Below are 451,520 nucleotides of genomic sequence, written 5' to 3'. Positions count from 1 at the left end.
ACCTGCACAGCCGGGTCAGCGGCGTGACCGACCACCTGGCGGACGACGACGCGCACGCGCTGCAGATCGTCCGGCAGATCGTCTCGACCCTCGGCCCACGCGAGCCCCGGCCCTGGGACGTCGAACCCGTCGAGGAGCCCGCCTCCGCGCCGGCGTCGGTGACCGAGGTGGTGCCGGCGGACCCGCGGACTCCCTACGACGTCCGGGAGGTCATCGCCCGGCTGGTCGACGGCTCCCGCTTCGCCGAGTTCAAGCCGCTCTACGGGCAGACGCTGGTCACCGGCTTCGCCCGGCTGCACGGCCATCCGGTCGGCATCATCGCGAACAACGGCGTGCTGTTCGCCGAGTCCGCGCTCAAGGGCGCGCACTTCATCGAGCTGTGCGACAAGCGCAAGATCCCGCTGCTCTTCCTGCAGAACATCACCGGCTTCATGGTCGGTCGCGACTACGAGGCCGGCGGCATCGCCAAGCACGGCGCCAAGATGGTCACCGCGGTCGCCACCGCCCGGGTGCCGAAGCTGACCGTCGTCATCGGCGGCTCGTTCGGCGCGGGCAACTACTCGATGTGCGGCCGGGCGTACTCGCCCCGGTTCCTCTTCACCTGGCCCAACGCCCGCATCTCGGTCATGGGCGGGGAGCAGGCGGCCTCGGTGCTGGCGACCGTCCGCCGCGACGGCCTCGAGGCCCGCGGCGAGGAGTGGCCGGCCGAGGAGGAAGAGGCGTTCAAGGCGCCGATCCGCGAGCAGTACGAGTCGCAGGGCCACCCCTACTACGCCACCGCCCGGCTCTGGGACGACGGCGTCATCGATCCGGCCGACACCCGCACCGTCCTGGGCCTCGCGCTCTCCGCCTGCGCCAACGCGCCCCTCGAAGACGTCGGCTACGGCGTCTTCCGGATGTGAGTCAGATGTTCGAGACAGTCCTGGTCGCCAACCGCGGCGAGATCGCCGTCCGCGTGATCCGCACCCTGCGCGAGCTGGGCATCCGCTCGGTCGCCGTGTACAGCGACGCCGACGCCGGCGCGCTGCACACCCGCCTGGCCGACGTCGCCGTCCCGATCGGCCCGGCGCCGGCCGCGCAGAGCTACCTGTCGATCGAGCGGGTGCTGGAAGCCGCCGCCCGCACCGGCGCCCAGGCGATCCACCCCGGCTACGGCTTCCTGTCGGAGAACGTGGAGTTCGCCCGGGCGTGCGAGAAGGCCGGCGTCGTCTTCGTCGGTCCGCCGGTCGCGGCGATCGAGGCGATGGCCGACAAGATCCGCGCCAAGCAGACGGTGATGGCCGCCGGCGTGCCCGTCGTGCCGGGCCGGACCGAGCCCGGCATGGACGACGACGCCGTTGCCGCGGCGGCGGTCGAGGTCGGCTTCCCGGTGCTGCTCAAGCCCAGCGCGGGCGGCGGGGGCAAGGGCATGCGGGTCGTGCGGACGGAGGACGAGCTGCCGGACGCGATCGCCGGGGCCCGCCGCGAGGCGAGCGGCTCCTTCGGCGACGACACCCTGCTGGTCGAGCGGTACGTCGGCAACTCCCGGCACATCGAGGTGCAGGTGCTCGGCGACTCCCACGGGAACGTCATCCACCTCGGCGAGCGCGAGTGCTCGCTGCAGCGCCGGCACCAGAAGGTCATCGAGGAGGCGCCGTCGCCGCTGCTGGACACCGCGATGCGCGCGTCGATGGGCCGCGCGGCGGTGGAGGCGGCCCGCGCCGTGGGCTACACCGGGGCGGGGACGGTGGAGTTCATCGTCGACGCCGACCCGGGTGGGCGGGGAGAGGGCCTGGACTTCTTCTTCCTGGAGATGAACACCCGGCTGCAGGTCGAGCACCCGGTCACCGAGGCGATCACCGGTCTGGACCTGGTCGAGCAGCAGCTCCGGGTCGCGGCGGGGGAGCGGCTGCCGATCGAGCAGAGCGACGTCTCCCTCGACGGGCACGCGATCGAGGCGCGGCTCTACGCGGAGGACCCGGCGCGCGGGTTCCTGCCCCAGGCGGGCACCGTGCTCGGCCTGGTCGAGCCCACCGGCCCCGGCATCCGGGTGGACAGCGCGCTGGCCGTCGGCTCGGTCGTCGGCACCGACTACGACCCGATGCTGGCCAAGGTCATCGCCTGGGCGCCGGACCGCGAGACCGCCCGCGCCCGGCTGGTCGGCGCGCTCGGGCGGACCGCCGTCCTCGGGGTGACGACGAACGCCGCTTTCCTGCGCGCGCTGCTCACCGACGCCGACGTCGTCGCCGGCACGCTGGACACCGGGCTGATCGAGCGCCGCGGCGAGGAACTGACGACGGTCGAGCCGCCGTCGGCGCACGTGCTGGCCGCCGCCGCGCTGGCGCTGCTGGTCGAGGCCGAGCCCGTCGGCCCGGTCGTCGACCCCTGGGACGTGCCGGACGGCTGGCGGCTGGGCGAGCCCGGGTGGACCGTGCGCCGGCTGCAGGTCGCGGGCGGCGAGCCGCAGACCGTGCGGGTGCGCGGGCGGTCCGGCGCCGCCGAGGTCGCGGTGGGGGAGGCGCAGCCGGTACCGGCCCGTGCGGTGCGCGACGGCGAGCGGCTCACCGTGACGTTCGACGGGCTGACGTCGTCCTACCTCCTCCGGCATGACGGCGGAACCGTGTGGCTGGCCGCCGACGGGCACGTCACGGCGCTGCGCGAGCAGGAGCGGCTGTCGTCGTCGGCCGGTGCGGCCGCGGGCGACGGCGTCGTCACCTCGCCCATGCCGGGCACGGTGACGGTGGTGCGCGCCGCGGTCGGCGACGAGGTCGAGGCGGGGACCCCGCTGCTCGTCGTCGAGGCGATGAAGATGGAGCACGTGCTCACCGCCCCCGTCGCGGGAACGGTGACCGAGCTCGGAGTGACGGCGGGCCAGACGGTCGCGCTGGACGAACGGCTGGCCGTGGTCACCGCGGCGCCCGAGCAGCAGGAGAACTGATGTTGGACTACCGGCTCGACCCCGAGACCGAGGCCCTGCGGAAGACCGTCCAGGAGTTCGCCCGCGAGGTCGTCGCCCCCCAGATCGGCGAGTTCTACGAGCGGGACGAGTTCCCGACCCAGATCGTGCGGCAGATGGGCGAGCTGGGGCTGTTCGGCCTGCCCTTCCCCGAGGAGTACGGCGGCGGGGGCGGCACCTACTTCGACCTGTGCATCGCGCTCGAGGAACTGGGCCGGGTCGACCAGTCCGTGGCGATCACGCTCGAGGCCGGCGTCTCCCTGGGTGCGATGCCGATCTACCGGTTCGGCACCGAGGAGCAGAAGCACGAGTGGCTGCCCCGGATGTGCACCGGCGAGGTGCTGGGCGCCTTCGGTCTCACCGAGCCCGGCGGCGGTTCGGACGCCGGTGCCACGCGCACGACCGCGCGGCTGGAGGACGGTCACTGGGTCATCAACGGCTCGAAGGCGTTCATCACCAACTCCGGCACCGAGCTGACCGGGCTGGTCACCGTCACCGCCGTCACGGGCACGCGGCCCGACGGCGGCAAGGAGATCTCGGCGATCATCGTGCCGTCGGGGACGCCGGGCTTCACCGTGGGCCAGCGGTACTCGAAGGTCGGCTGGAACGCCTCGGACACCCGCGAGCTCTCCTTCGACGACTGCCGGGTGCCCGAGGAGAACCTGGTCGGCGTCCGCGGCCGCGGCTACGCGCAGTTCCTCTCCATCCTCGGGGAGGGCCGGATCGCGATCTCAGCGCTCTCGGTGGGGCTGGCTCAGGGGTGCGTCGACGAGTCGGTGAAGTACGCGGCGCAGCGCGAGGCGTTCGGGCAGCCGATCGGCAAGAACCAGGCGATCCAGTTCATGATCGCCGACATGGAGGTGCGCGCCTTCACCGCGCGGCTGGCCTACTACCGGGCCGCGGAGAAGATGCTGCGCGGTGAGCCGTTCGGGCGGGAGGCGTCGATCGCCAAGCTGTACAGCTCCGAGGTCGCCATGGACAACGCCCGCTACGCCACCCAGGTGCACGGCGGGTACGGGTTCATGAACGAGTTCCCGGTGGGCCGCTTCTACCGCGACGCCAAGATCCTGGAGATCGGCGAGGGGACGTCCGAGGTGCAGCGGATGCTGATCGCCCGCGACCTCGGCGTCGGCTGACCGGCCGCGCCGGCGCCGAGTGTGCACTTGTCGACCTCTCGACACCCCTGAGACGTCCACAAGTGCACATTCGGTGGTCGGTCTGCCCGGGTCGCCGCCGGACCTGGAGCCTGCCCGCCGGCTTCGATCAGCGCCGGATGCCGCGCTGGGTCCGGTAGGTGGCCCGGGCGGCACGGGAAGCGGCCCGCCAGTTGCCGAGCTGGTACCCGACGTAGCCGCCGAGGAGCCCGCCCACGGCGAGGGCTGCAGCAACGCTCTCCGGCACGGCACGCTCCCCGAGTTCGGCATCCGGACGACACCGGAACTGTGCGGGTCAGGTGAGCACCGTGCCGGTCATGAGCCCGTCTTCCGGACCGATCGGCGTGCCCCCGCTGTGCGTCGCGACCGACCGTGCCCACCGGAGGTCAGGCGGTGACGGCGACGAGCACCGTGCCGACGGCGCCGCCTCAACCTCCTGGATGGGCGCCGAGGATGTCGGTGCCGTGCTCGGCGGCGAGTTCGAGCAGCCGTTCGGGGTCGGCGAGCAGCGCGTCCTCTCCGGCGTCGACGACCGCCTGGAAGAACCGCTCCATCCCGGCGGGGCTCACCAGGGTCAGGAAGCGCACCGGGTCGTCGCTCAGCCGCCGCAGTGCGTGCGCCTTGCCGCGGGGCACCAGCAGGAAGCTGCCCGGGCCGACCGTGCTCTCCGTGCCGTCCTGCCAGACCGCGACCCGACCGGACAGGACGTAGAACGCCTCCTCCGCCGCGGTGTGCCGGTGCAGTGGCGTCGTCTCGCCGAAGAATTCCTCCTCGACGAGCCAGTACGCCCCGCCGGTCGTGCCGCCGTCGGCCTTGGTCGTGTACGTCGAGCCCAGGGCCGTGAGCCGCTGACCCTCGGCGGGTCCGAGCATCGTCATTGGGCACCTCCGCGGATCGGCGGTCCGGCCACGGTGCCGCCGATCCGGGGCGCGGTCAACGGTCCCCGGCGCGGGGTCAGGCGGTGACGTCGATCAGCACCTTGCCGACGGCCCCGTCCTGCACGGCCTGGTGCGCCGCGGCGGTCTCGGCCAGCGGATAGACGTGCAGCGGCAGCCCGGCCTCCTCGCCCACCCGGAGCACGCCCTCGCCGACGGCGGTGGCGACGTCCTCGATGGCGAGCACCTTGGCCCGCTCCGGCTCGGTGTAGACGAGCACGAACTGCCACCGGGCGTTCGGGCCCATCTGCGCGCGCACCGGCACGGTCACCTCCGCGCCGCCGTCGTCGGCGTACATGGCGACCGCCCCGTGCATGCCGATCACCTCCGCGTCGACGGCGGCGTTCACCGCAGCCGACACCTCGACGATGGCGCCCACGCCCTTCGGCGCGATCTTCCGGACCTCGGCGACGACGTCCTGGTCCTTGTAGTTGACGACGTGGTCGGCGCCGGCCGCCGCGGCGAGCTGCGCCTTGCGGGCCGAGCTGACGGTCGCGATGACCGTCGCGTCGGACCAGCGGGCCAGCTGGATCGCCGCGTTGCCGACCGCGCCGGCGCCGCCCTGCACGAGCACGGTGTGCCCGTCGAGCGTGCCCGGGCCGAGCCGGTCAGGGAGCGACTCGGCGACGGTGAGGCAGCGGTGCGCGGTGAGGAACGGGATGCCGAGCGCGGCGCCGAGCTCGAACGAGGGGTCCTCACCGAGCAGGACGACGTGCCGCGCCGGGACGACGGTGTGCTCGGCGGCGGTGCCCCACGGGCGCTGCCAGGCGGCCTCCCAGATCCACACCCGCTGGCCGAGCATCGCGGGGTCCACGCCCTGGCCGACGGCCTCCACGGTGCCGGCGCCGTCCTGGTTCGGCACCTGCCCCTCGGGGCCGGGCTCGGCCTTGCTCCGGGACTTCCAGTCGGTCGGATTGACGCCGGAGAACGCGACGCGTACCCGCACCTCGCCGGGGCCGGGCTCGGGCACCGCCCGCTCGACCAGCTCGAGGACGTCGGGACCACCGGGACGGCTGTAGGAGATCGCTCGCACGCGGCCTTCCTACCCCGACGCGGTCCCGGGTCAGACATCGGTGGGGTCCGCGCCAGAGCCCTCCCTCAAGGGGGAGGGAGATTCAGGCCATCTGGCCGGCGGACCGATGGTCTCCCCAGTCCCGCTCGTGCGGGCCCACCCGTCCCAGCAGGAGGAACCGTGACCACCGTGCCGCCCCCCGTCGGCGACCCGCAGCCCCCGACCGGCCCCGCCCCGTGGATCTCCCCGGGCGCGTCCACGGGGCCTGTCACCGGCACCGGCTCCCGCCGCTGGCTCTACGTGGCCGGGGCCGGCGTCGCCGTCGTCGGACTGATCATCGCCACCGGTGGCGGGTCCGACCGCACGCCCGTCGAGACCGCCGAGGAGCACGTCGAAGCCTTCGTGTCGGGCGAGTGGGAGGACGCGTACGAGCTGCTGTGTGCCGAGGAGCGCGCGTCCTACGACGACGCCGAGGACTACGGCGCCTCGATGGTCAACAGCTTCGGGGGCGCGCTGCACGGCGCCACCGTCACCGGCGAGGTGGAGCAGGACAGCAACGGTGACGTCGAGGTCGAAGTTGAGTTGCGCAGCGTGTTCGGCACCGGCGACCAGCAGCTCGACCTCGTCCTGGAGGACGGCGAGTACCTGGTGTGCGAGGGCCTGCTCGAGTGAGCGGTCGCACCAGCGACTGATGCGCCGGCGGGTCATCCCGCCGGCGCATCGTCGTCCCTGGGGCGGTCCAGCGGTCAGAGCCGGGCGAGCTCCTGGGCGAGCGGACCGAGACCGAGCGGCCCCAGGTCGAGCACCGCGCGATGCCACTGCTTGAGGTCGAAGCCGCTGCCGGCGCGGGCGCGCGCCTCCTCGCGGGCGGTCAGGAAGACCCGCTCGCCGACCTTGTAGACCGGGGCCTGCCCGGGCCAGCCGAGATAGCGGTGCAGCTCGTCGGTGCGCATCGCGTCGTCCATGGAGACGTGCCGGCGGAGGAACTCGGCGGCGACGTCGTAGCTCCAGCGGCCGGCGTCCATCCCGGAGCCGGGCGGGATCGGCAGGTCCAGGTGGACGCCGATGTCGAGGACGACGCGCGCCGCCCGCAGCTCCTGGGCGTCGAGCATGCCCAGCCGGTCGCCGGGATCCTCCAGGAACCCGAGCTCGCCCATCAGCCGCTCGGCGTAGAGCGCCCAGCCCTCGGCGTGCGCGGAGCAGAAGTTCAGCATCCGCTGCCACCTGTTGAGCAGCGCGGCGTTGGCCACCGTCTGCCCGATCTGCAGGTGATGTCCCGGCACGCCCTCGTGAAAGACCGTCGTCGTCTCGCGCCAGGTGGTCATCTCCGTGACGCCGTCGGGCAGCGACCACCACATGCGGCCGGGCCGACTGAAGTCCTCGGTGGGGCCGGAGTAGTAGACGCCCTCGCCGGCGGTGGGGGTCAGTCGCCCCTCGATCCGGCGGACGGGATCGGGGATGTCGAAGTGCACGCCGGCGAGCGCGTCGACGGCGCGGTCGGCGGTGTTCTGCAGCCAGGCCTGGAGCGCGTCCCGGCCGCGCACCATCCGGGCGGGGTCGGCGTCGAGTGCCGCCATGGCCCCGGCGACGCCGCCGCCCGGCGCGATCGACTCGGCGACCGACTCCTTCTCGGCGACGATCCGCGCGAGCTCCTCCCACCCCCAGGCGTAGGTCTCCTCCAGGTCGAGGTCGGCGCCGGTGAACCAGCGCGACTCCACGGCGTAGCGCTCGCGGCCGGCGGCGTCCCGTTCGGGCGCCCGGGGCAGGAGGTCGGACTCGAGGTGGTCGGCGAACTCGCGCAGCGCGGCGGAGACCCCGGCCGCGGCAGCCGAGAGGTCGCGGGCCAGCGCGCCGTCGGACGGCACCGGGGCGCCGGCGACCAGTCCGGCGTAGAAGCCGCCCGGTGCCGCCCACTGCCGGGCCCGCTCGGCGCACAGTCGGACCTGGCGGGCGGCCGAGACCGTGCCACGGGCGGCAGCATCGTCCAGCCCGGCCGTGTAGCCGCGCAGCGCCTGGGGGAGAGCGGCGAGCCGGCGCGCGATCGTCGCCCAGTCCTCGTCGGTGTCGGTCGGCATCAGGTCGAACGGCTGGCGGAAGCCCTGCAGCGGGCTGTCGATCGTGTTCAGGTCGGCCTGCGCCAGGCCTGCGTCGTGCCGGTCCAGTTCGGCGCCCAGCCGCTCCACCATGGCCGCCCGGGCCACCTCCTCGTGCGCGTCCGCCGGGGTCAGCGCGGCGACCTCCGCACGGGTCCTCCGCAGCAGCTCCGCCGTGCCGGCGGAGCCGTCCGGGGTGAGGTCGGGCCAGCGGTCGTCATGGCCGGGCGCCCCGATGTACGTGGCGACGACGGGCTGCGCGGCGGCGTAGTCGTCGACGAAGCGGTCGGCCAGCTCGGACAGCGGGGTGGCGGGGCGCGGCGCGGTCACGGCCGAGACGTTAGCCGCGCTCGCCCGGGCGCCCCATCGGGTTTTCAGCCGGCGTAGGCGTGCGGATCGGTCGGCCACTCCAACGGCGGCAGCCCGGCGAGCGCGATCATCCGGTCGACGGTCAGCTCGACCACCTCGTCCTCGGGCGGGACGCCGGCGGGTGAGGCCAGCAGGGCCAGCGCGTCGACCGGATCGATCTCGGTGCCGGTCGCCTCTTTGGCCCAGCGGGAGAAGCCCTCCGCCTCGGCGGGCGCGTCCACCGGGTCTGCGGCGTCGGCGTCGTCGAAGTAGTAGCGCGGCTCGTAGCGCAGGAAGAACCGCCCACCGGAGGCGTCGGACATCCGGTAGTCGACGGTCGCGAAGCCGCTGTCGTGCACGTCCAGGAGCAGGAACGGCACCACGGTCGGGCCACCGGTGCTCCACCGGCCGTCGCTGTAGGAGAACTTCCGGAACAGGCCCACGGCTCCGAGGTTAGCGGCCGCCTCGGTCCTGGCCGGTCGTGTCGGGCGCGCGCGGCGGCCCACCGAGCCCGACCGCGCGGGCGCGCGCCTCGACGTCGTCCACGGCCCGGCGCAGGTCACCGAGATGGCGCTGGATCATGCCGGTCGTGGACAGGACCTGCCGTCGCCAGGTCAGGTTGATGGTGGCCACCACCCGATCTCCCACGCGGACCGGCATCGCGATCGACTCCCGTCCGTCGTCCACCTCAGAGCGCGGGCGGGAGTAGTCGCCTCCGAAGTCGGGCGCCCGGATGCCATAGCCGCGTTCCCGGGTGGTCGACACCAGCCGACGCAACGCCTCGTCGTCGAACGCCAGCCCGTGCGCCGGGGCGTCCCGTTGGCGGAGGCGGCGGATGACCGCCTCGAACTCCCGCTCGGTGCAGAACGCCAGGTACGCGCGACCGGAGGCCGAGCCCAGCATGTTCACCCGGTAGCCGCGCGGCCGCGGTGGGAGGGCGTCGAAGTAGGTGCGGGTGCTGTTGGTCTCCAGCGTCTCCATGTGGTCCAGCCGCGGAACGGCGAGGACGGACGGCCACTGCAGCCGCCCCGCCAGTTCGTCGAGGACGGGGGAGGCGGTCTCCACCAGCCACGCATCGTCGTCGGGCTCCACCCGGTGCTGGGTGTGGCTCGGCAGGAACGCTCCGTCGACCATCCGCTGCCACACCAGCCCCTGCTGGTGCGCGGTCCAGAGGATGCGGGTGAGCGTCGCCTTGGGAATCCCGGTGGCGAGATGCAGGTCGTGCAGGCTCGCGGCCCGCACCTCCTGCAGGGTCTGCAGCACCTGGAGGCCGCGCGCGAGGGACTCGATCGGCTTGACCCTGTAGTTGCGCACTGCATTCCTCCGCTGCAGCTTTTCGCACCGTGAAATCGGCGCGAATCAGTGTTGCCCACGGAATGTGGTCTGCGCCACTGTCTCGCCATGCCGCATCTCCACTCCGCGACCGGTGCGCGACGGACCTCCGTCGCCGAGGGCGAGCTGCTCTGGACGCCGTCTCCCGAGCGGGTGGCCGGCGCGCAGCTGACCGAGTTCACCCGCTTCGCCGAGGAGCGCACGGGGCGCACCTTTCCCGACTACGCCGCGCTGTGGGCGTGGTCGACGACCGAGCTCGAGGGCTTCTGGCAGGCGGTCTGGGACTACTTCGACGTCCGCTCGTCGGCTCCGTACACCGCGGTGCTGGAGGAGCGGGTCATGCCCGGCGCGCGCTGGTTCCCCGGCGCCCGGCTGAACCTCGCCGAGCACGTCCTGCGCTCGGAGCGCCCCGGGGAGCCGGCCCTCCTCTTCGCCGACGAGCAGAACCCGCTGCGCGAGCTGTCGTGGGAGGAGTTCGCCCGGCAGGTGCGCGTCCTCGCCACCTACCTGCGCGACCGGGGGATCGGCCGCGGCGACCGGGTCGCCGCCTATCTGCCCAATGTGCCGCAGGCGATGGTCGCGATGCTCGCCACGGCGAGCGTCGGCGCGGTGTGGGCGAGCGTCTCGCCCGACTTCGGCTCCCGCGGGGCCCTGGACCGGCTCGGCCAGCTCGACCCGGCCGTGCTGTTCGTCGCCGACGGCTACCGCTACGGCGGCCGCGACTTCGACCGCCGGGGTGAGGTGGCCGAGCTCGTCGCGGGCCTCCCCGGGCTGCGGGAAGTGGTCGGTGTCCCGGTGCTGGGGCTCGACCAGCCCGGCACCCCGTGGGACGACGTCGCCGCCGGACCCGACGTGCCGGACTTCGCGTTCGAGCAGGTGCCCTTCGACTCCCCGCTCTGGGTGCTGTTCTCCTCCGGCACCACCGGTCTGCCCAAGGCGATCGTGCACGGGCACGGCGGGATCCTGCTCGAGCACCTGAAGCTGCACGTCCTGCACCACGACCTCCGCCCGGGCGATCGCGCGTTCTTCTTCACCACCACCGGCTGGATGATGTGGAACTTCCTCCTCACCATGCCGCTGGTCGGCGCGGTGCCGGTGCTCTACGACGGCAACCCCAGCCATCCCGACGTCGACGTCCTCTGGCGGATCGCCCAGGACGGCCGGGCCCGGCTCTTCGGCGCCAGTCCCACCTTCGTCGAGCTGATGCAGAAGGCCGGCGTCGTGCCCCGCGAGCGGTTCGACCTCTCGGCGCTGGACGTCGTCATGCCGGCCGGCTCACCGGTCGGCCCGGCGGTCAGCGTCTGGTTCTACGCCGACGTGAAGGACGACCTCTCCCTGGCGACCGGCAGCGGCGGCACCGATTGCTGCACCGGATTCGTCGGCGGCGTGCCGACCCTGCCGGTCCACGCCGGGGAGATCCAGGCCCGCTCGCTCGGCGTCGCCGCCGAGGCGTGGGACGAGTCGGGTGCCAGCGTCGTCGGCCGGGTGGGGGAGCTGGTCATCACCCAGCCCATGCCCTCGATGCCGCTGTTCTTCTGGGGCGACGACGACGGCGCGCGCTACCGGGCCAGCTACTTCGAGACCTTCCCCGGGGTCTGGCGGCACGGCGACTTCTTCGAGGTCAACGAGCGCGGCGGCTGCTTCGTGCGCGGTCGCTCCGACGCCGTCCTCAACCGGCAGGGGGTGCGGATCGGGACCGCCGAGATCTACCGCGTGGTGGAGGACGACCCCGCCGTCCTCACCTCCCTGGTGGTCAACCTCGACCTGCCGGACGGCGGCTTCTTCATGCCGCTCTTCGTGGTGCTGAAGCCCGGCCAGCAGCTGGACGACGACCTGATCGCCCGGCTGCGGTCGAGGCTGCGGGCCGACTGCACGCCGCGCCACGTGCCCGACCGGATCGTCGCCGTCGACGCGATCCCGGTGACGCGCAGCGGCAAGAAGATGGAGATCCCGGTGCGCCGTCTGCTGCTCGGCGCCGACCTGGCCGCGATCGCCGACCCCGACGCGATGGCCGATCCGGACGCCTTCGCCGGCATCGCCGAGTACGCCCGCACCCAGACCGACTACTCGCTCTGACCTCATCCACCGCCTGAAGAGGAACCAGCCATGACCGAGCGTTCGTTCCCCCTGCCGTCCCAGCTGGAGCCCGTCGCGGGCGCCGAGGGGTGGGAGTCGATGTACCCGTACTTCTCGCGCTTCCAGCCGGAGGACGACCAGCGGTTCTGGTTCTACAATTCGATGCACTTCCCCGAGGTCGTGCCCGCCTTCGACGGGATCACCTCGGAGATCCCCTACACCGCGATCGGGGCGAACACCGCCCGGCTGTTCTCGTTCCCGACGACGATGGGCATCGAGTACCGGATCATCCACGGGCGGGTCTACATCACCGCCAACCCGGTGCTCGACGAGGCCGAGCAGGGGCGCCGGCTGGCCGACTTCCAGGAGCGGGCCGGCCACTACTACGGCAACTGGGACCGCATCTACGGCGAGTGGCAGCAGCGCATCGAGGCGTTGATCGCCGACATCGAGGCCGTCGAGGTGCCCGAGCTCGGCGACCTCGACCCGATCGAGGTGATCACCAGCGGCCGCGGCTTCGCGTCCAACCACTTCCTCCGCGAGCGGTTCCACCGCTGCATCGACCTGTATTCGAAGATGTGGCACCACCACACCGAGCTGCTGATGCTCGGCTACGGCGCCTACGTCGTCTTCTTCGAGTTCTGCAAGCAGGTGTTCCCGGAGATGGGCGACCAGATGGTGGCCCGGATGGTCGCCGGCATGGATGTCACCATGTACCGGCCGGACGACGAGCTGAAGAAGCTGGCGGCGCTGGCGGTGGACCTGGACCTCGCCGACCTCTTCGTCGAGGGCAGCGACCCGGCCAAGGTGCTCTCCGCCCTGGCCGAGCGCGGGGAGCCCGGGGCCCGCTGGCTGGCCGCGCTGGAGGCGGCGAAGGACCCGTGGTTCAACGTCTCCGTCGGTGACGGCTTCTACCACCACCACCTGTCCTGGGCCGACGACCTGACCGTGCCCTTCGCCGCGCTGCCGCGCTACGTCGACCAGGTCGCGGCCGGTGAGGACCTCACCCGGCCCACCGAGCGGTTGGCCGAGGAGCGTGACCGCATCTCCGGCGAGTACCGCGCGCTGCTGGACTCCGAGGAGGAGCAGGCCGCCTTCGACCAGATGCTCGGCCTCTGCCGGCAGGTCTTCCCCTACATCGAGTCGCACAAGTTCTACTGCGAGCACTGGTTCACGACCCGCTTCTTCCAGAAGATCCGGGCCTTCGGTGCTCTCCTGGCCGAGCGCGGCGTCCTGCTCGAGGCCGACGACGTCTTCCACCTGCGGCACACCGAGGTCGAGGACGCGCTCGCCGACGTGATGCTGGCCTGGGCCTCCGGCGGCACCGAGCTCGGCGCCCGCCACTGGCAGCCGATCGTCGCCGAGCGCAAGCGGATCGTCGAGGCGCTGTCGGGCTGGTCCCCGCCGCCGGCGCTGGGCGCTGTTCCCGAGGCGCTCAACGACCCCGCGGTGAAGATGCTCTGGGGCATCACCCAGGACACCATCGAGTCCTGGCTCGGCAGCGATGACGACGACGGGTCGACCGTGCGCGGGTACGCGGCCTCCCCGGGCGTCGTCGAGGGCGTCGCCCGCGTGCTGCTCAACGTCAACGACATCGGCCAGATCCGCGAGGGCGAGATCCTCGTCTGCCCGGTCACCGCCCCGAGCTGGGGCCCGGTCTTCGGCAAGATCGCCGCGGCGGTCTCCGACATCGGCGGCACGATGAGCCACGCCGCGATCGTGGCCCGCGAGTACGGCATGCCCGCCGTCGTCGGCACCGGCACGGCCACCGCCCGCATCCGCACCGGTGACCGGCTGCGCGTCGACGGCGACCGCGGCGTCGTCACCGTCCTGAGCTGATGGGATCCGTCATGACCACGACCCGCCCCGTCCTGCACTTCTCCGAGGTCGGCTTGCGCGACGTCCCCGACGTCGGCGGCAAGGGCGCCAGCCTCGGCGAGCTGCTCCGTGCCGGCATCCGGGTGCCCATCGGCTTCTCCGTGACGACGGCGGCCTTCCGGCAGACCGTCGAGCACCTCACCGTCGGCGGGCAGACCATCCCGGAACGGGTGGCCGCGCTCGACCCCGCCGATGCCGAGGGGCTCGCGGCGGGTGCTGCCGAGATTCGCGCGGCGGTGGAGTCCGAGCTGGGGGCTCGGCTCGGCGGTCGTCAGCGGCGACGTCACCCCCGACTCGTTCGTGGTGAGCAAGGTGACCGGCGAGATGAAGCGGAACGTCGCGACCAAGACCCGCTGGCACCGGCCGGACCCGTCCGGAGCCGGCGTGGTGGAGGACGACGTGCCGGAGGAGCTGCGGGACCGTCCGTCGATCTCCGACGCGGAGATCGCCGAGCTCGTGGCCACGGCCCGCCGGGTGGAGGCCCACTACGGCTGCCCGCAGGACATCGAGTGGGCGGTCAATGATGCGGGCGAGGTCTTCCTCCTGCAGAGCCGGCCGGAGACGGTGTGGGCGGCGAAGGACGCGGCCAGGAAGGCCGCGAAGGCCCCGACGGCACGGCCGTTCGACCACGTGCTGAACCTGCTGGGCGGTTCCCGCCCGACGGGGAAGTGAGCGGCATGCACCTGACGCCGGACGACGTCCGCGACGTGTTGCGGGTGCTGGACTCCAGCGGTCTCGACGAGCTGCACCTGGAGACCGCCGACCTGTCCCTGACCGTGCGGCGCGAGGGCGCGGCCGGGTGGACGGCGGAGCAGCAGGTGACTCGTGCGCCCGTCGTCGAGCAGCGCGCGGAGCCGGTCGCCGCCGCTGTGGCCGCGCCGGCTGCCGCCGTGGAGGAGGGCCTGGTCGCGGTGCACCCGCCGCTGCTGGGCACCTTCTACCGGGCGCCTCAGCCGGGCTCCCCGCCGTTCGTCGACGCCGGCGACACGGTCGACGAGGAGACCGTCGTCGGCATCGTCGAGACCATGAAGATGATGACGCCGGTGCACGCCGGCGTCCGCGGGACGGTGGTGGAGTTCCGCACCGGCAACGGCGAGTTCGCCGACGCCGACGCGGTGCTCTGCGTGGTGGAGCCGGCATGAGTCGCATCCGCCGGCTGCTGATCGCCAACCGCGGGGAGATCGCCGCGCGGGTGATCCGGACCTGCGCGCGGCTGGGCATCGAGTCGGTGCTCGCCGCCTCCGACGCCGACCTCGACTCGCTGCCCGCCCGGCTGGCCGACCGCGTGGTGCGGCTCGGCCCGGCGGCGGCCTCGGCGTCGTACCTCGACCCGGCCGCCGTGGTGCGCGCGGCGCAGTCGGTCGGCGCCGACGCCGTGCACCCCGGCTACGGCTTCCTGTCGGAGAACCCGTCGCTGGCGCGCGCCTGCGCCGCGGTCGGCATCGTCTTCGTCGGGCCCACCCCGGAGTCGCTGGAGGCGGTGGGGGACAAGCTCACCGCGCGCTCGCACGCCGTCGCCGCCGGGCTGCCGGTGGTGCCGGGTGGTGAGGCCGCCGATCTGACCCAGGCCCGCTCGGTGGCCGAGGAGGTCGGCTACCCGCTGCTGGTCAAGGCGGTCGGGGGCGGTGGCGGCCGCGGCATGAAGCTGGTCCGCGAGCCGGATGACCTCGCGTCCACCCTCGACCTCGCCGTCTCCGAGGCAGCCGCCGCCTTCGGGGACCCCCGCGTATACCTCGAGCGGTACGTCTCCTCGGGCCGGCACGTCGAGATCCAGGTGCTCGGCGACGGCTCGCGGGCCGTGGCGCTGGGCGACCGCGACTGCTCGGTGCAGCGGCGCTACCAGAAGCTGTTCGAGGAGGCCCCCGCCCCACTGCTCTCGGACCGGCTGCGGGCCGAGATGGCCGACGCCGCGCTGCGGCTGTGCGCGCACCTGGGCTACCGCGGGCTGGGCACTGTCGAGCTCCTCGTGGACCGGGTGCGGGACACCTTCTACTTCCTGGAGATGAACGCCCGCATCCAGGTGGAGCACCCGGTCACGGAGATGATCACCGGCCTCGATCTGGTTGCCGAGCAGCTCGCCGTCGCCGAGGGGCAGCCGCTGCGGCTGCGCCAGGAGGACGTCGTCCTCACCGGGCACGCCGTGGAGTGCCGGATCAACGCCGAGGACGCCGCGGCCGGCTTCCGGCCGTCGCCCGGCCGGATCGACCGGGTGGTGCTCCCGGTGGGGGAGGGCCTGCGCGTGGACACCCACGTGCAGGGCGGCGCCGTCGTCCCGCCGTTCTACGACTCGCTGCTGGCCAAGCTGATCGTCCACGGCACCGACCGCGACGACGCCCTGGCCCGCGCCCGGGCTGCGCTGGACCTGCTGCGGATCGACGGGGTGACGACGACGGTGCCGGTGCACCGGGCGTTGCTTGACGACGCCGAGTTCCGCGCCGGGGGAGTCGACACCGGCTTCTTCGAGCGCTTCCTGTCCGCCCGCGACCTGGTGGGAGCCCGCTGATGGCCGACGTGCAGCTCGTCGACGTCTCTCTGCGTGACGGCAACCAGAGCCTGTGGGGGGCCACCGGCTTCCGCACCGCACACGTGGTGCAGGCCGCACCGCTGCTGGAGCGGGTCGGCTTCCGGGCGCTGGACTACCTCTCCAGCACCGCCATGGGGGTCGCCGTCCGGGTGCACCAGGAGGACCCGTGGGAGCGGATCCGGCTGACCCGCGCGGCGATGCCGACGACGAAGCTGCAGTTCATCGGCACCGGGTTCCGCTTCATCAGCTGGCAGAACTCGCACCCGGAGACCATGCAGCTCGTCTACGACCGGCTGGTCGTCAACGGCATCGACCGGGTGGTCGTGCTGGACCCGATGCACGACATGGACGCCGCCCGCGAGACCGCCCGCCGCCTGAAGCAGGCCGGCGTCGACGAGGTCGTCGGCGCGCTGACCTTCACGATCAGCGAGGTCCACGACGACGCGTTCTACGCCGGGATCGCCGCGCAGTACGCCGCCGACGCGAACTTCGACCGCGCCTACGTCAAGGACCCGGCCGGCATCCTCACCGCCGAGCGGGCCCGCACCCTGCTGCCCACGATCACGGCCGCGCTCGGGGGCAAGCCGCTGGAGCTGCACTCGCACGCCACCATCGGGCTCTCGCCGCTCACCTACTCCCTGGCGCCGGACCTCGGCGTCGAGGTCGTGCAGGTGGGCAGCGGGGCGCTGGGCAACGGGTCCTCCCTGCCCGAGGCGCGGCGCACCGTCGCCAACCTCCGGGAGATGGGGCACACCGTCGCGATCGACGACCGGGCGCTGGGCCTGGTGTGCGACTTCTTCGACGGCGTCGCCGTCGCCGAGGGGCTGCCGGCGGGCCGCCCGCAGGACTTCGACGCCGCCTTCCTGCACCACCAGATCGCCGGCGGCGTGATGACGACGACGAGGCGGCAGCTGCGCGAGATCGGCATGGAGGACCGCTTCGAGAGCCTGATCGAGGAGGTGGGCCGGGTCCGCGCCGAGATGGGCCACCCGATCATGGTCACGCCGTTCCCGCAGATGGTCGTCTCGCAGGCGCTGTTCAACGTGATCGGCGCGGAGCGCTACGCGAACGTCCCGGACCAGGTCATCCGGTACGCGATGGGCAGCTTCGGCCGGCCGACCGCGCCGATCGACCCCGCCGTCCTCGACCGGATCCTCGACCGGCCGCGGGCCCGCGAGCTCGCCGCCGAGCCGCCCCCGCCGTCCCCTGCCGAACTGCGGAAGCGGTGGCCCGGGGTGGGCGACGAGGAACTGCTGCTGCGGGCGCACATGCCCGAGGAGCAGGTCGACGCCATGCGAGCCGCCGGCCCGGCGCCGCGGCACTTCAACGCAGGTCTGGCTCCGGTGCTCGACCTGGTGGGCCAGCTCGGCTCCCGCCCTTCCGTGCACGACCTCTCCGTCGCCAAGCCGGGCTTCCGGCTCTCCGTGCGCCGCACCTCCGAAGGGACCCTCAGTGCCTGACTCCGCCGCCCCCGATCCCGCGGCTCTCAACCGCCTGCGCCGGGTCCACGGTGTCGTCCTCGACATGGACGGCACGCTGGTGATGGGCGACCGCAACAACCAGGGCATGGTCCCGCTGCCCGGCGCGTCCGCGCTCCTGGAGACGCTGGCTGAGCGGGGGACGGGGTTCTGCATCTACACCAACGGCACCGTGAAGACCCCGCAGCAGATCGCCGACGTCCTGCAGGGCATCGGGCTGCCGGTGCGCGAGGAGCAGGTGCTGACCCCGTCGTCGACGGCGGTGGACGTGTTCGTCGAGCGCGGGTACCAGCGCGTGATGGTGCTCGGGGGCAAGGGGATCACCGAGCCGCTGGAGGCGGCCGGCATCGAGACGGTGCCGCCGCTGCGGGGGACGCCGTGCGACGCGGTGATGGCCGGCTGGTTCCGGCAGGAGCTGACCTTCGACGCGCTGGAGGCAGCCGTCTTCGCCGTCTTCGACGGGGCCGCGATGTACAGCGCCTCCCAGTCGCTGTTCTTCGCGACGGCGGAGGGGCGCTCGCTGGGGACGTCACGGGCGATCAGCGCCGTCGTCCGCGACATCACCGGCCGCGAGGCGACCGTCGTCGGGAAGCCGTCGCTGGACGCCTTGCGGACGGCGGCGCGGCGGCTGGGGCTCGAGCCCGAGGACCTCGCCGTGGTGGGGGACGACCCGGAGCTTGAGGTGCCGATGGCGCACGCCGGCGGGGCGTTCGCGGTGGCGGTGCACACCGGGATCGGGCACGCGGAGTCGTTCACCGAGCTGCCGCCCGAAGTGCGCCCGCACCTCGACCTGGCCGACGTCGGCGTGCTCGCGGAGCTGCTCCGCGGCTGATCGGGGTCGGCTCAGCGAGGTGCGGGCCGGTCGTCGACACGGCCGGTGCGCAACGCGTCCGCGACGTCGAGCCGCGCGTTCCCCTCGGCGATCGCGGCGGCGGCTTCCCAGTCGTACTCGACGGCGCGGAACTCATGGGCCCAGCTGCCGCCGGCGTCGTCGGCGATCGCGTAGCGGGCATGCGGAGTGCCCGCCTCCATCACGTGCGGATGCGGAGCGTCGTCGTCGTACGCCGGCCAGCCCACGCTCCCCGGGTTGAGCACCAGCGCGCCGGTGGACAGCCGCATCGCACGCTGCAGGTGGGTGTGGCCGCACAGCAGGAGAGGGACGCCGGCGGACGAGCCGAGCCGATCGAGCACCTCGGCCTCCGTCGCCGGGCGGGCGCCGTCGGGGTCGACGGTCTCCAGCAGGTAGACGAGGTCGTCGGTGGGGGAGCCGTGGAAGGCGAGCACCCCGTCGGCCGGCTCCAGGGTGAGCGGGAGCCGTGCCATCCAGGCGCGGTGCCGCTCGTCGATCGTGTCGTGGGCCAGCCGGTCGGAGGCGCCCATCCGCTCGCGGGGCAGCGTGAGCAGCTGCCGCTCGTGGTTGCCGGCCACGGTGAGCACGTCGAGCTCCATCAGCCGGTCCGCGGTGGCCCTGGGGAGGACCGCGCCGGAGAGCAGGTCGCCCAGGTTCACCACCAGGTCGACGCCCTGGGTAGCGATGTCGGCCAGGACCGCCTCCAGAGCTGGCAGGTTTCCGTGGACGTCGGAGATCGCCGCGATGCGCACCGCGGAACGCTAACCCGCCGAAGATCGAGGCCGGTCACTACTAGGCAACACCGAATAGCTCCGCTACCTTGTCTCGCATGGCACCGGATCCCGACCGCCGCACCCAGCTGCTCCGCGGGGTGCTGGACACCTGCCTGCTGGCGCTGCTCGCCCGTACGCCCACACATGCCTACGACCTCGTCGTCCTCCTCGAGAAGCACGGCGTCGAAGGCATCGGCTACGGCACGGTCTATCCCCTGATGGGCCGGCTCCGGCGGCAGGGGCTGGTGGAGGAGCGGTCCGAGCCCAGCCCCAGCGGACCGCCGCGGAAGGTCTACTCCGTCTCCGCCGCGGGTCTCGCCGCACTCGCCGAGTGGGCCCAGCAGTGGGATGCCACCACCTCGTCCGTCCGCACCCTGCTCGCCACCACGGGGGCGCTCCCCGACCAGGAGGTTCCCGACCATGCCCATGCCTGACACCGCGACCACGACGGGCGAGATCGAGTCGGCCATCCGTGCGCTCGACCGGGAGCTCATCCGCCTGCGGATCCCGCGCAGGGACCGCGCCGAGGTGGTCACCGAGGTGGGGGAGGACCTCCGCGCCGGTGCCGCCGACGGGCTCACCCCGGACGCCCTGCTCGGTGACGTCGCCACGTTCGCCCGGGAAGCCGTCTCGGCCCGCGGCCTGGTGTCGCGCCCGCACGACTCCTGGAACGGTGCGGCGATCGCGCTGGCAGGCGGTGGCGTCGCGCTCGTCCTGGGCTACCTGCTGTTCCTGGAGGTGCTGAATCCGCTGTTCAGCCGCTGGTTCGAACTGGACGGCCGCTATCCGCACGCCGGGCCCGCGCTGGTGTACGCGCTCCTCGCCCTGACTGCCCTCGGCGTCGGGCTGACCGCCTACGGCCGTTTCCTCGCGGGCCGGCCAGCAGCCCGCGCGTCGGTGGTCCGGGCCGCGGTCCTGCTGCCCGTCGCCGCGGCGCTGGGCGTGGCAGCCGCGATCTGGTTCGGCTGGACCCAGGACTACTCGACCGCGATACCCGTCGTCCTGGTGGAGCTGCTCCTCGTCGCCGCCCCCTGCGCGGGGGCCCTGTGGCTGGCCCGCTGGTGGGGACTGCGGGCGGCGGCGCCGGAGCTCAGCGAGGCGTGATCGAGAGCGTGAGCCGTGCGCGGCCCTCGTCGGAGCGTGCGGTCGCGATCCGCTCGGCCGAGGGCGTGCCGTACTCCGTGGTGCGCTGACGGGCCGGGCGGCCGATCGCGGCGGCCATGGCCTCCAGCTCGGCGATGGTCTTCAGCGAGCCGTTCTCGCTGCCGGCCATGCGGCTGATCGTCTCCTCCATGAGCGTGCCGCCGAGGTCGCTGGCGCCGCCCTGCAGCACCGCCTTCGTCCCGGCGTCGGCGAGCTTCACCCAGGAGGTCTGGATGTTGGGGATGCGGCCGTGCAGCAGCAGCCGGGCGACGGCGTGGATCGCCCGGTTCTCCCGCACCGTCGGGCCGGGGCGGGCGACGCCGGCCAGGTAGATCGGTGAGTTGTGGTGCACGAACGGCAGCAGCACGAACTCGGTGAAGCCGCCGGTGCGGTCCTGCAGCGCAGCCAGCGTCCGCAGGTGCCCGACCCAGTGCGCCGGGGTGTCCACGTGGCCGTACATCATCGTCGACGTCGTCGGGATCCCGACCTCGTGCGCGGTGCCGATGATCTCCAGCCACGTCGCCGTCGGCAGCTTGCCCTTGGTGAGCACCCAGCGGACGTCGTCGTCGAGAATCTCCGCCGCCGTGCCGGGGATCGAGTCCAAGCCGGCGGCCTTGAGCTCGGTGAGGAAGTCGCGGAACGACAGCCCGGTGCGCGCCGCCCCGTTCACGATCTCCATGGGGCTGAAGGCGTGCAGGTGGATGCCCGGCTGCCGCTTCTTCACCTCGCGGGCGAGGTCGAAGTACGCCGTCCCGGGCAGGTCGGGGTGGATGCCGCCCTGCATGCAGATCTCGGTCGCCCCGGCCGCCCACGCCTCGTCCACGCGGTCGCCGACCTGCGTCATGGACAGCGTGTAGGCGTCGGCGTCGGTGCGCCGCTGGGCGAACGCGCAGAACCGGCAGCCGGTGTAGCAGACGTTGGTGAAGTTGATGTTCCGGTTCACGACGTAGGTGACGTCGTCACCGTTGACGTCGGCGCGCACCGCGTCGGCCAGCGCGCAGAGGTTCTCCAGGTCCGTGCCGTCGGCGCCCAGCAGGGCCAGGTACTCGGCGTCGGTCAGCCCGGCCGGGTCCTGCTCGGCGTGCAGCAGCGCGGCCAGCACCTCGCGGTCGCCGGCAGCGATCGCGGTGGAGGAACCGTCCCGCGCGGACTCGGTGCGCGAGCGGAGCTCGGACCAGTCGCCGTAGACGGCGTCGAAGTCGCTGCGCCGGTCATCCGTGCGCCCGACCGTGTCGACCTCGACGTGCAGGTCCACCCGCCCGGTGGACGTCCACGACTCGTCCGGCTCCTGCCACGGCAGGCCCACCGGCAGCCGCCCCTCGACCGCCAGCCCGTCGGGGCCGGCCAGCGCGTCGACGTGCGGCCGCACCCGCGGGTCCAGCCACGGCTCGGGCTGCAGCACGTACGGCGGCTGGGCGGCCAGCCGCTCGCGCAGCTCGAACCCGGCCTCGGACGAGAGCGCGGCGAGCTTGTCGATGTTCGGCCACGGACGCTCCGGGTTGACGTGGTCCGGGGTCAGCGGTGAGACGCCGCCCCAGTCGTCGACGCCGGCGCGCAGCAGCAGGCCGAGTTCCGTGGAGTCGCTCAGGTTCGGCGGCGCCTGGACGCGTGCCTTCGGGCCGAGCAGCAGCCGGGTGACGGCGACGGCGGCGACGTACTCCTGCAGGTCGAGGTCGTCGTGCGCCTGCATCGCGGTCCGCGGCTTCGCCCGGAAGTTCTGGACGATCGTCTCCTGCACGTGCCCGTGCCGCTGGGCGCTCGCCCGGATCTGCAGGACGGCGTCCACCCGCTCGGCGTAGTCCTCGCCGATGCCCAGCAGCACACCGGTGGTGAACGGAACGGCGGAGCGGCCGGCGTCCTCCAGGACCCGGAGCCGGACGGCGGGCTCCTTGTCGGGGGAGCCGAAGTGCGGTCCGCCGGGCTGCGACCACAGCCGCGTCGCCGTCGTCTCCAGCATCATCCCCATGGAGGCGGCGACCGGCTTGAGCCGCTGGATCTCCTCCCACGACAGCACGCCGGGGTTGAGGTGGGGGAGCAGCCCGGTCTCCTCGAGCACCCGGATCGCCATGGCCCGCAGGTAGCCCAGCGTGGAGTCGAAGCCGTGCGCCTCCAGCCACTCCGCGGCGACCGGCCAGCGCTCCTCGGGGCGGTCGCCGAGGGTGAACAGCGCCTCCTTGCAGCCCATGGCCGCACCTGCGCGGGCGACGTCGAGCACCTCGTCGGGGGAGAGGTAGGGCGCCTTGCCCTGCGCCCGGAGCTGGCCCGGCGTCGTCACGAACGTGCAGTAGTGGCAGCGGTCCCGGCACAGGTGGGTGAGCGGGATGAACACCTTGCGGCTGTAGGTGACCACTCCCGGCCGTCCGGCGGACGCCAGACCGGCGTCGCGCACCCGGCCGGCGGCGGTGAGCAGCCGGTCCAGCGGCTCACCCTCGCCCAGCCCGCGCGCGTGCAGCAGGGTCTCGGCCTCCACCGCGTCGAGGGGAACGCCGCGTTCGGCGCGCACCAGGGCGCGGCGGACGGCGGACTCGGAGGGGGCAGGCAGAGCGCTCATAGCAGGACCGACGCTATCCCCGCGCGATGTCGATCGTGTTCCCGCCCCGGCCTACAGGTCGCGGCGGGCGAACGACACGGCGGCCAGCGCCCACACCATCGCGGTCCAGACGACGGCCCACGCGAGGTAGGTGCCGGTCAGCGGCGCCATGCTCAGGAACGGGAAGGCGCCGGCGTCGGCGTCGCCGAAGAAGGCCAGCGCCGACGGGTCCTGGAAGGCGTTCATCGCCCCCCGCCACAGGCCGTCGGTGGGCAGGATCATCCGCGAGACGCTGCCGACCCGGGCGACGGCGTCGTTGCCGAGCGAGTCCCCGATGCCGCCGACGACGCCCGCGACCCAGGTGGTGCAGAACAGCCCGACCGACACCACACCGGACGCCATCGGCGAGATCACGGTCGAGAGCAGCACGGCCAGGGTCAGCAGGACGACCGTCTGGGCGGCCAGCAGTGCGAGCGCCTTCGTCGGCTCCGGCGGCCAGTAGTCCACCGACGCCCGCACGATCAGGCACTGGGCCAGCCCGGCGAGGACGACGAACCCGCTTCCGAAGACGACGAGCCCCAGCCACTTGCCCAGCAGGAAGGTTGACCGGCGGATCGGGCGGGCGAGGACGGCCAGCGCGATGCCGGACTCCGTCTCGCCCGAGAGCGTCGGGCCGGCGAGGAACGCGGTGCCGAGCGCAGCGATCAGGCTGTAGCCGAACATCACGAGGTTGAGCACGATCGACGCCGTGAGCCGGGCCTCGCCGCTGGTGAGCGAGCCGCCGGTCTCCGCCGCGAACCGGGAGAAGCCCCAGCCGCTGAGCCCCAGCAGGACGAGGGTGAGGACGCCGAGGGCGAGCAGCACGCGACGGCGGGAGGCCTCGCGCAGGGTGAGCCCGGCGATGGTCAGGACGGCGCGGGCGTTCACGCCGCACCACCCTCGGTGCCGTCGCGCAGGATGCCGAGCAGGCGTTCCTCCAGGCTGATCCGACCCGGCTCCACCGCGTGCACCCGGACGCCGAGCGCCGCGAGGTCGCGGACGAGATCGGGCACGGTGTCCTCGTCGTCGACGGGCAGAGCCACGGTGAACCACTCGCCCTCCCGCTCGACGCGGCCGGCGGCCGACAGCCGGGTCTCGCCGGCCGGCGGGAGCCCGGTGAGGTGCAGCCGCACCTCGTGCTGGCCGAGCAGCTCCAGCAGCGTGCCGGAGGCGGCGACGTGCCCGCGGTCCAGGATCACCACCCGGTCGCAGACCCGCTCGACTTCGCCGATCAGGTGCGAGTTGAGCAGCACGGCGATGCCCCGGGACTTCAGCGAGAGCACGATGTCGCGCACGTCCACCCGGCCCAGCGGGTCCAGAGCGCTGGTCGGCTCGTCGAGGACGACGAACTCCGGTCGGGCCACCAGCGCGACGGCCAGACCCAGCCGCTGCTGCATGCCCTTGGAGAAGCCGCCGACCCGGTCCGCGGCCCGCTCGCCCAGCCCGACGAGGGCGAGCGCCTCCCGCTGCTCGGGCGCGGGGATGTCGACGCCGGAGAGCCGGACGTGCAGTGCGAGCACCTCCGCGGCGGTCAGCCACGGCTGGTAGCGGAAGAGCTCGGGCAGGTAGCCGACCCGGACCCTCGCGCTGGGGTCGGCGGCGGGCCGGCCGAGCAGCATGACCTCGCCCGCGTCGGGGCGCACCAGGCCGAGCAGCATCTTGATGACCGTGGTCTTGCCCGCGCCGTTCGGCCCGAGCAGCCCGACCACCTCGCCGCGGCCGATCTCCAGCGAGACGCCGTCCACAGCGGTCCGCTTTCCGTAGCGCTTCCGCAGACCGGTGCACCAGACGGCGGGCGTGGGCGGGAGGCCGGCGACCAGGTCGGCGGCCTCCCGCAGGTCGGACTGGCTCATCCCAGCGCCCGGGCGACCGAGAGCACCTCATCGGTGTCCAGGACGCCGGCCACCACGGTCACCACGCCGTCCTCCACCCAGACCACGGCGGCCAGCGCCCGGTCCCGGGTCTCCAGCACGGTCGCCTCCTCGCCGTCGACCTGGGCGGTCGAGGTGGTCACGTAGTCCGAGGGCACCGGGAGCGGCAGCGTGGAGCCGTCCGCGGTGAAGGTGCGCAGCTGGTCCGCCACGTCCCCCGGCAGGCCGGGCAGGGAGAGGAGGTAGTCGCGCAGCGTCTCGAACTGCACGCCGGAGGAGAACGCGGTCGGGGCGACGGCGCGGCCGACGACCAGCGCCGGGATGCCGGACGAGCTCGTCCACACCTGGGCCACGCCGGGGCCGGCGTCCAGCCGGACCGAGCTGCCGTCCAGCCCGGGCGGCGGGGCCGGCAGGCTCTGGCCGGCCTCCGCGGCGGCCTGCGCGGCCTTCTCCGCGGAGAAGGTGAAGGTGGCGCTGAGCTCGCCGGCCACCTGGTACTCGGGCTCCCCGATGACGCCGCCGGGCAGGGCGTCGACCTCCGGCAGGTCCAGGCCGCTCAGCTCCTCCGCAGTCGCGGCGTCGGGCACCTGCTGGAGGCCGTCGTCGCCGGTGAACACGACGTCCCCGTAGGCGGTGAGATCCGGCAGCGCGACGAGGTCCGCGGTGCGCAGCCCGACGGCGGCGACCTCCTCGGTGCGGAAGATCTGCAGCCAGTCGTTAGCCGCCGCGGTGCCGGCACCGGCCAGGACGACGCCGACGGCCAGCGCCGCGGCCGCGGGCCGGCGCAGCCACTCGCCGGCGCGGCCGCGGCGAGCCGGAGCCGCCGCCGGCCGGGGGGCAGTCGCGTGCGTGGCCGCGGCGAGCCGCGCCCAGCCGGCGGCGACGTCGGGTGCCGGGGTGGTGTCGGTCAGCGCGGCACCGACGACGGCGGCGTCGCTCCGGGCGGCGGCCAGGTTCGTCAGGCACTGCGCGCAGTCGGCGACGTGCCGGCGGTCGGGATCGGAGACGCCGGCCGGCTCGTCGAGCAGTCGGCGCAGCACGCCCTCAGTCGGATGACGCATGACGGTTCAGCTCCTTGCGCAGGGCGGACTCGGCGCGACGGACGGTCGTGCCGATGCTGCCGGGGGACAGATCGAGTGCGGTGGCGACCTCGGCGTAGCTGAGGCCGCTGTGCCGGAGCACCAGGGCGACGGCCTGGGTGCGGGGGAGGGTGGCCAGCGCCGCGCGGACGCGGCTGCGGTCCTCCCGGGTGAGCACGGTGTCGGCCACGTCGGGGACGACGGCGTGCTCCGTGGCGGCGACGGTCTCCTCGCGGGAGGTCCGGCGGCGTCCCGAGCGGATCAGGTTGAGCGCGGTGTGCGCGGCGGCGACGGCGAGCCAGCCGCCCGCCTCACCGGCCTGGACGCGGGACCGCCCGAAGGAGAGGAAGACCTCCTGGGCGACGTCCTCGGCCTGGTCCCGCGAGCCGAGCACCCGGGCCGCGACGCCCACGACCCGCGCGTACTCGAGGCGGAAGACCTCCTCGAGGTCGGGCCGCACCGACGTCGCCACCGCGTCCAGCCTTCCGGGCCGGCCTCCCGCAGCGCGGGGGCGTGCCAGGACGACGGCGGCCGCCGGTCGTCCCTGGGTTACGAGCTCCATGCCTGACTAGCACCGCCGAGGTCGCGGATGTGACATCCGCGCCGGAATTCGCTCAGCCGCGACCGGCCAGGCCGCCCGTCTCGTCGACGAACCGGCCGCGCAGCCGGAGCAGCGGGAGGGCCGCCGGGTTCAGCACCGGCACGCCCACCACCTCGAGCAGCGCCAGGACGTGGTCACCGGCCTCGACCAGGCGTTCCAGCCGGCAGTCCAGTGCCGCCGGCGACTCGCTCAGGACGATGCCGCCGCTGTGCTCCGCCCGGGTCCACGGCACCGTCTCCAGCAGGTGCCGGGCGCTGGGCCGCCCCGCGGAGGAGAACCGGGAGGCGACGATCGCCTGGGGGGCGGCGAGGACCGTGAGCGCGCAGCTGCCGACCGACTCCAGCACCTCCGCCGGGTAGCCGTCGGCGGTCAGCCCGACCGCGACCAGCGGCGGCGACGCCGACACGCTCATCACCGAGGTGACGGTCGTGCCGACGTCGTCGATGTCGTCCCGCACGGTCAGCAGGCAGACCCCGGCGGTGTACTGCGCCAGTGCTGCGGCGAACTCGTTGCGGTCGACCGGCATGCGCCCAGTCGATCACAACCGGAGGATGGGCCGGGTGAGCGAAGAAGAGCGCAGTTACGACGTCGTCGTCCTCGGAGCCGGATCGACCGGGGAGAACGTGGCCGACGTCGTCGTCCGCGGCGGGCTCTCGGCGGTGCTGGTGGAGCCGGAGCTGGTCGGCGGCGAGTGCTCCTACTGGGCCTGCATGCCGAGCAAGGCGCTGCTGCGCGGCACGGAGGTGCTGGCCGAGGTGCGGTCGGTGGACGGCGCGAAGCAGGCGGTGACCGGCGAACAGGACGTCGAGGCGACCCTGGCCCGGCGTGACTCCTTCACCTCGAACTGGGACGACTCGGGCCAGGCGGAGTGGGTGGGCTCGGCGGGCATCGACCTGCTGCGCGGCACCGGCCGGCTGGACGGCGAGCGCACCGTCGTCGTGACCGACGCCGACGGCGGCACGGTGCGGCTGACCGCCCGGCAGGCCGTCGTCGTGTGCACCGGGTCGGAGGCATCCACGCCGCCGATCGACGGGCTGGCCGACGTCGGCGCGTGGACCCCGCGGGAGGCGACCAGCGCCAAGGCGGCCCCGGCCCGGCTGCTCGTGCTCGGCGGCGGCTACGTCGGCTGCGAGATGGCGACGGCGTGGCAGGCGCTGGGCTCGCAGGTGACGGTGCTGCAGCGCGGCGGACGGCTCCTGCCCGGCCTCGAGCCGCAGGCCGGCGAGGCGGTCGCCGCCGCCCTGCGCGACGCCGGCGCCGACGTCCGGCTGAACACCTCGGTCACCGGGGCGCGCCGGGACGGCACCGAGGTCGTGCTGACCACCGAGGACGGCCGGGAGTTCCGGGGCGACGAGGTGCTGGTCGCGGTGGGCCGCAGGGCGCGGACCGCCGACATCGGCGCCGACACCGTGGGCCTGGAGCCGGGGGAGTACCTCTCCGTCGACAGCACGCTCCGGGTCGAGGGCTCGTCCTGGCTCTACGGCGTCGGCGACGTCAACGGACGCCGGCAGCTGACCCACATGGGCAAGTACCAGGCCCGCCAGGCCGGGGCGGCGATCGTGGCGCGGGCCCGGGGCGAGGAGACCGACACCGCGCCGTGGTCGCCGTTCGTGGCCACCGCTGACGACGTCGCGACACCGTCGGTGGTCTTCACCTCACCGCAGGTCGCCAGCGTGGGCCGCACGGCCGCTCAGGCGGAGGAGGAGGGGCTGGCGCACCGCGTCGTCGAGTACCCGATCGGCAGCATCGCGGGCGCCTCGCTCTTCGCCGACGGGTACTCCGGTACCGCGATCGCCGTCGTCGACACCCAGCGCGAGGTGCTGCTCGGCGTCACCTTCGTGGGCCCGGCCGTGGCCGAGCTGCTGCACGCCGCGACCATCGCGGTGGTCGGCGAGGTGCCGATCGGCCGGCTCTGGCACGCCGTCCCTGCCTATCCGACGATCAGCGAGATCTGGCTGCGACTGCTCGAGGCCTACCGCGGGTGATCCCGCACTAGGTTCGCCGGATGAAGATCATTCTCCCCGGCGGTACCGGGCAGGTCGGTGGCGTGCTGCGGCGTGCGCTGGCGGCCAGAGGGGACGAGGTCGTCGTCCTCAGCCGTCGGCCGGAGCAGCTGGAGGACGGCGTCCGGCACGTGCTGTGGGACGGCCGGACGCTCGGCGCCTGGGCGGACGAGATCGACGGCGCCGACGCGGTGATCAACCTCGCCGGCCGGACGGTCAGCGCCCGCTACAACGACCGGAACCTGCGCCAGATGATGGACTCCCGCGTCGACTCGACCCGCGTGGTCGGGGAGGCGATCGAGCGCGCTGCGCAGCCGCCGACGGTCTGGCTGCAGATGAGCACGGCGACGATCTACGCCGACGCCCGCAGCCGCCCCGACGACCTCCCGCACGACGAGACGAACGGGATCATCGGCGGCGAGGAACCGGATGTGCCGCTCTACTGGGAGTACAGCGTCCGCATCGCCCGGCGGTGGGAGGAGACGCAGGCGGCGGCCGACGTCCCGGGTACCCGCCGGGTCGCGCTTCGGGCGGCGATGGTGATGACGCCGGACCGCGGCGGGGTCTTCGACTACCTCTCGTGGATGGCCCGGGTCGGCGTGGGCGGTCCGGTCGCGGGCGGCCGGCAGTACGTGTCGTGGATCCACGGCGACGACTTCGTCCGCGCGGTGGAGCTGCTCCTGGAGCGCGAGGACATCGAGGGGCCGGTCAATCTCGCCGCACCCGAGCCGGTGACCCAGCGCGCGCTGATGCGGTCGCTGCGCCGGGCCTGGGGGCGGCGGCCGGGCCTGCCGGCCACCGCGTGGATGGCCGAGATCGGCGCCTTCGTGCTGCGCACCGACACCGAACTGCTGCTCAAGAGCCGCCGGGTGGTGCCCGGACGGCTGCTGGAGTCCGGCTTCGTGTTCACCCACCCGACGTGGGACGGGGCGGCGCGGGATCTGGTGGCGGAGCGGCGTCGTCGGTGAGGTGGTTCACGCCGTCGCCGCGGGCGGTCGGGGCCGACGTCGTGCTGGAGTGGTCGGGTGCCGCTCGAACCCTCCGCACCGTCCCCCTGGCGCCGCTACATCGCTCTCGGCGACTCCTTCACCGAGGGGCTCAGCGACCCCGACCCCGCGCGCCCGGGTGAGTACCGCGGGTGGGCCGACCGGCTCGCCGAGCACCTCGCCGCCGCCACGGACGACGACGTCGAGTACGCCAACCTCGCCATCCGCGGCCGGCTGCTGAAGCAGGTCGTCGAGGAGCAGGTGGACGTCGCACTGGAGGCCAAGCCCGATCTGGTCAGCCTGGTCGCCGGCGGCAACGACCTGATGCGCCCTGGCTCCGACCCCGATGTGCTGGCCGCCGGGCTCGAGGCCGCGGTGGTCCGCCTCCGCTCGGCCGGTGCCGACGTGCTGCTGGCGACCAGCGTCGACACCCGCAACACCCCGATCCTGCGCCGCGTCCGCGGCAAGATCGCCGTCTTCAACACCAACATCTGGTCGGTCGCCAACCGCACCGGGGCGCTCGTCCTGGACCAGTGGGGCGCCCAGTGGGTGCAGGACTTCCGGCTGTGGGACACCGACCGGATCCACATGACCGACGAGGGTCACCGCCGCATGGCGCTGGCCGCCGCGGCCGCGCTCGGCCTGCCCGGTGCCAACGGCGAGGACTGGCGGACGCCGCTCCCGCCGCAGGGCCCGCGAGCGTTCCGCGCGGCGGTCGCGGAGGAAGCGGCCTGGGTGCGCGGCTTCGTCGCCCCGTGGATCGGGCGCCGGCTGCGCGGGCGCTCCTCCGGTGACGGTCGTCAGCCCAAGCGCCCCGTCCCGCTCGCGCTGCCCCGCAGGTGACCTGATGGAACGGCCCCGTCCAGGGTCCCGCCCTGAGCGTGTGAAGGGTGGGGAGGACGGGGCCCTTTAATCCTCATCCGGGTCGGCGAGCTCGTCGAAGAGGGTGCGCGACGCGAAGGACCCGGTGTCCTGCAGGTCGTGCGCCTCCGGGGTTCGCGGGATCCGCGGCCGGGGGAGCTCGATCGGCGGCGCCGGCGGCTCGGGCAGCAGCGGTCCGGCGACGTCCTCGACCGGCGCCTCGGTGGCCTCGCTCATCAGCACCTCGGCCGGGCTGGGCAGCGGCGCGGGGCGGCCGAAGGCGAAGCCCTGGGCCATGGCGCAGCCGTGCCGCAGCAGCCAGTCGGCCTGGTCCAGGTCCTCGATGCCCTCGGCGATCACCTGCAGGCCCATGCCGCGGCCGAGCTGCAGCAGACCGTGCACGAGCGCGGCGGTCGAGGGCTCGGTGACCACGTCGGCCACGAAGGAGCGGTCGATCTTGACGGTGTGGATCGGCAGCCGGTGCAGGGCGGTGATCGCCGAGTACCCGGTGCCGAAATCGTCCAGGGCGAGGGTGACTCCGGCATCGGTCACGACGGCGACGGCGTGCAGCGTGGCCTCGGCGGCGAACAGCGCCGTCGACTCGGTGATCTCCAGCTCCAGCCGGTGCGGCGGCAGGCCGGACTCGGCCAGGGCGTCGGCGACCAGCTCGGCGAAGCCCTCTTCGGCGAGATGCCGGGCCGAGATGTTGACGTGCACGCGCAGGTCGTCGGCCCAGGTGACGGCGTCCAGGCAGGCGCGGCGGAGCACCCAGGCGCCGAGCTTGGCGGTGAGCCGGTTGTTCTCGGCGGCGTCGAGGAAGGCGCCCGGGGGGAGCAGCCCGCGGGTGGGGTGCTGCCAGCGGATCAGCGCCTCGTAGCCGAGCAGCGCCTCGTCGCCCAGGTGCACGATCGGCTGGTAGAAGAGCCGCAGCTCCTCGTTGTCGAGGGCATGCCGGAGGTCGGTCTCCAGCTGGATCGCGTCGACCTCGTCGCGGCTGAGCGCTCCCTCGTGCACCTCGATGCGCGCACGCTGGCCGTCGGCCTTCGCCTTCTGCAGCGCGCTGTGCGCCTGGCGGAGCAGGTCGTCGGGGGTCATGTCGGAGCCGAGGGTGAGCCCGACGCTGGCCGAGAGGGTCAGCTCGCGGTCGTGGACGACGAACGGCTCGTCCAGCACGCTGAGCAGCCGCTCGGCGAGCGTGCGCAGACCCGCGAGGTCCTCGACGTCCTCGGCCACGACCAGGAACTCGTCGGCGCCCAGGCGCACGGCGGTGTCCTCGACCCGGGTGCTCCAGCGGAGCCGGTCGGCGAACTGGCTGAGCAGCAGGTCGCCGGCCTCGTGGCCCAGCGCCTCGTTGACCGCCTGGAAGCGGTCGATGTTCAGGTGGACCAGGCCGACCTGCAGGCCGCGGCGGCGGGAGAGCGCCACGGCGTGCCGCAGCCGGTCGGCGAGCGCCCGGCGGTTGGGCAGGCCGGTCAGCGGGTCGGTGTACGCGCGGCGGACGGCGTCCTCCTCCGCGCGGCGGCGGTCGGTGACGTCGACCATCGAGAGGACGACGAACTGCGGCGTCCCGTTGTTCTGGTGCACGACCTCGTGGGACTGGACGACCCACAGTTCGGTGCCGTCGGAGCGGCGCAGCCGGCGCTCGCCGTCGAGCAGGAGGTTCGGGTCCATCGCGGGCTCGCCGGGCGCCGGCTCGAGGCCGAGGTCGCCCACCGGCGGCTCGTCGGGGTGGGCCAGCAGGTCGATGTGCCGGCCGGAGAGGGCCTCGGGAGTGCGGCCGGTGAGGGCGCACATCCGCGGGTTGGCCACCAGCACGTGCCCGTCGAGGTCGACGAGGGCCTTGGGGATCGGCGCGGCGAGGAAGAGCGCCTGGAACAGCTGACCCCGGTCGGCGAGCAGCGTGTCGATGGCCCGCAAGCGCTGCCCGGCGGCGCCGCCAGGCGTGCCCGGGGACGAGGGCATCTCGGATGCGGGAAGGCTCACCGGGACAGCGTCACCCATCGTCATCGAAAAGTGACGGAACTTGGAGACGGAGAGTCGTGTTGGCGCCATCACTGCGTGTTATCTGGGGGTGTCGCCTCGTCATCATGTACCAACGACGGCGCGGATGCTGGTGAGGTCGTCGTATGGCGCTCCGCGCGAGGGTCTGCGGTCCCCGCCGTCGAACTACACGAACTCGTGGTCATCAGCCGCTGATCGCCACGAGTTCGTGCAGCTCGGCCTCACCCCGACCGGGAATCCCGCCGCCGTCGTCGGTGCTGGGCAGGGCAGGACGACGAGAGGGAAGTGCAGTGGAGAAGCGGATCGGGTTCCTGTCCTTCGGGCACTGGCAGCCCATCCCCGGGTCGCAGGTGCGCACCGGGCAGGACGCACTGGTGCAGAGCATCGAGCTGGCCGAGGCCGCCGAGGAGCTCGGGTTCGACGGCGCCTACGTGCGGGTGCACCACTTCGCCCGGCAGCTGGCCTCGCCCTTCCCGCTGCTGTCGGCGATGGCCGCCCGCACATCGCGGATCGAGCTCGGCACCGGCGTCATCGACATGCGGTACGAGAACCCGCTGTACATGGCCGAGGAGGCGGCGGCCGCCGACCTGATCAGCAACGGCCGGCTGCAGCTCGGCGTCAGCCGGGGATCACCGGAGACGGCGCTCCGCGGCTCGGAGGCCTTCGGCTACGTGCCGGGCCCCGACAGCACCGACGCCGACCTCGCCCGCCAGAAGACCGCGCTCTTCCTGGCCGCGATCTCCGGCGAGCCGGTGGCCGACGCCGATCCGCGCATGACCGGCGGACGCTCCGGCCAGCTGCCGATCCAGCCGCAGTCGCCGGGCCTCGCCGAGCGCATTTGGTGGGGTGCTGGCACCTTCGCGACCGGCGAGTGGACCGCGCAGCAGGGCATGAACCTGATGAGTTCCACGCTGCTCAGCGAGGAGACCGGCGTCCCCTTCGACGAGTTGCAGGCGGAGCAGATCGAGCGCTTCCGCGCCGCCTGGACCGCCGCGGGCCACTCCCGCACGCCGCGGGTGTCGGTGAGCCGCAGCGTCGTTCCGCTGGTCAGCGACGAGGACCGCGCCTACTTCGGCGGCGAGCGGTCAAGCCAGGACCAGGTCGGCATCCTCGAAGGTGTGCGCTCGCGCTTCGGCAAGAGCTACGCCGCCGAACCCGACGTCCTCGCCGAGCAGCTCGCCAAGGACGCCGCCGTCCGCGAGGCCGACACCCTGCTCATCACGATCCCCAACATGCTCGGCGTCGACTACAACGCGCGGCTGATGCAGAACATCGTGGAGCACGTCGCCCCGGCCATCGGCTGGGTGCACCCCGACAAGCGCGGCTGAGGGCCCGCTCTGCGGCCGTTCCTCGTGCTTTGTGGGTCCTGCAGGACGCCCAGAGCGCGAGGAACGTTGGCAGAGCGGAGTTCAGCGCAGGTCGAAGCCGAGGTCGAGCACCGGGGCGCTGTGGGTGAGCGCACCGACGGCGAGGTAGTCGACGCCGGTCGCGGCGACCTCGCCCGCGCGTTCGAGCGAGAGCCCACCGCTGGCCTCCAGCCGCACGCCCGTGCCGCGCACCAGCTCGACCGCGGTCCGGGTGTCCTCGAGCGAGAAGTTGTCCAGCAGGATCAGCTCGACGCCGGCAGCGATCGCCTCGCGGACCTGGTCGAGGGTGTCGCACTCGACCTCGAGCGCGATCGTCGGCGCGTGCACCCGCACCGCCTCGACCGCTGCGCCGATCCCGCCGGCCGCGGCCACGTGGTTGTCCTTCACCAGGGCCGCGTCGCCGAGCGCCATCCGGTGGTTGACGCCGCCGCCGCAGCGGACCGCGTACTTCTCCAGCACCCGCAGCCCCGGGATGGTCTTCCGGGTGTCGCGGATGGCGGCCGAGGTGCCGGCGACGGCGTCCACCCACTGCCGGGTCAGCGTGGCCACCCCGGAGAGGTGACTGATCAGGTTCAGCGCCGTCCGCTCGGCGGTGAGCAGCGACCGGGTCGGCCCGGTCACGCTGAGCACCGGCGTCCGGGGGCGCGCCGCCATGCCGTCAGCAGCGAGCAGGCTCACCTCGACGTCGCCCCCGCCCACGATCTCGAAGACCGCAGCGGCGACCGGAACCCCGGCCAGCACTCCGGGGGAGCGCGGCACGATGTCGCCGGTTGCGCGGGCGTCGGCCGGCACGGTGGCGATCGTCGTGACGTCGGGGCCCAGCGCCAGGTCCTCGTCCAGCGCGCGGCGGACCACCTGCTCGACCGACGCCGGGTCCAGGCCGCTCTCGCGGAGGACGTCGGCCAGCTCGTTCCGCAGCGGGAACCACTCGGTCATGCCACTCCCTGGGTCTGGTCGGTCGCCGGCACGCCGAGCGGCACGGTCCGGGTGTGCAGGCGACCCGAGGCGTCGAGGCTGTGCGCGATCCGCACCTGCCACTCAGGCCGGGGAGCCGGGGCATCGGCCCGGCGGTGGCAGCCCCGGCTCTCGGGGCGGGCGAGCGCGGCGGTGGCCAGGAGGGTCGCCACCGTGTGGACGGCGGTGACCTCGACCGCGGGCAGCGTCAGCGGCCCGTCGAGCCGGGGCGCCGCAGCCAGTGAACCGGTCAGCGCGGTCAGCCCCTCGGCGGTGCGGACGACGCCGGCGTGCCGGCTGGTGGCCACGCCTATGGCCTGCCGTGCGGCGGGGTCGATCGCGCCGGCCGCGGCGCCCGACCGCCGGGGCGTCGCGGGAGGCCCGGAAGGCAGGTCGGCGTCGAGCAGGGCCGCGCACCGGCGGGCGGCGACCAGGCCCTCGGTGATCGAGTTCGACGCGAGCCGGTTGGCCCCGTGCACGCCCGTGCAGGCGACCTCGCCGACGGTGTACAGCCCCGCGACGCCGGTGCGGCCGTCGAGGTCGGCCAGCACTCCGCCGCAGGTGTAGTGCGCGCCCGGGGTGACCGGCACCGGTTGGGTGGTCGGGTCGTACCCGGCGGCGCGGCAGGCGGCGAGGATGCCGGGGAAGCGGCGGGCCAGGAACTCCGCACCCAGGCCGGTGGCGTCCAGGTACGCGCAGTCCTCGCCGGTCGTGGCGAGGTGCGCGGCGATCGTGGCCGAGACGACGTCGCGCGGAGCGAGGTCGGCGAGCGGGTGGGCGTCGAGCATGATCCGCCGCCCCTCGCCGTCGACGAGCACGGCACCTTCCCCGCGCACCGCCTCGCTGATCAGCACCTGCTGACCGGCGGCGCCGGGCCCCTGCCAGAGCACGGTCGGGTGGAACTGCACCATTTCGACGTCGGCCACCTCGGCGCCGGCCCGCAACGCGAGCGCCAGCCCGTCGCCGGTCGCACCGGCCGGGCTGGTGGCCGCGGCGTACGCCTGCCCGTACCCGCCGGTGGCGAGGACGACGGCGTGCGCGCGCAGGTCCCCGGCGTCGACGAGTGCGCCGTCGTCGGCGACGCGGGCGACCCGCAGTCCGACGACGTCACCACGACCGGACTTCAGGGCATCCAGCGCGACGGTGTGCTCGAGCACCTCGACGCCGGCCGTGGCCAGCGCCTCGACGAGCGTCCGGGTGACCTCAGCGCCGCTGGCGTCGCCGCCGGCGTGCACGATCCGGTCGCGGCTGTGCCCGCCCTCGCGGGTGAGCGCGGGTCGGCCGTCGGCGGCGAGATCCAGACGCGCGCCGAGGTCCTGCAGCAGCGCGATCGCGGCCGGCGCCTCGGCGACCAGCGTCCGCACGGCGTCGGCGTCGCAGAGGCCCGCGCCGGCGACCAGGGTGTCGCGCACGTGCAGCGCCACGTCGTCGTCGGATCCGAGCACCGCGGCCAGGCCGCCCTGCGCCCAGCGGGTGCTGCCGTCTCCGAGCGCGCCCTTGGTGGCGACGGTGACCGCGCGCCCGGCGTCGGCGAGAGCGAGGGCGGTCATGAGCCCGGCAGCGCCGGAGCCCACCACGACGACGTCGGTCGTGCGGGTCCACCCGGCCGCGGGAATCGGCAGGGCGGGGACGACGCGGGCGAGGCCCGACGTCACCTCACTCACCGACCGGGGACGGCGTGCCGATGGCCACCATCGCCTCGACGGCGGCGCGCGCACGGGCGGCGATCGCCGGATCGACGGTGACCTCGTCGCGGCCCTCGCGCAGCGCGCGCAGCAGCTTCTCCGGCGTCGACATCTTCATGTAGGGGCACGCCGCGCGGGAGTTCACCGGCTCGAACGAGGTCGTCGGGTTGGCCTGGCGCAGCTGGTGCAGCATGCCGATCTCGGTGGCGACCAGGACGCGCTTCGCCGTCGTCCGCCGGGCCTCGTCGAGCATCCCGCCGGTCGAGAGGATGTGCACGCGCTCGGTCGGCAGCTGGCTGTCGGACACCATCCACAGCGCGCTGGTCGCGCAGCCGCACTCGGGGTGCACGAGCAGCTCGGCGTCGGGGGCGGCCTCGACGCTGGCGCGCAGGTCGGTGGGGGAGATGCCGGCGTGCACGTGGCACTCGCCCATCCAGATCCGCATGTTCTCCCGGCCGGTGACGCGCTGGACGTGCGCGCCGAGGAACTGGTCGGGGAGGAAGAGGACCTCGCGGTCGGCCGGGATCGAGTTCACGACCTCGACGGCGTTGGACGACGTGCAGCAGATGTCGGTCTCGGCCTTCACCTCGGCCGTCGTGTTCACGTAGGAGACGACGACGGCGCCCGGGTGCTCGGCCTTCCACGCGCGCAGCTGGTCGGCGGTGATCGTGTCGGCCAGCGAGCAGCCGGCCGCGGCGTCGGGCACCAGCACGGTCTTCTCCGGGCTGAGGATCTTCGCCGTCTCGGCCATGAAGTGGACCCCGGCGAAGACGATCGTGGAGGCCTCGCTCGACGCGGCGATGCGCGAGAGGGCCAGCGAGTCGCCGACGTGGTGGGCGACGTCCTGGATCTCGGCGGCCTGGTAGTTGTGCGCCAGGACGACGGCGTCGCGCTCGGCGGCGAGCCGGCGGACCTCGTCGCGCCAGTTCTGCCACTGCTCCGGCGACCACTGCGTGGCGGTGGGGGCGGGGAGCGTTGCGGTCACCGAGACCTCCGGAGGACTTAGGTTCCAGACTGTGAGGCGAAAACCTCTGGAGCGAAACCTAGCATGGGGTTCGTGACATCTGTGTGGTCCTCGGCGGAGCGGCCGGCCTTTCCGCACCATGCTCTGGCCGTGGTGCTGCAGGTCAGGGCCACGCGGCTGCACGTCATGCTGTGGCGACGCGCCGGGGAGCCGTTCGCCGGCGCCTGGGCGCTGCCCGGCGGGCCGTTGCTGCCGGAGGAGACGCTGGGTGCCTCGATCGGCCGGCAGCTCGCGTCAAAGGTCGAGGTCGCGCAGCTGGCGCACCTCGAACAGCTGGAGACCCGCAGCGATCCGCACCGCGATCCGCACAGCCGCACCGTCGCGACCGCCTACCTGGGGCTGATCCCCTCGGACGTCGACCCGGTGCTGCCGGAGGACACCGCCTGGCACCCGGTCGACGGCCTGCCGGAGACGGCGTTCGACCACGGGTCGATCGTCGGGTCGGGGCTGGAGCGCCTGCGGGCGAAGCTGTCGTACACGAACGTCGCCTTCGCGCTGGCGCCGCCGGCGTTCTCCATCGCCGAGCTGCGGGAGATCTACGTGGCCGCGCTGGGCTACGAGGTCACCGCCACCAACCTGCAGCGGGTGCTGCTGCGCCGGGGCGTGCTGGAGCCGACGGGGGAGATGGCCGCGTCCGGTCGCGCCGGTGGTCGGCCCGCGACCCTCTACCGGTTCGTGGCGTCAGGTCTCGAGGTCACCGACCCGTTCGCCGTCCTGAAGCCGCCGACCGCCCGCTGAGCCCGCGTGCTCCCTGCGCAGCTCGTTGAGGTCGGCACCGAACACGTCCCGGGCAACCCGGGCCGAGGTGGCGTCGTCGAGCCAGCGGACTGGTCGGACGTCTTGATGTCCTACCAGCACCGTTCCGCCCGCCCACCGATCGATGTCGGCGTCCAGGATGTCGCCGTCCGCCCAACTCACCTGGTAGGAGGGGTCGACGTCCGGCGCTGCGACCCAGATCTCCGCGACCGGCCGGGCTGGACCCCATCGCCGCCACCACAGGTGTCCGCCGACTTGAGTTCGGACTTCCGTCGCCAGCACCAACACGTGCCCGACGCCCTGGGTGCCGCCAAGCTCACCGGCGCGGAAGGCGTAGCGGTCCAGCCGGTGCGGCGGTGTGGCGTCCCACGTCGGTCGCCACGACATGCGGGGACTGTAGATCGTGTCGGTCAGCGCCTGGGGCACTCCGGCAGCAACGGCAGATCCGGCACCAGGTTGCCGACCACGTTGCAGCTGACGCCCTCGACCAGGTTCGTGACCACCGGCGGCGGAGGCGGCGGGGGCGGGAGCTGCGGCACCGGCAGGGGCGGCGGCGGCAGCTGCGGCAGCGGGAGCGGTGCCGGCGGAGCGGGCGCCGGCGGCGGCGGGGAAGCCGGGGGCGGCGGGGGCGGCGCGGGGCGACCGGCCGACTCCGGCGGTGCGCCCTCCTCGGTAGGCGGAGCGGACCGGCTCTCCTCCCGAGGGGCCGGACCCGCGGGGGGCGGAGGTGGCGGAGAGCTCTGCCCGACGGTGTCGCCGGACGCCGGAGTCGTGTCCCCGGCGCCGATCGCCGGACCCGGTGACGCGGGGGCGCGGTAGAAGCCGCTCGGCGGGGGGACCGCGCCGCTGGTGATGCCGTCGAGCGGCAGGTTGTCGACCGGAACGCCCGTGGCGTAGGCGCGGGCCAGCGACAGCACCTGCGCGACGTACTCGTCGGAGTGGTTGTACGCCAGGACGGCGCGGCGCAGACCGGGCTCGGTGCGGAGGTTGCCGCCGGCGACGCACAGGTAGTTCGCCGCGCCCAGGGCGGCGTCGTCGATGTCGAACGGGTCGGTGCTGCCGTTGCCGTCGGCGTCGATGGCGTAGGAGCGCCAGGTCGTCGGGATGAACTGCATCGGGCCGACCGCGCGGTCGTAGGTGGTGTCGCGGTCGAAGCGGCCGTCGTCGGAGTCGCCGATGTAGGCGAACTTCCCGCCGTCGAGCGCCGGGCCGCGGATCTCGGGCATGGAGGTGCCGTCGGACTGCAGGGTCGCGCCGCCGAAGCGGCCGTGGTTGGACTCCACCCGGCCGATGCCGGCGAGCAGCGACCAGTCGATGCCGCACTGCGGCTTCGCGTCGGCCATCCGCGCGGCCGCCACCCGGTAGGCGTTGAGGGCGACGGTCGGGATGCCGTTGGCGGCGAGACCGCTGATGGCTTCGGGGGAGGGGGGTTGCTGGTTCGTCCGGGCGGGATCGATGCCCAGGGTGCGTGCACCCGGGGGCGCGCCGGCGGAGAGCGCCGGGATGCTGAACACCGGCCGCTCATCCGGTTCGCTCTCGGAGTCAGCGGCCTGCTCGGTCAGCTCCGGCTCGGCGGGCTGGGCGACTCCCGCGACCACGCCGGCCAGACCGACGAGCAGGGCGGCGGCGAGCACGCCGCGCCGTCTGCCTTGTCCGGACCCGCCGTGCTGACGGCGAAGTCTCTGAACACCTGTACCCGTGGACCTGCGCACCCGTTCCTCCGAACGACCGCTGGCTGATGTGTGGTCCCGTCCCCCGACCGGTGGGCGTCAGCTACCCGTGACCTGGGTCACTCAATCGCGGTATGCGTGTCGAACGGTCACGCCCGGCGGCGCCCGAACCGGGTGAGGCCGCGCGGCTTGTAGATCGCGAGCGCGGTGGCCCCGAGCAGCACGACCGTTGCCGCGACGGCGTCGACGAGCAGCTGCTGCCGCATCCCGCCGAGGTCAGCGGTCAGCGGCGCCCCGCTCGCGGCCACGCCGCCGAGGTGCTCGATCGGCCGGGTGTGCAGCAGGAGCAGCGCTGTCGCCGCCACCGTCAGGGCCAGCTTGACGACCACCCAGTAGTGCCGGAGCAGTCCCCACGACGTGCCCAGCGACTGGACGACGCCGGTGACCAGCGAGGCGAGGGCCAACGGGACGATCACCGCCCACGTGACCAGCTCCGCCGCGATGTAGGCGCCGCGGACCGTGGCGTCGCCGTCGGCGGCGAGGCCGGTGGCGGCGAGCGCGAGGAACGCGGCGACCGCGCCCAGCCAGCCCACTGACGTCGTGACGTGCGCGGTGAGTGCGAGCTTCCGCAGCGTCGGCGGCATCAGGGCCACGACAGCTCCGCGAGGCCCAGATGGCGGCCAGGCCCGCCGACGCTGTTCCCCGTCAGGTGGAGGACGACGAAGACCAGCGCCAGCAGCAGGACGAGGAGTGCGAGGACCTTCACCCAGCGCGGCGCGCCCGGCGGCGGTTCGGCGTCCGGCGTGGTCCCGGGGTCTGTCATCCAGCGCTCCTCCTGTGGTGGGACAGTGCGTCCGCCTGTGAGACAGACTGTCTCACAGGCGGTACCGTGGCCGCGTGGCGACGTCCTGGACCGAGACCGTCACCGGGCACCGGTCCTCGGTTCGTGACGCGGTCCTCGACGCCGCGGCGGCTCTGGTCGCCACCCAGGGCCTGGCCGTGACGATGTCGCAGGTCGCCGAGCGCGCCGGCATCGGCCGGGCCACGCTCTACCGGCACTTCGCCGACGTCGATGCGGTGCTGACCGCCTGGCACGAACGGCAGGTCGTCCACCACCTGCAGCACCTGACCGGCGTCCGCGACCGGGTCGCCGACCCCGTCGAGCGGGTCGAATCGGTCCTGGCCGCATACGCCGGCATGTCCCGGCATGGCGGGCACTCGGCGGCCGCGGCCCGGCTGCACCGGTCGGACCACGTGGGCCGGGCCCGCGACCAGCTGCGCGACTTCGTCGCCGACCTGCTCGCCGAGGGGGCACGCGCCGGCCGGCTGCGCGACGACGTGCCCCCGGCCGAGCTGGCCGAGTTCGTGCTGGGCGCCCTGACGGCGGCCGGGGAACTGCCCTCGGCCGCCGCCGTGCAGCGGCTGGTCGGCGTGACCATGGCGGGACTCCGCCCACCGGCCTGACCGACCGCGCCGCCGAGTCGGACGGGTCAGCCCCCGAGCTCGGTGAGCAGCTGCTCCATCTCGGCGATCTCGGCGGTCTGCGAATCGCGGATCTCCTCGGCCATGGAGAGCGCATCGGGGTTCTCCCCGTCGGTCAGCTCCGTCTCGGCCATCGCGGTCGCGCCCCGGTGATGGGCCACCATCAGCTCGAGGAACATCCGGTCGAACGCGGCTCCGGAGGCATCGCTCAGGGCCTGCATGTCCTGCTCGGACATCATTCCGCCCATGGAGCCGTGGCCGGCGCTGCCGTGGTCCATCCCGCCGGATCCGGCGTCGGCGTCCCAGGCCTCGAGCCAGCCGGTCAGGGTCTCGATCTCCGGTCCCTGCGCGCCCTCGATGCGGTCGGCGAAGTCCGTGACCCGCGGATCGGCGGCCCGGTCGGTGCTGAGCTGTGCCATCTCCACCGCCTGCTCGTGGTGGGGCAGCATGCCCTGCGCGAAGGCGACGTCGGCATCGTTGAACTGTGCGGTGGTCGCGGACTCCGCGTCCGAGGAGCTCGGCGAGGAGCTGTCGGACATTCCGGCCATGCCCTCGTGTCCGGCGTTGCCGGAGCAGCCGGCCAGGACGAGGCCGCCGGCGACCAGGGCGCCGGCCAGGGCGGTGCGGCGTGCGGTGGTGCGGTTCATGAGCGTTTCTCCTGCGGTCGGTGCGGGTTGGAGGCGTGCGCGGTCCGCCGCCGCGGCAGTTGGACCGGGGCGGGGCGGGCGGCGGTCGGCCTAGATCCGCAGGACGCAGAGGGTGAGGATGTCCGGTGGCCTCGCTGGTACTCGCCACGCGGTCGTGCTGGACCGTGCGGACGGTGGCGGGCCGCGCCGCACCGACCGGCTCGACGCTCCGGCGGTGCCGAGCAGGACCGCGAGGCCGACGGCGACGACGGCCAGGCAGACGGCCAGCAGATGGCCGGGCAGGCCGTGCCGGTGGTCGGTCGCGCCGTCGTCGACGGCGTCGTGGTGTGCCGGGATGCCGGCCGGCTGCAGAGCGGACGCGACGAGAACGACCTCGGTCATGGCGGCGTGGGCGTGCCCCTCGGCGGTCGAGGACGACCCGCATTGCAGCCCGTGCCCGAGGAAGACCGCGGCCAGCAGAAGTGCCGCCGTCCAGGCCCGTGCCGCCGCGCTCATCCCGCCGAGAGTACGAGCCCGAGCGGCCGGACCGGCGCGCCGGCGGGAACGAGCAAACGCTGTCCACACCTCGCGGAATATACCCCCTAGGGGTACGGTTCGAACGGGCAGCCAGCCAGGCCGCCACACAGGACAGAGCTCGAGGAGCAGCCATGGACCACTCGATGCACACCCAGCGCCCGACCGGCCCGGCCCTCACCCGGCTGGCGATCTCGGCGACCCTGCACTGCCTCACGGGATGCGCGATCGGGGAGGTCCTCGGCATGGTGATCGGCACCGCGCTCGGGTGGTCGGACCTGCAGACGATCGTGCTCGCCGTCGCCCTGGCGTTCGTCTTCGGCTACTCGTTCACCATCGGCCCGGTCATGCGCTCGGGGCTGTCGCTGCGTGCGGCGATCCCCGTCGCGCTCGCTGCCGACACCATTTCCATCACGGTCATGGAGATCGTCGACAACGGGATCATGCTGGCCGTTCCCGGCGCGATGGAGGCCGGCCTCGACAGCTGGCTGTTCTGGGGCGCGCTCGCCGTGGCCCTCGCCGTCGCCTTCGTCGTGACCGTGCCGGTCAACCGCTGGCTGATCGGTCGCGGCAAGGGGCACGCCGTCGTGCACGCCTTCCACCACTGATCGTGTGGCGGCCCGGCTCGCCGTTGCGCGCCCGGCAGGGATCGAACCTGCGACCAAGTGCTTAGAAGGCACCTGCTCTATCCACTGAGCTACGGGCGCTCGCGCTCGATCATCGCATCGCCCCGGGACGCCGGTCGCGGGCCTGGACGGCGGGTCGTCCACAAGGGGTACGGCCGTCCACAGATCGGCGAAAGGCCTGCTCGCCGCGGTCAGGAGAGCTCAGGGTCGACGGCACACCGGCAGAGGTCCGGTCGCGCCGTCCGGCGCCGCATCCTTCGAGGAGCACCGTGAACGACACCATCGTCACCGTCGTCGGCAACGTCGTCGACGCACCCCGCCGCAACAACACGCAGAACGGCACCGTCACCAACTTCCGGATGGCGTCGAACGCCCGCCGGTACGACGCGTCCCGCGAGGAGTTCGTCGACTCCGGAACCCTCTGGATCGACGTCGAGTGCTGGGGCAACCTCAGCAGCAACGTCTCGGCCAGCATCAGCAAGGGCGATCCGGTGATCGTGCACGGGGCCATGACCACGCACTCGTGGGAGTCGGAGGCTGGGCCGCGCAGCAAGCCGCAGATCAAGGCGTTCTCCGTCGGGCCGAACCTGCAGAAGGGCCGGGCGCTGTTCACCCGGGACAAGTTCGCCCGGACTGGGGAGGTCGTGCCGCCGACCCCGGAGACCACCGAGGACCACGGCTTCCCGGGTGCGGACGACGAGTCCCGGGTCGAGCGGGACTACCTGGGGGCCGAGGACGCGTTGCAGCAGATGACCGAGGCCTCGCCGGAACCCGTGCACGCGTAGTTGCCGGGGGCTGGGAGGATCGCACGCGAGAACGCACGGGGTGGGGTCGCATCCGGCGGCCCCGCCCCCGCTCGCGAGACGACGGAAGGCTTGAAAAGCCAGTGGCTCAGTACATCTACTCGATGGTTCGTGCCCGCAAGGCGCACGGCGACAAGGTGATCCTCGACAACGTCACCCTGGCGTTCCTGCCCGGCGCCAAGATCGGCGTCGTCGGCCCCAACGGCGCCGGCAAGTCGACCGTGCTCCAGATCATGGCCGGCATGCAGCAGCCCTCCAACGGAGAGGCGATCCTCGCGCCCGACGCCAGCGTCGGCATCCTGCTGCAGGAGCCGCCGCTCAACGAGGCGCTCGACGTGCGCGGCAACGTCGAGGAGGCGGTGAAGCCGCTGCGCGACGCGCTGACCCGCTTCGAGGAGGTCAGTGCGGCGATGGGTGAGCCCGACGCCGACTTCGACTCCCTCCTCGCCGAGCAGGGCGAGCTCATGGAGGTCATCGAGAACCAGGACGGCTGGGAGCTCGACGCCCGCATCGAGCAGGCCATGGACGCGCTGCGCTGCCCGCCCGGCGACGCCGACGTCACCGTCCTCTCCGGTGGTGAGCGCCGCCGCGTGGCGCTGTGCAAGCTGCTGCTCGAGGCGCCCGACCTGCTGCTGCTCGACGAGCCCACCAACCACCTCGACGCCGAGAGCGTCGCGTGGCTGGAGCAGCACCTGGAGAAGTACGCCGGCACCGTCGTCGCCGTCACCCACGACCGGTACTTCCTGGACAACGTGGCCGAGTGGATCCTCGAGCTCGACCGGGGGCGCGCCTACCCCTACGAGGGCAACTACTCCACCTACCTGGAGACCAAGGCCACTCGCCTGCAGGTCGAGGGGGCCAAGGACGCCAAGCGCGCCAAGCGGCTCAAGGACGAGCTGGAGTGGGTCCGCTCGGGCGCCAAGGCGCGGCAGGCCAAGAGCAAGGCCCGTCTGGCGCGGTACGAGGAGATGGCCGCGGAGGCCGACAAGTTCCGCAAGTTGGACTTCGAGGAGATCCAGATCCCGCCGGGCCCGCGCCTGGGCAGCATCGTGGTCGAGACGAAGAACCTCACCAAGGCCTTCGGTGACCGCGTGCTGATCGACGACCTGTCGTTCACGCTGCCGCGCAACGGCATCGTCGGCGTGGTCGGCCCGAACGGCGTGGGCAAGACGACGCTGTTCAAGATGCTGGTCGGCGAGGAGAAGGCCGACGGCGGCGAGATCAAGGTCGGCGAGACGGTCAAGCTCTCCTACGTCGAGCAGAGCCGCGGCGGCATCGACCCGAAGAAGTCGCTGTGGGAGGTCGTGTCCGATGGCCTCGACCACATCAAGGTCGGCAACGTCGAGATGCCCTCACGCGCCTACATCGCGGCCTTCGGTTTCAAGGGCCACGACCAGCAGAAGATGGCGGGCGTGCTCTCCGGCGGAGAGCGCAACCGGCTGAACCTGGCGCTGACGCTCAAGCAGGGCGGCAACCTGCTGCTGCTCGACGAGCCGACCAACGACCTTGACACCGAGACGCTCACCAGCCTGGAGAACGCGCTGCTGGAGTTCCCCGGCTGCGCCGTGGTCGTGAGCCACGACCGGTGGTTCCTCGACCGCGTCGCCACCCACATCCTCGCGTACGAGGGTGAGTCGAAGTGGTTCTGGTTCGAGGGCAATTTCGACGACTACGAGAAGAACAAGGTCGAGCGGCTCGGCGCCGACGCGACGCGTCCGCACCGCGCGACGTACCGCAAGCTCGCCCGCGACTGAGTTCGTTCCCGACCTCGACCGCTGAGATCCGCGTCAGGCCGGTCTTCCCCCCCGGGGGAGACCGGCCTGACGCGCATCTGGGTGCGGTGTTCGCCCTCAGTCCTCTAGCGTCGCGGGCCTCCCGTCGCGCACCGGCGCGGCCGTGACGTCGCGGAGTTCGGATGACCCTGATGCCTCTGGCGCGAGCAGAGCGCGAGGAACTGCGAGAGCTCCTGGTCACGCTGAGCCCCGAGCAGTGGCGGGCGCCGTCCCTGTGCGAGGGCTGGTCGGTGCAGGACGTCGTGGCGCACCTGCTCGGCTACGAGGAGCTCGGCTGGGGGCAACTCGCGCAACGATTCGCCCGCGGCCTGCTCGTCGTCGACCGGGTCAACGCCCTGCGGCTCCGGGAGTGCTCGACGCGCACTCCCGCCGAGCTGATCGAGCTCCTCGATGATCACCTGACCCCGACCGGGCTCACGGCCGGGATGGGTGGAGCCATCGGCCTGACCGACGGGATGATCCACCAGCAGGACATCCGCCGACCGCTGGGGCTGCCCCGCTCCATCCCCGCCGACCGGCTGATCCCTGCTCTTCGGACGGCGCTGTTCGCGCCGACCCTCCTCGGGGTGCTGCGCGTGCGGGACGTCCGCCTGGTCGCCACGGACATCGACTGGTCGTTCGGACGCGGTCCCGAGGTGCGGGGGGCGGGGGAGGCGATCCTCATGACCGTGGCGGGACGACGGGCCGCCGTCGGCGAGCTCTCCGGTCCGGGTCAGCCGCAGGTCGCACGCCGGGTCGCCGCCTGAGCCGGAAGCAGGCGGACGTGCCGAGGCGTCAGCCGGCGAACCCGGTGACGAACCGGCGCTGCCCCGGCGTCTCCACGGCGCGACGCCGGTAGTTGTCCCGGACGAAGGGAACGGCCTCGGCGGGCGGCACCCCCTCGAGTACCGCGAGGCAGGCCAGCGCGGTTCCGGTTCGGCCGGTGCCGCCGCCGCAGGCGATCTCGACGGGCTCGTCCGCCGACCGCTCCCACACCTCCAGCAGCGCCGTCCTCAGCGCCGCCGGGTCTGCCGGCAGCCGGAAGTCCGGCCACCGCACCCACCGGCTCTCCCACGGCACGGGCGCCGGCCGCCGACCGAGCAGGTAGAGCCCGAACGACGGCAGTGGCCCCGCAGGCAGCGGTGCGCGCAGGCCGCGCCCGCGCACCCGCCGTCCCGACGGCAGCACCAGCAGGCCGGGCGCCGAGGGATCCCAGTCGCCCCCGGTCACCCGCGCCGGATCACTTTCGGAAGTTCGCCTGGATCCGCTGCTGCAGGTAGTCGCCCGCGGTGATCGGCTCGTAGGTGCCCTTCGGCGACTCGATCACTGCGTCCTTGTCGGCCTGGGCGAAGAACGCGATGCTGAAGCGCGGCCCCATGTGGTCGCCCTCCGCCGGCGCCTTCACCCGGTGGAAGTTCGACGGCAGCAGGTCGTCGCTCCACCGCATGAGCATGTCACCGATGTTGCAGGTGATCGCCTCGTCCGAGGGCTCGACGGGCGTCCACTCCTGGCCTTCCACCTCCGCGCCGGGGAGCACCTGCAGGCCACCCTGTCCGGCCCGCTGGAAGAGCAGGGTCAGGCAGTCGAAGTCGGTGTGCGCGCCCGCCCGCCAGAGGTTCGGGGTGCCGACCAGCTCCGGCGGGAAGGCGAAGTAGTGGATCAGCCGCAGGGTGCTCTGGTAGGTGGGCTTGGCCGGGTCGTGCGCGACCGTGAAGAAGTTCTCGTCGAACCCCAGCTTGGTCGCGAAGCAGGACAGCACGTCCATCGCCAGGCGCCAGCAGTCCGCCTCGAACGCCAGGATCGTCTCCTGGAACCCCGCGACCTCCTCCTCGGTGGGCCACAGCCCGTCCATGTGCGGCCGGGTCAGCTGCCAGGACTCCTTCTGGTCCGGCGTCCCGGTGGAGGGGCGGACCTGCGTCTTGGACTCCCAGCCCGAGTTGAGGCCCTTCTTCAGCGGGTACTTCGCCTTGACCTCCTCCGGCAGGGCGAAGAACTGCCGGGCCAGGTCGAACGCCCGCTCCACGTCGGCCAGGTCGATGCCGTGGTCGACGAGCTGGAAGAAGCCGATGTCGGTGGCGGCCGCCCACAGCTGGTCGGCGATCTCGTCCCGGCGGGCCGCGAAGTCGGTGAGGCTGATCTGCCGGATCTCGCGCGTGGAGCTCTCGTTGCCGACGGCGCCCATGCGGGATTCCAGCTCGAGCTCGGTCAGGGAGAAGGTGGTCATGGTCGGAGGACCTCTCGCGTGGCCGCACGACGCACCCGTCGCGGCTCTGCGCTACATGTAACCTCCTCGCAGATCGTCCCGCCAGGGACCGCGTGACATGTAATGCCGATGTAACGACGGTGGAAGGGCAGGGATGGAGGACGGCGCGCTGCTCACCGAGACCGTCCTCCGGCGGTTGCGCGAGGAGGTGCTCGACGGGTCGCTGCCGCCGGGCGCCGCATTGAGCGTCCCGGCGCTCGCTGCCCGCCTCGAGGTGTCCCGCAGTCCCGTGCGCGAGGCCGTGCAGCAACTGATCCACGAGGGCCTCGCCGTCTCGACGCCGCGGTCGGGCGCCCGGGTCGCGACGATCGACGACTCGACGATGCGCTCCCTGCTCGCGGTGCGCGAGGTCCTCGACGGGCTGGCCGCCCGCGAGGCCGTCGGCCACGCCACCGCGGCGGACATCGGCGTCCTCCGCGGCATGCTCGCCGAGCAGGAGCGGCTGCTGGACGCCGACGTCGAAGCGCGCCGGGACGCCGAGCTGGACCTCGCCTTCCACTCCCTGGTCCGGCACCTCGCCCGCAACGTCCCGCTCGCGACGACGCTGCACCGGCTGCACGTCCAGGGCCACCTCTACCGCTCGGCCACCTGGGACCACGCGGAGGACCGCCGGTTCGCCGTCGCCGAGCACCGGCGCATCGTGGATGCGGTGGAGGCCGGCGACGCGGCCGGTGCCGAGGTGGCTGCCCGGACCCACGTCGCCGCCGTGTGCGTCCGTCTCATGCGCCGTCCCGGCTGAGTCCGTCTGCGCGCTCCGGCACCAGTAGGGCAGGGTGCAGCGGATGAGGCACACCGTGCAGGTCCCGATGCGCTGGTCGGACATGGACGCCTATCAGCACATCAACAACGTCGCCTTCCTCGGCTACTTCGAGATGGCCCGCGTCAACCTGTTCTTCGAGCAGCCCACGCACGACGAGCACACGGGCATGCGCCGCGGCCTGATCGTCGCCTCGCACGAGATCGCCTACAAGCGGCCGGTCGTCTACGGGCAAGAGCCGCTCGAGGTGCAGCTCTGGGTGTCCGGCGTCCGGGCCGCCGCCTTCACCTGCTCCTACGAGCTGTTCGACCACGGCGCCCTGGCGGTCACCGGCAGCACGCTGCTCGTGCCCTTCGACTTCTCGCTGAACCGGCCGCGCCGGCTCACCGCCGAGGAGAAGGAGTTCCTCGCCCGCTGGAGCGACGAGGACTGACGGCTCAACCGTTGACGATCCGCGGCACCGGCCGGGCTGCGCCGGTGGGCGCACCCCGGCGGGCCGCCTCCTCGTCCGACACCGGCCGCACGACCGCGCCCTCGGTGATCTGACCGCCGCCGAACACCGCGGCGTTGATCCCGCCGCGGTGCACCATCGCCTTTACCAGCTTCAGCCCGGTGAGGCGCTCCAGGTGCGTGCACGGCGGGCAGCGCTTCATGCCGAACAGCAGCGCGTCGCCGACCGCGAACCAGCTGCCGACCAGCGACGGCAGCTCGATGCCCGTCGTCACCAGGTTGCGGCGGGTGTCGCCGGGGGAGAGGTCGGCGCCCACCTCCGCGGCGACGGTGGCGACGTCGTCCCGGTCGATGAGCGTGAGCTGCTTCTCCAGGTCGGGGTACTGCGCCCAGGTGCCGCCACCGCGGGCGTAGCGGTCGCCGTCCAGCCCGACGCCGGGGACCAGTCGCCCACCGGGCACCCGCCGCATGGGCGACGCCGCGGAGTCGGTCAGCCAAATCTCGTGGACCGTGCCGCTCATGACGCCGCTGCCGTCCGCCGGGGCCGGCGGGCCGGGGCGTCGTCGGCGCCGCGGGCGTCCAGCGCCTCGCCGACCGTCGTCGCCATCCGCAGCACCTGGATCAGCAGCGGCACGGCCATGCCCAGCCGGATCCGGTCCGCACCCCGGGCGGCCTGTGCCTCGCGGATCCGCGCCGCCTTCTCGGCGACCAGCGGGATGAACCGGAGTGTCATCGCCAGCACCAGCCCGATCCGCGCCGGGCGCACCCCGAACACCCGCAGCGGCGCGGCGAGCCACTCGATCACCGCCACCAGCGCGGTCACCCGGGTCGTCGCCGTCACCACGGCCGCCGCGACGAGCAGCGCCAGCAGCCGGAGCACCGCCACGCTCCCGGTCCGCAGGTCGGTCGCGAGCAGGTGGAAGCCGAAGAGGAGCGCGAGCCAGAGCCACACCGGCCGGACCTGCACGGCGAGAGCGCGCCACGGCAGCCGGGCCGCCGTCACACCGACGACGACGACCAGCGCCAGCGCACCGGCCATCGCAGCCGGGGACTCCACCAGGAACAGGCCGATGCCCAGGGCAGCCAGCACCGCCAGCTTCAGGCCGGCTCTCGCCCGGTGGACGACGCTGTCGCCCGGCACGTACAGCGACAGCATCAGTCCATCCTGCCCACGTACCAGGGGACCGTCTCGGCGGGCGCCCCGTCGGCGACCACGCGCCCGTCCTCGACCACCAGCACCCGGTCGAACCCGGCGAGGAGGTTGAGATGGTGGGTGACCACGACGACGTCCTGCTCCAGCTCGTCGATCACCCGGGCCACCCGGCGCGTGTTGGCGAGGTCGAGCAGCGTCGTCGGCTCGTCGAACACGATCCGCTGCGGCCGCATCGCCAGCACCCCGGCGATCGCGAGCAGTTGCTTCTGCCCGCCGGAGAGCAGGTGGGCGGGGTGGTCGCGGTGCCCGGCCAGTCCGTAGCGGTCCAGCATCTCCTCGACCCGCCGCTGCACCTCGTCGTCCGGCACGCCCTGGTTGTGCGGCCCGAAGGCGAGGTCCTCGGCGACCGTCGGGTGCACGATCTGCGCGTCCGGGTCCTGGAAGACGAAGCCGACCCGGCGGCGCACCGCGCGCGCCTGGCTGCGGGTGTCCAGCCCGTCGACCAGCACCGTCCCCGAGGTGGGGACGACGAGGCCGTTGAGCAGCCGCGCGAAGGTGCTCTTGCCCGAGCCGTTGGCGCCGATGACCCCGACGCGACGCTCGGTCAGGGTCAGCGAGACGCCGTCGAGGACGACGCGCTCGCCGTAGACGTGCTCGACGTCCCGCAGCTCGATGCCGGCGCCGGGCACGACGACGGCGTCGTCCGCGTCCGCCGCGGGACGCCGTCCCCAGCGCACGCGCGTCAGCTCGCGGCGGCGCGCCGGCCAGGCAGCTCGATGACCGGGTAGGCGCGGCGCACGGCGACCGCCACCACCGACGCGGCCACGGCCTTGACCAGGTCGCCCGGGATGAAGGTCAGGGAGCCGGTGAACGAGGCCCCCAGGGAGATGTCGCCGTAGAGAGCGGTGAAGGGGACCCCGATCGCGTAGATGACGACGATCCCGCCGATCATGTTCGCGATCAGCGCCCACGCCAGGTTGAAGCGCTTCCAGAACAGCTGGGTGAGCAGGCCGATGACGAAGGCGGCGATCGGCCAGCTGTAGAGGTAGCCGGCGGTGGGGCCGGCGAAGACGCTCAGCCCGCCGCGGCCACCCGAGAGCAGGGGGGCGCCGGCGGCGACCAGCACCAGGAAGACCAGCAGCGCCAGTCCGCCGCGCTTGGCACCGAGCACCGAACCGGCGAGCATCACGCCGAGGGTCTGCGCGGTGATCGGAACGGGCAGGCCCGGAACGGCGACGGGCGGAATCAGCCCCAGCACCGCGACGATGGCGGCGAAGAGGGCGACGTAGGCGAGATCCCTGGACTTCACGCGGCGGAAGGTACCGGAGCCCGCTGGCGAGCCTTCGTCAGCCCCGCAGCCATACGGCGGTGTCGTCGGGAACCGTCCCGTCGTTCAGGGGGGCGCTGCTCAGCAGCACTCGACCCTCGGGCAGCGGTACCGGGGCGCCCGAGAGGTTGAGGAAGCAGACCAGTCCACCCGGCCGCCTGAAGGCGACACATCGGTCGGGTGCCTGTAACCAGTCGACATCCTCGCCGGTCAGAGCCGTGCTGGAGCCGCGCAGGGCGAGCGCCTCTCGGTACAGTGACAGCATCGACCCGTCGTCGTCCCGCTGGGCCGCAGCGGTCAACGGCCCCCAGCCCTCCGGCATGGGCAGCCAGGTGTCCGGACGCGACGAGAAGCCGTACGAGGGCTCGTCGCCCGACCACGGCACCGGGATGCGGCAGGCGTCGCGGCCTCGCTCGGCGCCCTGCGACCGGAACCAGATCGGGTCCTGCAGCACCTCGTCGGGCAGATCGACGTCGGGCATGCCGAGCTCGTCGCCGTTGTAGAGGTAGGCAGCCCCGGGCAGGGCGAGCTGCAGCAGCGCCGCGGCCCGGGCCCGCCGGGTGCCGAGCTCGCCGCCGCCGTAGCGGGTCACGTGCCGCGGCCGGTCGTGGTTGGACAGCACCCAGCAGGCCGGCGCGGGCGTTCCGGAGACCGCGGCGAGCGAGTGGGTGATCGCGTCCCGCAGGCCCTCCGGCGTCCAGTCCGCCGTCAGCAGCTTGAAGTTGAACGCCAGCTGCAGCTCGTCGGGGGCCAGGTACTGCGCCAGCCGGGCGTCGTCGGACACCCAGACCTCGCCGACGGCCATCGTTCCGGGGTACTGGTCCAGCACCGCCCGGATCCGGCGGTGGAGGACGTGCACGCCGTCCTGGTCGAAGCGGTTGTCCCCGGGGCCGTGGTCGTCGAGCAGGCCGGTGTCCTCCATCGGGACCATGTCCGGCAGGCCGTCGGGCTTGGCCATGCCGTGGGCGACGTCGATCCGGAAGCCGTCGACGCCGCGGTCGAGCCAGAAGCGCATCGTCTCCTCGAGGTCGGCGACCACCTCGGGGTTCGCGAAGTTCAGGTCCGGCTGCTCGGGGGCGAAGATGTGCAGGTACCACTGGCCGTCGGGCACCCGCGTCCATGCCGGCCCGCCGAACACCGAGGGCCAGTTGTTGGGCGGCTCGCTCCCGGCGGGGCCGCGGCCGTCGCGGAAGAGGTACCGCGCCCGCTCGGGGGAACCGGGGGCGGCGGTCAGCGCGGCCTGGAACCACTCGTGGTCGTGCGAGCTGTGGTTGGGCACCAGGTCGACGGTCACCCGGATGCCCAGGGCGTGCGCCTCGGCGAGCATCGCGTCGAACTCGGCGAGGTCCCCGAACACCGGCTCGACGTCGCGGGGATCGGCGACGTCGTAGCCGTGGTCGGCCATCGGCGAGGGGTAGAACGGCGTGATCCACAGCGCGTCGACGCCGAGGTCGGCGAGGTAGGGCAGGCGGGACCGGATGCCGGCCAGATCGCCGACGCCGTCGCCGTTGCCGTCGGAGAAGCTGCGGATGTAGATCTGGTAGAAGACCGCGTTCCGCCACCACTCGGCGGACGGGGTCGTCGTCGGCTCCGGGGACACCGGGCTCCTCAGGGGTCGGTACGTGCGGTGCGGTGCGGTGGCGCGGCTGTGGCAGTGGTTCTCGCCCTCACGCATCCCTGGAGGACGGCCAGAGCGCGAACAACGGCACAGAACGCCGCCGGAAGGGTCGTCAGGCGGGGGAGAGGTCGCCGTCGCTGTCGGCCGGGAAGCGGTTCTGCATGCTGCGCGCCGCCATCTCCAGGTAACCCCAGAGCGTCGCGTCCTGCTCGGGAGGGAGCCCGAGGGAGTCGACCGCGTCGCGCATGTGCGAGAGCCAGGCGTCCCGCTCGGCGGGCCCGATGGCGAACGGCGCGTGCCGCATGCGCAGTCGGGGGTGGCCGCGCTGCTCGGAGTAGGTCGTGGGGCCGCCCCAGTACTGCTGCAGGAAGCCGCGCAGCCGGGTCTCGGCGCCCTCCCAGTCGTCCTGGGGGTACATCGGCTGGAGCACGGGGTCGGTGCGGACCGCGGCGTAGAAGCGCTGCACGAGCGCGCGGAAGGTGGGCTCGCCGCCGACCTCGTCGTAGAAGGTCCGTGCCGACGGCAGGGACCGCCTCGACTCGCTCATTCCCGAGATGCTCCCTCAGCGTCGACCGTGGCGGGGGCCTGGATCCGCGTCCCCCGATAGGCCCACAGCACCGGCGCCAGCGCGATCATTCCGAGCCCCCCGGCCAGTGCCACCACCATCGAGGGGCCGACGGCCTCGGCGGCCAGCCCCGAGGCGAGCGCTCCGATGCCCTGGATGCCCGCGATGCCGCTGACCGCGACCCCGAACGCCCGTCCGCGATAGGCGCGGGGCACAGCCTGCACGAAGGCCACGTTGAGCGGGATCGTCCAGGCGCCGCCGAGGCCGGAGACGAACAGCAGGGCCACCACGGTCCAGTAGGTGGAGGGCCCGGGGCCGGCGAGAACCGCGACCAGCCCACTCGCGAGCACCGCGGCCAGCGAGAGGACGACGAGCGGCTCGACCAGGCGCTCCCGGTGATGAGGCGGCACGAGCCGCGCGATTCCCAGCCCGCCGATCGTGAGGCCCAGCGGATTGGCCGCCAGTAGCACTCCGACCGCGGTCGGCCCTCCGCCGAGTTCGTCGGCCAACGGAGCGGCGATGCCCTCCGGTGCGTAGAGGAACCCGGTCCCCAGCCAGACGACTCCGATGATGGCCAGCAGCCGAGGGGTGCCGCGGACGAGCCGCAGTCCCGCGAGCGCGTCCTGCCAGAGCGAGGGCGGTCCGGTCGCGTCGTCCGCCGCGGCCGGGGCCGGTCGGCGCTGCAGCCTGGCCCCCAACCAGACAGCGGAGATCAGGAAGGTGGCGGCATCGACGAGCAGGGCGGTGCTGGGGCTGAAGACCAGCAGCAGCGCCCCGCCGGCGAGGAAGCCGCCCACCTGGGCCAGCTGCACGGTGCTGCCGACGATCGAGGTGGCGACGGCATACCGGTCGTCGTCCAGGACGTCGGTCATGAGCGCGGACCGGGCCGACTCGAACGGCGGCGCGCAGAGGCCGACGACGAAGAGCAGGAACAGCAGCAGCCACAGCGGGACGCCGGGCAGCGCCATCAGCGCGACCAGCGCCGCCCGGGCCAGGTCCGTCGCGATGAGCACCTCGCGGCGGGGGAACCGGTCGGCCAGCGCCGACAGCAGCGGGCCACCGAGCAGCCAGGGCAGGTAGCCGATGGCGAAGGTGAGCGCGGCCAGCAGCGGGGACTCGGTGCGGGCGTAGACCAGCACGGTGAGGGCCACGCGGGCGAGCTCGTCCCCGGCGGCCGACAGCAGGAAGGTGCCGAACAGCGCCCGGAACTCCCGGACGGCGAAGACCTGCCGGAAGGTGGCCTGGCGGACCGGCGCCCCCGAGGTGCCGCCCTTCGCCGTGTCGGTGGTCAGCGGGACCCCGACCCGGCGCCGGCCGAGCTGCCCAGCAGGGGCACGGGGGTGCGGATGCCCTCGGCCACGAAGCGCTCCTTGAGACGCATGCGCAGCTCGCGTCCGACCCGCCACTGGTCGGCGTTCGTGGTGCGCACGACCAGTCGCATGAATACGCCTTCGGCGGTGATCTGCTCGACGCCCAGCGACTCCGGCTCGGCCAGGACGACCTCGCCCCACTGGTCCTCGGCCACCATCGCGTCGGCGACCTCCTGCATCACCGCGCGGCAGCGCTCGAGGTCGGTGTCGTGCGCGACCGGCATGTCCACGACCACCTGCGCGAAGCCCTGGCTCTTGTTCCCCACCCGGAGGACCTCGCCGTTGCGGACGTACCAGACCACACCGTTGACGTCGCGGAGCCGGGTGATCCGCAGCCCCACCGCCTCGACGGTGCCGATTGCCTCGCCGAGGTCGACGACGTCGCCGACGCCGTACTGGTCCTCGAGGATGATCCCGATCCCGGCGATGAAGTCCTTGATCAGGTTCTGTGCGCCGAAGCCCAGCGCGACGCCCACCACGCCGGCGCTCGCCACGATCGGCGCCAGGTTGATGCCGAGCTCGCCCAGCACGAGGACGACGGCGATGCCCATGATCACGATCGAGGCGAAGCTGCGCAGGACCGAGCCGATCGCCTCGGCGCGCTGGGTGCGGCGGGCGGCGACCTGGTCGATCGCTTCGCCGGCCTGGGCGGAGCGGTTGCGCAGCGGACGCAGGATCGTCGGCATCGCGCCGGTGGCCGTGCGGTCGGTCAGTCGCCGGAGGGCGCGGTGGGCGAGCCCGCGTGCGACGACGGCGAGCACGACGACCAGCAGGATCCGCGCCGGAGTGGCGATGAGCGTGCGGGCGTTCTCGGCGAGCCAGTCCATGCCGGACCAGTCGTAGACCTTCTGGCAGAGCCAGTAGTCCGCGCAGTCGACGGCGCCCTCGTCCGCTGCGAGCACGCTCGGTGATCCGGTCATTACCGAAATCTTGTCAGGTGGATCGGTCGCCGTCAGCCCTCCTTTGCGCGTGTCCGGCCGGGCGGGTTCCGGAATCTCACGAGGTGAGACCGGTGTGCGCCGCGAGGAAGGCGAGCTGGTCGGCGGCCAGCCCGACCGTCCGGCTGACCGCCCGTGCGCCGTGCCCGACCGACGACTCGCTGCGCAGCACGATCGGCGCCTCGGCGGAGGTGGCGGACTGGAGCGCCGCGGCGAGCTTGCGGCCGTGCAGCGGATCGACCCGGGTGTCGGACCCGAACGTGGTGAACAGCGTCGCCGGATAGGCAGTGCCCTCGCGGACCGCGTGGTACGGCGAGTAGCCGAGCAGCCAGCCGAGCTCGGTGGGGTCCTCGGCGGTGCCGTACTCGTCGTTCCAGGTCCGGCCGAGACCGAACAGCTCGTACCTGACCATGTCCAGCAGCGGAGCGCTGCAGACGACGGCGGCCGCGAGGTCGGGCCGTTGGGTGAGCGTGGCGCCCACCAGCAGCCCGCCGTTCGAGCCGCCCATGACCCCGAGCTGCTCGTGCGTCGTCCAGCCCTGCGCCACCAGGTGCTCACCGGCGGCGGCGAAGTCGTCGAACACGTTCTGCTTGCGCTCCCGCATTCCGGCGCGGTGCCACTCCTCGCCGTGCTCGGAGCCGCCGCGCAGGTTCGCCACCACCCACACGCCACCCGCGGCGACCCAGGAGAGAGCCTGCGCCGAGTAGGCGGGCGTGAGGGAGACGTTGAAGCCGCCGTAGCCGTAGAGAACCGTCGGGCGCGGCCGGTCCGGCGCGCCGGTGCCGGACAGCACGAAGAGGTGCACGGGTGTGCCGTCCTTCGACGTCGCGTGCGTCTCGACGACGGTCAGCTCGGGGACCTCGCCCGCGACGGGCGCCTTCTCCCATTCGGTGAGTGCGGCCGGGTCGGTGGAGTTCCAGCGCAGCACCGACGGGGGAGTGGCGTAGTCGGTGTAGCCCACCCACGCGGTGGTGCCGCCGGAGTGCGGGGCGCTGACCCCGGCGATGCTGCCGGCACCCGGCGGGGTGATGTCGGCCAGCCGGCCGGAGCCGTCCGCGGCCCAGAGCGAGAGCCGGTCGGTGGCGTCGACGGCGTGCACGGCCAGCACCTGCAGCGCGCCGTCGGCGGAGTCGACCAGGGCGATGTCGGAGAGCACGGCGTCGTCCTGCTGCGGAACGACGTCGGTCCACGCCTCCGGAGCCCACGTCGCGGGGTCGGCGGGGTCGGCCACCGCCACCCGCCAGCGCGGCGTGCCCCGGTCGCTCATCAGCCACAGCCGGCCGTCCCGGGCGACCCAGGCGGCGGTCTGCGCGTCGACGCCGACCTGGAGCTCGCGGAGGTCGCCGTCCCCGGCGAGATCGGCGAGCCAGACGTCGTCGCGCGGGGCGGTGCCCGCCGAGGCGGAGACGACCAGCCAGCGGCCGTCGGCGCTGGTGCGGACCCCGTAGTAGTTGGTCGGGTCCAGGCCCTCGCCGTGAATCAGCACGTCCTCGGCCGGGTCGTCGCCCACACGGTGACGCCACACGCGGCGGTGGAACTGCTCCTCGCCGGCGGGTACCTGGTCCGGCGCCAGCCGGCGGACGTAGAAGAGCTCCTCGCCGCCGGGCAGCCAGCCGACGGGGGAGTAGCGGCAGCGGTCGACCGGCCCGTCGACGAGCTCCCCGGTGGTGACGTCGAGGACGTAGAGCGTCGACTCCTCGTCGCCGCCGCTGCTCACCTGGTAGGCCAGCCGGTCGCCCTCCCAGGACGGCGACCACGCGTCCAGCGTCGTCGTCCCCTCGGGGTCGAGCTGCATCGGGTCGACCAGCACGCGCACCGTGCCGTCGGCCTCGCGCACCCGGAGGACCGCGTGCTCCTGACCGGGGTCGCGGCGGGTGGAGAAGGCGCGCTCGCCCCGCCACACCGGGATGCCCACGGCGCCGGCGTGCACCAGCTGCTCGAGGCGCTCGGCGAAGCGGGCGCGCAGCGGGAGAGCGGAGAGCACATCGCCGGCCAGCGCGTCCTGCGCCCGCGACCACTCCTGCGTGCGGGGGTCGGCGGGGTCCTCGAGCCATCGGTAGGGGTCGGCGACGCGGTGGCCGTGCAGGTCGTCGACGAGGTCCAGGCGCGGGGCCTCCGGGTAGCGCATGGCTGGCACGCTAGTCCCGGCCACCGACGGCGATCCGGGCCCTGCGGAGAATTGACTGCGCCGAGCGGGCTCCGTCAGGTCAGAATGGGGCTGCCCGCGGGTCGCGCAGCACCCGGTGGTCCGGGGCGTCCGGAGGTGATCCGTGCCGCGTTCCGCGCCCGGGTCGTCGACGGCGGGTCACCCAGGCTCGCGTCGCGACCCCGTCCTGCCGCTCGTCCCCGTGCCCGCGCCCGCCACGACGGCGGCCACGCTGCTGCTCAACGCGACGTACGAGCCGCTGTGCGTCGTCTCCAGCCGGCGGGCGATCGTGCTGGTCCTCGCCGCCAAGGCGGAGCCGGTCGACGTCACCGCCGACGTGGTGCACGCGGCCACGGTCAGCCTGCCGGTGCCGGTCGTCGCGCGGCTCACCCGCTACGTCCGGGTGCCGTTCCCCGCGTCGGTTCCGCTGTCGCGGCGGGCGGTCTTCACCCGCGACGCCTCGACCTGCGTCTACTGCGGCGGCTCGGCGACGAGCATCGACCACGTCGTTCCGCGCAGCCGGGGTGGCACGCACACGTGGGACAACGTGGTGGCCGCCTGCCGCCGCTGCAACCACGTCAAGGCCGACCGCTCGCTGGCCGAGATGGGCTGGAAGCTCCCGCAGCCGCCGCGCACGCCGAGCGGTGCGGCCTGGCGCCTGCTGGGGGCGCGCACCGTCGACCCGCGCTGGCGGGAGTGGCTGGGCGTGCCGGAGAGCGTCAGCGCCTGACCGCAGGTCGGTGGGCGTGTCGCACCTCATCGTGAGGGCTTGGTACCAATAGGTTCCGCATCGTCGGCGCACGGAAGCGCCCCCGCTGCGAAGGACGCCCGTCGATGGCCAGCTCACACACCCGCCGTGCCCGCCTCTGTCGCACCGGAGCGACGGGGGCTGCGGCCGCGCTCCTCCTCCTCGCGGGGGCCCCGTCCGCCGCTGCCGCCGGGATCGCCATCCCGCTGGAGCCCTCCGCGCTCGCGATCTCCCTGTACCCCATGGAGAACTTCGGCGAGGAGGACTTCACCCCGGTGCAGGTGCAGTGGGGTGGGTCGGTCGTGGTCCAGCTGCCCGACGGCGTGGACGCCACCGACCTGACCGCCGAGTTGCTGCTGGGCGAGGAGGAGGCCGAGGAGCCGTCCCGCATCTTCAGCACCGAGCCGTCCACCGAGATGCCCCCGCCCGGGGTGCTGGTCGTGACCGACCTCGGCGACGGGGAGCTCGAGGTGGAGATGCCGGTCGACGCCAATCTGGGCGACTCGATGGCGATCCTCGTGATGGAGGGATTGACCGCCACGATGACCGGCAGCGAGCTCGCGGACACCGGGCTGGCCTACTTCTTCGAGCTGGACGCCGCGTTCCCGGCGACTCAGACGGTCTCCCCGGCCGTGCTCGTGGACTCCTCCGTGCCGTGCGACCAGTACGAGTCCGTCTGCGACGGCATCCCGGTGACCGCAGGGGACGAGCTGGCGCTCAGCGTTCCGCCCACCTCGGCGCTGCGTGCGGCGGGCGTGGGCAACCTCGCCGACGCCGAGGTGATGCTGCTGCCCATGGACGACGAGGAGTACTTCCACTGGGAGTCCGTCGGCGAGGAGCAGTACGTCGGCGGCGAGCTCACTCCCGAGCTGCCCGCCGAGACGGCGGCCGAGGTCCCCCCGTTCGCCGCGGAGCTGCTGGCCGGCAGTGCGCCCGTGACCGGCGGTGCCCCGGACGCCGGCGGCGCCTCTCCGGCGGCCGCAGGTGTCCTCGCCGCGGATGCCGCGCCGGTGACCGCCGCCGGACACGAGCTGGTCGAGCCGACCCTCGTGGCCACCGGGCCCTACGCGGCCACGATGACCCTGCCGGCCGACACCGAGGCCGGCAGCCACGCGCTGTTCATCAGCGAGGGTGACGGGACCCCCGGCAGCCGCTACGCCACGACCGTCGTCTTCCTCGAGGTCGCCGCTGCGCCCGTCGTGGCTCCGGCGGCGCCCGTGGTGGCCATGCCGGTGAACGCCGGTCTCCGCTCCGACACCGGCTGGATCGACGACGAGGCCTCGGGCTCGTGGCCGCTGCTGGCGACGGGCGCCGGCATGCTCCTGGCCGCCGGTGCCGGCGGTGTCGCCCTGGCGCGGACCCGGCGGACGTCCGGGACGTGCGCGGACTGAGGCGGCGGCCGGGCCGGCGCACCCTGGGCGCCGGCCTGACCGCCCTCGCCCTGGCCGGCGCCACCGTGCTCGGTGTTGGTCTGTCTCCGGAGCCGTTGGTCGGCTCGAGGGCTCTCGTCGAGTCGCCCGCCGCTCCGGGTGATCTCCCGGCAGCCGTCGTCGCGGCGACGTCGGGGGAGGCCCCCCGCGTCGTCCCCACCTCGCCGGTGCACCTGCTGGTGCCCTCCGTGGGACTGGACCTGCCGCTGCTCGCGCACACGCCGCGGCGCGGGGTCATCAACCCGCCGGCGCTCACCGCCGGCTACTGGATCGAGCCCTACGGCGTTCCGGCCGCCGATCCGGCAGCGGTGGACAACACCGTCTACATCGCCGCCCACTCGGCGGGTCGCGGCAGCGACGGATTCGACCCGCTGCTGTCCGCGGACCGCCGCGACAGCGCCGTCTCGGCGGGGGACCTGGTCCAGGTGAGCACGCCCGAGGGGACGGCGGACTACACCGTCGAGCGCACCGCGCGGTACGACAAGGACGACCTCCCCGACGCCGTCGAGGTGTGGGAGGCCGTGCCGGGCCGCCTCGTGCTGATCACCTGCTTCCAGCGCGCCGGTGCGCGGGCGGCGACCGAGAACCTCGTGGTCTTCGCCGTCGCGTCCTGACCCCCGGTCGCTGTCGGCGGGGACGGCTAACGTCCTGGTCGTGACGCAGCTGCACGACCTCACCGCGCTCGAGCAGGCCGCCGCCGTCCGCGCCAAGGAGATCAGCCCGACCGAGCTGGTGGACCACGCACTGGCGCGGATCGAGGCGCATGACGCCGCCCTCGGAGCGTTTCTCACCGTCACGCCGGAGCGCGCCCGCGCACAGGCCGCCGAGGCGGAGGCCCGCGTCCGGGCCGGCGGGGAGCTGCCGCCGCTGCTCGGCGTCCCGACCGCGATCAAGGACCTGAACAACACGGCCGGCGTGCGGACGACGTTCGGCTCCGCGGCGCTCGCCGACTTCGTGCCCTCGGTGGACGACGCCGTCGTCACCCGGCTGGCCGACGCCGGCACGATCAGCCTGGGCAAGACGAACACCCCGGAGTTCGGCTTCCCCTGCTACACCGACAACCAGCTCGTCGGCCCGGCGCGGTCGCCCTGGGATCCCTCGCGGCTGGCCGGCGGCTCCAGCGGGGGAGCGGCGGTCGCCGTCGCCGCGGGGTTCGTGCCCTTCGCCCAGGGCAGTGACGGCGGCGGCTCGATTCGCATCCCGGCCAGCATCAACGGTCTGTTCGGGATCAAGCCGACGCGCGGGCGGATCAGCAACGCCCCGTACGGCAGCGAGGTGACCGGACTGGGCACCAGCGGCCCGCTGGCCCGCACGGTTCGCGACGCCGCCGCGATGCTCGACGCGATGGCCGGTCCGGAGATCGGTGACCCGTCCTGGGCGCCGCCGCTGCCGCCGGGGGAGAGCTTCCTCGGGTGGGCCGACCGCGACCCGGGCCGACTGCGGATCGGGCGCTACACCGAGTCGGCGATGCCTGGCACCGAGCTGGAGCCGGAGGTGGCAGAGGCGCTCGACGACGCGGGCCGGCTGCTGGAGTCGCTCGGGCACACGGTCGAGGACGTGCCGCACGGGCTGCTGGACCCGGCGGTGCTGCCCTCCTTCGAGCGGGTGTGGGCGCTGAGCGCGACCACGCTGCCGGTGCCCGCGGGGCGGGAGGACCGGCTGGCGCCGCTCACCCGGTGGATGCAGGACCGCGGCCTGGCGCTGTCGGCCCGCGACGCGATGGAGGCCATGTTCGCGCTGCGGATGTTCTCCCGGCAGTTCCTCCGTGCCACCGCCGGCTACGACGTGCTGCTCGCACCTGTGCTCACCATGACGCCCCGGCCGATCGGCTGGTTCACCGAGGACGGCGAGGGCGGCCCGGACTTCGAGCGGCAAAAGCGCTACGCGGCGTTCACCGCGCTGTTCAACGTGACCGGGCAGCCCGCGGTGAGCGTGCCGCTGCACTGGACGGCGGACGATCTGCCCATCGGCAGCATGCTCGTGGGGCGGCCCGCGGACGAGGCCACGCTGGTCGCGCTCTCGGCCCAGCTGGAGGAAGCCCGGCCGTGGGCGGGACGACGCCCCGCCGTCTGGGCGGCGAGCCGGTGAACCGGGCGCGCCACCGGTAAGTTGTCCCCCGTGAACGTCGCCGAAGCCCTCCTCGTGTTCGCGGGCATCCCGCTGGCCATCGTCGTCGTCCTCGCGCTGCTGACCCTGAAGCCCGGCGCCAACCGGCGTCCGCGGTACAAGCCGGGTCAGGCCTGGGACCACGCACCCCTCTGGTTCGAGCCGCACCCCGCGCACGCCCCCGGCGGCGGCCACGGTGGCGGCGAGACCGCCGCGATCGGCTCCTCGGTCTACGGCGAGCGGCACGGCAGCGACGCGACCGCCACCCACGCCGTGAGCGGCGGCCAGTCGCACGGTTCCTCCTCCACCGCGCACGCCGCCCAGCCCGCGGGTCCGCTCGGCGGCGCCCGCGGCACCTGGTGACCGGTGCTCCGGTGACCCCTTCCGACGTCCTCACGAACACCCCCGGAGACCGGCGATGACCCGCGCGCTCGAAGTTGACTCCCACGACACCGCCACCGCCACGACCGCTGCTGCCCGCACCGACGAGAGCAGCATCGAGGACGTGTTCACCTACAAGGAGCTGGCCCGCCTCGACGAGGCGCTCACCATGTCCTCCCGGGAGACCGGCCTGCGCTTCACCCTCTATGTGGGTGAGCTGCGCACCCCCACCCGCTCGCATGCCGAGGAGCTGCACGCCCGCTCCGGTGCCCACCCGAGCGACGCCGTGCTGATCGCGCTCTCGCCCGGGCAGCGGGTGGTGGAGGTCGTGACCGGTGCCGGCGCGGCCCGCCGGCTGCCCGACCGCGCCTGCGCGCTGGCGGTGCTCTCCATGACCAGCTCGTTCGGCAACGGCGACATCGTGGGCGGCATCGTCAACGGGCTGCGCCAGCTGTCGGACCAGGCGGGCCACCCGGCGTCCCTGCGCCACTGAACGCACCGCCTCGTCCCCCCGGACGGGGCGCACGACGCCGAAGGCGCCGCACCCCTCGGGGCTGCGGCGCCTTCGTCCTTCCGCGCTCCGGCGGGCACGATGCCCTCGTGGACGACCCGCGGGAGATCGCGCTGACGGCCCTGCGGCGCTACGACCTCGTCCCGCGCCGGGTCTCCCGGGCGGCCGAGTCGTTCAACAGCGTCTCCCGGGTCACCACGGCCTCCGGCACTTACGCCCTTCGCGTGGGGGCGCGGCTGCAGATCCATCCCGAGGGCACGCTGGAGACGGAGGGCGACTGGCTCCGCCGACTCGGAGAGCGGGGCATGGCCGTGCCCGCACTCCGCGCGAACCGGACCGGCGCCGTCGGCACAGAGGTCGACACGGGGGACGGGGAAACCCGGACCTGTGCGCTGTTCGACTGGATCGGCGGACGTTCGCTGCGCACCCGGCTGACCGCGCCGACCGCTGCGGCGCTGGGCCGGCTCGCCGCGCGTCTGCACGCGGACGCCGAGGCGTGGGTCCTTCCGGGCCGACCGGACGTGCTCGTCGCCGACCGGGTGCTCCACTGGCGCCTCCCCACCCGCCTGACTGAACCGGAGGTGCCGTGCGGCGGCGTCTTCGCCGATGCCCTCGAGCGGGCGCAGGCCGGACTGGACCAGCTGTGGCGGAACCCGCCGCACCGCCCGTACCTGCTCCACGGCGACCTCACACCGGCCAACGTCATCGTGGCCCGGGACGGAGGGCTCGTGCCGATCGACTTCCAGGACCTCGTGTGGGGCTTCGACGTCCAGGACCTGGCCATCAGCATCGCCGCGCTCCGTCGCACCTCCGGCGGGACCCGACTGGTCGACGCCTTCCGGAGCGGCTACGCGGAGCTCCGGCCCTGGCCGGTGCTCCCCGACGAGCTGCTGGAGACGCTGCTCGCGGCCCGGGTCCTCCACCAGGTGAACCTGACCCTGAACGTCCGTCGCCCGGCCGACGTGGCCGAGTACCTGGCAGCGCACGCGCAGCGCCTCCGCGAGTGGCTCCGTGCGTCCCTGGAGGCGGCCTGAACCACGGGCCGGGAACGACGGAGCCCCGTCCACCAGCTGGTGGACGGGGCTCCGTCGTTCGTGCGGTCAGCCCTCGGCGAGTCCGGCCTCGGCGTCCCGCTCACGGGCACGCAGGGCGCGGGCGATGCCGTCACGGCCCTCGAACACCAGCCGGCGGAGCGCCGGCGGATGCTCGGCGTCGGCCAGCCACGCGTCGGCGGCGACGAGGGTCCGCGGCTCCACCACCGGCGGGAACAGGTACTGGACGGCGTTCTTCGCGATCTCGCCCGGCCGGCGGTCCCACAGCGGCCGGATCTCGGCGAAGTAGCGCTCGACGTACCCGGCCGTCAGCTCCCGCTGGGCGTTGTGCCAGAAGCCCTGGAGCATCGCCTCGTGGACGGCGTTCGGGATCGTCTCGTCGGTGAGCGCCCGCTGCCAGGTGTCCTCCTTGGACTCCGCCGTCGGACGCAGTGCCCGGGCGGTCGCCGCCCGCCGGATGCCGGTGGCGGTCGCGTCGCGCTCCGCCTCGGCGTCGATCTCCGCGTCGCCCACCGCGCTGATGGCGACCAGGCCGTGCAGGAACGCCCACCGCGCGTCGGCGTCGACGGTCAGCCCCTCCGGAGTGCGCGAGCCGTCGAGCAGCCCGCGCAGGGCAGCCGCGTGCTCGTCGCTGCGCGCGGCGGTAGCGAGGGTCCGCGACCACAGCAGCTGCTCGTCGCTCCCGGCCGGCGCGGCCTCCAGCGCGGCGAGGGCATGGTCGGCCAGCTGCGTCCAGCCGGTCGGCGCCCAGGACGGATCGGCGAACGAGGAGAGCGCCGTCTGCGTCCGGGCGAGCAGCGACTGGATCACGCTGCTCTCGGTCTCGGCGCCGATCCCGGCCAGCACGAGCTGCACCCACTCGCGGGCCGGCAGCTCCGCGTCGCGGGTCATGTCCCAGGCGGCCGACCAGCAGAGCGCGCGGGCCAGCGGGTCGGGCATCGCGCCGATGCGGGCCCGCAGGGTGGCCAGCGACGCCTCGTCCAGACGCAGCTTGGCGTAGGTCAGGTCGTCGTCGTTGACCAGGACGAGGTCGGCGGCGGGGTGCCCGGCGAGCTCGGGCACCTCGGTGCGGGCACCGGCGACGTCGAGCTCCACGCGGTGGCTGCGGGTCAGCCCCTCGGGGCCCTCGCTGTACAGGCCGACGGCCAGCCGGTGGTTGCGCAGCACCGGGTGCTCGGCGACCGCGGTCTGCTCGATGGCGAAGCTCGCGTACCTGCCGTCCTCGGTGAGCTCGAAGACCGGGCGCAGGGTGTTGACCTGGCTGGTCCGGAGCCACTGCTCGACCCACTCGGAGAGGTCGCGCCCGGAGGCCTCCGACAGCGGCGCCAGCAGGTCGTCCAGCGTGGTGTTGCCGTACTCGTGCTTGCGGAAGTACCGGCGCACACCGGCGAGGAACTCGTCGCGGCCGACGTAGGCCACCAGCTGCTTGAGCACCGAGGCGCCCTTGGCGTAGGTGATGCCGTCGAAGTTGACCGTCACCGCCTCGACGTCGGGGATGTCCGCGGCGATCGGGTGCGTCGAGGGCAGCTGGTCCTGCGCGTAGGCCCAGGCCTTCTCGGTGTTGGCGAACGTCGTCCACGCGGTCGTGTACTCGGTGGCCTCCGCCTGGCACAGGGTGCTGATGTAGGTGGCGAAGGACTCGTTGAGCCACAGGTCGTCCCACCAGCGCATGGTCACCAGGTCGCCGAACCACATGTGCCCCAGCTCGTGCAGGATCGTCTCGGCGCGCCGCTCGTAGCGGGCCCGGCTCACCTTCGAGCGGAAGACGTAGTCCTCGAGGAACGTCACCGCACCCGCGTTCTCCATGGCCCCGGCGTTGAACTCGGGCACGAAGAGCTGGTCGTACTTGTCGAACGGGTACGGGTAGTCGAACACCCGGTGGTAGAAGTCGAAGCCCTGCTTCGTGACGCGGAAGAGCTCCTCGGCGTCGAGGAACTCCGCCAGCGACGCCCGGCAGTACAGGCCCAGCGGGATGCCCTCGTGCAGGTCGGTGACCTTGGCGTAGGGGCCGGCGATGAGCGCCACCAGGTAGGTGGAGATCCGCTTGGTGGGCGCGAAGTGCACCAGTTGGGAGCCGCCCTCACCGGCCTCGATGGTGCGGTCGCCGGTGTTGGAGACGACCTGCCAGTCGAAGGGTGCCGTCACGTGCATCGTGAAGGTGGCCTTGAGGTCGGGCTGGTCGAAGCAGGTGAACATCCGCTTCGCGTCGGCCGGCTCGAACTGCGTGTAGAGGTACACCTGCCCGTCGACCGGGTCCAGGAAGCGGTGCAGGCCCTCGCCGGAGTTGGAGTACCGGCAGTCCGCCGTCACCACGAGGGTGTTCTGCTCCGCCAGCTCGGGCAGCGGCAGGCCGCCGTCCTCGGTGTAGGTGCTGAGGTCGAGCTCGGTGCCGTTCAGCGTCGCCGTCAGCACGTTCTCCGCGACGAGGTCGATGAACGTCTCCGCGCCGGCCTGGCGGCTGGTGAACTCGACCGTCGTCGTCGACCGGAAGGTGTGCTCCCCGGGGCGTCCGGCCCCGTCGGTGACGTCGAGGGAGATGTCGTAGCTCTGGACGGCGAGCAGCTCTGCGCGCGCGGCGGCATCGGTGCGGGTCAGGTTGGGTACGGCCACCCCGGCAGCTTGTCATGGGGGCGCGCCCGTCCGCCCGGTACACGGGAACAACCGTCGCCCGCCCCGGCTTGCCAGCCACCAGACGACGTCGGGGCACAGCCGCCCGACCACGGAGCGAGGAGTACGGATGACCGAGGCAGTGCAGAGCGCCCCCACGAAGGCCCGGGTCGACTTCTGGTTCGACCCGCTGTGCCCGTGGGCCTGGCTGACCAGCCGCTGGGTGCTCGAGGCCGCCAAGGTGCGGGAGATCGACCTGCACTGGCACGTCATGTCCCTGGCGGTCCTCAACCGCGGGCGGGACCTGCCGGAGGAGTACCAGGAGATGATGAAGCAGGCGATCGGCCCGGTCCGCGTGGCCATCGCCGCCGCCCAGCAGCACGGCGACGAGGTGCTCGGCGACCTCTACACCGCCATGGGCACCCTGCGGCACCACGAGCAGAAGGAGCTCGACGAGCTCATCGCTCCGGCGCTGGAGCGGGTCGGCCTGCCGGCGTCGCTGGCCGAGGCGGCGACGTCGACCGAGTACGACGAGGCGCTGGAGAAGAGCCACCACGCGGGCATGGACCCGGTCGGCGACGACGTCGGCACCCCCGTCATGCACATCGACGGCGTGGCGTTCTTCGGTCCGGTCATCAGCAAGGTGCCCACCGGTGAGGACGCCGGCAAGGCCTTCGACGGCGCCGTCCTGCTGGCCAACCTCCCCGACTTCTGGGAGCTCAAGCGCACCCGGTCGACCGGCCCGGACATGGACTCGGTGCCCGCCGACGCCCTGGAGCTCACCCGCAGCTGACGGCGGGGGGTGCGGCATGCTGTCGGTGTGCCGCACCCCACTCGTCAGCGCATCTTCATCTCCGGCGCCAGCGCGGGACTCGGCGAGGGCATGGCCCGCCGGTTCGCCGCCATGGGACGCGACCTCGCGCTCTGCGCCCGACGCGTCGACCGGCTCGAGGCGCTGCGCGAGCAGCTGCTGGCCGAGCACCCGGGCATCCGGGTGGAGGTCGCCGCTATGGACGTCGACGACCCGGAGTCGGTCGCCACGGTGTTCCCGGAGCTGGCCGACCGGCTGGGCGGGCTGGACCGGGTGATCGTCAACGCCGGCATCGGCGCGGGCGCCTCGATCGGCACCGGGAAGGCCGCGGCCAACCGGGCCGTCCTGCACACCAACGTACTCGGCTCGCACGCCCAGTGCGAGGCGGCGATGGAGCTGTTCCGCGCCCAGGGGATGGGGCACCTGGTGCTGATCTCCTCGGTCGCCTCGGTGCGCGGCATGCCGGGGACCCGGACGGCGTACGGCGCGAGCAAGGCCGCGCTCAACTCACTGGCCGAGGGCATGCGCTCCGACGTCTATGGCTCGCAGATCGTGATCTCGGCGATCCTGCCCGGGTACATCGCCACCGACATCAACGTCGGCCGCCGTGGCCCGCTCACCGTGGGCCTGGACAAGGGCGTGAAGGCGCTCACCGAGGTCATCGAGCGGGAGCCGGTGCGCGGCTACGTGCCCGAGCTCCCGTGGCGGCCGGTCGCCGGACTGCTCCGCGCGCTGCCGCTCTCGGTGGTCCGCAAGCTCACCGGCTCCTAGGGACCGCTGGTCGCCCGAGGTGGCGGCGGAAGAACCGGGACACGTCGTGCGCGGCGTGCTCCGGGACTCCGGTGTGCCCGCCGGTGTTGGCCTGGAGGGTCTTCTCCGCGGAGGCGAAGGCGTCGAAGAGGTCCAGAGACGCCTGCCGGTCGTTGCCCTCGTCGTCCCACTGCAGCAGCACGTGCACCGGAACGGTCACTCGTCGGGCCTCCTCGAGGACGGCGCGGGGTACGAGGCTGCCGGCGAAGAGGCCGACGGCCACGATCCGCGGCTCGACGACCGCCAGGCGGACACCGATGGCGATGACCCCGCCCGAGTAGCCGACCGGACCGCCGATCCCGGGCAGCGACAGCAGCGCGTCCAGGGCGGCCCGCCATTCGGGGACCGCGCGCTCCACCAGGGGCAGGATCAGGGCGTCGACGACCGCGGCCGGAACCGGTCCACCGGCCTGCGTCACCCGGAGCAGGTCGCCCCGGCCCTGCTCGAGAGCGTCCTCCCGCGGCCGCTCCCCGCTCCCAGGGAGCTCGATGGTCGCTGCGGCGAAGCCGTCGGCGCTTGCGCTACGGGCCCGGGCGAGAAGCCTCGGGTACATCTGTCGCAGGCCCAGTGGCGGGTGGCCGAGCAGGATCAGCGGGACCGAACCGGAAGCGGACGTTGGCGTCCACAAGATCCCGGGGATGTCGCCGAGGGTGAACCCGCGCTCGAGGAGCCCGCCGTCGAGCAGTCGTTCGGTCGTGATGCGCATGGACGTGCCTCCCGGAACGGTCGGTGCTCCGGGATTCTGGCGGGCCAGGGCCGGGATGGCCCGTGGTTTTCCGGGTCCTAGAAGCAGATCCGCATCGGGCGGCCGCGACTGTCGAGGGTGCCGTCGCCGAGGCACTCGCCCCGGTTCCGAGCGAGGCGCTGCGCCGACCAGGCCGCAGCGCAGGCGTCGAGGGCGTCGATCATCGGCACGAGCGGCGGCGCTTCCGCGAGCGCCCGCTCGACGTCCATGACGCCGCACAGCGCGGTGAGTCGCTGCATGGTGCCGCGGGTGGTGACCTTCGGGCCGGTCACCCGCAGGTCCATCTGGCGGAAGGCCAGCTCCGGGTGCACCTCCACGATCCGCTCGGTCGGTCACCCAGGGCGTAGTCGCCGGCGGCCAGGACCTGGCGCAGGAGAGCGGGGAACACCGAGCTGCCGGCTCGTCCGAGGCGCTTCCTGGCGAGGTCGTCACAGGTGCGGCGGCCGGTCTCCGAGAGCCCGATCGGCATGTCGATGGCGATCAGCTCGACGTCCGGTACGGCGAGGACGGCGGCGACGTCCTCCAGCACCATCAGCCGGACGTACTGGCCCTCCGGGCGCTCGCCGACCCACCGACCCCGCCAGCCGTCGACCCCGAGCACCGCCACGGGGCGAGCCTGCCAAACTGGTCGCCATGCGCGTCTTCATCGGTACCGACCACGCAGGCCTGGAGTTCAAGGAGTACCTGAAGAAGGTGCTGGCCGAGGCAGGCCACGACCCGGTGGACTGCGGGGCGTTCGAGTACGACGCCCAGGACGACTACCCGCCGTTCTGCTTCGAGGTCGGTGAGCGGACCGTCGCCGAGCCCGGCTCGCTGGGCGTCGTCATCGGCGGTTCCGGCAACGGCGAGCAGATGGCTGCCAACAAGGTGCCCGGCGTCCGCGCCGCGCTGGTGTGGAACACCGCCACCGCGCAGCTCGCCCGCGAGCACAACAACGCCAACGTCGTCTCGATCGGCGCCCGTCAGCACAGCGACGAGGAGGCCTCCGCCCTCGTCCTGGAGTTCCTGAAGACGCCGTTCAGCGAGGACGAGCGGCACGTCCGCCGGATCGGTCTGATCACCGACTACGAGCGCGACCGGCACCGCCCCGCGGGCGGCCTGCCCACCAGGTAACCGGATGGAACGGCCCCGCTGCAGGGGCCCGCGCCGAGCGGAGCGAGGTGTGGGGGCGGCGGGGTCCTTCTAGAATTCTTCGGGGCACCAGGGCGCGACCGGCCAGCCGAACGCGGTGCTGGCCATCGTGACCGCGCCCGGGCTCACCTCGGTCACCCGTCCTGCGGCCTGCAGCGTTCCGAGCGAGATGCCACCCAGGTACGCCGACGAGAGCGCCTCGATGTCCAGCACCAGGTCGGGATCGCGGTCGGTCTTTCCGCAGTAGCCGCCGGCGGGATGCCCGGAGAGCCGCCAGTTCCCGTCGTTCCACGGGCAGAACGGATCGCGCACCCCGATCACCAGGTCGATCGGCGTCGGGTAGCGGCGGGCCGCCAGTGCGCGGCCGACGTCGACCAGGCGCACCCACAGCCCGTCGACGGTCCGGGCGTTGAGCGCCCGCCAGTCCTGCAGCAGGTGGAGCAGGGGATCCTCCGAGGAGAGGTTCGGCGCCTCGAGGGTCCGCATCAGGTCGTGGGCGAGCAGGAACTGCCAGAGCGAGGCGTACGCCGCCGAGCTGGTCGCTCGCACGTCCTCCACGAGAAGCGTGCCGTTGGGCTCGGCGGCGTCGGTCCACCCCTCCTTGACCCGGTAGGTCGCGTAGCCGGTCACCGAGCCGTCGGTCTCGGTGTGCAGCGCGAACCGGCGGGCGGTCGCGCCGTGCCGCTGCTCCGGGTCGTCGTGCAGCGCGCGGTCCCACCAGCGCTCGTCGCGGGCGGTGTTGCCCGGCACGAACCGGCGCAGGGTCTCGTGCACCGCCGCGGCCGGCCCCCGGAACTCGTCCTGCTCGACGATGCGCACCCGGCCACTGCCGGTGTCGACGTCGCCGCGCAGTCGCAGCCGCTCGATCCGCCCGGTCCAGCCGCCACGACGGCTCGCGACGCCGTATCCGAAACGGCCGTAGATCGGCGCCTCGGCCGCCCAGAGCCCGGCGACCGCCTCCCGCTCCTGCTCGTGCAGCTCGGTGAGCTGGCGCCGCATGATCGCGGTCAGGATGCCGCGCCGGCGGTGGGTGGGGGAGACGGTCACCCAGGTGACGCCGGCCATCGGCACGACTGCCCCGGGCACGGTCAGCTGCATGCTGTAGATCCCCGAGGTCGCCACCACGCGGCCGTCCTCGACGAGGCCCAGGGACCGGTCCAGCTCGGCGATGGGGGAGGGCTCGTCCTGGTACGGGCCGCTCGGGTCGTGGGCGAACACCGAGCTCATGGCGCGACTGACCAGCGGCCACTCGTCGACGGTGAACGGGCGCAGCTGGGAGGAGACGTCGTCGGCCACGGGTCGTGTCTACCCGCCGGGTCCGACAGCGGGCCAGCGGATATCGGTGCGCCAGGATGGCGGCCGTGACGCGCAGCTGGGCGGAGATGATGAGCGGGATCGCCGAACGACTGGTGGCGACCACCGGCGACGACGTCCCGACCTGGAACGCGCGGGTGCAGGAGTCCGGAGCGACCACCGAGCCGGAGCTGCGGGCGTGGCTCGCCGAGCGGGGCATCACCGGCTACGCGCAGATGCTGCTGGTCATGGAGCGGTTCGGATATCTCGCGTTCCTCACCGCGTCGGCCGACGAGCTGGTCGAGGCGCAGTACGCCGACCGGCCGGACCTGCGGCCGGTGTACGACGCCGTCGTCGCGGCCGCGCTGGCGCTCGGCGAGGTGCACGTGCAGGCGCGCAAGGGCTACGTCTCGCTGGTCGGCCCGCGGCGCACCTTCGCCGTCCTCCAGGCCTCCACGAAGAGCCGGGTCGACCTGGGGCTGCGGCTCGACGACCGCGAACCGGGCGGGCGGCTGCTTCCCGCGCGCAGCGTCGGCAACCGCGACTGCGCCGTCCGGATCGCGCTGACGTCGGTGGATGACGTCGACGACGAGGTGCGCGATCTGCTGGCCGAGGCGTACCGCGCGAACGTCTGAGGCTCTCTGCGCGCCGAGCACGCAAGCCCTGGCCCGTGGACCGGCCGTGCCGCACAGTCTGGCGTCCGTGAAACGCATCCGCCACCCTGCTTCCAGGGACGAGGACGACGGGGGCCGGACATGGGGAGCACAGTCGCGTCTGTTGCCGGAGGGCTGGTCACCGGCGTCGTCGCCTGGACCATCGCCCAGCTCTTGCTGACGCCCCGGCTGAAGTGGTCACCGTTCATCAGCAAGTGGCCGGACTCGACGAAGCGCAGCGGATCGGCCTATCGGGTCAAGGTCAAGAATGCGAGCTGGCTCCGCTCCATCGCAGCGGCAGAACTTCATGCGCGCGTCTTCGCAGAGGGCGTCGACCCTGGACGTGCAGGCACGTCCATGTCGCTCCGCTTCGCGACATCGCCGGCGGACATGAAGACGCTGGGGCCCCGGGCGCACACCATCCTCCACCTGGAGGTGGAGCAGATGACCCAGCGCACGGAGGAACGCCTGCACGCCTGGGGGCACGAAGGGGTGTCGTCCAAGGGCCGGACGTTGGAGGCGCTCCTGGCTCTCCATGACAAGGCCTACTGCTCCGTCCAGGTGCTCGCGAACGATGGGTGGACCGGGGCCCTCCACTACCGCGAGTCGCCTCGCTACCGGTGTTCGGGGACGAGGAACGACATCGTCACCGCCGGGTTCAGGACCGAGCGGCATCGCCTCGACAAGCTGCACCGGCGGGTCAGGACCGCCCTCCAGCGTCGGGGCAGCGAGCCCCGGAGCGGGAGGTGGGCGAGCGTGTGGCACCCAGAACTGCAACGCGGACATGACGTCCGTCCGCCCATCCCCGGCGGACCGCCCCCCGACCAGGAGGCGGCCGCTCAGCCGCGCAGATAGGCCAGCGTGGCCATCACCCGGCGGTGCTGGTCCTCGTCCGGAGCGAGCCCGAGCTTGGCGAAGATGTGCTGGGTGTGCTTCTCCACCGCGCCCGGGGTGACCACCAGGAGCCGGGCGATCGCGCCGTTCGAGTGCCCCTCGGCGATCAGCCCCAGCACCTCCCGCTCGCGCGCGGTCAACCGGCGCACCGGGTCGTCGGAGCGCCGACGCGCGAACAGCTGGGCCACCACCTGCGGGTCGAGCACCGTGCCGCCGGCCACGACGTCCTCGAGCGCGGTGAGGAACGCGTCGACGTCGGCCACCCGGTCCTTGAGCAGGTAGCCGACCCCGCCGGCGCCGTCGGCCAGCAGCTCGTCGGCGTAGGCGACCTCGACGTACTGGGAGAGCACGAGGACGGCGGTGCCGGGCACCGCCCGGCGCGCGTCGACGGCGGCGCGCAGACCCTCGTCGGTGTGCGTCGGCGGCATCCGCACGTCGACGACGGCGACGTCCGGGCGGTGCTCGGTGACCGCGCGCACGAGCGAGAGCCCGTCGCCGACCGCGGCCACCACCTCGGTGCCCGCCTCCTCCAGCAGCCGGACCAGGCCCTCCCGCAGGAGGACGGAGTCGTCGGCGAGCACTACCCGCACGGGAGCTCCGCGGTGAGCCGGGTCGGGCCGCCGCGCGGGCTGTCGACGGCCAGGACGCCGTCCACCGCCTGCAGCCGGTCGGCGAGCCCGGCCAGGCCGTGGCCGGGCGCGAGCACCGCGCCGCCGGTGCCGTCGTCCTCGACGACGACCCGGAGCCGGCCGGCGTCGCAGGCCAGCACCACCCGGCAGAGGTCGGCCTCGCTGTGCTTGGCCACGTTCGCCAGCGCCTCGCTGACGACGAAGTAGGCGGTGTTCTCGGTGACCGGAGCGAGCCGCTCGGTGGGCAGGTCGACGGCGAGGTCGACCGGCACGGGGGAGCGGGCGGCGAGCGCGGCCAGCGCGGCGGCCAGGCCGCGGTCGGCGAGCACCGGCGGCGCGATCCCGCGGGAGAGCGCGCGCAGCTCCTCGAGGGTCTCGCGGGCCAGATCGGCTGCCTCACCGAGGGTGTCGCGCGCGGCCTGCGGGTCGCGGTCGAGCTGGCGCTGGGCGCGGGCCAGGTCCATGCCGAGGCGGACCAGGCGCTGCTGCGGGCCGTCGTGGATGTCGCGCTCCAGGCGGCGCAGCGCCACTGCCTCGGCAGCGACGGCGGCGTCGCGACCCTCGGAGAGCCGGCCGATCTCGGCCTGGGCGGCCGCCCGCGAGGTCAGCAGGACCCGGCCGAGCTGCGCCTGCAGCAGCGCGATGCCGCGGACGGCGAACGGCAGCACGACGGCGAAGAGCAGACCCACGACGGTGTAGAAGATGATCCGGGTGGTGGCGCCGTTACCGAGTCCGAGCAGCTCCGGCAGGTCCCGGTCGCCGGGGCCGTTCGGCAGAGCCCAGTCCCAGAGACCGCGGGTCAGGCCCCCGAGCGCGCCGGCCCACATCGTCACGGTCACGACGAAGCCCGCGATGGTGAAGGGGAACCGCACCAGCGCGTGCAGCACGTCCAGCCAGGTCTGCGGATCGCGCAGCGGCGTCACGAGCTTGCGCACCGGTCGGCCCTCGGGCCGGAGGTAGGCCGGGCGGGGGACCGGGCGACCGAGGACGGCGGGCAGCCAGGCCCGCTCGGCCATGGCGAAGCCGCGCGCCGCCAGCAGGGTCGCGGCGAGCACCGCCACGCCCACCCAGATCACCAGCAGACCCGCCCCCAGCGCCAGGCCGGTGACGACGACGACGAACGCGGCGATCCCGATCGGGAAGTTGCTCAGCGTGTACCCGGTGTCGATCCCGAGCTGGCGGAGGCGGGAACGGAGGTCCGGCGGCGAGGCGACGGCCGGCGGCGGCGGGAGGACGAGGGTGTCTGTGGTCATGCCGTCGACCCTGCTCGGCCGGGGACGCCGAACCCATCCCGCTGCCCGGTCTCCTCGTGGTCGGGCTGGCCCGACCGTGCGTGTGCGCTCATCTCCGCGTCGATGCTCCCGGCAGCCGTGGCGCCGTGTCCAGCACCGGTCCGTGCCCGGCTCCCTCGCTAGGGTCGGACGTTTCACTCCCGAGGAACGGAGGCCGCCTCGTGCGCTCCCGCGCGTTGCCGCTCGTGCTCACCGCAGGCCTGCTGGCCGCGTGCACCGGAACCGACGAGCCGTCCGGCGACGAACAGGCGACCGTCACCCTCGCCGAGCCGGGCCAGCAGCTCACCCTGGTCGCCGACGAGGACCCGGCGGGGGCCTCGGTCAGCACGAGCCGCACCCTGTTCGAGAGGTCCGGCGTCGCCGTCGTCGCGGACGCCGACGACCGGGCCGGCACGCTGCTCGGGGCCTCCGCGGCCGTCGGCCTGGGCGTTCCGCTGCTGGTCGTGGAGTCCGACGCCGCGCCGGTGGCCGAGGAGCTGGAGCGGCTGGGTGCCACGGACGTGCTGGCGGTCGGGAACGTGGAGCTGGGCTCCGACGGACCCGAGGTCCTCGCCGTCCCGGCGAGCCCCGAGGCCGTCGAGGAGGCGACCGGCCTGGAGTTCGCGGACGCGGAGGAGGTGCCGGTCGACGGCGACGCCGCGGCCGTCGCCGGCTTGAACGGCTCGGAGCCCGCCGCGCTGCGCGCCGGGGGCGAGGAACCGTCGGGCGAGGCGGGCGACGGCACGCTGCCCGCGGTCGACCGTCCCGAGCCGCTGGAGGACGTCGTCGTGCTGGCGACGGGGGAGTCGGTGGCCGGCATCGCCACTGCCCGGGCGGCCGGAGCGCAGGTGGTCCTCACCGGCGGTGCCACCGACCCGCGGGCTTCGGCCGACGTCGTGAGCGCGCTGGCGGACGCGCCGAACACGTCCGTCGTCGCGCTCGGCGCCGGCTTCGCCGCCGAGGACGGGCTGGACTGGAAGACGGCGACCGCCGCGACGGGCGAGCAGCTGCCCGGCGGTGGGCAGCTGCTCTTCCCGGGCCGGCTGATCGTGGCCCTGTACGGCCACCCGGGCACGGGCGCCCTCGGGGTCATGGGCGAGCAGCCGCTGGACGCGGCCATCGAGCGGGCGCAGGAGTACGCCGCCTCCTACGAGCCGCTCGTCGACGCGACGGTGGTGCCGGCGTTCGAGATCATCGCGACCGTCGCCTCGTCGTCCGCCGGCAGCGACGGCAACTACTCCGCCGAGGCCGATCCCGAGTTCCTCCGTCCGTGGGTGGAGGCGGCCGGGAAGGCCGGGCTCTACGTCGTTCTCGACCTGCAGCCGGGGCGCACCGACTTCGTCACCCAGGCCGAGCAGTACCGCTCGCTGCTGGAGCTCCCGCACGTGGGCCTGGCGCTGGACCCCGAGTGGCGGCTGGGGCCGGGTGAGGTGCACCTCGAGCAGATCGGCTCGGTGGGCGTCGAGGAGGTCAACCAGGTGGTCACCTGGCTGGCCGATCTCACGCGGGAGAGCGCGCTGCCGCAGAAGCTCCTCGTCCTGCACCAGTTCCGGCTGGACATGCTGCCCGGCCGGGAGCGCGTGGACACGAGCCGCGACGAGCTCGCGGTGATGATCCACGCCGACGGCCAGGGTGGCCAGGGCGACAAGCAGGCGACCTGGGCGGCGCTGCACCGCGATGCGCCCGCCGGTCTGTCGTGGGGCTGGAAGAACTTCCACGACGAGGACCTCCCGATGCTGACCCCCGGCGAGACGATCAGCGGCGTGGCGCCCGTTCCCGACCTGATCAGCTACCAGTAGCGCGCGACCCCTCCCGTTCCGTCGGTGGGCTGTGGTCTGCTGATCGCCTCGTCGCTCCCCGGAGGTGCATGCAGGTGACCAGCGTCGCGCTCGGCCCGATCGACCAGCTGGATCCGCGGTTGCTCGAGCACCGCCGTGAGCTCACCGGCTACTGCTACCGGATGCTCGGCTCGATCTTCGACGCCGAGGACGCGGTGCAGGAGACGATGGTGCGCGCTTGGCGCGGGATCGCCGACTTCGAGGGCCGGTCAGCGCTGCGCTCGTGGCTCTACCGGATCGCGACCAACGTCTGCCTGGACCAGCTCAACGGCCGGCAGCGGCGGGCGCTGCCGATGGACCTCTCCGGTTCGCCCTATGCGCCGGTGGAGGCCTCGCTGGCAGGTCGCCTGCCCGCCTCGGCCTGGGTCGAGCCGGTGCTCGACCGCCAGGTCATCCCCGAGGACGGCGACCCGGCCGAGCAGGCGGTGGCCAGGGAGTCGGTGCGGCTGGCGTTCGTCGCGGCGCTGCAGCACCTGCCCCCGCGCCAGCGGGCGGTGCTGATCCTGCGCGAGGTGCTGCGCTGGAAGGCCGAGGAGGTCGCGCAGCTGCTCGACACGACGGTGGCGTCGGTGAACAGCGCCCTGCAGCGGGCGCGCGCCACGCTGGCCGACCTCGAGGGGCGGCCGGCGCCCCGCTCGCTGGACTCCGACGACCGCGCCCTGCTCGCCCGCTACCTGGACGCCTTCGAGCGCTACGACATCGACGCCTTCGTGCAGCTGCTCGCGGAGGACGCGACCCAGCACATGCCGCCGTTCGAGATGTGGCTCAAGGGCCGTGAGGACATCGGCACCTGGATGCTCGGTCCGGGTGCCGGCTGCAAGAACTCCAAGCTGATCCAGACCTCGGCCAACGGAACGCCGGCGGTGGCCCAGTACCGCCCGGTCGAGGGTGGTGGGCACGTGCCGTGGGGTCTGCACGTGCTGGAGATCGAGGACGGCCGGATCGCCCACATCTCCAGCTTCCTGAACCTGGACTGCGAGCTCTTCGCCGCGCTGGGCCTGCCGACGGAGCTGTGATCGAGGGCGTCCCCGACGGCGGCGGGGACCCTCGTTGATCTTGCCAGTCAGGTAAGGCTAACCTCAGTCCGCTTCGCTCCGGCGCAGCGGCGTCCTCCCGGGTTCTCACCCGCACGTCCGTCGCGGGTCACGCACCGGAGCGCGTGACTCCCGTGCCGTCCCCCTGCGGCACGGCCTGACGACGGAAGGCCCCCATGACCCGAGCAACGACCCTGGTCGCCCTCTCTGCTGCGCTGGTGCTGACCGGCGGTCTCGCCGGCTGCTCCTCCGACTCCACGACGGAGCCCGGCGGCAGCGCTGACTTCACCCCCGTGACCATCGAGCACGCGCTCGGCACGACGGTCATCGACGCCAAGCCCGAGCGCGTGGCGACGGTCCAGTGGGCCAACCACGAGGTGCCCCTGGCGCTCGGCGTCGTCCCCGTGGGCATGGCCGCCGCCAACTTCGGCGACGACGACGGCGACGGCCTGCTGCCGTGGGTGAAGGAGCGGCTCGAGGAGCTCGACGCCGAGACCCCCGTGCTGTTCGACGAGACCGACGGCATCGACTTCGAGGCCGTCGCCGACACCAACCCCGACGTGATTCTCGCGGGCTACTCCGGGCTGACCCAGGAGGACTACGACACCCTCAGCGAGATCGCGCCCGTCGTCGCCTACCCCGAGGCGCCGTGGGCGACCCCGTGGCGGGAGATGATCGAGGTCAACGCCAAGGGCATGGGCATGGAGGCCGAGGGCGAGGAGCTCGTCGCCGACCTCGAGAAGCAGATCGACGACACCGTCGGGGAGCACCCCGAGCTCGAGGGCAAGAACACGATGTTCCTGACGCACGTCGACACGACCGACCTCAGCGTGGTCAGCTACTACACGCCGTTCGACACCCGCAGCGCGTTCTTCGAGGACCTCGGACTGGCCACTCCGGCCAGCGTCGAGGCGGCCGCGACCGACCCCGAGCAGTTCTCGGGCACGATCAGCGCCGAGCAGATCGACACCCTCGACGATGTGCAGATCATCGTCACCTACGGCGACCAGGAACTGGTGGACGCGCTGAAGGCCGACCCGCTGCTCTCGCGCATGCCGGCCGTCGCCAACGGTTCCATCGTCCTGCTGCCGGACACCCCGCTCGGCACCGCGGCGAACCCGACCCCGCTGGCGATCTCCTGGGTGCTCGAGGACTACGTGTCCATGCTCGCCGAGGCCGCCGACAAGACGGCGTGACGACCACTCCGTGACCGCGCTCCACCCCGCCCCGACCCCGGACGCCGCTCCCGCGCGGCGCCCGGGGTCGGTGCGGTTCCTCTGGCTGCTGGCCGTCGTCGGCCTGCTCGTGCTGCTGATGATCGCCTCGGTGGCCATCGGTTCCCGCGGTGTCGGCTGGTCCGACATCGTCGGCGCGCTGGGGGGGTCCACCGACACCATCGCCGAGGCCGCGGTGACCAAGCGGATCCCGCGCACGGTCCTCGCCGTCCTGGTGGGCGCGGCCCTGGGCCTGTCCGGCGCGGTCATGCAGGGCGTCACCCGGAATCCGCTGGCCGACCCAGGCGTCCTGGGCATCAACATGGGCGCCTCGCTGGCCGTGGTCACCGGCCTGGCCTGGTTCGGCCTGTTCTCCGCGACCAGCATCATCCTGACCGCGATCTCCGGAGCCGCCCTCGCCGCGGTCTTCGTCTACGTCGTCGGGTCGCTGGGGCGCGGCGGGCCGACGCCGCTGAAGCTGGCGCTGGCCGGCGCCGCCACGTCTGCGGCTCTCACCTCCTTCATCACCGCGATCGCCCTGCCCCGCGGTGACATCGCCGCCGGCGTGCAGTCCTGGCAGGTCGGCGGCGTGGGCGGCGCGACCTTCGCCACCCTCGTTCCGGTGCTGCCCTTCCTGGCTGCCGGGCTGGTCATCAGCCTGCTGTCGGCCCGCAGCCTGAACTCCCTCGCGCTGGGCGACGAGCTCGCGGCAGGCCTCGGTGAGCGGGTCGCCCTCGCCCGCGCGCTCGCCGCTTTCGGCTCGGTGGTGCTGTGCGGCGCCGCCACCGCCGTCGCCGGGCCCATCTGGTTCGTCGGACTGGTCGTGCCGCACCTGTGCCGGCTGCTGGTCGGCGTGGACCACCGCTGGCTCCTGCCGTTCTCGGCGCTGACCGGCGGCTGCCTGCTGACCCTCTCCGACGTGGTGGGGCGCATCGTGGCCCGCCCGAGCGAGCTCGACGTCGGCATCATCACCGCGCTCGTCGGGGCTCCGCTGTTCATCGCCATCGTGCGCCGGCAGAAGGTGCGCGAGCTGTGACCGCCGTCGTCGCCTCTCCCGAGGGAACCGTCGACGCGGTGGCCCGCGACCGGGTCCGCCGCGCCTCGCGCCGCCGCCTGGTGATCGCCCTGCTCTCGGTGCTCGTCGTCGCCACCTTCGCCCTCACGCTCATGGTGGGGCGGACCTTCTACCCGATGGGCGACGTCTGGCGGGTGGTGCTCGGCGAGCAGGTGCCGGGCGCGAGCTTCACCGTCGGGCGGCTGCGGCTGCCGCGGGCGGTGCTCGCCGTCGTCGCGGGGCTGAGCTTCGGCCTGGCCGGCGTCACCTTCCAGACCATGCTGCGCAATCCGCTGGCCAGCCCGGACGTGATCGGGATCAGCTCGGGCGCCAGTGCCGCCGCGGTGGTCGGCATCGTGGTGTTCGGGCTGAGCGGAACGGCGGTGTCGACCCTGGCGGTCGCGGCGGCGCTGGGCGTGGCGCTGCTGATCTACCTGCTGTCGTCCCGCAACGGCGTCGCCGGCACCCGGCTGATCCTGATCGGCATCGGCGTCGGCGCGATGCTCAACAGCGTCGTCAACTACGTGCTGACCAGGGCCGGGCAGTGGGACTACCAGGAGGCGCTGCGCTGGCTGACCGGCAGCCTCAACGGAACCACCTGGGTGGCGGTGGGCCCGGCGCTGGTCGCGCTGCTGGTGCTGACGCCGGTCCTGCTGGGCCAGACGCGCAACCTCGCGGCGCTGCAGCTGGGTGACGACACCGCCTCGGCGCTGGGCGTCCGGGTCGAGCGCACCCGGCTGATCGCCATCGTCACCGCCGTCGGCCTGGTCGCCTTCGCCACGGCCGCGTGCGGGCCGATCGCGTTCGTGTCGTTCCTCGCCGGGCCCATCGCGGCCCGCCTCGTCGGGCCGAACGGCTCGCTGCTCGTGCCGGGCGCGCTCGTGGGCGCGCTGCTGGTGCTCGTCGCCGACCTCGTGGGGCAGTTCGCCCTCGGGACGCGCTATCCGGTCGGCGTCGTCACCGGAGTGCTCGGGGCGCCGTACCTGCTGTACCTGATCATCCGCACCAACCGCGCCGGAGGCTCGCTCTGACCACTGACCACTCGCTCGTGGCGCAGGATCTCGCGCTGGCCTACGGCGAGCGCATCGTCATCGAACACCTGGACCTGGCCGTGCCGGCGGGGCGGATCACCGCGATCGTGGGCGCCAACGCGTGCGGGAAGTCGACGCTGCTGCGGTCGATGTCCCGGCTGCTGGCACCGCGCGCGGGCACGGTGCTGCTCGACGGACGAGCCGTGCACAGGACGCCGGCCAAGGAGCTCGCCCGCACGCTCGGCCTGCTGCCGCAGTCGCCGATCGCGCCGGAGGGGATCACCGTCGCCGACCTCGTCGGCCGTGGCCGGCACCCGCACCAGGGAGTCTTCTCCCGCTGGAGCCGGGACGACGACGCCGCCGTGGCCGCAGCCCTGGAGGCGACGCAGACGACCACGCTGGCCGACCGCGCGGTGGACGAGCTCTCCGGCGGCCAGCGGCAGCGGGTGTGGATCGCGATGGCACTGGCCCAGCAGACCGATCTGCTGCTGCTCGACGAGCCGACGACCTTCCTCGACGTCGCCCACCAGGTCGAGGTGCTCGACCTGCTGACCGACCTCAACCGCACCCGCGGGACGACGATCGTGATGGTGCTGCACGACCTGAATCTGGCCGCTCGCTACGCCGACCACCTGGTCGCGCTCGCGGGTGGTCGGGTGCACGCCGCGGGGGAGCCGACCGACGTGCTGACCGAGGACTGCATCCGCGCCGTCTTCGGGTTGGAGAGCCGGGTCATCGTCGACCCGACGTCGGGCCGGCCGCTGATGCTGCCGCTCGGCCGGCACCACACGACGTCGGCGGCCGGTACCGCCTAGAGGTTCTGCGCGAGGTCGGCGTGCATCACGTCGTCCGCCGGGAGCGGGGCGGGCAGCCGGCAGTGGTCGCGGAAGACCTCGCCCATCGGCGCGAGGTCCCCGCGCCCGGGCCAGCTCTCGGGCTTCCAGAGGCCCGACCGCAGCAACGACCGGGCGCACTGGACGAACGCCTTGCGCACCTGCACGACCAGGGCGCTGCGCGGGGCGCGGCCGAACTCGGTGAGGTCCACGTCCAGCTCGTCGGGGGCCACGACCGCCGCCGTCCCGAACACCCGGAGGGTCTCCTGGACGCCCGGGATGACGAACATCAGCGCGACCTGCGGGTTGGCCGTGACGTTGCGCAGGCTGTCGATCCGGTTGTTGCCCGGACGGTCGGGGAGCACCAGGCGGTGCGCGTCCAGGACCTTCACGAAGCCGGCCTCGCCGCCGCGGGGTGAGACGTCGGGGAAGCCGTCGGCGTCGGAGGTCGCGAGCGTCAGCCAGGGGGACTGCCGGACAAAGGCCTGGCAGTGCCGGTCCAGGTGGTCGACCTCCTTGTCCCATGCGTTCTGCATGGCCGGCTCGTAGCCGGGGAGGGGATCGGGCGCGCTCATGGCGCGAACGGTAGAGGGCGGCGGTTTCAGCAGGCCGGAAGGCCCAGGCCGCCCCGGGCGTCCGCGCTGAGCCACACCTCCGAGAGGAAGCCGGTCCGGCCGTCGGGCATCTCGACGCGGTACCAGAGGGTCGAGGTGTAGAGGTCCGGGTTCTCGTCGTCGGCGGCGCTCGAGTCGTCGCCGTTCGTGGTGCGCTCACCCTCGGTCCGGCAGATCGCCGTCACGGTGTCGCCGGATCCCATGCCGGTGTCCGGGAGGGCGCAACCGCGGGACGAGCAGTAGTTCTCCGCCACGGTGGAGAGGACGGCGGGGCCGGAGTCCTCCCGCATACCGGAGCCATCGGTGACCCGGTTGTCGACGGTCACCGTCACCGGTCCGTCCGCCACGGGGCCCGACGCCGAGTCGTCGGAGTTCGAGCCGCTCAGTGCGACCACGCCCATGACGACGCCTCCCAGGACGAGCACGCCGGCGCAGAGCAGGAGTCCGTAGCGCATGCGTCGCACGCCCGGCACGGCGAACGCCACGATCCCGACGATCGCCGCGACCCCGACCAACAGCCCTGCCCAGCCCCACGTCGTCATGTGCTCCCCGTCCCCGATGTGAGGGGCGATCGTAGGGGTGATCGCGAGGGAGCGGGCTCGCGCGAAGGCCGCCGCGACAGTCCCGGCGGCGCCGCGCCGTGTGACCCTTGACACAGCAGTGGAGACGTTGGTCAAATCCTCAACTAATCCGCGCGAGCACCCGTGCGCCAGTTCCTCGAGAGGACGTCATGACCGACTCGCCCACGAGCACTTCTCCCGACCCCGCCGTCACGACCGACGTGCTGGTGGTGGGGTCCGGGCCGGCCGGCGCATCCGCCGTCCTCTTCCTGGCCACCTACGGGGTTCCGGCGCTGCTGATCACCAAGTACTCCCGGCTGTCGGACACCCCTCGGGCGCACATCACCAACCAGCGCACCATGGAGGCGCTGCGGGACATGGGCCTGGAGGACCGGCTCATGCGCGAGGCCACCCCGTGGGAGTTCATGGGGAACACGACCTTCTGCACGAGCCTGGCCGGCGAGGAGCTGGGCCGGATCCCCTCCTGGGGCACCGACACCGTCCGGCACGCCGACTACGAGCTGCAGAGCCCGTGCACGATGCTCGACGCGCCGCAGACGATCACCGAGCCCGTGCTGATCCAGGCCGCGCAGGAGCGCGGGGCCCGCGTGCGGTTCGACGTCGAGTACCTGAGCTCCGTGCAGGACGACGACGGCGTCAGCACCACGGTCCGCGACCGGCTCACCGGCGCCGAGTACGTGATCCGGTCGAAGTACCTGATCGGTGCCGACGGCGCCCGCAGCAAGGTCGCCGCGGACCTGGACCTGCCGTTCGAGGGGCCGGGCGCCGTGGGCGGGGCGCTGAGCATCGTCTTCGAGGCCGACCTCTCGCGCTTCGTCGCGCACCGGCCCTCGGTCCTCTACTGGATGCTGCAGCCAGGCGCCGAGAAGGAGGGCGTCGGGCTGGGCGTGCTCCGCATGATCAAGCCGTGGACCGAGTGGATGCTCATGTGGGGCTACGAGGTCGCCGCCGGGCCGCCGGAGCTGACCGACGACGTCGTCCGGGAGCTGGCGGTCGCGCTGGTCGGGACCGACGACTTCGAGATGCGGGTGAAGTCCCGCTCGCCGTGGACCGTCAACCACCACTTCGCGACGACGATCGCCCGGGGCCGGGTCTTCTGCGCCGGTGACGCGATCCACCGCCACCCGCCGACGAACGGGCTCGGTTCCAACACCTCGATCCAGGACGCCTACAACCTCGCCTGGAAGATCGCGCACGTGCTCTCCGGGGCGGCGTCCCCGGCGCTCCTGGACTCCTACGACGCCGAGCGGGCTCCGGTCGCCCGCCAGATCGTCGAGCGGGCCAACCAGAGCATCGCGGACACGGGGAAGATCATCACCGCGCTCGACCTGACCGACACCACGGACGTCGAGAAGCTCGAGGCCCAGCTCGCGCTGCGCAAGGCCCCGGGACCGGAAGGGGAGAAGGTCCGAGCGGCGCTGCGCGAGGCGATCGCCTACAAGGCCTACGAGTTCGACGCCCACGGCGTGGAGCACAATCACCGGTACGCGTCGTCCGCCGTCGTCCCCGACGGAACGCCGATGCCGGAGTTCCGCCGCGACCCGCAGCTCTACGCCCAGCCGACCACCTGGCCGGGCGCGAAGATCCCGCACACCTGGGTGACCCGCGGCGGCCACCGGGTGTCCACCCTGGACCTGGTCGGTCGCGGCCGGTTCAGCCTCGTCACCGGCATCGGGGGAGAGGCCTGGCTGGAGGCGGCAGTGGCCCTCGGCGCGGAGTTCGGGCTGGCGATCACGCCCGTCGCGATCGGTCCGGGCCAGGAGTTCGAGGACCCGTACGGGACCTGGGCGGATCTCAGCGAGATGGACGACGGCGGCGTGCTGCTGGTGCGGCCGGACATGGTCGTCGCCGCTCGCCACGTGTCCGCGCCGTCCTCGGGGCAGGCGGCCTCCGACTGGCTCCGGGAGGCGCTGACCGGCGTCCTCGGCCGCACGGCCGGCTGACGGCCGGCGTCAGCGATCCGGGGCGGCTGCGTCAGCGGTCTCTGGGCTGTGGTCCGGCGGGTGGACGGCGGGGCCGCTCACGCCGCAGTGCAGGCACCGCTCGACCGGAACCCGCCCGGTCGCTGCGGGTGCCTCGGCGCCCAGGGGGCGCCGCACGAACGCGAAGGAGACCAGGGCGCCGGCGACCAGCAGCCCGGCGAGGATCACCACCGCGGCGCGGAAGCCGGCGGCGAACGCCGTCGGATCGGTGTAGTCCTCTCCGCCCAGGCCGGCAGCGGCCGGGACAACCGCCACCGCGAGGAGTCCGGCCGCGCGCGCTACGGCGTTGTTCACGCCCGAGGCGACCCCCGCGTGCCGGTCCTCGGCGGAGTCCAGGACGGTCGCCGTCAGCGGGGCGACCAGCAGGGTGAGGCCCGCGCCGAAGAGGGTGACGGCGGGCAGCACGTCGGACAGGTAGGAGGCCTCCGGGCCGACCCGGAGCATCAGCAGCACCCCGCCCGCGGCCACCAGCGGCCCGGCGGTGAGCAGGGGGCGCGGCCCGATCCGCTGGGCCAGCGCCCCGACCCGGGCGGAGAACACGAGCATCAGGGCCGTGAGGGGGAGCAGTGCGGTGCCGGCCAGCAGCGGGCTGAACCCGGAGACCACCTGCAGCTGCAGCACCAGGAGCACGAACAGGGCGCCCAGCGCGGCGTACACGAACAGCGTGGTGGCGTTGGCCGCGCTGAACTGCCGGTCGGCGAACAGCTCCGGAGGGATAAGCGGGTGCCGTGATCGCCGCTCCACCGCGACGAACGCCGTCAGGCAGAGGACGCCGACCGCGGCACCCAGCCACACCGCCGGCACCACTCCGCGGTCCCCGGCGGCGGTCAGGGCGTAGGTGAGCGCGCCGAGTCCCGCGGCCACCAGCGCCGTGCCCGCCCAGTCGAGCCGGGGCGCGGCTTGGGGGTCCCGCGACTCGGGCACGTGCCGGGCCGCGACGACGATGACCACGGCGGCCAGCGGCAGGTTGATCAGGAAGACCGCCCGCCAGCTCCACTCCACCAGCCAGCCGCCGACGAACGGCCCGACGGCGGCGGCGACACCGGTGAGACCGGACCACGCTCCGACCGCCTTGGCTCGATCGGGCCCGGAGAAGGATGCCGCGATGATGGCCAGACTGCCCGGGGTGAGCAGTGCCCCGCCGACGCCCTGCAGGGCCCGCGCCGCCACGAGAGTGCCGATGTCCGGGGCCAGGCCGCACAGCGCCGAGGCCGCCGCGAACCAGCACACGCCGACGAGGAAGACCCGGCGTCGTCCGAAGCGGTCGCTCAGCGATCCGCCGAGCAGGATCAGCGAGGCGAGGGTCAGCGTGTAGGCGTTGACCGTCCACTGCAGGCCGGAGAAGTCGGCGTCGAGGTCGCCGCCGATCCGCTCCAGCGCCACGTTGACGACAGTCGCGTCCAGCAGGGCCACGCCCGAGCCGAGGACGGTGGCGAGCAGCACCCAGCGGGCCCGGGCCGTGCCCATGCGCAGCCCCGCGGGAGGAGCGGTCATGCCCGTACCTCCTCGGCCGGTAGCCGACAGCATCGCCGCGCTGCCCGCCGCTGGTCAACGCGGGCGGCCAGCAGGGATTCCCGCCCGACGGGGCCTCGGCCGGCGGCGTGGCGGCGAGCAGAATGTCCGGCATGGCTCCGGAGGCAGAACTCGTTCTCGCGGCCGGCGAGGTGCCGGGCTACCTGGGGCCGACCGCGGCGCTCATCGTGGCGGCCGCGGTGATCGGCTACCTGTCGGCCCGCGCCCGGGTGGTCCCGATCGTCGGCTTCCTGGTGGCCGGCGTCCTGATCGGCCCGGCGCAACTCGGCATCGTCGAGAACGGCGAGGCGGTGGAGGCCGCCGCCGACATCGGCGTCATCCTGCTGCTCTTCACCATCGGGATCGAGTTCTCGCTCGACCGGCTGGCACGGGTCTGGACCTGGATCGCCGTCGCCGGCGGCCTGCAGCTGCTGACGGCGACCGGGGCCGGACTGGGGCTGACCCTGCTGGCCGGCGGCGGGTGGCGCGACGGGCTGTTCACCGGGTTCCTGCTCGCGCTGTCGTCCACCGCCATCGTGCTGAAGCTGCTGGGGGAGCGGCGGGAGAACTCCGCGGTGCGCGGCCGACTGGCGCTGGCGGTGCTCATCGCCCAGGACCTGGCCGTGGTGGCCATGGTGCTCGTCGTCCCCCTGCTGGGCCCCTCCGCGGACGGCGAGGGGTCCGGCGGCAGCTCGCTGCTGTGGGCCCTGCTCACCGCCGTCGCGGTGATCGTCGTCGTCCTGGTCGTGGCCCGCCGGGTCATGCCCGCGGTGCTCGACGTCGTGGCGCGGACCTGCTCGCCGGAGGTGTTCCTCCTCGCGATCGTCGCCGTCTGCTTCGGCACCGCCTACCTGACCGCGCTGGCCGGCGTCAGCGTCTCCCTCGGCGCCTTCCTGGCCGGCCTGGTGGTGAGCGAGAGCCGGGCCAGCAGTCAGGCGTTCGCCGAGGTGCTGCCGCTGCAGATCGTGTTCAGCGCGGTCTTCTTCGTCTCCGTCGGCATGCTGCTCGACGTCGGGTTCATGCTCGCCAACCTCCCGCTGGTGCTGGGCGCCGCCGCCGTCGTCCTGCTCGTCAAGACGCTCACCACGGCAGCCGCCGCGACGGTGGCCCGCATCCCGCTGCGCACGGCGGTCGCCACCGGTCTGCTCCTCGCGCAGATCGGCGAGTTCTCCTTCGTGCTCCTCACCGTGGGGACCGCCGCAGGACTGGCTCCGCTGGGGCTCGGCGACGACGGCTCGCAGGTCGTCGTCGCGACCACGGTCCTGCTGATGCTCCTCACCCCGCAGCTCGCCGCCGCGGGCGCCCGGATCGACCGGCGGCACACCGTCGCGGACGACGGTTCCGACGCCGACGGCGGCACGCCCCGCGAGCACGTCGCGATCATCGGCTGGGGTCCCACCGCCCTCGACCTCGCCGCCACCCTGCGCAGCCGCGGCGTCGACGTCGTCATGACCACGCTCAACCCCGACGGCGCGCGCCAGGCCGAGGCCGCCGGTCACGCCGTCGTCCGCGGCGACCCGACGAAGGGGGAGATCCTGCGGACGGCGGGGGTGCCCGAGGCCCGGCTCGCCGTGATCGCCGAGGACGACCCCGAGCAGGCGGTGCGGGTCGTCGCCGCCGCACGGGCGGTCACGTCCGCGCCGATCCTGGCCCGGCCGCTGGGCGCCGTCGACGTCGCCGAGCTGGCCGACGCGGGCGCGGACCACATCCTCGATCGCGACCGGCTCTCCGGCCAGGCGCTGCTGCGCTCGGTGCTCGCGGAGCTCGGTCACCAGGTAGCCGACCGGGACGGGACCGTCGTCGACACCGCCCGGGTGGTCCGGTACGCGTGGCCGACGGGCAGCGGCTGCGAGCACGGTGCAGCGTCCCGGCCGGTGGTGCCCCTGGCGTCGGGGTGCGTCGGCTGCCTGCAGGAGGGGACCGAGTGGGTGCACCTGCGCACCTGCCTGAGCTGCGGGTACGTCGGCTGCTGCGACTCCTCGCCGCGTCGGCACGCCCGTGCGCACGCGGCCGCCGACGACCACCCGCTGATCGCGTCGGCCGAGCCGGGGGAGAGCTGGGGCTACTGCTTCGTCGACGAGGTGACGGTGCCCGCGCCGGCCGGAGCGGCTCCCGAGGCGGAGTCCTCGCCCGCGGCGCAGTGACCGTCCGGCGCCCCGAGCTCCCCGCTGACCTGGCCGGATGCGGACCTCCTCCGGTCCCGGGGTAAGTGCATCGCACGGTCCTCCGGGGTTCATCTGCTCCTTGCCGGAAGTGCACGGAGCGCTCCTAGCGTCGCGAGCGCCCCTGCTTCTCCCCGAGGAGATCCGTATGAGGAAGCGCCACCTCGCGGCCCTAGGCGCCACCGCTTGCCTGTCTGCCGTCGCCGTCGCCGTCGCCGTCGTGGTCCCCGCACCGGCGTCGGCGGAGCCGAGGCCGGTGAAGGTCCAGCTGCTGGCCTTCAACGACTTCCACGGGGCCCTCGAGCCGCCGACGGGCTCCGGCGGACGAGTCGCGTCCCCTGACAGCAGAGTCGACGCCGGCGGCCTCGCGTACCTCGCCACCCACCACCGCGCGCTCGAGGCCGAGAACGAGAACAACACCCTGACCATCAGCAACGGCGACCTGATCGGCGGGAGCCCCCTCCTGTCGGCTCTGTTCCGCGACGAGCCGACCGTGGACGCGATGGACCAGCTGGGCCTGGACATCGCCACCGTCGGCAACCACGAATTCGACGAAGGCGTCGACGAACTGCGCCGGATCGTCGACGGCGGTGCGTGCCACCCCGACGACGGCTGCCTGGACGGTGACGGCTGGAACGGCTCCGACGCCGACTGGCTCGCCGCCAACGTCGTCGACCGGCAGAGCCGGGAGCCGATCCTGCCGCCGTACCGGGTCTACACGTTCCAGGGCGTGGAGCTGGGCGTGATCGGGCTGACTCTCGACGAGACGCCCTCTCTCGTCTCCGCGGCGGGCATCACCGACGTCGAGTTCTCCGACGAGGTCGCGACGATCAACCGGTACGTCGCCGAACTGCGCGCCGACGGCGTCGAGGCGATCGTCGTGTCGCTGCACGAAGGCGGCTCGGCCGGCGCCGACGCCAACGGCTGCACCGGTCCGACGGGGCCTGCGTTCGACATCGCCGGAGCGATCGACGACGCGGTCGACGTCGTCCTCACGGGGCACTCCCACAGAGGGTTCGTGTGCGAGGTCGACGGAAAGCTGGTCGCCCAGGGGCTGTCGAACGGCCGTCTGATCACCGACGTCGACCTGACCATCGACCGTCGCGGCGGGGACGTCGTGACCAGCACCGCCGAGAACGTCGTCGTCACCCGGGACGTCCCGGCCGATCCGCAGGCACAGGCGCTCGTCGACCGGTACGCCGAGATCGCCCGGCCGATCGCCGACGAGCCGGTCGGCGCGGTCGCCGAGGAGATCGTTCGCACCCGGGAGGCGCTGGCCGGTGGCCTGAGCGGGGAGTCCCCACTGGTCGACCTGATCGCCGACGCCCAGCTCGCGGCGACCGACGACGAGGCCAGTGCCGTCGCAGCCTTCACGAACCCCGGCGGGGTGCGGGCCGACCTGACCTTCGCCTCATCCGCCGCCGGTGAGGGCGACGGGGTCGTCACCTACGGCGAGGCCTTCACGGTGCAGCCGTTCGACAACCTGCTCACCACGCTGGACCTGACCGGTCGGCAGCTGTACGCGCTGCTCGACCAGCAGTTCGAGGTCGACAGCGTGCTGGCCCCATCCGGCACGGTGGCCTACACGGTCACCGCTGCCGGCAGCGGAGTCGTGCCCGGTTCCCTGACCATCGACGGCGAGGCCGTCGTCCTCGATCAGACCTACCGGATCACGGTGAACAGCTTCCTGGCCGGCGGCGGCGACGGCTTCACGGTTCTGACCGAAGGCACGAACCCGGTCGACCAGCCCGGCGTCGAGGTCGACGCACTGGTGACGTACCTGTCCGGCGAGCCGGTCGCCGCTCCGGAGACCGACCGCATCAGCCTCGGCACCTGATCCTCGCAATAGCGACGCCGCCACCGGTCCTCGTCGGGCCGTGGGTGGAGCGGGTGACCGGGATCGAACCGGCATGGCCAGCTTGGAAGGCTTGAGCTGTTGGCTGGATCTCGGCTGGTCAGCATCGGCGCGGGTGGATCCCGTGCCTTTCGTGTGCCTTTAACCACGAGCGCACCAAGGGCACTCTCGGCTGCTCATCACTCTGCACCGTCCGCCGACGCCGTCGGCGCGAGCACGGCCTCGTCACGAGAAGGGCGGGGTCCGGCGAACACCTACCGGCGACGGCGGTTTCGCAACCAGCTCCGAAGCACCATGCGACGACAGGCTGATGAAGGTGGTTGCGTGTTACACGCCTCCCTCGATCCGGCAAGGTTGCCTCCAGCGCTCGTCGTGGCGCCGTCCGGGCCGGTGCTGTCGAGGCCGGCGGTCAGGGCGACCACATGGTGGGCGGACCTGCTGACGTCGGCGCAGGGCCCGCTGGAGCGTCAGGTCGCCTGAACCTGATGAGCGGTCGCCCGTCACTGCTCCTTGGAGACGATGTGGCCGGCGCTGGGGGGCGCGTTCTTAGGTCTCCGTAGGAGGCGATGCGAGGACGTCGATGACGATGACGTTCACCTCGCTGGTGGTCAACCCGGTGTGCGCCACGAGGTGCTCGATGATCCGGCTCCGAACCGCCTGCGCGACGTGCGCGATGGGAACGCCGTAGTCGACGGCGATCTGGACGTCGATGATGACGTGCGAGCCCGCGACTCCGACGTCGGTGGCAGGTTCTCCCGCGGCGCCGGCGATCTCGGTGGGGGAGGGCGACTGTCCGGCCCGGGTCTCGGGGCGACCGTTGCCGAGGGCGACCGAGACGTGCGGAACGGACTCGGCGGCCAGTCGTGCGACGGCGCCGACGACGCGTGCCGCGATGCGGGTCTGCCCGGTCGGGTCGGTCAGGACGGCGTGCCAGGCGTTGCGGGACAGTTCGCGGATCTGTGCCATGACTTCCTGCAGCAGGCTGGCCGGTGCGCGGACGTCTTCCGCTGCCAGTTCGGTGACGGGGGCCCACAGGTCGGCCAGCGCCGCCAGGGCGGCCCGGCAATGCGGACAGCTGCGTTGGTGTGCCGGGTCACGGGGGTGAGCATGCTCGGCCACCTGGGTGAGCAGATCGTCGACGCCTACGCCGCAGGGCAGGCGGTCGTCGTCTGCTCTGTTGCTCGGGGACACGGGAGTCACCTCCATTCCTGGAGCCGGGACAGCAGGGTCTTGCGTCCACGATGCGCCCTCACCTTGGCTGCTGTCTCGGAGATGCCGAGAATGCGCCCCGTTTCAGCGTGTGTGTAACCGCCGAAGACGGTCAGGACAAGTGGCGCGCGTTGGTCGAAAGGTAGCGACAGCACCGCGGCGCGGACGGCGTCCCTGCGCTGAGCACGCACGGCCAGGTCCTCGGTTGCCGGCGCCTGAGGCAGGCCACGGTCGGATCCCGGATCGTCGGGCAGGGGGACGGTGAGCTTGCGAGCGCGCAGCACGTTGTGGCAGCGGTTGATCAGAATGCGCGTGACCCACGTCGAGAACTTCGCGTCGCCGCGGAAGCCATCCAGGTGCTGCCAAGCCTGCAGGAGGGACTCCTGCACGGCCTCCTGAGCGTCTGCAGGATGCCCCACCAGGCGCAGCGCCACGCGGTAGAGCCGGTCTTGATGCGCGCGGACGAGCGATGCGAAGGCGTCCTCGTTGCCCTGCGCAGCCAGCGCGACCCAGTGCTCTTCCATCGGATTGGTGTGGTCGGCGGCGGGCTCTGCCTCTCGGGTCACCGGTGAAGCTCTCGCTTCCGCGGAGCTTTTTTCGCCATCTGCTGTAACCCTTCCCATCCAGTTGTGTCCAACTGGTGTAAGTCGGCGACCCGAGGGCACGACCGGGCCGCCCGTCGGTTTACGACGTTATCTCCCATCACGGAAGAAGAGGTCACCCAGTGACGCAGTCCCCGAGCTCCAGCACCTCCGCGTCGTCGAGCGCGGTCACCCAGGCGTCGCCGTCGGCTCTGCAGACCAGCCAGGGCACCACCACCGTCGCCGACAACGTCGTCCAGAAGATCGCCGGCCTGGCTGCGCGCGAGGTGTCCGGCGTCTACGCTCTCGGCGGCGGCGCGGCACGCACCCTCGGCGCGCTCCGCGAGCGCATCCCGGGCGCCACGCAGTCGGCCGGTCAGGGCGTTTCGGTCGAGGTCGGGGAGAAGCAGGCAGCGGTCGACCTGGACCTGGTCACCGAGTACGGCGCCCCCATCGCCGATGTCGCCCGGTCGGTCCGGCGAAACGTCATCGCGTCGGTCGAGGGAATGACCGGTCTGCAGGTCACCGAGGTCAACATCTCGGTCAACGACATCCACCTGCCGTCCGACGACGAGGGCTCCCAGGAGCCTCCGCGGGTCCAGTGACCTCAGCATCCAGTGGTTCGGCCGCGATCGCGGCGATGTCGGAGGCCGAGCTTGCCGACGCCATCGCCGCTGCCGCGGTCGCCTGCCCCGCCGTCGCGTCGCTGTCCCGCGGCAGCGGCCTGCGGAACGTCGCCACATACCTACCGGGGCGTCGGGTCGACGGGGTGCGGATCGAACCCAACCGCGTGCTGGTGTCGGTCGTGGCCGTCCAGGGCGTTCCGATCATCGCGATCGCCGACCAGGTGCGTCGCGCGGTCGAGCCGCTCGTGGCCGGACAGCCGGTAGACGTGCACGTCGCGGACCTCCAGCTGCCCGAAGAACAGCCGCCGGCCCTGCCCCCCGGGCCGTCCGGTGTGGGGGTTCCGCAGGCCTGATGCCTGAGACCACCGACCCGGAGGAGCGTCGCCGACGACGGGCGCTGCTCCGCGCGCACCATCCCGACCTCGGGGGCGATCCGTCCGAGTTCCTCCGGGTCATGGCGGAGCTCGAGGGGCGAGCCCGCAGAGCAGGCCCCCGGCCGGCGGACGACGTCCGCTTCGTCCGCCGGCCCCGGGGTCTCGCCAGGATCGCAGCCTGGTACCACCGTCGCCGCAGACCACGGCGCGTCGTCTGAACTGCCCTGAACCCGTCTTGTCCTGGAGGTTGCCATGCCACCCACCGTCGTGGGTCTGTTCACCGGTCTGCTGCTCGGTCTCGCCTGGGTCATCGGCGGCTTCGACGCCTTCGTCGGAACCGCGGTGCTCGGTGTCATCGGCTTCGTGATCGGCAAGGTGGTGTCCGGTCAGCTCGACCTCACGCCCTACCTCGGTGGGCGCGGTCCGCGGTGAGCAGCGCCGTCACACTTCCCCCCGATGGCCCGCAGGCCACCTCCGGGCCGGACGAACACGGCGCCGCCCTCCCGGAGCTCGGCGACCCCGCCGAGCGGGGCACCCTCGAGATCGCCGACCGTGTCGTCGAGCGAGTCGCCGGCTATGCAGTCACGCAGGTCGAGGGTGCGACCGCCGCTCCACGCCGGGTGCTCGGCATCAACGTCGGGGACGCCCGCCCGGACAAGGAGGCGTCCGTCGACGCCCGCGTCGACGGGCACACCGCCACGGTCGACGCGACCGTGGCGATCGGCTGGCCCGCCTCGGTCCGCACCGTGGCCAGCCGGGTGCGCGAGCGGGTCCGCAAGGATGTCGAGCACATCACCGGCGTCCGGGTTGCCCACGTCGACATCGACGTCGTCAGCCTGAGCACGCCCTCCGCCCATCGGCGACGCGTCCAGTGAGCCCCGACTCGACCAAGGAGTGTCCATGTCCATCGTGAACCGGGTCATCGCGACGGTGCTGGCGCTGGCGCTCCTCCTCGGCGGCCTCCTCGCCGTCGTGGAGATCGTCCTGGCCGCCCTGGGGCGTCCGTACTCGCTGGTCCCCCACCCGATGTGGAGCACATGGCTGGGTGAACAGTCCTTCACCGACGGCGTCGTCCGCGCCGTCCTCATCGGTCTGATCATCATCGGGCTGCTCCTGCTGGTGGTCGCCCTCCGCCGCGGCAAGCCCGGCTCTCTCACCCTGCCGGGTCGCACCGACGGGGTCCGCGTCACCGCCTCGCGCCGCGGTATCGAGCGATCCCTGTCCACCGCCGCGCGTCGAGCTGACGGCGTGAAGAGCGCCAGCGCCAAGGCCGGACGTCGCATCGTGCGGGTGAAGGCAGCCACCGCCATGCGCTCCCCGCAAGAGCTGCAGCAGCCGGTCACCGCAGCCGTGACCGAGCGGCTCGGCGAGCTCGGGCTGTCCGACGTCCTCCGTCCGCGCGTCACCGTCTCTGGAAAGTCCTCGCGATGAGCTCACGTGTCAATGGCGTCAACCGCACGATCCTGGCGTTGCTGGGGTTGCTCCTGCTCGCTGCCGGCGGGCTCGGGCTGGCCCTGGGTTTTGGGGCCTTCGGCGATGGCGATCAGCCCGTTCTGCCGCAGCCCGTGCGCGACTTCGCCCGGAACCAGCCGTGGTTCTGGTGGGCCGTCGCCGCCGTCTGCCTCCTGCTGGCCCTGCTCGGACTCCGATGGCTGCTGGCCCAGCTGCACACAGACCGGATCGGGCGCCTGGAGCTGACCACCGACGACCGCGACGGACTCACAACCGTCCACACCAGTGCGCTCGCCGATGCCGTGGAGGCCGAGGCCGAGAGCCTGCGCGGCGTTGCCGGGGCATCTGCGCACGTGCTCGACCGAGGGGGTCGACGGGTCGCCCTTGCCGTGGACCTGACCGACTACGCCGACATCGCCGAGGTCCGGCAGGCCCTGGAGGACCGGTTGGTCAGCAACATGCGCCAGGCTCTGGACGACCCGCAGCTGCCGGTCGACATCGAGCTCCGGCCCAGTCGGACCCGGTCGGGTGGACGAGGCCTCCTCTGACCCGCGATCCCGGCTGTAGGACGCCCTGCCCGGAACGGGAACCGGAGAATCTGCCTTCAACTGGGTGACAACTCGGCGAGTCGTGGGCATTGGCGTTTACGTCGTATCCGCGCGCCTGCCACCGCTTGCCAGGAGTTCTCATGCAGATTCCCAAGGACCAGATCCTCGAGTTCCTCCGCTCTAACGGGGACAGCGCCAAGGCCGACCAGGCCAGCAGTGAACTCCCCGCTCAGGTTGACACCGATAAGGACGCCGGGCTGCTCAGCGAGTTCGGCATCGACCTGAAGCAGCTGCTCGGCGGTCTCGGCGGTGGGTTGGGCGGCAAGCTCGGGCTCTAATCGCCGGCACTTGCACTACCGCCGGCGCGCTGCCGGCGAGCAGTCTGCGCGCCGGAGACATGGCGTGCGAAAAGTCATCACCCGTTGACCGGGCACTCGTCGAAGCCGTCCCGGTGCATCCCCAGGAGACATCATGATCTGGAACTTTATCGTTCTGCTCGTCATCGGCCTCGTCGCCGGCCTCATCGCCCGAGCGGTCATCCCCGGCAAGCAGGACCTCAGCATCGCCATGACCATCGTGCTGGGCGTCATCGGTTCGCTGGTCGGCAACCTGCTCGGGGGCCTCATCAGCGGTCGAGGCTTCGAACTCGGCACCGCCGGATGGATCGGCTCCATCATCGGCGCCATCGTGGTGCTCGGCGTCTACGTCGCCGTCACTGGGCGACGAGGCGCGCGATCCCGCTGACCACCGGTCTGAAGAACCCGAGACTGCGCCGGAGCTGACGAGCCCGTGACGGCCCTCGTGACGATGGCACTCTTCGCCCTGGCCGCTCTGCTCTCGGCGTATGCCGCACCGATCATGGTCCAGGCCAGAAAGATGCAGCCTTCCGAGGACGTCGCGGTGGAGACCGCGTCGTTGGGGCTGAGCCTGGCGGCCTCGGGTGCGGTCGCCGCGATGTCCGGGGCAGCGATATTGTCTTCCGGCGAACTGTCGCCCGCGGGAATCGCACCGTTCATGCTTGCCGTGCTGGCGGTGGGGCTGCCGATCTCGATCAGCGTCTTCAGGACCGGCTCTGCGCGAGAAATGGGTGAGGATGGCCCTGCGGGCGATTGAGGATCAGCTGCACCACCGGGTCCTGGCTCTCGTCGACGCTCCGTCGGATCGAGCCATGCCGGCCGACGGCCTCCGTCCGACGTGATTCCGCTACGAGGCGGAAGTCGCCGCACTTCTGTGTGCTTCTCCGGCCGGTTGCCACCGAGCTCGTCCTGGCGCTGGCTCCCCTCGGTGGCCTTCCGCTGGCGCGCTGGGCTGCGGTGCGTCACGCCTCGAAATTCGGTTGAGATCCGCTTGCCCAGGCCCGAGACGAAGTTGACTTCGCGGGTTGATGCGCGGCAGCAGCAGGACGCCCACGTCGAGCCAGACCTGACCGGCTTCCTGCGGCTTCGCAGAGTGGGCCTCACGACCGTGAGCCAGCGCGACCCGATCACCCAGATGTGAGAGGCAGCACCACGACAACACCAGCGGAGCAGAACCCCAGAGCTACCGATGGAAGCGACGTCTCTCCAGGGTTGAGCGGCGATGCCGAGGCTGATACCTCGGGGGTCACCTTGACCACGGAGGACGACTCCCAGGTCGACGACTTGCCCGCTGGGCCTGACAACGCCTGACCTGGTCCACACGAGCGGCAGCGGGTGGTCCCCATCTTGGGGAGCACCCGCTGCCGCTATGAGTGTGTCAGGCCGCCGTCAGTCGGCCAGGGTGACGGACGTCTTATCAACCTCGAGGTGGTGGCCTTGGGCGTCGAGCTGAGCGGCGCCTTCTGCCACTTCGAGACCCACCTGCTGGGCGAAACCGGGGGAGTGGGCGACGACGGTGCCTTGGAAGTCCACCGTGTCGCCTTCCTGCACCTGGTAGGGCGACTCGCCGCTGCCGGTCAGCTGGACCCAGATCCGCTCCGTGTCGGAGGTGCCCACCCAGAATCCTTCGTCGGCCGGCACCGACAGCACCTGCACCGCGCTGCCTTGGGCCGGCTGTCCCGAGACCTGTGCCAGGGCGGGGGCCGGATCGGCGCCTGCGGTCAACGGCAGCACGGAGGTGTCGCCGGCGGTGATGGTGCCGGGTTGGCCGCTCGCGCCGCCGTCGTTCGGGCTTGCGGTGCTCAATCCGCTGCGGGAGGTGCTGCCGGACTCGGGAGACGTGGACGCGCTGCTACCCGCGCCCGCGGACGAGCCGCTGGTGTCGGAGTCGCCGTCGTCGCCGCACTGACTGAGCAGCAGCGAACCGATCACGACTGCAGCGAGGAGGAGCAGCAGCGGAAGGAGCCAGCCGGCCCGTCTCCGTGTCGGCTTTCGGCCGCCGACCGGGGTGGCGCCAGCCTGCGGGCCGGTGGTGGGAGGGGGTGTTGAGGGCATGTGTCAGCTCCGAGTCTAGGTGTCTTGGCAACGGCCGCGGGGGATGCGCGGACGGTGATGTGGGTCGAACGTCGGTGATTCAGCCGAGCGACCCCGTGTCGCCCAGGTGGCCCGGGAGTTCCTGCAGCGAGTCGACCCGCAGTTGCTGGCTGAGTTCGCGGCGGAAGGCGGTATCTGGCCTGGCGGCTCTCCTAGTCCCGGATGAGTTCGTCGCGCTTGGCCGCGACGCCGGCCATGAGCTCATCGAAGGACGCGACGAACTCCTCCACGCCCTCCTGCTCCAGCACCGCGGTCAGGTCGTCGTAGTCGACGCCGGCCTCGGTGAACGCCTCCAGCGTGTGGCGGGCGCCGTCGACATCGGCGGTCAGCGTCTCCGCGACCTTGCCGTGGTCGAGGAAGGCCTCGGCTGTGTCGCGAGCCAGGCAGGTCACCGTCTGCGGGCCGACCAGCTCCTCGGCGTAGCGGACGTCGTGGTGGACCGTGTTCTCCACCCCGGTAGACGCCCACAGGCAGCGCTGGGGCGAGGCACCGGCGGCTGCCAGGTCATCCCATACCGCGCCGGTGAACAGCAGCAGATACGTCTGGTAGGCGAGCTTGGCGGTGGCGATGGCCAGCGTGCCCTTGAGGTGTTCGTGGCTGCCGAGGTCGTCGAGCCAGCGGTCGGCCTCGGTGTCGACCCGGGACACGAAGAAGGAGGCGACCGACGCCACTGACTGCAGATCCCCACCGGCCGACTGCAGCTTGCGGAGCCCACGTATGTAGGCGTGCGCGGCGGCCCGGTGACGGTCCAAGGAGAAGAGCAGGGTGACGTTGACCGGAATGCCGACGGCGATGGTCTCCTCGACGGCGGCAAGCCCCTCTTCCGTGCCCGGGATCTCGATCAACAGGTTGGGCCGGTCGATGAGCCGGTGCAGCCGGACCGCCTCGGCAACGGTGGCTTCGGTGTCGTGCGCCAGGTGCGGATCAATTCTCAGGGAGACCCAGCCGTCCCGCGTCTGATCGCTGCGGGTGTGCACTCCGGCCAAGGCGTCGCAGGCCGCGCGGATGTCGTCGGTGGCCAGCGCCAGGAACACCTCCTTGAGGTCGGTCTCGGCGGCGAGCACGTCGCGCAGCTGCTTGTCGTAGGCGTCTCCCTCGGCGATCGCGGTGTGGAAGGTCGTCGGGTTCGAGGTGAGCCCGGTGACCCCGCGGTCCAGCAGCGTTGCGAGATCGCCGTCTTGGACGAATCGGCGGGACAGGTGGTCGATCCAGGTGCTCTGGCCGGTTTCTGCCAGGCGCTGCAGCGAGGTGCTCACGCGGCTCTCTTCGTCGTCTTCGGCGTCGACCGGGTGCCGGTCTCGGCGGATGCGCGTCGGCGGGTCGATACCGATGGAGGATGGAGGCAACGAGCTGTCCGGCGTTCGTTCGTCCATCGGCTCGTGGGGGGCGTCCGTCATGGGGACGTACAGGTAATTGCCGAGCTGATCGCGCGCCGGCCGGTGTGAGCGGGGCTGGCGGACCAGGCGATACAGCGCTGACGCGGCGCCGACCGGCAGCTCGACATAGGCGGGCGGTTCCGGATCGATCACCTGCCATTGCTGGCCGTGAGCCGGGCCGCTGTAGGCCCGGGCCTCGTGGCCACGGTCCCAGCTGTCCGGACCACGGATGACGTTGCCTGAGGGCTCGCCGTCGGAGTTCGACATCGTCGCTCTTCCCACTGGGACGCCCGTCGGACCGCTCGAGGAGATCGGTCCGACGGGCGTCGGCCGGCTGCGCTCAGGCGCCGAAGCCGGCGCGGTCGACCTTGCGGTGGTAGCGCTCACCGAGCTTGCCGCCGAGGATGGCGCCGAGCAGCGTGATCAGCAGGGCGACGATGCCGGCGATGATGCCGGCGGTGGTGAGGGTGTCGCCGCTGACCGGGATGGTGGGCAGGTTGAGCTGGGAGAGCACGTTGTACTCCGAGCCGAGCAGGGCACCGGCGATGGTCAGGGCGGCGACGATGAGCAGCCCGATCAACCAGACGGCGAGTCCCTGCTTGAGGCCGTCGAAGCGGGCCATCCGACCGGCGACGTAGCCGCCGGCGAGGTAGGCCAGGAAGAGGACGACGGCCAGGGCGATGCCTCCGGCGATGCCGATGGTGTCGGCCTGGTCGGTCGCACGCTCGGCGGCCTGGTCGGCGGAGGAGATCTGGGTGAGGCCGAAGGCAATGCCGGCCGCCGACAAGATGGCGAGCAGGATGACGGCCAGGCCGTTCGCCGAGAGCCAGCCGAAGAAGGCCGCTCCCCACTTGATGCCACCGTAGCGGTCGTGCTGGGCATCGACGGCGTCACGGGCGGCGCCGCGGGTGGCATGCGCCCCCTCGGTGGAGGCGGTGGCGTCGAGATCGGATCGCGTGCGGTCGTGGTCGGGCATGGTTGCTCCTGAGTGCGGTGGGGGCGGGTCGGCGGGCACCGGGGCTGGATGTCCGCCGGCCCGGTCGTGCAGAACTGCTGGGGTCATCGCTGCTAGCCCGTGTCGCCGCCGTTGGGGCGGCTCCGGCTTCACTGATGGTGCGGGTGGCTCCGTCGTGCCACTGGGGTCTCGGGTGCGGACGCCATCGACCGGTGCGGTCCCGCGAGATTCGGCGTCGGCGCGGGGCGCCGCTGCCTCCCCTCGACCACAGTGGTCTCTCAGCGCTGACGCCTCGGGCGATGCCGCCGCCGCCCACAGCCACGACGATGACGCCGACGATCGCGACCAGGATGGTGTGAAGGACCGGGTTGACCAGCTTCTGCGCGAGCGCGAGCTGGTCGAGCGCGGCAACAACACCCAGGGCGACGATCACGGCCGAGACGGCGTCGGCCAGCACCTAGCCGACGCTGGAGATCCGAGCCCAACCGATCGTGTTGCAGGGAGCCGTCGGGGAGCCAGACGGAGAGGACGTCTCCGTCTGGCTCCAGCGGTGACTCAGCGGTTGCGGTCGACCGCGTCGGTGTCCAGCTCGATCTGCTCCTTGCGCACCGTTTCGCTGACCTGCTGCTGCTCGGTCACCGTGTCGACGTCAAGGCGCACGCGCTCCACCGGCACGGCCTCCTTCTGCACGACCGGACGCTCGGCGTGCAGCACCACCTCGTGCTCCTCCTCGGAGATCGCGGGGCCATCCATCGCGTTGCCGACGTTGGCGTCGGTGATCGGCTCCCGTTCCAGCCGCACCTCTTCGCGCGACACGGGCACGTTGACGGTCTGGTTCTCGGTGACCACGTACTTGCGCAGCCGCGCCTTGCCCGTCTCCACCCGCTGGGTGCCGACCTTGAGCTGCTCCTCGGAGCGGGTCATCGCGTCGTCGGTGGTGAGGCCGGAGGTGTCATGGCCGACCGTGCGGCCCTGGACGTCGTCGAACACGCCGTCGCCGTCGGCGTCGCGGCGCTCAGGTCGGTCGCTCCTGCCGGCGGCCAGGCCGGTGTCGGGCTGGGGGCCGCCGAGCCCGTAGTAGCGGTAGAGCTCGGCCTCCTCCTCCGGGGACAGGTGACCGCTTTCGTCATCGACGCGGGGAGCGTCCTTGACCTTCGCCTTCTCGTACGGGAAGCGGAGCTGGTCGCCGGAGAAGTCGGCCTGGGCCAGCGGGATGAAGGTTTCCCTGGTGCCGAACAGGCCGGTGTTCACCGTCGCCCATTCCGGCTGCCCGGTCTCGTCGTCGAGGTAGACCTCGCCGACCTTGCCCAGCTTGCCGCCGTCGCTGGCGACCGCGGTGCTGCCGATGACCTGGCTGATCTGCTGTTCGGTGATCATGAGACTCCTCGCGGGCTTACTTGGGACAGGGAGATGCGCCGCGCAACCCTGTGCAAGGTGACGCCGGGGGCGCTGCAAGCGGCCTGGGAATCAAGCCGCGGGCACTCAACTGCCCCTCTGCTTACGGGGTAAACATGGCGATCATCGGCCTCGCAGCGTAGGGGCCGGACCCGGATGGCTGGGTCTCTCAACCGGTGATGGGGGCTGGCGGCGTTCTGCGCGAGGTGAGGGCTGCATGGTCGGTGACGTCCTCACGAGGCGGGCAGCGGCCAGCATCGGGAAGACTGGGCGCCTTGGCTGCAGAGGAACCAGACGGGCGACGTGGAGGTTCTGTGAGCGGATCAGACGGTTTCGTGGATCCAGATACCCCAGAGGCGCGTGGCGGGGCGGCTGCGACCATCCCGGCGGCACCACCGGGAGCTGGGCGAACCTCGTTGGATCGGAGGCGGGTGCTGGGAGCGGCGCTCGCGTTCATCGATGAGAACGGCCTCGACGCCTTGACGATGCGCGGTCTGGGCGCCTACCTCGGCGTGGAGGGCATGGCGCTGTATCGCCACGTCTCGGGCCGGGACGCACTGCTCGACGGGGTGGTGGAAACCGTCATCGACGAGCTCTACGGAGACCCGGACGTCCACCTGCGGCCGACGCACGGCTGGCAGGACTTCCTGCAGCGCCTCGCTCACGGTTTGCGGCGCATCGCGCTGGCCCATCCCGCGGTCTTCCCGCTGATCGCCACGAGGCCACCGGCGGCCCCCTGGGTCCGCCCTCCGCTGCGCAGCCTGCGCTGGGTGGAGTCTTTCCTCGATGCGCTCGCCGAGCACGGGTTCACCGACGAGTCTGCGGTGGCCGCCTACCGGGCTTATACCAGCTTCCTTCTCGGTCACCTCCTGCTGGAGGTGTCCCAGTTGGGCGTTCCGATCAGCTCGCGGGATAAGGAGGCTGCCGAGCAGGAGTCGACCACGGATCTGAGCGAGTACCCCCACCTTCTGCGGGTGGAACCGCTCCTGTCCCAGGATGAGTCCGCAGCCGAGTTCGAGGAGTCTCTGGAGAACCTTCTCGACCGCCTCGAGCGGTTGCTGCAGTCCCAGCGTTCTGACCGACGGCGTCGCTGACGCCTCGCGGTGCCACCGACACCAGCGTGAAGGTCCGGCAGCTCAGCTGGATCGCTGGCGAGCCCGTCGAGGCGGGCACCCGCAGACTGCAGTTGGTGCTCCACCAAAGGGTGTGGAAGAGGTCCTCACCCTCGACCCCGGCGAAGCGGACAAGCAGCGGGCCCTGGCCGACACCGGCACCGTGCACCACGACATCGAGCACCGGATGCTGCTCAGCGCGCCGTCCGCCGGCAGCTGTTGGTCGATCGTCGCGGGGCCGGGGGCACGTCTCCCGCGCCCTGGTGCCGTCGTCCTGGGGCTGGTCGGCTGGTGCTCCAGGACACGCCGGCGACGGCGGTCTCGGTCAGTGCCGAGCGACTTGCTCGGCGACGATGGGTGGCTGGACTATAAGACGAAGCACCCAACCTGAGCCAGAGCTAGACGCGACTGGTGGACATCGGGCGGCCCATGCGCTGGGCGATGTTCTCCAAGACGGACTTGAGCTCGGCGAACTCGGCGACGGTCATGCCCAGCTCGTCGATCATCATCTGCGAGAGCGAGCACGAGGGGTCCTGGAGGGCGCGGCCGGCGTCCGTGAGTCGCACCAAGACCAGCCGCTCGTCGTCAGTGGAACGGTGCCTAGTGACCAGGCCGAGCGTTTCGAGGCGCTTCACGAGCGGGGACATCGTGCCCGAGTCCAGACCCAGCCGGGCGCCGAGCCCGTTGACGGACATGCCGTCGGTCTCCCACAGCGCCATCAACGCCAGCCACTGAGGGTAGGTGATGCCCAGGTCATCGAGCATCGGGCGGTAGCGAGCGGTCACCGCCCTGGAAGCTGCATACAGCGCGAAGCAGATCTGGTCGTCGAGGAGCGTGCTCGGCTGCGGGACCGTGTCCATGGGGCCAGTCAAGGGCACAAAGGTTGTGCGCTAGCGAAATCGGACGCGTCGCGTTGCCCCTGGTGCAGGTGGGGCAAACGGCCTCAGAGGGGCAGCTCCCTCCAAAGGGTGATCAGCGCACGCCGGAAATTCCTCAAGCGACTCACATGTGTGCCGATGTCTTGTGTACGAGAGAACCATTCTGGTTCCGAAACTCCGACCACCACGGACGGTGGTCGACCAAGGAATGGAGACCGCCATGTGCGACTGCACCCACACCCACGTCAAGCCCGCCCACCGCAACCGCAAGCGCGCCGGCGTCATCTTCTCCACCAGCGTGCTGCTCATCGGTGGCGGCGTCGCCTGGGCAGCCTGGACGACCAGTGGAACCGGTGCTGCCACGGCGCAGGCCACCACCGCCGACAGCCTGGTCGTCGGCCCGGGGACCCCGATTGGCACGCTCTACCCCAAGCCCGCCGGGGGCTACGGCAACGGCGCTGTCGGCGCCGTGCACACCACGGTGTCCAACCCCAACGCTTATCCAGTGCGGATCACGCAGGCCACTGTCGGCGCGATCACGATCACCCCGGTCAGTGGTAAGACCTGCACCGCCGGAAGCGTCATCGCCTCGACCCCCGGTCCGATGACGCTTACCGCGCCCATCAGCCTCGCGGCCAACTCCGCTCCCACAGCCGTGGACATCCCAGGCGCGATCGAGATGATCTCCTCCGCCGAGGACGGTTGCCAGGGCGCCTCAATCAGCCTGACGCTGACGCTTACCGCGGCGTCGGCCTGACGGCATCACCGACCGAGAGGCCCTCCCGTGCTGGCCCGTCTCGCGAGCCTGCTGCTCGCCGCCTCCGCCGCGCTCGTGCTTGGCGTCACGCCCTCGGCGGAGGCGGCCTGGGCCACGACCGGCGTCGGTCCGGCCACCCAGAAGGCCATGGCCATGCCGACCGGCACCACCCCGGTGAGCGTCACCGGCGTCAGCCTTGGAGTGGTCGGACGCGCCTACACGATCACCTGGCCCACCGCCTGGCTTCAGTCCGGCCGGCCCGCCACCGGCTACATCATCAGCCGCAACTCCAGCCTCCTCGGCTTGGCCCTGCTCTCCGGCGGTAGCTGTGCCGGCCTGTTCACCGGTAACCGCTACGTGCCCGCGGACACCATGGCGGCCACTCAGAGCTGCACCGACGAATCACTGGTCACCCTCGGAACCGTCCGCTACTCGGTCACCCCCGTCTACGGCAACTGGCGCGGACAGCCGTCGGATTGGACCCCGACTTTCAACTGACAGCGCAGGAGGGAGTTACGCGTGACGCGCGCTCGACGCCATGGCAGTCGCCAAGCGGCGTCGCTGAGAGAAGCGCGTGAGCGGAGGTGAGCGCTGGGCGCCCCCCGTGACGCCCCTGACCGCCGGTTAGACGGTCGACCGCGATGGCGGTCGCGACGGCGATGGCGCGAAGCCACGCGGACGAATTCTTGGCAGCGCCGCCAGATCGTGAGCTCTACACCCCGAAGTCATCACACATTCAGCATCGACGTCAGGTCTCCTGACGCCGCATCGGGCACAATCCCATCGTGGCTGGTCAAGATGCGCCCTTGGTGGAGGGCGAGCTGGCCCGCGTCGTCGCTGAGCTCGAAGCCACTCGGGCTGAACTTGCCTCGTGCAACGAGGCGCTGAAGTCGTGCCGCCGTATCGGGATCGCGATGGGCATCCTGATGGAGCGTTACAAGTTGACCGATCAGCGGGCCTTCGAGTTGCTCCGTCGCACGAGTCAGCGGCGGAACGTCAAGCTGCGCGACATCGCCTACCAGTTCACCCTTACCGGGTCGTTGGAGCGATAAAAGCTATGCCGCGGCGGGCCCGAGGCCGGCGAGCTGCCGCTCGGTGCCGGTCCGCCACTCCAGCAGCACGATGCTCGCGTCGTCCTGCAGGTGGTCTGCCTGGTGGTCGAGCACGCGGCGCATGAGCCGGCGCAAGGTCTCCGGTGCCGGGTCGCCGTCGGCGGCGGCGCGGTCGATGAAGTCGGCCAGCCGGTCCTCGCCGAAGAACTCCCCGTCCGGCGAGCGAGCTTCGACGATGCCGTCGGTGTAGAGGACGACCCGGTCGCCCGGGTGGAGCTGGGTCACGCAGACGTCTGGCTTGCGGACCTGAAGCCCCAGGGGCGGGTGCGGCTTGCACTGACCGGGGTCCAGCAGGGCGCCGTTGCGGACGATGAGCGGCGCGGGGTGGCCGGCGTTGACCCATCGCAACTGGCCGGTGTCCAGGTGCAGGCGGGCGATCGCGGCGGTCGCGAATCGGCTGCCGGTGAACTCGCCGGCGATGACGCCGTCCATGGTGGCGGCGATGTCGGGCAGGTCCCATGCGTTGCGGCGGGCGTGGCGGTAGGCGCCGACCGCGGCCGAGGCCAGCAGAGCGGCGGGTAGGCCGTGGCCGACCGCGTCGAGCACCATCAGGTCTGCCGTGGGACCGTTGACGGCGTAGTCGAAGGTGTCCCCGCCGATGTCGTAGGCCGGCTCCAGTGCGCCGGCGATCACGACGCGGTCGGTGGCGAAGGTCAGTGGCGGCAGCAGGTCCCACTGAATTTCGGCGGCCAGGCTGAGGGTCTTGCGGCGGCGCAGCTGGGCAAAGATATCGGTGTACTGGCCGCTGACAACGAGTAGCTCGGCGATTAGGCCCGCGAACGCCCGCAGTCGGCCCTCGAGTTCTGGCGTGAGGTCGGCGACCAGCATCTCGACGACGCCCACGCGCTGCACACCATCGACCAGGGGCATCCACAGTCGGCGTACGCGGGGGTTGATGCGGGTGGACTGCACCTCTACCCGGCGGAACGCCCTGCCGCCGACCGTGCCGTCGACGGTGAGCTCCTGCCGGACCGGCACGCCTTCGCCACGGATGGGCTGCAGAAGGAGCTGCTCGTAGTCGGTGAGGTAGATGACGGTCTCGGCAGCGCCGAGCTCGCGGGCGCGACGCGAAACTACCGCTGACAGTTGGTCGGGAGCCAGCAGGTGGCTGTCGTCGAGCAGGGCCTGCAGTGGGTCCGCGTCCGTCACGACGGGCAACGTATCCAGATCCATGGCGGGCCACATCATGGCGCCACATCCGATCACTTCTGCGGGATGCGACGTTGCTCACTACCGTGAGGGCGTGTCTCTGTACCGGCTCGTAGCCCTCGAGCGGACTCATCCTGTGCTGTTCGACGCTGACGACGACGAAGCGGCGGAGCGGCACGCGCGCCACGCTGCATGCCAGCTTCCTGTGCCGCCTCAGGGCCGCTTCCCGACGTTCCTGCTCGAGCGGGAGGATGAGACCCGGTGGCGGGTGGTGCGCGCCTGGGTGCCCGAAGCGGGCATCATCCCGCTGCGCGGTTACGGATCCTGAGACTTGCTGGGGCCGGTCGCGACGGCCGGTAGGCCGGCCAGCAGTGTGTGCAGCTGCTTGACGACCTCGGCGTCGGCCAACTGCTCCTCCAGCTTGAGAAGGACGACGTACCCGTCCTGGGCCAGCCGAACGCCGCGCTGGGTGACGCAAACCAGCCGACCACCGCGACGTGCGGGGTCGTCGAGCATCTCCAGCAGCCCGAGCCGGATCAGGCCCTGGACGAGGTCGGAGGTGGCCTGCCTGGTGTTGCCCAGTCGCCGCGCGAGCTCGGCGGGAGGGACGGGGAAGTCGCTGAGGTGAGCGAAGACGGCGGTCTGTGCTGCTGACAGCTTCGGCCAGCCGCGTCGTTCGAGTTCTGCGCGGGACTGCTCGTCGAACCAGCGACTGGCCAGAAGGAGCAGTCGCGCGAGTGGGGGCCGTGCGCCGAATCGCCGTGCCGTCATCTTTCCCACCATAAGCATCCGTGACGAAAAAGCCTTCTCGGGTCACGAATTGCCCGGTCAGAGGCCTCGTGTGTCATGTAACCTGACACGCGTTCCACGTATCGGTTGTGGGCAACGTAATTGCCACTGGGGGATGGGAGCGCGGCCGTGGGGCTGTACCGGCTCGTTGACGATAAGGACAGTGAACTGTTCGCGTTCGAGGCGGACGACGAGGCGAAGGCTGCCCGCAAGGCCCGGGACTGGATGCGCGGGCGCACAGGTGTCGCCGCGGTGTTCACCCTGCAGCGGGGCGATGTGGGTGCCTGGGCCGGGATACGCACGTGGGTTCCCCGTCCGCAGAAGCCGGTGTGGCAAGAGCCGAATGCCTGGTCGGACGGCAGGGTCGCCAAGAAGTCTGGTGCCGCGCCGCCGTCCACTGAAGCCCTCTGACCTTCATGTCGGTTCCGGATCTGTGGTCCTCGGCTGTCAGTCGCATACGTAACGAGGCGGCCGCCATCGCTGAGCTCCGGGTGGGGCTCCGCGCTGCGGCCGAGGCGTTGGCCGCGGCCGGGCTACCGCGGGACCTCCCCGACGTGGACGCATGGTTGCTCGCCGGCGGGCCCGAGGAAAACAGCCTCGCATTGACCGAGCGTGGACGGCTGTTGGTCTTGCAGCGCTGTGCATGGGTGGAGTGCCAGTCGGCACGTCAGCTCGCGGGAGCACTCGAGCGAGCGGCCGACCGGTACGTGAACGACTCCAACTAGGTGGCCGTGGGGCGCGGCGGGTGGTGGTCGGCGTATCGAATTCGGCACCAACTCCTCGCTCAGCTCCATCGCTAACCAGTGACTGCTCTCGCGTCGGCGCGTCGTGCGCCTTCGGATCGCAGCGACGAGGCGGCCGGGGCTCGTGCACTACGGAGCAGTCTTCGTCTCACTCCCGCAGGGTGCGGCGGTGGACGGCGTCGGGCGACTGGTCGACATGGCGTCCGGCTCGCCGAGGCGTCGAACAGTTGTGGTCACCGCTTCGAGAAGATGGCGGTCGAGGCGCAGGCGGGTCAACTCGTGCCGGAGCGACGTCGATGCCCCTGCGAGGGTCATTCGCCGGTTATGTCGAAGAGCTCGGCGGTAGGCGGTGCCGATTGAGCGAACCCCGACGAGGTCGCACGCGTCGAGTTCGGTTGCATCGACGAGCCACTCGGCGTTGCCCTGCAACAACAGGATTGTGATGGCGTCATGGAAAAGGAATGTGGTGCTGCGGATGAGTGAGCCGGCCAATTGCAGTCGACCGACGGTCAGATCGATGTGCACCCCGAGGAGCGTTGACTCGGGGCGAATTTCTTCAGCTGCGGACACGGGGTGCAAGGGCATATGGCGACCTCAGCGCAGCTGCCGGGTCGCCACGGAGTATTCGATGCGCGGGCCACTGCGTGTATACGGTGAACAGGCCAGGGATTCGACCGTGCCTCAGTTTATCCGCAGCTGTCACACCTTGCCAGCCGAACCGGTTCCGTATTGGGGTGCAGAACTCTCGGTGCAGGGCAAGCCCCAGCTGTTTGGGTCCATAGCGCCGTGCACATGAAGCCCTGCACGTGTGCGCTTCGCGTGATACATAGCGGCGTCGGCTTGTCGCAGCAGTGCCGTAGCGCGAGCCGATGGCCGCTCGGGACGAGACGTCTGGTCCGTCGCCTCTGGCGCGTCGTCTCCGGTCACGCGCGCGACTCCCACGCTGGCGCCGATGGTCACGCGAAGGTCGTCCACCGCGTAGGGCTGCCGAACGACGTCGACGAGGCGGCGTGCTATATCCGCCACCAACACGAGGCTCGGTTCTGGGAGCACGACGACGAACTCATCGCCGCCGAGCCGCCCGACCCGGGCATCGGCGCGCAACTCTCCGGACAGGCGCAAGGCAACCGCAACCAGAACCTGATCGCCCACGTGATGGCCGAAGCTGTCGTTGACCGCTTTGAATCCATCGAGGTCGATGAGCAATGCAGCTCCGCGCCAGGATGGGTCCGTTCCCGTCAGGACCTCTTCGAGGTGAGAGATGATCTCCGACCGGTTATAGAGGCCAGTCAGAGGATCGTGGGTTGCGCGATGTCGCAGCTCCGCGACCGCAGATTGCCGCTCCGCAGCCTGACTCTTGAGGTCCTTTGCGCGTCGAAGACCGAAGATAAGCATGAAGGCGTGCGCGCCGGCGATCACGAGAACGACGTCGTCGCCGAGTGGGAAGTGCGCGGCGGACCAGGTAGTGATGCGCGCAGGCAGGTCGAGAATGACGCTCAGGCAGCTAAGCACTCCCGTCGCCAGTGCTACCGCTCCTGCGTCACGGCGTACGCGTTGCTGAATCGGGTCGATCATGTGGCGATCTGTCGTGGGGGTGCGACGCAGCGTTCGTCGACCACCTTGCCCACCTCCAGCGCTCGTTTCTTCTCGAACTTTGAAGATCGGCTCTGGCCGTTCACTACTTGAGCCCGTTGCCCCAGCGGAGGCACCCGCTCGGCATCGAGTGCTCTGATCAACCGCGCGCGACCACGCGTCACGCCACTGAAGGAGAAGCACGCCTGGTGGAGCTCCCGCGCTGGATCAGGACAACGTGGTTGCACACGCGCGTTCGAGGCCGCGCCGAATCGGAGCGGTGGCTCATGAGGCCCGGGTGACCGTCAGAAGGCCAAGCGCGTTAGCGAGAGGGGCGCCTCTGTCAGAGCTTCACGTCGAACAGACCGTGCAGTCCGGTCAGATCCAAGATCTTTCGCACGGACTTGCTAGGAGAGTGCAGCGCAGGGCGACCGCCATCGGCCCGGGTCGGCAGCGTCATGCGGACCAGAAACGCTAGTCCGCTGGAATCCATGAACGTGACCGCGGACGCGTTCACTGACAGGCGGGTGTCGTTCCTCAGCGCTGCGATGTCGTCAGACGCCAAGGCCTCGAATGCAGCAACTACAGCCATATCGATGTCGCCATCTAGCTGAAGGACAGGACCTGACTCCGTGTGGTCGACCACGATGGACCCTGGAGGATGTGGGGGTGCGGGACTCACGGACCGTGCTTCCTTCTACGGAGTCGTGCTCGTGGGAGCGTTGCGTGTACATCGTAAACAGCCGCTCGATAAGCCGGTGCACCGGCCGATGAGCGTGTCAATGCTGCGAGCGAGGCCGACGAGCGGCGATTGCCCTGTGGTCACGCCCGACGAGGTGCCGTCATACCGCTCCGGCGCCCGGCGCGGTCAGCCGAATGAGCCGGGGGGTGGCGAGGCCAACCTCTGACAGAACGCCCACACGTGCTTGCGCTCGGCCCGCGTCGCCCATCCGTGCGCAGAGGCCAACGCAGCCACCAGCCCGAGGCCTAGGCCACCTTGGGATGGATCCCGGCCCACGGCCGGCGTCGGCGGACAGGTGGCTGCAGCGTCACTCACCTCGACCAGTACCCCGTCGGAGCCAGCGGTCACCCGGGCGCGCACGGGGCAGCCGCCGTGGCGTAGTGCGTTGGACGCCAACTCGTCGAAGGCCAACAGGAACACGTCCTGGAAGTCGGTGTCGCTGACTGGATCGAGGCGGCTCACCAGCGAGAGCAGGCCACGAAGCTCCGCACGCACGGCAGGTAGTTGACCGGTGCTCTCTAGTTGCCAGGTCCAGATGTTGCCTTTGACGACGGGTGGCGGCTGCTGCGCCCAATCTTGCTCGCTCACATCAACTTCCATTGGTATCGGTTTTCCGTTGGCGTACCCCTGCGTGTGATCGATAAGCCGGGTGCGAGCGCAATGTTCTTCCAGGCGTGAGGTCCGGCACGGCCGCCGACGTCCGGTCGCGTTCGCTCATACCGTCACGATGTTGGCCCGCGAGGCTGCGCAGAGCGCCAGGATCAGCGCAGCAGTGTCATGGGGCTCGAGCGGTCACGGTTTGCTCGAGCGCGGTGGCGGCCTCGGCGCATGAGAGCTGAGCGGCTCTGGAGACCTACGAGTATGGGGCAGCTCCTGGGGCGAAGGCGTAGATCGACCGAGGTTCGGGCATTACTGAGTAGGTGTTGGACCCACCCATCGGCCTCGATTCCAGCCAGCTCGTCGGCTTTGAGTTCGCCCCCGTCGGTATGGCGGTCACGTCGACGTCCGGCGTGCTGTTGCACGTCAATGGCGCGCTGTGTCGGCTGCTCGGCGACCAGCCGGCTGCGCTGCGCGGCCGGTCAATGCTCGACTTCACTCACCCGGACGACGTGCCGGCAGCTACGCAGTCATGCGTCGACCTGAACGAGCGCCGCAGTCGTCTGTGGCGGCACGAGTGCCGCCTGATGCGCGTGGATGGGGAGGCCGTGCCGGTGCAGGTCATCACCTCGTGGGTCCACGAGCCTGACGAGGTGGGTCTACTCGTCATGGTCGTCGATGACATCAGCGAACGGAAGGCTATCGAGGCGCACCTTGAGCATCGTGCGCTGCATGACTCACTTACAGGCCTCGCCAATCGCCGCTTGTTCGAGGACCGACTTCGTCACGCCCTCGACCGCGGCGCCCGCCAGCGAACCTCGACATGCGTACTGATGATCGACGTGGATGAGTTCAAGTCGGTCAACGACAACTACGGTCATTCGCTCGGCGACGCTGTGCTGGTGGCCTTCGCCCACCGCTTGACCTCGGTGCTTCGCACCAGCGACACGGCTGCCCGAATCGGCGGAGACGAGTTCGCAGTCGTCCTTGAGGACAGCGACCCGGCGCGGGCGCGCGGACTGGTCGTCCGGCTACGAGCAGCGATGGCAGCACCCTTGCACGCCCGCCTGGCAGACAAGCCCATCCAGTTCTCTGCAGGAATTGCGCACGTGCCCAGTGAAGTGGCGCTCGATGTCGACCGCAGCCGAATCCTGCACGAGGCAGACGGGTTGATGTATGCCGATAAGGCGCGCCGCCGGACGTAGGTCGCATGCGAGCCGTCGGCATGCGACCCGACGGTGTCCTCTTAGAGGTCCTTACACGAGCAGTTCCCGTAACCGGCTGGTGGCTGCAGGGGACGGCTTCGGGTCCTCGGCACTTCTTGGCGATACGAGGCCCGCGCTCAGCGGGGGCGGCCGGGATCGGCTGAGGGCGACGGCGAGCGATAGCGGGACAACGTCCAGGATCGCTGTCATCTGCAATGTGATCGCGCACCGTCCAGCCCATCCGGAGGGACAAGAAGTGCCCAAGGACAGCGCGGCGGACAACACCGCGTTCCAGCTGTCGCCCCTCATCGCTCATCGACTGGGAGCGCCTATCGCGGCAACGTTGCCGACGCGCGAGATCTCGGCCGCGATCAGGCCAGCAGACGCCGCAGCGGCCACCATGAACAACGTGGCGAAAGGGACGTTGGCCGCCACCTGCGAGCACGACAACGTGCGCCCGACCGCGGGCCGCACCAGACAGATGGAGCGGCGACCGCGCGGCCGTTGTGGTTGTCTCGCTCGACGCTCAGACGACTGGACCCGACCCTGTGCGCACGCTTGCATCACTACGAAGCGCGGCCTGAATGTTCGCGCACGCTCGTCGCACCAGTCCTGGTGAGTTGACGCGACGGGTCGTGCTCTTTGCGACGATCGGAACCCGCGATCGGCAAGCTGGTGGAGTTGGAAATTTCCGGCTCCGTGAGAGCTTCGGCGTAGGACCAGCCAGGTCGGCCCTTCCGCGCCCGTCCAGCCCTCGGCGACGCCGGCGGTGATGGCAAGAGAAGTCCCGTTGCGACGGCGGGCGCGGCTTGCTGACGTGCTGGGTATGAGCAGCCGATTGGTCGACGGAGAGCGCCGCCCGAGCGTCCGGGCTCTATCGGACGCGGTAAGCGACGTAGCTGATCACTGCATGCGGTTCGACGTCCCACTCGCCGGTGTTCTCCATGAAGGCCAGTTCGATGGACAGGACGGCGCCGGTCGCCGGGTCCAGGACGACGGTGTGCCGGGTCTGGAAGGTCGCCCCGTCCGCAGTGGCGTCGAGGGCGTAGGCCACGCCCGGCCGGCCGAGGCGGTCGGTGACGGTGCCGAGGGGGGCCAGCCACGGCTGCTGGGCCAGCCAGCCGGCGATCGCGGCATCCTCCGCCGGCCCTGGCGTCCAGCGGATCAACACCTGCTCGAGGCCGGTCAGCAGCTCTGAGGGGGTCGGCGGTGAGGGGGCCCGGACGACGGCCAGGTGTGCTGCCAGCGCGCTCGGCTCCGCGGGCGGAGGAGTCCGGTCCGCGGAATCCTCCGTCAGCTGTGCCGGGTCGACCACTTGCAACTGCGCATCGTCGGGCGCCGGAGCGTCGGCGGCGAGCCTGACCTCCGCGGGACGGCTGGGATCGGCCGGGACCGTGGTGACCTGCAGGCTGCCGTCGGCGCGAGCTACGGACAGTCGCTCTTCGGGAAGCACGACGGCAGGGAACCCTTCCCCCTCGACGCCGAAGCCCAGGTACCAGGCGCGCACATGACTGCCCCTGACGACGGACGGCGGAGTGCCGGTCGCTCGCTCGGCGGCGATGGCTGCCAGGTCGGCCAGCGAGGGAACGGCCGACCCCGGATCGACGGCGAGCGGCGCGGGCGCCGATACCGGCTGGACCGCCAGGGAGATCGGACGCGGCGATTCCCCGGACCCGCCGGTGGTCACCAGCAGAAGTGTGGCGGCCAAACCCGCGGCCGCTACGACGAGGAGGGCCCGGCGGCGGAGCGTTGCCTGCGCGTGGTCCTGCCTTCCGTTCAGCAAACGGAGCAGGTGCTCCTCGGAGCTGGCCGCTAGCCGCCCATCGGGCCAGCGGGATGCCGGTGCAGGGTCGGCGGCGGCCAGGAGCTGCAGGTCATCGGTCACGGGATCGACTCCGGGGTGAGATCGTGGTGGACGGCAGTCCTCGGTGGTGGGTCGAGCTCGGACATCGCCTCGCGAAGACGGACGCGGGCCCGGTGCAGCCGCATGGAGGCCGCTGAACGCGAGCACCGCAGCACGACAGCGATGTCGGCGGGTCCGAGGGCCTCCCACGCTGCCAGCGCGAGCACCTCGCGATCGGCGGGGGAGAGCCGGTCCAAGGCGTCGAGGATCACGGGCCGGTCGGCGTCCACGGCGCCCGCGACGAGGTCGGGCGCTTGTGTGAAGAGCCGGTCAACCAGGCGTCGCCGGCGCTCTGCCGCCCGGCGTTCGTTGGCCAGCACCCGCCGGGCCACACCGTAGAGCCAAGGCAACGGCTCCGGAGGTACGACGGCCCGCCGCCGCCACGCGGTAGCGAAGACCTCGGAGGCGATGTCGTGCACTTCGTTGTCCGGCGCGGACCCCAGCCGCCGCGCGACGTACCGGCAGACCGCAGCATGGTGGATCCGGTATGTGTCGGCGAACGCCTCGTCGCTACTCATCATCCTGCTTGTGTCCGGCAACGCCGCCGGTGCCACACCCCTGGATCCCAAATTCGCCTCGACCTCGGAAGGGCGCCCGTCAACCGTGATTGTCGTGGTCGGCGATGCGGCCGCGGTTGACCGTGTGCCCGGCGTCAGCACGGACGACCGCCATCGGGGTCGGCAGCCGTCCGAGCTCCGGCCTCTTCTCGCCTGCGTCAGGTTGCGGTCGCCACCGTGCGCTGATGACGACGAGCGCGCCGATCCGCGCCCCTGCCATGACGCAGTGACTCGTCGCCGTGGCGGCTCGGGGACTGGGTGTGGCAGAGGTTGCGGCTCCGAGCTGTGGGCCGATGCGAGGCCGCATCGCCGGCTCAACGCTCTTCATCAGGCCCCCTCGTGGAGGCAGTCAGCAGCGGAAACGGCCGACGAGTTGCTGAAGCTCACCGGCCATGCGGGACAGCTCGTTCGCGGCCAAGGCTGTGCCGCTGGCCCCTTGGGTCGCCTCCTGCGCAGCCGCCGCGACCTCGGCGACAGTCCCAGCGATCCGGCTGGCTCCGGTGGCTGCCTCGGCGACGCTCCGGCTCATCTCATTGGTGGTGGCCGTCTGCTCTTCCACCGCGGAGGCGATGGTGGTCTGTCGGTCGCTGATGTGCCCGATGATGTCGCTGATCGAGGAGATCGCCGCCACTGCTGCGGTTGTGTCGGTCTGGATGGCCGCTACCCGGACGACAATGTCCTCGGTGGCCTTCGCCGTCTCCTGAGCCAATTCCTTGACCTCATTGGCGACCACGGCGAAGCCCTTGCCGGCCTCGCCGGCGCGCGCGGCCTCGATGGTGGCGTTAAGCGCCAGCAGGTTGGTCTGCTCGGCGATCGAGGTGATGACCTTGACCACGTTGCCGACCTCAGCCGACGAAGCCCCGAGCCGGGCGACCGCAGAGGTGGTGTCGGCCGCCATGGTGACAGCCTGATTGGCCACCTCGGTAGCACCAGCCGCGTTGCTGGCGATCTCGCGGATGCTGGCGCCCATCTCCTCGGTACCGGCGGCGACAGTCTGCACCGAGGCCGCCACCTGCTCGGCGGTGGCCGCGACCATGCCGGACTGGTTTGCCGAGCGTTCTGCGGTCGTGGTGAGCTGCGCTGAAGTCGCGGTCAGCTCTTCGCCGGCGGCGGACAAGGTTACGGCTCCGGCGGAGATCTCCGTGATCGCCGCCGCCAGGGTGCCCAGGGTTCGGTGCAAGGAGCGAGCCATGTCACCGAGCTCATCGCGGCCGCCCACCTCGAGCGGCGTCGCCAGGTCCCCGTCCGCGAGGAGGTCCAGCCGTTCACGTACGGCGCTCACCGGTCCGGTGAGCGACCGAGTGATGCCCAAGCCCACCGCTGCTGCGATGACGAGCGCGGCCCCACCGATCAGCCACATCAGCAGTTCGCCGTCGCGACGCGCCGCCTCAGCATCCTCTCGGGCGGCCGCGAAGTCTGCCTCGGCGGTGTCGACCAGCGTCTGGACCTCTCCCGCCATGGCGTCGAACAGCTCGATCGCTCGCCCGAGCACCGCCTCGGTGGCTCGCTGGAACCGCTGCGCGTCACCGGACTGGTAATCAGAAGCGATCTGCTGGTCGAGGGCCATGAATTGGTCGTACAAGTTGCCGAGCGTCACCAGGTGCTCGTCGACAGCATCGGTGTGGCTCATGTCCGCCATCCGTCGCAAGCTCTGCTCGAAGCCCGCGGTGGAGAGCAGAAACGACTGTCGCGACCCTGTCTCGTCGAGTAGCGGGTTGCCCAGCACGGCGTCGAGCGCGTACGCCGTCTGCCAGCCGTTGAAGTCGGCCGAGCCGAACTTCGCCTCATGGGCCACCGAGACCAGACGCTCCTCCCGCTCCATGGCCTCGGCCGCCGCGTCCTGACGCGCGGCGGTGAGCATGCCGACGGCCAGTACCCCGCCCAGGAGCAGCAGGACAACAGCGAAGGCGATCGTCAGCCGCGGCCCGAGACGCAGTCGGCGGAGAAGCGAGATCACGGAGAGCCTCACACGAAGAGAAGGGCTATCCATCCGCCGTCGCCGAACTCGCCCTGACGGCGAAGGCGACCTGCATCCGGAGGTCGCCTTGAACATCGGGACCTCGTTCGGGGAGTTGACTCGAAACCGCCTTGCGTCCAATTGACTTGGGCGGCACCTGTCTCGGCCGACGGTGTTGCCCCCACCCGATGCAGCGAGTGCGATCAGTAACCGCTGCGGACCGTCGGCAGCGCCGGTGCCTGACTCGATGGGGTGGTCAGCTGTGTCGTCGTCAAGCTCAGCGACCGCATTGTCGATATCGAGAGGGACTGCACCGACGAGGTGCGCTGTCCGATTCAGCAAACGGAGGCGCTAAGGCATGGAGGGCACGATCGAAGCCGTTGCACCGGGAAGGTCGGGTGATGCGGTGTGGCGCGCAGCCATCGACAAGGTGCTCGGTGACCCGGACCAGCCGACCCTCGTGTTTCAACCCATCATCGACCTTCGGCGCGGCGTCGTCGCTGGATACGAGGCGTTGTCCCGTTTCGCGGGCCCTCCGACTGCTTCCCCCGACGTGTGGTTCGCGGCCGCCGACCGATTGGGCCTCGCCGCTCAGCTCGAAGCAAGGGTCGTGACCGCAGCCATCGCGGCCCGGGACCGACTGCCCGCGGGCTGTTTCCTCACCGTCAACATCAGTCCGCACCTGATGCATCAACCAGAGCTGGCCGACGTCCTTGCGGCGGCGCCTGACCTCAGCCGGCTGGTGCTGGAGCTGACCGAGCACGTCCAGGTCGACGATCACGCGCGGCTCACTGCGCTCCTCGATCGGCTGCGCGCCGTCGGTGCGACAGTGGCTTTGGACGACGCGGGATCTGGCTACTCCGGTCTTCAGCAGTTGGCTCTGGTCCGCCCGGAACTGGTGAAGATCGATCGGGCGCTCGTGGACCACGCCGATCGTGACGAGGTAAAGCTGGCCCTTGCTGAGCTGCTGGGTAGCTATGCCGGCCGTCTCGACGCCGCGCTCATCGCCGAAGGTATCGAGCGCCCGGAGGAGCTCGAGGCGTTCATCCGCATGGGCGTGCCGCTCGGGCAGGGCTGGCTGTTCGGTCGCCCGTCACCGACTTGGACCAGCCTGGCCCCCGAGCTGGGGGAGCGGATCCGCGCTCTTGCCGATGACCGGAGCCGGGTCGACCGCATCGCCAGCTTGGTGGAGCGGACCACGGCTATCAGCGACTCCGACCTGGGCCAGGTTCCGACCGTCTTCTGCGCCGATCCAAGTCTGGAGTTCGTCGCGGTACTGGACCGGAACGACCGGGCAGTCTGCCTGGTCCGCCGCCAGCTGCGAAGCGGCGATTCCCCCGGTGAGACCCACGTCCTCTCCGTGAGCCTGCGGGCTTCCGCTGACGCCGACGTCGCCGACGTGGCGACGCGCGCCATGACTCGTCCGACAGGTACGCGGTTCGACCCGGTGGTGTGCGAGGACAGCTTCGGCGGCTACGCCGGCATCGTCCGCCCCGAACGCATGATGTTGCGTCTCGCTCAGCTCACGAGTGCGCCTGCGAGTGCCGATAGTCCAGACCGAGAGCTGCGGCTGGTCGGCGCTGCGGTGAGGACTGAGGAGTAGGGCAATGAAGGAATATGCCTGCGGCGACGTCGTGCCTGGCTGTGGCGCCAGCTTCCGTGTCAGCAGCGAGGAAGAGTTGTTGGCGGTCTGCACCGTTCACGCGCAGCACGACCACGGGCTCACCGAGCCGCAGATGTCGGACGACCTGATTTCGCGAATTCGGGCCGTCATCCGTTCGGTCGCGTAAGCGCTCACCGTGGCCCGGTCAGTGGTCCGCGACGCCGCTGGAGCGGCGTGCCGGACCCTTTCGTGGTTCCACCACCCCAGCCGATGCGGTCGATGGCTACAGCCGCTTGGTTCCACGCCATCGGGACGTGGTGCTACTACCCCCGTCGCGAACTGCACTGCAGCGCGGGCGGGCCCGACACCGGTTCTCGCTCCGGCCGCGCGTTGGTGCGCAGCATGGCCGCTGAGAGCAGCGCGGTCATGATTTGGCTCCGGGCCGCCAAGACTCAAGCGTCTTCCGACGACAGCAGCGACCGCATGGCGCATCGGGTCCTGACCAGGCCGCCTCAACTAACAGAGTTGGACGGCACCGTTGTGTCGGCGGTGTCCTCCCCGAGGCGTGATGGTCGGTGCGCGAGGCGGGGAGTCCTCGTACGCCACGCGCGGAAGGGGCAGTGGGTTTGAAGACGGTGCTGTCTCGGCATAGATCCGGAGCGTCAACTGGTCGAACCACCGGCCGGGCTTCACGAATGTGGGCGCGGCGATGCGATTGCGCCGCCGATCTTCGTGCTCGCCGGGAGAGTGCAGTGCAACCACCAACTGGCCTCCAGTGGCCTCAATCCGTCCTGCAGCCGCTGACGCTGACGGTCGACCCGCAGGCGGGTCTTGCTCGGCTGGCCGGCGAGCTCGACCGCTTCTGCGCGGAGCGCATGACGGACGCCGTCGCGGCGCTGACGCGCACCACCCGGTGCACGCTGGTGGTCGACGTGGCGAAGCTGACCTTCTGCGATGTGGAGGGACTTCGTGCGCTGGCGCGTGCCGGCGCCCTTGCGCGCGATCGCGGGTTCGGGATGCGGCTGCTCGACCCGAGCCCCTGGCTGACGCGGTTGCTGCGGTTGGCCGGGCTCGCAGACCTCGTCCGAACCCCTCCTGTTGATGGCTCGGGTCCGGCGCAGGGATCGGCCATCCGCACGGACGCCCGCCACGGATCCGTAAAGTTGTCGAGCCCATGCTGGTGCTCGGCGTACCGCCGGTAGCGGATCGGCGAACCGACAACTGCCCAGCTCGCGGCCAGAACCTGCTGGCGTCTGATACGGCCCTTCGCCACCCGCCGATCAGCACATTCGCGCTCGTGCAACGTCGTGGCGCGAACGCGACATGGTGATATGTGTCGGGCGGGTGCAGTTCGACTTGAGCTCCAGCCGTGGTCGCCGATGACCAGCTGGAACTACCAAGCGTTCGGGGCGATTCGGCTGCGCTGCTGCTGTCGTGCGACCCGTCGCCAAGCTTTGCGGGAGAATTCGATGCGTCGTCGTCCTCAGGTCAGTGCGGGCCCGTCAGCCGTTGAGATGCCACGCGACGTGGAGGCGGTCGAGAAGGTGATCGCTGCCCTCGACGGCGTTCGAGATCGGACCGCGGCATTTAAGACCGTGGGGGCAACCCTGGTGGCTGCTCTCGGTCTCGGCTACGGGGCGGTGTGGATGGCCGACGACGCCGGGGCCTTCCACATGGTGGGCGAGTCGGGCCCGCTGTCGGGTGGGATGGCTAGCTTCGGCGGCCGGCGGGTGGAGCGTCTCCGGGCAGGAGATGGGTTCGGCGGCGAGGCGATCAGGACGCGCCGGGTGGTGCTGACGGACGCCAGCAGCAATCCGTCGGAGTGTCTGCGGTGGCAGGCTGCGCAGGCCGCCGGGGCGACGCACGGAGTGCTCGTCCCGGTGATCGAGGATGGTCGGGTGGTGGCGTTGAAGGAGTACTACAACGCTGGGTCGATGACCTTCGCCGGTGCCCGTCAAGAGAAGTGGGAGGCGCTGGACCGGCTCGTGGCCCACGCACGGCGCGCCGCCCTGGACAAGGCCGCGCTGCGGGAAACTCTCGACGATCGGGCCGCCGTTACCGCCGTGGTCACCGAGATCGGGTCCGCCGGGACCGCTGAGGCGGCGCTACGAGTGGCACTGGACACCGTGCGTACCGCCTTCGGCTGGGCCTACGGCTCCTACTGGAAGCTTGATGAGGACGCGCAGCTGCTGCGCTTCCAGCAGGAGTCCGGCTCCGCCGGCGAGGAATTTCGTGAGGTCACCCTGGCCGCCAGTTTCGCTGAAGGCGTCGGGCTGTCGGGCCGGGCGTGGCGGGCGCGAGACCTGTACTTCGTCCGCGATCTGGCCGAGGTGACCGACTGCGTGCGCGCTCCTGCCGCGCAGCGCGCCGGGGTCCGCTCAGGCGTGTGTTTCCCCCTGGTAGTCGGCGGGCGGGTGATCGGCACGATGGACTTCTTCGTCACCGAGACGATCGAGCTGTCCGAGTCGCGGGCCGCTGCGCTGCGCAATGTCCAGCAACTGGTCTCCCAGCGGCTGGACGTGCTGCGCCGCACGGAGTCCTCGGCCGACAGTGCCCGGGATCTGCTGGACACCGTCGCCCGGCTGCGAGACGCGGCTGGGGAGGCCGGCCGGGTCGCCGAGCAGGCGGTGACGCAGGCCTCCACCATGAGCGACGAGGTCGACGCCCTCACCCAGGCGTCGACGGCCATCGGCGAGGTCATCCGGATCATCTCCGGCATCGCGGAGCAGACCAACTTGCTGGCACTCAACGCCACGATCGAGGCCGCCCGCGCCGGGGAGGCCGGTAAGGGGTTCGCCGTCGTCGCCAGCGAGGTCAAGGACCTCGCCCGAGAAACCGCGAAGGCAACACAGCGGGTTGCCGACCAGATCGCCGCAATCCAGGCGACCAGTCAGACCGTCACCGCCGGCATCGGTGCCACCAGCCACATCATCGGCCGACTGGACGCCGTACAGGCACGCATCGGAGACGTTCTGGAGGAGCAGGCAAGCATGGCCGCAGCCTTCGAAGCCATGGCTTCCTGACCCCTGGGTGCCGAGGTGCATCGGCGGCCGTCAGGCACGGTGGATGAGACGGCGCCCACGCACGCAACTGCCGTTCACTCCCTGGCACCGCGCGCATCGGATGAGGCAATCTTCCTGCACGGCCACGAGCTGGCTGAGGCCAACGACGGAACGCCCGAGGTTAGCGGGCGGAGCTCCGCTTCACCTCGTACATGCGCACGTCGGCCACGTGCAGCAGACCGGCGAACTGCGTGCCGTCCGCGGGACTGGTGCTCACCCCGATGCTGGCACCGACGGTCGCCCGGTGCTCGCCGAGCACCACAGGTTCCGCGACGGCAGCGGTCAGGCCGTCCGCGACCTGAGCCGCCTCGTCTACCGCCGTGGCCGGATCGAGCCCCGGCAGGATCACGAGAAATTCGTCGCCACCGAGCCGGGCGAGCAGGTCGCCGCGCCGAAGCCGTCCCCGTAGCCGTCCGGCGATGGTCACCAACAGGTCATCTCCAGCCGCGTGCCCGAGGTGGTCGTTGACTGCCTTGAAGCCGTTCAGATCCACGAAGAGCAGCGCCAGCGCAGAGCCCGTGAGCTGGGCGTCGAGCAGCATGGCCTCTGCCTGCTCCTCCAGCCGGCGGCGGTTGAGCAAGCCGGTCAGCGGGTCGGTGAAGGCGAACTGCTCGATCCGGGTCAGGTAGCTGCGGGCACGGTCTCGCTCCTCGATGAGCGCGCGCTCGGCCTCGACCCGCGCGGTCACGTCGTTCTGCACGCCGATGTACTGGACGACGGCGCCCATCTCGTCGGTCACCGGGGCCAGGTAGATCTCGTTCCACCACGGCGTGCGCTCAGGGCCGCGCACGTTGAGCAGGGTCTCGCGGATTTCCCCACCACGGGCGATGGCATCGCGAATGCGGGCAACCGCCGCAGCGTCGGTGTCCGCGGTCTGGAGGAATCGACAGTTGCGGCCGAGCACTTCCTCGAGACGAAAACCCGAGAGCTGCTCAAAGGCGGAGTTGACGAACACGAGGGGGGCATCCGGCCGTCGCATGTCGGCGATCGTGACGCCGCTCGTCGTGGCCGACAGCGCCCGGTGCAGCAGCTCCTCGGTCGTTGCCGGGCCGGCCGGGGCCGGTGCGCTACCGGTCGGGCCGACCCCGAGCGATGAAGGCTGTGTCACGGCGCCTTCGGGTCGGGGGGCGACGCGGGACAGCAGCGCGCGGGCCGCTCGTGCGACGGTCTCCCGCTCGTAGGTGAGGGCGAACTCGAACGTCCGTTCCAGGTCCGGTCCGGTGTCGCCCAGATCGCGGGCGAGTAGTGCGGCGCTGAAGTGCGGGGCGAGCACGACAAGGTCCCACTCGCCACGGACGGGGTCCTCCGGCTGCAGCGCAGCGCCGCGGACCCCCGGCACGGGCTCGACGGGAAGATCCTCGCCGAGCGCGCAGACGAACCCGGTGCGGGCGACGAGGTCGCGGTAGCGGGCGGCCGTTGCGGGCGTGAAGTGCTGGGCCTCCTGGAACGTGGCGGCCACGACCGCCGTCTCCCCGAGTCGCATGCCCTCACGCTCCAGCTGCTTGGACAGCTCGATGAGCAGCGACTTCGGAGAGCGACGCAGCAGAGTTCCCTCGGGCAGGGCAGCGAACGGCGACGCGCTCGCATCCCCCAACACCTCGGTCGGCAGCGGCAGCGCCAACGCGCCGATCGGGTAAGTGGCCGCGGGCCCCGCAGCGGGACGACCGAACAGCCACCCCTGGCCCAGGGTCGCCCCGAGCGCCTTCGCGGTACGCAGGTGGGCGTCGGTCTCGATGCCCTCCGCCAGCACCCTTGCGCCGCTGCGCTCCGCGTAGGCGTTGACGGCATTCGTGATCTCGGCGATCGCCGGCCCGGGCCGTTCCTGCACGAGCCGCAGGTCGAGCTTGACCACGTCCGGGCGCAGCAGCGGCATGAAGGCCAGCGACATGGAGTCGGCGCCGACATCGTCCAGCGCGATCCCCCATCCCAGCTCGCGAACCCTCTCGACGGTGCGCAACAGTTCCGCCGGGCGGGCGGCCAGGGCTCGTTCGGTGATCTCCATGACCACGCGCAGCTCGGTGGGCGCGTTGGCCGCGATGGCCAGCAGGTCGTCCAACGGCGCGTAGTCCAGCACCTCCGGCTCGACGTTGACGAAGACGGTGAGCGGGGCCAGGAGACCCAAGTCGACCGCGCCGCAGAAAGCAGCGCTGCGGCAGACGGCGTCCAGCTCGGCTAGGCGTCCGGCCGCACGGGCCGCGGCAAACATGACGTCGGGCCGCTCCAACTGACTACCCTCGGGACCGCGAGCGAGGGCTTCATAGGCCACGACCTGCCCGCTGTCGAGGTCGATGATCGGCTGGAAGACGCCGCGCACGTCTCCGGAGGCCAAGATGTCCTCGATACCGTCATCCGTGGCGGCTTGCATGTCACTCACCTCGCGTACATCGGCCGTTCGCACTCCCGGCTTGGCTCAGTGGGCGGCGGTCTGCCTCGACCGGGGGATAGCCGCTGCCGTCATCCCTTCCGATGGTTGAACGTCCTCGCCGGACGGGCAACGACGGGGCAGGTCCTCCGCGACCCACGCAGCGAAATGCCGCCGCCACGCTGAGCAAGCGCTGCCAGTCGCAATCTCGCCAGCCGAACCCCCTACGCAGTCGCCCAAGAGCTGGCTCTGGCTGCCGCCGGGCCATCGAGTGCGTCCGCCGCCGTCGTATGACCGACGAGGCTGAAGGAGGTGGCCCACCAACGGTCGCATCGACGACGTAGGGTCCGGCTCGTGGGGCAGTCCGGACGGCAGGCTGGTCGTCGGGCAGTGGACGTCGCCCCCGAGGATCCGGCGCACCCGTATGCGCGGTGGTGCATCGCGGCCTACTTCGCCGAGCTCGCGAGCCGGGACGACCGGTTCGACCCGGCCGCCAGCCTGCCTGCCACGGACGAGGACCTGCGGCTCCCCGCCGGACTGCTCCTGGTCGCACGGGCGGGTGCTGAGCCGGTGGGGTGCGTGGCGCTCAGGTTCCACGGCGACGCACCGGCGGAGGTGAAGCGGATGTGGGTGTCGACGTCGGTTCGGGGGCTGGGTGTGGGTCGACGGCTGCTCGACGAGCTCGAGCACCAGGCCCGGGACGCGGGCGTCCGCACCCTGCGGCTGGAGACGAACAGGACGCTGGTGGAGGCGATCGGCCTGTACCGCAGCGCCGCGTTCGTGGAGGTTCCGGCGTTCAACGACGAACCGTTCGCGCATCACTGGTTCGAGAAGCAGCTGCTGTGACCCCCGCGGCGCAGCCGACCCCTGCCAGGTCGATCCTGCGTGCTGCCGACGTCCTTGCGGGCGCAGCCGCCGCCGGACTCAGCGGTGCTCGGTCGTGTCGGCCGGGGGCTGCTCGGCGGGCGATCGCCAGGGCTGCACGGATCCGGCGGCGCCCACAATGCGCTGGGTGATGTCGCGGAGCTGCCGGCGCTGGGCCGCGGTCAAGGGCGCGAGGACCAGCTGCCGGACGGCCGCGACGTGCCCCGGCGTCGCCTGCTCGACCGTGGTTTGCCCGAGGTCGGTCAGGGTCGCCAGTGTGTAGCGCCCGTCGGTGGGGTCGATCGTGCGGCGGACCCACTGCCGCCCCTCCAGCCGGGTGATGCCGCGGGAGAGCTTGGTGAGCGAGCTGTTGGCGTAGCCCGCCAGGACGCTCAGGCGCAGGGTCCGGTCGGGCGCGGCGGAGAGCGCGTAGAGCAGGCCGTACTCGAAGTGGGTGAGCCCGGCGTCGCGCTGCAGCTGGGCGTCCAGCAGGGGCGGCAGCCACTCCAGCACCGTTGCCAGACCGGACCAGGTGAGGAGCTCGTCGCCGTCGAACCGGGACGGGTCGGGGTGCTCGGTCATGGTCGCGGACGGCGGGTGCAGGACATGCACGCAGGCTAGGTCAGTTGCTCAGGCAAGTCACGTGTACGTTCGCTTGCTCAAGCAAGTCATCACGGGTGAGGGTGGACGGACATGGATCTGCGGTTGACCGGCAAGCGGGCGTTCATCAGCGGCTCGACGCAAGGCATCGGCTACGCCGTTGCGCGGGCGCTCGCGGCCGAGGGCGCGGCCGTGGTCCTCCACGGCCGCACGCCCGACGGCGTCCAGGCCGCCGTCCGACGTCTGCGCGAGGAGGAGCACGGAACCGAGGTGTCGGGGATCGCCGGTAACGTCGCGGACGACGACGAGCTCGGCCGCCTGCTCGAGGCGGTCGGTGACGTCGACGTCCTGGTGAACAACGTCGGGGTCTTCGAGGTCAGGCCCTTCGCGGCCCTAACGGACGCGGACTGGCGGCGCGTCCTCGACGTCAACCTGATGAGCGCCGTGCGGCTGTCGCGACAGCTGATGCCGGGCATGCTCGAGCGGGGGTGGGGGCGCATCGTCATGGTGAGCAGCGAATCCGGGGTCGACGTCCCGGCGGACATGATCCACTACGGGGTGAGCAAGGCTGCGGTGCTCGCGCTGAGCAACGGTCTCGCCAAGCTCACGCGGGGGACCGGGGTCACGGTCAACACGGTCCTGGGCGGCCCTACCTACAGCGACGGCGTCGCGTCCGCCGTCCGCCACGTCGCTGACGTGCAGGGGCTGTCCGAGGAGGACATGAAGGCCGCCATCGCCGCGAGCAACACCAGCTCGCTCGTGCAGCGCTTCCTCGAGCCTGCCGAGCTGGCGAGCCTGGTCACCTACCTCGCCAGCCCGCTCTCCTCGGCCACCAACGGCGCCGCGCTGCGCGCGGACGGTGGCCGCCTGGTCCAGGTGCTCTGACCACCTTCCGGCGCTGAACTCCGATAGTGCACGTCAAGGCCGTCGAATGAATCGGTGGCACTGGAGGCGTACATTCGATTCAGATGGGCCTTTACCGACTGCGCCGCGCGCTGGACGGGGGTCCGGTGGCGTTTTTCGGCGCAACTACTGACGCCGACGCCGTGAAACATGCCCGGGACCTGCGAGCATCCCGCGCGCATCTCAGCCGACACGTCGATCTGTCGTTGGAGCGCCAGGTCGACGGACATTGGGTAGCGGTAGCCGACGACCCGCGTTAGCTCCGCGCTGCGGCTCACGGCGCCGAGGCATACCGCAGCTGCCATGCACCGCAAACGACCAGGTGCTACGCATGCAAGTCGAGTACAGGCAGCTGCACGTTCAGGGGCGGCGAAGTCCGTGCTGAGGTCCGCGTCGTCTCCTTAAGATGCCGTGCGGTCGGCGGAGCGGCGAGCACGTGCGTGGCAAGGCTTAGTCGCACGACGCCGTCAAGGAGCGACAGGGTCACTGCTAACTGAATGCACCTATTCGCTAAGACCGTTGCGTTGACCAGGGGCGAACCGCCAGCGGAAGGCTGAGCAACGTTGGGGTTCGAGAGGGGTTGACCGACACCTCGACCGCATGCAGCCCGGTAGAGGTAACGGTCATCTCAAGGTTGATTGGCAAGGTGAGCGCGACCGGACGCACGGACTCGTCGTTCTCGCCTTCGATGAAAGCGTGAGATCCTGTGGGCCGGGCTTGACCGTCGGGATAGCGAAGTGCGACATCGATTCTGGCCGACTCGAGCGGGGTGAAAGGCTCGCGGTCAGTACGCGCGATGGTCACGATCACGGTCATCCGACCCGTCGTCGGAAGGTGCACGTGCACGGCGTGGATGCCAGCGCCCCGGAGATCAAAGTCCACAGCATGTTCGGTGTAACCGTGGCACAGCAGGGCGGAAAGCACTTCGTACACGCGCGCGCCTCCGTTGGCCGTCGCTACTAGCTGGGAACCGGGTCGTACCCACCGTCGACTTGGCAGTCTGATGGTTCGATGGGGTCGTCACGAGCATGGGTCCGCGACCACCGGGCGCAGTCTGGCTGTCAGGCAGCGCATGGTGATGATTTTCGAATTGCTAGGCGTGTCCCGCAGCCGCCGGCTCGAGCGCTCGCTTGCCCGGCCCCTGGCCGAGCAGCGTGCTGGGGTGGTCTGCGACCGCGTGGAAGTGTCGCGCAGACGAGGCGCACCCTCCGCAGGATGTCCTGTGGGTCAGTTCATGTGCAGGCCGCCGTTGACGCTGAGCATCTGACGGCGATGAAGCCCTCGTCCGGGTAGGCGAGGAAGAACACCGGCTCGGCAGCGTGTTGGTCGCGCTTGAGCGCCCGGCCATGCAGTTGGGACTTCAAGAGCTCGGAGGGAGGAGCTCTTCGCGACCGGGCCGGTGAGCGTGAGGCCGGGGGGTGCCTCGGGACCGGCCGTCGCGCGTGGAGCCGTCTGACGTGCTGGTCCTGGGTCGACCAGGGTCGAGCTACTCGCGGACCGCCGTGTCAAGTTGCGTCCGCATCTGCCGATGACGACTGGGTTGCGCTCATCGCGGCGGCGAGCGCGGCATCTCGCTCTTGCTCGGCACGCTGGTAGCGCAGGGCCGCGGCGGGGGAGGCGTGCCCTAGTCTGTGCATTAACTCCCTGGTGGTAGCGCCGTGCCGGGCGGCGACGGTGGCGCTCCAGCCGCGGAGGTCATGCAGATGGGCGCCGGCCGGGAGTCCGGCGGCCGCTGCTGCTGGACCCCACACCCGTGCGGAGAAGTTGTTGCGCCGGATCGGCCCACCCTTGGGCCCTATGAAGACCAGCCCTTGTGCGCCGGGCTGCGCGTAGGTCGCGAGGTGGTGCTCCAGGTTGTCGATGATGTGCGGCGGGATGGCCACCGTTCGGCGGCCGGCGGCCGACTTCGGCGGTCCGTAGGAGCGTTCCTGCCCGATTACGTCGACGACGGAGCTCCGGACGCTCACGGTGCCTGCCGTTAAGTCCAGGTGTACTCGGCGAAGCGCCGACAGCTCACCTATGCGGAGGCCTGTCCAGGCGGCCAGGAGGATCAGCGCTCGCCAGCGATCCTCGACGGCATCGACGAGCGCCTGGACCTGAGTAACAGTGAACATCGGTCGTTCGCTCGATCGTTCCTGTCCCGCACCACGGATGGAGCAGGGGTTTCGAGCGATGAGGTTGTCGTCGACCGCCGTGGTGCAGATGGCGCGCAGCAGTCGGTAGCACTTCGCTGCCGTGACCTGGCCAGGTCCATCAAGACCGCTGAGCTTCCCGTACCAGGCCCGGACGGTGGACGCGTCCAGCTGGCGCAGTGGCGTCGAACCCAACGCGGGGACGATGTGGTTCCTGAGCTGTGCCCGGTAGAGCTCGGCTGTGCGGGGGGCCAGCGGTCGGCCGCGGACGAGGCGGGTCTCGACCCACCGCTCGGCATAGACCTGGAGCGTCTCCTTGCCCGCCTTCGGGTCGATCCAGCGGCCCGAGTCCAACTCGGTCTGCACCTTGGCGAGCCATCGATTGCCGTCAGCCTTGGTCGCGAACGTGTGGGGTGCCGAGACCTGCTTGCCCGAGACGTCCGGGTACCGAGCCTGGTAGCGGCCTGAGGGGAGCCGGCGGACCGTGCCCCAAGCCCTTCGACCCATGACGACCTCCTTTTTTTCCGCGGACACGAGATTGCGGTGGTGCCGACTCGGGCTGTGGCGGCTGCGTCGATCGGCGGACAACCGTCCACCGGTTCCACAGGGGACTTGACTTCCTCCGGGAGCCGTGTCGCTATCCGGAGACCATGGGGATTGGCCATAGCCGGCGCCGGCGAGCTCGCTGCGCGCAGGGGTCGGTCGTCTGGCCGACGGGACGGTCGGCGCCCTAGTGGCCTAGCGAACCTGTTGGCCGGGCCGGCATCCCCCGCTGCCCGGGCCTCCCGCGCCCCGCGAGTCGGGCTAGCCCTCGCTGGCGACACGTCCAGCCTCGATGAAGTCGTCGAGGGTTGATCGCTGGAGCCTGACGTACTTGCCGAGCTTGACGTAGGTAATCCTCCGTTGTGCGATCAGCCGGCGGATGAATCGTTCTCCGGTTCCCAGGTATTCCCCGGCCTGCGCGACGGTCAGCAGCTGATCGTGCTGCTCGTGAGGCAGGCCTTGCGGGCTCGTCCTAGGCATGGACGGCGCCCGGGCGACCTCGCGGGAGCCCTTTCACCGACGGTGCACCGGAGTCACCGAACGGCTGCACCGGGGGCCGGTGAGGGGAGTGTTCGGGCTGCGGGTGAACTGGGCGCTTCATGGCCGGGAGGTTTCGGGTGCTCCATCTGGGGTCTCTTGCAGGCGCACGACCTAGAACGGTGGCCTTGAGACGACGACCCAATGGCGCCCCACAGTCAATTCTTGGATGGCGACACCGTCGAGCAGGCGGTCTCCCACGGCAGGTTCCACCCCAACGGAGCGCCCGCGTCCCTATGACCTCCGTCAGCTTGTAGATCGTGGTGCGCCGAGAGCGGAGCACTGGGGCAGCCTCCTGACGGGTAGGAAGCAGCGGACCGCCGGACGTCGGCCCCCGCAGTCGCTGCGCGCCGCCCATCTCGGCCTCCTCGTCAGTAGCCCCCGTGCGCCGGCATCTGGCGCCGGGTGCCCACCCGGAGAAGGCGCCATTTTCGGAAGTTTGGTGACATCACCGGCGGAAGTCTCGCTGCCTCCGGTTCTCTGGCAGCCCGGGCCCGTCGCCGAGGGTGACGTCTGTCGACTGCCCCGACGGTTGCCGCAGCCTCTGCAGGCCGGCGACGGCTTGGGGCAGCGTCCCGCGGGCATAGCGAATCGAGTCGGTCCGCCGGTCTTAGCGCGGGCACGGACGGCGTCGCGCTCGACGAGGTCCGCACGGCTGGAGGCTTCCAGGGACTGCTCGTTCCGATTGCGGGCGCGGGCACACCGCACGCACGAGTCGCGCTATTGCGAACGGGCCTACGACCCTCGCTGGGTTAGTCATCGATGCCGCCAGCGCCCTGGGATGTCCAGTGCACGCGTCCGGCAGGGGGCGCCGCAGCGAACGGCGCGACGTCACCCCGTCAGCGGACTTCGCAGCGAGCACCCGACTGGCTACGGAGGCGCGTCCTCACCTGAGCGCTTCGCCCGGCCATCTCGACGGTCGAACCGGAGAAGACCACGACCTGACACACCTCATGCATCAAGGACTATGCAATCCATCCTGACGAGTAGACGGCGACGCGGGGTGACAGGGGTGCGGTCGCCCGGCGATCGGCAAGTCGTGCGGGGTGACACCGGGACAAGGGTTGCCGATCACTTCTCCGCGCAGGGTCGCCGAGCCATCACAGCCAGGAGCCCGACAGGTCTATGCCCGGGAGGACCAAGGAGCGCGTCGCTAAAGTCGACTAGGAGCGCGCGGATTGCGTGGAGCCCGTCGAGTTGCCCGGGAACCGAGGCGTTCGCAGCCATCCGCAGCCCGGCGGGGGTGACGTCAAGAAGGCTCTAGCTGTTGACCACGCCGGCCGCGGTGGCTGGAGCGGCGGAGCACCACCTCGGAATAGGACTTCGGCTGCGTGGGACGCGCCGATCGCGGTCCTGGGTATAAGCGTCGAAACGGCGTGCACAGCCGCGACCCGGCGGCGCCCCGCGAGGCTCGCGAGAAGGGCTCGTGGCTGCTGTCGTGCTCAACGGGCAAGCGACTCCGTCCGGAGGGCGGACGAAGCCGGAACAGACCGTCACTCAGTGAACCGAGGATGCGCGGCTCGCCGACAGTCCAGCGGGGCTTCACGTTCCGGCCCCGGGCCCGGCGGCGCGCCGACCTTCTCACCGAGTCACCAGCACCGCCTGAGGACAGGTATCGACAAGGCGCTCGGACCGGATCATCCTTGAGGTGTGGTTGACAGGCGCGTGCCGAGCCCCGTGCAAAGGGAGGTCACGTGGTACTGCCCCGACCGTGACTGCGAGTACCAGGTTGAGTCAATTGATCAGCCGGAGCCGTGCCCCGATCACCCCTTCGATAAGATGACGCGAAATAAGGCCTGAGCTTTACGCGCTCGGAGCCCCCTGCGCTTACGCTGCCGTTGAGCTGTTGTACCTGGAAATAGTTAGCAGGGTGGCGCCGTACGCCCGGGCGCTCGCGACCGCGGCTCGGTACAGGAAGAGTGCTCCTACCGTGCACAGAACGACGGCGGCTACTGCGTACTCCCAGTGATCGGCCCAAAATCGGGCAACTGCCACCATCCCGGTAAAAAGTAGAATGAAGACCATTGAGCAGTAGAGATCCAGCCTGCTGCGTTGCTCATCATGGCTGAGCCGTAGGGTAAATGGCAGTTTGTCGAAAAGTCATCAACAAGGCTTTCCACCTCCTCCCTGCCAGTCAAGTCTTCGTGATGACGTAGTACATTGCCTAGTCGAGTAGGCATGACATGGGCTATCTTGGGATAGTCCCTGAGCCGCTTCTGTACGCTGACACGGCGCCGAAGCAACTCGGGCGACGCGTAGTCTTTCCAGTCGGTGTGTTCGACGCGCGACTTCCCGTCGTCGTTCAGCGAAGCGCCCCGTCTGAGCGCTAGCGCCTTGGCCTTGAGTGCTGCGATGGTATTTGGGGTCAGAGGTGCCGGCTTCCCGCGATTGAGCAAGTCTTACTGAATCTCTGTGATTCGGGCTTCAGCCGGCAACCACGCCCGCTTGTTCAGCTCCAGGAGCATTCCGTCCAGCCGCCTTCGTCTCCTACGAAAGCGCTCACACCTCCAACCGGCGACGGCCTCAGCAAGGCGGCTAGTGCCCCAATAGCCTTCTAGGATGCGGATCGCCTCGAAAGAGAAGGCTTGTGTCAACATGGTGAGGACGATGATCACTACCACTAGAAGAATCAACGCGCCGATGCTCATCTTGCCTAATGTCTGGAACGTCTGCGAGATCGCGCTACCAGGGCTTAGTGAACGCTCGGCGCCGTCCAAAACAGACCCAAGTTGAAACATGAACGCAAACAGCAGCGTCAAGGCTGCTGAGGGTAGCCATGCGCTCAATGCCAGTTGATTCAAGATGCGCGCCAGGAGCTGCGAAAGCGTCTCCGTTGCCGAACTCGCAGCCTGGGAGGCTGCACCCTTCGGGTCTTCCGCCATCCCGGCAGTTTGGCGCTGCAGTGGAGCCGGTGCGGGGAGGCGCGGGTTGTTCGCGTGCCGCCCTAACGCCTGACGACGCCTTCCGTGTAACGGGTGACAATCTGAGCACGCTCCGCATACCAAGATCACCGCTAGCCCGCTTTGTCAGCAGGCTTACGCCAATTCGCCTGATGGACCGAACCGTCCCTGAGTGGGCCGCTCAGGGACAGTGGGCCGGCCTATAAGGCACCAGTCCCGCCGACAGCTAATGCGGGCGGCCCTCATCCGTCGGCGTCCCGAAGACTCTGCAGGCAGCACAGCGTCACCGGGCGCGGCAGGTCCGAGACGATGACAGCAGCGGGGCCAGCGCCCAGCACGGTGAAGGTGCCGTCGCCACTCATCGTCTCAGCACGCGCTAGGAGGACTCAGTCCAGCTTGGGGTGGCGACGTGAGCTTCGCTCGACCTGCACCTGGAGCCACTCGGCGGCCTTCTCGACCGTGCGATCGGTCCAGGCGCTCACGGCGACGGGCATGACGAACGCTTCGGCCTCGATGTCCGTGATGTCGAGGAGATCGTGGCCGTTAAGCTCGAGGAACACAACCGTGGCCAGCCAGGCGGTTCACAGGTTGCCGTCCTGAAAGCACTGCGTACTGGCAATGCCGTGCAGCAGGGCTGCAGCCTTGTCAACTCGGCGAGGGAAAGAGTCCTCGTCGCCGAAGCCCGCCTGGCAGCGGGCAACCGCGCTCTCCAGCGTCGCGCGGTCGATGACCGGGACAGCCCCGGCTGCTAGATCGTGCAGCTCGATTTTCGGTCGACGTCGAGATAGACGGTCACCCGCCGAGGCGGTGGAGCAAGCTGGCCCAGCGCGCAGAAGCGCGCTCACCGGCCGTGCGAACCTCGTCCGTTGTCGCAACCCGATCCGCGACGACGGCCTCGGCAGCGTCAGCGGCCTCCGGCGGCGTGCTCTCGGCGGCGCGACCGCGCTGGACACGATGCACCTTCTGTGGGTGCCGGTCCTTCGCGGTGACGAACCGGTGCCTGGGCGCCATGCCACGATTGTACGGCTGGTTGACCATGGTCAACCAGGCAGCGCGCCTCATACGGGTGACCCGGAGTTCGCCGCTAGAAGACGGAGGGCGGCATCAGGGACACCCAGACGCGCTCACGGCGGGGCCAGGTCGCGTCGCCCTACGGTCTGAGAGATTCTCAGCGAGGTCCTCGCTCAAGCTGGCGTCGACACGGCCAGACGGTAGGGCGCGAACTCAAGCAGGCTTTACAACTTCGGCGACGCACGTTGGACAGACGGGGTCGACCGTGCCGGTTGTTAGGTCCTCCACCTGCACGCTGCCTCGCTCGGTGGTGACGAGGCGCCCGCACAGCGACGTCGTGAACGCCCCGGGGGCGCTGTCGGGTGTCACCACGTGCCGGTCTCCCGCCGAGCCGCTACGGGCAGTCAACCAGAAGTCGTAAGCCATGGCGGGCGGTTTATCAGCCGGTGACGACATTTCCACGCCACGCGACCACCCAAGTAGGCGTCGGGCACTGCGCCAGCCGCCTGTCCCATGGAGGGCTGCAGGGGCAGTGCAAGACGTGTGACGGCCCGTGATCTTGAAGGCTCCAGTAGCACTTGGAGGGAGTGCCAGAGGGGAACGCGCGGGCGTTTCCGAGAGGACTCGACAGCTAGCTCACGGGTAGCTCACAACCATGTGCGCCGGTGGGTGCACCCGGCTTAGATTCATGTGCCCGGTTGCCTCGGACACCCGGATCCGCGCCTGGGGAAGCGTCGCCGGCCCGCGGCCGTCACCGGTCAGCACGGTGATGACGGTGAGGTCACCGCGCTTGAGATGGTCGACCTCACCCTGCAGAGACCAGCGCGGTCGGTCGACTTGCACAACCATGGAGTACTCGCCGGGCGGCAGGCCGGTCACGATGCCGTCGGCGGTCCAGGCGTCGCTGTCCATCTTGATGCTGCGGGCGATACCTATCACCTGCCCGCGCTCGTCGAGGACGGGCACAGGGAGGTCGAAGTCGATCGCGTCAGGCTCGACCAGCTGGCCGAGGTCGGAGACGACGTTCATTGGGATCAGGACGCCTTCCCAACGTAGGCCGTCGACGCCGGCGCGGTCCTCGACGGCGGCGCGAGGGATACCCCAGGTGTCGCCGACCTTCCGGCCTGTCAGGCTGCCGCGCTGGACGAGCTCGAGGGCGGACTGCCGCTTGATGCCGAGCAGCTCCGCGGCCTGCGGCACCGACACGAGCTCGGGGACTGGCTGCAGCCTGGACCGCCGGAGGAACTCCTCCTGCGGCATGGCATCGACGGCGAAGGCGGTGTGGCCCTCGGCGGTGACCAGGGCCAGGCCGGCCGAGGTGGCCTGCGGACGTTCTCGGCGGGCACGGGGAAGATCAGCTTCACCCGCCCGTCGGCTGTGCGGCCCACCGAGCCGCCGAACGGCTCGATCAGGTCCATGAGCGGGTCGACGACGGCACCGATGTCGTCGTCGCTGATCGGCAGGCGCGCGTCGAGCTCGACGTGCACGTTGTAGTTCTCAACGGCGTGCCTCCTGATGGTCGTGACTCGTGGCAGGGGTAATGTCGACGAGTCCGCCAGTACGCTCGAATGTCGGCCGAACGCATGGGGCGCTGACGATTCGTGCCGACGTCCCCATGCGCAGGTCGAGGTCCTGCTAGCTGATGACGACGACCTTTTTACCGGTGATCGTCCCAGTGAAGGCGATGGACGTGTTGTAGAACCTGTTGTTGTTGCACACCTGCTGTGTGGAGGTTCCACTGGTCCAGCAGATGCCCTGCACCGTGTGATACCTAGTGGACAGCGTGCCCCGATAAGTCCAGCTACCGTAGTAGGTTCCTGGGCTCGTGAAACCGATCTGGGCGTAGGGAATCCGACTAGGTTGCCAGCAGACGTCGTTGGAACCGCAAGGGTTGCTGATGGCGTAGGCCTCGATCGTCCCGGTCGCACGTGACTTCTTGTTCGGAATTGCAGTGACGGAGACGACAGCACCCGTATCCGAATCCAGAAGGACCTCGCTGTGGTTTGCGCCGTTGAGGGAGCCTGTTGTCACGTCGACAGTCGCGGTCGAGGCGGCACCTTCGCTCGGGCCGGCGAGCGCGCTGTTTCCTCCTGTCACAACCAGGCCGGCGACCAGAGTGCTGATGAGTAGTGCCTTCTTGGCCGCGCGGAGCACGTTCAGTTTCATGGAAATCCCTTCACCGGAGTCGGCCTCAGGGAAGGACGGCACGTTGGCGCCGCCCAGAGGTGGCCGTTGATTCGACGACCTTGGCAGTCACAGGGCGTACACGCAAGACTCCCCAGAGCCTTGCGCCGATAGTCACCGCGTGTCTTCGACCTCGGCGTGCCTCCCCAATCTGAGTGGCGTCCAGATGTGGCTCAAGATCTCGCGCCGGGCGATTCGGCAGCACATGGGATAACAAAAGGAATCCCATGCGCTGACCGCTAGGCTGCCTGCGTGCCGGTGGAGTGGAACGAACTGCGGCTGATGTGGCCGCCGGAGCTGTTCCGCCGAGAGGCCGAGGCACTCCTGCAGTCCGGGGCCCAGGACGAAGAGACCGTCGGCTGGCTGCTGGACGAGGCGTTCCACGGCGGCCGCGCCCTGCAGCTCTACCGGGAGTACGCCCAATGGGAGCGCGCCACGCAGATGGCGGCGGTCGCCGGGGCGGTGACCGCCATAGGGACCGGGGACCGGCCGGCGCCCTACGTCTCCCCACAGGCGCAGCTGTTCGACGCCATCGTGCGCGCAGCCGAGGATTTTCCCCGGTGGGAGCGCAAGAGGCTCTACTCCGAGCGGCGCAACCCGTCCGCGCCGCGCCGATGGTCGATGGCTGACCTCAAGGTCGTGGTGGTCCGCGCCCTGCGGGACATGGACGGCACCGGGTACTTCGAGGACGCCTTCGGCAGCCGCTGCCCGGACCGCTGGGACAACCCCGACGCTCGAGGGCAGCAGCTGCTCGGTGATGCCGTCGACCAGCACGACGAGCGCCTGTGGCCGCTGAGCTACGCCGCTGACGGACTGAGCAGCATCGAAGACGAGTGGGGCGATGAGCTCTTCCTCGACCTGATCGAGGCGCTGCACGACCAGGTAGCCCGACCCCGCCGTCGGTACTGGCACGGGTTCCACGCCGAGCACGACTACGACACCTTCAGCCGCTCCGCCGGCCAGGCGGTCTACCGCTGGCGAATCAACGAGCTGCTCGCCCGGTCGGAGGTGAACCTGCGGCTGGCCGGGTCCGGCCCGGACGCCGGCTACCTGGTGCAGGTGACCGGCGACCCGCGCGACGAGCTGCTGGAACAGGCTCTGACCACGCCCGATGCCACCGACCGCAGCGAGGTGCAGCACGCCGTGACGCTGTACCGGGCCCGCGGCGCGACCCGGGAGGACAAGCGAAGCGCGGTCGTCGCCCTGGCCCGGGTGCTCGAGCACCGGCGACCACTGCTCAAGGACACGCTGCCGCGCAAAGATGAAGGCGCGCTGTTCCAGATCGCCAACGAGTTCGACCTGCGGCACCGCCGTCCCGGCCAGCGCGGCGACTACGGCGAGGCGTTCCTGGACTGGCTGTTCTGGTGGTACCTGGCCACCATCGACCTCACCAACCGGCTCCTCGACGAGCAGAACGGCAGCCGGTGACCCTCCTGCCGGCCGATCCTGCAGCCGACCGGAACCCGGCCCTGCAGCTGCTCAATGACGTACGCCTGAGCGACGCCGAGGCCGCCTACGTCGCCGCCGCCCGCGCGGCCAACACAGTCCGCGGCTACCGGGCCGACTGGGCCGAGCTCAGCGCCTGGTGCGCCAACGCCGTGGTGGAGCCGCTGCCGGCCGCGCCAGCGATGATCACCGGCTACCTCACCTCCCTGACCGCCCGGGGTCTGAAGGTGGGCACGATGAGCCGGCGCCTGTCGGCGATCCGCTTCACCCATCGGCTGCGTGACCTGCCCGACCCGACCACCAACGCCCGGGTGGTCGCCGTGTGGGAGGGCATCCGCCGCACCCACGGCGCACCTTCGGCTCAGGCCGCTCCGCTCATGCGCCCGAGCTCTTCGACGTCGTCGACGCCTGCCCGATCATCCGCACCTGGCGCACCCCCGGCCGCGACGAGGAAGTCGATTTGGCCGGGGTCCGGGACCGCGCGTTGCTGCTCGTCGGCTTCGTGGGCGCGCTTCGGCGCAGCGAGCTGGCCGCGCTCACCGCCGCCGACGTGGCCGCGCACGACAACGGTCTGGTGCTGACCCTGCCCCGGTCGAAGACCAACCAGACCGGACAAACCGCCGAGCTGGTCGTCCTCCCCCGAGCCGGCAACCCGGCCCGTTGCCCGGTTGTCGCCCTGCGCCGCTGGCTGCAGCTGTCTGGTATCACCGAGGGGCTGGTCTTCCGCCCCGTGAGCAAAGGCAACACCGTCCTGCACCGCGGCCTGCATCCGGAAACGGTGAACAACCTGGTCCAGCAGGCGATCGCCCGCGGCGGCACGGACCCCACGCGGTTCAGCGCGCACAGCCTGCGGGCCGGCTTTGTTACCTACGCCCACCTGCGTGGCGCCAGCGACCGCGCCATCGCCCACCAGACCCGCCACCGGTCGCTGGCCACCATCGGCACCTATGTGCGGATCCAGCAGCCCTGGGTCGACAACGCCGCAACAGGTCTGGGTCTCTGAGCGTCGGCCCCTGCTCGAGCATTCTCGAGGTGACCCCTGCTGCCCGGCGACCGACTCACAGAACGCGCAGCTGAGGGCGGGTATCGGGTTGTCCGAGCAGCTGGCGGACCCGCGGGAGGGTGAATTTCAGCTCCTTGGCGAGGGCCGGGGTGGTGAGCCCGTGCTTCTGCGCCAGGTCGAAGGCCTTCGTGAGCAGGGTCGGCAGCTCCCCGGGGAAGCCGTGCACGTCGTTCGGCGGGAAGAGACCGAGGTTGCGCATCTGGTTGAGCCGCTGAAATGCGCGGCGGTAGGTGGCGTCGGAGATGCTGCCGACCTCATGGCAGCGGTAGATCAGGCTCTCCACGGCGACTCCCCACTCTTGGCCCAGTCGCTCGAGCAGATGAAGGTCTAGCCGGGCGGGCAGGCGAGGCACGATCGTCTCGGCTGGGGTGAGCAGCTCGGCGGCGAAGCGGTCGGCTTCCTTCTCCTGCAGCGGGTCCCCGGGGGCCGTGTCGGGGTGCAGCATCAGGTGTCCGAGCTCGTGTGCGGCGGTGAACCGATGCCGGTAGACGTCGGTGGACCGGTCGGGGGTGAGCACGATGATCGGGCGCGGCAGGTGGGAGGTGGAGAACGCGTCGATGGTCTTTGTTTCCCGCTCCGTGAAGGGCAGGAAGGTGACGATCAGCCCGTGGCGTTCCAGGGTGTGGATCAGGTGTGGGATGGGTCCATCCCCCAAGGCCCACTGCTGGCGGACCGCGGCCGCGGCTGCGGCCGGGTCACCGCTGTAGGGGCTGGGCTGAACGTCGCCCGGGGCAAAGCCCGGGAGGTCGACCGGTGGGAACTGGACCCGCTTCTCCAAGGCGTGTGCCAGTTCCCCGAGCTGTTCGGTGAACACGACTGCCTTGTGGCGGAGCGCTGCCGGAGTGGAGCGCAGGCTGCGGAAGTGGGCATGGGAAGCGTCCAGTCGCACCGCGCGTCGCCCGGCGGCGAAGAACGCCGGCGGGACGTCCAGGAGCGTGGCCAGGCGGGTGATGTGGTCAGGGCGGGGGGCGGTGACCCCGGCTTCCCATTGGCCGACCGCGGCCGCCGATACCCCGACGGCGTCGGCGATCGCCCGTTTGGTCAGCTCGGCCAGGTAGCGGGCCTGCCGCAGCCGGTAGGGGTCGAAGGCGGCGGCGATCGCCGAGAGCAGTTCCGTGCCGTCAGGAGCGCCAGGGCCAAGGTCGCCAGGGCCGGGCTCGCCGTCGGGGAGGGAGAACAGGTGCGGGGGGTTCACGGCCGAGCCTCATCACCCGTGTCGCCCTGTGCGTCCTTGCCGGTGTCCTCGCCGGGCTCGGTGGTCGGCTCGCCGGCCAGGGGGTGTCGGGGCTGCAGGTCGAACCCGGTGTTCAGGGGTGCGTCGTCGAACCGGGGGCCGCGGTTGGCCGGGTCGGCGCCGCCGGTACCGGGGACGGCCCGCGGGCCTGGGGCCGCGTCGCTGCTGGGTCGGGTGGCGGCCAGCAGGTGCGTCAAGGGGTGCCAGGACGCCCAGCTGACCGTGCCGTCGTCGAGCAGGGATGCCTCGCCCCAGCCCAGCTCGAAGATGCCGGTGGAGTTGCTGGCGTAACCGATGGTGATGACCCGGGCCAGGTTGCGCAGTTGGGCCTCGACCTCCCGGCGCTCGGCGCTCTGGGCGAGCAGTTCTTCGTCGCTGACCGCGGCGTCCTCGAGGGACAGCTGGTCGTCCTCGCCGGGAGCGACGGTGAGCATGCCGCGGCGGATGGTGGAGGCGCGCGCGAGGGGCAGCTGGGCGTTGTCGTGCCGCACTCGCTGGTCGGAGGAGAACCGCCAAGGGAACAGGATGGTGTTGCCGGCATCGAGCCGGACCAGGTCGAACGCGGCGCCGGCGGGGTGGATGAGGTCCATTCCGGGGATGTCGGCGTCGCGCAGGTGGTCGACCAGGCACTCGTACTGGCGGTTCTTCAGCGTGTGCCCGTAGGGGTCCTGGCGGGTGGTGCCGCTGACGAACTGTGCCGCCACGGAGTCATCGTGGGCGTGCCGGATAGCTGCCACGACGGCGCCCTGCACGGCCGGGGCCGAAGAATTAAACAGCTCATGGGCCCACGCGGAGACAGTCACTGCCACACTCCAGCTTCAGCCGACTCCCCTACGGACCCGGTCAGCTTCAGTTTTGCACAGATGATGCGCACGAGGCTATTGCCATGGGGCGTGTTGCGGTGACCGGGGCGCCGATCGAAGCGAGACGAGACAACCAGGAGCTAGCGCGCTGGGTAGACCACTGCGTCCTGCTCAAATTGGTCGAGGTCGAGCTTGTAGACGTTGCGCAGTCGAAGGGGTGCAAAGGGGTCCGGGTCCAGGTTGCGCCGGAGGTTCTTCACCAGTCCGGCGTCGGCAAGTTCCCGTACCCCCGCGCTGCGAGTGTCTTCGGACAGGTCGTAGCGGCGCTTGGCCATCCCCGGGCTGAACCACAGCTCCTTAGCTCCTGCACTCGCCGGAGTACCGGGAGACCTATGCCGCGGACCTGAAGAAGATGTTGCCCCGCATCCCCTTCGCGGCCAACTTTCGCGCCTTCGCCGACGCGGGCAAGCGGCTGGCCGAGCTGCACCTGGGGTACGAGTCCGTCGAGCCGTACCCGCTGGAGGGCCGCGACGTCTCCGGTCCCGGTGGCGAGGCGGACTACGCATTCTTCGCCGTCCGGGACAAGAAGATGAGCTTCGGCAGGCCCACTCCGGAGCAGAAGGCCGAAGGAGCGCGCGGCGACAAGTCGGTTATCCACTACAACGACCGGATCACCCTCCGCGGCGTCCCGGCCGAGGCGTACCGCTACAAGTTGGGCAGCCGCTCGGCCATCGAGTGGATCATCGACCGCTACTAAATGGAGACCGACAAGGCTTCGGGCATTGTCAGCGACCCCAACGACTGGTCCCGCGAAGTGGGCGATCCGCGCTACATTCTTGACCTGCTGGCAGGCATCGTCACCGTCTCCTTGGAGACGATTAGGTCGGTGGACTCCCTGCCCGCGCTTGATGTCCGCCACGACACGTGAACGACACGGGACGGTCAGGCCGCGATCACGGTGCGCCGGCCGCTCCCGATGCGTGACAGGCCAGCCACGAGATGACACTTGGCGGTCCATACGCAGCGTGGCTGGTGGGTTGGCGGCCCGTGCCCCTGCAGCTGCACGAAGCTGCACGACGTCGAGGTCATTCACAGCCGGGGCGTGCCTTATCCGTGCCTTAAGCATCGGCCAGAGCCGGTGATCAGCGGTCAGCAGGGGGCAGCACCGTTAAGGCACGGGAGCGGCGCAAGGCCGCGCTGAGCTGCGCAGACGGACATACAGGCTGGTCAGTACGTGGAGCGGGTGACCGGGATCGAACCGGCATGGCCAGCTTGGAAGGCTGGGGCTCTACCATTGAGCTACACCCGCGGAACGCCCCGCCTGCCGATGGAGATCGGCAGGCCGGAGTTCGCGTCGAGGGTAGCGCCTCCCGGGAACGCCGAGTCCGCCGCGTCGGTGACCGCACTCGGCAAGTCGTACTTACGGCTGATCACCTGCGCCGTTCCGGCTCGTACGGTGACCGGCGTGCATGCGCTGCTGCGCTCGGTGTGGTCCGAGCCCCGGCCACCGGACCCGCCGTCGCGCGCCTGGTGGGACGTGGCCCTGGTCGCCCTGGCCCCGGCCGCCGCGGTGCTGGAAGGCGTGCTCCGCGTCGACCTGCCCTTCTCCTGGCTGCAGGTCGCCGTCCTCTGCGCGCTCGTGCCGCTGCTGCTCTGGCGCCGGACGCACCCACTGCTCGTCCTCGTCGGCTGGTTCCTCGCGCTGGACGTGCTCGCGGTCGTCACCGGCGACGAGAACGGTCTGTACTCGGCCGTCGTCGGCCTCGTGCTGCCCTATGCCGTCGTCCGCTGGGGGTCCGGGCGCGAGGCACTCGGCGGGCTGGCGTTCCTCCTCGTCAGCGCAGTCGTGTCGATGCTCGCGGGCACGACATCCACGGGGGACGCCATCGGTGGGTCCGCCATCCTGCTCACGGCCCTGGCGCTGGGGTCGGCTGCCCGCTCACGTGCGAGGGCCCGGGCGCGCGAGCTCGACCAGGTCGCGGCGCGGGAGCGCGAGGGCCTGGCCCGCGACCTGCACGACACCGTCGCCCACCACGTCTCGGCGATCGCCATCCGCGCGCAGGCCGGCCTGGCCACCGCGACCGCCCGCCCGGAGGCCGCGGCCGAGGCGCTGCGGCTGATCGAGGCCGAGGCGGCCAGCACGCTGGCCGAGATGCGCAGCATGGTGCGGACGCTGCGCCGCGACGACCCCGCCGAGCTCTCGCCCACCCCCGGGCTGGCCGACCTGCACCGGCTGGCGACCGCGGACGGGCCGGTCGTGGACGTCGAGGTGGTCGGTGACGCGGACGCCGTCTCTCCCTCGGTGGCTGCCGCCGGCTACCGGCTGGCGCAGGAGTCGGTCACCAACGCCCGCCGGCACGCCCGTCGCGTGACCCGCATCGAGGTGCGCGTCGTCGTCGACGAGGACTCCGTGCACCTGCGGGTCGGGGACGACGGCGACAGCGCCCGTCCGGCCCCGCCCGGCTTCGGCCTCCGCGGCATGGCCGAGCGCGCCTCCCTGCTCGGCGGCACGTTCCAGGCCGGTCCGGACGCCCACTCCGGCTGGACTGTCACCGCTGTGCTGCCCCGGCGGGGGCCGGCATGACCGTCCGGGTGGTGGTCGCCGACGACCAGGAGATCGTGCGGACCGGGCTGCGGATGATCCTCGACGCCCAGCCCGGCATCGAGGTGGTCGGCGAGGCCGCCGACGGCGAGGAGGCCGTCCAGCTCGCCCGCCGGCTGCGTCCCGACGTCTGCCTGCTCGACATCCGCATGCCCGGGACCGACGGGCTCGAGGCCACCCGCCGGCTCGCCGGGCCCGACGCCGCGGAACCGATCGCCGTCGTCGTCATCACCACGTTCGACCTGGACGAGTACGTCTACGCCGCCCTGCGTGCCGGGGCCCGGGGCTTCCTGCTCAAGGACGCCGGCCCCGATCTGCTGGCCCAGGCGGTGCACGCCGCCGCCCGGGGGGACGCCCTGATCGCTCCGAGCGTCACCGCCCGGCTGCTCGACACCTTCGCCGGCACGGCGCCGTCCCCTCCAGCGGCGCAGCCCGTCGTCCCGTTGACCGACCGGGAGGAGGAGGTCCTGGCCGCCGTGGCACGGGGCCGCTCGAACGACGAGATCGCCCGGGAGCTGCACGTCACGCTGAGCACGGTGAAGACCCACGTCGGCAGCCTCATGGCCAAGCTCGGCGTCCGGAACCGCGTGGAGCTGGCCATCTGGGCGTACGACACCCGCCGCGTGGCGCCGGGCCGGTAGCCGGCTCATACCTTGGGACGAGTGCGGGTCCGGCCTTTCGCCCGATGACCGGCGTTCTGCCGTCCCCGACGATCGCTGCATGACCGCAACAGCGCCCGGAACGTCCCGCGCCCGGTGGCTGGCGCCAGCCGCCCTCATCGTCCTGGCCCTCGTGCCGGTCGCGGCCGGTGCTGCCCGGCTGGTCGAGCTGTCCGGCGGCGCAGTGGCGCTCCCCGAGCAGCCGCGGTCGGCAGCTGCGCCCGTGCCTCTCGTGGTGCACATCCTCAGCGCGCTCGTCTTCACGGTGGTGGGCGCGTTCCAGTTCGTGCCCGGCACCCGCGGTCGGCGGCCACGCTGGCACCGGCTCACCGGTCGGATCGCCGCGCCGGCGGGTCTGGTCGCAGCGCTCAGCGGGCTCTGGCTGACCGTCGTCATCATCGGGACCGACAGCGGCCTGCTCTCGCTGTTCCGCGCGGCCGCCGGGATCGGGATGGCCGGATCGCTGGTCCTGGGCGTGGCCGCCGTCCTGCGGCGGGACCTCGCCCGGCACCGCGCCTGGATGCTGCGCGGCTACGCACTGGGCCTGGGCGCCGGGACGCAGGTGATCACGGCCGGCGTCTGGCTCGCGGTGGTGGGGGGGACCGGCTCGGCCACCGAGGCCTGGCCCATGGGTGCCGGCTGGCTGATCAACCTGGCGGTCGCCGAGTGGCTCATCCGCCGCCGGGCGGTCGTGCGTGCGCGTCGATCTCCGTCGGCGCCCGCCGCTACGGTCGGGGTGTGACCGACACCACTTGGCTGGACGCCACCGCGCAGGCAGCTCTCGTCCGGACCGGCGAGGCCACGCCGGCGGAACTCGTCGAGGCGGCGATCGAGCGCATCCAACGGGTCAACCCCCAGCTGGACGCTGTGCTGCGCGAGCGCTTCGACGCCGCCCGCGCGGAAGCCCGCGGCGAGCTCCCGGACGGCCCGTTCCGCGGGGTTCCGCTGCTGCTCAAGGACCTCGGCTGCCACGTCGCCGGCGAAGAGACCCACTACGGCACGTCGTTCCTGCGGGACGCCGGCGTCCGGTGGCCGAACGACAGCTATCTCGCGCAGCGGTTCCGGGCGGCGGGCTTCGTCGTCCTCGGCCGGACGAACGTGCCGGAGTTCGGCACCACGATCACCACGGAGCCGGCCGCGAACCCGCCGGCCCGCAACCCCTACGACACCAGCCGCTCGACCGGGGGCTCCAGCGGCGGTTCGGCAGCCGCGGTGGCCGCCGGTCTGGTCCCTCTGGCCCACGCGAACGACGGCGGGGGATCGATCCGCATCCCTGCCGCGGAGTGCGGGCTGGTCGGACTGAAGCCGACCAGGGCCCGGGTCAGCCAGGGCCCCGACGTGGGGGAGGGCTGGGCCGGCGCCACGATCGACGGCGTCCTCACCCGGTCCGTACGCGACACCGCCGCCGTCCTGGACCTCATCGCCGGGCCGATGCCCGGCGACCCCTACGCCGCTCCGCCGCTGCCGCGGCCGCTCGCGGCGGAGGTGGGTGCGCCCGTCGGCCGGCTGCGCGTCGGCCTGCTGGACGCCGCCCCGGGTGAGCAGTACCTCGACGACCCGGCCTGCCGGGAAGCGGTGGCGCAGGCCGGCCGGCTGCTGGAGGGCATCGGCTGCGATGTCGCTCCGGGAGCGCCGGAGGCCATGTTCGAGCCGCTCTTCCCGCGGTTCTTCACCACCACCATCGCGGCCGACATCGCCCTCACCCTCTCCGCCCTCGAGCGCTCGGCGCTGGGCCGGCCGGTCGAGGACTCCGAGCTCGAGCCCCGCAACGCCCTGTACCGCGCCGTCGGGCGGAAGCTCTCCGCCGAGGACTACGTCGGCGCGCGTGCATGGCTCGGGGCGTGGACCAGGCGGATGGCCGGCTGGTGGGCTACGCCCGAGCTCGGCGGGCAGGGGTTCGACCTCCTGGTGACGCCGACGATCGCCGCGCGGCCGCCCGAGCTGGGCTGGCTCACCGCGGGCGGCGACAAGGAGGAGGGACGTCGGATCAACAGCCTGATGCCCTACACCTCGCAGTTCAACGTCACCGGTCAGCCGGCGATCAGCCTGCCGCTGCACCTGACCGACGACGGTCTCCCCATCGGCGTCCAGCTCGTCGCGGCCAACGGGCGCGAAGACGTGCTGGTGAGGGTCGCGGCGGCTCTGGAGGAGGCAGCGCCGTGGGCCGGTCGCCGGCCCGGGGTCTCGGCGTGAGCAGGGCGGACGGGGACGCGCGCACGGGGCCGCTCGGCCGACGCGCCTAGACTCACGCTCGCTACGGGGTGTAGCGCAGCTTGGTAGCGCACCTGCTTTGGGAGCAGGGGGCCGCAGGTTCAAATCCTGTCACCCCGACCGCAGGCGCTGAGGGCGGCGCATCCCGCCCCCGCGCCCGTGCCTCCGCCGTCCGTAGACTCGGGGGTCGACCGGCGCCGTCGGAGCACTCTGGCGCCCCATCCGCTGTCTTACCGAGGAGCACTGCCGCTGTGAAGAGCACCATCGAGGAACTGGGCCCCACGCGGGTCCGGATTGCGATCGAGGCGGCTTGGGGGGACCTGGACCACGCCTTCGGTGAGGTCTACAAGGAGCTGGGCAAGCAGGTCCGCGTCCCCGGCTTCCGCCCCGGCAAGGTGCCGCACCGCGTCCTCGACCAGCGCATCGGCCGCCCCGTCGTCCTGGAGCAGGTCGTCCAGCACGCCATCCCGGAGATCTACTCCGAGGTCGTCCGCGAGAACCAGGTCCGCGTCCTCGGCCAGCCCGAGGTCGAGGTGACCCGGCTCGACGACAACGAGTCCCTCGCCTTCACCGCCGAGGTCGACGTCGCCCCGCAGCTGACGCTGCCGGAGCTCGAGAGCATCGCCGTGACCGTCGACGACGTCGAGGTCACCGACGAGGAGATCGACCAGCAGATCACCGTCACCCGCGAGCGCTTCGGCATGCTCCAGGCCGTCGAGCGCCCGGCCCAGCAGGGCGACTTCGTCTCGATCGACCTCGAGGCCAAGCTCAACGGCGAGATCCTGGAGGACGGCTCCACCACGGGCATGTCCTACGAGATCGGCTCCGGGAACCTCATGGAGGGCCTGGACGACGCCGTCGTCGGCCTGTCCGCCGACGAGTCGAAGACCTTCCAGACCGCCCTCCTCTCCGGCCCGAACGCCGGCGAGCAGGCCGACGTCACCGTGACGGTGCGCTCGGTCAAGGAGAAGGAGCTGCCGGAGCTGGACGACGAGTTCGCCCAGACCTCCAGCGAGTTCGACACCCTCGCCGAGCTCCGCGAGGACGTCCGCACCCGCCTGGCCCGCACCAAGGTGATCCAGCAGGGCGCGCAGGCCCGCGACAAGATCGTCGAGCAGCTGCTCGAGACCGTCGAGGTGCCGATGCCGGAGAACCTCGTCGAGCGCGAGATCGAGTGGCGCAACCGCTCCTTCGAGAACGAGCTGCGCCAGGCCGGCATGGACTGGGACGCCTTCCTCCAGATGACCGGCGCCGAGAGCCGTGAGGCCTACGACGCCGACCAGAAGAAGACGGTCGAGGAGGCGGTCAAGACCCAGTTCATCCTGGACGCGATCGCCGACGCCCGTGAGGTCACCGTCGACAACGACGACCTGTCGGCGCAGATCATGGCGCAGGCGCAGCGCAACCGGATGAGCCCGGAGCAGTACGCGCAGCAGCTGCAGCAGTCGAACAACATCGCCGAGTTCGTCGCCGACGTGCGCCGGACCAAGACGCTGGCCCAGCTGCTCGAGCAGGCGACGATCACCGACGCCTCGGGCAACAAGGTCGACCTCGAGGCCATGCGGCCCAAGACGATCCAGGCGCCCGCCGCCGAGGACGCCGAGACCGCCGAGGACGAGGCTCCCGCCGAGGAGACCGAGAACGCCTGATCAGCCCCCGGCCGATCGTCGACGCCGTCCTTCCCCGGCAGGGGAGGGGCGGCGTCGCTCGTTTTCCTGGGCCCTTCGCTGCGCCGACGGCGAACACCGCCCTGTTCGGGACTGAGTCGTCGGAGGTCCGCGTTAGGGTCGACAGGACTCAGGCGATCGCCGGGGGGTACCTCTCCCCGGTGGGCCGTTCGAAGCCCGCACCACCCACCGAGACCGACTGCTCAGACAGTTCTACGGAGGTCACCGCACCCGTGAGCATTACCGACCCCACCCTGGCGAGCGCGCCGATGATGCGCGGCGCCGGCGGCATGATGAACCTCGGCGACTCGGTCTACGAGCGACTGCTGCGTGAGCGGATCATCTTCCTGGGCACCCAGGTGGACGACGTCATCGCCAACCAGCTCGTCGCCCAGATGCTGCTGCTCTCCGCCGAGGACCCCAAGGCAGACATCCACCTCTACATCAACTCGCCCGGCGGCTCGGTCACCGCGGGCATGGCGATCTACGACACGATGCAGTTCATCGACTGCGACGTCGCCACCTACGGCATGGGCCTGGCCGCCTCCATGGGCCAGTTCCTGCTCACCGCCGGCACCAAGGGCAAGCGCTACGCCCTGCCGCACGCGCGGATCTTGATGCACCAGCCCTCGGCCGGCGTCGGCGGCACCGCCTCCGACATCGCCATCCAGGCCGACCTGTTCCGGCGGACCAAGCAGGAGCTGTCGGAGCTGCAGGCGGAGCTCACCGGGCAGACCGTCGAGCGGATCCTCGAGGACTCCGACCGCGACCGCTGGTTCACCGCGCAGCAGGCGCTCGAGTACGGCTTCGTCGACCACGTGGTGAGCAGGGCGGCCATGACCGACAGCGCCAACCCGGTCAGCGACAACTGAGGCCTGAGGACAAACAGATGAGCTTCGAGATGCCCTCCAGCCGCTACATCCTGCCCTCCTTCGTGGAGCGCACGAGCTACGGCATGAAGGAGTCCAACCCCTACAACAAGCTCTTCGAGGAGCGCATCATCTTCCTCGGGGTGCAGGTCGACGACGCGTCGGCGAACGACGTGATGGCGCAGCTCATCACGCTCGAGTCGGCCGACCCGGACCGCGACATCACCATCTACATCAACTCGCCCGGTGGCTCCTTCACCTCGCTGATGGCCATCTACGACACGATGATGTTCGTCCGCCCGGACATCCAGACCGTCTGCATGGGCCAGGCGGCCTCCGCCGCCGCCGTCCTGCTCGCGGCCGGGACGCCCGGCAAGCGCCTGGCGCTGCCGTACTCCCGCGTGCTGATCCACCAGCCCTCGGGCGAGGCCGGCGGCCAGGTCTCCGACCTGGAGATCCACGCCGCGGAGATCGAGCGGGTGCGCATGCAGATGGAGGAGATCCTCGCGCGGCACACCGGCCGGACGAAGGAGCAGGTCCGCAAGGACATCGACCGCGACAAGATCCTCACGGCCGAGGAGGCCAAGGAGTACGGGATCGTCGACCAGGTGATCCAGAGCAGGAAGCTCAACGCTCTTCCCCCGGTCTGATCTTTCGGTACGGGCCGAGGGCGCGCGTGACGCGTGCTCGGCCCGTACCGTCGGGGGTCCGGGGGCTGCGAGACAGAAGAGGGACGGCCGGGACGAACCCGGGTGAGTCATTGCCCGAGCTCGTGGACGGCGGCAGGTACGTTCGGCGAACGCCCGAACCCCGGACCACAGCGCCGGGAGGAGAGCCTCGCGGGGCAGCCTGTCAGCGAGGTCGAGCAGGGGCACGACAAGCAGCACACATCCAACCGCAGGTACCTGGCACCAGGACCAGCGCTTCTCAGGTGGAGGTCAGCAGGTGGCACGAATCGGTGAGAGCGGTGATCTGCTCAAGTGCTCGTTCTGCGGGAAGAGTCAGAAGCAGGTCAAGAAGCTCATCGCGGGCCCCGGGGTCTACATCTGCGACGAGTGCATCGACCTCTGCAACGAGATCATCGAGGAAGAGCTCTCGGAGTCGTCGGACCTCAAGTTCGACGAGCTGCCGAAGCCCAAGGAGATCCACGACTTCCTCGACCAGTACGTCATCGGCCAGGACAAGGCCAAGCGGACGCTCTCGGTCGCGGTCTACAACCACTACAAGCGGATCCAGGCCGGCGGTGCCGGCTCTCGCGAGGACGCGGTCGAGCTGGCCAAGTCCAACATCCTGCTGATCGGCCCCACCGGCTGCGGCAAGACCCACCTGGCGCAGACGCTGGCCCGGATGCTCAACGTCCCGTTCGCCATCGCCGACGCGACCGCCCTCACCGAGGCCGGCTACGTCGGTGAGGACGTCGAGAACATCCTGCTGAAGCTGATCCAGGCCGCCGACTACGACGTCAAGCGCGCCGAGACCGGCATCATCTACATCGACGAGGTCGACAAGATCGCCCGCAAGAGCGAGAACCCGTCGATCACCCGCGACGTCTCCGGCGAGGGTGTGCAGCAGGCGCTGCTGAAGATCCTCGAGGGGACGACGGCGTCGGTTCCGCCGCAGGGTGGCCGCAAGCACCCGCACCAGGAGTTCATCCAGATCGACACCACGAACGTGCTGTTCATCGTGGGTGGTGCCTTCGCGGGCCTGGAGCAGGTCATCGAGGCGCGCGCCGGCAAGCAGGGCATCGGCTTCGCCGGGGAGATCCGTGGCAAGGCCGAGATCGAGGAGGCCAACTCCTTCGCCGAGGTCATGCCCGAGGACCTGCTGAAGTTCGGCATGATCCCCGAGTTCATCGGCCGTCTCCCGGTCATCACCAGCGTGAAGAAGCTCGACCGTCAGGCGCTGATCAACATCCTGACCGAGCCGAAGAACGCCCTGGTGCGGCAGTACCGGAAGCTCTTCGAGCTCGACGGCGTGGAGCTGGACTTCACGGACGACGCGCTCGAGGCCGTCGCTGACCAGGCGATCCTCCGCGGCACCGGCGCTCGTGGGCTCCGCGCGATCATGGAGGAGGTGCTCCAGTCGGTGATGTACGACATCCCCGGCCGTGAGGACATCGCCTCCGTGGTGATTACCAAGGAGGTCGTCCTGGAGCACGTCAACCCGACGATCGTCCCGCGCAAGCCCACTCGCGCCCCCCGCGAGAAGTCGGCCTAAGCACTTCCCGCTCCGAGCCCGTCCCCGATCCGGGGGCGGGCTCGCTGCGTTTTCGGGCCACGCTGCGCCCTGCGAAGCGATGTGCGCGCAGGGCGCATTGTGGGGGTCCGAATCCGCCGTCAGTGCACATCGCTTCAGCGCAGCAGGAGCGCGGACCGTTCGCGGATCACCGAGAGGATCTCCCGCCGACAGCCCTCCGGATCCCGCCGCAGCCGGCGGTAGCTGAAGCGCAGCACCACCCAGCCGCGGGCGGCGAGGGCCGCGTCGCGCATGAGGTCTCGCTCCCGGGCCTCCGAGCTGCCGTGGAACGCGGCGCCGTCCATCTCCACAGCGATCTTCAGCTCCGGGATCGCCGCGTCGAGCCGCACCTCGCCGAACGGCAGCCGGACCGGATGCTGCTGCCGGAACATCGGCATGCCAGGGCCGCGTAGCACCCGCTGGACGCCCCAGATCTCCAGCTCGCTCTCGCAGCCCTGCGCCACCAGGTCGATGAGCTCGACCAGCGCACGGCGGCCGGGCAGGGCGGGCTGTCTGCTCAGCTCGAGAAGGAGGGCCGACGGCTGCAACCGGCGATCACGGGCCACCTCGATGACGGCGCCGCGCACCGTCTCGACGGCGCGGCCCGAACCGCGCGCTGAGTGCGCCCAGCCCCAGGCGTCGACCAGGCTGCGGGGGAGGAGCGTCACTGGCAGACGTCCCAGCCGGTCGGCCGGCACCTCGGTCACGCGGTGCACGACGAGGCCGCGTCGCCGGAGAGCGCGACGGGACGCGGGCACGGAGACGTGAATGGCTCCTTCGCGCGGAGCCAGGCGCCACAGCCCCAGCGCCGAGCCGTGACTGAGGACGCCGTCCGTTGCGAACACCGCGGCCAGTGCGCGGCAGTGCCAGTCCGGCCACGCGTCGGGGAGGACGACCACGCCCGGAAAGGGGCGGAGCAGCCGGCCGCGTGCCACCCAGGAACTGATGGTGTGGCGGTCAACCCGGTTCACCAGATCCGAGGTTCGCGCCACGCCGTCGGGACCGAGGAGCGCGGCCGGGTCGTGAGACATGGCGAAACGGTGCCTCGCCACGGGAGGGCCTGGCTGACGTCGCCGATATCTGTGGACAGAGAGCTGGGGCACTGTGCGCGGAGGGCGCGTGATGGGCCGCAGGTCGCGCCCTGGACGCACATCGCTCGGGCTGGGGCTGGGGCTGGGGCTGGGGCGGGGGCGTGGGCGGCGGGGCTAGCGTGCGGGCGTGAGCACTCGATACGTGGCGCTGCTGCGTGCCATCAACCTGGGCGCCACCCGCCGGGTGTCCATGCCGCGGCTGCGCGAGGTGCTGACCGAGCGCGGCTACGGCGCCGTCCGCACGCATCTGGCCAGCGGAAACGTGCTGCTCGACAGCGAGCTAGCCGAGGCGCGGTTGGCCGCAGAGCTGGCCGCGGCGATCCAGGAGGAGTTCGGCCTCGACGTCCCGGTCGTCCTCCGGACCGCTGACGAGATGGCCGACGTCCTCGCCGCGGACCCGCTCGGACACCTCGCCACCGACCGCTCCCGTTACTCGGTCACGTTCTTCCCCGAGGCGCCGGACCCCGACCGGGTGGCGGCGGCGCCGAAGGCGGAGGGCGGCGAATCCGTGCTCTGCGGCCGGGAGCTGTACCTGTGGCTGCCCGGCGGCTTCCAGAACAGCGGCGTCGGCGGGGTGAAGTGGGACCGGGTGCTCGGCGTCGCCGGGACCAACCGCAACTGGAACACGGTGACGAAGCTCGTCGAGCTCACCCGCTGATCGACCTGCGGGCCCGTTCTGGGGCGTGCGTGGGACATTCGGGGCATGCGCGCCCTGACGTCACTGCCCGAGCAGGCGCGGAAAGCCTTCCGGGCCCGCGTCTCCGGTGACCCGACCGGCGCGCCGGACTGGGTCCGCGACATCGCCCTCGTGGGCACCGGCCCCGGCTGGTTCGAGCCCGACGGGATCGTCTGGCGCGTGCACGGCGATCTCTCCACGCTGGTGGGTGGGGTCGCAGCACTCCTGGGCCAGGGCGCGCACCCGCTCGCGCTGGCCGGCGTCCAGCGGCACTCCGCCTACCGCGAGGACCCGTGGAAGCGGCTGGCCGGGACGGCCCGCTGGCTGGTGGTCAGCACGTTCGGCTCCGTCGAGCTCGCCGAGCGGGAGGCGGCGCGGGTCCGGGGCATGCACGCGGTCGTCCGCGGCCGGGTCGCCGGCCAGGCCTACTCGGCGTCGGACCCCGCGCTGCTCCGCTGGGTGCACCTGGCCTTCACCGACGCGTTCCTCGGAGCTCAGCAGGCTGTCGGCAAGGACCTGACCCGACGCTTCGGCCGCGGCTGGCCGGACTCCTACGTGGGGGAGTGGGCCCGCGCCGCGGCGCAGCTGGGCGCCACCGACCTGCCGACGACGGCTACCGAGCTGGCCGAGGCCCTCGCCGCCCACCGCCCCGAGCTCCGGCCCGTGCCCGACTCCCTGCGCGAGTTCCTCGCTGCCCCGCCCGGCCTGAGCGTGCCGGAGCGGGTGGTCTACCGCGGGCTGTCCGGCGCTGCTGCCTACGTGGTGTCGCCGTCGATCGCCGGGTGCGCCGGGGTTCCGGGGCGCGGCAGCGGCGGCACGGCGCAGCTGGCCGTCACCCGCGCCCAGCTCCGGGCACTGGGCCTTGCGCTCGGCCCGTTCAGCCCGTCGGAGGAGGCCGCGCGCTGGCGGCTCGGCATGGGGCCCGCGCCGGCCTGGACCGTCGACGCCGTCTGACCCGGCGGTCAGGCCTCGGGGACCGGCGCCAGCACGACCTCGACCCGCAGCTCGCCCCCACCGGCCTCGATCACCAGCGAGTTGATCCGCCCGGCGTTGGCGAGGTCGGCGCGAGCCGCCTCGACCAGCGGCACCTGCTCGGCCGGCGCGGTCACCGTGGCGGTCTCCACCTCGGCGCGCATCGACTGCTTGGCGTCGGACTTCGCCTTGCGCACACCCGCCAGGGCAGCGGCGACGGCCGGCACCACCGCGGGGTCGCCGTCACCAGGCAGCGACGAGGCGACGGGCCACGGCGCGCGGTGCACCGACCCGGTCTGCCACCACGACCACACCTCGTCGGTCACGAACGGCAGCACTGGCGCGAACAGCCGCAGCTGCACGTCCAGCGCCACCGCCAGCGCGGCCTGCGCCGAGGTGGCCTCGGGGCCGGAACCGTAGGCGCGGGTCTTCACCAGCTCGACGTAGTCGTCGCAGAACGACCAGAAGAACGTCTCTGCGACCTCGAGGGCGCGGGTGTAGTTGTAGGCGTCCAGCGCGGCGGTCGACTCCTCCACGACGCGGGCCAGCCCGGCGAGCAGCGCCCGGTCGATCGGCTCGGTGACGTCGGCGGCGGTCAGCGACGCCGAGGCGCCCAGCCCCAGCACGAACTTCCCGACGTTGAGAATCTTCATGGCCAGCCGGCGGCCGACCTTCATCTGCGCCTCGTCGAACGGCGAGTCCGCACCCGGTCGGGCGCCGGCCGCGCGCCAGCGCACCGCGTCGGTGCCGTAGCGCTCCAGCACGTCGATCGGCGTCGTCGCGTTGCCCTTGGACTTCGACATCTTCTTGCGGTCGGGGTCGACCACGAAGCCGGAGATGGTGGCGTGCGTCCACGGGACGGCGCCGTGCTCGAAGTGCGCACGGACGACCGTGGAGAACAGCCAGGTGCGGATGATGTCGTGCGCCTGCGGCCGCTGGTCCATCGGGAAGACCTTGGCGAAGAGCTCCGGGTCGATGTCCCAGCCCGAGGAGACCTGCGGCGACAGCGACGACGTCGCCCAGGTGTCCATGACGTCGGGGTCGGCGATGAAGCCGCCCGGCTTGCCGCGCTGGTCCTCGGTGAAGCCCTCGGGGACGTCCGACGACGGGTCGACCGGCAGCGATGCCTCGGGCGCGAGCAGGGGCTCGTCGTGGATCGGCTCGCCCTCGGCGTCGAGGCGGTACCAGACCGGGAAGGGGACGCCGAAGAAGCGCTGCCGGCTGATCAGCCAGTCGCCGTTGAGGCCCTCGACCCAGTTGTCGTAGCGGTGCCGCATGTGCTCGGGGACCCACTGGATCTCCCGGCCGCGGGCGATGAGGGCGTCGCGCAGGTCGGCGTCCCGGCCGCCGTTGCGGATGTACCACTGGCGCGTGGTGACGATCTCCAGCGGGCGCTCGCCCTTCTCGAAGAACTTCACCGGGTGGGTGATCGGCTTCGGGTCGCCCTTCAGGTCGCCGGACTCCCGGAGCAGCTCGACGATCCGCTGCTGCGCGCTGAACACGGTCTTGCCGGCCAGCTCGTCGTAGGGGGAGGCGCCGACGCCGGCCGGCGGCTCGGCGAGCAGCCGGCCGTCCCAGCCGATGATCGGGCGGGTCGGCAGCTGCAGCTCGCGCCACCAGGTGACGTCGTTCAGGTCGCCGAAGGTGCAGATCATCGCGATGCCCGAGCCCTTGTCCGGCTCGGCGAGGCGGTGCGCGACCACCGGCACCTCGACGCCGAACAGCGGCGTCGTCACCGTCTTGCCGAACAGCGGCTTGTAGCGCTCGTCGTCGGGGTGCGCGACCAGGGCGACGCAGGCCGGCAGCAGCTCGGGGCGGGTGGTCTCGATGAAGACCGGTCCGGACGGGCCGGCGAAACCGATCCGGTGGTAGGCGCCGGGGCGCTCGCGGTCCTCGAGCTCGGCCTGGGCGACGGCGGTGCGGAAGGTGACGTCCCAGAGGGTCGGTGCCTCCTGGGCGTAGGCCTCACCGCGCGCCAGGTTCTTGAGGAACATCCGCTGGGCCGTGGCCCGGGAGCTCTCCGAGATCGTGCGGTAGACGTTCGACCAGTCCACCGACAGGCCCACCCGGCGCCAGAGCTTCTCGAACTCGGCCTCGTCGACCTCGGTGAGCTGCATGCACAGCTCGACGAAGTTCCGGCGGGAGACCGGGATCTGGTCCTTGCCCGGCTTCTCCGGCGGCACGAACGACGGGTCGTAGGGGAGGGCCGGGTCGCAGCGCACGCCGTAGTAGTTCTGCACCCGGCGCTCGGTCGGCAGGCCGTTGTCGTCCCAGCCCATCGGGTAGTAGACGTGCTTGCCGAGCATCCGCTGGTAGCGGGCGACGATGTCGGTGTGGGTGTAGCTGAAGACGTGCCCCACGTGCAGCGAGCCGCTGGCCGTCGGCGGGGGAGTGTCGATCGAGTAGATCTGCTCGCGCGGGGCCTGCAGCGCGGCGTCGCGGTCGAACCCGTAGGTGTCCTGCTCCGCCCAGCGGGCGATCCACTTCTCCTCGAGGCCGTCGATGGTCGGCTTCTCGGGTACGGCGACGGTCGCAGCCGGGGCAGCAGTGTCGGAGGTCGCCATATCGCTAGCCATGGGGCTCAGTCTAGGAACAACGGGACTGGCATCCTGAGCAGGATGAGCAACGGCAGCACCGGTGACCTCGCCCGGGTGGAGAACGAGCTCCTGGCGCGGTGGCCGGAGAGCCGGTTGGAGCCCTCGCTCACCCGCATCAACGCCCTGGTCGACCTCCTCGGGTCACCGCACCGGGCGATGCCGGTGATCCAGGTGGCGGGCACCAACGGCAAGACGACGACGGCGCGCATGATCGACGAGCTGCTGCGTGGCTTCGGCCTGAGGGTCGGCCGCTTCACCAGCCCGCACCTGCAGTCCATGCGCGAGCGCATCGTGCTCGACGGCCAGCCGGTGAGCCCCGAGCGCTTCGTCGAGACCTACCGCGACATCGAGCCCTACGTGCAGATGGTCGACGCCGCCGGCGAGATCCCGATGTCGTTCTTCGAGGTGATGGTCGGGATGGCGTACGCCCTCTTCGCCGACGCGCCGGTCGACGTCGCCGTCATCGAGGTCGGCATGGGCGGCACCTGGGACGCGACCAACGTCGTCGACGCGCGGGTCGCCGTCGTCACCCCGGTGTCGATGGACCACTCCGAGTACCTCGGCCCCGACGTCCCGACGATCGCGGGGGAGAAGGCCGGGATCATCAAGGCCGACTCCATCGCCGTGCTCGCCCACCAGCAGCCCGGGGGCCTCGACGCCCTGGTCCGCCGCGCGGTCGAGGTCGAGGCGGTCGTCGCCCGCGAGGGCACCGAGTTCGGCGTGCTGGAGCGCAAGGTCGCCGTCGGCGGTCAGCAGGTCCGGTTGCAGGGCCTCGGCGGCGAGTACGACGAGGTTTTCCTCCCGCTGTTCGGCCAGCACCAGGCGCAGAACGCGGCGACGGCGCTGGCCGCGGTCGAGGCGTTCCTCGGCGCCGGGTCCGCCACCGGGCCGATCGAGCAGGAGACTGTGCGCGCCGCGTTCGCCGGCGTCCGCTCGCCCGGCCGGCTGGAGAAGGTGCGCACCAGCCCGACGGTCCTGGTCGACGCCGCCCACAACCCGGCCGGGATGACGGCGACGGTCGAGGCGATCCGGGAGTCCTTCGACTTCACCCGGCTCGTCGGTGTCGTCGGGGCGGTCCAGGGCAAGGACGTCGCCGGCATGCTCGCCGCGCTGGAGGACGTCTGCGCCGAGCTGGTGGTCACGCAGAACAGCTCGGCCCGGTCGATCCCGGCCGACGAGCTCGGCGCGCTGGCCGTGGAGATCTTCGGCGCCGACCGGGTCAGCGTCTCGCCCCGGCTCTCCGAGGCGGTGACCGAGGCGATCGAGCTGGCAGAGGCCGGTCCGGACGACGCGCTCGGTGGCTCGGGCGTGCTGGTGACCGGCAGCGTCATCACCGCCGGGGAGGCCCGCACCCTCTTCGCCGGCGGTGCCGCGTGACCTCGCCCGATCCGCTGCGGGCGGCGAAGGCGCTGCGCGGCGCTGCCGCCGGCGTCCTCGTGCTGGAAGGTCTCGCCGTCCTCTTCGTGCCGCGGGGCATCGCGCAGACGGAGGAGGGGCTGGGCGGGGTCCGGCTCGGCCTGCTGCTGGCGCTCTCGCTGATCCTGATCCTGTCCAGCGGCGTCCAGCGACGCGAGCGCGGACTGGCGATCGGCACTGCGCTGCAGGTCCCGCTGCTGCTCACCGGCCTGATGAACAGCGTGATGTGGTTCGTCGGCGGCGGCTTCGTGCTCATCTGGCTCTATCTGCTGCAGGTGCGCAAGGAGCTCGTCGGCAGCCGGTTCGGCGCCGTCGCGGAGCCCCGGACGAGTGACGCGGACGGCGAGGCCACGCCCACCACGTAGGCTCCGGCCCCGTGACCGAACGCTCTCTCGTCCTCGTCAAGCCCGACGGTGTTGCCCGTGGCCTCGTGGGCGAGGTGATCACCCGCCTGGAGCGCAAGGGCCTGCGTCTCGTCGCCGCCGAGCTGCGCACCCTGCCCCGTGAGGTCGCCGAGACCCACTACGCCGAGCACAGCGAGCGGCCCTTCTTCGGGGACCTCGTCGAGTTCATCACCGGCGGCCCGCTGCTCGCGCTCGTGGTCGAGGGCCCGCGCGCCATCGAGGCCTTCCGCGCACTGGCCGGCGCCACCGACCCGGTGAAGGCCGCTCCGGGCACGATCCGCGGCGACTTCGCCCTCGAGGTGCAGAACAACATCGTGCACGGCTCCGACTCGCCCGAGTCCGCCGAGCGCGAGATCGGCATCTTCTTCCCCGGCCTCGCCTAGTACTCGGCTCGTGGCGGGCCCCTCGTGGGGCCCGCCACGAGCTCGCGAGTGGTGGGGGACGAGGGGGTCCTTCAGCAGAGGTCGGCGGGCTCGTCGGGTGCGGTCCAGGCGAGGTGCCAGTAGGCCGTCAGGCCCGCGGCGAACCACAGCAGGAAGCCCCAGCACAGGGCCGGCGCCACGTGCCCGCTGGTCGCGACGACGGTGACCGCACCCGTCCACGCGAGGAAGTGCAACGCCGTCGCCGGCCAGGCCATCGCCAGGAACGACCGCTCGCGGAGCGTCTGCTGGTGCTCGTCGAGCGACCGGTCGCTGCGGTCGAAGACGCCCCGGATGCCCAGGTTCAGCACCGAGTGCAGCGGGATGAAGACCAGCAGACCGACCGTCCAGGCGATGAAGAACCATCCCGGCCAGCCGTCGTCGGTCGTCGCCGCGGCCACGACCGCGGCGACCAGTCCGGTCAGCAGCACGACCTGGGCGACGACGACGCGGCGGCGGATCCGCCGGGCGCGCGCCCAGTCGTAGCGGCCGTCGTCGAAGGCGCGGGCCAGGTAGGTCTGCTCGGGAGAGGTGCTCACGTCGTCCTCCTGAGGAGTTCCTCGCTGAGCGAGGGCAGCGGGTCGAGGGAGAAGACCGCTTCCACGGGGACGTCGAAGAAGCGGGCGATGCGCAGGGCGAGCGCCAGCGAGGGGCTGTACTCGCCGCGCTCCACGTAGCCGATCGTCTGCGGGTGGACGCCGACGGCGTCGGCGAGTTCCTTGCGGCTCACGCCGCGGTCGGCGCGCAGGACGGCGATGCGGTCGTGCACCTTGTCCGCCTCGGAGCGGGGCTGTCGTCCCATGCGACGAAACGTAGCATTATTGCTACACCTCAGGGAAGCGCCGACCGCCGTTTCGGGGAGGGGTCAGCGCGTGGAGCGCACGACCGCGACGGCCGCCAGCACGATCCCGGCGACGAGACCGGCCCAGCAGAGCAGCAGGAGGGTGCCCTCGGCCCCGCCCGGCGTCGACTCGAGGAACACGCCGATGAGCACCAGGCCCAGCAGTGAGAGCAGGGCGAGGACGCCGCCTGCCAGCCCGAGCGCGCCGTTCGTCGATGTCCGCTGTTCCACCGGGTTCTCCTCGTCTGGCGTTCCGGACAGCCAGTCTGCCTCCCGCACCCAGGGCCACGCCGCGCCGGGGAGAACCGCCGTCCGGCGGCCGAGGGAGAGGGGTGGCGCAGAGCGCCGTCTACCCTGGACCGGTCATGACTGCTGATCTCCGCACCACCGCAGGGGAGTCGCTCTACCCGCGACTCGAGCCGCTGCTGGCCCAGATCCAGAAGCCGATCCAGTACGTCGGCGGTGAACTCAACGCCCAGCTGAAGCCGTGGGAGACCGCGGACGTGCACTGGGCGCTGATGTACCCCGACGCCTACGAGGTCGGCCTGCCCAACCAGGGCCTCATGATCCTGTACGAGGTGCTCAACGAGCGCCCGGACACTCTCGCCGAGCGCACTTACGCCGTGTGGCCCGACCTCGCCGCCCTGATGCGCGAGGCCGGCGTCGGCCAGTTCACCGTCGACGGCCACCGCGCCGTCCGGGACTTCGACCTGCTCGGCGTCAGCTTCGCCACCGAGCTCGGGTACACGAACCTGCTCGAGGCGCTCGACCTCGCCGGCATCCCGCTGCACGTCGTCGACCGCGACGAGAGCCACCCGGTCGTCGTCGCCGGCGGGCACGCCGCCTTCAACCCCGAGCCGGTGGCCGACTTCGTCGACTGCGCCGTGCTGGGCGACGGCGAGCAGGCCGTCGGCGACATCACCGACGTCGTCAAGGCGTGGAAGGCCCAGGGCCGCCCCGGCGGCCGCGAGGAGCTGCTCGCCCGGCTGGCCCGCATCGACGGCGTCTACGTCCCGCGCTTCTACGCCGTCTCCTACGGCCCGGACGGCACGATCGCCGCCGTCACCCGCACCCGGGACGACGTGCCCGAGCGCGTCGGCAAGCGCACCGTCATGGACCTCGACGAGTGGCCCTACCCGAAGACGCCGCTGGTGCCGCTGGCCGAGTCGGTGCACGAGCGCATGAGCGTGGAGATCTTCCGCGGCTGCACCCGGGGTTGCCGCTTCTGCCAGGCCGGCATGATCACCCGCCCGGTCCGCGAGCGGACGATCACCGGCATCGGCTCCATGGTCGAGCAGGGCCTCAAGGCGACCGGCTACGAGGAGGTGGGGCTGCTCTCGCTGTCGAGCGCCGACCACTCCGAGATCGGCCAGGTCGCCAAGGAGCTCGCCGACCGCTACGAGGGCACCAACACCGGCCTGAGCCTGCCCAGCACCCGCGTCGACGCCTTCAACGTCACGCTGGCCAACGAGCTGTCCCGCAACGGACGTCGCTCCGGCCTCACCTTCGCCCCCGAGGGCGGCAGCGAGCGGATCCGCCGGGTCATCAACAAGACGGTGTCCAAGGAGGACCTCGTCCGCACGGTGACGACGGCGTACGCCAACGGCTGGACCCAGGTGAAGCTCTACTTCATGTGCGGTCTGCCCACCGAGACCGACGAGGACGTCCTGGAGATCGCGGACCTCGCGGTCGAGGTCATCCGCGCCGGCCGCGAGGCCAGCGGCCGCAAGGACATCCGCTGCACCGTCTCCATCGGCGGCTTCGTGCCCAAGCCGCACACCCCGTTCCAGTGGGCGAGCCAGGCCAGCCCCGAGGTCATCGACAACCGGCTCCGGCTGCTCCGGCAGAAGATCAACGAGGACCGCAAGATCGGCCGCTCCATCGGGCTGCGCTACCACGACGGCAAGCCGGGAGCGATCGAAGGCCTGCTCTCCCGCGGCGACCGCCGCGTCGGCCGGGTCATCGAGCGGGTCTGGCGCGAGGGCGGCAAGTTCGACGGCTGGAGCGAGCACTTCTCCTACGACCGCTGGACGCAGTCCGCGGCCGAGGAGCTCGCGGCCTTCGGCGTCGACCTCGACTGGTACACCACCCGCGAGCGCACCGAGCACGAGATCCTGCCCTGGGACCACCTGGACTCCGGGCTGGACAAGGAGTGGCTCTGGGACGACTGGCAGGACGCCATCTCCGAGGAGGAGGTCGCCGACTGCCGGTGGACCCCCTGCTACGACTGCGGTGTCTGCCCGACCATGGGCACCGAGATCCAGATCGGCCCCACCGGGCGCAGCCTGATCCCGCTGACGGTCGTCTGATGGCCCGTCAGCCCGACGGCCCGCCGCCGCCCCCGACGGTCCAGAAGCTGCGGATCCGGTACGCCAAGCGGGGTCGCCTGCGCTTCGCGAGCCACCGCGACCTCGCCCGCGCCCTGGAGCGCGCGCTGCGCCGCGCCCAGGTGCCGATGGCGTTCTCGGCCGGGTTCAGCCCGCACCCGAAGATCTCCTACCTGGGGGCGGCACCCACGGGCGCGGCCAGCGAGGCGGAGTACGTGGAGATCGGGCTGGCGGTGCGCTGCGACCCCGAGGCCGTACGGGCCGGGCTGGACGCCGCACTGCCGGAGGACATCGCCGTCCTCGAGGCCGTGGAGGCCGCGCCGGGCACCGGTTCGCTCGCCGACCGGATCGACACCTCGGTCTGGCGGCTGGAGCTTCCCGGCCTGAGCCTGACCGAGCTCGCGCCGGCCGTGGAGAAGTTCCTCGCCGCCGACGTCGTCACCATCGCGAAGCGCACGAAGAACGGGCTGAAGGACATCGACGCACGCCCGGCGGTGGCCAGCGCGTGGGTGGGCGACGAGGCCGGTTGTGCCATACTGCACATGGTCGTCCGGCAGGGAACGCCCGCTGTACGACCGGACGACGTGTTGGCCGCCCTGGCTGCCGTCGCCGACCTGCGCCCGCCGTCGCCCCCCCGGGCCGTGCGTGTGGCGCAGGGCCGGCTCGACGACACCGGGACCGTGGCCGATCCGCTCGGTCCCGACCGCGAGGCGCGCCCCCTCCAGGAGCACGCAGCGATCTGACCAGGTGGGTCCCCGGAGGCCGGGCGCCGTCGAGCGCCACGGCTGCCAGGCGTGACGCACCGATCCGGGCCAGCCGGTCCGGACCACGCAGACCCTGCTCCACCGAAGACTCGAACCACCGAAGACCAGCACCATCGCCCCGGCCCTGCCGGGACGCGCACCACAGCACTGCGGTCTCCGCCGCGGCAACCGTCGCGCGGCGATCGACATCAGACTTCCGCAGGACGAGCCACCCCCGCCGTACCCCGTGCGACGGCTCGTTCCGCCCAACCCGTGTTCCTGCGCGGCCGCCAGTCCTCACGGATCGGCGCCCGGGAGCACCACACAGGAGGCGAGAGCCCTCGTGGCTGACACCGACCACACCCCCAGCGAGACCGACACGACCGACTCGGGGGCCGGCTTCCCGGCGGACACCCCGCAGCCGGCCGAGGCCGAGGCGACCGGGATGCCGGCCACCCGCGAGGAGGGCGCGCCCGACGAGGATGCCGTTCCCGAGGAGCCGACCGAGGCCGAGGACGCCGTTCAGGCCGTCGTGACGCCGCCCCCGGCGGCGGCCGAGGAGACCGACGAGCACGTCGGTTCGCCGTTCGGCGCGCAGTTCAGCTCGCCCGAGCCCACCGCCGTCGTCGCCCGTCCCCGCCGGCGGGCCACCCGTCCGGTCGCCGCGCCCGACCCGGACTCCGTCGAGCCGGTGGCCCCGCCGGCCCCTGTGGCCGCGGCTCCGGCCTTCATCAGCTTCGTGGCACCGCCCGCCGAGGCCCCGGCGCCCCGGCGTCGCAGCCGTCGCCCCGCCGAGTCGCCCGACCCCGAGGTCGTGGACGAGGTCGCCGACACCCGCGACGACGACCGGGACGAGGCCGCCGTCGAGGCGCCCCGCAGCCGCCGGAGCCGCTCGCGCGGTCGCCGTCCGGCCGAGGAGCAGCCCGAGGCCGAGGTCGAGGTCGTCGACGAGGAGCAGGACGACGACGCCGAGGACCGTGACTCCGGCGAGGACCGCGAGGACGGCGGCTCCGCGGGCAGCCGGCGCCGTCGCCGCGGCCGTCGTGGCCGCGGTCGCGGACGCAGCGGTGAGGACTCCGCGGACTCCGACGACGAGACCGACGAGCGCCCCGCCGACACCGAGTCCGACGAGGACGACGACGCCGAGGGCGCCGAGGAGTCGACCGACTCCGACGAGGACACCGAGGGCGACGACTCCACCGGCGGCTCGAGCACGCGCCGGCGTCGCCGCCGTCGCCGTCGCAGCGGCAGTGCCTCCGGTGAGGACTCCTCCGACGACGGCGAGGACGACGACCGTCCCGAGCGCGCCGGCCGCAACGGCCGCGCCACCAGCGACGACGACGTCCGCGGCATCACCGGCTCCACCCGGCTCGAGGCCAAGCGCCAGCGCCGCCGGGACGGCCGGGACACCGGTCGCCGTCGCCAGCCGATCCTGACCGAGTCGGAGTTCCTCGCCCGGCGCGAGGCCGTGGACCGCAAGATGGTCATCCGGCAGCGCGGCGAGCGGACCCAGATCGCCGTCCTCGAGGACGACGTGCTCGTCGAGCACTACGTGACCCAGGCGCAGGCGACGTCGTTCGCCGGCAACGTCTACCTCGGCCGGGTGCAGAACGTGCTGCCCAGCATGGAGGCGGCGTTCGTCGACATCGGCAAGGGCCGCAACGCCGTCCTGTACGCCGGCGAGGTCAACTGGGACGCCGCCGGCCTCTCCGGCAAGCAGCGCTCGATCGAGACCGCCTTCAAGTCCGGCGACAAGATCCTGGTCCAGGTCACCAAGGACCCGATCGGCCACAAGGGCGCCCGGCTGACCCAGCAGATCAACCTGCCCGGCCGCTTCCTGGTCTACGTGCCCGGTGGCTCGATGACCGGGATCAGCCGCAAGCTGCCCGACACCGAGCGCCAGCGGCTCAAGGACATCCTCAAGCGGATCGTCCCCGAGGACGCCGGCGTCATCATCCGGACCGCGGCGGAGGGCGCCTCGGAGGAGGAGCTCACCCGCGACGTCAACCGGCTGACCGCGCAGTGGGAGGTCATCAAGCAGAAGTCGGAGTCGACCTCGAGCGCGCCGACCCTGCTCTACGGCGAGCCCGACCTGGCGATCCGCGTCATCCGCGACGTCTTCAACGAGGACTTCAAGGATCTGGTCGTCCAGGGCGACGACGCGTGGGACACCGTCGAGGCCTACGTCGCGCACGTCAGCCCCGAGCTCACCCAGCGGCTGAGCCGGTACACCGGCCAGGGCGACGTCTTCCACGACCTGCGCATCGACGAGCAGCTGGCGAAGGCGCTCGACCGCAAGGTGTGGCTGCCCTCGGGTGGCTCGCTGGTGATCGACCGCACCGAGGCCATGACCGTGGTCGACGTCAACACCGGCAAGTTCACCGGCTCCGGCGGCAACCTCGAGCAGACCGTCACGCGCAACAACATGGAGGCGGCGGAGGAGATCGTCCGCCAGCTCCGGCTGCGCGACATCGGCGGCATCATCGTCATCGACTTCATCGACATGGTCCTCGAGAGCAACCGCGACCTCGTGCTGCGGCGGCTCACCGAGTGCCTCGGCCGGGACCGCACGAAGCACCAGGTCGCCGAGGTCACCTCGCTGGGCCTGGTCCAGATGACCCGCAAACGCGTCGGCCAGGGTCTGCTCGAGGTCTTCTCGGAGAACTGCGAGCACTGCCGCGGGCGCGGGATCATCGTGAGCACCGACCCGGTGGACGAGAAGCGCCGCGGGAACGGTGGCGGCGGCGGCAAGGAGTCCGGCGGCAACTCCGGCGGCGGCAACTCCGGTGGTGGCAACTCCGGCGGCGGCGGCGGCAAGGACTCGGGCAACAAGGACTCCGGCGGCCGGAACCGCGGCGGCCGGGACCAGTCCCGCGACGGCGGCAAGGACGCAGCCTCGGAGCCGGCGACCGACGAGAGCGCCGACGCTCCCGCCACGGCCGCTCCGGAGCAGGACACCGAGCAGCCCGAGGGCACGCGCAGCGGCCGCCGGAACCGTGGCCGTCGCAACCGTGGCCAGTCGGGGGAGGACCGCGTGGCCGAGGACGCCGCCGTGCTCGCCGGGGTCCGTGCCGAGGACGAGGCGCCGGCCGAGCCGACCGCCGACGGCTCCGCGGAGACCGTGGAGGACGTCGCTCCGCCGGTGACGGCGATCGAGCCTGTCGCGCCCGCCGCCGAGCCCCTTCCCGATGTGGCGCCCGCGCCGGTCGAGGAGACCGGGTTCGACGACGTGCTGCCCGCCGGCGAGGTCGCGATGGTGGAGGCGCCGGAGCAGGACGCGATGCCGATCACCCCGGCGACGACGGCTGCCGACGTGACCCCCGACGGGGTCGCCCACAGCTCCGACGCCGGCGCCGAGGCCTCCGTGGCCCCGGCGGTGGACGAGGACGAGGCGCCCGTCGTGGCGACCCGTCCGCGTCGTCGGCGGGCGGCCAGCCGCCCCGCCGGACCGCCGGCCTAGGAGAAGGACCGGGTCAGCAGGACCACAGCCGGGGCGCGTCGACCGGCCGGGGACGGCTCGGGTACGCTGGACGGGTTGCTGCGCCCCCGCGCAGGCGCTTTCGGGTGCCGCCGGGTCGGCGTGCGCAGCTCCGTCCAAGCACCCGGCGCCCCCCGGTCGTGCGCGCCGGACACAGAGCTTGACGTGACGAAGCAAAACGAGGAGTCAGTGGTGTACGCAGTGGTGAAGGCCGGCGGCAGCCAGCACAAGGTGGCCGTGGGCGACACGTTCACGATCAACCGGCTTGCTGGTGCGGCGGGCGACAAGGTCGCTCTCCCGGCCATCCTCCTGGTCGACGGCGAGACCGTCACCAGCGACGCGGCGGCCCTGGCCAAGGTGACCGTGACCGGTGAGATCGTCGAGCACGGCAAGGGCCCGAAGATCCACATCCACAAGTTCAAGAACAAGACCGGGTACCACAAGCGGCAGGGGCACCGTCAGCCCCTGACCAGCGTCGTGGTCCGCGACATCTCGAAGGGCTGACCTCGACATGGCACACAAGAAGGGCGCATCGTCGTCCCGCAACGGTCGCGACTCGAACGCGCAGCGCCTCGGCGTGAAGCGCTTCGGTGGTCAGGTGGTGAAGGCCGGCGAGATCATCGTCCGCCAGCGCGGGACCCACTTCCACCCGGGCCTGGGTGTCGGTCGCGGCAGCGACGACACGCTGTTCGCGCTCGCGGCCGGTGCGGTCACGTTCGGCACGCGACGGGGTCGCAAGACCATCTCCATCGCTGCGGTCGAGGCCTGAGCACTCGAACGATCCGCTCTCGAGCGCACGGGCTGAGGCCCGTGCGCTCGAGGCGTTTCTGGAGTAGCTGACACATGGCCGCATTCGTCGATCGCGTCACCATCCACGTCGCCGCCGGTAACGGCGGGCACGGCGTGTCATCGGTGCACCGCGAGAAGTTCAAGCCGCTCGGTGGTCCCGACGGAGGCAACGGAGGGGACGGCGGCGACGTCGTCCTCGAGGTCGATCCCAGCGTGCACACGCTGCTGGACTTCCACCACCGGCCGCACCAGAAGGCCGCCAACGGCCGCCCCGGCGCCGGCAGCAACCGGCACGGCGCCCGCGGTGAGGACCGCGTGCTGCGGGTTCCCGAGGGCACCGTCGTCAGCGCGGGCGGGCGCGTCATCGCCGACCTCATGGGCGCCGGCACCCGCGTCGTCCTGGCGCACGGCGGCAAGGGCGGGCTCGGCAACGCCGCCTTGGCCAACTCCCGCCGCAAGGCACCCGGCTTCGCCCTGCTCGGCGAGCCCGGCGAGGAGCTCGACGCCGTCTTCGAGCTGAAGAGCATCGCCGACGTCGGCCTGGTCGGGTTCCCCTCGGCCGGCAAGTCGTCGCTGGTCGCGTCGATGTCCGCGGCCCGGCCGAAGATCGCCGACTACCCGTTCACCACGCTGGTGCCCAACCTCGGCGTGATCCGCTCCGGCGACACCGTCTACACGATGGCCGACGTCCCGGGCCTGATCCCCGGCGCCTCCACCGGCAAGGGCCTGGGCGTGCAGTTCCTGCGCCACGTCGAGCGCTGCGCCGTCCTGGTGCACGTCATCGACATGGCGACGATGGAGCCCGGCCGCGACCCCGAGACCGACATCGCGGCGCTCGAGCACGAGCTGGCCGAGTACGGCGGCGACGAGCTCGACCTCGTCGGCCGGCTGCGGATCGCCGTCCTCAACAAGATCGACGTGCCCGACGCCCGCGAGCTGGTCGACCTGGTCCGCGAGACGCTCGAGGCCCGCGGCCTGGCGGTCTTCCCGATCAGCGCAGTGACGGGGGAGGGGCTGAGCGCGTTCGGCTACGCCATGGCCGCCGCCGTCGAGGAGCACCGCGCCTCGCTGCCCGCGCCGGAGCCCGTGCGCATCACGCTGACCCCGCGTGCGGTCGACGACTCCGGTTTCACCGTGGAGCCCGACCCCGACTACGCGGGTGGCTTCGTGGTCCGCGGCGTCAAGCCCGAGCGCTGGGTGCGCCAGACCGACTTCACCAACGACGAGGCCGTCGGCTTCCTCGCCGACCGGCTCAACCGGCTCGGCGTCGAGGACCAGCTGGCCAAGGCCGGCGCCCGCGAGGGCGACGCCGTCACCATCGGTGGCGTCACCTTCGACTGGTCGCCCACCCTGCCCGCGGGCAGCCTCACCATCGAGGAGGCAGCCGGCCTGGGTGGTCGAGGCACGGACAACCGCCTCGAGGACAACAACCGGATCGGCGCCGCCGAGCGGCTGGCCGCCAAGCAGGCCCGCCGGATGCCGTTCGAGGTGAGTGACGACGGCTGGACCGACGAGGATCTCGAGGCCGTCGACGGTCTCGCCGAGGAGGCTGACGACGCGGGCGTGACCGAGGAAGCGGACGTGCTGGTGGACGGCGAGCGGTGACCGCGCAGGCCCCCGTCGCCGTTCCCGCACGTCCGGAGATCGCCGGTGCGGGCCGCGTCGTCGTCAAGGTCGGCTCCTCGTCGCTGACCACCCTCCCCGGTGGGCTGGACGTCGAGCGGCTGACCGCGCTGGTCGACGTCCTCGCGGCCGTGCGGGCCTCGGGTCGCGAGGTGGTGCTGGTGTCCTCGGGCGCCATCGCCGCCGGGCTCTCGCCGCTCGGCCTGGACGGGCGCCCGCGGGACCTCGCGACCGCGCAGGCGGCGGCCAGCGTCGGGCAGCTGCGGCTGGTCCAGACCTACGCCGACGCCTTCGCCCGGCACGGGATCACCGTCGGCCAGGTGCTGCTCACCGCCGACGACCTGACCCGCCGCAGCCACTACCGCAACGCCCAGCAGACGGTCGACCGGCTGCTGGACCTGGGCGTGCTGCCGGTCGTCAACGAGAACGACACGGTGGCCACCGAGGAGATCCGGTTCGGCGACAACGACCGGCTGGCCGCGCTGGTCGCGCACGTCTCCCGCGCCGAGGCGCTGGTGCTGCTCTCCGACGTCGACGGTGTCTACGACGGCGACCCGCGCACCGGACCGGCGCAGCTGGTCGACACCGTCCGGGACCGGGCCGACCTGGCGGCGGTGACGCTCGGGTCGGCCACCCGCAACGGGGTCGGCACCGGCGGGATGGCCACCAAGGTGGAGGCCGCGTTCATCGCCGCCCACGCCGGGGTGCCCGTCGTCGTCACCTCCACACCGCAGGCCGCCGGCGCGCTGGCCGGCGAGCGGGTGGGCACGCTGTTCGCCGCCATGGGCAAGCGCCCCAGCGCCCGCCAGTTCTGGCTGCGCTACGCCAGCCGCCCGCGCGGCCGGCTGATCCTGGACGAGGGTGCGGTGACCGCCGTGCGGGAGCGGCACGCCTCGCTGCTGGCCGCTGGCATCACCGGCGTCACGGGGGAGTTCCTCGCCGACGACCCGGTCGAGCTGGTCGGTCCCGACGGCGCCGTGGTGGCCCGCGGGCTGGTCGCCTATGACGCGCGGGAGATGCCGGGGCTGCTCGGCCGCAAGACCGGCGACCTGCCGCCGGAGCACCGCCGCGAGGTCGTGCACCGCGACGAGATGGTGCTGGTCGGACGCCTGCGCTGACCCGCAGGGGGCGGCTGAGAGACTGCGCGGGTGACCATCCGCCCCATCCGCGAAGTCGGTGACCCCGTCCTGCGCACCCCGTGCGACGAGGTGCGGTCCTTCGACCGCGACCTCTCCGCCCTCGTGCGCGACCTGCTGGAGACCGTCGACCACCCCGGCCGGGCCGGCCTCGCGGCGAACCAGATCGGCGTGGGTCTGCGGGCGTTCTCCTACAACATCGACGGCGTCATCGGACACGTGGTGAACCCCCGGCTGGTCGAGGTCTCCGAGGAGACCCAGGACGGCGACGAGGGCTGCCTCTCGGTGCCCGGGATCTGGGCGCCCACCGTGCGGGCGATGCACGCCGTCGTCGAGGGTGTGGACGTGCACGGCAAGCCGGTGCGCGTCGAGGGCAGCGGCCTCATGGCCCGCTGCCTGCAGCACGAGGTGGACCACCTCGACGGCAAGCTCTTCCTCGACCGGCTCACCGGCGAGGCGCGGAAGTCGGCCCTGCGGGCGCTGCGCGACCGCTGAACGATGCCCGGCCGCGGAGGTGCTCCCGGGGCCGTACGGTCGCGGGCATGACCGACCTCGCGGCGCGCGCCCGCGCTCTCCTCGATCTCCACACCGCCCCGGAGATCCTCGTCCTGACGAACGTCTGGGACGTCGTCTCCGCCCAGGTGGTCGCCGCCACCGACGGCGTCCGGGCCCTCGCCACCGCGAGCCACGGCATCGCCTCCACCTTCGGTTACCCCGACGGCGAGCACATCCCTCTGGACCTGCACCTGGACATGGTCGGGCGGATCGCCGCGGCCGTGGACCTGCCGGTGAGCATGGACATGGAGGCCGGTTACGGCGACCCCGGCGAGACGGCACGCCGCGCCATCGGGATGGGGGTCGTCGGGGGGAACCTCGAGGACCAGATGAAGCCGCTGGACGAGGCGGTGGCCGCCGTGGAGGCGGTCGTGCGTGCCGGTCGCGACGCCGGGATGGAGTTCGTGCTCAACGCCCGCACCGACGCCTTCGTCCGCGCCGCCGAGGGCGCCGACCGCGGCGAGCTGGTGGCCGAGGCGATCCGGCGCGGGCGTGCCTTCCTGGAGGCCGGAGCGCCGGTGGTCTTCGTGCCGCGTCTGGTCGACCACGACGAGATCGCTGCGGTCGTCGAGGGTCTGGGTCGCAACAAGCTGACGCTGATCAGCGTGCCGGGCGCCTCGCTCCCGGCGCGCGAGATGCAGGAACTGGGTGTCGCCCGGGTGTCCACCGGCCCGTTCAGCCAGCGGGTCGCGCTCACCGCGCTGCAGGATGCCGCCGTCGAGATGGTCGCCGGAGGTGTCCTGCCGCCCGGCACGCGGGCGCTCAACTGACCGCGGTCAGCCCTGGCGGGTGGCCGCGCAGACGGCGCAGGTGCCGAACACCTCGACGTCGTGCTGGACGTCGACGAAGCCGTGCTCGGCGGCGACGCGTGCCGCCCAGCGCTCCACCGGCGGATCGGCGACCTCCACCGTCCGGCCACAGGAGCGGCAGACCAGGTGGTGGTGGTGGCTGGGGGAGCAGCGCCGGTACGCGGCCTCGCCGTCCGGGCTGCGCAGCACGTCCAGCTGGCCGTCGTCCACCAGCGCCTGCAGCGCCCGGTAGACCGTCGCCAGGCCCACGGAGTCCCCGCGCTCGCGCAGCAGCGCGTGCAGGTCCTGCGCGCTGCGGAACCCGTCCAGCTCGTCGAGCAGCGTGAGCACCGCGCTCCGCTGCCGGCTCTGGCGGCGGGCGCCGCCCTCCGGCTGCTCCGTCACGCTCATCGGGCGCCCTCCGTCGCGGCCCGGTCCGCCGGTGCGGAGTCGGTGCCGTGCTCGTCGTAGTGCACGCCGGTCCCGGTCAGGTGCGGCGCGTGCAGGTGTCCGTCGTGGTCGTAGTCCACGTGGTCGCCGTGCCGGACGGCCGGATGACCGCAGCCCGGTCCGTGCTCGTGCGGGTGGGCGGCGTGGACGTCGCCCCGACGGCGGTGCCGACGGCGGGCGGTCGCCTCGCGGAGCGCCACGGCCGCGGCCACGACCAGGAACAGGGCGATCGCCAGCAGCACGATCGTGCCGCCCGACGGAGTGCCCGTGTAGTACGACGCCGTGGTCCCCGAGACGCTGACGACCAGGCCGATGCTGCACGCCAGGTAGAGCGCCTGGCGGAAGCTGCGGGCCACGAGCTGCGCCACCGCGCTGGGCACGATCATGAGCGCGCTGATCAGCAGCAGGCCGACCACTCGCATCGACAGCACGACGGTGGAGGCGACCAGGGCGGCGAGCACGATGTTGAGGGCCAGCACCGGCAGGCCGACGGCCCGGGCGTACTCCTCGTCGTCGCTCACCGCGTAGAGCCGCTGGCCCAGCAGGCCGACGACGAGCAGCACGGCGAGGGTGATCGCGGCGAAGACGGCGAGGTCCCCGCCGCTGGTCGTGGTGATGGCGCCGAAGAGGTAGGACTCGAGGTTGGTCGCCTGCCCGCGCGGGGCGAGGCTGAGCAGCACCACGCCGCCGGCGATGCCGCCGTAGAAGAGCACCGCGAGCGCGACGTCCCCGCTGGTGCGCCCACGGGCGCGGACGAGCTCGATGAGCACCGCGCCGAGGACGGCGGCGACCAGGGCCGTGCCCACCGGTGCCGTGGAGGTGAGGACGCCGATCGCGACGCCGGTCAGGGCGACGTGCCCGAGGCCGTCGCCGAGCAGCGACAGCCGCCGCTGGACCAGGAAGATGCCCACCGCGGGGGCCACCAGGCCGACCATCAGGGAGGCCAGCAGCGCGCGCTGCATGAAGCCGTACTCGAGGATCTCCACGTCAGCGACCTCCGAGCGATCGTGCCGAACGGGCGCTGACCGTGGGCTGGTCCATGCGGTACCCGGCGCGGGCGCCGTCGTCCTCCGGTCCACAGTGGTGGTCGCCGTGCCCGGTCTCGGCTCCGGCGAGCGGTCCGTCGTAGCTGATCCGGCCCTGGTCGACGACGACGGCGCGGGTCAGCACGGAGGCCAGCGGACCGGTCTCGTGGGTGACCACGAGCAGTGTGGTGCCGGCTGCCGACACGCGGCCGAGCACCTCGGCCAGGGCGTCCTGGCTCGCGGCGTCCACGCCGGCGGTCGGCTCGTCCATGATCAGCAGCTCGGGCTGGGCGGCCAGCGCACGCGCCACCAGGACGCGGCGCTGCTGACCGCCGGAGAGCGACGCGACCGGCTCCTCCATGCGGTCGGCCAGCCCGACGGCGGCGACCGCTTCGCCCACGGCCACGCGGTCGGCGGCCCGCAGTCGGCGGAACAGGCCCAGCCGGGCCAGGCGTCCCACGGACACGACCTCGCGGACCGTCGCGGGGACGGCGCCGCTGACCGTGTGCCGCTGCGGCACGTAGCCGACCCGGCCGCGGTCGCGCAGCCGGCCGACGGGTGCGCCGAGGAGCTCGACGTCGCCGCCGAGGACGGTGGCCAGGCCCAGCATTCCCCGGGCGAGCGTCGTCTTGCCCGACCCGTTGGACCCGAGGACCGCGAGCGCCTCGCCGTGCCGGACCGTGAGGTCCACGCCCGCGACGACTGCGACGTCGTCGTAGCCGATGTGCGCGTCCCGCAGCCGGACGGCGTCGGAAGAGCTAGGGGTCATGAACAGCTCTGGCCTTCCTGCAGGGTGGCGAGGTTCGCGCGCATCACCTGCAGATAGTCCTCGCCCTGCGACTCGTCGGTCAGCCCCTCGATCGGGTCGAGCACGGCGGTCCGGACGCCGGCCTCCTCCGCGACGGTCTCGGCGACGGCCGGGTCGACCAGGGTCTCGGTGTAGACGGTGGTGATCCCGCGCTCCTGCACCAGGTTCGTGATCTCGGCCAGCCCGGCGGCGCTGGGCTCCTGCGACGGGCTCAGCCCGCTGATCCCGACCACGTCCAGACCGTAGCGCTCGCCGAGGTAGCCGAAGGCGTCGTGGCTGGTGACCAGGGTGTCCACCGTGCAGCCGGCCAGGCCCGCGGTCATCTCGCCGTCGAGCGCCGAGAGATCCGCCCGGAGCGCGGCCGCGTTCTCCTCGTAGGTCGAGGCGCCGTCCGGGTCGAGCTCGGCGAGGCGCTCGGCCAGCGCGTCGCCGACGGCGGCCAGGCGGATGGGGTCGAGCCAGAAGTGCGGATCGACCGCCTCGTCGCCGTGGTCGTGCTCCTCCTCGGCGTGCTCCTCGCCCTCGTGCTCCTCGCCCTCGTGCTCCTCGCCCTCGTGCTCCTCGCCCTCGTGCTCCTCGTGCCCGTGGTCGTGCTCGCCCTCGATGAGGTCGGCCGCCTGGCCGGCGTCCCAGGCTGAGTCGCCGGCCTCGGACGTGGCGGCCTCGTCGAGGGCGGGCTGGAAGCCCTCCAGGTAGACCAGCAGGTCCGCCTCGCCGACCGCCGCGACGTCGCGCGGCGCGAGCTCCAGGTCGTGCGCCTCGGCGCCGGCCGGGGTCAGGGACGACACGGAGACGCGCTCGCCGCCGACCCGGGCGGCCGCCCACTCCAGCGGGTAGAAGCCCGCCACGACTGTCAGCTCGCCGTCGGCAGCGCCGTCGTCCCCGTCGCTCCCGCATCCGGCTGCGAGGAGCGCGGTGGCGGAGAGGGTGAGGGCGGCTGTCCAGCGTGCGGCGTGCGTGCTCATGGGAATCATTCTCACATACGACGGGCGTGTCACCTCCACGGCCCCGGCGGGCCGGGGAAAGAGGGGGTGCCCGCGTAGGCTCGTGGTGTGACCGACGCCGCTGAGCTGCCGTTGATCGGTGCCGCCGCGCTGCGCGCCAAGGCCGCCGCCCGGGTGCTCCGCACCTTGCCGACCGACGCCAAGGACGCCGCGCTGACGGCGATGGCCGAGGCGCTCGTCGAGCGGACCGAGGAGATCCTCGCCGCGAACACCGCCGACGTCGACGCCGCGGCCGCCGCGGGCACTCCTGACTCGGTGCTGGACCGGCTGCGCCTCGACGCCGACCGGATCGCGGGCGTGGCCGACGCACTGCGCCAGCTGATCGCGCTGCCCGACCCGGTCGGCGACGTCGTCCGCGGGTCGCGGCTGCTCAACGGGCTCGAGCTGAAGCAGGTCCGCGTGCCCCTCGGCGTCGTCGGCATCGTCTACGAGGCCCGCCCGAACGTGACCGTCGACGCCGCCGGGCTCTGCCTGAAGAGCGGCAACGCCGCACTGCTGCGCGGCTCGGCGTCGGCGTTCGGCACCAACACCGCGCTGGTCGCCGTCCTCACCGAGGCGGGGGAGAAGGCGGGGCTGCCGGCCGGCTTCGTCGAGCTGCTGCCGGCCGACCGCGCGTCGGTGGGCGAGCTGCTGAACGCCCGCGGCCTGGTCGACGTGGTGATCCCGCGCGGCGGCGCCTCGCTGATCCAGCGGGTCGTGCGGGAGTCGCGGGTGCCGGTCATCGAGACCGGCGAGGGGAACGTGCACGTCTACGTCGATGCCTCCGCCGACCCCTCCATCGCCGAGGCGGTCGTGCTCAACTCCAAGACCCACCGGGTGAGCGTCTGCAACAGCGCCGAGACGCTGCTGGTGCACCGCGACTACCCGCACCTGCCCCGTCTCCTCGCGGCGCTGTCCGGCTCCGGCGTCGACCTGCACGGCGACGACGCCTCCCGGGCGGCCCACGACGCCGTCGCCCCGGCGACCGACGAGGACTGGGCCACCGAGTACCTGTCGATGGACATGGCCGTGCGGGTGGTGGACGACCTGCCGCAGGCCCTGGAGCACATCGCGCGGTGGAGCACCGGGCACACCGAGGCGATCGTCGCCGACTCGGCTGCCGCGATCGCCGCGTTCACCGCCGGCGTCGACTCGGCCGCGGTGATGGTGAACGCCTCCACCCGGTTCACCGATGGCGGTGAGTTCGGATTCGGTGCCGAGATCGGCATCTCCACCCAGAAGCTGCACGCCCGCGGCCCGCTCGGGCTGCCGGAACTGACCTCCACCACCTACGTCGTCACGGGCAACGGCCACACCCGCTGACCGATCCGAGGAGCTCCATGTCCCGCCAGCAGTCCCCGAACTTCTCCTCGGTCGCCGACGTCGGCAAGCGGCTGTCCGCGGCCGGCTACCTGCCCGACGCGCAGATCTCGACCACGGTCTTCCTCGCCGACCGCCTGGGCAAGCCGCTGCTGGTCGAGGGGCCGGCCGGCACGGGGAAGACGGAGCTGGCCAAGGCGCTCGCGGCCTCGACCGGCTCGGAGCTGATCCGGCTCCAGTGCTACGAGGGCCTGGACGAGGCCCGCGCGCTGTACGAGTGGAACTACAAGAAGCAGCTGCTGCGCATCCAGGCCTCTCAGGCCGGTGACGGCGCGGACTGGGACACCGTCCACGACGACATCTTCGGCGAGGAGTTCCTGCTCTCCCGGCCGCTGCTCACCGCCATCCGCCGCACCGGGCCCACGGTGCTCCTCATCGACGAGACCGACAAGGCCGACGTCGAGGTCGAGGGCCTGCTGCTCGAGGTGCTCTCGGACTTCCAGGTGACGATCCCCGAGCTCGGCACCATCACCGCGACCCGGCGGCCGATCGTCGTCCTCACCTCCAACGCGACCCGCGAGCTCTCCGAGGCGCTCAAGCGGCGCTGCTTGTACCTGTCGCTGGACTACCCGTCGGCGGAGCGGGAGCGGGAGATCGTGCTGTCCCGGGTGCCCGACCTCGCGCCCGGCCTGGCCGACCAGCTGGTGCGCACGGTGCGCGCGCTGCGCGGCCTGGAGCTGAAGAAGTCGCCGTCGATCTCGGAGACCCTCGACTGGGCGCAGACGCTGCTGGAGCTGGGCCTGGACACCCTGGACGAGTCGGCGATGAGCTCGACGCTCGGCGTGGTCCTCAAGCACGCCAGCGACCAGACCCGGGCCGCCGCCGAGCTGCGGCTGAACTGATGTCGGGGCTGAACTGATGGTCACGGCGGTCGGTGGGCTCCCGGGGCACCTCGACGGGTTCGTGCGCGCGGTGCGCGAGGCCGGGATCCCGGTCGGGATCAGCCAGGCGGTCGACGCCGCCGAGATCCTCACCGTCGTCGACCTGCTCGACCGCGAGCAGCTGCGCCACGGGCTGGCCGCCGTCCTGCTGCAGCGGGCCGCCCAGCGGCAGAGCTACGACGTCCTGTTCGACCTGTGGTGGCCGCTCGGCGACCGGCCGGTCGTCGAGGGCGACGCCGACGCCTCGGGCGAGGGCGGGGAGTCCACGCTCGACGTTCCCGACGGCGCCGCTCTCGCCCAGCTCATGCGGGACGAGCTGCTCCGGCTGCTGACCGAGGGCGACCCCGAGGAGCTGCGCCGCTTCGCCCGGGACGCCGTCGACCAGCTCGGCCAGGGGCAGCCGACGCCGTCCGGGCAGTCCTACTTCAGCTACCGGGTGCTGCGGGCGCTCTCGCCGGACACCCTCGTGGCGCAGCTGCTCGCCGGGCTGCTGGGCGACGCCGACCGCGGCGGGCTGGCCGAGCAGGTCGCCCGGCAGACGGTGCGCGACCGGGTGTCGGCGTTCAAGTCCGCGGTCGAGGCGGAGGTCCGCCGGCGGACAGCGGCGGAGAAGGGGCGGGACCGGGTCGCGAAGAACGCCGTGCGGCCGCTCGCCGACCAGGTCGACTTCCTCCGCGCCCAGGCCGCCGACCTCGCCGAGCTGCGCCGCGCCGTCACCCCGCTCGCTCGGCGGCTCGCCGTCCGGCTCTCGGCCCGGCGGCGGATGGGCCGCCAGGGCCGGCTGGACTTCCGCAAGACCGTGCGGGCCTCGCTGGCCACCGGCGGCGTGCCGGTCGTGACCCACCACAAGCCGCGGAAGGTGCACAAGCCCGAGCTGGTCGTGCTCTGCGACATCAGCGGCTCGGTCGCCGGGTTCAGCCACTTCACGCTGATGCTCACCCAGGCGCTACGCGAGCACTTCAGCGGCGTCCGGGCCTTCGCCTTCGTCGACTCCACCGACGAGGTGACCCGCTTCTTCCACCCGGGCGTGGACGTCGCCGACGCGATCGCCCGCATCGGCCGGGAGGCGCAGGTCGTGGCCTACGACGGGCACAGCGACTACGGCACCGCCTTCGAGGTGTTCGCCGACCGCTGGGCGTCGGCCATCGGCCCGAAGACCTCGCTGCTCGTGCTCGGCGACGGGCGCACGAACTACCGGCAGCCCGGCGTCCCGGTGCTCGCCGACCTGGTGCGCCGGGCCCGCTCGGCGCACTGGCTGAATCCGGAGCCGCGTCGGCTGTGGGGGAGCGGTGACTCGGCTGCCGACCGGTACGGCGAGGTCATCGACATGGTCGAGTGCCGCAATGCAGCGCAACTGACGGAGTTCGTGACCACCCTCTGAGCCGGTTCGCGGTCGATCCGTCGGCAGGTCCGCAGGTCGACGTGCCGCCATGTCGACAGACGTGGCGTGCGGCACACCCGGGGTGCGAGACGGCGGCGTAACCGAAAGGCCGCTGCCGCGTTGTCAACGCGGTGTCGACAAGTCGTCACCGCTGACCGCAACGTCGCGGCCGGACCGCGACCGGCTGCACGGGGGAGCCGGTCGCAGCGGGTCCGTCCGGCCCGGTCCCAGGACCGGGACGGGCGGGTTCGCGGGGCCGGGGCCGGTCCTCACGGGGCCGGCCCCGGTAGCCCCGGATACGCTCGTTCGGTGGCGGGGCGACGAGTCGGTGTGATGGGTGGGACCTTCGATCCCGTCCACCACGGCCACCTGGTGGCCGCCAGCGAGGTGGCCGGGCTCTTCGGGCTCGACGAGGTGATCTTCGTTCCCACCGGTGAGCCGTGGCAGAAGAGCGACCAGAAGGTCAGCCCCGCGGAGGACCGCTACCTGATGACGGTCATCGCGACCGCGTCCAACCCGCGGTTCTCGGTGAGCCGGGTCGACATCGACCGCGGGGGCCCGACCTACACCTTCGACACGCTCACCGACCTGCACGCGCAGCGTCCCGACGACGAGCTGTTCTTCATCACCGGCGCCGACGCGCTGGCCCAGATCATGACCTGGCGCGACGGCGCCCGGTGCTTCGAGCTGGCGCACTTCGTCGGGGTGACCCGCCCCGGTTACACGCTGGCGGACGCACACCTGCCCGAGGGCCGGGTGAGCCTGGTCGAGATCCCCGCGCTCGCCATCAGCTCGAGCGACTGCCGCGCGCGGGTCGATCGCGGGATGCCGGTCTGGTACCTCGTGCCCGACGGCGTCGTGCAGTACATCGAGAAGCGCGGCCTCTACCGCCAGCCGCTCCGCCGCCAGACGGCCGCCGACGGGCGTCCCCGGGGCGACCGCCCCACCTACGACCGCCGATCGCCGGACGCGCCCGGGAACACCTCTCCCGGCGCCGGCGCTGACCCATCACCGACATCTCACCTCCAGGAGGTACCCCGATGACCGCCTCGGCCGAAGCCCGGGAAACCGCGCTCGTCGCCGCTCAGGCGGCTGCGGACAAGCTCGCCACCGACGTCGCCATCGTCGACGTCAGCGAGCGACTCGCCATCACCGACGCCTTCGTGCTCGCATCCGCGCCCAACGAGCGGCAGGTGCAGGCCATCGTCGACGAGGTCGAGGAGAAGCTCCGCGAGCACGGGGTGAAGCCGGTGCGCCGCGAGGGCGTCGCCGAGGCGCGCTGGGTGCTGCTGGACTTCGTGGACGTCGTCGTGCACGTGCAGCACGCCGAGGAGCGGGCCTACTACGCCCTCGAGCGGCTCTGGAAGGACTGCCCGACCATTCCGTTCGTGGACGCGGCGCAGCCCGCCCCGGCCGCTCCGGCAGAGGCATCCGCCCCGGTCGCGGAGACGGCCGGCCAGTGACCGCGGCGGCCCTGCCCGAGCTGCCGATCGGCCGGCTGGTCGTCTGGCGGCACGGGCGGACCGAGTGGAACGCGGCCGGCCGCTTCCAGGGGCAGCTGGACCCGCCGCTGGACGACGTCGGCCGCGCCCAGGCCGCGCACGCCGCACCGCACCTGCTCGCCGGTCTCGACGGGCAGGACGTCGTCGTGGTCTCCAGCGACCTCGTGCGCGCCGCGGACACCGCCCGCCTGCTCACCGACCTGATGGGCGTGGAGCTGCGGCTGGACGAGCGGCTGCGCGAGCACGGGATGGGGTCCTGGGAGGGCCTGACCCGCGACGAGATCGCCGAACGGCACCCCGAGCAGTACGCCGACTGGATGGCCGGTCGGTCCGTCCGCGGGCGCGGCGGCGAGGAGACGGCGGCGGTGGCCCAGCGGGTGCTGGCCGCACTGGCCGAGCTGCCGCCGGTCGACGTCGCCGTCGTGGTGACCCACGGAGGTACGAGCGGCCGGCTGATCGAGCGCCTGCTGGAGCTCGGCCCCGAGCACCGCCGGGTGTTCGGCCCCCTCGGCAACTGCGCGTGGAGCGAGCTGGCCCGCCAGAGCGGCCGCTGGCGGCTGCTGCGGCACAACTCCTCCGCCGGGCCCCTCCCGGAGGGCGTCGCTCCCCGCCGTCCGGTCCAGGACGCCGACGCGGTCGGCTGAGTCGCCACAGCTCCTCCGATCGGGGCACCGTTCCCGATCCGGTGTCCGCCCCGGCTAGCCTCGCCGGGTGTCCGTCGCCGTGCTCACCGATTCGGCGGCCTACCTTCCCCGCGAGCTGGTGGAGGCCTACGGCATCCACGTCGTCCCGCTCTACGTCGTGCTCTCGGGTCGGTCGGGTCGCGAGGGCGAGGACATCACCTCCGCGGACGTCGCGAAGGCCCTTTCCACAAGGGGGCAGAAGGTCTCGACGTCGCGGCCCACGCCGGGCGACTTCGTGGCCGCCTACCGCGCGGCACTGGACGCCGGTGCCGACCGGCTCGTGTCGATCCACCTGTCCTCGGAGCTCTCCGGCACCTGGGACGCCGCCCGCGTGGCCGCCTCCCAGGTGGGGGAGCACATCGTCTCCGTCGTCGACTCGCGGTCGACCGCCATGGCCACCGGTTTCGCCGTGCTCGAGGCCGCCCGTGCGGCGGCCGACGGCGCGGACCGGGACACCGTCGACCGGATCGCCCGCGAGGCCGTGGACCGCACCCGCACGCTCTTCGTCGTCGACACCCTCGAGCACCTGCGCCGCGGTGGCCGGATCGGTTCGGCGGCGGCGATCCTCGGCTCCGCGCTCGCGGTGAAGCCGGTGCTGCACGTCGTGGACGGACGGGTCGTGCCGCTGGAGAAGGTGCGCACCTCCGCGCGGGCGCTGCACCGGCTGGTGCAGCACGTGGTCGAGTACGCCGGGGACCGGGAGGTGTCGATCGCGGTGCACCACCTCGCGGCCGCCGACCGCGCCGAGCGCCTGGTCAGTGAGCTGCGCTCGAAGGTCCCCTCGGTGCGGGAGTTGCACGTCAGCGAGCTCGGAGCGGCCATCGGTGCGCACGTCGGGCCGGGTGCGGTCGGCGTCGTCGTCTCGCTGCCGGCCGAGGACACCACCGAGAGCACCGCCGAGACGGACTGAGGGGCGGTGTCGTCCACAGCGGGCGGCGGCGTCCACAGATCGCTCCGGGACCCGTTCCGGGTGCCGCCGTCTCCCTAGCGTCGGCCGGGTGCGCCTCCCACTCCGCCGCGACGACGACGCGGACCTGATCCGTGCCCGTCTGCGGCTGCTCCTGGCGCGCGAGGCGGAGCTGCCGGGTGGATGGCTGCCGGACGACGACCTCGCGCCCGCCCCGTACGTCGAGGCACCGGAGCCGCTCGCCGACGCGGACGAGGACGAGAGCCTGCCGCCCGGACTGGGGCGGCACCGGGCGCCCGGAACGGCGGCCCGCTGGGACACCGGTCGGCGCGGAGCCCGGGCGCTGTGGGTGGCTGCCCTGCTGGCGGTGGCCCTGCTGCTGGGCTGGACGTGGCTGGACCGCCCGGTCGTGGAGCCGGCCGCCGACGTCCCCGCGGTAGCGCCGGCTCCGTCGACAACGCCCGTCGGCGAGGCGGCCGAGACGTCCCCGACCGTGGTCGCGTCGGTGGTGGGCCAGGTCGCGCGGCCGGGCCTGGTCACCCTGCCCACCGGCGCCCGGGTCGCGGACGCCCTGGCGGCGGCCGGTGGACTGCTGCCGGGAGCCGACGCCGCGTCGGTGAACCTCGCCGCCCCCGTCAACGACGGCGAGCAGATCGCGGTCGGGCTGCCGAGTCCCGGAGGGGCGGCCGCCCCCGGGGGCTCGACGCCGCCGGGGAGCGGGCGGGTGAACCTCAACACCGCGGGGGTCGCCGAGCTGGACGCCCTGCCCGGCATCGGGTCCGTGCTGGCCCAGCGGATCGTCGACCACCGCACCGAGCAGGGCCCCTTCCGCAGCGTCGAGCAGCTCGACGACGTCCCGGGCATCGGACCGGCGATCGCGGCCGAGCTGGCCGAGCTGGTGGCCGTGTGAGGGCGGACGAGCCCGACGAGCTGCCCGACTCCCGGTGGCAGTGGCTCGACCTGCGGCTGTGGCCGGTCGCGGCGACCGTGTGGGCGCTCGGGCTGGCCGCGCCGTACCTCGACGCGCGGGTGCTGGGGATCGGAGCCGGCTGTGCTGCGGTGTCGGCGTTCGCGGTCGGCAGGTCGTCCTGGGCCCGGGCGCCGGTCGTCATCACGGTGCTCGCCGCGGTCGTCGCGGCCGCGGGCACCGGCGCGATCCGGGTAGCCGAGCGCGAAGCCGCGCCGCTCACCGATCTCGCGACGGCCCGGACGACGGTCCAGACCTGGCTGGCCGTCACCGGCACCCCGCACCTCGTGCGTGGAGCGGGGGAGCCCCGGGTCGTGCTCGACGCGGAGATCGTCTCTCCCGAGCACGGGCCGGGAGTTCCGGTCATCGTGTTCGCGCCCGCGGACGGATGGGCGGGCCTGCTGCCGGGACAGGAGGTGCGGGCGCGGGCAGGGACCGCGCCGCCTCGACCCGGGGACGACGTCGCCGCGGTGCTGTCGGCCCGTGGACCGCCTGAGGTGGTGCAGGCGCCGCCGCCGGAGCAGCGGGTGGCGGCGGAAGTCCGCGAAGCGCTGGCCGAGGCGTCGGCGCGCGTGCTCGACGACCGCCCCGGAGGGCTGCTCCCCGGCCTGGTGGTCGGCGACACCAGCGCCATGGATCCGGTCCTCGACGAGGAGTTCCGGCGGGCGGGCCTGTCCCACCTGACCGCGGTCTCCGGGGCGAACGTCGCCATCGTGATCGCCGGGGTGCTCTGGCCCCTGCGACGGCGGGCGGTCGATCGGCGGGTGCAGGCGGCCGTCGGCTTCGGCGCCCTGGCGGCGTTCGTCCTGCTCGCCGGCCCGAGCGCCAGCGTCGTGCGTGCCGCGGCCATGGGCGCGGTGACCCTGCTGGCGCTCGCCTCCGGCCGGTCACGGGCAGCGCTCCCGGCGCTGGCCGCCGCGGTCACGGTGCTGCTGCTGGCCGACCCTTCGCTCGCCCGCGATGCCGGCTTCGCGCTCTCCGTCGCCGCCACCGCCTCGATCGTGCTCCTCGCCCCCGGCTGGGCGCGGCGGCTGCGCCGGCGGGGCTGGCCGTCATGGCCGGCCGACGCGGTGGCCGTGAGCGCCGCCGCGGGGCTGGCGACGGCGCCGTTGATCGCCGGTCTGAACGGCACGGTCAGCCTGGTGTCCCTGCCCGCGAACCTGCTGGCGGCGCCGGCCGTCGCGCCGGCCACGGTCCTCGGGCTGCTCGCCGCGGGAACCGCCGCCGTCGTGCCGGTGCTGGGCGACGTCCTGGTATGGCTCGCCGGCTGGTCGGTGCGCTGGATCGTGCTGGTGGCCGAGCGGGCCTCCGCGATGCCGGACGCTGTGGCCGGCTGGCCCGGGGGAGTGCGGGGTGCGGTGCTCCTCGCCGCGCTCGTGGCGATCATGGGCTGGGCGCTCTGGCGCTTCTCCCGGCTGCGCCCGCTGGCGCTGGCCGCCCTCGTCGGGCTGGGAGTCGTGGGCTGGCCGCTCCGGCAGCCGCTGGACGGCTGGCCGGTCGCCGGAACCGTGCTGGTGGCCTGCGACGTGGGTCAGGGTGACGCCCTGGTGCTGCCGCTCGGGGACGGTGCCGGGGTGCTCGTCGACGCCGGACCCGAGGTGGGCCCGGTCGACGCCTGCCTGGACCGGTTGGGGATCGACGACCTGCCGCTGGTGCTGCTCTCGCACCTGGACGCCGACCACGTGGGCGGACTCGCGGGGGCGCTGGCCGGCCGGGAGGTGGGCGCGGTGGCGACCGGCGTCCTCCCTCCGGCGGACGACCGCAGCCGGCCTGTCGACGAGCTCGTCCGCCAGGCGGGCGGTACGCGCGAGGTCCTCGTGCCCGGCGACCGTCGCGTGGCCGGGGGAGCGGTGCTGGAGGTGCTGGCACCCTCGCCGCGCCGCGCGACGGCTGCGGCCGAGGGGAACGACCTGTCGCTGGTCGTGCGCGTGACCTTCCGCGGCCTCCGGCTCCTGCTGACGGGCGACCTGGGCGCCGAGGCGGAAGCGCGGTTGCTGCGCGACGGCGTCGACCTGCGGGCCGACGTCCTCAAGGTGCCGCACCACGGCAGCGGCGACGTCGATCCCGAGTTCCTGGCGGCCACCGGAGCGAGCGTCGCGCTCGTGTCCGTCGGTGCGGACAACACCTACGGCCACCCCGCGCCGCGACTGCTCGACGGGCTCGCCGAGGAAGGGATGCAGGTGCACCGCACCGACCGCGAGGGTGACCTCGCTGTGGTGGGGGAGGCGGGGGACTGGGGCGTCGCCGTCCGCGGTCCGCCGCCCGGCCGGGAACGTCAGCGGCGCGTGACACCATGCGGAGGTGCCTGCGTCACCGGTCGAGCCGACCTCCCGGCTGCGCGTCGTCATCGGCGAGGAGGAGCTGCTCCGGGCCCGTGCCGTGAGCGCCGTCCGCGCCGCCGTCCTCGGGCGCCACCCCGACGCGGAGGTGCACGAGCTGGCGGCCATGGGTCTGCCGGTCGGTCAGCTGGCCGACGTCCTGGCGCCCTCGCTGTTCGGCGGGCACCGGATGGTCGTCGTCACCGGGGCGAACGAGGCCGCGAGCGCGCTGGCCGACTCGCTGATCTCCTACACCAAGGACCCCGACCCCGAGCTCACGCTGGTCATCGTCCACTCCGGCGGAAAGCGCAACGAGGCCCTGGTCAAGGCGTTCAAGTCAGCCGGGGCCGCGGTCGACGAGTGCCCCAAGATCAGCTCCGTCGGCGACCGGATCGCCTTCGTCCGCAACGAGGTGCGCACCTTCGGTGGGCGCATCGCCCCGGACGCGGTGACGGCGCTCGTCGACGCGATCGGCGCCGACCTCCGCGGGCTGTCGGCGGCGGCCAGCCAGCTGGTGAGCGACTTCGGCGGCAACATCGACGCCGACGACGTCGCCCGCTTCCACCGCGGCCAGGCCGAGGTCACCGGCTTCACCGTCGCCGAGCGGGTGCTGACCGGCGATCGGGCCGGCTCGATCGAGATGCTGCGCTGGGCCCTGGAGCGGGGCGTCGCCCACGTGCTCATCGCCGACGCGATCGCCGACGGCGTGCGCACCGCCGCACGGGTGGCCTCGCTGAGCTCCACCAGCATCGGTGATCTCGCCCGAACGCTGAAGATGCCGCCGTGGAAGGTGAAGAAGGCCCAGGCGCAGGCGCGTGGCTGGAGCATCGAGGGCCTGCAGCTGGCGCTCGGCGTCGCCGCGGACCTCAACGCCGACGTGAAGGGCGCCGCGGCCAGCGCCGACTACGCCCTGGAGCGCGCGGTCCGCACGATCGTCACGATCCGCACCGAGACCGGCCGTGGACGGATGCCGGCTCGCCGCTGAGCCGGAGAGCCCGCCGCGGAGCGGGGAAGCCTGGGAATGCGACGAGCCCCCGTCCCGGAAGGGACAGGGGCTCGTTCGGTCTGCGCCGGAGCGCGACCGCAGGCTCAGAGGCCGGAGGTGAGCTTCGTCAGGCCCGACTTGCGGTTGGCAGCCTGGTTCTTGTGGATGACGCCCTTGCTGGCGGCCTTGTCCAGCTGCTTGTTGGCGGTCGCCAGAGCGGCGGCGGCAGCGGCAGCGTCACCGGACTCGGCGGCCGTGCGGACGCGACGGACGGCCGTCTTCAGGGCGGACTTGACGGCAACGTTGCGCTGACGCGCCTTCTCGTTGGTCTTGATCCGCTTGAGCTGGGACTTGATGTTCGCCACGCGTGAGCCTCGAAAGTCTGGAGGGAATGGTTCTGACAATGCGTCCGGGCGCTGCGTACGACCGCGCGACAGGACCGGTCTGCCAAGATACCAGCGCACCGGGATGGTTCCCAACCCGGCTGGTCGACATCCTCACCCGCACCGGCCCGTGGGCTGCCACGCGCTCGTGAGCACGTAGCGGCCCGGGCTGTCCGCCGTCAGCGTCGTCCAGCCGTCGCGGTCGCCGGGGCTCACGCAGCCACCAGGTCCCTCGACCGACGACCACTGCGTCCAGCGCAGCGCGATGTCCACCTGACCGGCGGCCGGCACGTCCACCACGAGCTGCGACCGGTCGCTGGACACCAGGGTGGCGTCGCCCCGCAGCAGCCCGCCGTCGGACACCTCGAACAGCCGCCACGACCGGTCGGACCACACCTCCCGCAGGCCCGGCACCCCGTCGCGCAGCAGCCGCGCCTCGCCGCCGGAGGGCCAGTCCAAGTCTGCGCGGGGGAGCACCACGTAGGAGACGCCGGCGTCGCGCAGCCAGTCCAGGTAGCTGTCGGCGTCCAGCGAGCCGTCGTAGAACAGTCCGGCGTGCACGGTGTCCAGTTGCCGCAGCCAGCCGCGGGCCAGCGGGATGTCCTGCGCCACGGAGACGCTCTCCTCGTGGCTGTTGAGCGGCACCACCTCGATGCGGCCGACCGGCCCGCGGTCCTGGAGCTCGGCCAGCAGCGCCCCGGTCGGCTGCGCCGGCTCCCGGGGCATGAGGTCCTTCGCCACGACCGGGGGCAGCAGCCAGCCGACCCCCACCACGGCGAGGAAGACCACCGCCGGGCGGTGGCGGGCACCGGCGACCAGGACCGGGACGGCGAAGAGCAGGACCAGGCGGGTGGACGTCGAGCCGACCGGGCTGCTGATTAGCCACGTCGCGAGCAGGAGGACGACGGTGAAGCCCGCGCCGGCGCGCAGCGCCCGGTGCCCCGGCGGAACCAGAGCCGCGACCAGGCCGGTCGCCGCCACCGCGGCCAGCATCTGGGCGGCGCTCGTCGGCTGGGGACCGCTGACCGCGCCCAGCAGCCGCGCCATCCCGACAGGGACCAGCGCGCCGGCGGCGATCAGCCACGGCTCCACCGGACCCGGGCGCCACGAGGAGATGCGCACCGACGGCTGCCGGCCGCACCACCACGCGGCGGCCGCCAGCAGCAGGAAGACCGACGCCACGGGGCTCATCGCCCCGGCCATCGCCGCCAGCACGACGCCGGCCGGTCGCCCGATGCGCGCGCGGCGTCCGCTGACCACGACGAGCGCCAGGCACGCCAGCGCGGCGCCGAGCCCGAAGGTGGTGCGACCGCTCCACTCGTTGGCGGCCCAGGTGGCGGCAGCGCAGATCCCGGCGACGGTCCAGCGCGTGGGGGTGGGCGCGAGCCGGCCGAGCAGGGTCGCGGTGCAGGCCGCCCCCAGCACCGTGCCCACGACCCCCGCCAGCGGCAGGCCCAGGAGCGCCTGGACCCAGGGGCTCAGCAGGCTGTAGGAGGCGACGGTCACGCCGCCGTACCAGCCGAGGTCCACCGGAGCCCGGTTCGTCGTCGCCCACGAGGCCCACCACTCCTGCGCGACCAAATCCCCACCGACGACCGGCGCGGCCTCCACGAGCAGCGCGAGCACCAGGGCGGAGAACGCGGTGACCGCGACGGGGTGCGTGCGCAGCGATCGCGGCGAGCGGCGCATCGCCGTCCCCGCCGGGGCTCGCGGGAGGGCCCGTGGGGAGGCCGTCGGCGCGGGCCGCAGGGTCGCTGTCAGGAACACGTGCTGCCTCTGCCCCGAACCGGCGTTCGCGGAACCACGGGAGGTCCGCGGCCCGATCTGCCGGGTCGTGCCGCCCCGGCCGTCGGAGGCGTGGGACGATGGCGCCACTGTGACGACTCCTGCTGCCACCGATCCGGCCCTCATCCGGAACTTCTGCATCATCGCCCACATCGACCACGGCAAGTCGACGCTGGCCGACCGGATGCTCGAGGTCACCGGCCTCGTCGAGGGGCGGCACATGCGTGCCCAGTACCTCGACCGCATGGACATCGAGCGCGAGCGCGGCATCACGATCAAGGCGCAGAACGTCCGTCTGCCGTGGACGCCGCGTTCCGGCGCCCACACCGGCACCGAGTACGTGCTCGACATGATCGACACCCCGGGCCACGTGGACTTCACCTACGAGGTGTCCCGCTCGCTGGCCGCCTGCGAGGGCGCCGTGCTGCTGGTCGACGCCGCGCAGGGGATCGAGGCGCAGACGCTGGCCAACCTGTACCTGGCGCTGGAGAACGACCTCACGATCATCCCGGTCCTCAACAAGATCGACCTGCCCGCGGCGCAGCCCGAGAAGTACGCGGCGGAGATCGCGCACATCATCGGCTGCGAGCCCGACGACGTCCTGCGGGTCAGCGGCAAGACCGGCGTCGGCGTTCCGGAGCTGCTCGACCTGATCGTCGACCGCATCCCCGCCCCGACCGGCGAGGCCGCAGGCCCGGCCCGCGCGATGATCTTCGACTCGGTCTACGACATCTACCGCGGCGTCATCACCTACGTGCGCGTGGTCGACGGCCGGATCTCCTCGCGCGACAAGATCAAGATGATGTCGACCGGCGCGACGCACGAGCTGCTCGAGATCGGCGTCATCTCCCCGGAGCCCAAGCCCGTCGAGAGCCTGGGCGTCGGCGAGGTCGGCTACTTCATCACCGGCGTGAAGGACGTCCGCCAGTCCCGCGTCGGCGACACCGTCACGCTGCAGCACAAGCCGGCGGCGGAGTCGATCGGGGGCTACCGCGACCCCAAGCCGATGGTCTACTCCGGTCTCTATCCGATCGACGGCAGCGACTACCCGCTGCTGCGCGAGGCGCTGGACAAGCTGCTGCTCAACGACGCGGCGCTGACCTACGAGCCGGAGACGTCGGCGGCGCTGGGCTTCGGCTTCCGCGTCGGCTTCCTCGGCCTGCTGCACCTGGAGATCGTCCGCGAGCGGCTGGAGCGCGAGGCCGGGATCAGCCTCATCTCCACCGCGCCGAACGTCGTCTACCGCGTGGTCATGGAGGACCGCTCCGAGATCACCGTGACGAACCCGAGCGACTGGCCCGAGGGCAAGATCGACCGGGTCTTCGAGCCGATCGTCAACGCCACGATCATCGCGCCGAGTGACTACACCGGCGCGATCATGGAGCTCTGCCAGGGGCGCCGCGGCCAGCTCGGCGGCATGGACTACCTGAGCGAGTCCCGCGTCGAGCTGCGCTACACGCTGCCGCTCGGCGAGATCATCTTCGACTTCTTCGACGCCCTGAAGTCCAAGACCCGCGGCTACGCGAGCCTGGACTACCAGGAGGCCGGCGAGCAGGAGTCCGCGCTGGTCAAGGTGGACATCCTGCTGCAGGGCGAGGCCGTCGACGCGTTCAGCGCGATCGTGCACAAGGACAAGGCCTACAGCTACGGCGTGATGATGGCCGGCAAGCTGCGCGAGCTAATCCCGCGCCAGCAGTTCGAGGTGCCGATCCAGGCAGCCGTCGGCTCCCGGGTCATCGCCCGCGAGACGGTGCGCGCGATCCGCAAGGACGTCCTCGCCAAGTGCTACGGCGGTGACATCACCCGCAAGCGGAAGCTGCTGGAGAAGCAGAAGGAGGGCAAGAAGCGGATGAAGATGGTCGGCCGCGTCGAGGTCCCCCAGGAGGCCTTCGTGGCCGCGCTCTCCACCAACGAGTCCACCGCGTCGTCCAAGCCGAAGTGAGCGGGCGGCTCGAGGCCGTCTGCGTATCGGGCACGGACCTGCCCGCGGTGGCGGGCCGCAAGCCCGTCCGCACCGGCATCGACAAGCAGCTGGTGCTCGGCCGCGTCGCCGTCGGCGAGCACGGTCTGGACGGCGACGTCCAGGTCAACCGCAAGTACCACGGTGGCGACGGCCAGCAGGTCTACGCCTACGCCCAGGAGGACGCCGACTGGTGGGCGGCGGAGCTCGACCGAGAGCTGCCGCCCGGCCGGTTCGGCGAGAACCTGCGGACGTCGGGGCTGGACCTGACGCTCGCCCTGCTGGGCGAGCGGTGGCGGGTCGGGACGGCGCTGCTCGAGGTGACAGCCCCCCGCATCCCGTGCGCCAACTTCGCCCGCTTCTGGGACGTTCCGCAGCTGGTCAAGCGGTTCACCGCCCGCGGCGCCCCCGGCGCGTACCTCCGCGTGCTCGAGGTCGGCGAGCTCGGCGCGGGGGATCCGATCGAGGTCGTCTCCCGCCCCGACCACTCGGTGACCGTCGACCTCACGTTCAGGGCCTGGACGACGCAGAAGTACCGGGCCGCCGAGCTGGCGCCGGCGCTGGACTTCCTCCCCGAGCGCAACCGGGCGAAGGCCGCCGCGCGGATCGCCGCGCGCACCGTTCCTGCGGTCTGACGTACCGCCGCGCTACTGTCCGCCCTCGGTACGCCCGGGCTCCGCCCGGCCCACGGGGAGGTCACCATGCTGCTGCGCCGGTCACGGGTTCCGCTGATCGCGCTCGCCCTCGTCGTCGGGCCGGTGCTCGCCGGCTGCAGCGGCAGCGAGGAGGAGTCCGGGGAGTCGGCGACGGAGCTGCTCGACCGCGCCAAGACGGCGCTGGACGAGGCCTCCAGCGCGCACTTCGTCCTGGCCAGCGAGGGAGCGCCGAGCACGGGCACCGCCCTCGTCGGCGGTGAGGGCGACATCGCCCGTCCGGCCTCGTTCACGGGCACGCTGAAGGTCGTGGCGCTCGGCTCCACCGTCGACCTGGACGTCGTCTCCGTCGACGGCACCGTCTACGCCCAGTTGCCCTTCGCGCCGAACTTCACCGTCATCGACCCCGCCCAGTTCGGCATCGGTGACCCGGGTGCGCTCATCGACCCCGACACCGGCATCTCCCAGCTCTTCACCGAGGCGCGGGACGCCGAGCTGGGGGAGGAGCGGCGGGTCGACGGCGAGGTCGTCCGCGAGGTGACCGCCGAGCTGCCCGGCGACCTGGTCCAGGAGCTGCTCACCAGCCAGGACCCGTCGCAGGCGGTGCAGGCCACGTTCTCCATCGCATCGGAGTCCGGCGAGCTGCGCCGGGCGACGCTGACCGGCCCGTTCTTCGCCGCCGGCGAGGACGGCACCTACACGCTCGAGCTCAGCGACTTCGGGGCCGATGTCGAGATCACCGCACCCGCCACCGGCTGAGACGTCGGCCGTCGGCAGCGCCCGCGCCCCGGGTCTGGCGGCGGTCGCCCTCGCCACCCTGGCGGTCCTGGTCACCGCCGCCGACACCTACGTCGTCGTCCTGGCGCTGCCCGACATCCTGACCGGTGTCGGGGTCGGGCTGGACGACCTCCAGCGGGCGACGCCCATCGTCGGCGGCTTCCTGCTCGGCTACACCGCCACCCTGCCGCTGCTGGGCCGGCTCGCCGACCTGCGCGGTCGCACCCCCGTGCTCATCGGCTGCCTGCTGCTGTTCGCCCTCGGCTCGCTGCTGACCGCGACGGCGGACAGCCTCGGGCTCGCGGTGGCCGGGCGCGGGCTGCAGGGCATCGGGGCCGGCGGACTCGTGCCGGCCACGCTGGCGCTCGTCGCCGACCGGTGGGCGCCGGAGCGCCGGTCGGTGCCGCTGGGCGTGGTCGGCGCCGTGCAGGAGGCGGGCGCGGTGCTCGGCCCGCTCGCCGGCGCCGCCGTCCTGGCCGTGGCCGACTGGCGGGCGATCTTCTGGCTCAACCTGCTGCTGGGCCTCGGGCTGGCAGCGGGGATCGCCGTCGCCGGACGGGTGCGGCGGCCCGACGTCGTCGGACTGCTGCTGGCGTCGGTCGCGGCCGCCGCCCTCGGCCTGCAGCTCGCCGAGCCGACGGCGCTCGCCGAGGACGTGACCCTCGGCCTGCTCTACGTCCCCCTCACCGACTCGGCGTCGTGGACGACGCCGCTGGTCCTGGCGGCCCTCGTCGCGGCGGCCGGGCTCGCAGCGAGGAGCCTGCTGCACCCGGCCGGTGCGGTGCTCCCGCTGCGTGGCCTGGGTGCGCTGGCCCGCGAGGTCGACGTCGTGGGATCGACGCTCGCCGTCGTCGCGCTCGGTGCCCTGGTGTGGGCCTTCGCCGCCGCCGACACCGAGACGCAGGTCGTCGCCCACGGCTGGGTCCTCCTGCCGCTGTCGGCGGTCGCGGCGCTGCTGTTCGTGCTGCACGAGCGGCGCGCAGCCAACCCCGTGCTGCCGCTGGACGCGCTGCGGCCCGTGGGCGCCTGGGGGGCGCTGGTCGTGAACCTGCTCGTCGGCGTCGCACTGGTGGCGGCGCTGGTCGACATCCCGCTCTTCGCCCGGGCGACCACCACGCCCGGCGATCAGCTGGGAGCCGCACTCGTGCTGGTGCGGCTGCTGGTGGCCGTGCCGGTGGGCGCCGTCGCCGGCGGATGGTTGTGCCGGTTCGTCGCGCCGCGGATCGTGGCGGCGGGAGGCATGGCGCTGGCGGCCGTGGCCTTCGTGGTGATGACCGGCTGGGACGAGAAGGCGCTGGACGGCGCCGGCTCCTGGGTGGTCCTGCTCGCGGCGGGCCTCGGCTTCGGCCTGGCGATCGCCCCGGTGAACGCCGTCCTGCTCGCCGTCACCCGGCCCGAGGTGCACGGCAGCGCGGGTGCGCTCGCCGTCGTCGCCCGGACGGTGGGGATGCTGGTCGGGCTCTCGCTGCTCACCGCCGTCGCCCTGCGCCGGTTCACCGCCGAGGTGGCGGCCGTCGGAACGCCGATGGAGCTGTGTCCCTCGTCGCCGGCGGACTGCGCCGCCTACGACGCCGCGACGGAGGCCGCGCTGCTCACCCAGCTGCACACGGTCTTCGCCGGCGCGGCGATCGCGGCGGCGCTGGCCGCCGTCGCGGCCGCGATCCTGCTCAGGAGTTCAGCACCAGCTCGAGGTCCTTCCGCAGGCTGACCGCATCGACGCCCCGGTCGTGCAGGATCTTCATGGCCAGGCCCTCGCCCTCGCGCAGCAGTCCGAGCGCGATGTGGCCGTCGGCGATGCTGCGTGACTTCAGAGCCAGCGCCTCGCGCAGCGAGAGCTCCAGGATCTTCTTGGCCCGTGGGGTGAACGGGATGTGCCCGGGGCGCGCCGGCTTCGACTTCGGGTCGTCGAGGGCGCCGGGACCGAAGGCGGCCTCCACGCTGCTGCGGACGGCGTCGAGGTCGATGCCCACGCTGGTGAGGGCGTCGGCGTCCAGATCGGCGCTGCCGGTGAACCGGACGACGTCGGTCGCGACCTCGTCGGCCGACAGTCCGTGCCGGGTGAGCACCGCGGCCGAGGGGGTGGGCTGGCGGAGCAGCGCGAGCAGCAGGTGCTCGGTGCCGATGGTGGGCGAGTGCAGGACGCGGGCCTCGTCCTGCGCGCCGACGACGACCTCGCGGGCCTCACGGGCGAAGCGTTCGAACATGGTCAGTCCTTCCGTCGGAGCGGCCCACGACCGCTCGCGTACTTCTTGTGCACCGCCTGCCGGGTGACGCCGAGCAGCTGGGCGATCTGCTCCCACGTCCAGCCCTGCTCGCGCGCGTTCTGCACCTGGAGGGCCTCCAGGCGTTCGACGAGCACCCGCATCGACCGGACCGCCTTCAGGCCCACGGACGGGTCCTTGCTGCCGGCGGCGGTGGCCACCTCTGCTGTGTCGGCCATGGCTGTCAACTTAGGTTGCAATCGCGGGAGGTGTCAACCTGCTTTGACGCACGGAAAGGCTTATGGTCGAGGGCGAGCCGGGATCACGGCTCCCGGACGAGCGGTGCCGTACCCGGAGTGCGACAAGACGGCGCCACGGGAGTTCGTCATGGCGTGGCTGGTGCTGGTGGTCTCGGGCCTGCTCGAGGCGGTGTGGGCCACGGCCCTGGACCGCACGGAAGGGTTCAGCCGGCTGGTGCCGTCGCTGGTGTTCGGCGTGGCGCTCGTCGGCAGCATGGCCGGTCTCGCCTACGCCATGCGGGAGATACCGCTGGGCACCGCGTACGCGGTGTGGGTCGGCATCGGCGCGGTGCTCACCGTCTCCTACGCGATGGTCACCGGCGCCGAGTCCGCGTCCGTGCTGAAAATGCTCCTGCTCGCCGGGATCGTCGGCTGCGTCGTCGGGTTGAAGCTCGTGCACTGAGCCCGGGTCAGCTCCCGGCGGCGACCTCGTAGTGGCTGACCGTGTCCTCGCGGTCGACCAGGTAGCGGTCGTCCTCGGGGTAGAAGACCGCCCGTTCGACGTCCTCGCCGGCGAACCCGCGGATCACCTCGAGGTCGTCCCAGAAGCTGACGGTCAGGATCTCGGTGCGCCCGTCGCCGAGATCGCGCGTGAGCAGGTGTGCGCCCCGGTTGCCCGGCGTCTGTCGGTACTCGGCGACCCCGGTGCGCTCGACGTAGCGGACGTAGGCGTCCCGGTCCGCGGTCGCGACCCAGCCTCGCCATGTGCGAGCGATCACCGGCGGCCTCCTCAGAGAGTGAAGACGATCTTCCCGTTCGTACGTCCCTCGAGCATCCGCGCGAAGCCCTCGTGGGCCTGCGCCAGCGGCAGCTCGACGTCGATCTGCGGCCGGATGCCGGTCACGGCGCACATCTGGATGAGCGCCTCGAGTTCGGCCTTGGTCCCCATCGTGGACCCGATGACCGACAGCTGGGTGAAGAACACCCGGTTCAGCTCGGCGCCCGGGTTGAAGCCGGTGGTGGCGCCGGAGGTCACCAGCACGCCACCGGGCTTGAGCGACTTGATGCTGTGGCTCCAGGTCGCCTCGCCCACGGTCTCCATCACGCCGTCGACCCGTTCGGGCAGCCGCGCGCCGGACTCGAAGGCCTGCTCCGCGCCCAGCGCCAGCGCGGCGGCGCGCTTGTCCTCGCTGCGGCCGGTCACCCAGATCCGGTAGCCGGCAGCCCGGCCCAGCACGATGAGCGCCGTCGCCACGCCTCCGCTGGCGCCCTGCACGAGCACGGTCTGGCCGGGGCGCAGGCCGGACTTCACGAAGAGCATCCGGTAGGCGGTCAGCCACGCGGTGGGCAGGCAGGCGGCCTCGGCGAAGGAGAGCTCGGCGGGCTTGGGCAGCAGGTTGCGGCGGGGGACGGCGACCTTCTCCGCCATCGACCCCTGGTGCACCTCCGACAGCAGCGAGCGCTTCGGGTCGAGGGTCTCGTCACCCATCCAGTCGGGGGTGGAGACGACCCCGTGGACGACGACCTCGTTGCCGTCCTCGTCGATGCCCGCGGCGTCGGTGCCCAGGATCATCGGCATCCGCTCGGCGGGCAGCCCGATGCCCTGCAGGCTGAACAGGTCGTGGTGGTTGAGGGAGACCGCCTTCACCTGGATCGTCGTCCAGCCGTCGGGCGCCTCCGGCTCGGGACGCTCGCCCACCTCCAGCACGGAGAGCGGGTCCTTCGGGGCGGGGGTGGAGACGAAGGCTGCCAGCATGATCGCGAACCTATCCGAGCAGGCGGGCGGCTGCCTCCCGTGCCGTCGACAGGGCGTCGGGGTCGTCGCCGGCGGTGGACGCCACCAGTGCGCCCTCGTAGAGCAGGTGCACGGTCGCCGCGACGCGTCCGGCATCGGCGGCCCCGGTGTCCGCGACCAGGTCGGTGAAGCGCCGTCGCATCCACTCCTTCTCGGCGCGGATCACCGGCAGGGCCGGATGGTCGGTCCCGCCGATCTCGGCGTAGGCGTTGATGAACGCGCAGCCGCGGTCTCGCCCCTCCTGCCAGCGGCGGACGACGTCGAAGACGGCGAGCACCCGATCGACGCCGGGAGGGCGCGAGGCGAGCTCCTCCTCCAGGTCCTGCTGCCAGCGCGCGGCGCGGTGCTGCAGGTAGCGGGCGACCAGCGCGTCCTTGGAGCCGAACCGGTCGTAGAGGGTCTTCTTCGTCGTGCCCGCTGCCTCGGCGATCGCATCGACGCCCACGGCCCGGATCCCGTGGGCGTAGAAGAGCGACGAGGCGGCCGCGAGCAGGCGCTCGCCGGCCGGGGTCAGCGGACGTTGCTGCACATCGGGCATGGGGCCTCCTGGGTCCACTGCGAGTATACCGACCGGTGTGGTTATCTCGGACCGGTGAGAAGCTCCCGAACCGATGCTGCGGCCGCCGCCGTCCTGGTCGTGTGCTGGTCCTCCGGCTTCGTCGGGGCCGAGCTGGCCACCCGGGACGCCCCGGTCAGCACCGTGCTGGCCTGGCGGACCGGGCTCGCCGCCGTACTCCTCGGCGGCTGGGCGCTGCTCCGGGGCGCCCGCGTGCGGCGCGGCCCGCTGCTGCGGCAGGTCTGCCTCGGGGTCCTCGTGCAGGCGGTCTACCTGGGCGGGGTCTTCGCGGCCGCCGGGGCCGGCGTCCCCGCGGGGACCTCGGCCCTCGTCGCGGCGCTGCAGCCGCTGCTCGTCGCCGCACTCGCCGGGGCGCTGCTGGGGGAGCGGACGTCGGTCCGGCAGCGGGTGGGGTTGCTGGTCGGAGCGAGCGGGGTGGCCCTCGTGGTCGCCGGCGACCTCGGGACGGCAGTGCCGCGCCGGTGGCCTACCTGCTCCCGGTGGTCGCCCTCGCCGGGCTCGCCGCGGGCACGCTGCTGGAGCGGCGGTGGGCCCCGTCGGAGTCGCTGGTCGTCTCCCTGGCCCTGCAGTCCGCCGTCGCCGCGCTCGTCTTCGGCTCGGTGGCGGGGGTGCGGGGGGAGTTCGCCCCGCCGGCCGACCCGGTGTTCTGGACGGCGATGGGGTGGCTGGTGCTGCTGTCGACCATCGGTGGCTACGGCAGCTACCTGTTCGTGGTGCGGCGCTCCGGCGCGACCGCCGCCAGCACCCTGCTGTACCTGACCCCGCCGGCGACCGCGCTGTGGGCGTGGGCGATGTTCGGCCAGGCCCCCGGACCGACCGCGCTGCCCGGGATCCTCGTCTGCGCGGTCGGGGTGGCCCTGGCACTGCGCCGGGAGGTCAGCGGAGGACGACCACGAACTCCTGCCGCGGCACGAACTCACCGATGACCGGTGCGCCGGGCACCTCGCCGCCCAGCAGCAGCCCACCGGAGGTCTGGGCGTCGGCGAGCAGCAGCGCCTCGTCCTCGCTCACCCCGGACAGGTCGGTGTGCGGCCGCACCCAGTCGAGGTTGCGCCGCGTACCCCCGGAGACGAACCCGTCGGCCAGCGCCTGCCGGGCGCCGGTGAGGTAGGGGACGGCGGCGGCGTCGACGACGGCGGTGACGCCGCTGGCCCGCGCCATCTTGTAGAGGTGGCCGAGCAGCCCGAACCCGGTGACGTCGGTGCCCGCGCGGATGCCGGCGGCGACCGCGGCCCGGCCGGCGTCGCGGTTGAGCGCGGTCATGGAGGCGACCGCCTCCTCCGACACCTCGCCGGTGGCCTTCATCCGGCTGTTCAGCACCCCGACGCCCAGCGGCTTGGTCAAGCTCAGTGGCGTGCCCGCGACCGCGCCGGAGTTGGTGATGAGCCGGTCGATGTCGACGACGCCGGTCACCGCCATGCCGTACTTGGGCTCGGGGTCGTCGATGGAGTGGCCGCCGCCGACGTGGCAACCGGCCTCCTGCGCCACCTCGAGGCCACCGCGCAGCACCTCGGCGGCGAGCTCGGTGGGCAGCACGTCACGCGGCCAGCCGAGCAGGTTGACCGCGACCACCGGGGTGCCGCCCATGGCGTAGACGTCGGACAGCGCGTTGGCCGCCGCGATCCGGCCGAAGGTGTAGGCGTCGTCGACGACCGGGGTGAAGAAGTCGGTGGTGAGCACCAGCCCCTGCCCCCCGGCGATGCGCACCACTGCCGCGTCGTCGCCGTCGTCCAGGCCGACCACCAGCTCGGCCGCCGGATCGACCGGCCCTCGCGACGTCAGTCCGGCGACCACCGCCTCGAGCTCGCCGGGCGGGATCTTGCAGGCGCAGCCGCCGCCGTGTGCGTACTGGGTGAGCCGGATGCTGGTGGATGCGGTGGTCACGGGACCGAATCTAGGCGCGGGTCAGGTGAGGCCGCCGGGGAGCAGCCGGAGACGGGGTGCCTCCGGCTGCGCGACCGGAGCGCGGGGGAGCTTCCGGCCGGCGGGGTGGTTCGACGCCTGCGGTGTGTCGACGCCGGGCAGCTCGCGCCGCGGGGCCGCCTCGCTGGTGAGCTGGACCTCGCTGATCCGGTCGGCCCGGAACCAGCGCAGCGCCTCGCGCTCGCGGCACCAGGCGACGAGGAACTCTGCGGATCCGTCGCGGACGAGCAGCTGCGGCTCGACAGCGCGCTGCGACCAGCGGTTCTGCCCGTCGCAGTAGTCCAGCACCAGCACCCGGCGCTCGGCGAGCCCCTGCTCGACCGAGCGCCGCACCTCGGCCGTCCGCGTGGCGTCCGCGGCCACCCACCGGCTGCTCGCCAGCATCTGCGACCGCCGGCCCGGATCGGGCTCCAGCGCCGTGAGCACCTTCTCCAGCGCCGCGTGCCCGGCCTCGGCGAACGGACCGTCGGGCCGGGCCGCCAGCGCGCCCACGACGGCCGCGGCCTCCTCGGGGGTGAGGTCGACCGGGGGCAGCGGAGCGGGGGTGCGGTGCTCGGTGCGGGTCACGGGGAAAGGCTGGCAGGACCCTCCGACAGTTTCCGGCACGTACGCTGCCCGATGGAGGCGTCAGGGTGTCTGGTGGCCCCCGCGGCCTCTAAAGCCGACGTGGTCGAGCATCTCGGCCAGGCGGGTTCGATTCCCGTCCGCCTCCGCCAATTCCGCCGCCGGCGGCGGGCCCGGCAGCACGTGCCGGGCCCGCTGCCGACCGGTCAGGAGTCCGCGGTGGCCGGGGCGGGGGCCCACCCCGGACCGCGCCAGAGCCGGGCGACCCGGTGGGCCCATCGCCGGTCCGAGCGCATGTCACGGACGATCGCGACGTACTCGTGGGCGAAGACCCAGAACGGGTTGTAGCTCTCCAGTGGCTTGGTGATCCCGTAGCGCACCTTCTCGACCTCGGGCTCGAACGTGCCGAACCACCGGTCGAAGACGATGAGGATGCCGCCGTAGTTCTTGTCGAGGTACTGAGGGTTCATCCCGTGGTGCACGCGGTGGTGGCTCGGGGTGTTGAACACGTACTCGAACGGCCGCCACAGCTTGTCGATCGCCTCGGTGTGGATCCAGAACTGGTAGAGCAGGTTGATCGAGCTGGCGAGCACGAACAGCGCCGGGTTCACACCGAGCAGGATCAGCACGGCGCCGAACGGCCAGGCGGTGAGCGGGGTCCACGCCTGGCGCAGCGCCGTCGACAGGTTGTAGTGCTCGCTGGAGTGGTGCACGACGTGCGCGGCCCACAGGAACCGCATCTCGTGCGAGGCGCGGTGGAACCAGTAGTAGACGAAGTCCTTGCCGAGGATCGCGACGGTCCAGGCGACCCAGCCCGACCCGAGGTCGAACGGCGTGAGGTTCCACAACACCAGGTAGCCGCCGAGGCCGAGGAGCGTGGTGAGCGCCAGGATGATCTGGCTGCCCAGCCCCATCGTCAGGCTGGTGACCGTGTCCTTGAGCGCATAGCCCTTCCGTGCCGCCTCCTCGCCGGCGCGGTCGATGGCGTCCTCCCTGGCCTCCCGGGTCAGGACGACGCCCTCGAGGAGCATCAGCAGGAAGAAGACCGGGATCGCCCACAGGATCAGGTCGACCTCGGCCATGTCGGCCAGCGAGCCGCGCAGGAACTGCTCCACGGTGCGGTGCTCCTTCAGGAGGGAGGGGAGGGGGGATCGAGCTGGGCCCGGACGACGGTCACGAGGGTCTCGACCCGGCTCTTGCGGTCGGCCTCCCCGGCGACGCCGAGCGCGACGCCGAAGACGGCGCTGGCCGCGAGGTCGAAGACCGCCTCCAGGGCGGGATGGTCGGCGTACTGGGGCAGCAGGTCGCGGGCGACACCGAGCACGCGGACGGTGTGCGGGGCGTTGACCGCGGCCAGGTGCCCGGCCAGCTCGGCGTCGGTGCGCGCCGAGACGAACAGCTCCAGGACCGCGGCCATGCGGGGCTCGTCGTGGATCTGCCAGAACAGCCGGACGGCGTCGCCCAGCGGATCGCCGCCCACGGCGGACACCGCGGTGAACCGGGCGACGTACTGCTCGACGGCGGCGTCGAAGGCCCGCCCGGCGACGGCGCCCAGCAGGGCGGCCTTGCTGGGGAAGTGGTTGAACAGCGCCCCGGAGGAGACCCCGGCCCGGGCGCAGACCTCGGCGGTGGTGGTGCCGGCGACGCCACGGTCGACGAGGGAGTCCTGCGCCGCGTCCAGCAGTGCCGCGCGGGTCGCCGCGCGTCGTTCGTCCTGGGTCGCCACTGTTGCTCCCGTCACATCGGTCGCGGAAGGTTAGAGAGCGCGTGCTCTGTATGTCAACGGCGGGTCCGGCCGGGATTCCGTGCGGGGCCTACGCTCCCGGGCGATGAGCGCCGATCCGCGCCGGCAGGTGCCGCGCACCGACACGCTGCTCGCCGACCCGCGCCTGGCCGACGCCGGGCAGCGGCTCGGCCGTGCGCTGGTGAAGGGCGCGGTGCAGCGCGTGCAGCAACGGGTGCGCGCCGGTGAGGTCAGCCCCGAGGGCGCCGTCGACGCCGTCCTGGCGGAGCTGCCCGGTACCGCGTCGAGCCTGCGCCCGGTGCTCAACGCGACCGGCGTCGTCGTGCACACGAACCTCGGCCGGGCACCGCTCTCGGCTGCCGCCGCCGAGGCGATCGCCGCCGCGACCGGCACCACCGACGTCGAGCTCGACCTGCGCACGGGACGGCGGGGCCCGCGCGGCGAGGCGGCGATCGCCGCGCTGCTGGGCGCCGTGCCCGCCGCCGAGGCCGCGATCGTGGTCAACAACTGCGCCGCCGCGCTGGCGCTGGTGGCGACCGCGCTCGGCGGCGAGCTGGTGATCGCTCGCGGCGAGCTGGTCGAGATCGGCGACGGCTTCCGCATCCCCGAGCTGCTGGAGAGCACCGGCGCCCGGCTGCGCGAGGTCGGCACCACCAACCGCGTCGCGCTTGCCGACTACCGCGGGGCGCTGGGCCCGGAGACCCGCGCCGTGCTCAAGGTTCACCCGTCGAACTTCGTCGTCCGCGGCTTCACCCGTGCCGTCGAGGTGGGCGAGCTGGCGGCGGCGCTGGCCGGCACCGGCGTTCCGCTGGTCGCCGACGTCGGCTCCGGGCTGCTCCGCCCGCATCCCGTGCTGCCCGACGAGCCCGACCTGCAGACGACGCTCGCCGCCGGCGCGGACCTGGTGCTGGCCAGCGGCGACAAGCTGCTCGGCGGACCGCAGGCGGGGCTGGTCCTCGGCCGCGCCGAGCTGGTGCAGCGGCTGCGCCGGCATCCGCTCTACCGGGCGCTCCGGGTGGACAAGACGACGCTGGCTGCGCTGGAGGCGACGCTCCGCGGCCCGCTGCCGCCGGTGCAGGAGATGCTCGCCGCCGACGTCGAGGGGCTGCGGGCGCGTGCCAGCGCGATCGCCGCCCGGCTGGCCGACGCCGGGATCGACGCCGTCGCGGTGGACGCCGAGTCGCGGGTCGGCGGGGGAGGGGCGCCCGAACACCCGCTGCCCGGCGCCGCCGTCTCGCTGCCGCTGGAGTTCGCCGAGCCGCTGCGCCTCGGCGCCCGGCCGGTCGTCGGCTACGTCGAGGACGACCGCACGCTGCTCAACCTGCGCAGCGTCCTGCCCGCCGCCGACCACGCCCTGGCCGACGCCGTGCTGGAGGTGGCGGAGAAGTGGACGTGATCGCCACCGCCGGCCACGTCGACCACGGCAAGTCCGCGCTGGTCCGCGCGCTCACCGGCATGGAGCCCGACCGCTGGGCCGAGGAACGGCGCCGCGGGCTGACCATCGACCTCGGCTTCGCCTGGACGACGCTGCCCTCGGGCCGCCGGCTCGCCGTCGTCGACGTCCCGGGGCACGAGCGGTTCGTCGGCAACATGCTCGCCGGAGTGGGCTCGGTCCCCGCCGCGCTGGTCGTCGTCGCCGCCGACGACGGCTGGTCGGCCCAGACCGCCGAGCACGTCGCCGTGCTCGACGCTCTCGGGGTGCGGCACGCGCTGCTCGCCGTCACCAAGTCCGACCTCGCCGACCCGGAGCCGGTGCTCGCCGACGTGCGGGAACGGCTGGCCGCGACGTCGATGGGCGAGGTGCCCGGCGTCGCCGTCAGCTCGGTGACCGGGGCCGGGGTCCCCGAGCTGACCGCCGCGCTGGAGCACCTGCTCGGCGGGCTGCCCGCCCCGGACGGCGCCGCGCCGGTGCGGCTCTGGATCGACCGGGCGTTCACCATCACCGGCGCCGGGACCGTGGTCACCGGCACACTCGCCGCCGGCACCGTGGCGGCCGGCGACCGCTTCCTGCTCGGCGACCGCGAGGTGACCGTGCGGGGCGTGCAGTCCCTGGGCCAGTCGGTGGAGCAGGCGTCGGCCACCGCCCGGGTGGCACTCAACCTGCGCGGCGTCGCGGTCGAGGAGATCTCCCGCGGCGACGCGCTGCTGACCCCGGGCGCGTTCCGGCTGACCGACGTCGTCGACCTGACCCTCGACGCCGAACCGGACGCACAGCTGCCGGCGGAGCCGGTCGTGCACGTCGGCTCGGCGACGGTCGGCGCACGGCTGCGACCGCTGGACGGCGCCGCGGTCCGGCTGCGGCTCACCAGGCCGCTGCCGCTGCGGATCGGTGACCGGCTGCTGCTGCGTGACCCCGGTGCGCGCCGCGTGCTGGGTGCCGACGTGCGCGACGTCGACCCACCGGAGCTCCGGCGGCGAGGTGCGGCCCGGCAGCGGGGGGCCGAGCTCGCCGCCCAGCCGTCCGGCGACGCCGGAGCCGCCACGGACCTCGCCCGCCGCCGGTTCGTCCGCGCCGCCGACTTCGCCGCGATGGGCTGGCCGGTGCCCGCCGGGGCCACCGAGCACGGGCCGTGGCTGCTCGCGCCGGGGCTCGCGGAGGAGCTGAGTGCCCGCGTGCCCGACGTCGTCGCCCGGTACCGGCGGCTGCGTCCGCTGGAGCCGGGGCCGCCGGTGGAGGTCGTGCGCCGCGCGCTGGACCTCCCGGGCGCAGACCTGGTGCCCGCCCTCGTCCGGGAGCCGCTGCTCCTGCGCGAGGGCCGGGTCGTCGACGGCTCGACCGACCTGCCGCCGGCCGTGCAGAAGGCCGTCGACGAGATCCGCGCGCGCCTGGTCCTCGACCCGTTCGCCGCCCCGGAGGCGCCGGATCTGGTCGCGGCCGGGCTCGGGATCCGCGAGCTGGCGGCGGCTGTGCGCAGCGGCCAGCTGGTGAAGATCGGCGACGGCGTCTACCTCGCGCCGGAGGTCGAGGGCGTCGCCCGGACCCGGCTGGCCACCGTCCCGCAGCCGTTCACGCTCAGCCAGGCCCGGCAGGCGTGGGGCACCAGCCGCCGGGTCGCCGTGCCGCTCATGGAGTGGCTGGATGCCCGCGGGGTCACGGAGCGGCTGCCGGATAACTCCCGCCGCCTGCGCCGAGCCTGAGGAGGGCTCTGGACCGGCCCAGGAATATGGCCGGAACCGTTCGGTCCGTCTCTCGGCGTCTCCGGCGACGAAGTCCTGTCGGTCCGGAGGCGCGGCCCCTATCTTGACCGCGTGACACGGGGGAACACGGGATGGCGGTCGGGGCGCAGCACGCTCGTCATCGGGCTTCTGGTCGTCTCGCTCGTCGCGGCAGGCGTTGTCGTGTGGTTGCGGGCGGGTTCGGGGGAAGTGGCCGAGATCGGACGCAGCGGGGGCATCGCCGGCGAGATCGGTGGGCCCCGCGTCGAGGTTCCCGGCGGGGTGGCCGAAGCCGCGACCATCACCATCGACAGAAAGGACATGGCTCCCGACCTGGACTCGGTTGAGGAGTTCGCGAGGCTGGCGGCACCCGTTGCTGACATCACGGTCAGCGAGGAGCTGCCCGGTGCGGTGGTTCGCTTTCCCTTGCCTGAGGAGGTGGCCGATCCCGCGCTCGCTTTCCTGGCGGTCTACGGGGAAACGGAGGAGACCTGGATCCCGTTGCCGACCGTGCATGACGCCGAAGCCCGGGAGATGGTGGCCGAGGCTCCACACTTCAGCCGTTTCGGCCTGTTCGTCCTCGACCAGGGGATCGACTGGGTCGGGCAGACCGTCGAGACTGTGCGACAGGTGGGGGAGCAGGCGCTCGACGGGGTCGTGAATTCCGCCGGATCGGCCGCGGACCGGGCGCGACAGGCTGCTGCGATAGCGCGTCGGTACGCCGAGGAGGCGGCAGCGGATGCGGAGGCGGTCGCCGCCCGTGCGGGTTCCGCGTGCGCGGACTCCCCCCTCTGCTCGCTGGCGTACCTGGCCGCACGGATGCAGGTCGTCACCGCCTACCGAGCGGTGAGAGCGGTGACCACGTTCGTGATCGGCGTGACCGACGAGGCCGACTGCGACCGGGCCGACCCCACCTGGCGAGTGCAGGTGCCCGACGACCTGGATGACGACTTCCAGGGATGCGTCGTGCGCGAGCAGGACGGCTCCCTCACGGTCCGCGTGACCAACCACGGCTATGTCCGCTATCTGCTGATGGTGCCGCCTCCGCTCCAGGTCCGATTCATGGACCTCGAGGCCGGCGTCGACACGATCACGATGGTCGGGACCGCCGTAGGGCAGGTGATCGGAGGCCTCCCGGTTCCCGCCCAAGGACACGCCACGATGCGCATCCCGGCGGCGCATGTCGGTGCACTGGAGGCCGCTGCTCGCACGATCACGCTGCGCGCCGTGCCGGATGCGCTCGCGATCGCGATGGAGGTGGGGCTGACCGGACTCGCCGTGACCAAGGGTGGGAAAGCGGCCATCGGCCGGGCATCGGAACGGGCGGTACTGAAAGCGATCCAGGAGGCCTTCGATCGGGAGACCCCGCTGACCGTGCGGGAAGCCATCGAGATCCTCACCGACACCTGGCGAGGTTTCGCGAAGGACTCACCGCTCCCTCTCCAGAAGACGACCCAGCTCATCGGGGTCGTCGATTGCGTCTCCGCGACCTTCGGCGAAGTCCAGAAGGCTCGCGCCGACCCGGACCCGGTGAAACTCCAGGACGCAGGGGTCAACGTTGCCCGACGATGCCTTCGAGTCGCCCTGGACGCGACTAGGAAAGACACCGACCTGGCAGACCTCCTGGCGGTCCTCCCCACCACCTATGCGACCTGGCGTCAGCTGCTCACCTTGGAGTACCTCTGGGCCTCGGAGGACCGGCGATTCACCGGGTGGTTCGACGTGACGCTGACCAAGGAGGGGCCCGCTGCGCCCGTGGCCGACGAGCGCGCTGCGGCGTTCCGCGCGGCGGGCTGCCCCACCCGGGAGGAGTGGATCGACGCTCGGTTCCCCCCTGAGAAATATGACGACGCCAGGATTCGGTGGGTGCCGTTGGCGGCCTCGGCGTCGGGAGCCCCGTCTCGTCTCGCGCTCTTCGCGTGCCCCTCGGGATCGGCCGAGTCGTACCAGGCACTGGTGGCATTCGACGACACCACCGGCGAGCCGACCGCACAGGGCAATCTGCTCGTGGAGGACTTCTTCAAGACGGCGACGGTTTCGGGCGGCGGCGGACGATTGACGATCTCCGGCACGGCGGTCGGGCCAGGGGATGCTGCAGGTGATCCCCGCCATCTCGGGATCGTGATCCTGGAGTGGGACGGGTCGGCCTGGCAGGTCGTCGACAGATCCGTGGAGCCGGCGTGATGCCGTCCCAGCCCTGAGGGAGCGTTGCTCAGGCCTCCCCGCTCGCCGGCACCCAGCGGGCGGGGCGCTTCTCGCGGAACGCGGCGATCCCCTCCTGGCCCTCCTCGCCGGCGAAAAACCGGGCCGAGAGGTCGAGCAGGTCGTCGAAGGACAGCAGCCCCTGCCGGGCGCGCAGCAGCCGCTTCGTCTCGGCCAGCGCTGTCGGGGCGCCGGCGGTCAGGTGCACCAGCTGCGCGTGCAGCTCCGCGTCGACGTCGGCATCGGGCACGACGAGGTCGACCAGCCCGCCGCCCGCCGCGGTCGACGCGTCGAAGACCTGGCCGGTGAGCATCAGCCGGTGCGCGACGTGCGGCGCCATCCGCGGGAGCACGACGGCGGAGATGACCGCGGGCACCAGGCCCAGCCGCACCTCGGAGAAGGCGAAGCTCGCCGAGTCGGCCGCGACCACGACGTCGCAGGCCGCCAGCAGCCCGACACCACCAGCGCGCGCCGGCCCACGGACCACGGCGACCACGGGCTTGGGGGAGGACCACACCAGCTCCAGCAGCTCCGGGAACTCCCGAACGCCCTGGTCCTCGCTGGACCCGCCGGCCGCCTCGGAGAGGTCCATCCCGGAGCAGAACACCCGGCCGGTGTGGTCGAGCACGACGGCTCGCACCGCGTCGTCGGCCAGCGCCTGCTCCAGCGCCGCCCGGAGCTGCGCCCGGAGCGCCCGGGACAGCGCGTTGCGGTTGGCGGGGGAGTCGAGGACCAGCGTCGCGACGCCCCTCGACACGGACACCTGGATCACTCGGTCGGAGGTCACGCCGGGGATCCTGCCGGTCCGCCGAGAAGGAGCGGCACACTGGGAGCAGATGAACACCGTCCTGCCGCTGTTGAACGACACGGGTCTGCCGCCCGGCGCACCCGGCCCCGACCGGCTCCCCGACAGTGCCCGCGAGGGCCTGGCCACCACGCCGTTCGGGCTCTACGTGCACGTTCCGTTCTGCGCGACCCGCTGCGGCTACTGCGACTTCAACACCTACACCTCCGACGAGCTCGGCCCCGGCGCCAACCGCAGCGAGTACGCGGAGACCGCGATCTCCGAGCTGGAGCGCGCCGCCCGCACCCTCGGCCCGGACCTGCCGACCGTCTCCACGGTCTTCGTCGGCGGCGGCACCCCGACGCTGCTGCCGGCCGACGACCTGGCCGCCGTGCTCGGCGCGGTCCGCGAACTCTTCCCGGTCGACCCGGACGTCGAGGTGACCACCGAGGCCAACCCCGAGACGGTCTCCCCGGCGTCGCTGGCCCGCCTGCGCGAGGCCGGCTACACCCGGCTGAGCCTCGGCATGCAGTCCGCGGCGCCGCACGTGCTCGCCGCGCTCGACCGCCGGCACACCCCCGGCCGTGCCGTCGAGGCGGCGCACGAGGCCCGTGCCGCCGGGTTCGAACACATCAACCTGGACCTGATCTACGGGACGCCGGGGGAGAGCGACGCCGACTGGGCGGCCTCCCTGGAAGCCGTCCTCGCCTCACCGGTCGACCACGTCAGCGCCTACGCGCTGATCGTCGAGGAGGGGACGAAGCTCGCCCGGCGGATCAAGCGCGGCGAGCTCCCCATGCCCGACGACGACGTCCTCGCCGACCGGTACGAGCAGGCCGACGCGACCCTGGGCCGGGCCGGCTACCGGTGGTACGAGGTCTCCAACTGGGCGACGTCGGACGCCGCCCGCTGCCGGCACAACGAGCTGTACTGGGCCAACGCCAACTGGTGGGGCGTGGGCCCGGGCGCGCACAGCCACGTCGGCGGGCTGCGCTGGTGGAACGTCAAGCACCCGGCCGCCTACGCCGACCGGTTGGCCCGCGGGGAGAGCCCGGCCCAGGACAGCGAGCTGCTCGACGACGCGGACCGGGCGCTCGAGGCGGTGATGCTCGGCCTGCGCCTGCGCGACGGGCTGCCGCTCACCGCGCTGACCGACGTCGGCCGGGCGCGCGCGGAGTCGGCGGTCGCCGACGGGCTGCTGGACCCGGCGGCCCACGCGGGCGGTCTGGCGGTCCTCACCGACCGCGGCCGGCTGCTGGCAGACGCCGTCGTCCGCGACCTGACGGACTGACCGACGCCTCCGCTGCGTGCGGCGTCCGGCTTCCCGTCCCCGCACCCGGCGTCCAGCGCGCTCGTGCTGAGCGCGGTGCGCCGGCTCCCGCCGCGCCGGGAGCCGTTCTTCGCCCGGCAGCTGCCGCAGGTGTGCAGCCACCCCGACGGATACGACGTCGCAGCTCTCGGCACGTTCCCCTCGAGTTGCCCGGTCCCGCACGGCGACACGACGGCCCGGTAATCACCCGAAAGGGCGGGTTCGTGACGCACGTCATGGGCTATGGTCCCCGTTCCGGCAACGGCGCCGGGTGAATCGAGGGGGTGTCGCCCGTGGACGCGTACGCGTTCCGTCGAACGGCGTTCCCTCGAGGTCTCCGCCCCGCCGCACCCGCCCTCTCCGGCGGCATGCTGGTCGCGCTGGCGATGAACCGGCGGGCCCGAGGGCTGCGAGGACTCGACGTCCTCCGACGCAGCCAGGACCGGGCCCCGCCGCACACCTCCTGACTCCTCCCGGAGTCATCAGCGCCCGTCCTGACGCGCCGCCACCCGGTGACCGCGTCTTTCCGCGTTGCCCGAAGGAGACCCGCATGTCCGCGAAGCTCGACTCCATGACCGCCGCCTCTGCGGACCGGTTCCGCACCATGCTCCAGGCCCAGCGCACCGAGTGCGTGCAGCACCGTGCGGAGGCCCTCGCCGAGTGCGCGACGTCGGTGCCCGACCCGGTTGCCCAGCGTCGCAGCGCCGACCTCCAGCGCACCATCGAGGAGATCGACGCGGCGCTCGTCCGCATCGACGGCGGCACCTACGGCCGCTGCACCGGCTGCGACGCCTCCATCCCGGAGGAGCGGCTGGAACTGCGCCCGTTCGCCCGCACCTGCGTCGCCTGCACCGCCGCCGCCTGAACGACCGCACGGCCGCTCGGCCCGCGCGCTGACGTCAGCTGGTGCGCGGGCCGGGCACCGGGGGCTGGGCGGGGATCGAGGCGGTGTCCGGTCCGGCCGGGCCCGCCGAGTCCAGTTCCAGTACCCGCACGTGGATCACGTTGCGCTGCTGCAGGGCCGCCCGCAGCGCCCGGTGCAGCCCGTCCTCCAGGTACAGCTCGCCCTGCCACTGCACCGCGTGCGGGAACAGGTCGCCGTAGAAGGTCGAGTCGTCGGCCAGCAACGCGTCCAGCGCCAGCTCGCGCTTCGTCGTCGTCAGGGTGTCGATCCGCACCTGGCGGGGCGGGATCATCGCCCAGTCCCGCGGCGCCAGCCCGTGGTCGGGGTAGGGGCGACCGTCGCGCACGCCTTTGAAGATCAGGGGACCGACCTCCGCTCTCAGCCCCCGGCGGGGCGACCGACCGTGCTCACCCTAGTCGCCCGGCCGGAGCCCCGCCGCCGTCTCCCGGCCTTGCTGCAGGGGCCCGCTGCGAGCCTGCGAGCGGCGCGGGCAGCGGGGCCCGTTCGCGTATGCTGGCCTGGCACTCCGTCCGTGCGAGTGCCAGCCCGCGAGGGCGCGCCGCGCGGACGCGTCGACCGGTACGGGGAGGTGTCACCGTGGCGCACGACGAACGCCGCCTGGAGGTCCTCCGGGCCATCGTCCAGGACTTCGTCTCCACCAACGACCCGGTGGGCAGCAAGGCCCTCGCCGAGCGCCACGACCTCGGTGTGTCCCCGGCGACCATCCGCAACGACATGGCGGTCCTCGAGGAGCAGGGCTACATCACCCAGCCGCACACGAGCGCCGGCCGGGTGCCCACCGACAAGGGCTACCGGCTCTTCGTGGACCGGCTCTCGGCGGTCAAGCCGCTGTCCGGTGCCGAGCGCCGGGCCATCGAGCGGTTCCTCGACGGCGCCGTCGACCTGCACGACGTGCTCGGGCGCACCGTGCGCCTGCTGGCGCAGCTGACCCGCCAGGTCGCGGTCGTCCAGTACCCGACGCTGTCACGCAGCGCCGTCCGGCACCTCGAGGTCGTGCAGGTCACCGCGTCCCGGCTGCTCGTCGTGCTGATCACCGACACCGGACGGGTGGAGCAGCGGGTGGTCGACTCAGCGGTGGAGGTCGACGCCGGAGCCGTCGCCGACCTGCGCACGCTGCTCAACCAGGCCTTCGCCGGCGTCACGCTCGCCGACGCCGGCGACAAGGTGCCCGACCTGCTGGAGACGGCGCCGCCGCACCTGCGCGGCCTGGTCGCGACGGTCAGCACGACGCTGGTCGAGACCCTCGTCGAGCCCAGCGAGGACCGGCTGGTCATCGGCGGGACGGCGAATCTGACCCGCGGCAGCGCACTGGACTTCCCCGGCACGATGCGACCGATCCTCGAGGCGCTCGAGGAGCAGGTGGTCGTCCTGCGCCTCATGAGCGAGGTCGACGCGAGCACCGTGCTGGTGCGCATCGGCGAGGAGAACGACCACGAGGCGCTCACGAGCGCCTCGCTGGTGACCGTGGGGTACGGCTCGGCGGACCGGTCGCTCGGCGGCCTGGGCATCGTCGGCCCGACCCGGATGGACTACCCAGGAAACATGGCCGCGGTTCGTGCCGTGGCCCGCTATGTCGGCCATCTGCTGGCCGAGAGCTGAGGACGAGACTTTTCCGATGGCAACCGACTACTACGGCGTGCTGGGCCTGGCCCAGGGAGCGACGGACAGCGAGATCAAGAAGGCCTATCGCCGTCTGGCGCGCGACCTGCACCCCGACGTCAACCCCGACGCGGAGGCCAAGGACCGGTTCCAGGAGGTCAGCCGCGCCTACGAGGCCCTGACCGACCCGGACAAGCGCCGCATCGTCGACCTGGGCGGTGACCCCTTCGACTCCGGTGCCGGCGGCGGTGCCGGATTCGGCGGCGCGGGGTTCGGCGGCCTCGGCGACATCATGGACGCGTTCTTCGGCGGGGGAGCCACGCGTGGACCGCGCAGCCGGACCCGCGCCGGTCGCGACGCGCTGATCCCCGTCGAGCTCGAGCTGGACGAGACGGTCTTCGGCACCACCAAGGAGATCACCGTCGACACCGCTGTCCTCTGCGACGGCTGCTCGGGTGCGGGCACCGCGCCCGGAACGCACCCGACCACCTGCGTCACCTGCTCCGGCCGCGGCGAGGTGCAGAGCGTGCAGCGCGGGTTCCTCGGCCAGGTCGTCTCCACCCGGCCCTGCCCCACCTGCTCCGGCACCGGCCAGGTCATCCCCGAGCCGTGCCCGAAGTGCGCCGGCGACGGTCGCGTCCGGGCCCGCCGCACCATCTCGGTGAAGGTGCCCGCCGGTGTCGAGGACGGCATGCGGATCCGGCTGACCGGGCACGGCGAGGTCGGCCCCGGCGGCGGGCCCGCCGGCGACCTGTACGTCGAGGTGCACGAGATCCCGCACCCCGTGTTCACCCGGGACGGCGAGGACCTGCACTGCCGCGTCACCCTGCCGATGACGTCGGCCGCACTCGGCACGACGCTGAGCCTCGACACGCTCGACGGCGAGGAGGACCTCGACATCAAGCCGGGCACCCAGTCCGGCAGCGTGCTCACGCTGCGGGCGCACGGCGCCCCGCGGCTGCGCGCCACCGGCCGCGGCAACCTCGTCGTGCACGTCGAGGTGCAGACGCCGACGCGGCTCGACGCCGAGCAGGAGAAGCTGCTCCGCGAGCTGGCGGCGCTGCGCGGGGAGGACCAGCCGGAGTCGCACCGCGAGGCGCAGGGCGGCCTGTTCTCCCGGGTGCGCGACGCCTTCAAGGAGCGCTGAGCCGATGACCTCCGGCATCCCCGAGCTCGACGGGGCTCCGCTCTTCCTCGTCGAGGACCTGCCCGATGCGCCGGAGCTGCTCGTCGACGGGCAGGAGGGGCGGCACGCGGTCGACGTCCTGCGGCTCCAGGCCGGCGAACGGGTGCGGGTCGGGAACGGCGAGGGCACGGTCGCCGAGGGCGAGGTCGTCTCCGCCGGCCCCGAGGGCCTGCGGGTCACCGTGCAGAACCGGTTCGAGGTGCCGCTGCCGGCGCACGAGTTCGTGCTGGTCCAGGCGCTGCCCAAGGGCGACCACGGCCCGCTGGCCGTCGACCTCGCCACCGAGCTCGGCGTGGACCGGATCGTGCCGTGGCAGGCCGCGCGCTGCGTGACCCGCTGGCGCGACGAGCGGGTGGAGAAGGGCGTGGCGAAGTGGCGCTCCGCCGCCCGCGCCGCGAGCAAGCAGTCCCGCCGTCCGCGGCTGCCGGAGGTGACGGCGCCGATGAGCACCCGCGAGGTCGCCGGACTGCTCGCCGACGCCGACCTCGCCGTCGTCCTGCACGAGCAGGCCCGCCGGGGCCTGGCCGAGCTGCCGGTGCCTTCGAGCGGCACCGTCGTCGTCGTCGTCGGCCCCGAGGGTGGGCTCACCGATGGCGAGGTGGTCGCCTTCCGTGCTGCCGGCGCCCAGCCGGTGCGGCTCGGCCCCGAGGTGCTGCGCACCTCGACCGCCGGCGCCGCCGCCCTTGCCGCACTGAGCATCAGCACCCGCTGGAAGGCCTGACCCGGGCTGTCGACGCCGAGTGTCGGGTTGTCGTCGTCTCGAGTGCGTTGAGACGACGACAACCCGACAGTCAGCGGGCGATCAGCAGCACCTCGACATCGGGTTGGCCTCCGCCGCGTCGGCGCGCTTGCGCTCGAACTCCCGCCGGCTCATCGGCGTGTGCCCGTGCTCCGCGCAGTGCGCCAGGTAGTCGTCCCAGCGGGCCTCGCCGGTGAACTCCTTGAGGTACCAGCGCACCCCCTGCCAGGCCCGGGTCAGCGGAGCGGTCACTTCTGCTCCGCCTCGCTGCGCCCGGCGCCCGCGCCGACCAACTGGTCGCGTTCGGCCATGGCCCGCTTCTCCTCGGCGGTCGGGAAGAGACCCGCCGGTTCGACGAGCTTCGACTCCACCGCCGGCTCCTCGGTCGTCGGCAGGCCGCCGGACCGGATCGCCTTCGCGATCACCACCGCGGCGTGGACGACCACCACGATCACCAGCACCGCGAAGAACGACTGCAGGATGCCGTTGAGGGTGGAGTTGAAGATGACCTGGTCCATCTGCGCCTGGTCCTGCGCCGGCGCGAGGAGCTCACCGGCCGCCTGCGCGTCGGCGTAGCGCGTCCGCTGGGCGAAGTAGCCGATCGCCGGGTTGTCGGAGAAGACCTTCTGGTAGCTGGCCGTCATGGTGACGATGAGGTCCCACACCAGCGGGATCGCCGTCACCCAGGCGTAGCGCAGCTTCCCGTGCTTGATGAGCAGCACCGTGACCAGCGTCAGGGCGATGGCGGCCAGCAACTGGTTGGCGATGCCGAACAGCGGGAAGAGCTGGTTGACGCCGCCCAGCGGGTCGGTGACGCCGATGTAGAGCACCGAGCCCCAGAGCCCGACGACGATCGCGCTGGCGATGATGTTGCCCGGCCGCCACGACAGGTCGCCGAACTTCTTCCAGACGTTGCCGATCGTGTCCTGGAGCATGAACCGGCCCACGCGGGTGCCGGCGTCGACGGCGGTGAGGATGAACAGCGCCTCGAACATGATCGCGAAGTGGTACCAGAACGCCTGGCCGCCGCCGCCGAACGCCTGGCTGAAGATCTGGGCCAGGCCCACGGCCAGCGCGGGGGCGCCACCGGTGCGGGAGACCAGCGAGTCCTCCTGGACGGCGGCCGAGGCCGCGGCGATCGACTGCGCGGTGGTGTCGAACCCGAGGCCCTGGACGAACGTGGCGGCCGACTCTGCCGTGCCGCCGGTGGCGCCCATGGGGCTGTTCATCGCGAAGTAGAGGCCCTGGTCGATGACGACGGCGGCGATCAGCGCGCTGATGGCCACGAAGGACTCCATCAGCATGCCGCCGTAGCCGATGAGCCGGACCTGGCTCTCCTTGGCGACCATCTTCGGCGTCGTGCCCGAGGAGATGAGTGCGTGGAAGCCCGAGAGCGCACCGCAGGCGATCGTGATGAACACGAACGGGAAGAGGCTGCCGGCGAACACCGGGCCGGTGCCCTCGAGCGCGAAGTCGCTGACGGCCGGGGCCTGGATGACCGGGCGGGCGACGATCAGGCTGACCGCGAGCAGCAGGATGACGCCGATCTTCATGAAGGTCGACAGGTAGTCCCGCGGCGTGAGCAGCAGCCAGACCGGCAGCACCGAGGCGATGAAGCCGTAGACGACCAGCGCGAGGACCAGCCACTCCTTGGACAGCGTCAGCGTCTCGCCGAGAGCGGTGTCCTGGATCCAGCCGCCGCCGACGATGGCCATCAGGAGCAGGGCGACGCCGATGCCGGTGGCCTCGAGCACCCTGCCGGGCCGGAGCACCCGCAGGTACAGGCCCATGAAGAGCGCGATCGGGATGGTGAGGGCGATGGAGAAGACGCCCCACGGCGACTCGGCCAGCGCGTTGACGACGATGAGCGCGAGCACCGCCAGGATGATGATCATGATGGCGAAGACGGCGATGAGCGCCGCGATGCCACCGACGAGGCCGATCTCCTCGCGGATCATCTGGCCGAGGCTCTTCCCGTTGCGGCGCATCGAGAAGAACATGACCGTCAGGTCCTGGACGGCGCCGGCGAAGATGACGCCGACGACGATCCAGATGGTGCCGGGCAGGTAGCCCATCTGCGCCGCGAGGACCGGGCCGACCAGCGGACCGGCGCCGGCGATGGCGGCGAAGTGGTGGCCGAAGAGCACCCGGCGGTCAGTGACGTCGAAGTCGACGCCGTTCTCCAGTCGCTCGGCCGGGGTGGCCCGCCGGTCGTCGGCCCGCAGCACCTTGTAGGTGATGAACCGCGAGTAGAAGCGGTAGGCGATCGCGTACGACGACAGTGCGGCGAACAGCAGCCACAGCGCCGAGATCGTCTCGCCCCGGGCGATGGCCAGCACGCCCCAGCAGACGGCGCCGACGAGGGCCACCGCCGTCCAGATGAGCACGCTCTTCATCGACGGGCGGCTGCGGCCCGAGCCCGCGGAGGACGAGCCCCCGCCGTCGTCGGTCTTGGTCATCGTCCCGGCCATCTGTGCCTCCACCCCGGCGGTGACACCGGCGTCACCGCGCGGCAGCAGCATAGGGATTCCGGATCGCTTTCGACCCCTTCGGCCGGCGGCGGTTCGGCGAGTTCAGCGCAGCGCCGCGCGGGCCCGCTCGCTGACCAGGTCGACGACCAGGCTCAGCAGCACGATCGCCGCCAGAACCGTGGCGACCGCGGGCCAGTCGAAGGACGCCGTCGCCGCCGACAGGAGCACGCCGATCCCGCCGGCGCCCAGCAGCCCGACCAGCACGGTGTCGCGGATCGCGACCTCCCAGCGGTAGCAGGCCAGGGCCAGGACCGGCCCGGCGAGAGAGGGCACGGTTCCGTACAGCCAGGCCCCGACGGGGGACGCGCCGGCGGAGCGCAGCGCCTCGGTCGGGCGGCGGTCGGACTCCTCGACCGCCTCGCCGACCAGGCGGCCGAGCACGCCGAGGGTGTAGACGCCGAGCGCGAGCGCGCCGGGCAGGACCCCGGGCAGCAGCACGAACAGCAGGACGAGCGCCCACACCGGCGGCGGCACCGCGCGGAGCAGTAGCAGCGTGGCGCGCACCAGCGCACCGGTGAAGCGTCGGGGGAGCCCCGCCGAGGGAGGCCGGGCGGCGAGGCCGGCCAGCGCGACCGCGCCCGCCGTCGCGAAGGCGATCGCCAGCACCGACATGAGCACCGTGTCGAGCGCGGCGCCGGCGACGTCGGCCAGCAGGGCGCCCTCGGTGGACGGCGGCCAGGCGGCGGAGACGACGTAGGACAGCTGCTCCAGCGCGCGGGCGGAGACGAGGCTGGCGGGGGAGAGGGTGAGGTACCAGACCGCCCAGCCGGTGAGCGCGAGGACGACGACTCCCGCGCCGGTGAGCACCCGGTCGCGGTCGCCGCCAGGGCGGGGATCGGCGACCCGGCGGCGCACCGCGCGACCCCCGGCGTCGGCGGCCAGGCACAGGACGGCGAGGGCGTACACGGTCGTCCACACCTGCTCCCAGCGCAGCGAGGTGAACGACAGCGACAACTGGTAGCCCAGCCCGCCGGCTCCGATGAGCCCGAGGACGACGGCGGAGCGCACGGCGCACTCCAGGCGGTAGAAGGCGTAGGAGAGCAGGCTTCCGGCGGCGTGCGGCAGCAGCCCGTACAGCGCCGCCGCACTCCGGCCGGCTCCCGCGGCGAGCAGCGCGTCGTAACCGCTGCGAGGCACCTCGTCGAGGATCCCGGCGAACACCGTGGCGGTGACCGCGCCGTACGGGATCGCGATGGCGAGCACCCCGACCCACGGGTCGAGCCCGAGCACGTTCAGCAGCAGGAGGCCCCACACCGCCTCGTGCAGACCACGCGGCAGCGCGACCACCCCGCGCGCGACCAGCCAGCCGGTCCGGCGCCGTCCCCAGGTCGAGCGGGCGACCGCGACGGCCCCGACCGCGCCGAGCAGCACCGCGAGGCCGCCGCCGAGCACCGCGTAGGCCACGGTCACCAGCGCCGACTCCGCCACGACGGCGAGGAACTCGGGCGCGAGCTCCGGCCGGAACGCGGCGGAGGCGAAGCGGCCGAACTGGGCGGCTCCGCCCGGGTTGAGCACCGCTCCGGAGAACAGCCCGCTGTCGACGAGCGCCCAGCCGACGAGCCCGACGGCCGCGATCGCCCAGCCCCACCGGCGGCGGTCGCGGACCGGCCGAGAGGAGACCGGGGCCGGGCGGTCGAGGAGGGTCGTCACCGGATGACCCCGTAGAAGCCCTCGAGCGATGCCACGGTGAGCGTCGCGGCGGGAGCGTCGAGGACCACCCGCCCGTCCTCCAGGCCGACCACCCGGTCGCAGTGCCGCAGCGCCAGGGCCGGGTCGTGCAGGGCGGTCACGAGGGCGCCGCCCTGCTCGGTCGCGAGCCGGCCGAGCAGTCCGAGGACGACGTCGGCCAGCGCCGGGTCCAGCGCAGACGCGGGCTCGTCGGCGAGCACCAGCTCCGGCCGCTGCAGGAGCAGCCGGGCGACGGCGACCCGCTGCCGCTGCCCACCGGAGAGGCGATCGGTCCGGTCGTGCAGGCGGTCGCCGAGCCCGACGCGCTCGAGGGCGGCGCGGACCTCCGCCGTCCCGACCGGGCGCAGCAGCGACCAGGCCGCCCGGGCGGCCGACCACGAGGCGAGCCGGCCGGCGTTGACGTTGTGCACCACCCGCAGCTGCCCGGGCAGGTCGAGGTGCTGGCGCACGGTTCCGGTGCGGGCCCGGAGCCGGCGCAGCTCCCGGCCGCGGAGCGCGGCGGGGTCGGCGCCGTGCACCTCGACGACGCCGGCCGTCGGCGTCACCGACCCGTCGAGGACGCCCAGCAGCGTCGACTTGCCCGCACCCGAGGCGCCGACCACCGCCACCCGCGACCCGGCGGCCACCTCGAGGTCCACGCCGGCGAGGGCGAGCGCGCCGCCGTAGCGGACCTCGACGCCGGTGAGCCGCGCGATCGCGGTCAGCGGACCAGCCCGAGGTCGCGGCCGATCTGCTCGATCAGCTCGTAGTTCGCCGCCTCGGTGGGGATGAACGACCCGGCGCCGAACAGTTCCAGCACCTCGGCGTCGTCGTCCTGGGTCAGCCCGGTGAAGTACGCCGTCAGCCGCTCGGGCAGGTCCGCGCCCAGCCGCTCGACGGCCTTCGGGCCCAGCAACCAGTGGTAGTCGTGGTAGGTCGGGGTGCGGGTGTACTCGACGAGGTCGGAGTCGGTGATGCCGCCCTCGCCGAGCCGGCTGTCCCACACCTGCTCGTTGAGGACGCCGGCCTGGTAGCTGCCGGAGGCGACCAGGGTGATCGTCGCGTCGTGCGACCCGGAGAAGCCCGGGCCACCGGGGAAACCCTGCGGGTCGACGCCGGCCTCGCTCAGGAAGTACGCGGGCATCAGCCGCCCCGACGTCGACGTCTCGCTGCCGTAGGTGAACCGCAGGCCGGCGAGCGGGGCCAGGTCGTCGGAGGGGGCGAGCCCGGTTCCCGCGTGGACGACGAAGACGGAGCGGAAGGCCTCGTCGATGTCGCGCTGGGCGATCGGCACGGCGCCGCGGGTCTGCAGCCGGGCCTGCACGCCGGTGAGCCCGCCGAACCAGACGAGGTCGAGGTCGCCGGTGCGGAAGAGGGAGACGGCGGCGGCGTAGTCGGTGACCGGGCGGTACTCGACCTCGAGGTCGAGGGCGGCGGCGAGCGAGTCGGCGACGGTGCCGTAGAGGCGCTGGAGGACCTCGGGGTCCTGGTCAGGGATCGCGCCGATGCGCAGCGGAGCGGCGGCGTCCTCCGCGGACGAGCTGGTGCAGCCGGCGAGCGCGGCGGCGACGGCGACGCCGGTGCCGGCCAGCAGTGCGCGGCGGGAGAGGAGCGGGATTCTCGGAGCGGGGCCACCCGACCGGGCGGCGGCTGCTGTGCTCACTACGTCCTCGCGGGTGGCAGCGGGGCGGACAGGGTCAGGGGCACGGGGGACCTCCGGGGAGCTGGGGGAACGGCCCGCCCATCCTGCCCCGGCCGCGCGACCCCGTCGCGCCGGCCGCGAGCCCTCGGGAGCACCGGCGCGTCACGTTCTGGGCACGACCGTCGCCCCCTCGGCCCGGCGCGCCGGAGGACCTGCCTAGGGTGACGCCGGTAACCGGCTGGAAACAGCGGCCGGCCAGACGGCGCCCGGGTGCACCGGGACCGACGCGAGTGCGCACGGCCGCCGCCTCCGCGGCCGTCCTGCACGACTAGGGGAGAACAATGCGCCACACCAAGCTCCACACCGTCGCCGCGGCCACCGCCGCGGTGTTCGTCCTGGCGTCCTGCTCATCCGGCGGCGAGAGCGGCGGCTCCTCGGCCTCCGGCGAGCTCTCCGGCGAGGGCACGGGCGACTCCTGCACCATCGACGCCGAGGTGCCCCTGGGCGCCGTCCTCAGCCTGACCGGCGCCGCCGCCAGCTACGGCGAGTCCCAGCAGCGCGGCCTCGAGCTGGCCGCCAAGGAGCTGGCCGAGAAGGGCGGGGTCACCTACGACCTCACGATCGAGGACGACCAGACCGACCCCCGCCAGGGCATCACGCTGTTCGAGCAGTTCGTGAACGACGGCGTCAGCCTGATCATCGGCCCGACGCTGTCCAACGCCGCCGTGCAGTCCGACCCGATCGCGCAGGAGGGCGGGGTGCCGGTGCTGGGCATCTCGAACACCGCCGCCGGCATCACCGACATCGGCGACTACATCTTCCGCGACTCGCTCACCGAGCAGGCCGTCATCCCGCAGACGATCGCCAAGGCGACCGAGGAGTTCGGCCTGGAGAAGGTCGTCGTCATGTACAGCAACGACGACGCGTTCACCGAGTCCGGGTACGAGGCGTTCGAGGCCGCACTGCAGGACGAGGGCGTCGAGATCGCCGACACCCTGACCTTCTCGAAGGCCGACACCGACTTCCGCGCGCTGCTCACCGAGGCGCAGGGCCAGGAGCCCGACGCGCTCGTCGTCTCCGGGCTGATCGAGGCCGCCATCCCGCTGGTCACCCAGGCCCGGGAGCTCGGCATCGACGTGCCGATCATCGGCGGCAACGGGTTCAACAACCCGCGCCTGATGGCGGACGGCGGCGAGGCGGCCGAGGGCGTCGTCGTCGGAGCGGCGTGGAACTCCGCGTCGGACAACCCGGAGAACCAGGCGTTCCTCGAGGCCTACGAGGCCGAGTACGACGCTGCTCCCGACCAGTTCGCCGCGCAGGCCTACACCGGTCTCATGCTCATCGACGAGGCCATCCGCTCCGAGTGCGCCGCCGACCGGGAGAGCCTGAAGACGGCGCTCGGCGAGCTGGAGGACGTGCCGACCGTGCTCGGCGAGTTCTCCATCGACGAGAACCGCGACGCCGAGCACCCGGCGGTCGTGCAGGTCGTCGAGGGCGGGAAGTTCGCCGTCCTGGAGTGATCGGTCCGGTGCCCTCCGGCCGGTCCCACCGGCCGGAGGGCACCACCGCATCCCCACCAACGACGAGAACGGGACCGCTGTGCAGCAGCTCCTCAACGGCATCTTCATCGGGTCGATCTACGCGCTCTTCGCGATCGGGTTCACCCTGGTGTTCGGCATCCTCGACCGGCTGAACCTGGCCCACCCCTCGGTCTTCGCCGCCTCCGCCTTCGTCGGCATCGAGCTGGTCGCGCGGGGCGGGATGTCGCTGTGGGCCGCGCTCCCCGTGGTCTTCGTCTTCGGTGCGGTCCTCGGGCTGATCATCGAGCGGCTGGCGTTCCGGCCGCTGAAGAACCGGGCCGACGCCCACTTCGCCGGTCTGATCTCCTCGATCGCCCTCGCCGGCATGCTCATCGCCCTGCTGCAGTGGCGGTACGGCCCCGACACCCGCCGCTTCCCGGCCGGCTCCTTCCCCGACACCCGCTACGAGGTCGCCGGCGCGCAGGTGACGCTGGTGCAGATCGTCATCCTCGCCGTCTCCCTGACGCTGATGGTCGGCCTGACCTACATGGTCACGCGCACCCGGCTCGGTCGGGGCATGCGCGCGGTCGCGGAGAACCCCACGGCCGCCCGGGTGCTGGGCGTCAACGTCGACCGGGTCACCGCCACCGTCTTCGCCATCTCCTCGGCGCTGGGCGCGGTCGCCGGCGTGCTGTTCGCCATCAACGTGAACACCGCCCAGCTCGGCATGGGCATCGCCATCGAGCTCAAGGGCCTGGCCGTCATCATCGTCGGGGGCATGGGCTCGCTGCCCGGCGCGCTGATCGGCGGGCTGCTGCTGGGCCTGGCCGAGGTGTTCGCGGTGCAGTACATCGGCTCGTCGTGGCGCGACGTCATCGCCTTCGGCCTGCTGTTCATCATCCTGCTGCTGCGTCCGCAGGGTCTGCTGGGTGCGCGGAAGGTGCGGGAGGTCTGATGCTCGCCCAGTACGCCACCACGCTGACCTTCATCGCCCTCGGGGCGATCTTCGCCTACTCGTTCTACGCCGTGCTCATCGCCGGCCAGCTGAGCCTCGGCCAGGCGGGCTTCGCCTCGCTCGCGGCCTTCTCGGCCGCGGCGCTCGCGCCCAGCGCCGCCGACGTCGGCGACGTCCCCGCGCTCCTGACCGCGATCGTCATCGGCATGGGGGTCGGCGCCGCGGCCTCGATCGTGCTCGGCTTGCCGACGATGCACCTGCGCGGTGTCTTCCTCGCCATCGCGACCCTGGGCTTCGCCGAGGCCGTGCGGGTGGTGCTGCTGAACGCCGAGTGGACCGGCGGGGCGCAGGGTCTGGGCGTGCCCCGCGTCCTGACCGTCGGCATGGCGTGGACCGCGCTGGCCGTCGTCGCCTACTGGTTCTGGCGGATGGGCGGGTCCCGGTACGGCCGTGCGCTCGAGGCCATCCGCGAGGACGAGCTCGCCGCCCGCGCGATGGGCATCGACGTCGGCCGGCACCGGCTGGCCGCGTTCGTCACCTCGGGCGCGGTGGCCGGGCTCTACGGCGTGCTGTTCGCCTACTACGTGCGGCTGATCGCGCCGAGCGACTTCGACTTCGCCGCCGCCGTCGACGGCCTGGTCACCGCCGTGCTGGGCGGCTCGACGATGTTCGCCGGACCCATCCTGGGCAGCGGCTTCCAGACGATGATCCCGGAGCTGCAGCGCGCCGTGGGCATCGAGGCCGGCTGGATCCGGCCGTTCCTCGCCAGCCTGCTGCTCCTCGTCGTCATCCTCTTCCTGCCCGGGGGGCTGACCAGCTTCATCCCGCGGCGGGTACGCATGCCTGCGGCCACCGACGACCAGGGCAAGGACCTGGCCGGACGCCGTCACCCCGCTGCCGGCGACGCCGTCGTGACCCTGGCGGCGCTGGGCAAGGAGTACGGCGGGGTGCACGCCGTCCGCGGCGTCGACCTGGAGGTCCGTGCCGGGGAGGTCGTCGGCCTCATCGGCCCGAACGGCGCCGGCAAGACGACGCTGGTGAACATGATCAGCGGCCTGGTGCCGCCCAGCTCCGGCACGGCCACGGTCCTCGGGACGGCGATCGGCCGCACCCCGGTGCACCGGATCGCCGCGGCCGGGGTGAGCCGGACCTTCCAGCACTCGAAGCTGTTCGACCGGTTGTCGGCGCTGGACAACGTGCTCGTGGGCGCCCACCTGGTGAGCCGGCCGACCTTCCTGCGGCGGCTGCTCTGGCTGCCCTCGGCCCGGCGCGACGAGCGGGCGGCGCTGCAGCAGGCGGCCCGGTGCCTGGAGCGGGTCGGGCTGGCCGACGTCGCCGGGACCCGCGCCTCGGCGCTGTCCTACGGCGACCAGCGCCGGCTGGAGATCGCCCGCGCGCTGGCCTCGGACCCCTCGCTGCTGATCCTCGACGAGCCGGCCGCCGGCATGAACCACGTCGAGGCCGAGCGGCTGTCGCAGCTCATCACCTCGCTGGCCCGCGACGGCCTGACGATCCTCTTCATCGAGCACAACGTCGGGATGGTGCTGCGCACCTGCACCCGGGTCGTCGTCCTCAACTTCGGCGAGGTCATCGCCAGCGGCACCCCGGAGCAGATCGCCGCCGACCCGGTGGTGATCGAGGCCTACCTCGGCGCCGCCGAGCCAGCGGACGTGGACCCGGCCGCGGGCTCCATCGCCGAGGGGACCGCCGTGGACCCGACCGCGGGCGGACCCGACGCGGCCGCGCCGGACGCCGTGCTGAACGTGCGTCCCGCGGCCGCGGGCACCCTGGAACCGCCGGACACCACCCCGAGGGACGCGACATGACCGAGCCCATCCTCAGCGTGACCGACCTGCGGGTCGGTTACGGGCGGGTCGAGGCGGTCCGGGGGATCTCCTTCGAGGCGGCGCCGGGCTCGCTGGTGACGCTCGTCGGGGCGAACGGCGCCGGGAAGTCGTCGGTCATCAACGCCGTCTCCGGGATGCTCCGGCCGGCGGGCGGACGGATCACCTTCGAGGGCAAGGACGTCACCCGGACGCCGGCGCACAAGCTGGTCGGCCGCGGCCTGGTGCAGGTGCCGGAGGGCCGGCAGATCCTGGCCACGCTGACCATCGAGGAGAACCTCCAGATGGGCCAGTGGCACACCGGTCCCGGCACCCGGCGCTCGATGGACGACATGTACGACCGGTTCCCGGTGCTCGCCGAGCGGCGGGCGCTGCCGGCGGGCTCCCTGTCGGGCGGCGAGCAGCAGATGCTCGCCATCGCCCGCGCGCTGGTCGCCGCGCCCAAGGTGATGCTCATGGACGAGCCGTCGATGGGGCTCGCCCCCAAGATCGTGGACGAGGTCTTCCGGGTGATCGAGGAGATCCGGGCCGGGGGCACGACGGTCGTGCTGGTGGAGCAGAACGCCCGCCGGGCGCTGCGCGCCGCCGACCACGGCTACGTGCTGCAGAGCGGCGAGGTCGTGCACTCGGGGCCGGCCGCCGAGCTGCTCGCCGACGAGCGCATCGTGCAGGCCTACCTGGGCGTCGACAGCGGAAGTTGACAGCATCGGGTGGGGGGCACGGGGGTCCTTCTTCTATGGTGCCCGCGTGAGCGACTGCCTGTTCTGCCGCATGGTCGCCGGGGAGATCCCCGCCGACGTCGTCCACCAGACCGAGCGGGTGTTCGCGTTCCGCGACATCAACCCGCAGGCGCCCACGCACGTGCTGGTGATCCCGAAGGACCACCACGCCACCGTGGGCGCGCTGGCCGAGACCGACCCGGCGCTGCTCGGCGACGTCGTAGCCGCGGCGCACGCGGTCGCCCGCCAGGAGGGGCTGGTCAGCGGCGACGGCGCGGAGCCCGGCTACCGGCTGGTCGCCAACACCGGCCCCGACGCCGGGCAGACCGTGCACCACGTCCACCTGCACGTGCTGGGTGGGCGGGGACTCGGCTGGCCTCCGGGGTGACCCGGCCCGCCGGCGCCTGAGAGGGTGGGGGCATGAGCGAGCCCCTGCGCATCGAGCGGGACGGCGACGTCGCCGTCGTCGTCCTGGACAACCCGCCGCTGAACCTGTTCGACGCCGCGACGTTCGACGCGATGGAACGGGTGGCGCAGGAGCTGGTGCTCCTCACCGATCCCGAGGATCCCCAGCGGGCCCGGGCGGTGCTGGTCGAGGCGCGCGGCAAGGTCGTCTCCGGTGGCGTGGACGTCACCTACTTCCGCGACATCGCCGAGGGGCCCGACCCCGCCCGCCGCGGCGGCGCGCTGTGGGCCCGGCTGCTGGAGGTGGCCAACACCTTCGAGGACCTGCCGGTGCCCACCGTCTTCGCCGCGCACGGGCTCTGCCTGACCGCCGCCTTCGAGCTGGCACTGTCCTGCGACATCCTGCTGGCGGCGGAGAAGGCGTCGTTCGGCCTGGTGGAGATCGTCGTCGGCCTGACGCCGTCGATGGGCGGGCCGCAGCGGCTGGCCGAGCGCGCCGGGCCGGCCCGCGCCAAGGAGCTCATCTTCACCGGCGAGCGCTACCCGGCCGCCGTGCTCGAGCGGTGGAACGTGGTGAACCGGGTGCTGCCCGACGAGGGCTTCGCCGAGGCCGCCCGCGCCTACGCCCACCGGGTCGCAGCCGGCCCGACCGTGGCCCACGCGGCGACCAAGCAGCTGGCGTCCATCGCCGTCCGCCAAGGGGCCCGCGCAGCCGACGCGCGCGTGCCGGAGATCTCCGGTCCGCTGTTCGCCACCGACGACCTGCGCGGCGCGGTCGCGTCCTTCCTGACCGACGGCCCGGGCAAGGCGACCTACACCGGTCGGTGACCCCATCGGGCGACCGGCGCTTCACCGGCACGCACGCGGGTAGCATCGAGCGGTCCGCCATCGCCTGTAGCAGGAAGGCAGGGTCGAGGGTTCTTGCCCGACACCTCCCCGAACGTCCCCGTGCCAGGTGCCCCTACGTCGCGTGAGGCATCGGCGCAGGCCGCCGCCGCCGACGACGTCGCGGGGCAGTCGCCCACGGCCGTCCGTACCTCCATCACCGTTCCCGACAGCGTGCCCATGGTCTCGCTCCTGGGCTCCGCAGACGAACTGCTCCGCCTGCTCGAGGCCGAACTCGAGGCCGACGTGCACGTGCGCGGCAACGAGATCGCCCTCACCGGGCAGGCCGCGGACAACGCCTTCGCCGTCCGCGTCTTCGACGAGCTGATCGCGCTGGTCCGTACCGGGCAGCAGCTGCGCCCGGACTCCGTGCGGCGGGTCGTCGCGATGCTCCGCGCCGGTGGGTCCGAGCGCCCGGCCGACGTGCTGAGCCTCGACATCATCAGCCGTCGCGGCCGCACGATCCGGCCCAAGACGCTGAACCAGAAGCGGTACGTCGACGCCATCGACGAGAACACCATCGTCTTCGGCATCGGCCCCGCCGGTACCGGCAAGACCTACCTCGCGATGGCCAAGGCGGTGCAGGCGCTGACGACCAAGCAGGTCAACCGGATCATCCTGACCCGCCCGGCCGTCGAGGCGGGGGAGCGGCTCGGGTACCTGCCGGGCACGCTCAGCGAGAAGATCGACCCCTACCTGCGGCCGCTGTACGACGCGCTGCACGACATGGTGGACCCGGAGTCCATCCCGAAGCTCATGGCCTCCGGCACCATCGAGGTCGCGCCGCTGGCCTACATGCGCGGCCGGGCGCAGCCCTACGACGCCAAGGTCCTCACCCCCAACGGCTTCATGCCCATCGGGACGCTCCAGGTCGGCGATCTGGTGGTGGGCTCCGACGGGCTCCCGACCCCGGTCCTCGGCATCTATCCGCAGGGCAAGAAGGCGGTCTACCGGGTCACCACCCAGGACGGCGGCTCGACGCTGGCCTGCGGAGAGCACCTGTGGACCGTCACCACGCCGGATGACCGCCGCCGCGGGACGTCGCGGACGCTCGAGACGCAGGAGATGCTGGGCAACCTCCGATGGGGTGCCGGTGCCCACCGCTACGAGCTGCCGCTGGTCGACGCCGTCGAGTTCGAGCCGCAGGAGGTGCCGCTCGACCCCTACGCGCTCGGCCTCCTGCTCGGGGACGGTTGCCTGACGACCGCGACCACGCCCTCCTTCTCCACCACGGACCCGGAGCTGGTGGGAGCTCTCGAGTCGGTGCTCGACGGCATCGAGCTGGTGCACAAGGCCGGGCCCGACTACACGCTGCGGCACGTGGACGGCGGTCGCGGTGGGCTGCGGATCGCGAACCCGGTCACCGAAGCGATCCGTGAACTCGGGCTGGCCGGCACCCGCTCGGCGACGAAGTTCGTCCCCTGGACGTACACGCACAACTCCGCCGAGGTCCGGCTCTCGGTGCTCCAGGGTCTGCTCGACAGTGACGGCGGACCCGTCACGCAGCGAGGATGCACCTGTCGGGTCCAGTACACGACCACGTCGGAGCGACTCCGTGACGACGTCATGTTCCTGGTCCGCTCCCTGGGCGGCGTCGTCACGACGCGGACCCGTGTCGCGGCCGGACGGCGACCGGGCCTCGCGCTCGGTCGCCCCGTCCACCACCGGCACGATGCCCACATCCTCGACATCCGCCTTCCCGCCGGCGTCCAGCCGTTCCGCCTCGAGCGGAAGCGGCAGGTGTACGACGCGTCCGGCGGCGGCCGGCCGATGCGCTTCGTCCACTCCATCGAGCCGGTGGGCGAGATGGACACGATGTGCATCCAGGTCGGTGCGCAGGACTCGCTGTACGTGACCGACGACTTCGTCGTAACGCACAACACCCTCAACGACGCGTTCGTGATCCTCGACGAGGCTCAGAACACCACCGCCGAGCAGATGAAGATGTTCCTCACCCGCCTCGGCTTCGGGTCGAAGATCGTCGTCACCGGTGACGTCACGCAGGTCGACCTGCCCGGTGGCGCGCAGAGCGGACTGAAGATCGTGCGCGAGATCCTCGACGGGATCGACGACGTGCACTTCGCCAACCTGACCAGCACCGACGTCGTCCGCCACCGCCTGGTGGGCGACATCGTCGACGCCTACGAGCGCTTCGACGCCACCCGCCAGCCCGCCCCTTCCCGACCGGCTGCTGGCGCGCCGGTCCGGACCTCCCGTCCGCGCCGGCAGGGGAGCTGATCACCGTGCCCGTCGAGGTGTCCAACGAGTCCGAGATCGCCGTCGAGGAGGCCGAGCTGGCAGGCATCTGCCGGTTCGTGCTCGGCGAGATGAAGATCAACCCGCTGGCCGAGCTGTCGGTGCTCTGCGTCGACGTCGACTACATGAGCAGCCTGCACGAGCGGTGGATGGGCGAGAAGGGCCCCACCGACGTGCTCGCCTTCCCGATGGACGAGTTCGACACCGGGCGGCCCGACGACCCCGACCCGGGTCCCGCGCTGCTCGGCGACATCGTGCTCTGCCCGGCCGTCGCCGTCCGGCAGGCCCGGGCCGCCGGCCACTCGATGGACGACGAGCTCGTGCTGCTGGCGACCCACGGCGTGCTCCACCTGCTCGGCTACGACCACATGGAGCCCGACGAGGAGAAGGAGATGTTCGGTCTCCAGTCGACGCTCATCGAGGCCTGGCGCGCGGCTCCGCGTGAGCCCGTGACCGGCGCGGCGACCGGTCAGGAGCCCGGCTCCCGATGACCTCCACCGCGGTCACGATGCTCGTGGTCGCCTGCTGCCTGGTCCCGTTGGCCGGCATCTTCGGTGCGATGGACGCCGCTCTCCAGCGGGTGTCCAAGGCCCGCGTCGAGGAGATGCGCCGCGAGGGCGTGAAGCGCGCCGCAGCCCTCGAGGAGGTGGTCGCGGAGCGGGCCCGGCACGTCTCCCTGCTCCTGCTGCTCCGGATCGCCTGCGAGATGGTGGCCGCGGTCCTCGCCACCGTGCTGCTCTACCGCCTGTGGGGTGGGGGGTGGCAGACCTTCCTCAGCGCCGCCGGCGTCCTGACGCTGGTCAGCTACGTGCTGGTCGGCGTGGGGCCGCGGACGCTGGGCCGTCAGCACGCGTACGCCACGGCCCTGGCCACCGCCGGCGTGGTCCGGCTGCTCGGCCGCGTGCTCGGACCCGTCGCGACCCTGCTGATCCTCATCGGCAACGCCATCACGCCGGGCCGCGGCTTCCGCGACGGCCCGTTCTCCTCCGAGGTCGAGCTGCGCGAGCTGGTCGACATGGCCGAGGAGCGCGGTGTCGTGGAGTCCGGCGAGCGGAACATGATCCACTCTGTGTTCGAGCTCGGCGACACCATCGCCCGCGAGGTCATGGTGCCGCGCATCGACGTCGTCTGGATCGAGCGCACCAAGACCGTCCGGCAGGCACTCGCCCTGGCGTTGCGCAGCGGCTTCAGCCGCATCCCGGTGATCGGCGAGAACGTCGACGACGTCGTCGGCGTGGTCTACCTCAAGGACCTCGTCCGCCGGTCGCAGAACTCCGGCGACCAGCGCAAGGTGGAGGAGCTGATGCGGACGCCGGCGTTCGTGCCGGAGTCCAAGCCGGTCGACGAACTGCTGCGCGACATGCAGGCGCGGCGCATCCACATCGCGATCGTGGTCGACGAGTACGGCGGCTTCGCGGGCCTGGTCACCATCGAGGACATCCTCGAGGAGATCGTCGGCGAGATCGCCGACGAGCACGACACCTTCCGGCGCCCGGAGATCGAGCACCTGGAGGACGGGTCGGTGCGGGTCATCGCCCGGCTCCCGGTGCAGGACCTCGTCGAGCTGTTCCCCGGCGTCGAGCTCACCGAGGACGACGACGTCGAGACGGTCGGCGGGCTGCTCGCCCGCGAGCTGGGCCGGGTCCCGATCGAGGGCGCGTCGGCCGAGGTCGGCGGCCTGAAGCTGGTCGCCGAGAGCACCGGCGGACGGCGCAACCGGATCGACACGATGCTGGTCAGCCGCGTGCCCGAGCCGTCGGAGGACGGCGAGGACGAGTCCGAGGAGCAGCCGTCCGGGGCCACCCGATCCGAGCAGCACGCGGTCGTAGGAGACTCGTCGCGTGGCTGAACTGCACCCCGAGGACGCGAAGCTCGTCACCCTGGCCCGCTCGGCGCGCGCCCGCACCGGCGCGACGGAGGGGGCTGCCGTGCGCGACACCGACGGCCGCACCTACGTCGCGGCCAGCGTGGCGCTGCCGTCGCTGACCCTCACTGCGCTGCAGGCCGCCGTCGCGGCCGCGGTATCCAGCGGCGTCGAGGGCCTGGAGGCCGCCGTCGTCGTCTCCGCCGCCGAGTCCGTGGAGCCGAACGGCCTGGCCGCCGTGCACGACCTCACCGCCGGCGCCCCGGTGCACCTCGCCGGTCCCGACGGCGTCGTGCGCGACTCCGCCTAGCGGGTCAGCGGCACGCCGAGCGCGTCGGCGAAGGCCTCGGGGTCCCGCACCCAGAGGGCGGACGCCTGCTCGCCGTCGTCGCCGACGTGCCGGACGGCGACCCGGGTCCGCCCCGGCAACCAGCCGCCGCGCTTCCGCGGGCGCGGCCAGTCGGCCGGCGCCGGGCCGCTGCGCACCGACCGCACCGCCACGGCCGGGATGACGGCGTCCGGCTCGGTCTGCCGGCCCGCGGTGTCGAAGGAGAGCCCGGAGTCCGAGACCGTGACCCGGCCGGTGCTCGTGACGTAGATCAGCAGGCCCGCCAGGAGCGCGACCGGCAGCTCGTCGCGGCCGGCGAGCCAGCCGCCGCGCCACCCGAAGAGCCCTACCCAGACCACGACCAGGACGACCGAGACGGCCAGCGCGGCGAGGCTGCCCGGCCGGTACTGCCAGTAGCGCAGCGGAACGGGGACGACGGTCGCCGTCCGCTTCGGTCCCCAGCCGGCCACGAAGCGGTGCCCGCGCACCTGCTCGACGTGCCGCCGCCGGGCGGTCGCGACCGCCTCCGCAGAGGGGCGACGACCGTCTCTCGCACGCTGTGCCACGAGTCGATCGTCGCAGGTGGCGGCGCTGTGCCGGAACCGTCGTCCCCGGGTGGGAGACTGGAGCCGTGAGCAGCCCCGAGCAGACGCCGCACCGCAGCGGCTTCGTCGCCCTGGTGGGCCGCCCCAACGCCGGGAAGACCACGCTGACCAACGCGTTGGTCGGCGAGAAGGTCGGCATCGTCAGCAACCGCCCCCAGACCACCCGGCACGCCATCCGTGGCGTCGTCCACCGGCCCGGCGGGCAGATCGTGCTCGTCGACACCCCCGGACTGCACAAGCCGAAGTCGCTGCTCGGGAAGCGGCTCAACGACGTCGTCCGGGACACGCTCTCCGACGTCGACGTCATCGTCTTCTGCATCCCGGCCGACCAGCCGGTCGGCAACGGCGATCGGTTCATCGCCCGCCAGCTGCGCGAGGTGAAGGCGCCGGTCGTCGTCGTGGTGACCAAGACCGACGCCACCGGCAAGAAGCAGATCACCGAGCAGCTGATCGCGGCCAGCCAGCTGGTCGAGGCCGCCGAGATCGTGCCGATCAGCGCGGTGAAGGGCGACCAGGTCGACCTCCTGGAGGACCTGCTGATCACGCTGCTCCCCGAGGGCCCGCCGCTCTACCCGGAGGAGCAGACCACCGACGAGGACGTCGAGCGCCAGCTGGCCGAGCTGGTCCGCGAGGCCGCGCTGGAGAAGGTGTTCCAGGAGGTCCCGCACTCCCTCGCGGTGACGATCGAGGAGATGCAGCGGCGTCCCGACCCCAAGCACGCGGGCCGCGAGCTGGTGGAGATCCACGCGCTGCTGCACTGCGAGCGGCAGACCCAGAAGCCGATGCTGCTCGGCAAGGGCGGCTCGATCATCAAGGCCATCGGCAGCGAGGCGCGGGTCGGCATGGAGACGCTGCTGGACGCCCGGGTGCACCTGGAGCTGCACGTGACCGTCCTCGGCGAGTGGCAGGACGACCCGAAGAAGCTGAATCGGCTGGGCTACTGAGATGAGCACGACCCCGAAGGCCCTCTACCGGGACGAGGGCATCGTGCTGCGCACCCAGAAGCTGGGGGAGGCCGACCGGATCATCACCGTGCTGACCCGGCGCACGGGCAAGGTGCGCGCGGTGGCCAAGGGCGTGCGCCGCACCAAGAGCAAGTTCGGCGCCCGGCTCGAGCCGTTCACCCACGTCGACCTGCAGTTCTACACCGGGCGCAACCTCGACATCGTGAACCAGGCGGAGGCCATCCGGTCCTACGGCCAGGAGATCGTCGCCGACTACCCGGCCTACACCGCAGGCACCGCAGTGCTGGAGACCGCCGACCGGCTGACGTCGGAGGAGAAGGAGCCGTCGCTGCGGCTGTTCCTGCTCGTCGTCGGGGCGCTGCGGTCGCTGGGGGAGAAGACCCACCCCGCCGGCCTGGTGCTCGACGCCTTCCTGCTGCGCGCGATGTCGGTCGCCGGGTGGGAGCCGGCGCTCGGCGAGTGCGCCCGCTGCGGGGAGGAGGGGCCGCACCGGCACTTCTCCGTGCCGGCCGGTGGCACCGTCTGCCCGCCCTGCCGCCCGACCGGGTCGGCGATGCCCAGTCCGGTCACCATCGAGCTCCTCGACGCACTGCTCACCGGGAACTGGGCGCGGGCCGAGGCCAGCCAGGGCATCAACCGGCGCGAGGGCAGCGGGCTGGTCGCCGCCATGCTGCAGTGGCACCTGGAGCGCGGACTGCGCTCGCTGCCGCTGGTCGACCGCTCCGAGTCCGTTCCCGCCATCCGCCGCCCGGCTGTGACCGAGGAGCCGGAGTCAGGCCTGGCGGTCGTCTCGGGGACCATGCTCCCGTGAAGCGCGAGGTCAAGGCACCCAACCCGCACCCCTCCGGCGCGCGCCCGCCCGAGATGCCCAAGGGCAAGGTGCCCCGGCACGTCGCGCTGGTGATGGACGGCAACGGGCGCTGGGCCAAGCAGCGCGGGCTGCCGCGCACGGCCGGCCACGAGGCGGGGGAGTCCTCGCTCTTCGACTGCGTCGAGGGGGCCATCGAGCTGGGTGTCAAGGCGATCAGCGCCTACGCCTTCTCCACGGAGAACTGGCGCCGCAGCCCCGAGGAGGTCCGCTTCCTCATGGGCTTCAACCGCGACGTCATCCGCCGCCGGCGCGACGAGATGCACGAGCTCGGGGTGCGGGTGCGCTGGGCGGGACGACGTCCGAAGCTCTGGCGCAGCGTCATCAAGGAGCTCGAGATCGCCGAGGAGCTCACGCAGGACAACGACGTCCTGACGCTGACCATGTGCGTGAACTACGGCGGCCGGGCGGAGATCGCCGACGCCGCCGCGGCCATCGCCCGCGAGGTGGCGGCCGGCCGGCTGAACCCGGACAAGATCGACGAGTCCACCGTCGCCCGGTTCCTCGACGAGCCGGACATGGAGGACGTCGACCTGTTCGTGCGCAGCTCGGGGGAGAACCGCACGAGCAACTTCCTTCTGTGGCAGTCGGCCTACGCCGAGTTCGTCTTCCTCGACACGCTGTGGCCCGACTTCGACCGCCGCCACCTGTGGGCCGCGTGCGAGGAGTTCGCCGCCCGGCAGCGCCGCTTCGGGTCCGCGTAGCCATGTTCGCCGTGACACGACTGCGCGTGGGCTCCACCGACGCGGCGATCCTCGCCGAGCAGGTGCGGGAGCTCCTGGCCGCGCTGTCGGGGCGCCCGGGGTTCGTCGACGGCGAGGTCGGCACCGCCGCCGACGACCCCACGCTGTGGGCGCTGGTCACCCGGTGGGACGGCGTCGGCTCCTACCGGCGGGCGCTCTCCGCCTACGAGGTGAAGATCGCCGGGGCGCCGGTCTGGGTGCACGCCGTCGACGAGCCCGGCGTCTACCTGGTCGGATAGACCGGGCTCGCGCCTCCCACGACCAGCCGGTAGCGAGCCTCGACCTCGAAGCCGTAGCCGTCTCCGCCGCCCAGGTGCACCTCGTGCGCGCCCGGGGCGAGCGGGGCGACGTGGGACCACAGGCCCCAGGCCGTCGTCGGCACGGGGCGCTTGCTGCGCGTGACGCCGTTGAGCCGGGCGCCGGCGACGACGAAGGGCACCGGCGTGCCGATCTCCTGCAGCTGCTGCGCGACGCCGTCCACGTGGACCGCTCCGTACGCCCGGTCCACGACCGGCGCCGGCCCCTCGGAGGGGTACTCCCACATATTGAAGGCCGGGAAGAACAGCGGCCGGCCCTCCGGGACGATGCAGCTGCGCTGCAGTGGCCTGCCGCTGGTGCCGGCGAGGAACCACACGTCGTCGGGCTGGTTGGCGGCGGCGTGCCGGCCGTCCTCGTCCTCGACCGGGTTCGCGAGGGGACCGGCGGCGGCCACCCACTGCACCCACCGCGCAGCGAGCCCCTCGGGGGAGGCGGAGTCGTAGGGGAGCGGGGCCGGAGTCTCCGGGCCGCGGGAGCGTGACAGGAACGGCATGGCCGCGCACGGTATGTGATCCGGATGGCTTCGGGGGCCGTGACGGACCCGACCGTGGCGCAGGTGACGCGTGAGGCGGCCGCAACTGGGCACGTGCGCTGGTGGACCGGCCGCCGACGGCGCTCGGCGACGACGACGACGACGAAGGAGTTCCCCCGTGAGCGATGGGCCGCAGCAGGAGCCTCCGCTGCCCGACGACCGGACGCGGGACATCACCCTGCCGCCGCTGCCGGACCGGCCCGCACCGGCGATCCCGAAGGCGTGGCAGTCGCTGCCCGGGGTCGACCAGCCGATGACGGCGGTGACGGCTCCGGCGGCACCGCCGAACTCCGCGCAGCCGGCGACTGTCGCGCAGCCCGCGGTGACCCCGGCCGAGCCGGAGACGGCCGCGGCCGAGCCGGCGGCGCCCAAGGTGACGAAGGAGGAGGCCGTCGCGCGCATCGAGGCACGCAGGCTGGCCTCCCAGCCCACCGACGAGATGGCGCAGCCGCCCGCGGCCCAGCGCCGCGACCGCACCCTGTCGTTCAGCTCGCCGGAGCAGCGCCACCGCCCGGTCGAGCAGGTCCAGGTCGGGCGCACGTCGCGGCGCTGGCCGTGGGTGGTGCTGACCCTGCTGCCGATCCTCGTGATCGTGGGTGCGGGGATCGCCTGGCTGCTGCTGCTCGGCGACGTCTGAGGGCGGTTCCCGGGCAGGGGCACCGGACCGGAGAGCGCTCGGGCCCGGCGACTACCGTTGTGAGGTCACCCGCCGACCGCCAGCCGGATGGAGCTTCTCCCCCCGTGAGCACCGCCAAGCACGACGCCGCCCGCCTCGACAAGGTCGTCAACCTCTGCAAGCGCCGGGGGTTCGTCTTCCCGGCCGGCGAGATCTACGGCGGCACCCGCTCCGCCTGGGACTACGGCCCGCTGGGTGTCGAGCTCAAGGAGAACATCAAGAAGCAGTGGTGGCGCACCGTCGTCCAGAGCCGGGACGACATCGTCGGCCTGGACTCCTCGGTGATCCTGCCGCGACAGACCTGGATCGCCTCGGGCCACGTCGGCGTCTTCACCGACCCGCTGACCGAGTGCCAGAGCTGCCACAAGCGCTTCCGGGCCGACCACCTCGAAGAGGGCTACGAGGAGAAGAAGGGCCGGGCGCCGGAGAACGGCCTCGCCGACATCTCCTGCCCGAACTGCGGCACCAAGGGCGCCTGGACCGAGCCGCGCGACTTCAACATGATGCTCAAGACCTACCTCGGCCCGATCGAGGACGAGTCGGGGCTGCACTACCTGCGCCCGGAGACCGCCCAGGGCATCTTCGTGAACTTCGCCAACGTCATGGGCGCCGCGCGGAAGAAGCCGCCGTTCGGCATCGGCCAGATCGGCAAGTCGTTCCGCAACGAGATCACGCCGGGCAACTTCATCTTCCGCACCCGTGAGTTCGAGCAGATGGAGATGGAGTTCTTCGTCGAGCCGGGCACCGACGAGGAGTGGCACCAGTACTGGATCGACCAGCGCACCAGCTGGTACACCGACCTCGGCATCGACCGCGACAACCTCCGGCACTACGAGCACGCCAAGGAGAAGCTGTCGCACTACTCGAAGCGCACCGTCGACATCGAGTACCGCTTCGGCTTCCAGGGCTCGGAGTGGGGCGAGCTGGAGGGCATCGCCAACCGCACCGACTTCGACCTGAAGACCCACACCGAGCACTCGGGCACCGACCTCTCGTACTTCGACCAGGCGAGCAACACCCGCTGGACGCCGTACGTGATCGAGCCCGCTGCCGGCCTCACCCGCTCGCTGATGGCCTTCCTCATCGAGGCCTACACCGAGGACGAGGCGCCGAACGCCAAGGGCGGCGTCGACGTCCGCACCGTGCTGAAGCTCGACCCGCGGCTGGCGCCGGTGAAGGCCGCCGTCCTCCCGCTGTCGCGCAACGCCGACCTCTCGCCGAAGGCCCGGGACCTGGCCGCCGCCCTGCGGCGGAACTGGAACATCGAGTTCGACGACGCCGGCGCCATCGGCCGCCGGTACCGCCGGCAGGACGAGGTCGGCACGCCGTTCTGCATCACCGTCGACTTCGACACCCTCGAGGACGACGCGGTGACCATCCGCGAGCGCGACTCGATGAGCCAGGAGCGCGTCGGCCTGAGCCAGGTCGAGTCCTACCTCGCCGCCCGCCTGGTCGGCTGCTGACCGCACCCCCTTCCGCCCGTCCACCGGCGCCCGGTTCCGTTCCTCGGAGCCGGGCGCCGGTGCGTCCGGGGCATGTCCGGATCCGGCAAAGCGTCTGTCCCGCAGGTGGAAGACGCCCGCGGTGCCGTCGTCTTCACTCGGTCTCGCACCCGCTGCACCAGCCGAGGAGGACCCCATGCCCGAGACGCCCGGTAACGAGTTCTGGCGCGACCTGAAGCCGATCGTGAACTCGATGAAGCCCGATGCGCAGCAGGAGGTCTTCCACCAGTTCGCGCCGCTCGAGGACGAGCGCTACTACGTGCCGCTGAGCCCCACGGTCGGCTCGCGCCCGCTGTGGATCTCCCCGCGCGACAACCGCTGGGCCGACATCCTCTGGGCGAAGACCGCCGGGCTGGTGAACCGGCACTACCACCCGCACGAGGTCTTCGCGTACACGATCAGCGGCAAGTGGGGCTACCTCGAGCAGCCGTGGACGGCGACCGAGGGCTCCTTCGTCTACGAGACCCCGGGCGAGGGCCACACGCTGGTGGCCTACGAGTCCGAGGAGCCGATGCGCGCGTTCTTCGTCGTCACCGGCCCGCTGATCTGGCTGGACGAGGACGGCAACAGCGACGGTCACTTCGACGTCCACGACTACCTGGCGCTGTGCCGCGAGCACTACGACTCGGTGGGCATCGGCGCCGACTTCGTGGAGACGCTCATCCGCTGAGCGGATGACGTGCGGCGGCGGCCGGCGGTCCGCTGGGTACCGTGTGCCGGTTCACACCGGTCCCGGTCCCGGCGGACCGCAGGCTCCTCGGAGGTCCCGTGCCCGCTGCCACCGTGCTGTCCTCGGTGTCCACGCTGGGCGTCGACCAGGAGGAGCGGCTCGCCTTCTGGGAGCGCTACAACGCCGAGGCCCTGGTGGGGCTCACCTGCCGGAGCTACGAGGCCGAGGGGCTGCTCGCCCGTCAGGTCAACGTGGGGCTCGGCGAGCTGCGCGTCGCGGACATCGCCGGGAACGCGCACGTCATCGAGCGGCCGCCGGGCCTGGTGCGGACCAGGCCCAAGGACGCCACCTTCGTGAGCGTGCTGCTCGAGGGATCGGGCTTCTTCTACTCCTCGGGCGGCTCCCTGGCGCTCGCCGCCGGCGACGTCGTGGTCTACCGGACCGACCGTCCCTACCTGTTCGGCTTCAGCGGGTCCATGCGGCAGCTGCTGGTCGACGTGCCGCACGGCCTGCTCGAGGAACGGGGCGTGGACGTCGGCGTTCCGCGGCCGATCTCGGGAGCCGGTCGGGGGGTGGCGGCCCGGCAGGCGAGCGCCCTCCGGGAGCTCCTCGTCGCAACCCTCGCCGGTTCACTGCCGGAAGGGGAGTCGGTGGCCGACCAGGTCCTGGACCTGGTCGGGGACATGACGACGGGGCGGGGCGGCACGGTGGACGCGGTCCGCGTCCGCACGGCCACCGCCTACATCGGCGACCACCTGGGCGACCCCGGGCTGTGCGCCGACGTCGTCGCCAGGGCGGTCGGCGTCTCTCCCCGGCACCTCAACCGATCCTTCGCCGCCGAAGGCACCACCGTCACCCAGTTCATCCAGGACCAGCGCCTGGAGCAGGCCCGCCGGGACCTGTCCCGGCCGTCGGCCGCGGCGGACCGCATCGTCGACGTCGCCGGCCGGTGGGGCTTCGTCTCGCAGGCGCACTTCGCCCGGCTCTTCCGCGAGGCCTACGGCTGCACGCCGACGCAGTACCGGGCCGGGCACCCACCACACCGCTGAGCACCGTCCCCTCCGAGGAGAACCGATGTCCGTCGCCAGTCCGTCGTCGTCCGACCCGCTCGAGTGGTCGATGGCCGAGGCGGGGGAGCGGCTCGCAGCGGGGGAGCTCTCGCCCGTCGAGCTCACCGAGGTCTACCTGGCGGCGATCGCCGAGCGTGACGACGACGTCAACGCCTACCTGACCGTCACGGCCGACCGGGCGCGCGCCGACGCCGTCCGGGCCGAGCAGGAGCTGCGTGCCGGTGAGCGCCGCGGGCCGTTGCACGGCGTTCCCGTCGCGCTCAAGGACCTCGTGGAGACGGCGGGGATCCGCACCACGGGCGGTTCGCGCATCCTGGCCGACAACGTGCCGGAGCGGGACGCCGTCCTCGCCCGGAACCTCCGCGCCGCGGGCACCGTGCTGCTCGGCAAGACCAGCACCCACGAGTACGCCTACGGCGGCACGAGCAACAATCCGCACTACGGGCCGACCCGCAATCCCTGGGACCGCGACCGCATCCCCGGCGGCTCCTCGGGCGGCAGCGCCGCCGCGGTGGTGAGCGGCACCGCGCCCGGCGCGGTGGGCACCGACACGTGCGGCAGCGTGCGGATCCCGGCGGCGCTGTGCGGGTGCGTGGGGCTCAAGCCGACCCGGGGGAGGGTGAGCCTCGACGGCGTCCTGGAGCTGGCGCCGAGCCTCGACCACGGCGGGCCGATCACCCGCTCGGTGCGCGACGCCGCCCTGCTGCTGGACGCGATGTCCGGGACGACGACGGCGGGGCCCGCGCCCGACGCCGGGTCGCCGGATCTGCGCGGCACCACGGTCGGGGTTCCGACGTCCTACTTCTTCGAGCTCGTCGACCCCGGGGTCCGTGCGGCCGTCCGCGCCTCGCTCGACCTGCTGGCCGACGCCGGCGCCACCGTGCGCGAGGTGGAGATCGGCGACCTGCGTCCGCTGGTCGCGGCGATCTTCCTGCGGGTCCGGGCCGAGGCGCAGGAGGTGCACCGGGCGAACTTCCCCTCGCGCCGGGCCGACTACGGAGCGGACCTGGCGGAGAACCTGTCCCGGCCCGCTCCCACCGCGGAGCAGCTCGAGGCGGCGGACGCGGTCATCGCCACCGGCGTGGCCTCGCTGCTCGCCGCCTTCGAGCAGGTGGACGTGCTGGCGACGCCGACCACTCCCGCGACCGCGCCGCTCATCGGGGCCGAGCGGGTCCTCGTCGCGGGGGAGGACCTGCACATCGAGGAGATGCTGACCGGGTTCACGTCGGTCTTCAACGCGGCCGGGGTGCCCGCGCTGACGGTGCCCTGCGGGCTCGTGGACGGCCTGCCGGCGGGGCTGCAGCTCGTCGGCCCCGGCGGCGCCGAGACGACGGTGCTGCGGGTGGGCGCGGCCTACGAGACGCTGCGGGGTCCGGCGTCCTGGCCGCGATCCGCCGCGACGCGCTGAGGCCGGAGCCTCAGAAGGGGAACGAGCGGTCCTGCTCGCGGGAGGTGATCCACTGCAGCTCGGAGAACTCCTCTGCCGCGAAGCCGAGCCCGAACCGGCCCCAGCCGCTGTCCTTGACCCCGCCGAAGGGCATGTGCGGCTCGTCGTTCACCGGCTGGTCGTTCACGTGGACGATGCCGGCGTCGAGCCGCGTCGCCAGGTCGATGCCGCGGTAGGTGTCGCCGGTGATGATCGACGCCGCGAGACCCAGGTCGGCCTCGTTCGCCCGCGCGATCGCCTCCTCGGCGGAGTCCACCGGGTCCAGCAGGACGACGGGTCCGAACGTCTCTCCCTGGGCGAGCTCGGCCTCGTCGGGCACGTCGACGAGCACGGTCGCCGGGTAGCACGGCGGCGCGGGGGTGCCTCCCGCGAGCACGCGGGCACCGAGCTCCACGGCCTCGTCCACCCGGCGCTGGAGCAGTGCCAGCGCCCACTCGTTGATCACCGGGCCGACCACGGTCCCGGGGTCCCGGGGGTCGCCGGTGGGCAGGGTCGCGACCTTGGCGGCGAACGCCTCGGCGAACCGGTCGAACAGGGGGCGCTCGACGTAGATCCGGCGCGCGCACATGCAGACCTGGCCCTGGTGGACGAAGGCGCCGTAGGCAGCTGCGTCCACGGCGTAGTCGACGTCGGCGTCGGCGAGCACGATCAGCGGGTTCTGGCCGCTCAGCTGCAGCACCGTCCGCTTCAGGTGCGAGCCGGCCTTCTCCGCCAGCCGCCGTCCGGTGGGGGTCGAGCCGGTGAAGTTGAGCCGCCGGACGGAGCGGTGGGCGAGCATCGCGTCGGCGATGACGCCGGCCTCCCCGGGCGCGTGCGTGACGACGTTGAGGGCGCCGTCGGGCAGCCCGGCCTCCTGCAGGATCTCGGCCCAGAGCGCCCCGCCGGTGTACGGCGACTCCTCCGAGGGCTTGAGGACGACGGTGTTGCCGAGGGAGAGCGGGCCGATGACGGCCCGGCCGGCGAGCACGAGGGAGGAGTTCCACGGGGCGATGGCGGCGACCACGCCGACCGGCCGGCGGATCGCCATCGCCCGGGTGCCGGGCACGTCGGAGGGGATCAGCTGACCGGCGGGCTGGTATCCCTGCGCGGCCGCCTGGCGCAGCAGCGCCGTCGCGAAGTCGACCTGGATCCGCCCGAAGTGCACACCGCAGCCGGTCTCCAGGGCGAGGGCGAGCAGGATCTCCTCCCGGCGGCCCTCGACGACGTCGGCGGCACGGAGGAAGATCCGCTGCCGCTGCGACGGCGTCATGGCCGCCCAGCCCGGGAAGGCGTCCTGCGCGGCGTCGATCGCGCGACGGGTGTCCTCGCCGTCGCCGGCCGCGACGTTGCCCAGCACCTCGCCCGACCACGGTGAGTGGTTCGGGTACCAGCGGGCCGACTCGGCCTCGACCCACGCGCCGCCGATGAAGTGGGTGACGTCGCGCTTGTGCCAGACGTCCCCGGCGCGCTCCGAGCGACTCATCGAACCCATCTCCCTGCTGCTTCTGCCGATCGCCGGTGTCGACGTCGATCGCGCGGAACCGGTGGGTTCCCTGCGGTACGCAGGGAACCCTCATCGTGGCACCGGCCCCGGTCAACGCGCCGTTCGGCTGAACGGAACGCCTGGTCGCTATTCTGACCCGGTGAGCAGCCCGCCGACCACCCCCACCACCACGAAGGCGGACTTCTCCGTCTCGCTCGAGCGCGGGCTGAGCATCCTGTCCGCCTTCAGCGGCAACCGTCCCGTCCTCGGGATCGCGGACCTCGCCCGGGCGGTCGGGCTCACCAAGAGCACCACCCACCGGTACATCGCGACGCTGGTCAAGCTCGACTACGTCCAGCAGGACCCGGACACGAAGAAGTACTACCTCGGGCCGCGGGTGGTGGACCTCGGGTTCGCCGCCATCGACTCCATGGAGCTGACCCGGGTCGCCGCACCCTCGCTGCAGTCACTGGCCGACGAGACCGGCTACACCGTGAGCATGGCCCTCTGCGACGGCCCGGAGATCGTCTACATCGACCGCCGGCGCAGCGGCCGGCGTCGGACGCCGATGGCCATGGATCTCAACGTGCACATCGGATCCCGGCTGCCCGCGTACTGCACCTCCCTGGGCAAGGCGATGCTCGCGTTCAAGGACCCGGCCACGCTGCGGGAGATCCTCGACCGGACCGACATGGCCCGCCGTGGCCCGAACACCCTGACCAACCGGGAGCAGCTCATGGCGGCCCTGGCCAAGGTGCGCTCCACGGGCGTGGCGGTGAACAACGAGGAGCTCGCGCCGGGCCTGCGCTCGTTCGCGGCACCCGTGCGGGACCGGACCGGCGCGGTCGTGGCCGCGGTCAACATCGCGGTGCACCTCAGCGTGGCGTCGTCCTCGGCCGACGCGCTCGCCGGCCGGCTGGAGCCCGCGCTGCGCCGGACGACGGCCGAGATCTCCCGTCGGCTGGGGCATCGACCCGCCGCTGTCTGACATGTGTTCGAGCCAGTGATTTGGCGTCCCGACCAGTCGAACACGTTGTTGCCGCCGGTGTGACTGCCCTCATACGGTTCGTCCGCTTCGCGTGATCGGGCCCACCCGCCCCTGCCTGCGCGCGGCGAACAGAACTCGACGACGCGGTCCGACCAGCTCGGCCGTGCGATTGGTCAGGAGCACCCAGGTGACGAGCAGTACCACCGACGCGCCGAGCAAGGACGTCGATCCCGCTCCGGGGAGCACCACCACCAGCGGCGGCGGCCCCCTCGCCGTCCTCAAGCGGGCGTTCGGCATGGAGGCCGCGAGCGTCCTCGTCGCCACCGTCGCGCTGATCCTGGTGATCGGCGCCATCCATCCCGACTTCCTCGACCCGCGTCAGCTGCGCGACGTCCTGCAGCAGTCGGTCTACGTGGCCGTCCTCGCCGCCGGTGTCGCCTTCCTGCTGGCCATGCGCGAGATCGACCTCTCGGTCGGCGCGATGTTCGGGCTCACCCTGATCTGCTCGGCGATGCTGATGCGCGACGGCTGGAACCCCTGGATCGCTGTCCTCGCCGGCATCGTGCTCGGCGCCCTGCTCGGCCTCGCGAACGCCGTCATCGTGCAGGTCTTCAAGATCCCCGCGATCGTCGCGACGCTCGCCACCCTCTCGATGTTCCGCGGCCTCTCGCTGGCGCTGAGCAACGGCCAGCAGGTCGTCGGACTGCCGCTGGACCACGCCTTCTTCGAGATCTTCGGCGGCCGGGTCCTCGGCATCCCGGTGAGCGTGATCGTCCTGGTCGTACTGGCCGTCGTGCTCACCTTCGTCCTGCGCACCACGCCCTTCGGGTACCGCGTCCGCTCCATCGGCTCCAACCCCGACGCCGCCGCCTTCTCCGGCATCTCGGTCGCCAAGGTGCGGATCCAGGCGCTCATGCTCATGGGCGGCCTCGCCGGCCTCGCCGGCATGCTCGGCCTGGCCTACTTCGGCTCCGGTGACCCGAACATCGGCAGCGGCTTCGAACTGCTCGCCATCGCCGCCGCCGTCATCGGCGGAACCGCCCTGCGCGGCGGCAGCGCGACGGTCGTCGGCGCCATGCTCGGCGCGATCCTGCTCAGCGTCGTCACCAGCGGGCTCGTCTACTTCGACATCCCGGTGAACTGGAGCTCGTTCGCCACCGGCGCGGTCATCCTCATCGCGGTGGGCATCGACAGCCTCCTGCGGCGCCGGCGCGAGGCGCGCGCCTCCGCGGCCGGTCTCTGAACCCCGGCCACAGCCCGGACTGCTCCACCCGCACTGCTCCACCCCGCACCACGGCCCGCCGGTCCCCGGCGACGCCGCTCCTCGCCCTACCCGCCTCCAGAGAGAGAAGGACCCATGCGTTCCCTGTCCAACGCCGCACCGTCGCGGCGTCGCAAGGCGGTCGCCGCGCTCGCGATCACGTCCACGCTGGCACTGACGGCGGCCTGCGGCTCGGACGGCGGTGACTCCGGTTCGGGTGGCTCGGCCGAGGAGGTCGACCTGTCGTTCGTCTACGCCACCTCCACCATCAACGCGATGCAGGAGATGGCCCTCGGCGCCAAGGCCGCGGCCGGGGAGCGCGAGGGGATCAACTACAGCGAGTCGGCCCCCGCCGGGATCAACGGCCCGCAGCAGGTGCAGATGTTCCAGTCGGCGATGCAGACCTCCAAGGACGGCATCCTCTTCGAGACGCTGACCCCCGACCTGTTCACCCGCCCGCTCACGCAGGCCACCGACAGCGACATCCCGATCGTCTCGATCGACACCGCCCCGCCGGAGGGCAGCGGCGTCGAGTTCTTCGTCGGCAACAGCAACGAGAACGTCGGCCGCATCCTGGCCGAGGAGCTCATCAAGCAGCTGCCGGAGGGTGAGGGCGGCAAGGTCGTCCTGGGCAACGCCATCCCGGGTCTGCCGACCATCGAGGAGCGCCTCGCCGGCATGAAGGAGCTGCTCGAGACCGAGCGCCCCGACCTCGAGGTCGTCGGCCCGCTGGCCACGGCGAACGAGCCGACCGAGAACTTCAACGCCTGGAACAACCTGCTCAAGGCCCACCCCGACGCCGTGGCCTACCTCGGTGCCGGCGCGCAGGACTCCGTCTCGCTGGCCCGTCTGCACGAGAGCACCAACGCCACCTGGCTCGCCGGCGCCTGCGACCTCGACCCGGCCGCGCTCGAGGGCCTGAAGAACGGGCACCTGTTCGCCATCTCCTCGCCCGAGCACTGGCTCAAGGGCTACATCGGCCTGCGTCTGCTCGCCCTGAACGCCCAGGAGGGCGAGGAGCTCCCCACCGGCTGGTGGAACCCGGGTGAGCTGCTGGTGACCGCCGACAACGTCGACGAGATCATCGCCCGGCAGAAGGACGAGGACTCGCGCGCGGCCTGGTTCAAGGACGTCGCCGAAGAGCAGTTCGCCAACATCGACGACTACCTCAGCGACCTGGAGAACTGATGTTCGCCCTCGAGGCGCAGCACGTGCGCAAGACCTACGGCGGAGTCACCGCACTGGCCGACGCAGGGCTCCGGGTCCGCCCGGGCTCCGTCCACGCCCTGCTCGGTGAGAACGGTGCGGGCAAGTCGACGCTGGTGAAGATCATCACCGGCGCGGTGCGCCCCGATGCCGGCGTGCTGCGCCTCGAGGGAACCGACGTCGCCTTCTCCGACACGGCCGACGCCGCCAGGCACGGCGTCGCCGTCGTCTCCCAGGAGTTGAGTCTCTTCCCGGACCTCGACGTCCTGAGCAACATGTTCCCGATGCGGGAGCCCACACGGGGCCCGTTCGTGAACCGCACCCGCATGGCCGAGCTGGCCCGGCCGATCCTGGACCAGCTCGGTCTGCGCGTCTCGCTGCGCGACAAGGTCGGCGAGCTGTCGCTGGCCCAGCGGCAGCTGCTCGAGGTCGGCAAGGCGCTGGTCACCGACCCGCGCGTGCTGATCCTCGACGAGCCGACGTCGGCGCTGGACTCGAAGACCGCGGCGGTCCTGCTGGACATCCTCCGCGTGCTCCGCGACCGCAACGTCGCCGTCGTCTTCGTCTCGCACATCCTCGAAGAGGTCATGGCGCTGTGCGACGAGGTCACCGTCCTCCGCGACGGCCGGACCGTGCTCGACGCCGCACCGCTGGCCGGGCTCACGATCCCGAAGATCGTCGAGTCGATGCTGGGGGAGCGGCACGCGCAGCTCGCCGAGGTGCGGCCCGAGGCCACGGTCGACCTGACCGGCGCGATCGCCGCTCCCTCGGGCAGCGGCGTCCTCCGCGTCGAGGGCGTCTCGGTGGAGGACCGGCTGACCGATGTGTCCGTGACGGCGGCTCCCGGTGAGGTCGTCGGCCTGGCCGGCGTCGCCGGCGCCGGGCACCAGACGGTCCTCGAGCTGGCCGCCGGCCTGCGCCAGCCCACCGCCGGCGCGGTCCTGCTGCCCGACGGCGAGCCCGCGCCCAAGGGACTGCGCGCCGCCATCGCCCGCGGCGTCGCGCTGGTCACCGGTGACCGCCGGCGCCTGGGGCTGATGCTGGACAAGCCGATCTGGGACAACGCCGGGCAGGTCCGCTCGGTCGCCCTCGCCCGCGACGGCCTGCTGGTCCGCAAGCGGACGCTCCGCGCGCGGGCCGGCGAGCACGCCTCCCGGGTCAACCTGCGCACGTTCTCCCTGGAGAAGAGCGCGGGGCTGCTGTCCGGCGGCAACCAGCAGAAGGTCGTGCTGATGAAGTGGCTGCAGACGCACCCCTCGGTCCTGCTCCTCGACGACCCCACCCGCGGCGTCGACATCGGGGCCAAGGCCGAGATGCACGGTCTGGTCCGCTCGGTCGCCGAGGCCGGGGCAGTGGTCCTGATGTGCTCCACCGACCTCGACGAGCTCGCGACGCTCTGCGATCGCGTCTACGTCCTGCACCACGGCCGGGTCTGCGCCGAGCTGTCGGGGGAGACCCTGCGCCAGCACGAGATCCTCGCCGCGATGAACACCGGCACCGTTCCGGCCGCCTGACCCGCTCCACCGCGTCGGCACCGAGCTCCGGCGGACGATGGGTGTTCACCCCCGTCGTCCGCCGGTTGCCGTGCCGGCCCCCGAAACCACCCCAGTACCGATCCAGCTCCAGGAGTGACCCGTGTTCGAGACCAGCCTGCTCATCGGCAACGAGCCGTCGTCCGCCGCCGGCGGACGCACCTTCACCCGCGCCAACCCCGTCTCCGGCGAGGTCGTGACGGTCTCCCCGGCCGCCGGTGTCGAGGACGCGCTGCGGGCCGTCGAGTCGGCCGCCGCGGCGTTCGAGTCGTGGGCCGCCGCCACGCCCAGCACGCGGCGCATGCTGCTGCTCAAGGCCGCCGACCTGCTCGAGGCGAGCGCCGACCGCTTCATCGAGCGGATGGCCGCCGAGTGCGGCGCCACCGCCGGCTGGGGCCACTTCAACGTGCACCTCGCCGCGGGCATCCTGCGCGAGGCCGCCGGCCTCACCACCTCCGTGGGCGGTCAGGTCATCCCCTCCGACATCCCCGGCAGCCTGAGCATGGGCATCCGCCAGCCCGCCGGCGTGGTCATCGGCATGGCCCCGTGGAACGCGCCGGTGATCCTGTCGACCCGCGCGGTCGCCTTCCCGCTCGCCGCCGGCAACACCGTCGTCCTCAAGTGCTCGGAGCTCTCGCCGGCCACGCACATGCTGCTCGGCGAGGTGCTGGGCGAGGCCGGGTTCCCCGCGGGCGTCGTCAACGTCATCACCGTCGCCCCCGAGGACGCCGCCGACGTCACCGAGGCCATGGTTGCCCACCCCGCCGTCCGCCGGCTGAACTTCACCGGCTCCACGCGGGTGGGCCGGATCATCGGCGAGGTCTGCGCCCGGCACCTGGTGCCCGCGGTCCTCGAGCTCGGTGGCAAGAACCCGCTGCTGGTCCTCGACGACGCCGACATCGACGCCGCCGTCCAGGGCGCGACCTTCGGTGGCTTCGTGAACCAGGGCCACGTCTGCATGTCGACCGACAAGATCATCGTCGACGAGTCCATCGCCGACGAGTTCGTCGCGAAGCTCGTCGCCCGGGTGGAGGCGCTGCCCGTCGGCGACCCGCGCGAGGGGGACGTCGTCCTCGGCTCGGTCATCGGTCAGAGCACCGTCGACCACATCCAGCGCCTGGTGGACGACGCCGTCACCAAGGGCGCGAAGGTCCTCACCACCGGCAAGCCGAACGGCACGATCATGCCGGGCGTCGTGCTCGACCACGTGACCCCGGAGATGGAGATCTTCGCCGAGGAGATCTTCGGCCCCGCCGTCACGATCACCCGCGTGAGCAGCCAGGACGAGGCGATCGCCAAGGCCAACGACAGCGCCTACGGGCTCTCGGCGGCGGTGTTCACCAAGGACGCCGCCCGCGGCTTCCAGGTGGCCCGCCGCATCGAGTCCGGCATCTGCCACATCAACGCGCCCACGGTGCACGACGAGGCGCAGATGCCCTTCGGCGGCGTGAAGGACAGCGGCTACGGCCGGTTCGGGGGCCAGGCCGGCATCGACGCCTTCACCGAGCTGCGCTGGATCAGCATGCAGGTGGAGCCCCGCGTCTACCCGTTCTGATCCCTCCGCCCCGCTTCGAGTGTCGGGTTGCCGTCGTCACACGCCCATCGAGACGACAGCAACTCGACACTCGACCGGGCGAGGTGGGTGACGTGCGTCGCCGCCTACTCTGGGTGCTGTGAGCGTGACGTCCCTGCCTGCCCTCAAGCTGGGCACGCTCGTCGTCGACCCCGGGGTCGTGCTCGCGCCGATGGCCGGCATCACCAACCCGGCGTTCCGCACGCTGTGCCGCGAGTTCGGAGCCGGCCTGTACGTCTGCGAGATGATCACCACGCGGGCGCTGGTCGAGCGCAACCCGAAGACGCTGCGCATGATCCGCGCGACGACGGACGAGAAGGACGCCTTCTCCGTCCAGCTCTACGGCGTGGACCCGGGGACGGTCGGTCGCGCGGTCGAGATGCTCGTGGACGAGGGCGTCGCCGGCACCCGCCCGGCGCACATCGACCTGAACTTCGGCTGCCCCGTGCCCAAGGTGACCCGCAAGGGCGGCGGCTCCGCGCTGCCGTGGCACCGCGTGCTGCTGCGCAACATCGTCCGCGAGGCGGTCCGCGCGGCCGGGGACGTCCCGGTCACGATCAAGACCCGCATCGGCATCGACGCCGACCACGTCACCTACCTCGACGCCGGCCGGATCGCCCAGGACGAGGGCGCCGCCGCAATCACTCTGCACGGACGCACCGCCGACCAGCTCTACAGCGGCACGGCCGACTGGAGCCACATCGCCCGGCTGGTGGAGGCCGTCGACATCCCCGTCCTCGGCAACGGCGACATCTGGGAGGCCGACGACGCCCTGCGCATGGTCGCCGAGACCGGGTGCGCCGGCGTCGTCATCGGGCGCGGCTGCCTGGGCCGGCCGTGGCTGTTCGGCGACCTCGCGGCGGCGTTCGCCGGCCGCACCGAGCGGACGCTGCCGACCTTCCGCGAGGTGGCCGCGATCATGTACCGGCACGCCGAGCTGCTGACCGAGGAGCACGGCGAACCGCACGGCTGCAGCGACTTCCGCAAGCACGTGGCCTGGTACCTCAAGGGCTTCAGCGTCGGCGGCGACGTCCGCCGGGCGCTGGCCATGGTCAGCAGCCTGGACGAGCTGGCCGGACTGCTCGCCGGCATCCCGGACCAGCCGTACCCGACGGCGGTGCTCGGCGCGCCGCGCGGGCGCACCAGCCCGCCCCGCCCGGTGGCCCTGCCGGAAGGCTGGCTCGCCGACCGGGACGACCCCCGGCCCCCGGTCGGGGCCGAACTCGAGACGAGCGGCGGATGACCCGATGACGCAGGGACCCTTCCTCTACGACGACGACCCGGCGCCGCTGCACACCGGCACCCCGCGCAGCGGGAAGACGTGGATCGTCGCCGGCATCGTGGGCATCACGCTCCTGGCCGCCGCCATGGTCGGCTTCCTCTACCTGCTCAAGGGGTCCCCGGCCGAGCAGGCGACCCAGGCCGCCGAGGTGTTCGTCGCCTCGATCTCCGACGGCGACACCGAGACCGCGTACGCGATGCTCTGCCAGGACGAGCGCGACCGCCTGCAGCCCGACGAGGTCGTGGGCTCCTACCTCGACGCGGTCGACGGCGACGTCGGCCGGGTGCGCGACGACGCGAGCGAGGGCGCGGCCGTGCAGGTCGTCAGCGTGAGCGCGGACGACGGCGCGACGACCGAGCTTCGCGTCATGAACGAGGACGGCCCCCGCATCTGCGGCATCGCCGGGAACTGACCCGGAAGGGGCGTGGCCGAATAGCCACGCACCCTGCTCTGCGCCAAGATCACTGGCACCTGTCCGCCGGGAGCGACCGTTCCGCGGTCGGGAACGGGCGGGCAGACCTGGGGCCTCCGGTACGGCAGCATCTGGGCCCCATGGGGCCGGTTGTCGAGCGTGGAGGTACGGGGATGTCGGGCGATTCGTCGGCCAAGTGGGTCTATGACTTCAGCGAGGGCAACAAGGACCAGAAGGACCTGCTCGGCGGCAAGGGGGCCAACCTCGCCGAGATGACGAACCTGGGTCTGCCCGTGCCGCCCGGCTTCACCATCACCACCGACGCCTGCCGCTTCTACCTGGAGCAGGGCGGCACCCCGCCGGAGCTGGACGCCCAGGTCACCGAGCACCTCGTGGCCCTGGAGAAGGCCATGGGCAAGTCGCTGGGCGACCCGTCGGACCCGCTGCTGGTGTCGGTGCGCTCCGGCGCCGCGGCCTCCATGCCCGGGATGATGGAGACGGTCCTCAACGTCGGCCTCAACGACGAGTCGGTGCAGGGCCTCGCCGCCCAGTCCGGCAGCGAGCGCTTCGCGTGGGACTCCTACCGCCGGCTCATCCAGATGTTCGGCAAGACGGTGCTCGACATCGACGGGGAGCACTTCGACGACGCCCTCGACGCCGTGAAGAGCGAGCAGGGCACCGAGCTCGACCTCGACCTGGACGCCGCCCACCTCCAGGACGTCGTCGGCCGCTTCAAGGCCATCGTCAAGGAGCACACGGGCACCGACTTCCCGCAGGACCCCCGCGAGCAGATGGACCTGGCGATCAACGCCGTCTTCGACTCGTGGAACTCCGACCGGGCGATCATCTACCGCCGCCGCGAGCGGATCCCCAGCGACGCCGGCACCGCCGTGAACGTCTGCTCGATGGTGTTCGGCAACCTCGGCATGGACTCCGGCACCGGCGTCGCCTTCACCCGTGACCCGGGCAGCGGCGAGCAGGGCGTGTACGGCGACTACCTGCAGAACGCCCAGGGCGAGGACGTCGTCGCCGGCATCCGCAACACGGTGCCGCTGGTGGACCTGAAGTCGATCGACGAGCCCGCCTACGACGAGCTCATGGGCATCATGTCGCGCCTCGAGTCGCACTACCGCGACCTCTGCGACATCGAGTTCACCGTCGAGCGCAACAAGCTCTGGATGCTGCAGACCCGGGTCGGCAAGCGCACCGCGGGCGCGGCCTTCCGGATCGCCACGCAGCTGGTGGACGAGGGCCTCATCGACATGGACGAGGCCGTCCGCCGGGTCAGCGGTGACCAGCTCGCCCAGCTGATGTTCCCGCGCTTCGTCTCGGGTGGGGACGCCACGCAGCTGACCCAGGGCATGAACGCCTCACCCGGCGCCGCCGTCGGCCGCGCCGTCTTCTCCTCCGAGGAGGCGGTCAAGTGGGCCGACCGCGGGGAGAAGGTCGTGCTGGTCCGCCGGGAGACCAACCCCGACGACCTCTCCGGGATGATCGCCGCCGAGGGCGTGCTGACCAGCCGGGGCGGGAAGACGTCGCACGCCGCCGTGGTCGCCCGCGGCATGGGCAAGACGTGCGTCTGCGGCGCCGAGGAGCTGCAGGTCGACACGAAGGCGAAGAAGTTCACCGCCCCCGACGGCTCCGTGGTCGAGGAGGGCGACGTCATCTCCATCGACGGCTCCACCGGCAAGGTCTGGCTCGGCGAGGTGCCGGTCGAGCCCTCGGCGGTGGTGCGCTACTTCGAGGGCGAGATCGACCCGGCGTCCGACGACACCGACGACCTGGTGAAGTCGGTGCACCGGATCCTCACCCACGCCGACGACGTGCGGCGCCTGGACGTGCGCACCAACGCCGACACCCCCGAGGACTCCGCCCGCGCCCGGCGCTTCGGCGCCCAGGGGATCGGGCTGTGCCGGACCGAGCACATGTTCCTCGGCAGCGACCGCCGGAAGCTGGTCGAGAAGCTGATCCTGGCCGACGGCGAGGACGAGCGGCAGGCGGCTCTGGACGCTCTGGAGCCGCTGCAGAAGCAGGACTTCCTGGAGATCTTCGAGGAGATGGACGGCCTCCCGGTCACCGTCCGGCTGCTCGACCCGCCGCTGCACGAGTTCCTGCCCGACCTCACCGAGCTGTCGGTGCGGGTCGCGCTGGCCGAGGAGCGCGGGGAGCCCGACGAGGGCAACCTGCGGCTGCTCGCCGCCGTCCGCGGCATGCACGAGTCCAACCCGATGCTGGGCCTGCGCGGAGTGCGCCTCGGCCTCGTCGTGCCGGGCCTGTTCGACATGCAGGTGCGGGCGATCGCCGAGGCCGCGTGCGAGCGGAAGCAGGCCGGCGGCGACCCGCGGCCGGAGATCATGATCCCGCTGGTCGGTGCCGTGCAGGAGCTGGAGGCGATCCGCGAAGGCGCCGAGCGGGTGCTCCGCGAGGTGTGCCAGGAGTGCGGCATCGACGTCGCCCCGCTGATCGGCACGATGATCGAGGTGCCGCGGGCCGCCCTCACCGCCGGCGAGATCGCCGCGCACGCCGACTTCTTCTCCTTCGGCACCAACGACCTGACCCAGATGACCTGGGGCTTCTCCCGGGACGACGTGGAGGCGGCGTTCTTCCACCAGTACCTGGACAAGGGGATCTTCGGGATCTCGCCGTTCGAGGCGCTGGACCGCGACGGCGTCGGCCGGCTGGTGCAGATCGGGGTCGAGGCCGGTCGCGCCGCCCGGCCGGACCTGAAGCTCGGCGTCTGCGGAGAGCACGGCGGCGACCCGGAGTCGGTGCACTTCTTCCACGAGGTCGGTCTGGACTACGTCTCGTGCTCGCCGTTCCGGGTGCCGGTCGCGCGGCTCGAGGCCGGGCGGGCAGCACTCGCCGGGTCCTGAGGCGGGGCCGTCCCTGGGATCAGCCGGGGACGGCCGTCGAGCGCTCCCCGGACGGCGCGGACGCAGGGGAGCCGAGCGTGACCGGGAGCGACTCGTAGCCGCGCAGGATGATCGTGCCGCGCCGCCGTCCCGCGCCGGCGGGGCCGAGGTCGGGGAACCGCTGGAACAGCGCACGCAGGGCGACCTCGCCCTCCATGCGCGCGAGCGCGGCGCCGAGGCAGAAGTGGATGCCGCTGGAGAAGGCGACGTGGTCGCGGGCGTTGGCGCGGGTGACGTCGAAGGTGTGCGGGTCCTCGAACACCTTCGGGTCGCGGTTGGCCGCCGCGAGCCCGAGCAGCACCAGCTCGCCCTCGCGGAGGTCGACGCCGTGCACCGTGGTGTCCCGCTTGACCCGCCGTCCGGTCCGTTGCACAGGTGACTCCACCCGCAGCATCTCGTCGACGGCGTTGGGCCACAGCGACGGGTCGTCGACGAGCAACCGGCGCTGGTCGGGGGAGCCGAACAGCAGCGCGGTGCCGTTGCCGATCAGGTTGACGGTCGTCTCGAAGCCGGCGCCGAAGACCAGGGCGGCGGTGGCGACGAGCTCCTGCTCGCTGAGGCCGCTCCCGTCGTCGTCGGCCGCGACGACGAGCTGGGAGAGCAGGTCGTCGCCCGGTTCGTCGCGCAGCCGGCGGAGGTGTCCGGTGAACCACGAGTCGAGCTCGGCGAGGTTCCGCTCGACGCTGCGGTGAGTCGACCACGTCAGGCCCATGTCGAGGCTGGGGCTGGCGCCGTCGCCCCATGCCAGGAACTGCTCGCGCATCGACACCGGGACCCCGAGCATCTCCGAGATGACCGTGACCGGGAGCAGGCTGGCGTAGCGGGCGACCAGGTCCACCGGCTGCCCGCCTCCGGCGTCGCGCTCGAGGTCGTCGAGCAGCTCCTCGGCGATCTGCTCGGTGCGCTCGCGGAAGTGGGTGACGGCGCGGGCGCTGAAGGCGCGGCTGACCAGCCGGCGGTAGCGGGCGTGCTCCGGCGGGTCGACGGCGAGCATCGAGGGCGGGTCGATCGGACCGATGCTCGGCCGGGGCCCGGCCAGGCGCAACGCCGTCCGGAGCACCGGGGGGAGCCCCTGGGTGCGATCGCCGCCGATCACCCCGAAGTCGTCGCTGCGCAGGACCTCGGTGCAGACGTCGTGGTGGACGCTGACCCGGGCGAACGCGCCGCCGGCGAACGGGGCATCGGTGCGCAGGCGCTCGTAGTGCTGGTACGGGTCCTCCCGCACGGCCGGATCGCGCAGCACCTCGGCGTCGGGGTTGCCCCGTCGCGCCTGGGCGCCGATGGCCAACCGCATCGCACCGTGGGTCGCCGCCCACCGGACCGCACTGCGCACCATCACGGGACCAACCTCCTGGGATCGACTGACCAACTGCCTACCGGAAGTGCCCGGAACGCGCGCGGGGCGCCGACGGATGCTCCGTCGGCGCCCCGGTCGGGCGGTGCTCGTCCACCGGAGCCGGCCGGCTGCTGGCCGGCCCCGGTGCGCGATCAGTTGTGCAGGTCGTACCGGTCGAGCTCCATGACCTTGACCCACGCGGCGGCGAAGTCCTGGACGAACTTCTCCTTGGTGTCCTCGAACGAGTAGACCTCGACGAGGCCGCGCAGGATCGAGTTGGAGTTGAACACCAGGTCGACGGCGGTGGCCGTGCGGACGACGTTGCCGTCGGCGTCGAGACCCTCGTAGACGCCCTCGCTGTCGGCCGAGGTGCGCCACGAGACGCCCAGGTCGAGCAGGGTGCGGAAGAAGTCCTGCGACAGGACCCCGACGCGGTCGGTGAAGACGCCGTGCTTCGCGCCGCCGGTGTTGGCGCCGAGCACCCGCAGACCGCCGACGAGGACGGTCATCTCCTTCGGGGTGAGCTCGAGCATGTACGCCTTGTCGACCAGGAGGGTCTCCGGCTCCAGCTTGCTGCCCGGGGCGATCCAGTTGCGGAAGCCGTCGGCGCGCGTCTCGAGCCACTTGAAGTTGTCGACGTCGGTCTGCTCCTGCGAAGCATCCGTCCGGCCCGCGTGGAACGGCACGGTGACCTGCACGCCGGCGTCGGCCGCGGCCTTCTCGACCGCCGCGGTGCCGCCGAGGACGATCAGGTCGGCCAGCGAGACCTTCTTGCCGGTCTGCTCGAACTCGGCCTTCACGCGCTCCAGCACCGGCAGCACGTCGCGGACGCCCTCGTTGGCCGCCCAGTTGATCTGCGGCTCGAGGCGGATCCGCGCACCGTTGGCGCCACCGCGCTTGTCCGTGCCGCGGTAGGACGCGGCGGCGGACCAGGCGGTGTGCACCAGCTGGGAGACGGTCAGCCCGGAGGAGAGCAGCCGCTGCTTCAGGTCGGCGATCTCCGCCTCGCCCACGAGCTCGTGGTCGACGGCGGGGAGCGGGTCCTGCCAGATGAGGTCCTCGGCCGGGACGTCCGGGCCGATGTAGCGGGTCTTCGGGCCCATGTCGCGGTGCAGCAGCTTGAACCAGGCGCGGGCGTAGGCGTCGGCGAAGTACTCGGGGTCGTTGTGGAAGCGCTCCGAGATCTCGCGGAAGCCGGGGTCCACGGCCAGGGCCATGTCGGCGGTCGACATCATCGGGGGGTTCTTCTTGCCCTCGATGTGCGCGTCGGGGACGAGCTCCTGGGCCTCGGGGTTCTTCGGCTGCCACTGCTTGGCGCCGGCGGGGCTGAGGACCAGCTCCCACTCCAGGCTGAACAGCGTGTCGAAGTAGCTGTTGTCCCAGGTGGTGGGCGTGGGGGTCCAGGCGCCCTCGAGGCCGCTGGTGATGGTGTCGGCGCCCTTGCCGGTGCCGTTCTGGTTGATCCAGCCCAGGCCGTTGCCGTGGACCGGGCAGCCCTCGGGCTCCGGGCCGACCAGCTCGGGGTTGCCGGCGCCGTGGGTCTTGCCGAAGGTGTGGCCACCGGCGATGAGGGCGACGGTCTCCTCGTCGTTCATGCCCATGCGGCTGAACGTGACGCGGATGTCGTGGGCGGAGGCGAGCGGGTCGCCGTTGCCCTTCGGGCCCTCGGGGTTGACGTAGATCAGACCCATGGTGACGGCGGCGAGGTGACCCTCGTCGAGGTTCAGGTCGGCCTGGTCGGCGTAGCGCTCGTCGCCCAGCCAGGTGTCCTCGGGGCCCCAGAAGACCTCCTCGGGCTGCCAGGTGTCCTCGCGGCCGAAGGCGAAGCCGAAGGTCGGCAGGCCCATGTCGTCGTGCGCGACGTTGCCGGCGAGCACGAGCAGGTCGGCCCAGGAGAGCGCGCGGCCGTACTTCTGCTTGACCGGCAGGAGCAGGCGGCGGGCCTTGTCCAGGTTGGCGTTGTCCGGCCAGCTGTTCAGCGGGGCGAAGCGCTGGGCGCCCTGGCCGCCGCCGCCACGGCCGTCGGCGATCCGGTAGGTGCCGGCCGCGTGCCACGACATGCGGATGAAGAGCGGGCCGTAGTGGCCCCAGTCCGCCGGCCACCAGTCCTGCGAGGTGCGCATGACCTGGACGATGTCGCGCTTGACGGCCTCGACGTCGAGGGCGGAGACCGCGGCCCGGTAGTCGAAGTCGCCGAGGGGGTCGGAGTCCTTCGAGGGCTTGTTCAGCACATCGAGGTCGACCTGGTTCGGCCACCAGTCGCGGTTGCTCTGCGGCCGGCGGTTCGTCACCTGCGTCGGCGACGAGATCGCCGGGTTCTCGCTCTCGCTGGTGCTCTCGGTCTGGACCTTGTTGGTCTCGTCCTTCACGGGGTGCCTCTCTGTGCGGCGGATCGGTCGGGGTCGGGGGATGAGTGGGTGCGCGAGCAGGTCGGGCAGCGGCCCCAGTAGATGACCTCCGCCTCCTCGATGACGTAGCCGGCGTCGTCGCTGGCCGTCAGGCAGGGCGCGGAGCCGACGGCGCAGTCGACGTCGACGATGGCGCCGCACGACCGGCAGACGAGGTGGTGGTGGTTGTCGCCGACGCGCGCCTCGTAGCGGGCCACCGAGCCCTCGGGCTGGAAGCGCCGCACGAGCCCCGCGGCGGTGAGCGAGCCGAGCACGTTGTAGACCGCCTGGTGAGAGACCTCGCCCGAATCGCGGCGGACGACGTCGATCAGGGAGTCGGTGTCGGCGTGCGGGTGGGCGTGCACGGCGGCCAGCACGGCCAGCCGGGGGCGCGTCACGCGGAGTGCGGCGGCGCGCAGCATCGCTTCGAACTCAAGGCTGGTCGGCACGTGTGCAGCCTGCCGCATGACCTTGAATGGATCAAGACTGGGTGGTCGGGCCCGGTCGACCTCGTCCCCGGAGGACTCGTCCCGTCGGCTCCGCGTGGTACCCATGACGGATGCTGCTGTGGAGGCTGACGACGCGGGTGGTGGGGGCGGTCGTCCTCGCCGCCGTGCTGCTCGTCGTCTCCACGGCGCTGGGCATCTGGTGGACCGCCCGGCAGGACTCGCGCCCGCAGTCCGATGCGATCGTCGTCCTGGGGTCCGCGCAGTACAACGGCGTCCCGTCCTCGATCTTCGAGGCCCGGCTCGAGCACGCGCGCGACCTGTACGAGGCGGGCGTCGCGCCGGTCATCGTGACCGTCGGCGGCAAGGCCGACGGGGACCAGTTCGCCGAGGCCGAGGCCGGTCGCGACTACCTGGCGCAGGCGGGCGTGCCGGCCGAGGCGCTGCTGGCGGTCCCCGAGGGCGTGGACACGCTGGAGAGCATGCGGGCCGTCGGCTCGGCGTTCACCGAGCGCGGCTGGTCGCGCGCGGTCGTGGTGACCGACCCGTGGCACGCGATGCGGGCGGTGCGCATGGCGGAGGACGCCGGCATGGAGGCCGAGAGCTCGCCGACGCGCCAGGGTCCGGCCGTGCAGACCCGCGACACCCAGTTCCGCTACATCCTGCGGGAGACTGCTGCCTACCTGCTCTACCGCGTGACCGGTGAGAGCGTCGCCGGGGCACCCGGCATCGGCTGAGGAAGGACACAGTGCTCGAACTGGGCAAGGCCGGCTCGCTCGGCGTCGACAAGCACGACGTGCCGGTCGTGCGCGACGGCGCGGTCGTGGCCACGCTGCACGGCAAGCGCAGCAAGCAGCCGGGAACCGCCACCATCGGGGCGCAGACCTGGCTGCTGGAGCAGTCGTCGAAGGAGCTCACCGCGCGGCTGCCCGGGGAGCCGGAGCACGCCGCCCGGCTGCGGGCGTCCCGGGTCTCGATGTGGAAGGGCACCTGGACGGCGGAGCTCGAGGGCACCCCGGTCCAGGTGCAGACGGCGTCGCACTGGACGAGCACCCACCGGTACCTCATCGGCGAACGGGTCATCGCCGAGACCGGCAGCACCGGTGGCTGGGCGCCGCGCGCGACGCTGACCGCGGAGCCGGACCTGCCGCTGCACCACCAGGTGTTCCTCCTCTGGCTCGAGTCGACGCTGCGTGGCTCGGCCGACGGCACCGCGGCCGTGTTCGGCGACGGCGACGGCGGCGGGGGAGGTGGCGACTGATGGCCGGGCGAGGGCGCATCCGGGCCGCCGACATCGCGCTGGTCCGCGAGCGCAGCAAGATCGACGAGATCGTCGGCGAGCACCTGCAGCTGAAGCGCGCGGGCGGCGGCAGCCTCAAGGGGCTGTGCCCGTTCCATGACGAGAAGTCGCCGTCGTTCCAGGTGACGCCGACGAGGAACCTCTTCCATTGTTTCGGTTGTGGGGTAGGCGGCGACGTCATCTCCTTCGTCCAGCAGATCGACCACCTGTCGTTCTCCGAAGCCGTCGAGCTGCTGGCCAACCGGGCGAACATCGAGCTCAAGTACGAGGACGACGGCGGCCGCCCGACGGCGGGCCCGGACCGCGCCTCGGTGGGCCAGCGCGCCCGGCTGGTCGCGGCCAACGCCGCGGCCGCCGCCTTCTACACCGAGCAGCTGACCACCCCCGAGGCGGCGCCGGCCCGGCAGTTCCTGGCCGACCGCGCCTTCGACCGGCAGGCGGCCCTGGACTTCGGCTGCGGCTACGCGCCCGCCGGCTGGGACGCGCTCACCCGCCACCTGCGCGCCAAGGGGTTCACCCAGGCGGAGCTGGTCACCGGCGGCCTGGCCAAGGAGTCCTCCCGCGGCACGCTGATCGACCGCTTCCACCGCCGGCTGCTGTGGCCGATCCGCGACATCACCGGCGACGTGATCGGCTTCGGTGCGCGCAAGCTGATGGACGACGACCCGGGCCCGAAGTACCTGAACACCCCGGAGACGCCGCTCTACAAGAAGAGCTCGGTGCTCTACGGCATCGACCGGGCCAAGCGCGACATCGCCAAGCGGCACCAGGCCGTCGTCGTCGAGGGCTACACCGACGTGATGGCCTGCCACCTGGCCGGCGTCACCACGGCGGTCGCCTCCTGCGGCACGGCGTTCGGCGTCGAGCACATCGGCGTGCTGCGCCGGCTGCTCATGGACCAGGACGAGTTCCGCGGCGAGGTGGTCTACACCTTCGACGGCGACGCGGCCGGTCAGGCGGCGGCGATGAAGACCTTCGCCGAGGACCAGCGCTTCGTCGGGCAGACCTTCGTCGCCGTCGAGCCGAACGGCAACGACCCGTGCGAGCTGCGCCAGGAGCACGGCGACGCCGCCGTCCGCGACCTCGTCGCCCGCCGCACCCCGCTGATCGCCTTCGTGCTGAAGACGACGCTGGCCGGCTACGACCTGGACACCGTCGAGGGCCGGGTCGCCGCGCTGGAGAAGACCGTGCCGCTGGTCGCGCAGATCAAGGACCACGCCCTGCGCCCGGCGTACGCCCGCCAGCTGGCCGGGATGATCGGCAACGTCGACGAGTCCGAGGTGCTCGAGCGGATGCGCCGGCTGAGCAACGACGGGGGAGGGGCGCCCTCCCGGGGACGCCCGCGCACCCCCCAGCGGACGCCGGACGACGCCGCCCTCGCCGTGGAGCGGGAGGCGGTCAAGGCGGCACTGCAGGTCCCGGAGTACGCGGGCCCGGAGTTCGACGCCGTTCCGCCGACCGCCTACACCGACGCCGACTACGCCGCCGTCGCTGCGGCCGTGGCAGGTGCCGGCGGAGCCGCGGCGGCGACCGTCACGGGCCCGGCCTGGCTGGACGAGGTGGCCGAGCACTGCGAGCGGGAGAGCGCCCGGGCGATGCTGACCGCGCTCGCTGTCGAGCCGCTGCGCTCGGTGGGGAACGCCGACGCCGGATACGTCGCCGCCGTGGTGGCGCGGTTGCAGGAGATGGCCACCGTCCGCGAGATCACCGCGCTGAAGGGCAAGCTCCAGCGGATGAACCCGGTCGAGGCCGCAGACGAGTACATGAAGGCGTTCAAGCAGCTCATGGATCTGGAGCAGCTGGCGATCTCGCTCCGCAAGCGCGCGATCGGCGGGCTGGGATGAGCCTGCTGGAGTCGCTGCGCCGGCGGTTCGCCGGGCCGCCCGAGCCGGTGCGGGCGGCCCTCGCGGACCCGGAGGAGCGGGTGCTGGCCTGGGGGCCGATCGTCCGTGACGGCGGCTGGCTGGTCGCCACCTCGAAGGGACTGCGCACGGTGGGTGGGACCGGTGCCCTGCTGCCCTGGCACCTGGTCGGGTCGGCGAGGTGGGCGGGCACGAACGACGGCGGCGGCAGCTTCACGGTCATCGCGCTGACCGAGGTGGAGCCCGGCGTGCAGGCTCGTGAGCCCGCCGTCCGCCACGTGCTGAGCGACGCCGGGGACCTGCCGGTCGTGGTGCGCAAGCGGGTGGACCAGACCGTGCTGACCAGCCGCCGCGTGCCGCTGCCCGGTCGGGGCGGGGTGCTGCTGGTCGCCCGGCGGGTGCCCGGCCAGGCCGAGCGGGAGTGGACCGTCGTCTTCGACGAGGACGCCGACCGGCACGACCCAGAGGCGCGCGAGGCGGCGCGGCAGAAGCTCAGCGAGGCGCTGGCCGCCGAGCAGCCGATCTGAGGATCAGCGCGGGGGCTCGCCGCCCATGCGCGCCTTGAGCGCGGAGACGGCGTCGTCGGCGCGGGCCTGCGCCATGCCCGCCAGGCTCTGCAGGCGCGGGTCGTCCTTCGCCTGCTCCCAGCCGCGGCGGATCTGCTCGTAGCGCTCGTGCCCGGCCCGGGCCCCGAGCACGTAGCCAGCACCGAATCCGGCGAGGAACGACAGCTTGGCCATGGGGGTCCTCCAGGGTGGACGTGCGGTGAACGGCGATCACGCTACCTGTGGCGCACAACGCTTCGTCACCGGTGAGCCCTGCGCAGAGGGCCTCGGCGTCTGAGGTAGTCTTCTCAGGCCAGCGGGTCAGGCCCGCTGATCCCCCGTAGCTCAATTGGCAGAGCATGCGACTGTTAATCGCAGGGTTACTGGTTCGAGTCCAGTCGGGGGAGCCTAAGCGCAGGTCGAAGGCCTGGGTACGAACACGCGCAGCCCGCAACCCATGAAAAACCCCTGATTCAGCCGTTGTGGCTCACCGGGGATGTTGTCCCGGCCTTTGGGGATGAGGCAGCCTGCCGAAGCAGTGCAACCCGCCGCCTGGGTAGGCACGGGTATCGCAGCACGCGGGTGAGAGGGGTGGCCTCGACCAGCGGCTGGTGGATCTGACGGCGTCGATGGACGACGCGCCCTCTGGCCGCACGCAGTCGGGGCGTACGGAACATCCTCCGGTTGTGCTCCAGTAGAGACCCGGCGGGAGTGCCCGTCGCGCGAGCGCGGGGTGGCGAAACCGGGCGACGCGAGGCGGCGCGGCTGACCAGGAGGATCTTGCCGACGGAGATGGAGCACTCCAGCTTGGGCGCTCGCGCAGCCGCCGGTCCTCCGGACGGGTGAACCACCGGGCGACGACGAGGATCAGCCAGCACAGCAATCGGCCGCCCGGGATCCCGATCAAAGCCCATGTCCAGCCTGGCAGCCCGCCCTCCTCTCAGCCCGAGCAGTCCACGACACCACGTGGGTTCGTCCTTCCGGCTGGGGCATGGCCGCCGGGAGCGTGGGAACAGCGAGGCCGGCGATGGTACGTCGGGCACATAGAGGGGACGCGGCCATCGGGGTGTGTACTGGGCCCTCTGCCGCGATGGGATACGCCTCCTCGGGCTCGACGAAGATGGCGCTCCAGCTACGTCTGTTGCGGCTCATCGGGCCGTTCGTCCGCTCGCCCGTCGAGTGCGGACTCTCCGGATGACCCCAATGGTGATAGCAACGACGATCAGCGCAATGGTGGTGTTGTTGATGTAGCTGCTGTAGGCGCCGACTTGCTGCCAGCGGGCGCCGAGGCCGTACCCCAACAGAACGAACAGCGCATTCCAGAGGGCACTGCCGACGCTGGTGTACAGGATGAACTTCACCAGCGGCATGCGCTCGACACCCGCCGGGATGCTGACCAGGCTGCGAACCACCGGTACGAAGCGACCGAAAAGTACCGCCGTCGTTTGTCGTCTCCGCTGACCGCACAACCCTGCTCCCGCTGGCGAGTAGTCGCGCTCACCAGGGGAAGGCGCCATTTCGAGCTCATTGGTGACAGCCCCCCGAGAATCGGGACGAGGCGGTGCTCGACCAGATCCGCCAGGGAGGTGCGGTCACGGTGAGCCAGCCGCTGTGCTGGCATGGCCGCACCCGAGGTGGTCGGCAACCTGACAGGGGCAGGCCAGCGTCGTCGTCGAGTCCGGTCGCGACGGGTTTCTCACCGCTGGTGTTGCGGGGCCACGCGGCCGGCCCCGGGGCCAGGGGAATGACCGCGGGATCGCCGACGCTCGGATGGGGTCGTAGCCCCCGGCGAAGCAGGTCGACGATGGGGGCGGGAGATCGTCCGGAAGGGTCAGGCGAACAGGTCGACCGTCAGCTGGATTGCGATGAGACCGGCGACGGTGAGTACCAACCAGGCAAACCAGCGGCGCAGCCGGTCCGTGTGGATGCGCGCGCCAACGCGTCCGGTCACGAGGGCGGCCGCGACCGCCGCCGCGGTGAAGGCGACGGTGGCCGGTACGTCGAGGGTCGCCTCCGTGGCGTGCGCGGCGAAGCCGGCGGCGGAGTTGGTGGCCACGACGACCAGCGACGTACCGACGGCGGTGGGCATCGGCAGGCCCAGTGCCAGCACGAGCACCGGGATGATGAGGAAGCCGCCCCCCACGCCGAGCAGGCCGGTGAGGAAGCCGACCGCGAGTCCACCGGCCAGGGTGCGCGGCAGGCAGCGGCGCCAGTTCACCCGGCCGCCGTCGACGGCGCAGGCGGTGCCGGTTGCCGGCTTCTCCTGCAGCATCCGGCCCCCGGCGCCGACCATCAGGGCGGCGAACAGGGCGAGGGCCAGCTCGTCGGGCAGCATCTGGTTGACCGCAGCGCCGGCGAACGCGGTGGCTGCTCCGGCCGCCCCGAAGAGCGCCCCGATCCGCCAGTTGATCTGCCGATGCCGCAGCCGGGGGATCACCGCGACGACCGCGGTGATGCCGACGACCAGGAGCGAGGTGGCGACCGCCTGCTGGAGGTCCTGGCCCGCGAGGTAGACCAGCGCCGGGACCGCGAGGATGGAGCCACCCCCGCCGAGCAGCCCGACGAGCGCGCCGATGACCAGACCGATGCCGATCGGCAGGGCGATCATCGGGCTGCTGCCACGGTGGCCGGCATCAGCGGCCGAGCAGTCTGCTCAGCCAGCTCCCTGACCGCTCGGGTCGCGGGTGGCCCGGGCAACGCTGTGCGCTGGGAACGCGGGCCATGACCTGGTCGACGTGCTGGCCGCATCCGGCCCAGGTCGTCTTTCCGCAGGTGTTGCAGGTGGTAGCTCGGCACATGGTGGTTCTCCTCGTGGTTGAGATCGGGGTGGCCGTCGGACCGGTGGTCAGTCGTGGGCGAAGCGGATGTTCGGCAGGACCCGGGTGAGCCAGGCCGGGCTCCACCAGGCGGCCTTGCCGGTGAGCCGGAGCATCACGGGCAGCAGCACGAGGCGGACGAGGAAGGCGTCGAGCAGGACGGCGACGCCGAGGATGATCCCCATCTCCTTGGGCGGCAGCGGACCGGACAGGGCGAAGGTGAAGAACACCGCGACCATGACCGCGCCGGCGGCGAAGATGACGCGACCGGAGTGCGCCAGCGCCCCGATCATCGCCTCGCGCGGGTCGCCGGACCGCTCGTAGTGCTCCTTGGCGCTGGCGAGCAGGAACACCGTGTAGTCCATCGCGATCGCGAAGATCATCGCGAAGAAGAACACCGGGGCCCAGGCGTCGAGGAAGCCCTGGCTCTCGAAACCGAAGAAGCCGGCCCCGAAGCCCTCCTGGAAGATCAGTCGGGCGATGCCGAACGCAGCGGCGGTGGACAACAGGCTGGCCAGCGTCCCCAGGAGCGAGATCAGCGGCGCCTGGAGGGCGACCAGCAGCAGCAGGAAGCCCAGCACCAGCACCACGCCGATGACCAGCGGGGTGGACTCGTCGAGCTGGGCCTTGAGATCCAGGTTCTCCACCGGAGCGCCCCCGATCAAGGCGGAGTCGGGCAGGTCGACGCGAAGCCGGTCCACCAGGCTGGACAGGGCCGGGTCCGAGGGATCCATGGTGGGCACGGCCTGGATCATCACCAGGTCGGTTCCGTCGGCTGCCGGCATCGCCGGCATGACACCCGCGATCCCGGGGTCGCCGCCGAGCACGGTGGTGGCGGCCGCGGCGTCGTCGCTGTCGGCGACGACCTGGAGGGTGCCGGGTGCGCCGTCGCCGAAGGCATCCTGGACCCGGTCGTAGCCGATCCGGGCGCTGGCGTCCTCGGGGAGGACCTTGATCGAGGGCATCGCCGTCTTCAGGCCGAGGATGGGCGTGGCCAGCGCGAGCAGGATGAGCAGTGCCCCGATGCCAAAGGCGAGGGGGCGCTTCCACAGGCGCTCGCCCCACGCGGCGAACCGCGGGGACCGGTGTTCCCCGGCGCGCACCCAGGGCAGGGCGATCCGGTTGATCTTCAGGTCGAGCTTGAACAGGACCAGGGGCAGCAGGGTGAGGGTGGCCGCGAGGACGAAGACGACGGCGAGCATGATGCCGCCGGCCATCGACCGGAACGACGGCGAGGGGACGAGCATCACCGCCGACAGCGAGACGAGCACCGTCGCGCCCGAGAGCAGCACGGCCTTGCCGGCAGTGTCCATCGTCTCGGCGACCGCCCGCACCGGCGATGCGCCGCCGCCCATCCGGGCCGCCCGGTAGCGGACGACGAGGAAGAGCGCGTAGTCGATCCCGAGCGCCAGGGCGAACATCATCGCGAAGTTCATCGCCCAGATGGAGACCGGGACGATCTCGTTGATGAGCACCAGCGAGCCGGCCGAGGCGACCAGCCCGGCCAGGGTGAGGAGCAGCGGCAGGCCGGCGGCGACCAGCGCGCCGAACGCGAGCACGAGGATGCCGAGGGTGACGGGCCAGGAGAGCAGCTCCGACTTGAGCATCGCGTCGAGGTTGGCCTCATTGAAGTCCGACCACAGCAGCGAGGTACCGGTCGGGCTGACATCGACCGATCCGGTGGACAGCGCCTCGAGCGGCGCCTTGAGGTCGTCGGCGACGCGCACCATCTCGTTGGTGTCGGCGCCCGCGCCGGCGAGCAGGACGGCGGTGCTGCCGTCCGCGCTGAGGGTGGCGCCGGGCTGTGGCTGGACCACGGTGCCGATGCGCTCGTCGCCCGCGAGCAGATCGGTGGCCGCAGCGAGGACGTCAGCTCCGGCGCCCTCGGTGACCGGCCCATCGGAGCTCTGCACGACCACCTGGATCGCGGAGCTGGCGTTCCCGCCGAAGTGGTCGACGGCGAGCTCGCGGACCGTGACGGACTCGGAGCCGTCGGCCTGCCAGCCCGCGCCGGAGAGTGCGGCCTCGACGCGAGGGGCGAAGAAGCCGAGGCCGACGATGAGGAGCAGCCAGACGGCGGTCGTGGCCTTCGCGTGCGCGGTGACCCAGACCCCTAGCCGGCCGAGCGGACCCGGGCGCAGAGAGGTGGATGCAGGGTCGGGGTGGCGGCTCGGGGCCGTCGTGGTCACTGGTCGGTCGCTTTCGTCGAGGGGCGGTGGAGTGGCCGGGTGGTCAGCGGGTGACGGCGTCGTCGTGCAGGCCGGCGGCGGCTGCTCCGGTGTCGGGGTCGCCGTAGCCGCCGTTGACCAGCACAGGGCGCCGGCCCGTGCGGGCGAGCAGGGAGGCGGCGATCGCCGCGCGGTAGCCCGAACCGCAGTACACCCAGACGTCGCCGTCCGGGACCTCGTCGATGCGGTCGGCCAGGTCGTGGATCGGGATGTGCCGCGAGCCGCGGACGCCGCCGCCGGCGCGCTCGTCGTCGCGCCGGGCGTCGAGGACGACCAGGCCGTCGTCGGCGGCCATCGCCGCAGCCAGGCCAGCAAAGTCGCTGACCGGGTAGGACTCCAGCGCCTCGCTTGCGGCCAGCTCTTCGGGGGTGCCGGTCGCGGCGCCGGCGAGCCTGTCGATACCGATGCGGACCAGCTCACGGCGCGCTTCGGCGACCTGCGCAGGCGTCTCGCCGATCAGGGTCAGCGGCGCACCCCAGGGAACCAACCACCCGACATAGGTGAGGAAGTTTGTGGACAGCTCGAAGTTCAGCGCGCCAGGCAGGTGACCATGGGCGAAGGCCGTTCGGGCGCGCAGGTCGATGACCCACTCCCCGGCAGACAGCCGGTCGGCGAGCTCGGCAGGGTCCACCGCGCGTGGCGGGGACAGGTCGACGTGCGCCGGTCCGGCTGCGTTGGCCGGGCCCATGTGGGCGTACCAGGCCGGGATCGCCGTGAGCCCGGCGATCAGCTGGTCGACGAAGGCTTGCTCGTCCTGGGTCAGCGCCGGGTTCACCCGGGCCTGCTCGCCGACGGTGGAGGAGGTGCCGCTGGTCGGCGTGGCCGAGCAGAAGCTGCCGAAGCCGTGCGTTGGAAACACCGGGGTGCCCGCGGGGAGCTCGTCGGCTAGCCGCCGCACCGAGTGATACTGGGCGTGGGTCAGCTCGTCGGTGTGCTCGGGGCCGACCAGGTCGGTCCGGCCGGTCGCGCCGTACAGCATTGAGCCGCCGGTGAACACCGCCTGCACCCCACCTCCAGCGTCGGTGAGCACGTAGCTGACGTGGTGGTGGGTGTGCCCAGGGGTGTGCAGCACGCGGAACCGCATCGGTCCCGCCTCGAGCACGTCGCCGTCGACGGCCGGCAGGCGCTCGTAGGCCACCTCGTCACCGGCCGGCACGGCGTACTCGGCGCCGGCCCAGTGGGCCAGTTCGACTCCGCCGGTGACGTAGTCGTTGTGCAGGTGGGTCTCAAGCACCAGCACGACCTTGACCCCGCGGTCCGCGGCAACGTTCACGACCCGGTCGATGTCGCGCTGGGGGTCGATGACGGCGGCTATGCCGTCGGCGGAGACCAGGTAGCTGCGGTCGCCCAGGCTGGGCGTCTCGATGATGTCGATGTGCACGGATGCTCCTCGGTACGGTACTGGGCAGGGGTATTCGCGAGGCAAATCATGAGCGTTGTCAGGCGGTCGGACGGCCTTCGGCGATCCAGCGGGTCATGCCACCGTCGAGGTTGGCCACGTCATACCCCTGGCCGTCGAGAAACCGTGCAGCCTGCGAGCTGCGCCCACCACTGCGGCACACGGTGATGACCGGACGGGCTCGATCGAGCTCAAAGGCGCGCGCGGGGAGTTGACCCAGTGGGATGTGGGTGCTGCCGGCGATCCGTCCCTCGGCCAGCTCGGCGGCCTCTCGGACGTCGAGGACGACGGCCGCGGTGCGGTCAGCGGCCTGGGCGGGGGTGAGCTGGGGGATCTGCGGGTTCATGAAATCTCCAGGAGAAGTGGTGGTCAGGCGAGGGAGAGGAATAGGCGCTCGAGCTCACGCAGGTTGACCTCGCGGGTCTCGCCGTCCTCGTTGATCGAGCAGTAGCGCATCCCCGTGGAGACGACGGCGAAGCCAGCCTTGCTCAGCGCCTTCGAGGCGGCGGCAAGCTGCGTGACGACGGCAGTGCAGTCGCGCCCGTCCTCGATCATGCGGACGATGCCGCCGATCTGGCCCTCGATGCGCTTGAGCCGCTTGACGACGTCGGCGAGTTCGCCCTGGGGGATGTCCACGCGTCGACAATACATACCCCTGGGGGTATCGGCCATTCGATGCCGCCGTGACCTGGAGCACGCAACAGGGCTCGGCACCCCGGGGCTACTACTCTGTGTAGGAGCCGCCTGGCGGATCCTGCACTCTCGGAGAGTCCATGCTGTCGACCGCCCGCCCCGTCCGTCCTATCGCGCGCTTCGAGGTGCCGACCGGAAGCGGTCGACGCCGCGGCCACGTGGTTGTCGCCGTGGTCGGCGTCCTCGCCGCTGCAGGATGCAGCGGTGGCAGTGCTCCACCCGCTGCTGGCGGGGACCAGGGCGAGGTCACCCTGGAGCACGTGCACGGTCTGGCAGTCGACCCGGCCGACGGCGAGCTGTACGCCGGAACCCACCACGGCGTCGTCCGGGTCGCCGAGGACGGCCGGCTCACCCGGATCGCCGACCGCGTCCAGGACTTCATGGGCTTCACCGTCGTCGGGCCCGAGCACTACCTGGCCAGCGGGCACCCGGGGGAGGGGCAGTCGGGGCCGGCCAACCTCGGCTTGATCGAGAGCACCGACGGCGGGGCGACCTGGGAGACGATGTCGCTGGCCGGGGCGGCCGACTTCCACGCCCTCGATGCTGCACAGGGTGTCATCTACGGGTACAGCGGCGGCCGTCTGCTCGTGAGCGACGACAAGACCGACTGGACCGACCGCGGCACCATGAACATTGCCGATCTCGCCGTCGATCCCTCTCGGCCGCAGCGCCTCGTGGTCACCACCGAGGATGGCCCCGCCCTCAGTGAGGACGGCGGGCGGAGCGTCGCCCCCATCCCACAGGCGCCCCTTCTCCAACTGATCGCCTGGTCGCCCGACGCCAGTGCCGTCGTCGGCGTCGCGCCCGACGGCGCGGTGCACGCCAGCACCGACGGCGGCCGCACCTGGCAGGAGAAGGGGCGGGTCGACGGCGCCCCCGAGGCCCTCGGTGTCAACGGCGACGACGTGTACGTCGCAGTGGGAGGTGCGGTCGTGGCGTCCGCCGACGGCGGAACCACCTTCCGCGACCTCTATCGAGGCGACTGATGCGCCGCTGGCTCGTCGGCGTCGTCACTCTCGCCGTGCTCGCCGGCTGCACCACCGGGCCCGGCGAGGGCCCAGCCTCCGACCGCGGGGGCGCAGCGGGATTGACCACCGCCGCCGCGGCGCCGCCCTGCGAGACGTCGACCGGGGTGGCGGCCATCGGTCCGGAAGTCCTGCCACCGCTGACGCTGGCGTGCCTCGGTCCTGGTCCGGAGGTTGCTCTCGACCAGCTGACCGGTCGCCCCACCCTGGTCAACCTGTGGGCCACCTGGTGCCTACCCTGCCGCGAGGAGATGCCCCTGCTGCAAGACGCGTTCGAGCGGTACGGCGAGCAGGTGCGCTTCCTCGGCGTGGACACGCAGGACAGCCCCGAGGCCGCGGCGTCCTTCGTCACCGACCTGCAGATCGGCTACGCACAGGTGCTCGACCCCGATGGCGCGCTGCTCACCGAGCTGGGTGTCCGCGGCTTGCCCGTTACGCTCGGTCTGGACGCGGACGGGCGCATCGTCGCCCGCGTCGTCGGCCAGTTGGACGCCCAAGAGCTGCAGCAGCTGATCGACACGCTTCTGTCCTAGTCGTCGGGATGTCCGTTCCGCGGCGGCTCTCCTGGTGAATCGAACCGCCTCCCTTCCCGTTACCGCTCCTCGAGGGAGAACCGACGAGCATCTCGTCCCCCGATCTGATCAGCGCAGCTTTGGCGGGCCGCGCTCCGGCTGACGTCCCGGACAACTCCTAGACGGGCTAGTAGCTTGATGCCAGTGAGCGACGGAACCTCGGGCCCTGCCGCGGAGCCCCACGCGCAGGGCCACGGATCCGAGCCCCGGACTTCGGGCCGGACATCCGACCGAGGTCTCTCGCGCCGTCGACTGTTCGGATTGGCGGGACTCGGCACCGCCGGCGCACTCGCGTCTGGAGGTGTCGGCGGAGCGATCGGCCGCGCTACTGCGTCGACTCCGACGGCGTCCGCAGCGACCGAGCCTGTATCGACTGCCGCCATCGAGTTCACCGGCCGTCATCAGGCAGGCATCGTGACGCCGGCTCAGGACCGCCTGCAGTTCGTTGCCCTGGATGTCATGACGGATAGCCGCGACGCGCTGGTCGAGATGCTGAAGACGTGGACGACAGCTGCTCGGAGGCTGACGGCCGGCCAGGATTCCGGTCCAGAGGACACCGGCGAGGCGGCCGGGCTGCCGCCGTCCGGACTGACGCTGACCGTCGGTTTCGGCCCCACGCTCTTCACGACGCCGAACGGTGACGACCGCTTCGGATTGGCGAGTCGCCGACCAGCGCCGCTAACCGAGCTGCCGCCGTTCCCCGGAGATCGACTGGACCTCGCGATCAGCGGGGGCGACCTGTGCGTCCAGGCTTGCGCCAACGATCCGCAGGTCGCGGTGCACGCCGTCCGCAATCTCGTCCGCTTGGGCGCCGGAGTGGTGCGGGTGCGGTGGAGCCAGCTCGGATTCGGGCGTACGTCCTCCACCAGCACGGCCCAGGCGACGCCCCGGAATCTCCTGGGCTTCAAGGACGGCACGGCGAACCTCAAGGCCGAGAACAGCAGCGCGCTCGACCAGTTCGTCTGGGTGGGGGAGGACGCCGCCGCCTGGCTGGACGGTGGCACGTACCTGGTCACCCGACGGATCCGGATGCTGGTCGAGAACTGGGATCAAATGCCTGCGCCGGACCAAGAGGCGATCATCGGGCGCACGAAGAGTGCTGGAGCCCCGCTAGGCCAGCGCGAGGAGTTCGATCCCACCGACTTCAACGCGGTCCGTGGCGGCCAGCCAGCCATCCCGCGGAACTCGCACGTCTTCCTGTCGCACCCGAACAATGCCGGGACGGCGATTCTGCGACGCGGCTACAGCTTCGTCGATGGCACGGACGGAGCCGGCCAACTCGACGCCGGCCTCTTCTTCATCGCCTTCCAGCGAGACCCGGAGAGGGGCTTCGTGCAGGTGCAGCGGAACCTGTCGGGCGACGCGCTCAACCCCTTCGTTCAGCACACGTCCTCGGCGGTGTTCGCCTGCCCGCCCGGCGTGCGCGACGCCGACGACTGGTGGGGCCGGACGCTCTTCGAGGCCTGATCGACGGCACCGTTCAACTGGCTGTCGCGGACTCCTCTACCCCGCAGGACGGCTCGTCCAGAATCGCCGGACGGAAGCGGCGCACGCCCGCCGCCGACCCCACCAGCAGCCCCAGACCTCCGAAGATCAGCAAGGCCACGGTCAGTCGCGCGAGCACGACGGGACCTCCGGTGATGACGTTGGCGCTCCACAGAACGTCCATGTCGGGGAGGCCCTGCACGAAGAGCATGAAACCGACCACCCCGGCGAGCATTGCGGCGAGCAGGTTCTTGCGGCCTAGGGCCGCGCGAAGTGCCAGGCCCGTCACGCCCGCCATGACGAGCGCGGGCAGCGCCGCCGTCCCTGTTGCCAGCGCTCGGTCCAGCGCCGTGAGGCCCGGTTGCGGCGTCGCCAACAGATGCCACACAGCCGCCGCGGTCGATGCGGCAAGCAAGGCGGCAAGCGGCCGCGCCGTCCTGCCGAGTAGACCCGCCAGTGCGCCGGCGACCAGGATGACCCCGTACAGCGGCCACCACAGGGCTCCTGCAGGCGGTGGCGCCCAGGTGAGCTCGCCATCGACGGCCACGGCGGTGTCGCCGTAGGCGATCGGCACTCGCCAGTTGATGATCGTGTGTTCCGACTGAGGGTCTGCGGCCACCTGCGGCGGTGGAGTCGACAGCATCCAGTGGGTGCGGTGGTCGTGCCACGAGTACTCCGGCTGAGTGGACACCATCTCCCAGTCGGGCTCCGCCTTGGGGTCGACGTTGGCGGGGAGGGACGTCTTCCCGTCCACGCGGATGTTGAGGTACGTAGCAGGGCTGTTGGCGTTGCGCCAGACACCCTCAGGGCCGATGCGCAGATACTCCTCGTCGGAGTAGCCGTCGACGGTGACGGTCGTCGACGAACCGTTGAGCAGTTCGAGGCTGTCGCCGAATTCGGTCACGCGCAGGGTGACGCCGGGCGTCGGCTGCGATGTCTCGAGCACCCGGCCGGCGTAGTTGCTTCCGGCGACCCCGCGGTCGGTGTGCGCCAACGCCGGCGTGGCGGCGGCCAGCAGGAGGACCATCATCAGGAGCAGCACCACCGGCGCACGACCGAGGACGCCGAGGCGACTTCCCAACGAGGCCATTCCGACACCGTAGGCGGGCCGGCGATTCAGAGCCGCCAGCCCGGCGCAACTCGTGGTTCAGGCCAGGCCTCCCGGACAGCTGGGGCGGCTGGGGTGAGGGTCGTCCGGACTCCGCCGCGGCCCGGTGGCCCCGTCCAACTCCCTCGCACCGGCCCGGGCTCGTGCCGCTCTCTGACGTCCGCCTCGACCCACGACGGTCCCGCAGTCCGGCTGGTCGGGCTCGAAGCGGGCCTTCGGACCCGTACGAGGTGGTGCCGCGTCGGCGGCGAAGACGTCAGCGGCGCATCAGCAGGTCGATCTTCTAGGGTGAGTAGTAGGACAGCCTCGTAGCAGGGGCGTAGACGATCGTCGTATCAGGGACGTATTCCGGATACGACGGCAGCCGTGCTCGTGGGCAGCAAGAGAAGGTGGGGGCGCATGCGACCGTTCGGAGAGCTCGAGGCGGCCATCATGCGCGAGCTGTGGGAGCGAGGAGAGCCCGCGACGGTCCGTGACGTCCTTGCGAGCCTCAGCGTTTCGCGGAAGCTGGCGTACACGACCGTGATGACGGTGATGGACAACCTCCACCGCAAGGGCCAGCTGACCCGTGAGATGAACGGCCGTGCCTGGCTGTACCGGCCGGTGCGCAGCCGGGCCGAGCACGCGGCAGCCCTGCTTCAGGACGTGCTGGCCGAGTCCGATGATCGCCAGGAGGTGCTCATGCACTTCGTCGCGGATCTGGACTCCGACAGCGTGGCGCAGCTGCGGTCCGCGGTAGAGGCCGCCCGCCGTCGGGCAGAGCAGGATCGAGGTGGCGCCGGATGATCGCCAGCCTGACCTTGCTGTGTGTCGCGGCGGCCATCGTGACCATGGGTCCGCGGCTCCATGCGGCGTCGTGGACCCGGCAGGCGCCGCGCCTGGGGATCTTCACCTGGCAGGCCATGACCGTCAGTGCGGTAGTCACCGTGGTGCTCGCCGGCGTCACGCTGTTGATCCCCATGACCGCGCTCGCGGGGGATCTCGGCGCGATCGTGCACGCGTGTGCCGTCAGCGTGGCGACGGCCTACGGCTCGTCGGTTTTCCTCCCGGGCAAGTTGCTGGGAGCTCTCCTGGCCGGCGTCGTCCCGGCGTGGGTCACGGTCTGCGGTGCACGGGTGCTCATGAGCAGCTGGTGGAGCCGTCGCCAGCTCCACCGTTCCCTGAGCCTCGTCACCGAACCCGACGCCGCTCTGGGCGTGGTGGTCATCGACGCCACGGCGCCGGCGGCATTCTGTGTCCCGGGTCGGACCGGGCAGATTGTCATCACTCAGGGGGCGCTCGACTGCCTCTCGCCGCCGGAGTTGGAAGGAGTGCTGGCGCATGAGCTCGCGCACCTCCGCGGACGGCACAACGCAGCCGTAGCCCTCTCTCAGATTCTGGCCCAGGCGTTTCCTCGCGTTCGCCTGTTCAAGGTGGCCACACAGGAGACTCGCGAGCTGATCGAATTGCTGGCGGACGACGCTGCGGTGCGCCGCGTGGACCGGGTGAGCCTGGCTTCGGCAATTGTCAGTCTCGCGGAGATGAAGGCGCCGAGGGCCGCGATGGCGATGGCGCAGGACGCGGCGGCGCTCCGCGTCTCGCGCCTTCTGGAGCCGGGGCCTCCCATGGAGCCGTGGCGCTACCGCATCGCCGCTTCCGGTGCGCTCGCCGTTGTGGTGGTCCCGCTGCTCATCGCTGGTTACCCGGCGCTGTGCGCGGCTATCAGCGACCTCTGCAACATCCCGTGACCGAGGTGGTGCGGCGTCCCGCCGGCGTAGCCCAGACCGCAGCTGCCATCCCCAGGAGGGCGGTTCTGCTGTCCGGTCTGGCTGGATTGGGAGCTATGGCGTTGTCCGCCTGCGGAGGTGGCGGGGAGGACCGGTCCGGGGGTGCGCCTTCGGGTGAGGCAGCGGCCGGCACGGTCACTACTGCTCCGGACGGGACGCAGGAGATCGCTGTACTGGTGCGCGACGACTACGACTTCTACCCTGCTGCGTTCACCGTCACGACCGGGCGGGTGCGGCTCTCGCTCATCAGCGAAGCGAAGCAGTTGACGCACAACTTCCGGTTCACGCCCGACGCCGGGCCAGCGGAGATCGTCGAAGAGATTCCCATCGTGGCACCGGGCGACCGGGACACGATCGAGTTCGCCGTGGACCAGCCGGGCGACCACCAGTACGAGTGCTCCTTCCACGTCGCCCTGGGACAGATCGGGATGATGACCGTCGTGCCTGCGTGATCGGCGCCCCGATGCCACGTGGCCAGCGCGAATTGGCCTAGGACTGAGACCCCGCAGAGAGTGGGCAGCGGGCGCTGCGCCGCAGTGGGACTGGGCGCGTCCGACACCGGTGCTGTCGCAGATCGAGTCAGTGCACACGTGTCAGTCGTGTGCGGCGAGCTCGTGCAAGGCGTGCGCAGGGCTCTCCAGCTGGAAGGTCGAGTGTTCGATGCTCACGCTGAAGTGCTCGGTGAGACACGCCTGCAGTTGATCTAGCACCTGCGGCGCGTGCCCGTCGAGGAAGCAGGAGTCCTCGACCACCACGTGCGCCGTCAACACGGGCAACTCGGTGGTGATCTGGGAGGCGTGGAGGTCGTGCACGTCCAGCACATGGGGGACACCGAGCAGGTGCTCACGGACGCCGGCGAGGTCGAGGCCGGGAGGGGTCGTCTCGAGCAGCACCGACACCGTCTCGCGCAGCAGCTTGATGGTCCGCGGAATGATCAGGACAGCGATGAAAAGGGAGGCGACCGCGTCCGCACGCTGCCAGCCGGTCAGGGTGATGACGACGGCCGAGGCGAGGACGGCGACCGAGCCAAGAGTGTCGTTGAGGACCTCGAGGAATGCGGCCCGCATGTTGACGTTCGAGCTCCGGCCGCCTCGGGTGAGGATGAAGATGCCGATTGCATTGGCGACCAGGCCCACGACGCCGAAGATGAGAACGGCTGTCGTCGCGACCTCTTCAGGCTGGAAGAGCCGCCGTACGCCCTCGATGAGGACGTAGGCGCCGACCGCCAACAGAGCTGCCGCCTGGAGCGTGGCGCCGAGGACCTCGGCGCGGCGATAACCCCAGGTACGCCTGGGCGTGGCGGGGCGCAGCGCCAGCGTCGCAGCGATCAACGCGATCCCCAGCCCTGCCGTGTCGGTCAGCATGTGCCCGGCATCGGCGAGCAGGGCCAGGCTGCCCGAGACGACTGCGCCGATGACCTCGACGACCAGGACGGTCGCGGTCAGGGCGAGGACGACGGCGAGGCGTCGACGGTGGTCGGCGGGATTCCCGGCTACTCCGCCGTGCGCGTGGCCGTGGTCGCCGCTCATCGGGCCGCTCCCGCCCGCTGGCGCAGTCGCCCTACGCCCGGCAGGAAGCGGCCGGTGCTCGACGCGTAGTCGTGGTAGGCGGTTCCGTGGATCCGCTGCAGGTAAGGCTCCTCGATGAGACGGACCTGCAGCTCCACAGCCACGGTCAGGCAGGCCAGGGCGGCCGCCGAGAGCCAGGTGGGCACGATCAGCGTCAGTCCGGTCTGGACGGTCACCATCGCGGTGAGTATGGGGTTGCGGACGGCGGCGAACAAGCCGTCGGTCACCAGGGCCGTCCGCTCGGACTCCTCGACGCCGATCCGCCACGACGATCCCATCCCGGTCTGGGCGGCGAAGACGCCGACGGTTCCTGCGATCGCCACCAGGAGTCCCACGACCGCCAGCGCGCCGAGCTCGACGGGCGTCGGAAGAACTCCGGCGACAGCCAGAACCAACGAGGCGGCACCCAGGACGAGGGCGAGGACGAACAGCACGCCTGCCCACCAGCGCAGCGAACCTGGCCTCCCCGAGATGCCGTGGAAGCCCGAGCTGCCGGTTCGCCGGATCTGCAGCCAGGTCCGAACACCGAACGCCATGACCAGTCTCAAGACATACAGGACGAGGGCGGCGACGCTCACGACGCTGCCTTGCCGGGGACCGCGCAGCAGTCGCAGCCAGGTGAGCACCCGCAGTCGTCGTCGCCCGCCGCCCGGTCGGGGCGGAGAGCCGCGGCCGGGGAGCAGCAGGAGTCACCGCGCCAGGCCTCGCGGCCTTCCTTGACCGCCACCGCGGCGATCACCAGGGCGGCGATCGGGTCGGCCCACGACCAGCCGAAGAAACTGTTGAGCGCCAGCCCCACGAGCAGCACCGCCGAGAGGTAGGTGCACAGCAGCGTCTGCTTGGAGTCGGCGACGGCCGAGGCCGATCCGAGCTCGCGACCGGCTCGGCGCTGGGCGTAGGAGAGCACCGGCATGATGGCCAAGCTCAGCGCTGCGAGGACGAGACCGACGGTGGAGTGCTCCGCCTCTCCCGACCCCAGCAGCGAACGCACCGCGTCGACGGTGACGAACGCAGCAAGCACGAAGAAGGAAACCGCGATGACCCTGAGGGCGACACGTTCCCGGGCCTCGGGGTCGCGACCTGCGAATTGCCAGGCCACCGCCAGGGCAGAGGTCACCTCGATGACGGAGTCGAGCCCGAAACCGATCAGTGCCGAGGAGGACGCCTGGGTGCCGGCCGTGAGGGCGACGACCGCTTCGATGACGTTGTAGGTGATCGTCGCTGCGACGAAGAGCCGGATGCGCCGGGCGAGCAGCGCACGACGAGCTGCGGATGGGGATGCGGTGACCGGGGGAGAGGTCAGCAGCGGCAGGAACTCGGCGCTCATCAGCAGCACTCCTCGTTCGCTGCGTTCCGACAGGCGTCAGGGTCGACGGCCAGAACGGCGCCCAACAGGTCACCGAGCGCGTGAGCGAGACGCGGGTCCGCCAGCTCGTAACGGGAGCGCCGGCCCTCGGGGACTGCGACGACCAGACCGCAACCCCGCAGACAGGCCAGGTGGTTGGACAGGTTCTGCCGGGTCACCCCCAGCATCTCGGCGAGCTCTGACGGATACCCCGGCCCCTCACGCAGCGCGAGCAACAGGCGCGTCCGTGTCTGATCGGACAGGGCATGGCCGAAGCGAGCTAGGACTTCGGCGTGCAGGACTGGCATCACGGACGTGACCATACAGCGAAGGCTGAATACAGCAAGGCCTGTCCAACCGTCGGGTCAGCCCGCCCCGGTGGTCTCGAGGTCCTGCGCGATCGCGGCGTGGGTGTCCCCGGCGGAGAACATGACACGGGCCACGTCGTCTGCGCCGTAGAGCAGCAGACTCGTGGCGTGCATGGTTCCGCCGGACTCGGCCAGGGGCACCCCGGCCACACCCTGGGCATTCTCGACTTCTGCCTGGGTGCCGGTCAGGCCGATGAACCGGTTGGGGAGACCCTGATCGAATCGTGCGAGATAGTCGCCCAGGAACTGTGCTGTGTCGCGGGCGGGATCGGTGGTCACGAAGACGACTTGGGTGCGGGCGGCCAGATCGGCAGGGAGCGACTTCACGGCGAGGGCGACGTCGGCCATCGTCGTCGGGCAGACGTCCGGGCAGTTGGCGTAGCCGAAGAAGAGCAGCGTCGGCTGCCCCGCTGTCTGCTCGGCGAAGTTGAACGAGGTGCCCGTCTGGTCGGTCAGAGTGAACTCGGGCCGGGGCTTGGGCTCGCTGATCTCGCGTCCGGCATACGGGCCTTCGGGTGCGCCCCCCGAGACCGTTGCCACGTGGTCGCCTTCGTGGGAACCACCGCCGTCGTCGGCGCTGCCGCACCCGGCCAGACCGGCACCGATCGCGGCGGTCGCAAGGCTGACAAGCATCGCGCGGGAAGATCGACGCCTAAGCACGTTAGTAGTGTAGGTGCTGCAGATTGCCGGGCTACGGGTTGCTGACGCGCCCCGTAGCGGCTCACAGAGAGGCTCCCCGCGGACGTGACACATGGGGTCGAGACGTCGGCTCCGGCCGCCCGATTGCTGTACTGGCCGGCCCTGCTCCGGCCGCGGTTCCTGCTCATGCACGCCGTCGTCATCCTGCTGTTTCTCATGACGCTGCAACTGGGGTGGTGGCAATGGGAGCGTTCCGCGGCGCGCGGGTGGAACGCGCAGAACATGTCGTACGCCTTCCAGTGGCCGGTCTACGGCGTCATGGGGCTGTGGTTCTACTCGAGGTTGATGCGCATGGAGATGGAGCGCCATCCTGACGCCGGCGCGCCTGGCACATCGGTGGCCCTCTATCGGGAGGCGCGTGTCGACACGACCGGCGATCCGGAGCTCGCCGCGTACAACGCCTATTTGGCCGGGCTCAACGAAGAGGTGCTGCGCCAACGCCTCGAGTAAGGCTGTCGCTTCCGCGTTGTACGCCCTCGTCAGAAGGTGGAGGTTCCGAAGCCGGTGGAGGCCACCCAGGACCGCAGCCACATCATGATGTGGTCCCACGCGCCGGTGACCAAGAGCACGCCCAGGACGATCAGGAGCACTCCGCCGATCCGCATCACAGTTGGTGCATGTCGCCGCGCCCAGGCGGACAGGGTGAGTGCTCGCCGGGCGCCGAGGGCGACGAGGAGGAAAGGGATCCCGAGGCCGAGGCAGTAGGCCAGGCCGAGGATCGCCCCGCGGCCGGCGGACGCCTCCGCGTAGGCCAACGTGTTGACCGCCGACAGTGTCGGTCCCAGGCATGGGGTCCAGCCCAGTCCGAAGACGACGCCGAGCGCGGGCGCTCCGAGAAGGCCCGCTGGTGGTCGCCGGGTGATGCGCCGTTCCCGCTGCAGCCAGTGCAGTCCGCCCAGGAAGGCGAGGCCCATCAAGATGGTCACGATGCCCATGAGCCTCGTCAGCAAGGGAGCCCACTCGAGCAGCAGGCGGCCGAGGCCGCCGAAAAGTGCGCCGAATGACACGAAGACCGCGGTGAAGCCGAGCACGAACAGGAGCGCGCCCGCGACCACGCGACGTCGTTGATCCGGTGGTGCCGTGATGGTTCCCCCGGTCCGATCCGTTGTTCCCGAATCGACCTCGCGCGGAGAAGCGGTGGGTGCCGCCCCGGTGCTCGCCTGGGCGCCGGACAGTCCGGCGACGTAGGCGAGGTAGCCCGGGACCAAGGGCAGTACGCAGGGCGAGGCGAAGCTGATCAAGCCGACGAGCGCGGCAACGCCGGCGGCGAGGAGCAGTGAGCCATCGCTGACGATGCTGGCGAAGGCGTCGCCGAGGTCGCTCACCGTGGCGCCTCCTCGGCCATCAGCGTGTCGAGTGCCTGGCGCAGGTCATCTTCCGGAACGACGGCGACGTAGACGGCGGCGACTTGACCGGCGCGGTCGATCAGGATGGTGCTGGGCACGACGTTGGCCGGAAAGCCACGGAAGGCCAGCGCCACCTCGCCCCGTGGGTCGAACAAGGACGGGTACTCCGCCCCCACCGAGTCGACGAAGGCTTGAGCCAGCTGCCGGTTGTCCTTGACGTCGACACCGAGGAACCGCACATCGGATTGGGCGACATCGGCGTAGACGGCTTGGAACTCGGGGGTCTCCACGCGACAGGGTGCACACCAAGACCCCCAGAAGTTCACGACGGTGATGCTGCCGGCCAGCTCCGAAGACTCGAACGCCGTTCCGTCGAGGAGCTCACCGTCGAAGTCTGGCGCCGACTCCCGCGCGCTGGCGGGGATGACCTCGCCCAGCGGCGTGTTGCCCTCGAAGTCGAAACCCCCGGAGTTCTCGGTCGCCGTGCTGGCATTGCTGGCGCTGCCACCGGAGCAGCCGGTCACTGCGACGGCGGCCGCAAGTGCACAAGACAGGAGAAGCAAGCGGCGGGGTGGGGTATTAGCCAAGGAGGGTGCTCCAGTACAACCAGAACCGCTGCAGGATGGCGGCGGAAATCGACAGGAACCAGGCGGTGAGCACGACGCCGTGCAGGCTCCGCGCCGCGGTGACGGCTCGCCGGATGCCGGGCATCGAACGGGAAGCGATCCACTCGCCGTTGCGGAGAGTCACGTACCAGAAGACGGAAATCGTCACGGCCCAGACGACCATGCAGTACGGGCAAAGGGCGCCGATGCGGTACAGGCTGCTGAAGATCAGCCAGTGCACGAAGACGACGGCGCCGGTGACGCCGACCTGGAGCCCGCCCCAGAACCACCCGGCCAGGCGCGCCCCGGCGAGCAGGGCCGCACCTGTCGCGGCCACCACGGCGAAACCGGCGACCCCCAGCAGTGGGTTGGGGAAACCGAACGCCTCGGCCTGAGGGCTGGCCATGATCGATCCGCAGCTCAGCACCGGGTTGAGGCTGCACGTCGGGACGTACGAGGGGTCGGCCAGGAGTGAATACTTCTCGACCGCGAGGACGAACGATGCCGCGAGCCCGACCAGTCCACCGACGAGCAGCAGCCAGGCCAGGTTCCGCGCCTGTGACCCACCGTCCTGGCCCTGCCGGTCGGTAGCGACCGCCGCAGTTCCGCCGGCGGGTCTGGTCGGGTCGGACTCAGCCAGCGAGGGCAGCATCGATCAACTCGCTGAACTCGTCCGTGGTCTGGACCTCGACCTTCTCGTCGTTCAAGAAGAACGTGGGTGTTCCCTCCACGCCGAGGGCAAGGCCATCCTCGCGATCCTTCAGTACCCTCTCGAGCGTGGCGGGATCGGCCACGGCGGCGTCGTAGTCGGCCATGTCGAGCCCCAGGTCCTCAGCGAAGCGCCGGAACAGAGCCGCCTGCGAGTCCTGGCGCTCGCCCCACTCCGTCTGGGTCTCGTACATCCGGTGGTACATGTCCTCGAACCGACCCTGCCGAGCAGCGGCCTCGACGGCGACGGCCGCGCTCTCGCCGTTCGCGTGTCCGGGCATGGGGAAGTAGCGCGCGACGAACGTGACGCGACCTTCGTAGTCCTCGCGCAACTGCTCGACGAAGGGATAGGCGGCTCGGCAACTCTCGCACTCGAAGTCGAGGAACTCCACCAGCGTGACCCGCCCGTCGGCGGCGGTCGACAGTCGGTGGCTGTCGTCGCGCACCACGGGAGCGTCGCCAGCAGCGATGGCGTCCGATTCTTCGTCGCTGCTGTCGAAGCCGAGGAAGACGGCAACCGCGACGACGAAAGAGGCCACCAGGGCCGCGGAGATTTTCAGGTTGGTGCTCAAGCGCTTCCCTCTTGATCCGCCCGGCGGGTCGAACGCCGAGGTCACTACTCTACGAAGCTACGTAGGAGAAGGTACAGGAGCTCCGCTCGTTGGGTTCCGCTCGCCGGCGGCCGAGAGTGTCGCGAGTTCTGCTGCCGAGTTTCTGGCCGCGGGCGGCGTGGCGATGGCGCGGCCCACCGGGGTGGTCGCCGACGGCCCACAGTGGTCCGGCTGTCGGTGCACCTGACTCGTCATGTTGTTCTGGGAGGCGTAACCGTGGGATCACATTCGGGCTGGATGCACATGCCCACCGAGCCGCCCACACTGATGCGACTGCTCACCCCGCAGTTCGACGCCACCTCGGTGCTGCCGGCGTTGGCGGTGGTAGCGCTCATCGCCTACCTGCTGGGAGTCCGCGCTCTTCGCCGAAAGGGCATGCGGTGGCCGTGGCACCGGACGGCGTGCTTCGTGGCGGGGATCGTCACCGTTCTGCTGGTCACCGCTACCCAGGTCATGGGATACGGGATGGTGGTCTTCTCCATCCACATGCTGCAGAAGATGGCCTTGACCGTGGTCTCGGCCATGCTCCTGATGCTCGGCGACCCAGTCAGCCTGGCCATCCGGGCTCTGCCGCGGCACGGCGTGGGTGCCGTCTCCCGGTGGCTCCTGCTGACGGCCCTGCGCAGCCGGTTCGCGCGATTCCTGGCCCATCCCGTCGTCACGACCGTGATCTTCGTGGGCAGTCTCTACGGCATCTACTTCACGGGTCTCTTCGACTTCCTGATGGCCAGCTGGTGGGGAAATGTCGGCATGCTCGGCTTCTTCCTCGGTGCAGGCCTGCTGGCCTTCGGCGGCGCCTTCGCTCTCGGTCCGTGGCCGCACCGCGCGTCTCCTCCGCTGCGGCTCGTCGAGCTGGTGCTACCCGGCCCACTGCACGCCTTCTTCGCGGTGGCGCTCATGATGGCCATCCGTCCCGTGGTCGGCGCCTTCGAGGATCCGCCGAGGGACTGGGGCATCGATGTGATGACCGATCAGCTCGCGGCCGGGAACATCGTCTGGGGCTTCGGCGAGGTGCCGAGCATCATCGCCGTCGCCATCGTCTTCCTCCAGTGGACCCGTTCGGAGGCTCGGCGCACGAAGTCGAGCGATCGCCATGTGGATGCCGATCGCGAGGCCTACAACGCCCGCCTCCGCACGCTGGCCCAGGGGTCGAATCCGCGGCCATAGGCTCCTCGCCGCACCGTCGGTATGGACCCCCGTCGACTCGACCCGATGAACCGCCAGACGCGCTTCGCCGCCACACACCGGAGGCGGTACTCCGGAAGCCGTTATCGAACCGTGACAACTAAGCTGCTTCGTACTACGGTGTCGTGCGGTCCTCGCGAGTCCAAGCATCTCAACCCGAGAGCCTCGTGCAGGCCCCGCCGAACTGCTCGTGCCACACGGCCGGGTGGACCGGGGACCCACCGTTCCCCTGGGGTGAATTCCGGGTGTGCACACGTGCGCACTCGGGACGGGCGCCTTCCCGCCCGAACCCGTCAGCTAACTCGGTAGGCGGCGAGGAAGAACGGAGATTCGCCGCCTTGGCGACGCTGCACCAGATCGTCCGCACGCCCGAAGACTCCCCTGCAGTCGCTGTCGGTCGGCGATTCCGCACCAGCCGGTTCCGCGCTTCCCGGGCCGGCTCCAGCCTCGCTCGGTCCCGGCGCACCGGCCTGGTCGCTGCCGCGGCAGCGCTGCTGATGGGGCTGTCGGCCGCGACAGCACTCACCGCTCAGGCCGACCCGCAGTCGGATCGCGAGGGGCCGACCGCTGAGGTCCAGAGGATCTCAGAGATGGTCGCGACGGCGGAAAGAGACCTGGAGCGATTCACCGTGAAGGCGGAGGCTGCAGCCGACGCGTCCCGAGCGGCGACGGAGGCGCTCCTGGAGGCGGAAGCCGAGGCAGCCGCCGCCGCGGCTGAGCTCGAGACGGCCCGTGCAGCGGTCGACCGGGCGCAGGACGACGTCGCCGCCCTGGGGCGGGAGGCCTTCATGGGTGCCGACCCATTGGGCGACGCGGCCGTGCTGCTGGACAGCGCCGGGCCCGACGATGTGCTGGAGCGAGCCGCGACGCTCGATCTCCTCGGCGAAGACCGCGCACAGCGACTCGCGGAGTTCGAAGCGATTCGGGGGCGGCAGGAGCGGGCGGACCGGGCGGCCCGAGGTGCGGTTTCCGAGCGCGACGCGGCCGCACGCGCCGCCGTCGAGACCGCAGCGGTAGCCGAGACGCAGCTCGCTGACTCACAGCGGGCTTACGACGCCGTGGCCGCACAAAAATCGGCCCTGGACGCTCAGCTTCGCGACGCGGAGATCCAGCTGCTGGCTGCACGGGGAGTGGCGAACCCGTCCGCCGCCCGCGATCAGCAGAAGCGCGCGGACCTGGCGCTGGCGCGCGCCGGTAGTGCTGCCCTCGTCGCCGGACAGGTGACCTCCTGCTACGGAAGCCGGTCCGGTGCCATGCACAACGGCGTGGACATCGCCGCCCCCATCGGCACACCCATCTACGCCCCGGCTCCTGGCGTGGTGCTTCAAGCCGGACCGGCGAACGGCTTCGGTCTGGCCGTCTACATCCAGCACGCCGACGGCACCATCACCCTCTACGGCCACATCAACCAGTACTTCGTGAACGCAGGACAGCAGGTCGCCGCCGGCCAGCAGATCGCCGAGGTGGGCAACCGGGGGCAGTCCACGGGCCCTCACCTGCACATCGAGACCCATCAGGGTGGGCTCTACCAGAACCGTGTCAATCCGGCGCCGTGGCTCGGTGCCCGTGGTATCACGCTCGGCGGGAGCTGTGGCTGACCCGCCTCGCAGGGGATTTACCACCGACCGTGACCCCCTGGCATGACTGAGTAATCAAGGCCGCGTGGCGGTTGTGCAGCGTGTTGCCGGAGCTACTAACGGTGATAGTGGGACTCTCCTCGAGCTCGTCACACCCGTCCCCCTGGAGCGCCCCATGTCCCAGCGCCGTCTCTTCCGGCCGGTCGTCCTCAGACTCATCGGACGGCCCGGTGGCCCACCGCAGATCCTAGGTTGTCCGGGCCCGCGCCCGTCGCGGACCACGTTGCTCGGTGTGCTGGCCGGCGTCTTGCTCGTTGCCTCCGGCGCGCCGGTGCTCGCGGCTCCCGCGCCCCCCAACCCCACGGACGGGCAGATCGGTGCCGCGCAGAGCGAGCAGGACGCCGCAGCCGCCGAGGTCGGGCGCATCGCCGGCCAGGTCGCGGTCGCCGAGGCCGAGCTCGAACGCGTCGGTATCCAGGCTGAGGCGGCGGGTACCGCCTACCTGCTCGCCGAGGACGCGCTCCTGCAGGCGCAGGCGGTAGCGGAGCAGGCGGCAGCTGAGCTCCAGGCGGCCGCGACCGCCGTCTCCAATGCCGAGGCCCGTATCGGCCGATTCTCCCGCGACAGCTACATGAAGGGGTCGACGCTCGCGGCTACGGCAGCACTGTTGGATGCAGAGGGCCCGGGGGAGCTGATCCAACGCGCAGCCCTGCTCGACTACGTGGGGGCCAACGAGGTCGACGTGCTAGGCGAACTCCAGGTGGCCAAGGTCGCGCACGCCAACGCCGACTCCTCCGCTCGCGCAGCCCGCGACGAGATGGCCGCCGCCGAAGGGGCGGCGCAGGCCGCGAAGGCGGACGCCGACGCACGACTGGCCACTCAGCAGAGCGCCTACGCCGAGGTGGCAGGTCAGAAGGCCAGGTACGAGGCAGAGCTGCAGGCCGCCCAGATCCGGCTGCTGGAGGTGCAGGGGGCGCGTGACGCCCATCAGCAGTGGGTGGCTCAGAAGCAAGCCGAAGAGGCTGCCGCAGCAGCGGCAGCCGAGCGCTCTGCCCGGGAGGCCGCCGAGGCGGCAGCAGCGGCGCGGAACAACGGCCCCCATGATGGTGGTGGTTCGGGTGCGTCGTCCGGCTATGTCAAGCCGTTCTCCGGACGGGTCACCAGCTGTTTCGGCGCACGCTGGGGCACCAATCACAACGGGCTGGACGTCGCCTCTTCGATCGGCACGCCGCTCTATGCCCCCGTTTCGGGAACCGTCAAGCGTGCCGGGTCGGCCACCGGCTTCGGTCTGGCTGTCTACCTGCTCGGCGACGACGGCGCTGTGTACGTCTACGGGCACATCAACGACTACTTCGTCCGCACCGGAGACCGTGTCGTGGCCGGCGAGCAGGTTGCGGAGGTCGGGAACAGGGGGCAATCGACCGGACCGCACGTGCATTTCGAGGTCCACCCGAACGGGGCCATGTACAGCGGAGCGTCGGATCCGGTCGGGTGGCTGAACGCCCGCGGGATACGAGTGGGAGCCTGTGGAGGCTGACGATGTCCTCGGCCCGTCTCGCAGGGGGAGTGTTGGGTCCCAGCCGTTCGAGTGGCTCCGTTGTACGCGGAAGTGCGTGGCGGCCAGTCTGCTCACACGGCCTGGTCCCACGTCACCTTGCCGGGCTAGGTCGGTCCATGGGGTCGTGACGGACGCATGGCAGCCGCTGCGGGTTGGCGGATACGCGCCACGGCGGTGGTCGGGGATCTGTGGCGCCCCTCACGGATCTGGGTGCCGCCGAGGGGCGGCTGGTCGAAATCCTCGCCGTGACGTCCGGCCGGACATCTCGGTGGATCTGGGTGGGGCGGGAACTTCTTGGGGACAGCAAACGACTAGCGGTCTGTGACCAGCTTCGTTCTCCAAAGCGGCCGACGAGCCGCCGTGACGACCGTCGTCTTGCTTGGCCTCGTGCTTGCCGGCGCAGGGCCCGCGAGCGCACACATGGAAGCGACTGCCGAGGGAGCTCAGGCCGGTACGGGGCCGGTAACCGTGGCGTTCTCCGCAGCGGCCGAGTCAGACACCGCCGGCATCGTCGGGGTGAAGACGCAGCTGCCCGCCGGCATCCTGCCGGGGTCGGTCTCCCTGGCGTCCGGACCCGCGGGGTGGATTCTGACCCCGACCGCAGACGGCTACGAGATCGGCGGTCCAGCGATCGCGCCGGCCGTGGACGCGGAGTTCAGCATCGCGATCGCACGGCTCCCGCGAGACGTGACCGAACTGCCGTTCAAGACTCTGTTGCGCTACTCCGACGGACGCGAGGACGCCTGGATCGAGTTGCCCAGCCCTGCTAACCCGGAGCCCGAGAATCCGGCGCCGACCATTGCCGTCGCTCCCGCCCCTGCCGACGCGACGACGGCTGCTACGCCATCCAGTCCGGCTCCGGCAACTCCAGGCACGGAGGGCGCGCTGTCGGCGGAGGCCCAGGACGAGCCGGCAGAGGTGTCGGCAGAGGACCAGTCGAGCACCACGGGGCCGACTGTGGCCATCGTCGTCCTCGTGGCGGCGGCGCTCGCGGGTGCCTTCTGGTTCTGGCGGTCACGCGGCTCGCGCGGGGCTTGAGCACCTGGTCCGCGCATGGAAGGGCGCGTCGGTTCGCTGCCGCGGCCCACGAGGCCCGTTCGGCTGACCGGCCTGAGGTCTGTGGCGACTCGGGCTGTCGGGGTACCGACCGAACTGTGGCCTCCGCTTCTACTAGCCTTGCTAGTAAGCAAGCCAGCGACAAGCTTTCCTGCCGAAGGACTTGGATGACGACCGCCTCAGGAACACGCGAGATCCCGTTGCCACGACAGTCCGTGTGGCAGGCGCTGACCGTCCTCGCCCCGTACTGCCCGGTCTGCGACGTCTCCTACATCTTCTCCGACGGCACAGATGAAGAAGGCAGTGCGACGATGGGCAAGGGCACCCGATTCGTCTGTGTAGCGGGTCGCCTGGACGGCGCACCACCGCCGCAGGGCGCGGTCAAGGGGGAGGTCGTCGAGTGGGTGCCGCAGCGTCGTATCGAGACCCGCTTGGAACTGACGTCGGAGCGCTGGCACACCCGCATCGAACTGGCCGACGCGGAAGAGGGCTCTACCGGCGTCACCGTGACGGTGACCCACGAGCCCGGGCGTGGCAGCCGGCTGCTGCGCGCCGTGCGACGTAGGTCGATGCAGCGGACGGTGCAGCGGACCGTTCACTCGGAGCTGGCCAAGCTGCCGGATCACATGCAGCAGGTGGCCGAGGATCGCAGCCCTTCCCTCCCGAAGGAGCGGAGATTGAGTTCCATCGAGCACGAGGCAGCCGGTCGAGTGCTTCATCTCCGAGGCGAGGTGGACGCCGCAGTCGTCCAGCAGCTGGAGCTTCAACGGCAGCTCGAGGAGCTGGCGGTCGTAGCGATCGACGTCCGCGAGCTCACCTACATCGACTCGACGGCGTTCGCCCCCCTGCTGCGGTGGGCGCAGCGCGCTTCCCGCGCCGGCCGCCGCGCGGTCGTCCGAGGCGCCAACCAGGACTTCGATGACACGCTGGGCGTCATGGGCATGACGGCGGTGTTTGTCAGGGAACGATGACATCGCGACACGTCGGCCCGCTGAGTGCCGCGCTGCCCACGCCTCCACGCGCCGATGCTCGCCCGTGCCCGCGCCGGGTCTACTATGAAGGATAGGAACTTCAGCGGGGAGGGGAAGTCGTGACTCCAAGACGCTTGGGCATCTTGCTTCTCATGACTGCGGTCTTCTCCATGCACGGCGTCGGCTCCGTCGGTGCTGATCCGAACGCTGCTACGCCGGTGACCGTGGATCACGGCATGGGGACCCCAGATGGGGGCGCGACATCGGTGCAGACGAGCGCCGTCGACGACGTCCAGCTGAAATCATCCTCGGTGAGCAGCCCAGTAGCGGCGAGCCACGAGGTGCCGGTAGACGACCCGAACCACGGCGCCGCCGAGCACTTTCTGGCCGTCTGCCTGGCAGTTCTGCTCGCCGGTCTGATGTGGCTGATCGCATCCGTCAGACCCCGCAGATCGGTGAGGGCGGCGGTGTGCGGCATGGGCGCGCGGTCACGACTCGACATGGCTTTGTTCCGGCCACCGCGACCACCTGACCTGTCTTCTCTCTGTCTCCTTCGGATCTAGGCCGACTCATCCGGCCCCGTTCAGTCGTGCACTGGCCGGGGTCAGACGGCTCGCCCACATCCAAGATCTTTAGGAGACAGATATGACCCGCACGACCGCTCGATTTGTCCGACTCGCCGGGGGCCTCATCGCCGGCACCGCCGTCCTCAGCGGCTGCTCCGGCGGCTCCATGGGCAACATGGACATGGACAGCAGTGCTGAGAGCAGTGCCAGCCAGTCGGCGGAGTTCAACGATGCCGACGTCGCCTTCGCCCAAGGCATGATCGTTCACCACCAAGGCGCCCTCGAGATGGCCGACATGGTTGCAGGCCGCTCGGAGGATGCACGCGTGATCGACCTGGCCGGTCGGATCCAGGCCGCGCAGGACCCGGAGATCGAGTCGATGACCGGCTGGCTCGAGGACTGGGGGCAGCCGACCTCCGCCGGTGAGTCGGGCTCCATGGGCGGCATGGACGACATGGGCGGCATGGACGACATGGGCGGCATGGACATGTCCGAGGAGGCCATGTCCGGCCTCGAGGGATCTTCTGGTCGCGAGTTCGACCGCATGTGGCTGGAGATGATGACCGAGCACCACCGGGGCGCGGTCGAGATGTCCCAGACCGAGATCGCGGACGGCCAGAACGCCGACGCCGTGGCCCTGGCCGAGCAGATCGTCAAGTCCCAGAACGCCGAGATCGAGGAAATGCTGAACCTGCTGAGCCAGTTCGGGGGCTAACCCCACCGGGTGGCGCTGTCGGCGTGCGTCGGCAGCGCCACCCACCTCCGCCCCGGCGCCAGGGTGGGAAGGACTGATGATCTGGCTGCGTGGATGGCTGGCGACGACGGGGTTCGGCAGCTCGTTCCTGTGACCGGCCGGGGCGCGACAGAGCGGCAAGGGCCCCGGGACGTGCGACTGCCGTCGGTCGCCCACCAGGACGGTGCTTCCGGCGGGCGACCGACGTCGATCGGTGTCAGCCCAGCGAGGAGATGAGGTCCCGGCAGGCTGCCTCGCAGCGCCGGCAGGCCTCGGCGCAGACGCGGCAGTGCTTGTGCATCTCAGCGTGCTGGCTGCACTCGTCGCCGCAGGCCTTGCAAGCGGCTGCGCACGCTTCGAGGACGGCGCGGGTCAGGTCGGCGTCGTAACCGGTGTGCCGGGAGAGCACCCGGCCAGTGGTGTCGCAGATGTCGGCGCAGTCGATGTTGGTGCGGATGCACTTCGTGAGCTCGGCGACCATGTCCTCGCTCAGGCAGGCATCGGCGCAGGCGGTGCAGGCCTGCGCGCACTCGAAACAGGCCTCGATGCACTCGAGGAGCTTCTGCTTGTCGATCCCGCCGAGGTCCTTCGGGTAGGTGTCGAGCATCTGGGCGGCCGCGGACATCGTTCCTCCAGGGGGTAGGCGCCGGACGGCTCGGATGTCGCCCGGGATCATCGCCGACAATTCATGCGGTACCCGCAGAGTCGTACGGGTAAGGGTGCGCCGGAGGTGTTTTCGGTGTCCGAAGCAGAACACGCACACCCGGTCGACCCCGAACGGGTCGCCCACGCCCGCGCCCGCCTTCCCGGCCGGGAGGAGGCCGCCCAGCTGACCAGTGTCTTGAGCTTGATGGCCGACCCCACCCGTGCGCGCGTCCTCTTCGCGCTGGACATGGTGGAGGAGCTCTGCGTCGGCGACCTCGCCCTCGCCCTCGAGGCGAACGAGGACGCCGTCGGATACGCACTTCGGCTACTCCGGACTGCTGGGCTCGTCGCCAACCGGAAGCAGGGGCGGGTCGTCTACTACCGCCTCGCCGACGGGTTCCCCGAGCCACTCCGGGAGCACTGCCTGCGACAGCTCATCGTCCTCACGGAGAGATCGGTGCCGGAGGAGGAGTGAACGGGTCGGCGCTACTTCGGCCGGAGGTGCCGCGCAGGCGCTCTGACGCCGGCACGTTGCGAGCAGATACCCCAGGGGGGTAAGGTGACGTCACGGCCGGGGCAACGACGGCTCCCGCGGGGCGACGACGGCACGGTGTGAGCAGTTCCCGCGATGTCGGGTCGCCCACATGCGCTGTCCGACGTCTTCCACGTCCCGGACCGACACGTACAAGCGCACGACAAGCAGCTCGAGAGGACAACAGCCATGAGCACCAGCACGTACACCGTCAGCGGGATGACCTGCGGGCACTGCGTCGCCTCGGTCACCGAGGAGGTCAGCCAGGTGCCAGGCGTTACGGACGTGAACGTCGACCTGGCGAGCGGTGGGCTCACCGTGAGCAGCGAGACCGCCGTGGACGACGCCGCCGTGCGGGCCGCGGTGGAAGAGGCCGGCTACACGATCGTCACACCGATCGGGGAGGTCTCTCCGGCTGGCGGCTCGACGTCCGGCTGCGGGTGCGGCTGCAGCTGAGAGGCTGGTCCGTGGGCGCCTGCTCCCACGGCAGCGGGACTTCTCGGGCTGCTGCTCTGCCCAGCAGTCCGAGGATCCCCGCCGCGGGCTTCCGTAGCCAGACGTGTGGTTCGGCATCAGGTGCCGGCATGCGTCGAGCGGCCGCGCACCCACGGTTGACACACCCGCTTCGACTTCACCCCAGGCGCTCGGGTGTCGTCCGGGCCCCGGACGGCGCTGGTTGACGAGTATCGAAAGGTTCGGTGAGAGGCGCCCATGGACTGGCTCATCTCGGCTCGGCGCGCTCGTCGTGCTGTTGGTCCTACGGGACATGTTCCACACCATTTGGCACCCCAGCGGGCAGGGGTCCATCAGCGGGCTGGTCATCCAGGCGGTGTGGCGGGGGTCGCGGTGGCTCAAGCGTCGTGAGAAGCAGAGCTCGGTGGTCGGGCCCCTCGCCATCTTGTGCGTGATCGTCGCCTGGCTCCTGTTGATCGTCATCGGCTGGACGTTGATCTACTGGCCGCACATGGCCGAGGGCTTTTCCTTCAGCTCCGGCCTCGTCCCGTCTCAGCGGTCCGACCTCCTGGACTCGCTCTACGTCTCCTTCGTGACCGTTGCGACGCTCGGCTACGGCGACATCGTCCCGACGTTCACCTGGCTGCGGCTCGCAGCACCGCTGGAGGCCCTCATCGGTTTCGCCCTGCTGACCGCGGCGGTGTCGTGGATCCTGCAGATCTACCCCGCGCTGGCCCGTCGGCGCGCCCTGGCCATCCGGCTGGCGCTTCTCGAACGCAGCGGCGCCGCAGAGGCGCTGTCGACGCAGGATTCGTCCGCGGCTTCCACGCTCCTGCACTCGCTGGCAGGGGAACTGGTCCAGGTCCGCGTCGACCTCACCCAGTACTCGGAGACGTACTACTTCCGTGAAGGCGATCCGAACGCTTCCCTCCCGGCGAAGCTCCCGTACCTGCTACAACTGGCCCGGGCCGCGGAGGAGTCGGCGCGGGATGACCTGCGTCTGGCGGGCCGTGTCGTGAGCGAGGCAGTCGACGACTACGCCTACCTCCTCGGGCAGCAGTTCGTGGCTCGGGACGATTCCTCCCCGACGGTGCTTGCGCGCTACGCCGCCGACCACGGGTACGGCGGCGCGTAGCTCCCGGTGGCGCTCGTCGACGTCCTTCCTGGCCGGGGGCGAGGCTGCAGCCGATCTCGGGGTCGGAGAAGACGTCTCCGGGCGTTCGAGTGCCAGTTGTGGGAATACCCCGGAGGGGTACCGTGGTTTCCGGATCGATACAGCCGTGGAGAGGACGAGATGACGCATCCGGAGGACGCTGGCGGGCACGGGTACATCCACCGCAAGGACGACTACCTCAAGCGCCTGCGCCGCATCGAGGGGCAGGTCCGTGGGCTCCAGCGCATGGTCGAGGAGGAGAAGTACTGCATCGACATCCTCACCCAGGTGTCCGCCAGCACGAAGGCGTTGCAGTCGGTGGCCCTGGGGCTCCTCGAGGAGCACATGAGCCACTGCGTCGTCCAGGCAGCGGCGGCCGGCGGGCGGGAGGCTGACGAAAAGGTCAAAGAGGCGTCCGAGGCCATCGCACGCCTGGTGCGCTCCTGACCTGCAACTGAACTCCTGGGGCTTCCGGGAGGGCGCACCACACCGCCCGTCCAATGACGAATCAGGAGGACACATCGATGAGCACCGCCACCTACACCGTCGTCGGCATGACCTGTGGGCACTGCGTCAACTCCGTCACGGAGGAAGTCAGCCAGGTCCCCGGCGTCTCCGACGTCGCTGTGGACCTGCCCACCGGAGAACTGACTGTCAGCAGTGAGAGCGACGTCGACGAAGCAGCCGTGCGTGCCGCCGTCGAGGAGGCCGGCTACGGGCTTGCCTGACGCCCTTTGTCCGGGTCTCGATGCGCGCGGTCGCGACGCCCGGGTGACCCCGTCGCCCGCGAGAGGAAGGAGTGGGATGTGAACGCAGCTACCAAGCTCGGGGCCTACTTGGCGGCGTTGGCGGTCGTCTTCGCTGGAGCCTTGGCCGTCGGCAACGCCGTCGGCCCGGTCGGCCCCGCGGCCGACCCAAGCCCAGTCGTGCAGACCGAGGACGGGCACGGCGGGATGGACATGGACGGCGACGGCTGAGCGGTACGCCGCAGTCGCCTGCAACACCTCGGCACCACCGACAGGAGAACCCGATGAGCTCCGCAACGAACGCCACGACGCCCACGCCGGGCGGTGAGCAGGTCGAACTCGCCATCACCGGCATGACCTGCGCGTCGTGCGCAGCGCGGATCGAGAAGCGGCTCAACAAGCTCGACGGAGTCACCGCCACGGTGAACTACGCCACCGAGAAGGCCAAGATCAGCTACGGCGGGGAGGTCAGCACCGACGACCTGCTCGCCGCCGTGGAGAAGGCCGGGTACTCGGCCCGGCTGCCGGAGCCGCCCCGTCCAGAAGGCGCCGGTGCGGCGGTCGATGGCGCGGACGACAACGACCCCGTCCGGGCGCTGCGCCAGCGACTGCTGGTGTCGACTGCGCTGACCGTGCCGGTCATCGCGCTGGCGATGGTTCCGGCGCTGCAGTTCACGTACTGGCAGTGGCTGTCTCTCACCCTCGCCGCGCCGGTCGTCGTGTGGGGTGCTCTGCCGTTCCACCGCGCCGCCTGGACGAACCTCCGTCACGGCAGTTCCACCATGGACACGCTCGTGTCGATGGGCACGATCGCCGCATTCGAGTGGTCGCTGTACGCGCTCTTCCTCGGCACCGCCGGAGAACCGGGGATGATCCACCCGTTCGAGCTGACCATCCGTGCCACCGACGGTGCGGCGAACATCTACCTGGAGGTGGCCGCCGGCGTCACTACCGCCATCCTGGCCGGGCGGTACTTCGAGGCGCGCTCCAAGCGGCGGGCCGGGGCGGCGCTCCGCGCGCTGCTGGAGATGGGCGCGAAGGAGGTGTCGGTCCTGCGCGGGGGCCGCGAGGAGCGGATCGGCGTCGAGCGGTTGACCGTGGACGACCTGTTCGTCGTCCGGCCGGGGGAGAAGGTCGCCACCGACGGTGTCATCACCGAGGGGTCATCGGCCGTGGACGCCTCCATGCTCACCGGCGAGAGCGTCCCGGTCGAGGTCGGCCCCGGTGACTCCCTCGTCGGTGCCACCGTCAACGCCGGCGGACGCATCGTCGTGCGGGCCACGCGCATCGGGTCGGACACCCAGTTGGCACAGATGGCGCGGCTGGTCGAGGACGCGCAGAACGGCAAGGCCGAGGTCCAGCGCCTCGCCGACCGGGTGTCCGGCATCTTCGTGCCGATCGTGATCGCACTCGCCGTCGCAACCCTCGGTTTCTGGATCGGCACGGGAGCCGGTATCTCGGTGGCCTTCACCGCCACCGTGGCCGTCCTGATCATCGCCTGCCCGTGCGCGCTCGGTCTCGCTACTCCCACCGCCCTCATGGTCGGCACCGGCCGTGGCGCTCAGCTCGGCATCCTGATCAAGGGGCCCGAGGTTCTCGAGTCCACGCGGAAGGTCGACACCGTCGTCCTCGACAAGACCGGGACCGTCACCACCGGCCGGATGACGCTTCTCGACGTCGTCCCCGCCGACGGTGTGGACGGCGACGAGCTGCTGCGGCTGGCCGGTGCGCTCGAGGACGCCTCCGAGCACCCGATCGCGCAGGCGATCGCCAAGGGTGCGACGGAGCGGGTCGGAAGCCTGCCCCCCGTCGAGGGCTTCACGAACGTCGAGGGCCTCGGCGTCCGTGGCGTCGTGGACGGCCATGCGGTCCTCGTGGGCCGGACGCGACTGCTGGCTGACTGGTCCCAGCACCTCCCGGCGGATGTGGAGCGCGCCAAGGCGGCAGCCGAAACGGCGGGCAGGACGGCAGTCGTGGTGGGGTGGGACGGCGCAGTGCGCGGCGTCCTGGTGGTCGCCGACGCCGTCAAGGCAACGTCGGCCGAGGCGATCAGGCAGCTGAGGGGCCTGGGGCTGACCCCGGTGCTGCTCACCGGCGACAACGCAACGGTCGCCCGCTCGGTGGCCGCCCAGGTGGGCATCGACCAGGTCATCGCAGAGGTCCTGCCGCAGGACAAGGTCGACGTCGTGAAGCGGCTCCAGAGCGAGGGCAAGGTCGTCGCCATGGTCGGGGACGGCGTGAACGACGCCGCCGCTCTGGCGCAGGCCGACCTCGGTCTGGCCATGGGCACCGGTACCGACGCGGCGATAGAGGCCAGCGATCTGACCCTCGTGCGCGGCGACCTCCGGGCCGCCGCTGATGCGATCAGGCTTTCCCGCAAGACGCTGAGCACCATCAAGGGAAACCTGTTCTGGGCCTTCGCCTACAACGTGGCGGCACTGCCGCTGGCGGCCGCCGGCCTGCTCAACCCGCTGCTGGCGGGGGCGGCAATGGCTTTCTCCTCGGTATTCGTGGTCTCGAACAGTCTGCGGCTGCGCCGGTTCAAGGCGCTCGCGGCAAACCGTACGGATGGCGGGGCGGCGGTGAACCGCCGCCCCGAGACCATGCCGGCGGACGGTGCGCCGGTCGGCGCCTCGGGAAGCTGACGGGGGCGGCGGCCCGCCGCCCCCACCGTCGCCTGGAGCGGAACGGACGTCGTCGGCGGTTGCCCTCAGCAGCCGGTGCGAGGACCGTGCCTCAGTCGGTTGAACCGTTCCCCCTGGCCGCTACCGATGCAGCACGTGGTCATCCGTGAGATCGTCCGGATATAACTCGCTCTGCCGCCGGAGCTCGCTCCGCGGGTGTACGACCACGGTGAGGGAGGAACGAGCCCGTTGATCGCCTTGCTGTCGCTGCTCGCACTGGTCGCTGTGCTCGTCCTGAGCCTCTACGCGGCCTCGTCGGTGCTCAGCGGTGCCCGGCGTCCGGTCTCGGCCCTTCCGTTCGAGTCCGGCATGCCCCCGCAGCAGCACGCCGTCTCCCGATACCACGCGCGGTGGTACGCCGTGACGATCCTTTTCCTGGCTTTCGACATGGAAATGATCTTCATGTACCCGTGGGCCGTCGTGATCGCCGAGATGGGGACGAGTGCGGTCGTCGAGATGTTCGCCTTCCTCTCGGTGCTCGTCGTCGGGGTTGTCTACGTCTGGCGCGAAGGTGGGCTGCGATGGACCTGATCCGGGGCCTACGGGAGTGGGCGTTCGCCAGGCCCCGCGTGCTCGTCGTCGACGCTCCTGATGTCCAGCAGCTGCGTTGGTCCTTGGAGGAGGAACTCGATCGACGCGGGTGGAGAGCGGCCCTGTCGCCAGCCGATTCGGACCTTCTCCTCGTCCTCGGCACACCGGGTGAGGCGCTCGCCCGAGCGGTCGACGTGATCTGGTCCCAGATCCCCGAGCCGCGGCATCGAGTACGACTGGAGGCAGGCGCCCCTCTGGTTGCCACCCTGGACGAGGCGGCGAGCGCCCTCAGGGTCGCTGCCAGTCGTGGCCGGTTGCGCGACTCATCCCGGCCCGATCCCCAAGACCTGCTCCAGAGGACCCGTGACCACGGCGGTATGGATCACGGCGGCATGGACCACGGTGGTTCCGACGGCGGCGGAATGGATCACGCCGCGATGGGGCACGGCGGAATGGACCACGGCGGAATGGGCCACGGTGGTTCCGACGGCGGCGGAATGGATCACGCCGCGATGGGCCACGCCGGCATGAGTCATGGCGATTCTGAGGACGGTGGCTCGGACGACGGCGGAATCGACCATGCCGCGATGGACCACAGCGGCATGGACCACAGCGGCATGGACCACAGCGGCATGGACCACAGCGGCATGGACCACAGCGGCATGGACCACGGCGGCATGGACCACGGCGATTCTGACGACGGGGGTATGGACCACGGCGGCTCCGATGACCGCGGTATGGACCACGCCGCGACGGGCCACGTCGGCATGGACCACGGCGACGACTCTGACGACGGCGCTATGGACCAGGTCGGTATGGATCACGCCGCGATGGGCCACGCCGGCATGAGTCATGGCGATTCTGAGGACGGTGGCTCGGACGACGGCGAAATCGACCATGCCGCGATGGACCACAGCGGCATGGACCACGGCGGTTCCGACGACGGGGGTATGGACCACGGCGGTTCGGAGCACGGCGGTATGGACCACGCCGCGATGGGCCACGGCGGCCACGGAGGCATGGACCACAGCGGGCACGGCGGCATGGATGTTGCGGGGCTGCCGATGGCGGAGACAGCGACCGACCGCGATGGACTCCAGCTCGACGAGCTCAAGGTCTCCCTGGGGCCGGTGCTGCCCGGCTGGCCCACGGGTCTGCTGCTGCGCGGCCGTCTGCAGGGCGACGTCCTGACCGGCGTCGGTTTGTCCTGGCTCGATCAGGAAGGGGCGAGCGCCGACGCCCTGGACGCCGGGGACAGTCGGCCGGCTGCCCTGGACCGGCTAGCGCGCTTCCTGGACGTCGCAGGGTGGCCATTGGCCGCGCATGAGGCCCGGCAGGCCCGAGCCGGCCTTATGTCGCACGACCCGGACGTAGTGGCGCAGGCTGACCGGCTCGCCGTGCGGGTGGCGCGTCGGGTGCGCCGTTCACGAACGCTGGCCTGGTCGGCTCGCGGGACCGGAGTGATGACCACGGAGGGGAGCGGCCCTCTCGAGGGAGACGTGCTGGATCGCGTCAGGCGGTGGTGCGACACCGCCGCCGGTGAGCAGCACGCGCCGGAGCCGCTCCCGGAGCTGCGGCTGGACACCGTGGCCACGTTGCTGGAGGGCGCCGAGATCGGCGCCGCGCGGCTGACTCTGGCGAGCTTGCCGCTGTCGCGACAGACCGCCCTGGAGCACTCGGAGGCGGCCGGTGTCTGACTCAGGCGCAGGTATCGCGACGTCGGCGGCCGCCTGGGGCCTGGCGCCTGCGGTGCTGCTGGTCGCCGTCGTCGCCCTTCTCCTGGCTTTCGGCGTGGCGGCGGTGGACCGCCTCGTCGTCAGCGGGGCCGGGTCCAGGGCCATGTGGGAGCCCCTGCGATCAGGGGTCCGGCTGATGGCCGAGGAGCGGCGCACGACCCTGGCCCCGGACTCGCTGCTGTGGCGGCTGGGTTGTGCGTCGGTACCGGTGCTGGCGCTGCTCTCTCTCGCGGTCGTCCCGCTCGGCGGCCGGACGCTGCTGTCCACGAGTGCCGACTTGGTGTGGTTCAACGCCATGGAGTCGATCCTGTGGGCTGCGGTGTGGCTGGTCGGGTGGGGACCGAACGCTGTCCATGCCCTCACGGGCGGATACCGCTTCCTGATCCAGGGACTCTCCTACGAGCTCCCGTTGATGTTCTCCCTCATCACGGTCGGGATCGGCGCCCAGTCGTTGCGCGCGACGGACGTCGTGGCGGCGCAGGAGAGCTTGTGGTTCGTCCTCACCATGCCGGTGGCCTTCGCCGTGTTCCTGGCCACGGCTGCCGCTTTTGCCTTCTGGGGCCCGTTCGCGTCTCCTGCGGGTGTCGACGTCGCCGGCGGGGTGCGCTCCGAGCTCTCGGGGGTGGAGCGCCTGCTCGTGGAGCTGGGCCGGGCGGCGTTTCTCGGGGCCGCGGCCGCCATGGCGACCGCAGCCTTCCTCGGCGGCGATGCAGGACCGTGGCTGCCCGGTCCGGTCTGGCAACTGGTCAAGACGGTCGGAGTGGTCGTCCTGTTCGTCCTGATAGGGCGACGGCTGCCGGTCGTGCGACCCGAGAGGTTCGTGGAGGTCGCGTGGATGGTCCTCATCCCGCTGACGCTGCTCCAGGCGCTGGTGGTCGCCGTCCTGTCCCTGTCCGGCTTCTACGCGTGAGGGAGTGGAGCATGGCCGGAAGAGGAGCCCCGTCGTGCTGACCGACCTGTCGGCCTGGGCCGTGACCGCTGTGGTGGTGCTGGGCGCACTCTCGGTGGCCGCCGGCATCGCGGTCTTCGTCGTGGACTCGATGGCGCGAGCGACCTTCGCGCTGCTGGCGTCTTTCCTCGCCGTCACTGGCGTCCTGATCGCCTTCGACCTGGACTACCTGGCCTTCGTGACGGCGCTGATGATGACCATCGAGATGGCCATCATGGCGGTCTTCATGATCATGTTCATGATGAACCCGGCCGGTCTCATGCCGATGACCATGGTCCACAACGCCCGCGGCTCCGCCCTGGTCGGCGCCGGTGCCTTCGTGGCTCTCACGGTGGGGATCTGGACGATCGACTGGCCGGTGGGTGAGGTGACACGTCCCGCGGACAGCACCCGCCAGCTCGGCGAGGCCATCATGGGCAGCCACATGCTGGCGATGCTCGTCATCGGTGTCGGGCTGTTCGCGACCATCATCTCCGGCACCCTGCTGGCCACAGCCCGTGGACGGTACGACCGCTTCGGTGCCGATCTGCGCGCCGCTCGTCCGAACGATCCGGTCCCCGGGGGACTGCCCCGGTGAGCGCGGAACTGGTTCTGCAGATCGTGCTCACCGTCGCCGCCGCCCTCATCGGGGTCGGTCTCTTCGGAGCGCTCTCCCAGCAGTCGATCGTCATGATCATGATGGGCTTCGAGCTGGCCCTCAACGGCGTCCTCCTCGCCGGGGGAGCCGCCTGGTACTTCTTCGCGCCGGACCGGGCCGACGCGCAGATGCTCGTCGTCGTCGCACTGGTCGTCATGGCCGTCGAGATGGCCATGGGCTTCGCGGCCGTCATCGCGGCGTACCGAACTCGTCAGGTCGACATGATCGACATGGCCGCGGACCTGAAGGGATGACCGGCACGCAGATCGCGGCACCGGGTGGGTCGGCGGTCCTCGGATTCCTGGTCCTGCTGCCGGCGGTCGCCGGCACGCTGCTGCTCCTCCTCGGGCGCCGGGCCGACCGGGCTGCTGGGCCGCTCGCCGTCCTCGTCACCCTGGGGACGGCGCTCCTGGCGGCGGTGGTCGCCGCGGAGCGGCCGGGTCTGTCGGTGCCGTTCCTCGGCATCGTCGAGGGTGGAGACCTCCGGGTGGCCGTCGACGGGCTGTCCGCGGTCCTCGTGGTCCTCGTGGCTACCGTCGGGCTGCTCGTGACGGTGTTCGCGGTCACCGACCTTCCCGCGCACGGTGCCCGGGCGCGCTTCTTCGGCTACTTCCTGCTGTTCATCGCGGCGATGCTGGCCACGGTCACCGCCGCCACGCTCCCGACTCTGCTGCTGGCCTGGGAGGTGATGGGTGCGACCTCCTACGCGCTGATCGGCTACCGGTGGCAAGAGCACAAGAAGCTCGACGCCGGTACCCGCGCGTTCCTCACGACCCGGGCCGGCGACCTCGGGCTGTACGTCGCTGCCGGGGCAGCCCTGGCCGGCACCGGCACGCTGGTCCTCGCCGACCTGCCGGCGGCCGACGGCGGCTGGCGGCACCTGGCGGCCGCCGGCATCCTCGCCGCCGCGCTCGGCAAGTCCGCCCAGCTCCCGTTCTCCGCCTGGCTCTCGGGGGCGATGGCAGGTCCCAGCCCGGTGAGTGCGCTTCTGCACTCGGCCACCATGGTCGCGGCCGGCGGCTATCTGCTGCTCCGCACCCAGCCGCTGCTGCAGGCGTCGGGCTGGGCGGCGACGACGACAGCGTGGATCGGTGCGCTGACCGCGCTGGTCCTCGGCGCGGTCGCCGTCGCCCAGCGGGACCTCAAGCAGCTCCTCGCCGCGAGCACCGCCGCCCAGATCGGGTTCGTGGTGCTCGCCGCCGGCGCCGGGGTCATCGCTGGTGGGACCGCGCAGCTCGTCGCCCACGCCGCGGTGAAGGCGGCGCTGTTCGTTGCTGCCGGCGCGTGGCTCACCGCGCTGGGCACCAAGCAGCTGTCCGGCCTCCGAGGCGCGGCTCGGCGGTACCCCGGCGTCGGAGCGGCGGCCACCGTGGCCGGGCTCGCGCTCGCCGGGATCCCGCCGTTGTCGCTGTGGGCCACCAAGGACGAGATCCTCGCCGGTGTCGACAGTGCGGCCCTGAGGATCGTCGTCCTCGCCGCAGCACTGCTCTCGGCGGTCTACGCCGGGCGGATGCTCGCTGTCGTCCTGAGCCGCCCGGCGGGGGAGGAGGCATTCGACGAGGAGGGGCGGGGGACCCGCCGTGTCCCGGCCCTGGGCACCGGGGTCGCCGGCTTGCTCGCGGTGGTGGCGGCAGGTCTCGGGGTCCTGGCGCTGCCGGTCGTCGCCGAGCCGGTGAAGCGCTTCCTGGCGGCCGAAGGTGAGCCGTCACCGGGAGCGGCGGAGTTCCTGCTCTCCGGGAGCCTGGCGGTCCTGGGGCTCGCGGTCACCGTCGTCCTGGCCCGCGTGCGTCCGGGCCTGTTCGGAGCGCTGCAACGGGGGCCGCTCGGTGCCTGGGTCGGTCTGGGTCGCCTGCTCTCGCCGCGGCCGGCGCTCGCGGTCGCGCGGGCACTGGCGATCGTCGACGACAAGGTCGTCGACGGTGCAGTCCGGAGCGTCGCCACGGCTGCGCGGCGGGTCGCCGGAGCGCTGTCCCGGGCGGACCGCGACGTCGTCGACGGCGCCGTCCGCGCGGTTGCACGCGGTGCACGCCGGGCGGGTGCGGCCGCGCGCCGTCCGCAGACCGGCCTGCTGCACCAGTACTACGCCCAGGCCGCCGCCGGGCTCGCCCTCCTGTTCGCCCTCCTCCTGCTGGTGAGGTGACCGTGCTGCTGACCGTGGTGATCTTCCTTCCCGTGCTCGTCGCGGGGGTGCTGCTCGCAGCGCGCCCGCCTGACCGCGCGGCCGGCTGGACGTGGGTGACGGCTTCGGCCGTGGAACTCGCCCTGATCGGCTGGATGTGGTGGCGCTACGACCCTGGCCCGGGCAGCACCGGGGTCGTCGACGGGATCGCCTACGAGGTGGATCTCCGCTGGATCCCCACGGTGGATGCCGGCTACCACATCGGCGTGGACGGGCTGTCCCTGCCGCTGCTGGCGCTCACCGGGGTGCTGTTCCTCGCCTGCGCGATCTGGTCGCTGCGGGAGAAGAACGAGCCGCGCACCTTCGCGGCGCTCTTCCTGTTCCTGCAGACCGCCTGCCTGGGCACGTTCGCCGCCCTGGACCTGATCCTGTTCTTCGTCTTCTTCGACCTGACCATCGTCGGGATGTACTTCATCATCGCCGGCTGGGGGCACGGCAACGCCCGACGCAGCGCACTGAAGTTCTTCATCTACACCTTCGTCGGATCCCTCGCCCTGCTGGTCGGGTTCATCGGGCTCTTCCTCGGCGGCGAGGACCGGACGTTCGACATGGTGGCGCTGGCCGAGAACCCGCCCCTGGCCGACTCGCCGGTCGCGGGCGGCCTGGTGCTGCTCGCCATCGGTCTGGGACTCGCGGTGAAGACCCCGCTGTTCCCCTTCCACACCTGGCTGCCCGATGCCCACACCGACGCCCCGGCCCCCGGGTCGGCGATCCTCGCCGGAGTGCTGCTGAAGCTCGGCACCTACGGCTTCGTGCGGATCGCCATGCCGATCCTCCCGGAGGCGTGGCAGAGATGGGCGATGGTCGTGGTGGTCCTGGGCGTGGTGAGCGTGCTGTGGGGCGCGTTCGTCGCTCTCGCGCAACGCGATCTCAAGCGGATGATCGCGTACACGTCGGTCAACCACATGGGCTACGTCCTGCTCGCGCTGGGGGCCGCTGGACTCGTGGGGCAGGCCGACGAGGAAGCGCGGACGGTGGCCACGGTCGGCGCCGTCTACCAGATGGTCAGCCACGGTCTCCTGACCGGCGCCCTTTTCCTGCTCAGCGGCGTGCTGTGGGACCGGGGGCGCACGTACGCCTTCGATCGGTGGGGCGGCCTGGCAGGGCCCGCTCCGGTGTTCGCGGCCGCCTTCGCCGTGGCGGCATTCGGCTCCTTGGGCCTGCCCGGCCTGTCAGGCTTCGTCGCGGAGTTCCAGATCTTCGCGGGGTCCCTGCCCGGCGCACCCGTGGCCACCGTCCTCGCCATCACGGGCATCCTCGTCTCCGCCGGGCTCTTCCTCCTCGCCATCCAGCGACTGCTGACCGGCCCGCTCGTCGTGCCCACCGCTGCAGGCGCCGACTCGGACGACGGCGGTGTCGACCCGGAGCGCGGCTCGGCAGGTCACGCCCGCGAGGCCGCCACCGCCACGCTCGAGCGCACCCCGACCGGGACGGTCACCCGCATGCGGGACATGCGCGGGCCGGAGCTGGCGGCGGTCGTCCCGCTGCTCGTGCTGTCGGTCGTCCTGGGTCTCCTGCCGCGCGCCCTCCTCGACGTCATCGAGCCCGCGGCCACGGCGGTGGCCCAGCTGGTGGCGCGGTGAGCGGCGATCCGGGCGCGGAGTTCCTCGCCCTCCTTCCGGAGTTCCTGCTCTTGGTCGGTGCGGTCGGGGGGCTGTTGCTCGGGCTATGGACCCCGCAGCACCGCCAGTACCGGGTGCGGGCCGTGGCGGTGGTGGCCTGCCTGGCCAGCGCCGTCACGGCGGCCATCGCACTGACTGGTCCGGCCATGACCGTCTTCGAGGGAACCTGGGCCGTCGACACCGTCACCGGGATCGTGCGGATCGTCGTGGCGCTCGCCGTCGCGGTCGTCGTCGTCCTGTCCGCGTCTGCCGTCAGGGGTCACCCCCGCGAGACCGAGGCGTACGTGTTGATGTTGCTGGGCGCCGTCGGCACGATCGCCCTGGCGGCCAGCACCGACATGCTCCTGCTGATGGCGGCGTTCCTGCTCGCCAGCTTCCCGCTCTACGCGCTCGCCGGCTTCGCGAAGGACGCGCGCGGGGTCGAGGCGACGCTGAAGTACTACCTCATGGGTGCGCTCAGCGGTGTGCTCATGATGATCGGGATCGCGGCTCTCGTGCTCGGGGGTGGATCCACGAACTACGCGGAACTCGCCGCGCTGCTCCCCGACGCCTCGCCCGCGCTCACTGCACTCGGGGTGATCGGTGTCCTTGCCGGCGTCGCGTTCAAGGCCGGCGCCGTGCCGGTGCACTTCTGGGTGCCCGACGTGACCGCGGGCACGAGTCCGGCGATGGCCGCCTACATCACCACGATCCCCAAGATCGGGGCCGTCGCTGCAGCGTTCCGGCTGCTCGCCGAGCCGTTCGCCGCCGTACCGCTGGACGTGCCGTTGCTCGTCGCGGTGATCGCAGGGGCGAGCATGACGCTGGGAAATCTCGCGGCGTTCAACCAGACGGAGGTCCTGCGGCTGCTGGCGTACTCGACCGTGAGCCAGGTCGGTTACCTCTTCATGGTCGTCGCCGTGGCCACCCGCACCGACCTGGACCTCCCCGCCTTGGCCGTCTATCTGGCCGCGTACGCCGTCACGAACCTGGGCGCCTTCGCCGCGGTCGCCGTGGTTCCTGGAGCTCGGACGATCGGCGAGTGGGCCACCGCGGTGGGGCGGCGGCGGTGGTTGGTCGTCAGCCTCATCGTCTGCCTGCTCGGGCTGGTCGGCACCCCACCGACCGCCGTCTTCGTCGGCAAGCTCGCGGTGTTCACCGCCACGTGGGACGGGGGCCTGACGTGGCTGGTCGTGCTCGCCGCCGTGAACACCGTGGCCAGCCTCTTCTACTACTTGCGGTGGATCGCGGCCTGCGCGCTTGGTGCCCCACTTGCCGCTGCTCCCGTTAGCGGGGGAGGCGATGGCGCCCGTGCCGCGGTGGTCGCAGCGCAGCAGAGTGTGCGCACGCCCGCGGTCGTCCTCCACTCGGCGGCAGCGGTGTCCCTGCTGCTCGGCATAGGTGCGGGTCTGTGGTTGTCGGTGGCGCTACCGGCGTGAGCCAGAACGACGGTGCCGATCCCAGGTCGGCCTGAGACGTCAGCAGCGGCCCGGTCCGCATCGGCCGGTGGCGGGGAGTGGCGGTCGCCGTCTGGCGGCTCGGCCGGATCGACGAGAAGTGGTCCGACGGCATGGCGTGAGTGCGCTGCTCTCAACATCTGAGGCAGCGGCACCGCCGAGGACCCGCCGGTCCTCACCTCAGGTACGTCGTGCTGCAGCGCTTCAGTCGGCTGCCTCGGGGAGAGCTCGTCTGATCAGAGTCGGTTGGCCGGCGGACTGGATCTTCACGACCTCGCCCGGCTGAGGTGCGGCGATCATCTTGCCGTCCCCGATGTAGATGCCGGCGTGGTCGATTCCAGGTCGGGACGGCGAGTAGTCGAAGAAGAGCAGATCTCCGGGGCGCGCCTCGTTGAGTGAGGGAACTGCTCGGCCGACGGTTGCCTGCTGGGCGGAGACGCGAGGCAGCTCGATGCCTAGGCTTCGATACACCAGCTGAGTGAAGCCCGAGCAGTCCAATCCCTTGCTGGGATCTGTTCCGCCCCACAGGTAGGGCACGCCCACGTACTCCTGCGCCTTCGCCACGATGGCCGATTCGTCTGCTGTAGTACCGGCCGGCGTCCTGGCGCCGGCCGGCAGCGGAGTTGCGTTCGACGGCGTCACTTCATTCGTGGGCGTCAAGCCAGTCACCAAGGCGGCGTCAGCCCACGCGACCGATGTGGTCGCCGCAGGTCGAGCGAACGACGACAGCTGCCCCTGGATCTCGGCAATCCTGGACTGGACCTGTGCCAAGCCTTCCATCAAGACCCTCTCACGGGTGGCCGCGGAAGGACTGGGCGGCTGCGGAGGGGTTCCGAGCCTTGAATCAATCCGTCTGCTTCGCGCCGCCAAATCACAACTATGCAATCTAGTATCCGGTCTGGCTGTCGCATGAAGGCTCGCCGGGGGTACGTGAGACCAGGTGCTGGCGCCGTGAGGCGCGGGCGTCCGAGGTGGCCCGCCGAAGGGTCACTCCGGCGGGCAGTCAAATCCTGCGGATGCAGCGAACTCGGGGACGGGGCGCGCCTGGGCTTCCTCGAGCGTCGCCGCTTCGCCGTTCTCCTCGATGTCCTGGATCAGCCACTCCATCTCATCGATCTCCCGCCGCTGTGCCTCACTGATCGACTTGGCGAGCTCGCACACGCGAACGTCGGTGATCTCGGCGCGCTCCGAGCGGGTGATTGCCAGTGAGTGGTGCGGAATCATGGCGCTCATCCATGCGGAGTCCTGCACCGTCGTCTGGCTGCGGTCGAGGAACACGGCCCCGCCGAAGAGCAGAAGGCTCGACACCACGATCGCGATGTTGCCCTTCATGTTCTTGTACATGTTGAGCATCCAGGCGAGCATGACCAGCCCCATGGCCCCGCCCATTGTGAGCGCCATGAACACGCGGCTCTCGCTGAAGCGGACGTGGCTCCATTCCCACGAGCTGACGAACATCACCCAGTACATGACGACCATGGCCGTGAGGAGCATGGCCCCGAAGCGCAGGTACATCTTGGTCTCGTGCGACATGCCGCCGCCGTCGCCGTCCTCGTGGCGTTCGTCGCCCTGCTTCATGTCGTTCTGCTTGGTCGCCATCGGTCGGTCTCCGGTTTCTCGTGGTGGGCGGTCGTGACACTTCGCGCGTTCCCGACTCCTTCGCCGCTACCGGCCATTGAGTCCAGGCCGGTCGCGGCTTCAGGGCGGACGCGCCTTCGGAAGCTCGATCGGCGCCTTGGATCCGTGGCGCGACGGATCGAGTCAACGGCCGCATGCCCGTACGGATCTACGGATAAACTTCTGCAGCTCTGCTGTGCTGGATGCCAAAGGCGGTCGCGCGCGTCCGGGACGGTCGGCCGCAGCCGACCCGGTTGCGGCAAAGGAGGGGCAACAGGAGGGGGTCACCCCGCCGGCTCGATCATGGTGGTGAGCAGGAACATGCTGCCGTCCCACTCTCCGAAATCCTCGCGGGCCAGGTCCAGTCCAAGCTCCGCGGCCACGACCTCGGCGTCGAAGTCGTTTGTGGCGGTGGCGGCGAGGACCAGGTCCTGGCCGGCCTGTGGCTCGACCGAGGCGGCCTCCTCGACGGTGACAACGAGGACCGGGCCGACTTCGGGGTCGTCGGGGGAGGTGACGGTGAAGCTGCGCAGCGAGAAGACCTCGTCCACGGTCGCCAGCACGGTCACCTCCTGGGTGTCGTAGGCCGGCAGGTCCTCGACGAAGCGGGTGTCGAGGAGTCCGCGGTAGGAGTCGTCTAGGTCGTCCACGCCGCGGATGTCGGGCACCTCCGCCTCCAGGTCCGGGGTGACGGCCGCGTCGTCCAGGTCGTTGCCGCAGCCGGACAAGCCGGTCAGGGACACGGCCAGGGCGGCCAGCACATACCTGGCGTTCAACCGCCGTCGCTGCAGGAACATGGTGGTTGACTCCCTCGTGTCGCCGGGTTGTGCGTCCCTGACGATCGATGCCCGATTAGGGGGGCAATGTGCGATCTGGGCGCTCGTCGTCACAGGACTGTCATGTCGTACCGGCAGCTCCACTACCTTGACCCCGCCGACGTCTCGAGGGCCGTCGCCAAGCCGGGCGACCGGAGGGGCTCGCCGATCTTGTCGCCGACCGTTCCGGTCACCGCACCGCCCCGGCTGCACATCTCGGCTGGCTCACCGCAGGCCGCGACGCTGAAGACCGCGTTGGCGAGGGACTGACGGTTCTGCAACGACCACGAGGTGGGGCACTGGGGCGGTTGGGCAGGGCGCCGCGGGTGAGGCTTCCCGAGCGGGGAGTGCAGGAGCCGTCAGCGGGCCCCCGGCGCCCGAGGGATTCGGCCGGATTCTATGAAGTCGTCGAGATCCGATTGCTGTAGGCGGACGTACTTTCCGAGCTTGACGTAGGGGATGCGGCGCTCGGCAATGAGCCGCCGGACGAACCGTTCCCCGGTGCGCAAGTAGTCTCCGGCTTGCTGGGGAGTCAACAGCCCACCCTTGCCGGCGGGAGAAACGGCTACGACAGCTCCGGCCGTATTTTGCGGTTGCATGCGTGGACTGTGACCGAGCCGCCTCTGGTCTTCCTCCGGTGGCCGTCGATCAACCCCTGGTCTGCCGACGCGACGGACCATGGGGCCCAGTAGCGTGCTCCACGGAGACCTAGAGTCGGCAACTAGAGAACTTCTGCAGCTGCTGCTCGGCCTGGTCGAAGGTTGTCGGTCGGACGGAGCCCTTCCAGGGCGACCGCTGCGCGGGTAGATGCCACCTGGCGGCCGAGGTAGACGTCCTGGGTAAGACTCGGGTTGGCGTGGCCGAGCTGGTCGGCGATGGAACGGGCGGACAGGCCGGCGTGGTCCAGCATCGTCGCTGTTGTCTTGCGAAGCACGTGGCTGGTTATGTGACCGAACCCGGCGCTGGAGAAGGCGGCCCGTAGGTCGGCCTGCGTGTTGGAGGGGTCGCGCCAGCCGCCGAGCGGGGCCGGGAACACCGGCGAAGCAGCAGCTGGGCCCGCTCCCGATGCCCCCAGACGGGCAGATCTGGTCCGTAGCTCCTCCACGCACCAGGGGGAAGAAGAAGTGTCCGGGCGCCGGACGCGGTCTTGGTGCTCTTGCGAATCAGGCCTTGACCTGTGACCCGGACGACGGTCGACCTGATCTGGGCGGTGCCGGCGTCGAGGTCGAGGCCGTCCCACGTGACGGCTGAGGCTTCCCCGATGCGGCAGCCGGTGGCGAGCATGAACGCCACAAGGTCAGGCACATCGGCCTTCCAGGCCTTCTCGTCGGCATGAACCGCGGTGAGGAGTCGGCGAGCTTCGTCCGCCGTGAGCGCTTGCGGAGCCTTCCTCGCTGCGTTTTCCACGCTGCCGGTGTCGCGGACGGGGTTGCGTTCGAGCGCGTCATGGCGAGCGGCCAGACCGCAAAGACCGCTCAAGACGCTCTTGGTCATCTTTGCCATGGCGGGGCCGTGCTTGTCAGCGATGAGACGCAGATGCCGCTCGATCGTGCCGACGCTGAGCTCACGCACTCGAAGGCTGCCCAGTCCAGGCAGGATCTGCTGATCGAGGCGATTGCGGTAGGCCTGCATCGTCGTAGGGCTGAGGTTCTTGCAGCCGGCGAACCACGCTTCGGCCAGAACGTTCACTCGCGTGTTGGGGGTGATGTCCCCGCCGACATCGAATCGAGCACGGTCGCGAAGAGCGACCCGTAGCGCCGCCTCGGCGGCAGCCTTGGTCTTGGCGTGTCGTTCCACCTGGCGGCACCTGCCGTCGTAGTCGCGGTACCAGGCGACGGCCCGATGCCCTGACGGCGTCGCGTGCAGACGGATTCTGCCTGCCGTCCCGAGTGCGAGTCCGGGCCTGCCCATGATCTACCCCTGAAAAATAGCGAGTATCAGTGGCTCGTAACGGTACGGGCGGACGGGGCAGGAGGCCGTAGAAGCGCACGTCAGGGGCACTGTCGGTAGGTAGCGGGGAACAGGGGCATGGTCTCCGAGGTAATCGCAGGGTTACTGGTTCGAGTCCAGTCGGGGGAGCCCCCCACAAGGCTCTCGATCTCATGATCGAGGGCCTTCGTCGTTCGCCGGGTCCGCAGGTTTCCGCCTGGATGGCCCCGGTGGCAGGTCAGCCACGCCCACTGCCCGGCGAGCTGGTCCTGCACCTGGGTCATGCGCCGGCGCGCGTACCCGCGGGCCTCCACCGCACCCACGCCTCGTCGAGCTGATTCCGGTCGAACCAGGTCGCGATGTCCTGCTCCCCGGCGGCCACCGTCCATCGCCGCACGATGCAGGCAGCCGGAGAGGGCGGCGACCGGGGACAGGGGTCCGGCCCCGGCCGGTGCGACGGTCGGGGCCGGACGGTCCGGAATCAGTCGTGGTCGGAGTGCTCCTCGACGTCGCCGGTGACGCCGGCGAGCTCGTTGGGCGTGACGTCCAGCCGTCCGGACGCCGTCACCCGGCCCGCTGTGACGTCGACCGCGTGCACCGACGTCGACGCCGGCTCGGTCACGTACGCGGTCCCACCGACGACGACGAGCTGCGGGTGGGGGTCCTGCCAGTCCTCCGACAGGTCCCAGGGGGCGATCACCGGGATGGAGTCCACGACCGTGCCGGCGACGGGGTCGATGACGTGCAGCGATCCGTCGGTGCCGAGCACCAGGGCCTCGCCGTTCTCGCCGCGCCCCAGCGAGCGGTACCAGTAGGACGACGGCAGGTCGACCAGTCTGAGCGTCGCCGTCTCGGTGTCGATGAGCGAGACGCGGGTGGGGCGCTCGGTCTCCGCGTCGGGGTCGCTCTTGTAGTCGCCGAGCACCACGGAGGAGGCCGGGCTGCCGGCCTGGTTGCCGATGCGGCCGTACGGGTCGGGGCTGGTCACCTTGGTCAGAGCGCCGTCCCGGTAGATCAGGACGCCGTCCTCGCAGCCCACCACCGCGGTGTCCTCGGCTGCCACGGCCTCCCCGTGCACACCGGGGCAGTCGTCGGAGGCCGCGAGCTCCGAGCCGGCTGCGTCGAGCACCCGCACGCCGGTGCGCGCGTCCTCGGTGCCCTCGGAGACGAGCAGCGATCCGTCGGAGAGCTCCACCGCGACGCCGTGGTGCACCGACGGCGTGGTGAGCTCGCGGCTGTGCCGGTCCGGGTCGGCGACGTCCTCGCTGTCGAAGACGGTGATGTCGCCGGTGCCGTCGTCGAACAGCGCGGTGCGGCCCGCGTGGCCGACGACGTGCCCGGGCTCCTCGGCTGGCAGCACGACGTCGGTCAGCTCCGACTCGGCCGTGTAGTAGTGCGCGTGGTCGTCGTGGCCCTCGGCCCAGGCGCCACCGTCGAGCACGTGGAACCCGCCCTGGGCGGAGACGAGGAAGTGGCGGCCGTCGCCGGCGGCGTTGAGCCGGAGGAAGCCGTCCAGCGACTCGTCGGAGAGCACCTCGAGCGTGCTGGCGTCGAGCACCTGGACGCCGCCGTCGTAGGTGATCGCCAGCCGCGGGGAGGCGGCGCCGGCCTCGACGGGCTCCGCCGGCGCGGAGGGGCTGGAGGACGGCGACGCGGCGTCGGAGCCGTTCGACCCGCAGGCGGTGGCCAGGACGATCGGAAGGGCTACGACGAGCGCGAGCGGGCGGGTGGGAAGGGTGGGCGGGCGCAGCGCGAGGCGCTCCTGTCGGTCGGGGGATCAGATGATCCGGACCATACAAGAATGAGAACCATTCTCACTAGGAGGCCTCACGAGTACGCCTCTCTCGGGTCTGCGGAACGACCTCGGGGCCCGGCCGATGATCCGGCCGGGCCCCGAGGGGGTGTGCGGGTCAGCGCTGGGCGAGGTAGGCCGCGCCGGCAGCGCGCAGCCGGTCGTGCACGCCGTCGTTCACGGTGACGCCCTCGCGGCCCAGGTAGGCCTTCGCGAGCTTGGCGACCATCGTGTAGTTCGTGTCCACGACGTTGGCGACCGGAGCGAGCCCGGCCTGGCTGACCAGCTGGTAGGCGTCGAGGGTGTCCCAGCCGGTGAGCTCGGCCGCCCAGGTGACCAGGTCGTGCTGGCTCACCCGGTAGGCGTCCTCCAGGGGCTTGGTGGAGCCGGTCGACATGAGGTAGTCGTCGGTCTCCAGCCGCGGCCACAGGTTGCCGCCACCCTTGATCAGGTCGACGACGACGACGGTGCGCATCGCCGCCTCGACCGCGGTGCCGCACACCTCGCCCTCGCCCTGCCGGCAGTGCCCGTCGCCGATGGCCAGCTGACCGCCCGCGACGTTCACGCCGAAGTAGGCCGTCGTGCCGGCCCGCAGCTCGGGAGTGTCCATGTTCCCGCCGTGCGCGCCGGGCGTGACGGTCGCGAACACCTCACCGCCGGCCGGAGCGACGCCGACGGTCCCGTGCATCGGGTCGAGCGGCAGCTCCACCTCGGGGCCTCCACGGCGCGGCCGGAACAGGCAGGTGCCCCGCTCGCGGTCGACCTCGTAGACCCACACGACCTCCTCCAGGGGGTCGTGCAGCATCGCCGTGCTGTGGGTGGCGGTGAGCGCTCCGAAGTGCGGAAACGTCGTCGACACCGCCCAGTCGCGGGCCGGCGCGATCTCCACGAAGTGCACCGCGAGGGTGTCGCCCGGCTCGGCGCCCTCTACGTGGATCGGCCCGGTGACCGGGTTGAGCTGCGAGAAGTCGCAGACCGCGCTGGGCAGGTCCTCGGCCTTGGTCACCCGGCCGCCGAAGCAGTCCTCGGTGGTGAGCTCCACGACCGTGCCCGGCTGCACCCGCACCAGCGGCTCGGGGGCGCCGCCGAACGTGTAGCGGTACTGGTCCGGGGTGGGGGAGAGCTGGACGACCTCGAGGCTCACAGGGACTCCTCCGTCTTGAGCTCGGGCTTGCGGCCGGTGACGAGCAGGAAGCCCAGCAGCACGACGCCGATCGCGAACCACACGAAGCCGAGCTCCTGGGCCGCGACCTGCGCGTTGTAGACGACGTAGGCCAGGATCGCGAAGCCGATGACCGGCACGACCAGGTGCAGCCACCAGTTCCGGCTCTTCAGGCGGCCGATGTAGTGCACCACCACCGAGGCGTGCAGCAGCAGGAACGCCGACAGTGCGCCGAAGTTGACCAGCGTGGACAGCAGCGTGATGCCGTCGTCCCGGCTGCTCATGTAGATGCCGAGCGCCAGGGAGATGGCCGCGACCAGGAACGTGGCGTTGACCGGCACCCGCCGGGTCGGGTGCACGGTGGCCAGGAACGAGGGCAGCTGGCGGTCCCGCGCCATCGCGAACAGCAGCCGCGAGGTGGCGGCCTGGGCGACCAGCGAGTTGGCGAAGCCCCAGGCGATCGCCGTGGCGACGGCGGTGAGCGTGCCCAGCCAGGCGCCACCGGCGACCTCGGCCGCGTCGTAGAAGGCGGTGCCGGCGGCGTCGCCCTCGGCGATCAGGGTGTCCGGGTTCGGCACGAGCAGGGCCGCGACCCAGGTCTGGACGACGAACAGCGTTCCGGCGAGCATCAGCGCGGCGATCATCGACTTGCCGATGGAGCGCGCCGAGTCCCGGTTCTCCTCGGCGAGGGTGGAGATCGCGTCGAAGCCCAGGAAGCTCAGCACCGCGACCGAGACCGCGCCGAAGACCAGTTCCAGGGAGAAGGTGTCGGCGTTGTAGATGGGGGAGAAGTCCCAGCCGCGCCCCTCGCCCGAGGACAGCGCGATGACGCCGATGACCAGGAAGATCGCCAGCACGATCAGCTCGGCGACCAGCACGATCTTGTTCACCCGCGCGGTGAACTCGATGCCGAAGAAGTTGACCACCGTGTTCAGGAGCACGAAGGCGACGACCCAGACCCAGACCGGGATGTCGGGAAGGATCGAGTTAATGGCGAACCCGGAGATCAGGTAGAGCAGGCCGGGGATGAGCAGGTAGTCCAGCAGGACCATCCACCCGGCGATGAAGCCCACGGGCCGGGAGATGCCGCGGCCGGCGTAGGTGTAGACCGAGCCGGCCATGGGGAAGGCGCGCGACATCTGCGAGTACGACGCCGCGGTGAACGCCATCGCCAGTCCGCCGACGATGTAGGCCAGCGCGACCATTCCGCCGGAAGCCTGGAAGACGCCGCCGAAGATGCCGAACGGCGCGATCGGGACCATGAAGACCAGGCCGTAGACCAGTAGGTCGCCGAAGCTCAGCGAGCGCTTGAGCTCCTGCTTGTAGCCAAAGGACTCCACGCCCTGCTCGCTGGCGGCGGGCGTCACCCCGCCGAGTGCGGGGCCGGGAGTGGTGCGGGGTTCGCTCATGGGGCGCTCTTCCTCCGTGTCATCCCGGAGCGGTGCCGGGGCGCCAGCAGAGTAGGACCGAATCCTTCCAGATGGAAGTATCCGTCTCAGGCTGTGAGAGCGTCGGGGATCTCGCGCAGCGCCAGCCCGTCGGCGCGGGCCAGGCGAGCGGGCGGCCCGGAGCGGCTCGAGCTTCCGGGCCCGGCGACGGCGACCCGGACCCCGTCGTAGAGGCCGCGGGCGTAGGCGCAGGCAACCGGGGCGCAGGGACCGGAGCGACGGGCGAGCCGCTCCTGGAGCTCCAGCTGTGCGTCGTCGGTGCCGCCGGGAGTCGAGGCGAACGAGGGCATGCAGGCGTACAGCTCGCCGGTCCCGTCGCCTCCCACGGCGTAGAGGCCGTTCTCCTCGAGCGCGCCGGAGAGTCGCACCACCCGTCGGTCGAGCCCGGCCCGCGTGAACTCGCGGTTGAAGGTGACCAGGTCGCGCCCGACCATGCTCAGCAGCACCCCGTCGGCCCGCACCCGGCGGACGAGGTCCAGCAGCGGGCCCATGTCGGTGGGGCCGAACGGCACCAGCGCCTCGCCGACCACCTGCGCGCCGGCCGCGGTCAGGGCCCGGTGCGCGGCCCGGTGCACCGCCCGCGGCCAGACGTAGTCGGTGCCCAGCAACACCCAGCGCCGGGCTCGGCGGTTGCCCACCAGCCAGGTCAGGGCGGCTGCGTGTTGCTCGGCGGGTGACGCACCGGTGCGGACGACGCCGGGCCGCGCCCGACCGCCCTCGTGCGGTGGGGTGAACACGTAGCGGGCGCCCGGCGGGAGTGCGCGCTCCAGCGCCCGGTGGACGTCGCTGGTGTGGAAACCGACCAGGACGTCGAAGGCCCCGGCCCGGAACAGGGACGCCGCCTCGGCCGCGACCACCTCGGGCGCGCGACCGGAGTCCACGGCGACCAGCCGCACCTCGCGGCCGTCGACCCCGCCAGCGGCGTTGAGCTCGTCGGCGGCCAGGCCGGCCAGGTCGAGCGCCGACGGTGCGGTGAGGGCCAGCGGCCCGGAGAGCGGAACGGCGAGCCCGACGTGGAAGACGTCGCTGCGCGCACCCGTGACGAGGAGGTCCCACGGGTCCAGCGGACGCTCGGCACCGGACACGGCGAGAAGTATGGTCTCCGCATGGTCCGGGGCGGAGGCATCGACGCCGAACGTGTGACCGACGACCTCGTCGAACTGCTGACCGTCACCCAGCGGAAGCTGGCCGGGCAGGTGTCCGCGGCCCTCGCCGAGGACGGCGGCACGCTGGACGGCTACCGGCTGCTGCGCGCCCTGACCGCGGGGGGACGCACCATGGGTGAGCTGGTCACCGCGCTGCACCTGCCCGCGCCGAGCTGCACCCGGCTGGTCGACGCCGCCGTCGACCGGGCGCTGGCCTACCGCCTGCCGCACCACGAGGACGGTCGCAAGGTCGTCGTCCACCTCTCCGGCCCCGGCCGCGACCGGCTGGCCCGGTGGGAGGCGCTGGTCGGCGCTTCCGAGTCGGCGCTCGCCGTCGCCCTCGGCGCCCAGCGGACCGCCGCGCTCCGGAGCGCGCTGAGCGAACTGGCCGCCACGGAGGGCTGAATGCTCGGCCCGTGCGGGGGAACCGGGCTTCGGCGCCGGCGGCCGGGCGTGCGAGGGTTCCTCCGGAGACCGATGGAGGAGTTGGCATGACCTGGCCCCGGCCGGTCCCGGTGATCGGGGACCAGACCCACGCCGCTGAGCGCGCCGCCCACCCCTCGGCCTGGGCGTTCGACCCGGCCACGGTCGAGGCGCTGCACACCGTCATCGGAGCCCGCCGCGACATCCGCCGGTACCGCCCGGACGCCGTTCCGCCGGAGCTGCTGCGCACGGTCCTCGAGGCCGGGCACCGCGCGCCGTCGGTCGGGCACTCGCAGCCGTGGCGGTTCGTCGTCGTCACCGAGCAGGCCACCCGTGACCGCGCCGCCGTGCTCGCCGACCGCGAGCGGCTGCGCCAGGCCGAGCTGCTCACCCCCGACCGCCGCGCCCGCCTGCTCGACCTGCAGCTGGAGGGGATCCGCGAGGCGCCGGTCGGGATCGTCGTCGCCTGCGACCGCCGAGCGCACGCCACCGGCGTGCTCGGCCGCGCCACGTTCCCCGACGCCGACCTGTGGAGCTGCGCCTGTGCCATCCAGAACATCTGGCTGGCCGCCCGCGCCTCGGGTCTGGGCATGGGCTGGGTGACCCTCTTCCAGCCCGCCGACCTCGCCGAGCTGCTGCACCTCCCGGAGGGGGTGGAGACCCTCGGCTGGCTCTGCCTCGGCTGGCCCGACGAGCGCCCGCCCGAGCCCGGCCTGATGCGGCACGGCTGGTCCACCCGCGCGCCGCTGGACGACGTCGTTCTGCACGAGCGCTGGCCGGGGGAGGGGCCGGCCGCGCCGCCCTCGCACCTGGCCGGCCCGCAGCCCGAGGCCGTCGTCGCCGCGCGCGACACCGGCGACGACCTGCTCGCCGTGCCCGGATCGCTGGGTGTGCTGGACCGCGCCGTCGACCGCGTGCTCGCGCTCGGCGGCGCGGTCCCCGAGACCGGCACCCTGGTCGTGGCCGCCGCCGACCACCCGGTCGCCGCCGCGCACGCCGTCTCCGCCTACCCCGCCTCGGTCACCGCCGACGTGCTGGCCGCGACCCGCACCGGGGAGTCGCTCGGCGCATCCACCGCGCGGCAGGCCGGGCTGCAGGTCCGGGCGCACTCCGCGGTGTCGGCCGACCCGCAGGGAGATCTGCTCACCTCCGACGCACTCGCGCCGTCCGCCGCCGTGGCGCTGGTGGCGGAGGGCCGGGCGCTGGGTACCGAGCTGGCCGCGGCCGGCCTGGTCTGCCTGGGCGAGGTGGGCATCGGCAACACCACGGTCGCCGCCGCGCTCGCCTGCGCGCTGCTGGACCTCGACCCCGACGACGCCGTCGGCCTGGGCGCGGGAGCCGACGCGGCCATGCTGGAGCGCAAGCGCGCCGTCGTACGCGGTGCCGTGGACCGGGTCCGGGACGAGCACGCGTCTCCCGACCCGATGACCCTCCTGGCCGCGCTCGGCGGGCCGGAGATCGCGGTGCTCACCGGCGTCACCCTCGGCGCCGCCGCGGCAGGCGTCCCGGTGGTGCTCGACGGTCTGGTCACTTCGGTCGCAGCGGCCGTCGCGGTGCGCCTGGAGCCCGCCGCGCAGACGGCGCTGATCGCCGGTCAGCGCAGCCGCGAGCGCGGGCACGCCGCGGTGCTCACCGACCTGGGCCTCGAGCCGCTGCTGGACCTGCGGCTGCGCGCCGGCGAGGGCGTCGGGGCAGCGCTCGCCGCCCAGCTCCTGCTCACCGCGCTGCGCGCCCGCCGCACCGCCGGGCGGGTCTCGTGATCGGCCGCCCCCCGCGCCGCACCCTGGTGCTGGGCGGAGCCCGGTCGGGCAAGTCGCGGTACGCCGAGGAGCTGCTGTTCCGCGCGCGGCAGGTGGAGTACGTCGCCTGCGGGCTGCCTGCCGACGACGGCGACCCCGAGTGGGCCGACCGCGTCGCGCTGCACCAGGAGCGCCGCCCCGGCAGCTGGCGCACCGTCGAGACGGTCGACCTGGTCGCGGAGCTCGGCCGCCCCGGGCCGCCGGTGCTCCTCGACTGCCTCTCCACCTGGCTGGCGCGGGTGATGGACGACTGCGGGATCTGGACCGAGGACGACGGCGCCGACGAGCGGCTGGCCCGCGCGGTCGACGACGTCGTCAGCGCCTGGTCGGGCACCCGGCGACGGGTGGTCGCGGTCAGCAACGAGGTCGGCTCGGGAGTCGTGCCGGCCACCGTCTCCGGCCGCCGCTACCGCGACGAGCTGGGCATCCTCAACGCCCGGATCGCCGCCGCCTCGCAGCGGGTGTTCCTGCTGACCGCCGGTCTGCCGCAGCGGCTGAAGTGACCGGCCCGCTCACGGCGCTCGGGATGTTCAGCGTGCTGCCGGTCCCGGCCTCGGCCCGCACCCCCGGTCCCGGCGTGCTGCGCTGGCTGCCGCTGGTCGGCGTGCTGCTCGGCGCGCTCGCCTTCGTGTCGGCGCTCGCGGTCTGGCGGGGGAGTGACGACGGCGCGCCGCTGCTGGCCGCGGCCCTCGTCGTCGGCACCCTCGCCCTGCTGACCCGCGGGCTGCACCTGGACGGCACGGCCGACCTCGCCGACGGGCTGGGCAGCGGGCGGCCGGCGGATCAGGCGCTGGCGATCATGCGGCGTCCCGACGTGGGCGCGTTCGGCGTCGCCGCGCTGATCTGCCTGCTGCTCGTTCAGGGAGCCGCCCTCGCTGCCGTCCTCGAGAACTCGTCCCCGGCGACCGGGCTGCTGGCCGTCGTCCTCGCGACGACGACCGGACGGGTCGCGGTGCTGCACGCCGCCGCGCGCCCGGTGGCGGGCGGCTCGTCACTCGGGAGCCTCGTCGCCGGAGGCGATCCTCCGGCGCTGCGGTGGGCGCTCACGGTCCTCCTGGTCGCCGCCGCTGCCGGGCTGCGGATGGGAACGGGTGGCGACGGAGCCGACGCCGTGTGGGCCGGATGCGCGGTGCTGGCCGCGCTGGCGGCCGCGACCGCGCTGACCGCGCACGCCACCCGACGCCTCGGCGGGGTGAACGGCGACGTCTTCGGAGCAGTGGTCGAGGTCGGGACGGCGGCGACCCTGGTCGTCCTCGCCGCCGGGCAGGTCTGGGCCTGAACGGCTGATCGGAGCACGGATCGGCGGTCTGGATCACGTCCGCGCCGCGGGTTACGTTCGCACTCCCCGAGACCCAGGAGACGCCGTGCCCGTCGATCCGAACATCGCCGCGATCCTGTCCATGATGGAGCAGGCCGGGATGCCGCCCATGTACGAAGGAACCCCGGAGGCCGGGCGGCAGCTCTACCTGGCCCTGACCCACGGGGCGCGCACTCCCGAGCAGCTGGCGCCCGTGGGCTCGACCGAGGACCGCACCGTGCCCGGGGCCGAGGGCGACCTCCGCGCGCGCGTCTACCGCCCCGAGGGCGAGGGCCCGTTCGCCACGGTCATCTTCTTCCACGGAGGCGGCTGGGTGATCGGCGACCTCGACACCCACGACAACATGGCCCGCAACGTCTGCCGGGGGAGCGGTGCTGTGGTGGTCGCCGTCGACTACCGGCTGGCCCCCGAGCACCCCTTCCCGGCGGCTGCGGACGACGCGGTCGCCTCGGCGCGCTGGATCGCGGCGCATCTGGACGAGTTCGGCGGCGACCAGCGGCTCGCGGTCGCGGGGGACAGTGCCGGCGGCAACCTCTCCGCCGTCGTCGCGCAAGCACTGCACGCCGACGGCACGCCCATGGCGGCCCAGTTCCTCATCTACCCGGCGGTGGACGCCGAGGGCGAGTACCCCTCACGCGTGGAGAACGCCAAGGGCTACTTCCTCGAGAAGGACACCATGGACTGGTTCTACCGCCACTACGCCGAGGGCTGGCACGACGCCAAGGACCCGCGGCTGTCGCCGCTGCACGGTGCCGACCTCTCGGGACTGCCTCCGGCGGTGATCGTGACGGCGGAGTTCGACCCGCTCCGGGACGAGGGCGAGGCCTACGGCGAGGCGCTGCGTGCGGCCGGGGTTCCGGTCCACGTCCAGCGGTACGACGGGATGATCCACGGCTTCTTTGACATGGGAACCGTCTCGCCGGCCGCGCAGGCGGCGATCGACGAGAGCAGCGCCCGCTTCGGAGAGCTCCTCCGCGGCTGACGTCCGGCCGGGGACGGGCACCTGCCGGTCCCCGGCTGTCAGTCGGTCGGGAACAGCGAGCGCAGCCCGAAGCGGGTCGGGCGCTCGAACGGACGCCAGCCCCCGACGGGCTGGGCCAGCCGGTCCGCGACGATCCAGAGCACCGCCGGGTCCAGGCCCATGCCGAGGTGGCTGGCGTGCACGGCGACGTTCTCGCTGATCGGCCCCTCCTCCTGCAGGCACGTGCGCCAGTCGACGACGCCGTCCAGGCGCGAGTAGACCGAGGTGCTCGGAACCTTCAGCGGCTTCGCCGGGCGGACCCGCTCGACGGCCCGCAGCTTCCGGTACTCCTGGTACATGCTGCTTCCGGCGGCCGCCTTCCGGCGGGGCGGCACGCCCGCGAACGGGGACCCGAGCGAGATCACCTGGCGTACGAGGTGCGGGCTGCGCTCGGCCAGCCGCCGGGCGTAGATCCCACCGAGGCTCTGGCCCACGATGCTGACCGGCGTCCCGTGCTGGTCGGCCAGTCGCTCGACCAGCGTGCGCACGGCGTCGGTCACCTCCTTGCGCGGCCCGTGGTTGCGGCCGAGGTCCCAGCCGACCGTCGGATAGCCGAGCCAGCCCAGCCAGCCGCGGATGGTGCGGGTGGAGACGTCGGACGCCAGCCAGCCGGGAAGGACGACGACGGGGTGCGGCTCTCCCCGGGCGGCGAACCGCAGGAGGGGGTAGCCGGCGGCCAGGGCGCCGACGCTGACCAGGGCGCGGGCGGGCTCGGTCAGCGCCAGCAGGTTGTCGACGCGCTCGGCGCGGGCGGGCTCGGTCGGAGTGCTCACCCGCACCCGATGCCCGGGACGGGGCGAGATCAGTCGCCCGGCGGCAGGATCCGCGGCACGAACACCTCGTCGACCGGCCGCGGCCCGACGTACTGGCGGCAGGTGCACGGCACCCAGCTGTGCCCCGACCAGCGGCCGCGCTTGTCGTAGGTGTCGCGGCGGAGCTCGGCGTAGCAGGTGTTCGTGGCGGTGTCGTGCTGGCTGAGGGTGTGGCCGCACCCGCACAGCGGCGTCACCGGCGGGGGAGGGGCGGGGTTCCGGCGACCCAGGCGCCCGGCCACGAAACCGACGCCGAGCAGGGCGGCGCCCACCAGCAGGCTGACCGGATCCATCCGCGTGCACCTCTTTCGATGAGGCCTCCGACGGTAGCGCCGTCCTGGCGTCCTCCGCCGGGGGAACGACGCCGCGCACGACTGCGGAGAGTGGTCGGAGTCGTCGCGCGGAGCCGTCCGGTTTCGCCCGATCAGGGGGATTGGCCGGGAGGCACATCGGGAACTGGAGAACTCGTGAGCACGTATGCCGTGGGGTTCGCCCGACCCGATCGTTGGTCCGGCGGCCAGCAGAGTCAGCAGACCTACCCCTGGCACGCCGTGGAGGCGCACCGCCCGCCGGCCGAACTGGACGGCGAGGTCGAGCTCGCGGTCTGCGGCGCGATCGTCCAGGTGTGGGGCACCCAGCGGTGGGAGCGGGTCGGCATCGGCCGCACCGGCTGCCCCGAGTGCGCCCGCCTCACCGCCTCCGGCCAGCGGCTGACCCGCGCGAGCTGAGCGGCTCGCACGGGCCCGCCCGGTCTAGCTCTTCTCGGGCTTGCGGCCGCTGATCGCCGAGAGCCCGGTGATCGCCCGCCCGACGATCAGCGCCTGCACCGAGTCGGTGCCCTCGAACGTGAAGACCGCCTCCATGTCGGCGAAGTGCCGCGCGACGTGGTGGTCGATGAGGATCCCGTCGCCGCCCAGGATGTCGCGGGCGTCCGCGACTATCGCCCGGGCCTTGGCCGCGTGGTTCATCTTCGCCAGCGACGCCATCGCCGCCGTCATCCGCCCCTCGTCGGCGAGCTTCGACAGCCGCCAGCACATCAGCTGCATCGAGGTGATCTCGGCCAGCATCCGGGCGAGCTTGTCCTGCACCAGCTGGAAGCCCGCGATCGGCTGACCGAACTGCTCGCGCTGCATGGCGTGCGCCAGCGCCAGCTCGTAGGACGCCGTCGCCAGGCCCAGCGCCCGCCACGCCACGGTGTACCGGGTGCGGTCGAGCACCTGGGAGACGTCCTTGAAGGAGTGGCAGTTGGCCAGCTTGTTCTCCGCCGGCACGTGGACGTCGGTCAGCGTGATCTCGGCCTGCCAGACCGCGCGGAGCGCCGTCTTCCCGGTCATGACGGTGGCCTCGTAGCCCGGGGTGCCCTTCTCGACGACGTAGCCGCCGACCTTGCCGTCCTCACCGCGGGCCCAGATGATCACGAAGTCGGCGATGGAGCCGTTGCCGATCCACTTCTTCTGGCCGTTGAGCACGAAGCCGTCGCCGTCGGCGCGGGCCGAGGTCTCCAGGCCGACGGCGTCGGACCCGTGCTGCGGCTCGGTGAGACCGAAGGCGCCGATCTTCTCCAGCCGCGCCATGGGCGGGAGGAAGCGCTCGCGCTGCTCCTCGTCGCCGAGCAGTGCGATGGACTGCATGGCCAGGAAGCTGTGCACCCCGTTGAAGGTGCCGACGCTGCCGTCGGCGCGGGCCAGCTCGGCGGCGACGAGCCCGGCGGCGACGTTGCTCATGCCGGGGCAGCCGTAGCCCTCGATGGTGCCGCCGACGATGCCGGTCTCGGCCAGCAGTGGCACCAGCTCGAACGGGAACTCGGCGCGCTCCCAGTACTCGTTGATGCGCGGCACGACCTCTTTCTCGCCGAAGGCGCGCACCCGGTCGCGGATCTCGATCTCCGCGGGCTCCAGCAGGTCTTCGAAGGCGTAGAAGTCAGGGCTCTCGACGGTCACGGAGCGGACGCTACGACCAGCAGGAGCATGCTGCCCGTCGTGCGCATCGTGATCGCCCCCGACTCCTTCAAGGGCACGCTCTCCGCCGACGACGCGGCGGCGGCGATCGCAGCCGGGATCGCCCGCGTCCTGCCGGACGCGGACCTGGTGCTCCGGCCGGTCGCCGACGGGGGAGAGGGCACCGTGGCGGCGGCGCTGCGCGCCGGGTACGAGGCGCGCGACGCGTCGGTGACCGGCCCGGACGGGCGCCCGGTCGAGGCGACGTTCGCCGTCGACGGGACGACGGCGGTCGTCGAGCTCGCCGCCGCTGCCGGGCTCGGGCTGCTGGAGGAGCCGGCGCCGATGACGGCGACGACGCGCGGCGTGGGGGAGCTGCTGCTCGCCGCCCTGGAGTCGGGCGCGCGGCGCATCGTGCTGGGCCTGGGCGGCAGTGCCACGACCGACGGCGGCGCCGGGATGCTCCAGGCCCTGGGCGCCCGGCTGCTGGACGCCGCCGGCGACGACATCGGCCCCGGGGGAGCGGGCCTCGCCACGCTCGTGCGGATCGACCTCGCCGGGCTGGACCCGCGGCTGCCGGAGACCCGCATCGTCGTCGCCACCGACGTGGACAACCCGCTGACCGGACCGTCCGGCGCCGCCGCGGTCTTCGCACCGCAGAAGGGGGCCGGCCCGGTGGAGGTCGCGCTCCTCGACGCGGCGCTGTCCCGCTATGCATCGGTGCTGATGCACACCGTCGGCGCCTGGGTGGAGCGGCGACAGGGTGCGGGCGCCGCCGGTGGCACGGCCGCGGGCGCGATGGCCGTGCTGGGCGCCGAGGTGACGTCGGGGGCGGCGATGGTGTGCGACCTGGTCGGGCTGGACGCCGCGCTCGAGGGCGCCGACCTCGTGCTCACCGGGGAGGGTGCGTTCGACGCGCAGACCCTACGCGGCAAGGCGCCGGCGAAGGTGGCCGCGCGCGCCCGGGCGGCCGGCGTGCCGTGCGTCGTCCTGGCGGGGGCGGTGCAGGTCCCGCCAGACCGGCTGGCGGCCGCCGGCGTCGCCGCCGCGCACGCCCTCACCGAGGTGGAGCCCGACCTCGATCGCTGCCGGTCGGACGCTGCCCGCCTGCTTGCGGAGCTGGCCGCCCGGGTGGTGCGGGACGGGCTGCCCGAGGGCGACGCACGGTAGCTTGCGTCGACCCACCGCCTTCGGATCAGGAGTGTCGTTGCCCTTCTTCGTCCGCCGCGTCTCCCGGTTCGTGCGGCTCCGGCTGCAGGGTTGGCGGCTTCCCCTGGCGGTCGCTCTCGTCGTCTTCCTCACCAGTTGGCTGGCGATGACGCTCGTCGAGCCGGCCGGGAGCTCGATCGTCGCGCCGAGCACCTACTGGTGGTACTTCCTGGTGACCGCCGCGACCGTCGGCTACGGCGACGTCTTCCCCGCCTCCCTCGGCGGCCGGATGGTCGGGGCCTACGTGATCATCGGTGGCATCGTCACCCTGACGCTGCTGTTCACCCGGCTGTCCGACGCCCTGCAGTCGCTGCGGGGCCGCCGTCTGAGAGGTGTGGTCCCCCTGGAGCTGTCCGACCACCTGGTCCTGCTCGGCTACTGGCCCGGGCGCACCGAGCGCATGCTCGCCGAGCTGACCGCGGAGCGGCGGGTCCAGGTGGCCCTCTGCGCCTGGGACGACGTCACGGAGAACCCGGTGCCCGACCTGCCCGCGGTGCACTTCGTCCGCGGGGACCTGTCGCACGAGGACGTCATGACGCGGGCGTGCGTCCAGGCGGCCCGGACCGTGGTCATCGACGGCCGGGACGACAACGAGACCCTCGCGGTCGCGGTGGCGGTGCACCACGCCAACCCGCACGTCCACCTCGTCGCCGCCGTCCGCGATCTCGAGCGCGCCGAGAACCTGGGCTACGTGCACGACGACATCCAGGTGGTGCAGTGGCACATGCCGTTCCTCCTCACCGAGGAGGCGACGGATCCGGGCATCGCACAGATCTACGCGGACCTGATGCGCAGCGGGGGTCACGGCAACACGTACTCGGTGGCCGTGCCGCAGGGCTTTCCGCACCCGACCTTCGGCGAGTGCCAGACCTGGTTCGGCCGGTCCTTCCAGGCCACGGTGCTGGCGCTGCGCGGTGCGGACGGGCTCGCAGTCAGCCCGCCCTGGGACACGCCCGTCACGCCGGGCACCACGCTGTACTACGTGGCCGACCGGCGCATCGCCGCCCGGGATCTCACCCAGCGCGCCTAGGAGGGGTGGCCCTCCACGTCGGCCTCGTCGCCCTGCGGCGCCTCGCGGGGCTCGCTCTGCGCCTCCAACGAGGCCTCCACCTCGGCGGGCTCCTGCTCGACGGCGATGTCGCGGGGCTGCGGCGTCTCGGTCATGCCCCCACCTTGGCGCAGGTCACCGCGGGCCGCTCATCCGAGCAGGCCGCGGACGTAGCCGATCTGACCGAGGTGCTGGTAGTCGTCGCCGATCACGCTCACCAGCCGCATGCCCACGGTGACCGGCGGATCCCAGGAGTCGTCGATCACGCGGTCCAGGTCGGCGTCGGTGAGCCCGCGCAGGAACTCCGCCGACTGCGCGTGCACCGCCTCGGCGTACCCGACGAGGAGGTCCACCGCGGGGATGCGCGTGGCCGAGACCTGGTCGGTGTCGAACCGGTAACCGATCTCGTCCGTGCCGAAGGGCAGGTCGAACCGGTCCGCCCAGCCCTGCGCGGTCCACACCTGCTCGCGGCCGGCGATCTCGGCGACGTGGTCGTCCTGCACCCGCAGCAGGTGCCAGGCCAGCCAGCCGATCGGGTTCGCGTCCGGTGCCACCCGGCGGTGCAGGTCCTCGAGGCCGAGGCCGTCGAGGCTGCGCAGGAGGGTCTCGTGAATCTGGTCGTAGGCGTAGCCGTAGACGTCGGAGGTCCGCATGCCGCAGCCCTACCCCGCATCCGCCGGTCCACCCCGGGCGGGTCAGAAGTCGATGAACGCGCCCAGGGCGAGGGCGGCACCGACGAGCAGGATCAGCAGCACGGCCAGCGTGGTGAGCACCGGGACCACGACCCAGCGGCGCTTGAAGCGCCGGCGGCGACGCGGCGGCGGACCGGCGGCGGGGGGCGCCGGTGCCGGTGCCGGTGCGGATGGCGCCTTGCGCTCGCGCCGGCGATCGGCCATGTACTTGACCTGATCCCGGGCGTCCCGGGCCACGGATCCCAGGAGCGTCCGCGAGGCCGACGCCAGCGCGATCAGGTCCGCGGCGTCGATCCGTTCCATCGAGTTCCCGCCGATGCTGCCCCGCGGCGGGGACGGCGGCGGTGCCCACGTGGGGTCCGGGGCCGGAGCCCGGCCCTCGACGACCGCGCGGAGCTCCGCACGGGCGGCGGGCGCGCGAAGGCGCTGTGCCGGGTCCTTGGTGAGCAGCCCGGCGAGCACCGGCCCGAGCGGGCCCGCGCGCTGCACCGGTGCGGGGTCCTCGGAGACGACGCTCATCAGCGTGGCCATCCCCTCGCCGCGGTCGAACGGCGGGCGCCCCTCCACCGCCGCATAGAGGGTCGCGCCGAGGGACCACAGGTCCACGGCCGGGCGAGGCTCCTCGCCCTGGGCCCGCTCCGGCGCCATGTAGGACGGCGAGCCGATGAGGGCGCCCTGGGTCGTGAGGCTGGAGTCCCCGGTGGTCGTGGCGATGCCGAAGTCGGTGAGGCAGCCCGACCCGTCGGCTCCCACGAGCACGTTCGCCGGCTTCACGTCGCGGTGCACGATGCCGAGCTCGTGCGCGGCCTCCAGCGCGTCGAGGACGTCCAGCCCGATCCGCGCGACGGCGGCCGGATCCATCGGGCCGCGCTCCTCGACGATCTCCTGGAGGCTGCGCGCCCGCACGTGCTTCATGACCAGCCAGGGCTTGCCGTCCTCCTCGACGACGTCGTAGACGGTCGTGACGTGCGGGTGCTCCAGGCGGCCGGCGGCGCGGGCCTCGCGCATGGTGCGCTCGCGGAGGAGGGCGCGCTCCTCCGCGGTGACGTGCACCGAGAAGGTGACCTCCTTGACCGCCACCTGGCGCTCGAGGACGAGATCGGTCGCCTGCCAGACGGTGCCCATCCCGCCCTGGCCGAGCATCTCGCCGAGCGCGTAGCGCCCGCCCACGACACGGGCAGAGGTTCCGGGATCAGCGCTCACGGGTGCGTCCGTACCCACGTACCTGACCTGGACGCATCTCCTCTCCCAGGGAACCGGTGCGTGCGTCGACGACGGTGCCGGAGAGAGCCATCGCTCAGGAGACGGGGTCCAGGACCCCGAGCGCCGTCCCGGGCGCGAGGACGGGGAGTTCCGGCACCGGGGGAGTCGGCTCCGCGGGCGGGGGCCCGACCGGCGGAGGGTCGACCAGCGGTGGGTCGACCGGTGCCGGGTCGACCGGCGCTGGGTCGGCCGGCGGCGGCACCGCGGGCGCGGGGGGCAGCTCCGCCGCCCCGGGTGCTGTGGTCGGCTCTTCCGCCGGCTTCTCCTCGCGCGGCGGCGCAGCGGGGGCTGAGGGCTTCGTGGGTGCGGCGCCGGTGCCTCCCGGGACCCGCGGCTGGTCGTCCGGGGCCGGGAGGGGATCGGTCGCTCCGCCGGGCGGCGCTACGGGGGCGACCGGGCCCAACACCGGGCCGGGCACGGGGCCGAGAAGCGCGGTCGGGACCAGCGGCGGAGCCGCCCACTGTTCGGCCTGCGCGCCCATGCCCCGCCATCGGACGGCATCCGAGTTCTGCACCGCGCCGACACCGGCGAGGTACCAGTTCGAGTCCCCGGCCGGCAGGACGCCGATGAGCGGGATCGCCAGAGGGCCCACGCGGATCTGGCCCGGGACGGGCAGGGGCTCGGCGGCGGACGGTCCGACCTCCGCGGCGCGCACGGCCGTCGTCGCGGGGACGCCGGTCGACGCGGGGACGCCGGTCGACGCGACGGCGGAGGCCGTCGCCAGCCCCGCGGCGAGGACGGCCAGCGCACGCACCCGGCGGGAAGCCGTGGCCTCCGGGAGAGGGGGCGCCGCTTCCGCACGGTGGCGGCCCCCTGGCGCCATGCGCCGGCGGTCCGGTCGGGATACCGGCCGGGCGGAGGGGTCCCGGGGGACCGGCGAAGGCCGCCGGGCCGGTCCGTCGGCTCCGGAGTCCCGTGCGCGGACGTCGGAGGGGTCGGCCGGTCCAGCCGCCATCGGCGGTGGGGGTGGGATGGTCATCGTCGTTCCCGCCGGGTCGAGGAGCGGTCCGCGGAGCCGGGCCGGCTGCACGGTAACTGCCGGAGCGGCGGAACGGGAGGTTTCCGAGACGGGTTCGGGCAGTTCCCGAACCGATGCCGGTTCCTAGCGGTCACGGAGCTCCCGGCGGAGGATCTTGCCGGTCACCGTCTTCGGCAGCTCGTCGATCAGCTCGACGATCCGCGGGTACTTGTAGGCCGCCATCCGCTCCTTGCAGTGCGCGACCAGCTCGTCCGGCGTCGTCGTCGATCCGGGCTTCAGGCTGACGAACGCCTTGACCGTCTCGCCGCGCTTCTCGTCGGGCACGCCCACGACCGCCGACTCCCGCACAGCCGGGTGCTCGGCGAGGACGTCCTCGACCTCGCGCGGCCACACCTTGTAGCCCGAGGCGTTGATCATGTCCTTCTTGCGGTCGACGATGAACACCCAGCCGTCGGGGTTCATGAAGCCGACGTCGCCGCTCTTCAGCGCCCCGCCCGGCAGGTTGGCCGCCGTCTCCTGAGGCTTGCCCCAGTAGCCGGCGACGACCTGCGGACCATCGGCGACGATCTCGCCGACCTCGCCCAGGGGCAGGTCGTTCCCGTCGTCGTCCTGGATGCGGACGATCGTGTTCGGTGCCGGGACACCGACCGACAGCGCTCCCGACGTCGGGTCGACCGGTGAGGGCGAGCCGAACGGCGTCACCGTCATCGGCGACGTCGTCTCGGTCAGGCCGTAGGCGTTGTGCACCTGCTTCCCGGTCGCCTCCAGGAACGCCCGCTCCGCGGTCGGGGAGATCGCCGCACCGCCGGAGTAGATCGAGGCGAACGACGCGAAGGAGTCCTTGCTGAAGCCCGGTGCGTTGAGTAGCGCGGTGAAGGCGGTGATCGCGCCGATCGTGAACGTCGGCCGGTGCTCGGCGAGGGCGTCGAGCACCACCTGCGGCTCGAACCGGTAGGCGAGGACCAGCGGCGCCGGCGCGAGCATGCTGACCGCGATGTGGCCGATCAGCCCGGTGATGTGGAAGAGCGGGGCGACGCCGAAGATCGCCCCGCCGTCGGCCCCCGCGTGCACCCAGTCGCGGTAGACCTGCGCGGTGAAGACGACGTTGCGGTGGGTGTTCATCGCGCCCTTGGGCACACCCGTCGTCCCCGAGGTGTAGGTCAGGAACGCGACGTCGTCGGCGGCGAGTTCCACCGGGGGCGGCACGGTGCCCCGGTGCTGGGCGATGAACTCGGAGAGGTCCGTCGTCCCTTCGTGGCGCTGCCGGGTCATCCCGGCGAACAGCCGCTCGTCGTTCCGCGTCTGGAACTCCAGCTCGCTGGTGGTGAGCACCAGTTCGACGTCGGTCTCCGGGACGACGTCCCGAGCGACCGAGTCGTAGAGCGCCTCGAGGGAGACCAGCACCTTCGCGCCGGAGTCCTTCAGCAGGTAGGAGAGCTCCCGGGTCCGGCTCATCGGGTTGATCGACACCATGACGCCGCCGGCCTTCCAGGCGGCGACCATCGCGATGACGAACTGCGGCACGTTCTGCAGGTAGACCGCCAGCCGGTCACCCGGGCCGAACCCGTTCGCGAGCAGCCCGGCCGCGAGGCCGTCGCTGAGCTCGTCGAGCTCGGCCCGGGTGAGGACGCCGTCGAAGTAGCGCAGCGCCACCGCCGCCGGGTCCTTGGCCACCCCGGCGCGGAACATCTCCAGGGCGTTGCCGAACTCGACGTCGTAGTCGGCCTGCTGGTCTCCGTAGAGCGCCAGCCAGGGGCGCTCGTCGTAGGCACTCATGGCGTCACTTGATGACGACGGGGTTGACCGGGGTGCCGGCGGCCTTGGCGACCTTCAGCGGGGCGGCGACGTAGAGGAAGGCGTACTGCTTGTCCTCGGCGCAGTCGGCGGCCAGCTTCTCCACGTCGGCGATCTCGGTGAGGGTGACCCCGAGGTTGCGCATCAGCGCGTTGTGCAGCACCAGGGCGCAGCCGTTGTTCGGGTCGAAGGTGACCTCGTTGGCGATCGTGTCGGTGACCAGGTTGGGGATCTCCATGTCCTGGAACCACTGCACCAGCTCCGGGCTGTAGACCAGGCCCGGCTCGTTGAAGCCCTCGTAGAAGGCGTCGCCCTGCTCGTGGAAGAGCTTCAGGAAGTTCGTGCGGATGATCAGGATGTCGCGCTTCTGGATGGGCGTGCCCTGGGCCTCGGCGCAGGCGACGAGGTCCTCGTGGGTGAAGGTCTCGCCCTTGTCGAGCGTCTCCTTGCCGCGGAAGCGGGCCATGTCCAGCAGCACCGCCCGGCCGACGACGCCGCGCTCGGCGATCGGCTCGGCGCTGGCCTTCTCCAGGCCGCCGACGGTGGTGCGTGCGTCGAAGCCGTTCCAGATCTTGCCGTCGTACCAGAGGTGGCCCAGGGCGTCGTACTGCGTGGAGCCCTGCAGGTAGGCGTCGATCTTGTCGTCGGCGTAGTGCAGGCCGCCGGGGAAGGCAGCGCCCTTGCCGCCCTCGTCCCAGTCGCTCTCGTCGAGCACCTGGGTGCGGACGGCGGGGGTGCGGCCGGGCCACACCGGGTCGCCCTTGGGGTCGCCGATCAGCCGCTGGAGGGTGAAGACCTTGCCCGAGCTGACCAGCTTCACCGCCGCGAGGACCTGCTCGGGGCCGAGGTAGTTCAGCGCGCCGACCTCGTCGTCCGGACCCCACTTGCCCCAGTTGCTCGGCGAGTCCTTGAGCAGGTCGCCGATGTAGGGGGCGGCGGGGGCATCGGTCACGGGGTCCTCCAGGGAGAGCGCGTGGATGAGGTGCTCCGACATCACCACGGCCCCCTTGTGGTGTCAATCACAAGCCGTTCTAAGGTTCTGGGGAGTCCACGACGCCGCTCGCACCGCCCCGGGAGAAGTCCATGACCAGCACCGTCCCCGGCAGTCCGGAGACCGTCTTCACCTACGGCGCACCGCAGCTGAAGTTCGGCAGCGGGGCATCGGACGAGATCGGCTACGACCTCAGCCGGTACGGGGTGAAGCGCGTCCTGGTCATCACCGACCCGGGGGTCGCGGCCACGGGTCACCCGCAGCGCGTGGCCGACCAGATGGCCCAGTTCGGCATCGAGGCCCGGGTGTTCGACGGCGTCCGCGTCGAGCCGACCGATCTCAGCCTGATCGCCGCGATCGACGAGGCGCGCTCGACCGGGCCGTGGGACGCGTTCGTCGCCGTCGGCGGGGGGTCGAGCATCGACACCGCCAAGGCGATCAACCTGCTGACCACCAACCCCGGTGAGCTCATGGACTACGTGAACGTGCCGGTGGGGAAGGGGCAGGCGCCGCCGGAGCCCCTGAAGCCGCTGGTCGCGGTGCCGACGACGACGGGCACCGGCGCGGAGAGCACCACGATCTGCGTGATGGACGTGATCTCGGCGCGGGTGAAGACCGGCATCAGCCACGCTCGCCTGCGGCCCACCCTGGCCGTGATCGACCCGGACCTCACCTTCACCCAGCCCGCCGGGGTCACCGCGGCGTCGGGCATGGACATCCTCTGCCACGCGCTGGAGAGCTACACCGCCCGCTGGTACACGACCTACGACCACCGGACGCCGGAGCAGCGGGTGCCCTACTGCGGCTCGAACCCGATCTCGGACATGTGGTCGGAGAAGGCGCTCACCCTGCTGGCCGGCTCCTTCCGCACCGCCGTCCGCAACGGCGAGGACGCACAGGCGCGGTCGGACATGGCGATCGCGGCGACCTTCGCGGGCATGGGCTTCGGCAACGCCGGCGTGCACATCCCGCACGCCAACGCCTATCCCATCGCCGGGCAGGTGAAGGGCTTCCACCCCAAGGACTACCCGGCCGGCGAGGCGATGGTCCCGCACGGGATGTCGGTGTCGCTGACCGCGCCGGAGGCCTTCCGGTTCACCTTCGACGCGTCCCCGGAGCGGCACGTCCGGGCCGCCGAGCTGCTGGCCCCCGGCGCCGACCGTCCGTCGGACCTGGCCGAGTTCCTGCCCACCGTGCTCGCCGACCTGATGCGCGACATCGACATGCCCAACGGGATCGGCGCCGTCGGCTTCGACGAGGGCGACATCCCCGACCTGGTGGACGGCACGATGAAGCAGCAGCGGCTCCTCGCGACCAGCCCCAAGGCGGTCACCGAGGACGACGCCGCCGGGATCTTCCAGCGCTCGCTCGAGCTGTGGTGAGCCCGCTCAGCTGAACAGCTCGGCCAGCGCGGCGTCGGAGGCGGCGAGGGCGTCGCGGTCGAAGGTGCTGCTGCTGGCGACGAGCTCGGCGGCCCCGGTGCGTTCCATCAGCTCGGCGACCCGGCTCCCCACCCGGTCGGCGGTGCCGGCGATCGCGGCGGCCGCCGTCTGCTCGAGGTACTGCTGCTGGCGCGGGGTCTTCGGCGTCGCCAGGATCTCGGCCACCGGCTGCAGGGACGGGAAGGCGCCCTCGGTGCGCGACCGGGCCATCGCCCACGCCTCCGGCAGGAGCAGGTCCGCCGCCTCGGCCGAGGTGTCGGCGATCAGCACGTCGAGGCTGACCGACACCCGCGGCTCCAGTTGCTGGGACGAGGGGCGGAAGGCGCGGCGGTAACCGGCCAGCGCCTCCAGACCGGGCTCCGGATCGCCGCCGATGCCGAGGATCGGGCCGCCGACGATCACCGGGAGCCCCAGCTCGGCGGCGACCTGCAGCCCGCTGCCGGTGGCGAGCACGTGCAGCGGCACGGGGGCGGCCGGCTGCGGGTGCATCGTGATCTCCGCCGTTCCGGCGAGAAACGCCTCCAGCTCCACGATGTCGGCGGCGAAGTCCCGCTCGGTCTCCCGCAGCGCCCGGCGCACCGGCGGGGTGAACCCGGGGGAGCGGCCCAGTCCGAGGTCGATCCGGCCGGGGGCGAAGGCCGTCAGAGTCGCGAACTGCTCGGCGACGACGAGCGGCTGGTGGTGCGGCAGCATCACGCCGGCCGAGCCGAGCCGGATGGTGGCGGTGCGCCCGGCGATCGCGGCCAGCACGACGGCGGGCGCGGAGCCCGCGACGCCGGGGACCCCGTGGTGCTCGGCGACCCAGAACCGGTCGAAGCCCAGCCGTTCTGCGCGGACGGCGCGCTCGACGGTCCCCGTCAGGGCCGCGCTGTCGGGCTCACCGACCCGCGTGCGCGACCGGTCCAGCAGCGAGAGCCTCGTGATCACGGAACTGCCAGCACGCGGCGGGGCGGGAGGATTCCGTCAGCGGCCGGGGATCACGGTCTTGGTGACCTGGCCGGTCGCGACGAGGACGCCGTCGACGGTCGCCTCGGCCCGCAGGAAGGCGACGGCGCGGCCGCGGCGCAGCACCGTGCCCACGATGTCGACGGTCGCCCCGCTGCTGACCGGCCGGAGCAGGGAGGCGGCGACGTCGTGGGTCACCGCGTGCTCGCCCGGCCCGAGCGTCGGCATCAGGGCGAGGAAGGAGGCGACGTCGAGCAGGGCGTAGACGACGCCGCCGTGCAGCAGCTGGGCCGGGTTCTCCGACGCCGTCCCGACCTGGAAGCGGATGCCGGACGCCGGATCCTGCTCGTCGCGCAGCTCGACCCCGAGGAACCGGTGCAGCGGGATGTCCAGAACGGCTTGGACGCGGGCGTCGACGAGCGGAGCACCAGGCATCGGGTCAGCATCCATCAACAGGCTGGGCGTGCCTCCACAGGGCGTCCCGGAGCGCTGCGCGCGGCGCGGCCGCTCACATAGTCTCCGTCCACGTTCAGGAACTCGGAAGGGAGCGGCGGTGGGCTTGTACGGAGATCCGGCGGCCCTCGACGCGGTGGCGTCGGAGCTGTCGCAGCGCGCTCGCGAGGTGCGGGCGGCCGGCGACGAGCACCGGCGCGAGGGCGCCCGCACCCGCTGGGTGTCCGACGCCGCGTCCGCCTATCGGCAGCAGCAGGCGAAGGACTGCGCCGACGTCGATGCCGCGGCCGAAGCGATGGAACGCGCCGCCGATCTCCTGCGTCAGCACGCCGACGAGGTGCGCGAGCGGCTGGCGGCGATCGCCCGGGCCGAGGAGGCGGTGCGCGCCTGGCTCTCCGAGCAGGCCGCCCGCGGTGGGGAGCTGCTGGACGACGTGGGCGACTTCCTGGGTGATCTCCCCGAGTCCGGTGCCGACGCGTGGCGTGGGCTCTCCAACCAGCTCGGCCGGCTGTTCGGGTGAGCGCGGACCCGCGGCGGCTGACGCTGACCGCAGCCGAGTGGGCGGTGCTGGTCACCGACCGGTTGCCCGATCCGCCGGCGGCGTTCGTCCCGGCGCCGGTGCCCCCCGCCGACCGCGACGGCGCCGTCGCCTCGCTGGTGGCGGCGCGGGTGCTGGTGGTTCCGGCCGGAGGCTCCCCTCGGCCGGTGCCGCCGGTGGCTGCCGACCTCGCCGTGCTGAGCCGCCCGCTGATGACCATCCGGCTCGAGGTGAAGGGCCGGGCGGGGGCGCGGCAGGGCTGGTTCGCGCTCGGCCCCGGCGTCGTCGTGGGGGTGCTCACGCTGCCGGGCGGAGGTGTCGAGCTGTCCCTGGCCCCGGCCGTGCGGCTGGGTACCGAGTTGGCTCGCGCCGTTCCCGATGCCCCGGCGGTGACGGGTCCGTGGCCGACCGAGGAGGAGCCCACCGACGGCGTCCCGGTCTCCGGTGGGGTGCCCCTGTCGCTGCTGGAGGACAAGCCCTCGCCGGAGGCCTCCGAGGAGGAACGCCGGCTGACGCAGGAGCTGGAGCGGCGAACCCGAGGGTCGCTGAGCTGCCTGGTGCTCGGACGGACCGGACCGGACCTGGGCGTGGGGCAGGTGTCGTGGATGGCGACCGATGCCGGCTGGGTGGGGCTGCGTCCCCGCCTCGACGGGTCGCCGCGGCGGATGGTGGACCTGGTGCCGGTGGAGCCGGCCGACCTCGGCACGTGGGTGGCGCCCACGGTGGCCGCCCTGCTGGAGGCCGACGATGACCAGCTCTGAGATCTCCGTCAGTGGCGGCGCGGGCGGGGTGGAGGCCGACCTCGAGGACCTGGCGGCGCTGGGCCGCAACAGCATCGACCTCGCGGAGATGCTGGGGTCGACCAGCCTGACCTGCCACGGGATGCTGGTCGATCCCGACGTCCTGGCCTCGGCGGTGCTGAATCCGGTCGGGGTCGCCCGGTTCGAGGCGGCGCTGCTCGAGGCGCTCGACGGCCCCGGTGGCCTGAGCGCACTCGCGCTCCGGTTCGCCGCCCGTGCGGTCACGCTGCAGGCGGCGGCTCTCGCCTACGAAGCCGCGGACGCGGCGCTGGCCGAGCTGGCCGACACGATGAACTGGGCGATGGGCGCCGTTCCCGGGGCCTTCGTGCCGTCGGTCCTCGCCGAGGTGGCCGGCGAGCTGCTGACCGACCCCGAGGGCGCGATCGACGCGATCGGGGAGCTGATCGAGGACCCCGGGAAGTGGATCACCGAGCACCCGGGCCTGGTCGACTCGGTGGTGAACAAGGCGCCGGGGCTGCTCGGGCCGTTCTCGCTGCTCGGCGGGGGCGACGTCCGTGCAGCTGCCGCACTGCTGGGGAACCTGTGGCCCGACGGCAGACCCGTCGTCACCAGGCGGGGCGACGACCGGCGGCCGGCCGTGACCGAGGCGCCGGAGAACGTGAGCGACCTCCTCGTCGCACTGGACCTGCGCAACACGGAGGCGGCCCAGCGGAACCAGGACCAGATCAGCGTCCGCGTGATCACGCATGCCGACGGCACCAAGGCCTACATCGTCGACATCCCAGGGACGCAGGACTGGAGCCCGCCCGGCTTCTCGCCGAACTCCGAGTCGAACGACCTGGGCACGAACGTCCGAGTGCTCGGTGGCGACGCGACGACGCGTCAGCAGGCCATCGCCATGGCCCTGGCCCAGGCGGGGGCCGGCTCCTCCGACCCGGTCATGCTCGTCGGGCACAGCCAGGGCGGCATGGTGGCCGCGCAGGCTGCACATGACTCGGGGACGGCCGACTTCCCCTACGACGTCCGGAGCGTCGTGACCGCCGGCTCGCCGATCGCCCGGGCGGAGATCCCACCGAGGGTGCAGGTGCTCGCGCTGGAGAACGCCTACGACATCGTTCCGCACCTCGACGGCCGCTCGAACGACGACCCGAACGTCACGACCGTGACGTTCGAGCAGCAGGTGGGCTCGGTCGGTGGCAACCACAACATCGAGAAGGCCTACGGGTACGGTGCCGGGCTGGTGGACCGCAGCGACGACCCGTCAATCGCGGCCTTCCGGGCCGCCTCCTCGCCGTTCTTCGCCGCGCCGGGCGAGAACCCTTCGGTACGGGCGCAGGTCTTCGAACTCGAGCGGAAGTGAGCGGGGTGCGCATGCGCAAGTGGTCGATCCTGCTGGCGCCGGTGGTCGCGCTGGCCCTCGCCGGCTGCAGCGGCGCGGATGCCGAGTCAGGGGAGAAGGTGAACACCGTGGAGGAGAACAACAGCATCGGTGCCGGGATCGCCGAGGAGCTGATGACCAGGGACGGCGTCACCTCCGCCGAGGTGGCCTACGTCGACACCTTCACGGCCCCCAAGAGCACGCTGGTCGACATCGAGGTCGAGCCCGGCGTCGACGTGGAAGCGCTGTACGACGAGGCGGTGCGGCTGGTCTGGCAGAGCGAGATCAACCCGATCTCGCTGATCTACCTCAACGTCTTCAACCCCGACGACCCGCGGTCGGGCATCTCCCGGAACGTCGACGTCGACAAGCCCGGCGTGGTGCCGGACCTCGAGGAGAAGTACGGCCCGCACCCCAACTGAGCACCGTGGCGGATCAGCGGCTGGTGAGGACCACCAGTTGCTGGGTCGCGCGGGTCATGGCGACGTAGCGGTCGACCGCTCCCTCGATGCCCGTGCCGAACTCCTCGGGGTCGACCAGCGCGACCAGGTCGAACTCCAGGCCCTTCGCCAGCGTCGGGGTGAGCGACCGGACCCGCGGGGTCGCCTCGAACGTGGGATCGCCGATCACGCAGGCGACCCCCTCGGCGTGCTCGGCGAGCCAGGTCTCGACGATCGCGCCGAGCTCCGACGTCGACCCGTGGACGACGGGGACGCCGCTGCTGCGGATCGAGGTCGGCACGTTGGCGTCGGGGAGCGCTGCCCGGATGACCGGCTCGGCCTCGGCCATGACCTCGGCGGGCGTCCGGTAGTTGACGCTCAGCGAGGCCAGCTCGACCTGCCGGACCCCGACGCGCTGCAACCGCTCCTCCCACGACTCCGTGAAGCCGTGCCGGGCCTGAGCGCGGTCGCCGACGATGGTGAAGCTGCCGGACGGGCAGCGGAGCAGCAGCATCTGCCACTCGGCGTCGGTCAGCTCTTGAGCCTCGTCCACGACGACGTGGGCGAACGGGCCGGCGAGCGAGTCGGGGTCCACGGCGGGCGCGGCGGCCTCGTCCACCAGGGCGTCGCGGAGGTCGCCGTGGCGCAGCGTCGTCATCAGCAGCAGCTCGGAGTCGTCGGTCGCGATCAGCTCGTCGATGACGGCGGTCATGCGCTCGCGCTCGGCCGCGACGACGGCGTCCTGCCGACGCTTGCGGGACGAGGCCTCGGGATCACCGAGCCGCTGACGCGCGGCGTCGAGCAGCGGCAGGTCGGACACCGTCCAGGCGTGCGGGTCCGGACGCTGCAGCGCGCGCACCTCGTCGGGGGAGAGGCCCGGGGCGCACTTCCGCAGGTAGGCGGGGACCGACCAGAGGTCGCCGACGAGGTCGGTCGCGACGAGCACCGGCCAGGCCCGGCTGAAGGTGGCCCGCAGCTCGCGGTCCTGCAGCAGCGCCTTGCGGAGCTGGTCCTCGTCGACCTCGTCGTCGTGCTTGTCCGCGACGATCGTGAGCAGCTCCTCCCAGACCTCCTCGCGCCCCTCGTTGTGCGGCGTCCCGGGCTCGGCCGCCTCGAACGCCTCGGCCCAGTCACGGGCGGTCAGCCGGACCTCGTCCCACGGCGTCGTGACCGTGAGCGCCGTCGTCGGCGGCTCCTCGTAGAACCGGACGGCGGTCTCGACCGCCTCCACCAGGGCGACCGACGACTTGAGGCGGGCCACCTCCGGGTCGGTCTCCGCTCGTGCGGCGGCACCCTCGGGCACGAGGTCGCGCAGGGTGCAGGTCCGCACACCCTCCTCGCCGAGGCTGGGCAGCACGTCGGAGACGTAGGCCAGGTAGGGCTCGTGCGGTCCGACGAACAGGACACCCCCGCGGCGGTGGCCCAGGCGCGGGTCGGAGTAGAGGAGGTAGGCGGTGCGGTGCAGGGCGACGACGGTCTTGCCGGTGCCCGGCCCGCCGTCGACGACGAGAGCGCCCTGGGAGCCGGCGCGGACGATGGCGTCCTGGTCGGCCTGGATGGTGCCGAGGACGTCGCGCATGCGTGCCGTCCGGTTGGTGCCGAGGCTGGCGATGAAGGCGGACTGGTCGTCCAGGGCCGCGTGCCCCTCGAAACCGGCGATTCCCCTGAACTCGTCGAGGGCGAAGACCTCGTCCCAGTAGTCGGTGATCCGGTCGCGGGTCCAGCGGTACCGGCGGCGGCTGGCCAGGCCCATGGGGTTGCCGTGGGTGGCGCCGAAGAACGGCTCGGCCGCGGGGGAGCGCCAGTCCAGGAGCAGTCGGCGGCCGGTGCTGTCGGTGAGGCCGAGCCGGCCGATGTACACGGGTTCGGAACCGTCCGCGGCCACGATGCGGCCGAGACAGAGGTCCAGGCCGAAGCGGCGCAGCGCGCGCAGCCGTGAGCTCAGCCGGTGCACCTCCAGGTCGCGGTCCAGCGCCTCCTGCCCGATGCCGCCCGGCGACCTGCGCTCGGCGTCGAGGCGCGCGGAAAGCTCGGCGATCTGCTGCTCGAGGGTCTCGGCGATGGCGGCGAAGTGCTTCTCGTCCTCGGCGATCAGGGTGGGATCGGCCTTGGCGACGAGGTTCTCGGGAAGGGCGAACGCGGTGCTGGTCAGGGGTCGTGCTCCGATCCGGTTCGTGCCGTTGGGTGGCGGTGCCGGGCGAGTCTCCGGCACCCCTGGGGTCTTGCCGCAAGCCCCCAGGGGCGCTATACGTTGAAGTGGCAGCAGGAGCCGGGCGAGCCGCCGCTCGGCCGAGGGGACACCGGCCAGGCCGGCGAACCGCCGACTCCGGGCGGGGAGAAGCCGCGACAGCTGGGTCGGAACCGCAGGTCTACGTCTCGTGCCCATGGGGGCGGGTCCGTCGGACTTCGCCGGGAGCTGGCCGGCGGATCGGCTGAGGCGCCCGCTCTGGCGCGCCCATCAACAACCGCCAGCCGTCAACGGTGCAGCGCTGGCCGAAGCAGCTACGTTCGGCCACATGACGCGTCCCGAGCCCCTGCCGGACACCTGGTTCAGCCGCGACTTCCTGATCCTTCGCGAGGTCGCCCGCCGCGTTGAGGCGGGCGAGTCCCTCCAGGCCACCGACGTCGCCCAGGCCCTCGACATGGATCCGCGCGTCGTCGGCAAAGCCGGATTCCGACTGAAGGAGGACGGGTTCCTCAAGGGGGGCGAGGCAATGGGGCGCGGTGTCATCCGCTTCATCGACGTCACTGCCCAGGGCCGTCGAGAGGTCGGCCAGTGGCCATCCGCCGATGTCGCGGCAGACCGCCTCATGGCCGCCCTTGAGCAGGCCATCGTGAATGCGCCCGACGAGGAACAGAGGACCCGACTGCAGAAGGTCCGCGACGGCCTCACCAAGGCTGGCCGCGACGTCATCGTTGGGATCGCCACTGGCGTCGCTACCGGCCAGCTTGGCGGCTGACAGAACTGTCGGTGGCCCGTCGTACCTTCCCCGCCATGGAGCAGTGGGAACATCTCATGGTCAAGGTCATCAGCAAGACATCCGAGGGGCACCCCGAGGTCAGCACGGTCGGACCAGACGGCGAGCTCCGCCTCGTCGACAACCAGAACGGCACCATCAACAGGACGATGGGTCTGCTCGCGGAACTCGGAGCAGAGGGTTGGCAGATGATCAGCACCGAGTCCTTCGACAAGGTCCGGCTGTTCTGGATGAAGCGACCCAAGCCGCAGGACAGAGGCGGCTGGGCCGTCACCGCCTGACCGACGGACTCTCACGCCCCTCCCCGTACACGGTCGGCCGGCACCCGGCGCAGCAGCGCCCGGTGACAAGCAGCGTCGACCCGGCATGGAACGCGAACTGCTCGAGCTCGGCCGGCTCTCGGCACACATCGCACCGGCCCTTGTCCAGCGACCCCGCCAAGGCCTTACCTGTCTTCACCGAGCACCCCTGGCACTCCATCCGGCCCACATGCGCCGCCACGAACACCACCTGAGCACCCTCGCGAGGGCTGTGCGCACACCGGTTGTGCCGCGCCTGCCTCACCAGCCGTAGCAGCCACCCAGACGGGCGCTGCGAGTAGTAGTCCACCCCGCGCGGCCCGGCCAGCTCCGCGAACAGTGCGGCAGCGTGCTCATGCGCAGCCGCCGCCTGGTCCACGAGGAAGACCCGGCGCAGGGCATCAAGGTCAAGCACTTGCGGCCTTCGCACGTAGAGCAAATTCGGCCATGTGGAGGGAGACTCGCGCAATGCCGCAGATCGAGATCCAGACCACCGCCGGCGAGACGCTTCACATCACCGGCAGCGATGAGCAGGCAGAGGGGACCACCACGTGGTTCGACGAGGGTGAGGCTGACGACGTCATGAATGTCCACGACCCGCGACTCGGCACCGTCTGGATCCAAAAGCGCCACGTCGTCCGCATCACGGTCAACTGACGGCGGGCGTAGCTGTAGGTCACTGCCGCACCTCCGGCCAGACGAACACCCGCAGGCAGCGCACGACCTGCGCCGGCGCCGTCGACTCACCGCGGGCGATGCGCGCCAGCAGGCCCCGCACCTCCGTCTGCGGGAGAACGAAACCCCTGGTCAGGTCCGGTGGGGCGGGTGGGGCTCGAACCCACGACCCAGGGATTATGAGTCCCATGCTCTGACCAGCTGAGCTACCGCCCCGTTGCGGACAGCCTGCCAGAGCGTCGCGGATCACATCCGCTGCCCACGCGCTGGTCACTGCGGCGAGTCCACGGGGCGACGTCCCCAGCTCCGTTACATCCCTGTGACAATTCGGCCGCGCGCCCGTACGGTCGTCCGCGGTCCACCGAGCACCGTCCTCGACACCCGAGGACCTCGGCCGGACCCCGCCGAACTCGCCGGCCTGATGGCCGGCGGGACCGGGGACCCACCGCAGTTCTGGGGTGAGTCCTGCCCGCGTACGGGGACGTGGGGGTTTCGTGGGTGCCTAACCCCACCGTCAGCTAACTCGGTAGGCGGTCGTGAGGAACGGAGAAGTGTCGCGTTGGCGACCCTGCACCACCACCAGCACGTTCGAGCCCGCATCTTCCGACGCTCCGCCGTCGTCACCGCGCTGATCGCCGCATCACTGCTCACCACCCCGACGCCGACCGCCTCGGCGGCCCCTGACGACGTCGCCAGGCAGGTCGCGGACATCGAGCAGAAGGTCCGCGCCGCGGAGGAGAACCTGCAGCGGATGACCATCGAGGCGGAGGCCGCCGCCGGCGCCGTGCTCGAGGCGCAGGCGCAGCTGGCCGACGCACAGCAGCAGGCCGACGAGAAGGCCGCCGAGCTCGCCGCCGTCCGCGAGGACGTGGACCGGACCGAGGACGACGTCGCCACCATCGGCCGGCAGGCCTTCATGGGCGCGGACGAGACGCGCAGCTCCATGCAGATGGTCCTGCACGCCGACGGCCCAGCCGAACTGCTCCAGCAGGCGGCCACCCTCGACCACCTGGGGGAGGAGCGCGCCGAGGTGCTCGAGGACCTGGAGCGCGACGAGGCCCGCGAGGAGCGGCTCGACGAGGAGGCCCGCACCGCCGTCGCCGAGCGCGACGCCGCGACCCGCGCCGCCACCGACGCCCAGTCCGCCGTCGACGCGCAGGTGGCCACCGCACAGGCCGTCTTCGACGCCCTCTCCGCGGAGAAGGCCACGCTGGACCGGCAGCTGCGCGACGCCGAGATCCGCCTGCTCCAGCAGCGCGGCAACGCCGACGCCGAGGCTGCCTGGGCGGACCAGCAGGCCGCGAAGCAGGCGGTCGGTGCGCTCCGCGTCGCCGGCGGCGCCGTCGCGCCGACGAACGGACGGGTCACCTCCTGCTACGGCAGCCGCTGGGGAACCCTGCACGCCGGGCTGGACATCGCCGCGCCCATCGGCACGCCGGTGTACTCGCCGGAGCCCGGCGTCGTGCTCCAGGCCGGGCCCGCGAGCGGCTTCGGGCTGGCCGTCGCCGTCCAGCACTCCGACGGCGCCATCACCCTCTACGGCCACGTCAACCAGTTCTTCGTCCGCCCCGGGCAGGTCGTCCAGGGCGGCGAGCAGATCGCCGAGGTCGGCAACCGTGGGCAGTCGACCGGTCCGCACCTGCACTTCGAGGTGCACCGGGGCGGTCTCTACGCCAACCGCTCCAACCCGGTGCCGTGGTTGGAGCAGCGCGGGATCTCTCTCGGGGGTGGCTGCGGCTGACGCCGTGAGGCCGTGACGGAGGATGGTCGCGTGCGCACGGGGGAGGGCATCTGGCTGCGCGCCGGTGTCCTCGGCGTGCTCGTCGTCGCCGGCGTCGTCGCGGCACTGGTCATCGACCTGCCCGGCGCCGGCCAGGTGCGGTCCTGGCTGGACGACGGCGGGGCGCTCGCCTGGGCGCTGCTGATCGTCGGGGTGGCCCTCGTCCTGTGCGCCCCGGTGCCGCGGTCACTGGTCTCCGTGCTCGCCGGTGCGGTGCTCGGCTTCGGCGCGGGCCTGGCGCTCGCCCTGATCGGCGGGATGCTGGGCGGGCTCGTCGCCTTCGGCCTCAGCAGGGCGCTCGGGCGCCCCGCCGTGACGCGCCTGGCGGGCCCCCGGCTGCACCATGCCGACGAGGTCTTCAGCGGACGCGGGTTCGTGTCGGTGCTGACCGCTCGGCTGATCCCCGTCGTGCCGTTCGTGGTGGTGAGCTACGGCGCGGGCCTCAGCGGCATCCGGCTCGGCCCCTACGTCGCCGCCACCGCGGTGGGGCTGGTGCCGAGCACCCTCGTGCAGGTCGGCATCGGTGCCTCCACCGAGTTCGTGGTCGAGCACGTGTCGACGCTGACGCTGGTGCCGGCCGCCGCGGTCGCCGTCGTCCTGCTCGGTGCGGGCATCTGGTGGTTCCGGCGCCGCGCGCGCCGTGCGGGGGAGCAGCCTCGCCCGGTCTGAGCGGTCAGCCCTTGCCGAAGAGCCGGCCGAGCATGCCACCGGCCCCGCCCATGGTGCGCGCGGCCAGCTGGAGGATCGGCCCGCCAGGGATGCCTGGCACCTTCTGCACGATCGGCGCCAGCTGCAGCAGCCCGCCGACGTCGTGGACCTTGAGCTTGCGCCGGGCGACCGCCGGCACCGGGTTGACCCGGCCGGACGCCGCCTCGAGCAGGAGGTCGGCGGCCCCCTCCACGGCGGGCCCGTCGATCGTCCCCGCGGGGACCTGCCGGACCGTCCACCCGTCGCCGTCAGCCGTGAAGCCCCAGCCGCCGTCCGGCGTGGCGAGGGTGACCCGGCCGCTGATGCCGGTGTCGGCGGCCAGCGCACCGGTGACGTCGGTGAGCGCCGCGATCCCCGCCTGCAGCACCTCCGCCGGCGGCGGCTCGGCACCGCAGGAGACCAGGTCCAGCCAGTGCACGGCGAGCTCGTACGCCTGCCCGAGGACGACGCTCAGCAGCGGGATGCGCCCGACGACCGAGACCGCCGGCGCGGTGTCCAGCTCCACAGGCTCGTCCGTCAGGTAGCGGGCCGTGGCGTCGCGGTTCCGGCGCAGCGCGTCCAGCAGCTCGTCGCGGGAGGCCGTGCGGTGCGCCGCGGTGACGCGGGCGTTGACGGCGTCGGGGTCCGGAGGGGTGCCGGCCTCGCCGGAGCGCGCCGAGGCGATCAGGTCGCGCAGCGCCTGGTGGTCGTCCCAGGCTCCGAGGTGCACGCAGATCTCGTGCGCCCGCCAGCCGGGGAGTCGGGAGTCGCGCCCGAGGTCCAGCGTCTCGGCCTGGGCGATGAAACCGTCCCATGCGCCCAGCACCAGCCGGGAGATCTCGTCCCGGCCCGCATCGGCCATTCCCTGGTGTCGTCCCACGTCAGCGCCCTACCCGCGGTCTGCGCCGGACAGGCATGGAGTTGCTGATCGCACATCCACCCGACGGTGGCAACGTCCGTCTCACCCCCACGGGGGAGGGCGCGTCAAGCACCGGGGCCGGCAGGCCGATCGCCCATTCGTGAGACAGCCCCTCGTGCGAGACCGCCGAGCGAGTCCGCCGACCACGTCCGGCGCACTCGCCGGCGGCCGGCTGCGCACAGCGCTCCGCGCGGTGCTGACGGGCCTCTTCCGGCCGCTGGCCACCGACGAGGACCGGGCCGCGTACTGGGAGCGGCACGTCCGGCTCGGCATCGTCATCAGCGAGATCTCCGCGATCGCCGTCGTGGGCTATGCCCTCGTCACCGACGGCGAGGGGCGCAACCACGGCGCCCTGATGGTGCTGGCGGCGGCTGTCGTGGTCGGTGTGCCCCTGCTCCTGGCGCTGCCGCTGCGGGCGATGATGTACGACTGGCGGGGACCGGGGCTGTTCTACGCGTGGACACTCGCGACGGGGGCGGTGGTGATCACCGTGACCCGCTTCGACGGCGGCGCGAACAGCCCGCTGGACGCCTTGCTCTTCCTGACGCTCACCTTCACCGCCATCGCCTACACACCGCAGGGCGTGGTCGTGATGGGCGCGCTCATCACCACCGGCTACCTGGTCTTCCTGGAGCTGCCCGACATCAGCCGCTCCGGCGGCTTCTTCCTCACCTGCCTGGCCATCTTCACCATCATCAGCGCCATGGGCTCGGCCAATTCGTGGGCCGCCTACGACCGGCAGGTGCTGCTCATCCGCACGCAGGAGATGCTCGCCTCCACCGACCCCCTCACCGGCATCCCCAACCGGCGCCGCTTCCTGGAGCGGGTCTCCGCCGCCGTGGCGGACTCGGCGTGGGGACACCCCGCCGTCGTCCTCCTGGTCGACCTGGACGGCTTCAAGGCCGTCAACGACGCCGACGGCCACGCCGCCGGCGACGCGCTCCTGATCGCCGTGGGCTCGGCCCTCGGAGGTGTGGTCCGGGAGACCGACACCGTGGCCCGGCTCGGCGGGGACGAGTTCGGCGTGCTGGCCGACGTCACGGCCGGCTCGTCCGCCGAGCTGCTGGCCGAGCGGCTGCGGGAGGCCGTGGCCGCCGCCGGCGCCCGGTACGGCGTGACGGCGAGCGTCGGCGTGGCCGAGATCCAGGTGGGCGACGACGTCGAGGACCTCATGCACCGCGCCGACGTGGCAATGTACCAGGCGAAGACCAGCGGCGGCGACCGGATCCGCGTACTCGGCACCTGACCGCTCGCGCTGAGACGGCGCGTGCTCCTCAGAACACGCACAGTGACCAGTGCTGTGCCCCGTCTGCAGGTCGAGAGGGGTCGACGCCCGAGAGGGCTGCGACGGTCGTTCACGCAGAGTGATCTCGGTCATGCTCCGGCGCGTGCAGCTCTCGCTGCGGCCCGGCAGTCGGGGTGAAGACGCGCGGGGCGGGCAGTCGAACTCCTACCGATCGGTAGACGGACTGCACTGAACCGTGCTAGGGGCCGTTGACCAGCGCCAAGAGGCGTCGATGAAGATCATCGAACACTTTCGTCCCAGGAGTCGCACTCGGGCTGGCGCGATGGGGTGACCATCGTGCAAACTTGTCGCGGGAGCCCTGCTCCGCCACTGCCGAACACAGCCAGTCACCGAATCGATGGGTCCGTAGGGGAAGACGAGACCGATCGAGTCGATGGAGGTGCCCCGTGCAGCGACGGTCAACCCAGGGTGTCGTCTTCGTGCACGCGTGCCCGAAGGCGCTCTGCCAGCATGTCGAGTGGGCGCTTGAGCGCGTAGTCGGCGCGCCGGTCTCCTTGTCGTGGGCTGAGCAGCCCGCGGCGCACGGTTCCTACCGTGCTGAAGTGGCGTGGACGGGTTCGCCCGGTACCGGCGCCAAGCTGGTCGCTGCCCTGCGGCAGTGGCCGATGCTGCGCTTCGAGGTGACCGAGGAAGCCAGCCACGGCAACGACGGCGAGCGCATGTCGTACGTGCCCGGCAAGGGCGTGTTCCGTGCGCCCACGAGCGCCAACGGTGACCTCGTCGTCTCCGAGCAGCAGCTCCGCCACCTCGCCGCGACGGCCGGGTCCATCGAGGCCTTCCGGCACGGTGTGGACGAGCTGCTCGGTGCCGCGTGGGACGCCGACCTCGAGGTCTACCGGCACGCCGGCGACGGCAGCCCCGTCACCTGGCTGCACCAGGTCGTCTAGCCACTGGCCTGCCGGAAGGCAGGTCACGATCGGGGCACGACACTCCCGCGTTCAGCGAGGAGTCGTCGTAGCCTGGACCGGGCCGTCCAGGCGCCGTCGGGGAAGCGGCGCCAGGACGGCCTTTCCACGTCCAGGGCACGTCCTGGCTCAGCACTGAGCGTCCTGGCTCACCGTCGACCGTGAGCCAGGACGCCTGATGATCAGCTCAGCTGATCATCAGGGACGTCACAGCGGGATGTTGCCGTGCGCCCCGCGGCCCAGGGGGGCCTCGGCGAGCGCCTGGATCAGCCGCCGCCGGGTGTGCGCCGGCTCCACGACCTCGTCCACGACGCCGATCTGCAGCGCGCGGTTGACGCCGCCGGCGATCCGCTCGTGCTCCGCGGCCAGCTGCGCGTGCAGCGCCTCGCGCTCCCCGGGAGGAGCGGCGGCGAGCTTCTTGCGGTGCAGGATGCCCACGGCCGCCTTGGCGCCCATGACGGCGACCTCGGCGCCCGGCCAGGCGAACACCTTCGTCGCGCCGAGCGAGCGGGCGTTCATCGCGATGTAGGCGCCGCCGTAGGACTTCCGGGTCACCAGCGTCACCCGGGGGACCACCGCCTCCGCGAACGCATGCAGCAGCTTCGCCCCGCGGCGCACGACGCCGTCCCACTCCTGGCCGACGCCGGGCAGGTAACCGGGCACGTCGACCAGCACGACCAGGGGGACGCCGAACGCGTCGCACATCCGCACGAACCGGGCCGCCTTCTCCGCCGACGCGGAGTCCAGGCAGCCGCCGAGCCGCAGCGGGTTGTTGGCGATCACCCCGACGGTGCGGCCGGCCAGCCGCCCCAGGGTGGTGACGACGTTCGGCGCGAACCGCGGGTGCAGCTCCAGGCCGGGCGCGTCGAGCACCGAGGAGATCAGCGGCTTCACGTCGTAGGCGCGTTGCCGCTGCTCGGGGAGGAGGGCGCCGAGGTCCACGTCGGCCTCGGCGGCGTCGGGGGTGAAGGTGCCCTGCGCGGCCAGCAGGTCGACGGCCATCCGGGCGGTCTCGAGGGCGGCAGGCTCGGAGTCGGTGACCACGTGGACGACGCCGGAGCGTCGGCCGTGGGTGTCCGGCCCGCCGAGCTGCTCCTGGTCGACGACCTCGCCGGTCACCGAGCGGACGACGTCGGGCCCGGTGACGAAGACGCGGCCCGCCGGGCCCATGATCACCAGGTCGGTGAGCGCGGGGCCGTAGGCGGCGCCGCCGGCGGCCGCGCCGAGCACGACGGAGATCTGCGGGATCCGGCCCGAGGCCCGCACCATCGCCGCGAACACCTCGCCGACCGCGTGCAGGGCGGTGACGCCCTCGGCCAGCCGGGCGCCGCCGGAGTGCCAGATGCCGACCGACGGCACCCGCTCCCGCAGCGCGGCGTCGATCGCGTCGACGATGTGCCGGCAGCCGTCCACGCCCATGGCGCCGCCCATGACGGTGGCATCGGTGCAGAAGGCGACCACGGGGCTGCCGTCCACCGTGCCGCGGGCCGCCATCACCCCGGAGGTGTCCCGGGCGGCCAGCGGCTGCATCGAGCCCGGGTCGAGGAAGCGCTGGAGGCGGTCCTCGGGGTCCCGCGGGTCGGGGGCGGTCAGGGTCGGTGCGGCCGGGGCAGCGGTCACGGCGTCTCCTCGGGAGGTCGGGGGCCGGGCGGCCGCACTCAGGGGGTGGTGAAGACCAGGGCGATGTTGTGACCGCCGAAGCCGAACGAGTCGTTGACCGCGGCCCGCAGGTCGGCCTTGCGCGGCTGGTCGCGGACGATGTCGAGCGCCTGGACGGCGGCGTCGTCGTCGGGGTCCTCGAGGTTCGCGGTGGCGGGCACGATCTGCTCGCGCAGGGCGAGGATCGCGAACACCGACTCCAGGGCGCCGGCGGCGCCGAGGAGGTGGCCGGTCTGGCTCTTCGTGGCGCTGACCAGCACGTGCTCGCCCAGGGAGTTCCGGATGGCCGAGGCCTCCGCGGTGTCGCCGACCGGGGTGGAGGTGGCGTGCGCGTTGACGTGGCCGATGTCGGCCGGGGTCAGGCCGGCGTCGCGGAGCGCGGCCCTGATCGCGCGGCCGGCGCCCTCGCCCTCGGGGTGCGGGGCGACCAGGTCGTAGCCGTCGGCGGTGGCGCCGGCGCCGGCCAGCCGGGCGTGCACGCGGGCGCCCCGGGCGGCAGCCGAGTCGGCCCGCTCGAGCACCAGCGCGGCCGCGCCCTCGCCGAGGACGAAGCCGTCGCGGCCCTTGTCGAACGGGCGGGAGGCGCGCTCGGGCTCGTCGTTGCGGGTGGACATCGCACGCATCGCGGCGAAGCCGGCCATCGGCAGCGGGTGCACGCAGGCCTCCGCGCCACCGACGAGGACGATGTCGGCGCGGTCCAGACGCAGCAGGTCCAGGCCCCAGCGGATCGCCTCGGCGCCCGAGGCGCAGGCGCTGACCGGGGCGTGCACGCCGCCCTTGGCGCCGATGGCCAGGCCGACGGCGGCGGCCGGCCCGTTGGGCATGAGCATCGGGATGGTGAAGGGGGAGACCCGCTTGGGGCCCTTCGCCTCGAGCGCGTCGTCCTGGTCGAGCAGGGTGACCGCACCCCCGATCCCGGTGCCGAACACCACGGCGATCCGCTCGGGGTCGACGCCCGCGGTGGCGGCGCCGGACTCCGCCCAGGCCTGCTCGGCGGCGATGACCGCGACCTGCTGGCTGCGGTCCAGCCGCCGGGCGCGGACCCTGTCGATCTGCTCGCTTGGCTCGGCGGACAGCCGCGCGACGAGCTGGGCCGGGAACTCCTTGACCCACTCGTCGGTGATGCGGCTGACGCCGGACCGGCCGGCCAGCAGCGCCTGCCAGGTGGAGTCGACGTCGGCACCCAGCGGGGTGGTCGCCCCGAGGCCGGTGACGACGACGTCTGCGGTGCTGCTCATGGAACTTCCTCCTGGAAAACGCTGCTGGCCAGGTGACGGCCTGGAACCGGCCTCCCTGCAGGGCCCCACGCCGAGCGGAGCGAGGCGAGGGGGGCAGGGGGGTCCTTCTGCTACTGGTTGCTCTCGATGAAGCTGATCGCGTCGCCGACGGTCTTGATGTTCGCCAGCTGGTCATCGGGGATGGCGACGCCGAACTTGTCCTCGACGGCGGTGGCGATCTCGACCATCGACAGCGAGTCGACGTCGAGGTCGTCGGTGAACGACTTCTCCGGAGTGGCGTCGGCGGGGGCAACCCCGGCCACCTCCTCCAGGATCTCGCCGAGCCCGGCCTGGATCTCCTGGGTGCTGGCCAACGTGGGGTCCTCTCTCTCGGATGGGACGGCGGCCCCGGGCGGGGACGTCGTCGTCGTCCGGGACACGGTGTCCCGGGGGTCTGTGGTGGTCACGGGAGGACGACGACCTGCCCCGCGAAGGTCAGGCCGGCCCCGTAGCCGAGGAGCAGGGCGACGTCGCCGCTCCTGGCCTCGCCGCTCTCCAGCAGCGCCGACAGCGCGAGGGGCACCGACGCCGACGACGTGTTGCCCGAGCGGACGATGTCGCGGGCGATGACGGTGCGCTCCGGCAGCTTCAGCCGCTTGGCCATGAGCTCGATGATCCGCAGGTTCGCCTGGTGCGGGGCGAACACGTCGATGTCCTCGGGCCCGACGCCGGCCCGGCGCATCGCCTCGACCAGCGTGTCGGTGAGCTTGGTGGTGGCCCAGCGGTAGACCGCCTGGCCCGCCATGCTCATGCCGGTCTCGTTCTCGGGGATCGCGATGGCCTCGTGCAGGTCGCCGTCGCTGCCCCAGACCGCCGGCCCGATGGCCGGCTCGTCGGAGGCGCTGACGACCGCGGCGCCGGCGCCGTCGGCGAAGATCACCGCCGTCGCCCGGTCCTCGAGGTTCGTGTAGTCGGTGAGCCGCTCGCCGCCGATGACCAGCGCGTTGCGCGCCGTTCCGCTACGAATGGCGTCGGCCGCCGCGCTCAGCGCGTAGCACCAGCCGGCACAGCCGGCGTTGACGTCGAAGGCGCCGGGGCGGGGCACCCCGAGCTGGTGGGCGATCCGCGGAGCCAGGCCGGGGATCGCCTTGGGCGGGCTGGTCGTGGCCAGCAGCACCAGGTCGATGTCGCCGGCGTCGAGGCCGCTGGCGGCGATCGCCTTGCCGCCGGCGGCGACCGACATCTCCACCAGCGTCTCGTCGGGCTCGGCCCAGCGCCGCTCGGCGATGCCGACCCGGCTCTGGACCCACTCGTCGTTGGTGTCCATCCGCTTCGCGAGGTCGTCGTTGGTCACCCGGGTGCGGGGCCGGTAGCTGCCGAAGCCGAGGATCCGGGCGCCGGGCGCGCCGGTGGGGAGCTGGAGTCGGGTCACGCGGACACCTCCGGGTAGAGCCGGGCGATCGGGTCGCCGGCGTCGACGAGGTCGCCGTCGTGCACCAGCCACTCGGCGAGCACGCCGTCGTAGCCGGCGGAGACGTTGACCTCCTCCCGCCGGCCGCGGATGCAGCCGAGCGGGGAGCCGGCGGGCACGTGCGTGCCCTCGGCGATCTCGGCCGGGCTCACCGTCCCGCGGGCGGGAGCGACGACCATGCGCCAGTCGGGGAAGTGCTCCGCCTCGGCCCGGCCGCGTTCGGCGGCGATGAGCGCGCGGGCGCGGTCGAGGTCGTCGGGGCTGCTGACGGCGAGGAGCTCGATGCCCGCGCCCTTCCACTCCCGCTTCGCCAGCCCGACCAGCGCGCCGGCCGGCGGGAGCTCGAGGACGGCGGTGACGCCGAGGTCGCGCATCGTGGCCAGGCAGGAGTCGAACCGGACCGGGCTGGTCACCTGGCTGACCAGGCGGGAGAGCGCCTCGGCCCCGGAGGAGACGGCGGCCCCGTCGGCGTTGGACAGCAGCAGGCGGCTGGGATCGGCCGGGCGCAGACCTTCGACGAGGCCGTCGAGCTCGTCGCGGGCGGGCGCCATGTACGAGGTGTGGAACGCGCCGGCGACCGACAGCGGCATGACCCGCGCCTTGGCCGGCGGCTCGGCCTTGAGCGCGGCCAGCCCGTCGAGCGGCCCGGCGACGACGACCTGGCCGCCGCCGTTGTAGTTGGCGGCCGAGAGCCCGTGCTTCTCCAGCGCGGCCTGCAACTCGTCCGGGTCGCCGCCCAGGACGGCGGACATGCCGGTCGGGGTCTGCGCGCACGCGGCGGCCATGGCCCGCCCGCGCACGGCGGTGAGCGCGATGGCGGCCTCGACCGAGAGCACCCCGGCCAGCGCCGCAGCGGTGAGCTCGCCGACGCTGTGCCCGGCGATGACGACGTCGCGGCCGGTCTGCGGCGAGTGGACGACCGGGCCGGGGAGTCCCCCCAGCTCGCGGGCCACGAAGAGGCTCATCGCGACCACGAGGGGCTGGGTGACGGCGGTGTCCTTGATCGCCTCCGCATCTCCCGTGGTGCCGAGGGTGAGCAGGTCGGCACCGGCGATGGCCCCGGCCCAGCGGAAGAACGGCTCCGCGCCGGGGAGGTCGAGCCAGTCGGTCAGCATCCCGGGCTTCTGGGCACCCTGACCGGGAGCGAGGACGGCGAGCACCTGTTCACCGTGCCAGTGATCGGGCTCCCGCGCGGTGGGCTGCGATACGAAAGCCCACCGGTGATCTTTGTGGGAACCCTCCAACACACGCAGCCAAACATCGACGGAACGGCCGCGTTCCTGGTGGGATCCGCACGGATGGCGTCAATGCCAGAGGGAGCGGTCCTCGTCCAGCGCGGCCAGCGCCAGGGCCACCTGGAGGGTCCAGCTGCCGCGTGGGTCGGTGGCCGACAGCCCGGTGATCTCGGCGGCCCGCTTCAGCCGGTACCGCACGGTGTTGGGGTGCACGAAGATCGCCCGCGCGCTCGCCTCGAGGTTGCCGCCGCTGGTGAGCACCGCCCGCACCGTCTCCAGGACGCCACCCCCGGCGGCCCGCAGCGGCGCCGCGATCCGCTCCTGCAGCGCCGCCCGCGCCAGCGGATCGCCGTCCAGCGCCCGTTCGGCCAGCAGTGCGTCGGCGGGGACCGGGCGCGGCGCCTCGGGCCAGGCCCGGGCGGCGCGCAGGCCGGCGAGCGCGGCGCTCGCGGAGACGGCCGCGCGGCTCAGGCCCTCGACCACCGGCCCGGTCACCACCGGTCCCTCGCCGAACTCGTCACTGATCCGCTCCGTGGCGAGCCCGAGGTCGTGCGCGCCCCCGAGGACGACGACCAGCTGCTCGGCGTGCACCCCGACGAGCACGTCGCAGCGCACGCTCCGCGCCGCGCGGCGGACCGCGGCGTGCGGGTCCTGGACGTCGGTCGGGGTCGCGCCCACGACGACGACGGCCGGCGTCGTGGCCGCCCATCCGAGGGCCGCCGCCCGCCCGGAGAGCTCGTCGGTCCGCTCCCCGCGCACGAGGGCGTCGACCGCCAGGGCCTCCAGGCGGGCGTCCCAGGCGCCACGGTTCTCGGCGAAGCTGGCGTAGACGTGCGCGGTGGCGAAGGCGACCTCGCGGCTGAACAGCAGCACCGCCAGGCGCAGCGCCTCCTCGTCACCGGGCTCGGCGACCGTGGCCACCCGCTCCTCGACCACCTCGACGGTGACCTTGACCAGGTCCACGGTCTGCTTGAGCGCCACGGTCCGTGCCAGCTCCCGCGGGGCGGCGCCGAACACCTCACCGGTCAGCTTGGGCGGCCGTCCGGGGCTGCGGCACCACTCGACCAGCGACGCGATGCCGGCCTGGGCCACGAGCGTGACCCACGACCGCTGGTCGGCGGGCATGGCGCGGAACCAGGAGAGCTCGTCGTCCATCCGGGCGACGGCCTGCGTGGCCAGCGATCCGGAGGCGCGTTCCAGCCGCCGGAGGGTGGCCTCCGACGGCGCGCGGTTGCTCACCGGGCTCACCCGGTCAGCGTGTCACGGCGTTCCCGGGTGGGGGAGAGTGGACTGGTGAGCGTTCCCCCGGTCGGCACCGCCGATGTCACCCGCGCGCGTGCCTCCGTGCCGGTGCCGCTGGTCGTCGCGACCGTCGTCGGCGCCGCGGTGGTGGCGCTGCTCGGGGCGGGGGTGCGCACCGATCTCGGGCCGCAACTGCGTCTGGACGCCGCGGTGAGCGAGGCGCTCTACGCCGGCGACGACCGCGCGCGGGCGCTGGACTGGCTGCTGGAGGTGCTCACGGCACCGGGCCTGACCTGGGTCCGTCTGCTGGTCTTCCTCCCGGCCCTGATCTGGCTGGTGCGCCGCCGCGCCTGGCGGACGGCGGCATGGGTGGTGCTGGCGGCCGGAGGGGTCGCCGCGGTGACGGCGGTGCTCAAGGACTTCTTCGGCCGGGTCCGGCCCCCGTTCGCCGACGGCGGCGCGCGCTACGAGTCGCTCAGCTATCCCAGCGGGCACTCGTCGGGCATCGCCGCGCTGGTGACCGTCGCGCTGGTGCTGGCCTGGCCCTCGCTGACGGCGAGCGCCCGGCGCGCCTGGCTGGCCGCCGGGCTGGTGCTGGTCGTGCTCGTCGGGCTCACCCGCATGTGGCTGGGCGTCCACTACCTCTCCGACGTGCTCGGCGGCTGGGCCCTCGGGATCTCCTGGTGCCTGCTCGTGGCCGTGCTCCTCGACGCGCTCCCGGGCGGCCGCGCCGCCCTCCCGCCGCGATGAGCGGCCTCGACCAGCAGCTCGTGCTGGCGCCGGAGGACGGCTCGCTCGGCCCGCTGCTGCGGATCGCCGACGACCGGCTGGCCCCGGGCGCCGGGTACGGACGGCACGAGCACCGGGCGGTGGACGTCGTCGCCGTCGTCGTGGCCGGCAGCGTGACCCACCGCTGGGGCGAGGGCGCGACGGCCGCCGCGGGTGACGTCGCGGTGCTGCGGGCCGGGCAGGGGCTGACGCACGACGAGGTGGCCGGCGACGACGGCGCCCGGGTGCTCCAGTGCTACCTGCGCAGCGCCGATCCCGCGGCACCCACCTCGCACGAGGTCCGCCGGGCGGCGGAGGGCTGGGTGGACCTGGGCCGCGCCGACGCCCGGCTGTGGCTCGGCCGCGCGGAACCGGGGGAGGAGCTGGAGGTGCCGGCCGGCCTCGTGCTCGTCGTCGGCCCGCAGGGCACGACGCAGGGAGCCGGCCCGGTGGTGGTGGCGGAGCCCGCCGTCGTCGTGGTCTGGCAGGTCGACGCCGCGCGCCCGTCCTGGGCCGTGTGACAGTGGTGGGCATGCCCACCAGCTCCGCCGATCTCCTGGCCGCCGCGTACTCCGACGCCGACCGCACCATCGAGCTGCGCCGTCAGCTGCACCGGCACCCGGAGATCGGGCTGGACCTGCCCAGGACGCAGGCGACGGTGCTGGAGGCGTTCGCCGAGCTGCCGCTCGAGGTGACGACCGGGACGACCACGAGCTCGGTGGTCGGGGTGCTGCGCGGCGCGCGTCCGGGGCCGACCTACCTGCTCCGCGGTGACATGGACGCGCTGCCGGTGCACGAGGACAGCGGGCTGCCGTTCGCCTCCGAGGTGCCCGGCGCGATGCACGCCTGCGGGCACGACACCCACGTGGCGATGCTGGTCGGCGCCGCCCGGCTGCTCTCCGGGCTGCGCGAGGAACTGGCCGGGCAGGTCGTGTTCATGGCGCAGCCGGGGGAGGAGGGCTTCCACGGCGCCCGGTACATGCTCGACGAGGGACTGCTCGAGGTCGTCCCCGAGGCACCGGTCAGCGGTGCGTTCGCCCTGCACGTCTCCTCGACGATGCCGAGCGGGACCGTCAACCTGCGGCCGGGGCCGGTGATGGCCGCGGCCGACCAGTGGCGGATGACGCTGCGCGGCCGCGGCGGGCACGCCTCCGAGCCGCACAAGGCCGCCGACCCGATCCCGGTGGCCGCCGAGATCGTGCTGGCGCTGCAGGCGATGGTCACCCGCCGCGTCGACGTCTTCGACCCCGCCGTCGTCACCGTCGCGCACATCGAGGCCGGGTCGACCAACAACGTCATCCCCGACACCGCGGTGCTCCAGGGGACGATCCGAACGCTCTCGGCGGAGCGGCGGGCCGACATGGTGGCCTCGGTGCAGCGGGTCGCCACGCACGTGGCGGCCGCACACGAGCTGGAGCTGCACTGGGAGCACTTCGAGGGCTACCCGGTCACGCGGAACGACCCGGCGGCGGCCGCCCGGGTGCTGGAGACGGCGGCGGCGCTGCTCGGACCGCAGGCGAGCGTGCTCATGCCGGCCCCGCTCATGGGCGCCGAGGACTTCTCCTACGTGCTGCAGAGGGTTCCCGGCGTCATGGCGTGGCTGGGTGCCTGCCCGCCCGGCGTGGACCCGGCGACCGCGCCGGCGAACCACTCCAACCTCGTCGTCTTCGACGAGGAGCCGCTGCCGGCCGGCGTCGCGCTCTACGCGCAGATGGCGCTGCAGGCGCTCGCGGGCTGACCCCGCGGGCCCGGCTCAGGCGGAGGCGCGGCGGACCAGCGAGGTGTCGCAGACGCGGGCCTCGACCGACCGCTCCCCGCTCTCGATCTGGTCGAGCAGCAGCTCCACCATCAGCGCGGTCATCTCGCCGAGCGGCTGCGCCACGGTGGTCAGCGGCGGATCGGAGGTCGCGGCCACCGCTGCGTCGTCGAAGCCCACGACGGCGACGTCGTCGGGCACGCGCCGCCCGGCCGCGCGCAGCGCCTGCACGGCGCCGACGGCCATGGGGTCGGAGGCGACGAAGACCGCGTCCAGGTCCGGCGCGCGGGACAGCAGCTCGGTCATGGCTCGCATCCCGCCGGCCTCGGTGAAGTCGCCCGCGGCGATCAGGTCCGGGTCGACGCGGCCGCCCGACCGCTCCACCGCCGCGCGGTAGCCGGCGTACCGGTCGAGCCCGGCGACCATGTCCTGGGGGCCGGTCACGGTGGCCACGCGGCGGCGGCCCAGGGAGAGCAGGAGCTCGGTGGCGGCGACCGCGCCGCCGGTGTTGTCGGCGTCGACGTAGGCGATGGACCGGCCGTCGAGCGGACGGCCGGAGAGCACCAGCGGCAGGTGCGTGCCGGCGAGGATGTCGGGCAGCAGGTCGTCGCTGTGCAGCGACATGAGGATGACGCCGTCCACGTGGCCCTGCCGCGCGTAGCGGCCGATCTTCTCCTGCTCCCGGGCCCCGCGGGCGGCCAGCAGGACGAGGTTGAGCTCGGTGTCGGCGAGACGTGCGGAGAGCCCGCGCACGATGCTGGCGAAGAAGGGGTCGGAGAAGACCTGGGTGTTGGACTCCGACAGGACCAGCGCGATCGTGTCGGTGCGCCGGGTGACGAGGCTGCGGGCCATCCGGTTGGGCACGTAGCGCAGCGTCTCGACGGCGGCCTGCACGGCCAGCCGCGCCTCGGGGCTCACCCGCGGGGAGTCGTTGACGACCCGCGACACCGTCGCCCGGGAGACGCCGGCCAGCTGGGCCACCTCGTCGAGGGTGGGGGAGCCGTTCCGCGTGCCGGTGCTCGTCATGGCCGTCCCTCCCGGCTCGCTGGCCGTCCCGGTCGCCGCCCCGGAGGCCGGGGTGGCAGGGCAACGGTAACGCCGTGGAAGCGTTTCCACGACCCCCTTGACAGGTGATTGTGACTCAGGCCACTCTTGCCGCCATCCGGTCGTGAGAGCGTTCTCACGACGTCCCTCGAGCCCCGTCCATCCGTGGGTGCGGCCGACGACCAGGAGGTCAGCCATGTCCGTGTCCGCGAGGACCAAGGCGGCGTCGGCGGCGGTCGCCGTCGCCCTGCTCACCGGAGCCTGCGGCGGTTCGGGAGCCGCCGAGGACGACGGCCCGTACGACCCCGACGCCCCGGTCACCCTGACCCTCGGACTGTTCGGCACGTTCGACTTCGACAACGCGGGGCTCTACGAGGAGTACATGGAGCTCCACCCGAACGTCACGATCAAGCAGAACACCGTGGCCCAGTCCGCCCCGTACTACAAGTCGCTGCAGACCCGCCTCGCCGCGGGCTCCGGACTCGACGACATCCAGGGCCTGGAGATCGGGTTCATCGCCGACGTCGTGGCCAACCACTCCGACGCCTTCGTCGACTTCGGCGCGGAGGACAACGCCGACGAGCTGGAGGGCAACTTCTACGACTGGAAGTGGGGCCAGGCCAGCAGCAAGGACGGCAAGGTCGTCGGGCTGGGCACCGACGCCGGCCCGGAGGCCATGTGCTTCCGCAAGGACATGTTCGAGGCCGCAGGCCTGCCCACCGACCGCACCGAGCTCGGCGAGCTGTGGTCGACGTGGGACAAGTACCTCGACGTCGCCCGCCGGTACGACGAGTCCCCGACCAAGCCGGCGGACAGCGCCTTCCTCGACAGCCCGGCGAGCATCTTCTCGGCCTCGGTCTACCAGGGCGAGACCGCCTACAACGACGAGGACGGCAACCCCATCCCGGAGGAGAGCGACGGCGTCGAGTCGGCCTGGAACTACGCCAGCCAGGCGGCCGCCGAGGGCCTCACCGCCAATCTGTCGCAGTTCGGTGACGAGTGGGTCGCGGCCTTCCCCAACGACGCGTTCGCCACGATCGCCTGCCCGGCCTGGATGCTCGGCTACATCACGTCGCAGATGGGCGAGGACCGCGCCGGGGAGTGGGACGTCGCGCCCCTGCCCGGCTCCAGCGAGTCCGCCGCCAACTGGGGTGGCTCGTGGCTCGGGGTGCCCTCCAGCGGGAAGAACGTCGAGGCCGCCAAGGACCTCGTCGAGTGGCTGACCGCTCCTGAGCAGCAGGTCAAGCTCTTCACCCGCACCGGCCACTTCCCGTCCAGCCCCCAGGCAGCGGAGGACCCGGCCGTCGTCGGCCACGTCGACGAGTTCTTCAGCGGCGCGCCGACCGGTGAGATCTTCGGGCAGTCGGCCGCCGCCATCAAGCGGACGCCGATCGGGCCGTACGACACCCAGATCCAGGAAGCGTTCACCACTGCCCTGACCGACATCGCGTCGAGCGGCACGAAGCCCGACGACGCCTTCGAGGACGCGATCAAGGCCACGCAGCAGGCCGTCGGCGGCTGACCCCGCCCGGCGCGCGCCCCACCGGACGCGGTGCCCGGGAGCGATCGATCCCGCTCCCGGGCACCTGCACCGGCACCTCGCCGCCCCCGCCGTCCGCCGGGGGCACCCGGCCCGCCCTCCGAACCCCTCGAGGCCCCGCATGACCATCGCGAGCCAGAGCCCCGCCGAGGCGCTCGTCGCAGCGCCCCGCCCCCCTGCCCCTCCGGCCTCACGTCCTCCGGCCCGCCGCCGGCGGCGGAAGCTCAGCCAGAACCGCTGGGGATACGCCTACGTCGCGCCGTTCTTCCTGGTGTTCGCGGCGTTCAGCCTCTACCCGTTCGCCTACACCGCCTGGGTGTCCCTGCACCGGACCAGCCTGTCCGACATCGACGGCGGCACCTGGGTGGGCCTGGAGAACTACCGCAACCTGCTGCAGAGCGAGTTCTTCTGGAACGCCGCGCGGAACACCCTCACGATCGGCGTCCTCGCCACGGTGCCGCAGCTGTGCATGGCCCTCGGCCTGGCGCACCTGCTGAACTACAAGCTCCGCGGGAGGACCTTCTTCCGCACCGTGATGCTCATGCCCTACGCGACGAGCATCGCGGCGGCGACCCTGGTCTTCGCCCAGCTGTTCGGCCGCGACTACGGGCTGATCAACACCGCCCTCGAGGCGGTCGGCCTGGAGCGGATCGACTGGGAGAGCGGCACCTGGAGCAGCCAGTTCGCCATCGCCGTCATCGTGACCTGGCGCTGGACCGGCTACAACGCCCTGATCTACCTGGCCGCCATGCAGTCGATCCCCGGCGAGCTCTACGAGGCCGCGGAGATCGACGGCGCCAGCCGGTGGAAGCAGTTCCTGCACGTGACGGTGCCGTCGCTGCGCCCGACGATCCTGTTCACCATCGTCGTCTCGACCATCGGCGCGGTCCAGCTGTTCGGTGAGCCGCTGCTGTTCGCCGGCAACGGCACCACCACCGGCGGCTCGTCGGGCCAGTACCAGACGCTCGGCCTGCTTATGTACCAGCAGGGCTGGAGCAACTTCCACATCGGCCAGGCGGCCACCACGGCCTGGGCCATGTTCATGATCATCCTGCTCGTCGTGGGGCTCAACGCCGTGATCGGCCGCCTCCGCGCCCGGGCCGACCGGTAGGGGCCGGACATGACCATCACTCTTCCCGGCACCGGTTCCACCGAGGTCCGCCCCGTCGGCCGTGCCGCCGACGGTGCGGGCGGCAGGGCCCGCAAGGGCCGGGGTGGCAAGTCCGGCAAGGCCGGACCGGTGACCTACACGCTGCTCACCCTCACCGCGCTGGTGTCGATCTTCCCGCTCTACTGGACGGTGGTGGCCGGCTCGCACACCAACGCCGAGCTCGCGGCCAGCCCACCGCCGTTCGTGCCGAGCGCCAGCCTGTTCGACAACTTCGCCGCCGCGCTGGAGCAGGCGCCGATCGGCAAGGCGATCCTGAACTCGGTGCTGGTCTCGGGCGCCATCACCGTGGGCACCGTGCTGTTCTGCACGCTGGCCGGGTTCGCGTTCGCCAAGCTGCGGTTCCGCGGCCGCGGGCTCCTGCTCGCGCTGGTCGTCGGCACGATGATGGTGCCCACCCAGCTGTCGGTGATCCCGCTGTTCATGATGATCGCCGACCTGCAGTGGGTGAACCAGCTGCAGGCGGTCGTCCTGCCGACCCTGGTCAGCGCGTTCGGCGTCTTCTTCATGCGGCAGTACCTGATCAGCGCCCTGCCCGACGAGCTGATCGAGGCCGGGCGGGTGGACGGCGCCTCCACGTTCCGGATCTTCTGGTCGATCGTCGTCCCGGCGGCCCGGCCGGCGATGGCCGTGCTCGCGATGCTGACCTTCCTGACCGCCTGGAACGAGTTCTTCTGGCCGCTCATCGCGCTCACCACCGCCAATCCCACGGTGCAGGTGGCGCTGGCCGGTCTCGGCTCGGGCTACGTGCCGCAGCAGTCGGTGATCATGGCCGGCACCCTGCTCGGCACCCTTCCCGTGCTGGTCGTCTTCACGATCCTCGGCAAGCAGATCGTCGGCGGGATCATGCAGGGCGCGGTCAAGGGATGACGACCGGCCCCGGCGGCCCTCCGCGAGGCGCCGTCCTCCAGCGCGGACCTGAGCTCCGCAGCCCCTCCCTCCCTTCCTCCCGAAAGAGGCCCGACCCATGGCGACCGTGACGTTCGAGCAGGCGACGCGCTTCTACCCCCGGACCGAACGCCCCGCCGTCGACGCGCTGGACCTGCGGATCGAGGACGGCGAGCTGCTCGTCGTCGTCGGTCCGTCGGGCTGCGGCAAATCGACGTCGCTGCGGATGCTGGCGGGCCTCGAGGAGGTGGACGACGGCGCCATCCACATCGGCGACCGCGACGTCACCGACTCCCCACCGAAGGACCGCGACATCGCGATGGTCTTCCAGAGCTACGCCCTCTATCCGCACATGACCGTCGAGCAGAACATGGGATTCGCGCTGCGTCTCGCCGGCGTCGGCAAGGCGGAGATCGCCCAGCGGGTCGCCGAGGCGGCGAAGATCCTCGACCTGGAGGACTACCTGCAGCGCCGGCCCAAGGCGCTCTCGGGCGGTCAGCGGCAGCGCGTCGCGATGGGCCGGGCGATCGTCCGCCAGCCGCAGGTCTTCCTCATGGACGAGCCACTGTCCAACCTCGACGCCAAGCTGCGGGTGCAGACCCGCACCCAGATCGCGGCGCTGGTGCGGCGGCTGGGCACCACCACCGTCTACGTCACGCACGACCAGGTCGAGGCCATGACGATGGGGGACCGGGTCGCGGTGCTCAAGGACGGGCTGCTGCTGCAGTGCGACACCCCGGCGGCGATCTACGAGCGGCCGGCGAACGTGTTCGTCGCCGGCTTCATCGGCTCTCCGGCCATGAACATCGTCAGCGGCGAGGTCGCCGACGGCGGCGTGCGCGTCGGGACGTCGGTCCTGCCGGTGGACCGCGACCGGCTGGCGCGGGCATCGGCCGGCACCGGCCGGGTCACCGTCGGCTTCCGCCCCGAGTGCCTGGAACTCGGCGGCCCCGGGGACGGCCTGCCCGTGGTCGTCGACGTCGTCGAGCAGCTGGGCTCGGACGCCTACCTCTACACCACGCCGGCGGGGGTCCGGGCCGGCGTCGGCGGGTCCGGGGTGGTCGTCCGCACCGATCCGCGGCACGTCCCGGTGCCCGGCCAGACCCTCTGGCTGCGCATCCGCGAGGACGCGCTGCACGTCTTCGACCCGGTCACCCAGGCGCGCGTCGACTGATGAACGACCCGCAGGCAGGCCACCGATCCATCCCCGTCCTCCGAGGAGCCCCCTGACATGACCACGACCGACGCCCGTCCCGACCTGGCCTCCGGGCTCACCTTTCCGCCCGGTTTCACCTTCGGCGCGGCCACCGCCGCGTACCAGATCGAGGGGGCGGTCGACGTCGACGGTCGCGGCCCGTCGATCTGGGACACCTACAGCCACACTCCCGGGCGCACGTTCCAGGGGCACACCGGCGACGTGGCCGCCGAGCACTACACCCGTTACCGCGAGGACGTCGCGCTGATGGCCGAGCTCGGGTTGTCGGCCTACCGGTTCTCGGTCGCCTGGACCCGGGTGCTGCCCGAGGGAGCCGGTCGCGTCGAGCAGCGCGGCCTGGACTTCTACCGCCGGCTGGTCGACGAGCTGCTCGACAGCGGCGTCGACCCATGGCTCACGCTGTACCACTGGGACCTCCCGCAGGCGCTGCAGGACCGGGGCGGATGGACCGACCGGGACACCGCGGCCCGGTTCGCCGACTACGCGGGCGTGGTGCACGACGCGCTGGGGGACCGGGTCCGGCACTGGTCGACGCTGAACGAGCCCATGTGCAGCGCGCTGCTCGGTCACCAGTCGGGCCAGCACGCGCCGGGGGAGCGCGACGCCGTCGCCGCCGCCCGCGCCACCCACCACCTGCTCCTCGGCCACGGCCTGGCCTCCCGCGTCCTGCGGGAGAAGGGGACCGAGTCCCTCGGCATCACGCTGAACTTCACGCCGATGCACCCGGCGACCGGCCGGCCCGCCGACGTCGACGCCGCCCGCCGGCTCGACGGCCAGCAGAACCGGATGTTCCTCCTACCGGTCGTGACGGGCGCCTATCCGGAGGACGTCGTGGCGGACCTGGCCGCGGCCGGAGCGCCGCTGCCGGTGCAGGACGGCGATCTCGAGGTCATCGCCGCCCCGCTGGACTGGCTCGGCGTCAACTACTACTTCGAGTCCACGGTGCAGGTGGGCACCCGGCCGGCCGGCAGGCCCACCTCGTTCATCGGCGCCGAGGACGTCGTGGAGCTGGATCCCGAGGGGCCCACCACGACCATGGGCTGGGGCGTGAGCCCGGAGGCCTTCACGCGCCTGCTGCTCTGGATCGGCGACCATGCGCCCGGGCTCCCGCTGGTGGTGACGGAGAACGGCTCCGCGTGGGACGACGAGGTGTCGGACGACGGCGCGGTGCACGACCCCGAGCGCACCGACTACCTGCTCCGGCACCTCGAGTCGGTGACCACGGCGATCGCAGCGGGCGCCGACGTCCGCGGCTACTTCGCCTGGTCCCTGCTGGACAACTACGAGTGGGCCCGGGGGTACGCGCAGCGCTTCGGGCTGATCCACGTCGACTACGCGACCCAGCGACGCACCGTCAAGGACAGCGGGCGCACCTACGCGGAGATCCTCCGGCGCCACCGGCAGGCCTCGGACAGCTAGATCGCAGGAGCGGGAGCCGGCGGCGCAGGGGTCCTGCGCCGCCGGCTCCTGTTGCTGTTCCTTCCTCAGGTCGCGGGGGAGGGGTCGCTCCGCTCCTCGGTCGGGGCGGCCTGCACATCGCGGACCTGGTACTTCTCCACCGCCTGCTTGACGACGCTCCGGTCGACCTGGCCCTTGTCGGCCAGCGAGGCCAGCGTCCGCACCACGATCGACTCGGCGTCGACGTGGAAGTGCCGGCGCAGCGCCGGGCGGGTGTCGGAGAGGCCGAACCCGTCGGTGCCCAGCGTCGACATCCCACCCGGCACGTAGGGCGCGATGAGGTCCGGGACGGCGCGCATCCAGTCCGAGACCGCGACGACCGGGCCCTCGGCGTCCTTCAGCTGGGAGGTCACGAACGGGACCTGCGGCTCTTCCTCGGGGTGCAGCAGGTTGTGCTCGGTGACCTCGTCGGCCTGCCGGCGCAGCTCGCCCCAGGAGGTCACCGACCACACGTCGGCCGAGACGTCCCAGTCGTTCGCCAGCAGCTCCTGCGCTCGCAGCGCCCACGGCACGGCGACGCCGGAGGCCAGGATCTGCGCCTTGGTGCCGCTGCCCTGGCCGGGGGCGTAGCGGTACATGCCGGCCAGCAGGCTGGCGACGTCGAGGCCCTCGGGCTCGGCGGGCTGGCTGAACGGCTCGTTGTAGACGGTCAGGTAGTACATGACGTCCTGCGAGCGGTGCCCACCGAGCGGAGCGCCCGGGTCGTCGCCGTACATGCGCACGAGCGCGTCGCGGGTGATGTGGGCGACCTCGTAGGAGAACGCCGGGTCGTAGGAGACCACCGCGGGGTTGGTGTGCGCGAGCAGCAGCGAGTGACCGTCCTCGTGCTGGAGCCCCTCGCCGTTGAGCGTCGTCCGCCCGGCCGTGGCACCCAGGATGAAGCCGCGGGTCATCTGGTCGGCCGCCGCCCAGAAGCCGTCACCGGTCCGCTGGAACCCGAACATCGAGTAGAAGATGTAGATCGGGATCATCGGCTCGCCGTGCGTGGAGTACGACGTGCCGACGGCGGTGAACGACGCCGTGGAGCCGGCCTCGTTGATGCCCTCGTGCAGGATCACGCCCTGCTCGGACTCCTTGTAGGCCAGCATCAGCTCGCGGTCGACCGAGGTGTAGCGCTGGCCGGCCGGGTTGTAGATCTTGTGGCTGGAGAAGAGGCTGTCCAGCCCGAACGTGCGGGCCTCGTCCGGGATGATCGGCACGAAACGCGGGCCGAGCTCCTTGTCCTTGAGCAGCTCCTTCAGCAGGCGGACGAACGCCATCGTCGTCGCCACCTCCTGCTTGCCCGAGCCCCGGCGGAGGACCTCCAGCGCCTTGTCGTCGGGCGCCTTGAGCGCCTTGGCCTCCGACCGGCGGCGCGGCACGGCGCCACCCAGCGCCCGGCGCCGCTCGAGCATGTACTGCATCTCGTCGGAGTCGGGGTCGGGCTTGTAGTACGGCGGCAGGGTCTTGTCGAGCGCCGAGTCGGGGATGTCCAGGTAGAGGCGGTCGCGGAAGCCGGCGAGGTCCTCCGCGGTCAGCTTCTTCATCTGGTGCGTGGAGTTGCGGCCCTCGAAGTGGCTGCCGAGCGTCCAGCCCTTGATGGTCTTGGCGAGGATGACCGTGGGCTGCCCCTTGTGGTCCATCGCGGCCTTGTAGGCGGCGTAGACCTTGCGGTAGTCGTGGCCACCGCGGGCGAGGTCCCAGACCTCCTTGTCGCTCATGTGCTCCACGAGCTTGCGGGTGCGCGGGTCGCGGCCGAAGAAGTGCTCGCGGACGAAGGCGCCGTCCTCGGCCTTGTAGGTCTGGTAGTCGCCGTCGGGCGTCTGGTTCATCAGGTGCACCAGCGCGCCGTCGCGGTCGGCGGCCAGCAGCTTGTCCCAGCCGCGGCCCCAGATCACCTTGATGACGTTCCAGCCGGCGCCGCGGAAGAACGACTCCAGCTCCTGGATGACCTTGCCGTTGCCGCGCACCGGGCCGTCGAGCCGCTGCAGGTTGCAGTTGATGACGAAGGTGAGGTTGTCCAGCTCCTCGCGCGCGGCCAGGCCGATGGCGCCGAGCGACTCGGGCTCGTCCATCTCGCCGTCGCCCAGGAAGGCCCAGACGTGCTGGTCGGAGGTGTCCTTGATGCCGCGGCCGTGCAGGTAGCGGTTGAACCGGGCCTGGTAGATCGCGTTCAGGGGGCCCAAGCCCATGGAGACGGTCGGGAACTCCCAGAACTCCGGCATCAGGCGCGGGTGCGGGTAGGACGACAGGCCGCCGGCGGGGTGGCTGACCTCCTGCCGGAAGCCGTCGAGCTGGTCCTCGGTGAGCCGGCCCTCGAGGAACGCGCGGGCGTAGATGCCGGGGGAGGCGTGCCCCTGGAACCAGATCTGGTCGCCGCCGCCGGGGTGGTCCTTGCCGCGGAAGAAGTGGTTGAAGCCCACCTCGTACAGCGAGGCGGAGCTCGCGTAGGACGAGATGTGGCCGCCGACGCCGACGCCCGGGCGCTGCGCACGGTGCACCATGATCGCGGCGTTCCACCGGATGTAGGCGCGGATGCGGCGCTCGACGTGCTCGTCGCCCGGGAAGTAGGGCTCCCGGTCCGGCGGGATGGTGTTGATGTAGTCGGTGCTGCGCAGCGACGGGACGCCGACCTGCTGCTCGCGGCTGCGCTCGAGCATCCGCAGCATCAGGTAGCGGGCGCGCTCGCGGCCGGCGTGGTCGATGACGGCGTCGAGGGAGTCCACCCACTCCTGGGTCTCGTCGGGATCGGTGTCGATCAGCTGGCTCGGCAGCCCGCTGGTGATGACCGGGCGGGGCTGGCCTGCGTCGCGGGCGGGGTCGCCGCCCGTCTGCTGCGGTGCGCTCATGCCCCCATCGTCCACCGCCGGAGTCGTCGGCGTCACGTCTCGTGCCGTTGGGCGGAAGCAGGCGTGTCGCGCCGGAGGGGGTTCAGCAGCCCTCGCCCGTGCACAGAAGCTTGCGTCGTGCCCGCCATGCCCTACGCTTCCGCTGCGGTGCCTCGCGTTCGACGGCGCCGCCCCGGGGGGATCACCGCTCGGGGGTGGGCGCGTCGACGTCAGCGAGAGGGGTGACATGACCGGGGTGCGGGTGGTTCTCCCGCTGGTCGTGTCCTCCGTCGGCCCGCGTCCGCTGCGCCCCCGGCCCGTTCACGACGTCCACCCGGACGTCCCGTGACCCGTCCCCGCGCGGTCACCGGCCCGACAGGGCACCATCCACGTCACAGCGGATCAGCAGGAGCAGCACACATGGAGGAGCAGCAGGGATGAGCGTCGACAGCGCCGGCATGGCGGCCCGGCTGGGCATCAAGCCGGGCATGGTCGTGCAGGAGCTCGGCTGGAGCGAGGACGCCGACGAGGACCTGCGCGACTCCATCATCGAGACCTCCGGCAGCGAGATGGTCGACGAGGACACCGATGAGGTGGCCGACGTCGTGGTCCTGTGGTGGCGGGAGGACGACGGCGACCTGTTCGACGCCCTCACCGACGCCCTGACCTCCCTCGCGGACGAAGGTGTCGTCTGGCTGCTGGTCCCCAAGTCGGGCCGGCCCGGGCACGTCGAGCCGGGTGACGTCACCGAGGTGGCTCCCACGGCCGGGCTCTCGCAGACCAGCAGCATCTCCGCGGCCAAGGACTGGTCGGGCATCCGCCTGGTCACGCCCAAGGCCGCGCGCAGCCGCCGCTAACCCGGCGACCGGCGCAGTGCGCCGGTCAGGCACGATCACCGGCATGAGTCTTTCCGTCGGTGATCGTGCGCCCGAGTTCAGCCTGCCCGACCAGGACAAGCAGGTCGTGTCCCTCGCCGAGCTGCGGGGCACGCCGGTGCTGGTCGTCTTCTACCCGTTCGCCTTCTCCGGCATCTGCACCGGTGAGCTGTGCCAGCTGCGCGACGAGCTGGCCTCCTACACCGAGGCCGGCGTGAAGGTGCTGGCCATCAGCACCGACCCCGTCTTCAGCCTCAAGGCCTTCAAGGCGCAGGAGGGCTTCGACTTCCCGCTGCTGTCGGACTTCTGGCCGCACGGCGAGACGGCCCAGGCCTACGGCGTCTTCAACGAGAAGGCCGGCATGGCCGTGCGCGGCACCTTCCTGGTCGACGCCGAGGGCGCGATCGCCTTCGCCGAGGTCAACCAGCCCGGTGACGCGCGTGAGCAGTCCGGCTGGAAGGACGCCGTCGCCAAGCTGGCGGCCTAGTCGTTCGTCCACGCCGCCCGGGGCCAATACCCTGGGCGGCGCGGGGCGTGTAGCTCAGCGGTAGAGCCCTCGCCTTACAAGCGAGTGGTCGGGGGTTCGAATCCCTCCGCGCCCACCCAGTGACGTGCTGGAACGGCCCTCCTCCAGGGGTCCGCCGCGAGCTTGCGAGCGGAGGGGAGGAGGAGGGTCCTTCCTCAGGCGGCGGGCACCGCGTGGATGTCCACCGGACCCGGGGCGGCCGGGGCCGCGGGCTTCGGGAACGCCGGGCGGAGGTAGGCCGGCGCCTTGAACGGCTTCCAGGTGCCCTCGGGCTGCGCGAGCCGGTCCGCGACGGCGTAGATCGCGGCCGGGTGGTGGCCGATCCCGAGGTGGCTGGAGTTCACCGCGATGTTCTCGCAGCGCTCGCCGGGCACGTTCAGGCAGGTCTGCCAGTGCACGATGCCGTCGAAGTGCGAGTAGATCGAGGTGGCCGGGACCGGGAGCGGGCAGCCCTCGGACTCCAGGGGAAAGGGCCGCTGCTCCACGTGCAGGTGGGCGTACCGGTCGAAGACCTTGGTGGCGCGGCTCTGGCTGTGCCGTTCGATGCGGAACGGGCTGCCCAGGGTGATCACCGAGCGCACCTTGTCCGGGCACTGCCGGGCGAGGTCACGGGCGAAGATGCCGCCCAGGCTCCAGCCGATGATCGTCACCTTGCGGCGGTACCGGCCGTGCAGGTAGTCCAGCTTGTCGCGCAGTCCGTTGACGCAGATGGCGGTCGGGCCGATGTTGCGGCCCAGCCCCCAGCCGTGGACCCGGTAACCGAGTCGGCGCAGCGTCGCCCGCAGCACGCGAGTGGAACGGTCGTCGGCGAGCAGGCCGGGGAGCACGAGCACCGGGTGGCCGTCGCCCTTGGGCAGGCTCGCCTCCAGCGGCCGGGCCGCCAGGTAGAGCCCGAGCTCTGCGACCGCGCGCCCTGGCTCGGTCAGGTAGAGCGGGAGTGCCGGGCCGTCACCTTGCAGTCGTGCCACGTCGTCCTCCTGGGTGCCGTCCGTTCTTGCAGGGGCAGTACCAATGTGACCCCTGCCTCACACGTGTTCGTAACAGCCGCGCGGGCACATGTTGCCGAATTGTGTCCTGGGTCATATCGGACGTTTGCGTTCCACTCCTCGGTTCGCGGATTCCACCCTGCGCTCCCTGGCAGGACGTGCCACCGTACGGGCGGCCACGACGGGGAGAGGGGCACCGATGGGTGAGCAGGGAACGGCGGGACGAAGCGCGACCGTGGACCTGGGTGGCCCGGTCCACTACGTCGACTTCGGCGGCCCGGCCGCGGGCCCGGTGCTGGTGCTCGTCCACGGCCTGGGCGGCTCGCACCTGAACTGGGACCTGTTCGCCCCGCTGATGCGGAAGCACGCGCGGATCTTCGCCGTGGACCTGCCGGGCTTCGGCCGCAGCGAGCCGGGTGGACGCAACGCCAGCGTCGCGGCGAACGTGGCAGTGCTGCACCGCTTCCTCGACGAGGTGGTGGGAGAGCCGGTGGTGCTCATCGGGAACTCGATGGGCGGGATGATCTCCATCCTCGAGACCGGCGAGCACCCGGAGAAGGTGCGCGGGCTGGTGCTGCTGGACCCAGCGGTCCCCGGCCCGCGCCGGGCGCTGGATCCGCTCGTCGTCGTCATGTTCGCCGTCTACGCGCTGCCCTTCGTGGGGGAGCGGTTCATGTCGTGGCGGCGGCAGCGCCAGTCGGCCCTGGCGCGGGTCCGGGAGATGCTGCAGATCGTCGGTGTGGACCCCGACCAGGTGCCGTCGGAGGTCATCGACCGGTCGGTCACCCTGCTCGAGGAGCGACAGGACGTCGCCGGCATGGACAAGGCATTCCTCGCCGCGGCCCGCTCGCTGGTCCGCACGCTCGTCGACCCCCGCCGCTACCGCACGGCGATGGCGTCCATCGCCGTGCCGGTGCTGCTGGTGCACGGTGACCGCGACCGGCTCGTCCCGGTAGCGGCAGCCCGCGACATCTCCCGCCGGCACCCCGCCTGGCGCTACGCAGAATGGGCCGACGTCGGGCACGTGCCGCAGCTCCAGGAGCCCCAGCGGCTGGCCGACGAGGTCCTGGCCTGGCTCCGGGACTCGGCCCTGGCCCCTCCGCGGGGCTGAGTCGCCGCCCCCGGACGATCCCGCCGGTCAGTCGTCGGTGCGCAGCGTGTCCCGGAGCGCCTCGAGCCCCGTGTAGCGCGGGCTCCAGCCGAGCTCTTCGCGGGCCCGCGTGGTGTCCATGATCGCCGGGCGGCTGGCCGCCTCGATCCACTCGGCCACCGGGGGCAGGAACGGGAGCCGGGAGACCGCGCGCGCCGCTGCCTGGGCCGGAGCGGCCGGCAGGGGGATCGGGAGCGCGCCGAACTCGCGGGCGACGTCCGCTGCGGTCAGCACGCCGTCGCCGGCGATGTTGTAGGCCCCGGCGGGACCGGCGCCGACGATGCACAGCAGGAGCGCCTGACCGACGTCCTCCTCGTGGATGAACTGCAGCGGGTGCTCCGGCACGAACAACGGCACTGGGATCGGCAGACGGCGGGGCCGGTCGAACAGCCGGCGCCCCAGCGGGGCCAGCGGTCCGGGCAGCACGTCCTTGCCGCCGATCGCGTGCGGGCCGACGACCACGGGCGGGCGGAGCAGGTAGAGGTCGAGGTCCGGGGCGGCCGCGGACTCCTCCTGCAGGAGGTGCTCGAGCTCGGCCTTCTCCTGGGCGTAGAACAGCCGGGCCGCCGGGCGGACCGGCCACTCCTCGCTGATCCGCTCGGGGTTGTCCGCGTGGAAGCCGTAGGCGGCGACCGAGGACGCGTAGACGAAGCGCTTCGCGCCGACGGCGGCAGCCGCCCGGAACACGTTGAGCGTGCCGTCGACGTTGATCGCTCGGGTCGTCTCCCGCGAGGCGTTACCGGTGATCATGAACGCCAGGTGGACGACGACGTCGGCGTCCCGGAAGGCCTCGCGCAGCGCCTCCGGGTCGCGCACGTCGCCCTGCCGGTACTCCATCTTCGTCCAGCCGCGCTCGGCCGGGTCGAACGGACGGCGGGCCATGCCGATGATCCGGCCGATCCGGTCGTCGGCCTGCAACTGCGGGACGAGGCCCTCGCCGAAGGTGCCGGTCGGGCCGGTGACGGCGACCGTCAGGCCGGCCGCGGCGGACTTCTTCCGCTTGCCGCCGGAGGCCGAGGTGCGTCGCTGTTTCGCAGGGCTCACCGGGCGGCTGCCTTCTTCGGTGCGCGCGCCTTGCTGGTGGGCTGCTCCACCTCGGGCGTGCCCTTCTCGGCACGGGCGAGCTCCAGCAGTTCCTCGATGCCGCGCCGGATGCCGCCGGAGAGGACGTCGACGTCGGGGAAGGCGTCGAAGTCGGCGTTGATCCCGAAGGTCATCGTCTTCATGTAGCTGAAGATGCCGATGGAGCAGCGGGTGCCACCGGCGATGGGCACGTAGGCGTGCGCGGTGCACATGCGGCGGCCCAGCACGTAGAGCGGGACCGGCGGACCCGGAACGTTGGTGGTCACCGCCTGGCACCAGATCTGGCCGGCGTTCACCGCGGCCCGGATGCCGAGCGAGAGCAGGGTGGGCGCCACGAAGTCGCCCATCGCGATGATCGAGGGCACGTCGACTGCCTGCATCGCCTGCTTGTACTCGTCCATCTGGCCGCGGATCGACTGCAACCGGGACGCCGGGTCGGGATCACCGACGGGCAGGTCGACGAAGACGGCGGAGACCTGGTTGTCCATCGCCCCCTTCTTCTTCTCCGACCGGACCGAGACCGGGACCATCGACCGCACGACGAGGTTCTCCGACGACAGCTCGCCGCGGCCCTTGAGCAGGTCGCGGAACCCCTTGGTGATGGCGGTGAGGACGACGTCGTTGACGGTGCCGCCGAGAGCGGTGCGGACCTCCTTGAACTCGTCGAAGTTGCCGGAGGTCCACGCCCAGCGGCGGTGCGGGCCGATCGGCCCGTTGAGCGACCGCGCGGTGGGCGTGACGGCCTGCCTGGCCAGTGACGGGATGGTCTGGGCCAGCGTGCGGCCGGAGTCGGCCACGCTCTTGGCGGTCTTGACCGCGGTGTCCACGCTGGGCAGCGAGGTCAGCGTGCGCAGCGGCTGGGTGACCGCCTCGGTGACCGCACCGGCGACGAGGGCGGCGCCGGAGGGGTCACGGCGCGGCGTCCAGTCGCGCGGCTCGTCGTGCTTGGCGTCGGGCTCGAGGTCGAACAGCAACTGCATGAGGTCGGAGCCGGCGACGCCGTCGACCATGCAGTGGTGGACCTTGGAGATGATCGCCCAGCGGCCCTCGGCCAGGCCCTCCACGAGCCACAGCTCCCACAGCGGCTTGGCCATGTCGAGCCGCTGACCGAGCACCCGGCCGGCCAGGTTGCGCAGCTGCTCGTCGCTGCCCGGAGTGGGCACCGCGGTGTGCCGGACGTGATACAGGATCTGGAAGTGCGGGTCGTCGACCCACATGGGCCGGCCCAGCTGCAGCGGCACCTCGCGGACGCGCTGCCGGTAGCGGGGGACCAGGGGCAGCTTGCTCAGCAGGAGGCGCACCACGTCGCCGTACGTGGGGGCCGGGCCCTCGAAGATGGCCACCGAGCCCACGTGCATCGGGGTGTTCTCGCCCTCAGCGAAGTAGAACCCGCTGTCGAGGGCACTCATGCGGTCCACGTCTCGCTCCTCGCTGCCCTGCCTCTGCTCGACAGGGCCAATCGCACGGTCTCGGTTGGCCGCCGAAGTTAGGTGTGTCGCGGAGTACGCGCAACTCGAACATGTGGCGGCGGCCACATCGTGCATGCCCCGCTCATCCGCTGGTCAACCGGCCTGCCGTCCTTCGGTCTGCACCCGCTCCAGCAGGTCGAGCAGCGCCCGGTCGACGACGTCGGTGCGGGTCAGGTTCACGCTGTGCCCGGCACCCTCGACCATGACCAGCTCCGCGCTCGGACCGATGTCCTCGGCCAGCCGGCGGCCGTGCGCCGCGGGCGTGAGCCGGTCGTGGGAGGCCGCGACGACGGTGACGGGAATCCGGCTCAGCACCGGCAGCGAGCCGTACTCCTCGTGGTCGAGGAAGGTCGCGTAGAACGCCGCGGTGACCGGGAACGGCGTCTCCTCCAGCAGGCCCTGGACCAGACGGACGCTGGTGGGGTCGGCGTCGGCCCGGTTGCCGAACAGGAAGCGCCGGGTGAACCAGCGCCCGAAGGGGCTGCCCCGCCAGCGGAGGCGTTCCAGCAATGGCGCCGTCAGCTGCAGGAGGCGCAGGTAGACCGGCAGCAGGTGCAGCCTGCGGACCAGCTTGAGCAGCCACCCGAGGAGGCCGGACTCCACCAGGCCGCCGGCCGACGTCGCCAGGAGGAAGGCGCCCACCACGCGGGTGCCGAAGAGCTCGGGGCGGCGGCGGGCCAGCGCCATGATGCTCATGCCGCCCATCGAGTGCCCGACCAGGACGACCGGCCCGGTGGGGACGACGGCGTCCAGCACCTGGGCGAGGTCGCGCCCGGTGCGGTCGATCGTGGCATCAGGGAGCGGGGTGGCGGCCGAGCGTCCGTGACCGCGCTGGTCCCAGAACACCAGGCGGTAGCGGTCGCGCAGCACGAGCCGCTGCAGTTCCCACTCGGCGAGGCGCGCGGTGAACCCGTGGGAGAACACGACGGTCAACGGAGCGGCGGTGTCTCCACCCACCCCACCGCCCCCGGCCGGACCGTCGAACTCGACGTGCAGGTCCACGCCGTCGTCGGTGCGCACCACCCGCGAGCCCGGCGGCGGGGGATCGGTGAGCGGCGGAAGGATCAGCGGCGGCAGTTCCCGGGGCATCGCGCCATCCCAGGGGCTCCCCGCCCGCTGCGCAACCCGAGGTCGACGGCGCGGGGGCGGGCGGCTCAGTGCGGGGCGCGCCAGCTGGGGGCGGACTCCCGCACCAGGCGGCGGACGGCGTCCACCTCGCGGGCCAGCGGCGCCAGGACGCCGTCGGCGTGCAGTTCGGCGTCGTCCGGCGGGCGGTGCTCGCGGACGTCGTCCTCCAGTCGGCGGATGGCCCGGCGCAGCGTGGCCACCTGTGCGAGGTCGGGCGCGGGCTCGCCCCCGCGGGTCGCGATGACCGCGCCGGTGACGGCGTCGGAGGCGCGTTCGAGCTGGACGATGACCGGCCACCAGGCCGCCGCGCGGGTGCTGATCGGCGGCGGCTCGGCCAGTCGGCGCTGCAACTGGGTCTGCAGCTCGGTCAGCGCGCGGTAGTTGCGGCGACGCGCACGCCGGCGCTCGGCCGGGCTGCCGGTGAAGGCCGCGTCCACGAACTCGTCGAGGGCGACGGCGGCATCGCGCAGCGCCTGGTCCAGCGGCGCCCGCCAGGTCTGCGGCCACAGCAGGTAGCCGAACACCAGGACGATCGCGCAGCCGACCAGCGTGTCGACCAGTCGCGCGCCCACGAGGCCCGGGCCACCGGGCAGGACCAGGTCCAGCATCAGGATGATCAGCGGCGTCTGGAAGACCGAGAACAGGCCGAAGTTCGTGTCCCGGGCCCACGGGAGCACCGCCGCCGAGAAGACCAGCGCGACGATGACCCAGCCGTTGCGGGGGAGCACCGCCAGCAGCGCCGAGCCCAGCAGGACGCCCAGCAGCGTGCCGGCGCCGCGCTGGATCGCCCGGGTGAACACCGAGCCGAAGTCGGGCTTGAGCACGATCGCCACGGTGAGCAGCACCCAGTAGGGCCGCTCGAACGGCAGGTACTGGCGGGCGATCTCGGCGATCGACATGCACAGCGCGAGCCGCACGGCGAAGCCGCGGGCGTCGGCGCTGGCCAGGGTCCGGTCGACCACGTCCCGCAGCCGGGAGCGGAGGCCCCTCGTCGGTTGCAGAGCCGCGGCGCGGGCCCGCTCCACCGGGTCGCCGACGACGCTCCACGCGAGGCGCACACCGTGGCGGACCGCCCGCAGAGCCGGATGGCCCGTCTCCCGCTCAGGTGGCCGGTCCTCCGGCAGCAGGCGGCCGCCGGACACCCCCGCGGCCAGCGCGTGCACGGCGGCGACGTCCTGCGGGTCGGCCTGCACCCCCGCTACGGCCGTGGCGACCGCGCCCTCGACCAGCGCGGCTGCTGCGTTGAGGACGCCGGCGAGCTCGCTGAGCTCCTTGCTGCGCCCCGCCGACCGGCTGCGGCTGCGGATCACCCGGTCGTAGGCGGCGTTGAGAGCGGTGGTGAGCGCCCGGCGGGCCGTCGGCGCCGACTCGGTGCCGGCGACGGTGAGCAGCTCGGCGATGCGGGTGAAGACCGTCGCGACGGCGGACCGGTCGGGGTCCACCGCCTCGGTGCGGATCTGCACGAGGGTGGTGAGGGTCGCCCACGCCGCTCCGCAGAGGAAGAACACGACCTCGCCGATCACCGACAGCTCGGTCATGAGCCCCGATGCGAGGGCGGTGTAGATGAGCAGCTGCAGCGCCCCGAGCGAGAGCGCCGAGTTGACCGCGCTGATCAGCGCCGCGGCGGCGGCCAGGACGGCGATGAGCAGCACCGGCTCCCAGCCACCGCCGGTCGCGTACTGCCCGGCGAGGAGGCCGACCGTGCCGAACGAGGTCGCGGCGGCGATCCGCCGCAGTCGGTCGCGCATCGGACCCGGCTGCGGGGCCAGCGAGGCGGCGAGCGCGCCCATCGTGCCGAAGACTCCGGCTCCGAGGATGGCGCCGGAGTCCAGACCGCCGCCGACGACCATCGCGAGGGCCAGGGGGGCGGGGACCGCGACGGCGAACCGGGCGACGTCCCGCCACGGCACGCGGGGCGGTGTCGTGCGCAGCAGCTCCTCGAGCCAGGCCGGGGCGTGCAGGCCACGGTCCGGTCGCCGCTGCTCTGCCACGCGGTCAGCTTGTCATTCCGCCGCGGCGGTCGCGCCGTCGACGCCTACGCTGCGGAGCCGTGCCCGTGCTGCTCGGTGAGGTCCTCGCCGCCCTCGACGCCCGTTACCCGTCCGCGCTCGCCGAGAGCTGGGACGCCGTCGGCCTCGTCTGCGGTGACCCCGACGAGCCGGTGCGGAAGGTGCTGTTCGCCGTCGACCCGACCGCGGCCGTCGTCGACGAGGTGGTGGAGACCGGCGCGGACCTGCTCGTCACCCACCACCCGCTCTTCCTGACGCCGGTGCACGGCGTGCCGGCCGACGACCCGAAGGGCCGCCTGGTGCACCGGCTGGTGCGCGCCGGCGCCGCCCTGCTCGTCGCGCACACGAACGCCGACCGCGCGCCCGATCACGGCGTCAACGACGCGCTCGCGGCTGCGCTGGGGCTCCAGGACGCCGTTCCGCTGGAGCCCTCCACCGCGGACCCGCGCGCCGGTCTGGGGCGGGTGGGCCGGCTGCCCGAGCCGATGACGCTGCGGGAGTTCACCGAGCTCGTCGCCGCGGCGCTGCCGGCCACGGCGGGCGGGGTCCGGGCCGCGGGCGATCCCGACCGCGTGGTGGGCACGGTCGCCGTCTGCGGTGGCAGCGGCGGCTCGCTGCTGGGCGCCGCCGCGGCGGCCGGGGCCGACGTCCTGCTGACCAGCGACCTGAAGCACCATCCGGTGAGCGAGGCGCTCGAGGTGCCGGGTCCGGCGTTGTGCGACGTCGCGCACTTCGCCTCCGAGTGGCCCTGGCTGCCGGTGGCCGCGGACGTGCTCCGCACCGACCTCGGCGGGCGGGTGGAGGTCGTCGTCTCGACTCGGCACACCGACCCCTGGACCTGCCGGGCGGGGCAGGAGGAGGTCGGCGGTCGGCACGCGGCGGGCTGAGCGGTGAGAGCGGCCTCGCTGCACGGGTAGGTTCTCGGCGTGAAGGTCGACCATTTCGAGCAGCAGAAGCTTCTGGAGCTGGCAGCGGAGGACGTCGCGCTCACCCAGCTCGCGCACCGCAGGCGGACGCTGCCGGAGGCGATCGCCGTCGAGGCGGCCACCGAGGCCGAGCGGACCCTCGCCGACGACGTCGTCCGCGCCGAGACCGCGGTGCGTGACCTCCAGCGCGAGGTCAAGCGGCTCGAGGGCGACGTCGAGACCGTGCGGGCGCGCGGGGCCAAGGACCAGAAGCTGCTGGACTCGGGCAGCGTCTCGGCCAAGCAGATGACCGACCTCCAGCACGAGCTGCAGTCCCTCACCCGCCGTCAGTCGGACCTGGAGGACCAGGAGCTCGAGCTGTTGGAGAGCCTGGAGACCGCCGAGGCGGCGCTCAAGGCCGCGCAGGAGGGCCGCGACGAGGCCCGCGCGGAGCTGGAGCGCGCCGAGCAGCTGCGCGACGACGCCCTCGCCGACATCACCGACTCCACACACCGGCACGAGGCCGCACGGGCCGCCGTCGCCGGCGCGATCTCCGCACCGCTGCTGACCCTCTACGACCGCGTCCGCGCTTCTACCGGCACCACCGGCGCGGCGATGCTGCAGGCGCGTCAGTGCCAGGGCTGCCGGCTGGAGCTCTACGGCAACCAGCTCACCGCCGTGCGCAACGCCGACCCGCACGAGGTCGTGCGCTGCGAGAACTGCGGCCGGATCCTCGTCCGTACGGCCGAGTCCGGGCTGTGAGAACGACGGGGGAGCGAGCGTCGCAGGGAGCGCCGGCGACCGAGGAGCGGAACGAGTCCGGAGTCGAACGGGGAGCACTGTGACCCGGAGGTTCGTCGTCGAGGCCGACGGCGGTTCGCGGGGCAACCCGGGGCCGGCCGGCTACGGGGCGCTGGTGCGGGACGCCGAGACCGGACGGCTGCTCGCCGAGCGCGCGGCGTCCGTCGGCCGGGCGACCAACAACGTCGCCGAGTACGGCGGCCTGGTGGCCGGCCTGCAGGCGGCGCTGGACCTGGACCCGACGGCGTCGGTCGAGGTCCGGATGGACTCCAAGCTCGTCGTCGAGCAGATGTCGGGGCGCTGGAAGGTCAAGCACCCCGACATGCAGAAGCTGGCCCTGCAGGCCCAGCAGATCGCCCGCCAGCTCGGGCAGGTCCGCTACACGTGGGTGCCGCGGGCGCAGAACGGCGCCGCCGACGCGCTGGCCAACAGCGCCATGGACGGCCGGCCGATCCACCGCGACGCCGCCGCCGAGGCCGTCGTCCTGGAGGACGACGTCCAGCCGACGACCGAACCGGCTCCGGTGACCACCACTGTCACCCACCTGTTGCGGCACGGGCAGACCGAGCACACCCCCGAGCGCCGGTTCAGCGGGCGCAACGACCTGCCGCTGTCGCTCACCGGCCGCGCCGAGGCCGAGGCCGCCGCGCACCGGGTGGCCGGGCTCGGGATCGACGTCGTCCTCGCCTCGCCGCTGCGTCGCACGAAGGAGACCGCCGAGATCGTCGCGGGGATCCTCGGGCTCCCGGTGGAGCTCGACCGGGACCTGGTCGAGCTGGACTTCGGGGACCTCGAGGGGCTGTCGGCCGACGAGGCGCGGCAGAAGTTCCCGCTGGCCGTGCGCCGCTTCATGTCCGACGTCCGGGTGGCCGCGCCCGGCGGGGAGTCGATCGCCGACGTGAGCGCCCGGGTCGCCGAGGCCCGGCAGCGGATCCTCACCCAGTACGCCGGCAAGACGGTGCTGGTCGTCAGCCACGTCACGCCCATCAAGCTGATGCTGGCCGCCGGGCTCGACGCCGGCGACGACGTCGTCCACCGGGTCTTCCTGGAGGCAGCCTCGCTGTGCACGGTGGCGTGGTCCTCGGACGGACGCAGCGTCGTCCGGCTGGTGAACGACACCGCGCACCTGCGCTAGGGCTCAGATCCGCACGAACAGGTAGATCGACACCGCCACGGCGAACACCACGATCAGCACCCGCAGCGGCGTCACGGGGATGCGGGTGGCGATCCGCGCGCCGAGGAAGCCGCCCACCAGGCTGGCCGGCGCGGCCACCGCCACCACCGCCCAGTCGATCGGCCCGAAGAGGCCGAACACCACGAGCGTGACGGTCGCGGTGACCGCCGACAGCGCCGACTTCAGCGCGTTCGCCAGCTTCAGCCGGTGCAGCCCGATGCCCAGGACGCCGACCAGGATCACCCCGAGCGCGCCGCCGAAGTAGCCGCCGTAGACCGTGGCGAGGAAGAGCGCGACGTAGAGCCAGGCGGGGTCCCGTCGCGGCGCGTCGGCGTCCCGGAGCCGCCGGGCGATGAGCGGCTGGACGGCGATCAGCAGGCCGGCGAGCAGCACCAGCACCGGGACGACGACGTCGAACGCCTCCGAGGGCGTCGTCAGGAGCAGCACGCTGCCGGCGGTCCCGCCCGCCACCGCGACCGCCCCGAACCGCACCAGCCGACTGCGCTGCCCGGCGTACTCGGCGCGGAAGCCGGCGACCCCGCCCAGGTAGCCCGGCCACTGCGCGACCGAGTTGGTCACGTTCGCCGCCACCGTCGGCAGGCCGAGGGCGACCAGCGTGGGGAAGAGGATCAGCGAGCCGCCGCCGGCGATGGAGTTGATGCCGCCGGCGAGGAACGCGACGCCGGCGGCGATGAGCAGGTCGAGAGCGGACACGAGCGCCAACCTAGGCGGCGCCCTCCGGGGTGGCCGATGGGCCGCCCCGACGCCTGACCGTGACCTGGGGCTCTCCCGCGGCCTGCTGCTCTGCCAAGGCCTACGGTGACGCCATGAAGCTGCCGGGCAAGGCGTCGATGCTGGCCGCACTGCTGGGCGGGGGCGGCGTGCTGCACATGGTCCGGCCGAAGATGTACGACTGGCTGGTGCCGCCCGAGCTGGGCAACCCGCGCAGGTGGGTCCTCGCCAGCGGGGTCGTCGAGATCGGCACCGCGGCGTTGCTCGTGGCTCCCGCGACGCGCCGCCTCGGTGGCTGGTCCGCCGCGGGGCTGCTGCTGGCCTTCGTGCCGGCGCACCTGCACACGTTCCGCGTGATCCCGAGAAAGCCGCTGCCCATGGCGGTGGCGATCGGCCGGCTGCCGCTGCAGATCCCGATGGTGACCGCGGCGCTCGACGTCGCCCGGGGCCGCTGACCATGCCCACGCCGCTTCCCGACGACTGGCAGCGCGCCCTCGTCGTCGCCGCCCACCCCGACGACATCGAGTACGGGATCGCCGCCGCCGTCGCGATCTGGACGGCGGCGGGCAAGGAGGTGCACTACCTGCTGGCGACCCGGGGCGAGGCGGGGATGGCCGGCGTGCCGCCGGCGGAGGCCGCGCCCCTGCGCGAGGACGAGGAGCGCCGCTCGGCCGCCGTCGTCGGGGTGTCGGAGGTGGAGTTCCTCGACCACCGGGACGGCGTCCTGGTCGCCGGGCCCGAGCTGCGCCGCGACCTGGCCGGCGCGATCCGGCGGCACCGTCCCGACCTCGTCGTCACCGGGTACTTCGGCCCGACCTGGACGCCGCCGGGCGCCTCACCCGGCTACCTCAACTCGGCCGACCACCGGGCCCTCGGCCAGAGCGTCCTGGACGCCGTGGCCGACGCGGGCAACGAGTGGATCTTCCCGGAGCTGACGGAGGACCCCTGGTCGGGCGTGCGGTACATCGCCGTCAGCGAGCTCCACGATCCGCCGCACGAGGTGGACGTCAGCGACGCCGTCGAGCTCGCGGTCGCCTCGCTGGCCGAGCACCGGCGATACCTGGAACTCCTGTCCGACGATCCGGTGGAGGCGCAGGCCCGGCAGGTCGTCGACATGTCCACGACGACCGAGGACGGTCGGCGGCGGGTGGGCTTCCGGCTCTACCGGGGCTGAGAGATCTCGGCGGGGCAGCGGCTCAGCCACTCCTCGAGCTGGTCGGCCGGCAGCGGCCGCGCGTGCAGGAAGCCCTGGCTGAAGTCGCAGCCCAGCGACCCCAGGTGGGCGAAGGTCTCCGCCGTCTCCACGCCTTCGGCGACGACCCGCAGGCCGAGCCGGTGGGCGAGTTCCACGGTGCTGGCGACGATCGCGGCCGTGCGCTCGTTGGTGAGCAGGTCCGCGGTGAACGAGCGGTCGAGCTTGAGCTCGCCGACGGGCAGCTCGCGCAGGTAGGCCAGCGACGAGTAGCCGGTGCCGAAGTCGTCGATGCTCACGGTCGTGCCGAGGTCGGCGAGGCTGCGGACGACGGGGATGCTGCGGTCGGGGTCGGTGAGCAGCACGCTCTCGGTGACCTCGAGGACCAGCTGTCCGGCGGGCAGCCCGTGCTCGGCGAGGAGCGCGGCGACGCGGGCGGGCAGGCCGACGTCGAGCAGGTTGCTCGCCGACAGGTTGACCGACATCTGCAGGGCGAGTCCACGACGGTGCCACTCGGCCGCCTGGGCGACGGCGCGGTCGAGGACGACCTCGGTCAGCTTGCCCATGAGCCCGTGCGCCTCGGCCAGGGGGAGGAACTCGCCCGGGCCCAGCAGGCCGCGGACCGGGTGCTGCCAGCGCACGAGCGCCTCGACGCCGACGGGCCGGCCGGTGGCGACGTCGAGCTGCGGCTGGTGGTGCAGGACGAGCTGGTCGCTGGAGAGCGCGGTGCGCAGGTCCTCGACGAGGGCGAGATTGCCGCTGCTGCCGGCGTGCCGGGAGCTGTCGTAGAGGGCGGCGCCGCTTCCGGTGCGCTTGGCGTCGTACATGGCGACGTCGGCCTCGCGCAGCAGCTCGGCCGGGGACGCCTGGTCGCCCTCGGCGCTGCGGGAGACGGTGAGCCCGACGCTGGCCGAGGAGTGGATGACCATGCCCTCGATGGGGAACGGCTGGTCCAGCCGCTCGTGCAGCCGGCGGCCCAGGCTCAGCGCGGCCTCGGCCAGCGGGGCGTCGGCGTCCATGGGGGCGAGGACGGCGAACTCGTCGCCGCCGAGCCGCGCGAGGATGTCCCCGGGGCGCAGCACGGTCTCCAGGCGGGCGGCGATCATGCGCAGCAGGTCGTCGCCGGCGGCGTGGCCGAGGGCGTCGTTGACGTCCTTGAACTTGTCCAGGTCGAGCAGGGCCAGCGCCAGCGGCGTGCCCTCCCTAGACAGCTCCTCCACCCGGCGCAGCACCGCGCGGCGGTTGGCCAGGCCGGTGAGCTCGTCGGTCAGCGCCTCGCGCCGGGTGACGGCGAGGACGGCCAGCTCGCGGACGTTCACCAGCAGGCGGATGCCCGAACCCACGGCCGCGAGGGCCGCGCACCAGGCCGCGACGGTGTCGGCCAGGGCGACCAGCGACACGGCAAGGAGCACGCCGGTCGAGGCGACGATGACGACGAACGCGCCGATGGTCGACGCCTTGGGGTCGGCCGGCTGGGGCTCGGAGCGTCCTGGGCGGAGGACTGCGGCCAGACCCAGGCAGATGACGGCGACCGGCTCGGTGGCCCAGGCCCAGCTGTCGGGCTGTCCGCCGCCGAGCATGACGGCGGTGCTGCCCACCATGGTCGCGCCGAACGAGGCGACCACCAGCCAGGTCCTGACGTCGCGGCCCATGTCGCCGAGGAAGGGAAGGGTGGCGACGGTGCCCAGGATGACGAAGGAGACCGCGAAGGACGCCGCGACCGCCACCGAGGCGATCGTGGTCGCCGGGCCGCCGAGCAGGTGGGTCACCAGCTGGGCGACCGCGACCACGGCGAGCACGGCGGAGGCGCCGTTGAGGATGTCGTTGGGATCGGCGAGGTTGCTGCTGAACCGGTTCCAGCGGACCAGTCCGCCGTAGAACAGCGGGAAGGCGACGACCGGTGCCCAGAGCGTCACCGCGGCGGCGGCTCCCTGGGTGGCCGGCACCAGACCCAGGAGGGTGCCGAGCAGCGTGGTGCCGGCGACCAGCACCGCCCCGGCCGCGATCCGGGACCAGACGACGCGCTCGTGGGCCACGGACCGTGCGCGCCAGACGAGGATGGCCAGCAGGCCGCCGTGCAGGAGGAGCGTGAACCCGACGCGCAGCGGACCCATGTCCGACGGCGAGCTCGCTTCCAGCCGGCCGGTTCCCACGAGCAGCCCGACCACGCCCGCGACGACGACGAGCGCCGTCGTCCACATGGGCGCACCGGGCAGCAGCCGGGAGCGCAGGGCAGCCTGCATACGTGGTTCATCGGCCGCCGGGCGGTGCCGGTGAATCCGGGGACCGGGGCCTCCCCCCAAGGGGGCAGGTGGGTTTGCGCGGACGGATGCGGCTCCGCCGTGATCACCACCTAGACTGGCCGGCACGACGGACGAGTCGGCTGGGCGGTCGCGTCGGCGGGGGAGACCCCGCCGCCGAGGAACGTCCGGGCTCCACAGGGCAGGGTGGTCGTTAACAGCGACCCGGGGTGACCCGCGGGACAGTGCCACAGAGAACAGACCGCCAGTGCTCGCACTGGTAAGGGTGAAACGGCGGTGTAAGAGACCACCGCACACCGGGTGACCGGTGTGGCTCGGTAAACCCCACCCGGAGCTAGATCAAGAAGGGACGACGGTTCGCCGTCGTCCTGCGCAGGCGTTCGAGGGCGGCCCGCCCGAGCCTGCGGGTAGATCGCTGGAGCCTGTCGGCAACGGCAGGCGTAGATGGATGACCGCCCATCGGGAGGCCGCGAGGCGCCCGTGGACAGAACCCGGCGTACAGGCCGACTCGTCCGTCGTCCTCCGCCGGGTCGACGCTGCTGCGGTGCGCGTCGGTCTTGACACCCGCCGTGAGGATGGCCAGCGTCTGGTCATGACGGTCATCCCGCTTCCTCGACACGGGCAATGGGTCGGCGACCACCGGGGGCAGGGGCGAAGCCTCCGCGTCTCCACGCACGTCGACGTCGGCGTGCTGAACGTCAGCCTCTGGCGGGAGGACGTGTGCGTGGGCACCGCGCAGCTGCTGCCCGCCGAGGCGGCTGCGCTGATCGGGGGGCTCTCCGACGGGCTCGCCGAGATCGCCGTGCAGCCGGCCCCGCCGGCCCGTCATGCGGAGCCGCACGTGCTGGAGGCCCGGCTGGCGCGGCTGGAGGCCCGGCTCGCGTCATCGGTGCGCCCCGCCGTGGCCGACCGGTTCCGCGCGGCCCTGCGCTCGGCCCGCGTCGTGTGGGACGACCTGCGGTAGCCCGGTCCGGCGGTGCGGGGTCAGGGGCGGTGGCTGTGTCAAGGTGACCTCGTGCCCGCCGTCCTGCTCCGCTCGCCGTGACGGCGGTCGTCGTCGCGGTGTCCGCCGTCCTGGGGCTGGGCGTGGGTGCGGCCGCGAACCGGGCAGCCGGGGCGTTCCCCTGGGGCGGCGCAGGGGAGCGGTCCGCCAGGGCGGTGCGGTTCCCGGTGCTGGAACTGGTGACGGCCGCGCTCTTCGCGCTGACCGCCCTGCGCTTCGGCGCCGCCTGGGAGCTGCCCGCCTATCTGCTCGCCGTCGGCGCGGGCGTGCTGCTGACGGTGATCGACCTGCGGCACAAGCTGCTGCCCAACCGGGTCGTCCTCCCGGCGATCGGGGGCACCGCGGCGTTGCTGCTCCTGGCGGCTGCGGTCGACGGGGCCTGGGACCAGCTGCTGCGTGCTCTCCTCGCGGCGGCGCTGCTCTTCCTCCTGTACCTGGCGATGGCGCTGATCTCCCCGCGGTCCCTGGGCATGGGTGACGTGAAGCTGGTGGCCCTGCTCGGATTGCTCCTTGGCTGGGTCGGCTGGGCGGCAGTGCTGCTGGGCGCCTACGGCGGGTTCGTGGTGCAGGCGACGGTGGTGCTCGCCCTGCTGGTCACGCGGCGGGTCGGGCGGAAGACCCAGCTCCCGCTGGGGCCCGCCATGCTGCTCGGCGCAGCTGCCGTGATCGGGTGGAGTGCGGCCTTCGCGGGGTGACCGCACCTCAACTGCTCACCCAGCGTGATCATCCGCTGCTGTACGTAATCCCATCGGTGGGTCTCCTCGATGGATCGGGTGAAGAACGCTCAAGCCCCGCAACGTTCGGCACGACAACTCCCTGCAGCAGCCGCGAGGCCGGATCAGCCCCGATCCGAACCGGACGGCCGACACATCAGGGAGCACGACAATGCAGAACGCCTACACCGCTGTGACCACCTTCGTCGCCGCCACGCAGCACCGCCTGCGCTCGGAGGAGAAGGGCGCGACCGCTGTCGAGTACGGCCTGATGGTCGCCCTGATCGCCGTCGTCATCATCGGCGTCGTCTCCGCGCTCGGTGGCCAGCTGAGTGGCCTCTTCTCCGAGGTCGGCGGCGAGCTGACCAAGGCCGGCACCACCACCGGCGGCACCGCCACCACGCCCTGACCCACACCTGAACAGGTCGCGGCTGTGACGACGCAGCGGCCCCCGCACGGGGGTCGCTGCGTCGCCGCACGAGGAGGGAGGTGGGAACGGACGTGAGGTCTTCGCTGCGCGACGAGCGCGGTGCGAGTGCTGTGGAGTTCGCCTTCATCGTCCCGCTGCTGCTCCTCCTCGTCCTCGGCATCGCCGAGTTCGGCCGCGCCTTCCAGGTGCAGGGCACCATCTCCGCCGCCGCCCGCGAGGGCGTCCGCACGATGGCCCTGCAGGACGACCAGGTGGCAGCTCGCGCCGCCGTACGAAACGCTGCCGGGTCGTTGAACCCGGCGATTACTGACCTGCAGATCGCGATCCCGCAGAGCTGCGCCGGTCGACCCGTCGGCAGCACCGTCAAGCTCACGATCACCTATCCCATGCCCTTCCTCACCGATTTCTTCGGTGCGGGCCTGACACTGACCGGAACGGGGGTCATGCGATGCAACGGCTGACCTCCCGGTTCCGCCGGCGGCTCGTCCGTGAGGACGGCGCCTCCGCGGCGCTCGTCGCGGTCCTCCTCGTGCCGGTGCTCGGCTTCGCGGCGATCGCCGTCGACGTCGGTGCGCTGTACGCCGAGCGGGCCCGGCTCCAGGTCGCTGCCGACGCCGCTGCGATCGCCGTCGCCCAGGACTGCGCCCGCGGCAACTGCGGGAACATGCTCGCCACCGCGACGTCGCTCCTCCTCGCCAACGACCCCGAGGGCAAGGCCGGCCAGCCCGTCCTCGGCAGCGACCCGATCAGCGTGACCGTCACCGGCAGCACGCCCAAGGAGCACTGGTTCGCGCCGGTCATCGGGCACGAGTCCACCGGCGTCTCGGCCTCCGCGACCGTCGGATGGGGCGCCCCGGTCGGTGGAACCGCAGTGCTACCGCTCGCCTTCTCGTGGTGCGCCTTCAAGCAGCAGACCGGCGGCGGCCTGCCCTCGGGGACGACGCCGAGAGTCGTCGACTTCACCAAGTCCGACAGCACGGTCGGCTGCACCGGCCCCAGCAATCTGCAGGTCCCCGGCGGATTCGGCTGGCTGGTCCCCGACAACTCCACCACCTGCGGTGCCACGACGGCGATGGACGGCATCGTGACCTCCGAGCCCGGCAACAACCCGCCCACGCCGTGCACGCAGGCCTACTTCGCGAGCCTGCTCAAGAAGCCGGTGCTGCTGCCGATCTTCGACGAGTACGGCGCTTCAGGGTCCAACGCCTGGTACCGGATCTACGGCTACGCCGCCTTCACGATCACCGGCTACGACTTCAAGAGCAAGGGAAAGAGCACGCCGACGCCGAACTGCGGCGGATCCGGCAACAGCGGCCAGTGCATCGCGGGCTACTTCACCCGCTTCGTCGAGCTCTCCGACGCCTGGGACTACAGCCCCGACGCGCCGACCCTCGGCTCGTCCGTCCTTCGACTGATCCGATAGGAGGCACGACAGTGAGACGTCGAATCCTCGCCGCCGTCGCGGCGCTCGTCCTGCTCCTCGTCGGAGCGGTCGTCCTGCTCGCCTACGTCCGCGGCGCCGACGCCCGCGCCCTCGCCGGTGCCCGCACCGTCGAGGTGCTGGTGGTCGTCGAGCCGATCCCGGCAGGCACCCCTGCCGACGGGCTGGCCGAGTTCCTGAGCCTCGAGCCGATCCCGGCCAAGGCCGCCGTGCCCGGCCGGGTCGCCGACCTGGCCGAGATCGAGGGCCAGGTCGCCCTGGTCGACCTGCAGCCGGGAGAGCAGCTGCTCGCCGCCCGCTTCGGCTCTGCGGACGACATCCGCGGGCCGGAAATCGTCGACGTCCCGAAGGGCCTGCAGGAGGTCTCGATCCTCCTGGAGCCGCAGCGCGCCGTCGGCGGTCGCCTGGCCGCCGGGGACACCGTGGGCGTCCTCGTGTCCCTGAGTGACGGCCGCACCCACGCCGTCCTCCACAAGGTCCTGGTCACCCAGGTGCAGGGGGCGCCTGTCGCCGCACCCGCCCCGGACGGCACGGAGACCGCCGCTGCCGGTGTCGGGCCCGCACCCGCACCCAGCGCCAGCCTGATGCTGACCTTCGCGGTCACCGCCGCCCAGGCCGAGGCCGTCGTCTTCGGCAGCGAGCACGGCACCGTCTGGCTCTCCCTCGAGCCCGAGGACGCCGACGTCTCCGGCACCGAGGTCATCACGCCCGACACCATCTACGGGAAGGTCTTCTCATGAGCCGCGTCGTGCTCGCAGCCGCCGACGAGGAGCTCATCCTCCGGGTCAAGGAGGCCACCGACGGCGACCTGTCGGTGCTGCCGCCCGGCCGCCTGCCCGGCGAGCCGTCCCGCCTCTTCGAGCAGCTGCTGGACGGCGAGCTGCCCGAGGTGCTGGTGATCGGCCCCCAGGCCACCGTCGCCGACGCGCTCGGCCTCGCCACGCGGCTGGACGTGCAGAGCCCGGGGATCAGCGTCGTGCTGGTCGCCGAGCCCGCGCCCGACCTCTGGCAGGCCGCCATGCGCGCCGGCATCCGTGACCTGGTCTCCCCGGGCGCCGACGTCGTCGAGCTCCGCGCCGCCGTCGAGCGCGCCGGCTCCACCGCCAGCGGCCGTCGGCGCGTGCTGCGCCCGGTCGAGGAGACCTCGCGCTACGCCGGCCGGGTCATCACCATCGCCTCTCCCAAGGGCGGGGTGGGCAAGACGACCGTCTCCACCAACCTGGCTCTCGGCCTCACGGCCTCGGCTCCGCAGTCGACGGTCCTGGTCGATCTGGACGTCCAGTTCGGCGACGTCGCCTCGGCGCTCGGGCTGGTCCCGGAGTACACGCTGCCCGACGTCGTCAGCGGCCCCGCGGTCGAGGACACGATGGTCCTCAAGACCTTCCTGACCCAGCACCCGAGCGGGCTGTTCACCGTCTGCGGCGCCGAGTCGCCCGCCGCCGGCGACACCGTCCGCGGCGAGGACGTCACCCGGCTGCTGGCCGCCCTGGCGCGCGAGTTCCGCTACGTCGTCGTCGACACCGCCCCCGGGCTGTCCGAGCAGACGCTCGCCGCCCTCGACCGGGCCAGCGACGTCGTGATGCTGACCAGCATGGACGTGCCCGGCGTGCGTGGGCTCCGCAAGGAGCTCGACGTGCTCCGCGAGCTGTGCCTGATCCCGGCCGGCCGGCACGTGGTCATGAACTTCGCCGACCCGAAGGGCGGCCTGTCGGTGCGCGACGTGGAGACGACGATCGGCACCGGTGTCGACGTCGTCCTGCCGCGGTCGCCGAAGGTCCCGGCGTCGACCAACCAGGGTGTTCCGCTCATCGCCACCGGCAGCCGCCGCGACCCGATGGTCAAGGAGCTCAACCGGCTGGTCACGCGCTTCCAGGCCACCCCGCTCAAGGCGCCGAGCCGGTACCGGGCCAAGCACCGGGCGGCTGCGCGATGAACCTCGCCGACCGTCTCGAGGCCGCGCGCGGCCGGCAGGCAGTCGAGGACCTCGCGCTGCCCACCGCCCGGAGCTCCCGTCCGGTCGTGCCTGCGCCGACGCCGCCGACCGATGCGCTCGCCCGGCTCAAGGACCGGGTGGGGAAGGCGCTCTTCGAGCGCATGGGCGCCCGGATGAACGACACGTCGATGGGCGAGGACGCCCTGCGGGCGATCGTGCTGGACGAGCTCGACGCCGTCGTGGAGGAGGAGAACGTCCCCCTCAGCACGGAGGAGCGGCAGCGGCTGACCGCCGACCTGGCCGACGACGTGCTCGGGTACGGCCCGCTGCAGCGGCTGCTCGACGACGACACCGTCAGCGAGGTCATGGTCAACGGCCCGGACAACATCTACGTCGAGCAGAACGGCAAGCTCGTCCGGACCGCCGCCTCCTTCACCTCCGAGGAGCACCTGCGCCGGGTGATCGACCGGATCGTCTCCCGCGTGGGGCGCCGGATCGACGAGTCCTCGCCGCTGGTCGACGCGCGCCTCGCCGACGGCTCCCGCGTCAACGCGATCATTCCGCCGCTGGCCTTCAGCGGCTCGACGCTGACGATCCGCAAGTTCTCCAAGGACCCGTTCACCGTCACCGACCTGATCGGCTTCGGCACGCTCTCGCCGGAGATGGCCGAGCTGCTGCACGCCTGCGTCGACGCCCGGCTGAACATCATCGTCTCCGGCGGTACCGGCACCGGTAAGACGACGCTGCTCAACGTGCTCTCCTCGTTCATCCCCGAGGGCGAGCGGATCGTCACCATCGAGGACGCCGTCGAGCTGCAGCTCCAGCAGGACCATGTGGTCCGGCTGGAGTCCCGCCCGCCCAACATCGAGGGCAAGGGCGCCATCACCATCCGCGACCTGGTCCGCAACTCCCTCCGCATGCGCCCCGACCGGATCGTGGTCGGCGAGTGCCGCGGTGGCGAGTCGCTGGACATGCTCCAGGCGATGAACACCGGCCACGACGGGTCGCTGTCGACGGTGCACGCGAACTCCCCGCGCGATGCCATCGCCCGCCTGGAGACGCTGGTCCTCATGGCCGGCATGGAACTGCCGCTGCGCGCCATCCGCGAGCAGATCGCCTCCGCCGTCGACGTGGTCGTGCAGCTCACCCGGCTGCGCGACGGCACCCGCCGGGTCACCCACGTGACCGAGGTGCAGGGCATGGAGGGCGAGACGGTGACCCTCCAGGACGCGTTCCTCTTCGACTACTCCGCAGGCGTCGACGCGCACGGGAAGTTCCTCGGCAAGCCGGTTCCCACCGGCGTGCGTCCGCGGTTCACCGAGAAGTTCGACGACCTCGGGATCAAGCTCTCGCCGCGGGTCTTCGGCGCGACCGAGGCCGCCGCCGCACGAGGGTGGCAGTGATGTCGCCGGTCATGCTGCTCATCGGTCTGGCCGCGGTCGCCGCCGCGCTGCTGCTGCTCGCGCTGGTCGTCCTGCCCGGCGGACCCGGCAAGGTGCCGCTGAGCCGGCTGGACCCGACGACGGCGCCGCCCACGTCGACCCTCGCCGGCGCGGGAGCCGCCGCCGGGGCTGCGGTGGAGAAGGCGCTGGCCAAGCGGGGCCGGCTCGCCGCCGGCGCCGCCGCGCTGGAGACCGCCGGCATCGCGGCCACCCTGCCCGACTTCGTGCTCGCGACCGGCCTGTTCGCGGTCGTCGCCGGTGCCGTGGGCGCGTTCGTCGGTGGTCCGGTGCTCGGCCTGGTCGCGGTGGTCCTGGTGCCCGTGGGCGCCCGGGTTCTCGTGAAGTTCAAGACCGGCCGCCGCCGGGCTGCCTTCGCCGACCAGCTCGACGACTCGCTGCAGCTGATGGCCAGCAGCCTGCGCGCCGGGCACAGCCTGCTGCGCGCCGTGGACGCCGTCTCCACCGACGCCTCCTCGCCCACCTCCGAGGAGTTCGCGCGCATCGTGAACGAGACCCGGGTGGGCCGCGACCTCAGCGATGCGCTCGACGAGGTCGCCGAGCGCATGGCCAGCGACGACTTCGTCTGGGTCGCCCAGGCGATCGCCATCCACCGCGAGGTCGGCGGCAACCTGGCCGAGGTGCTCGACGCGGTCGGGCACACCATCCGCGAGCGCAGCGCCATCCGCCGTCAGGTCAAGGCGCTCGCGGCCGAGGGCAAGCTCTCGGCGGTCGTGCTGATGGGCCTGCCGTTCTGCGTCTTCGGCTTCATCGCGATGAGCAACCCCGGCTATCTCAGCGGCTTCACCGAGAGCCTCGTCGGCTACGCGATGCTCGCCGTCGCCGCCGTGATGCTCGGCGTGGGCGGGTTCTGGCTCAAGAAGACCGTGGCGATCACGTTCTGATGACCACGCTGCCGATCCCCGTCCTCGCCGCCGTCCTGGCCGTGGCCGCCGCCGTCCCCCTGCTCGGGTGGGCGGTGCTGGCCCGCCCCGCGACGTCCGCCACACGCACCCGGGACAACCTGCTGCGCGGCATCGAGCTGACCGGCGCGGGCCAGTCCGCGGGCCCGGCCGGACCCGGTCTGCTGCGCCGCCTCACCGACGGCCTGACCCCGCGGGGGACCACCGACCGGCTGGACCGGCTGGCCAGCACCGCCGGTCGCCCGGCGGCCTGGCCGGTACCCCGTCTCGTCGCCGCCAAGCTGGTGCTCGCCCTCATCGCGGGCGGCCTGTCCGCGCTCGTCGTGAGCTCGAACCCCAGCGCCCTCACCGTGCTGGTCGCCGTCGGGGCGACGGTCATCGCCTACTTCGTTCCGGAGCTGCTGCTGTACTCGCGCGGCCAGGAGCGCCAGGAGGCGATCGGGCTCGAGCTCGCCGACACGCTGGACCAGATGACCATCGCGGTGGAGGCCGGGCTCGGGTTCGAGTCGGCCATGGCGCGGGCGGGCAAGAACGGCACCGGCCCGCTGGCCGAGGAGCTGGTCCGCACGCTGCAGGACATCGCGGTGGGCCAGCCCCGGCGGGACGCCTACCTTGCCCTGGCCGAACGGACCGGCGTCCAGGACCTGCGGCGGTTCATCGCGGCCATCGTGCAGGCCGATGCCTACGGCGTCTCCATCGCCGACGTGCTGCGCACCCAGGCGCAGGTGATGCGGCTCAAGCGGCGTCAGCGGGCCGAGGAGAAGGCCATGCAGATCCCGGTGAAGGTGATCTTCCCGCTGATCCTCTGCATCCTGCCGACGCTGTTCATCGTGCTGCTCGGTCCGGCGGTCCTGGACATCGTCGACGCATTCAGCAAGACCTGATGAGGCGATCCGCGGCCAAGAGGCGTTCCCTCCTGGCCGCGGAGCGCGTCCGTGCAGAGGTCGGGTCAGCTGCGGGGCTGGGCCGGGTTGGTCGGGTCGCCGTGGGACGGCGGGTTGACCGGGGGACCCGTCGTCGCCTCGGAGGCCTTCGAGCCTCCGGCGGCCTCCGGTGGCGCGTCGGCGCCGGTCGCGGCCGGGTCCCCGCCGGAGGGCTGCGCGCCCTCGGCCAGACCGGACAGCCGGTGCCGCATGGCACCGACGACCTGGATGCGGTTCGCGTGCGACTGCTCGTAGGCCAGCAGCGTCTTCAGGTCCTCCGCGCCCAGCGTGCGGATGCGGGTGGTCAGCGAGCCCACTTGTAGGTGGTCGTAGTCGGGCAGCGGCAGATCGTCGCGCTCGGTCAAGGTGCCTCCTCGGGTCGTCCAGCTCTCGGCACATGGGCCGGAGTCCGCCTACCCGCTCTCGCGCATCCGACACCGCGCCGCCCGATGCCGGATGCGTCACGGTCCTCGGGAGGTGTGAGGGAGGGGCCGCCGGGTAGGCGGCGATTCCGACGTGCTCGTTCCCGGAGCACGCAGACGAAGGAGATCGACGTGACCGACCCGCACCAGCCCGCCACCAGCCCCGGCACCGACCAGGCCGACATCGAGCGTCGCGCCGCGATCGCCGAGGCCCTGGGTAAGGAGGTGTGGCCGGCCGACCGCGACCAGCTGATCGCCAAGGCCCAGGAGGGCACCCCGGCCGACCGGGTCCTCTCCGACCTCCAGCGCCTGCCCGCCGGCCAGCAGTTCGAGAACGTGCAGGAGGTGGCGCAGGCCCTGGGCCTGGGCACCGAGCAGCAGCGGTTCTGAGGTGACCACCCAGAAGAAGCCCAGCCCCGAGGCGTTGGACAACGTCACCGAGGAGAACATCGAGACGCGCTCCCAGCTGCTCCCCGAGGAGTCGCAGATGCAGGGCAGCGGCATGGAGGAGGTCGCGGCCGAGATCATCCTGGCCGAGTCCGAGGAGCGGACGGTCCACGCCGATCCCGACGACGCCCAGGGCGGGCACCGGCAGTCGGCCGAGACCGCCGACCTGCCCTGACGTGCGGCACGAGCACCGGGTCCAGCTGCGCTGGTCCGACCCCGACATGCTCGGGCACGTCAACCACGCGCGGGCGCTGGCCCTGTTCGAGGACGCCCGGCTGGCCATGACCGACGGCCGGCCGGGCGGGGGGCTGATCCTCGCCCGCCTGGAGGTCGACTACCTCCGGCAGCTCTACTACCGCGTCAACGAGCCGCTCACCGTGACCAGCTGGGTGACCCGGCTGGGCACCAAGTCGGTCACCGTGCGGCAGGAGCTCGTGCAGGACGACGAGGTCGCCCTCCGGGCGGACGTCGTCCTCGTGGTCTTCGACTACGAGACCAACACCAGCCGTCCCCTGACCGATGAGGAACGCGCCCACTGGAGCGCGTCCTTGGCGGACTAGTCGCTGCCGTACTGGTCGCTGCCGTACCGGGCCCAGAGGCGCGGGAACCGGCGGGCGAACCACTCGTCGTCGTCCTCCGGGAACGGCTCGCCGGTGGGATCGCCGAACTGGTCGTCGACCTCGTCGGCCTCGGGATCCATCTCGGCATCGTCGAAGCCGCGCTCCTCCAGGACCTCGAGCGGGGCGTACGCCCACGCTTCGGCGGCCGCGAAGTCCTCCTCGTCGTCGTCCCACTCGAGGTCGGCGACGGCGTCGGGGTCGGCGAGCACCCGCTCGAAGGTCTCGCGACCCAGGCTGATCAGCCAGTTGCGGAAGTCCAGGAAGCTGTCGTCGCTCGCGCCGCCGAGGGCCAGGTGGGCAGCGGCCCAGAGGTCCCAGCTGTTGGCCCGCGCACGGACGGCCATCAGCTGGCGGTAGAAGCCCCGGACGTCGTCGTCGGAGAGCTCCTCCAGGGCATCGGTGAGGGTCTCCACGTGCTGCTCGACCACGGAGTCCGGAGCTGCCTCGCGGGCCTCGGCGCGGGTGTCCTCGACCAGGGCCCAGAAGGCGTTCGTGTCCACCGGCGGAACCTATCGGTCGGACGGGTGACGGGCCCGCACGATGTGATCATCCGCGCCGCGCTGGGTAGCACCGTCCTCGACTGAAGGGAGACGGCGATGCCGAAGACCACGAAGAAGGGCGACGCGAAGCAGTCGGAGCTGCCCAGCACGCTGCGCCGGTCGGAGAAGAAGGCCCAGCGCACGTTCACCAAGGCCTACGACTCAGCGGTCGACGAGTACGACGACGAGGAGCGCGCCAACCGGACCGCCTGGGCCGCGGTCAAGCACTCCTTCGAGAAGGTGGGCGACCACTGGGAGAAGAAGGAGGGCGGCAAGAAGGGGCCCTCCGACGAGCAGGCCAAGGGCGGTCGCGGCACCGGCAGGCAGACCATGGGCGGCGTGGACGCCAACGCCACCAAGGACCACCTGTTGAAGCTGGCCAAGAAGCTCGACGTCTCGGGCCGGTCGACGATGAAGAAGAAGGAACTCGTCGAGGCCATCAAGAAGGCCAGCGACAAGAAGACCGCTGCCGCGCGGAAGAAGTAGCCGCGACCGGGGACGGCGACCTCAGCCGATGAGGACGAACTCCGTCTGGCGGCCGGAGAGGAACTCCACGCCGTTCCCGGTCAGCGCGATGCCCTCCTCCAGCCCGAGCCGCACGCACTGACCGCCCCACTCGGGCACCGGTCGGCGCACGGCCAGTTCCAGGGCGTAGACGGTGTCGGGGTGCACCGGGTAGTCACCGGCGCCGGGCACGTGGGACTGCTCGTCCCACTGCCCGATGGCCGGCCCGGCGCCATGCCCGTGATACCCGACGGGGTGGGAGTAGACGTCGCCGTCGATGCCCTCGGCGGCCGCTGCCGCGCGGGCCGCCGCCAGCACCTCGTTGCCGGTGCGGCCAGGCACCAGCGCCTCGACGGTCAGGTCCTGCAGCCGGTTCGCGGCGCGCATGGCGTTCCGCAGCCCCTCGGGTGCCGCCGTCTCCCCAGGGCGCAGCACGTAAGCGTTGCGCTGGTTGTCGGTGCGCAGGCCCAAGGAGCTGAGCCCCACGTCGCAGTGCAGCAGGTCGCCCGGCTCGACGACGGCGTCGAGGGGGACCGCCGGCAGCAGGGCGCCCTGTGCGCCGGCCAGCGGCACCCCTGGCCGCTGCAGCAGCACCGACGGCTGGAACCACGGCTCCACGCCGAGGTCGTGCAGTCGCTGGCGGATCCACCAGGCGACGTCGAGCGCCGTCGTCTCGCCGACCGTGACCACGGCGGGGGAGAAGGCCTCGTCGACGACGTCGTGCACCAGCCCGTTGAGCGCGTGCAGGACCGCGATCTCCTCCGGCAGCCGGGTCTCCAGCCAGCCGACGACGAGCCGTTCGGCCGGCACCACCCGGTCCGCCCAGGGTCCCAGCGCCTCGGTGAGCAGCCGGTGCTCGGTGTGCGAGAGCCCGTCGGCCTGGGCGAAGCGCTCGGAGACGTCGATGCCGATGCGCCGGGGATCGGCCTGCTCCACGAACCGGCGCACCTCGGCCCACTGGGCGTCCGGGTCGCCGGCGCTGCCCGGCGTCCAGGCGGGGAGGAACTGGCCCACCGGGTAGCGCGAGACCGCCGCGGCGGTGACGCCGTCGTCGCTGCGGTGCAGGACGAGGATCGTCCGCCGGCGTGCCGACAGCCAGGTCGCCGGGAGCAGCGTGGACAGCACCGGGTCCTCGTTGCACTCGCGGCCGACCACGATCCACAGGTCGATCTCCGCGCGGTCCATCAGGCCGGGCAGCACGTCCAGCAGTCGCTGCGTGAGCCACTGGTCGCGCACGGCTGCCTGCTCGCGGAGCGGCAGGGGCACCGTTCGCAGCGGGTCCGGCGGGACGAGCGACATGACTCAAGAAAAACAGAGAACCGGCGAGTCCACCGGTCGAGAGCGCCGATCCGGTCCCCCGACCGGGGAGCCGCGTCAGGCGGAAGTCTCCTCCGTCCGCGGGGCGCGGGTCCGCGGAGTGGCGGCCGTGGCCACCCGGTCGCGGCCGCGGCGCTTGGCCTCGTACATCGCCGCGTCGGCCAGGTCGACCAGGCGCCAGAGCGCCGCGACGGCGTCCTCGCCGTCCTCGGGCCGGGTCACCGCCAGCCCGATGGACGCCGTCACCCCGTGGTCGTCCGCGGTCCGCCCGGCGGCGACGGCCCGACGCAGGCGCTCGGCCAGCTGCCGTGCCTCCGCGGCGTCGGCGACCAGCCCGAGCACGACCAGCTCCTCGCCGCCGGTGCGGGCCAGCACGTCGGCCGGCCGGACGGTGGCCTGCAGGGACCGGGCGACCGAACCGAGGACCTGGTCGCCCGCCGCGTGCCCGAACTGGTCGTTGAGCCGCTTGAAGTGGTCGAGGTCGAGGACCATGGCCGCGACCCGGGTGCCGTCGCGGCGGGCCTGGCGCCAGATCCGCGGCGCCTGCTCCACCAGGTACCGGCGGTTGAACAGCCCCGTCAGGGGGTCCAGCCGGGTGAGCCGCTCGGTGGCCTCCAGCAATCGCTGGACGCGCCAGCGCAGCAGGAAGACGGTCAGCGAGGCGAAGTTCAGGGTGAGGGCGCTGACGACGACCTGCACACCCAGCCCGACGCCGCTGTCGTAGCTCGGCCACAGCGCCCCCAGGCACACCGCGGCGATGACGACCATGTGCACGCACATCTGCCGGAGCTCGAGGAACCAGCCCGCCACCAGTGCGGGGAAGAGCAGCATGAGCGGGGTGGCGTAGGACAACCGGTCCTCGATGCACAGGACGACGACCAGGTAGACGAGGTCGCCCACCAGCACCAGGGCGAACGTGTGCTGCGGGCCGACCCGACCGAGGACGGCGAAGACGACGCCCAGCACCAGCAGGGCGACCATCGTGGCCCCGTACGCCCAGCGGGCGGCGCCCGCGATGAGCACGCCGTCGACGAAGAGGTTGGCCGAGCCCATGAGGCCGCCGACGACCAGCAGCGCGGCCATGGTCCGCGCGGCGAGACGGCCCTCGGGCAGCTCCAGCTGTGCCAGCTCGGTGGGGTCCGCGGCGGCTGGTGCGTCCCGGGGAACGTCCTCGCTGGTCACCGCCGGATGATGTCGCACGATCCGGCTGTGCGGGAGCGTCTTGCGCGCGGGAACCATGCCGGGCGGCGGGGGTCCCCGGGTGGAAGGCTGGGGACGACGACCGACCGAAGGAGGCGCAGCATGGCCGGGGGACCCTGGTACTTCTGCCTGAAGCACCACACCGTGGAACCGCGCGAGGGCTGTGCCGACAAGCACCGCCTCGGGCCGTACGACACCCGCGAGGAGGCCGAGCACTCGCTGCAGGCCATGGCCGAGCGCAACGAGGAGCTCGACGCGGAGGACCGCGCCTGGAAGGGCGACTGACGCTGCGTCGCACGCGGCGGGGCATGATCGGACCGAGGCGTCCGGGTCGTCCGGTGCCGCGGAAGGGGTGGACGTGACGGACGGTCGCGCAGTCGAGGAACTGGTCGTCGGGGTGCTGGGTGGCACCGGGCCGCAGGGGCGCGGGCTCGCCGTACGGCTGGCCGCGCAGGGCCAGCGGGTGCTGCTGGGCTCCCGCGACGCCGAGCGCGCCGGCGAGGTCGCGGCCGAGGTGGCCACGCGTGCCGCCACCGTCGCCGGCGACGTCGAGGTCTCGGTGACCGGCGGGTCGAACGTGGACGTGGCCGGTGCCGCGGACCTGGTCATCGTCGCCGTCCCGTTCGCCGGGCACGCCGCGACGCTCGCCGAGCTGGCCACCCCGCTGGCCGGGAAGATCGTCGTCGACTGCGTCGTCCCCATGGGCTTCGACGAGCTCGGTGCCTTCGTGCTGGACGTCGAGGAGGGCAGCGTCGCGCAGCAGGCCGCGGCGCTGCTGCCCGACTCGCACGTGGTCGGCGCCTTCCACCACCTCTCGGCGAAGCTGCTCGAGGACCTGTCGCAGCCCACCCTCGACGGCGACGTCATGGTCGTCGGTGACGACCGCGCGTCGATGGACGTCGTCCAGGCGCTGGCCGGGCGGCTCCCCGGGATGCGCGGCATCTACGCCGGCCGCCTGCGCAACGCCCGCCAGGTCGAGGCGCTGACGATCAACCTGGTGTCGGTCAACCGGCGCTACAAGGTGCACGCCGGCGTCCGGATCACCGACGTCTAGCCCGGCCGACGACGAGGGCCGGGTCCACGATGGCCCGGCCCCGCGGCGCGTGGTCTCGCTCGTGCCGTCCCTGACCGAGGCGATCGCCGCCACCGATCCGGGCCTGCTCGCCGGGGCCACCGACTGGTGCACCCATCCGGTCGGCCTGGACGTGCCGCGAGTGGGCGGCACCAAGTGGCCCGACGTCGCCCGGGTGCTCGAGCTCGCGCCGGACCTCGTGATCGCCAACGCCGAGGAGAACCGCGAGGAGGACGTCGCCGCGCTGCGGGCCGCGGGCGTCGACGTCTGGGTCACCGCGCCGGCGACGGTGGACCAGGCGCTGGACTCGCTCACCCGCCTGTGCGCCGTGCTCGACCGGCCCGACCCGGCGTGGCTGGTCGAGGCCCGGGAGGTGTGGGCCGACCCGCCCACGGTGCCCGGCGTCGACGCCGTCGTCCCCATCTGGCGCAAGCCGTGGATGGTGCTGGGGCGGGACACCTTCGCCGGTGACCTGCTGGGCCGGCTCGGGGTCCGCAACGTCTTCGCCGGTCACACCGACCGGTACCCGAAGCTGGAGCGCGACCAGCCGGGGGTCGTGCCGGCAGAACTGGTCGTCTTCCCCGACGAGCCCTACGCGTTCACCCCGGACGACGGCCCCGAGGCGTGGCCGCAGGCTCGGCCGGCGTTCGTCAGCGGACGGCACCTCACCTGGTACGGCCCGTCGCTGGTCGAGGCGCCGCGGGTGCTGCTCGAGCAGCTGGCGGACTAGCGATGTGCGGGTCGGGGCGGCTTTCGGGCCCGGCAACCCGCCCCTCGCGCACATCCCTTCCGCCCGGCGGACGATCAGTCGAACGAATGCTCCGGGCCGGGGAAGGTGCTGCCGCGGACGTCGTCGGCGTACTCCTTCGCCGCGCGCAGCATCTCCGCGCGCAGCTCGGCGTACTTCTTCACGAACTTCGGCATCCGGCCGCCGTTGAGCCCGGCCATGTCGGTCCAGACGAGCACCTGGGCGTCGCAGTCGACGCCGGCGCCGATGCCGATCGTCGGGATGGACAGCTCCTTCGTCACCTGACCGGCGATCTCGGCCGGCACCATCTCCAGGACGACGGCGAACGCCCCGGCCTCCTGCACGGCGTGCGCGTCGGCCAGCAGCTGGTCGGCGCCGGCGCCGCGGCCCTGCACGCGGAAGCCGCCGAGGGCGTGCTCGCTCTGGGGCGTGAAGCCGATGTGCGCCATGACCGGGATGCCCGACTCGCTGAGCAGCTTGATCTGCGGGGCGACCCGGGCGCCGCCCTCCAGCTTGACCGCCTGCGCGCCGCCCTCCTTCATCAGCCGGACGGCGTTGTCGAAGGCCTGCTGCGGGCCGGACTCGTAGGAGCCGAACGGCATGTCGGCCACGATCAGCGACCGCTTCGTGGAGCGGGTGACGGCCCTGGTCATGAACAGGATGTCCTCGACGGTGACCGGGACGGTGCTGCTGTGCCCCATGACGACGTTGCCCGCCGAGTCGCCGACGAGCATCACCGGGATGCCGGCCTCCTCGAAGATGGACGCCGCGTAGGTGTCGTAGGCGGTGAGCATCGCCCACTTCTCGCCGCGGGCCTTGGCCTGCTGCAGGTGGTGGATGCGCACCCGCGCGCTGGACGTGCCGCCGTAGAGAACCGACTCGGTCATGCCTGCGCTCCTTCGCGCACCGTCGGGAGGGTCTCCCGCCAGCGGTTGGTGATGGGCAGCCGCCGGTCGCGGCCGAACGCCTTGAGGCTGATCTTGGTGCCTGGGGCCGACTGGCGGCGCTTGAACTCGGCGGCGTCCACCAACCGGAGGACCCGTGCCACCACCTCGGCGTCGTGCCCGCGCTCGAGCAGCTGGGCCATGCCGAGGTCGCGGTCGACGTAGTCGGCGATGACGGCGTCGAGCTCGTCGTAGGACGGCAGCGAGTCGCTGTCCTGCTGACCGGGCGCCAACTCCGCCGACGGCGGCTTCTCGATCGAGTTCACCGGAATCGGCTCGGTCTCCCCGCGATCGCGGGCGTGTGCGTTGCGCCAGCGGGCCAGCTCCCAGACCAGGGTCTTGGGCACGTCCTTGATCGGCGCGAACCCGCCGGCCGCGTCGCCGTAGAGCGTGGAGTAGCCCACGGCGACCTCGCTCTTGTTCGACGTCGCCAGCAGCAGGTGGCCGTGCTGGTTGGACAACCCCATCAGCAGGGTGCCGCGCACCCGGGCCTGCAGATTCTCCGCGGCGACGCCGGAGAGCTCCACGGAGGACTCGTAGGCATCCACCATCGGCGCGATCGGGACGACGGAGTAGTGCATCCCCAGCCGCTTCGCCGAGTCCTCGGCGTCGGCCAGCGAGTGCTCGCTGGACCACTTCGACGGCAGCCCGACTCCGACCACGCGGTCGGCGCCCAGGGCGTCGACGGCGAGCGCGGCGACCAGCGCGGAGTCGATGCCACCGGACATGCCGAGCACCACCGAGGGCATGCCGTTCTTGTCGATGAAGTCCTTGAGGCCCAGTACCAGCGCCCGCCAGACCTCCTCGCAGTCGCTCAGCGGCTCGGCGATCGTCGCCGGGCGGGCCTCGAACGCGGGCACCGCCTCCTCGCTCAGCACGTGCCGGGTGACGGTCATCGGCCCGACCCGGCCCTCGCGGCGCTCCGGCACGGACGAGGGGTCCAGCGCCAGGTCGACGGTGAGCAGGTGCTCGACGAACTGCGGCGCCCGCGCTAGCAGCTCGCCGGTGGGGGAGACCGCCATCGAGTCGCCGTCGAAGACCAGCTCGTCCTGCCCTCCCACCTGGTTGCAGTAGAGGATCGCCGCACGCGCCTCGGCGGCCCGCCGCTGCACCAGCGGCAGCCGGAGGTCGTCCTTGGCCCGCTCGTAGGGCGAGGCGTTGGGGGAGACGACCAGGTCGACCCCGGCCTCACCCGCGACGCCGCACGGACCGCCCTCGACCCAGAGGTCCTCGCAGACGGTCAGCGCGACGTCGACCCCGTGCAGCCGCACGACCGGCAGCTCGGTGCCGGGCACGAAGTAGCGGGCCTCGTCGAAGACGCCGTAGTTCGGCAGGTGGCGCTTGTAGTACCGGACGACGACGTCGCCGCCGTGCAGCAGGGCGGCGGCGTTGCGCGGGGCGCCCCGCCGAGGATTCGCGTCGCTGGGCCGGTCGTCGTCCGTGGGGGTCGCGTCGACCGGGGCGGGGCCGGTGCCCTCGGTGTGTGCCAGGTACCCGACGACGACGGCGAGGTCGCCCAGGCCCTCGGCCGCCAGCCGGGCGCCGAGATCGACGAGCGCCTGCTCGCTGGCGGCGGCGAAGGACTCGCGCAGCACCAGGTCCTCCGGCGGATAGCCGGTCAGCGTCATCTCCGGGAAGACGACGAGGTGCGCACCCGCCTCGGCCGCCTTCGCCGCCCAGCGGACGACGAGCTCGCTGTTGCCCGCGAGATCGCCGACCCGCGTGTCGACCTGGGCCATGGACACCCGCAACTGCACCGGCTGCTGCTCGCTCACGGGCACCAGTCTCGTCTTCCGCCGCAGCGAAGGGCCAGGTGGGGCGTCGGCCGGGTGGTCGTCCTCGTCCGAGGACGGGGTGACAGCGGGGAGCGGCCGTCCTAGCGTGCAGTCATGGGCGATCCCACCGTGATCTCGCGGCTGGTGGCCGGCGGGTACGCGGCGATCGGCGTGGGCGCGGTGCTGCGACCGTCCCTGGTGCCGGCGGTGTTCGGTGGCTCGGCGCGGACTCCGGAGTCCCGTACCGAGGTGCGGGCGGTGTACGCCGGCATTCCGCTGGCCTTCGCCGCGGCGGTGCTGCGCTCGGAGAAGCACGGGGCAGCGGCGCGGGCTGCCGTGCTCCGGACGGTGGGCGACGCCAGCGCGGGGATGGCACTGGCCCGGCTGGCGGGAGTGGCGCTGGAGCGACGGGGCCGGGCGTGGCCGACCGGAGCCTTCCTGGCCCTGGAGGTGGCCTTGGCGGCCGGCTCGTACCGGGCCGGGCGGCGGATCCCGCCCGGGCTGCGGCGCGGCACCTGACGCACGACACGAACCCGGATGGGCCGCACTCTTGCGCCGAGCCACCCCTGAGGAGGCAGGCTTGAGGGGGCGTCACACTCCCGAAACGAGCGGACTGGATCATGGCCGGCATGGACCGACAGCAGGAGTTCGTCCTGCGCACCCTGGAAGAGCGCGACATCCGGTTCGTCCGGCTCTGGTTCACCGACGTCTCCGGCTATCTCAAGGCCGTCGCCGTGGCGCCCGCCGAGATCGAGGCGGCGTTCGCGGAGGGCATCGGCTTCGACGGCTCGGCGATCGAGGGCTTCGCCCGCGTCTACGAGTCGGACATGCTGGCCAAGCCCGACCCGGGCACGTTCCAGGTGATGCCCTCGGCGAAGGGCACCCCGAGCGACACCGCGCGGATGTTCTGCGACATCACGCTGCCCGACGGGTCGCCGTCCTGGGCCGACCCCCGGCACGTGCTGCGCCGGACGCTGTCGAAGGCCGCGGACATGGGGTTCACCTTCTACACGCACCCCGAGGTCGAGTTCTTCCTGCTGAAGGACCTGCCCACCGACGGCACCCCGCCGCAGCCGGCCGACACCGGCGGCTACTTCGACCTCTCCACGCACAACGTGGCGCACGACTTCCGTCGGGAGGCGGTCTTCGCGCTCGAGGCGATGGGCATCTCGGTGGAGTTCAGCCACCACGAGGTCGCGCCCGGCCAGCAGGAGATCGACCTGCGCTACGCCGACGCCCTGTCGATGGCGGACAACATCATGACGCTGCGGCACGTCGTCCGTGAGGTCGCGCTGGCGCAGGGCGTGCACGCCACGTTCATGCCGAAGCCGTTCACCGAGCTGGCCGGCTCGGCGATGCACACCCACCTCTCGCTGTTCGAGGGCGACCGCAACGCCTTCCACGACCCGGCCGACCCGATGCGGCTGTCGACGACCGGCAAGCAGTTCATCGCCGGTCTGCTGACCCATGCCCGCGAGGTCACCGCGATCACCAACCAGACGGTGAACTCCTACCGGCGGCTGCTGGCCGGCACCGAGGCGCCGACGGCGGCGACGTGGGGCCGGGCCAACCGCTCGGCGCTGGTCCGCCTGCCGAGCTACAAGCCGAGCAAGGAGCAGTCGGCCCGGGTCGAGGTCCGCTCGCCTGACTCCGCGTGCAACCCGTACCTGACCTTCGCCGTCCTGCTCGCCGCCGGGCTGCGCGGCATCGAGAAGGGCTACGAGCTCCCACCCGAGGCCGAGGACGACGTCTGGTCGCTCACCGACACCGAGCGCCGCGCGGCCGGGTACGAGGACCTGCCGGTGAGCCTCGGCGAGGCGCTCACCGCCATGCAGGGCAGCGAGCTGGTCGCCGAGACCCTCGGCGAGCACGTGTTCGAGTTCTTCCTCCGCAACAAGTGGGAGGAGTTCAACTCCTACCGGCAGAACGTGACGCCCTTCGAGCTCCAGCGGTACCTGCCCGGCCTCTGACAGGTCGCTCTGGCCACGTTCCTCGCGCTGTGCGGGTCCTGCAGGATCCGCACAGCGCGAACAACGCCCCAGAGCGCGGTCGAGCGGTGCGCGACACGGCCACTAGCCTCGACTCCGTGACCTCCGGCCGCCTGCTCGTCGTCGTCCCGAGCGAGACCGACCCGCCCGCGCGGCTGGGGGAGTGGCTGCGCGCCGCCGGCCTCGAGCTCGACGAGCGGCACCTGGGGCTGGGCGAGCAGCTGCCGGAGACCCTCGAGGGCTTCGACGGCCTGCTCGTGCTCGGTGGCCCCCAGTCCTCGCTGGACGACGAGGCGACCAGCCCCGAGCTCGTCGGCGTCCGCTCCCTGCTGCGGCAGGCGATCGACGCCGACCTGCCCACGCTGGCCATCTGCCTCGGCGCCCAGCTGCTGGCCCAGGTCGGCGGTGGCCGGACGCGCGTGGGCATCGACGGACCCGAGGTCGGGGCGACCCTGGTGGCCAAGCGCGACGTCGCCGACCAGGACCGGGTCTTCGGCCCGCTGCCGCTCTCGCCCGACGTGATCCAGTGGCATCACGACGAGATCTCCGAGCTCCCCACCGGCGCGACGCTGCTGGCGAGCAACCCGCACTACCCGCACCAGGCCTACCGGGTCGGGGCGCACGTCTACGCCCTCCAGTTCCACATCGAGACGACGCCGGAGATGGTGCGCGCCTGGGCCGAGAGCGACCCGGTCGGCGTCGGCGCCAGCCCCCTGGACATCGAGACGCTCTGCGCCCGCGCCACCGCCGCGCACGACGACCTCGCAGAGATCTGGCAGCCCTTCGCCGGCCGCTTCGCCGACCTGGTCCGCACCCGGGCGGGGGCACGGGCGTGACCGCTGCCCTCCCGGAGATCCCGCGCCGCGCGATCGTCCGGCTGGTCCGCTTCGGCTTCGGCGACGGCGAGCGCGCCGCCCGGCTGCTGTCCGATCCGGCGCTCGGCCTGTGGGACCTCGGCCGCAACGAGCCCGCTGACCCCGAGGCCGGGCCGGTGGTGGCCGCCCTCGCCCGCGCCGGTGACCCCGACCTCGCCGTCCGCTCGCTGCACCGGCTGATCGAGGCGCTCGACGAGGAGGACCCCGACGGTTCCGCCGCCGCCGCGCTGCTCGCCCGGCTCCGCGGGCCCGGTCACCTGCGCGCCCGCCTGGTCTCCGTCCTCGGGGCCAGTTCCGGGCTGGCCGACCACCTGGCGGCGCACCCGCTGGACTGGCACGTGCTCGACGACGACCGGCACGGGCCGTCGCGCCCGACGCCGAACGCGCTGGAGCGGCAGATGCTCACCGCGGTCGGCGCGGATCCCGACGACCCGCCGTGGGGCGTCCGGCTCGGGAAGGCGGCGCCCGACGCGAAGCCCGAGCGGGTGGCGGCGCTCCGGCTGGCCTACCGGCGCGCGGTGCTCTCCCTGACCGGGCGCGACCTCGGCGACGGCGTCCCGGCGGAGGACGTCGCCGTCGAGCTCGCCGACATCGCCGCTGCCGTGCTGACCGCCGGCCTGGCCATCGCGGTCGCCGAGCAGTCGGCCGACGCCGCCGCGTGCCGGCTCAGCGTCATCGCCCTGGGCAAGTGCGGTGGCCGCGAGCTGAACTACGTCAGCGACGTCGACGTCGTCTTCGTCGCCGAGGGCGTGGACCCGGCGGACCCCGAGGGCGCCGCCCTGTCGAGCGCCACCCGGGTCGCCGCGGCGCTCATGCGGATCTGCCACGAGGCCGCGTGGGAGGTCGACGCCGCGCTGCGACCCGAGGGCAAGGCGGGCGCCCTGGTCCGCACCGTCGCCGGGTACGCCGCCTACTACGCCCAGTGGGCGGAGACCTGGGAGTTCCAGGCGCTGCTGAAGATGCGCCCGGTCGCCGGTGACCCGGACCTCGGGCGGGCCTACGTCGACGCCCTCTGGCCGCTGGTGTGGAAGGCCGGGGACCGCCCCGGATTCGTCGGCCAGGTGCAGGCCATGCGCCGCCGGGTCGAGGCCAACATCCCGCCGGCGCAGGCCGAGCGGGAGCTCAAGCTCGGCCGCGGCGGCCTGCGGGACATCGAGTTCGCCGTCCAGCTGCTGCAGATGGTGCACGGGCGGGCCGACGAGCGGCTCCGTGTCGGCGGGACCGTGCCGGCTCTCCTGGCCCTCTCCGCCGGGGGGTACGTCGGTCGTGACGACGCCGCCACCCTGATCGCCTCCTACCGGTTCCTGCGCACGGTGGAGCACCGGCTGCAGCTGCTCCGCCTGCGCCGCACGCACCTGCTGCCCACCGACGAGCAGCAGCTGCGCTGGCTGGCGCGGTCGCTCGGCTACAAGCCCGACCACCGGGGCGACGCCGTCGACGTGCTGCGGGCCGAGCTGGCGCTGCACACCCGCGAGGTCCGGCGGCTGCACGAGAAGCTCTTCTACCGTCCGCTGCTCTCGGCGGTCGCCCGCGTGCCGGGGGAGCACCTCCAGCTGGGCTCCAAGGCGGCCGGGGACTGGCTGCGGGCCCTCGGATTCGCCGATGCCGAGGGCGCGCTGCGCCACCTCGCGGCGCTCACCGGCGGCGTCTCCCGGTCGGCGTCGATGCAGAAGTACCTGCTGCCGGTCCTGCTGCAGACCTTCGCCTCCTGCCCGAATCCCGACGCCGGGCTGCTGGCCTACCGGCAGGTGAGCGAGGCGCTGGGCGGCAACCAGTGGTACCTGCGGCTGCTGCGCGACGAGGGGCAGGTCGTCGAGCGGCTGGCCCAGCTGCTGGGCTCCAGCCAGTACATCGCCGCCCTGCTCACCCGCACACCCGAGGCGCTGCGCCTGCTGGCCGACGACGCCGAGCTCGAGCCGCGCGGCGCCGAGACGCTGGCCAACGCATGGCGCCAGGCAGCGCGGCGGGCACCCGGCCCGCAGGCCGGGATCCGCGTGGTCCGGGGCCTGCGGCGCCAGGAACTGCTGCGCGTCGCGGCAGCCGACCTGCTCGGCCGGCTCGACGTGCACCGGGTCGGCCGGGCGCTGACCGACGTCGCCGTCGCCACCCTGCGCGCCGGACTGGACGTCGCGCAGCGGGCGCACGCCGCCGAGGCGGGCATCCCGGTCGAGGAGCTGCCGATGGACCTCGCGGTCATCGGAATGGGCCGGCTCGGCGGCGGTGAGCTGGGCTTCGGTTCCGACGCCGACGTGCTGTTCGTGCACCGCCCCCGCGCGGGCGCCGACGAGACGAAGGCCGCCGCTGCGGCCAACGCCGTCGCGCACACGATGCGCCGGCTGCTGAGCGAGCCGGCGCCCGACCCGGCGTTCGAGGTGGACGCCGACCTGCGGCCGGAGGGCCGGCAGGGCGCGCTGGTGCGCAGCCTCTCGGCGTTCCGCGAGTACTACGAGCGCTGGGTCTCGGTCTGGGAGGTGCAGGCGCTGGTCCGTGCTGTGCCGGTGGCCGGGGACGAGGAGCTCGGTGCGGAGTTCATGGCGCTGGTCGACCCGATCCGTTACCCGGACGAAGGGCTCACCGCCGACCAGGTGGCCGAGATCCGCCGGATCAAGGCCCGGGTCGAGCGGGAGCGGCTGCCCCGGGGGGCCGACCCGGCCACGCACACCAAGCTGGGACGCGGCGGCCTGGCCGACGTCGAGTGGACGGTCCAGCTGCTGCAGCTCGAGCACGCGGCCCACGACGAGGGACTGCGGCAGGCGTCCACCGGAGGGGCGCTCGACGCCCTGGTGACCGGCGGACACCTCGACCAGGAGCAGGCGACCGCCCTCCGCGAGGCCTGGGAGCTGGCGACCCGCGCCCGCAACGCGATCTTCCTGGTGCGCGGCCGGCCCAGCGACCAGCTCCCGCGCCCGGGCCTGGAGCTCGCCGGCGTCGCCCGGGCCTGCGGCTACGGCCCGGACCAGGATCCCGGCCAGTTCGTCGACGACTACCGGCGCACCACGCGGCACGCGCGGGCGGTCGTCGAGGAGGTCTTCTACGGAACCCCCGCGGCCGGCGGAAGCGGGCCGAACGGGTGACCGGGCGTGTGGAGGCGGAGGACCCCGGGCAGGGGGATCCGGTGACAGCACAGCCCGCCGAGAAGATGCCTGCCGAGGAGATGCCCGCCGAGCCGCGTCGGTACGACGAGGACCTCCCCGTCGCGGAGCGGGGGAGCGGCACGACGATCACGCCCTACCGGGACGGCCCGCTGATCGTCCGCGGGGACTTCCGGCTGGTCGACCAGGACGGCGCCGAGATCGACCCGGGCCGGGAGACGATCGCGCTGTGCCGGTGCGGGAAGTCCGGCATCAAGCCGTTCTGCGACGGCTCGCACAAGCGGTCGGGGTTCTCGGCGCCGAGTGCGCCGAGCCGGCCGCGGCCCGCCGCGCAGCTCCGCCAGGACGGCTGAGCGCGCAGCGGGCCGGAGGTCAGTGCGTCGTCTCGAACGCCCGGGCCATGCGGACCTGCTCCTCGAGGATCTCCCCGATGCGGGCCTGGACCGCGTCGAGCTCGCCGATGGCCTCGCTGGTCGCGTGGATGCCCTCGGAGACCGACTGGGTGCCGGCCTGGATGCCGGCGATCTGCTCGGACACCTTGCTCGTCGCCGAGGCGGTCTCGCGGGCGAGCTCCTTGACCTCGTTGGCGACGACGGCGAAGCCCTTGCCGGACTCTCCGGCCCGGGCCGCCTCGATGGTCGCGTTGAGAGCGAGCAGGTTGGTCTGGTCGGCGATCGAGGAGATGATCCGGATGACGTCGCCGACGGCGGCCGAGGCGCTGGCCAGGGCCTGCACCTCCGTTGTCATCGAGGACGCCTTGCCCACGGCGCTGTCGGCGACCCGGCCGGCGTCGTCCGCGGCCTCGCGCAGCCGCGAGACGGTCTCCAGCAGCTCCCGCGAGTTCTGTGCGTCGGCCTCGGCACGGCGGAGGATGTCCAGTCGCTGGGAGACCAGCTGCTGCACGTTGCGCAGCGCCGAGCCGCGCGAGTCGGAGAGGTCGATGGTCTCGGTGACGAAGAAGTCCATCGTCCCGACGACCTTGCCGTCGCTGAGGATCGGGAAGCAGACGCCGGACTTGACCCCGGCGCGCCCGGCGGCGGGGGCGCGGACGCAGTCGGTCACCTCGGCGAGGTCACGCACGAAGACCAGGTCACGGGCCCGCCAGGCCCGCCCGGAGAGGCCGACGCCCTCGGCGAAACTGGCCGCCAGGGTGACCTTGCGGAACTCCTCGCCCGCGGAGCCGGACTCCCGCTGGAACCGCAGCACGTTCTCCACCGGGTCCAGCGCCCAGAACGAGCCGTACGCCCAGCCGAACGCCTCGCGCACCGAGTCGAGCGCCACCTGCAGGGCGGAGGACTCGTCGGCTGCATCCCCCACCTTGGCGACGACGTCGGTGACGGCGTTGCGGTCGTCCAGGTTCTCCCGCAGGGTCGCGGTGGACAGCACGCTGCGGCGGGAGTGGGTGATGAGCCGCCCCAGGGCCTCCCACTTCTTCGCGCGGCCCCCGAAGAACGGCAGGGAGCTGCGGCTGTAGTACTCGAGCACGGCGGTCACGCGGTTGCCCTCGACGACGGGCAGGAAGCAGCCCTGCTGTGCTCCGTTGGCCCGCGCCGCGGCCCAGCGCAGGCAGCTGGTGGTCGTGGTGCTGTCGTCCATCAGCACGGGCGTGCGCCGCTGCAGCGCCTCCCCGCCGTAGCCGGCGCCGGCCACCATGGCCTCGCCGGGCGTCCACCGGGCGGCCATCGCATGGGCGGCCTCGCCCTCGGTCACCTGCAGGACGAAGTTGCCCTGTGCGTCCGGCAGCCAGGCAGCGCCGTAGACGAGTCCGAGGGAGTCGACGAGCACGCGCATGATCCTGCGGTGGGCCTCCAGCTCGCTGGTGACGCTGTCGTCCAGCGCGTCGATCACCCGCTCCAGCGCCTCGACGTCCCTGGGCTCCTCGACCGGCCCGGCCTTGTGCCGCCCTGACTCGCGCCTACGCATGGCGGTCCCCTCGCGTCCCGACCGGCGCGTTCGCGCCGGTTCCACTCGGGAGGTGGTTTCGGCCGACAACGGATCGATGTTGAGCCGTATCGCTGCCCCGATCGGCGGGTTGTGCGGGCCGGGGACCGGCACTGTGACCTGGATCCCTCATGATCTCGGGAGCGCCGGATGGCGGCGCTCCCGATCGGAGGTCCGATGGATTCCGCGCTCACCACCGTCGCCCTGCCGCTGGCCCTGGCCGTCGTCATGTTCGGCCTCGGGCTGTCACTCACGCCGCAGGACTTCGCGGCGATCGGCCGGCGCCCCAAGGTCGTGCTCCTGGCCCTGGCGCTGCAGCTGCTGGTGCTCCCGGCGCTGTGCTTCGGCATCGTGCTGGCCTTCGACCTCCCGCCGCTGCTGGCGGTCGGGATGCTGCTGCTGGCGGCGTCTCCCGGTGGCACGACGGCCAACCTCTTCAGCCACCTCTTCCGCGGCGACGTCGCCCTGAACATCACGCTGACCGCGATCAACTCCGTGGTCGCCGTGATCACGCTGCCCGTCGTCACCAATCTCGCCATCCAGTACTTCGACCCGGCCGACAGCGGCTCGCTCGGGCTCCAGTTCGGGAAGACGGCGCAGGTGTTCGCGGTCGTTCTCGTGCCCGTGGCGCTGGGCATGCTGGTGCGTCGGCGCTCGGCGGCCTTCGCCGATCGCATGGACAAGCCGGTGCGCATCCTGTCGGCGGTCGTGCTCGCCCTGGTGATCGTCGGGACGATGCTGGCCGAGCAGGACCGGATCGGGGAGTACCTCCGCCAGATCGGCCTGCCCGCCGTCGTGTTCTGCTTGCTCAGCCTCTCGATCGGCTTCGCCGTGCCGCGGCTCCTCGGGATCGATCGCCGGCAGGCCACCGCCAGCGCCTTCGAGATCGGCATCCACAACAGCACGCTGGCCATCGCGGTGGCCATCAGCGTGTTGGACAGCGTCGAGCTGGCCGTGCCCGCCGCCGTCTACGGCGTGCTGATGTTCCCGCTGGCCGCCGTCTTCGGGTGGCTGATCAGCCGGAACGCCGGCGCCGAGGTGGATCAGGCGGCGAGCGCGCGGTCCCGGTAGAGGGCAGAGCGGCCGGCCTCCCAGGCGCCGAGGAGGTGGCGGGCGGCGAGCCCGTCCATCGCCAGGGAGGTGGCCGCGCCGAACAGGACGTCGGCGGCGAGGTCCGGCTCGGCGGCGACCAGGGAGCCGCACATGTCCACCGAGGCGATCTGCTCGTGGACGGCGTCGGCCTCCACGTGCTCGTCGTAGAAGACCGTCGTCCGCTCGTCGTAGCCCAGTCGGCGCAGGCCGGCCGAGTACCGCCGGCTGGGCTCGGACGAGGTCATCTCGACGGCGGCCAGGTGCCCCAGTGCGGCGCCGCGCCACCGCCGGTGCAGGCCGAAGAAGGACATGGTGTTCACCGAGGCGAAGGCGGCCGCGGGGGCGTCGTCCCAGAGGGCGCCGTAGCCGGCGTCGAGGTCCAGGTCGCGCATCAGGCCGGCGAACAGCTCGCTGTGCATCCGGGCCGCCGACCCACCGCCGTACTCGTCGGCCTGGATCTCCACCATCGCCGCCTTGGTCCGCCCGGAGAGCCGCGGGATCGCGAAGGTGTGCGGGTCGGCCTCCTTGAGGTGGTAGACCGAGCGCAGCGTCAGGTACTCGCGCCACTGGTCCAGCGAGCCCTTCTTGGCCATGTAGGACGAGAGCGACGGGCTGTCGTCGGCGTCGATCAGTGCGGTGAGCTGCCGGTCGATCGGCTCGCCGGTGACGCTGATCGGCCCGACCAGATCATGCACGGCCGCCAGGTGGCGGCGCTCCAGCCCGGCGCGCAGCTGCAGCAGCGCCGGATCCCACTCCCAGTCCTCGGAGACGTCGTCGAACCCGCGGTAGTGCAGCTCGTAGGCGATCGCCAGGCTGAGCTGCAGGTCGTCGTCCGCCATGGCGTCGTCGTCGGCGGCTGCCACCCGCTCACCGATCCCGAGGGTCGAGGCGGACAGGGCGGAGCCCGTGGCGAGGTCGTGGGCCAGGGCATCGCTGAGAGGACCCCGGGGCTCGGGCAGGCGCATGATCGTTCCCTTGCCCAACGGCTGCGGAAACGATGCGCCGGTGGATGTGATGTCCCCCGGGGGTAGGAGCGGGCCATGACTCCTCTCCGCGGCCGCGTCGTCCTCGTCACCGGGGGGAGCGCAGGCATCGGCCGGGCCGCCGTCCGGCGGCTCGCTGCCGACGGGGCGCTGGTGGTCACCTGCGCCCGGGACGGCTCCCGGCTGGAGGAGGCGGTCGGTGCCCTGCCGGGAGTGACGACGACGGCAGCCGACGTCGCCGCCGCAGCGGGCCGGACTGCGTTCGTGGAGCGGGCACTCACCGAGCACGGCCGGATCGACGCGGTCGTGCACAACGCCGGCCTGGCCTGGGCGGGGCTGGTGGAGGACATGCCGGGCGAGGCGGTCGAGGGCATCGTGGCGACCAACCTGACCGGGGTCGTGGAGCTGACCCGGCTCGCGCTGCCGCACCTGCTGGCCACGGCCGGTGACCGGGGACGGGCCGACGTCCTCGCCGTCTCGTCGGTGGCGGCGTGGTCGCAGGTGCCGCCGTTGACGGTCTACTCGGCGACGAAGGCGGGGGTGGACGGTTTCCTGAACGGGCTGCGGCGGGAGGTGACGGCCCGGGGCGTCCGGGTCCACTCGGTGAACCCGTTCTTCGTGCGGACCGAGTGGCTGGCCCGCGGCCACGGGCAGCCTCCGGTGTCGGACGCCGACGCCGAGGGCCGGCTGTCGCGGGGGATCTCCCCGGACCGCGTCGCCGACCGGATCGCGGAGTGCCTGGCTGCGCCGCGGTCGCGGACCGTCGGCGTTCCGCGCTGGTCGGGGGTCGCCCGGCTCGGCGAGGTGCCCCCGGTGAACCGGTTGCTGGACGCCGTCCTCTCCGGCCGGGCCGACACGATCCGCCGCGTCACCGATCGGGTGGTGTCCCGCCGGATGCGCTGAGCGGTTGGCATGATCCGGTGCGTGACCGGTACGACACCCGCAGTGGACCGCGCCCCGACCGCCCGCCTCTGGTGGGCCGCGCTGGCCGCCGTGGTCGCGGTCTCGGTGGGCACGGAGTTCGTGCTGCACCTCGTCGACCCGGAGGACGCCTCCCTCGGCGTGGTCGAGCGGGTGGTGCGGTTCTTCAGCTACTTCACGGTGCAGAGCAACCTGCTCGTCCTCGCCGCGGTGATCCCGCTGGTCAGGAACCCGCTGCACGACGGACCGGTCTGGCGGGTGGTGCGGCTCGCGTCGCTGCTCGGCATCACGATCACCGGGATCGTCTACGCGGTCGTCCTGGCGCCGCTGTACGACCCGGAGGGGCTCAAGGCCTGGACCAACGCGGGGGAGCACTACGTGTCGCCGGTGATGGCGGTGCTCGGCTGGCTGCTGTTCGGCCCGCGGCCGCGGATCACCACTGCCGTCGTCGGCCGGGCGCTGCTCTGGCCGGTGGCCTGGATCGCCTGGATCCTCGCCCAGGGGACCGTCACCGACTGGTACCCCTACGACTTCATGGACGTCGCCGCGCACGGGTACGCCGTCGCCCTGCGGAACCTGGCGTTCGTCGTCCTGCTCGCGCTGGCCTTCCTGCTGCTGTTCCGGTTCGTCGACCGCCGGCTCCCGGCGACGGATGCGCCCGAGCCGCTCGTCCACGCCGGCTGACCGCCGTGCCGCTCGAGTCCGGCGACGTCGTTGTCCGGCGCGTCGACGACCAGCACTGGGCCGTGGTGGAGCCCCTGGTCTACCGGGGGAAGCGGGACCGCTTCGTGGTGCCGCCCGGCTTCCTGACCGATTTCGCCACGGTGCCACGGCTGGTGGTGTGGCTCGTGCCGCGGTTCGGCCGGTACACCGCGGCGGCGATCCTGCACGACTGGCTGTGCACCGAGGGCCTCCGGACCCGGATGGTGACCTCGCGGGAGGCCGACGGGATCTTCCGCCGGGTCATGCGCGAGCACGACGTGCCGGTGCTGCGCCGCTGGCTGATGTGGTGCGGCGTCCGCTGGGGCGCGCTGGCCGACGCCGAGCGCCGTCCCGGCTGGTGGCGAAGTGCGCCCGGCGTCGTCGGCATCTCGGTGCTCGCCGCGCCGGTGGTGGTCCCGCCCGCACTGGTCATCGGGCTGGCGCTGCTCGTGTATGCCGCCGTCGAGGCCGGGGTGGGGCTCCTCACCGGCTCGCCGACGGGCGACGCCGGCTCGTTCCGCACCTGACCGGCCCGGAGGGCCCGCTCGCGCTCAGTCGAGCGGGCGGGTCGGCGTCCCGGCGTTGAAGACCTGGAGGGTGTAGCGGTCGAACCGCTGGAACACCGCCCGCACGGTCCCGCCGGTCGCGCGGCTCGCCGGGCGGCCGGTACGGGTGCGGGCAGGGGTGCCGCGGCTGGAACGCCGGGTGCGTGCCTCGGGGGACCGGAGGGCGGCGGCCTCGTGCCGGAAGGACGCGGCCAGCTCGTCGGCGAGGTCCTCGCGGTCGGCCTCCACCGCAGAGTTGATCTTGTGGATGTACGCCGCCCGCATGCGGACGAGCCGTTCGTCGGCCGCCTCGTGGCGGGGGAGGGCGGGCGGAGGTGCGGGGAGGGCGCCAGGGGACCGGTCGCTGTGGTCGTCGTTCAGGGGAAGTCGCTCTGCGTTCACGGGGAACCTCTTGTCTCGGTGCGGCGTACGGCGCGTAAGGCCGTGCGGAAAGGCGAGACGACGGTGTCTGCGGACGTGCTGGGGAGCTCGCGGAGTGTGCCGAGCCGGCGGCGGTGCCGGGCTGCCTGGCCGGTGGACCCGCTCGGGCGGTGTCGCGTTCGGCCGGTGCGCCATCTCGGGTGCCCCTCGAAGATGCGAGGACCGGGCGCCTGCACATGACAACGGTGGCAAGGGGGGATGACATTCCCGCGCGGACGGACGCGGTCTCGTTCCCGCACCTGCCAACGGCCCGGAAATCCGGAGGACGGCGCGGGCGTCCGCGCGCTACCTTCTCGCGGCTCGTGGTCAGCAGCCGGGCGGCATCGCCGCCGCAGGTCCTGCGCGTCGGTCACGGGTCGCCATGTATGGGCAAGCGTCTCAGGAACGCGCGGGTTCGACTCCCGACGCCGCCCGGTGCGCGGTCATCCCGGCTCCGATGGTCTGCAGCGTCTCGTGCGCTCCCCACCGGCGCCCGACCGCGCGCCGGGCGCTCCGCGCGACCGGAGCGGACGAGGAGGTGGAGAGCGTGCGGATGACCGCGCAGGAGTGGGAGCGGGTCCTGGTGTACCGGGACGGCCGCTTCGAGACCGAACTGGGCCCCGGACGGCATCGGGTGCGCCGGTACCGGCGTCGCCAGGTACGGGTAGCCGTCCGCCCCCGTCTGCTCCTGGTCCCGGCGCAGGAGGTCCTGACGGCCGACGGGCTGGCGGTGAAGGTGAGCCTGATCGCGACCGTCCGCGTCGCGGACCCGCGGCGCTGGCACGAGGCGACGGAGGGTGCCGACGGGTTCCTCTACGTCGCGCTGCAGATCGGGCTGCGCGAGGCGGTGGCCGGTCGCACCCTCGACGAGGTGCTCGCCGCCCGGGACTCACTGCCGGACGGCATCGCGGAGCGGGTGGCGGAGACCGCCGGCAGCGTCGGGATGGCGCTCGAGGCGCTGTCGGTCCGGGACGTGATGGTCCCCGCCGAGCTCCGGCGGGCGGCGGCCGACGTGGCGGCGGCCCGGGCACAGGGGCAGGCGGCCCTGGAGCGGGCGCGGTCGGAGGTGGCTGCGACGCGGGCGCTGGCCAACGCGGCGCGGATGGTCACCGAGCAGCCCGGGCTCCTGCAGCTGCGGACCCTGCAGGCGGTCGAGACGGGTGGCGCGACCGTCGTGCTGTCGACGTCGCCCGGCCCGTTCCCCGTTCCGCCCGCGAGCTGAACCCGGGACGCACTGCGGCGGTGCGATGTGGATGCGGCAGGACTCGTGAGTTCGTCGGCCTCGTGTGACGGTCTCGTTGCGGTTCGGGTCGATACGTTCCCGAACCGTGCCACGGGGCAGGCAGATCGGGACCGATCGTTGCCGCACCGGAAGCAGGTCCGCTCCATGCGCCACCTCCTCACCGCAGTGGGCTCAGCGCTCCTCGTGACCGGCTGCGGCGGGGCGGTGGCTTCCGCGCCCGCCGCCCCGGCGCCTGCCGACCCGGCGCAGGCCGCTGCCCGAGGGGACGTCCGGCCGAGCGTCGCGACTGCGGGCTGCACCAGCCCCGAGGGGTTCCGGGTCGAGCACCCTGCCGACTGGGCGGTCAACCCCGGCGACACCCTCCCCGCGTGCAGTTGGTTCGCGGACGAGGACTTCGTCGTTCCCCCGGCGTCGGACGTGCGCACAGCCGCCGTGGCGCTCACCGTGCGACGCGACGTCGATGCCGGCAGCGCCTGGCCCGACGAGACGGCCCGAAGGGAGATCGAGGTCGGGAGCCGACCGGCCGTGCGACTGGAGCAGGTGACCGGCCTCGGTCTCTACCCGACCGGCACCCGGATCACCACCTACGTCGTCGACCTGGGGCCCGGGTACGCGGACGGTGCCGTGCTCGTCGCCGACGCCGTCGAACTGCCCGGCTCCGACCACGACCGCAACGTCCGGGTCCTCGACGCCATGATGGAGACGCTGGCCTTCGACGGGGTTCCCCGGGCCTGAGCGATACCGGCTGCTGCGCCACGCACTGCGGCCCCCGTCCTGACGAGCAGGGCGGGGGCCGCGGCGTTCAGCAGATGCCGAGATCAGATGTCGTAGTACATCGCGAACTCGTGCGGGTGCGGGCGCAGGCGGATCGGGTCGATCTCGTTGGCCCGCTTGTAGTCGATCCACGTCTCGATGAGGTCGGGCGTGAAGACGCCGCCCTCGACGAGGAACTCGTGGTCGGCCTCGAGGTTGTCCAGCGCGGCATCCAGCGACGCGGGCACCTTCTCGATGCCCATGGCCTCCTCGGGCGGCAGCTCGTAGAGGTCCTTGTCGACCGGCGCCGGCGGCTCGATCTTGTTCTTCACGCCGTCGAGGCCGGCCATCAGCATCGCCGAGAAGGCGAGGTAGGGGTTGGCCGACGGGTCGGGCACGCGGAACTCGATGCGCTTGGCCTTCGGGCTGTCACCGGAGATCGGGATGCGGAGGCACGCCGAGCGGTTGCGGGCCGAGTAGACCAGGTTGATCGGGGCCTCGTAGCCCGGCACCAGGCGGTGGTAGCTGTTCACCGTCGGGTTGGTGAAGGCCAGCAGCGACGGTGCGTGGGCCAGCAGGCCGCCGATGTAGTGGCGGGCCATGTCCGACAGGCCGGCGTAGCCGGTCTCGGCGTGGAAGAGCGGCTGGCCGTCCTTCCAGAGGCTCTGGTGGCAGTGCATGCCGGAGCCGTTGTCACCGAACAGCGGCTTGGGCATGAAGGTGGCGGTCTTGCCGTGGGCCCAGGCGGTGTTCTTGATGATGTACTTGAACAGCATGAGGCTGTCGGCCGAACGCAGCAGCGTGTCGAACTTGTAGTTGATCTCGGCCTGGCCGCCGGTGCCGACCTCGTGGTGACCGCGCTCGAGCTCGAGGCCCGCCTGCGCCAGGTTGACCATCATGTCGGCGCGCAGGTCGCTCTGCTGGTCGTAGGGCTCGACCGGGAAGTAGCCGCCCTTCAGGCGGGCCTTGTAGCCGAGGTTCGGCCCGACGCCGTTCTCGCCGTTCGGCGAGCCCGTGTTCCACGAGCCCTCGACCGAGTCGAGGTGGTAGTACGCCTCGTTGATGCCGGTGTCGAAGCGCACCGAGTCGAAGACGTAGAACTCGGCCTCGGGGCCGAAGTACGCGGTGTCGGCGATGCCGGAGCTGGCGAGGTACGCCTCGGCCTTCTTCGCGACGTTGCGCGGGTCGCGGCTGTAGGCCTCGCGCGTGATCGGGTCGTGGATGAAGAAGTTGACGTTCAGCGTCTTGTGCTTGCGGAACGGGTCCACGAAGGCGCTGTTGGCGTCGGGCAGCAGCAGCATGTCCGACTCGTTGATCGCCTGGAACCCGCGGATCGAGGAGCCGTCGAAACCGAGGCCCTCGCTGAACGTGTCCTCGCCGAACGTCGACGCAGGGATGGTGAAGTGCTGCATGACGCCGGGCAGGTCGCAGAAGCGAACGTCGACGAACTCGACGTCGTTGTCGCGGATGTAGGCGGCGACCTCGTCGGGACTGGTGAACATCGATCCTCCGGGTGTGGGCGGAAAGCCGTACAGCAACTTACGAGCGGTCAATTGCCCTGCGGTGTCCCGAGTGTTTCGGGGGCGTAACAACACGCCGGGCGTCCGACCCCTGCAGGGTCCCGCGCCGATCGTGCGAGGCGCGGGGGAGAGGGCGGCCCTCTCATTACGCTGGTGGTCATGGTCAGGAATGTCGATCAAGCCTCTCAGGCCTCGGGCCGCGGCGCCTCCCTGGGGTTGCCCCCCGAAGGCCCGGGTTCGCTGGCGTCGTTCACCTCGCGAGCGGGCGGCTACGTGATCGACGCGCTGCTGAGCGCCGGGATCGCCTGGCTCTTCTCCGCTCCCGAGCCGCCCGGGAACGCCAGCCTGCTGGTGTTCGTCGTCCTCACTGCGGTGAGCCTGATGGCGTTCGGGCAGACGCCGGGTCACCGGCTCATGGGACTCCGTCTGGCGCACCCGACGCCGAAGGCACGGCTGGCGCCCTGGCGGGCCCTCGCCCGCACCGTGCTGCTCGTGCTCCTGGTGCCGGCGCTCATCACCGACGCCGACGGGCGAGGCCTGCACGACCGACTGACCGGGACGGCCGTCGTCCGCGCCTGACCGGAATCCGGTGGACGGCGGCTTCCCGGCTCCGCAGACTGCCGGTCGTGATCGTCCGCCGGGAGCGCCCCTCCGACTCCGACGCCGTGCGCGCGGTGCACCGGGCGGCGTTCGCCCTCGGCCCGGGAAGCGACGCGCGCCGGGCGCCGGGCGAGGTGCCCGAGGCCGACCTGCTCGACCGGCTCCGGGAGGATGCCGGCTTCCTGCCGCATCTCTCGCTGGTCGCCATGGACGACGACGGCGACGTCGTCGGGCACGTCATCGCGACGCGGGGGTGGCTGGAGCCCTTCGGCACCGCGGCGCTCGGTCTCGGCCCGCTGGGCGTGGTCCCGGCGGCGCAGGGGAGGGGAACGGGCACGGCCCTGATGCATGCGCTGCTCGCGGTCGCCGAGGCGGCCGGCGAGCGGCTGGTCGCCCTCCTCGGTTCACCGGACTACTACGGCAGGTTCGGCTTCGTCCCGGCGCTCGACCTCGGCGTCACCGCGCCGGACCCGTCGTGGGGTCCGTACTTCCAGGCACGGCTGCTGCAGGGCGATCCGGTCGGCGGTGCGTTCCGGTACGCGGAGCCCTTCTCGCACCTCTGACGGCCGCCCTGCAGGGGCCCGCCGCGAGCCTGCGAGCGGGTGGGGGGCAGAGGGGTCCTTCCTTAGCCGCGGCGGCGGACCTGGCGCTGGCTCACCGACATCTGACGGCCGCCGGGGAGCGGGCCGCCGGGAACGGGCATCCGGGCGCCACCGAGGGCGCTCATGCGCCGGCCCAGGGTGTTGAGCTCGGCGGCCGACAGGTTCCGCGGCAGCTTCATGACGTGGGAGCTCAGCTTCTTGAAGGGCACCTGGCCCTCGCCCTCGCCGACGACGACGTCGTAGATGGGGGTGTCGCCGACGACGCGGGCGATCTTCTTCTTCTCCTGCGCGATCAGGCCGCGCACGCGCTGCGGCGAGCCCTCGGCGACCAGGATCACGCCGGGCCGGCCGAGCACCCGGTGGACGGCGTCGAGCTGTGGGGTGCCGGCGACCCCGGCGCTGACCCGCCAGTCACCGCGCATGTTCTCCAGCGCCCAGGCCGCGGCGCCGGGCTGGCCCTCCACCTGGCGGTACGCCGAGCCCTGCGCCCGGCGGCCGAAGACGATCAGGGTGGCCAGCAGGCCGAGGATGATGGCGAAGGGCAGGAAGAGGAACGGCGAGTCGAGCAGGATGCCGATCAGCTCGACCACCGCGAAGGTCACGATGAACGTGATGAGCATGACCCAGGGGAGCTTCGGGTCGTTGCGGCGCGTCAGCGTGAAGGCCTGCTTCATCATCCGGCCGTTGTTGCCGAGCTTCTTGAGCCGGCCGACCTTCGGCTGGCCGTCCTTGCCGAGCTTCACCCCCGACGCGGTGGAGCCGCCCTTGGGCGCGGCCTTGCCGCCGCCGTCGTTCGGGGCGGCCTTGTCAGAGGACTTGCTGCGTGCCATGCGCCCAGCTTAGTGAAAGGACCCGCTGCCCCCCACCACTCGCAGGCTCGTGGCGGGCCCCTGCAGCGGGCCGAGGGAGAAAATCAGACCGTTGGAGTGAGACCGCGGGCCGCGACGGCCTGCTGGTAGAGCCGGCCGGCCCGGTAGGAGCTGCGCACCAGCGGCCCGGCGAGGACACCCGGGAAGCCGATCTCCTCGGCGTCCTTCTGGAACTGCACGAACTCGTCGGGCTTCACCCAGCGGACCACGGGGTGGTGCCGGGGCGAGGGCCGGAGGTACTGGGTGATGGTCAGCAGGTCGCAGCCGGCGTCGTGCAGTGCCTGCATGGTCTCCACGACCTCCTCCGGCTCCTCGCCCATGCCCAGGATCAGGTTGGACTTGGTGACCAGACCCGCCTCGCGGGCGGCGGTGATGACGGCCAGGGAGCGCTCGAAGCGGAAGCCGGGGCGGATGCGCTTGAAGATCCGCGGCACCGTCTCCACGTTGTGCGCCAGCACCTCGGGGCGGGAGGAGAACACCTCCGCCAGCTGGTCGGGGTCGGCGTTGAAGTCGGGGATGAGCAGCTCGACGCCGCAGCCGGGCAGCTGGGAGTGGATCTGGCGCACGGTCTCCGCGTAGAGCCACGCCCCGCCGTCGGGCAGGTCGTCCCGGGCGACGCCGGTGACCGTGGCGTACTTCAGGCCCATGGTGGCGACGCTCTCCGCGACCCGCCGCGGCTCGTCGCGGTCGAAGTCAGCGGGCTTGCCGGTGTCGATCTGGCAGAAGTCGCAGCGCCGGGTGCACTGGTCGCCGCCGATGAGGAAGGTGGCCTCGCGGTCCTCCCAGCACTCGTAGATGTTGGGGCAGCCCGCCTCCTCGCACACCGTGTGCAGGCCTTCGCGGCGGACCAGCGACTTCAGCTCGGTGTACTCGGGCCCCGTCTTCAGGCGGGTCTTGATCCACTCGGGCTTGCGCTCGATCGGCACCTGGCTGTTGCGGACCTCGAGGCGGAGCAGTTTGCGACCGGCCGGCTCGAGCGGGGAACCCGACGACTGCGCCGGAAGGGCCGTCTCACTCATGATCCCCACCGTACTCGCGAAGACACCGCCGCCCCCGTCACCAGAGGCGACGGGGGCGGCGGGTGCGGCGATGGTGTGACGCGTCAGACCTGCTTGTCGGCGGGACCCGCGGTCGGGCCCGCGTCGTTGGCGCCACCGGAGCTGAACGGCTCCGGCGTGTTCTTGATGTCCTCGCCGGCGCTGTCGGCGCCGTCACCGTCGACGAACTGGGCGTCGCGGACGCCCATGTCGGACTCGGCCGGAGCGGCGTCACCGGTCGTGTCGGCGGTGGAGACGGTCTTGCCGGAAGTGCTGGGAGAGCTGGGCACGGGGTCCTCTCGGTAGCTGGGCACCGGGCCGTCACCGGCCGGAGCGGGCGTCCAGGTGTCGTCCTTGGTGCGGCGCAGCAGGACGAACACGGCAGTACCCACCGCGGCGAACACGAACACCCACGGCCAGCGGCGGGGCTCGGGCTCCACGCCGACCTTGCGCTTCACGGTCTTGGCTGTCGCCTTGGCCGCCTTCTCGAACTCCTTGTGCTTCTTGCCGGCCTTCTTGCGGGCCTTCTTCGCCGCCTTGCGCGCCCGGCGACCGGACTCAGCCGCGGCCGCCGCCAGCTCGGCGCGCCGGGCGTCGACCTCGCTGCGTGCGCTGTCCACCCCGGCGAGCAGCGTCTCGCGGGCGCTGTCCAGGGCAGGAGCGACCGCCTCGCGGGCGGCGACCACGCGGGGAGTGGCGTAGGCGAGGGCCGCGGCCTGCGCCGCGGTCACCCGCGGCGCGACGTCGTCGTCGAAAGACTTGCGGGCCGCCTTCTGCGCGGCGGCGACGCGGGGAGCGACGTCGTCGCGCAGCGTCTTCTGCGCCGCCTCGACCCGGGGACCGAGGTCGGCAGCTGCCTTGGCGGCCGCGGCCTGGGCGGCCGTGACCGCGACTGCGACCCGCGGGGCCGCGGCGTCCCGGGCGGCCTCGAACCGGGGGGCGACGGCGTCGCGCGCGGTGGCGACCGCCGGTGCGGCCACCGCCACGGCCGCGGCCACCTTGGGGGCGACCGCGCGCTGCGCGGCGTCGAGCGCCGGGCCTGCCGCATCCCGGGCCGCGGCGACGCGCGGGCCCAACTGCTCGGCAGCGAGGCGGCCGGCCTCGGTGGCGGCGACCCCGATGTGGGCGAAACCCTCCTGGAGCTCGGTGCCGATGACCTGACCACGCGTCTTCTTGCGGAACACGAGCTGCACCTCCGAGTTGATCGTCTGGCGATCATCCTGCCCGGTCCCGGCGGCGAGCACACCCTGAGACCGCAGGTCGGTGCGCATCCGGGCGTGGTCCTCGTTACGGTCCGACCGTGGACTTGCGCATCTTCACCGAGCCGCAGATGGGTGCGACCTACGACGAGCTGCTCGCCGTGGCCCGCCGTACCGAGGAGACCGGCTTCGACGCCTTCTTCCGATCAGACCACTACCTGACGATGGGTGGCGACGGCCTGCCCGGCCCCACCGACGCCTGGATCACCCTCGCCGGGCTGGCCCGCGAGACCAGCCGGATCCGGCTGGGCACGCTCATGACGGCCGGCACGTTCCGGCTGCCCGGCCCGCTGGCGATCAGCGTGGCCCAGGTCGACCAGATGAGCGGCGGCCGGGTGGAACTGGGCATCGGGTCGGGGTGGTTCGAGGCGGAGCACACCGCCTACGGCATCCCGTTCCCCTCGCTGCGTGAGCGGTTCGACCGGTACGAGGAGCAGCTCGCCGTCCTCACCGGGCTGTGGCGCACACCGGTGGGGGAGACCTTCGACTTCGCCGGCGAGCACTACCAGCTGTCCGGGTCGCCGGCGCTGCCCAAGCCGGTGCAGGAGGGCGGCGTGCCGATCCTCGTCGGCGGCGGTGGGAAGAAGCGGACGCCGCGGCTGGCGGCTCGCTACGCCGGCGAGTTCAACGTGCCCTTCATGTCGGCCGAGGAGAACGCCCGGTTGTTCGCCGGTGTGCGGGAGGCCTGCGACGAGGTCGGTCGCGACCCGTCGTCCCTGGTGTACAGCTCGGCGCTCGTGCTCTGCGTGGGCAAGGACGAGGCGGAGATCGCCCGCCGTGCGGCAGTCATCGGCCGGGAGGTCGACGAGCTGCGCGAGCACGGGGTGGCCGGATCGCCCGCAGAAGCGGTCGACACCATCGGCCGCTACGCGGAGGCCGGCGCGCAGCGGGTCTACCTGCAGGTGCTCGACCTCGCGGACCTCGACCACCTGGACCTGGTGGCCGCCGAGGTGGCGCCCCAGCTCGGTTGACGGCTGGTCGGTCGGTTCAGCCCCGGGTGGTGCGCTCGGCGTCGAGCAGGGGGTGCTCGGGGTGCTCCAGCCAGCGGAGGAAGTCGGACACGGGCATCGGCCGGGAGATGGCGTAGCCCTGGGCGATGTCGCACCCGAGCCGGGCGAGGGCGGCGCAGGCCGCGGCGTCCTCGACGCCCTCCACGACCAGGCGCAGGCCGAGGTCGTGGGCCAGCGCGGCCGTGTGCTCGACGATCGCGGCGGCGCGCCGGTCGGTGGTGACGTCCGCGGTCAGGCTGCGGTCGAGCTTCAGCTCGTCGGCCGGGAGGTGGCGGAGGTAGGCCAGGGAGCTGTACCCGGTGCCGTAGTCGTCGATCGAGGTGCGGATGCCCCGCCGGCGCAGCTCCGCGAGCACCTGGCGGCCGCGCTCCGGGTCGGCCATCAGGGTGTCCTCGACCAGCTCGAGGGTGAGAGCGGCGGGGGGCAGGCCGTGCCGCGCCAGCGCCGCCGCGACCTTGGCCGGCAGGTCGACGTCGTTGACGTTGGCGGCCGAGAGGTTCACCGAGACCGGCACCTGATCGGACTTCCACCACAGTGACGTCGCGCGCAGGGCCAGCTCGAGCACCACGTCGGTGAGCTGGCGCAGGAGACCGGCCTGCTCCGCGGCGGGGAGCAGGTCCGCGGGGGAGAGCAGGCCGCGCACCGGGTGCTGCCAGCGGACAAGGGCCTCGACCCCCACGACGCGGCCGTCCGCGAAGCCGACCTGTGGCTGGAGGTGCACGAGCAGCTCGTCGCCGTTCAGCGCGGTCCGCAGCTCCTCCATGGTGCGCAGCCGGTCGCCGCTCCCGCCGTGCGGGTCGGGGACGTAGACGTGCACGCCCTCGCGGGCGCTCTTGGCGGCGTACATGGCGACGTCGGCGCAGCGCAGCAGCTCCTGGACGGTGGCCGCGGGGACCGGAGCGGTGGCCACGCCGATGCTCACGCCCACGTGCAGGCGGATGTCCTCGACGGGGAACGGCTGCAGGATCAGCACGCGCAGCCGCTCGGCCCGCGCCTGGGCCTCGTCCAGGGAGACCCGGGGGAGGAGGACGGCGAACTCGTCCCCACCGAGCCGGGCCAGCAGTTCGCCGTCGCCGAGGGCCGGCAGCAGGCGCGGACCGATCTGGCGGAGCAGCTGGTCGCCTGCGGTGTGCCCGAGGCTGTCGTTGACCTCCTTGAAGCCGTCGAGGTCCAGCAGCAGCAAGGCGGCCTGGTCGCGCGCCGTCGCCGTCGCCAGCACGCGGCCCGCCGCCTCGAGGAGGGCGCGGCGGTTCGGCAGGCCGGTGAGCTCATCGGTCCGGGCCTGCTCGCTGACCTCGTTGAAGGCGCGGACCTCGCGGAACGTGACGCCGGTGCGGGCGAGGGCGGCGAGCACGCAGGCGATCGCCAGCCAGGCCGCGAGGCCAGGGAGTGCGTCGCCCCAGCCCACGGCGAGGACGACGAGGCTGGCGACGTTGCAGACGACCGGCAGCGCGAGCAGACGCCAGCCCAGCCGGGTGTCGCTGGTCGCGTCCTCGGTGGGCACGGGGCGGGGACGGGCGCCGTGCGCGGCCAGGGCGACCAGCACGATGCCGAGCAGCCAGACCAGCTCCAGCGGGCCGCCGTCGACGTACGTGCCGCGGACCGTGCGGGCGAACAGGAGGACGTCGCCGGCGAAGATCGAACCCAGCGCGGCGACGACGAGGACGAGCGTGCGGTCCAGCCGCATCCCGAGGATCGAGCCCACGGCGGCCAGCAGGGCGAGCAGGAGCACGTCCATGCCGGGCAGCACGAGCTGGACCGCCGGCACGGCTTCGCGGCCGGGGGCGGGGTCCAGGTAGGGGCCGATGAGGAAGGCGACGCCGACCGCGGTGGTGCCGAGGGCCCCGATCAGGCCGTCGAGCCACATGCTCGGGTGGAACCGCGGGACGCGGGCCCGGATCAGGCCGACCATCACCACGTAGAGCAGCACGTACGCGATCAGCGAGAGCACGTCGACGGCCAGGATCGACGAGGTCCCGCTGCCTTCGGGACCGTTGCTCAGGGTGCGGAGGGCATTGGCGCAGGCGTTCAGCAGCAGCGAGACGGCCAGGACCCGCCAGGCCAGCCGTTCGCGGGGCAGTCGGCCGGCGGCCTGCCAGGCGACGGCGGCGGCCGTCAGGTAGGCGAGGTTGTAGAAGACGGCGTCGTAGAGCCGGTCCCAGCCGAGGCCCGCAGGACGCGGCCCCACTCCGGTCGCGAACAGCGCGACCCCGAGCAGGGTCAGGGCGACGAGCAGCCCGGACGAGGGCGCGCGGTGGCGCTCCGCGCTCCGGTTCTGGTCCACGCAGATGTCATCGGCGGGACTCGTCGGCGGCCGCACCTCGTTCCGGTCGTTCTCGGCCCGTAAGGGTGAGGTCGGCCCTCCGTCGCCGTCAGGGACGGCGGAGGGGGTGAGCCGGCTGCGGCACTGCCGGCGGTGGCTCACGGAGCGACGCGCTGCCCCGGCACCCGCGGCGCAGGAATCACCGCCGTGCCGGACGAGGACGAGCGGTCGGCCAGCCACCCGAGGAACTGCTCGACGGGCATCGGCCGGGCGACCGCCCAGCCCTGGGCGACGTCGCACCCGAGCGCGGCGAGCACGACCGCGGTCTCCTCGTCCTCCACCCCCTCGGCGACCAGGGTCAGACCCAGGGCGTGGACGAGGGCCACGGTGTGCCCGACGATCGCCGTGGCCCGGTCGTCGCGGCCGACGTCGGCAGTGAGGCTGCGGTCGAGCTTCAGCTCGTCGGCCGGCAGGTGGCGCAGGTAGGCCAGGGAGCTGTACCCGGTGCCGTAGTCGTCGATCGACGTGCGGACGCCGAGCCGGCGCAGCTCACCCAGCACCGCGCGGCCGCGGTCGGGGTCGGCCATGAGGGTGTCCTCGACCAGTTCCAGGGTGAGCGCCTCCGGGGGGAGCCCGTGGTCCCGCAGTCGACGGATCACCGTGGCCGGCAGCTCCAGGTCTGTGACGCTTGCCGCCGACAGGTTCACCGACACCGGCACCGCCCGATCCGGCCACCACCGGGTGGTTGCCTCGAGCGCCAGCCGGAGGACGACGTCGGTCAGCGGTTGCATCAGCCCGGCCTGCTCGGCGGCCGGCAGGATCTCGGCCGGCGTGAGCAGACCGCGGGAGGGGTGCTGCCACCGCACCAGTGCCTCCACTCCGGCGACAGCGCCGTCGGCCAGCCGCACCTGGGGCTGCAGGTGCACGAGCAGCTGATCGGTCTCGAGCGCGGTCCGCAGGTCTTCCATCGTCCGCAGCCGGTCGCCGCTGCCACCCCGGGGATCGGGCAGGTAGACACGAACCCCCTCCTGCGCTCCCTTCGCCGCGTACATCGCGACGTCGGCGCAGCGGAGCAGGTCCTGGACCCCGGCGGCGGGCACCGGCGCGGTGGCGACGCCGATGCTGGCGCCCACGTGCAGCCGCTGCCCTTCGACGGTGAACGGCTGGCGGAGTCGGTCGTGGAGGCGTCTGGCGAGCTCGAGCGCCCGGTCGACGTCGGCGTCCGGCACGAGGACGGCGAACTCGTCGCCGCCGAGCCGGGCGAGCAGGTCGGCGGGACCCAGCTCGGTGGCCAGCCGCGGTCCGATCTGGCGCAGCAGCTCGTCGCCGGCCGCATGGCCGAGGCCGTCGTTGACCTCCTTGAAGCCGTCGAGGTCGAGGAGGAGGAGGGCGACGGGGCGTCGCGTGGTCGCGGCCGCGACCAGGGTGTCGGCGTGACCGAGCAGCGCCCGGCGGTTCGGCAGAGAGGTCAGCTCGTCGGTCCGCGCCTCGGCCCGGACGGTGTGGAAATGGCGCAGCTCCCGGAAGCTCACGAGCGAGCGGACGAGGGTCGCCGAGATGCAGCCGGCCGCGCACCAGGCGGCGATCGGTGCGACCGCCATGGATTGGATCAGGAGCACGGCGATGCAGGCCACGTTGAGCCCGAGCGGGATCGCGATGTGCCGCCAGCCCGTGCGCACGCCGGAGTGCCCCCCGGCGTGGCCGTCGCCCCGGGCAGGCCTGGACCGGTGGGCGGCCTGCGCGATCAGGGTCGCGTGGAGGAGCCAGGTCAGGTCCAGGGCGCCACCCTCGACGTAGATGCCGAGGGTCGCCAGCCGGCTGTAGACGAGATCTCCGACGAGGGTGCTGGCCACGCCGGCCATGAGGAGGACCAGCGTGATCTCGCGACGCAGGCCCAGGACGGCACCGGCGGCCACGAACAGGGCGAGCAGCACCATGTCGGCAACCGTGTAGAAGAGGCCCACCGCGGCCGCCGCGGCGTCCTCGCCGAGAGCATGGGTCTCCGGGCCGAGCAGGATCGTCGCCGCGATGGCCGTCGCCCCGAGGGCGCCGACCAGACCGTCGAGCACCATCGCGGGGCGCAACCGGGGGACCCGTGCCCGGACGAAGGCGACGAGGCCCACGCAGGTGGGCACGAACGACGCGAGGTAGAGGGCATCGGCGACCGAGGGGTACGGCGGGTCGGGCAGCTCGGCGATCACCAGGCTGTAGACGAGGTTGCCCGAGGTGGAGAGGACCAGGCCGAGGCCCATGGCCAGCCAGGTCACGCGGTCCCCGGGGCGGCGCGCGGCGGCGAAGCAGCCCACGGCGGCCAGGACGTACACGGCGTTGTACAGCACGACGTCGTAGGTGAGCGCCCAGCCCGTGCCGGCCGGTCGGGTGCCGACGCCCGTGGCGAAGAGGCCGAGGCAGACGGCAGCCAGCACGGCGCACCACCGCGACAGGTTGGCCGACCTGCCGTCACCGGGCTGCTGAGTGCTCACCCCCGGATGGTCGGCTGTTCCCGGGGTCCGGCCGAGCCGTGGTCGCCTCACCTCCTCCGGTGGGGTGAGCCGGGAGGCTCGCGGTCGCCCGAGGTCCACGGTGCAGGGGCGGTACGCTGACCCCGTGTCCGGTGGACTGCTCCTTCTCCGGCCGTGCTGACCTGATCCGATCGGACAGCACGGCGACCCCTCCTGCGTGAGGGGTTTTTTTCTGCCCGCCGCCGGTTCGACCCCCACGGGAGCCCCACGATGAGCCAGACCGACCGAACGCCTGCCACCGCGTCCTCCGGCGACGGCGTTCCCGCCCACCGGTACACGCCGGCGCTGGCGCAGCAGATCGAGCTCGACTGGCAGGACCGCTGGGAGGCCGAGGGCACCTTCCACACGCCCAACCCCGCCGGGCGGCTGGGCGCGGGCTTCGAGAAGGTGGCCGACCGGCCCAAGTACTTCGCGATGGACATGTTCCCGTACCCCTCGGGTGCGGGGCTGCACGTCGGCCACCCGCTGGGCTACCTGGGCACCGACGTCACGAGCCGGTTCCGCCGCATGGACGGCGACAACGTCCTGCACCCGATGGGGTACGACGCCTTCGGCCTGCCCGCCGAGCAGTACGCCGTGCAGACCGGCCAGCACCCGCGGGTGACCACCGAGGCCAACATCGCCGCGATCTCCGCGCAGCTGCGCCGGCTGGGGGTCGACCACGACCGGCGGCGGACCTTCGCCACCATCGACCCGGGCTACTACAAGTGGACCCAGTGGATCTTCCTGCAGCTGTTCGGCGCCTGGTTCGACGAGACGGCCGGGAAGGCGCGACCCATCGAGAAGCTGGTCGCCGAGCTGGACGCCGGAACGCGGGAGCCCGCCGTCGGCACCAACCCCTCCGGCCGCCCCTGGGCGGAGCTGGACGAGGTGGAGCGGCGCCGCGTCGTCGACGCCCACCGGCTGGCCTACCTGAACGAGGCGCCGGTCAACTGGTGCCCCGGGCTGGGCACGGTGCTGTCCAACGAGGAGGTCACCGCCGACGGGCGCTCCGAGCGGGGCAACTTCCCGGTGTTCCGGCGCCCGCTGAAGCAGTGGATGATGCGGATCACCGCCTACGCCGACCGGCTGCTGGCCGATCTGGACCGGCTGGACTGGTCGGACTCGCTGAAGCAGATGCAGCGGAACTGGATCGGGAAGTCGACCGGCGCCAAGATCCGGTTCGCCTGCGAGGGCGAGTCGGTCGAGGTCTTCACCACCCGCCCCGACACCCTGTTCGGGGCCACCTATCTGGTGCTGGCGCCGGAGCACCCGCTGGTCGCCCCGCTGACCGCCGCCGTCTGGCCCGACGGGGCCGACCCGCGCTGGACCAGCGGCGCCGCGACGCCCGCCGAGGCCGTGCAGGAGTACCAGCGGCAGGCCTCGCGCCGCTCGGAGCTGGACCGCCAGGACGCCGGGCGCGAGAAGACCGGTGTCTGGCTGGGCGTCTCCGCCGTCAACCCGGTGAACGGCCGGGAGCTGCCGGTGTTCATCGCCGACTACGTGCTGACCGGCTACGGCACCGGCGCGATCATGGCCGTGCCCGGCGAGGACCAGCGCGACTGGGACTTCGCCCAGGCCTTCGGGCTGGAGATCGTGCCGACCGTCGAGCGGCCGGAGGGCTTCGACGATGCCGGCGGCGCGTACACCGGCCCGGGCGCGATGATCAACTCCGCCAACGACGAGATCTCGCTGAACGGCCTGGACAAGGCCGCCGCGATCGCGAAGGTCACCGAGTGGCTGGTCGGCCGGGGCGCCGGCGAGGCGACCACCACCTACAAGCTGCGCGACTGGCTGTTCAGCCGGCAGCGCTACTGGGGCGAGCCGTTCCCGATCGTCTACGCCGTCGACGGGGACGATGCCGGCCTGCCCGTCGCCGTGCCGCAGTCGATGCTGCCGGTGCTGCTGCCCGAGGTGGACGACTACTCGCCGAAGACCTTCTCCGACGACGACGCCGACTCCGCACCCGAGCCGCCGCTGTCGCGGGCATCCGAGTGGACGACGGTCGAGCTCGACCTCGGCGACGGCATGCGGAAGTACCGCCGCGAGACCAACACGATGCCCAACTGGGCGGGCTCCTGCTGGTACTACCTGCGCTACCTGGACCCGGGCGACGACGAGCGGATGGTCGACCCGGAGCTGGAGCGCTACTGGATGGGCCCCCGCGGCGAGGGCGATACCGGCGGCGTCGACCTGTACGTCGGCGGCGTCGAGCACGCCGTGCTCCACCTGCTGTACGCCCGCTTCTGGCACAAGGTCCTGCACGACCTGGGCCACGTCTCCAGCGAGGAGCCGTTCCGCCGGCTGGTGAACCAGGGCTACATCTCCGCCTACGCCTACACCGACGAGCGCGGCTTCTACGTGCAGGCGTCCGAGGTCGTGGAGAAGGACGGCTCGTTCTTCCACGAGGGCAAGCCGGTCAACCGCGAGTACGGGAAGATCGGCAAGAGCCTGAAGAACATGGTCACGCCGGACGAGATGATCGGCGCCTACGGTGCCGACACCTTCCGCGTGTACGAGATGTCGACCGGCCCGCTGGAGCAGTCCCGGCCGTGGGAGACCAAGGCCGTCGTCGGTTCGCAGCGGCTGCTGCAGCGCATCTGGCGGGTCGTCGTCGACGAGGAGACCGGCGCCGTGCGGGCCTCCGACGCGGAGCCCGCCGAGGAGACGCTGCGCGCGCTGCACCAGGCGATCGACGGGGTCCGCGACGGGTACACGACGCTGCGCTTCAACATCGCCATCGCCCGGATCACCGAGCTGACCAACCACCTGACGGCGAGCTACGGCGCGTCCTCGCCGGTGCCGCGTTCGGTGATCGAGCCGCTGGTGCTGCTGGTCGGCCCGCTGGCGCCGCACCTGGCCGAGGAGCTGTGGTCCCGGCTGGGCCACGAGGGCTCCTCGGCGTGGGCGCCGTTCCCGGTCGCCGACGAGCGCTGGCTGGTCGAGGACACCGTGCAGGTCGCCGTCCAGGTGAACGGCAAGGTGCGCTCGCAGGTCACGGTGCCGTCCGACGCCGACGCCGCGACGCTGGAGGCGGCTGCCCGCGCCGACGAGAAGATCGCAGCCTGGCTCGACGGCGCCACGGTCCGGCGCGTCATCGCCGTCCCCGGCAGGCTGGTCAACTTCGTCCTGGGCTGAGCCTCAGCCGGCAGGCGTTGTGCGCGGATGTGCACTTCTGGGTGCCAGAACTAGCCATCCGCGCACACTGCTTCGACGGTTCACGCGGGGCGGAGGCGGATGAGCTCGTGCCGGTCACCAGGGCGCCGCATCAGCCGGTGCACCAGCCGTGAGGTGACCAGCCCGAGCTGGAACTTCGCCCCGTAGGCCCGGCGCAGGGCTGCGAGCGCCGCCGGCCACTCGGTCCGGCCGACGAACTCGGCAACGGCGTCGACCGTCGGTCCCTGGACCCGGCCGCGGACGTCGCACGGTGCGACCGTCACCCGGCTCGTGTGCCGGAGCCGCTTCACCTTTCCGGAGTCCGCGCGGGTCCACACCACGAGCGAGTCGCCGTCCGGTGCTGCCCACACGGGGGTGGCCACGGGAACGCCGGTGCGCCGGAACGTGGTGAGGCTGACGTACTCGCTGCGGGGCAGGGGTGCCACCGTGATCAGCCGGCGGTCGCGGGCTGGACGGCGAGGACGGCGCGCATGGCGGCCTCGACCGGGTCCATCGCGTCGGCCACCGGCACGTCCCGCCCCAGCTCCGCGGTCAGCGAGGTGACCCCGGCGTCAGGGATGCCGCAGGGGACGATGGCGCCGAACGCACCCAGGTCGGGGTCGCAGTTGAGCGCGAAGCCGTGCATGGTCACGCCGCGCGCCACCCGGATGCCGATGGCGGCCACCTTGCGCTCGGGTCGGAACCCGGCGCCGGGCTGGTCGGCGGGCAGCCACACGCCGCTGCGGCCCTCGACGCGGCCGGTGGTGAGGCCGAACCCGGCGCAGACATCGATGAGCGCGGCCTCGAGCCGGCGGACGTAGGCGACGACGTCGACCGGGTCGGGCAGCGCCACGATCGGATAGCCGACGAGCTGGCCCGGCCCGTGCCAGGTGATCTTCCCGCCGCGGTCGACGTCGACGACCGGCGTCCCGTCGAACGGCCGCTCGTGCGGCTCGGTGCGCTTGCCCGCGGTGTAGACCGGCGGGTGCTCCAGGAGCAGCAGCGTGTCCGGGACCTCTCCGGCGACCCGCCGGGCGTGCAGCTCGCGCTGCAGTGCCCAGGCCTCCTCGTAGTCGACCAGGCCGGGCCGCAGCACGTCGAGCGTCACGGTCCCAGCCTAGGCCCGCGCCGGACCGGGACCGTGCGTTCGCGGCTCAGACGTCGCTGTCGCGGTCCTCGGGCTTCTTCGAGGTCTCGATCTCGGTCTCGGTGAGCGGGGCGCCGCTCTGCTCGTCCATCCCGCCCCGCTCGACGCCTGCGTCGTCGGGAGTCTGCTCGCTCATGGTGGTCCTCTCTGTCGTGGTGGGTGCCGCGAGCCCTAGTGCCGTTCGGCCGACCGCACCGTGACGCGGGCGACGTCGTCCTCAACCCGCCGGGCGGACGGCGGCGAGCACCGCCCGCGCCGCGCGGGCGCCGCTGGCCATCGCGCCCTGGATGGACGGGGTGTCCCGGTGGTCGCCGCAGACGTACAGCCCATCCCCGAGGTCGACCGGCCGGCGCAGCTGCAGCGGAGGGAGCGCGGCCGGCTGCGCCTCCGGCACGGCCACCGAGGTCAGGTGCTCGAGGTCGGAGGGCGAGACGCCGTGCGCCGCGGCGATCTCCGCGCGCACCTCGCCTTCCTGGGTCGGGACGAGGGTGGAGCTGGAGACGAGCGCCCTGCGGTCGGGGCTGTAGCGGGGCTGCGCGTCGGAGACGACCGCGGTGTTGACCAGTCGGCCGCCCGCCTGTCCGAGCACGATGAGCGGCACCGGCCACGGCGACTCGGGCAGCACGTGCAGGTGCGTGGTGACCTGGCGCGGTGCGGCGGCCTCGACGGCCGGCAGCAACCGGGCCGCGGCCGCCGGGTCGGTGGCGACGACGACCGCAGGCGCCGACCAGCTGCCGTCCTCCGTCGTCACGGAGCCGGGCGCCACCGAGCGGACCTCGGTGCGCAGGTGCACCCGGTCGGCGCCGACCCGCCGGGCCAGCTGCTCGCCGATGGCCCGCATGCCCGCCGCGGGCAGACCGGTCGAGCCCCGCACGAAGCTGCGCCACAGCAGGTCGACGTACCGGCTGGACGTCGTCAGCTCGTCCTCGAGCAGCACCCCGGCGAGGAAGGGCCGGAGGAAGCGGTCGATCGCCGCGTTCCCGATGCCCGCCTCGCGGAACGCCGCCTCGGCGGTCGTCTCCGGTGCCCGCAGCAAGCGGGGCACGGGGCCGTACCCGGCCCGCAGCGCGTAGGCCGCCAGCGCCACCTTCTGCCGGAGCGAGCCGAGGGGAGCCGCTGCGGTGCCGACCACGCCCGTGGGGCTGCGGCGCGGATCGACGACGCGGTGCGCCCGCCCGTCGACCCGGATGATCGCGCCCCGTTCGAAGAAGCCGAGCTCCAGTGCGGGCAGGTCGAGATCGGCGGCGCGGGGATAGCCGGTGTTGAACACCTGGAAGCCGCGGTCGACGACGAAACCGTCGAGATCCTCGCTCGTCACCCGGCCGCCGACGTGTCCGGCGGCCTCGAACACGTGCACGTCGAGACCGGCGTCGGTCAGCCTCGTCGCTGCGGAGAGCCCGGCGAGGCCGGCGCCGATCACGACGACGTCGGCGGGCTGCGGGTTCGGCACGGCCCGACCGTAGCGGCGTCCTCCGACAGTCCGCAGGGTCCGGTGCATGTCGCTGCTGCCTGTGGACAACCGGAGCGCGGACAGGCCGTTCCGTCCTACGGTGCCCCGCATGTCGCACGCCGCGCCCGTTCCGCCCGTGGTCCCCGGCTACTCCATGCAGGAGCTGCTCGGCAGGGGTGCCTCGGGTGAGGTGTGGCGCGCGGAGCCGCGAGGCGGTGGCGAAGACGTGGCGGTCAAGGTGCTCGTAGCCGGCGATCCGGAGCGGCAGGTGCGCGAGGCGGCGCTGCTCGGCGAGCTGGACCACCCGCACCTGGTGCGGCTGCGCGAGGTGGTGCACCAGCCGCGGCGCGGAGGCACGCCGCGGGTGGCCCTCGTTCTCGACCTGCTCGCCGGCGGCAGCCTCGCTGCGTTGCTGGCCCGCCGCGGCCGGCTCGCGCCGGGGGAGGTGGTCACCGCGATGGCGCCGGTGGCCGCAGCGCTGGCGCATGCCCACGACCGCGGCATCGTCCACGGTGACCTCGCGCCAGGGAACATCCTCTTCACGGCCGAGGGTCGGCCCGTGCTCACCGATCTCGGCGTGGCCCGCGTGCTGGGTGAGACGGCCGCCGCGGAGGTCACGCCGGCCTACGTCGATCCGGTCGTCGCCCGCGGTGGCGTCCCGGGCCCGGCCTCGGACGTGTTCGGGGTGGCGGCGGCGGCGTTCCACGCCCTCACCGGGATCTCGCCGTGGAACGCGTTCACCCCGGAGGACACCCTGGAGGTCGCGGGTGCCGGATTCCTCCCCGACCTCGCGGAGCTGGCCCCGGAGGCGCCCGCGGCGCTGGTCACCCTGATCCGGCGGGGGCTGTCGGCCGATCCGCACGCCCGGGGTACGGCGGCGGAGTTCGCCCTGGATCTCCGGCACGCCTGCCGGGCCGAGCCGGTGGCGCTGGGCAGCGCGTCGGCGGTCGCTCCGCCCGGGCGACCCGACAGCCGGACGGCGCTGACCCACGTCGTGCCCGGCCGCCGGCCGCGCCCGACGCCTGCGGTCGTGCAGCCGGTCGGCCGATCGCGGCGGAGGGTTCCGACCGCCGTCCTGCGGGGCGGGCTGGTCGCGGCGGTGGCCCTGGTCGCCCTGGCCCTCGCGGCGTGGGCCGGCACGCGGTGGGGGAACGGCGACGCGCCGGCCTCGAAAGGCCCCGCCGAGGCGGCCGCGACGGCGGAGGCTCCGCCGTCGCCTCCCTCCGCGGACCCGCAGAGCCCGGCCTCCGTGCAGTCCCAGGGCGACGGGCTTCCCGAGTCGGCGACCCCGTCCACGCCGGAAGAGTGGCGGGCCGTGGTCGCCGAGCTCTACCAGCGGCGGGCGGAGGCGTTCGGCGCTGCCGGTCCCGCACGGCTGCAGGACGTCTACACCCCGGAGAGCGTGCTTCTGGCCGCCGACCAGGAGCACGCGGCCGCACTGGCCGCCGCCGGCGAGATGCTCAGCGGCTTCGCGCCGGCCGTGCGGGAGGTCAGCGTGGTGGCCACCTCCGGCGAGAGGGCGGAGCTGCTGCTCACCGACCGCTGGCTGGACTACCTGGTCGTCCCGGCAGAGTCGCCGGAGGGCCCGGTGCTGCGGACGCTTCCCGGCCGCCCGGACGCGCAGGTCCAGGTCGTGCTGCTGCACACCGCCGAGGGCTGGCGCATCGACACCGCCGTGCGGGTGGGCTGAACCGTCAGGCGCGGGCGACCGCCGCGCGCAGGGCGGCGTCGACGTCGGTGTGCGTGAAGCGGAAGCCGGCCTCGGTGAGCACGGCGGGGACGGCGCGCTGACCGGCGAGGACGCCGACCCGGGCGAACTCGCCGAGCACCACCCACAGCGCGGGCGGTGGGACGACGAGCACCGCCGGCCGGTGCAGCACCCGGCCCAGCGCGGCGGTGAACTCGGCGTTGGTCACCGGGGTGGGCCCGGAGAGGTTGACCGGACCCTCGACCGAGCTGGTCAGCAGGAAGCGGATCGCGTCGATCTCGTCGCGCAGGCTGATCCAGGGCACGTACTGCTTCCCGGACCCCAGCCGCCCGCCGAGGCCGGCCCGGAAGATCGGCAGGAGGCGGCCCAGCAGCCCGCCCGGGCCGAGGACCAGACCGGTGCGCAGCCGGACCACGCGGACGCCGGCCTGCGCGGCGGGCTCGGTGGCGCCCTCCCACTCCTCGCAGACCCGGGCGAGGAAGTCATCGCCTGCCGGAGCCGTCTCGTCGACGACCCGGTCACCCGTGTCGCCGTACCAGCCCACGCCCGAGGCGTTCACCAACACCCGCGGCCGGCCGGGGTCCGCGGCGGCCGCGTCGGCGAGCGCCTGGCTGATCGTCGCCGTCGTCTCCACGCGGCTGGAGAGCACGGCCTGCTTGTGCTTCTCGCTCCAGCGGCGGTCACCGACGCCGACACCGCCGAGGTTGACGACCGCGTCGACGTCGCTCAGCAGCGTGGAGTCGATCCGCCGGTGCTGCGGATCCCACCGGTGCTCCTCGGCGGTCCGCGGGGTCCGGCGGACCAGCTGGAGGATCTCGTGACCGTCCTCCCGCAGGGCCGGCAGCAGCGCGCTGCCCAGGAAACCGGACGCACCGGACACGGCGACCTTCATGCGGCACTCCCGGAGGGGTCGGGAACAGAGGGGCGAAACGGGCTCGGGGCCCCGGTGGTCACCGGGGCCCCGAGCGGGCGTGCATCAGGCGAGGCCGAGCTCGCCCTCGAACTGGCCGGCTTCCAGCCGCTCCTTCACCGTGGTGAGGAAGCGGGCGGCGTCGGCGCCGTCGACGATCCGGTGGTCGTAGGTGAGGGCCAGGTAGACCATCGACCGGATGGCGATGACCTCGCCGAGGTCGGCGTCCTGCACCACGACCGGGCGCTTCACCACCGAACCGACGCCGAGGATGGCGACCTGCGGCTGGTTGATGATCGGGGTGTCGAAGAGCGCGCCCCGGCTGCCGGTGTTGGTCAGCGTGAAGGTGCCGCCACCGAGCTCGTCCGGGGTGATCTTGTTCGTGCGGGTGCGCTCGGCCAGGTCGGAGATCTTGCGGGCGATCCCGCCGAGGCTGAGGTCACCGGCGTCGTGGATGACCGGCACGAGCAGGCCGCGCTCGGTGTCCACCGCGATCCCGAGGTTCTCGGTGTCGTGGTAGGTGACGGTGCCGGCCTCCTGGTCGATGGAGGAGTTCACCGACGGGTGCGCCTTGAGCGCCTCGATGGAGGCCTTGGCGAAGAACGGCAGGAAGGAGAGCTTGACGCCCTCGCGGGACTCGAAGTCCCCCTTCGCCTTGGCCCGCAGGCGGGCGATCTTGGTGACGTCGGCCTCGACCACCGTGGTCAGCTGCGCGCTGACCTGGAGCGACTCGACCATGCGGCGGGCGATGACGGCGCGGAGACGCGACAGCTTCTCCGTGCGGCCGCGCACCGAGGTGTCGGGCGTGGCCGCCGGGGAGGGCGTGCGCGCACCGGAAGCCGGCGCGGACGAGGCGGCGGGCGCGGACGCGGCCGGAGCCGAGGCCTTCTCCGCCGCGGCGAGCACGTCCTGCTTGCGGATGCGACCGCCGACGCCGGTACCCGAGACGCTGGCGAGGTCGACACCGTGGTCCGCCGCCAGGCGACGCACCAGCGGGGTCACGTACTGACTCCCACCGTCACCCGACGGTGCGGGGGACGAGGCGGCCGGGGCCTGCGGAGCGACCTGCGGGGCCGGCTCCGAGGTGGGGGAGGACGACGGCTGGGCGCCGCTGGCGCCGTAGTCGCCACCGGGCTGCTCGGTCGCCGCGGCGGCGGGCTTGGCCTCGGGAGCGGCCTGCGGCTCCGGCTGCGCCTCCTGCTTCGGGGCCTCCTGCTTCGGGGCCTCCTGCTCGGGGGCCTCCTGCTGCGGAGCGGGAGCCGAGCCACCACCGGCGGCGCCGGTGCCGATGACGGCCAGCTGCGCGCCGACGTCGACGGTCTCGTCCTCGTTGACCGTGATCTCCAGCAGGGTGCCGCTGACCGGCGCCGGGATCTCGGTGTCGACCTTGTCGGTGGAGACCTCGAGCAGCGGCTCGTCGGCGGTGATCTCGTCACCCACGGCCTTCAGCCAGCGGGTGACGGTGCCCTCGGTGACGCTCTCGCCCAGCGCGGGCATCGTGACCGGGGTGCCCTCACCGCCGCCGCCGGAGCCGCCGCCGTCGTTCTGCGCGGGAGCCGGCTCGGGCTCGGCCGCGGGCTCCTCCTCCTGCGGGGCGGGGGAGGCGTCCTCGACCTGCTGGGCCGGGGTCTCGGGCATGGTCTCGTCGTCGGCGGAGGCCGCGTCGTCGCCGCCCCCGCTTCCGCCGTCGCCCTCGCCACCGATGACGGCGAGCTCTGCGCCGACCTCGACGGTCTCGTCCTCGGCGACCAGGATCTTGGTCAGGACGCCGGCGGCCGGGGACGGGATCTCGGTGTCGACCTTGTCGGTCGAGACCTCGAGGAGGGGCTCGTCGACTGCGACCTGCTCACCCTCCTGCTTGAGCCATCGAGTGACCGTGCCCTCGGTGACGCTCTCGCCCAGGGCGGGCATGGTGACGGACGTCGGCATCGGGGCAGTGCTCCTTCTGGCGCGGGATGGGGGGAGTAGGTCGTTCAGCCGTGCACGTGCAGGGGCTTGCCGGCGAGAGCCAGGTGCGCCTCGCCGAGGGCCTCGCTCTGCGTCGGGTGCGGGTGGATGAGGCTGGCGACGTCGTCGGCCTCGGCCTCCCAGTTGTAGATCAGCTGCGCCTCGGCGATGAGCTCGCCCACGCGGCTGCCCACCATGTGGATGCCCACGACCGGCCCCTCGGGGGACTGGATGAGCTTCACCGCGCCGGTGGTCTTGAGGATCTGGCTGCGGCCGTTGCCGGCGAGGTCGTAGGTGAGGGTCTTCACCTCGCCGAAGCGCTCCTTCGCCTGCTCCTCGGTGAGCCCCACGGAGGCGACCTCGGGGTCGGAGTAGGTGATCCGGGGGACGCCCGCGTAGTCGATGGGGGCCGGGTCGAGGCCGGCGATGCGCTCGGCGACGAGGATGCCCTCGCCGAAGCCGACGTGCGCCAGCTGCAGGGTCGGGACCAGGTCGCCGACGGCGGAGATCGTGGGGATGTTGGTCTGCATGTACTGGTCGACGAGGACGTAGCCGCGCTCCATGGCCACCCCCACCTCCTCGTAGCCGATGCCCGAGCTGACCGGGCCGCGGCCGACAGCGACGAGGACCAGCTCGGCCTCGAGCTCCTTGCCGTTCTCCAGCGTCACCTTCACGCCGTCGCCGGTCGTCTGCACGCCGGACACGCGGCTGCCGAGCTCGAAGCCGATCTTGCGACGGCGGAACGCGCGCTCCAAGAGCTTGGAGGAGCTCTCGTCCTCGAGCGGGACGAGGTGGGGGAGGCCCTCGACGATCGTCACGTCGACGCCGAAGGACTTCCAGGCGCTGGCGAACTCGCAGCCGATGACTCCGCCGCCGAGGATGATCGCCGAGCTCGGCACGCGGTCCAGGTTCAGCGCGTGGTCGCTGGTGATGACCTTCGTGCCGTCGAGCTCGATGCCGGGCAGGCTCCGGGGGTAGGAGCCGGTCGCCAGCAGGACGTGCTTGCCCTCGTAGCTCGTGCCGTCGACCTCGACCGTGGTCGGCGAGGTGAGTCGGCCCTCGCCCTCGACGTAGGTGATCTTGCGGGCCTTCACCAGGCCCTGCAGGCCCTTGTAGAGCTTGGAGATGACGCCGTTCTTGTAGTTGTTGACGCCGTCCATGTCGATGCCGGCCAGCGTCGTCTTCACGCCGAACTGCTCGCCGTCGCGGGCGAGGTCGGCGACCTCGCCGGCGTGCAGGAGCGCCTTGGTGGGGATGCAGCCGCGGTGCAGGCAGGTGCCGCCGACCTTGTCCTTCTCGATGAGGACGACGTTCAGACCGAGCTCAGATGCGCGGAACGCCGCGGCGTAGCCACCGGATCCACCCCCGAGGATGACCAGATCAGCGGGGGAGGCGGGTGCGCTCACGGGTGCTCCTCGGGTGCGTCGGGCGGCGTCCCCGCTCGAGCGGGCGGGGGCTGCCGTCCATCCTGCCACCCCGGTAACGAGCCGGCCGGGACCACCGCTGCGGTCGCGAGCGTCGAAGCGATCACGACCCCGCCGGGGAGGGGCGACGTGCGCGGGGCCGTCCGTCCGACGGCCCCGCGCACTGCCTCAGTCCGCGATGAGCGCTTCGATGGTGGCCAGCAGGGTGCGCACCGGGACGCCGGTGCCGCCCTTGGGCGTGTAGCCCCACGGGCCGGCGGTGTTGTAGCTCGGCCCGGCGATGTCGATGTGTGCCCACGGGAGCCCGGCCGGCACGAACTCGGCCAGGAAGTGGCCGCCCACGAGCATGCCGCCCAGGCGGTCGGTGTTGGCGTTCACGAAGTCCGCCACCGTGGAGTCCAGGCCGCGACGCAGCTCCGGCGGCAGCGGCATCGGCCACATGCTCTCGCCGCTGCGCTTCGCGGCGGCGATCACGGCGTCGCGCAGGTCGTCGGAGCCCATGACCCCGGAGGTCCGCGCGCCCAGGGCCACCATCTGGGCGCCGGTGAGGGTCGAGGTCTCCAGCAGGACGTCGGGGCGGTCCTCCGCGGCGCGGGCGATCGCGTCGGCGAGGACCACGCGGCCCTCGGCGTCGGTGTTGGTGATCTCGGCCTTCTTGCCGTTGCGGAAGGTGACCACGTCGGCCGGACGGTAGGAGGTGCCGCTGGGCAGGTTCTCGGCGATCGGGACGGTCGCGGTCACCTCGACCGGGAGCCCGAGCTGGGCGACGAGGCACACGGTGGCGATCACGGCGGCAGCGCCGGCCATGTCGCTCTTCATGTCCTCCATCTTCGCGGCGGGCTTGATCGAGATGCCGCCGCTGTCGAAGGTGATCCCCTTGCCGACCAGGGCGACCTTCTTGCGCGCCCCGGCGCCCGAGTAGGTCAGGCGCAGCAGCCGCGGCTTGCGGGCCGAGCCGCTGCCGACGGCGAGGATGCCGCCGTAGCCGCCGGCCGCCAGCGCGTCCTCGTCGAGGATCTCCGCGGCCAGGCCGAGCTTCTCGCCGGCAGCCGCGCCGCGGGCGGCGAGCTCGGCGGGGAAGAGGTCGTTGGGCGGGGTGTTCACCAGGTCGCGCACGAGCGCGATGGCCTCGGCGACGGCGCGCACCCGGCGCAGCGCGGTCTCCGCGGCGGCCGCCCCCGGGACGACGACGGTGAACTCCTGCGGCGGGGTCGGGCGGCTGGCCGGCAGGTCGGACTTGTAGGCGGTGAACTCGTAGGCGCCGAGCAGGGCGCCCTCGCCGACGGCGTGCAGCCGGTCGGCGTCCGGTGTGCCGCCCACGGCGGCGAGCAGCGTGACCACCGAGCGCCGGCCGCGCAGGGCCCGGCTGGCGGCGCCGGAGGCGCGGCGCACGGCCTCGGGCGTGTAGGCGCCGGCGGCGTCGGGGGCGCCCAGGCCCGCCACGGCGACGACGGGGAACGGGCCCTGCCCGAAGGAGGGGAGCCGGGTGATCTCGTCCTCGCCGCCCTTGGCGCCGAGGTCGGCCAGCGCGGCGAACAGCCGGCCACCGAGCAGGCGGTCGACGGCTTCGGCACCGGGGGTCGGGAGGAGGCCCTCCGGCCCCTTGCCGACGGCGACGACGACGGCGTCGGCGGTCAGCTTCTCGAGCGGTTGGTCGGTCGCGGAGATCGTCGGAGGCACTGGCCGATCGTACAAAGGACCCCGCTGCCCCCCACGCCTCGCACGCTCGGCGCGGGTCCCTGCAGCGGGGCCGGTTCCATCCGGTCACCAGGGCCGTTGGAGGACGTCGCCAGCGGCTAGCGTGCGAGGGGTGACCCCGCGGACCTCGCCCCTGCACGACCGGCACGTCGCGGCCGGCGCCAAGCTCGCCGACTTCAGCGGCTGGTCGATGCCGATCGAGTACGCCGGTGGCGGGGTCCTCGCCGAGCACGCCGCCGTCCGGGACGGCGTGGGTCTCTTCGACGTCTCCCACCTCGGGACCGGGACCGTGCGCGGGCCGGGCGCGGCGGCCTTCGTCGACGCCTGTCTCACCAACGACCTGTCGCGGATCCGGCCCGGTCAGGCGCAGTACACCCTGTGCTGCGTGCCCGACGGCGAGCCGCAGGCCGGCGGCGTGATCGACGACCTGATCGTCTACCTGCACGGGCCCGACGAGGTACTGCTGGTGCCCAACGCGGCCAACGCCGCCGAGGTCCTGGGCAGGCTGGCCGACGCCGCGCCGCCGGGGATCACCGTCGAGGACCGGCATGCCGAGGTCGCCGTCCTCGCCGTGCAGGGACCGCGCTCGCTGCAGGTGCTGGAGCTGCTCGGCGTGCCCGGCGAGATCGACTACATGTCCTTCGTGACCGGCACCGGGGGAGGGGCGGCGGAGGTGACCGTCTGCCGGACCGGCTACACCGGCGAGCACGGCTACGAACTGCTCGTCGGCGCCGACAAGGCCGGGGAGATGTGGGACGCCCTCCTCGACGCCGGTGTCGATCTCGGCATCCGGCCGTGCGGCCTGGGCGCCCGCGACACCCTGCGCACCGAGATGGGCTACCCGCTGCACGGTCACGAGCTGTCCCGGGCGATCTCCCCGGTGCAGGCCCGCACCGGCTGGGCGGTCGGCTGGCAGAAGCCCGCCTTCTGGGGACGCGAGGCGCTGCTGGCCGAGAAGGCGACCGGACCCGGCCGCACCCTGTGGGGCCTCCGGGCGACCGGCCGCGGCATCCCACGGCCGGGGATGACCGTGCTGGACGCAGCGGGGAGCCCGGTGGGGGAGACCACCAGCGGCACGTTCTCGCCGACGCTGAAGACCGGTATCGCGCTGGCCCTGCTGGACTCCGCCGCCGCCGTCGAGGCGGGCGCGGAGCTCGCCGTCGACGTCCGCGGCCGGCCGCAGGCCGTCGAGGTGGTCAGGCCGCCGTTCGTGCCCTCGCACGTGCGCTGACGGGGGCTACTTCTTCGTCGGGTCGCTCGCGCCCTTCTCCGGCTCGGGCGACCCGGGCAGCGTGTCGGCGACGACGGCGCCGCGGTCGCCCATCGGCTCGGGGTCGCCGTCGGTGGTGTCCCGCGCCGTCTGGTGCTCGGCCTCGGCGTTGATCTCCGCCCCGAGCAGCACGAGGTAGCAGGTGAGATACAGCCACAGCATCAGCACGATGACGCCGGCGATGGCCCCGTAGGTCTTGTCGTAGGACCCGAAGTTGTCCACGTAGATCGCGAACCCGACGCTGACCAGCGCCCAGATGACGGTGACGACGACGGCGCCCAGGCTCACCCAGCTGAACCGGGGCGAATCCCGGTCGGGCGCGACCCGGTAGAGCACGGACAGCCCGCCGGCGAACACCGCCAGCAGCAGGACCCAGCGGGCGACCTGGGCGAGGATCGTGCCGACGATGCCCAGCGGCAGTGCCTCGAGCACCGCCGGGACGACCGCCACGAGCGTGAACGTGATGAGCACGAAGACGATCGCGCCGAGGGTCAGCGCCAGCGAGAGCAGCTTGAGCTTCACGAAGCCCCGCGCCTCGACCTCGTCGTAGGCGATGTTGATCGCGGTGACCACGTTGCCCACGCCGCCCGACGCACTCCACAGCGCGGCGAGGATCGAGACGACGAGGCTGATGCTCAGCGCGCTGCCGCTGTTGGCGACGATCGCGGTGAGCTGGTCCTCGATGAGCCCGGCCGCGTCCTGGGGGAGCTGAGCGGAGAGGTCCTCGACCTGCCGCGCGACGGTCTCCGGCGAGGCGACGAGGCCGTAGACGGAGATCAGCGCGATCAGCGCGGGGAAGATCGACAGGAAGCCGAAGAACGCGACGCCGCCGGCGATGATCGGCATGTTGTCGGCGCTGTTCTCCGCCCACGCCCGCTTGACGATCTGCTTCCAGCCGCTCCACGGGATCTGGGTCGGCTTGTCGGCGTGGATCCCGGGAAGCTCCCGGGGTCCCGGGGATCCGGGTGGAAGCTTCTCGGGATCGGGCCGCGCGCCGCTCTGCCGGGCCGCCTCGGCGGCCGCCGCGCGCCGGGCGGCCTTCTCCTCGACGCGCTGGCGGATCCGCTCGACCGCGCTCTCGTGCTGCTTCGTGCCCGACATCGTCCTAGTCGCCGGGCCAGGCGCCGGTGAGCTTGGTGAAGCCGCGGGCGCCCGCGCGGTCGATGGCCGCCTTGGTCGCCGCGAAGATGGCGCCCTGGATGGCGGCGGCCAGCACGACCTCGCGCATCGGGTACTCGCTCTGCAGCGCCGAGGGCGCGTCGTCCTCGTTCGAGACCGCCTTCCAGATCTGCTTGAAGACGATCCCGCTCAGGGACCCGGCCAGGATGCCGCCGATCAGGCCGATGGGCCGGTAGACGAACTTGGCTCCCTTGCTCAACGCTTCCTCCTCTTCGTGGCGCGCCCGGCGCGCCTCTTCCGCAGCACGACGATCCCGGCCACCAACCCGGCGACGGCCAGCAGGCCGGCGATGGTCAGCGGCGGGCTCTCGCGGTAGGTCTCCACCGCCGTGTCCTTGGCCCGGAGCGCACTCTCCTTGGTCCGGGCAGGCACGTCCAGCCGGTGGCTGAGCTCGTCGACGGTGCGCCCGAGCTGCTCGCGCGTGGCGTCGATGTCGGCCTTGATCGCCTCGACGTCGGCGGGGCCGTCGGCGGTGGGCTCGGTCGTGCTCATCGGCCGACCCCCCGCTTCACGGCGGCGATGTCCTCCTGGACGCTGGCGAGCGTCTCGGTCGGCAGCGGCGGGGCCGCCTGCTGCACGTCCTTCTTGCCGATGAGCGCGAGCACGCCCGCGATCAGGAACAGCACCAGGGCGACGACGACGGCGGCGAGCCAGCCCGGCATCACGTTCGCCAGCCCGAGGATCGCCGCGGTCACCAGGGCACCCAGGCCGAGGACGGCGAGGAGCCCGGCGCCACCGAACAGGCCGGCCCCGAGGCCTAGCCGCTTGGCCTTCCGGGTCACCTCCGCCTGGGCCAGCCGGACCTCGTCGCGCACGAGCCGGGTGACGAGGTCGGGCAGGGCGCCGATCAGCTCACCGGTCGAGGCGGTGGCCGGATCGGGCGGAGGCGCCTGCGCGCGGGTGGCGCCCGCAGCGGGCTGGGGGGTGGCGGTCATCGGTCCTCCGGTAGGCGGGTCGATGGACTTCCATGCCCCACCCGACGGGTAGGAAACCGGCGGGATGATCACATCGGCGCAGCGGCCGCCGCGCCCCACTAGCCTGCCCTCATGATGACCTGGCACTGGCGCTTGGAGGACTCGTCCGGCTCGCCCCTGGACCCCGCCGCTGTCGGCGTGGAGGTGCCGAAGTCGGAGAACCAGGGCGACGCGGAGTCCTGGCTCGGTGAGAACTGGCGCGACCTGCTCGACCGCGGCGTCGCCACCGTGACCCTCTTCGAGGAGGACCGGAAGGTCTACGGCATGGGCCTGGCCGCGGAGTGACCCTCAGGTAGAACCTGAGGGTCACTCCCGGGCTCAGAACCCCCGAGCGGTCTTGCTCGGGTCGCGCTCGACCGTGTCCCCCAGGACCTCGTCGATCCGGGCCAGGACGTCGTCGCCGAGCGAAACCCCGGCGGCCTTGACGTTGTCGTGCACCTGCTCCGGCCGGGTGGCGCCGATGATCGCCGCGGCGACGTTCTTGTTCTGCAGCACCCACGCGAGCGCGAGCTGCGCCATGGACAGGCCCAGGTCCCCGGCGATCGGGCGCAGGTCCTGCACGCGCGCCAGCAGGTCGTCGCGCATGAACCGCTGCATCGACTGGCCGGCCTCGGCGTGGCCGGCGCGGCTGTCGGCCGGCGGCTGCTCGCCCGGCCGGTACTTGCCGGTGAGGATGCCCTGGGCCAGCGGCGACCAGACGATCTGCGAGACGCCCTCCTGCTCCGACGTCGGCACCACCTCCGCCTCGATCACGCGCCACAGCATCGAGTACTGCGGCTGGTTGCTGATCAGCTGGATGCCCAGGTCCCGGGCGAGCGCGGCGCCGGCGGCGATCTGCTCGGCGTTCCACTCCGAGACGCCGATGTAGAGCGCCTTGCCCTGCCGCACCAGGTCGGCGAAGGCGGTCATCGTCTCCTCGAGCGGCACCGTGGTGTCGTAGCGGTGGGCCTGGTAGAGGTCGACGTAGTCGGTCTTCAGGCGGCGCAGCGAGGCGTGCGCGCTCTCGATGATGTGCTTGCGCCCGAGGCCGCGGTCGTTCTGGCCCGGGCCGGTCGGCCAGTAGACCTTGGTGAACAGCTCGATCGACTCGCGGCGGATGCCTGTGAGGGCCTCGCCGAGGACCGTCTCGGCGCGGGTGCCCGCGTAGACGTCGGCCGTGTCGAAGGTGGTGATGCCGGCATCGAGGGCGGCCCGGACGCAGGCGTTGGCCGCGTCCTCCTCCACCTGTCCGCCGTGGGTGAGCCAGTTGCCGTACGCGATCTCGGAGATGGTCAGGCCGGAGCGGCCGAGGCGTCTGAATTCCACGACCGGCGACGTTAGTCGACGGACCCCTCGCCCCCCACCGCTCGCAGGCTCGCGGCGGGCCCCTGCGAGGGGCCGAGGACCCCGGCGGTCACCGTCGTCCCGTCGTCGACGGCCCGGGCGCCGTGCGCGGCCAGCCGGGGAGCGAGCAGCGGCGACGGCGGGTTGTGGTGGCTGAGGTGCACGGCGACCACGTCGGTCGTTGCGGTGACTGCACCGACCGCGCGCAGCCGCTCCAGCTGCTCAGGGAAGGTGGCCAGGTCCAGGTGCCCGGTGCCGTGGGTGAGGTGGTCCCCGAAGGTCTGCTCGAGCAGGACGACGTCGTAGCCGGCGCCGTCGGTCGCCTCGACGGTCTCCGGCGGCAGTGGCCCGGTGTCGGTCGCGTAGAGCAGCCGGCCGCCGTCGGGGCCGGTGACGTCGAAGAGCACCGTCGGCACCTCGTGCGCGGCCGCGAGAGCACGCACGGAGTACCCGTGCCGCTCTAGCCGGTCGCCGGGGCCCAGAGCCACGAGGTCGACCGGGTCGTCGGGCGCCAGCCACGGCCGGACGGCGTCCAGCACCGGCGACGGCCCGGCGACGGTGAGCGGCTCGTCGCGCCGCACCCACTGCCGGGCGAGCAGGACCAGCGGGGCGCAGTGGTCGGGGTGGTCGTGGGTGACCAGCACCGTGCGGACGCCGGTGAGCGAGACCTCGACCGGTGGTGGCGCGGGGGAGAGGTCGAGCAGCAGGACGCCGTCGACCAGCGCCGACGTGGGACGGCGCAGCTGCCCGCGCCGGCGGGCGTCACTGCACGAGTGGCAGTCGCACCAGGGGTTGGGCCAGCCGTCGGCGGACCCGGTGCCCAGCAGCGTGACGCGCATCAGCGGGCCCGGCCGGGTCCGCTGTCAGACCTCGGCGTTCAGCGCGACCTCGGGCTTGGGGAAGCGCCACTTGCGGATCATGGTCGAGCGGCTGATGCCGTACCAGACCAGGCCCTTCATCTTGTGGTCCTGGTCCGGGAAGCGGGCGGTGACAGTCCGCTTGATCTTCCGGCCCAGCACCACCGAGTCGATGATCAGCAGGATGAAGAAGCCGAAGAGCACGAAGCTGGAGTAGCCCTTCACCGTCAGGCTCGGCACGAACGTGCCCACCAGGGCGACGGCCGCGACGGCCAGGAAGAGGCTGCCGATGTTGCGGCGGCTGTCGACGACGTCGCGGACGAGCTTGCGCACCGGGCCGCGGTCGCGCGCCGGCAGGTAGGACTCGTCACCGCGGGCCGCGCCCTGGCGCCCCTCGGCGCGACGTGCCGCGATCTGCTCGCGCTGGCGCTTGTAGGCCTCCTTGCGCGTGGTCGGCGGCGGCGGGGGCGGGCCCTGCCGCCGGCCCTGCGCCTCGCTGCGCTTGGGCGTCGGGCGCCCCTTGCTGCCGGCCCGGACCAGCTGCTCGGTCAGCTCGCCCGCGTCGCCAGGGGTGGCGTCGGGCTTCGTGGCGGGGTCGCGGCGGCCGGGCAGGCGGAGCTTCACGGCACGGAAGTCTACGTGTGTGAGCAACGAGGCCTCGGATGTCGCGGCCGGAGCCGTACAGTGGTGCGCACGGGAAGAGGAGTCGTCCGGGCGGTGTTCGTCCGGGATGACACGCGCATGCGCGTACACCTCGGAGGGAGAGGACAGGAATATGACGGTGCAGGACACTGCGGCCACCGGCGTCGTGCTGAGCGACCCCGCGGCCTCCAAGGTCAAGGCTCTGCTGGATCAGGAGGGTCGCGACGACCTGCGTCTGCGCATCGCCGTCCAGCCCGGCGGTTGCTCCGGTCTGCGGTACCAGCTCTTCTTCGACGAGCGGTTCCTCGACGGCGACCAGACCTACGACTTCGGTGGCGTCGAGGTGATCGTCGACCGGATGAGCGGCCCGTACCTGGGTGGCGCCACGATCGACTTCGTCGACAGCATCGAGAAGCAGGGCTTCACGATCGACAACCCCAACGCGGGCAGCTCCTGTGCCTGCGGGGACAGCTTCAGCTAGAACATCGCGATCCTCCGGATCGCACCGCGGCCAATTGCCGTCCCCGGACGCGTTGAGCCACGTCTTCGTCCTCTCGCAGGAGACCCTCCGGGCCTCCACTCGGGACGACAGTGCAGAGCCCGGCTCCTCTTCGGAGGGGCCGGGCTCTGTCGCGTCTACAACCGAACGGGGTAGACCGTCGCCGGGATCTCCGGGCGGATGCGCCCCTCGACGAAGATGCCGTGCCAGATCATGAAGACCAGCAGCGTCCAGAGCTTGCGCGAGTAGTCGACCGGCGAGCCCGAGCGCTGGTTCGCCCGGTGCGCGGCCAGCATCGCCAGGACCTGAGAAGAGTCCAGCCACTCGTCGGTGCCGCTGTCCTCGATCACCTGCCGCGCCCAGTCGTGCAGGTCCTCGGCCAGCCAGTGGCGGGTGGGCACCGGGAAGCCGAGCTTGCGGCGGTTCAGCACGTGCGCGGGCACGATCTGCTCCAGCGCGCGGCGCAGGGCGTACTTCGTCGTCTCCTTGGTGACGCGCTGGTCCACCGGGATGGTCGACGCCACCCGGAATACCTCGGGGTCGAGGAACGGCACCCGCAGCTCCAGCGAGTTGGCCATGGTCATCTTGTCGGCCTTGACCAGGATGTCGCCGCGCAGCCAGGTGAAGAGATCCACGTACTGCATGGCGGTGACGTCGTCGTAGCCGGCGGCGCGGGTCCGCTCGTAGAGCTCCCGGGTGACGGTGACGTGGGAGAGATCGGGGTCACGGGTGCGCAGGAAGCCGAGCTCGTCGTCGCGGAACAGCCGGGCGTTGCCGTAGTACCGCTGCTCCAGCGGGATCGAGCCCCGGCGCAGCAGGTCCTTGCCGCGCATCCCGTCGGGGAGCCTCGTCGACAGTGAGCCCAGCGCCCGGCGGATGCCCTTGGGCAGCCTCTCGAAGGCGGCCAGGGACAGCGGCTCCCGGTAGATGTTGTAGCCGCCGAACAGCTCGTCGGCGCCCTCGCCGGAGAGCACCACCTTCACGTGCTTCCGGGCTTCGCGGGCGATGAAGTACAGCGGCACGAGCGCCGGGTCGGCGACCGGGTCGTCGAGGTACCAGACCACCAGCGGGATCGACTCGGCGAACTCCTCCGGCGTCACCACCTTGGTGATGTGCTCGACGCCGATCGCCTCGGCGGACTCTGCGGCGACGTCGATCTCGGAGAAGCCGTGGCGCTCGAAGCCCGTGGTGAAGGTCAGCAGCTTCGGGTTGTACCGCTTCGCCAGCGCCGCGATGGCGGTCGAGTCGATGCCACCGGAGAGGAAGGACCCGACGGTGACGTCGGCGCGCATGTGCATGCGGACCGAGTCGTCGAGCACGTCGGCGATGCGGTCGTAGAGCGCCTGCTGCTCGTCCTTCGCGACCGGGCGGATCGGGAAGGTCGGGTGGAAGTAGCGCTTCGTCGTCAGCTCGCCGTCGACGACGGTGAAGCTCGTGCCGCTCTCGATCCGGCGGATGCCGCGGTGCAGCGTCGCGGGCTCCGGGACGTACTGCAGCGTCAGGTAGTGCTGCAGCGACGCGGCGTCCACCCCGCCGGCAGCCTCGCTGCCGCCGAGCAGTTCGAGGACGGCCTTCTTCTCGGAGCTGAAGACGAGCCCGCCGTCGGCCAGCCGGGCGGTGAACAGCGGCTTGATGCCGAACGGGTCGCGGGCGCCGAAGACCGTCCTCTCCTGGGTGTCCCAGATGAGGAAGGCGAACATCCCGCGCAGCTTCGGGACGACGTCCTCGCCCCAGAGGTGGTAGCCCGCGACGATCGCCTCGGTGTCACCTTCGGTGGCGAACGTCGCGCCCGCGGCCTTCAGCTCCTCGCGGAGCTCCAGGTAGTTGTAGATCTCACCGTTGAAGACGATCCGGTATCGCCCGTCCAGGTACGGCATCGGCTGGTGGCTGTGCTCGATGTCGATGAAGGACAGCCGGTTGAACCCGAAGACCGCGCGGTTGTCCCACCAGGCCTCGTTCTCGTCCGGGCCGCGGTGGCGGACGCAGTTCTGCGCCGCTCGCACCGCCTCGACCGTGCCGTCGTCGACGCGGTCGGCGTCGGTGGAGAAGTAGGCGATCAGGCCACACATGAGGCGCGGGACTCCGGGATCTCGAGGGGGTGGCGGACCGTGAGGGTCAGACGCGCTCGCCGGCGCGCATCGTGGCGGTGGCGCGTCGCTCGGCGAAGAAGGACAGCACCGGCACCGTGCCGGCGATCACGGTGATGGCGAAGCCCTTGAGGCTCCACTTGGCGCGCAGGGCGAGGTCCACCGTGGCGAGGAAGAAGAGGCCGTAGAGCCAGCCGTGCGCCGTGCCCAGGACGGCGACCGGCCCCGGGACGTCGGCGAAGTGCTTGAGCGGCACCGCCACGAAGATCAGGGCGATCAGGAGCACGCCGACGACGTTGGCCATGACCCGGTAGCGGGTGAGGGCCGTCGGCACGTCGCGGCCGGCGGCGCGGGTGGGCTGCTCACCGGCCATTGCTGCTCCTCTGTCCCAGCGCCCGCTCGTTGAGCTCGGCGAGGTAGGCGTTGTAGGCGGCGAGCTCGGGGTCGCCGGTCGTGTCGATCCGGGGGCGCTGGTAGAGCACGACGGCGTTGCCCGGGTCGTCGGCGTCCGGATCGCGGCTCAGCTCGTCGCGCACCATCCGCACGTAGAACCACAGGCCCATGAATCCGTAGAGCGGCCACTGCAACGCGTAGCTCCAGTTCACCGCGCCACCGCCGGCCTCGGCCTTGCTGAGCTGCCAGTAACCGAGGAAGAACGTGGCGACGAACAGAGCGGTCACGAGCAGGTGCAGGAACACCCACTTCGGGGTCAGGAGCCGGGTGTACACGCACCCGACTCTAACCGCCGCGCCCGGGCCGGCCGCCGGGCTCGCGCGGGGGGAGCGGGGTTGCCCACGGGATCCCGGGCCGTCGGAGGTCCGGACGTGGTCGCGACCCGCCGCAAACGGTCTCCGGTGGTCGGCCCCGGAGGCGGGTCGGCTAGTCTCGGCCCACACTGTGATCGGCGTGGATGCACTCCGCCGAACACCGGTGGAGGACCCGCTGGAACGACCGCCCGGGACCCGGGCGGAGGACGAGGAGGCAGCGAGCAGTGGCTCGAGGCAGCAGGCTCGCGCGGCTGGCCGCGCTCGGTCTCCTGGGGGTTCTGACCCTCACCGGATGCGAGATGCCGAACAACGAATTCTGGCGCTTCGGTTGGCCCGAGGGGATCACCGAAGAGGCCACCGCGATGCGTGAGCTGTGGACCGGGTCGGTGATCGCCGCCCTGATCGTCGGCTTCATCGTCTGGGGTCTGATCGGCTACTCGATCATCCGGCACCGCAAGCGGGGCGACGAGCTCCCGCGGCAGACGGCGTACAACCTCCCGCTGGAGATCGTGCTCACGGTCATCCCGTTCATCATCATCGCCGGCCTGTTCTTCTTCACCGTGGTGACGCAGAACAAGGTGATGGAGCGCAGCGCGGACCCGGACGAGACGATCCAGGTCAACGCGTTCAAGTGGAACTGGGAGTTCGTCTACCCCGAGACCGAGGGCGAGGACGGCGAGCCGGTCAGCACCGTCGGCACCACCAACCAGATCCCGATCCTGGTGGTGCCCACCGAGCGCTCGATCCGGTTCCAGGTGGCGTCCGCCGACGTCATCCACTCGTTCTGGGTTCCCGAGTTCCTCTTCAAGCTCGATGTGATCCCCGGCAACGAGAACGGCCGCGACAACGTCTTCGAGGTCACCGTCCAGGAGGAGGGTGCCTACGTCGGCCGGTGCGCCGAGCTGTGCGGCACCTACCACGCGTACATGAACTTCGAGGTGCGCGCCGTCTCCGGCGAGGAGTACGACGCATACCTGGACGCTCGCGAGTCGGGCCTCGGCACGTACGAGGCCCTCGAGTCGATCGGCCAGCCCGGTGACGCCGGCACGACGACGCCGCTGGACCTGGCGCAGAACAAGAACGTCGACCAGCAGCAGTCCGCTGGTGACTGACGCTCCCGCTCCCCGCACGGGGAACACGCACGAGGAGGCACGGCCGTGAAGGTCGAGGCGCTGATCTTCAACTTGATCACGGTGTTCTGCATCGTGGCAGCGATCGTCTACGGACTGTGGTCCCGGGAGCCCATCGGCACCACGGCGCTCGCCCTGTCCGGTGGCCTGACCGGGCTCATCGGTGGCTTCTTCTGGTTCGTGTCGCGCCGCATCGACGCGCGACCCGAGGACCGCAAGGACGCAGAGATCGCCGAGGGCGCGGGGGAGCTGGGCTTCTTCCCGCCGGCCAGCTACTGGCCGTTCACCCTGGCGCTGTCCGCGGCGCTCATGGGTCTGGCGCTGGCGTTCTTCTACGCCTGGCTGATCCTGATCGCCACCGCCGCACTGCTGATCACCGTCGGCGGACTGCTCTTCGAGTTCCATGTTGGGCAGAACGCACGGCAGAGCTGATCGCTCGCACGCTCCTCGAGGGCCCCTACCGCCACCCGGCGGTAGGGGCCCTCGACGTTTCTCCCACCTGAGGTGCTTCGCGGGGATGCCGTGCACCTCGTGATGCCGCTCCTGGGCAACGTGGCAGGGCCGTGCAGCGGGGGAGCGGTCACGAGCGACGACAGAGGTCCTCGGCCGGGGCGGAAGGAGAACCTGGTTGCCCGAGTCCGCACACTGGCGCGGTGGAGGAAGAGGGCGCCGAGGAGCAGCGGCCAGGGCTCACGCTGTTCCCCGAGCACGGCGCGGACATGCCGGTCTGGCATGGCCCCGACAACGAGGACGTCGGCAACCTCGGCGCCGAGCACCTGATGGCTCTCGGCGTGTCGCGCCCGCCCATCGAGCGCCTCCGAGCCTGGACAGAAGCCTGGGACCACGATCCCGTGACGAGCTCGCGGGCGACGGAGTTCCGGGCAGGCAGTCCGCTGACGGTGCGGCTGGCCCGGGACCTCCAGTCGCAGCTGCCGCGTACCGCATCGTCCTGGACGCCCGCGACGGGCCTCGCCCCGTGCAGAGGAGTGGGCCGACTGACCTGCCGAGCCGGACAGTGGCCGACCGCGCTGATCGCCGACCGGTGTGCCCCAGGGGCCGGCCCCCGGCGTCGGGGGTGGGCCGAGCGCAGCTGGCCGCGCGGGGGAGGGGGCCGCAGTCATCCGGCCCGCCGGACGTCGAGGTGAGGTCGTCCGGACATGCAGAAGGGCCCCGGTGGAATCCACCGGGGCCCTTCTGTTCAGCGGTCGATCAGTCGCGTGCGTCCTGCGGGCGACCACCGTCGGAGGGGCGGCCACCGTCGGAGGGGCGACCGGAGCCGGTGAGCTCCCGCGTCGTCTCGCCGGCGGCGAGCTCCCGACCGTCGCGCTGCTGCTCGAGCTCCACTGCGGCAGGCGACTCGATCGGTGTGAAGAACCCGCGGATGGCACGCCGGGCGCCGCCCACGTGGTTCATCCGCTTCGGCACCGGAGCACCGCCGTAGGCGAGCTGGCCGTGGCCGTGCTCGTCAACCGGCCCGAGGGGCTGGTGGACCTCGATGAACTCACCGTGCGGCAGGCGACGGATGACGCCCGTTTCGATGCCGTGCTCCAGCACCTCGCGGTCGTGCTGCTGCAGACCGAGGCAGATGCGGTAGGTGAGCGTGTAGGCGATCGGCGGCAGGACGATGACGCCGATACGTCCGATCCAGGTCATCGCGTTCAGGCTGATGTCGAACTTGTCGGCGATGACGTCGTTCCCACCGGCGAGCATGAGCCAGAAGTAGAACGTCAGGGCCATGACGCCGAGCGACGTGCGGACGGGGACGTCACGCGGACGCTGCAGCAGGTGGTGCGACGCGGTGTCGCCGGTGACCTTGCGCTCGATCATCGGGTAGAGCGCGAGGACCGTGAACATCGCTCCGGCCACGACGACGGTCGGCCAGAAGAGCGCCGGGATCGTGTAGTCGCCGGGGAGGTTGATGTCCCAGGCCGGGAAGATGCGGGTCGAGCCGTCGAGGAAGCCGATGTACCAGTCCGGCTGCGACGCCGCGGACACCTGCGCCGGGTTGTACGGGCCCCAGAGCCAGATCGGGTTGATCTGCACCAGGCCGGCGAGTGCGGAGACGACGCCGAAGCAGACCAGCAGCAGGCCGGTGGCCTTGCCCGCGAAGGTTGGGAAGAGCCGGTTGCCGACCACGTTGTGCTCGGTGCGGCCGGGGCCGGGGAACTGGGTGTGCTTCTGCTTGACCAGGATCAGCAGGTGTACCGCGATCAGCCCGAGCAGGATCGCCGGGAAGATCAGCACGTGGGCGATGTAGAAGCGCCCGATGATCTCGGTGCCCACGAAGTCGCCGTTGAAGATCGCGAAGTGCGCCCAGGTGCCGATCACGGGGATGGACAGCAGGATCGCGCTGATGATCCGGAGGCCGGTGCCGGAGAGCAGGTCGTCGGGGAGGGTGTAGCCGGTGACGCCCATCAGCAGCGACAGCACCAGCATCACGACACCGATGAGCCAGTTGCTCTCACGCGGCCGGCGGAACGCGCCGGTGAAGAAGATGCGCAGCAGGTGCACCACGATCGCGGCGACGAACAGCAGCGCCGCCCAGTGGTGCATCTGGCGCATGAAGAGGCCACCGCGTACGTCGAACGACAGGTCCAGCGCGGAGGCGTAGGCCGCCGACATCTCGGTGCCGCGGAGCGGGTCGTACTCGCCTTCGTACGGGACCTCGGTCATCGAGGCGTCGAAGAAGAAGGTCAGGTACGTGCCGGAGAGCAGCGCGATGATGAAGGCGTAGAGCGCGATCTCGCCCAGCAGGAACGACCAGTGGTCGGGGAAGACCTTGTTGAGCGTGCGGCGCACGGGCCCCGCGACGATCAGCCGGTCGTCGAACTCGGTCGCGGCCTTGCCCAGCCGGGAGGTCGGCGCGCCCGGCGCCGTGGCGGTAGCAGCCATCAGATGCGCTCCCGGTTCCAGTAGGTGGGTCCTACGGCTTCAATGTAGTCGCTGCGGGCGACGAAGTAGCCCTCGTCGTCGACAGTGATGGGCAGCTGCGGCAGCGAGCGCGTGGCCGGGCCGAAGACCGGCTTGGCGCCCTGCGTGACGTCGAACTGCGACTGGTGGCACGGGCAGAGGATCCGGCTGGTCTCCTGCTCGTACAGCGACACCGGGCAGCCGGCGTGCGTGCAGATCTTGGAGTAGGCGACGTAGTCCCCGTAGCCGAACTCCTCCTGCCCCTCCTTGGGGCGGTCGGCGGCCAGCTGCTCCGGGCGCAGGCGGATCAGCATGGTCGCCGCGTCGGACTGGAGGTTCCCGCCGGGGACGGCCGGGAAGACCGTCTCCAGGGAGCCGGGCTGCTGGTCACCGGGACGGATCGGGGTCCCGTTGTCGCGGAGGAGCCGCACACCCTCGGCCCAGTTGGTGCGGCCCAGCGGGTTGCCCTTGTTCGGGTTCTTGATCATGCCGCCGAGCGGGGCGATGAGCATGAGGCCGAAGGCGGCCCCCATGAAGCCGAGCGAACGGGTGAGCAGCTTGCGCCGCTGCAGGCCGCTGTTGTGCAGGCCACCGACCAGGGTGGCGCCGGTGGTGACGCGGTCGAAGTGCGAGCCGTCGTGCTTGTCCTGCACCGCGGTCTCGTGGGGGAGGAGCTTCTTGGTGTAGAGCACCAGGCCCACGCCCGCGAGGGTGAACGCGAGCCCCATGAACAGACCCAGGAGCGGGTTGAACATCGCGCTCCAGGTCGTGCCCTCGGTGGCCCAGTTCCACTCCGGCAGGAACCAGCCCGAGCCGGCGTAGACGACCAGGAACAGGAGCGCGGCGATGCCGGCGCCGGCGAAGGTCCAGCCGACCTGGCGGACGGCGCGCTTCTCCATGCGGGACCCGGGCTCGGGGCCCGGGTCGACGTGCAGGATCTCGACGCCGTCGTAGCGGGCGCCCAGCATGTCCAGGTCCTCGCGGCTCATGGCCGCGAGTTGCTCCGGGGTGTAGTCCTCGTCCGGGCCGCCGTGCAACGGTCCCGGGGTGTCCGCGCCGCCGGCCGAACCGGGGCGGGTGTCGTGCGTGCTCACGCCTTGCTCCCCATCCAGAAGATTCCGAACATCAGCGCGCCGATGCCCACGACCCAGATGACCAGGCCCTCGGCGACCGGCCCGATGCGGCCGATGCCGGCACCGCCCGGGTCCGCCTGGAACTTGACGGTCTGGATGTAGTTGATGACCGACCGCTTCTCCTCCGGCGTGAGCTGGTTGTCACCGAAGACCGGCATGTTCTCCGGGCCGGTCAGCATCGCCGTGTAGAGCTCGAGGTCGGTCGTGTCCTTCAGGCTGGGCGCGAGCTTGCCGGAGGAGAGCGCGCCGCCCTCGCCGACGAAGTTGTGGCAGGAGGCGCAGTTGAGCCGGAACAGCTCGCCGCCCTCGGCCAGGTCGCCGTCGCGGAGGTTGCCCGAGGGCAGGGTCGGGCCGCCGCCGTTGGCCTGCACGTAGGCCATCAGCTGGTCGATCTCCTCGTCCGAGAAGATCGTCGGCTTGTCGGGGGCCTGCGCCTCCTGGCGCACGAGCGGCATGCGCCCGGTGTGCACCTGGAAGTAGACGGATGCCTCGCCGACACCGATGAGCGACGGGCCGCGGTTGACCTCGCCCTCGAGGTTCTCGCCGTGGCAGGTGATGCAGCTGCGCTCGTACAGCTCACGGCCGGCGGCCTCGGCCGCGGACTCGGAGGTGGTGTCGTCGGCGGCCTGGGCCGGCGCGAGCACCGAGTAGAGCGAGCCGGTCAGCACCAACGAGGCCATGAGGCCCGCGACGTTGGCGATGCGGCGACGCTGCTTGGACCGGCGGCGGACGCGGGCCCGGTCGACCGGGCGGCCCGTGGCGTCGGTCGGGGCGTCGGACTGCGGGTTCGTGGTGGACACCGGTTCCCTAGCGGATCAGGTAGATCGTGGCGAAGAGCCCGACCCACACGACGTCGACGAAGTGCCAGTAGTAGGAGACCACGATCGCCGAGGTCGCCTGTGCCGGCGTGAAACGGCCCATCGTCGATCTGATGAGCACGTAGATGAAGGCGATGAGCCCCCCGATGACGTGCAGGGCGTGGAAGCCCGTCGTCAGGTAGAAGACCGAGCCGTAGGTGGACGACGAGATCGTCGTCCCGTGGTCCACCACCAGGACGCGGTACTCGTTCATCTGCGCGAGGACGAAGACCAGGCCCATCGCGAAGGT

449 protein-coding genes, 7 tRNA genes, 1 other RNA gene, 7 pseudogenes and 3 riboswitches (2 of these 467 only partly in view) are annotated in these 451,520 nt (G+C 72.3%); of the genes and pseudogenes, 262 read left to right on the top strand and 202 right to left on the bottom strand.

Features of this window, described 5'->3' with window-relative positions:
• The 3 genes in view from LBW97_RS03935 to LBW97_RS03925 are tightly spaced (at most 5 nt apart) and all read left to right on the top strand, a layout consistent with a single transcriptional unit that may run on beyond the window.
• Positions 1-902 carry the 3' portion of a carboxyl transferase domain-containing protein gene (locus LBW97_RS03935; RefSeq protein ID WP_224498091.1) on the top strand. 712 nt of this gene lie to the left of the window's left edge, so only the last 902 of its 1,614 coding nucleotides appear in the window; its start codon lies off the left edge, out of view; its stop codon occupies positions 900-902.
• 5 nt (positions 903-907) lie between these two features.
• Entirely contained in the window at positions 908-2,917 is a 2,010-nt protein-coding gene (locus tag LBW97_RS03930) for a biotin carboxylase N-terminal domain-containing protein (protein ID WP_224498090.1), read from the top strand.
• On the top strand, positions 2,917-4,071 hold the full coding sequence (locus tag LBW97_RS03925; protein WP_224498089.1) for an acyl-CoA dehydrogenase family protein: 1,155 nt from the start codon (positions 2,917-2,919) through the stop codon (positions 4,069-4,071). Before LBW97_RS03930 ends, LBW97_RS03925 begins: the two co-directional genes overlap by 1 nt.
• Before the next feature lie 127 nt (positions 4,072-4,198).
• Here LBW97_RS03925 and LBW97_RS03920 read toward each other — a convergent pair whose 3' ends face one another.
• The 3 genes from LBW97_RS03920 to LBW97_RS03910 all read right to left on the bottom strand — a co-directional run bounded on the left by LBW97_RS03920 (position 4,199) and on the right by LBW97_RS03910 (position 6,057).
• Complete coding sequence (locus LBW97_RS03920; protein WP_224498088.1) at positions 4,199-4,336, bottom strand: hypothetical protein; 138 nt, start codon at positions 4,334-4,336, stop codon at positions 4,199-4,201.
• A 181-nt stretch (positions 4,337-4,517) separates the two neighbouring features.
• The gene (locus LBW97_RS03915; protein ID WP_224498087.1) at positions 4,518-4,967 is read right to left on the bottom strand and encodes a cupin domain-containing protein; all 450 of its coding nucleotides are present in this window, start codon (positions 4,965-4,967) and stop codon (positions 4,518-4,520) included.
• 76 nt (positions 4,968-5,043) lie between these two features.
• Positions 5,044-6,057 (bottom strand): NADPH:quinone reductase, encoded by a 1,014-nt coding sequence (locus LBW97_RS03910; RefSeq protein ID WP_224498086.1) that lies wholly within the window; start codon positions 6,055-6,057, stop codon positions 5,044-5,046.
• A 159-nt stretch (positions 6,058-6,216) separates the two neighbouring features.
• Here LBW97_RS03910 and LBW97_RS03905 point away from each other — a divergent pair, with 159 nt between their 5' ends.
• Positions 6,217-6,708, top strand: coding sequence for a hypothetical protein (locus LBW97_RS03905; RefSeq protein WP_224498085.1), 492 nt, complete (start codon positions 6,217-6,219; stop codon positions 6,706-6,708).
• A 74-nt stretch (positions 6,709-6,782) separates the two neighbouring features.
• On the opposite strand, the gene LBW97_RS03900 is transcribed toward LBW97_RS03905, so the two are convergent.
• The 3 genes from LBW97_RS03900 to LBW97_RS03890 are packed head-to-tail and all read right to left on the bottom strand — an operon-like array spanning position 6,783 to position 9,791.
• Positions 6,783-8,459, bottom strand: a complete 1,677-nt coding sequence (locus LBW97_RS03900; protein WP_224498084.1) for a DUF885 domain-containing protein — start codon at positions 8,457-8,459, stop codon at positions 6,783-6,785.
• 44 nt (positions 8,460-8,503) lie between these two features.
• The gene (locus tag LBW97_RS03895; RefSeq protein WP_224498083.1) at positions 8,504-8,920 is read right to left on the bottom strand and encodes a hypothetical protein; all 417 of its coding nucleotides are present in this window, start codon (positions 8,918-8,920) and stop codon (positions 8,504-8,506) included.
• Between the two features lie 10 nt (positions 8,921-8,930).
• A complete protein-coding gene (locus LBW97_RS03890; RefSeq protein ID WP_224498082.1) occupies positions 8,931-9,791 on the bottom strand; it encodes a helix-turn-helix domain-containing protein in 861 nt (286 codons plus the stop codon).
• 87 nt (positions 9,792-9,878) lie between these two features.
• Between LBW97_RS03890 and LBW97_RS03885 the strand changes: the two genes are divergently transcribed.
• From LBW97_RS03885 to LBW97_RS03850, 8 genes and pseudogenes are all read left to right on the top strand, one after another.
• Positions 9,879-11,885 (top strand): acetoacetate--CoA ligase, encoded by a 2,007-nt coding sequence (locus tag LBW97_RS03885; protein ID WP_224498081.1) that lies wholly within the window; start codon positions 9,879-9,881, stop codon positions 11,883-11,885.
• Positions 11,886-11,915: 30 nt separating this feature from the next.
• Positions 11,916-13,724, top strand: a complete 1,809-nt coding sequence (locus LBW97_RS03880) for a PEP-utilizing enzyme (RefSeq protein WP_224498080.1) — start codon at positions 11,916-11,918, stop codon at positions 13,722-13,724.
• A pseudogene (locus LBW97_RS20580) lies at positions 13,724-13,948 on the top strand (PEP/pyruvate-binding domain-containing protein); the annotation flags it as partial. The gene LBW97_RS03880 and the pseudogene LBW97_RS20580, both read left to right, overlap by 1 nt.
• Positions 13,949-13,976: 28 nt before the next feature.
• Positions 13,977-14,435, top strand: coding sequence for a PEP/pyruvate-binding domain-containing protein (locus LBW97_RS03870; RefSeq protein ID WP_224498079.1), 459 nt, complete (start codon positions 13,977-13,979; stop codon positions 14,433-14,435).
• Between the two features lie 5 nt (positions 14,436-14,440).
• Positions 14,441-14,905, top strand: coding sequence for a biotin/lipoyl-containing protein (locus tag LBW97_RS03865; RefSeq protein WP_224498078.1), 465 nt, complete (start codon positions 14,441-14,443; stop codon positions 14,903-14,905).
• Positions 14,902-16,266, top strand: a complete 1,365-nt coding sequence (locus LBW97_RS03860; protein ID WP_224498077.1) for an acetyl/propionyl/methylcrotonyl-CoA carboxylase subunit alpha — start codon at positions 14,902-14,904, stop codon at positions 16,264-16,266. Before LBW97_RS03865 ends, LBW97_RS03860 begins: the two co-directional genes overlap by 4 nt.
• Positions 16,266-17,747 carry a biotin carboxyl carrier protein gene (locus LBW97_RS03855; RefSeq protein WP_224498076.1) on the top strand — a complete coding sequence of 494 codons (1,482 nt, stop codon included), beginning with the start codon at positions 16,266-16,268 and terminating at the stop codon, positions 17,745-17,747. The genes LBW97_RS03860 and LBW97_RS03855 overlap by 1 nt, the downstream gene beginning before the upstream one ends.
• Positions 17,740-18,597 carry an HAD-IIA family hydrolase gene (locus tag LBW97_RS03850; protein WP_224498075.1) on the top strand — a complete coding sequence of 286 codons (858 nt, stop codon included), beginning with the start codon at positions 17,740-17,742 and terminating at the stop codon, positions 18,595-18,597. The genes LBW97_RS03855 and LBW97_RS03850 overlap by 8 nt, the downstream gene beginning before the upstream one ends.
• Before the next feature lie 11 nt (positions 18,598-18,608).
• Here LBW97_RS03850 and LBW97_RS03845 read toward each other — a convergent pair whose 3' ends face one another.
• Entirely contained in the window at positions 18,609-19,367 is a 759-nt protein-coding gene (locus LBW97_RS03845) for a metallophosphoesterase (RefSeq protein WP_224498074.1), read from the bottom strand.
• A gap of 77 nt (positions 19,368-19,444) precedes the next feature.
• Between LBW97_RS03845 and LBW97_RS03840 the strand changes: the two genes are divergently transcribed.
• Positions 19,445-19,822, top strand: a complete 378-nt coding sequence (locus LBW97_RS03840) for a PadR family transcriptional regulator (RefSeq protein ID WP_224498073.1) — start codon at positions 19,445-19,447, stop codon at positions 19,820-19,822.
• The gene (locus LBW97_RS03835; RefSeq protein ID WP_224498072.1) at positions 19,809-20,492 is read left to right on the top strand and encodes a hypothetical protein; all 684 of its coding nucleotides are present in this window, start codon (positions 19,809-19,811) and stop codon (positions 20,490-20,492) included. The genes LBW97_RS03840 and LBW97_RS03835 overlap by 14 nt, the downstream gene beginning before the upstream one ends.
• On the opposite strand, the gene LBW97_RS03830 is transcribed toward LBW97_RS03835, so the two are convergent.
• From LBW97_RS03830 to LBW97_RS03805, 6 genes are read right to left on the bottom strand one after another with little or no spacing between them, the layout of a single operon-like run.
• Positions 20,479-23,082 (bottom strand): bifunctional FO biosynthesis protein CofGH, encoded by a 2,604-nt coding sequence (locus tag LBW97_RS03830; RefSeq protein WP_224498071.1) that lies wholly within the window; start codon positions 23,080-23,082, stop codon positions 20,479-20,481. The two genes, LBW97_RS03835 and LBW97_RS03830, sit on opposite strands and share 14 nt — an antisense overlap.
• Positions 23,083-23,133: 51 nt before the next feature.
• Positions 23,134-23,988, bottom strand: a complete 855-nt coding sequence (locus LBW97_RS03825; RefSeq protein ID WP_224498070.1) for an ABC transporter permease subunit — start codon at positions 23,986-23,988, stop codon at positions 23,134-23,136.
• Positions 23,985-24,953 (bottom strand): ABC transporter ATP-binding protein, encoded by a 969-nt coding sequence (locus tag LBW97_RS03820; RefSeq protein ID WP_224498069.1) that lies wholly within the window; start codon positions 24,951-24,953, stop codon positions 23,985-23,987. Before LBW97_RS03820 ends, LBW97_RS03825 begins: the two co-directional genes overlap by 4 nt.
• Positions 24,950-26,032 (bottom strand): hypothetical protein, encoded by a 1,083-nt coding sequence (locus tag LBW97_RS03815; protein ID WP_224498068.1) that lies wholly within the window; start codon positions 26,030-26,032, stop codon positions 24,950-24,952. The genes LBW97_RS03820 and LBW97_RS03815 overlap by 4 nt, the downstream gene beginning before the upstream one ends.
• Positions 26,016-26,612, bottom strand: coding sequence for a sigma-70 family RNA polymerase sigma factor (locus tag LBW97_RS03810; protein WP_224498067.1), 597 nt, complete (start codon positions 26,610-26,612; stop codon positions 26,016-26,018). The genes LBW97_RS03815 and LBW97_RS03810 overlap by 17 nt, the downstream gene beginning before the upstream one ends.
• 52 nt (positions 26,613-26,664) lie before the next feature.
• Complete coding sequence (locus tag LBW97_RS03805) at positions 26,665-27,177, bottom strand: flavin reductase family protein (RefSeq protein ID WP_224498066.1); 513 nt, start codon at positions 27,175-27,177, stop codon at positions 26,665-26,667.
• 34 nt (positions 27,178-27,211) lie between these two features.
• On the opposite strand from LBW97_RS03805, the gene LBW97_RS03800 reads away from it, so the two are divergent.
• The 3 genes from LBW97_RS03800 to LBW97_RS03790 are packed head-to-tail and all read left to right on the top strand — an operon-like array spanning position 27,212 to position 30,483.
• Positions 27,212-28,636: an NAD(P)/FAD-dependent oxidoreductase gene (locus tag LBW97_RS03800; RefSeq protein WP_224498065.1), complete on the top strand. Its 1,425-nt coding sequence runs from the start codon at positions 27,212-27,214 to the stop codon at positions 28,634-28,636.
• Between the two features lie 20 nt (positions 28,637-28,656).
• On the top strand, positions 28,657-29,622 hold the full coding sequence (locus tag LBW97_RS03795) for a TIGR01777 family oxidoreductase (RefSeq protein WP_224498064.1): 966 nt from the start codon (positions 28,657-28,659) through the stop codon (positions 29,620-29,622).
• Positions 29,623-29,679: 57 nt separating this feature from the next.
• On the top strand, positions 29,680-30,483 hold the full coding sequence (locus LBW97_RS03790; protein ID WP_224498063.1) for an SGNH/GDSL hydrolase family protein: 804 nt from the start codon (positions 29,680-29,682) through the stop codon (positions 30,481-30,483).
• A gap of 66 nt (positions 30,484-30,549) precedes the next feature.
• On the opposite strand, the gene LBW97_RS03785 is transcribed toward LBW97_RS03790, so the two are convergent.
• On the bottom strand, positions 30,550-32,484 hold the full coding sequence (locus tag LBW97_RS03785) for a bifunctional diguanylate cyclase/phosphodiesterase (protein WP_224498062.1): 1,935 nt from the start codon (positions 32,482-32,484) through the stop codon (positions 30,550-30,552).
• A 308-nt stretch (positions 32,485-32,792) separates the two neighbouring features.
• Here LBW97_RS03785 and LBW97_RS03780 point away from each other — a divergent pair, with 308 nt between their 5' ends.
• Positions 32,793-33,830, top strand: a complete 1,038-nt coding sequence (locus LBW97_RS03780; protein WP_224498061.1) for an LLM class flavin-dependent oxidoreductase — start codon at positions 32,793-32,795, stop codon at positions 33,828-33,830.
• A gap of 81 nt (positions 33,831-33,911) precedes the next feature.
• Here the strand turns inward: LBW97_RS03780 and nadC are convergent, their stop codons facing one another.
• The 3 genes from nadC to nadA are packed head-to-tail and all read right to left on the bottom strand — an operon-like array spanning position 33,912 to position 37,493.
• Positions 33,912-34,805, bottom strand: a complete 894-nt coding sequence (nadC, locus tag LBW97_RS03775; RefSeq protein WP_224498060.1) for a carboxylating nicotinate-nucleotide diphosphorylase — start codon at positions 34,803-34,805, stop codon at positions 33,912-33,914.
• Positions 34,802-36,478: an L-aspartate oxidase gene (locus LBW97_RS03770; protein WP_224498059.1), complete on the bottom strand. Its 1,677-nt coding sequence runs from the start codon at positions 36,476-36,478 to the stop codon at positions 34,802-34,804. Before LBW97_RS03770 ends, nadC begins: the two co-directional genes overlap by 4 nt.
• Position 36,479: 1 nt before the next feature.
• Positions 36,480-37,493, bottom strand: coding sequence for a quinolinate synthase NadA (nadA, locus tag LBW97_RS03765; protein ID WP_224498058.1), 1,014 nt, complete (start codon positions 37,491-37,493; stop codon positions 36,480-36,482).
• A 63-nt stretch (positions 37,494-37,556) separates the two neighbouring features.
• Between nadA and LBW97_RS03760 the strand changes: the two genes are divergently transcribed.
• A complete protein-coding gene (locus tag LBW97_RS03760) occupies positions 37,557-38,270 on the top strand; it encodes an NUDIX domain-containing protein (RefSeq protein ID WP_224498057.1) in 714 nt (237 codons plus the stop codon).
• Here the strand turns inward: LBW97_RS03760 and LBW97_RS03755 are convergent.
• From LBW97_RS03755 to LBW97_RS03740, 4 genes are all read right to left on the bottom strand, one after another.
• A complete protein-coding gene (locus LBW97_RS03755) occupies positions 38,214-38,675 on the bottom strand; it encodes a hypothetical protein (protein WP_224498056.1) in 462 nt (153 codons plus the stop codon). The genes LBW97_RS03760 and LBW97_RS03755 overlap by 57 nt on opposite strands.
• 23 nt (positions 38,676-38,698) lie before the next feature.
• Positions 38,699-39,922 (bottom strand): lytic murein transglycosylase, encoded by a 1,224-nt coding sequence (locus LBW97_RS03750; protein WP_224498055.1) that lies wholly within the window; start codon positions 39,920-39,922, stop codon positions 38,699-38,701.
• Positions 39,923-40,107: 185 nt separating this feature from the next.
• Positions 40,108-40,611, bottom strand: coding sequence for a hypothetical protein (locus LBW97_RS03745; RefSeq protein ID WP_224498054.1), 504 nt, complete (start codon positions 40,609-40,611; stop codon positions 40,108-40,110).
• A complete protein-coding gene (locus LBW97_RS03740) occupies positions 40,602-40,781 on the bottom strand; it encodes a hypothetical protein (RefSeq protein WP_224498053.1) in 180 nt (59 codons plus the stop codon). The genes LBW97_RS03745 and LBW97_RS03740 overlap by 10 nt, the downstream gene beginning before the upstream one ends.
• A 74-nt stretch (positions 40,782-40,855) precedes the next feature.
• On the opposite strand from LBW97_RS03740, the gene LBW97_RS03735 reads away from it, so the two are divergent.
• Positions 40,856-41,422 (top strand): TetR/AcrR family transcriptional regulator, encoded by a 567-nt coding sequence (locus LBW97_RS03735; protein ID WP_224498052.1) that lies wholly within the window; start codon positions 40,856-40,858, stop codon positions 41,420-41,422.
• Positions 41,423-41,448: 26 nt separating this feature from the next.
• On the opposite strand, the gene LBW97_RS03730 is transcribed toward LBW97_RS03735, so the two are convergent.
• Together LBW97_RS03730 and LBW97_RS03725 are read right to left on the bottom strand one after the other, a co-directional pair.
• The gene (locus tag LBW97_RS03730; RefSeq protein WP_224498051.1) at positions 41,449-42,087 is read right to left on the bottom strand and encodes a DUF305 domain-containing protein; all 639 of its coding nucleotides are present in this window, start codon (positions 42,085-42,087) and stop codon (positions 41,449-41,451) included.
• 90 nt (positions 42,088-42,177) lie between these two features.
• On the bottom strand, positions 42,178-42,582 hold the full coding sequence (locus tag LBW97_RS03725) for a DUF6153 family protein (protein WP_224498050.1): 405 nt from the start codon (positions 42,580-42,582) through the stop codon (positions 42,178-42,180).
• A 152-nt stretch (positions 42,583-42,734) separates the two neighbouring features.
• On the opposite strand from LBW97_RS03725, the gene LBW97_RS03720 reads away from it, so the two are divergent.
• Positions 42,735-43,208, top strand: coding sequence for a DUF4396 domain-containing protein (locus tag LBW97_RS03720; protein ID WP_224498049.1), 474 nt, complete (start codon positions 42,735-42,737; stop codon positions 43,206-43,208).
• Positions 43,209-43,234: 26 nt separating this feature from the next.
• On the opposite strand, the gene LBW97_RS03715 is transcribed toward LBW97_RS03720, so the two are convergent.
• Positions 43,235-43,307 (bottom strand) — tRNA-Arg (locus LBW97_RS03715).
• Between the two features lie 188 nt (positions 43,308-43,495).
• Here LBW97_RS03715 and LBW97_RS03710 point away from each other — a divergent pair.
• The 3 genes from LBW97_RS03710 to LBW97_RS03700 all read left to right on the top strand — a co-directional run bounded on the left by LBW97_RS03710 (position 43,496) and on the right by LBW97_RS03700 (position 46,568).
• A complete protein-coding gene (locus LBW97_RS03710; RefSeq protein WP_224498048.1) occupies positions 43,496-44,011 on the top strand; it encodes a single-stranded DNA-binding protein in 516 nt (171 codons plus the stop codon).
• A gap of 101 nt (positions 44,012-44,112) precedes the next feature.
• The gene (gene ettA, locus LBW97_RS03705) at positions 44,113-45,783 is read left to right on the top strand and encodes an energy-dependent translational throttle protein EttA (protein ID WP_224498047.1); all 1,671 of its coding nucleotides are present in this window, start codon (positions 44,113-44,115) and stop codon (positions 45,781-45,783) included.
• A 161-nt stretch (positions 45,784-45,944) separates the two neighbouring features.
• Entirely contained in the window at positions 45,945-46,568 is a 624-nt protein-coding gene (locus tag LBW97_RS03700) for a maleylpyruvate isomerase family mycothiol-dependent enzyme (RefSeq protein WP_224498046.1), read from the top strand.
• A gap of 28 nt (positions 46,569-46,596) precedes the next feature.
• On the opposite strand, the gene LBW97_RS03695 is transcribed toward LBW97_RS03700, so the two are convergent.
• Positions 46,597-47,031, bottom strand: a complete 435-nt coding sequence (locus tag LBW97_RS03695) for a protein-tyrosine phosphatase family protein (RefSeq protein ID WP_224498045.1) — start codon at positions 47,029-47,031, stop codon at positions 46,597-46,599.
• A gap of 10 nt (positions 47,032-47,041) precedes the next feature.
• A complete protein-coding gene (locus tag LBW97_RS03690) occupies positions 47,042-48,025 on the bottom strand; it encodes an isopenicillin N synthase family oxygenase (protein ID WP_224498044.1) in 984 nt (327 codons plus the stop codon).
• 133 nt (positions 48,026-48,158) lie between these two features.
• Here LBW97_RS03690 and LBW97_RS03685 point away from each other — a divergent pair, with 133 nt between their 5' ends.
• Together LBW97_RS03685 and LBW97_RS03680 are read left to right on the top strand one after the other, a co-directional pair.
• Positions 48,159-48,803 (top strand): GntR family transcriptional regulator, encoded by a 645-nt coding sequence (locus LBW97_RS03685; RefSeq protein WP_224498043.1) that lies wholly within the window; start codon positions 48,159-48,161, stop codon positions 48,801-48,803.
• Positions 48,804-48,846: 43 nt separating this feature from the next.
• Complete coding sequence (locus LBW97_RS03680) at positions 48,847-49,254, top strand: thioesterase family protein (protein ID WP_224498042.1); 408 nt, start codon at positions 48,847-48,849, stop codon at positions 49,252-49,254.
• Positions 49,255-49,258: 4 nt separating this feature from the next.
• Here the strand turns inward: LBW97_RS03680 and LBW97_RS03675 are convergent, their stop codons facing one another.
• From LBW97_RS03675 to LBW97_RS03635, 9 genes are all read right to left on the bottom strand, one after another.
• Positions 49,259-49,792 carry an MOSC domain-containing protein gene (locus tag LBW97_RS03675; protein WP_224498041.1) on the bottom strand — a complete coding sequence of 178 codons (534 nt, stop codon included), beginning with the start codon at positions 49,790-49,792 and terminating at the stop codon, positions 49,259-49,261.
• Positions 49,789-50,427, bottom strand: a complete 639-nt coding sequence (locus LBW97_RS03670; RefSeq protein ID WP_224498040.1) for an energy-coupling factor transporter transmembrane protein EcfT — start codon at positions 50,425-50,427, stop codon at positions 49,789-49,791. Before LBW97_RS03670 ends, LBW97_RS03675 begins: the two co-directional genes overlap by 4 nt.
• Positions 50,427-51,161 (bottom strand): energy-coupling factor ABC transporter ATP-binding protein, encoded by a 735-nt coding sequence (locus LBW97_RS03665; RefSeq protein WP_224498039.1) that lies wholly within the window; start codon positions 51,159-51,161, stop codon positions 50,427-50,429. Before LBW97_RS03665 ends, LBW97_RS03670 begins: the two co-directional genes overlap by 1 nt.
• Positions 51,162-51,166: 5 nt before the next feature.
• Positions 51,167-51,733 carry a biotin transporter BioY gene (locus tag LBW97_RS03660; RefSeq protein ID WP_224498038.1) on the bottom strand — a complete coding sequence of 189 codons (567 nt, stop codon included), beginning with the start codon at positions 51,731-51,733 and terminating at the stop codon, positions 51,167-51,169.
• Positions 51,734-51,770: 37 nt separating this feature from the next.
• Positions 51,771-53,351 (bottom strand): alpha-amylase family glycosyl hydrolase, encoded by a 1,581-nt coding sequence (locus tag LBW97_RS03655; RefSeq protein WP_224498037.1) that lies wholly within the window; start codon positions 53,349-53,351, stop codon positions 51,771-51,773.
• 130 nt (positions 53,352-53,481) lie between these two features.
• Entirely contained in the window at positions 53,482-53,916 is a 435-nt protein-coding gene (locus LBW97_RS03650; protein ID WP_224498036.1) for a globin, read from the bottom strand.
• Entirely contained in the window at positions 53,913-55,340 is a 1,428-nt protein-coding gene (locus LBW97_RS03645) for an MFS transporter (RefSeq protein ID WP_224498035.1), read from the bottom strand. The genes LBW97_RS03650 and LBW97_RS03645 overlap by 4 nt, the downstream gene beginning before the upstream one ends.
• Entirely contained in the window at positions 55,223-56,224 is a 1,002-nt protein-coding gene (locus LBW97_RS03640; protein ID WP_224498034.1) for a mechanosensitive ion channel family protein, read from the bottom strand. Before LBW97_RS03640 ends, LBW97_RS03645 begins: the two co-directional genes overlap by 118 nt.
• A gap of 76 nt (positions 56,225-56,300) precedes the next feature.
• Positions 56,301-58,370 carry a prolyl oligopeptidase family protein gene (locus LBW97_RS03635; RefSeq protein WP_224498033.1) on the bottom strand — a complete coding sequence of 690 codons (2,070 nt, stop codon included), beginning with the start codon at positions 58,368-58,370 and terminating at the stop codon, positions 56,301-56,303.
• Between the two features lie 220 nt (positions 58,371-58,590).
• On the opposite strand from LBW97_RS03635, the gene LBW97_RS03630 reads away from it, so the two are divergent.
• The 7 genes from LBW97_RS03630 to LBW97_RS03600 all read left to right on the top strand — a co-directional run bounded on the left by LBW97_RS03630 (position 58,591) and on the right by LBW97_RS03600 (position 64,598).
• Positions 58,591-59,118, top strand: coding sequence for an HNH endonuclease (locus LBW97_RS03630; RefSeq protein WP_224498032.1), 528 nt, complete (start codon positions 58,591-58,593; stop codon positions 59,116-59,118).
• Between the two features lie 104 nt (positions 59,119-59,222).
• On the top strand, positions 59,223-60,527 hold the full coding sequence (locus LBW97_RS03625) for a hypothetical protein (RefSeq protein WP_224498031.1): 1,305 nt from the start codon (positions 59,223-59,225) through the stop codon (positions 60,525-60,527).
• On the top strand, positions 60,515-61,180 hold the full coding sequence (locus tag LBW97_RS03620) for a class F sortase (protein WP_224498030.1): 666 nt from the start codon (positions 60,515-60,517) through the stop codon (positions 61,178-61,180). Before LBW97_RS03625 ends, LBW97_RS03620 begins: the two co-directional genes overlap by 13 nt.
• Before the next feature lie 40 nt (positions 61,181-61,220).
• Positions 61,221-62,654: an amidase gene (locus LBW97_RS03615; RefSeq protein WP_224498029.1), complete on the top strand. Its 1,434-nt coding sequence runs from the start codon at positions 61,221-61,223 to the stop codon at positions 62,652-62,654.
• A 30-nt stretch (positions 62,655-62,684) separates the two neighbouring features.
• Positions 62,685-63,035: a hypothetical protein gene (locus tag LBW97_RS03610; RefSeq protein ID WP_224498028.1), complete on the top strand. Its 351-nt coding sequence runs from the start codon at positions 62,685-62,687 to the stop codon at positions 63,033-63,035.
• Between the two features lie 55 nt (positions 63,036-63,090).
• Positions 63,091-63,546 (top strand): DUF5130 family protein, encoded by a 456-nt coding sequence (locus LBW97_RS03605; RefSeq protein ID WP_224498027.1) that lies wholly within the window; start codon positions 63,091-63,093, stop codon positions 63,544-63,546.
• A gap of 107 nt (positions 63,547-63,653) precedes the next feature.
• Positions 63,654-64,598, top strand: a complete 945-nt coding sequence (locus LBW97_RS03600) for a phosphotransferase enzyme family protein (protein WP_224498026.1) — start codon at positions 63,654-63,656, stop codon at positions 64,596-64,598.
• Positions 64,599-64,664: 66 nt separating this feature from the next.
• Here the strand turns inward: LBW97_RS03600 and pepN are convergent, their stop codons facing one another.
• Positions 64,665-67,226, bottom strand: coding sequence for an aminopeptidase N (gene pepN / locus LBW97_RS03595; RefSeq protein ID WP_224498025.1), 2,562 nt, complete (start codon positions 67,224-67,226; stop codon positions 64,665-64,667).
• A 127-nt stretch (positions 67,227-67,353) separates the two neighbouring features.
• Here pepN and LBW97_RS03590 point away from each other — a divergent pair, with 127 nt between their 5' ends.
• Both LBW97_RS03590 and LBW97_RS03585 read left to right on the top strand, forming a co-directional pair.
• A complete protein-coding gene (locus LBW97_RS03590) occupies positions 67,354-68,016 on the top strand; it encodes a DsbA family protein (RefSeq protein WP_224498024.1) in 663 nt (220 codons plus the stop codon).
• A 27-nt stretch (positions 68,017-68,043) separates the two neighbouring features.
• Positions 68,044-68,805 (top strand): SDR family oxidoreductase, encoded by a 762-nt coding sequence (locus LBW97_RS03585; protein ID WP_224498023.1) that lies wholly within the window; start codon positions 68,044-68,046, stop codon positions 68,803-68,805.
• Here the strand turns inward: LBW97_RS03585 and LBW97_RS03580 are convergent.
• The 3 genes from LBW97_RS03580 to LBW97_RS19765 form a co-directional block, all read right to left on the bottom strand.
• Positions 68,792-69,550, bottom strand: a complete 759-nt coding sequence (locus LBW97_RS03580) for a dienelactone hydrolase family protein (RefSeq protein ID WP_224498022.1) — start codon at positions 69,548-69,550, stop codon at positions 68,792-68,794. The genes LBW97_RS03585 and LBW97_RS03580 overlap by 14 nt on opposite strands.
• A 77-nt stretch (positions 69,551-69,627) precedes the next feature.
• Positions 69,628-69,861 carry a DUF429 domain-containing protein gene (locus LBW97_RS19770; RefSeq protein WP_308010407.1) on the bottom strand — a complete coding sequence of 78 codons (234 nt, stop codon included), beginning with the start codon at positions 69,859-69,861 and terminating at the stop codon, positions 69,628-69,630.
• Positions 69,858-70,196, bottom strand: coding sequence for a DUF429 domain-containing protein (locus LBW97_RS19765; RefSeq protein ID WP_308010406.1), 339 nt, complete (start codon positions 70,194-70,196; stop codon positions 69,858-69,860). The genes LBW97_RS19770 and LBW97_RS19765 overlap by 4 nt, the downstream gene beginning before the upstream one ends.
• Positions 70,197-70,222: 26 nt before the next feature.
• On the opposite strand from LBW97_RS19765, the gene LBW97_RS03570 reads away from it, so the two are divergent.
• On the top strand, positions 70,223-70,702 hold the full coding sequence (locus LBW97_RS03570; RefSeq protein WP_224498021.1) for a ribose-5-phosphate isomerase: 480 nt from the start codon (positions 70,223-70,225) through the stop codon (positions 70,700-70,702).
• A gap of 69 nt (positions 70,703-70,771) precedes the next feature.
• Here the strand turns inward: LBW97_RS03570 and LBW97_RS03565 are convergent, their stop codons facing one another.
• Entirely contained in the window at positions 70,772-72,016 is a 1,245-nt protein-coding gene (locus LBW97_RS03565) for a GNAT family N-acetyltransferase (RefSeq protein WP_224498020.1), read from the bottom strand.
• A gap of 65 nt (positions 72,017-72,081) precedes the next feature.
• Between LBW97_RS03565 and LBW97_RS03560 the strand changes: the two genes are divergently transcribed.
• Together LBW97_RS03560 and LBW97_RS03555 are read left to right on the top strand one after the other, a co-directional pair.
• Complete coding sequence (locus LBW97_RS03560; RefSeq protein ID WP_224498019.1) at positions 72,082-72,648, top strand: DUF5655 domain-containing protein; 567 nt, start codon at positions 72,082-72,084, stop codon at positions 72,646-72,648.
• Positions 72,649-72,768: 120 nt separating this feature from the next.
• On the top strand, positions 72,769-73,521 hold the full coding sequence (locus tag LBW97_RS03555) for a hypothetical protein (protein WP_224498018.1): 753 nt from the start codon (positions 72,769-72,771) through the stop codon (positions 73,519-73,521).
• Here LBW97_RS03555 and LBW97_RS03550 read toward each other — a convergent pair.
• A complete protein-coding gene (locus LBW97_RS03550) occupies positions 73,506-74,150 on the bottom strand; it encodes a response regulator transcription factor (protein ID WP_224498017.1) in 645 nt (214 codons plus the stop codon). The genes LBW97_RS03555 and LBW97_RS03550 overlap by 16 nt on opposite strands.
• Complete coding sequence (locus tag LBW97_RS03545) at positions 74,141-75,442, bottom strand: sensor domain-containing protein (protein WP_224498016.1); 1,302 nt, start codon at positions 75,440-75,442, stop codon at positions 74,141-74,143. Before LBW97_RS03545 ends, LBW97_RS03550 begins: the two co-directional genes overlap by 10 nt.
• A gap of 200 nt (positions 75,443-75,642) precedes the next feature.
• Here LBW97_RS03545 and LBW97_RS03540 point away from each other — a divergent pair, with 200 nt between their 5' ends.
• The 6 genes from LBW97_RS03540 (at position 75,643) to LBW97_RS03515 (ending at position 82,446) form a co-directional block, all read left to right on the top strand.
• Positions 75,643-77,259 (top strand): hypothetical protein, encoded by a 1,617-nt coding sequence (locus tag LBW97_RS03540; RefSeq protein ID WP_224498015.1) that lies wholly within the window; start codon positions 75,643-75,645, stop codon positions 77,257-77,259.
• A 68-nt stretch (positions 77,260-77,327) separates the two neighbouring features.
• Positions 77,328-78,314: a sigma-70 family RNA polymerase sigma factor gene (locus LBW97_RS03535; protein ID WP_374489314.1), complete on the top strand. Its 987-nt coding sequence runs from the start codon at positions 77,328-77,330 to the stop codon at positions 78,312-78,314.
• A gap of 194 nt (positions 78,315-78,508) precedes the next feature.
• Positions 78,509-79,528, top strand: a complete 1,020-nt coding sequence (locus LBW97_RS03530; protein ID WP_224498013.1) for an iron-siderophore ABC transporter substrate-binding protein — start codon at positions 78,509-78,511, stop codon at positions 79,526-79,528.
• Between the two features lie 10 nt (positions 79,529-79,538).
• A complete protein-coding gene (locus LBW97_RS03525; RefSeq protein ID WP_224498012.1) occupies positions 79,539-80,582 on the top strand; it encodes an iron ABC transporter permease in 1,044 nt (347 codons plus the stop codon).
• On the top strand, positions 80,579-81,631 hold the full coding sequence (locus LBW97_RS03520) for an iron chelate uptake ABC transporter family permease subunit (RefSeq protein ID WP_224498011.1): 1,053 nt from the start codon (positions 80,579-80,581) through the stop codon (positions 81,629-81,631). Before LBW97_RS03525 ends, LBW97_RS03520 begins: the two co-directional genes overlap by 4 nt.
• Positions 81,632-81,648: 17 nt before the next feature.
• Complete coding sequence (locus LBW97_RS03515) at positions 81,649-82,446, top strand: ABC transporter ATP-binding protein (RefSeq protein ID WP_224498010.1); 798 nt, start codon at positions 81,649-81,651, stop codon at positions 82,444-82,446.
• Here the strand turns inward: LBW97_RS03515 and LBW97_RS03510 are convergent.
• Together LBW97_RS03510 and LBW97_RS03505 are read right to left on the bottom strand one after the other, a co-directional pair.
• Entirely contained in the window at positions 82,443-83,039 is a 597-nt protein-coding gene (locus LBW97_RS03510; RefSeq protein WP_224498009.1) for an MSMEG_1061 family FMN-dependent PPOX-type flavoprotein, read from the bottom strand. The genes LBW97_RS03515 and LBW97_RS03510 overlap by 4 nt on opposite strands.
• Positions 83,040-83,065: 26 nt before the next feature.
• Positions 83,066-83,620, bottom strand: a complete 555-nt coding sequence (locus LBW97_RS03505; RefSeq protein ID WP_224498008.1) for a hypothetical protein — start codon at positions 83,618-83,620, stop codon at positions 83,066-83,068.
• 188 nt (positions 83,621-83,808) lie between these two features.
• Between LBW97_RS03505 and LBW97_RS03500 the strand changes: the two genes are divergently transcribed.
• A complete protein-coding gene (locus LBW97_RS03500; RefSeq protein ID WP_224498007.1) occupies positions 83,809-85,602 on the top strand; it encodes an FAD-dependent monooxygenase in 1,794 nt (597 codons plus the stop codon).
• A gap of 9 nt (positions 85,603-85,611) precedes the next feature.
• Here LBW97_RS03500 and LBW97_RS03495 read toward each other — a convergent pair whose 3' ends face one another.
• Positions 85,612-87,135, bottom strand: coding sequence for an MFS transporter (locus tag LBW97_RS03495; protein WP_224498006.1), 1,524 nt, complete (start codon positions 87,133-87,135; stop codon positions 85,612-85,614).
• Between the two features lie 131 nt (positions 87,136-87,266).
• On the opposite strand from LBW97_RS03495, the gene LBW97_RS03490 reads away from it, so the two are divergent.
• Positions 87,267-89,297, top strand: coding sequence for a cation:proton antiporter (locus tag LBW97_RS03490; RefSeq protein WP_224498005.1), 2,031 nt, complete (start codon positions 87,267-87,269; stop codon positions 89,295-89,297).
• Positions 89,298-89,463: 166 nt separating this feature from the next.
• Positions 89,464-91,152, top strand: coding sequence for a bifunctional UDP-sugar hydrolase/5'-nucleotidase (locus tag LBW97_RS03485; protein WP_224498004.1), 1,689 nt, complete (start codon positions 89,464-89,466; stop codon positions 91,150-91,152).
• 564 nt (positions 91,153-91,716) lie between these two features.
• Here LBW97_RS03485 and LBW97_RS03480 read toward each other — a convergent pair.
• Positions 91,717-92,136, bottom strand: a complete 420-nt coding sequence (locus tag LBW97_RS03480) for an Asp23/Gls24 family envelope stress response protein (protein WP_224498003.1) — start codon at positions 92,134-92,136, stop codon at positions 91,717-91,719.
• A 230-nt stretch (positions 92,137-92,366) separates the two neighbouring features.
• Entirely contained in the window at positions 92,367-92,945 is a 579-nt protein-coding gene (locus tag LBW97_RS03475; RefSeq protein WP_224498002.1) for an RNA polymerase sigma factor, read from the bottom strand.
• A gap of 158 nt (positions 92,946-93,103) precedes the next feature.
• On the opposite strand from LBW97_RS03475, the gene LBW97_RS03470 reads away from it, so the two are divergent.
• The 10 genes from LBW97_RS03470 to LBW97_RS03425 all read left to right on the top strand — a co-directional run bounded on the left by LBW97_RS03470 (position 93,104) and on the right by LBW97_RS03425 (position 97,073).
• Positions 93,104-93,565: an Asp23/Gls24 family envelope stress response protein gene (locus tag LBW97_RS03470; protein WP_135145344.1), complete on the top strand. Its 462-nt coding sequence runs from the start codon at positions 93,104-93,106 to the stop codon at positions 93,563-93,565.
• On the top strand, positions 93,562-93,939 hold the full coding sequence (locus LBW97_RS03465) for a hypothetical protein (RefSeq protein ID WP_224498001.1): 378 nt from the start codon (positions 93,562-93,564) through the stop codon (positions 93,937-93,939). The genes LBW97_RS03470 and LBW97_RS03465 overlap by 4 nt, the downstream gene beginning before the upstream one ends.
• Positions 93,939-94,178 carry a hypothetical protein gene (locus LBW97_RS03460; protein WP_224498000.1) on the top strand — a complete coding sequence of 80 codons (240 nt, stop codon included), beginning with the start codon at positions 93,939-93,941 and terminating at the stop codon, positions 94,176-94,178. The genes LBW97_RS03465 and LBW97_RS03460 overlap by 1 nt, the downstream gene beginning before the upstream one ends.
• Before the next feature lie 34 nt (positions 94,179-94,212).
• Positions 94,213-94,392, top strand: a complete 180-nt coding sequence (locus LBW97_RS03455; protein ID WP_113801753.1) for a hypothetical protein — start codon at positions 94,213-94,215, stop codon at positions 94,390-94,392.
• Positions 94,389-94,835, top strand: a complete 447-nt coding sequence (locus tag LBW97_RS03450) for an Asp23/Gls24 family envelope stress response protein (protein WP_224497999.1) — start codon at positions 94,389-94,391, stop codon at positions 94,833-94,835. Before LBW97_RS03455 ends, LBW97_RS03450 begins: the two co-directional genes overlap by 4 nt.
• A gap of 25 nt (positions 94,836-94,860) precedes the next feature.
• On the top strand, positions 94,861-95,391 hold the full coding sequence (locus tag LBW97_RS03445) for a DUF6286 domain-containing protein (protein ID WP_224497998.1): 531 nt from the start codon (positions 94,861-94,863) through the stop codon (positions 95,389-95,391).
• On the top strand, positions 95,388-95,960 hold the full coding sequence (gene amaP / locus LBW97_RS03440) for an alkaline shock response membrane anchor protein AmaP (RefSeq protein ID WP_224497997.1): 573 nt from the start codon (positions 95,388-95,390) through the stop codon (positions 95,958-95,960). The genes LBW97_RS03445 and amaP overlap by 4 nt, the downstream gene beginning before the upstream one ends.
• A gap of 140 nt (positions 95,961-96,100) precedes the next feature.
• Complete coding sequence (locus LBW97_RS03435; protein WP_224497996.1) at positions 96,101-96,298, top strand: hypothetical protein; 198 nt, start codon at positions 96,101-96,103, stop codon at positions 96,296-96,298.
• Positions 96,299-96,431: 133 nt separating this feature from the next.
• Entirely contained in the window at positions 96,432-96,704 is a 273-nt protein-coding gene (locus LBW97_RS03430; RefSeq protein ID WP_224497995.1) for a GlsB/YeaQ/YmgE family stress response membrane protein, read from the top strand.
• A gap of 45 nt (positions 96,705-96,749) precedes the next feature.
• The gene (locus LBW97_RS03425) at positions 96,750-97,073 is read left to right on the top strand and encodes a hypothetical protein (protein ID WP_224497994.1); all 324 of its coding nucleotides are present in this window, start codon (positions 96,750-96,752) and stop codon (positions 97,071-97,073) included.
• Between the two features lie 632 nt (positions 97,074-97,705).
• Here the strand turns inward: LBW97_RS03425 and LBW97_RS03420 are convergent.
• From LBW97_RS03420 to LBW97_RS03405, 4 genes are all read right to left on the bottom strand, one after another.
• Positions 97,706-98,248: a hypothetical protein gene (locus LBW97_RS03420; RefSeq protein ID WP_224497993.1), complete on the bottom strand. Its 543-nt coding sequence runs from the start codon at positions 98,246-98,248 to the stop codon at positions 97,706-97,708.
• 314 nt (positions 98,249-98,562) lie between these two features.
• Positions 98,563-100,173 (bottom strand): transaldolase, encoded by a 1,611-nt coding sequence (gene tal / locus LBW97_RS03415; RefSeq protein ID WP_224497992.1) that lies wholly within the window; start codon positions 100,171-100,173, stop codon positions 98,563-98,565.
• On the bottom strand, positions 100,127-100,762 hold the full coding sequence (locus LBW97_RS03410; RefSeq protein ID WP_224497991.1) for a hypothetical protein: 636 nt from the start codon (positions 100,760-100,762) through the stop codon (positions 100,127-100,129). The genes tal and LBW97_RS03410 overlap by 47 nt, the downstream gene beginning before the upstream one ends.
• Positions 100,763-101,296: 534 nt before the next feature.
• Positions 101,297-102,118: a DUF2382 domain-containing protein gene (locus LBW97_RS03405; RefSeq protein WP_224497990.1), complete on the bottom strand. Its 822-nt coding sequence runs from the start codon at positions 102,116-102,118 to the stop codon at positions 101,297-101,299.
• Positions 102,119-102,567: 449 nt separating this feature from the next.
• Between LBW97_RS03405 and LBW97_RS03400 the strand changes: the two genes are divergently transcribed.
• Positions 102,568-103,230, top strand: coding sequence for a TetR/AcrR family transcriptional regulator C-terminal domain-containing protein (locus LBW97_RS03400; RefSeq protein WP_224497989.1), 663 nt, complete (start codon positions 102,568-102,570; stop codon positions 103,228-103,230).
• 416 nt (positions 103,231-103,646) lie between these two features.
• Here LBW97_RS03400 and LBW97_RS03395 read toward each other — a convergent pair whose 3' ends face one another.
• Entirely contained in the window at positions 103,647-104,108 is a 462-nt protein-coding gene (locus tag LBW97_RS03395; RefSeq protein WP_224497988.1) for a MarR family winged helix-turn-helix transcriptional regulator, read from the bottom strand.
• Positions 104,109-104,346: 238 nt separating this feature from the next.
• Here LBW97_RS03395 and LBW97_RS03390 point away from each other — a divergent pair, with 238 nt between their 5' ends.
• The 3 genes from LBW97_RS03390 (at position 104,347) to LBW97_RS03380 (ending at position 105,935) form a co-directional block, all read left to right on the top strand.
• Entirely contained in the window at positions 104,347-104,883 is a 537-nt protein-coding gene (locus tag LBW97_RS03390; protein ID WP_224497987.1) for a hypothetical protein, read from the top strand.
• A gap of 27 nt (positions 104,884-104,910) precedes the next feature.
• Positions 104,911-105,381 (top strand): hypothetical protein, encoded by a 471-nt coding sequence (locus tag LBW97_RS03385; protein WP_224497986.1) that lies wholly within the window; start codon positions 104,911-104,913, stop codon positions 105,379-105,381.
• 287 nt (positions 105,382-105,668) lie between these two features.
• Entirely contained in the window at positions 105,669-105,935 is a 267-nt protein-coding gene (locus LBW97_RS03380; RefSeq protein ID WP_224497985.1) for an ANTAR domain-containing protein, read from the top strand.
• A 3-nt stretch (positions 105,936-105,938) separates the two neighbouring features.
• Here the strand turns inward: LBW97_RS03380 and LBW97_RS03375 are convergent, their stop codons facing one another.
• Positions 105,939-107,144: a PP2C family protein-serine/threonine phosphatase gene (locus LBW97_RS03375; RefSeq protein WP_224497984.1), complete on the bottom strand. Its 1,206-nt coding sequence runs from the start codon at positions 107,142-107,144 to the stop codon at positions 105,939-105,941.
• Between the two features lie 94 nt (positions 107,145-107,238).
• On the opposite strand from LBW97_RS03375, the gene LBW97_RS03370 reads away from it, so the two are divergent.
• Positions 107,239-107,472 (top strand): hypothetical protein, encoded by a 234-nt coding sequence (locus LBW97_RS03370; RefSeq protein ID WP_224497983.1) that lies wholly within the window; start codon positions 107,239-107,241, stop codon positions 107,470-107,472.
• Here LBW97_RS03370 and LBW97_RS03365 read toward each other — a convergent pair.
• A complete protein-coding gene (locus LBW97_RS03365; protein ID WP_224497982.1) occupies positions 107,460-107,915 on the bottom strand; it encodes a MarR family winged helix-turn-helix transcriptional regulator in 456 nt (151 codons plus the stop codon). The genes LBW97_RS03370 and LBW97_RS03365 overlap by 13 nt on opposite strands.
• 147 nt (positions 107,916-108,062) lie before the next feature.
• On the opposite strand from LBW97_RS03365, the gene LBW97_RS03360 reads away from it, so the two are divergent.
• Entirely contained in the window at positions 108,063-108,344 is a 282-nt protein-coding gene (locus LBW97_RS03360; RefSeq protein WP_224497981.1) for a hypothetical protein, read from the top strand.
• A gap of 461 nt (positions 108,345-108,805) precedes the next feature.
• On the opposite strand, the gene LBW97_RS03355 is transcribed toward LBW97_RS03360, so the two are convergent.
• The 4 genes from LBW97_RS03355 to LBW97_RS03340 form a co-directional block, all read right to left on the bottom strand.
• Positions 108,806-109,201 carry an STAS domain-containing protein gene (locus tag LBW97_RS03355; protein WP_224497980.1) on the bottom strand — a complete coding sequence of 132 codons (396 nt, stop codon included), beginning with the start codon at positions 109,199-109,201 and terminating at the stop codon, positions 108,806-108,808.
• Between the two features lie 174 nt (positions 109,202-109,375).
• On the bottom strand, positions 109,376-110,251 hold the full coding sequence (locus LBW97_RS03350; protein WP_224497979.1) for a GGDEF domain-containing protein: 876 nt from the start codon (positions 110,249-110,251) through the stop codon (positions 109,376-109,378).
• Between the two features lie 340 nt (positions 110,252-110,591).
• Positions 110,592-110,894: an STAS domain-containing protein gene (locus LBW97_RS03345; RefSeq protein WP_224497978.1), complete on the bottom strand. Its 303-nt coding sequence runs from the start codon at positions 110,892-110,894 to the stop codon at positions 110,592-110,594.
• Positions 110,895-111,116: 222 nt separating this feature from the next.
• On the bottom strand, positions 111,117-111,578 hold the full coding sequence (locus LBW97_RS03340; RefSeq protein WP_224497977.1) for an ATP-binding protein: 462 nt from the start codon (positions 111,576-111,578) through the stop codon (positions 111,117-111,119).
• 335 nt (positions 111,579-111,913) lie between these two features.
• Here LBW97_RS03340 and LBW97_RS03335 point away from each other — a divergent pair, with 335 nt between their 5' ends.
• The gene (locus LBW97_RS03335; RefSeq protein ID WP_224497976.1) at positions 111,914-112,792 is read left to right on the top strand and encodes a sensor domain-containing diguanylate cyclase; all 879 of its coding nucleotides are present in this window, start codon (positions 111,914-111,916) and stop codon (positions 112,790-112,792) included.
• Positions 112,793-113,666: 874 nt separating this feature from the next.
• On the opposite strand, the gene LBW97_RS03330 is transcribed toward LBW97_RS03335, so the two are convergent.
• The 3 genes from LBW97_RS03330 to LBW97_RS03320 form a co-directional block, all read right to left on the bottom strand.
• Positions 113,667-114,479, bottom strand: a complete 813-nt coding sequence (locus LBW97_RS03330) for a hypothetical protein (protein WP_224497975.1) — start codon at positions 114,477-114,479, stop codon at positions 113,667-113,669.
• A 194-nt stretch (positions 114,480-114,673) separates the two neighbouring features.
• On the bottom strand, positions 114,674-115,213 hold the full coding sequence (locus LBW97_RS03325) for an RNA polymerase sigma factor (RefSeq protein WP_224497974.1): 540 nt from the start codon (positions 115,211-115,213) through the stop codon (positions 114,674-114,676).
• A 388-nt stretch (positions 115,214-115,601) separates the two neighbouring features.
• Positions 115,602-117,209: a methyl-accepting chemotaxis protein gene (locus LBW97_RS03320; protein ID WP_224497973.1), complete on the bottom strand. Its 1,608-nt coding sequence runs from the start codon at positions 117,207-117,209 to the stop codon at positions 115,602-115,604.
• A 358-nt stretch (positions 117,210-117,567) separates the two neighbouring features.
• On the opposite strand from LBW97_RS03320, the gene LBW97_RS03315 reads away from it, so the two are divergent.
• The 4 genes from LBW97_RS03315 to LBW97_RS03300 all read left to right on the top strand — a co-directional run bounded on the left by LBW97_RS03315 (position 117,568) and on the right by LBW97_RS03300 (position 121,835).
• A complete protein-coding gene (locus LBW97_RS03315) occupies positions 117,568-118,812 on the top strand; it encodes an EAL domain-containing protein (RefSeq protein ID WP_224497972.1) in 1,245 nt (414 codons plus the stop codon).
• Between the two features lie 4 nt (positions 118,813-118,816).
• Positions 118,817-118,999 carry a DUF1059 domain-containing protein gene (locus LBW97_RS03310; protein ID WP_224497971.1) on the top strand — a complete coding sequence of 61 codons (183 nt, stop codon included), beginning with the start codon at positions 118,817-118,819 and terminating at the stop codon, positions 118,997-118,999.
• Between the two features lie 565 nt (positions 119,000-119,564).
• Entirely contained in the window at positions 119,565-120,014 is a 450-nt protein-coding gene (locus LBW97_RS03305; RefSeq protein WP_224497970.1) for an STAS domain-containing protein, read from the top strand.
• A gap of 324 nt (positions 120,015-120,338) precedes the next feature.
• On the top strand, positions 120,339-121,835 hold the full coding sequence (locus LBW97_RS03300; protein ID WP_308010401.1) for a methyl-accepting chemotaxis protein: 1,497 nt from the start codon (positions 120,339-120,341) through the stop codon (positions 121,833-121,835).
• Between the two features lie 160 nt (positions 121,836-121,995).
• Here the strand turns inward: LBW97_RS03300 and LBW97_RS03295 are convergent, their stop codons facing one another.
• A complete protein-coding gene (locus tag LBW97_RS03295) occupies positions 121,996-124,239 on the bottom strand; it encodes a diguanylate cyclase domain-containing protein (RefSeq protein ID WP_224497969.1) in 2,244 nt (747 codons plus the stop codon).
• A gap of 387 nt (positions 124,240-124,626) precedes the next feature.
• Between LBW97_RS03295 and LBW97_RS03290 the strand changes: the two genes are divergently transcribed.
• Positions 124,627-125,082 carry a GNAT family N-acetyltransferase gene (locus tag LBW97_RS03290; protein ID WP_224497968.1) on the top strand — a complete coding sequence of 152 codons (456 nt, stop codon included), beginning with the start codon at positions 124,627-124,629 and terminating at the stop codon, positions 125,080-125,082.
• Between the two features lie 78 nt (positions 125,083-125,160).
• On the opposite strand, the gene LBW97_RS03285 is transcribed toward LBW97_RS03290, so the two are convergent.
• On the bottom strand, positions 125,161-125,682 hold the full coding sequence (locus tag LBW97_RS03285) for a MarR family winged helix-turn-helix transcriptional regulator (protein WP_224497967.1): 522 nt from the start codon (positions 125,680-125,682) through the stop codon (positions 125,161-125,163).
• Between the two features lie 111 nt (positions 125,683-125,793).
• Between LBW97_RS03285 and LBW97_RS03280 the strand changes: the two genes are divergently transcribed.
• A complete protein-coding gene (locus LBW97_RS03280; RefSeq protein ID WP_224497966.1) occupies positions 125,794-126,585 on the top strand; it encodes an SDR family NAD(P)-dependent oxidoreductase in 792 nt (263 codons plus the stop codon).
• Positions 126,586-127,113: 528 nt separating this feature from the next.
• On the opposite strand, the gene LBW97_RS03275 is transcribed toward LBW97_RS03280, so the two are convergent.
• The 8 genes from LBW97_RS03275 to LBW97_RS03240 all read right to left on the bottom strand — a co-directional run bounded on the left by LBW97_RS03275 (position 127,114) and on the right by LBW97_RS03240 (position 135,892).
• Positions 127,114-127,536 carry a hypothetical protein gene (locus LBW97_RS03275; RefSeq protein ID WP_224497965.1) on the bottom strand — a complete coding sequence of 141 codons (423 nt, stop codon included), beginning with the start codon at positions 127,534-127,536 and terminating at the stop codon, positions 127,114-127,116.
• Between the two features lie 572 nt (positions 127,537-128,108).
• A complete protein-coding gene (xerC, locus tag LBW97_RS03270; RefSeq protein WP_224497964.1) occupies positions 128,109-129,269 on the bottom strand; it encodes a tyrosine-type recombinase/integrase in 1,161 nt (386 codons plus the stop codon).
• Between the two features lie 270 nt (positions 129,270-129,539).
• A complete protein-coding gene (locus LBW97_RS03265) occupies positions 129,540-129,758 on the bottom strand; it encodes an excisionase family DNA-binding protein (protein WP_224497963.1) in 219 nt (72 codons plus the stop codon).
• Positions 129,759-132,214: 2,456 nt separating this feature from the next.
• On the bottom strand, positions 132,215-132,697 hold the full coding sequence (locus tag LBW97_RS03260; RefSeq protein ID WP_224497962.1) for a hypothetical protein: 483 nt from the start codon (positions 132,695-132,697) through the stop codon (positions 132,215-132,217).
• Positions 132,698-133,101: 404 nt separating this feature from the next.
• Positions 133,102-133,275 (bottom strand): hypothetical protein, encoded by a 174-nt coding sequence (locus tag LBW97_RS03255; RefSeq protein WP_224497961.1) that lies wholly within the window; start codon positions 133,273-133,275, stop codon positions 133,102-133,104.
• Between the two features lie 21 nt (positions 133,276-133,296).
• Positions 133,297-133,560 (bottom strand): hypothetical protein, encoded by a 264-nt coding sequence (locus tag LBW97_RS03250; protein ID WP_224497960.1) that lies wholly within the window; start codon positions 133,558-133,560, stop codon positions 133,297-133,299.
• An 802-nt stretch (positions 133,561-134,362) separates the two neighbouring features.
• A complete protein-coding gene (locus tag LBW97_RS03245; protein ID WP_224497959.1) occupies positions 134,363-134,986 on the bottom strand; it encodes a helix-turn-helix domain-containing protein in 624 nt (207 codons plus the stop codon).
• 375 nt (positions 134,987-135,361) lie between these two features.
• Positions 135,362-135,892, bottom strand: a complete 531-nt coding sequence (locus LBW97_RS03240) for a hypothetical protein (RefSeq protein WP_224497958.1) — start codon at positions 135,890-135,892, stop codon at positions 135,362-135,364.
• Positions 135,893-136,162: 270 nt separating this feature from the next.
• Here LBW97_RS03240 and LBW97_RS03235 point away from each other — a divergent pair, with 270 nt between their 5' ends.
• The 3 genes and pseudogenes from LBW97_RS03235 (at position 136,163) to LBW97_RS03225 (ending at position 138,359) form a co-directional block, all read left to right on the top strand.
• A complete protein-coding gene (locus LBW97_RS03235) occupies positions 136,163-137,338 on the top strand; it encodes a hypothetical protein (RefSeq protein WP_224497957.1) in 1,176 nt (391 codons plus the stop codon).
• A pseudogene (locus LBW97_RS20575) lies at positions 137,275-137,607 on the top strand (hypothetical protein); the annotation flags it as partial. The gene LBW97_RS03235 and the pseudogene LBW97_RS20575, both read left to right, overlap by 64 nt.
• A gap of 71 nt (positions 137,608-137,678) precedes the next feature.
• Complete coding sequence (locus tag LBW97_RS03225; protein ID WP_224497956.1) at positions 137,679-138,359, top strand: site-specific integrase; 681 nt, start codon at positions 137,679-137,681, stop codon at positions 138,357-138,359.
• Positions 138,360-138,414: 55 nt separating this feature from the next.
• Here the strand turns inward: LBW97_RS03225 and LBW97_RS03220 are convergent, their stop codons facing one another.
• The 3 genes from LBW97_RS03220 to LBW97_RS03210 form a co-directional block, all read right to left on the bottom strand.
• Positions 138,415-139,614, bottom strand: a complete 1,200-nt coding sequence (locus LBW97_RS03220; RefSeq protein WP_224497955.1) for an ImmA/IrrE family metallo-endopeptidase — start codon at positions 139,612-139,614, stop codon at positions 138,415-138,417.
• Positions 139,611-140,357, bottom strand: coding sequence for a hypothetical protein (locus LBW97_RS03215; protein ID WP_224497954.1), 747 nt, complete (start codon positions 140,355-140,357; stop codon positions 139,611-139,613). The genes LBW97_RS03220 and LBW97_RS03215 overlap by 4 nt, the downstream gene beginning before the upstream one ends.
• A gap of 239 nt (positions 140,358-140,596) precedes the next feature.
• Entirely contained in the window at positions 140,597-140,791 is a 195-nt protein-coding gene (locus LBW97_RS03210; RefSeq protein ID WP_224497953.1) for a hypothetical protein, read from the bottom strand.
• A 29-nt stretch (positions 140,792-140,820) separates the two neighbouring features.
• On the opposite strand from LBW97_RS03210, the gene LBW97_RS03205 reads away from it, so the two are divergent.
• Both LBW97_RS03205 and LBW97_RS03200 read left to right on the top strand, forming a co-directional pair.
• Complete coding sequence (locus tag LBW97_RS03205; protein WP_224498240.1) at positions 140,821-141,213, top strand: type ISP restriction/modification enzyme; 393 nt, start codon at positions 140,821-140,823, stop codon at positions 141,211-141,213.
• On the top strand, positions 141,214-141,384 hold the full coding sequence (locus LBW97_RS03200; protein WP_224497952.1) for a hypothetical protein: 171 nt from the start codon (positions 141,214-141,216) through the stop codon (positions 141,382-141,384). It begins immediately after the preceding gene.
• Positions 141,385-141,691: 307 nt separating this feature from the next.
• Here the strand turns inward: LBW97_RS03200 and LBW97_RS03195 are convergent.
• Positions 141,692-141,765 (bottom strand) — tRNA-Gly (locus LBW97_RS03195).
• A gap of 87 nt (positions 141,766-141,852) precedes the next feature.
• Between LBW97_RS03195 and LBW97_RS03190 the strand changes: the two genes are divergently transcribed.
• The 9 genes from LBW97_RS03190 (at position 141,853) to clpX (ending at position 150,681) form a co-directional block, all read left to right on the top strand.
• The gene (locus tag LBW97_RS03190; RefSeq protein WP_224497951.1) at positions 141,853-143,040 is read left to right on the top strand and encodes a histidine kinase; all 1,188 of its coding nucleotides are present in this window, start codon (positions 141,853-141,855) and stop codon (positions 143,038-143,040) included.
• Entirely contained in the window at positions 143,037-143,699 is a 663-nt protein-coding gene (locus tag LBW97_RS03185; RefSeq protein WP_224497950.1) for a response regulator transcription factor, read from the top strand. Before LBW97_RS03190 ends, LBW97_RS03185 begins: the two co-directional genes overlap by 4 nt.
• Positions 143,700-143,778: 79 nt before the next feature.
• The gene (locus LBW97_RS03180) at positions 143,779-144,459 is read left to right on the top strand and encodes a DUF2306 domain-containing protein (protein ID WP_224497949.1); all 681 of its coding nucleotides are present in this window, start codon (positions 143,779-143,781) and stop codon (positions 144,457-144,459) included.
• On the top strand, positions 144,456-145,910 hold the full coding sequence (locus LBW97_RS03175) for an amidase (RefSeq protein WP_224497948.1): 1,455 nt from the start codon (positions 144,456-144,458) through the stop codon (positions 145,908-145,910). The genes LBW97_RS03180 and LBW97_RS03175 overlap by 4 nt, the downstream gene beginning before the upstream one ends.
• A 64-nt stretch (positions 145,911-145,974) precedes the next feature.
• Positions 145,975-146,048: transfer RNA gene (locus LBW97_RS03170), tRNA-Pro, on the top strand.
• 131 nt (positions 146,049-146,179) lie between these two features.
• Positions 146,180-147,577 carry a trigger factor gene (gene tig, locus LBW97_RS03165; RefSeq protein WP_224497947.1) on the top strand — a complete coding sequence of 466 codons (1,398 nt, stop codon included), beginning with the start codon at positions 146,180-146,182 and terminating at the stop codon, positions 147,575-147,577.
• Positions 147,578-147,864: 287 nt separating this feature from the next.
• Positions 147,865-148,467: an ATP-dependent Clp protease proteolytic subunit gene (locus LBW97_RS03160; protein ID WP_224498239.1), complete on the top strand. Its 603-nt coding sequence runs from the start codon at positions 147,865-147,867 to the stop codon at positions 148,465-148,467.
• 17 nt (positions 148,468-148,484) lie between these two features.
• Positions 148,485-149,114, top strand: a complete 630-nt coding sequence (locus LBW97_RS03155; RefSeq protein ID WP_224497946.1) for an ATP-dependent Clp protease proteolytic subunit — start codon at positions 148,485-148,487, stop codon at positions 149,112-149,114.
• Positions 149,115-149,409: 295 nt separating this feature from the next.
• Positions 149,410-150,681, top strand: a complete 1,272-nt coding sequence (clpX, locus tag LBW97_RS03150) for an ATP-dependent Clp protease ATP-binding subunit ClpX (RefSeq protein ID WP_224497945.1) — start codon at positions 149,410-149,412, stop codon at positions 150,679-150,681.
• 134 nt (positions 150,682-150,815) lie between these two features.
• Here clpX and LBW97_RS03145 read toward each other — a convergent pair whose 3' ends face one another.
• Entirely contained in the window at positions 150,816-151,730 is a 915-nt protein-coding gene (locus LBW97_RS03145) for a DUF559 domain-containing protein (RefSeq protein WP_224497944.1), read from the bottom strand.
• 187 nt (positions 151,731-151,917) lie between these two features.
• On the opposite strand from LBW97_RS03145, the gene LBW97_RS03140 reads away from it, so the two are divergent.
• The gene (locus tag LBW97_RS03140) at positions 151,918-152,448 is read left to right on the top strand and encodes a DUF1697 domain-containing protein (protein WP_224497943.1); all 531 of its coding nucleotides are present in this window, start codon (positions 151,918-151,920) and stop codon (positions 152,446-152,448) included.
• Between the two features lie 45 nt (positions 152,449-152,493).
• Positions 152,494-153,420, top strand: a complete 927-nt coding sequence (locus tag LBW97_RS03135; RefSeq protein WP_224497942.1) for an oxygenase MpaB family protein — start codon at positions 152,494-152,496, stop codon at positions 153,418-153,420.
• 8 nt (positions 153,421-153,428) lie between these two features.
• On the opposite strand, the gene valS is transcribed toward LBW97_RS03135, so the two are convergent.
• Complete coding sequence (gene valS, locus LBW97_RS03130; RefSeq protein ID WP_224497941.1) at positions 153,429-156,014, bottom strand: valine--tRNA ligase; 2,586 nt, start codon at positions 156,012-156,014, stop codon at positions 153,429-153,431.
• Between the two features lie 42 nt (positions 156,015-156,056).
• Between valS and LBW97_RS03125 the strand changes: the two genes are divergently transcribed.
• Genes LBW97_RS03125 through ndk form a run of 3 tightly spaced genes read left to right on the top strand, consistent with a single transcriptional unit; the run spans position 156,057 to position 158,238 of the window.
• Positions 156,057-157,412 (top strand): folylpolyglutamate synthase/dihydrofolate synthase family protein, encoded by a 1,356-nt coding sequence (locus LBW97_RS03125; protein WP_224497940.1) that lies wholly within the window; start codon positions 156,057-156,059, stop codon positions 157,410-157,412.
• A complete protein-coding gene (locus tag LBW97_RS03120; RefSeq protein ID WP_224497939.1) occupies positions 157,409-157,816 on the top strand; it encodes a DUF4233 domain-containing protein in 408 nt (135 codons plus the stop codon). Before LBW97_RS03125 ends, LBW97_RS03120 begins: the two co-directional genes overlap by 4 nt.
• A gap of 11 nt (positions 157,817-157,827) precedes the next feature.
• Positions 157,828-158,238 (top strand): nucleoside-diphosphate kinase, encoded by a 411-nt coding sequence (ndk, locus tag LBW97_RS03115; protein ID WP_224497938.1) that lies wholly within the window; start codon positions 157,828-157,830, stop codon positions 158,236-158,238.
• 71 nt (positions 158,239-158,309) lie between these two features.
• Here the strand turns inward: ndk and LBW97_RS03110 are convergent, their stop codons facing one another.
• From LBW97_RS03110 to LBW97_RS03100, 3 genes are all read right to left on the bottom strand, one after another.
• A complete protein-coding gene (locus LBW97_RS03110) occupies positions 158,310-158,813 on the bottom strand; it encodes a hypothetical protein (RefSeq protein ID WP_224497937.1) in 504 nt (167 codons plus the stop codon).
• Complete coding sequence (locus LBW97_RS03105) at positions 158,810-159,076, bottom strand: helix-turn-helix transcriptional regulator (RefSeq protein ID WP_224497936.1); 267 nt, start codon at positions 159,074-159,076, stop codon at positions 158,810-158,812. The genes LBW97_RS03110 and LBW97_RS03105 overlap by 4 nt, the downstream gene beginning before the upstream one ends.
• A gap of 63 nt (positions 159,077-159,139) precedes the next feature.
• Positions 159,140-159,346 carry a hypothetical protein gene (locus LBW97_RS03100; RefSeq protein WP_224497935.1) on the bottom strand — a complete coding sequence of 69 codons (207 nt, stop codon included), beginning with the start codon at positions 159,344-159,346 and terminating at the stop codon, positions 159,140-159,142.
• Positions 159,347-159,480: 134 nt separating this feature from the next.
• Here LBW97_RS03100 and LBW97_RS03095 point away from each other — a divergent pair, with 134 nt between their 5' ends.
• The 9 genes from LBW97_RS03095 (at position 159,481) to LBW97_RS03055 (ending at position 170,536) form a co-directional block, all read left to right on the top strand.
• Positions 159,481-161,424, top strand: a complete 1,944-nt coding sequence (locus LBW97_RS03095) for a TIGR03960 family B12-binding radical SAM protein (RefSeq protein WP_224497934.1) — start codon at positions 159,481-159,483, stop codon at positions 161,422-161,424.
• Entirely contained in the window at positions 161,424-162,185 is a 762-nt protein-coding gene (locus LBW97_RS03090) for a TIGR03936 family radical SAM-associated protein (RefSeq protein WP_224497933.1), read from the top strand. Before LBW97_RS03095 ends, LBW97_RS03090 begins: the two co-directional genes overlap by 1 nt.
• Before the next feature lie 343 nt (positions 162,186-162,528).
• Complete coding sequence (locus LBW97_RS20320; protein ID WP_224497932.1) at positions 162,529-165,645, top strand: Rne/Rng family ribonuclease; 3,117 nt, start codon at positions 162,529-162,531, stop codon at positions 165,643-165,645.
• Positions 165,646-165,855: 210 nt separating this feature from the next.
• A complete protein-coding gene (gene rplU, locus LBW97_RS03080; protein ID WP_224498238.1) occupies positions 165,856-166,167 on the top strand; it encodes a 50S ribosomal protein L21 in 312 nt (103 codons plus the stop codon).
• A gap of 7 nt (positions 166,168-166,174) precedes the next feature.
• A complete protein-coding gene (rpmA, locus tag LBW97_RS03075; protein ID WP_224497931.1) occupies positions 166,175-166,432 on the top strand; it encodes a 50S ribosomal protein L27 in 258 nt (85 codons plus the stop codon).
• 74 nt (positions 166,433-166,506) lie between these two features.
• A complete protein-coding gene (gene obgE / locus LBW97_RS03070) occupies positions 166,507-168,057 on the top strand; it encodes a GTPase ObgE (RefSeq protein WP_224497930.1) in 1,551 nt (516 codons plus the stop codon).
• Complete coding sequence (proB, locus tag LBW97_RS03065; RefSeq protein ID WP_224497929.1) at positions 168,054-169,193, top strand: glutamate 5-kinase; 1,140 nt, start codon at positions 168,054-168,056, stop codon at positions 169,191-169,193. The genes obgE and proB overlap by 4 nt, the downstream gene beginning before the upstream one ends.
• Positions 169,194-169,223: 30 nt before the next feature.
• On the top strand, positions 169,224-169,706 hold the full coding sequence (def, locus tag LBW97_RS03060) for a peptide deformylase (RefSeq protein ID WP_224497928.1): 483 nt from the start codon (positions 169,224-169,226) through the stop codon (positions 169,704-169,706).
• A 47-nt stretch (positions 169,707-169,753) separates the two neighbouring features.
• Complete coding sequence (locus LBW97_RS03055) at positions 169,754-170,536, top strand: isocitrate lyase/phosphoenolpyruvate mutase family protein (RefSeq protein WP_224497927.1); 783 nt, start codon at positions 169,754-169,756, stop codon at positions 170,534-170,536.
• A 6-nt stretch (positions 170,537-170,542) separates the two neighbouring features.
• Here LBW97_RS03055 and LBW97_RS03050 read toward each other — a convergent pair whose 3' ends face one another.
• Genes LBW97_RS03050 through LBW97_RS03035 form a run of 4 tightly spaced genes read right to left on the bottom strand, consistent with a single transcriptional unit; the run spans position 170,543 to position 173,802 of the window.
• Positions 170,543-170,965 carry a Fur family transcriptional regulator gene (locus LBW97_RS03050; protein WP_224497926.1) on the bottom strand — a complete coding sequence of 141 codons (423 nt, stop codon included), beginning with the start codon at positions 170,963-170,965 and terminating at the stop codon, positions 170,543-170,545.
• Positions 170,962-171,990, bottom strand: a complete 1,029-nt coding sequence (locus LBW97_RS03045; RefSeq protein WP_224497925.1) for an iron chelate uptake ABC transporter family permease subunit — start codon at positions 171,988-171,990, stop codon at positions 170,962-170,964. Before LBW97_RS03045 ends, LBW97_RS03050 begins: the two co-directional genes overlap by 4 nt.
• Position 171,991: 1 nt before the next feature.
• Positions 171,992-172,798 carry a metal ABC transporter ATP-binding protein gene (locus tag LBW97_RS03040; RefSeq protein WP_224497924.1) on the bottom strand — a complete coding sequence of 269 codons (807 nt, stop codon included), beginning with the start codon at positions 172,796-172,798 and terminating at the stop codon, positions 171,992-171,994.
• The gene (locus tag LBW97_RS03035; RefSeq protein ID WP_224497923.1) at positions 172,795-173,802 is read right to left on the bottom strand and encodes a metal ABC transporter substrate-binding protein; all 1,008 of its coding nucleotides are present in this window, start codon (positions 173,800-173,802) and stop codon (positions 172,795-172,797) included. Before LBW97_RS03035 ends, LBW97_RS03040 begins: the two co-directional genes overlap by 4 nt.
• A gap of 87 nt (positions 173,803-173,889) precedes the next feature.
• Between LBW97_RS03035 and LBW97_RS03030 the strand changes: the two genes are divergently transcribed.
• From LBW97_RS03030 to holA, 10 genes and pseudogenes are all read left to right on the top strand, one after another.
• Positions 173,890-175,143, top strand: coding sequence for a glutamate-5-semialdehyde dehydrogenase (locus LBW97_RS03030; RefSeq protein ID WP_224497922.1), 1,254 nt, complete (start codon positions 173,890-173,892; stop codon positions 175,141-175,143).
• Positions 175,144-175,160: 17 nt separating this feature from the next.
• Positions 175,161-176,042, top strand: coding sequence for a MoxR family ATPase (locus LBW97_RS03025; RefSeq protein WP_224497921.1), 882 nt, complete (start codon positions 175,161-175,163; stop codon positions 176,040-176,042).
• Positions 176,043-176,058: 16 nt separating this feature from the next.
• A complete protein-coding gene (locus LBW97_RS03020) occupies positions 176,059-177,462 on the top strand; it encodes a VWA domain-containing protein (RefSeq protein WP_224497920.1) in 1,404 nt (467 codons plus the stop codon).
• A 309-nt stretch (positions 177,463-177,771) separates the two neighbouring features.
• Entirely contained in the window at positions 177,772-178,506 is a 735-nt protein-coding gene (nadD, locus tag LBW97_RS03015; RefSeq protein WP_224497919.1) for a nicotinate-nucleotide adenylyltransferase, read from the top strand.
• Positions 178,503-178,925, top strand: a complete 423-nt coding sequence (gene rsfS, locus LBW97_RS03010) for a ribosome silencing factor (RefSeq protein WP_224497918.1) — start codon at positions 178,503-178,505, stop codon at positions 178,923-178,925. The genes nadD and rsfS overlap by 4 nt, the downstream gene beginning before the upstream one ends.
• The gene (locus LBW97_RS03005; RefSeq protein ID WP_224497917.1) at positions 178,922-179,608 is read left to right on the top strand and encodes a histidine phosphatase family protein; all 687 of its coding nucleotides are present in this window, start codon (positions 178,922-178,924) and stop codon (positions 179,606-179,608) included. The genes rsfS and LBW97_RS03005 overlap by 4 nt, the downstream gene beginning before the upstream one ends.
• 67 nt (positions 179,609-179,675) lie before the next feature.
• Entirely contained in the window at positions 179,676-180,557 is an 882-nt protein-coding gene (locus tag LBW97_RS03000; protein ID WP_224497916.1) for a DegV family protein, read from the top strand.
• Positions 180,558-180,645: 88 nt separating this feature from the next.
• On the top strand, positions 180,646-181,464 hold the full coding sequence (locus LBW97_RS02995; RefSeq protein WP_224497915.1) for a ComEA family DNA-binding protein: 819 nt from the start codon (positions 180,646-180,648) through the stop codon (positions 181,462-181,464).
• 689 nt (positions 181,465-182,153) lie between these two features.
• Positions 182,154-183,512 (top strand): annotated as a pseudogene (locus tag LBW97_RS19755) (ComEC/Rec2 family competence protein); the annotation flags it as partial.
• A 310-nt stretch (positions 183,513-183,822) separates the two neighbouring features.
• A complete protein-coding gene (gene holA, locus LBW97_RS02985; RefSeq protein ID WP_224497914.1) occupies positions 183,823-184,824 on the top strand; it encodes a DNA polymerase III subunit delta in 1,002 nt (333 codons plus the stop codon).
• A 104-nt stretch (positions 184,825-184,928) separates the two neighbouring features.
• Here holA and rpsT read toward each other — a convergent pair whose 3' ends face one another.
• Both rpsT and LBW97_RS02975 read right to left on the bottom strand, forming a co-directional pair.
• Positions 184,929-185,189 (bottom strand): 30S ribosomal protein S20, encoded by a 261-nt coding sequence (gene rpsT / locus LBW97_RS02980; RefSeq protein WP_224497913.1) that lies wholly within the window; start codon positions 185,187-185,189, stop codon positions 184,929-184,931.
• Positions 185,190-185,321: 132 nt separating this feature from the next.
• Positions 185,322-186,896 (bottom strand): hypothetical protein, encoded by a 1,575-nt coding sequence (locus LBW97_RS02975; protein ID WP_224497912.1) that lies wholly within the window; start codon positions 186,894-186,896, stop codon positions 185,322-185,324.
• Between the two features lie 187 nt (positions 186,897-187,083).
• On the opposite strand from LBW97_RS02975, the gene lepA reads away from it, so the two are divergent.
• The 4 genes from lepA to LBW97_RS02955 all read left to right on the top strand — a co-directional run bounded on the left by lepA (position 187,084) and on the right by LBW97_RS02955 (position 192,090).
• The gene (gene lepA / locus LBW97_RS02970) at positions 187,084-188,934 is read left to right on the top strand and encodes a translation elongation factor 4 (protein ID WP_224497911.1); all 1,851 of its coding nucleotides are present in this window, start codon (positions 187,084-187,086) and stop codon (positions 188,932-188,934) included.
• A 47-nt stretch (positions 188,935-188,981) separates the two neighbouring features.
• Positions 188,982-189,587 carry an MOSC domain-containing protein gene (locus tag LBW97_RS02965; RefSeq protein WP_224497910.1) on the top strand — a complete coding sequence of 202 codons (606 nt, stop codon included), beginning with the start codon at positions 188,982-188,984 and terminating at the stop codon, positions 189,585-189,587.
• 66 nt (positions 189,588-189,653) lie between these two features.
• Entirely contained in the window at positions 189,654-190,364 is a 711-nt protein-coding gene (locus LBW97_RS02960) for an LppX_LprAFG lipoprotein (protein WP_224497909.1), read from the top strand.
• Entirely contained in the window at positions 190,333-192,090 is a 1,758-nt protein-coding gene (locus tag LBW97_RS02955) for an MFS transporter (RefSeq protein ID WP_224497908.1), read from the top strand. The genes LBW97_RS02960 and LBW97_RS02955 overlap by 32 nt, the downstream gene beginning before the upstream one ends.
• Here the strand turns inward: LBW97_RS02955 and LBW97_RS20175 are convergent.
• Together LBW97_RS20175 and LBW97_RS02940 are read right to left on the bottom strand one after the other, a co-directional pair.
• Positions 192,050-192,586 (bottom strand): Clp protease N-terminal domain-containing protein, encoded by a 537-nt coding sequence (locus LBW97_RS20175; RefSeq protein ID WP_304505389.1) that lies wholly within the window; start codon positions 192,584-192,586, stop codon positions 192,050-192,052. The genes LBW97_RS02955 and LBW97_RS20175 overlap by 41 nt on opposite strands.
• Before the next feature lie 2 nt (positions 192,587-192,588).
• The gene (locus LBW97_RS02940; protein ID WP_224497907.1) at positions 192,589-192,822 is read right to left on the bottom strand and encodes a helix-turn-helix domain-containing protein; all 234 of its coding nucleotides are present in this window, start codon (positions 192,820-192,822) and stop codon (positions 192,589-192,591) included.
• 71 nt (positions 192,823-192,893) lie between these two features.
• Positions 192,894-192,959, top strand: a riboswitch (guanidine-III (ykkC-III) riboswitch).
• A gap of 11 nt (positions 192,960-192,970) precedes the next feature.
• Here LBW97_RS02940 and LBW97_RS02935 point away from each other — a divergent pair.
• Positions 192,971-193,285: a multidrug efflux SMR transporter gene (locus tag LBW97_RS02935; protein WP_224498236.1), complete on the top strand. Its 315-nt coding sequence runs from the start codon at positions 192,971-192,973 to the stop codon at positions 193,283-193,285.
• Positions 193,286-193,292: 7 nt separating this feature from the next.
• Here LBW97_RS02935 and LBW97_RS02930 read toward each other — a convergent pair whose 3' ends face one another.
• From LBW97_RS02930 to LBW97_RS02920, 3 genes are read right to left on the bottom strand one after another with little or no spacing between them, the layout of a single operon-like run.
• The gene (locus LBW97_RS02930) at positions 193,293-193,601 is read right to left on the bottom strand and encodes an antibiotic biosynthesis monooxygenase (RefSeq protein WP_224497906.1); all 309 of its coding nucleotides are present in this window, start codon (positions 193,599-193,601) and stop codon (positions 193,293-193,295) included.
• Between the two features lie 11 nt (positions 193,602-193,612).
• Positions 193,613-194,578, bottom strand: coding sequence for a zinc-binding dehydrogenase (locus LBW97_RS02925; RefSeq protein ID WP_224497905.1), 966 nt, complete (start codon positions 194,576-194,578; stop codon positions 193,613-193,615).
• 10 nt (positions 194,579-194,588) lie between these two features.
• Positions 194,589-195,155, bottom strand: coding sequence for a TetR/AcrR family transcriptional regulator (locus tag LBW97_RS02920; protein WP_224497904.1), 567 nt, complete (start codon positions 195,153-195,155; stop codon positions 194,589-194,591).
• Between LBW97_RS02920 and LBW97_RS20570 the strand changes: the two are divergent.
• A pseudogene (locus LBW97_RS20570) lies at positions 195,075-195,611 on the top strand (EamA family transporter); the annotation flags it as partial. The gene LBW97_RS02920 and the pseudogene LBW97_RS20570 overlap by 81 nt on opposite strands.
• A 44-nt stretch (positions 195,612-195,655) precedes the next feature.
• Complete coding sequence (locus tag LBW97_RS02910; RefSeq protein WP_224497903.1) at positions 195,656-196,120, top strand: DMT family transporter; 465 nt, start codon at positions 195,656-195,658, stop codon at positions 196,118-196,120.
• On the opposite strand, the gene selD is transcribed toward LBW97_RS02910, so the two are convergent.
• Positions 196,071-197,078: a selenide, water dikinase SelD gene (gene selD / locus LBW97_RS02905; protein ID WP_224497902.1), complete on the bottom strand. Its 1,008-nt coding sequence runs from the start codon at positions 197,076-197,078 to the stop codon at positions 196,071-196,073. The two genes, LBW97_RS02910 and selD, sit on opposite strands and share 50 nt — an antisense overlap.
• Before the next feature lie 21 nt (positions 197,079-197,099).
• Complete coding sequence (locus tag LBW97_RS02900) at positions 197,100-197,684, bottom strand: YafY family protein (RefSeq protein ID WP_224497901.1); 585 nt, start codon at positions 197,682-197,684, stop codon at positions 197,100-197,102.
• Between the two features lie 53 nt (positions 197,685-197,737).
• On the opposite strand from LBW97_RS02900, the gene LBW97_RS02895 reads away from it, so the two are divergent.
• Positions 197,738-197,833: transfer RNA gene (locus LBW97_RS02895), tRNA-OTHER, on the top strand.
• Between the two features lie 54 nt (positions 197,834-197,887).
• Here LBW97_RS02895 and LBW97_RS02890 read toward each other — a convergent pair.
• Together LBW97_RS02890 and LBW97_RS02885 are read right to left on the bottom strand one after the other, a co-directional pair.
• Entirely contained in the window at positions 197,888-198,796 is a 909-nt protein-coding gene (locus LBW97_RS02890) for a sterol desaturase family protein (protein WP_224497900.1), read from the bottom strand.
• 14 nt (positions 198,797-198,810) lie between these two features.
• Positions 198,811-199,407 carry a TetR/AcrR family transcriptional regulator gene (locus tag LBW97_RS02885; protein ID WP_224497899.1) on the bottom strand — a complete coding sequence of 199 codons (597 nt, stop codon included), beginning with the start codon at positions 199,405-199,407 and terminating at the stop codon, positions 198,811-198,813.
• Between the two features lie 103 nt (positions 199,408-199,510).
• On the opposite strand from LBW97_RS02885, the gene selA reads away from it, so the two are divergent.
• The 3 genes from selA (at position 199,511) to LBW97_RS02870 (ending at position 204,765) form a co-directional block, all read left to right on the top strand.
• On the top strand, positions 199,511-200,821 hold the full coding sequence (selA, locus tag LBW97_RS02880; protein ID WP_224497898.1) for an L-seryl-tRNA(Sec) selenium transferase: 1,311 nt from the start codon (positions 199,511-199,513) through the stop codon (positions 200,819-200,821).
• Positions 200,818-202,563, top strand: a complete 1,746-nt coding sequence (selB, locus tag LBW97_RS20170) for a selenocysteine-specific translation elongation factor (RefSeq protein ID WP_224497897.1) — start codon at positions 200,818-200,820, stop codon at positions 202,561-202,563. The genes selA and selB overlap by 4 nt, the downstream gene beginning before the upstream one ends.
• Before the next feature lie 111 nt (positions 202,564-202,674).
• The gene (locus tag LBW97_RS02870) at positions 202,675-204,765 is read left to right on the top strand and encodes a hypothetical protein (RefSeq protein WP_224497896.1); all 2,091 of its coding nucleotides are present in this window, start codon (positions 202,675-202,677) and stop codon (positions 204,763-204,765) included.
• A 28-nt stretch (positions 204,766-204,793) separates the two neighbouring features.
• Here the strand turns inward: LBW97_RS02870 and LBW97_RS02865 are convergent, their stop codons facing one another.
• Positions 204,794-205,570, bottom strand: a complete 777-nt coding sequence (locus LBW97_RS02865) for an enoyl-CoA hydratase-related protein (protein WP_224497895.1) — start codon at positions 205,568-205,570, stop codon at positions 204,794-204,796.
• Positions 205,571-205,619: 49 nt separating this feature from the next.
• On the opposite strand from LBW97_RS02865, the gene hemW reads away from it, so the two are divergent.
• Positions 205,620-206,858, top strand: coding sequence for a radical SAM family heme chaperone HemW (gene hemW, locus LBW97_RS02860; RefSeq protein ID WP_224497894.1), 1,239 nt, complete (start codon positions 205,620-205,622; stop codon positions 206,856-206,858).
• Between the two features lie 568 nt (positions 206,859-207,426).
• A complete protein-coding gene (locus LBW97_RS02855) occupies positions 207,427-207,741 on the top strand; it encodes a TraR/DksA C4-type zinc finger protein (RefSeq protein WP_224497893.1) in 315 nt (104 codons plus the stop codon).
• A gap of 109 nt (positions 207,742-207,850) precedes the next feature.
• On the opposite strand, the pseudogene LBW97_RS02850 reads toward LBW97_RS02855, so the two are convergent.
• Positions 207,851-208,141 (bottom strand): annotated as a pseudogene (locus tag LBW97_RS02850) (type II toxin-antitoxin system VapB family antitoxin); the annotation flags it as partial.
• 236 nt (positions 208,142-208,377) lie between these two features.
• On the opposite strand from LBW97_RS02850, the gene hrcA reads away from it, so the two are divergent.
• The 3 genes from hrcA to LBW97_RS02835 are packed head-to-tail and all read left to right on the top strand — an operon-like array spanning position 208,378 to position 211,307.
• The gene (gene hrcA / locus LBW97_RS02845) at positions 208,378-209,400 is read left to right on the top strand and encodes a heat-inducible transcriptional repressor HrcA (protein ID WP_224497892.1); all 1,023 of its coding nucleotides are present in this window, start codon (positions 208,378-208,380) and stop codon (positions 209,398-209,400) included.
• Positions 209,401-209,416: 16 nt separating this feature from the next.
• Complete coding sequence (dnaJ, locus tag LBW97_RS02840) at positions 209,417-210,547, top strand: molecular chaperone DnaJ (RefSeq protein ID WP_224497891.1); 1,131 nt, start codon at positions 209,417-209,419, stop codon at positions 210,545-210,547.
• Between the two features lie 4 nt (positions 210,548-210,551).
• Positions 210,552-211,307, top strand: a complete 756-nt coding sequence (locus tag LBW97_RS02835; protein ID WP_224497890.1) for a 16S rRNA (uracil(1498)-N(3))-methyltransferase — start codon at positions 210,552-210,554, stop codon at positions 211,305-211,307.
• An 81-nt stretch (positions 211,308-211,388) separates the two neighbouring features.
• On the opposite strand, the gene LBW97_RS02830 is transcribed toward LBW97_RS02835, so the two are convergent.
• The 5 genes from LBW97_RS02830 to LBW97_RS02810 all read right to left on the bottom strand — a co-directional run bounded on the left by LBW97_RS02830 (position 211,389) and on the right by LBW97_RS02810 (position 217,187).
• Positions 211,389-211,577 carry a YbdD/YjiX family protein gene (locus LBW97_RS02830; protein WP_224497889.1) on the bottom strand — a complete coding sequence of 63 codons (189 nt, stop codon included), beginning with the start codon at positions 211,575-211,577 and terminating at the stop codon, positions 211,389-211,391.
• Positions 211,574-213,847 carry a carbon starvation CstA family protein gene (locus tag LBW97_RS02825; protein WP_224497888.1) on the bottom strand — a complete coding sequence of 758 codons (2,274 nt, stop codon included), beginning with the start codon at positions 213,845-213,847 and terminating at the stop codon, positions 211,574-211,576. Before LBW97_RS02825 ends, LBW97_RS02830 begins: the two co-directional genes overlap by 4 nt.
• Before the next feature lie 51 nt (positions 213,848-213,898).
• Positions 213,899-215,506 (bottom strand): ABC transporter permease, encoded by a 1,608-nt coding sequence (locus LBW97_RS02820; protein WP_224497887.1) that lies wholly within the window; start codon positions 215,504-215,506, stop codon positions 213,899-213,901.
• Entirely contained in the window at positions 215,503-216,183 is a 681-nt protein-coding gene (locus LBW97_RS02815) for a phosphonate ABC transporter ATP-binding protein (protein WP_224497886.1), read from the bottom strand. The genes LBW97_RS02820 and LBW97_RS02815 overlap by 4 nt, the downstream gene beginning before the upstream one ends.
• A 62-nt stretch (positions 216,184-216,245) precedes the next feature.
• Positions 216,246-217,187 (bottom strand): putative selenate ABC transporter substrate-binding protein, encoded by a 942-nt coding sequence (locus LBW97_RS02810; protein WP_224497885.1) that lies wholly within the window; start codon positions 217,185-217,187, stop codon positions 216,246-216,248.
• Between the two features lie 320 nt (positions 217,188-217,507).
• Between LBW97_RS02810 and LBW97_RS02805 the strand changes: the two genes are divergently transcribed.
• The 11 genes and pseudogenes from LBW97_RS02805 (at position 217,508) to LBW97_RS02760 (ending at position 227,924) form a co-directional block, all read left to right on the top strand.
• A complete protein-coding gene (locus LBW97_RS02805; RefSeq protein WP_224497884.1) occupies positions 217,508-218,686 on the top strand; it encodes an ABC transporter substrate-binding protein in 1,179 nt (392 codons plus the stop codon).
• 79 nt (positions 218,687-218,765) lie between these two features.
• Positions 218,766-219,641 (top strand): branched-chain amino acid ABC transporter permease, encoded by an 876-nt coding sequence (locus LBW97_RS02800; protein WP_224497883.1) that lies wholly within the window; start codon positions 218,766-218,768, stop codon positions 219,639-219,641.
• Positions 219,641-221,467 (top strand): ATP-binding cassette domain-containing protein, encoded by a 1,827-nt coding sequence (locus tag LBW97_RS02795; RefSeq protein ID WP_224497882.1) that lies wholly within the window; start codon positions 219,641-219,643, stop codon positions 221,465-221,467. Before LBW97_RS02800 ends, LBW97_RS02795 begins: the two co-directional genes overlap by 1 nt.
• Positions 221,464-222,186: an ABC transporter ATP-binding protein gene (locus tag LBW97_RS02790; RefSeq protein ID WP_224497881.1), complete on the top strand. Its 723-nt coding sequence runs from the start codon at positions 221,464-221,466 to the stop codon at positions 222,184-222,186. Before LBW97_RS02795 ends, LBW97_RS02790 begins: the two co-directional genes overlap by 4 nt.
• A 46-nt stretch (positions 222,187-222,232) precedes the next feature.
• Positions 222,233-222,592 carry a histidine triad nucleotide-binding protein gene (locus tag LBW97_RS02785; protein ID WP_224497880.1) on the top strand — a complete coding sequence of 120 codons (360 nt, stop codon included), beginning with the start codon at positions 222,233-222,235 and terminating at the stop codon, positions 222,590-222,592.
• 32 nt (positions 222,593-222,624) lie between these two features.
• Positions 222,625-223,437 carry an enoyl-CoA hydratase/isomerase family protein gene (locus LBW97_RS02780; RefSeq protein WP_224497879.1) on the top strand — a complete coding sequence of 271 codons (813 nt, stop codon included), beginning with the start codon at positions 222,625-222,627 and terminating at the stop codon, positions 223,435-223,437.
• A 237-nt stretch (positions 223,438-223,674) separates the two neighbouring features.
• Positions 223,675-225,114, top strand: a pseudogene (locus LBW97_RS02775) (PhoH family protein); the annotation flags it as partial.
• Positions 225,115-225,375: 261 nt separating this feature from the next.
• Positions 225,376-225,732: pseudogene (locus LBW97_RS20315) on the top strand (PhoH family protein); the annotation flags it as partial.
• Positions 225,733-225,737: 5 nt separating this feature from the next.
• The gene (ybeY, locus tag LBW97_RS02770) at positions 225,738-226,241 is read left to right on the top strand and encodes an rRNA maturation RNase YbeY (protein WP_224497877.1); all 504 of its coding nucleotides are present in this window, start codon (positions 225,738-225,740) and stop codon (positions 226,239-226,241) included.
• Positions 226,238-227,599, top strand: a complete 1,362-nt coding sequence (locus LBW97_RS02765; RefSeq protein WP_224497876.1) for a hemolysin family protein — start codon at positions 226,238-226,240, stop codon at positions 227,597-227,599. The genes ybeY and LBW97_RS02765 overlap by 4 nt, the downstream gene beginning before the upstream one ends.
• Complete coding sequence (locus tag LBW97_RS02760) at positions 227,592-227,924, top strand: cytidine deaminase (protein ID WP_224497875.1); 333 nt, start codon at positions 227,592-227,594, stop codon at positions 227,922-227,924. Before LBW97_RS02765 ends, LBW97_RS02760 begins: the two co-directional genes overlap by 8 nt.
• Here LBW97_RS02760 and LBW97_RS02755 read toward each other — a convergent pair.
• Positions 227,921-228,508 carry a hypothetical protein gene (locus LBW97_RS02755; RefSeq protein ID WP_224497874.1) on the bottom strand — a complete coding sequence of 196 codons (588 nt, stop codon included), beginning with the start codon at positions 228,506-228,508 and terminating at the stop codon, positions 227,921-227,923. The two genes, LBW97_RS02760 and LBW97_RS02755, sit on opposite strands and share 4 nt — an antisense overlap.
• 65 nt (positions 228,509-228,573) lie before the next feature.
• Here LBW97_RS02755 and era point away from each other — a divergent pair, with 65 nt between their 5' ends.
• The 4 genes from era to LBW97_RS02735 are packed head-to-tail and all read left to right on the top strand — an operon-like array spanning position 228,574 to position 231,362.
• On the top strand, positions 228,574-229,491 hold the full coding sequence (era, locus tag LBW97_RS02750) for a GTPase Era (RefSeq protein WP_224497873.1): 918 nt from the start codon (positions 228,574-228,576) through the stop codon (positions 229,489-229,491).
• Between the two features lies 1 nt (position 229,492).
• Entirely contained in the window at positions 229,493-230,323 is an 831-nt protein-coding gene (gene recO, locus LBW97_RS02745; protein ID WP_224497872.1) for a DNA repair protein RecO, read from the top strand.
• On the top strand, positions 230,320-231,084 hold the full coding sequence (locus tag LBW97_RS02740) for an isoprenyl transferase (RefSeq protein ID WP_224497871.1): 765 nt from the start codon (positions 230,320-230,322) through the stop codon (positions 231,082-231,084). Before recO ends, LBW97_RS02740 begins: the two co-directional genes overlap by 4 nt.
• A gap of 2 nt (positions 231,085-231,086) precedes the next feature.
• On the top strand, positions 231,087-231,362 hold the full coding sequence (locus LBW97_RS02735) for an antibiotic biosynthesis monooxygenase (RefSeq protein ID WP_224497870.1): 276 nt from the start codon (positions 231,087-231,089) through the stop codon (positions 231,360-231,362).
• Here LBW97_RS02735 and LBW97_RS02730 read toward each other — a convergent pair.
• Entirely contained in the window at positions 231,347-231,934 is a 588-nt protein-coding gene (locus LBW97_RS02730; protein WP_224497869.1) for a hypothetical protein, read from the bottom strand. The genes LBW97_RS02735 and LBW97_RS02730 overlap by 16 nt on opposite strands.
• A 157-nt stretch (positions 231,935-232,091) precedes the next feature.
• Here LBW97_RS02730 and LBW97_RS02725 point away from each other — a divergent pair, with 157 nt between their 5' ends.
• From LBW97_RS02725 to LBW97_RS02705, 5 genes are all read left to right on the top strand, one after another.
• Positions 232,092-232,610, top strand: coding sequence for a hypothetical protein (locus LBW97_RS02725; RefSeq protein WP_224497868.1), 519 nt, complete (start codon positions 232,092-232,094; stop codon positions 232,608-232,610).
• A gap of 104 nt (positions 232,611-232,714) precedes the next feature.
• Complete coding sequence (locus LBW97_RS02720) at positions 232,715-234,112, top strand: glycine--tRNA ligase (protein WP_224497867.1); 1,398 nt, start codon at positions 232,715-232,717, stop codon at positions 234,110-234,112.
• A gap of 175 nt (positions 234,113-234,287) precedes the next feature.
• Positions 234,288-234,821 carry a 2,4'-dihydroxyacetophenone dioxygenase family protein gene (locus LBW97_RS02715; protein WP_224497866.1) on the top strand — a complete coding sequence of 178 codons (534 nt, stop codon included), beginning with the start codon at positions 234,288-234,290 and terminating at the stop codon, positions 234,819-234,821.
• Between the two features lie 98 nt (positions 234,822-234,919).
• Positions 234,920-235,870 carry a helix-turn-helix domain-containing protein gene (locus LBW97_RS02710; protein ID WP_224497865.1) on the top strand — a complete coding sequence of 317 codons (951 nt, stop codon included), beginning with the start codon at positions 234,920-234,922 and terminating at the stop codon, positions 235,868-235,870.
• 25 nt (positions 235,871-235,895) lie between these two features.
• A complete protein-coding gene (locus tag LBW97_RS02705; protein ID WP_224497864.1) occupies positions 235,896-237,299 on the top strand; it encodes an amidase in 1,404 nt (467 codons plus the stop codon).
• A gap of 10 nt (positions 237,300-237,309) precedes the next feature.
• Here the strand turns inward: LBW97_RS02705 and LBW97_RS02700 are convergent, their stop codons facing one another.
• Positions 237,310-238,800 carry an aldehyde dehydrogenase family protein gene (locus LBW97_RS02700; protein ID WP_224497863.1) on the bottom strand — a complete coding sequence of 497 codons (1,491 nt, stop codon included), beginning with the start codon at positions 238,798-238,800 and terminating at the stop codon, positions 237,310-237,312.
• A 160-nt stretch (positions 238,801-238,960) separates the two neighbouring features.
• Between LBW97_RS02700 and LBW97_RS02695 the strand changes: the two genes are divergently transcribed.
• From LBW97_RS02695 to ppdK, 8 genes are all read left to right on the top strand, one after another.
• Positions 238,961-239,788, top strand: a complete 828-nt coding sequence (locus LBW97_RS02695; RefSeq protein WP_224497862.1) for an IclR family transcriptional regulator — start codon at positions 238,961-238,963, stop codon at positions 239,786-239,788.
• 187 nt (positions 239,789-239,975) lie between these two features.
• The gene (locus tag LBW97_RS02690; protein WP_224497861.1) at positions 239,976-241,031 is read left to right on the top strand and encodes an ABC transporter permease; all 1,056 of its coding nucleotides are present in this window, start codon (positions 239,976-239,978) and stop codon (positions 241,029-241,031) included.
• A 114-nt stretch (positions 241,032-241,145) separates the two neighbouring features.
• Positions 241,146-242,237, top strand: coding sequence for a sugar ABC transporter substrate-binding protein (locus LBW97_RS02685; RefSeq protein ID WP_224497860.1), 1,092 nt, complete (start codon positions 241,146-241,148; stop codon positions 242,235-242,237).
• On the top strand, positions 242,237-243,769 hold the full coding sequence (locus LBW97_RS02680; RefSeq protein WP_224497859.1) for a sugar ABC transporter ATP-binding protein: 1,533 nt from the start codon (positions 242,237-242,239) through the stop codon (positions 243,767-243,769). Before LBW97_RS02685 ends, LBW97_RS02680 begins: the two co-directional genes overlap by 1 nt.
• 121 nt (positions 243,770-243,890) lie before the next feature.
• On the top strand, positions 243,891-245,342 hold the full coding sequence (locus tag LBW97_RS02675; RefSeq protein ID WP_224497858.1) for an aldehyde dehydrogenase: 1,452 nt from the start codon (positions 243,891-243,893) through the stop codon (positions 245,340-245,342).
• Between the two features lie 118 nt (positions 245,343-245,460).
• Positions 245,461-246,603 carry a tRNA dihydrouridine synthase DusB gene (dusB, locus tag LBW97_RS02670; protein WP_224497857.1) on the top strand — a complete coding sequence of 381 codons (1,143 nt, stop codon included), beginning with the start codon at positions 245,461-245,463 and terminating at the stop codon, positions 246,601-246,603.
• A 4-nt stretch (positions 246,604-246,607) separates the two neighbouring features.
• Positions 246,608-247,054 carry a hypothetical protein gene (locus tag LBW97_RS02665; protein ID WP_224497856.1) on the top strand — a complete coding sequence of 149 codons (447 nt, stop codon included), beginning with the start codon at positions 246,608-246,610 and terminating at the stop codon, positions 247,052-247,054.
• A 173-nt stretch (positions 247,055-247,227) separates the two neighbouring features.
• Positions 247,228-249,927 carry a pyruvate, phosphate dikinase gene (ppdK, locus tag LBW97_RS02660; RefSeq protein ID WP_224497855.1) on the top strand — a complete coding sequence of 900 codons (2,700 nt, stop codon included), beginning with the start codon at positions 247,228-247,230 and terminating at the stop codon, positions 249,925-249,927.
• A gap of 19 nt (positions 249,928-249,946) precedes the next feature.
• Here ppdK and LBW97_RS02655 read toward each other — a convergent pair whose 3' ends face one another.
• The 3 genes from LBW97_RS02655 to LBW97_RS02645 form a co-directional block, all read right to left on the bottom strand.
• Positions 249,947-251,302: a cytochrome P450 gene (locus tag LBW97_RS02655; protein ID WP_224498234.1), complete on the bottom strand. Its 1,356-nt coding sequence runs from the start codon at positions 251,300-251,302 to the stop codon at positions 249,947-249,949.
• Between the two features lie 152 nt (positions 251,303-251,454).
• A complete protein-coding gene (katG, locus tag LBW97_RS02650; RefSeq protein WP_224497854.1) occupies positions 251,455-253,671 on the bottom strand; it encodes a catalase/peroxidase HPI in 2,217 nt (738 codons plus the stop codon).
• Complete coding sequence (locus LBW97_RS02645) at positions 253,668-254,138, bottom strand: Fur family transcriptional regulator (RefSeq protein ID WP_224497853.1); 471 nt, start codon at positions 254,136-254,138, stop codon at positions 253,668-253,670. The genes katG and LBW97_RS02645 overlap by 4 nt, the downstream gene beginning before the upstream one ends.
• Positions 254,139-254,248: 110 nt before the next feature.
• Between LBW97_RS02645 and LBW97_RS02640 the strand changes: the two genes are divergently transcribed.
• The 4 genes from LBW97_RS02640 to LBW97_RS02625 are packed head-to-tail and all read left to right on the top strand — an operon-like array spanning position 254,249 to position 257,824.
• Positions 254,249-254,872 carry a YdcF family protein gene (locus LBW97_RS02640; protein WP_224497852.1) on the top strand — a complete coding sequence of 208 codons (624 nt, stop codon included), beginning with the start codon at positions 254,249-254,251 and terminating at the stop codon, positions 254,870-254,872.
• Between the two features lie 11 nt (positions 254,873-254,883).
• Positions 254,884-255,396 carry a hypothetical protein gene (locus LBW97_RS02635; RefSeq protein WP_224497851.1) on the top strand — a complete coding sequence of 171 codons (513 nt, stop codon included), beginning with the start codon at positions 254,884-254,886 and terminating at the stop codon, positions 255,394-255,396.
• Positions 255,396-257,279 carry a DNA primase gene (dnaG, locus tag LBW97_RS02630; RefSeq protein WP_224497850.1) on the top strand — a complete coding sequence of 628 codons (1,884 nt, stop codon included), beginning with the start codon at positions 255,396-255,398 and terminating at the stop codon, positions 257,277-257,279. The genes LBW97_RS02635 and dnaG overlap by 1 nt, the downstream gene beginning before the upstream one ends.
• A complete protein-coding gene (locus LBW97_RS02625) occupies positions 257,276-257,824 on the top strand; it encodes a hypothetical protein (protein WP_224497849.1) in 549 nt (182 codons plus the stop codon). Before dnaG ends, LBW97_RS02625 begins: the two co-directional genes overlap by 4 nt.
• Positions 257,825-257,827: 3 nt before the next feature.
• Here the strand turns inward: LBW97_RS02625 and LBW97_RS02620 are convergent, their stop codons facing one another.
• Positions 257,828-258,037, bottom strand: coding sequence for a hypothetical protein (locus tag LBW97_RS02620; protein WP_104527797.1), 210 nt, complete (start codon positions 258,035-258,037; stop codon positions 257,828-257,830).
• 139 nt (positions 258,038-258,176) lie between these two features.
• On the opposite strand from LBW97_RS02620, the gene LBW97_RS02615 reads away from it, so the two are divergent.
• Positions 258,177-258,249, top strand: a tRNA-Asn gene (locus tag LBW97_RS02615).
• Positions 258,250-258,990: 741 nt separating this feature from the next.
• Here LBW97_RS02615 and LBW97_RS02610 read toward each other — a convergent pair.
• From LBW97_RS02610 to LBW97_RS02585, 6 genes are all read right to left on the bottom strand, one after another.
• On the bottom strand, positions 258,991-259,359 hold the full coding sequence (locus LBW97_RS02610) for a DedA family protein (RefSeq protein ID WP_224497848.1): 369 nt from the start codon (positions 259,357-259,359) through the stop codon (positions 258,991-258,993).
• A 314-nt stretch (positions 259,360-259,673) separates the two neighbouring features.
• Positions 259,674-260,450, bottom strand: coding sequence for a sulfite exporter TauE/SafE family protein (locus tag LBW97_RS02605; protein ID WP_224497847.1), 777 nt, complete (start codon positions 260,448-260,450; stop codon positions 259,674-259,676).
• 237 nt (positions 260,451-260,687) lie between these two features.
• Positions 260,688-262,847 carry an MMPL family transporter gene (locus tag LBW97_RS02600; protein WP_224497846.1) on the bottom strand — a complete coding sequence of 720 codons (2,160 nt, stop codon included), beginning with the start codon at positions 262,845-262,847 and terminating at the stop codon, positions 260,688-260,690.
• A 43-nt stretch (positions 262,848-262,890) separates the two neighbouring features.
• Positions 262,891-264,267 (bottom strand): rhodanese-like domain-containing protein, encoded by a 1,377-nt coding sequence (locus tag LBW97_RS02595; RefSeq protein WP_224497845.1) that lies wholly within the window; start codon positions 264,265-264,267, stop codon positions 262,891-262,893.
• Positions 264,268-264,325: 58 nt separating this feature from the next.
• Entirely contained in the window at positions 264,326-264,631 is a 306-nt protein-coding gene (locus LBW97_RS02590; RefSeq protein ID WP_224497844.1) for a rhodanese-like domain-containing protein, read from the bottom strand.
• A 23-nt stretch (positions 264,632-264,654) separates the two neighbouring features.
• The gene (locus tag LBW97_RS02585; protein WP_374489258.1) at positions 264,655-264,921 is read right to left on the bottom strand and encodes a metal-sensitive transcriptional regulator; all 267 of its coding nucleotides are present in this window, start codon (positions 264,919-264,921) and stop codon (positions 264,655-264,657) included.
• A 317-nt stretch (positions 264,922-265,238) separates the two neighbouring features.
• On the opposite strand from LBW97_RS02585, the gene LBW97_RS02580 reads away from it, so the two are divergent.
• The 3 genes from LBW97_RS02580 (at position 265,239) to efeB (ending at position 268,042) form a co-directional block, all read left to right on the top strand.
• A complete protein-coding gene (locus LBW97_RS02580) occupies positions 265,239-265,964 on the top strand; it encodes a F510_1955 family glycosylhydrolase (protein ID WP_224497842.1) in 726 nt (241 codons plus the stop codon).
• Positions 265,965-266,065: 101 nt separating this feature from the next.
• Complete coding sequence (locus LBW97_RS02575; RefSeq protein ID WP_224497841.1) at positions 266,066-266,536, top strand: TlpA disulfide reductase family protein; 471 nt, start codon at positions 266,066-266,068, stop codon at positions 266,534-266,536.
• Between the two features lie 177 nt (positions 266,537-266,713).
• Positions 266,714-268,042 (top strand): iron uptake transporter deferrochelatase/peroxidase subunit, encoded by a 1,329-nt coding sequence (efeB, locus tag LBW97_RS02570; protein WP_224497840.1) that lies wholly within the window; start codon positions 266,714-266,716, stop codon positions 268,040-268,042.
• Positions 268,043-268,055: 13 nt separating this feature from the next.
• Here the strand turns inward: efeB and LBW97_RS02565 are convergent, their stop codons facing one another.
• The gene (locus tag LBW97_RS02565) at positions 268,056-269,150 is read right to left on the bottom strand and encodes a hypothetical protein (RefSeq protein ID WP_224497839.1); all 1,095 of its coding nucleotides are present in this window, start codon (positions 269,148-269,150) and stop codon (positions 268,056-268,058) included.
• 417 nt (positions 269,151-269,567) lie between these two features.
• Here LBW97_RS02565 and LBW97_RS02560 point away from each other — a divergent pair, with 417 nt between their 5' ends.
• From LBW97_RS02560 to LBW97_RS02550, 3 genes are all read left to right on the top strand, one after another.
• A complete protein-coding gene (locus LBW97_RS02560; RefSeq protein ID WP_224497838.1) occupies positions 269,568-269,954 on the top strand; it encodes a BlaI/MecI/CopY family transcriptional regulator in 387 nt (128 codons plus the stop codon).
• Positions 269,951-270,895, top strand: coding sequence for a M56 family metallopeptidase (locus tag LBW97_RS02555; RefSeq protein ID WP_224497837.1), 945 nt, complete (start codon positions 269,951-269,953; stop codon positions 270,893-270,895). The genes LBW97_RS02560 and LBW97_RS02555 overlap by 4 nt, the downstream gene beginning before the upstream one ends.
• Before the next feature lie 95 nt (positions 270,896-270,990).
• The gene (locus LBW97_RS02550) at positions 270,991-271,386 is read left to right on the top strand and encodes a cupredoxin domain-containing protein (RefSeq protein ID WP_224498233.1); all 396 of its coding nucleotides are present in this window, start codon (positions 270,991-270,993) and stop codon (positions 271,384-271,386) included.
• A 141-nt stretch (positions 271,387-271,527) separates the two neighbouring features.
• Here the strand turns inward: LBW97_RS02550 and LBW97_RS02545 are convergent, their stop codons facing one another.
• The 5 genes from LBW97_RS02545 to LBW97_RS02525 are packed head-to-tail and all read right to left on the bottom strand — an operon-like array spanning position 271,528 to position 274,848.
• Positions 271,528-272,463 (bottom strand): cation diffusion facilitator family transporter, encoded by a 936-nt coding sequence (locus LBW97_RS02545; RefSeq protein ID WP_224497836.1) that lies wholly within the window; start codon positions 272,461-272,463, stop codon positions 271,528-271,530.
• Positions 272,460-273,080: an isoprenylcysteine carboxylmethyltransferase family protein gene (locus LBW97_RS02540; protein ID WP_224497835.1), complete on the bottom strand. Its 621-nt coding sequence runs from the start codon at positions 273,078-273,080 to the stop codon at positions 272,460-272,462. The genes LBW97_RS02545 and LBW97_RS02540 overlap by 4 nt, the downstream gene beginning before the upstream one ends.
• Positions 273,077-273,829 (bottom strand): cation transporter, encoded by a 753-nt coding sequence (locus LBW97_RS02535; protein WP_224497834.1) that lies wholly within the window; start codon positions 273,827-273,829, stop codon positions 273,077-273,079. The genes LBW97_RS02540 and LBW97_RS02535 overlap by 4 nt, the downstream gene beginning before the upstream one ends.
• Positions 273,829-274,155 (bottom strand): helix-turn-helix transcriptional regulator, encoded by a 327-nt coding sequence (locus LBW97_RS02530; protein WP_224498232.1) that lies wholly within the window; start codon positions 274,153-274,155, stop codon positions 273,829-273,831. The genes LBW97_RS02535 and LBW97_RS02530 overlap by 1 nt, the downstream gene beginning before the upstream one ends.
• Positions 274,156-274,212: 57 nt before the next feature.
• On the bottom strand, positions 274,213-274,848 hold the full coding sequence (locus tag LBW97_RS02525; RefSeq protein WP_224497833.1) for an SCO family protein: 636 nt from the start codon (positions 274,846-274,848) through the stop codon (positions 274,213-274,215).
• 192 nt (positions 274,849-275,040) lie between these two features.
• Here LBW97_RS02525 and LBW97_RS02520 point away from each other — a divergent pair, with 192 nt between their 5' ends.
• Complete coding sequence (locus LBW97_RS02520) at positions 275,041-275,364, top strand: metalloprotease (RefSeq protein WP_224497832.1); 324 nt, start codon at positions 275,041-275,043, stop codon at positions 275,362-275,364.
• Positions 275,365-275,393: 29 nt separating this feature from the next.
• On the opposite strand, the gene LBW97_RS02515 is transcribed toward LBW97_RS02520, so the two are convergent.
• From LBW97_RS02515 to LBW97_RS02500, 4 genes are read right to left on the bottom strand one after another with little or no spacing between them, the layout of a single operon-like run.
• Positions 275,394-276,239: a cytochrome c biogenesis protein CcdA gene (locus LBW97_RS02515; protein WP_224497831.1), complete on the bottom strand. Its 846-nt coding sequence runs from the start codon at positions 276,237-276,239 to the stop codon at positions 275,394-275,396.
• Positions 276,236-276,784: a TlpA disulfide reductase family protein gene (locus LBW97_RS02510; RefSeq protein ID WP_224497830.1), complete on the bottom strand. Its 549-nt coding sequence runs from the start codon at positions 276,782-276,784 to the stop codon at positions 276,236-276,238. The genes LBW97_RS02515 and LBW97_RS02510 overlap by 4 nt, the downstream gene beginning before the upstream one ends.
• A gap of 55 nt (positions 276,785-276,839) precedes the next feature.
• Positions 276,840-277,517, bottom strand: coding sequence for a vitamin K epoxide reductase family protein (locus LBW97_RS02505; protein WP_224497829.1), 678 nt, complete (start codon positions 277,515-277,517; stop codon positions 276,840-276,842).
• On the bottom strand, positions 277,498-278,190 hold the full coding sequence (locus LBW97_RS02500) for a thioredoxin domain-containing protein (protein ID WP_224497828.1): 693 nt from the start codon (positions 278,188-278,190) through the stop codon (positions 277,498-277,500). The genes LBW97_RS02505 and LBW97_RS02500 overlap by 20 nt, the downstream gene beginning before the upstream one ends.
• 237 nt (positions 278,191-278,427) lie before the next feature.
• Here LBW97_RS02500 and LBW97_RS02495 point away from each other — a divergent pair, with 237 nt between their 5' ends.
• The 7 genes from LBW97_RS02495 (at position 278,428) to LBW97_RS02465 (ending at position 285,812) form a co-directional block, all read left to right on the top strand.
• Positions 278,428-279,351, top strand: coding sequence for a cytochrome c oxidase assembly protein (locus tag LBW97_RS02495; RefSeq protein ID WP_224497827.1), 924 nt, complete (start codon positions 278,428-278,430; stop codon positions 279,349-279,351).
• 199 nt (positions 279,352-279,550) lie between these two features.
• Positions 279,551-279,695: riboswitch (cyclic di-AMP (ydaO/yuaA leader) on the top strand.
• A 12-nt stretch (positions 279,696-279,707) separates the two neighbouring features.
• Complete coding sequence (locus tag LBW97_RS02490; RefSeq protein WP_224497826.1) at positions 279,708-280,967, top strand: M23 family metallopeptidase; 1,260 nt, start codon at positions 279,708-279,710, stop codon at positions 280,965-280,967.
• Between the two features lie 271 nt (positions 280,968-281,238).
• Positions 281,239-282,483 carry a M23 family metallopeptidase gene (locus LBW97_RS02485; protein WP_224497825.1) on the top strand — a complete coding sequence of 415 codons (1,245 nt, stop codon included), beginning with the start codon at positions 281,239-281,241 and terminating at the stop codon, positions 282,481-282,483.
• A 381-nt stretch (positions 282,484-282,864) separates the two neighbouring features.
• Entirely contained in the window at positions 282,865-283,542 is a 678-nt protein-coding gene (locus LBW97_RS02480) for a DUF1775 domain-containing protein (RefSeq protein WP_224497824.1), read from the top strand.
• 116 nt (positions 283,543-283,658) lie between these two features.
• On the top strand, positions 283,659-284,531 hold the full coding sequence (locus tag LBW97_RS20310) for an STAS domain-containing protein (RefSeq protein ID WP_224497823.1): 873 nt from the start codon (positions 283,659-283,661) through the stop codon (positions 284,529-284,531).
• A gap of 152 nt (positions 284,532-284,683) precedes the next feature.
• Entirely contained in the window at positions 284,684-285,094 is a 411-nt protein-coding gene (locus LBW97_RS02470; RefSeq protein WP_224497822.1) for a DUF6153 family protein, read from the top strand.
• 82 nt (positions 285,095-285,176) lie between these two features.
• The gene (locus tag LBW97_RS02465) at positions 285,177-285,812 is read left to right on the top strand and encodes a DUF305 domain-containing protein (protein WP_224497821.1); all 636 of its coding nucleotides are present in this window, start codon (positions 285,177-285,179) and stop codon (positions 285,810-285,812) included.
• A 235-nt stretch (positions 285,813-286,047) separates the two neighbouring features.
• Here the strand turns inward: LBW97_RS02465 and LBW97_RS02460 are convergent, their stop codons facing one another.
• Positions 286,048-286,455 (bottom strand): four-helix bundle copper-binding protein, encoded by a 408-nt coding sequence (locus tag LBW97_RS02460; protein ID WP_224497820.1) that lies wholly within the window; start codon positions 286,453-286,455, stop codon positions 286,048-286,050.
• 114 nt (positions 286,456-286,569) lie between these two features.
• Between LBW97_RS02460 and LBW97_RS02455 the strand changes: the two genes are divergently transcribed.
• The 15 genes from LBW97_RS02455 (at position 286,570) to LBW97_RS02385 (ending at position 301,115) form a co-directional block, all read left to right on the top strand.
• Positions 286,570-286,950 (top strand): helix-turn-helix transcriptional regulator, encoded by a 381-nt coding sequence (locus LBW97_RS02455; RefSeq protein ID WP_224497819.1) that lies wholly within the window; start codon positions 286,570-286,572, stop codon positions 286,948-286,950.
• A 246-nt stretch (positions 286,951-287,196) separates the two neighbouring features.
• On the top strand, positions 287,197-287,463 hold the full coding sequence (locus LBW97_RS02450) for a heavy-metal-associated domain-containing protein (protein WP_304505388.1): 267 nt from the start codon (positions 287,197-287,199) through the stop codon (positions 287,461-287,463).
• Between the two features lie 310 nt (positions 287,464-287,773).
• Positions 287,774-288,595, top strand: a complete 822-nt coding sequence (locus LBW97_RS02445) for a potassium channel family protein (protein ID WP_224497818.1) — start codon at positions 287,774-287,776, stop codon at positions 288,593-288,595.
• Positions 288,596-288,754: 159 nt separating this feature from the next.
• Positions 288,755-289,060, top strand: a complete 306-nt coding sequence (locus LBW97_RS02440; protein ID WP_224497817.1) for a metal-sensitive transcriptional regulator — start codon at positions 288,755-288,757, stop codon at positions 289,058-289,060.
• 77 nt (positions 289,061-289,137) lie between these two features.
• A complete protein-coding gene (locus tag LBW97_RS02435) occupies positions 289,138-289,341 on the top strand; it encodes a heavy-metal-associated domain-containing protein (protein WP_224497816.1) in 204 nt (67 codons plus the stop codon).
• 78 nt (positions 289,342-289,419) lie between these two features.
• Complete coding sequence (locus LBW97_RS02430) at positions 289,420-289,590, top strand: hypothetical protein (RefSeq protein WP_224497815.1); 171 nt, start codon at positions 289,420-289,422, stop codon at positions 289,588-289,590.
• Between the two features lie 53 nt (positions 289,591-289,643).
• The gene (locus LBW97_RS02425) at positions 289,644-292,004 is read left to right on the top strand and encodes a cation-translocating P-type ATPase (protein WP_224497814.1); all 2,361 of its coding nucleotides are present in this window, start codon (positions 289,644-289,646) and stop codon (positions 292,002-292,004) included.
• Between the two features lie 228 nt (positions 292,005-292,232).
• Complete coding sequence (locus tag LBW97_RS02420; RefSeq protein ID WP_224497813.1) at positions 292,233-292,574, top strand: NADH-quinone oxidoreductase subunit A; 342 nt, start codon at positions 292,233-292,235, stop codon at positions 292,572-292,574.
• A complete protein-coding gene (locus LBW97_RS02415) occupies positions 292,565-294,271 on the top strand; it encodes a hypothetical protein (RefSeq protein ID WP_224498246.1) in 1,707 nt (568 codons plus the stop codon). The genes LBW97_RS02420 and LBW97_RS02415 overlap by 10 nt, the downstream gene beginning before the upstream one ends.
• The gene (locus LBW97_RS02410) at positions 294,264-295,220 is read left to right on the top strand and encodes an NADH-quinone oxidoreductase subunit H (RefSeq protein ID WP_224497812.1); all 957 of its coding nucleotides are present in this window, start codon (positions 294,264-294,266) and stop codon (positions 295,218-295,220) included. The genes LBW97_RS02415 and LBW97_RS02410 overlap by 8 nt, the downstream gene beginning before the upstream one ends.
• 34 nt (positions 295,221-295,254) lie before the next feature.
• Positions 295,255-295,836, top strand: a complete 582-nt coding sequence (locus LBW97_RS02405; protein ID WP_224497811.1) for an NADH-quinone oxidoreductase subunit J — start codon at positions 295,255-295,257, stop codon at positions 295,834-295,836.
• Positions 295,833-296,150 (top strand): NADH-quinone oxidoreductase subunit K, encoded by a 318-nt coding sequence (locus tag LBW97_RS02400; protein WP_224497810.1) that lies wholly within the window; start codon positions 295,833-295,835, stop codon positions 296,148-296,150. The genes LBW97_RS02405 and LBW97_RS02400 overlap by 4 nt, the downstream gene beginning before the upstream one ends.
• Positions 296,147-298,036 carry an NADH-quinone oxidoreductase subunit L gene (locus tag LBW97_RS02395; RefSeq protein ID WP_224497809.1) on the top strand — a complete coding sequence of 630 codons (1,890 nt, stop codon included), beginning with the start codon at positions 296,147-296,149 and terminating at the stop codon, positions 298,034-298,036. The genes LBW97_RS02400 and LBW97_RS02395 overlap by 4 nt, the downstream gene beginning before the upstream one ends.
• Positions 298,033-299,658, top strand: coding sequence for a NuoM family protein (locus LBW97_RS02390; protein ID WP_224497808.1), 1,626 nt, complete (start codon positions 298,033-298,035; stop codon positions 299,656-299,658). Before LBW97_RS02395 ends, LBW97_RS02390 begins: the two co-directional genes overlap by 4 nt.
• Positions 299,655-301,115: a proton-conducting transporter membrane subunit gene (locus LBW97_RS02385; RefSeq protein ID WP_224497807.1), complete on the top strand. Its 1,461-nt coding sequence runs from the start codon at positions 299,655-299,657 to the stop codon at positions 301,113-301,115. The genes LBW97_RS02390 and LBW97_RS02385 overlap by 4 nt, the downstream gene beginning before the upstream one ends.
• Before the next feature lie 222 nt (positions 301,116-301,337).
• Here LBW97_RS02385 and LBW97_RS02380 read toward each other — a convergent pair whose 3' ends face one another.
• From LBW97_RS02380 to LBW97_RS02335, 10 genes are all read right to left on the bottom strand, one after another.
• Positions 301,338-301,913 carry a C40 family peptidase gene (locus LBW97_RS02380; RefSeq protein WP_224497806.1) on the bottom strand — a complete coding sequence of 192 codons (576 nt, stop codon included), beginning with the start codon at positions 301,911-301,913 and terminating at the stop codon, positions 301,338-301,340.
• 207 nt (positions 301,914-302,120) lie between these two features.
• Complete coding sequence (locus LBW97_RS02375; protein ID WP_224497805.1) at positions 302,121-302,732, bottom strand: DUF305 domain-containing protein; 612 nt, start codon at positions 302,730-302,732, stop codon at positions 302,121-302,123.
• A gap of 302 nt (positions 302,733-303,034) precedes the next feature.
• On the bottom strand, positions 303,035-303,547 hold the full coding sequence (locus LBW97_RS02370) for a hypothetical protein (RefSeq protein WP_224497804.1): 513 nt from the start codon (positions 303,545-303,547) through the stop codon (positions 303,035-303,037).
• 377 nt (positions 303,548-303,924) lie between these two features.
• Positions 303,925-304,164 carry a helix-turn-helix domain-containing protein gene (locus LBW97_RS02365; protein WP_224497803.1) on the bottom strand — a complete coding sequence of 80 codons (240 nt, stop codon included), beginning with the start codon at positions 304,162-304,164 and terminating at the stop codon, positions 303,925-303,927.
• 122 nt (positions 304,165-304,286) lie between these two features.
• Complete coding sequence (locus LBW97_RS02360; protein WP_224497802.1) at positions 304,287-304,601, bottom strand: tyrosine-type recombinase/integrase; 315 nt, start codon at positions 304,599-304,601, stop codon at positions 304,287-304,289.
• Entirely contained in the window at positions 304,508-305,362 is an 855-nt protein-coding gene (locus tag LBW97_RS20305; RefSeq protein WP_224497801.1) for a tyrosine-type recombinase/integrase, read from the bottom strand. Before LBW97_RS20305 ends, LBW97_RS02360 begins: the two co-directional genes overlap by 94 nt.
• A 613-nt stretch (positions 305,363-305,975) precedes the next feature.
• A complete protein-coding gene (gene aztD / locus LBW97_RS02350) occupies positions 305,976-307,190 on the bottom strand; it encodes a zinc metallochaperone AztD (protein ID WP_374489382.1) in 1,215 nt (404 codons plus the stop codon).
• A 214-nt stretch (positions 307,191-307,404) separates the two neighbouring features.
• Positions 307,405-308,430 carry an acetamidase/formamidase family protein gene (locus LBW97_RS02345; protein ID WP_224497799.1) on the bottom strand — a complete coding sequence of 342 codons (1,026 nt, stop codon included), beginning with the start codon at positions 308,428-308,430 and terminating at the stop codon, positions 307,405-307,407.
• Positions 308,427-309,857, bottom strand: coding sequence for an APC family permease (locus LBW97_RS02340; RefSeq protein ID WP_224497798.1), 1,431 nt, complete (start codon positions 309,855-309,857; stop codon positions 308,427-308,429). The genes LBW97_RS02345 and LBW97_RS02340 overlap by 4 nt, the downstream gene beginning before the upstream one ends.
• A gap of 86 nt (positions 309,858-309,943) precedes the next feature.
• The gene (locus LBW97_RS02335) at positions 309,944-310,981 is read right to left on the bottom strand and encodes an ABC transporter substrate-binding protein (protein ID WP_224497797.1); all 1,038 of its coding nucleotides are present in this window, start codon (positions 310,979-310,981) and stop codon (positions 309,944-309,946) included.
• 21 nt (positions 310,982-311,002) lie between these two features.
• Here LBW97_RS02335 and LBW97_RS02330 point away from each other — a divergent pair, with 21 nt between their 5' ends.
• From LBW97_RS02330 to LBW97_RS02310, 5 genes are all read left to right on the top strand, one after another.
• Complete coding sequence (locus LBW97_RS02330) at positions 311,003-311,446, top strand: MarR family winged helix-turn-helix transcriptional regulator (protein WP_224497796.1); 444 nt, start codon at positions 311,003-311,005, stop codon at positions 311,444-311,446.
• 86 nt (positions 311,447-311,532) lie between these two features.
• Positions 311,533-313,224, top strand: coding sequence for a 5,6-dimethylbenzimidazole synthase (gene bluB, locus LBW97_RS02325; RefSeq protein WP_224497795.1), 1,692 nt, complete (start codon positions 311,533-311,535; stop codon positions 313,222-313,224).
• The gene (locus tag LBW97_RS02320; RefSeq protein ID WP_224497794.1) at positions 313,221-313,766 is read left to right on the top strand and encodes a bifunctional adenosylcobinamide kinase/adenosylcobinamide-phosphate guanylyltransferase; all 546 of its coding nucleotides are present in this window, start codon (positions 313,221-313,223) and stop codon (positions 313,764-313,766) included. Before bluB ends, LBW97_RS02320 begins: the two co-directional genes overlap by 4 nt.
• Positions 313,763-314,542, top strand: a complete 780-nt coding sequence (locus LBW97_RS02315; RefSeq protein WP_224497793.1) for an adenosylcobinamide-GDP ribazoletransferase — start codon at positions 313,763-313,765, stop codon at positions 314,540-314,542. Before LBW97_RS02320 ends, LBW97_RS02315 begins: the two co-directional genes overlap by 4 nt.
• Positions 314,543-314,627: 85 nt before the next feature.
• Positions 314,628-315,563 (top strand): alpha/beta hydrolase, encoded by a 936-nt coding sequence (locus LBW97_RS02310; protein WP_224497792.1) that lies wholly within the window; start codon positions 314,628-314,630, stop codon positions 315,561-315,563.
• Between the two features lie 38 nt (positions 315,564-315,601).
• On the opposite strand, the gene LBW97_RS02305 is transcribed toward LBW97_RS02310, so the two are convergent.
• Both LBW97_RS02305 and LBW97_RS02300 read right to left on the bottom strand, forming a co-directional pair.
• Positions 315,602-316,375 (bottom strand): triacylglycerol lipase, encoded by a 774-nt coding sequence (locus LBW97_RS02305; RefSeq protein ID WP_224497791.1) that lies wholly within the window; start codon positions 316,373-316,375, stop codon positions 315,602-315,604.
• Positions 316,376-316,404: 29 nt separating this feature from the next.
• Entirely contained in the window at positions 316,405-316,707 is a 303-nt protein-coding gene (locus tag LBW97_RS02300; RefSeq protein ID WP_224497790.1) for a hypothetical protein, read from the bottom strand.
• Between the two features lie 174 nt (positions 316,708-316,881).
• Between LBW97_RS02300 and LBW97_RS02295 the strand changes: the two genes are divergently transcribed.
• Positions 316,882-317,142: a hypothetical protein gene (locus LBW97_RS02295; RefSeq protein WP_224497789.1), complete on the top strand. Its 261-nt coding sequence runs from the start codon at positions 316,882-316,884 to the stop codon at positions 317,140-317,142.
• Positions 317,143-317,166: 24 nt separating this feature from the next.
• Here the strand turns inward: LBW97_RS02295 and LBW97_RS02290 are convergent, their stop codons facing one another.
• Positions 317,167-318,354 carry an acyl-CoA dehydrogenase family protein gene (locus LBW97_RS02290; protein WP_224497788.1) on the bottom strand — a complete coding sequence of 396 codons (1,188 nt, stop codon included), beginning with the start codon at positions 318,352-318,354 and terminating at the stop codon, positions 317,167-317,169.
• A 39-nt stretch (positions 318,355-318,393) separates the two neighbouring features.
• Between LBW97_RS02290 and LBW97_RS02285 the strand changes: the two genes are divergently transcribed.
• Positions 318,394-319,521, top strand: a complete 1,128-nt coding sequence (locus LBW97_RS02285; RefSeq protein WP_224497787.1) for a glycerate kinase — start codon at positions 318,394-318,396, stop codon at positions 319,519-319,521.
• A 37-nt stretch (positions 319,522-319,558) separates the two neighbouring features.
• Positions 319,559-320,590 (top strand): potassium channel family protein, encoded by a 1,032-nt coding sequence (locus tag LBW97_RS02280; RefSeq protein WP_224497786.1) that lies wholly within the window; start codon positions 319,559-319,561, stop codon positions 320,588-320,590.
• Here LBW97_RS02280 and LBW97_RS02275 read toward each other — a convergent pair.
• The 6 genes from LBW97_RS02275 to LBW97_RS02250 form a co-directional block, all read right to left on the bottom strand.
• Positions 320,587-320,724 (bottom strand): hypothetical protein, encoded by a 138-nt coding sequence (locus LBW97_RS02275; protein WP_224497785.1) that lies wholly within the window; start codon positions 320,722-320,724, stop codon positions 320,587-320,589. The genes LBW97_RS02280 and LBW97_RS02275 overlap by 4 nt on opposite strands.
• Positions 320,725-320,757: 33 nt before the next feature.
• On the bottom strand, positions 320,758-321,261 hold the full coding sequence (locus tag LBW97_RS02270) for a DinB family protein (protein WP_224497784.1): 504 nt from the start codon (positions 321,259-321,261) through the stop codon (positions 320,758-320,760).
• 42 nt (positions 321,262-321,303) lie between these two features.
• Positions 321,304-322,503, bottom strand: coding sequence for a serine/threonine-protein kinase (locus LBW97_RS02265; RefSeq protein ID WP_224497783.1), 1,200 nt, complete (start codon positions 322,501-322,503; stop codon positions 321,304-321,306).
• Between the two features lie 94 nt (positions 322,504-322,597).
• Positions 322,598-323,317: a hypothetical protein gene (locus tag LBW97_RS02260; RefSeq protein ID WP_224497782.1), complete on the bottom strand. Its 720-nt coding sequence runs from the start codon at positions 323,315-323,317 to the stop codon at positions 322,598-322,600.
• A 348-nt stretch (positions 323,318-323,665) separates the two neighbouring features.
• Positions 323,666-325,318 carry an AMP-binding protein gene (locus tag LBW97_RS02255; protein WP_224497781.1) on the bottom strand — a complete coding sequence of 551 codons (1,653 nt, stop codon included), beginning with the start codon at positions 325,316-325,318 and terminating at the stop codon, positions 323,666-323,668.
• A gap of 4 nt (positions 325,319-325,322) precedes the next feature.
• Positions 325,323-326,330: a cyclase family protein gene (locus LBW97_RS02250; RefSeq protein ID WP_224497780.1), complete on the bottom strand. Its 1,008-nt coding sequence runs from the start codon at positions 326,328-326,330 to the stop codon at positions 325,323-325,325.
• A gap of 89 nt (positions 326,331-326,419) precedes the next feature.
• Between LBW97_RS02250 and LBW97_RS02245 the strand changes: the two genes are divergently transcribed.
• Positions 326,420-327,709: a hydroxyacid-oxoacid transhydrogenase gene (locus LBW97_RS02245; protein WP_224497779.1), complete on the top strand. Its 1,290-nt coding sequence runs from the start codon at positions 326,420-326,422 to the stop codon at positions 327,707-327,709.
• A 6-nt stretch (positions 327,710-327,715) separates the two neighbouring features.
• Here the strand turns inward: LBW97_RS02245 and LBW97_RS02240 are convergent, their stop codons facing one another.
• Positions 327,716-328,696: an MsnO8 family LLM class oxidoreductase gene (locus LBW97_RS02240; RefSeq protein ID WP_224497778.1), complete on the bottom strand. Its 981-nt coding sequence runs from the start codon at positions 328,694-328,696 to the stop codon at positions 327,716-327,718.
• Positions 328,697-328,732: 36 nt separating this feature from the next.
• Positions 328,733-329,149 carry a PaaI family thioesterase gene (locus LBW97_RS02235; RefSeq protein ID WP_224497777.1) on the bottom strand — a complete coding sequence of 139 codons (417 nt, stop codon included), beginning with the start codon at positions 329,147-329,149 and terminating at the stop codon, positions 328,733-328,735.
• A 118-nt stretch (positions 329,150-329,267) separates the two neighbouring features.
• Here LBW97_RS02235 and LBW97_RS02230 point away from each other — a divergent pair, with 118 nt between their 5' ends.
• Genes LBW97_RS02230 through LBW97_RS02215 form a run of 4 tightly spaced genes read left to right on the top strand, consistent with a single transcriptional unit; the run spans position 329,268 to position 332,266 of the window.
• Complete coding sequence (locus LBW97_RS02230) at positions 329,268-329,687, top strand: WXG100 family type VII secretion target (protein ID WP_224497776.1); 420 nt, start codon at positions 329,268-329,270, stop codon at positions 329,685-329,687.
• Positions 329,684-330,466, top strand: a complete 783-nt coding sequence (locus LBW97_RS02225; protein WP_224497775.1) for an ESX secretion-associated protein EspG — start codon at positions 329,684-329,686, stop codon at positions 330,464-330,466. Before LBW97_RS02230 ends, LBW97_RS02225 begins: the two co-directional genes overlap by 4 nt.
• Positions 330,453-331,826, top strand: a complete 1,374-nt coding sequence (locus LBW97_RS02220; protein WP_224497774.1) for an alpha/beta hydrolase — start codon at positions 330,453-330,455, stop codon at positions 331,824-331,826. The genes LBW97_RS02225 and LBW97_RS02220 overlap by 14 nt, the downstream gene beginning before the upstream one ends.
• A 5-nt stretch (positions 331,827-331,831) precedes the next feature.
• The gene (locus tag LBW97_RS02215; protein WP_224497773.1) at positions 331,832-332,266 is read left to right on the top strand and encodes a hypothetical protein; all 435 of its coding nucleotides are present in this window, start codon (positions 331,832-331,834) and stop codon (positions 332,264-332,266) included.
• 13 nt (positions 332,267-332,279) lie between these two features.
• Here the strand turns inward: LBW97_RS02215 and helR are convergent, their stop codons facing one another.
• Entirely contained in the window at positions 332,280-334,496 is a 2,217-nt protein-coding gene (gene helR / locus LBW97_RS02210) for an RNA polymerase recycling motor ATPase HelR (RefSeq protein ID WP_224497772.1), read from the bottom strand.
• Positions 334,497-334,800: 304 nt separating this feature from the next.
• Between helR and LBW97_RS02205 the strand changes: the two genes are divergently transcribed.
• From LBW97_RS02205 to LBW97_RS02195, 3 genes are all read left to right on the top strand, one after another.
• Positions 334,801-335,244 (top strand): hypothetical protein, encoded by a 444-nt coding sequence (locus tag LBW97_RS02205; protein WP_224497771.1) that lies wholly within the window; start codon positions 334,801-334,803, stop codon positions 335,242-335,244.
• A 35-nt stretch (positions 335,245-335,279) separates the two neighbouring features.
• Positions 335,280-335,543: a hypothetical protein gene (locus tag LBW97_RS02200; RefSeq protein WP_224497770.1), complete on the top strand. Its 264-nt coding sequence runs from the start codon at positions 335,280-335,282 to the stop codon at positions 335,541-335,543.
• 486 nt (positions 335,544-336,029) lie between these two features.
• A complete protein-coding gene (locus tag LBW97_RS02195) occupies positions 336,030-336,218 on the top strand; it encodes a hypothetical protein (protein ID WP_224497769.1) in 189 nt (62 codons plus the stop codon).
• 160 nt (positions 336,219-336,378) lie between these two features.
• Here LBW97_RS02195 and LBW97_RS02190 read toward each other — a convergent pair.
• Positions 336,379-336,452: transfer RNA gene (locus LBW97_RS02190), tRNA-Ile, on the bottom strand.
• A gap of 176 nt (positions 336,453-336,628) precedes the next feature.
• Positions 336,629-336,784, top strand: a riboswitch (cyclic di-AMP (ydaO/yuaA leader).
• Between the two features lie 11 nt (positions 336,785-336,795).
• On the opposite strand from LBW97_RS02190, the gene LBW97_RS02185 reads away from it, so the two are divergent.
• Positions 336,796-337,977, top strand: coding sequence for a M23 family metallopeptidase (locus LBW97_RS02185; RefSeq protein WP_224497768.1), 1,182 nt, complete (start codon positions 336,796-336,798; stop codon positions 337,975-337,977).
• A gap of 30 nt (positions 337,978-338,007) precedes the next feature.
• Positions 338,008-338,685 carry a TVP38/TMEM64 family protein gene (locus LBW97_RS02180; protein WP_224497767.1) on the top strand — a complete coding sequence of 226 codons (678 nt, stop codon included), beginning with the start codon at positions 338,008-338,010 and terminating at the stop codon, positions 338,683-338,685.
• A 4-nt stretch (positions 338,686-338,689) separates the two neighbouring features.
• Here the strand turns inward: LBW97_RS02180 and LBW97_RS02175 are convergent, their stop codons facing one another.
• A complete protein-coding gene (locus tag LBW97_RS02175; protein ID WP_224497766.1) occupies positions 338,690-339,583 on the bottom strand; it encodes a maleylpyruvate isomerase N-terminal domain-containing protein in 894 nt (297 codons plus the stop codon).
• 154 nt (positions 339,584-339,737) lie between these two features.
• On the opposite strand from LBW97_RS02175, the gene LBW97_RS20300 reads away from it, so the two are divergent.
• On the top strand, positions 339,738-340,868 hold the full coding sequence (locus LBW97_RS20300) for a diguanylate cyclase (protein ID WP_224497765.1): 1,131 nt from the start codon (positions 339,738-339,740) through the stop codon (positions 340,866-340,868).
• A 446-nt stretch (positions 340,869-341,314) separates the two neighbouring features.
• Entirely contained in the window at positions 341,315-341,815 is a 501-nt protein-coding gene (locus LBW97_RS02165) for a DUF3145 domain-containing protein (RefSeq protein WP_224497764.1), read from the top strand.
• Positions 341,816-342,040: 225 nt separating this feature from the next.
• Here LBW97_RS02165 and LBW97_RS02160 read toward each other — a convergent pair whose 3' ends face one another.
• The 6 genes from LBW97_RS02160 to LBW97_RS02135 form a co-directional block, all read right to left on the bottom strand.
• A complete protein-coding gene (locus LBW97_RS02160; RefSeq protein WP_224497763.1) occupies positions 342,041-343,453 on the bottom strand; it encodes an acyl-CoA carboxylase subunit beta in 1,413 nt (470 codons plus the stop codon).
• 38 nt (positions 343,454-343,491) lie between these two features.
• Complete coding sequence (fabF, locus tag LBW97_RS02155; RefSeq protein ID WP_224497762.1) at positions 343,492-344,730, bottom strand: beta-ketoacyl-ACP synthase II; 1,239 nt, start codon at positions 344,728-344,730, stop codon at positions 343,492-343,494.
• Between the two features lie 110 nt (positions 344,731-344,840).
• Positions 344,841-345,083, bottom strand: coding sequence for an acyl carrier protein (locus tag LBW97_RS02150; RefSeq protein ID WP_224497761.1), 243 nt, complete (start codon positions 345,081-345,083; stop codon positions 344,841-344,843).
• Between the two features lie 89 nt (positions 345,084-345,172).
• Positions 345,173-346,141, bottom strand: a complete 969-nt coding sequence (locus LBW97_RS02145) for a beta-ketoacyl-ACP synthase III (protein WP_224497760.1) — start codon at positions 346,139-346,141, stop codon at positions 345,173-345,175.
• On the bottom strand, positions 346,138-347,340 hold the full coding sequence (locus tag LBW97_RS02140) for an acyltransferase domain-containing protein (RefSeq protein ID WP_224497759.1): 1,203 nt from the start codon (positions 347,338-347,340) through the stop codon (positions 346,138-346,140). Before LBW97_RS02140 ends, LBW97_RS02145 begins: the two co-directional genes overlap by 4 nt.
• Positions 347,341-347,484: 144 nt before the next feature.
• A complete protein-coding gene (locus LBW97_RS02135) occupies positions 347,485-348,663 on the bottom strand; it encodes a CdaR family transcriptional regulator (RefSeq protein WP_224497758.1) in 1,179 nt (392 codons plus the stop codon).
• Between the two features lie 45 nt (positions 348,664-348,708).
• Between LBW97_RS02135 and LBW97_RS02130 the strand changes: the two genes are divergently transcribed.
• Genes LBW97_RS02130 through LBW97_RS02120 form a run of 3 tightly spaced genes read left to right on the top strand, consistent with a single transcriptional unit; the run spans position 348,709 to position 351,163 of the window.
• On the top strand, positions 348,709-349,407 hold the full coding sequence (locus tag LBW97_RS02130; protein WP_224497757.1) for a phosphatase PAP2 family protein: 699 nt from the start codon (positions 348,709-348,711) through the stop codon (positions 349,405-349,407).
• On the top strand, positions 349,404-349,946 hold the full coding sequence (locus tag LBW97_RS02125; RefSeq protein WP_224497756.1) for a pirin family protein: 543 nt from the start codon (positions 349,404-349,406) through the stop codon (positions 349,944-349,946). Before LBW97_RS02130 ends, LBW97_RS02125 begins: the two co-directional genes overlap by 4 nt.
• Positions 349,947-349,957: 11 nt before the next feature.
• Positions 349,958-351,163, top strand: coding sequence for a M20 family metallopeptidase (locus LBW97_RS02120; protein ID WP_224497755.1), 1,206 nt, complete (start codon positions 349,958-349,960; stop codon positions 351,161-351,163).
• A gap of 15 nt (positions 351,164-351,178) precedes the next feature.
• Here the strand turns inward: LBW97_RS02120 and LBW97_RS02115 are convergent, their stop codons facing one another.
• Positions 351,179-352,207, bottom strand: coding sequence for a LacI family DNA-binding transcriptional regulator (locus LBW97_RS02115; protein WP_224497754.1), 1,029 nt, complete (start codon positions 352,205-352,207; stop codon positions 351,179-351,181).
• A 214-nt stretch (positions 352,208-352,421) separates the two neighbouring features.
• Here LBW97_RS02115 and LBW97_RS02110 point away from each other — a divergent pair, with 214 nt between their 5' ends.
• The 5 genes from LBW97_RS02110 to LBW97_RS02090 all read left to right on the top strand — a co-directional run bounded on the left by LBW97_RS02110 (position 352,422) and on the right by LBW97_RS02090 (position 358,456).
• Entirely contained in the window at positions 352,422-353,747 is a 1,326-nt protein-coding gene (locus LBW97_RS02110; RefSeq protein WP_224497753.1) for an extracellular solute-binding protein, read from the top strand.
• Between the two features lie 139 nt (positions 353,748-353,886).
• The gene (locus tag LBW97_RS02105) at positions 353,887-354,876 is read left to right on the top strand and encodes a carbohydrate ABC transporter permease (RefSeq protein ID WP_224497752.1); all 990 of its coding nucleotides are present in this window, start codon (positions 353,887-353,889) and stop codon (positions 354,874-354,876) included.
• 9 nt (positions 354,877-354,885) lie between these two features.
• Complete coding sequence (locus tag LBW97_RS02100) at positions 354,886-355,803, top strand: carbohydrate ABC transporter permease (RefSeq protein ID WP_224497751.1); 918 nt, start codon at positions 354,886-354,888, stop codon at positions 355,801-355,803.
• 97 nt (positions 355,804-355,900) lie between these two features.
• Positions 355,901-356,995, top strand: coding sequence for an ABC transporter ATP-binding protein (locus LBW97_RS02095; RefSeq protein WP_224497750.1), 1,095 nt, complete (start codon positions 355,901-355,903; stop codon positions 356,993-356,995).
• Positions 356,996-357,052: 57 nt separating this feature from the next.
• Positions 357,053-358,456 carry a GH1 family beta-glucosidase gene (locus LBW97_RS02090; RefSeq protein WP_224497749.1) on the top strand — a complete coding sequence of 468 codons (1,404 nt, stop codon included), beginning with the start codon at positions 357,053-357,055 and terminating at the stop codon, positions 358,454-358,456.
• A gap of 65 nt (positions 358,457-358,521) precedes the next feature.
• Here the strand turns inward: LBW97_RS02090 and aceE are convergent, their stop codons facing one another.
• Positions 358,522-361,323, bottom strand: coding sequence for a pyruvate dehydrogenase (acetyl-transferring), homodimeric type (gene aceE, locus LBW97_RS02085; protein ID WP_374489222.1), 2,802 nt, complete (start codon positions 361,321-361,323; stop codon positions 358,522-358,524).
• Between the two features lie 416 nt (positions 361,324-361,739).
• Between aceE and LBW97_RS02080 the strand changes: the two genes are divergently transcribed.
• From LBW97_RS02080 to LBW97_RS02070, 3 genes are all read left to right on the top strand, one after another.
• Positions 361,740-362,159, top strand: coding sequence for a DUF3052 domain-containing protein (locus LBW97_RS02080; protein WP_224497748.1), 420 nt, complete (start codon positions 361,740-361,742; stop codon positions 362,157-362,159).
• A gap of 43 nt (positions 362,160-362,202) precedes the next feature.
• Entirely contained in the window at positions 362,203-362,664 is a 462-nt protein-coding gene (locus tag LBW97_RS02075; RefSeq protein WP_224497747.1) for a peroxiredoxin, read from the top strand.
• 43 nt (positions 362,665-362,707) lie between these two features.
• Positions 362,708-362,779, top strand: a tRNA-Val gene (locus LBW97_RS02070).
• A 79-nt stretch (positions 362,780-362,858) separates the two neighbouring features.
• On the opposite strand, the gene LBW97_RS02065 is transcribed toward LBW97_RS02070, so the two are convergent.
• Positions 362,859-363,671 carry a triacylglycerol lipase gene (locus tag LBW97_RS02065; protein WP_224497746.1) on the bottom strand — a complete coding sequence of 271 codons (813 nt, stop codon included), beginning with the start codon at positions 363,669-363,671 and terminating at the stop codon, positions 362,859-362,861.
• Positions 363,672-363,888: 217 nt separating this feature from the next.
• Between LBW97_RS02065 and LBW97_RS02060 the strand changes: the two genes are divergently transcribed.
• Positions 363,889-364,800: an alpha/beta fold hydrolase gene (locus LBW97_RS02060; RefSeq protein WP_224497745.1), complete on the top strand. Its 912-nt coding sequence runs from the start codon at positions 363,889-363,891 to the stop codon at positions 364,798-364,800.
• Positions 364,801-364,827: 27 nt separating this feature from the next.
• Here LBW97_RS02060 and LBW97_RS02055 read toward each other — a convergent pair whose 3' ends face one another.
• The 4 genes from LBW97_RS02055 to LBW97_RS02040 form a co-directional block, all read right to left on the bottom strand.
• Positions 364,828-365,883 carry an NAD-dependent epimerase/dehydratase family protein gene (locus LBW97_RS02055; RefSeq protein ID WP_224497744.1) on the bottom strand — a complete coding sequence of 352 codons (1,056 nt, stop codon included), beginning with the start codon at positions 365,881-365,883 and terminating at the stop codon, positions 364,828-364,830.
• Positions 365,880-367,331 carry a wax ester/triacylglycerol synthase family O-acyltransferase gene (locus tag LBW97_RS02050; RefSeq protein ID WP_224498230.1) on the bottom strand — a complete coding sequence of 484 codons (1,452 nt, stop codon included), beginning with the start codon at positions 367,329-367,331 and terminating at the stop codon, positions 365,880-365,882. Before LBW97_RS02050 ends, LBW97_RS02055 begins: the two co-directional genes overlap by 4 nt.
• 153 nt (positions 367,332-367,484) lie before the next feature.
• A complete protein-coding gene (locus tag LBW97_RS02045; RefSeq protein WP_224497743.1) occupies positions 367,485-368,480 on the bottom strand; it encodes an alpha/beta fold hydrolase in 996 nt (331 codons plus the stop codon).
• A gap of 65 nt (positions 368,481-368,545) precedes the next feature.
• Positions 368,546-370,510, bottom strand: a complete 1,965-nt coding sequence (locus LBW97_RS02040; RefSeq protein ID WP_224497742.1) for an FUSC family protein — start codon at positions 370,508-370,510, stop codon at positions 368,546-368,548.
• 59 nt (positions 370,511-370,569) lie between these two features.
• Here LBW97_RS02040 and LBW97_RS02035 point away from each other — a divergent pair, with 59 nt between their 5' ends.
• The 3 genes from LBW97_RS02035 (at position 370,570) to LBW97_RS02025 (ending at position 373,369) form a co-directional block, all read left to right on the top strand.
• Positions 370,570-371,415, top strand: a complete 846-nt coding sequence (locus LBW97_RS02035; RefSeq protein ID WP_224497741.1) for a Nif3-like dinuclear metal center hexameric protein — start codon at positions 370,570-370,572, stop codon at positions 371,413-371,415.
• A gap of 39 nt (positions 371,416-371,454) precedes the next feature.
• Positions 371,455-372,195 carry a zinc ribbon domain-containing protein gene (locus tag LBW97_RS02030; RefSeq protein ID WP_224497740.1) on the top strand — a complete coding sequence of 247 codons (741 nt, stop codon included), beginning with the start codon at positions 371,455-371,457 and terminating at the stop codon, positions 372,193-372,195.
• Between the two features lie 79 nt (positions 372,196-372,274).
• Entirely contained in the window at positions 372,275-373,369 is a 1,095-nt protein-coding gene (locus tag LBW97_RS02025) for a bifunctional RNase H/acid phosphatase (protein WP_224497739.1), read from the top strand.
• 3 nt (positions 373,370-373,372) lie between these two features.
• Here the strand turns inward: LBW97_RS02025 and LBW97_RS02020 are convergent, their stop codons facing one another.
• A complete protein-coding gene (locus LBW97_RS02020) occupies positions 373,373-374,122 on the bottom strand; it encodes a sulfite exporter TauE/SafE family protein (protein WP_224497738.1) in 750 nt (249 codons plus the stop codon).
• Positions 374,123-374,235: 113 nt separating this feature from the next.
• Here LBW97_RS02020 and LBW97_RS02015 point away from each other — a divergent pair, with 113 nt between their 5' ends.
• Positions 374,236-374,595: a DoxX family protein gene (locus tag LBW97_RS02015; protein ID WP_224497737.1), complete on the top strand. Its 360-nt coding sequence runs from the start codon at positions 374,236-374,238 to the stop codon at positions 374,593-374,595.
• Positions 374,596-374,597: 2 nt separating this feature from the next.
• Positions 374,598-375,314, top strand: coding sequence for a PIG-L deacetylase family protein (locus LBW97_RS02010; protein ID WP_224497736.1), 717 nt, complete (start codon positions 374,598-374,600; stop codon positions 375,312-375,314).
• On the opposite strand, the gene LBW97_RS02005 is transcribed toward LBW97_RS02010, so the two are convergent.
• The gene (locus LBW97_RS02005) at positions 375,302-377,575 is read right to left on the bottom strand and encodes a bifunctional diguanylate cyclase/phosphodiesterase (protein WP_224497735.1); all 2,274 of its coding nucleotides are present in this window, start codon (positions 377,573-377,575) and stop codon (positions 375,302-375,304) included. The two genes, LBW97_RS02010 and LBW97_RS02005, sit on opposite strands and share 13 nt — an antisense overlap.
• Before the next feature lie 132 nt (positions 377,576-377,707).
• Between LBW97_RS02005 and rnpB the strand changes: the two genes are divergently transcribed.
• The 11 genes from rnpB to LBW97_RS01950 all read left to right on the top strand — a co-directional run bounded on the left by rnpB (position 377,708) and on the right by LBW97_RS01950 (position 386,359).
• Positions 377,708-378,108: RNase P RNA component class A (gene rnpB, locus LBW97_RS02000), an RNA gene on the top strand.
• A 77-nt stretch (positions 378,109-378,185) separates the two neighbouring features.
• Positions 378,186-378,557, top strand: a complete 372-nt coding sequence (locus LBW97_RS01995) for a hypothetical protein (protein WP_224497734.1) — start codon at positions 378,186-378,188, stop codon at positions 378,555-378,557.
• 77 nt (positions 378,558-378,634) lie between these two features.
• Complete coding sequence (locus LBW97_RS01990; protein WP_224497733.1) at positions 378,635-379,291, top strand: A24 family peptidase; 657 nt, start codon at positions 378,635-378,637, stop codon at positions 379,289-379,291.
• Between the two features lie 190 nt (positions 379,292-379,481).
• A complete protein-coding gene (locus LBW97_RS01985; RefSeq protein ID WP_224497732.1) occupies positions 379,482-379,718 on the top strand; it encodes a Flp family type IVb pilin in 237 nt (78 codons plus the stop codon).
• Positions 379,719-379,810: 92 nt separating this feature from the next.
• On the top strand, positions 379,811-380,200 hold the full coding sequence (locus LBW97_RS01980; RefSeq protein ID WP_224497731.1) for a TadE/TadG family type IV pilus assembly protein: 390 nt from the start codon (positions 379,811-379,813) through the stop codon (positions 380,198-380,200).
• Positions 380,188-381,162, top strand: a complete 975-nt coding sequence (locus tag LBW97_RS01975) for a pilus assembly protein TadG-related protein (protein ID WP_224497730.1) — start codon at positions 380,188-380,190, stop codon at positions 381,160-381,162. The genes LBW97_RS01980 and LBW97_RS01975 overlap by 13 nt, the downstream gene beginning before the upstream one ends.
• A gap of 11 nt (positions 381,163-381,173) precedes the next feature.
• Positions 381,174-381,920, top strand: coding sequence for an RcpC/CpaB family pilus assembly protein (locus tag LBW97_RS01970; RefSeq protein WP_224497729.1), 747 nt, complete (start codon positions 381,174-381,176; stop codon positions 381,918-381,920).
• Positions 381,917-383,113: an AAA family ATPase gene (locus LBW97_RS01965; protein WP_224497728.1), complete on the top strand. Its 1,197-nt coding sequence runs from the start codon at positions 381,917-381,919 to the stop codon at positions 383,111-383,113. Before LBW97_RS01970 ends, LBW97_RS01965 begins: the two co-directional genes overlap by 4 nt.
• Positions 383,110-384,516, top strand: coding sequence for a CpaF family protein (locus LBW97_RS01960; protein WP_224497727.1), 1,407 nt, complete (start codon positions 383,110-383,112; stop codon positions 384,514-384,516). Before LBW97_RS01965 ends, LBW97_RS01960 begins: the two co-directional genes overlap by 4 nt.
• The gene (locus LBW97_RS01955; RefSeq protein ID WP_224497726.1) at positions 384,516-385,457 is read left to right on the top strand and encodes a type II secretion system F family protein; all 942 of its coding nucleotides are present in this window, start codon (positions 384,516-384,518) and stop codon (positions 385,455-385,457) included. The genes LBW97_RS01960 and LBW97_RS01955 overlap by 1 nt, the downstream gene beginning before the upstream one ends.
• The gene (locus LBW97_RS01950; protein WP_224497725.1) at positions 385,457-386,359 is read left to right on the top strand and encodes a type II secretion system F family protein; all 903 of its coding nucleotides are present in this window, start codon (positions 385,457-385,459) and stop codon (positions 386,357-386,359) included. Before LBW97_RS01955 ends, LBW97_RS01950 begins: the two co-directional genes overlap by 1 nt.
• 65 nt (positions 386,360-386,424) lie before the next feature.
• Here the strand turns inward: LBW97_RS01950 and LBW97_RS01945 are convergent, their stop codons facing one another.
• Positions 386,425-386,763 carry a hypothetical protein gene (locus LBW97_RS01945; RefSeq protein WP_224497724.1) on the bottom strand — a complete coding sequence of 113 codons (339 nt, stop codon included), beginning with the start codon at positions 386,761-386,763 and terminating at the stop codon, positions 386,425-386,427.
• Positions 386,764-386,952: 189 nt separating this feature from the next.
• Between LBW97_RS01945 and LBW97_RS01940 the strand changes: the two genes are divergently transcribed.
• Genes LBW97_RS01940 through LBW97_RS01930 form a run of 3 tightly spaced genes read left to right on the top strand, consistent with a single transcriptional unit; the run spans position 386,953 to position 387,827 of the window.
• Entirely contained in the window at positions 386,953-387,210 is a 258-nt protein-coding gene (locus LBW97_RS01940) for a DUF2795 domain-containing protein (RefSeq protein ID WP_224497723.1), read from the top strand.
• Between the two features lies 1 nt (position 387,211).
• Complete coding sequence (locus LBW97_RS01935) at positions 387,212-387,442, top strand: hypothetical protein (RefSeq protein WP_224497722.1); 231 nt, start codon at positions 387,212-387,214, stop codon at positions 387,440-387,442.
• A gap of 1 nt (position 387,443) precedes the next feature.
• Positions 387,444-387,827 (top strand): thioesterase family protein, encoded by a 384-nt coding sequence (locus tag LBW97_RS01930; RefSeq protein WP_224497721.1) that lies wholly within the window; start codon positions 387,444-387,446, stop codon positions 387,825-387,827.
• Here the strand turns inward: LBW97_RS01930 and LBW97_RS01925 are convergent.
• Positions 387,824-388,387, bottom strand: coding sequence for a DUF4240 domain-containing protein (locus LBW97_RS01925; protein ID WP_224497720.1), 564 nt, complete (start codon positions 388,385-388,387; stop codon positions 387,824-387,826). The two genes, LBW97_RS01930 and LBW97_RS01925, sit on opposite strands and share 4 nt — an antisense overlap.
• Before the next feature lie 96 nt (positions 388,388-388,483).
• Here LBW97_RS01925 and LBW97_RS01920 point away from each other — a divergent pair, with 96 nt between their 5' ends.
• Positions 388,484-388,912, top strand: coding sequence for a ChaB family protein (locus LBW97_RS01920; protein ID WP_224497719.1), 429 nt, complete (start codon positions 388,484-388,486; stop codon positions 388,910-388,912).
• Between the two features lie 21 nt (positions 388,913-388,933).
• On the opposite strand, the gene LBW97_RS01915 is transcribed toward LBW97_RS01920, so the two are convergent.
• Both LBW97_RS01915 and LBW97_RS01910 read right to left on the bottom strand, forming a co-directional pair.
• Positions 388,934-390,229, bottom strand: coding sequence for a M24 family metallopeptidase (locus tag LBW97_RS01915; protein WP_224497718.1), 1,296 nt, complete (start codon positions 390,227-390,229; stop codon positions 388,934-388,936).
• 75 nt (positions 390,230-390,304) lie between these two features.
• Positions 390,305-391,429 (bottom strand): diguanylate cyclase, encoded by a 1,125-nt coding sequence (locus tag LBW97_RS01910; protein ID WP_224497717.1) that lies wholly within the window; start codon positions 391,427-391,429, stop codon positions 390,305-390,307.
• 120 nt (positions 391,430-391,549) lie between these two features.
• Here LBW97_RS01910 and LBW97_RS01905 point away from each other — a divergent pair, with 120 nt between their 5' ends.
• The 3 genes from LBW97_RS01905 to LBW97_RS01895 all read left to right on the top strand — a co-directional run bounded on the left by LBW97_RS01905 (position 391,550) and on the right by LBW97_RS01895 (position 393,249).
• On the top strand, positions 391,550-391,732 hold the full coding sequence (locus LBW97_RS01905) for a hypothetical protein (RefSeq protein WP_224497716.1): 183 nt from the start codon (positions 391,550-391,552) through the stop codon (positions 391,730-391,732).
• A 73-nt stretch (positions 391,733-391,805) separates the two neighbouring features.
• Positions 391,806-392,501, top strand: coding sequence for an NADPH-dependent F420 reductase (gene npdG / locus LBW97_RS01900; protein ID WP_224497715.1), 696 nt, complete (start codon positions 391,806-391,808; stop codon positions 392,499-392,501).
• Positions 392,502-392,550: 49 nt separating this feature from the next.
• On the top strand, positions 392,551-393,249 hold the full coding sequence (locus tag LBW97_RS01895; protein WP_224497714.1) for a helical backbone metal receptor: 699 nt from the start codon (positions 392,551-392,553) through the stop codon (positions 393,247-393,249).
• Positions 393,250-393,323: 74 nt separating this feature from the next.
• Here the strand turns inward: LBW97_RS01895 and panB are convergent, their stop codons facing one another.
• Both panB and LBW97_RS01885 read right to left on the bottom strand, forming a co-directional pair.
• On the bottom strand, positions 393,324-394,154 hold the full coding sequence (panB, locus tag LBW97_RS01890; protein WP_224497713.1) for a 3-methyl-2-oxobutanoate hydroxymethyltransferase: 831 nt from the start codon (positions 394,152-394,154) through the stop codon (positions 393,324-393,326).
• A complete protein-coding gene (locus tag LBW97_RS01885) occupies positions 394,151-395,986 on the bottom strand; it encodes an NAD+ synthase (protein WP_224497712.1) in 1,836 nt (611 codons plus the stop codon). The genes panB and LBW97_RS01885 overlap by 4 nt, the downstream gene beginning before the upstream one ends.
• A gap of 114 nt (positions 395,987-396,100) precedes the next feature.
• Between LBW97_RS01885 and LBW97_RS01880 the strand changes: the two genes are divergently transcribed.
• The 5 genes from LBW97_RS01880 to LBW97_RS01860 all read left to right on the top strand — a co-directional run bounded on the left by LBW97_RS01880 (position 396,101) and on the right by LBW97_RS01860 (position 402,294).
• Positions 396,101-396,505 (top strand): DUF4345 family protein, encoded by a 405-nt coding sequence (locus LBW97_RS01880; RefSeq protein ID WP_224497711.1) that lies wholly within the window; start codon positions 396,101-396,103, stop codon positions 396,503-396,505.
• A gap of 110 nt (positions 396,506-396,615) precedes the next feature.
• Positions 396,616-397,956 carry a glutamine synthetase family protein gene (locus tag LBW97_RS01875; protein ID WP_224497710.1) on the top strand — a complete coding sequence of 447 codons (1,341 nt, stop codon included), beginning with the start codon at positions 396,616-396,618 and terminating at the stop codon, positions 397,954-397,956.
• Positions 397,957-398,072: 116 nt separating this feature from the next.
• On the top strand, positions 398,073-398,810 hold the full coding sequence (locus tag LBW97_RS01870; RefSeq protein ID WP_224497709.1) for a type 1 glutamine amidotransferase: 738 nt from the start codon (positions 398,073-398,075) through the stop codon (positions 398,808-398,810).
• Positions 398,807-401,923, top strand: a complete 3,117-nt coding sequence (locus LBW97_RS01865; RefSeq protein WP_224497708.1) for a bifunctional [glutamine synthetase] adenylyltransferase/[glutamine synthetase]-adenylyl-L-tyrosine phosphorylase — start codon at positions 398,807-398,809, stop codon at positions 401,921-401,923. The genes LBW97_RS01870 and LBW97_RS01865 overlap by 4 nt, the downstream gene beginning before the upstream one ends.
• A gap of 41 nt (positions 401,924-401,964) precedes the next feature.
• Positions 401,965-402,294, top strand: coding sequence for a CDGSH iron-sulfur domain-containing protein (locus tag LBW97_RS01860; RefSeq protein ID WP_224497707.1), 330 nt, complete (start codon positions 401,965-401,967; stop codon positions 402,292-402,294).
• A gap of 19 nt (positions 402,295-402,313) precedes the next feature.
• On the opposite strand, the gene LBW97_RS01855 is transcribed toward LBW97_RS01860, so the two are convergent.
• Entirely contained in the window at positions 402,314-403,864 is a 1,551-nt protein-coding gene (locus tag LBW97_RS01855) for a methyl-accepting chemotaxis protein (protein WP_304505387.1), read from the bottom strand.
• A 195-nt stretch (positions 403,865-404,059) separates the two neighbouring features.
• On the opposite strand from LBW97_RS01855, the gene LBW97_RS01850 reads away from it, so the two are divergent.
• Positions 404,060-404,953, top strand: coding sequence for a bile acid:sodium symporter family protein (locus LBW97_RS01850; RefSeq protein ID WP_224497706.1), 894 nt, complete (start codon positions 404,060-404,062; stop codon positions 404,951-404,953).
• Here LBW97_RS01850 and LBW97_RS01845 read toward each other — a convergent pair.
• Positions 404,926-405,939 carry an iron-containing redox enzyme family protein gene (locus tag LBW97_RS01845; protein ID WP_224497705.1) on the bottom strand — a complete coding sequence of 338 codons (1,014 nt, stop codon included), beginning with the start codon at positions 405,937-405,939 and terminating at the stop codon, positions 404,926-404,928. The genes LBW97_RS01850 and LBW97_RS01845 overlap by 28 nt on opposite strands.
• 75 nt (positions 405,940-406,014) lie before the next feature.
• On the opposite strand from LBW97_RS01845, the gene LBW97_RS01840 reads away from it, so the two are divergent.
• The 3 genes from LBW97_RS01840 to LBW97_RS01830 are packed head-to-tail and all read left to right on the top strand — an operon-like array spanning position 406,015 to position 408,107.
• Entirely contained in the window at positions 406,015-406,860 is an 846-nt protein-coding gene (locus tag LBW97_RS01840; protein WP_224497704.1) for an SDR family oxidoreductase, read from the top strand.
• 21 nt (positions 406,861-406,881) lie between these two features.
• Positions 406,882-407,562 (top strand): Pr6Pr family membrane protein, encoded by a 681-nt coding sequence (locus tag LBW97_RS01835; protein ID WP_224497703.1) that lies wholly within the window; start codon positions 406,882-406,884, stop codon positions 407,560-407,562.
• Between the two features lie 5 nt (positions 407,563-407,567).
• Entirely contained in the window at positions 407,568-408,107 is a 540-nt protein-coding gene (locus tag LBW97_RS01830; RefSeq protein ID WP_224497702.1) for a DUF1353 domain-containing protein, read from the top strand.
• A 24-nt stretch (positions 408,108-408,131) separates the two neighbouring features.
• Here the strand turns inward: LBW97_RS01830 and LBW97_RS01825 are convergent, their stop codons facing one another.
• Complete coding sequence (locus tag LBW97_RS01825; RefSeq protein WP_224497701.1) at positions 408,132-408,527, bottom strand: hypothetical protein; 396 nt, start codon at positions 408,525-408,527, stop codon at positions 408,132-408,134.
• A 571-nt stretch (positions 408,528-409,098) separates the two neighbouring features.
• Here LBW97_RS01825 and LBW97_RS01820 point away from each other — a divergent pair.
• On the top strand, positions 409,099-409,767 hold the full coding sequence (locus LBW97_RS01820; protein WP_224497700.1) for an SPFH domain-containing protein: 669 nt from the start codon (positions 409,099-409,101) through the stop codon (positions 409,765-409,767).
• A 165-nt stretch (positions 409,768-409,932) separates the two neighbouring features.
• Positions 409,933-410,523 carry a hypothetical protein gene (locus LBW97_RS01815; protein ID WP_224497699.1) on the top strand — a complete coding sequence of 197 codons (591 nt, stop codon included), beginning with the start codon at positions 409,933-409,935 and terminating at the stop codon, positions 410,521-410,523.
• Between the two features lie 83 nt (positions 410,524-410,606).
• Here the strand turns inward: LBW97_RS01815 and glnA are convergent, their stop codons facing one another.
• A complete protein-coding gene (gene glnA / locus LBW97_RS01810; protein WP_224497698.1) occupies positions 410,607-412,043 on the bottom strand; it encodes a type I glutamate--ammonia ligase in 1,437 nt (478 codons plus the stop codon).
• 177 nt (positions 412,044-412,220) lie between these two features.
• On the opposite strand from glnA, the gene LBW97_RS01805 reads away from it, so the two are divergent.
• Positions 412,221-412,640, top strand: a complete 420-nt coding sequence (locus LBW97_RS01805; protein WP_224497697.1) for an RDD family protein — start codon at positions 412,221-412,223, stop codon at positions 412,638-412,640.
• Positions 412,641-412,687: 47 nt separating this feature from the next.
• Positions 412,688-413,224 (top strand): GNAT family N-acetyltransferase, encoded by a 537-nt coding sequence (locus LBW97_RS01800; RefSeq protein ID WP_224497696.1) that lies wholly within the window; start codon positions 412,688-412,690, stop codon positions 413,222-413,224.
• A 62-nt stretch (positions 413,225-413,286) separates the two neighbouring features.
• Here LBW97_RS01800 and LBW97_RS01795 read toward each other — a convergent pair whose 3' ends face one another.
• The 3 genes from LBW97_RS01795 to LBW97_RS01785 all read right to left on the bottom strand — a co-directional run bounded on the left by LBW97_RS01795 (position 413,287) and on the right by LBW97_RS01785 (position 416,440).
• Positions 413,287-414,093: a DUF4191 domain-containing protein gene (locus tag LBW97_RS01795; protein WP_224497695.1), complete on the bottom strand. Its 807-nt coding sequence runs from the start codon at positions 414,091-414,093 to the stop codon at positions 413,287-413,289.
• Between the two features lie 83 nt (positions 414,094-414,176).
• Positions 414,177-415,151 (bottom strand): lipoyl synthase, encoded by a 975-nt coding sequence (gene lipA / locus LBW97_RS01790; RefSeq protein ID WP_224497694.1) that lies wholly within the window; start codon positions 415,149-415,151, stop codon positions 414,177-414,179.
• Positions 415,152-415,234: 83 nt separating this feature from the next.
• The gene (locus tag LBW97_RS01785; RefSeq protein WP_224497693.1) at positions 415,235-416,440 is read right to left on the bottom strand and encodes a hypothetical protein; all 1,206 of its coding nucleotides are present in this window, start codon (positions 416,438-416,440) and stop codon (positions 415,235-415,237) included.
• A 29-nt stretch (positions 416,441-416,469) separates the two neighbouring features.
• On the opposite strand from LBW97_RS01785, the gene LBW97_RS01780 reads away from it, so the two are divergent.
• Positions 416,470-417,399 (top strand): LLM class F420-dependent oxidoreductase, encoded by a 930-nt coding sequence (locus tag LBW97_RS01780; RefSeq protein WP_224497692.1) that lies wholly within the window; start codon positions 416,470-416,472, stop codon positions 417,397-417,399.
• A gap of 16 nt (positions 417,400-417,415) precedes the next feature.
• Here LBW97_RS01780 and LBW97_RS01775 read toward each other — a convergent pair whose 3' ends face one another.
• Together LBW97_RS01775 and LBW97_RS01770 are read right to left on the bottom strand one after the other, a co-directional pair.
• A complete protein-coding gene (locus LBW97_RS01775) occupies positions 417,416-419,722 on the bottom strand; it encodes a bifunctional diguanylate cyclase/phosphodiesterase (RefSeq protein ID WP_224497691.1) in 2,307 nt (768 codons plus the stop codon).
• 137 nt (positions 419,723-419,859) lie between these two features.
• Entirely contained in the window at positions 419,860-422,184 is a 2,325-nt protein-coding gene (locus LBW97_RS01770; RefSeq protein WP_224497690.1) for an EAL domain-containing protein, read from the bottom strand.
• 249 nt (positions 422,185-422,433) lie between these two features.
• On the opposite strand from LBW97_RS01770, the gene leuS reads away from it, so the two are divergent.
• On the top strand, positions 422,434-425,340 hold the full coding sequence (leuS, locus tag LBW97_RS01765) for a leucine--tRNA ligase (RefSeq protein ID WP_224497689.1): 2,907 nt from the start codon (positions 422,434-422,436) through the stop codon (positions 425,338-425,340).
• Between the two features lie 80 nt (positions 425,341-425,420).
• Here the strand turns inward: leuS and LBW97_RS01760 are convergent, their stop codons facing one another.
• The 4 genes from LBW97_RS01760 to LBW97_RS01750 form a co-directional block, all read right to left on the bottom strand.
• Positions 425,421-425,804 carry a PPOX class F420-dependent oxidoreductase gene (locus LBW97_RS01760; RefSeq protein ID WP_224497688.1) on the bottom strand — a complete coding sequence of 128 codons (384 nt, stop codon included), beginning with the start codon at positions 425,802-425,804 and terminating at the stop codon, positions 425,421-425,423.
• A 5-nt stretch (positions 425,805-425,809) separates the two neighbouring features.
• Complete coding sequence (lipB, locus tag LBW97_RS01755) at positions 425,810-426,466, bottom strand: lipoyl(octanoyl) transferase LipB (protein ID WP_224497687.1); 657 nt, start codon at positions 426,464-426,466, stop codon at positions 425,810-425,812.
• Positions 426,467-426,512: 46 nt separating this feature from the next.
• Positions 426,513-426,641: a hypothetical protein gene (locus tag LBW97_RS19720; RefSeq protein ID WP_255600041.1), complete on the bottom strand. Its 129-nt coding sequence runs from the start codon at positions 426,639-426,641 to the stop codon at positions 426,513-426,515.
• 81 nt (positions 426,642-426,722) lie between these two features.
• On the bottom strand, positions 426,723-427,955 hold the full coding sequence (locus LBW97_RS01750; RefSeq protein ID WP_224497686.1) for an NAD(P)/FAD-dependent oxidoreductase: 1,233 nt from the start codon (positions 427,953-427,955) through the stop codon (positions 426,723-426,725).
• 109 nt (positions 427,956-428,064) lie between these two features.
• Between LBW97_RS01750 and LBW97_RS01745 the strand changes: the two genes are divergently transcribed.
• Positions 428,065-429,645, top strand: coding sequence for a serine/threonine-protein kinase (locus LBW97_RS01745; protein WP_224497685.1), 1,581 nt, complete (start codon positions 428,065-428,067; stop codon positions 429,643-429,645).
• 4 nt (positions 429,646-429,649) lie between these two features.
• Here the strand turns inward: LBW97_RS01745 and LBW97_RS01740 are convergent, their stop codons facing one another.
• The 4 genes from LBW97_RS01740 to LBW97_RS01725 all read right to left on the bottom strand — a co-directional run bounded on the left by LBW97_RS01740 (position 429,650) and on the right by LBW97_RS01725 (position 435,624).
• Positions 429,650-430,555: a TIGR01777 family oxidoreductase gene (locus LBW97_RS01740; protein ID WP_224497684.1), complete on the bottom strand. Its 906-nt coding sequence runs from the start codon at positions 430,553-430,555 to the stop codon at positions 429,650-429,652.
• 84 nt (positions 430,556-430,639) lie between these two features.
• A complete protein-coding gene (sucB, locus tag LBW97_RS01735; RefSeq protein ID WP_224497683.1) occupies positions 430,640-432,502 on the bottom strand; it encodes a 2-oxoglutarate dehydrogenase, E2 component, dihydrolipoamide succinyltransferase in 1,863 nt (620 codons plus the stop codon).
• A gap of 44 nt (positions 432,503-432,546) precedes the next feature.
• Entirely contained in the window at positions 432,547-433,926 is a 1,380-nt protein-coding gene (gene lpdA / locus LBW97_RS01730) for a dihydrolipoyl dehydrogenase (RefSeq protein WP_224497682.1), read from the bottom strand.
• Between the two features lie 186 nt (positions 433,927-434,112).
• Positions 434,113-435,624, bottom strand: a complete 1,512-nt coding sequence (locus LBW97_RS01725) for a leucyl aminopeptidase (RefSeq protein WP_224497681.1) — start codon at positions 435,622-435,624, stop codon at positions 434,113-434,115.
• A gap of 130 nt (positions 435,625-435,754) precedes the next feature.
• Here LBW97_RS01725 and gcvT point away from each other — a divergent pair, with 130 nt between their 5' ends.
• The gene (gene gcvT / locus LBW97_RS01720; protein WP_224497680.1) at positions 435,755-436,873 is read left to right on the top strand and encodes a glycine cleavage system aminomethyltransferase GcvT; all 1,119 of its coding nucleotides are present in this window, start codon (positions 435,755-435,757) and stop codon (positions 436,871-436,873) included.
• 6 nt (positions 436,874-436,879) lie between these two features.
• Here the strand turns inward: gcvT and LBW97_RS01715 are convergent, their stop codons facing one another.
• The 4 genes from LBW97_RS01715 to LBW97_RS01700 are packed head-to-tail and all read right to left on the bottom strand — an operon-like array spanning position 436,880 to position 439,026.
• The gene (locus LBW97_RS01715) at positions 436,880-438,013 is read right to left on the bottom strand and encodes a YihY/virulence factor BrkB family protein (protein ID WP_224497679.1); all 1,134 of its coding nucleotides are present in this window, start codon (positions 438,011-438,013) and stop codon (positions 436,880-436,882) included.
• A gap of 4 nt (positions 438,014-438,017) precedes the next feature.
• Positions 438,018-438,290, bottom strand: a complete 273-nt coding sequence (locus LBW97_RS01710) for a DUF4235 domain-containing protein (protein ID WP_224497678.1) — start codon at positions 438,288-438,290, stop codon at positions 438,018-438,020.
• Positions 438,287-438,583, bottom strand: a complete 297-nt coding sequence (locus LBW97_RS01705; protein ID WP_224497677.1) for a DUF3618 domain-containing protein — start codon at positions 438,581-438,583, stop codon at positions 438,287-438,289. The genes LBW97_RS01710 and LBW97_RS01705 overlap by 4 nt, the downstream gene beginning before the upstream one ends.
• On the bottom strand, positions 438,580-439,026 hold the full coding sequence (locus LBW97_RS01700; RefSeq protein WP_224497676.1) for a phage holin family protein: 447 nt from the start codon (positions 439,024-439,026) through the stop codon (positions 438,580-438,582). Before LBW97_RS01700 ends, LBW97_RS01705 begins: the two co-directional genes overlap by 4 nt.
• Before the next feature lie 111 nt (positions 439,027-439,137).
• On the opposite strand from LBW97_RS01700, the gene LBW97_RS01695 reads away from it, so the two are divergent.
• Positions 439,138-439,350, top strand: a complete 213-nt coding sequence (locus tag LBW97_RS01695) for a hypothetical protein (RefSeq protein WP_224497675.1) — start codon at positions 439,138-439,140, stop codon at positions 439,348-439,350.
• Positions 439,351-439,383: 33 nt separating this feature from the next.
• On the opposite strand, the gene LBW97_RS01690 is transcribed toward LBW97_RS01695, so the two are convergent.
• The 3 genes from LBW97_RS01690 to LBW97_RS01680 are packed head-to-tail and all read right to left on the bottom strand — an operon-like array spanning position 439,384 to position 441,869.
• Positions 439,384-440,370 (bottom strand): aldo/keto reductase family protein, encoded by a 987-nt coding sequence (locus LBW97_RS01690; protein ID WP_224497674.1) that lies wholly within the window; start codon positions 440,368-440,370, stop codon positions 439,384-439,386.
• Positions 440,371-440,381: 11 nt separating this feature from the next.
• Positions 440,382-441,227, bottom strand: coding sequence for an MBL fold metallo-hydrolase (locus LBW97_RS01685; RefSeq protein WP_224497673.1), 846 nt, complete (start codon positions 441,225-441,227; stop codon positions 440,382-440,384).
• A 24-nt stretch (positions 441,228-441,251) separates the two neighbouring features.
• Positions 441,252-441,869: a DUF3043 domain-containing protein gene (locus LBW97_RS01680; protein ID WP_224497672.1), complete on the bottom strand. Its 618-nt coding sequence runs from the start codon at positions 441,867-441,869 to the stop codon at positions 441,252-441,254.
• A gap of 151 nt (positions 441,870-442,020) precedes the next feature.
• Here LBW97_RS01680 and LBW97_RS01675 point away from each other — a divergent pair, with 151 nt between their 5' ends.
• The gene (locus LBW97_RS01675; protein WP_224497671.1) at positions 442,021-442,368 is read left to right on the top strand and encodes an iron-sulfur cluster assembly accessory protein; all 348 of its coding nucleotides are present in this window, start codon (positions 442,021-442,023) and stop codon (positions 442,366-442,368) included.
• Positions 442,369-442,523: 155 nt separating this feature from the next.
• Here LBW97_RS01675 and asnB read toward each other — a convergent pair whose 3' ends face one another.
• From asnB to LBW97_RS01660, 3 genes are read right to left on the bottom strand one after another with little or no spacing between them, the layout of a single operon-like run.
• The gene (asnB, locus tag LBW97_RS01670; RefSeq protein ID WP_224497670.1) at positions 442,524-444,455 is read right to left on the bottom strand and encodes an asparagine synthase (glutamine-hydrolyzing); all 1,932 of its coding nucleotides are present in this window, start codon (positions 444,453-444,455) and stop codon (positions 442,524-442,526) included.
• A 46-nt stretch (positions 444,456-444,501) separates the two neighbouring features.
• Positions 444,502-444,846 carry a DUF3817 domain-containing protein gene (locus LBW97_RS01665; RefSeq protein WP_224497669.1) on the bottom strand — a complete coding sequence of 115 codons (345 nt, stop codon included), beginning with the start codon at positions 444,844-444,846 and terminating at the stop codon, positions 444,502-444,504.
• Positions 444,836-445,201 (bottom strand): metalloprotease, encoded by a 366-nt coding sequence (locus LBW97_RS01660; protein ID WP_224497668.1) that lies wholly within the window; start codon positions 445,199-445,201, stop codon positions 444,836-444,838. The genes LBW97_RS01665 and LBW97_RS01660 overlap by 11 nt, the downstream gene beginning before the upstream one ends.
• Before the next feature lie 338 nt (positions 445,202-445,539).
• Between LBW97_RS01660 and coxB the strand changes: the two genes are divergently transcribed.
• The gene (coxB, locus tag LBW97_RS01655; protein ID WP_224497667.1) at positions 445,540-446,352 is read left to right on the top strand and encodes a cytochrome c oxidase subunit II; all 813 of its coding nucleotides are present in this window, start codon (positions 445,540-445,542) and stop codon (positions 446,350-446,352) included.
• Positions 446,353-446,397: 45 nt separating this feature from the next.
• Positions 446,398-446,802, top strand: a complete 405-nt coding sequence (locus tag LBW97_RS01650; protein ID WP_224497666.1) for a cytochrome c oxidase subunit 4 — start codon at positions 446,398-446,400, stop codon at positions 446,800-446,802.
• A 777-nt stretch (positions 446,803-447,579) separates the two neighbouring features.
• Here the strand turns inward: LBW97_RS01650 and LBW97_RS01645 are convergent.
• The 4 genes in view from LBW97_RS01645 to LBW97_RS01630 are tightly spaced (at most 7 nt apart) and all read right to left on the bottom strand, a layout consistent with a single transcriptional unit that may run on beyond the window.
• Positions 447,580-449,262 (bottom strand): cytochrome bc complex cytochrome b subunit, encoded by a 1,683-nt coding sequence (locus tag LBW97_RS01645; protein WP_224497665.1) that lies wholly within the window; start codon positions 449,260-449,262, stop codon positions 447,580-447,582.
• Positions 449,262-450,374, bottom strand: coding sequence for a ubiquinol-cytochrome c reductase iron-sulfur subunit (locus LBW97_RS01640; RefSeq protein ID WP_224497664.1), 1,113 nt, complete (start codon positions 450,372-450,374; stop codon positions 449,262-449,264). The genes LBW97_RS01645 and LBW97_RS01640 overlap by 1 nt, the downstream gene beginning before the upstream one ends.
• Positions 450,371-451,213 carry a cytochrome c gene (locus tag LBW97_RS01635; protein WP_224497663.1) on the bottom strand — a complete coding sequence of 281 codons (843 nt, stop codon included), beginning with the start codon at positions 451,211-451,213 and terminating at the stop codon, positions 450,371-450,373. The genes LBW97_RS01640 and LBW97_RS01635 overlap by 4 nt, the downstream gene beginning before the upstream one ends.
• A gap of 7 nt (positions 451,214-451,220) precedes the next feature.
• Positions 451,221-451,520, bottom strand: the 3' end of a protein-coding gene (locus LBW97_RS01630) for a heme-copper oxidase subunit III (protein ID WP_224497662.1). Its footprint extends 324 nt past the window's final position; 300 of the gene's 624 nt are visible here — the last part of the coding sequence; its start codon lies off the right edge, out of view; the stop codon is at positions 451,221-451,223.

It is taken from the genome of Blastococcus sp. LR1, assembly GCF_020166105.1.
Taxonomy (GTDB): domain Bacteria; phylum Actinomycetota; class Actinomycetes; order Mycobacteriales; family Geodermatophilaceae; genus Blastococcus.
This window is presented reverse-complemented; position numbering and strand designations above follow the sequence as displayed.

Coding starts and splice junctions, on each gene's coding strand:
- LBW97_RS03915 (WP_224498087.1), bottom strand. CDS start 4,967: ATGACGATGCTCGGACCCGCCGAGGGTCAGCGGCTCACGGCCCTGGGC.
- LBW97_RS03840 (WP_224498073.1), top strand. CDS start 19,445: ATGGCACCGGATCCCGACCGCCGCACCCAGCTGCTCCGCGGGGTGCTG.
- LBW97_RS03725 (WP_224498050.1), bottom strand. CDS start 42,582: ATGAGCGCGGCGGCACGGGCCTGGACGGCGGCACTTCTGCTGGCCGCG.
- LBW97_RS03730 (WP_224498051.1), bottom strand. CDS start 42,087: ATGAACCGCACCACCGCACGCCGCACCGCCCTGGCCGGCGCCCTGGTC.
- LBW97_RS01915 (WP_224497718.1), bottom strand. CDS start 390,229: ATGTCGCTCGTCCCGCCGGACCCGCTGCGAACGGTGCCCCTGCCGCTC.
- LBW97_RS03685 (WP_224498043.1), top strand. CDS start 48,159: ATGGAGGACGGCGCGCTGCTCACCGAGACCGTCCTCCGGCGGTTGCGC.
- LBW97_RS02505 (WP_224497829.1), bottom strand. CDS start 277,517: ATGCTGCCCTCGCTGGCTGAGTCCGACCCGACCAGACCCGCCGGCGGA.
- LBW97_RS02120 (WP_224497755.1), top strand. CDS start 349,958: ATGCCCACCAGCTCCGCCGATCTCCTGGCCGCCGCGTACTCCGACGCC.
- LBW97_RS03535 (WP_374489314.1), top strand. CDS start 77,328: ATGCAGGTGACCAGCGTCGCGCTCGGCCCGATCGACCAGCTGGATCCG.
- sucB (WP_224497683.1), bottom strand. CDS start 432,502: ATGCCGACGTCCGTCACCATGCCCGCCCTGGGCGAGAGCGTCACCGAG.
- bluB (WP_224497795.1), top strand. CDS start 311,533: ATGACCTGGCCCCGGCCGGTCCCGGTGATCGGGGACCAGACCCACGCC.
- LBW97_RS02200 (WP_224497770.1), top strand. CDS start 335,280: ATGGAGCAGTGGGAACATCTCATGGTCAAGGTCATCAGCAAGACATCC.
- LBW97_RS03310 (WP_224497971.1), top strand. CDS start 118,817: ATGAAGGAATATGCCTGCGGCGACGTCGTGCCTGGCTGTGGCGCCAGC.
- LBW97_RS03155 (WP_224497946.1), top strand. CDS start 148,485: ATGAGCTTCGAGATGCCCTCCAGCCGCTACATCCTGCCCTCCTTCGTG.
- LBW97_RS02530 (WP_224498232.1), bottom strand. CDS start 274,155: ATGCCAGTCCTGCACGCCGAAGTCCTAGCTCGCTTCGGCCATGCCCTG.
- LBW97_RS03490 (WP_224498005.1), top strand. CDS start 87,267: ATGGCTCCGGAGGCAGAACTCGTTCTCGCGGCCGGCGAGGTGCCGGGC.
- LBW97_RS03485 (WP_224498004.1), top strand. CDS start 89,464: ATGAGGAAGCGCCACCTCGCGGCCCTAGGCGCCACCGCTTGCCTGTCT.
- LBW97_RS01785 (WP_224497693.1), bottom strand. CDS start 416,440: ATGCGCACCGACCTGCGGTCTCAGGGTGTGCTCGCCGCCGGGACCGGG.
- ppdK (WP_224497855.1), top strand. CDS start 247,228: ATGTCGGGCGATTCGTCGGCCAAGTGGGTCTATGACTTCAGCGAGGGC.
- LBW97_RS02395 (WP_224497809.1), top strand. CDS start 296,147: ATGACCGGCACGCAGATCGCGGCACCGGGTGGGTCGGCGGTCCTCGGA.
- LBW97_RS03690 (WP_224498044.1), bottom strand. CDS start 48,025: ATGACCACCTTCTCCCTGACCGAGCTCGAGCTGGAATCCCGCATGGGC.
- LBW97_RS02105 (WP_224497752.1), top strand. CDS start 353,887: ATGACCATCGCGAGCCAGAGCCCCGCCGAGGCGCTCGTCGCAGCGCCC.
- LBW97_RS03640 (WP_224498034.1), bottom strand. CDS start 56,224: ATGACCGGATCACCGAGCGTGCTCGCAGCGGACGAGGGCGCCGTCGAC.
- LBW97_RS01985 (WP_224497732.1), top strand. CDS start 379,482: ATGCAGAACGCCTACACCGCTGTGACCACCTTCGTCGCCGCCACGCAG.
- LBW97_RS02780 (WP_224497879.1), top strand. CDS start 222,625: ATGAGCGAGCCCCTGCGCATCGAGCGGGACGGCGACGTCGCCGTCGTC.
- LBW97_RS01955 (WP_224497726.1), top strand. CDS start 384,516: ATGTCGCCGGTCATGCTGCTCATCGGTCTGGCCGCGGTCGCCGCCGCG.
- rsfS (WP_224497918.1), top strand. CDS start 178,503: ATGACCGCCTCGGCCGAAGCCCGGGAAACCGCGCTCGTCGCCGCTCAG.
- LBW97_RS02075 (WP_224497747.1), top strand. CDS start 362,203: ATGAGTCTTTCCGTCGGTGATCGTGCGCCCGAGTTCAGCCTGCCCGAC.
- LBW97_RS02340 (WP_224497798.1), bottom strand. CDS start 309,857: ATGAGCGAACCCCGCACCACTCCCGGCCCCGCACTCGGCGGGGTGACG.
- LBW97_RS03445 (WP_224497998.1), top strand. CDS start 94,861: ATGTCCATCGTGAACCGGGTCATCGCGACGGTGCTGGCGCTGGCGCTC.
- lipA (WP_224497694.1), bottom strand. CDS start 415,151: ATGAGTGAGACGGCCCTTCCGGCGCAGTCGTCGGGTTCCCCGCTCGAG.
- efeB (WP_224497840.1), top strand. CDS start 266,714: ATGCCAGTGAGCGACGGAACCTCGGGCCCTGCCGCGGAGCCCCACGCG.
- LBW97_RS02545 (WP_224497836.1), bottom strand. CDS start 272,463: ATGAGCGGCGACCACGGCCACGCGCACGGCGGAGTAGCCGGGAATCCC.
- LBW97_RS03040 (WP_224497924.1), bottom strand. CDS start 172,798: ATGACCCCTAGCTCTTCCGACGCCGTCCGGCTGCGGGACGCGCACATC.
- LBW97_RS02195 (WP_224497769.1), top strand. CDS start 336,030: ATGCCGCAGATCGAGATCCAGACCACCGCCGGCGAGACGCTTCACATC.
- LBW97_RS02805 (WP_224497884.1), top strand. CDS start 217,508: ATGCGCCACACCAAGCTCCACACCGTCGCCGCGGCCACCGCCGCGGTG.
- LBW97_RS02330 (WP_224497796.1), top strand. CDS start 311,003: ATGGTCCGGGGCGGAGGCATCGACGCCGAACGTGTGACCGACGACCTC.
- valS (WP_224497941.1), bottom strand. CDS start 156,014: ATGGCTAGCGATATGGCGACCTCCGACACTGCTGCCCCGGCTGCGACC.
- LBW97_RS01845 (WP_224497705.1), bottom strand. CDS start 405,939: ATGCGCCTGCCCGAGCCCCGGGGTCCTCTCAGCGATGCCCTGGCCCAC.
- LBW97_RS19720 (WP_255600041.1), bottom strand. CDS start 426,641: ATGAGCGAGCAGACTCCCGACGACGCAGGCGTCGAGCGGGGCGGGATG.
- LBW97_RS03105 (WP_224497936.1), bottom strand. CDS start 159,076: ATGGGACGACAGCCCCGCTCCGAGGCGGACAAGGTGCACGACCGCATC.
- LBW97_RS02095 (WP_224497750.1), top strand. CDS start 355,901: ATGGCGACCGTGACGTTCGAGCAGGCGACGCGCTTCTACCCCCGGACC.
- LBW97_RS02440 (WP_224497817.1), top strand. CDS start 288,755: ATGACGCATCCGGAGGACGCTGGCGGGCACGGGTACATCCACCGCAAG.
- LBW97_RS03180 (WP_224497949.1), top strand. CDS start 143,779: ATGACCGCAACAGCGCCCGGAACGTCCCGCGCCCGGTGGCTGGCGCCA.
- LBW97_RS02735 (WP_224497870.1), top strand. CDS start 231,087: ATGTTCGCCGTGACACGACTGCGCGTGGGCTCCACCGACGCGGCGATC.
- LBW97_RS03395 (WP_224497988.1), bottom strand. CDS start 104,108: ATGGACACGGTCCCGCAGCCGAGCACGCTCCTCGACGACCAGATCTGC.
- LBW97_RS02935 (WP_224498236.1), top strand. CDS start 192,971: ATGGCGTGGCTGGTGCTGGTGGTCTCGGGCCTGCTCGAGGCGGTGTGG.
- LBW97_RS01850 (WP_224497706.1), top strand. CDS start 404,060: ATGGATTCCGCGCTCACCACCGTCGCCCTGCCGCTGGCCCTGGCCGTC.
- LBW97_RS02525 (WP_224497833.1), bottom strand. CDS start 274,848: ATGCTTGTCAGCCTTGCGACCGCCGCGATCGGTGCCGGTCTGGCCGGG.
- LBW97_RS03325 (WP_224497974.1), bottom strand. CDS start 115,213: ATGAGTAGCGACGAGGCGTTCGCCGACACATACCGGATCCACCATGCT.
- LBW97_RS03650 (WP_224498036.1), bottom strand. CDS start 53,916: ATGAGCGAGTCGAGGCGGTCCCTGCCGTCGGCACGGACCTTCTACGAC.
- asnB (WP_224497670.1), bottom strand. CDS start 444,455: ATGTGTGGCCTGATCGCCTACTTCTCCACCGACGCCGACCGCGTCGAC.
- LBW97_RS03090 (WP_224497933.1), top strand. CDS start 161,424: ATGGCCCGTCAGCCCGACGGCCCGCCGCCGCCCCCGACGGTCCAGAAG.
- LBW97_RS01795 (WP_224497695.1), bottom strand. CDS start 414,093: ATGGCACGCAGCAAGTCCTCTGACAAGGCCGCCCCGAACGACGGCGGC.
- LBW97_RS02005 (WP_224497735.1), bottom strand. CDS start 377,575: ATGCAGGCTGCCCTGCGCTCCCGGCTGCTGCCCGGTGCGCCCATGTGG.
- glnA (WP_224497698.1), bottom strand. CDS start 412,043: ATGTTCACCAGTCCCGACGAGGTCGCCGCCTACATCCGCGACAACGAC.
- LBW97_RS03405 (WP_224497990.1), bottom strand. CDS start 102,118: ATGATCACCGAACAGCAGATCAGCCAGGTCATCGGCAGCACCGCGGTC.
- LBW97_RS03700 (WP_224498046.1), top strand. CDS start 45,945: ATGACCCTGATGCCTCTGGCGCGAGCAGAGCGCGAGGAACTGCGAGAG.
- LBW97_RS02425 (WP_224497814.1), top strand. CDS start 289,644: ATGAGCTCCGCAACGAACGCCACGACGCCCACGCCGGGCGGTGAGCAG.
- LBW97_RS02940 (WP_224497907.1), bottom strand. CDS start 192,822: ATGGCCGACACAGCAGAGGTGGCCACCGCCGCCGGCAGCAAGGACCCG.
- LBW97_RS03820 (WP_224498069.1), bottom strand. CDS start 24,953: ATGAGCCAGTCCGACCTGCGGGAGGCCGCCGACCTGGTCGCCGGCCTC.
- LBW97_RS03670 (WP_224498040.1), bottom strand. CDS start 50,427: ATGCTGTCGCTGTACGTGCCGGGCGACAGCGTCGTCCACCGGGCGAGA.
- LBW97_RS02205 (WP_224497771.1), top strand. CDS start 334,801: ATGACGCGTCCCGAGCCCCTGCCGGACACCTGGTTCAGCCGCGACTTC.
- LBW97_RS03580 (WP_224498022.1), bottom strand. CDS start 69,550: ATGCGCATCACGACCGAACGACTGCTCGACGGCGGGCTCCTCGAGCGC.
- LBW97_RS02705 (WP_224497864.1), top strand. CDS start 235,896: ATGTCCGTCGCCAGTCCGTCGTCGTCCGACCCGCTCGAGTGGTCGATG.
- LBW97_RS02380 (WP_224497806.1), bottom strand. CDS start 301,913: ATGGAAGGCTTGGCACAGGTCCAGTCCAGGATTGCCGAGATCCAGGGG.
- amaP (WP_224497997.1), top strand. CDS start 95,388: ATGAGCTCACGTGTCAATGGCGTCAACCGCACGATCCTGGCGTTGCTG.
- LBW97_RS02110 (WP_224497753.1), top strand. CDS start 352,422: ATGTCCGTGTCCGCGAGGACCAAGGCGGCGTCGGCGGCGGTCGCCGTC.
- LBW97_RS03285 (WP_224497967.1), bottom strand. CDS start 125,682: ATGACCGAGCACCCCGACCCGTCCCGGTTCGACGGCGACGAGCTCCTC.
- LBW97_RS02560 (WP_224497838.1), top strand. CDS start 269,568: ATGCGACCGTTCGGAGAGCTCGAGGCGGCCATCATGCGCGAGCTGTGG.
- LBW97_RS03495 (WP_224498006.1), bottom strand. CDS start 87,135: ATGACCGCTCCTCCCGCGGGGCTGCGCATGGGCACGGCCCGGGCCCGC.
- dnaG (WP_224497850.1), top strand. CDS start 255,396: ATGGCCGGGCGAGGGCGCATCCGGGCCGCCGACATCGCGCTGGTCCGC.
- LBW97_RS03095 (WP_224497934.1), top strand. CDS start 159,481: ATGACTGCTGATCTCCGCACCACCGCAGGGGAGTCGCTCTACCCGCGA.
- LBW97_RS02920 (WP_224497904.1), bottom strand. CDS start 195,155: ATGCCCGATGTGCAGCAACGTCCGCTGACCCCGGCCGGCGAGCGCCTG.
- LBW97_RS02375 (WP_224497805.1), bottom strand. CDS start 302,732: ATGGCGACCAAGCAGAACGACATGAAGCAGGGCGACGAACGCCACGAG.
- LBW97_RS02275 (WP_224497785.1), bottom strand. CDS start 320,724: ATGACCGAGACGCCGCAGCCCCGCGACATCGCCGTCGAGCAGGAGCCC.
- LBW97_RS01665 (WP_224497669.1), bottom strand. CDS start 444,846: ATGGCCGGTGAGCAGCCCACCCGCGCCGCCGGCCGCGACGTGCCGACG.
- recO (WP_224497872.1), top strand. CDS start 229,493: ATGAGCACGACCCCGAAGGCCCTCTACCGGGACGAGGGCATCGTGCTG.
- nadC (WP_224498060.1), bottom strand. CDS start 34,805: ATGACCGAGTGGTTCCCGCTGCGGAACGAGCTGGCCGACGTCCTCCGC.
- LBW97_RS03295 (WP_224497969.1), bottom strand. CDS start 124,239: ATGCAAGCCGCCACGGATGACGGTATCGAGGACATCTTGGCCTCCGGA.
- LBW97_RS03210 (WP_224497953.1), bottom strand. CDS start 140,791: ATGGCCAAGCGCCGCTACGACCTGTCCGAAGACACTCGCAGCGCGGGG.
- LBW97_RS02520 (WP_224497832.1), top strand. CDS start 275,041: ATGCACGCCGTCGTCATCCTGCTGTTTCTCATGACGCTGCAACTGGGG.
- LBW97_RS03025 (WP_224497921.1), top strand. CDS start 175,161: ATGTCCCGCCAGCAGTCCCCGAACTTCTCCTCGGTCGCCGACGTCGGC.
- LBW97_RS01855 (WP_304505387.1), bottom strand. CDS start 403,864: ATGCGTAGGCGCGAGTCAGGGCGGCACAAGGCCGGGCCGGTCGAGGAG.
- LBW97_RS03720 (WP_224498049.1), top strand. CDS start 42,735: ATGGACCACTCGATGCACACCCAGCGCCCGACCGGCCCGGCCCTCACC.
- LBW97_RS01645 (WP_224497665.1), bottom strand. CDS start 449,262: ATGGCTGCTACCGCCACGGCGCCGGGCGCGCCGACCTCCCGGCTGGGC.
- coxB (WP_224497667.1), top strand. CDS start 445,540: ATGCCGAACAACGAATTCTGGCGCTTCGGTTGGCCCGAGGGGATCACC.
- LBW97_RS02535 (WP_224497834.1), bottom strand. CDS start 273,829: ATGAGCGCCGAGTTCCTGCCGCTGCTGACCTCTCCCCCGGTCACCGCA.
- LBW97_RS03125 (WP_224497940.1), top strand. CDS start 156,057: ATGAGCAACGGCAGCACCGGTGACCTCGCCCGGGTGGAGAACGAGCTC.
- LBW97_RS02495 (WP_224497827.1), top strand. CDS start 278,428: ATGCCCACCGAGCCGCCCACACTGATGCGACTGCTCACCCCGCAGTTC.
- LBW97_RS01960 (WP_224497727.1), top strand. CDS start 383,110: ATGAACCTCGCCGACCGTCTCGAGGCCGCGCGCGGCCGGCAGGCAGTC.
- LBW97_RS03635 (WP_224498033.1), bottom strand. CDS start 58,370: ATGCGCTACCCGGAGGCCCCGCGCCTGGACCTCGTCGACGACCTGCAC.
- LBW97_RS02620 (WP_104527797.1), bottom strand. CDS start 258,037: ATGGCCAAGCTGTCGTTCCTCGCCGGATTCGGTGCTGGCTACGTGCTC.
- LBW97_RS02365 (WP_224497803.1), bottom strand. CDS start 304,164: ATGCAACCGCAAAATACGGCCGGAGCTGTCGTAGCCGTTTCTCCCGCC.
- LBW97_RS01905 (WP_224497716.1), top strand. CDS start 391,550: ATGGCCGGGGGACCCTGGTACTTCTGCCTGAAGCACCACACCGTGGAA.
- obgE (WP_224497930.1), top strand. CDS start 166,507: ATGGCCGCATTCGTCGATCGCGTCACCATCCACGTCGCCGCCGGTAAC.
- LBW97_RS03245 (WP_224497959.1), bottom strand. CDS start 134,986: ATGCCGCAGGAGGAGTTCCTCCGGCGGTCCAGGCTGCAGCCAGTCCCC.
- LBW97_RS03365 (WP_224497982.1), bottom strand. CDS start 107,915: ATGACGGCACGGCGATTCGGCGCACGGCCCCCACTCGCGCGACTGCTC.
- LBW97_RS02445 (WP_224497818.1), top strand. CDS start 287,774: ATGTTCCACACCATTTGGCACCCCAGCGGGCAGGGGTCCATCAGCGGG.
- LBW97_RS02855 (WP_224497893.1), top strand. CDS start 207,427: ATGTCCGCGAAGCTCGACTCCATGACCGCCGCCTCTGCGGACCGGTTC.
- LBW97_RS02555 (WP_224497837.1), top strand. CDS start 269,951: ATGATCGCCAGCCTGACCTTGCTGTGTGTCGCGGCGGCCATCGTGACC.
- LBW97_RS02060 (WP_224497745.1), top strand. CDS start 363,889: ATGGGTGAGCAGGGAACGGCGGGACGAAGCGCGACCGTGGACCTGGGT.
- LBW97_RS02235 (WP_224497777.1), bottom strand. CDS start 329,149: ATGCCTGGTGCTCCGCTCGTCGACGCCCGCGTCCAAGCCGTTCTGGAC.
- LBW97_RS03480 (WP_224498003.1), bottom strand. CDS start 92,136: ATGGCACAGATCCGCGAACTGTCCCGCAACGCCTGGCACGCCGTCCTG.
- LBW97_RS02010 (WP_224497736.1), top strand. CDS start 374,598: ATGCCCACGCCGCTTCCCGACGACTGGCAGCGCGCCCTCGTCGTCGCC.
- LBW97_RS03430 (WP_224497995.1), top strand. CDS start 96,432: ATGATCTGGAACTTTATCGTTCTGCTCGTCATCGGCCTCGTCGCCGGC.
- LBW97_RS01805 (WP_224497697.1), top strand. CDS start 412,221: ATGGTCAGGAATGTCGATCAAGCCTCTCAGGCCTCGGGCCGCGGCGCC.
- LBW97_RS02730 (WP_224497869.1), bottom strand. CDS start 231,934: ATGCCGTTCCTGTCACGCTCCCGCGGCCCGGAGACTCCGGCCCCGCTC.
- LBW97_RS02415 (WP_224498246.1), top strand. CDS start 292,565: ATGGACCTGATCCGGGGCCTACGGGAGTGGGCGTTCGCCAGGCCCCGC.
- LBW97_RS02825 (WP_224497888.1), bottom strand. CDS start 213,847: ATGCTGCTGCCGCGCGGTGACGCCGGTGTCACCGCCGGGGTGGAGGCA.
- LBW97_RS02665 (WP_224497856.1), top strand. CDS start 246,608: ATGACGCAGGGACCCTTCCTCTACGACGACGACCCGGCGCCGCTGCAC.
- LBW97_RS03265 (WP_224497963.1), bottom strand. CDS start 129,758: ATGCCTAGGACGAGCCCGCAAGGCCTGCCTCACGAGCAGCACGATCAG.
- LBW97_RS02955 (WP_224497908.1), top strand. CDS start 190,333: ATGTCGAGATCACCGCACCCGCCACCGGCTGAGACGTCGGCCGTCGGC.
- leuS (WP_224497689.1), top strand. CDS start 422,434: ATGAGCCAGACCGACCGAACGCCTGCCACCGCGTCCTCCGGCGACGGC.
- LBW97_RS03740 (WP_224498053.1), bottom strand. CDS start 40,781: ATGACAGACCCCGGGACCACGCCGGACGCCGAACCGCCGCCGGGCGCG.
- LBW97_RS02550 (WP_224498233.1), top strand. CDS start 270,991: ATGGCGTTGTCCGCCTGCGGAGGTGGCGGGGAGGACCGGTCCGGGGGT.
- LBW97_RS03145 (WP_224497944.1), bottom strand. CDS start 151,730: ATGTCTCACGACCCGGCCGCGCTCCTCGGTCCCGACGGCGTGGCGCGA.
- LBW97_RS02245 (WP_224497779.1), top strand. CDS start 326,420: ATGACCAGCACCGTCCCCGGCAGTCCGGAGACCGTCTTCACCTACGGC.
- LBW97_RS03280 (WP_224497966.1), top strand. CDS start 125,794: ATGGATCTGCGGTTGACCGGCAAGCGGGCGTTCATCAGCGGCTCGACG.
- LBW97_RS03390 (WP_224497987.1), top strand. CDS start 104,347: ATGTGCGACTGCACCCACACCCACGTCAAGCCCGCCCACCGCAACCGC.
- LBW97_RS02250 (WP_224497780.1), bottom strand. CDS start 326,330: ATGTCGGAGCACCTCATCCACGCGCTCTCCCTGGAGGACCCCGTGACC.
- panB (WP_224497713.1), bottom strand. CDS start 394,154: ATGACCGAGTCGGTTCTCTACGGCGGCACGTCCAGCGCGCGGGTGCGC.
- LBW97_RS03455 (WP_113801753.1), top strand. CDS start 94,213: ATGCCACCCACCGTCGTGGGTCTGTTCACCGGTCTGCTGCTCGGTCTC.
- LBW97_RS02300 (WP_224497790.1), bottom strand. CDS start 316,707: ATGGATCCGGTCAGCCTGCTGGTGGGCGCCGCCCTGCTCGGCGTCGGT.
- LBW97_RS02015 (WP_224497737.1), top strand. CDS start 374,236: ATGAAGCTGCCGGGCAAGGCGTCGATGCTGGCCGCACTGCTGGGCGGG.
- LBW97_RS02685 (WP_224497860.1), top strand. CDS start 241,146: ATGCGTTCCCTGTCCAACGCCGCACCGTCGCGGCGTCGCAAGGCGGTC.
- selA (WP_224497898.1), top strand. CDS start 199,511: ATGAGCGCCGATCCGCGCCGGCAGGTGCCGCGCACCGACACGCTGCTC.
- LBW97_RS02100 (WP_224497751.1), top strand. CDS start 354,886: ATGACCATCACTCTTCCCGGCACCGGTTCCACCGAGGTCCGCCCCGTC.
- LBW97_RS02640 (WP_224497852.1), top strand. CDS start 254,249: ATGCTGCTGTGGAGGCTGACGACGCGGGTGGTGGGGGCGGTCGTCCTC.
- LBW97_RS02090 (WP_224497749.1), top strand. CDS start 357,053: ATGACCACGACCGACGCCCGTCCCGACCTGGCCTCCGGGCTCACCTTT.
- LBW97_RS03835 (WP_224498072.1), top strand. CDS start 19,809: ATGCCCATGCCTGACACCGCGACCACGACGGGCGAGATCGAGTCGGCC.
- LBW97_RS02220 (WP_224497774.1), top strand. CDS start 330,453: ATGACCAGCTCTGAGATCTCCGTCAGTGGCGGCGCGGGCGGGGTGGAG.
- LBW97_RS03755 (WP_224498056.1), bottom strand. CDS start 38,675: ATGTCGTGGCGACCGACGTGGGACGCCACACCGCCGCACCGGCTGGAC.
- LBW97_RS03500 (WP_224498007.1), top strand. CDS start 83,809: ATGACCGACTCGCCCACGAGCACTTCTCCCGACCCCGCCGTCACGACC.
- LBW97_RS03865 (WP_224498078.1), top strand. CDS start 14,441: ATGCACCTGACGCCGGACGACGTCCGCGACGTGTTGCGGGTGCTGGAC.
- LBW97_RS03885 (WP_224498081.1), top strand. CDS start 9,879: ATGCCGCATCTCCACTCCGCGACCGGTGCGCGACGGACCTCCGTCGCC.
- LBW97_RS02255 (WP_224497781.1), bottom strand. CDS start 325,318: ATGAGTGCCTACGACGAGCGCCCCTGGCTGGCGCTCTACGGAGACCAG.
- hemW (WP_224497894.1), top strand. CDS start 205,620: ATGAACACCGTCCTGCCGCTGTTGAACGACACGGGTCTGCCGCCCGGC.
- LBW97_RS01875 (WP_224497710.1), top strand. CDS start 396,616: ATGGACCGACAGCAGGAGTTCGTCCTGCGCACCCTGGAAGAGCGCGAC.
- LBW97_RS03605 (WP_224498027.1), top strand. CDS start 63,091: ATGACCCGCGCGCTCGAAGTTGACTCCCACGACACCGCCACCGCCACG.
- LBW97_RS01685 (WP_224497673.1), bottom strand. CDS start 441,227: ATGCGCGTCACGCTGCTGGGCACCGGGTCCGCCGACGGCTGGCCCAAC.
- LBW97_RS01695 (WP_224497675.1), top strand. CDS start 439,138: ATGATGACCTGGCACTGGCGCTTGGAGGACTCGTCCGGCTCGCCCCTG.
- LBW97_RS03510 (WP_224498009.1), bottom strand. CDS start 83,039: ATGAGCGCGCCCGATCCCCTCCCCGGCTACGAGCCGGCCATGCAGAAC.
- LBW97_RS02605 (WP_224497847.1), bottom strand. CDS start 260,450: ATGATCGCCCTGCCGATCGGCATCGGTCTGGTCATCGGCGCGCTCGTC.
- LBW97_RS02080 (WP_224497748.1), top strand. CDS start 361,740: ATGAGCGTCGACAGCGCCGGCATGGCGGCCCGGCTGGGCATCAAGCCG.
- LBW97_RS03925 (WP_224498089.1), top strand. CDS start 2,917: ATGTTGGACTACCGGCTCGACCCCGAGACCGAGGCCCTGCGGAAGACC.
- LBW97_RS02655 (WP_224498234.1), bottom strand. CDS start 251,302: ATGGTGCGCAGTGCGGTCCGGTGGGCGGCGACCCACGGTGCGATGCGG.
- LBW97_RS01745 (WP_224497685.1), top strand. CDS start 428,065: ATGTCGCACGCCGCGCCCGTTCCGCCCGTGGTCCCCGGCTACTCCATG.
- LBW97_RS02925 (WP_224497905.1), bottom strand. CDS start 194,578: ATGCTGGCAGCCTTCGTCTCCACCCCCGCCCCGAAGGACCCGCTCTCC.
- LBW97_RS03050 (WP_224497926.1), bottom strand. CDS start 170,965: ATGAGCGTGACGGAGCAGCCGGAGGGCGGCGCCCGCCGCCAGAGCCGG.
- LBW97_RS02115 (WP_224497754.1), bottom strand. CDS start 352,207: ATGACGAGCACCGGCACGCGGAACGGCTCCCCCACCCTCGACGAGGTG.
- LBW97_RS02590 (WP_224497844.1), bottom strand. CDS start 264,631: ATGAACCCGCAGATCCCCCAGCTCACCCCCGCCCAGGCCGCTGACCGC.
- LBW97_RS03815 (WP_224498068.1), bottom strand. CDS start 26,032: ATGCGTCATCCGACTGAGGGCGTGCTGCGCCGACTGCTCGACGAGCCG.
- LBW97_RS03855 (WP_224498076.1), top strand. CDS start 16,266: ATGGCCGACGTGCAGCTCGTCGACGTCTCTCTGCGTGACGGCAACCAG.
- LBW97_RS02625 (WP_224497849.1), top strand. CDS start 257,276: ATGAGCCTGCTGGAGTCGCTGCGCCGGCGGTTCGCCGGGCCGCCCGAG.
- LBW97_RS03240 (WP_224497958.1), bottom strand. CDS start 135,892: ATGAAACTGAACGTGCTCCGCGCGGCCAAGAAGGCACTACTCATCAGC.
- rpmA (WP_224497931.1), top strand. CDS start 166,175: ATGGCACACAAGAAGGGCGCATCGTCGTCCCGCAACGGTCGCGACTCG.
- LBW97_RS01975 (WP_224497730.1), top strand. CDS start 380,188: ATGCAACGGCTGACCTCCCGGTTCCGCCGGCGGCTCGTCCGTGAGGAC.
- LBW97_RS02765 (WP_224497876.1), top strand. CDS start 226,238: ATGACCTCCACCGCGGTCACGATGCTCGTGGTCGCCTGCTGCCTGGTC.
- LBW97_RS03160 (WP_224498239.1), top strand. CDS start 147,865: ATGATGCGCGGCGCCGGCGGCATGATGAACCTCGGCGACTCGGTCTAC.
- LBW97_RS03590 (WP_224498024.1), top strand. CDS start 67,354: ATGACCGAGGCAGTGCAGAGCGCCCCCACGAAGGCCCGGGTCGACTTC.
- LBW97_RS02125 (WP_224497756.1), top strand. CDS start 349,404: ATGAGCGGCCTCGACCAGCAGCTCGTGCTGGCGCCGGAGGACGGCTCG.
- LBW97_RS02470 (WP_224497822.1), top strand. CDS start 284,684: ATGACTGCGGTCTTCTCCATGCACGGCGTCGGCTCCGTCGGTGCTGAT.
- LBW97_RS03135 (WP_224497942.1), top strand. CDS start 152,494: ATGCGCGCCCTGACGTCACTGCCCGAGCAGGCGCGGAAAGCCTTCCGG.
- LBW97_RS03760 (WP_224498057.1), top strand. CDS start 37,557: ATGGGGTTCGTGACATCTGTGTGGTCCTCGGCGGAGCGGCCGGCCTTT.
- LBW97_RS20175 (WP_304505389.1), bottom strand. CDS start 192,586: ATGTTCGAACGCTTCGCCCGTGAGGCCCGCGAGGTCGTCGTCGGCGCG.
- LBW97_RS01995 (WP_224497734.1), top strand. CDS start 378,186: ATGACGGTCATCCCGCTTCCTCGACACGGGCAATGGGTCGGCGACCAC.
- LBW97_RS03860 (WP_224498077.1), top strand. CDS start 14,902: ATGAGTCGCATCCGCCGGCTGCTGATCGCCAACCGCGGGGAGATCGCC.
- LBW97_RS03020 (WP_224497920.1), top strand. CDS start 176,059: ATGGTCACGGCGGTCGGTGGGCTCCCGGGGCACCTCGACGGGTTCGTG.
- LBW97_RS02460 (WP_224497820.1), bottom strand. CDS start 286,455: ATGTCCGCGGCCGCCCAGATGCTCGACACCTACCCGAAGGACCTCGGC.
- LBW97_RS02465 (WP_224497821.1), top strand. CDS start 285,177: ATGACCCGCACGACCGCTCGATTTGTCCGACTCGCCGGGGGCCTCATC.
- LBW97_RS01740 (WP_224497684.1), bottom strand. CDS start 430,555: ATGAAGGTCGCCGTGTCCGGTGCGTCCGGTTTCCTGGGCAGCGCGCTG.
- LBW97_RS03350 (WP_224497979.1), bottom strand. CDS start 110,251: ATGATCGACCCGATTCAGCAACGCGTACGCCGTGACGCAGGAGCGGTA.
- LBW97_RS01965 (WP_224497728.1), top strand. CDS start 381,917: ATGAGCCGCGTCGTGCTCGCAGCCGCCGACGAGGAGCTCATCCTCCGG.
- LBW97_RS01715 (WP_224497679.1), bottom strand. CDS start 438,013: ATGTCGGGCACGAAGCAGCACGAGAGCGCGGTCGAGCGGATCCGCCAG.
- LBW97_RS02435 (WP_224497816.1), top strand. CDS start 289,138: ATGAGCACCGCCACCTACACCGTCGTCGGCATGACCTGTGGGCACTGC.
- LBW97_RS02700 (WP_224497863.1), bottom strand. CDS start 238,800: ATGAGTCGCTCGGAGCGCGCCGGGGACGTCTGGCACAAGCGCGACGTC.
- LBW97_RS01675 (WP_224497671.1), top strand. CDS start 442,021: ATGACGGTGCAGGACACTGCGGCCACCGGCGTCGTGCTGAGCGACCCC.
- LBW97_RS02450 (WP_304505388.1), top strand. CDS start 287,197: ATGAGCACCAGCACGTACACCGTCAGCGGGATGACCTGCGGGCACTGC.
- LBW97_RS02715 (WP_224497866.1), top strand. CDS start 234,288: ATGCCCGAGACGCCCGGTAACGAGTTCTGGCGCGACCTGAAGCCGATC.
- aceE (WP_374489222.1), bottom strand. CDS start 361,323: ATGAGCGCACCGCAGCAGACGGGCGGCGACCCCGCCCGCGACGCAGGC.
- LBW97_RS03505 (WP_224498008.1), bottom strand. CDS start 83,620: ATGACGACGTGGGGCTGGGCAGGGCTGTTGGTCGGGGTCGCGGCGATC.
- LBW97_RS03545 (WP_224498016.1), bottom strand. CDS start 75,442: ATGACCACAGACACCCTCGTCCTCCCGCCGCCGCCGGCCGTCGCCTCG.
- LBW97_RS03830 (WP_224498071.1), bottom strand. CDS start 23,082: ATGAGCGCTCTGCCTGCCCCCTCCGAGTCCGCCGTCCGCCGCGCCCTG.
- LBW97_RS03930 (WP_224498090.1), top strand. CDS start 908: ATGTTCGAGACAGTCCTGGTCGCCAACCGCGGCGAGATCGCCGTCCGC.
- LBW97_RS02795 (WP_224497882.1), top strand. CDS start 219,641: ATGCTCGCCCAGTACGCCACCACGCTGACCTTCATCGCCCTCGGGGCG.
- LBW97_RS03410 (WP_224497991.1), bottom strand. CDS start 100,762: ATGCCCGACCACGACCGCACGCGATCCGATCTCGACGCCACCGCCTCC.
- LBW97_RS02680 (WP_224497859.1), top strand. CDS start 242,237: ATGTTCGCCCTCGAGGCGCAGCACGTGCGCAAGACCTACGGCGGAGTC.
- LBW97_RS03795 (WP_224498064.1), top strand. CDS start 28,657: ATGAAGATCATTCTCCCCGGCGGTACCGGGCAGGTCGGTGGCGTGCTG.
- LBW97_RS03625 (WP_224498031.1), top strand. CDS start 59,223: ATGGCCAGCTCACACACCCGCCGTGCCCGCCTCTGTCGCACCGGAGCG.
- LBW97_RS03435 (WP_224497996.1), top strand. CDS start 96,101: ATGCAGATTCCCAAGGACCAGATCCTCGAGTTCCTCCGCTCTAACGGG.
- LBW97_RS03805 (WP_224498066.1), bottom strand. CDS start 27,177: ATGCCGGTCGACCGCAACGAGTTCGCCGCAGCACTGGCGCAGTACACC.
- LBW97_RS03530 (WP_224498013.1), top strand. CDS start 78,509: ATGACCCGAGCAACGACCCTGGTCGCCCTCTCTGCTGCGCTGGTGCTG.
- LBW97_RS03810 (WP_224498067.1), bottom strand. CDS start 26,612: ATGGAGCTCGTAACCCAGGGACGACCGGCGGCCGCCGTCGTCCTGGCA.
- LBW97_RS03675 (WP_224498041.1), bottom strand. CDS start 49,792: ATGAGCGGCACGGTCCACGAGATTTGGCTGACCGACTCCGCGGCGTCG.
- fabF (WP_224497762.1), bottom strand. CDS start 344,730: ATGAGCAGCACCGCAGACGTCGTCGTCACCGGCCTCGGGGCGACCACC.
- LBW97_RS01950 (WP_224497725.1), top strand. CDS start 385,457: ATGACCACGCTGCCGATCCCCGTCCTCGCCGCCGTCCTGGCCGTGGCC.
- LBW97_RS02565 (WP_224497839.1), bottom strand. CDS start 269,150: ATGGCCTCGTTGGGAAGTCGCCTCGGCGTCCTCGGTCGTGCGCCGGTG.
- LBW97_RS02835 (WP_224497890.1), top strand. CDS start 210,552: ATGACCTCCGGCATCCCCGAGCTCGACGGGGCTCCGCTCTTCCTCGTC.
- LBW97_RS01815 (WP_224497699.1), top strand. CDS start 409,933: ATGCGCCACCTCCTCACCGCAGTGGGCTCAGCGCTCCTCGTGACCGGC.
- LBW97_RS02975 (WP_224497912.1), bottom strand. CDS start 186,896: ATGCGCCGCTCGCCGCGATCGCTGCGCACGCACCCCGTCGCGGTCACC.
- LBW97_RS01920 (WP_224497719.1), top strand. CDS start 388,484: ATGCCGAAGACCACGAAGAAGGGCGACGCGAAGCAGTCGGAGCTGCCC.
- dnaJ (WP_224497891.1), top strand. CDS start 209,417: ATGGCAACCGACTACTACGGCGTGCTGGGCCTGGCCCAGGGAGCGACG.
- LBW97_RS01840 (WP_224497704.1), top strand. CDS start 406,015: ATGACTCCTCTCCGCGGCCGCGTCGTCCTCGTCACCGGGGGGAGCGCA.
- LBW97_RS03555 (WP_224498018.1), top strand. CDS start 72,769: ATGGGGAGCACAGTCGCGTCTGTTGCCGGAGGGCTGGTCACCGGCGTC.
- LBW97_RS03200 (WP_224497952.1), top strand. CDS start 141,214: ATGGAGACCGACAAGGCTTCGGGCATTGTCAGCGACCCCAACGACTGG.
- LBW97_RS03315 (WP_224497972.1), top strand. CDS start 117,568: ATGGAGGGCACGATCGAAGCCGTTGCACCGGGAAGGTCGGGTGATGCG.
- LBW97_RS02610 (WP_224497848.1), bottom strand. CDS start 259,359: ATGGCGCCTTCCCCTGGTGAGCGCGACTACTCGCCAGCGGGAGCAGGG.
- LBW97_RS01880 (WP_224497711.1), top strand. CDS start 396,101: ATGGGCGATCCCACCGTGATCTCGCGGCTGGTGGCCGGCGGGTACGCG.
- LBW97_RS02960 (WP_224497909.1), top strand. CDS start 189,654: ATGCTGCTGCGCCGGTCACGGGTTCCGCTGATCGCGCTCGCCCTCGTC.
- LBW97_RS03260 (WP_224497962.1), bottom strand. CDS start 132,697: ATGGCGGAAGACCCGAAGGGTGCAGCCTCCCAGGCTGCGAGTTCGGCA.
- LBW97_RS01705 (WP_224497677.1), bottom strand. CDS start 438,583: ATGAGCACGACCGAGCCCACCGCCGACGGCCCCGCCGACGTCGAGGCG.
- LBW97_RS03570 (WP_224498021.1), top strand. CDS start 70,223: ATGCGCGTCTTCATCGGTACCGACCACGCAGGCCTGGAGTTCAAGGAG.
- LBW97_RS03460 (WP_224498000.1), top strand. CDS start 93,939: ATGCCTGAGACCACCGACCCGGAGGAGCGTCGCCGACGACGGGCGCTG.
- LBW97_RS02370 (WP_224497804.1), bottom strand. CDS start 303,547: ATGTTCCTGCAGCGACGGCGGTTGAACGCCAGGTATGTGCTGGCCGCC.
- LBW97_RS02270 (WP_224497784.1), bottom strand. CDS start 321,261: ATGCGGACCTCCGACGTCTACGGCTACGCCTACGACCAGATTCACGAG.
- LBW97_RS02050 (WP_224498230.1), bottom strand. CDS start 367,331: ATGAGTGCCCTCGACAGCGGGTTCTACTTCGCTGAGGGCGAGAACACC.
- LBW97_RS03880 (WP_224498080.1), top strand. CDS start 11,916: ATGACCGAGCGTTCGTTCCCCCTGCCGTCCCAGCTGGAGCCCGTCGCG.
- LBW97_RS03185 (WP_224497950.1), top strand. CDS start 143,037: ATGACCGTCCGGGTGGTGGTCGCCGACGACCAGGAGATCGTGCGGACC.
- LBW97_RS01820 (WP_224497700.1), top strand. CDS start 409,099: ATGACCGCGCAGGAGTGGGAGCGGGTCCTGGTGTACCGGGACGGCCGC.
- LBW97_RS02045 (WP_224497743.1), bottom strand. CDS start 368,480: ATGCCCCGGGAACTGCCGCCGCTGATCCTTCCGCCGCTCACCGATCCC.
- LBW97_RS03035 (WP_224497923.1), bottom strand. CDS start 173,802: ATGAGCACGCACGCCGCACGCTGGACAGCCGCCCTCACCCTCTCCGCC.
- LBW97_RS03680 (WP_224498042.1), top strand. CDS start 48,847: ATGAGGCACACCGTGCAGGTCCCGATGCGCTGGTCGGACATGGACGCC.
- LBW97_RS01700 (WP_224497676.1), bottom strand. CDS start 439,026: ATGACCGCCACCCCCCAGCCCGCTGCGGGCGCCACCCGCGCGCAGGCG.
- LBW97_RS03055 (WP_224497927.1), top strand. CDS start 169,754: ATGACCGACCTCGCGGCGCGCGCCCGCGCTCTCCTCGATCTCCACACC.
- LBW97_RS02790 (WP_224497881.1), top strand. CDS start 221,464: ATGACCGAGCCCATCCTCAGCGTGACCGACCTGCGGGTCGGTTACGGG.